Source organism: Caballeronia sp. KNU42, assembly GCF_053760385.1.
Window position 1 is genome coordinate 685,951 of the sequence record NZ_CM132389.1, and the last position, 459,494, is coordinate 1,145,444.

Genomic DNA, 459,494 nt, shown 5'->3' on the forward strand with positions numbered 1-459,494 from the left:
CCTGATACTTCGCGTCTGACACGCCGCGTAACGAGACATAAGGCTGTGCAAAGAACGGGATATCGCCTTGAGAAAATCCGGTGTCGGCGCGCATACCGAGGACCCACGATGGAGCGAGCGGGATCCAGTGATAACCCTTTGCCGTCTCCATCTGAAAGTTTGAAGAACTGCCTAGCCCACCCCTCGCGATTTCTGCTTCCAACTCGGCATAGGTTCCCTTGCCCGGGAAAAAGAAGTTGTCGCGGGTATCGTAGTCAACGGCCACGCCGCCTTTGGCAACGCGTTGTTCGTTCTTGAAATCAAGCAGTCCGTTTGGAAGAACGGGCCCGAAGCGCGTGTTCGAATCCAGGAACGTGTAGCGCGGGCCAACGTACCATGGACTATTGCCCAGGCGGAACAAGAGCTGTTGAACAACCGCCACGCCACTGAGCTGGTACGCGTGAGAACCGCCGTCCGCGCCGTAGTAACTCAGGTGCAGGTTGATCTTTCCCACGATGCCGAGATAGCGAATCCGGTCATCGTCCCACGTGTGAAAGTGCATCAGGCCCACGCCCCAGCTATGCGTACCTGTCGCAAAGCCGCCCAGGCCGGTGATGTTCGGCGGCGCTGAGCTCTTCACCTCGCTCTGAGGCGCGTCCGCATCATGCTTGGGCATGGTGAAGTAAAGCAGGCCAAGACCGAGCCCGTAACCCACCGCAGGTTCCGTGACAATGGTGGGTACCGGCAGGACTCCGCGATGCGACAGCAACATATCACTCAAGTCGAACATGCCGTCTTCAGCGTCTGTGAATTTTCCTTCGGCAGACGCAACACCGGTGAGTGATGCAGTAAGCACGACGCAGCGTAGTAACGGCCTTATCCTTCGTCGCCATTCAAGTACAGAGCTCAAGTCTCGCTTGCATAATTTCATCAATACGAATCCCGTCATGCAAGGTTTGTTTTATCGCTCGCAAGCGAAGACACATGGTTAGGCGCCGAAGCTTCGAAGCTTCGTTACGCGTTTGAGCATGGAACAGGCTTGTCGGCATTCCCCGATAATTCAGTCAATCGAACCGTACCGGCGCCGTGGTTCGAATATCGATCGATTGAAATGAAAACCGTCTCATCACGGTGCGGCGTTTTCTTTCGTGTGCCAGCCAGAGCAAAAACTTTGCAGATGCGCTTTCTGCAACTCCCTACGCTCAAGACCCGGCTCGGCTTGTTCGGCTTATTCGCTCGACCGATATCAGAAACGTAAAGGGAATGCAATGATGGACGAAGGGGCGACCATCGCCCCAAGCCAAGACGCTGGTTAGCGACAAATCAGGCATGCACGGGAGCGGTCAAGCGTTGATTTGACTGATTGCTTCCTGCCAAATCACGGATGAAGTGAGGGTGATTGAGATCGCGGTGCTCGATTACACACCGGATATATTCCGGCGCGCGCCGGTCGTGCCAGGGACCGGAACGCTTTCGCCGTTGCGCGCAGGAGACCTGCGCTTAGCCGATAACTTCAGTGAACCTGCTGCACCACTCAGGCCACCCGAAGACGCAGCTCCCCGTTGTCTTCCGAGACGTGTACGCCTCGAAGATCGTGAAGATAGCCTTGCGGGCCCAAGGCATCGATCCGTGCCACGGGTAAAGTTGAAGTGATCGCGATGACCAGCGATCCTGCAGCCAGTCCCGCTGCAATTCCGGCCGCCGAATCCTCGAATACGACTGCGCGCTCGGGAGCAGCGCCCAATGCTTTCGCGGCCACGATGAAGCCATCGGGTGCAGGTTTCCCGCGTGCGATTTCATCGGAGGTGAACAAGATCTTGGGTATGGGCAATCCAGCGGCTTTGAGCCGCCTTAGCGCAAGAGGGCGTTCCGCCGACGTGACCACGGCCCAACGATCCTCAGGGATTGACGCCAATAGATCCCGAGCGCCCGGGATTTCCACAATGCCTTCCACGTCATCGAGCTCGACCTGTCTTAACGCCGCTGCGTCGGCTTCAATATCCGTTCCGGGCGGAGCTAGCGCGCGAACGGTGTCGATCACGCGTCGGCCCTGACATTCGCGCAGGACCATCTCTGGGTCAAGCCCTCGCCTGAGCGACCAGTCCGTGTACGCGCGGATCACGGGCGCATGTGAATTGAGCAAGGTTCCATCCATGTCGAACAGAAGACACGATACGCGAAATTCGACTTGAGTAAGCAGCATGAGCGGCAGCGGACCGTGTGAGTAATCGGGCAACCATTTTAACGGAGCCGGGCGACGTCGCTGTCTACGGCCTCCTCCACGCTAAGCGTAATCGATTCGCCAGGCTGCAAAACGACCAAAGGCCCATGTGACTCGATCTCGAAGTACGGCAGTTCAGGCGCGTTGAACACTTCAAGCGCTGCGCCATGGGCATACTTCGCGCTCGGGGTAACCGGGAAGCGCCGCCGTAACGTACGCTTGCCTTCCGGCAAATCGAATTCGACAAGGATAACGCCGGGTGAATTGTTTATACCCAGCTTGAACTCGACCGCCTCGACGCATTGCGTCGTGACAAGACTGCTCGAGCCCGTCATGAATGCTGATTCGCGTACGTCGCCCAAGGGGCCTTTGCCAGGAAATGGGATCACCGATTCGCGCCAGTGCTCTTCGCTCTCGATCGCAACCTCGACCTTTCCTGGCCTGCGCAACATCAAGACGTCCCAGATCGCGCACTGCCGCGCCAACTCGCCCCGGTTATACAGCTCGTGCGAGATTGTCCATGCGCCATCGCGCGCAGACAGGACAATGCGGCGCCGGATCTGCAGGCCGCTCTGCCGGCAAAGCGCGCTCAAGAGTTCAATGCCCATGGACCCCGATTCGAACCACGTACTCACCACTTCATAGTGTCCGCTGTCGAGATCGCGCTGCGGCGCACCGTCGGGCCATTCAGCCTCGGGCGCCACCCAGGTCTTGCCGCCGCCCCATAACGGAAAACCCCATTCGCCACAAAGTGTTCGCCACTGGGCGTCGCTTCCGTCCGGTACATGTCCCGCCAGGGCGTCGTTGATATACGCGAGCTCAACGGTCTCATGCCGGATGCTCATCAGCCTGCCGCCGATTGCAGGAACGACGACTAGTTCAAGCGGGCCTTGACGCATCGACAGCGCCATCCACCCGCGATATTCAATCCAGTTGAGCGCACGATGCGTGTCGGCAATACCGGCGAAGTGCGATATACGGCTGAGCATCGTTTAACTCTTCGCCACTGGCTTGCTGCGCATCAGGCCGACCGTTTCTGGCTGCGCGACCTTGCACATCACTGGCGGCAAACCGCGCGCAATCAGTTCGATATCTGCCAGGGCGCTTCTGCCAATGTCCCTCAGTACAGCGCCAAGCGCGCCGGCCTGGTGCGGCGAGAGCAGTACGTTGTCGACCAGGCGCGCCCGATGCCCCGGCGCGAGCGGCTCTTCAGGGAAGACATCCGTAGCAACGCGGATGAGACCCGCCGCGGCTGCGTCGAGCATCGCATCGAAATCCACTACGCCCGCACGGCTCACGAGTATAAAAGCGGCGCCCTTGCGCATGATTGCAAATTCTTCACGCGTGAGGAAACCCTGATTTTCCGACGTGACGCCTGCCACCACGAATACGATCTGCGACTCGCGCAACACCGTATCGAGCGATGCAGGTTCACATCCGAGCGATTCAATATAGGCCGGAGGCAGCCAGGGGTCGAACGCCCTCACCACGCCGCGAAACGGCGCTACGAGCGGCAGGATCGCGCGCCCCAGGTCACCCATGCCGATGAAGCCCACCGGCGCGTCATACAGCGAGAACGCGTCCCGGTTCGCATCGAGCCCATATTGCTCGGTGCCGCGCCGAAAACGCCTGTCCGCATGGCTGATCCCGCGGGCAAGGTCGATCGCCATGCCCAGCGCCGCCTCGGCCACGGGTTCAGCAAAGACCGGGCTCACGTTGAGGACGCGAATGCCCTGCCTGAAGCACTGGGCGTAGTCCACGTTCGGAAGAAAATTCCCTTCCACATTGACGATCGCCCGCAGGTTGGCTGCACGCGTCAGCCGCTCGGCCGGCATGTCGAACTGACCCACCATGATGTGGGCATCTGCCGCGTGTTGCTCGAAGATCTCATCGGTCACGGGACCGTCTTCATGGATGAACACTTGCCCAAGCGCGCGGAGCCGATCGAGATCGGTTGGGCTGAAAATATCCGCAACGGTACGCGGGGCAGGTGCGATGAACAGACGGATTTGTTCTACGGCTTGAGTCATGGGTACTCCGGGGGCGGCTATTGGAAGCGGCGCCGCACGTCAGTGCAAACATGCAGCGCCTGCAGATTGATTTACCGGGACTTGCGGGTGAACAGCTTGTCGGCGGTGACCGCCGCAATAATGAGTGCGCCCATTACGATCTGCTGGTAGTAGGTCTCTACATTCATGATGTTCAGGATGTTGTTGATCACGCCGATGATCAACCCGCCTATGACCACGCCCGTGACTTGTCCGCGTCCGCCAAAGAAGCTTGTCCCGCCGATAATCGCGGACGCAATGGCGAAGGTCTCGAAGCCCACTCCGGCGTTCGGTTCCGCAGCGGCGGTACGGGCGGTTGTGACGATTCCGGCAATGCCCGCGCACGTTCCCGCAATGATGAAGACAACCATGGTGTGCAACTTCACGCTGATGCCCGAATAGAACGCGGCTTGCGCGTTGCCGCCGAGTGCGTAGATGTTGCGGCCGAGCTTGGTGAACTTGGTCAGGAACATCAGGAATCCCGCCACCACGACCGCAATGATGATCGGCACCGGTACGCCGAGAACACGGCCGGCGACGACATCGGTAAAAGAGCGGTCAAAGCCGAATACGGACCGTGAGTCCGACACAATCAGCGTAACGCCCCGGTAGATTGCGGCCGTGCCTAGCGTAATGATGAACGGATGCAATTGCGTGAGATTGACCAGTGCGCCGTTGACCGCGCCGAGCAACGCCCCGACCCCTACTCCGCCAATGAGCACCGCGAGCCACACTGGCAAGCCGGCCATCATCAGCTTCGCCATCACCATGCCGGAGAGCGCGAGCACCGACCCGATGGACAGGTCGATGCCCGCGATCAGGATGGTGAAGAAGACGCCGCAGGCAAGCAGGACCATGACCGAGCTCTGCAAGAGCACCTGCACGAGGTTGTCGCGTGTCAGGAAATACTGCGGCGACGCGATGCTGCATAAAATCAGCAGCACCACGAGAATGCCGAATGTGCCATACGTCTGCCATATCGTGGCGAAATCCCGGCGCGGTGTTGCCGCAAGCGGCGCGCCGGATGTGCTGGACTGGTTCACTTTGCCTCCTTCGTTGTCGCTCATGAGGTGGCGACTTGCATGATCGATTCTTCCGTGGCGTCGGCATTGGCGAGCGTGCTCGCTATCGTGCCGTCCTTGTAAACAGCAATGCGGTCGCACACCGCAATGAGCTCCGGCAACTCCGACGACACCATCAGAATGGCCCGTCCTTCATTGGCGAGCGCACGCATGATCGAATAGATCTCGGCTTTCGCACCAATGTCGATGCCGCGCGTGGGTTCATCGAAAATGAAGAGATCACTCTTTGCCGCGAGCCACTTGGCGACGATCGCTTTTTGCTGATTGCCACCCGATAGTTCCGTGATGTTCTGCGTGGAAGATGCGCATCGAATACGAAGCCGCTCCTTGTAGCGCAAGCCGAATTCACGCTGCTGCGCGCGGTCGATCAGTCCGAGCGAGAGTGCACGCCGCGTACTGCGCAACGCGGGCGCAACGAAGATGTTTTCTTCAATATTCAGGTTGTGAAAAAAGCCCGTTGCGCGCCGGTCCTCAGTCACGAATGCCAGCCCTTGCTTGACCGCCTGATACGGCGAGTCGATCGTAATCTCGCGGCCATTGAGCGTCATCAGGCCGGCCGACTTTCGGCGTACGCCGAAGATGGTCTCCATCAACTCGCTGCGCCCTGATCCCATCAAGCCCGCAAAGCCAAAAATTTCTCCTCGATGAACGTTGAACGAGACATCGCGCACCCATCCATCGCGTGAGGAAAGATGATCCACCGAGAACACGACGGCGCCGTTTGTCGCATCCACGCCGTCCGGTCGTCCGTGAACGATCTCTCGGCCGACCATCAGTGCGACGAGCCGGTCAGTCGAGGTTGTTTTAGCGTCGTACGTGCCGACGTATTTGCCATCCTTGAGGACCGTGACGCGATCGCCTATCACCGGAATCTCCTTGAGCTTGTGGGAGATATAGGCCACGCCAACGCCCTCGCGCTTGAGGTCCCCAATCACCGTGAAGAGCTTCGCGACTTCAGTATCCGTGAGCGATGAAGTAGGCTCGTCCATGATGATGAGCCGCGCCTCGCTCGCCAGTGCCTTGGCAATTTCAACTTGCTGCTTCTCCGAAATGCCCAGATCGCCAACCAGCGTTCGGGGATCGCGTGCCAGACCGACCCGGGCAAGGACTTCAAGCGCCTTGCTGTGCATGGTCTTGCGATCGACCACAGGAACACCGAAACGCCTGATGGTAGGAATGCGCCCGACGAACAAGTTTTCCTCGATGCTCAAGTAGTCGATTACACTCAGCTCCTGATAAATCAGGCAGATGCCAAGCTGGGCCGACAGCGTAGGCGACAACTTCGAGTATTCACTTCCGCCGGCCACAATAGCGCCCGACGTCGGCTCATAAATGCCGCTGAGAATTTTCATCAGCGTCGATTTACCGGCGCCGTTCTCGCCGAGCAGCACATGCACCTCGCCTGCGCGAACGTCAAAACTCACATCGCTGAGCGCGGTCGTGCCCGGAAAGATCTTCGTGATGCCGCGAACGGCTACCAGTACATCGTTCATCTGATCCTCCCTTAGTGCGTCAGATTCGTCAGGCACGCGGGCTTACTTCGTGATCAGATGGGATTCAACCGGTATGAAGACCGGCGCCACGGCCGGATTGATCGCGGGCTTGTTCTTCAGCGCGTCGAGCAGGAGATCCACGGACTTGGCGCCCATTGCTGCGGAGTCCTGTGCGATGGTCGCTGTCAACTCGCCGCGCTTGACCGAGTCGAGCGCTTCGGGAACGCCGTCGGTGCCGACCACGATCACCTTGCCGAGCTTGTCGGCGTTCTTGACCGCTTGCGCCGCGCCGAGCGCCATGGTGTCGTTCGCCGCGTAAATGGCCTTCAGATCGGGATTGCGTTGCAGGATATTGGTGGTCACGTCCAGCGCTTTCGAGCGATCCCAGTCGCCTGGCTGACTCGCCACGAGCTTGATGGACGGCACCTTGGCAAAGGCCTGCTTCGCGCCGTCGCGACGGGCGTCGCCGGAGACGTTGCCGGCCTTACCCTCGATAATGGCCACGCTGCCGCCTGCGCTGCCGAGCTTCTGGGCGATGAAGTCGCCCGCCTTGTTGCCTAGCGCCACGTTGTCGCTGGAGATGAAGGCGATCGCCGAACCGCCCGCTGCCTTCAACTGGCCCTGATCAATTTTCTCGTCGATATTGACCACATAGATGCCCTTCTTCGTGGCCGCCGCAACAACCTGGATCAGGCTCACCGGCGAGATGGGCGCGACGCCGATGGCCTTGTAATTCTTGTTGAGCACGTCCTCCACAAGACGCTGCTGGCCCTGGATGTCATCTTCACTGTTGCCCGCAAGGATGTCGACGGTTACGCCCTTCGCCTTGGCTTCCTTCTGAATACCGTCGCGCATGGCGACCCAGTAGGGATTGGCCAAGGTCTTTAGCACGATCGCGATATCGGCGGCCTGCGCCGGTGTCCACGCTGCCAGCGTTAAAGCCAATGCCGCGATGCCTGTAGTCGACTTGAGCAACTTTTGAACCTTCATTTTCGTCTCCTGGTGTTCCGCGCTAAGGCGGGTTTTTTAATAGATAACCAACAAATGACCAACGTGGACTGCAACTAGATCTGCTCCCATGCCCGCGCTTTCGATGAACGAAGCACCGCGTCGATGATCTGTGCCGAGCGATACCCGTCTTCGAACGTCGGCAAGCCTTCACGCGCTTCACCGCGAATCACCGCGTAGGTATCGGCGACGAATGCTTCAAAGCATTGCGCATAGCCCTGGGCATGCCCCGCCGGCAGCGTGGCCAAGCGTCGTTGTTCAGCGCTGCCGCGTGAGGGATCGCGCACCAGCAACCGGGTCGAATCCCGTTCACCCAGCCACAGCCGTTCCGGCTCCTCCTGATCGAACACGACGCTCGCGCGGGCGCCATCGAGTTCGAACCACAAGCGGTTCTTGCGGCCGGCCGACACCTGGCTCACGGTGAGCGTTGTCAGCACGCCTGTCCTGGTTCGCAACAATGCGCCGGCGACGTCCTCGGTCGTCACCGTCTGCCTTTCCAAAGATGCGCCCGGAGCAGGAGTCGAAAACGTCTCGACCGTGCCGGTCGGACGGTCGGGCGTGGTTGTCTGGAGCGTTGCGACCACAGCCTCGAATCGTTCTCCGCTGATCCATTCGATCAGGTCGCACCAGTGGGACCCGATGTCGGCGAACGCGCGCGACGGACCGCCGAGCGCGGCGTCCACGCGCCAGTTCGTATCGTCGCGCCCAAGCAGCCAGTCCTGCAGATAGCTGCCATGGATGAGTTGAAGCGGCCCTACAGTGCCGTCCTGCACGAGCGAGCGCGCTTCGCGCACCATCGGGTGATATCGGTAAACGAACGGGACCGCCGCAACGCGCCCGGCTGATTGCGCGGCCAACGCGAGCGCCTTTGCATCGGCGAGACTGGTTGCAAGCGGCTTTTCGCACACCACATGCTTGCCGGCGGCCAGTGCTGCCAGAGCGATCGGGTAATGCGTGGAATTAGGCGTGCAGATATGGATGACGTCGACGGCGGGGTCGGCGATCGCCTCATCGGCGTTCGAATAGGCGCGCTCCATTCCCAGATAAGCGAGACGAGCCGCGGCCTCCTTAGCGCTCTGCGGGTTCGACGCCGCTATGCCCTTCAATGTCGCGCCGGCAAGCCGGCTTGCCCTGGAATGAACCACGCCCATCATCCCTGCGCCGACGATTGCCACACCGAGTGTCTCAGCCATTTTTTTAAACTCCATTGGGTTGACTGGACATTACCGAGACCCGGCTAAGCCCGATATTTTGTATTATTTAATTCGATTTCCGACATAAATACTTTGCCTATCGTCCCTACAATCACGCTTGTGGCTTGCGGACGGATTAAGTAAGCTCGAACGACCCAGGCCTTGTCATGAATACGCCAATCCATCTGCCCACCCCTTCTCGCCTCGCCACTTTCGACCGGGCTTTCCGGCTTGAAGAGTTTGAAGTCCAGAGCAAGCTGGCAAGGCTGATTGCGTCGTCTCAGGGGATCAGCCGCGCCGACCTGGCGCGCAACACGGGATTCGCTCGCTCCACCGTGTCGCAATTGATCCAGCCGTTGATTGATTGCGACCTTGTGAAAGAGCAAACGCAAAGTGCGTCCGCCCGGGGACGGCCCGGTACGATGCTCGTGCTCAATTCCCGCGCCGGGCTGATTCTGGTGGCCGACATGGGAGCGACCCATGGACGGCTCGTCATCTCTGACCTGGCTCAAAGGCGGCTGGCGGAGAGAGTCTTCAGCATCGATGTTGCGCTTGGACCCGAGATCGTCCTCGATTCGATCGTCGACCAGTTCCAGCAATTGTTGCGGGAGCATCGGCTTCTCGATCAATCCGTGCGCAGCGTGGTAGTCGGCCTGCCGAGCCCCGTGGACTTCAGTCGTGGCGTTTGCGTGAGGCCACCCATCATGCCGGGATGGGACGGATTCCAGGTGTCCGAGTACCTGCAATCTCGCCTCAAGGCCCCGGTGCTCGTGGACAACGATGTCAACCTCATGGCGCTAGGCGAGGCCCGTACCCGGCCTGCCCATCAGTCGCCCCTGCTGTTTGCCAAGGTGTCGACCGGGATAGGCTGCGGAATCATCACGTCCGACGGCATGTTGCACAGAGGCGCCGACGGCGCGGCGGGCGACATCGGACATATCAGGGTGCCCGGGCGCGACGATGTCATTTGCCGTTGCGGAAATATTGGCTGTGTTGAAGCGGTGGCTTCGACTAACGCCGTGCTTGCAAACCTGCAGGCGTTGCCCGAGGCGGGAGCCAAAAATGTGGATGATCTGGTGCGGCTGGTTCGCTCGGGTGACCATCAGGCCGTCAGGCTCATTCGCGCCGCGGCTGCTGAAATAGGCGAAGTCATCGCGATGCAGGTCCACATGTACAACCCGGCCGCGATTGTCCTTGGCGGCCGGATGGCGAGAATCAGCGACGACTTGCTTGCGGGCGTTCGCGCGGTTGTCTATAGGCGCGCATTGCCGCTTGCGACCAGAAGCTTGCTCATTGAAAACACCGCGCTCAACCAGTATGCCGGTGCAATCGGCGGGGCAGTTCTCGGGATTGAGCGCGCGCTGTCGTCGAAGGGAATTGCTTCAATCCTGCATTCAGTTCCTGGCTCCATTTAGTCGCGCTCTCGTTGCGCCTGCTTGCTTGACCGTGATGTTCCCTCCCGTCCTCCACTCTTGGACCACGGCTGCTCCTTCTCCGGGTTAACAATTATTTGCCAGCTATTTTGGCGCGGTATATTGCATCAACGAATACGTGTATCCACTATTACAAACATTACGTTTTACCTCTTTTTCAAGCAGACTGACGCGGTCCCTTTCGTCATTACGCCATTTGGAATACATGGAAACTCACGTTCAGCCCTATCACTCCGCGGTGCCTACTACGGCGGAGGAAGAAGCCTACGCATTCATCCTCTTTCGCATCCGCATGGGCGCGTACAAGGCGGGCGACCGGCTTATTCCTGAAGACATTGCGGCAGAAATCAACACCAGCCGCATGCCCATACGAGAAGCGTTCCGAAGACTTGCTAGTGAAGGACTGCTGACTATCCGGCCCAACCGGGGCGCAATCGTGCGCGGCCTCGATGCCGTCGAGATGGAGGAAGTTTTCAGCATGCGAGCGGTCCTTGAAGGATTGGCCGGACGTATGGCGCTGCCACGCATTGGCTCTTCACATGTGGCCGAGCTCACCCGGCTTGTCGATGTCATGGAGCGTAACGAAAACGACGTGCCCGAATGGGTCACGGCACATCGCAATTTTCATGAGTACCTTTGCCAACTCTGCGGCCGAAGGAGACTCATTGCACAAATTGCCGCCCTGCATGCCGTGGTCGAGCCTCACATGCGGCTGTGGCTCGAGTTTGCTGAGAAGCCGATGACCTCCCGTGACGACCACATGAGCATTGTCGCTGCCATCAGGCAGGGGAACGCGTCGGACCTCGAAGCAACGATTCGCGAGCATATTGAAGCAACGGTGCCAGCGCTACGCAACTGGATGACAGCCGGGAAATAGCAGGAAACCATCATCGATACCGATTTTTTAGTCAGACAATAAGTTGTCCTATAAGCGTCATTCGTCAATGGGACTGACTAGCCGTGTTTCCTGGAATGAGTTTCTCAACAACTTTTACCACTACTACGCTATGACACTTCGAATCAGACGTCTTGCCGTCCTCCTGGCGCTTTCGCTAGGCGCAACAATGGCTCACGCAAAAGAATGGAAGGATATCCGCATTGGCTTCGAGGGAGCTTATCCGCCGTTTTCCTCTATACAGCCGGACGGCACGCCTGTGGGGTTCGACATCGACATGATCCACGCCTTGTGCACGCAGATGCATGCGAACTGCACGCTTGTCCAGGTAAGTTGGGATGGCCTCATCCCCGCCCTTCAGGCAGAAAAGATTGATGCGATCGTGGCCTCTGTTGCCATCACCGCCGAGCGAAAGCAGAAAGTCGATTTCACGAACAAATACTACAACTCGCCCAGGCGGCTTGTTGTTTCGAAGTCGAGCTCGATCAAGGATGCCACTCCGGCTGAATTGAAGGGCAAGCGCGTTGGCGTTCAACGCGGAACTCTGGGTGACAAGTATGCGAGTGCGTATTGGGTACCCGACGGCGTGCAGCTCGTTCGTTATGCCACGCAGGACGAGGTCTACCTGGATCTGCGCTCGGGACGAATAGACGCCGCGCTGCAGGATTCGACCCAAGCCTTCACGAGCTTCCTGAACAAACCGGAAGGCGGGAATTTCAAATTTGTCGGGCAACCTATCCTCGGTACAACGCCAGAGCAGAAGACGCTTCTCGGCGAGGGCTACGGCATTCCGGTGCGCAAGTCCGACGACGACCTGAAGCAGCAGCTCAACCAGGCTATTGACGCGATCCGTGCCAACGGCGTTTATCAGTCGATCGAGAAGAAGTATTTCAACTTCGACGTGTACTGATGGAGGCCAGGCCACCCCTGTCACGGTTAAGCGGCGGTGTGCTTCGGCTCGCGGTCGCAGGACCGTATTCTCTCGGTCTTAAGGTACCTCATGAAGGTACGCCATTGAAGGTGCGTGATGCCGGAACTGCATGAATACTTCCCTGCGCTTCTGCGAGGCGCCCGGGTAACGCTTCTCCTCGCCGTGCTTTCGGTGCTTTTATCCGTTTGCCTTGGACTGGCCGGCGCGCTCGCCAAGCAGTCGGGCTCGCGCGTGCTGGTATCGACGGCGACCGCTTACACCACGCTGATACGCGGCGTACCCGAATTCGTGATGATGTTGCTCGTTTTCTACGGCGGGCAGATCCTGATCAATCATATCGCGGCGGCCCTCGGTTTTCACGCCCCTGACGTCGATGCATTCGTCACTGCCGTTCTCACGATCGGTTTCATTTTCGGTGCGTATTACACCGAGACGTTCCGCGGCGCGATGCTGGGGGTGCCTCGCGGTCAGATGGAAGCGGCGCAAGCGTACGGCTTCTCGCCGTGGCTCGCATTTCGTCGAATCCTGTTCCCTCAAATGATGCGGCTCGCGTTGCCAGCGGCCGTCAACAACTGGCTCGTCCTGCTCAAGACGACGGCTATTGCCTCGCTCATTGGCCTGCATGACGTGATGTTTGTCGCCGATCAGGCCGGGCGGACCACTCAGGCTCCCATGACGTTCTATCTGGCCGCGTGTGCGCTGTACCTGGCGCTTACAACAGGGTCGACGGCATGCCTCTCTCGCGCCCGAACTCGCTATTCGAAAGGCGTTAGAGAAGGGAGGCTGCAGTAATGAGCTATCAGGAACTCATACAGGCGTTTCCAGCGTATGCAAGCGGACTGTGGATCACCATTCAGCTCACCCTGATCTCGCTGGCGCTTGGCCTGCTCCTTGCCATTCCACTTGCAATTTTGCGTGTCTCGCCCAGGCGCGCAGTGTGCGGGCCGGTAGCCGCTTACACGTGGTTCATACGCGGGACGCCGCTGCTGGCGCAGTTGATGATTGTGTATTACGGGTTTGGTCAGTTTGAGTGGCTACAGGCTGCGTGGCAGAGAGGAAACCCGGTCTTGCTGTTGTTTCGCGACCCTTTCTATTGCGCGCTCTTCGCGCTCACAGCAAACACCTGTGCTTATACAACCGAAATCCTGGCAGGCGCATTCCGCTCCACACCATTCGGCGAGATTGAAGCGGCGCAGGCCTATGGCATGAGCCGGCTGACTGCATGGCGCCGCATCCTGTTGCCGTCGGCGTTGCGACGATTCATTCCGGCCTACAGCAACGAAGTCATTCTGATGCTGCACGGCACATCGATTGTCAGTGCCGTGACCATTGTCGACCTGACCGGCGCCGCGCGAGATTTTTACGCGAACTACTACGCGCCGTTTGAAGCGTTCATCGCAGCCGGAACCGTCTATTTCGGGCTGACGACCATCCTCGCTTTCCTGATTCGAATGACCGAGCGCAAATACCTTGCTCACCTGCGGCCGCATCGAGTGGCCGTCCCGGCAGCTTCCTGAAGAGAACAACCATGAATGGATTGAGCGTGGAGAACCTCCACAAGCAGTATGGCGACAACCAGGTTCTCAAAGGGGTCTCGTTGAGGGCCAAGCCGGGTGATGTCATCAGCATGATCGGGTCGTCGGGGTCCGGGAAGAGCACGCTGTTGCGATGTATCAACTTTCTCGAGGCGCCATCGTCGGGCCGCATCTGCCTGAACGGAGATGAAGTGAAGACCTCCACCGACCGCGGCGGACAGATTCGCGTCTCAAACCAGGCTCAACTGCAGAAGATGCGGACAAAGCTGGCGATGGTATTTCAGCACTTCAATCTCTGGGCGCATATGACGGTCATGGAGAACATTGTCGAGGCGCCCCGTCACGTACTGAAATTGTCCAGGCAGGAGGCAACGGAACGCGCTGAGCGTTACCTTGACCAGGTTGGCTTGACCAGATTCGCCAACGCTTATCCCGCGCATTTATCAGGAGGCCAGCAGCAACGCGTTGCCATCGCCCGCGCGCTTGCGATGGAGCCGGAAGCGCTGCTCTTCGACGAACCGACCTCGGCGCTCGACCCGGAACTGGTGGGCGACGTTCTCAAGGTGATGCGCGACCTGGCTGAGGAGGGACGAACGATGATTGTCGTGACCCATGAGATGGGGTTCGCACGCGAAGTGTCGAATCACGTCGTCTATCTCCATCAAGGTGTGGTGGAGGAGGAAGGTCATCCGAAGGACGTTTTCAAAGCGCCCCAAAGCGAGCGTTTGCAGCGATTCCTTTGCGGCGCAATGAAGTAAGGCGGAGGCGCCGCAAGCAATAGCGCTATGGCACGTGCTGAAGCGCAAAAACAAAGAGACGAGGCAACAGATGCAACACACTCAGACACTGCAGCAAAGCGATATCAAGCATTATCTTCATCCGTACACGAATCTTAGCGCGCACCGCGAAGTAGGGCCTATGGTGATCGACCGCGGTGAAGGCGTCTACGTCTATGACGCAGAAGGAAATCGCTATATAGAAGGGTTGGGAGGCCTCTTCTGCGCTTCTCTCGGCTTTAGCGAATCACGGCTGGCCGACGCCGCCGACAGGCAAATGCGCAAGCTGCCGTTTTATCACGCCTTTGGTCATAAGTCCTCCGAACCGTCTATCAGGCTGGCCGAGAAACTCATCGACATGGCGCCGGTGCCCATGTCCAAGGTCTTCTTTGCCAACTCGGGCTCCGAAGCCAATGACACCGCGATCAAACTGATCTGGTATTACAACAACGCGCTGGGACGCCCGCAGAAGAAGAAAATCATTTCGCGCACGCGTGCGTACCATGGTGTAACCATCGCATCGGCTAGCTTGACCGGGCTCCCGAACAATCACCGTGACTTCGACTTGCCGATCGACCGCATCCTGCACACGGTCTGCCCTCATTTTTATCGTTACGGCCTCCCCGGCGAAACGGAAGAGGCATTCGCCACGAGATGCGCCGAATCGCTGGAGCAACTCATCCTGGCGGAAGGCGCGGACACCATTGCGGCGTTCTTCGCGGAGCCCGTCATGGCGTCGGGTGGTGTCATCGTGCCGCCCGCAACCTATATGGAGAAGATCCAGGCGGTTCTCAAACGTCACGACATCCTGCTCGTCGCCGATGAGGTCATCTGCGGATTCGGACGCACCGGAAATATGTTTGGTTCGCAGACGTTCGGCATGCGTCCGGACATGATTACGCTGGCCAAGCAATTGTCGGCAGGTTATCTCCCCATTTCCGCGCTGATGGTCAGCAACGAGATATACGAAGCCATGGTTCGTGAAAGCGAAAAGATCGGCACGTTCGGGCATGGCTTCACTTACAGCGGACACCCGGTGTGTGCAGCCGTAGCGCTGGAGACCCTGAAAATCTACGAGGACGACCGGATTCTCGACCACGTCCGCGAAGTGATTCCGCACTTCGAGCGGCGCGTGGCCGAATTGGGTCAGCACCCGCTTGTCGGCGAAGCGCGCGGGTCGGGATTGATCGCCGCGCTCGAAGTCGTTGCGAACAAAGAGACAAAAGAATCGTTCGCGCCGAGCGAAGGCGTCGCCTCCTATGCGGGCAACTGCGCTCTCAAGCATGGCGTAATCACGCGTGCGCTGGGTGACACCGTCAACTTCTGCCCACCGCTCATCATTACGCGCGCGCAGATAGACGAACTTTTCGATGGCACGCAACGAGCGCTTGACGACACGCTGGAATGGCGCAAATCGAAGCGCGCCTGAGCCTGAAAGGAGAACATGCATGCGTAACTTTGAATTGCCCGGGCGCTCCCTTGTGATGGCCAGGAATGGGATGGCCGCAACCTCTCATCCTGCCTCCACGCTGGCGGCCATCAACGTGCTGGATGATGGCGGAAACGCAATGGACGCCGCAATTGCGGCGTGTGCCGTCCAATGCGTGGTCGAGCCGGGTTCGACGGGGATCGGCGGAGACTGTTTCGCCCTGTACTCACGCAGGGGAACTGACGACATCGTCGCCTTCAATGGTTCGGGATGGTTGCCCGCGGCGGCTTCTGTGGAAGCGTTCGACGCCAAGGGAATCTCGGCAATCGAGCGTCACTCCGCCCATGCCGTTACGGTTCCTGGAGCGATTGACGCATGGACGACTCTGGCGCGTGACCATGGGACGATGTCGTTAGGGAGGTTGTTCAGTCCAGCGATATCGCTCGCGGACAACGGCTATGTAGTCGCTCCGCGAGCCGCATCGGATTGGGCGAATCAGCTTGAACTGCTCGGCATGGACATCAATTGCCGAGCTCACATGCTCGTTGATAGTGCGGCACCGGAAGCCGGCACCGTCCATCGTCAGCCGCTGTTGGCCAAGACGCTTCGAACGATATCTGAAGGTGGCTCGCGCGCCTTTTACGAAGGGGCCATTGCCGAAGATATCGTCAGCTATTTGCGAAGTAAAGGCGGCCTGCACGCGATCGAGGATTTCGCGGAATTTCACGGCGAATACGTCAAGCCCATCAAGTCGGGTTTCCGCGGCTACGAAGTTCACGAGTGTCCGCCTAATGGTCAAGGTCTGATCGCGCTGCTCATCCTGAAGATACTTGAAGGCTTCGACGCAAACGACGATCCACTGGGTCCTGACCGCTTGCATCGGGAAATCGAGGCGACCCGGCTAGCCTATTCCCTCCGCGACGCGTTGCTTGGAGATCCCCGCAACGGTCCGGTCGATGTCGACTGGTTCTTGTCGGACCGGCTGGCGGACGAGCTGCGTTCCCGCATAGACCTTGCGCAACCGATGGCCGATCTGCCCTCGTTCAAGCCGGCCGACCATAAGGATACGGTGTACATCTGCGTGGTCGATAAGGATCGTAACTGCGCAAGCTTCATCAACTCCCTGTTTCACCCGTTCGGTAGCGGCTTGATGGCGCCGAATTCGGGCGTTCTGCTGCATAACCGGGGACAGAGCTTCACCGTGGAACGCGGGCACCCCAATGCCGTCGCTCCGCGCGCGCGGCCCATGCACACCATTATCCCTGGCATGGTGACGAAGAACGGCAAGGTCCAGTTGAGCTTCGGCGTCATGGGCGGCCATTATCAGGCGATGGGGCATGCGCACTTTTTATCGAAGGTCCTGCACTATGGCCTCGACATGCAAGCAGCCATCGACATGCCACGCATCTTCCCTCGTCCCGGAACCAATGTGGTCGAAGCAGAGAGCACCCTCCCGGCGTCGACCCATGCTGAACTGACACGTCGGGGGTTTCGTCTGGTACCACCCAACTGGGCAATCGGCGGTGCCCAATCAATTTCGATCGATTGGGAGCGCGGTGTGCTGGCCGGTGCGTCGGACCATCGGAAAGACGGATGTGCGTTGGGTAATTGACGGGTTGAAGCTTCGCATTAGTCAGGATAACGAACGCCATGAAAAATCTGGAAGTGCTTCGCGGAGACGGAGCCATACGACGCGAATCTCTGTATGGAGCATCAAGAGAAAATACCTATGCCGGCGTGACTTCGTTCATGCGCCGAATTTACACCAGGGATCTGACCGGCGTGGATCTGGCCATCACGGGCGTACCGCTTGATATCGCTACGACGAACCGGCCGGGAGCGCGCCTCGGCCCGCGCGCCATACGTGCGGCCAGCAGTCAACTCGGCGTATTGCTGCCCTATCCCTGGGGTCTCAATCCCTTCGACGACTATGCGGTTATCGACTACGGCGACTGCTGGCTCGACGTCCACAATCCGTCGACCATCAAGCAGACGATTATCGAGCACGCCCGCGCGATTCTTGATTCAGGCGCGCGCATGCTGACGCTGGGCGGTGACCACTATGTAAGCTACCCGCTGCTTGTGGCGCACGCCGAGAAATACGGACGGCCACTTTCGCTGATTCACTTCGACGCGCATTGCGACACCTGGCCTGACGATCAGCCCGATAGCCTGAATCACGGTTCGATGTTTTACAAAGCGGTCAAGGAGGGATTGATCGATCCTGCTCATTCGGTGCAAATTGGCATTCGGACCTGGAACGACGATTTCATGGGGATCAACATACTCGATGCGCCATGGGTTCACGAGAACGGTGCCAAGGCCACCGTCGAGCGCATCCTGGCGATTGTGGGCAACCGCCCGACCTACCTGACGTTCGACGTCGATGGTCTGGACCCGGCGTATGCGCCCGGTACGGGGACGCCAGTGCCGGGAGGGCTCACGACCGCCCAAGCTCTCGCAATGATCCGGGGACTTACCGAAGTCGACATGGTCGGTGCGGATGTAGTGGAGGTCGCTCCCGCCTATGACCACGCCGACATCACTGCATTAGCCGCCGCCCATATTGCAAGCGATCTCGTTTGCCTGTTCAGACATGGCGCCAGACGCAATTCTTTGCGGTAGGAGACTTTTCATCTACCCTTCCGCTATCACTTGCATGAGTTCCGCACTGCGTTACGCGGACGCGTCAGCAACAATAGCAGCAGTCGGTTTGGTTTTTAACAAGCCTTCCACCATTCGCGTTTCGGCCTTGGCGATGCTATCCAGGGATGCAACAGACAACTGGCGGCCGAAAATCTCGAACGCTACGCATAACCATGCGTACTCGACATCGCCCATGAGCCAGACACCCTCTTCCTTCCTGGTAGCGTCGATATGCACCATCGCCGCAAGGGCCTCACGTATGTCCGCAATTTCGTCTGACTGATAGCCGATGAGGCACAGCTCCTCAGCAACAAGCAACTGTCGCCCCAGGGTCGTGAATAGTTCGCGCGAACCGTGGCCCCGTCGAAATGCATCCAGGCCCACATAGCACTGCAGGAGCATGGCCTCGGTGACGGGTTCATGTGCAGCATGACTATATGTCAATGCCCGCAGCAGCGGCGACATCGCCGCATGGGTATGTTTGCGCGTTCTCGATTTGTTAAGCATGTCTGATTCAACTCCCCTCAGTAACTCCCGGTATCGCCATCGATGCGGGTGGTTAAACAAGCGCCCTTAGACACTTGTTTGCGTAGCTATAGTGGCAACCAAAAATTAAAACGGGCTTAAACGGAATCGTCAGCGCAATCAAGACTTGCCCGTGACAAAAGTACGGAAAACGACGCATAACCCGGCGACCACGAAGCGCTTCCCCGTTGCCGGCCTCACCAACCCCACATGACGACGTTTGTCCGATGCCGGGCAATTACCTGGTTGACATCCCAAATTTTGATCTCCTACACTGCATACATCATTGCACACATCAAAGCACGCAGCATTGTTTTAGATAAGAGTCGTCATCTCCGGAATTACCCTAATTTGAGAGGTCAGAATGGTCCGCCTGTCTCGTTTCACCCGCCAAGCCCTTCTGTGGCTGGTAGCCGCTGCTTCACTGTCTGTCACCGTGCAATCACGCGCAGATGACGCAAATGCCTGGCAAAGCGTCAAGAAAGCAGGGGTATTGCGCTGCGGCGCCGCGGTGGCACCGCCGTATGTGATGAGAGACCCGAAAACCGGTGCGTATAGCGGCTTCTTCTCGGACCTTTGCCGCGATTTTGGGGAAAACGTGCTGAAGGTGAAGGTCGAGTTCGTCGACACGACATGGGACAACATCGTTGCCGGACTGCAGTCGGAGAAGTGGGACCTGTCGATGGCGCTGAACGACACGCCTGAGCGTGAAAAAGCAGTTGCGTTCTCGTCAGGGGCGACGGATTACAACGTTTCCTTTGTCTACAACAAGAACAACCCGAAGATTCCACAGGCCGTGCGCGCCATTGCCGACATCGACAAACCGGGTGTGACCATCGCGGTGATGTCCGGCACCTCGCAGGACAAGGCGATTTCAGTGGTGCTCAAACAGGCCCAAATCATGCGTTTGCCGGGCAACGACGAAACGCGCCTTGCGCTGATTTCCAAACGCGCCGACCTGCTGGCGGATGCAAACATCACGAACATGCTTCTGACCGAAGCGCACCCCGAGTGGGCGGTCGGCTTCAACCCGACGCCACCGCTCGCGCAGCAGGAAGTCGCGTTCGGCCTACGCAAAGACACGCCCACAGCGGATGTCGACGTCCTCAACAAATACCTCGGCCAGCAGGTCAAATCAGGCTCGGTTAATCGCCTCATCAAGACCTCCGTTCAGGCGATGCTGGTTACCAACAAATAACAACCGGTGCGGCGCTCCTGACGGTTTTATGAAACGGCAAGGTCTTCTCGAGTCCGGAAAATCTGCATGAGAACGAGCGGCTCAAGTACCAGCCGCTCTCGACGAAGAGCCGCGCACGACCGTTCAGCAGACCTTCTCAGGTAAGCCACTGAGAGCCGTCTGGTTTCGATTGTCGATTCGTATATCAAGCGCCTGATACGCGCCCCGTGGGAGAGATTGCGCATGTTGTCACCTCAAATCGCGGCGGTTCAGCCGGACATCAAATCGACTGCCTGTGGGACGTCGCCAATTGCCGCAGGTGACTTCGTGCAGCTCCGTGATGTGTACAAGTCATATGGCGAAAACCTGGTTGTCATGGACCAGATGAGCCTGAACATGCGAGCCGACGACCGGCTGGTCATCATCGGCCCAAGCGGCAGCGGCAAGAGCTCGCTACTGCGTGTGATGATGGGACTGGAAGGAATCCAGGACGGAGAGATAGGGTTTCAGGGCAAGCCCTATATCCACGGCGCCAACTCCGCTCGCGGAAAACGAATTGACCCGGCGTTGCAGAAACAGATCGGGATGGTCTTTCAGCATTACACCCTGTTCCCCCATCTGTCTGTGCTTGGCAATCTCATCCTTGCTCCTGTCAAGGTCGGTGGTGTCTCCAAAGGAGAAGCTACAGAGCGCGCAAGAACGTATCTGGCGCGCCTTGGACTCGAGAGCAAGCTGCACGCGTACCCGAGTCAATTGTCAGGCGGTCAGAAGCAACGCGTAGCGATCGCTCGCGCCCTGATGCTTGATCCGAAACTCATGCTGTTCGATGAAGTCACGTCAGCCCTCGACCCTGAAATGGTCATTGAAGTCCAGAACGTAATGCTGCAACTGGCCGAACAGAAGATGGCGATGATCATCGTCACCCATGACATGCATTTCGCGCGTGATATCGCGACACGCGTGGTCTTCTGTGCGAGCGGAAAAATCGTGGAAGAAGGCGTACCGGCTGAGATGTTCAAGCGGCCCAAGGAAGCTCGCACCCGCGAGTTCCTTGAAAAAGTTCTACATCTCGATTGAGGCCGAAGCCATGAACTACCACTTCGACTTCAGCTTTCTTGCCGGTAGTGCTGGTGCTCTGCTCGGTGGTCTGAAGGTGACCATCGAGCTCGCTGTCGCGGCGAACATAATGGGCCTCATCCTCGGTTTCCTTCTATGCCTTCTGGTCATGAGCCGCTGGGCAATCATACGGTGGCCAGCGCAACTCTTCGTCGAATTTTTCCGCTGCACGCCGGCGCTTTTGCAGATCATCTGGTTCTTCTACTGCATCCCGATGATGCTCAATGTCTTTATCGATCCTATTACGATGGGTGTGCTTGCGCTCGGATTGAACCTGACTGCGTTCAACGCCGAAGCGTACCGGGCCGGTGTCCAGGCGGTGCCGAAGGAGCACCTCGACGCATCGGTCGCGCTTGGGCTTCGGCCTTGGCAACGAACTGCATACGTTGTTCTTCCGCAGGCGTTGCGCAGTTCGATGCCCGTGCTGATGACCAACGGAATTGGCAGCCTGCAGCAAAGTGCTCTGGTCGCTATTGTTGCGGTAGCGGACCTGATGTATGTGGGCAAGAGCCTGGCCACCGAAGCTTACCGGCCGCTCGAGACTTACTCTGTCATTGCGCTTATCTATTTCGCGCTCTCACTGCCGATTGCGAAACTGGTGAATTTTGTTGAGCGTCGTCAGGACGCTGCGGTGCAACGCTGAGGAAAAGGCCATGAATCTCGATTTCTCGGTAGTACTACCTTACTGGCTGGTCCTCGCAAAGGGTCTCGGATTGACGCTCGCATTTACGACCAGTTGCGCCCTCATTGGAAGCCTCGCGGGATTTTCCCTGAGCTTGCTGCGAATGTCCCCTTCGCGCTGGTTGAAAGCGCTGACGACCTTCTATGTGGAGTTCTTTCGCGGCACGCCTTTGCTCATTCAACTGTTCTGGGTGTTCTTCTGCTTCCCGGTGGTATTCAGGTTGCCGATACCGCCGTACCTCTCAGTGCTGATCTCGCTGACGCTGTATATGGCGGCTATTACCAGCGAGACTTTTCGTGGCGCGCTGAAGTCGATATCGGCCGAGCAGCACGACGCCTGCATCGCGCTAAGTCTTTCGCCGCAGGCAAAAATTCTCTATGTCATTTTCCCGCAAGCGCTGCTGCGTGCCATTCCGCCTTTGCTGTCGAATATTGTGAGCCTGTTCAAGGAAAGCGCGCTCATTTCGTCGGTCGGTGTCGCGGACCTGATGTTTGTCGGGCAAAACATTTCAAACAGCACTGCGCGGCCTGTGGAATTCCTTACGACCGTTGCAATCATCTACTTTCTTGTCGCTTTCCCGCTGACCCGTCTGGTCGGTGTGGTTGAGTCGCGGATGCTCAGGCGCTATGCCTATTAATGTCGATCACTGTCGATTAACCCAACTAGTTCATCGTAACGCTGGAGAAAATTCATGCAATTAAAAGGTATCTTGCCCGCTCTTGTTACTCCGTTCAATGCATCGGGCGCAGTGGACCACGACACGCTCGCGTCCATTCTCGACTATCAGCTGAAAGCAGGCGTCAGCGGCTTCGTTCCCCTCGGCTCTACGGGCGAGTACTACGCGCTGACAAACGAGGAACGTCGCGCGGTGCTGAAGACCGTACGTGAGGTCGTCGGCACTCGCGGTCTCCTTATTGCCGGAGCGAATGGTTCGTGCACCCGTGAGGTGATCGAGCAAGTACAGCAGACCCGCGATGCGGGTTACACCACCGTACTGATTGCCCCGCCGTACTATGCGCTGCCGTCGCAAGAAGAACTCATTGGCCACTACGAAGCGATCCTGGCCGCAGTACCGGACGTTGAAGTGATTCTCTACAACTATCCGGTCCGGACAAACGTGGAAGTCGGCTACGGTGTGCTCGACGCGTTCAAGGACAATTCACGCGTCATCGGCATCAAGGAAAGCAGCGGCAACCTGCTGCGTGCAATTGAAATCGGTGGCAAGTACAAGGACCACTATCAATTGTCATGCGGCTCCGATGATCAGGCGCTCGACTTCTTCCTTTGGGGCGCAAGCAGCTGGATTTGCGGACCGGCGAACTGCTTCGCCACGCAGGTCGTCGACTTCTATAACAGGTTTTCGGCGGGTGACCTCAAAGGTGCGCAAGACGTCATGCGCTTGCTTTTCCCGGTCATGGCCAGCATGGAATCCGGCAAGTTCATCCAGAAGGTGAAGTACGGCTGCGAACTCGCGGGCTTCAAAGCCGGCAACGCGCGTATGCCGTTGCAACCACTCACGGACGCGGAAAAGGCTGAATTCCGTGCGGTCTTCGAAGCCTCACAAGCCTGACGTGTTTAGCGCCGGCGCCTTTGCGTGCCGGCGCGACCGCAATGAGACAACATAGATGACGAGACACAGCTTCAAGTGCATTGAAGGCCATACCGAGGGTATGCCGGTACGTATGGTGATTGACGGCGCGCCTGCCCTCGCCGGCGCAACAATGAACGAGCGCAGAAGGTATTTTATCGAGCACTACGACTGGATACGCCGCTCGCTGATGCTCGAACCCCGTGGCCACTCACACATGTCAGGAACAATCCTGTATCCGCCGCTGAGCGCGAACGCAGACTTCAGCCTCCTGTTCATCGAGACATCAGGCTGCCTCCCGATGTGTGGACATGCGTCGATCGGCTCGATCTCGTTTGCGCTGGAAACCGGTCTTGTCGTTCCAAAGCAATCGGGAACAGTAGTCGTCGATGTCCCGGCGGGGCAGCTTACCGCCCGCTATGAATCGAGCGGCAACCGGATCACCTCTGTCCGGTTCACGAACGTCCCCAGTTTTTTGCTGCACCGTGACGTCGAAATCGTCCTGCCGCAACTCGGTCGGCTGTCAGTCGACATCGCATACGGCGGTAACTTCTACCCGATCGTGGAGGTTCAGCCTAACTACCCTGGGTGCGAACACTTTGCGCCTGAACAGCTATTGGAGTGGGGTCGCGCAATGCAATCCCTGGTCAACGACGCAGTCCACGTCGTTCACCCGGACAATCCGGACATACGTAGCGTCAAACATTGCATGTGGACTGGGCGTCCGTTAAGCGAAGACGCCGACGCGCGCGCAGTCGTGATTGCGGGCGACAGCCTCATTGACCGTTCACCCTGCGGCACGGGAAGCTCCGCGCGCGTCGCGCAACGCTTCGCGCGAGGCTTGTTGAAAAAGGGGCAGGTGTTCCGGCATCAGAGTCTTATCGGCAGCCGGTTTATTGGCCGTGTCGAATCAACGACTACACTGGCAAGTGGCATCGACGCCGTGCTTCCCAGCATCGAGGGGCGCGCATGGATCACCGGACGCGCGGACCACTACGTCGATGAATCGCAACCCTATGCGCACGGCTTTACTCTGCAGGAGTTCGTCAATTGAACGCCGTTCCTCGAGAACATATCCCCGCAGCGCATGCTCCCTTTTCCCAGGAGCATGTCGTTGTGATCGGCGGGGGAATCGTAGGCGTGTGCTGTGCGCTCTACCTCCAACGCGACGGATACGTGGTCACGCTGGTCGACCCCGCCGCGCCGGGCGATAGCACCGCGAAATGGAGCTGCGGCCAGATGGCAGTCAGTGAAATCATTCCGCTGTCGAAGCCCGGCATTCTGATGAAAGTGCCCGGATGGCTCATGGACCAGAAAGGCCCGTTGGCGCTGCGGCCTGGCGCGCTGCCAGGAATTTTGCCGTGGTTTTTCCGGTTCGTCGCATCGGCGAGGCACTCAAAAATCGTCGATATCGCACAGTCAATGGCAACGCTCACGCGCGACGTGTACACAGACTATGCACCCTTGCTCGACGCCTGCGAAAACAAGGCGTTGATGGGCGAGCACCCAATCCTCGAAGTATTCGACAGCGCATCCGGTATCGAACACGAGCGTCCCTATCTCGAGCTTCGTGAATCCCTCGGGTTCAAGTCTCGACGCCTCACCGCAGCTGACATCGGCGACCTCGAACCCGCGTTGGCCGGTCGCTTCGCGAACGGCCTGCTGTTCCCGGACTGGCGCGCGGTCAGTGACACTGAAGGGTTTATTGCCGCACTTGACCGAAGCTTTATAGCCCAAGGTGGCCGTCGTGTTCGCGCAGAGGCCGCAAGCATCGATGAATCGTGCGGACGTGCAACGGGCGTGACGCTCGTCAATGGCGAGCGAGTTCCCGCCAGCCATGTCGTTGTGGCCGCCGGTAACGGGTCGCGCCGCTTCTTCCATGCACTCGGCGTCAGTATTCCGCTGGAAGGCATCGCCGGATATCAGGTGCTCCTGCACAACCCCGGTGTCGAAATCCGGCATTCTGTTATCTACTCGGACGGCGGGTTCTGCTTCACTCCGATGACGCGAGGCCTGCAGATTGGTGGGACGATTGAATTCGCTGGCCGGGGTGCCGAGCCGAACTTTCAACGCGCCGACATTATCCTCGAAAAGGCGAAGCGAATCCTGCCCGAGCTTCGCACCGGCAGTCTGGAGTACGGTGTGGGTTATCGACCCTTCCTGCCTGACACGAAGCCGGTGATCGATCGCTCGCGGCGCCTGCAGAACGTTCTCATGGCGTTCGGTCACGGACAACTTGGGCTCACGCTCGGCGCCACGACTGGACGCCTTATTGGCGAAATGGTTGCGAGCCGTCCGACGAAACAGAACCTGACACCATTCAGCGCTTACCGCTTTGCCTGATAGAGAGACCCTCATGAAATCGTACGACCAACTTTTCATCAACGGCCGTTGGGTGGCGCCTGTCAAAGGCGGAACCTTTGAAACCATCGACCCCAGCAACGAGTCAGTTCTTGCGAACGTCGCTGCCGCAACCGCTGAAGATATCGACCTGGCCGTCAATGCGGCAAGGCACGCATTCGATGACGGCCCGTGGCCGCGAATGAGCGGTGCGCAGCGCGGCGTTGTTCTGCGCAGGATCGCGACGGGAATTCGTGAGCGCCTGCCCGAACTCGCCGAGATCGAGGTGCGTGACAACGGTAAACCGCTGCCGGAAGCACTCTGGGACCTGGGCGACGTGGCCGGCTGCTTTGAGTTTTACGCGGGCCTTGCGGAACAGCTGGACGGCAATGCGGAGAGGCCGGTCGCGCTGCCGGATGAGCGTTTCAGCTCGGTGGCAAGAAAAGAGCCGGTGGGCGTCGCAGCTGCGATCATCCCGTGGAATTTCCCCATGCTGATGGCCGCCTGGAAGGTCGCGCCCGCGTTAGCTGCCGGATGTACCATGGTCCTTAAACCCTCCGAGTTCACACCGCTGACCGCTCTCGAGCTTGCGGATATCGCCCTTGAAGCCGGCCTGCCAGCCGGCGTGCTGAATGTGGTGACCGGCTCGGGCAAGGATGCCGGCGCGCCGCTGAGCGAGCACCCGGATATCGACAAGCTCGCATTCACGGGCAGTGTTCCAACCGGCAGCCGGATCATGCAGGCAGCGGCGCGTGACATCAAGAATGTCAGCCTTGAGTTAGGCGGCAAGTCGCCCTTCATCGTGTTCGACGATAGCGATATCGAAGCGGCGGTTGAATGGATCATGTTCGGCATCTTCTGGAACCAGGGGGAAGTCTGTTCCGCCACATCGCGGGTTCTCGTGCAACGAGACCTCTACGAACGGCTAGTTGAGCGACTGGAGCAGGAGACGCGCAAGATCACGATAGGAAATGGTCTTGAGCAGGGCGTGCTGCTCGGTCCTCTTGTCAGCCGTAGCCAGTACGACAAGGTCCTCGCGGCGGTTGTACGCGGCAAGGAAGACGGGGCGCGCCTGGTCACGGGCGGAAACCGCCCGGCAAATCTGGACAAAGGTTATTTCATGGAACCCGTCGTGTTCGCTGACGTACCCGAAGATAGCTGGATCTGGCGGGAGGAAATTTTCGGTCCTGTCGTCTGCATCCGTCCCTTCGACGACGAGGCTGAAGCCGTGCGCTCGGCAAACGACTCGCGCTTCGGTCTTGCGGCCGCCGTCATGTCACGTGACATTGAACGCTGCGAGCGGGTAGCGCGTGCATTGCGAGCCGGGATTGTGTGGATCAACTGCTCGCAGCCGACCTTCACGGAGGCGCCGTGGGGAGGCTACAAGCAGAGCGGCATTGGACGCGAGCTCGGCGAGTGGGGCCTCAATAATTACCTCGAGACCAAGCAGATTACGCGCTACAACAGCGACAAGCCGTGGGGCTGGTACATCAAATAAGGCAGGACAATCATGCGCTGGAAGAAGACGCTGCAGCTCGTCGATGTGCATTGCGAAGGTGAAATCGGCAAGGTCATTACCGGTGGAATCATTGATATCCCCGGCAAGACCATGCTCGACAAGATGAACTACATAAACGAAGTTGACGACAGCCTTCGACGGCTGGTCGTCCTTGAGCCGCGCGGTTGCCTGCAAATGTCAGTCAACCTGCTCTTGCCTCCAACATGCCCCGAAGCCCACGCAGGTTTTATCGTGTTGCAAGCGGACAAGGCACACCCGATGTCCGGCAGTAACGCCATCTGCGTGGTCACTGCGCTTCTCGAACTCGGAATGGTACCCATGCAGGAGCCGGAGACCACGGTCGTGCTGGACACCCCCGCAGGACTCGTTACGGCCCGTGCCGCCTGCGAGGACGGGCGATGCCTCGGCGTCTCGCTGGATATGGTGCCTGCGTTTGTCGAGCGCCTCGACTTCGAAGTCGAAACAACCGAGTTCGGGACAATCAGGGCAGACATCGCTTTCGGAGGCGTGTACTACGCGCTTGTGGACGTAAGCCAGATTGGGCTCGACATTGCGCCGGAAAATGCCCGGCAACTGGCCGAGTCCGGCGTCAAGCTCAAGGATGCAATCAATCGGCAAATTCAGGTTCAGCATCCACTGTATGAACAGATCAATGACGTGGCGTACGTCATGTTCCGCAATCGCGTGAGCGATGAGCTCTACCAGACCTGCACCACCTTGCCTCCCGGTCGCGTTGACCGGTCTCCGTGCGGCACGGGTAGTTCGGCGAATCTTGCAACCCTGGCCGCACGAGGCCGGGTCAGCACGGGCAGTCGCCTTACCTCGCGTTCCATCATTAACGGGGAGTTCAAGGTCGAGTTGTTAGGGTGGACCGACGTTGCCGGCAAGGCCGCGGTCCTCCCGCGTATCCAGGGTCGCGCGTGGATTTACGGAATCCAGCAACTCGGAGTCGACCCGGACGATCCGCTGGCCGCCGGCTTCATGCTGAGCGATACGTGGGGCTCGGGCTTCCCGAGCGCTTGATGAAAGGTGCGCAATGGTAAACTTGAATGCACGTCCGTCTTTCCGGGCCCACGACGAAGGCGGTGAATCGATGAGCAAAAATGCGGCTGAGACGGAAGCAGGTGGTCGCCGGCATGGCGGGCGATATATTTACGAGGAACTGCGCAAGCAGATACTCACCCTCAAGCTCAAGCCGGGCGTCCAACTGGACGAGGTCTCATTGGCAGCACAGTTCGGACTGTCGCGTTCGCCAGTCCGGGATGCGCTCGCGCGACTCATCAGTGAAGGACTGGTCACCATTCTGCCCAACCGGACCACGCTCGTCACGCCGTTCGAAATCGAGGAGTTTCCAAAATATATCTCGGCCCTCGACCTCATTCAGCGGGCAGTCACCCGACTGGCCGCCACGCAGCACACTGCGTCGGATTTGGCCCGCATCCGCCACGCGGACGATGTCTACATGGAGGCCATCGCCAGTGGCGACTTCCAGGCGATGTCCGAGACGAACAAGGCGTTGCACATGGCAATCGCGCATGCAGCGAACAACCCGTATTTCCTCGGGTATTACGAGCGGCTTCTCGGGGAAGGGCAACGCCTGCTTCACCTGCATTTCGACTTCACGGTGAGCTCGCCTACCGCAACGAAGCTTGGGCGCGACCACGACGAGTTGATCGACGCAATTGCGAGGCGAGACGCTAACGCAGCCGAGAAAGCTGCCCATGAGCACACCATGCTTTTCCAGAAGCGATTCCTCGACTACATGAAGCAAAACCTGACGGAGTCGATGGCGATTCTGTAGCAGCACCCGCGTCGCGGAATCAATAGGTCTGTGGTTGAATCAGGTCGAACACTTCTTTGGACTGGTCACCAATAAAGCGATCCGTCGGGGCTGGTTCGATTCGATCAGCCTGCCGGTCCGACGCATCGATGAGTGCCTTCCGCCCTACAACGAAAGCGGTAAACCGTTGATGCACCCAGGCTCATTTCTCCGGCGATAACGCCCGCGGATCCAGCAGATTCGCATTGAAATCGCAGCACTTCTGCGCCAGTTGCGCGACCTGATTGCTAAGCGAATAAGCGTGCTCTGCTCGGTGGAGCGCCACGTAATGGACCGGCGGAAGAGCGGGCTTCGTTTTGATAATCTTCAGGATACCCGCCGTGACCATATAGTTAAGACAGGTCTTCGGAAGGTAGCTCACGCCCATTCCCGAGACTGTCAGCCCGATCTGAGCGACCAGGTTGTTTGCCACCAGGATTTTCGCCGTGCTCACCCCGTTCTCGGACAAGAACTGCGAGTAAGTCAGGCCAGTCCCTGAGAGATTGCCCTGCAGAAGCAAGGGAAGCTGGGCAATGTCCGCGATGGGGATTGTCGCTTTGCCGGAATGAAGCGAGGGAGAACACATCCAGGCATTTTCCACGGTGCCGATCGGGAGGCTGGTAAAACGCTCGCTTGCTGTACCCTGCGGAACAACGATCAGGTCCACGGTATCGTTAGCGAGCCGGTCCCTCAGCGTGGCGCTCAGCTCGACCTCAGCTTCAACAAGGACCTTTGGATAGGTTTCTTTAATAACAGATATCAGGCGCGGTAACCACGTAAGCGCCGTGAGTTCGGTGACCCCTATTCGGACCCGCCGAACGAGCACCTCCTTGGCGCTTACCCGCTCGACAATTTCGTCCCGCCGTTCCAGCAACTCCTTCGCATACTCGAACAGCTCATTGCCCTTTTCGGTAAGCCGGGCGCTACGCGACGTCCGGTCGAATACCAGGAAGTCGAATGTCGACTCCAGTTCATGGATCCGTTTCGATATCGCCGACTGGCTCGCGTTCAATTTGCCCGCAGCGGCCTCGAAGGATCCCAACTGGACAATCCAGTACAACGCTTCCATCTGTTTGAAAGTAAGCATGCCGGTCCGGGTACAAGTGCAGAAGAGATGTTATCGGCAACAATAACATCTCTTTTTAGACTCATTTCACCCTTCGCAAATTGCCGGCTGAAACGGATCTGCAAACCAGCCACGAAGTTACGCGCTGACGCGTTTGACAGCCGCCTTCTCGGCGATATCGGCAGTCACCTGGAGAAATGTATCTATGTCTTCGGGCGAATTGCAGTGCAGGGGCGAGATGCGGACCGCGCCCGTCAACCCGAACGATTCGAGCATCCGCTTCGAGTAGATGCTGGTTGAAACCCGCTCATAGACAATGACGCCCCGGTGCTCGTATTCCCTGACCGCATCGACCTCGGCAAGGTCTTCGAACGCAATAGCGAGAATCAGGTCGCGGCGGGTCAGGTCACCGTGGTCCAGTAATACCTTGACGCCCGGCAGGCCGCGAAGCCCGCGTACTTCTCTGCTTCCGTTGAGCATTCTTGAAAGAAGGGCACGCTCGTGCAATCCGATAGCCTTCATGCCCGCCGCATATTGCGTCCTGCGATCAGTCGAATCCACGCACTGAGCTCCGAGCCAACATACATAGTCCACGATCTCGGTCACGACGGCGAACTGCGCCGGCGCCGAACTGCCCAGGTCCCAGTAATCTTCCGGTTTTGCGGCAAGCTTCTGATGGGGCAACCTCGCCGCGCGGGCAGAGAGCCACGAGATACCGGACCCTCTGCATCCAAAAAATTTGTAGGGTGCAAAATTGATGCCGTCAACCGGTGTCTTTTTTACATCGATCAAGCCGTGCGGCGCGTGCTGCACGGCATCGACAACAATGTACAAATCCGGTTTGATCGCTCTTGCTTCCCGCACAATCCGCTCGAGGTCGATTTTTGCGCCCGTGATGTTCGAGGCATAAATAAGACTAAGCAGGCAAGTCTCGGAATCGATCAGACCAAGCACCTCCTCGACATCTATTCCGCCTGTAACACGATTGCTCTTTGCCACACGCAACTCTTTACCCAGTCCTCCCGCGTATAGGGCCATGGCGTCGTATGAGGACGGATGCTCCAAAACCGTCGTCACCATGTTGGTCCCGGGAACGGCTCCCGCAATCGCCTGGACCATCTGGAACATGGCGCCCGAGGCGGTCAACGAGGCATAGATGGTTCCATCTGTCGCGTTCAGGATCAGGCGGGCATCTTCGGCCCCCTTCTTTTGTATTGCCTGCAACGCACGGGCGACTTCATGGATGCGCTCCGGATTATCCGGAATCAAGTCGACTTCGGCGTATCGCTCGACTGCCCTCTTCAGGCGATACGAGCCGCCGGCGTTGTCAAAGTAGAGCCGTTTGCGCCCCGTGAAGTCCGAATCAACATAGTGAAACCTCTCCCTGACAACGCGCATCAGCGCGTCGCTGAAAAGTTGCCCGTCGGCGCTTTCCATCGTCTATCCCTTTATCGTCGTCATTCGCAAGACACTCTCGCGACATTTCGGGTCCACGATAAGTCTCGTAAAACTAGACGAAAAGCGATTTTTTTTGATGTTTTACCATCGCTTTATTTCCGGTCACTTGATGAATAAAAGCGATGCAACACTATCTAAAAATATCACTTTTTAACGGATTTTCTGCGTGGAAGAATGATTTCCAACAGGGTCGCACGGTACTAGGCAATAACCCTTAAACCCATACGCCGACTCAACTCTCGTCCTTTTGGAGAACTCTAGTGAACCGATACAAAACAAGCATCGCGGTAGCCGCGGTCGTCGCTCTGGTGACCGGCGCGAAGGTTGCGAACGCCGACCAGCTTGCCGACATAAAGGCACATGGCACACTTGTATGCGGGGTTCTCAGCAACGGCGCACCCTTTGGCTTTCAAGACCCCGATAGCCGCGAAATAGTCGGCTATGACGTCGACTTCTGCAAAGGCGTGGCAAAGGAGCTGGGCGTCAAGCCCGAACTGAAAGTCCTGTCACTGGACGCACGCATTCCCGAACTGACGCAAGGACGCGTCGATATTCTTGCCGCTGTTCTCGGATACAACGCGCAGCGTGCGCAACAGATTACTTTCTCGGACACCTATTTCGTCAGCAACCAGGTGATTGCCGCATCCACAGGAAGCGCTAACAAGACACTCAACGACCTGGCAGGCAAACGTATCAGCACAATCAAGGGCTCGAGCAACATACCCATGGTCCAACGCGCATTGCCTACCGCACAAATTGTCAGCTATGACGACGCGCCATCCGCGTTCATGGCCCTGGCCCAAAAGAAGGTCGATGGATACGTGCTGTCGGAGAGCCTCATGCACCGGTTCATCGACAAGCTCGGCGCTAACGCCAACACGATCACCATCCTGAACCCGCCGGTCGGCCGCGAATATTGGGGGCTCGGAATGAGGAAGGATGAACCCAAGCTAGCCGATGCAGTCAACAGCGCATTGGTGAAGATGCAGGCGTCCGGTGAGTCGCAGCAGATTTTCGACAAGTGGCTCGGAACCGGTTCGCCCTTCAAGATGAAGCGCGATTTCACCACTGCACCCATTCCCGGCTAATCAAATATGGATAGCCAGCGAGATCTGACAGAAGGAGCGATGCATGTCTGGACGCCTTGATTTCGACCCGATCTTTGCGGGACCCTTTGCACATCTGCTTGTGTCGGGGGCAATCAAGACCTTCGAGCTGACGGCAACGAGCTGGATCCTGGCGGTAGGACTCGGCGTGGTGCTCGCAGTGCTGCGCGCATCCGGCATTCCCGTAGCAACTAAAGCCGTTGCCGCATTCGTTGCTTACCACCAGAACGTTCCTATGCTCGTGCAGATTCTGCTTTGGTATTTTGGGGTCCCGACACTTCTTCCAGACGCCGCGCAGTCATGGATCAATGCACACGATGGAGAGTTGATTTTTGCGTCGATTGCAGTCGGCCTGTGCATGTCGGCGTATTTCTCTGAAGACCTCCGCAGCGGCCTAAGGTCGGTGCACCACGGTCAACAGGAAGCGGCACGATCCCTGGGTCTGAGCTTTTTCGGCACCATGCGTTATGTGACGCTTCCACAAGCCATTAGAAATGCGCTGCCGACATTTATCAATCACACCGTTCTGCTGTTCAAGAACACGAGCCTGGCGATGACCATTGGCGCCGCGGAAATGACGTACGTCGTTCGTGAGATCGAGAACGAAACGTTCAGGACGTTCGAAGCTTACGCCGTTGCGACATTGTTCTATCTCGCCGTTTCCCTGGGTCTGATGGGACTGGGCGCCCTGGTTGAAAAACGTATTCAGAACCAGGCGAGGTAACCCATGCTCGACATCATTCAAGACAACTGGTTGCTTCTGCTGGTCGGACAGTATCCGAGAGGCCCGCTTGGTGGCCTTGCCCTGACGCTCATTCTTTCCGTGATGGGCCTGGTTCTGTCTTTCCCCATCAGCATTGCAATCGCACTATGCAGGACCTCGCCCATCAGATTTCTCTACGCGAGTTCTACCGTACTGGTCTACATCGTGCGCGGCGTTCCCCTGGTGATGTTCGTTTTCTGGGGATACTTCCTTGTACCCGTCCTGGTCGGTCACAGCGTGACCGCGTTCACGACGCTTATATGCACGCTCATCGTCTATGAGTCGGCCTATCTCTCCGAGGTGGTACGCGCAGGCATCCAGGCGCTTCCGAAGGGACAGGTCGAGGCCTCGCGCGCGCTGGGAATGGGATATTGGAAGACGATGCTGTGGGTGATCATGCCGCAAGCGCTCTACAACATGGTGCCCAGCATCATCAGCCAGTTCGTCTCGATCATCAAGGAGACATCTATTGGGTACGTTATCAGCGTGCAGGAACTGACCTTTTCGGCAAATCAGGTGAATAACAATTTGCTGACGCGCCCATTTCCCGTTTTTCTCATTTTGGCCATCACTTACTTTCTCGTGTGCTTCGTGCTCACACAATGCGCTCAACACCTGGAGCGCACCATCACGCGCAAGCGAACCCCCAAGATCACGCAGCTCAGGAGCATTGCAAATGATTCAGTTCTCGATGGTCAATAAGTGGTACGGGGAGTATCAGGCGCTCACGGACGTCACGGCCGAAGTAAAGAAAGGCGAGGTCGTCGTCATTTGCGGCCCATCCGGTTCGGGGAAATCCACGCTCATTCGGACCGTCAATCGGCTCGAGGAGATCAAGTCAGGTGTTATCCAGGTGAACGGACAGGATATTCATGCACCCGGTCTGCGAATCAATGACTTTCGCAGCGGCATCGGCTTTGTGTTTCAGTCGTTCAACCTCTTTCCGCACTTGTCTGTGACCGAGAATGTCTGCCTGGCGCCCGTCCGCGTATCGGGACGGAGCAAACGTGAAGCCCGGGAGCAGGCCGTGGCTTTGCTCGACCGGGTCGGGCTCGCCCACAAGGCAAACTCCTATCCGCAACAACTGTCCGGCGGACAGCAGCAACGAGTCGCGATTGCGCGAGCGCTCGCCATGAACCCTCCGGTCATGCTGTTTGACGAGCCGACAAGCGCGTTGGACCCTGAGATGGTGGGGGAAGTCTTAAGCGTCATGAAGTCGCTTGCCAAAGACGGCATGACCATGGTCTGCGTGACGCATGAAATGGGATTCGCGCGCGAGGTAAGCGACCGGGTCTGGTTCATGGACCGAGGCGTCATTCTCGAAGAAAACGCTCCGGAAGCATTCTTTACAGCGCCCCAGCATGCACGGTCCAAGGCTTTCCTGTCCGACCTGAGGGCGCATTAGCTTTGTCTTTCCGACGCTCACGGGCGTTGTATGCCTTGCGCGTTCACGTTAATACGGTACAGGGACGTGGAAGCGACAATAAACATCTGGTCGCGGTTCTCCCCCCCAAACGTCACGTTCGCCACAATTTCCGGTACATGAATGAGCGCAAGCCTGGTGCCATCGGGATGAAAGACCTGGATTCCGATCGCGCTGCTGCTGAAGACCCAGCCCCGGCTGTCCAGCCGAAACCCGTCGGACAGTCCCTCGTCTTCAGCAATCGTAGCGAAGATCCGAGGGTTGGCGAGCGTTCGACCGTCTACTACATCGAATACGCGGATGTTGTGAAAACCCTTGTCGCCGTACGGAACCTTCGACGTATCCGAGACGTAAAGCAATGACTCGTCCGGCGAGAACGCCAAGCCATTCGGGCAGATGAGAAGGTCAGTCACTACATCCAGCGCCTTGTTACGCGGGTCAAATCGAAACACATGGCAACCGCGCATTTCCTGAGCGGCTTGATGCCCTTCGTAATCCGACAAAATGCCATACGGCGGATCGCTGAACCAGATCGTCCCGTCGCTCTTGACGACTACATCGTTGGGTGAATTCAGTCGCCGGCCATGGTAGTTGTCGACAACGACTTCATCAACAGGCTGACTGAGATTCGGGCCAAACCGGGTCCGGATGACTGCGCGTTGACCGTGGGAGCAATGCAGCAGGCTCCCGTCCGCTTCACGAGTGTGGCCATTGGTATATTCCACCTGATCGCGCCAGACGCTCCCGCCCTCCTCAGGCTGCCAGCGCATCATGCGGTTGTTCGGAATATCGCTCCAGAGCACGGATCCATCTTCGTGCATCCAGACTGCACCCTCGCTCCAGATACATCCGGTTGCAAGCTTCTCCAGCGTCGCATCGGCGCTCAGGAGATCGCGGGCACGTTCGTCAAATATTTCGATAGCAGGATTATTCATTTCGATTTCCTAACGAGTTTTCCGTCTTCCACTCAGCGCCGCCACCATCACGATAATAACGCCCCACCCCAGATGCCGCCAAAGACGCGCGGCAGGATGGCCGAATATGAAATTCTGCTCCTACCAACTGCTTGCGTCAGCCTCGGCCAACGTAAGGCATATGACTAGCCATGACCGTCATGAACAGGACGTTTGCGTCCAGTGACAAGCTATCCATGTACAGGATTGCCTTGACCACGTTATCCATCGACATGCGTGGCTCCACCTTGATCGAGCCGTCGGCCTGGAGCGTTCCTTTCGCCATCAACTCGCTCATGTCGGTCACCACATTGCCGATATCGATCTGGCCACAGGCAATGTTGTAAGGCCGGCCGTCCAGGGCGGATGCCTTCGTCAAGCCGGTTATTGCGTGCTTGGTCGCGGTGTAGGGGGCAGCTTTCGGGCGCGGTGCATGCGCTGAGATTGAACCGTTATTGATGATTCGGCCGCCTCGTGGCTGCTGTTTCTTCATCAGCCGGAAGGCGCCCTGCGTGCACAGGAAGGCACCCGTCAGGTTAACGTTGACGGCCTGAACCCACTGTTCATAGCTGATGTCTTCCAGTGAGTTTTGTGGCGTGAAGGTGCCGGCGTTATTGAACAGCAGATCCAGTCGGCCGAACTTATCTTCAAGCTGAGTGAACAGCCGATTGACGGAGTCGAGGTCGGCAACATCGCAGCGTATTGCATGAGCGTCGGCCGCGTGCGAACCGGCCATATTTACTGTTTCAGCTAACGCGCTTTCGTTTCTTCCCGCCAGCACAACGGTATAGCCTTCACTTAGCAAGCCCAGTGCGACGCCACGCCCGATTCCTGAACCTGCACCCGTGATCAACGCAATTTTTCCTTTCATTGTCACCTCTCCCTGTTGATGGTTACCGGTAACTAATCAATTGACTCTAGCATGAGGAGATAGCCTGTACAAGGTGGACTGACTGGTGGAAACCCGATCATTGGCGTGAGACTTAAGACATAAGCGGGCGCCTCGCGAGTCACTATGTGCTCTCGCGCGGCACCACTTCGTAGTGAATCTTGATGACCGACGGCTGCGGTTTTCGCTTCGCTGCTACAACCGTTTCCGTGCCCCGGGTCTTGTCCGGTTTGCCCTCGCCTTCCGCCTCATGGAGCGCCGCGAGAAGCGACTCGCCGGTAGCGTGCCCAATGCCATAGGCATCGACGGATACGGTCGTGATCGTCGGATAGCAGTGCCTGGATACTTCGAAGTCGCCGAACCCCGCCACCGCGATATCGCCCGGCACCGACAAGCCAAGCCGATGGCACGCCATGACCGCGCCGAACGCGTGGATGTCGCTCGCGCACATCACGGCGTCGGTGTCGGGCCAGCGCTCGAGCAACTGTTGCAGCGCGGCTGCCCCGTGAGCCATGGCGACGCCGTGCGCCATGGTCGTCGTCCAGGCGCTCTTCGTGATATCGCGAGGTTCGCAGCCTGCCGCCCGGACTTCCTTCAGATATCCGCGCCGGCGGTCGATACCGCGCCGGTCGAGTTTTGATGCACTGCTCACGAAAGCAATGCGCTCATAACCGCGCTCATACAGATGGCGGATCATGGCACGGGACGCCTCCGCATTCGAGAAGCCGACGACACGGTCGATAGGATGCGCCGGCATATCCCATGTCTCGATGACGGGGATGCGCGCGCGCGCCAGCAACGAATGGGTCTCGGCCGTGTGGTGACTGCCGGTCAAGACGATGCAACGCGGTTGATATCGAAGCAGCGCACGGACCAGTTCTTCCTCGCGCGGCAGGTCATAGTCCGTGTTCGCCAACAGCATTTGCATGCCGGCGGGTTCGATCACGTCGTTGATGCCGCGAACGGTATCGGAGAAATTCGAACTCGAGAGCGACGGCACGAGGACCGCGACAAACGAGGAACGTCCCGACGACAACGCGCCGGCAGCGGCGTCCGCGACATAGCCAATTTGATTGACCACATCGATGACGCGCTCACGCGTGGCCGCGCTGACGGGCCTGCCCGCAAGCACGCGCGACACCGTCATTTTGGAGACCCCCGCGATACGCGCCACGTCGGCCATGCGAGGAGGCGCGGAAGTCAAAAGCTTGTCGTCGGGCATCGTGCTCTTCATTAATCTGGTGCGTCAATGATACTGGATGAGTGATGTCGAGACCGCAATGTCGACCGCGTTCGCGAAAGGCAATCGCTATACATGGTGCGGGCGACAATGGGGTCTGGACATACCGTTATCCTGACCGTACATGTATCGGAAAGCTGTTTGTCAATGTCCCCTCCATCTATCGCAGCGTCTGGCCAGCGCAATGGGTGACCTGAGCAGCCTTGCTAAAAGACGCCGTTGTGCTATAAAAAATTAACTACCATGTCTATCGGTCTTCCGGCCGAATAAATGGGTGGCTCCACTGGAGCGAGCGCGACAGTCCATGAGTCTCTTAGAGCTCAGAGGGGTTTCCAAACACTTCGGCGCCATTCACGCCCTGACCGACGTGACGTTCAGTCTTGAAGCGGGCCAGGTGGTCGGGCTCATGGGAGACAACGGGGCTGGGAAATCGACGCTGGTGAAGGTCATCGCCGGTAACTTTCCCCCCTCGCACGGTGAAATCCTCATCTCCGGGAAACAGGTGCATTTCAGCAAGCCGGTCGACGCTCGCGCTGAGGGGATCGAAGTCGTCTATCAGGAACTCGCGCTCTGCAACAACCTCACGGCGGCCGCAAACGTCTTCCTCGGCCGTGAGCCACGGATCGGTTTCGGGCCCATCCGCATCCTCGATCACGCGACCATGTACCGGCGCGCCGGCGAACTCTTCAAGGAACTGAAATCCGAGACGCGTCCCCGGGATCTCGTCAGACAGATGTCGGGAGGTCAGCGGCAGGCCGTGGCGATCGCTCGCACGCGCCTCTCCGAGGCGCGGCTCGTCATCATGGATGAGCCGACGGCATCGATCAGCGTCCGGCAGGTGGCGGAGGTGCTCAGCCTCATCAGACGCCTGTCCGAACAAGGAATTGCCGTCATTCTCGTCAGCCACCGCATGCCTGACGTTTTCGACGTCGCCCACCGCGTGGTCGTCATGCGGCGTGGGCGCAAGGTCGCGGACAAGAAGACCGAGGCGTCCTCTGCGGAAGAAGTAACCGGCCTCATCACCGGAGCCATCGCCGCTGCCTGAATCTGCCTCGCACGGCCATGCATGGGGTCGCACTGAACGCTCAAGCGCCAGGTGCGACCGACAGGAGACCGAAATTGAACGATGCGCCGGAAAGGCCCACGCCAACGCCGATATTGCTTGATGATCCGCAAACCGCGAAGACCCACACTCGCTGGAGCGGGCTGCTCGCGAGTCAGGTCTTCTGGGTAGTGCTTGCCACTATAGTCGCCTGCATCCTGCTCTCGTTCGTGACCTCGACCTTTGCGACGCAGCAGAACCTGTTCAACGTCACGCGCAACTTCGCCTTCGTGGCCATCGTCGCGCTCGGCATGATGGCGGTGATCGTCACGGGCGGCATCGATATTTCGGTCGGCTCGACTATCGGCTTGAGCGGTATCGTCCTCTCGGTCGTCATGAATGCCGGCTACTCGATCTGGGCCGGCATCGGCATGGGGCTCTTGACTGCCGGGCTCGTCGGCCTCGTGAACGGCCTGCTCATCGCCTATCTCGACATGCAGCCCTTCGTCGTAACGCTCGGCATGCTGAGCGTCGGCCGTAGCCTCGCGCTGGTGTTCTCCGGCAGCCGGACCATTTTCGATTTCGGTCCCGACGGCGCCAGGCTCCTTGCGCTCGGGGGCGGCAAGAGCTTCGGCATCGCCAATCCGGTGTGGTTCCTGATCGTGCTCGCCGTGATTTTCTGGTTTGCGTTTGCCTGCACTCGCTGGGGCCGCTACGTCTTCGCAGTCGGCGGCAACCGCCATGCGGCGAATCTTACCGGCGTTCCGGTGCGCCGCATCATCTGCTCCGTCTATGTGCTCGCCGGCCTCATGGCGGGCGTCGCAGCGATCCTCGAAGTCGGCTGGCTCGGCGCAGTGACAACGGGCCTTGGCACCGGCGACGAATTGCGTGTGATCGCCGCGACCGTGATCGGCGGCACCAATCTGATGGGCGGCATAGGCAGCGCGTTCGGGACCGTCGTCGGCGCCGCATTGATCGAGGTCATCCGCAACAGCCTGATCCTGCTCGGCGTCGACGCGTTTTGGCAGGGTACGGTCGTGGGCACTTTCATCATCATCGCCGTGCTCTTCAACCGGCTCGGCGGCGAGCGGCAGGGAAATTAAGAAGTCTTCGGACGCAGGGATTCACAAGAAACGCGAGGCTCCGCGGGAAGGCCAAAGCTCGAACGGCCTTTCCTTGCGATTGTTACGAAAATCGTTCGGGCAAACATGGGCGCCGCAGAGCCGGCGGCGATAACTTTGTATGAGACCGGAATAAGCGTCATGGGACCGGAGTAAGCGCTAAAGCGCCGACTCTGGTCGACACGCTGACGCCGGTCGACACGGAGGCGACAATGAAGAAACTGTTGATGTGTCTTGCTGCGATCGGAGGGCTTTCCATGCTGACGTCCCCCGCCTTCGCAGCCGATAAGACCCTGGCGCTGGTGGTGAAGGGACTCGACAACCCCTACTTCGACTTGATGCATCAGGGATGCGAGCGGGCGAACAAGGAGCTCAAAAGCCAAGGCTACACCTGCATCTACACCGGCCCCGCGACGGCCGCTGACGAGACCGCCGAAGTGCAGATCATCGACGACCTGCTGACCAAGGGCGTGGCGGGCATGGCTATCTCGCCCGCTAACGCCCCGGCCGCCGCCGAAGAGTTGCGACGCCGCAATGTGACGATCCCGGTCATCACCGCGGATGCCGATTTGCTGCCGAAGGACGTCTCGCTCCGCAAGAGCTATGTAGGCACTGACAATTACGAACTGGGCGTCAAGCTCGGCGAACAGTTGAAGTTGCTGATGCCGAAGGGTGGCAATATCTGTCTCGTCATGGGCAATCCCGCCGCAGAGAACATCAATCAGCGCGCCCAGGGTACGCGCGATGCGCTCTCCGGCAAGAAGGGAATCAAGAAGCTCGCCGGTGATAACGGCTGGAAGGAGATCAGCGCCTGCCCGCTCTACGTGAACGACGACGCCGCCAAGGCGAACCAGATGATGCAGGACACGCTGACCGCCAACGCCACGGGTCTCGATGCCTTCGTGCTAGAAGGCGGCTGGCCGCTCTTTGCTCCGCAGGCCTATTCGCAGGTCGTCGCGCCGATCATGGATAGGATCCAGAGCGGCAAGTTCGTCATCGTCTCGGCCGATACGCTCGGACCTGAACTGCAAGCGCTCAAGGACCACAAGGTCAATGTCCTCGTCGGACAACGGCCCGAGGAAATGGGCTATCGGGCAGCGATGGTCATGCGCGACCTCGCAGAAGGAAAGTCGGTGGAGCCGGTCATCCACACCGGCCTCGACACCTGCACCTGGAAGAACGCCGACACTTGCCTCAAGCATTGAAGGCGGGCAGGAAACATTGCAAAGATGGATGCGGGCCGATCCGCGAGCCGCACGCGGATTTCGTGACTGAGTGTCCGCTTCCGCGATGCCGGCGGCCCGCGTGTCGTTTATCGCCCCTGCCTCGCCCCCGGCAAATTCATCACGCGCGAGTCGGTGCGATCGCGTTGCGCGGCCGCAGCGTCGCCATGATCAGGTACATGCCGCCGCCGATCACCACGCCGAAGAACCATCCGTAGGTGTTCCACCAGACTGGCAGCAGGTTGGTGAAGTTCGGCAGGAAAGTCGAAAACACGCTGCCGACCGCCGCGGAGACCACCGCGTTGACGTTCCAGCCGCCTTCGTAGCGGTACTCGCCATGCTCCTGGTAGAGCGCTGCCACGTTGATGTTGCCCTTGGCGACCAGATAGTAGTCCACCAGGATGATCCCCAGCAGCGGGCCCATGGTGGCGCCTATGGCGTTGACGAAGTGCGCGGCGTTGCCTTCCCACGGCGCGAACGGATAGAGCACCAGCGCGATGGCTGCGGCGATGTAACCGCCCTTCTTGAAGCTGATCACTTTGGGAAACGTGTTGGAGATGTCGAACGCAGCCGAGACGAAATTGGCCACCACGTTGATGCCCAGCGTAGCGACCGCGAAGGTCAGCGCTGCGATGAGCGCCAGCACCCAACTGTCGAACTTGGCCGAGATCTGCTCGGGGTGCAGGAGCACTTCGCCGTACACCTTGAAGGCAGCGATGGTGGTGACGCCGGCGACCAGCGAAAACGCGATCAGGTTGACCGGCAGGCCCCACAAGTTTCCCTTCTTCACGGCGTCGCGATTCTTCGCGTAACGCGAGAAATCGCAGAAATTCAGGTACAACGCCGCGAAGTAGGTGATCCAGGTCGCGCCCACTGCCATCAGCGCCCAGAACGAACCGGGCGTGCCGCTGATGCCGGCGTCCTTGGTCTTCTCGAGCATCACGTCCATCGGAATGCTGCTGGTGAAAGAGAAACCGCCGGCCTTCACACACAGGCCGATCGCGAGAAGCAGCATGGCGATCCACACTGCCGGGCCGGCCCAGTCCTGGAACTTGCGCACCGTCTCCATGCCCTTCTGGATGATGAGCAACTGCAGCGCCCAGATGATTACGTAGCAGATCACCTCCAGCCCCGAGTGGCCGAGGAACTGCGTGCCCTTGTGGAACGCCATCAGGCTGTCGCTGCGGATCAGCAGCGCGACCATGGCGCCCGAAGCCGCGGCTGTCTGCGCACCGTACCAGAAGCAGGCCACCACGGCGCGCACCAGCGCCGCCAGGTTTGCTCCCCACACGCCGAAGGAGGCGCGCGCCAGCACCGGATAGGGCACGCCGGTCTTTTCGCCGGCGAAGCCGATCAGGTTCATCAGCGCGAAGATCACCAGCGAGCCGATCCCGATCGCGAGCACGAAGTTGATAAAGCTGCCGCACAGAAGGAACAGGCTGGCGGCGAGGTAGTAGCCCCAGAGGCTGTGAACGTCCGAGGTCCAGACGTTGAAGATGCTGAAGGCACCCCAGTTGCGCGCGCGGGCGGGCGCAAGATCTTCGTTGTAGAGGCCGGGGGAAGGATCGCGGATTTCCATCTGTCATCTCCTTTGAGTTCGTGGAACTACGGAAAGACCGTCAGACGCCCCTAGGCAGAAATGCCCCCGCATCTGAAGCAAGGTGTATGCAAGAACTGTAGATACTTTGCCGCACAGTTCCGAATGGGTTAACCCTAATCGCGAAGCTTGAGGGCACAAATCGAACGCACGCATCGAGGTGAAGAAAGCGTTCGACCGGGCCGTCGCGAACGGCATTCAAATTGCAGATGGATTCAAAGCGAGACAAGGAGTACCGTTTATTCGCGAAAGCAGATAAACATGAGGGAGGTCGCTATGCCTGACGAAGCTACTCCATGGCGCGTCTTCGAATACGAAGGCTTCGACATCCATGTCCAGGCGCAATCAAAGTCGATGCCTGCTCACGCGGCGCCGCAAGCAAGCGACCGATATGTCTACATCGGCTTTATCTGCCGGCACGGCGCGCACGCCGACGCGCCGCGTGAAGCCCTCCACTTCCACGCCGGCGGTGACGACGAATTCAAAAGCGAGGACGACGCCGTGCAAGAAGCGCGGCACATCGGGCGAAGTATTATCGATGGCACGCATCCGGATATATCCGTCTTACCGCTCGTTTCCCATCATCATTCAGGCTGACAGCGGCCTTGGTCATTGGAGCACACCAAGCGATGAATTCGCCCCCTGCCGGAACCGAGCCGGTGATCGAAGGCTTAAGCGCCATCACGTTGTCCACGCGCGATATGCCTCGCGCCGTGCGCTTTTACCAGGCGCTGGGGTTCCCGATATTGCACGGCGGCGAAAACGAACCGTTTACTTCATTCGCTGCGGGCACGTCATTCGTCAACCTGACTGCGGAGACGCACGGTCCAGCCAGCTGGTGGGGCCGGGTGATCATCTATGTGTCGGACGTCGATGCGATGTATCACAAGGCACTCGCGGCCGGGTTCCAGCCAGAGTTCACACCGCGCGATGCGCCGTGGAACGAACGCTATTTCCATGTCAAGGACCCCGACGGGCACGAACTCAGCTTCGCCCGGCCATTGAGCTGAACGCACAATGGGGCGATGATATTGACCCTATGAAGGCGCCCGATAGCACGGCGAAACCCCATCGCCTTTGCCCTTCATGTTTAGTGACATCGCGTAAACACTGGTTCTGAAAACGGGCTGCTTCCCGCAGAATCGACACCCACGCGACTGAGCGATAAATGGGCTGTCACAGATAGGTGACGTGTTCCTGTGCAAGCGATTTCGCCTCGGTCTGACGATGCAAGACACCTTCGCAACGACGAAGGGTAAAAGATTGGGAGACACGCCACATGGAAACGGTTGTTTCGATATTGCCGCAAGGATCCCGCCCCATCGACAGCGCACGCCTTGTGCGCTGCGCGCTCCACGCCGCTGACCTCGTCACCGAGGATCGCGACCACGCATTGACCTGAGCGCCCCGCTCGGGACGCATTTGAGGCGGCACGCGAAGACACGAACTTCGCCGCGCCTCACCATCCCTATTGCCAGGTGAACGAACGGAGACCCCATGCGCGAAGTGCCCGTCATTGAACGCGAGTTGTACACCCAAACAAATCCAACGCTGCGCTTTCTCGCGCGGGACTCGAAGGACCCTGTCATTGCCCTGGTCTATTGGCTCGGTGTGACAAGCCCTTCACGCGAACCCAGCTTCTATGACGCGATGCAAAAGTTCAGTCCGCTGATGCAGCTCATTCTTCCGGACGAATGCCCCGGTGTATTTGTGAACCGGAGCGCCGTGCTCTGCGCGCAAGACTTGGGAATCGTAAAACGCCTCGTGTTTAAAGACCGGACATCGCTCGATGTTCGTTATGCCGGAGCGTGTAGTGATCTCTATTTTACGTAGACGGAATCCTTGCGGCATTGCTGAAATTCAGTCGTACTACGAAGATACGTCTGAAAATGAGCCGGTCAGGGCTGACGGCCTGCTTAGAGTGACGATGATCGGTGTAGGTCAATCGACGGCGTTCAGACACACCATCTCAGCGGCACTTCAACGCGACTATTTGGAGCGCGAAGCGCGCTGGTGCTTGAGCCAGACAAGGCCGAACAACACAACGCTAATAGCGGTAAGAATGGCGCCCGCGACCATACAAATGGGGGTGAGCGCAGGAAAGAAGTCTCCGCTCTTGTCACGCATGAAAGCCCAGGCGCCGGCATCAAGCATCAGCCCGCAGAATCCAGTGGCGACCGCAGGTTCGATGCCACTAGACCCGGTTGGCAGTTTTCGAGGCAAAGCAGGTACCGGCTCGCGTCTGAATGGTGCCGGGTTTTTGTGCGGCTTGTCAGCAGGCTGTTCTTCAGGCATGGCGTAGGCGACTTTGATTAGAGTGGCAGTGTATAGCGCTAGCGGCATTTTCGCGCGCTCCGCAACGGGCGCTAAAGTGATGGTCGTCGCTGCTGAGACGGTCAAGACTTGGCGACCGGCGCAGACAATGGCAAGCGAAACAAACGTCGGCTGTTCTCGGTGCAAGCTTGCGCGACTGCGTCTTCGCTGATGCCTTTCAATTCTGCGACGGCACGAGCCACCCACATCAAATTCGCAGGTTCATTGTATGGCCGGCGCTTCCTGGCATTCTTGGGTCCGAGATACGGAGCGTCCGTTTCGAGATGCAGTCTGTCGAGCGGTAGGTCTCGCATTGCGGAGCGTAAGGCGCCGCCACGCTTCTCGTCTGTCACCCAGCCAGTGATGCCGATATCCAACCCTATGTCGACGAACGCTTTGGCTTCGTCGGCAGATTCCGTGAAGCAGTGAACCACTCCATGTGCGCCAGCCTGAACCGCTTCTTTCGTCATTGCATAAAAGTCTGTGAACGCATCACGGCAATGGAGGAAAAGAGGCTTTCCAGTCCTCACGGCGGCGGACAGTTGAGCTGCAAAGGCTAAACGTTGATTCATCGGGGTCGAAAAATTGCGATTGTAGTCGAGCCCGCATTCGCCGACAGCCACGCAAACGTCGTCCTGCCACAGCACCTCAAGAGCGTTCAGCATCTCGGCGGACCACGCATCTGCCGAATGTGGGTGTACACCTGCTGTGGAAAATAGGTATCCCGGGTACCTGTGGGCCAGAGCCAACTGGTCATGACTCGATTGTAGCGACGTACCCGTAGCCAAGATTGCGGCTACATCCGCCGCTTTTGCTCGTTCGATGAGACCGTCGGTCAGGCCATGCAACTGCTTTGAGTGAAAGTTGACGCCGATATCGATGAGTTGCATGGGTTCATGTAAAAGGGATACCGCTTAAATGAAGGTATCTAAACGTTGGCCAATAATACTTGTAGAGGGTTGTAGAGGGCACCTTTCCTGAATGCGCATTTTCAGCAAGTTTCAGAAACACCAGCTTACTCGGGCTCTTTCGTGCTTGACGTACGGTGCGCCGGGTCGGGACACTCATTCACGCCCATCGTGGCGACAAGTGGAATGCTGCTGTCGCTCACGAATAATCAGGGTGTCCTGCGCGTCGACCGGGGGCGAACCGGGTGACGGTCGCCGCCGGCACGAAAATCAACGCGCTTACTCGGCGCCTGAAGCAAGCGGGAGTTTGACCTCGAGCTGGGGTCCAGCCTCTCCGCGTCGGTCTTCTTGCCTCGCTTCACCGGTTTCCCGTCAACCTTCAGGCCTAACCGCGACTTTCCGGCGCCTCCCTTCTTCCAATCCTGGTCAGCGGTGGCGTTCTCGTGAGCACATCGCGGCCGTGAATGACCTTGGTTTTAGGGTTAGCCCGCTTACGGTGCACTGACATCGAACTCTCAAAGCCGATGGCGAGCCGCTACGGTGAGCGCGCATCGCCAGAGCAGTTATTTCGACCAAAAATCGAGCAAATTAAATATTAAAAACTGCCTTAATCTCGATACTATTTAGCATTCCACTGCGATTTTCGCAGTCTGACGGTATTCCACCTCTGTTTAAGATTTCTTTGGTCCCGGAGTCGATTGCTATGCGAGTCGTGGTATTGGGAAGTGGGGTCATTGGAGTCACCAGCGCGTTCTATCTCGCGCGGGCGGGCCACGAGGTGGTAGTCATCGAGCGAGAACAAGGTCCTGCGCTTGAGACAAGTTTCGCGAATGCAGGGCAGATATCGCCCGGCTATGCAGCGCCGTGGGCTGCGCCGGGCGTCCCGCTCAAAGCAGTGAAATGGATGTTTCAGAAGCACGCTCCCCTTGCAATCAGGCCAGACGACGAAGACAAGCAGTTCCAACTCCAGTGGATGTGGCAGATGCTGCAGAACTGCACCGCGGAGCGCTATGCCATCAACAAAAACCGTATGGTTCGATTGGCGGAATATAGCCGCGACTGCCTGAAGGCGCTGCGCGCCGAAACAGCAATTCAGTATGAGGGTCGGGCGGGTGGCACTTTGCAGGTTTTCCGGACGCAGCAGCAGTTTGATGGCGCCGCTAAGGACATCGCTGTTCTGAAGGAGGCGAATGTCCCGTATGAGCTGTTGACGAGAGACCAGCTCGCTCAGGCAGAGCCGGCGCTTGCTGCGACTTCGCATAAGTTGACCGGCGGGCTGCGCTTGCCTGGAGATGAAACCGGTGACTGCCAATTGTTCACCACGCGGCTCGCGGCGCTTGCTGAGCAGGCAGGCGTCGCCTTCCGCTACAACACGCTGGTGGATGGTCTCGTGGTCGAGGGCGGAAAAGTCGTCGGCGTGCGGCATGGCGCCAAGCTAATCCATGCTGATGCGTTCGTCGTTGCATTCGGGTCGTATTCGACGAACTTCCTGTCCGGGCTGGTCACCATTCCGGTCTATCCGCTGAAAGGGTATTCCATCACGTCGCCTATCGTCGACGAATCACGCGCGCCGGTTTCAACAGTCCTCGACGAAACGTACAAGATTGCCATTACACGCTTTGACAAGCGCATTCGCGTCGGCGGCATGGCTGAGATTGTAGGGTTCGACAAACGTCTGCGCGAAGCGCGTCGCGAGACCCTGGAGATGTGCGTGAACGACCTCTTCCCAGGTGGCGGCGACACATCGAAGGCTACCTTCTGGACAGGGTTGCGCCCCATGACACCAGACGGAACGCCAATTGTCGGCCAAACCGCGATGCCCAATCTTTACCTCAACACGGGACACGGCACGCTCGGGTGGACCATGTCGTGCGGCTCGGCCCAACTTCTTGCGGACCTCATATCCGGAAAGCGGCCCGCTATCCAGTATGACGACCTGAACGTGTTCCGCTACGACAAGGCCCCGCAGGTACCGGCTGATTTCTCCCTTAATTGAAGCTGGAAGCAAGCTGGTTGTTGGAACGCTTTCTTTAAACTGAAGTCGTGCCGCGCCCGATTTATCGTCGCCGCCAAGCTCACGCGATCAATTGACATCTACCTCAAGATGGAATCGGGAATGAATCGGCTCGGCTTTCACTCCTGAAGGGCCGTACAAGCTTTATTGGGTAGGTGCAAAACTTATTGTTTGTCGTCAACGACAACAAGTACAATTTGCCCCTCACTCCACCGTCACCGACTTAGCCAGATTCCGTGGCTTATCAATATCCGTTCCCCTCGCCAACGCCGCATGAAACGCCAGCAATTGCATGGGAATAGTATGCAGGATGGGTGATAGCAAACCATAGTATTCAGTAAGCCGAATCACTTCGATACCCGCACTTGGCGAGATACCACAGTCCGCATCGGCGAATACAAAAAGCTTGCCGCTGCGCGCACTCACCTCATGCATATTCGACTTGAGCTTCTCGAGCAACCGGTCGTTAGGCGCAACAGCTACCACCGGCATCTCATCGCTAACCAGTGCAAGAGGACCATGTTTCAACTCGCCGGCGGGGTACGCTTCGGCATGGATGTACGAGATCTCCTTCATCTTGAGGGCGCCTTCCAGCGCGACCGGATAATGCATGCCGCGCCCAAGAAACAGGATGTTCTGCCTTCGCGTAAGCTGCTCGGCCCAATCAATAATCTGCGGCTCCAGCGCAAGCACTTTTGTCATCGCATCGGGAAGATGACGAAGCGCGCGAAGATGGGTTTGTTCATCCTGTTCACATAACCGCTGACGCGCCTGAGCCAGCGTCAACGCCAGCAGGAACAACGCGACAAGTTGCGTGGTAAAGGCCTTCGTCGATGCCACGCCAATCTCTATTCCCGCCCGCGTAAAGAAGGTCAGAGCGCATTCACGAGCCAATGCGCTCGTCGGCACGTTGCAGATTGCGAGCGTGTTCAGCATGCCCTGCTGCCTCGCGACCTGCACCGCGCCCAGGACATCCGCCGTCTCTCCGCTTTGCGACACCGCGACAACCAGTGTCTTCGGATTCGGAACGCTTTCGCGATACCGGTATTCACTCGCAATCTCCACGCTCACCGGCAACTGTGCCAGGCTTTCTATCCAGTACTTGGCTGTCAGCGCCGCGTGATAACTTCCGCCGCACGCAAGGAGCAGCACGGAATCCACGGAATTCAGCACGCGCCAGGCATTGTCTCCAAAGAGCTCCGGCATGATCGATGTAACGTCTTGAAGCGTGTCGGCCACTGCCTGCGGCTGCTCGAAAATTTCCTTCTGCATGTAATAGCGATAAAGCCCCAGGTCAGCCGCTCCGCTATGCGCCGCGACGGTATGCACGCGGCGCTCGACACGATGGCCATCGGCGTTTTCTATCCGATGCCGGTGAAGCTGGATATCCACGACGTCGCCGTTCTCCAGGTAGGCAATCTGATCAGTGACGTTCGACAACGCGATGGCGTCCGACCCCAGGAAGTTCTCGCCATCGCCTATGCCAACCACCAACGGCATGCCATCGCGCGCGCCAACAAGCCGATGCGGTTCGTCGCAGCACAGCACTGCAATGGCATAGCTCCCACGCAGTTGAGTAACGGCTTCCTTGACGGCCTCGAACAAGTCGCCGTTATACAAATGATCGATCAGATGCGCGATCACTTCGCTGTCAGTCTGGCTAGCGAAGACGTAGCCGCTTTCCTCTAGCGCCGCGCGCAACTCCTCGTGATTTTCGATAATCCCGTTGTGCGAAAGCGCTATTCGCGGCGCATCCGCGTTCGGCGAAAAATGCGGATGCGCATTCGCGGTAACCGGCTTGCCGTGCGTCGCCCAACGCGTATGAGCAATCCCCGTATAACCAGACAAAGCCTCGCTCAAGATCACGTCTTGCAGGTGCGCGACGCGATCGACGCTACGAGCCCGCACCAATTTCCCCGCCTGATATAACGCGACACCGCATGAGTCATAGCCGCGGTATTCGAGACGCTTAAGCCCATCGACCAGATTAGGCAGGATGTCGCGTTGCGCGACCGCGCCAACAATTCCACACATGATGTTGTTCCTTAGGCGGCTCCCCTTTGGAACCGAAGCAGGAATGTTAAGGTCGACTCGATGGAATTTAATTTCATAGTTTCAGACGATATGAAATTTTTCAGCAACCAGAAGCTTTGATGAAATTTTATTTCACGCTAAGCTATGCGCGAATTATCCCCCTTAGCGCACAACGCGGAGCCCAAAGTGCCCGGAATTTATCTGGATGAACTCGACCTTCGCATCCTCGCCATCCTGCAAATTGATTCGTCTGTCTCCAATGTAGAGCTTGCGGCCCGCGCGCATGCATCACCGCCTACGTGCTTGCGCCGGGTAGGTAAGCTCAAGGAAGCCGGAGTCATCCAGCGTGAAGTGGCCATTCTCGATTACGCCAAAATCGGGCCGACATTGACCGCGATTATTGAAGTGAGTCTTGATCGGCAAGCGGCCGAAGACCTGGACGCTTTCGAAACTTATATCTGCGCGCAAGCCGTGGTAACCCAGTGCTATCGCGTGTCACCCGGGCCGGACTTTCTGGTGGTCGCCGAAGTCGTCGACATGCCCGAATACGATGAACTCGCGCGCCGCCTGTTCAAGACGTCTTCGAACATCCGCAATGTGCGCACATTCTTTTCGACGCATCGCGCCAAGTTCGAAGCCAATGCTCCGGTAAGGATCGTGACCGATCGAGCCAGATAGATAGGAAAGCCGAGACGACCGGCTGTGCGAACTGTCGTCTCGACAGAGTGGCGCTTCTAACGTTTATCCCGAAACCACAAGAGCGGATTCTTATTTTTGCTGCGCACGGCCGACGTTCCATGGCGAGAAAGCGAATCTAATACTGCCTGTCACGCCAGGTTGAGCGGGATTGTTGAACGGAATTGAAATCTCGCCCGGGACGTCTTCGGTCGCTGCTGGTACGGGCAGAATCTGCGGAGGTATTGTCGGGTCCTCCAGCCACTCATATACAACCGAAGCCCCCAGACCGCCGGCGGGAGGAGATAGCCGGATGATAAGTGTCTTCCTGAAGAGGTACCCCCCTTCGAAGTGTTCTTTCATCCAGAGGACGCCATCGATCTCGTAGTCGGGCACCCGAATCCCGAGCGTGACCGAATAAGCTAGTGTCGGGTCTTTCGGGTCCATTTTGGCGAGGTTCGAAAGAAAAACCGTGGACAAATACATGGACTTCGTCCCCGGCGTTGCCAACCAGTCCTGGTGCGACAAGCACGCAACGGAGTCCTCCTCGGCAATCCTTCGAGACAAATACCACGGCTTGCCTCGAGGAGAGGCCAGCAACTCAAATTGGTAAAGCGCATCGACGTTCTTTCCGCTAGCAGCGGCGGACACGACATCGGGGGGCAACTGAAAGGCGTCGATGTCGATCCAGATATCGACCCGCAGATCGCCAAACAGGAAGCGAGTCAGATTTTGATAGGATTCCTCCCCGTTGATAATTCCGAAGTAGCCGGAATGTGACCGGTAGGTAAACGCCTTGGCGCAGGGTACTCCCGGCTTATTGTCTGCGGTTATGCCGGACAACGTGGCATTCTCGATGCGCACGAGGCCATCGCTGCCGTGACCGACAAACGTACGTGACGCGCCCATCGCGGCTTCATAATCGGAACGGTTGGTTCCGACCATGCAAAATACCCTTTTCGGAGACAACGGTCCCACCGGCAGCCAATCGACCCTTTGCGTCGCCGCATACGCTGCTTGCAGATTCAAGTATTGGGCCATGACACCGCGATTGAAATTGTTTGCCGCGTCCGTCGACAACCATGGGGGCACGTTGAAACCCGCTACCTCAATGCCGTTGTGCGGCGTCGCATAGGTGAAAAATTTGTCAACGTGTCGACGCAGGTCCTCTGCCCCGTCCGCCGGCTCGTTTTGCAAAAAGGCCCGGCAAACCAGTCCGCCCATTGAGTGCGCCACCAGATAGCAGCGGAAATCGTCTGCCGTATCGACTCCACTATTCGGGGCGGCCAAAACGCTATCGCGGAGTTTCAAAATCAGCGCCCTGAGCTGGTCGGCGGCGTCCGGTATGTTAGGCGCGGCGTTTCCCCCAAGAACCTGCGCGGAGCTATCGTAATAGCGCAAGATAACGACGCACCGCAACGGCAGCCCGGTAATCGGATTCGGCTTCCATTCATCGTCCGAAATTTCGTATCCATCGGAATAGGTGGTGCCGTACCGGTAGTCTGCTGATAACCGCACTACGGGCGACTCGAATATAAATCGTCTCGGGTTTTTGCCTGGGTCCGCTACAGCTCGAAATATGGTCGAGCCAACGTTATATCCGCAGAAAGGGTCCGCCGCTGTCTCGTCTATCGCACCCTCCGTCATGGCGTACCCTCTGACGTAAATGATCGGGTAAAACGGATAATTGCTATTGGGCATTTCGACTCCGCAGCGTTATTCGTTGGAATTGTTGCTCGGCCCAGCTTCCAATCACGGCACAATTTGCAAAGTGCAGCCGTTGCTTCACGGTCAAGCCACATAACGTTGTTTCAAACCGACTCGCGAGCAGGACACGCTCAACGCGTAATAAATTAATGCCAAAGGAATATAGGTTCGTTTGTTCGCGGGCAACCCTGCGTAGCGGACAAATTGCCTTCCGAATCCGCCAGCCCGCTTTCGGTCAGCCTTTTGTTCTCCTCTCTCTTAGCTCTGGAACGTCTCGAGTTTGCAAGCTCGGACCCTAACAATACTCGGGAGCGCAGGCAAACCTGCGGGGTCGTGACGTCACCGACGTATTGGCCCCGTCCCGTAAGCTATCGGCACGTTTCCAGCACTTCGTCTGTCGAAAGAACCGTGCAATATTCGCCGTGCAGATTCGCTAGCGACATCGCATGAACCTCGTCCGCGCTTCGCGCTCGGCCATCCCAATCAAGACGCCCGAATGTGAAGCACCCATCCGCGACCAGATAGGTATTGAAGCCGAGGTTACCGGCCATGCGAACAGTTGTCTCAACAGAATTGTTGGTGATCACGCCGGCGACAACAAGGCTCGTATGTCCGCCCTCGCGTAGCCGCTCTTCCAGTCCTGTACCAATGAACGCATTGTTCGTGCGTTTCGCGATGACCGGCTCCCCCGGCAAAGGGGCAACCTCAGGCTTGAAGTCGTGTCCCGGTTGACCCGGGCGATAGTGGGAAGCGGGCTCTGAAGAATCATGCCGCACATGCCAGACCGGCCAGTTCTCAGCGCGCCAGTGCGCTAGTAGACGGCGGATTTCATTTTCGGCCGATGGGTTGTTGCGAACGCCCCAGTCCGGATGATCAATGGCTTTTTGCAGGTCGATTAATAGAAGCACCGACCTGCGAATAGACGACGCATGCATAGGCTAATCTTGAGTGAGTCAATCGCACCAAAGTATAGCCGGGACATATTTTCCGGGCCTAAGCCAAGCGGAACACATTGACGGTGTCGCGCAGCAACTGGGCCTGCTCCTGCATCGACTGGGCCGCAGCCGTCGCCTCTTCCACCATCGCGGCATTTTGCTGGGTCGTTTCGTCCATTTGAGCAATGGCGATATTCACCTGCTCGATGCCACGGCTCTGCTCTTCGGACGCCACTGAAATTTCGCCGATGATATCCGTGACACGCTGCACGGCCTGAACCAGCGAGTGCATCGTCGTGCCGGCACGCTCGACCAGCGCCTTGCCGTCATCGACCTTGCCGGTGGACTCTTCGATCAGGCTCTTGATCTCCTTGGCCGCGTCCGCGCTACGGCGTGCGAGATTGCGCACTTCGCCCGCCACTACGGCAAAACCGCGTCCTTCCTCGCCCGCGCGCGCCGCCTCAACGGCCGCGTTGAGCGCGAGAATATTCGTCTGAAACGCGATGCCTTCGATCACGGAGATGATGTCGACCACGCGCGTGGAGCTGGCTGCAATGCTTTGCATCGTCACGACGACCTGCTGCACGGCCGTCCCGCCTTCGCTTGCGATCAGCGATGCATTCGCCGCCATCTTGTTCGCCTGATGCGCGTTCTCCGCATTCTGCTTAACAGTCGCGGTGAGCTGTTCCATGCTCGCCGCCGTTTCGCTGATCGACGACGCCTGCTGTTCGGTGCGGGCGGAGAGATCGTGATTGCCCGCCGCGATCTGCTGGGCAGCAACGGTAATGGTTTCAGTGCCGCCGCGAATGCTCCGCACGGTATGCGCGAGCCGTTGCTGCATGCGTTGCATGGCGGACAACATGCTGCTTTCATCCGATCCGATCAGCGCGACGTCGTGCGAAAGATCTCCATTAGCGATGCCCTCGGCGACAATCGCGGCATACGCCGGTTCGCCGCCCAGACTGTGCTTCACATTACGAATGATCAGCACCAGCGCCGCCGAGCTCACGCCGCCAATCAACAGGATCACGATCAGGTATTGCACCAGGCTGACTTTGAACGCGTCGTTGATATCGTTCACGTACACGCCCGAGATCAGGTACCAGTCCCAAGGCGCAAACCGCTTGACGAAACTGATCTTGGGCACGTAGTCCGATTTGCCCGGCAAGCGTGCCATGTACGGCACGAAACCCTGTCCGTTGGCCTGAGCGAGCTTGACCATCTCGACGAACAACAGCTTGCCGTTCGTATCCTTGTAGTCGCTCACGTCCTTCATGCGCAGGTCAGGAAGCACCGGATGCATGATGACCACCGGGTGCGCGGTCGTAATGAGCATGTAACCGTTGCCGGGATATCGCATGGCGGCAAGCTTCGCCTTGGCCTGCTGCTGGGCTTGCTCGAGCGTCAGTTGATGGCTCTCGACCTGGGCGGCGTAGTCTGCAACAACGCCGTAAGCCGACTCGACCACGTTTTCAACGCCGATCTTGCGATCCGCTGTCATGGTTTCGCGCGACTGCCACGCAGCCCATCCGCCGAGGAACACGAGTCCCAGCCATGTAATGAGGAGCGCCAGCGATAATTTGGTGTTCAAGCTGAGACGGTCCAATCTACTCTCCGATGCGAGGCACAGTTCATGACTCGGCGCACGTTACGCCCGTCGTTGTGTACATATCGGCCGTCTGGGGGGATTCTGAAGTAAGGGAAACAAGGGGCGGTCTGAATGTGAACGCGAATAGCCCTGGGCATAGGGAAGCAACTCACATCGCTTGAGAACCCTGCTTCACACCGTTCATTAAACTTTTACTGAAAATACCAGCGTGTCGCGCCACTTGCCCCTGATCAACACGTTCCTGCGATAAAGATCCACTTGCCGCATCCCGAGTTTCTCCAGCACATGAATGGAGGCGAGATTCTCCGGCCTGCTGGTCGCGAAGATTTCGCGCACTTTCAACTCGCGCGCCAGGTAGTCGACCAGCCGTTTCGCCGCTTCGGTACCGTAGCCCTTGTTCCAATAGCGAGGATTGAGCGAGTACCCAATCTCGGCCTCCATACCATCTTCCGACAAGGTTGCGCGATAGCTGCCTATCAGGCTGCCGTCGTTGAGCACGGCTGCCAGATCCAAGGTTTCTTTGTCGGGTATCGAATTCCCCAGCACGCAGCCGGCAACGAATTCCCTCGTCTGCTCGATCGTGTTGGGTCCCCATTCCTGATGCAACACGACATCGAGTGAGCTTGCATATTCATGAACTGCATCGACGTCGGATGGCTCCAGATCCCTGAGATAAAGACGCTCGGCGATCAGTTTCATATCGATGCAACCCCATCGCGCGCAACGATCCTTCCGCGTGCAACCACGAGCTTGCGAGCCGGTCGGGAAACAACGGCTTGAGCCACTGTCTCAGCGTCTACCAGAACAAGATCGGCCAGCGCGCCTTCGTGCAGTCCATAGTCCTTGAATCCACATGCCCACGCACCCAATGTACTGACGCAATCAAACGCAAGAGCGAGGTCTTCGTCGCGCCGGAGGTCGTAGCGCATGCCAACGAACATCGCTCGCTCGAGCATGTCGGGTTTGCCAAAAGGCGTCCATGTATCGCGTATTCCGTCGTTGCCCGCAAATAGCGTTACGCCTGCGTCGATGCAAGCACGCATCGAAGGAACTGCTACGGATGGGGGCGCCGTAGTCAACAGCGCGACATCGAGATCCGCGATCCTCGCCAACAATGCGTTACGTTCGCGATCAGGAAGCTGCCCCAGGCAGAACGCATGACTGACCACTACACGCCCCTGCATGCCCAACGCCTTGACGCGGTCCAGCAGCAAGTTGAAGGTGAACGCGCCCACCTCGCCGGGTTCGTGAAGATGGATATCGATAGGCTTCTGATGACGGTTCGCAATCTCGAACGTGATGTCGAGCGAAGCAACCGGGTCCTGGTCGATGAGTGCAGGATCAAGCGCGCCAAGCACGTCGGCGCCGGCACTCAGCGCTTCGCTCAGGAGCGCGTCGGTCCCTGGGCGACGCAGCATGCCTGACTGCGGGAACGCCACGACCTGTATCTCCATGACATCGGCCAGCGTTTCGCGCGTCGCCAGCACACCGTGCAAATGCCTGAGCCCGGCGTCCGTGTCTATATCCACGTGCGTTCTAAGCCGCGTCGTTCCCGCTGCAAGAAAAGCCCGCGCGAGCGCCAGCGACTGCGCGCCTGCATCATGCCCAGTGCTTGCGCGCCACGATCGTTCGTTCTCGATCCTGTCGACAAGCCTCGGACCCACTTCGTTGCGATACCACGGCAAGCCCCAATTCGTTTTGTCGAGATGCGTATGGCCTTCGACAAACCCCGGCAGGACCAGCGCACCCTCGCCGTTTTCGCGCACGACGTCAGCACCGCGCTGCAGGTTCGGGCCGATCTCTTCGATCCGTGCGCCGCTGACAGCAATATCGACAGGGGTGCCGTCCGGCAGACGGACATGGGTGATCAACAAGCTATCGAGCACTTGAACTCCTGGAAACAGAAAAGGCAATCAGCGGACTTCAAAGATCGCATCCACCTCTACCGACGCCCCCGCCGGAAGCGTCGCCACGCCCACCGCGGTCCGCGCGTGCCGGCCTCGTTCGCCGAACACCGCGAACATGAGATCGGAGGCGCCATTGATGACTTTCGGCACGTCAGGATAACCCGGTGTGCAATACACAAACCCGCCCATCCGATGACAACTGACCACGCGATCGAGGTCGCCATCGAGCGCAAGATGAAGCGCTGCGAGCAGATTGAGTCCGCAAATTTGCGCTGCCCTTTGCCCCGCTTCAAGATCCTGCTCCGTGCCGACAGGACCGGCGTATCGGACTTCACCTTCCCATTCGCATATCTGTCCGGCAAGAAAGATCAGCGAGCCCGAGCGTGAGAAAGGCTTGAACGCGCCGCGAGGCGCAGGCACTTTCGGCAGCACGAGTCCAAGCGCTTCAAGGCGCGTTGCGGCCGAATCCGGGTTGGCTGGAATGGGCGTGGATGTCATTGTCGGACCTCGATTTAGAAAGATATTGCCTTAAGCGAATCGACGGATGAAATGAAAGCATTCGCGTCGATTACCCAAGTGTGTCACAACATGCTGCGTGAACAAAAGCGCATGGCTGACGAGGCTTTACACGGCAATGGAGACAACGCCGCGTTGCCAACACAGACGCCTCTGGGGCGCCCCGGGTTCAGCGAACATTTCCATCGAGGTGCATACTCTTCTATGGCCGCGTCATCGCGACCGCATCACGCGTCGCAGCGCCAAGACCCTGCGACTTTGTCCGCGCCCCTCATTACAACAATCTCCATGTCCCGCAGCCCGCAATCGTCGCGTCCTCTTGTCATTGCAGCGGTCATGGCTTCAATGGCAATGGTCGCCATCGAAGCCACCATCGTGTCCACTGCCATGCCGCAGATCGTCTCGCAGCTTGGCGACCTGCATCTCTATAGCTGGGTCTTTTCGTCCTTCCTGCTGACGCAAACGGCTACAACAGTCATCTTCGGCAAGCTCGCGGACCTGTATGGCCGCAAGCCCGTTGTTCTTGCCGGCATTGCGATCTTCCTGATCGGCTCGATACTCGCCGGCTTCGCCTGGTCAATGCCCGCCATGATCGCGTTCCGGCTGATCCAGGGAGTAGGCGCCGGCGCGATCCAGCCGGTCACGCTGACGATCGTCGCCGACCTCTATCCCGCGCGCGAACGCGGCAAGGTGCAAGGTTATCTGGCAAGTGTCTGGGCCATATCGGCGGTGGTCGGGCCCATGGTCGGCGGGCTCATCATCCGCGATTTCTCGTGGGCCTGGATCTTCTGGATGAACGTGCCGATCGGCCTCGCATCGGCAGCGGGGTTCATCGCGTTCCTGAAGGAATCCGAGCGGCACGCGCGCCCTTCCATCGACTTCGCGGGCGCTGCGCTTTTCATGGTGTCGATCGCCGCGCTGATGATGTCGCTGACGTATGCAGGCAATGACGACATCACGAAAGCCTTGATCGCGGGCGGGTTCTTTATCGTGTGCCTGCTGTTCTTCCTGATGCAGGAGAAACGGGCAACCGAACCCATGATCTCGTTCGCGCTCTGGAGCCGCCGGCCGATCGCCGCGTGCAACGGATCGACCGTCCTGTCCGGCATGATCCTGATGGGTGCTACTACGTTCCTGCCGATGTACGTGCAGGGCGTCCTGCATCGCTCGCCGGTGATCGCCGGTCTGGCATTGACCATGATGATGGTCGGATGGCCCGTCGGCGCGACACTGGCCGCCAAGTCGTTTCATCGCATCGGGTTGCGGCGCATTTTGATTGGCGGCAGTGCGTTTATCCCGTTGGGCGCAGTGTTCCTGATCGTGTTGTCGCCGGACAGTTCACCGCTCATCGCAGCGTGTGGTTCGCTCATCATGGGCTTCGGTATGGGGACCGCGAGCGTCAGTTCTCTCGTGCTGATCCAGGAAATAGTCGATATTGCGCAGCGCGGCAGCGCGACTGCATCGAATCTGTTCTCGCGAAATCTCGGCAGCACGATCGGCGCGACCTTGTTCGGCGCCGTGCTCAACTTCGGTCTGAGTCATTCGAACGGCGCGGCAGCGGTTACATCGGATCAGTTGAGGGCCCTGCTTCAGAATCAGGTGACGAACCTCGGCAGCAGCGATGCAATCCGTCAGGTGCTGCATCAGTCCCTTCACCTGACGTTCCTGTCGATTTTCGTGATCGCGATTTTCGTCGTCGGGTTTCTTCTCTTCGTCCCTGCGATCACGTTGGGGCACGAGAAGCAGATGCCGCTTGAGGCGTTATCGCCGATCGAAGACTAGGCACGACCGGCCATCTAAACCATCATTTGCCAGCCGAAGAACACCGCCAGCGAGACCGCAATGGTCAGCAAGGGCTTGCGCGTAACCGCACACACAACCACGGCGACCACCGCCGCGATCAATTGCGAATTGCGCCAGGTAAGCTCGGCGGCGCCGCCGTGAGGCGCAAACGTCATGGGTACGATAATCGCCGTCAGCACCGTCACCGGCACGAAATTGAGCCCCATGCGCACGATGGGCGGAAAGCTCAGGCGCTCGCCGAATACGAAAACCGCGGAGCGAATGCCGTAGGTAATCACCGCCATGCCCAGGATCAGAAGAGCGTATTTCATTCGGCGCGCTCCATTTCCGCAGGACGTTGGCGACGTTGTGCCGGGCGTCGCGCGGAGTCCGTTGAGTCTTTTGCACGCATCGACAGCAGCATGCCCACCGCCACTCCGACCACGACTGCAGCAAGCAAACCGAGCTTGTAAGGCCAGTCATTCCACGCAAACGACAATATGCCGGCTGCAAGCGCCGCCGCCACAAAACGCAACGCAACAAGCTGCGGCACGATGATCGCAATGAACGTGGCGACCATCGCGAAGTCGAGTCCCTTCGACTGGAGACCGGGAAACGCCGACCCGAACAGCAGCCCGGCGACGGTCCATATCTGCCAGTTCACATACATGGAAACGCCCGAGCCAAGGAAGTAATACGGCCCGGTTTCGCCCGGTGCCCGGCGCTGATAATGCGCGTACGAAACGGCAAATACCTCATCCGTCATGAACGCGCCGAGCGTCCAGCGCCAGCGCGCAGGCAAGTGCGCGACGTAAGGCGCGAGCGTTGCGGAGTACAGCACGTGACGCAGGTTGACGATGAACGTGGTTGCCCAGATCACCGCAAAACTCGCATGGCCGGCAATCAGTCCAAGCGCAATGAACTGCGCGGAGCCGGCAAACACGGCAAGCGACATAAGTTGCACCGACCACGCGTGCAGCGGACCGGTGGCGGCGAGCGTGCCGAAGATCACGCCAAATGGCGCGGCGCCGACCATCATGGGAATGGTGTCGCGTGCGCCTGCGCCGAATTCGGCGAGGTTACCCGGCTGATGGACCTGCTGGTCCTGATGCGATGAGTTCAATGTCTCCTCCGTTGATAGCGAGGATAAGACGCGCCGCGTTTGTGCGCTTGTACGTTCTTGCGGTCGGGTTACATCAACAGGATGCGCGCGCTAGCGCCAGCGTCCGGGCGACACGCCGAAGGTCTTTTTAAAGTGCCGCGTGAAATGGCTCTGGTCGGTGAAGCCGCTCGCCGCCGCCACGTCCGTCACTGGAACGCCCGCGCGCAAGGCATCGAGCGCGCGATTGACACGCATCTGGTTGCGCCACGCATGAGGGGCAAGCCCGGTCTCACGCGTGAACAGGCGCGCGGCGTGGAAGGTCGAGAGTCCCACCGTCTGCGCGAGTTCGGCAAGCGTTAGCGGCTCGGTCAGGTCATCGGTGAGGCGGGCTTTCATCGTATTCACACGCGCAGTGTCCTGATGCATGCGCTGTATCTGCGGCCGCTGTCCGGCGTGACGCGCAAGCAGCGTGGATACCGCGTCGAGCAACGCGTGCTCCGCCCCGAGCGGATCCAGGTTGGCTTCCATGGCCTGATGCGCAATCTGCACGCGTTGGGCGAGATCGGGGTCGCGAATGACATCGGCGGAGAACCACGGCATGGGCTGGGCGCGGCCGGCCACTTCGTTAGCGACGGACTGCACGAAATCGACCGGCAGATAAAACACGCGATACCGCCAGCCCAGATCCACCGCCCGCGCACCGGTATGGAGTTCGCCCGGATTGATGACCGGCACCGATCCCGCCTCGGCCACGAAATTCGATCCGCGATAGTCGTATTGCTCCGCGCCCGCTTCAATGACGGGAACGGTGTACGCGTCGTGCCAGTGGGGCGTGAACGTATGATCGTAATACTCAGCCGTGAGCATTTCCGCGCCGGGCACGAGCGGCGAGCGCCAATAGCGCGCGGAATTGCTGAAACGGGAGGCGGTCATGGCTTTGCGATGCCGGGGGAGGAAATCGCAAGTTTAGCCCGGACCGCGTTTTCAGCGGACTTTGAATAATCCGCTGATTTTCGTCTTGCCTGAATGGCCTCGATCAGACCGCGGCGGCCGGCGACTTGGCCTTGATGAAACTCGTCAGCTTCCTTCTGAGTTCCTGATCCGCTCGCGCGAGCAGCAAGGCAAGCACGATCGAGATGCCAGCCACGACCAGCGTCTGGGCGACCGGGTTGAGCGCCCGGATATCGAACGATTCGAACACCAGCCGATAGACCGGAAAATGGATCACGTAAAGCGGATAAGAGAGTTCGCCCAGCACCTGGCAGACCCCTTTGCCAATACCTTCTATCGACACGGAACAAAGCAGCGCAACCGATAAAGGCACGAGAGTAAGTGAATTAACGAATGCCACCTTGGGATTGCCAATCGCAAAGCATGCCAGCGCCGCTATTGTGATCGTCGCGGTAAACACGATGTGCGGCTTTTTAAACTGGAGCCCCGCCGAAAAGATGAAGACCCCGGCGAAGAACTCAGCAATAACGCGCGGGAATCCCAGGAGAAAACTCTCCGCCCGCCAGCCTGGATTGATTTGCCGAAAGATTATCGTGCAGGCGATAAACGCGATGAACGCGAGTAGCGAATATCTGGCGTTCGGGAGTTTGCGAAACTTGTACAGGTAAGCGGCGAAAACAACGTTGACGAATAACTCGAAGAATAACGACCACGATGGATCATTCAACGGAAAGGTCGCGCCGACGATGGCGTCCGTACCAAAAGGCCAGCCGATATTATTGAAGTACGGCAGCCAGGCCGCGCCCAGCACAGTGGCGGTCGCGAGTTGCGTGCCCGATATATGCGGCGTGCCGGTTTTTGCCATCGACAGCAACACGGCGCATACGCCGAGCGCGAGCCCAAGCAGATAGAGCGGCGCGAGCCGGACGAGCCGCACGAATGCGAATTCGCGAAACGACATTCCGTTCAGGAGTTTCTTGCTGTAACTGTGCGCGATCACGAAGCCGGACAGTACGAAGAACAGGTCGACTGCAACCCACGCTCCGCCGAACCAGTCCCAACCCGTATGCTGCGTGTAGTGGTGAAGCATGACGGCGATTGCTGCAACACCTCGCAAGCCGTCAAGTAAATCGAACCTGGTGGACTTTATGGCGCTCATTGTGTCGGACCGTCATTATCGAGCGCTCAGTGTAGGGTTGAAAAAAAGCAATCCGGATGTGGAAAAATATCCTTTCGAGTCGCCAAGTCGAGAAAATATTAGAAAATAATTCGATAGAAGTTTTTAGCCCGTCGAATTCCAAGGATGAAATGCGCGGTAACCAAACGCAACAGTAGGAAAGCGATCCGGATTCGCGGCTTTATTAGAAAGGCCAGACGGCCGATACTCCAAACTATGGAAAATTGATCTCCGATAATCTCAGTCAAAGATCCAGGGTTAAGTAAAAAGTAAGGTTGCGATCATTTCCGCAGGCTGCGAACGCTTGGGCGCCGTTGTCGGGCCAGACTGACGTCCCGACGAGAATTATTCGACTTCCAGCGAGCGACGCGGCGCCCCCTTGATACCCGGCTGGCTACCGCCGAGATTCGCATCTGGAACATACCGCAGTGCAGTGACATCACGCGGAATCGAAAGAGCGGACATACTTGCTCTTTCTCACGAACGTTTGATTGCCATGGACAACGAGATTCAAAGCCGCCTCACCCAGCACGGCCTCCAGTTACCTCCACCGATCAATCCGCTTGGATCGTACCGGACGACGGTGACCTTGGGCGACCAGCTCTTCGTCTCAGGCCTGGGGCCGTTCAAGGACGGCAAGCCCGTCGTGGGAATCGTGGGAACCGATCTCTCGATCGCTGAGGCGCAAGAAGCGGCGCAGCGGACCATGCTGCTGATTCTCGCGTGTGTGGAAGAGGCGTGCGGGCTCGAGAATATCGAACGTTGTGCGCGCCTGACCGTTTATGTTCGCGCGGAGAGCGGGTTCACGGCGCATCCGAAGGTGGCCGATGGTGCGAGTGATTTGCTGCTTGCGCTATTCGGTCCGGACCGGTTGCCGGCGCGAAGTGCTATCGGCGTTTTTACATTGCCGATGGGCATTCCCGTGGAAATCGACAGCGTGTTTCAGCTCAAGAGATAACACTGCCGGTCCATAACGTTCGCACCCGGATTGGAACTGGAGAGGCGCTGGTTGAACTGACACACATCAATCCAACCAACCTCCCTCCTGTCAAGCCATCAAATCGACTTCTGGAACGGCGCGCCGGAATGCTCGCGCAGCTCGTTGAATACGATCTTCGGCCAGGCCTTCTTCGCGACATCGATTTCGGAAACATGCGACGCGAGATACGTCGGCGCGTTCGACGCATCGAGTGCAATGCGAGCGGAATACGCGTCGGTAAAGCGGCGCAATTCAGCGGCATCGTCGCACGTCACCCATCGCGACATGCGATACCGCGCCGGCATGATCCGCACATCGACTTTATATTCCGCCGATAACCGGTGCGACACCACTTCAAACTGCAACTGCCCGACAGCGCCCAGAATGGTCGACCCGCCAAGCACCGGCCGGAAGACCTGGATCGCACCTTCATCGCCGAGTTGCCGTAGCGCTTCACCCAGCTGCTTCGCGCGGATTGGATCGACCACTTCCACCGTCTGGAAAATTTCCGGCGCAAAGAACGGCAAGCCGACGAACTGCAACAGTTCGCCTTCAGTCAAGGTATCACCAAGACTCAGCGTGCCATGATTCGGAATGCCGATGATATCGCCCGGGAACGCTTCACTCACCGTCTCGCGGCGTTGCGACAGGAACGTCACCACGTTGTTCGCGCGGAAAGTCTTGTTGGTGCGCGACACCTTCAGCGCCATGCCGCGCTCGAAGTGTCCCGAGCACACGCGAATGAACGCCACACGGTCACGGTGCGCCAGATCCATGTTCGCCTGCACCTTGAAAACCACGCCGGTAAAACGCGGCTCTTCCGGCAACACCGGGCGCTGCACGGACATGCGCATGGACGGCGGCGGCGCGAGCTCGACGAGCGCGTCGAGAATCTCCTTCACGCCGAAGTTGTTGATCGCCGATCCAAACAACACCGGTGACTGTTCGCCCGCAAGAAACGCAGCGCGATCGAACGCGGGCGTGGCGCCCGTGATCAAGTCGATTTCCTCTTTCGCGCGCGTCCAGCTCGGGCCGAAACGACGCACACCGTCGGCATCGTCGAGCGCACGCACGGTCTCGACCGCGCCGCCGGCCGTATCTTGCCCCGCGCGGAATACCCGCACCTGATCGTGCGCAATGTCGTAGACGCCCTGGAATTCCTTGCCCATGCCAATAGGCCAGGTGAACGGCACAGCGGCCACACCCAGGTTCTGCTCGATTTCATCGAGCAGGTCGAGCGGTTGACGCACCTCACGGTCGAGCTTGTTGATGAACGTGAGGATAGGCGTGCGGCGGCTGCGGCAGACTTCAAGCAACTTGAGCGTCTGCGCTTCAACGCCGTTGGCGCCGTCGATCACCATCACGGCGGCATCCACCGCCGTCAGCACGCGGTACGTGTCTTCAGAGAAGTCTTCGTGGCCCGGCGTATCGAGCAGGTTGATGACGCAATCGCCGTATTCGAACTGCATGACCGAGCTCGCGACCGAAATGCCGCGCTGCTTTTCGATTTCCATCCAGTCCGACGTCGCATAGCGGCTGCTCTTGCGCCCCTTGACGGTGCCTGCAATCTGGATCGCGCCCGAAAACAGCAACAGCTTTTCGGTCAGCGTGGTCTTGCCCGCGTCAGGGTGAGAGATGACCGCGAAGGTGCGGCGCCGTTTGAGTTCGGAGATTGACATCGGTACTGGAGAGAGCTGTGGGGTTGAGCATTCGGGCGGAGGGTTGGTCTGAAAAAATGGCCCGAAAAAGCCGCGTGGTGTGAATGATACACGAGGGGGGGTCTGCTCGCGCCGGGGACGGCCTGCCAGCACGAACCAAACGAAGCCGAGCGGAAGCCGAGCGCAATGAAAAAAAGCCCCGATTGGATCGGGGCTCTTCTCGACGACGCTAAAACTTGAAGCTTGCTAAAGCTCAACCAGCTTAGGGCTTCGGTGCCGACGACGGGATCGTCGTAGCCGTACCTGCGTGCTTGTGATGCTTCTTGTGATGATGCTTCTTCGCTTTCGTGGCGCTAGCCGGTGCTGCGTCGGCAGCCGTTGCAGCAGGAGCGACGGCCGGAGCCGTTGCCGAAGCTTGGGCGAATGCGCCAGCGGAGAACAAAGCGACGAGCGTCGCGGCAACGAGTTGCTTTTTCATGGCAGTGAGACCCTTGAGGTTGGTTGACAACTACGCGGCGACGACGTCGCGTGTACCCGTTTAACGTCTCATCGCGAAGTGTGTTGACACGAACCCAAAGAAAAAATGACGGTAAGCAAACAATTTTCTCTGCAAAGGATTTCTTCGGTTAGCGCACAAAGTCCTACCCTGTACCCCGTTTATTCCGCTTCATGAAATTCAGCGCCAGTACATAACGTTGTTTGACAATTGATGAGACCGCTAAGCCGCTGCGAGTTTCACGACGTTCAAATCGTCGAGGTCGAGTTTGCATTGGCGACCGCTGAGGGCGCCTCGATTTCACCTCGTTGCCCGAGCCAGATCCAGACCATTCCCGCGAGCAACGCGCAAACGGCCATCACACCGCTCATCGAAAAAATGCCGAGTACTGGAAAGAGAAGCGCAACGAACGAACTCGACGCCGCCCCGCACAGCATCTGTATGGATGTCAGCAAGCCGCCTGTCACGCCCGCCAATTCCGGAATGGGATCGAGCGCGCCGCGTGCGGCACTGGGAGCCGCGAGCCCGAAGCAAAAAGTACTCGCCACGAGCCACGGCATGATGGTGAGCAACGAGGCGTGATGCACTACGCTCAGCGCAATCAAACCGAGGGTCGCGACGAGCGTCGTGCAAATAGCGGTGGCGAGAATGCGCCGCGATTCAAAACCGCGCGCGGCGATGAAACCGTTTACCGTTGCACCCGCGACAATACCGGCGCCGGTCATCGCGAACATTGCGGCATAGATGATCGGCCTGACGTGCAGGACATGCAGCAGCACCAGCGGCGAACCCGCCACGTACGCAAACATCCAGCCGAAGCCCAGGCCGTTGATGAGGATATGGCCCATCACTGCGCGATGTGTCAGCGCGCGTCTATATCCATCGCGTAGCCCGGACAGTGCGAAGCCACTGCTGCGTGGCGGCGCCGATTCCGTCAAGCCTGCCCACGTAGCCAGCGCCGCCACCAGTCCGCAGATGGCCATGACGCCGTATATTCCTCGCCATTCAATCGCTGCCAGCAAGCCGACGCCAATGGAGGGCGCAACAATCGGCGCGACGTTCGCGACCACGGTGATGGCCGCAAGACGGTGCTGCATCGCGTTGCCTTCGAACAGGTCGCGCACGATCGCCAGCGCAATCGTCATCCCGGCGCCGGCCCCAATGCCCTGCACCAATCGCGCGCCGAGCAACACCGCGATGCCAGGCGCGAGCGCTGAAATAATTCCGCCCGCGGTGAACAATGCAAGACCGAGCAGCAAAGTAGGCTTGCGGCCACGTGCATCGGAAAGAGGACCGTACACGATCGGACCCACCGCAAAACCCGCCATGAACAGACTCAGCGTGAGCCCGGCCTGACTCGCACTCGCGTGCAACGTGTTTGCGATATTGCCAAGCGCAGGCAAAGCCATATCGATGGAAATGGGCGGCAATGCAGCCAGCGCGCCAAGGAAAACAGCGAACAGGATGGATTGCGGCGCGAGTCGCCAGCGTTGCATCGCGTCAGCTCCGTTTCGTTTGCGGTGTCAGCACCACGCGGCCCTTCGTGCCCTCGGCGACCGCTTGGTAGGCGGCTTGCGCGTCCTCGAGCGTGAAGGTGTGCGCGATGGCCGGCGCCTTGTAGCTACCGTCTTCGAAGCCGGGGCGCAGCGCTTCCAGCATGTGCGCGGACGCAACCAGATCGCGCTTCAACGTATCGACGCCAATCAGGCGGCTCTCGTTGTGATAGAAATCCGCGAGGTTGAAGGTGACTTCGCGACGATCCGATGCCGATATCTCCACCAGCCGTCCGCCCACCTTCAGCATGTGCAAGGCCGTTTCGAACATCGATCCGCCGACGGTATCGAATACGACCGCTGCGCCGCCGCCCGTTGCTTCACGAATTCGCGCGATGGCATCGGGGGCTTGCGAATCCACCATTGCATCGACGTAAGGGCTCGATGCAGCCGCTCCGCGCCCCACGCCCACCACCTTCGCTCCGATCCGTTTCGCGATTTGCGAAGCCGCGCCACCGACGCCGCCCAGCCCGATGATCACGATGCTCTCACCGGCCTGCAATTGCGCCGCCTCGACCACGGCGCACCATGCCGTGATGAAATTCACGCCAATCGCCGATGCTTCCTCGAAGGTCAGATTGACCGGCTTGCGACGCAGGCTCGCAACCGGCACGACGACCTGCTCGGCATGCGTGCCGTCGCGCGTGAAACCCACGTCGCCGCCCGAGCCCCACACCTGGGCGCCCAGCCACTCGGCGGGACCGGCAATCACCACGCCCGCATAGTCGCGGCCGGGCGTACGCGGCAGCGTCGTCTGGCTCATGCGCCCTTGCACGTTCTTTACGTCGCTCGGATTGATCGATGCCGCGAAGACCTGGACGACGGCTTCATCGCCGGATGGCGCAGGCTCCGGCAAATCGCTGGAAAAAAGGACCGATGGATCGCCGTGCTGGTTGAAGCGCAGTGCTTTCATGATTGTTCCTCCGTTGTCATGTGCGCATTATTGCCGCGTGCGGGCGTGGCGAAAAGGCATCCGTCCGCATAGAATCGTTGCGTCAAGTGGAAAGATGAACCGAATCAAGATGGACTCAGTCGATGCCCGATGAAATCAACGACCTGCGCGTGTTTGCGCAGATGGTGGAGGCCGGCAGCCTCTCGGCGGCGGCGCGCCAGACCGATGGCTCGACCGCCGCCATGAGCCGGCGGCTGGCAGCGCTGGAGAAGCGCCTTGGCGTGCGCCTCGTCACGCGGACGTCGCGGCGCTTCGACCTGACGGTGGAAGGCGCGCTGTTTCATGAGCGCGCGCTCGCGATCCTGCAAGCCGTCGACGACGCCGAGGCCGAGATCAGCGCTCAGGCGCGCGTACCGCAGGGTTTGTTGTGCATCGGCGCGCCGTCGGAGATTGGGCGCAAGCAGATCGCGCCGCTGATCGAGGCGTTCTCGGACCGGTACCCCGAGGTCGAGGTGCGGCTCGTGCTGTCCGATATCGGGCTGGATGTGATCGACGACAATCTCGACGTGGCGTTGCGCATCGGCTTGCCGGCGGACACCGGCGTGATTGCGAAGAAACTGCTGTCGAGCCGGCGTATTGTGTGCGCGGCGCCAGCGTACCTGGCGCGGCACGGCACACCGCAAATGCTCGCCGATCTCGCCGCGCACGATTGCCTGCGGCTCGTGCGCGGGCAGCGTGTTTTCGACAGGTGGTTATTCGTGGAAGACGGCCGGCGCCGCGAGATTCAGGTACGAGGTACGCTCTCGACCGCCAGCGGCGAAGTGCTCCACGACTGGGCGCTCAAAGGACGCGGCCTTGCGTTGAAGGCGCTGTGGGACATAGAAGACGATTTGCGCGCGGGCAGGCTGGTTGAGTGCCTCGCGCCCTATCACCGCGATGAAATCGAGTTGTACGCGGTGTTTGCGAACCGGCGGCATTTGTCGCCGCGAGTGCGGGTGTTTCTTGATTTCGTACAAGGGGCGCTCGGCGTGAAAGGCCCGGCGTGAGCGCCTTTCTTAAGACGTTAGCTGGAAGCGAGCGGCATCCAGGGGTCGTTGCCGGTCGCCGGATACATGAGCGAAACCTCTTTGCTCACGCGAACGATTTCATGGATGTTATCCCTGAAGTTCGGGCTCTTTTCGTAGCTGATAAAGCCGGCGTCCGCAACGGCGGACAAGGTCAGCAACGCGAAAGCGATGCGCTCGACGATCATAAAGCGGCGGGGCATTTCCAAAGTTCCTTCAATCTTTAACTTTGGGAATTATAAGGGTTTTTACCTACTTTTTGCCAGCTGAAATTTAAGACGGGTGACGGAAAACGACACCGTCCGATGCACTGCTTAGGAAATTATTGCTTCTTTTCATCACACGAAAAGCCGCCTTTATTTCGTCGCTGTATCGTTGTCGTCTGGTTGCTGCATGGCAGTTAAACACGATCGCGAAGGGGGAATTTACCGCTTATGGCAATAGACGCCGAGCACCGCGCCACGGCGCAATTCCCGCCGGAAGGCATGAAAACGGAGCGGGTCGTGATACGTCCGGCCAGCAGTCAGCACACCGGCGCACTGCTGATCTACCGGCTCGCCAATCGCGCGCACCTCGACCACTGGGAGCCGTTGCGAGAAGACTCCTTCTTCACCATGCAGGCCGCGAATGAACGCATGGCGTTAATGGAAGATGCGATGGCCGCCGGTACCGCGCTGCATCTGCTGATTTTCTCTGGCGAGCGCCGTCATGCATTAATTGGCGACTGTCATTTCACCAACATCGTGCGGGGGCCGTTCCAGGCGTGTCATCTCGGCTATTCCATCGATCAGCATTACGAGGGACGCGGGCTGATGCGCGAGGCGCTTGCCGCAGCGCTGGGTTTTATCTTCGATGCCTACGGGCTGCATCGCGTGATGGCGAGCTATCGGCCGGAGAACGATCGCAGCGCGCGCCTGCTGGCGAGCCTCGGATTCGAGCATGAAGGCGTGGCCAAGGCGTATCTCAAGATCGACGGGCAATGGGCGGATCATGTGCTGACGTCGCTGGTGAATCCGAAGGATTGAGCGTTGGCGCGGGCCGGTTAGTCGATCAAGCTTCCTCAGCCACCCGCACCAGCACCTTGCCGAAATTACGGCCATCGATCATATCGAGGAACGCTTGCGGCGCATTCTCCAGCCCCACCGTGACGTCCTCCAGATGCTTCACCTGACCCGCACGCAAAAAGCCGCCGACATCGCGCAGGAAAGCGTCCCGATACTCGGGCAGGAACTCATAGTTGATATACCCGCGCACCGTCAGGCTGCGCGTCAGAATCGCGCGCATGGTCGCGGCGAGGCCATCGTCGGCGCCTGCATTGCTGCCCGACGTCTGCGACATTAGTCCGCAGACGGGCACGCGGCCATATTGATTGAGCAAAGGCAACACCGCCTTCCACACCGCGCCGCCAATGTTCTCGAAATACACGTCGATACCCTTGGGACACGCATTCGCCAATTGATCGGCGAAGTCGGGCGCGCGATGGTCGATGGCGGCATCGAAGCCGAGTTCGTCCACCACATAGCTGCACTTCTTCGCACCGCCGGCAATGCCCACGACACGGGCGCCAGCGATCTTGCCAAGCTGCCCCACAAGCGAGCCGACCGGGCCGCTCGCGGCACCGACCACGACCGTCTCGCCGCTCTTGGGCTTGCCGATCGCCGCCATGCCTGCATAAGCCGTGAAGCCCGGCATACCGAGCACACCAAGATACGCGCGCGTCGCAATACCGTCTGCGGATAGCGGAATCAGGTAGCGGGCATTGGCCACCGCGTGGCTGACCCAGCCCGCGTTTACGAGCACCTGGGCGCCTGTCGGTAGCGCGGTGTTATTTGATTCGATTACCGTCGCCACGCTCTCGCCCGGCATCGCCTCACCGAGTTGCGCAGGTTTCGCGTATGAACGTGCGTCGTTCATACGGCCGCGCATGTATGGATCAAGCGATAGATAGTCGATGCGCAGCAGAACCTGCCCTTCACCCGGCACGGGCATGGTCACGTCTTCAAGACGGAAATCGGAGAGCGCGGCGCGGCCGCTGGTGGGACGCGAAGCCAACACGATTTGTCGAGCGGTAGCTGAGGTCATGCGGTTTCTCCAGGATGCATCGCGGGGAAACTGAGCATATACGCGCTTGCGAAATCGCGCTTAGCCGCGCGGTGATACTTGCTTGGTTTGCTTAATCATTCGACGCAATAAAAGCATCGATTTCCGCGGCATCCGGCGACGTTGCAGGTCCGTGTCGCGTCACGGAAATCGCTGCCGCAGCGTTCGCGCGACGAGCTGCCGTTCGTGCATCGGCGCCGGTCGCGAGTACGGCAAGGAACACGCCGGCGTGGGCATCGCCGGCGCCGTTGCTATCGACTGCCTTTACCGTGAAACCCGGCACATGGTCGCGTGCTTCACCCACTCGCAGATGACAACCGCAGGCGCTATCGCGCACGATGGCAAGCGCGCCGCTTCCTAACCGCGCGATGATCGAATCGAATGCTGCATCGAAATTGTCGGTCTTGGCGAAACGCAATGCTTCTACGCGGTTGCTCGTCCATATCGACACGACGGCTAGCATACGCGCGAGCAAAGTTGCGTCGATAGCATCAACCAGCGGCCCCGGATCGAACGCCACGCGCGTTCCGGAAGGTAGTTGTTCAAGCCAGTCGACAAGCACTGCGCCCTTGTCCGCAAGCATCAGGCTATAGCCGCTTACATAGACGATGTCTCGCGCACTCACCGAGAGCGCGTCGAGCACGTGCCGCTCAAGCACGCTTTCCGCGCCCATGTACGAGACGAATGTGCGCTCGGCGGATGCATCGACAATGGCGACGCACAAGCCGGTATCCTGTTGCGCGACCTCCGGCCCTGCGATCTCCACGCCTTCCTGCGTTAACGCTTCGCGCGCCATATCGCCGAAACGTCCATGCCCATGACCGCCCGGATACACCACACGCATGCCGCTGCGCCGTGCCGCCGCCATCACGTTGAAGCCGCCGCCTACTTCGAAGCATGTGCTGTGCGCAAGCACGTCGCCGCCGGGCGGGGGCAGCGCATCGATCTGCATGACCAGGTCGACGATCACCTGCCCCGTATGAATCAATCTGGCTGGCTGCTGTGAGTCTGCTTGCGTCATGCTGTCTTCCAACGTTTAGCCGTACTGCGCGCACCGCCTAACAATGCGTACACGCCTGCCGCCACTACGAATGTCACGATCCATCCAAGACCATTGCGTCCAAACCATGAGTCAGCAAATATGCCGTGGATCGCACCTGTGGAAAGGAAGCAAAAACCGAGCACGATCGCGAGCGCCCATGCACCGAACGCACGCCATTCAATGCCACCTTTGTACCAGTACGCGCTGCGCGGGGAGACATCGAGCAAGTCCGTCGGGGAGTATTCCTCGCGATGGATCAGATCCACCACGAAGATACCGACCCACGCCGTGATAGGCACCGCCAGCAGCGAAATGAAGCCGATGAACGGACCGTAGAAGCTTCCCGCAATCAGCATGAAGTAGATCGAGCCCGTGAAGATCACCACGACGTCGACCACCACCGCCTGTACGCGCTTCACCTTGAGGCCGAGTGTGAGCGTCGTCAAACCTGCGGAATACACGGACAGATAATTGGACAGCAACAAGCCTCCGAACGCCGTGATCAAATACGGAATAGCCATCCACGTAGGCAACATTTCGCGGATCGCGGCAATCGGGTCCGTGGCCGACGCGAGATGATCGTTGCCCACCGAGAGCAGCGCACCAAGCGTGACGAGAAGAATCAGCGGAATGCCCGCGCCGAACGCAGCGGATGCCACCAGCGCCGGTCCCTTGACCGTAGGCGCCTGATAGCGCGACATATCGGCGCCTGCGTTAGCCCAGCCAATCCCGGTACCCGCTGCAATCGTGCCAATGCCGATGATCACCGCGCTCAACGGCGCAGGCGCTGCGTTAAAAACCGCATGCCAGTTGATCGCTGTCACGAGAAATCCGGCCACCAGCAAGTTAAGCACGCCGAAGACATACGTCGACCATTTCTGGATCACGAGCAGCGTCGCGTGACCGAGCCCCGACACAATCAACGTCAGCACCACGAACACGGCGATGAACACGAGCGTCAGCACCGGCGCGTTCTTGGCTTCCGCGGGCGTGCCGAACACAATGGTCGCAAGGGAAAGCAGCACGTACGCGGCGGTGGTCGTGTTGACCGTCTCCCAGCCGAGCCGCGATAACAGCGAGACGATGGTCGGCCCAATGTTGCCGCGCACGCCGAAGATCGCACGAGACAGTGTGAGACTCGGTGCATGCCCGCGCCGCCCGGCGATGGAGATCACCCCGACAATGGCGAACGATCCCGCCGCGCCGATCACGGCCACAAGCGCCGCCTGCCAGATCGCGAGATGCTGGAAAGCAACCAGCGTCGCGCCGAGCGGCAGTCCGAGGATGCTGATGTTGGCCGCGAACCAGACCCAGAAAAGCTGCAGCGGATGCCCATGACATTCGCCTTCCGGTACAGGTTCGATACCACGCGTCTCGACTCGGCGAGCGCTGTTTGACGTGCGTGACGAAGCCATCTGAGTCTGATCTCCAGATTAAAAGGATACTGCGGAAAGTGCGTTAAACGCGTCAGGAAGTGGCGGCGCGCAGTCCAAGCAAACGATCGACCAGCGGCTCGAGATCGAGCGAATTCACGCGTCGAATGGTCTCGACGGGACCCGCCGGCAGCGCGTCATAACCCGCGCACGCACCAAGGATCGCGCCGAGCATGGCGGCGATCGTGTCGGTGTCGCCTCCCAGGCTCGCTGCAGCCCCCAGGGCGGCTTCGATCGTGCTGTTGCGTGCGTCTGAGTCAAAGGCCAGCGCGAACGTCGCCACGACTGATTCCTGCGATGCCACCGACGTCCCGATCACGTCGTAGATCGTGTCCGCCACCTCATGCGCGGCGCAATTGCGCATCAACTCACGGGCATGACGGATACGCGGCGCAATACGCCCGCCGGCGACCCAGAACCCTCGGCTCTCGGCGGCCTCGGCCATAGCAATACCGGCCTCGAGCGCTTCGGCCAGGCTCGCGCCGTTCAATCCGGCCGATACCGCCGCTGCCACCGCCGCCGCGCTCGAAATGCCAAGCGTGGTGTTATGCGTCACGACGCACGACTGCACGACGGCATCGATAAACACATCGCCGCGCCGCAAGTCGAACGCAATCCCGACCGGCGTCACGCGCATGGCCGCGCCATTGGTCGTACCAAAACGGCCCGTGCGCAGCGGGTCTTCACCGGCGGCAATGCGCTCGATAGCCTGTTTCGTCGATGGCCCGAGCAAATCGAGCGAACCACGCGCCTTCATCGACGCTTCCCATTCGATCAACGCATGCGCGAACGCCATCGGTTCGATCTTGCCTTGGCCGTCGGCCAGCAAATGCGCAACGAGAACCGCTTGTTCGGTATCGTCGGTGATGGAGCCGGCCCGAAGACCCGGCGCGATCGGTTGATCCGGAAACGCGTTTTCCAGCTTCTCGATACGTCCGAACTGCTCAACGATGCGCTCCCGGCTGAGCGACTGCGTCGGCATGCCGAACGCATCGCCGAGTGCAAGACCATAGAAGGCGCCGCGTGCGCGATCCGCCAACGTGGGGTGATTCAAAAGCAAAGACGAAGACATCAGAATTCCAGGTGTAGTGCAAAAAAAGCCGGGTCCAGCAAGCTCACGACATACTCGATAATCCGTTCATCCCGGTCCCGCGTGACGCGCCGCGAACGCAGGAACGAGGTACCGGCACGACGCTTGAGCAGGCGTGCATCGGCCGCTTCAAGGCCGACCACTTCGGCCCACTGCTCACCGTGATGCGGCACCATGCCATGCTCGATCAGCGTCCGGTTCAACGAGCCGCCTACGAGCCCCTCCAGCGGCAACGCGGCGAGGTCGTCGTTGAACGGCAAGCGGCTGCGTTCAAGCGAAATGCATTGCGCTTGCGCGTCAGCGCCAATCATGCGCATCCGGTCGATCGCCACGAAGGTCGTGCGCTCAAGCTTCAACTCTTGCGCAAGCGTCTCGTCTTCAACCAGCGCGATTTGCAGCAGACGGGTCTGCGCGCCGCCCGCTTTTTCTATCGCGGTGGTCCAGCCGAGCGTCCCGTCAAGCGCCTGACCGTTGAACGTCACGAACGAACCAATACCGCCCTTGCGCGTAATCAAGCCACCGCTGGTCAGCAGGTCGAGCCCCTTGCGAACGGTGTTGCGGCTGACTGCAAAACGCTCGACCAGTTCGTTCTCGCTTTCGAGTTGCTGCCCGAACGGCAGACGCCCGGTGAGGATCTCCTGCTCGATCGTGGCGGCAACCATATGCGCCTTCGAGCGCCCGACCTCTGCGGTTTTTACTGCTCGTTTAACCATGGTGCGACTCCTGTGCCTATGAGGATTGGAAGGTCCAGTCTCTTCAAAAGCACAAGTATGCACATGTTTTTCTAAAAAGCGACGGTCGAAACCTGATTGAAAGCTTCAGTGGTTCGTAGAGGCTTCGTCGCCGTTGCTTGTTCTTTTTATGCACTTTTATAAAGTACATGTAGGAACATGTACAGAATTTAAGGCGTCATATTGCGATGGTCAAGCGGGAATTAATGAGGGGAAACCCTTGGGAATGGCTGCGATGAGCGTTTCGGTTGGGAAGAGCCGGTCGCGGCCCTTCCCATTTCTACTACCTGGCTTCGGCAGGCGCCCGGCTCATCTCAACCAGACGTTCGATACCCTCGCGTATCGTGAAAGTGTTTTGCGTACCGTCTCGAAACCTCAACGACACCGTCTCGTCACGCTGGTCGCGTGCGCCCACCGTGATGAACACCGGTATCCGCTGTTCGCGCGCATCGACGATCTTTCGTTCAAGCCGTTCAGGCCTGTCGTGGAACACGGCCCTTAAGTTCGCTTCATCCAGCAGGTCCATCACGCGTTGCCCGTAGGCCGAGCTCGCATCCGACACCGTTGCCACCGTCACCTGGTCTGGCGCAAGCCACAGGGGCAACCAGCCCTCGTGATGCTCGAGAAGCATCGCGATAAACCGCTCCATGCTGCCCAGGACCGCGTGGTGAATCATCACCGGGCGAAGGTGCTCGTTCTCGTACGAAACGAAGCTTGCATCAAGGCGGTCCGGCAAGACGAAATCAAGCTGGATCGTGCCGCACTGCCAGCTACGGTCGCGGCTATCCATAAGATGGAACTCCAGCTTCGGGCCATAGAAAGCCCCTTCTCCCGGCCGCACATCGAACGTCAGGCCCGCGGACGCCGCGGCCTTCGCAAGCGCCTCTTCCGCGCGATCCCAGACCGCGTCATCGCCTGCCCTTTGATCCGGGCGCGTAGCCAGTTGAACGCGGAACGCCGAGAAGCCAAGGTCGGCATAGACCACGCGAAGCAAGTCGCAAAACCGTCCTACCTCGGCTTCCACCTGATCTTCCGTGCAGAAGACATGGGCATCGTCTTGCGTGAAAGCGCGCGTGCGTTTCAAGCCCTCGAGCGAGCCCGACGGCTCGTCGCGATGGCATGCGCCGAACTCGCTGTATCGGATCGGCAGGTCGCGATAAGAACGAATGCGCTGATTGAAAATCTGCACATGGCACGGACAGCTCATGGGTTTCAGGCAATAGGGCTGGTTTTCGTGGCCTTCATCTTGATTGCCGTTCACCGAAAACATGCCGGCCTGAAATTTATCCCAGTGCCCGCTGCGCTCCCACAGCGAACGTGCCAGTAGTTGGGGCGTACGCACTTCGCGAAACCCGGCGCCCCGCATTCGGCGCCGGATGTAATCTTCCAGTACGCGATAAAGCTCCCACCCGCGCGGATGCCAGAACACCATCCCGGGTCCTTCGTCCTGCTGATGGAACAGGTCCAGCTTGTTGCCTAAGTGCCTATGGTCGATATCGTCCACAATGCTCTCCGTTAAATGCAAAGGCCGTAACGGATGGGGAGCGCTGCATCGCATAACGCAAAAGGCCCCGTCCGTCTCCGGCGGGGCCTTCTGAAAAACGCACCTCGATACTTTATCGCGCACGGCCTCCAGACGACCCGCCTGAGATGGTGGTCGTGGTAGTCGCGGTCGTGAGGGTGAAGAAATGCGAGTTCATGTCGCAAACAATAATGGGCTTTAGGGGCCGGCGTCAAGGATGTTTTCGCTCGCGCCGGTGGACGGGTTGGGGGTTTTGGTGGGGTTGGGTTGGGGGTCGGGGTCTATGCCGGGGTGATAGGTTCCTGCGTTAGCGGTCTTGGTCATTGCCGGGTTGCTGCTTTCGGGGTTAGTGGTCTGCCTGAGTGAGCTATTTTCTTTATCACTATTAGCCACTGCGCGTGGCGGCGCGTCATTTCTTTGTCCAAAGCGACAAAGAAACGAAGCAAAGAAAGCGCTTTCAAAACGAGGGCTCATAAGTTGACCTAGCGTGCAGTTTTAACGTTTTTGGCACCCCAAAAGCACGGTGCTCGCTAGAACCACCGGTGTGTGAACCCCTCTTTCTCCGAACACGGATACCCACACGCTTCGCCACCAGTGACTGAACCTGCCCAAGATTCATCCCGCGCTATCCGCGAAAAACCATCTTTCAAATTTGTATGGATTCCGAATTATGTCGCCAACCCACCTTGACGTGCCTGCGCCCCACAACGCGAACCAAATCAATACTTGCAAAGCGAACAAGCCACCGCGTCCCGACATTTCAACACTCGCCAGGTTCGCGGCGGCTTACCTGCTGCCTTAAGAAAGCACCGTCACCGGCGCAACCGCAGCCGGATCGCTGATACTCGCTCGGCCGTTTTCAACGTGACCCGCAAGACGGCGCAAGAACGTCGGGTCGTCGTTGCTGGTAACGCTCAGGTCGTACCAGTGATGACTCGAGGCCAGAACCCACGACGCCTCCGCAGACCCCAGCGACGGCACCAACACCGAGCGCGGCTGTGCACCGTAGACGTTATCGACCACCGATAAGTGCGCAATGCCGCGGCCCCGATTCGTGAAGGCCAAGGACACGTTGCCGTTCGCGACGTCGTATTGCGCCGCCAATTCGGGATCAGCCGGCGGATTGGTCACACTCCCGCTACCCGGCGGCGTCAACGAACCGGTAAACTCGCGCACGAATCCGTTCGGACCATAGACCGTGAACGCATAGATGCCCGCCGTTCTGTTGATGTCGAAGCTGTCGCGCAAGGTCTTGCCCGCTTCAACCGTATAGCGCCACGGACCGTCGGCGCGGTTCGACGAATAGACATAGAAGTGCGCGCCCTGCGAGCCGGTATTGGCGAAATGAAGCGTAAATGTCTTGTTGCCCCCATCGAGACTGCTTTGTACATACAACTCGTAGGGCAACGCACGGGCGAAACGCGTACCGGGCTCCTGCGGAACAATCGGGCCGGGCACGGCCGGCACCGTCGGCGCCGGTTGCGTGGCGCATTGATTGTCCGCAATCGTCTTGTAGTTGCTGGTGTCGGGCAAGGTCGGCATCTGCGCATCGGGCGTACGGAAATCGAAGGCCGTGGTCAGGTCACCGCACACCGCACGACGCCAAGGCGTAATGTTGGGCTCCATCACCCCGAAGCGTGTTTCGATAAAACGAATCACCGACGTGTGATCGAACACCTGCGAACAAACAAAGCCGCCCTTCGTCCACGGTGAAACAACCGTCATGGGCACGCGCGGGCCGAGGCCGTACGGCAGGCCGTCGGCGGTATAGCTGCCGCCCCGTCCCGGATTGACGACCGTATGGAGCTCGCCCTCGGTTGTCACCGTCGACAAGCCTTGCGCCCGCGACATGGGCGGCTGCGGCGGCACGAGGTGATCGAAGAAACCATCGTTCTCGTCGTACATGATGAACAGGACCGTCTTGCTCCAAACCTCGGGATTGGCCGTCAGCGCATCCAGGATCTGCGACGTGTATTCCGCCCCGTATGCCGGCGTGTATTTCGGGTGCTCCGAGTACGCCGCGGGCGGACACAGCCACGATACTTGCGGCAAGTTGTTCGCCAGCACATCTGCTTTCAGGTCGTCGATCGTGCGCACGGCGTTCGCGCGCAACTGCAATGAAGAGCCCTGCGGCGCATTGATGATGTTCGCGAAATTCTGCAGCACGTTGGTGCCGTAATTGCCGTTCAGCGGGTCGGCGCCAGTTAGGCCTTGCTGGTAGATCTGCCACGAAATTCCAGCCGCTTCGAGACGTTCCGGATAGGTCGTCCACGAGAGCAACTGATATTGCGGCGGACCGTCGCCGTCCACAAAGTCGTTGTTGTCGAGCAGCGGACCGCCCTTCGTCCCGGTCGGATCAACCATGCCCGTCATCAGATACGCGCGGTTCGGATGCGTCGGGCCGGGCAGCGAGCAGAAATAGGCATCGCAGACGGTGAAGGCATCGGCAAGCGCGTAGTGAAACGGAATGTCGCGGCGCAGGTAATAACCCATCGTCATGTCCGTCTTGTACGCGGGCCACTGGTCGTAACGGCCGTTATTGATCGCGTAGTGCGTCGGGTACCACGAGTGATCCAGATCACCTACGCACTGCGCGCTGGTCGTCGCCGTATTCAGATGGAACGGCAACACCGGTTTCGTCGAATCCTCCTTCGACGGCTGGAACCATACCGGCTGGCCGCCAGGCAAAGGGATCGGGAAGCGGTCGTTGTATCCGCGTACGCCCCGCATGTGGCCAAAGTAATGATCGAAGGAACGGTTTTCCTGCATGAACACGACAATGTGTTCAACATCGTTGATCGAACCGGTGCGCCGTGACGCCGGAATGGCGAGCGCCTTGCGAATCGATTCGGGAAACACCGTCAGCGCGGCGGCGGCGCCGGCTGAAGTAGCAACAGTCTGCAAGAAACGGCGACGGCTATTCAATGTCATTTTGTTTCACCTCATGGCGTCATGATAGATGCGGCAATGCCGTCCCGGTCGAAGGACTCGATCAGGATGGGGATTTTCATTCATTGGAGAGCGTTGGCTTTTGGCGTCACTCGGACGCGTCCGGCGCGGAGTGAAGAACAGGTGCGACCTGCTGCGCATCCGCCGCGAGGCTTGCCTGAGCGGCGGCAATGGGACTGCTGGCAGCCTGGACGTCAGAAGGTGAGCTCAACACCAGCGGCTCCACAGCGCTGGCTGGCAACGATGTACTAGCAGACGCCTGGGTGACGCTGACGCTTGCCTGATCGTCTGGTCCGCAGGCGGTGAGCGCCAGCGTTGCCAATGCCAATATCGCGGTTCGTCTCATGATGTCTTCCGCCTGTCCGGGGTACGCGCAAACGTTTTCGCTTCATCGCGGACGCCAGTCTGAAGACGCTTCAAGAAAATTTTGTGAAATATCCAGTAAGAGTTGTTGAGGCGCGGTGAGACATTGAAATCTGTCAATCAGCTTACGTTTCGCATTAGGGCAAATCAAAACTAGTTGCATAGCGAATCATTTTCTCCTAGAGTGTCTTCATGTTCGATCACTGCATTTACTTCAACACAACGGCACTTGCGCGAAGCCTCGAGCGCGAGTGGGCGAACGCGTACAAGGCGTTTGGCCTGACGCCGCCGCAGGGATTCATGCTGCGCGCGGTGCTGGCGAAACCTGGCATCGTGCAAAGCGAGTTGGCGTCTGAACTCGCCATTTCACGATCCACTGCAACGCGAACGCTGGACGGTTTGCAGAAGTTGCTGTTTATCGAACGCCGGCTTACCGAATCCGATGGACGTGAGACCGCGATTCACCCCACTGGCGAGGCGTTGCGAATCAAGGACTCGTTGAACGCTGCAAGTGCCGCGGTGACCAAGCGTTTGAAGGCTGAACTAGGTGAGGAGCGCTTTGCGAGCACGGTTGCAAGCGTGAAAGATGCACGGTCGAGTCTCGACTGATTTTTTTCCTGGATAGTTGTATAGCGAACTAATTGGAGATGGAAAATGCCGATTTTGAACGTGAAGGTAAGCATTGAAAAATCGCCCGAGGCCGTTGCGGCCATATCTGACATGTTGCTTGAACTGACATCCGGTATCCTGGGCAAGAAGCGAGAGGTGACGGCGATCACTATTCAGTTCATCGATCCGGATAGCTGGGTGATCGGTGGCCGGCTGCTAAGCGAGCAGAAAAAATCCAGCTTCTATTTCGATATCAAGATCACCGACGAGACGAACACGAAGGACGAGAAGGCGCGGTATATCTCAGCGGTTTTCGAAGGGTTCGGCAGGATATTGGGCGACCTGCACGAAGAGAGCTATATCCATGTTGAAGATGTCAGGGCGGCGTCGTATGGGTACGGCGGGCGCACGCAGGAGTACCGCTACCATCACTAAATTTTTCGCTCGCGGCCGGTGGAGCACCGGCACGAGCGAAACATCACCGATGCCCTGCAGGCGTCGTCACATCGCCCTCCGAACCTTCGGCAAACGGGTGCGAACCCGGTTCATAGAACAGCGCAAACAACTCTGATTGCGAACCAATGCCGAGCTTCGAATAAATATGTTTCTTGTGCGCGCGGACCGTCTCGAACGAAATGGTCAGCTTCTCCGCAATCGCACGCGATGAGAACCCGCTCAGCGACAACATGGCGACTTCAATCTCGCGCGCCGTCAATGCAGCGCGCCCGCTTTTTTCAGTCAGGATGCCGAAGCGTGCAGGCAGATCATGCTGCCCACCCTCCGTAACCTCGGATACCCCCGGCGCCGCGCCGAAATTTTCATATCGCAAGCGCTGCTGCATCAATGCAAGAACCCACGGCGAGAACAACGTCAGCAACGCTACATCACGCTCGTCGTAACGGTGCATATTGCCGAGAGAAAACCCCATGGTGTAGTTGGCGTCGATCACCACATTGAAGTGCACTTCGTCGCCAACGATGTTCTTCTTGAAGTAGCGCTGGTAGTACTCCGTCATCTTGAAGTTGTCGGGCGCGACATCGGCGAGCGTGTAGAAACCCGAGACACGCTGCTCAAAGGCCGCCAGATAAAACGGGTCGAGCTGGTAAAGGGCTGCCAGATAGTCCTGGAACAACAAGTCGATCTTGCCGTCAGGCAACGCCTGTTCGGCACAAACCAGCGGCGGCCCATTGCGCGCAAAACGCAGTGCGACCCAACTGTCGAAGCTGATATGCCGCTCGAGAACCCGCGTGAGGCGAGCCCAGAAATTCGGCCCATCGAGTGCGTCGATGGCTGAACCGATCTCTCTGTGAAACGCGAGATCATGCCATTGAAACTCCATCGTCTCCTCCGGTAAGGGTAACCCTGGTGGGTAATTCCTGGACAAAAATAATGCCTCGATAATAGTCCGGACGAAAATGCAGGCCCTCACGCAGGCCCTTGAATAATGCCATCGAAAGGTATTTGGAAGGAGACGGATTTAATGCAGGCAGAACTCGCACAACTCGCGCTGGTGGACGGCGACATCGGACACAACACGCGCAAGGTCATCGAAACAATCGGCCGCGCCGATGTCGCCGGGGGCACGAAGCTGGTCGTGTTCCCTGAAGCCACGCTGTCCGGTTTTCCGACGCGGGAAAACGTCGCGGACGTTGCGCAATCGCTTGATGGCCCCGCACTGACCGCGGTACGTGACGCCGCGCGACGCGCCGGGGTATCGGTTGCGGTGGGCCTGGCCGAACGCGAAGGCGCGCGATTCTACAACACGACCGTCTTGGTCGATGACAAAGGCGAGATCGCGTTGCGCTACAGGAAGACCCATTTGTGGGCATCGGACGTGGGCGTGTTCACCCCGGGCGATCGCTTCGAAACCTGCTTGTGGAACGGCCTCACGGTCGGGCTGCTGATCTGCTACGACATCGAATTCCCCGAGACCGCCCGCGCGGTCGCCGCCCTGGATGCCGACCTGCTGATCGTCACCAACGGCAACATGGATCCATTCGGCCCGGTGCATCGGCGAGCCATCACCGCGCGCGCGATGGAGAACCAGATGTTCGCGCTCATGGTGAACCGCTGTGGTACAGGCGACGACAACCTCACCTTCCCCGGCGAATCCGCGCTCGTCGATCCCAGCGGCGAGATCGTCGCTGCGGCGGGTGCGCAAGAGACGCTGCTAAGCGTGGATATCGACTTCAAGCGGCTGGAAGCCAGCCGTGAGCACTATCGTTATTTGAACGACGCACGCGTGCCGCTCGGCCTCACGCCGATCGACAACGCCGATGGTTCGCGTGCGCTTGTGATTGAAGAGCGCCGTCGCCCCATCAACTGAAGACTGAAGACTGAAGTTTTCAGCAGTTCCGTAGCACATGAATCGTCCGGAGCCCGCGCTCCGGACGCGCCCGCCCACGCCTGTCGAAAGTCCCGGAGACATCATGCAAGACTCGTCCGTAGCCGCGCAGTCGCATCTGAAACGCACACTTGGTTTGCCATCCGTATTATTGTTCGGCCTGGCCTATATGGCGCCGCTGATCGTATATGGCACTTATGGCGTGCTTGCCAAAGCGAGTGACGATACCGCCGCTCTCGCCTACTTGCTTGCGCTCGTTGCTATCGCCTTCACGGCGCTGAGCTACGGCAAGCTCGCGCGGCTTTATCCCGTCGCCGGCTCCGCTTATACCTACACACGCAAGACCTTCAATGCGCATCTGGGCTTCCTGGTCGGCTGGGCAACACTGCTCGACTACTTCTTCCTGCCCATGGTGATCTGGCTGATCGGCGCCGCTTATCTGAACGCCGCGTTCCCGACCGTGCCCACCTGGATCTGGATCGTTGCGTTCATCGTCCTGACGAGCGCGTTGAATATAGTCGGGATTGAACTGGCTGCACGATTCAACATCGTGTTGATGGTGGTGCAACTCGCGATTGTCGGTTTGTTCGTCGCGTTGTGCTGGCACTATGCAGCGGCTGCGGCAGGTCCCGGCGGGATCGCGTTGGCGGAACCGTTCTTCAAAGGACACGTGCCGTTCGCCTCGACCATGGCCGGCGCCGCCATTGCCGCGTATTCATATCTTGGCTTCGACGCAGTGTCCACACTCACCGAAGAGACGATCGACCCGAAGAAGAACATGCCGCGCGCCATCTTGTGGATCGCGTTGATCGGCGGCGCGATTTTTGTTCTGGCCGCTTACACGATGCAGCTTGCGCACCCGGGCGTGGAATTCAAGGACACCGATTCGGCCGCGTTCGAAGTCGCCAAGATGATTGGCGGCGATATCTTCGTGACCGTCTTCCTGGCCGGCCTGATCCTCGCGCAGTTTGCGTCGGGCATCTCGGCACAGGCCAGCGTCGGGCGTTTGCTGTATGCCATGGGTCGCGATGAAATCCTGCCCAAGCGCGTGTTTGGTTTCATCCATCCGAAGTTCAAGACGCCGGCGATCAACATCGCGATTGCGGGCATTGTGGGTTTGATCGCGCTGAAGCTCGACGTGGCGACTTCAACTTCATTCATCAACTTCGGCGCGTTCCTCGCGTTCACCGCCGTCAATCTTTGCGTGGTCCGGATTTATCTGTCAGGCAATCATGGCGACAAGAAGATCGGCGCGATCGGCGGGTTGGTGTTTCCGCTGATCGGTGCGATCGCCGATATCTGGCTGCTGGCGAGCCTTGAAAAGACAGCGCTTGTGTTGGGCGCAATCTGGTTCGTGATCGGGCTCGTGTACCTGTGCTGGATCACGCGCTTGTTCCGTCAGCCGCCGCCGGAAGTGGCGGTTTAAGCGGGGTGGCCGAATTGGCCCGGGCCATTCAACCAACATGGGTTGCAAACAAATAAAAACCAAGCGCCATGGCCCGGGGGATCGACGAGAGATAGCCTCGCCGCAAAGATCAGGAGGCCGTTACAATGCCGTTGACAGCATCATTGGATCGCACTGCAGCAACGTTTGGTGAGGTTGCGTAGCCAGATCGGGGAAATGATCGGTACCGCGCGGGCCCGGATCATCGTCAGGAAAGCAGGCTGGCCGGCACTGAGAGGATCTATGTTCAATGACATGTTCCGCGTAGTGAGTGGACCGGATTGGCGTCATTTCTATGTCCACACCGACAGCATGCCTGTGGCGATCCTTCTCGTCGCCGCGTTGTTCCTGGCGATTCTGTTGGCCAGTGCGATCTGCTACTACGTCACGCGCTTCATCTTGTTGAGGATTGTGGGCCACCTCGCGCGCGGGGAGCGCCGCAAGTGGCTGCGTGCCGCCGAACGCCGCAAGGTGTTTCATCGGCTCGCGCCATTGGTGCCTGCGGGCATCATTTATATTTCAGCGCCCCTGCTAACCGGTGTGTCGTTTCCGGTCATTTCCGCGCTGGGTCGCCCGGTGGAGACGCTATCGGCATGCTTCATGGTGGTGACCGTCCTTCGCGCCGCCTTCGCGTTCCTGGGCAGTATTGAGGATCGCTATAGTCATTTCCCCTTTGCGAGCCAGAGGCCGATCAAGAGCTTTCTGCAGATAGCCGCTATCGTCCTGTACGTGCTTGCACTGATTGCCGCAGTGTCATTGCTGTTGCATCGATCGCCCGCCAATTTCCTCACCGGCGTGAGTGCGATGACTGCGCTGCTGATCATCATCTTCCGCGATTCGTTGCTGGGGTTTGTCGCGAGCATTCAACTGGCAGCGTACGACATGCTGCGCGTGGGCGACTGGATCGAGGTACCTGGATTCGTGGCTGACGGGACGGTCATCGATATCTCGCTGAACACGATCAAGGTCCAGAACTTCGACAATTCCATTGTCATGCTGCCGAGCTATGTGTTGCTGACCAACAGCGTCAAGAACTGGCGCGGCATGGCAGAATCCGGCGGACGGCGGGTCAAGCACGCGATTCACCTGGACATAGAGAGCATCCGGTTTTGCGACGACGAATTGCTTGCCAACCTGAAGGCGAGCGTAGCCTACCAGGTGCCGTTCACCGTGCCGGACGATGGACATCGCCTGACCAACCTTGGGATGTTTCGCGTGTATCTGACGGAATACTTTCGTCAATACCCGGCGATCCGGAAAGACATGCCGCTGGTGGTTCGCCAGCTGCAATCCACCAATCAGGGCCTGCCATTGGAAGTGTTCCTGTTCCTGAACGAGACAAGCTGGGAATCGTACGAACAAATCCAGTCGGATATGTTCGACCACGTCTATGGCATCTTGCCGCTGTTCAATTTGCGCGTTTGGCAAATGCGCTAGCGGCGCCGGGCGAGAGCCCGGTCGCGCGCCCGTTATCCGGCCAGCCCCTCGACAATACATACGACAACGGTAAATGCGCCGATACACGCGGCCAGAGTGGCTGCTGCCTTCGCAAAAGGGGTCATGCCTGGCTCCAAAATCGATAAAGGAAAACGCATTTTATAGTGAAATGAAAGCAAAAAGAAATAATTGTATTAAATGAAAGATTAAGGGAATCAGGCGCTGTCTGCGGCGGATTTCGTTGTGCGCAGCGGGCGAAAGATCATTAAGTATCCTGACTACTTCCCGGCATGCAAAAGGCCGATCCCTACCATGCCCCTTGCCTATCTTATTTTTAGACGGTATCTTGGCGGGGTTCTAATCGCTAGCGCGGGAGAGACTGTCACGGAGCATGGTGACGGCGCCGACGGAGCAACCGCCCCGGAAACTCTCAGGCCCAAGGACCGCGTAGCAGGAACATCTGGAGAGCGGCGCTTTAATGCGCCCACCGACGGGGATGTCGTGCGTGCAACGCCACGACTGAAACTCTCAGGTACACGGACAGATGGGGCATAGACGCCGGCAGCACCGGCGATGCCCAACTTTCATCTGGACCTTGTCATGTCACGAATCGCCATCATTGGCGCCGGTATTACCGGCGTCACGACTGCTTACGCCCTTGCCGAACGCGGCCACGACGTCACCGTTTTCGAGCGTCACCGGTACGCGGCGATGGAAACATCGTTCGCCAACGGCGGCCAGCTTTCCGCCAGCAATGCCGAGGTCTGGAACAGCATGGCCACGGTGCTCAAGGGGCTGCGCTGGATGTTCACGCGCGACGCACCGCTGCTGCTGAATCCTGCGCCGAGCTGGCACAAGTATTCGTGGATGGGTGAATTCCTGCGCCAGATTCCGAACTACCGGGCCAATACCGTCGAGACCGTGCGCCTGGCCATTGCCGCGCGCGAGCATCTGTTCGGGATTGCCGAGCGTGAAGGGATCGACTTCGACCTCGAGCAGCGCGGCATTCTTCATATGTACCAGCAGAAGAAGGACTTCGATACCGCCGCGAAAGTGAACCGGTTGTTGCAGTCGGGTGGCCTTGACCGGCGCGCGGTGACGAGCGACGAAATGCGCGCGATCGAGCCCACGTTGCAAGGCGATTTCCACGGTGGCTTTTTCACGCCGTCGGACTCAACCGGCGACATCCACAAGTTCACGCGCGGTCTGGCTGACGCCTGCGAGCGGCGCGGCGTGCGCTTTCATTACGACACGCAGATCGCGGGTATCGAGCAGCGTGGCGACGGCCCGTTCGCCATGCGTGTGCTGCATGGCGGCGGAGCAGGTGACGAGCGGCAACATGGCTTCGATCGCATCGTGGTGTGCGCCGGTGTGGCAAGCCGGCAGATCGCATCGATGCTTGGTGACCACGTGAATATCTATCCAGTGAAGGGTTATTCGATCACTGTGTGCCTGGATGACGCCGCGAGTCGCGAGGGTGCGCCGTGGGTCAGCTTGCTTGACGACAGTGCGAAGATTGTCACGAGCCGGCTTGGCGCCGACCGTTTTCGCGTAGCGGGCACGGCTGAAATCAACGGCTTTAATCGCGATATTCGCTCGGACCGGATCGCACCGCTCGTCGATTGGACGCGCCGCTATTTTCCGGGTGTGGCGACATCGCGGGTGATTCCGTGGGCGGGCTTGCGGCCGATGCTGCCAAGCATGTTGCCGAAGGTTGGGAGCGGCAAGCGTCGCGGGGTGTTCTACAACACGGGGCATGGACACTTGGGATGGACGCTGTCGGCTGCGACGGCGCACAGCATTGCGGAGCGGATGTAGGCAGTGGTTTGTCGCTTGCGCTGGGGGGCGGGGCGCTAGGTTCCAGGGTTGGCGGTCGGGGTTGTTGCCGGGTTGCCAGGTTCCTGCGGTAGCGGTCTTGGTCATTGCCGGGTTGCTGCTTTCAAGGGTAGTGGTCTGCTTGAGTTGGCTCATTTCTTTACCACTATTAGCCACTGCGCGTGGCGGCGCGTCATTTCTTTGTCCAAAGCGACAAAGAAACGAAGCAAAGAAAACGCTTTCAAAACGCGGGCTCATAAGTTGACCTAGCGTGCACTTTGTGCGTTTTTGGCACCCCAAAAGCACGGTGCTCGCCAGAACCACCAATGTTTGAACCCCTCCTTCTCGCGAATTCTTACACGCACACGCTTCGCCCCGTACGCTCTCGGGCAAGCACCATTGCCAGGAAACCTTCACGGCCTCACGCGCTTTTAGTGCCTCATTATTTGGTCGGTTGGTTGTTTGATTTGCGCAGCTGTTTTTGCGGGTATGGCCTTACGTACTCTACGGCTTCATTTCTTGGTGGGTTGGCGACGTGGTTCGGCATGCGTACAAATTCGGAGGATGGTTTTTCGCGGATAGCGCGGAGTGTTCCTTGGGCAGGTTCAGTCACTGGTGGCGAAGCGTGTGGGTATCCGTGTTCGGAGAAAGAGGGGTTCACACACCGGTGGTTCTAGCGAGCACCGTGCTTTTGGGGTGCCAAAAACGTTAAAACTGCACGCTAGGTCAACTTATGAGCCCTCGTTTTGAAAGCGCTTTCTTTGCTTCGTTTCTTTGTCGCTTTGGACAAAGAAATGACGCGCCGCCACGCGCAGTGGCTAATAGTGATAAAGAAAATAGCTCACTCACGCAGACCACTAACCTTGAAAGCAGCAACCCGGCAATGACTAAGACCGCTAACGCACGAACCTGGCAACCCGGCAATGACTAAGACCGCTAACGCAAGAACCTGGCAACCCGGCATAGACCCTGACCACCATCCCGAAACCGACCACCCCCGTCCACCGGCGCGAGCGAAACATCACCAGGCCGCACTCGCTCGCAATGGCCGCTCAACCGGCGCATCAAGCACAAGCCGCCCAAACTCCTGCGCGGCCAGCGTGGGCTCACCCTTGCCCCAAAGCAGCCTGAATTCCGCGTCCGGCAAGGGTGGCAAACCATACTGCCCATCGACAACCACAATCCCCGGTTCAAGGTCATCACGTGTCAGCGGAGTAATCGCGAGCCCCGCCATCACAGCAGCGCGAATACCCGACTGACTCGACGATGTAAACGCGACATGCCAGTCCACCGCCAAGCCATCGAGCGCCTCAAGCGCCACTCGCCGATTCACACACGGCGCCGGAAAAAATGCGAGCGGCAGCGACGCCCCCGCGCGCGCATCGAACGATTCGGCCGCCGCCCAAACGAACCGCGTGCGCCGCAACACGATACCGTCGGCGTCTCGATCCGTTTCCCCATGCACGCACAGCACCACCGCAAGATCCAGTTCGTGCGCGGCGACCATCGCCTGCGAATCGAGGCTCATGCCCACGCTCACGTCCAGCCGCACATTCGGAAACGCCCGCGAAAATTGCGTCAGCAAAACGGGCAGCCGTTCTCCCATGAAAATATCCGGCGCTCCGAAGCGCACGACACCTGACGCCGGAGACGACTGAAAACGCTCGGTGACCGCGTCCATCGCATTCAGGATTTGCATCGCGTAACGCAGGAAATCCTCGCCATCTTCGGTCAGGGTCAGACTGCGCGTGGTGCGATACAAAAGCGGCCGCCCCACTTCTTCTTCGAGCCGCCGTATCTGGTGACTGATCGCGGATTGCGTCAGGTTCAGCCGTCGCCCAGCCGCGGTAAAACCGCCAGCTTCCGTGACAGCAACAAACGCGCGCAGCAAGGCAAGATCGAGGTTCATGGTCGGAATCAATGATGATGAGGCTTAATCAATGATAGTAAATTAAATCATTTCCGTCATAACGCAAGCTCGCCGAGAATAAATCCAACGACTTCTTCCGGTAGCCTGCCATGGATGTTTCGACCCGCATTTCTCCCCGCCTGGCAAATCAACTGGCGGTCACCCTGCTGCTAACCGCCGTAATCGCCGCGACCTACGGTTTCGGCGTTTATCTCTTTCCCGTGGTCCTGCCGCAGATGAAACAGGACATCGGCTTCAACTATGCCCAGGCCGGCTACATTACGGCTGCGCGGCAACTGGCCAATATCGCCATGGCGCTGCTATCAGGGCTCGCCGCCGCGCGTTTTGGGGCGGCCAGGGTCATGCTCGTGGCGACCGCGCTGTCGGCCATGGACCTCGCGACCCTCGCATTCGCCAACAACACATGGATGATGGGCGCCGCGCTCGTCTCGCTCAATGCCTGCGCCGCCGCGACCTGGGTCCCGATGATGGCGCTGATCGCACCGTTGATCGACGAGCGCCATCGGGCGAAAGCCATCGGTGTCATTGGCAGCGGCACGAACTATGGTGTCTTGCTGAACGGGTTGATGGTGCCCGCGTTGCTGGCGTCGTGGGGCTGGCGCTCTGTCTGGCTCGTGAGCGCCGCGCTGACCGCCGTGTTGAGCGTCGCCATCGTCTTTGTGTTTGCGCGTCTCGGCCCCGCATCCGCGTCACAAACAAGCGTCATGCCACCGGATCAAACCAGGCGTCCGGGGCTGCGGCGCATGCTCGCCAGACACTTCCTGCTGGTGTACGCGATCGCGCTGCTGTGCGGTTTTGCCGGTGTGCCGTTCATCACCTATTTATCGGCTTATTCGCACGATGACCTGCATCTGGGTCTCGATGTAACAGCCCACGCGTGGGCGCTCGTGGGGCTGGTCGGGGTGGTGAGCGGACTAGTGCTCGGCATGATCGCCGATATGCACGGTAGTCCTGATCAAAATGGGCGCACGCAACGAGACGGCATGCGTACTGCACTCGTTAGTGCGGGGGTCCTGCTTTTGTGCGCATCGCTGATTGCCGCATCGCGTCCGGGCGCTTACGCGCTGATGGTCGCGGCGGTCGCATTAGGCTTTTCGTTCTTCCCGATCTTCGGCCTGTTGCACGCGTATGTCGGCAAGACGAGCGCGCCGGCGCTGGCGGCAATCGTGTGCGGAATCTGCGAAGCGGCGTTCGGCGTTGGCGGGGCGTTGGGAAACGTGCTGGGTGGATTATGCAAGACGATATTCGGCTCGTTTCAACCGGTGTACGCGATGGCTTCGGCCGCATCAATGATTCTTGTGGGCCTCGCTTTCCTGATCCCGAACGCACGTCGTGCCATGCCGGTGTGCAGAAGCGGTCTCGCCGATTTGCGCTAAGCGCATAGCGCGCGAGACCACGTCCACATGACTCGATGAGCGATGACCTCATCCCCGCTCTTCGAATGCTCGGCGCAGCGACAATGCAATCCCAAGCGCTGCCCGCTTCACTTCATCGAGTGCGGGAAAGGTCGGCGCGACACGCAGATGCCGATCGCGCGGATCGAGACCATGAGGGAACGCAGCGCCCGCCGGCGTCATTGCAATCCCGGCGTCGGCTGCCAATTCGACCGTGCGTTTGGCGAGACCATCGGGGCTATAGAGGCTGATGAAATAGCCCCCTTGCGGAACGGTCCAGGACACGCCCGGCAGATCCGCGAGGATCTCGCTGAAGGTCGTTGTCATGGCGTCGAACTTCGGCCGCAACAGCGCCCTTTGACGATCCATCAAAGCCTCCAACGTCGGCCGGTCGCGCAGTAACCGCACGTGCCGGAGTTGATTGAGCTTGTCCGGTCCAATGGTCCTGATCGCCGAACAACGCTGCCACCAGTCGACGTTGCGCCGCGACGATGCAACGAATGCCACCGCAGCCCCGGCAACCGTGATCTTGGACAGCGACGCAAACATCAGCGCACGGTCCGGATGCCCCGCCGCCGCGCAAGCCTCGATCATGTTCAACGTGGTGTGCCTTTGCTCCGTCAGGTGATGGAAGCGGTACGCATCGTCCCAGAACAGGCGGAAGTCGGGGGCGGCGGTTGGCATCGAGGCGAGACGGCGGATCGTATCGGCCGAGTAGATTTCGCCGGTCGGATTGCTGTAGAGCGGCACGCACCAGATGCCCTTGATGGCCGGATCGGCTGCGACCTGTGCTTCGACGAAGTCCATATCGGGGCCATTGCCGGTCAGCGGTACCGGAATCATGCGCACGCCAAGCGCTGCGCAGATCGCGAAATGGCGGTCGTAGCCCGGCACGGGACAAAGGAACGCGATGTCCTTTTCATTGCGCCACGGCTTGCCGTCCGCCATGCCATGCAGGATGGCGAATGCCATGGCGTCATGCATCAGCTCGAGGCTGGAATTACCGGCGGCCACTACCTGCTCCGCACCCACCCCGAGCAAATCGGCGCCTAATTCACGTGCTTCGGGCAGACCCAGCGCATGACCGTAATTGCGGCAATCGATGCCATCGCGCGACATGAACTCGCCCGCTTTCAGAGCGTTGGCCAGTGGCTCGAAGCACAGGTCGAGTTGTTCCGGGGACGGCTTTCCACGGGTCATATCGATTTTTATTCCGAGCTTCCTGAAGTCATCGTAAGTCATCGACATCGTTCCTTTTCCAGCGATTCGCGTTGAGGGACGCCCAGTATGCAAGGCCCGCTGGATTCAGGAAAGCGAGTTATATTGAAGATTTCGTTCAGATTTTCTGATACTTCAGATGCCCATGAAAACCTTCGATCTGGATGCGCTCTCCATGTTTGTCGCCGTTGCGGATGCAGGCAGCTTCCTGCGCGGCGCCGCGCTCGTGCATCGTTCGCAATCCGCCGTGAGCATGCAGATCAAGTCGCTGGAAGCGTCCTTGGGCAAGCCCTTGTTTTCACGCAAGCCGCGCAACATTACGCTGACACAGGACGGCCACGTGCTGCTCGCTTATGCGCGCCGCTTGCTTGCGCTGCGCGACGAGGCCTGGGCATCGATTGTTCGCCCGGACGTCAGGGGACGCGTCGCCATCGGAGTACCGGACGACTATGCATCGTCTCTCCTGCCCTCCGTGCTGAGAAAGTTTTCCGCGACCTACCCCAAGGTCGAGATCCAGGTCATCGGCATGCCAAGCAACGCGCTGGCGCCGCTCATCAAGGAAGGCAAGATCGATCTCGCCTGCATGACGCGAATGAAGGGGTTGAGCGGTGACTTTATCCGGCTTGAACCGATGGTCTGGGCCGGTTGCGCGGTCGGCAATGAAGTATGGAAGGAGCGCCCGCTGCCCATTGCAGTCTTTGCACCGGGCAGCGTCGCGCGGTCCAAGGCGATCCATGCTCTCGAACGGGCGAAGATCAGCTATCGGACGTCTTATGAAAGCCCGAGCCTGCTGGGCCTTTTCAGCATGGTCGAAGCGGGGCTCGCGATTGCCCCGCTGTCCCGATGCAGCATCCCGGAACGGTTCGTCCAACTCGGCGCCGCGGACGGCCTGCCTGCGCTGCCGGACCTTGAAATCGTGCTTGCGCGCAGCGCGGGATCGAACCGGCCGCCCTGTGATTTTATGGCGGAACAGATCCTGACCGACCTGCGAATCTGAGCACCCGCGAAGAAATGCGGCAAGCAGGCCGAGCTAGTACGCGCGTGCCGCTTCCGGCTTGATCCGCCCCATAGCCGCAAACTCTTCAAAGCCTTCAACGGGCAAAGGCCGGCAAAAATAGAAACCCTGGTAAGCATGACAGCCTGCGTCGGCCAGGAAGTCGCGTTGCTCTTCAGTCTCCACGCCCTCGGCGATCACCCCTAGCCCCAGGCTTTGCGCCAACGCCACGATAGTCCTCGCAATCGCCGCATCGTTCGGATCGACGAGCACGTCGCGCACGAATGACTGATCGATCTTCAACTGATCCAGGGGCAGCCGCTTCAAATACGAAAGCGACGAGTAGCCGATACCGAAATCGTCCAGCGAGAAGACTACGCCACGAGCCTTGAGCGCATGCATCTTTTCAATGATGTCCTGCACGTTGTCCACCAGCACGCTCTCGGTCAGTTCGAGCTTGAGCCGGTTCGGGTTGGCTCCCGTTCGACGGATCACGTTCAACACCTTGGCCACGAAATCGGGCTCGCGGAACTGCTGCGCGCTGACATTGACTGCGATGGTAAGGTGGCACATGTCCGGCCGCATGGCCCACGACGCCAGTTGAATACACGCGGTTTCCAGTACCCAGTTGCCCAGCGCCAGGATCATCCCGGTCTCTTCAGCGAGGTGAATGAAATCGGCAGGCGGCACCATGCCGCGCTGGGGATGCTGCCAACGCACGAGTGCTTCGGCGCCGACGACCCGGTCGCCGTCGAGCACCTGTGCCTGGTAATGCAGCAGGAACTGATTGCCCTCTATGGCCTTTCGCAAACCCGCCTCGAGTTCTGCCCGTTCCACTACCACAGTCTGCATGTCCGGATCGAAGAAACACAGCGCGTTGCGCCCCATTTCCTTCGACTTGTACATGGCAAGATCCGCCTGCTTCAGCAGTTCGTCGATGGAAGTCTGATGGCCCCTGAACACGGTTGCGCCAATACTGGCCGTACTGCGGTAATCGATGTCGTCAAGCTGGTACGACTTGCCAAGGACATCAAGGATTATTTCGCCCATGCCTTCTGTCTGGCTGGCCGCTTCCTGCCAGGTCTCATGCAGGCTTCCCAGCACCACCACGAACTCGTCGCCCCCTACTCGCGCCACGGTGTCACCGGCACGTACGCTGGCAGCCAGGCGCTGCGCCACTTGCTTGAGCAGCAGGTCGCCTTTGTCGTGGCCCAGCGTGTCGTTCAGCGTCTTGAAGTGATCCAGGTCGATAAACAGCAACGCACCGCACGCACCACTTCGCGCGCTGTGCGTAATGGCCTGCGTCAGGCGATCCAGCAACAACGTGCGGTTCGGCAAGCGCGTCAGGGCGTCGAAGAAAGCCAGCTCCCTGATGCGCTCTTCCGCAATCTTGCGTTCGGTAATGTCGTGATGCGTGCCCACATAGTGACTGACGACTCCGCCCTCGCCTGTCACCGCAGAGATCGTCAGCCATTTCGGATAGACCTCGCCGTTCTTGCGGCGCCCCCAGATCTCGCCTTGCCAGCCGCCCATGCGGTGGATCGTTTCCCACATCTCGCTGAAAAACGCTTCGTCGTGATGATGCGAACGCAGCAGTCGCGGCGTCTGGCCAACTGCCTCTTCAGCCGTGTAACCGGTGCACTCGGTGAACGCCGAATTGACTCGCAGGATGGTGTTGTCGGCGTCGGTGACCATCATCGCTTCGAGCGAATCGAAAGCGACCGCGGCAATCTGCAGTTCGGCCTCGACTTGCTTGCGGTCGGTGATGTCGCGCCCGCTAGTCCGGAAGCCTGCGAACGCGCCCTTTGCGTCGGTGATCGGCACCCAGGAAACGGATAGCCAGACCAGCGTTCCGTCCTTGCGGACGCAGCGGAATTCCAGGTCGTCGCCACGGAAGCCCTGCAGGCCCTTCAGGAACTCAGGGGCAACGCGGACCCAGTCATCGGGATGGATCAGCGTGCCGGCGAAGTCGGTCATGGCCATGCATTCGTCGACCGTATAACCGGTGTATTTCTCGACCGATGGATTGATCCAGCGAGGTTTGCCGTCCGGTCCCCACCAGACCTCCCAGTTCACCGTGCAGTCCGCAATGGCGCGGAACTTCTCCTCGCTCTCGCGCAACTCGCGGGTCATCGTGGAAGCCAGCCGCATCGCGCGGCCGCGGCCGGTGACCATCAACCACGCGAGCAGAGCCAGCAGCAGACTTAAGCCCGTACCGGTTACGGCGATCAGTGCTTCGGCGTTACGGCCGAAGCGGGTCTTGAAGTCGTCCAGGGTGGTCATCGAGAGCGTCCAGTTGTGCCCAGCGACCACGAGGTATTCATTGGCTGAAATGAGCGCAGGCTGGTGCTGCCCATCTGCTGCACGGGAACGATAAAGCAAGGCCGCGGCGGACGGCTCCACGCCGTCGTAGATGGCTAACGCAAGGCCGGGCAGCGTGTCGCCGTACAGGCTGGCGATGACATCGTGCATGCGAAACGACGCATACACCCAGCCGGCCAGATGCGCCCGGCGCTCGGCGACGTTGTCGTGCGGCTGGCCCCGGCTGTAGATCGGCAGGTACATGACGAAAGCCGGTTTCGCATCCGGCCCGAGGTCCACGCCCAGGCGCACTTTCCCGGAGATCGCGACCATGCCGGAGTCACGCGCCTTCTCCATGGCCTCCCGCCGCACAGGGTCGGTCCAGGGATCCAGCCCGAGGGGGGGATGGTTACCGGTCACGGCCGGCTCGCGCTGGATGATCGGCGCGTAGTTCTCCCGAATGCCCTGCGGCTCGATGGTATAGCCGCTAAAACCCAGCTGGCGCATCGCGGCAATATGCGTGTCCCTGCGCGCTGCCGGCACCCATTCGATCAGCCCGATGGTCTGGATGCCGGAATAATTGGCGTCGAGATTGAGCGCGCTGACGTAGTCGCGGAAGTTGTCGCGGTCCATCTGGCCGGTGGCGGCGAACAGGCCCTGCACGCCGCGCAGCATCTGTTCATAAGTCGACATGCGCTGCTCGACGCGGCTGACCACGTCGCCCAGCGAAAAATTGAACTGGGAAAGTAACTCGTTGTGGGAAGCTTGCCGCTCGTGATCCCAGACGATCCATGTGACGCCGAGTGCGGCGGACAAGATCAGCAAGGGCAGCAATACCAGGCGAGCCCAGGTCACGGGGGCGCCTGGAAATCGACCATGGATCTGGCCAGATCGGGTTTGAAGTACTTCTCGAATATACGCAGCACGGTTCCGTCCGCGCGCATCTGGTTCACCAGCGCACGCCACTTGTCCTGCTCGGCGGGCGACAGCGCCTTCTTCGACATGATCAGGCCATGAGGAATGGCGGGATCATTGAACTCGATGATGGTGGTGACATCGCGGATCTTCTTTTCATCCAGCGCGGGGTAGTCGAAGGGCTCCATGATCATGCCCTGGATACGCTGATGGACCAGCGCCTCGTATAACGGCGCCAGGCCGCCCGCCTGGCTGACGCGGTTCTCAGCCGCGAGCGTGTCGACCAGCTTGTTGGCGGAGTCGCTGTAGCGGAAGCTGCGAATCACGCCTAGTTGAAACTGGTCGCTACGCTCGAAATCGGCCAGCTGACGCATGCCCGCGTCCTTCCTCACCAGCAAATAGTATTTGTTGCTGAAATACCAGGCAAACGAAGCGAAGCGGTTGCGATCGGTGTTGGCGATGCCGGACAAGCTGAAATCGAGTGCGCCGGATTCGATCAATTGCCAGATGCGCGCGCGCGACATCAGGCTGACGCTAATCTGGCAACCGCTGCGGCGGATCAGTTCGTCGGCGAAATCCCGGTCGATGCCGGTGTCGGTATCGGCGGAATAAAGCAGGCCGTGGTCGTGCAGGGCAAGCGTAAACGGGCGTGAGCAATCGGGACCTGCCGCGACCGCGCGGCCAAGGCATGACAGCACCAGTAGCAAGCCGCCCAGAGTGTGTCGAATCACAGCGTCGCCATGGTGGTGGAAATGACTAAGATACAGCCCTCTTTTATTAACACCGGTTGCGAGGGCGTGTTTAGTGATTTAGGCCCATCAACAACGGGTTATGCAGGGAGACTTTTCGCAATATACCTTTGCATACCGAATCTGTCGCTCGCAAACACGTACAGAATTGCTTATTCAGGCAGTCCCGGCTGATGACCTGTTTGGAAAAAATTTTGATAACGCGCACGAATTAATGTTACCGGACGCTTATTAAAACTGCAACTAAGGGGAATCGTTTGCGAGCTGTAGTGTAGCAACCGTTTCGTTCTTGATCGACACCACGTGGTATTGGATTGCGTGCTGTAGAGCCGGCTTCCGGCCTTTGACTGTTGATGCTCTGACGTTGCTCTGAACGCCTCGGCGCATAGGCTACTTCAAGCAGGTGACAGATTCATGTGCCCTCTTCACATCGATATTTTTACTTCGCCCCCGTCAACGCCCTGATTGAAAATCGGGCTGTCTCAACGGCAAAAAGTATAGCCGCGCAGCGTTTTCCATCGGGATGGAATTAAACGGCTGCCACATCCATAAATCGATCTGAGGGTGTTACAAAGCCGTGCTATTGCGATGACCAAAAATCTCAGCACGGATCTCGGTACGCAATAGCACGGGACACGCGATTCGCATGATTGCGTTGAAGCGCGTGCGCGTTGTACAGGCTTTAGTTGCCGATTTTCAGCAACTCGACTTCAAACGTCAGCGTGCTGTTCGGCGGAATCGGGCCTACGCCGCGATCGCCGTATGCGGTTGCCGGCGGGCACACGAGCTTCGCCTTGCCGCCGACCTTCATCTTCTGAAGGCCCTGCGTCCAACATGGGACTACCTGACCGAGCGGGAACGATGCCGGCTGCCCGCGCTTGTACGAAGAGTCGAATTCGGTGCCATTCGCGAGCGTGCCGCGATAGTTCACCGTCACGGTGTCCGCAGCGGTTGGCTGCGCCCCGGTGCCTTCCTTGATCTGCGTCACCGTGACGCCGGAGGGAAGCGTTTCAGTCGCGCCCGTAGCGGCATAAGCCGATGACGAAGCGATAACAGCAAGAGTAAGCAGCAGCGATACTTTTTTCATAAAGCGTCCAGTACGTCCCGAAGGGGGATGGTGTGTAAAGTCAAGAGTCAACGAACTCAAGCCAAATACAGTAGCACGGACCGGGCACGCTATGACAAAACCTTGCTTCGAGGCGCTTCTCTGATGAAGACTCAGGCTTCCGCCATTTCGTTATTTTTTTCGGAAAGCGTCGCTCGGACTGCGTGGGCCGCCAGGATCATGTTGATCAGTGCCGCTTCCGTCTCCGGCCACGTACGCGTTTTCAATCCGCAATCAGGGTTGACCCATAGTTGCTCCGCAGCAATGACCTCGCATGCACGCTGGAGCAAACGCTGCATGGCCTCCACGCTTGGCACCCGTGCGGAGTGCGAGTCATAGACGCCGGGCCCGATTCCGTTCGGGTAGGCGAACTCACCGAAGCCATCCAGCAATTCCATTGAAGAGCGCGACGTCTCGATCGTGATCACGTCCGCATCCAGCGCTGCGATCGAGGGCAGGATGTCATTGAACTCGGAATAGCACATATGGGTGTGAATCTGCGTCGCATCCGAGACCCCGCTAGCGGCGATCTTGAAGGCCCGGGTTGCCCAGTCAAGGTAAGCGGGCCACTCGGCGCGGCGCAATGGCAAGCCTTCGCGCAATGCCGGTTCATCGATCTGGATGATGCGGATGCCGGCCTTTTCAAGGTCCGTCACCTCGTCGCGAACGGCGAGCGCAAGCTGTAGCGCCGTTGTTTCGCGGGGTTGATCGTCACGGACAAAAGACCATTGGAGCATGGTCACCGGTCCCGTAAGAATGCCCTTCATCACGCGGTTGGTCAGGGACTGCGCATGGCGCGTGTTGTCCACCGTCATGGGCTCCGGACGATAGATATCGCCGTAGATGATGGGCGGCTTGACGCAGCGCGAGCCGTAGTTCTGAACCCAGCCGTTCTCCGTCAGCGCATATCCCCATAGCTTCTCCGCGAAGAATTCGACCATGTCGTTGCGTTCGGCTTCGCCATGCACGAGGACGTCGAGTCCTAGCTCCTCCTGTTTGCGCACGGCTGTTGCGATCTCCGCACGCATGCGTTCCAGGTAATCGAGTGCGCCCAGTTCCCCGCGCCGGTACGCCGCGCGCGCCTGCCGGATCGCCATTGTCTGGGGGAACGAACCAATGGTCGTGGTCGGCAGGAGCGGCAGCCTGAGCGTATGGCGCTGAACGCGCTTGCGGATGGCATAAGTGCTTTTACGGCTTGCCATCGCCTGGGTGATGGCCGAGGTCCTCCGTTGCACGAGGGTGTTGACGACCGTGTCCGAATTGCGTCGCGTATCGAGCGCTGCGTTCGACGCGGCGAGCACAGACCCGGCTTCTGCCGAATCGCTTAGCGCAAGCGCGATGGCGGCAACCTCATCGAGCTTCTCTGTCGCGAACGCAAGCCATGACGTCAAGCGCTTATCCAGCCTTTTCTCCGATGCAAGCGTGACCGGCACGTGCAACAGTGAACAGGAAGGCGCAATCCATAAGTTATCCGAACGTTCTTCGCTCAGGCTGCGAAGCGAGTCGACGATTTTACCGAGGTCGGCCCGCCAGATATTCCGGCCATCGATCACGCCCACCGACAACACCTTGTCCGCCGGCAGCGCCGCGCGCCAGGCGTCCAGTTGTCCGGGCGCCCTGACCAGGTCGATATGAACACCCTGGACAGGCAGCTTTGCGACGAGCGGTGCGTGGTGGGCGGCCGTGTCGAAATACGTGCCCAGCATTACCTTGCTGACTGACGCGCCAAGCACCTCGTAGGCTGCGTAAAAAGCCTCGAGCCATTCGTCATCCAGGTCAAGACACAGCGCCGGTTCATCCAGTTGAAGCCATTCAATCCCGCGTTGCTTCAACAGGTCGAGAATGCGCATATAGCGAATCACGAGCTTCGGCAGAAGTGATAGGCGGTCAAAGCCGGGAATGTGGCTCTTGGACAGCCACAGATACGTAATCGGGCCGATGAGAACCGGCTTGACAGAATGACCCAGTGCAAGCGCTTCATCGATCTCGTCAAAGAACCAATCGACGCCGCCATCGAATGTCGTGCGCGGCCCCAACTCGGGCACAAGGTAGTGGTAGTTGGTGTCGAACCACTTGGTCATCTCCATGGCGGGCTGCGCGTTGTTGCCCCGCGCCAGCTCGTAATATTGCGCAAGCGAGAGCGCCGACGGTTCGAATCCGAATCGCTCCGGCAACGCACCCAATAGCGCAGTGAGGTTCAGCATGTGGTCGTAATAGGCGAAGTCGCCGACCGCTACGAAATCCAGCTTCGCCAAGCGTTGCAACTCCCAATGGCGCGCACGCAATGCCTCTGCGACGCTACGCAAATCAGCATCGTCACACTCCCCGCGCCAGAAAGCCTCTTGTGCGAACTTGAGTTCGCGATGCGCGCCGATGCGTGGAAAACCGTGTAGATGAGTGCGAGCCATGATGCGTCCTTAACCGAGTGGCCCACAGTCTGAATGCCGCCGTGTCATTCAACAAGGGACATGTTTTCATCTTCCTATTAGTTTTGTTCATGTGGGACAACTTGCACATACCTGCGACATCGTCAAGAATCAGACTACGCGGCTAAGCTGTGGCCGACGACGGTGAACGCCTCTGAAGGGCGAGCCGCGCGCATGGAATTTTTTGCATACCGGTATTACCCGTCCCGTTCACCCGAAGTTGCAGGCCAGATCCATGAGCGTATTCACGATTATCGACGTCGAACAGGCCATTAACTATTGGCGAGAGCTCAAGCCGGCCGGTCAGGATGCGGCACTCTGCCGGGAAGCGCGTGTGCTCGCCGAAGCTTATGGGCAGATGATTTTTTCCCGAGCCGACGCGATCGAGGCATCCTCGCTTAACAGCGAGCAAATTCAGGCACTGGAGAGTGCCCTGGATCAACGCGGTCTGTCGCGTTAGCTGTTTGCGTTCGACGCCAGGTCCAGGCCATGCTCGTTGTGGACGGTAAGGGGCGAAGTCGCCCGAATCCCGGCAGCTTATCTAGCGGCCAACTTCCAGTTCGTCGAAGCGTTTTACCCGATAGATCAGGACCGACACGATCCAGCTGAAGACAAAAATGCCGATGATCAAAAATCCCAGCGTGCCGAAATTATCGTTCAAGGTCCCTATGGCATCCCACACCGGACCTTGCAGTTTCAACTGATCGGCGAGCAGCCCAAGCGCTTCTATACCGCCAATCACGACCGCCACGATGACGGATACCAGCGTGATGGTCATGTTGTAGTAGATTTTCCGGATCGGCAACAGGTAAGCCCATCCGTAAGCGCCGAGCATCAGGTGACCGTCCAGCGTGTCTACCAGGGACATGCCGGCACTGAACAGTATGGGGAACACCATGATCGCCCAGGGAGAAAGTCCTTGCGACGCCTGGGTTGCCGCTATGCCGAGCAATCCGATTTCAGTCGCCGTATCGAATCCCAGACCGAACAGGAAACCTAGCGGGTACATGTGCCAGCTTCGCGTGATCATGCGAAACAGCGGGCGAAAAATGCGCGCCAGGAATCCGCGATCGGCCAGAAGCAGATCGAAATCGTCATCAATATAAGCACCGCCATTCCTGACGTTGCGCCACGCTTGATAGATCGACCGCAGGATGATCAGGTTCATCACGGCAATCGCGAACAGGAATAACGCCGACACCAACGTGCCGACCACTCCGCCAATTTCCTTGTAGTGGTCAAATCGACCCTGCATGGCCGACGTTACGACAGCCACACCGACAGAGGCGAGCACGACCACGGTCGAGTGCCCGAGGGAAAAGAAAAAGCCGACCGTAACAGGCCGCTTCTTCTCCTGCATGAGCTTGCGCGTGACATTGTCGATAGCGGCAATGTGATCGGCATCCACCGCATGGCGCAGCCCGAATCCGTAGGCCAGCAATGCGGTTCCCAGAAGTACCGGATGGTGGCGGAATGCCACGAGTGCCCAAGCCCAGGCGAGGACGTTGAACGCAATCAATAGCCCATAGATGCCGAAAAGCTTGCCCCGCACCTTGGTGCCTGAGTCGCTGAAGATCTGCGCCAACTGAGAAACCATCTGGAAACCCTTCGGGAATACGCATCCCGCTTGAAGTAATTTTTTAACTTCATACACAAGAGTTGTGCCAGTGGCAAGCATGCCTTTATCGAAGGGCTTTCGAAAGGTGTTTGACTCGAATTGGCGGCGTGACCTGCGTCTGGGGAACGCCCCGAAGTGGCGCTGAAAGAGCTGAGAGTGGGCGCGCTCGCACCAGCAGCGAGCCTCGCCAACCGCCGGTTTAGCACGCCAATGCGTTGTGCAGCGCGACATGGCGCCCATGAATATGTGGCACCGACACGCCGCCCGTGCATAAGCAAACAAAAAAGCAATCGCAGAGCATGCAGCATTACCCCAGCCGATCAGCACCATAACGAATACCGATTGTTGTTGATCTGCATTTCTCTCGTTCCTAAGATGATTCAGCCGAAAAAAAGCGATAACACGGAGACGATGAATATGGATGCGTACGCGAAGCCCGAACGGGCAATCAAGACGGTGGAAGATGCGATTCGCTTAGTGGAGGCAAGCGGGCTGACGCATATCAAAGTCGGTCTGTCCGATACCGATGGCATTCTGCGCGGGAAATATCTGCGCAAGGATAAATTCCTCGGGGCTCTGCGTGCGGGTTTCGCGTTCTGCAATGTCGTACTGGGCTGGGATGTGGATGACCAGATGTACGACAATACGAAATACACCGGCTGGCACACCGCCTATCCGGACGCCATGGTGCGCATCGTCCCGGAGAGCTGCCGTCGTTTGCCGCTTGAACAGGGCGACGGCGAAGACATGCTCTTCTTCCTCGCTGAATTTGCTGGGGATGCCGAAGCAATTTGCCCACGGGGTTTATTGCAGCGCGTTTTAAAGCGCGCCGCCGATATGGGATTCGATGTTTCTGCCGCCCTTGAATATGAATTCTTCATGTTCGAGGAGACGCCGCATTCCGTGCGTGAAAAAAACTACCGTGACCTGAAGAACTGGACGCCCGGCAATTTCGGCTATTCGGTATTGCGCAGTACGGTCCAGGGCGATTTCTACCGGCAATTGCTCGATATGTGCGAGCAGATGGACATGCCGATCGAGGGCTTGCATACCGAAACCGGTCCCGGCGTGCTGGAGGCTGCGCTCGCAGTCGACGGCGCAGCCGAGATGGCGGACAAGGCCATTTTGTTCAAGACCTTTACCAAGGCGCTGGCCCAAAAGAACAACCTGATGGCGACCTTCATGGCGAAATGGTCGCATGATCATCCCGGACAGAGCGGTCATATCCACTTGTCCTTACGCGAGGCGAGCACCGGCAAGTCGGCGTTTTACGACGAAAGCCGTCCCTATAACATGAGCGTCAAGCAGGCCAGTTTCATGGCGGGCGTGCAACGCTACCTGCCCGAATTCATGTCGATGTTCGCGCAAACCGTCAATAGCTATTCACGGCTGGTGCCGGGCTACTGGGCGCCGCTCGATGCAACGTGGGGCGTCGAGAATCGAACCACGGCCTTGCGCCTGATCCCGGGTTCCGAGAAATCCCAGCGTGTTGAAGTGCGCATCGGTTCCGCCGACGCGAATCCCTACATTGCATTGGCAGCCGCGTTGGGTGCCGGCTTGCATGGTATCGAACAGGGACTGGATCCGGGGCAGATTGTCGAGGGCAACGCTTATACGCAGGAATTCCCTGCCCATCTGAAATTGCCTTGCACCTTGTGGGAGTCCGCACAGCGACTGCGCCATTCGGAAGCCGCGAAGACCTTGTTCGGCGAAGCGTTTGTCGAACATTTTGTCGCGACCCGCGAATGGGAAGAGCGGCAGTTCCGTCGGCATGTGACCGATTGGGAATTGGCCCGCTATTTCGAAATTATCTGAGCTATCAATCCAAGCCCACTACGATGAAAGATGAACTGATCACCATTAGCCCGATCGACGGCAGCGAATTTGTGCGCCGGCCCTATGCAAGCGAATCGCAGATCGAGCAGACACTGCGGCGCGCGCAAACTGCGCAGAAGGCGTGGGCCGCACGACCGCTGTCGGAGCGGCTGGCGCTGGTTGGCCGCGCCGTAGATCTCTTTGTCGAAAACAAGGCAACCATCGCCGAGGCGATTACGCGCCAGATGGGACGCCCGTTGCGTTACACCGCCGGCGAGGTGGACGGCTTTGTCTCACGGGCGCGCCATATGATGGCGATTGCAGAAGATGCATTGAAGCCCGTGCAAGTAGCGCCGCAGGACGGCTTTACCCGTTTTATGTCGCGTGAGCCGGTGGGCGTGGTGCTCACCATCGCGCCGTGGAATTACCCTTTGCTGACGGCGGTGAACAGTATTGTTCCCGCTCTCCTAGCGGGCAATGCGGTAATTCTCAAGCACTCCGACCAAACGCCGTTGTGTGCCGAACTCATTCATCAGGCCTTCGTCCAGGCCGAGTTGCCCGAGGGCGTGTTCCAGTACTTGCATGTGGATCATGAACGCGTGCGTCGGTTGATACACGCTAAAGAGATCGGCTTTGTCTGCTTCACCGGTTCGGTGGGCGGAGGCCGCATTGTCGAGGAAGCTGCGGCTGGGCGCTTTATCGGGGTCGGGCTTGAATTGGGCGGTAATGATCCGGCCTACGTGCGAGCCGATGCCAATATTGATTACGCAGTGGAGACGCTGGTCGACGGCGCCTTCTTCAATTCAGGCCAGTCATGCTGCGGTATCCAGCGAATTTATGTGGCTCAGCCTCTGTACAAGGATTTTGTCGAGCGCGCCGTGGCGTTGACGAATCAGTATGTCCTGGGCAATCCGCTTGATGCGCAAACGTCGTTGGGGCCGGTAGTCCGTACTACGGCCGCCGATGGAGTTCGCGCAGTGATAGCCGATGCACTCTCGAAAGGCGCTAAAAATCTTATCGATGAAACCACGTTCGGACTGTCGCGCGCCGGCACGCCTTATGTGGCGCCGGGCGTGTTCGTGGATGTCGATCATGGCATGACGCTGATGAACGATGAGTGTTTCGGACCGGTGGTCGGCATCATGCCGGTGTCCGGCGATGAACAAGCAATTGAATTAATGAACGACAGCCCCTACGGTTTGACGGCCGCTGTGTTTACGAGCGATGAGGAAGCCGCTCTATCGATTGGCCGGCGCGTCGAAACCGGCACCTTCTTCATGAACCGCTGCGATTATCTCGACCCTGCGCTCGCCTGGACCGGGGTGAAGAATACCGGCCGAGGTGTCACCCTCTCGGCGATCGGGTACGAGCACCTGACGCGGCCCAAATCTTTTCATCTGAAAACCCGTCTGTGAACGGATCTTCAAAGGAATCTCTTATGTCACATCCGTCACTCCCCTCTGCAAACTGGAACTACCCGACTGCGGTCAAGGTCGGTGCCGGCCGGATCAGCGAATTGCCGCAATGGTGCAAGAGCCTTGGCATGCGCCGGCCGCTGCTGATCACCGACCCGGGTCTGGCGGCATTGCCGCTGATCGGCAAGGTGCTGGATCACTCCCGGTCCGCCGGTCTCGAGAGCGGGCTGTTTCACGATATCAAGGGCAATCCGACTGGCAAGAATGTCGACGATGGCGTGGCCATATTCAAGTCCGGTGGTCACGACGGTGTGATCGCTTTCGGCGGCGGCTCGGCCCTCGATGCGGCCAAGGCCGTCGCGCTAATGGTTGGCCAGGACCGTCCGCTGTGGGATTTCGAAGATGTCGGCGACAACTATCTGCGGGTCAATGTGGCGGGCATGGCGCCCGTGGTGGCTGTGCCGACTACGGCCGGGACAGGCTCGGAAGTCGGGCGGGCTTCAGTGATCACCGATGACCGCGCCCATGTGAAACGCATCATATTCCACGCGAACATGTTGCCCTCGGTTGTCATCCTCGACCCCGAGTTGACGGTGGGCCTGCCGGCCAAGCTGACGGCGGCGACCGGCATGGACGCGCTCTCGCATAACCTCGAAGCCTATTGTTCGCCGTTCTATCATCCGATGGCGACGGGCATCGCAGTCGAAGGCATTCGCCTGATCAAGCAGTTCCTGCCGCGTGCGGTCAAGGACGGCCAGGATCTCGATGCACGCCTGCAAATGCTGGTCGCGTCGAGCATGGGCGCCACCGCGTTCCAGCGTGGCCTGGGTGCGATGCATGCGCTGGCGCATCCCCTGGGCGCGCTGTATGACGCCCACCACGGCATGCTCAACGCCATCCTGATGCCGTATGTGCTCAAGGCCAACGAATCGGCTATTGCGGAGCGCATCGAATTGTTGGCGCGCTACCTTGAGCTGGCGCAGCCGTCGTTCACATCGTTCCTCGACTGGGTCTTGATGATGCGCGACACACTGGGCATTCCCCATACGCTGAGCGAGATCGGCATCAATGCGCACGACGCGGCGAAAGTCGGCGAAATGGCCGTGGTGGACGGATCGGCCGGGACCAACCCGATTCCGTTCAGCGCCGCCGAGTACAGCCGCATTTTCGTGACGGCAGTGGAAGGCTTGCTGTAACGCCCATTGAACTTGATGAGGGGATGGTGTGGCAAGGATCGGGATCGCCGGCTTCTTACATGAGACGAACACCTTTGCCGCCAGCAGGGCGAGTTTTGCTACCTTCGTCGAAGCGGACGCGTGGCCGGGCTTGCTGGTTGGCGAGGAGATGTTCGGCGCGGTCGCGGGCGTCAATCTGGCGATAGACGGTTTCATACGAGCTGCGCGCACATCGCATCAACTGGTGCCGCTATTGTGGGCCTCGGCCAACCCGAGCGGTCCGGTGACGCAAGATGCATTCGAGGCGATTGCCTTCATGCTCGACCGGATGATCCGTGATGCGGGTCCGCTGGACGCGCTGTTTCTCGATCTGCACGGCGCGATGGTCAGTGAGCATCTGGAGGACGGTGAAGGAGAGTTGCTGCGGCGCCTGCGTCAAAGAGTCGGCGGCACGATGCCGATAGTCGCAGCGCTCGACTTCCACGCCAATATCACGCCGGCCATGATCGAACATGCCAGCGGCCTGGTGACGTACCGCAGCTATCCGCATGTCGACATGGCGCAGACAGGGCAGCGTGCACACGTGCTGCTCGACCGGTTGCTCGCTGGCGAAGTGTTGCACAAGGGCTATCGCCAGTTGCCTTTCCTGATTCCCATGCCCTGGCAAAGCACCTTGTCCGAACCCATGCGTGGTTTGATGGCGCTTGGTGAATCACTGGCGTCGGAACAGGTTTTTGCGGTCGACTTCGTGCCGGGTTTTCCGCTCGCCGATATCCATCACAGTGGGCCGAGCGTCATTGCTTACGGTTCCGATCAGGTGACAGTTGAGGCTGCGGTCGAATCTTTGACTCAGGCTGTTCTGGCGAGGCGGGCTGAATTCGGCGGGCGTCTCTATGCACCGGCCGAGGCGGTTGCGCACGCGCGCGAGTGGGGCCTTCACGCCGGGGCTGGCACGATCATCCTCGCCGATACCCAGGACAACCCGGGCGGCGGCGGCGGTGGAGACACCACCGATATCCTGCATGAACTGCTGAGGCAAAATGCGCAGCGGGTTTGCGCCGGGGTCGTGTGCGATGCCGATTTTGTCGAAGCGGCGACGCAAGCGGGAATCGGCGCCGTTATTTATGCCCCGCTGGGAGGAATGAGCGGCTTGGGCGAGGGACCGGTGCAAGCACCCTTCGAGGTGCTTGCAATTGGAACCGGCCGTTTCACCGGCACGGGACCCTTCTACCTTGGCTGCCACATGGATCTCGGCGCCATGGCCCGGGTGAGGTGCGGCGGCCCGCATGGCATCGAGATCGTGGTGTCGAGCCGCAAACAGCAGGCTGCCGATCAGGCCATGTTTCGCCACGTCGGCGCAGATCCGGCCGATTACCGCGTCCTGGTGCTAAAGAGCTCCGTGCATTTCCGGGCCGACTTCGCCGAGCTGGCAGAGCAGATTCTGGTGGTGGCTGCGCCCGGTATCAATGTCGCCGATTTGCACCATCTGCGTTATGAAAAATTGCGGCCCGGCGTGACGCTCCTTTGAAATCAGCCCAACACTATCGATGGCAATAACCACGGTGCATTCGCCTCGATGATTGGCAGGAAACGACTTTTCAGCAAGGCCACACTGTCCTGAGCGAGTTGCTGCGGCAGCACGCCAAGATCGTCCTGACGGGCGACCATGGTGAGTTCGCGAAAGAACTCCTCGCCGGGAATCGGGAACAGGCGAAACGCCGGAGAAAACTTATTGTCCGGTGTCAGCCCCGACTGCAACAAGCACAACGGCGTGGTGATGGTCCAGCCGGCATTGGCCATGACCATGGACATGATCGCGAACGTATTGTCGAGTTGCAGCCGTAGCGGTGGTTGAATTCCCCATTTCTCCAACTGGGTTTCAATGCTTCGACCAATGACAGTCGTATTGCTGTAGCGAATGAAATCGCCGCTGACCAGCAGGTTGCGCAGAGAAGGAACGGGTCCCTTGAAGTCGCCGGGCAAAACCAGCACAAAAGGTTCGCGCAAGATGCGCTGACGGTACAGCAACGGGTTCTTCAACACGACGTCATCGGAGATGATGATGTCCACCCGCCTGGACAACAATGCTTCGGCATGCTGATGAGATTGGCCGGTCACCATCGACCAGTTGGCGGTGCGCTGCCGTATTGCAGTCAGCAGATCGGCGCCAATGCTCGTGGCCATGGAATCGACCAGTGCAATCCGGATATGCTTGAGCGGTTCACCGAGAGGTTTGCGGAACTCCTGACTCAAATGCCTGGCTTCATCCAGCAGCGTACAGGCCCGGTTGTAGAACTGGCGCCCCACGGGTGTCAGCATCGGGGGCCGCTGTGAGCGATCGAGCAATTGCAGGTTGAGTGTTTGTTCCAGGTTCGACAGCGTTTGAGAGACTGAGGATTGCGTGATGCTGAGTCGTTGACCAGCCGCTGTCATGCCGCCGGATTCGACGACAAGCACGAAGACTTCAAGCGCCTTCAGATCGAAAGAAATGCCATTTTGCATAAGACCGGCTGAATAGCCGCAGCGGGAAGTGGCCGGAAACGGTGGGTCGCGCCATACGTCGGCGTAGTGTACCTGCTGTTAGCGGTGGTGTAAAAAGCGACGCTAAACCCGAGGAATGCGCCGCATGTTCTGCATCACATCAAGCTTTCCCACGCGGCTGCCGAGGTCTCGCCATACAGTCAACAATGCTCCAGCGCGTTCGACAGGTCGGCGATCAGGTCATCCGGATGCTCCAGCCCGACCGAGACACGAATCAAGCCTTCGGACACGCCCGCTGCGGCGCGAGCCTCAATGGGCACGCCGGAATGCGTTGTCGACGCCGGATGGCAGATCAGCGATTCCGTACCGCCCAGGCTAACGGCAGACTTGAACAATTCCAGGCTATTGATAAACCTGAACGCCTGTTCGCGGCCTCCATCGAGTACAAACGCGAAGGTCGAACCTGGACCGGTGCATTGACGTCGATACACCGCCTGGTAAGCAGGATCGTCGTTCAGTTCGGGGTGCAGGACCTTGACCGGCCTATGAGGATTGCTCGCCAGCCATTGCGCGACAGCCGTGCCGCTTCGGGCCGCCTGCTCCATGCGCAGGACCAGCGTTTCCATTGACCGCGTGATCATCCACGATGAGTGCGGATCGAGTTGCGAACCCAGTGCACTCCGGATCGAACGCACTTTTGTAACCAGGGTACGGCTGCCTGTCACTCCGCCCGCGACCAGGTCGCTATGTCCGCCGACGTACTTCGTCAGCGAATACACGCAGAGATCGATGCCTTGATTGATCGGCTTCTGATACAACGGCCCGAGCAGCGTGTTGTCGCACACCGAAAGCGGACGATAGCCGTGGCGACCCTCAAAGGCGTCAATTTCTCGACGCAGCCCTTCGAGATCGAACAACGCGTTAGTTGGATTAGCCGGCGTCTCGATGTAGCACATGCGCACCTTGCCTTTTTGTGCTGCGGCTTCGAGCGCGTTGCGAATGGCGTCCGGTGAAAGACCATCGTCGATGACTTGCGATGTGATGCCCCATTCCGGAAGAAACTTGGCTATCAGTGTTTCCGTTCCGCCGTACAGCGGCGCCGACTGCACGACACAGTCTCCTGGCCGCAAGAACGCCAGCAAAACCGCTGCGATGGCGGACATGCCGCTCGATGTCACGACCGCGGATTCGGAGTCGTCCAGAAGAGCGAGCCGATCCTCCACAATCTCAAGGTTCGGATGATTGAAGCGGCTATAGACCAGTCCCGCGCTTTCGCCTTCCGGTGAAGGCTTGCGGCCTGCGACCATATCGAAGAAATTGGCGCCATCTTCTGCCGTACGGAAGGCGAACGTCGACGTCAGGAACACAGGCGGCTTGACCGATCCTTCAGAGAGGAAGGGATCGTAGCCGTAGGACATCATCTGTGTCTGGGGATGCAGATCGCGATCGCCAATCTTGCGCTTATGGTAGTTGCGATAGGCCATGCTTGCTCCAAATGAGGTTTTACTGACAGTCGAGCGTTGCGGGCAGTCGTGGCGTGCTTGGCCATCGGCAACGCGAGACCATGCTACTCCAAGATACGGGCGAGACTTGCGCCGCCCGTAAGCACCCGAAGGCGCTCAAAGAACAAACGGCCACCCGAAGGCGGCCGTCGTTCATGGTTCCGAGTGGTTCTACGCTGCGCTATCGCTTGAGCATTGTTAAAGCTCGCCCGAGATCACAAACCCGCACGCAATGTCTTAGCCGCGGCGACCATGTTCTTGAGCGCGGGGATCACTTCATCCCACTGACGCGTCTTCAGGCCGCAATCCGGATTGACCCACAACCGCTCCGCCGGAATACGCTCAGCCGCTTTGCGCATCAGTTGCACGATGTGCTCCTGGCTCGGGATGTTCGGCGAGTGAATGTCGTACACGCCCGGTCCGATCTCGTTCGGGTAGTTGAAGTTATCGAAGGCATCGAGCAGCTCCATGTCCGAACGCGATGTCTCGATCGTGATCACGTCGGCGTCCATATCGGCGATCGACGCGATGATGTCGTTGAACTCCGAATAGCACATGTGCGTGTGGATCTGCGTTTCGTCCTGCACGCCGTTCGCGGTGATGCGGAACGATTCAATAGCCCACCGCAGGTAGTCGTTCCACTGCGACTTGCGCAACGGCAAGCCTTCACGCAGCGCCGCCTCGTCGATCTGGATCACACGCACGCCGGCCTTTTCAAGGTCCAGCACTTCTTCGCGGATAGCCAGCGCCAACTGATGGCACGACACCGAACGCGGCTGGTCATCGCGGACGAATGACCAGTTCAGGATGGTGACCGGGCCGGTCAGCATGCCTTTCATCGGCTTGGCGGTTTGCGATTGAGCGTACTTGATCCACTCGACGGTCATCTCCTTCGGACGGCTGATGTCGCCGAACAGGATAGGTGGTTTCACGCAGCGCGAACCGTAGGACTGCACCCAGCCGAACTGGCTGAACGCGTAACCGTCGAGCTGTTCACCGAAGTACTCGACCATGTCGTTGCGCTCGGCTTCGCCGTGCACGAGTACGTCAAGGCCCAGTGCTTCCTGTTCACGCACGCTACGCGTGATCTCGCTGTGCATGACGGCCTTGTAGCCTGCGTCATCCAGTTCGCCGCTGTTGAACCGGCTGCGAGCCTGGCGAATCTCGGCCGTTTGCGGGAACGAGCCGATAGTCGTTGTCGGATACGCCGGCAGCTTCAACAAGGCCGACTGCTTCGTGGCACGTTGCGGGTAGGCGCTTGAACGACGGCCGAGTGCTGCATCGATTTTCGCAACCGCTGCCTTCACCGCCGGGTTGTGCACGCGCGGCGACGAACGGCGGCTCTGGATCACGGCCCCGTTCTCATCGAGCGCCGCTTGCACCGACTTGCGTCCATCGTTTAGCGCGTGGGCCAGCACCTTCAGTTCATCGAGCTTCTGCAATGCGAAAGCGAGCCAGGACTGGATTTCCTTGTCGAACTTATGCTCGCTGGCCAGATCGACCGGCACGTGCAACAGCGAGCACGACGGCGCAATCCACAAGCGGTCCCGCAATGTCTTGTGAATGGGTTCAAGCCAGTCCAGCACCGCGCTCAAGTCGCTCTTCCAGATGTTCCGGCCATTGATGACACCAAGCGACAGCACCTTGTCCGCCGGCAATTGCGCGAGTACTTGCTTCACTTCGGCACGCGCGTTGATCGCATCGATATGAAGCCCTTGAACCGGCAGCTTGCACGCGATGGCCAAGTTGTCCTGCAACTGCCCGAAGTAAGTGGTCAGCAGCAGTTTGGCCTTCGAACCCTTCAACGCGTCGTATGCGGTGACGAACGCTTGCTGCCATGTTGCATCGAGCTCCGTCACCAAGGCGGGCTCGTCGATCTGCACCCACTCGACGCCTTGCGTCGCCAGCTCTTCAAGCAACGCTGCATAGACCGGCAACAGGCACGGCAGCAACGCGAGCTTGTCCGAGTCATCCTTGGCCTTGCCGAGCCACAGATACGTCACCGGGCCAATGATGACCGGCTTGGCCTTCACGCCGAGCTTGCGAGCTTGCGTCAGCTGATCGAGCAGGCGCGAAGCATCGAGTGCAAATTCAGTCGACGCGCTGAATTCCGGCACGATGTAGTGATAGTTCGTATCGAACCATTTGGTCATCTCGCCGGCCTGCACGCCGCAGCTGCAAGCCGAATCATGCGCGGAGCGGCCACGCGCAACGCGGAAGTAATTGTCCAGCGGGTCGCCGTCAAAACCGCGGACGCGTTCCGGGATGTTGCCGAGCGTAAAGCTCGTATCAAGCACTTGATCGTAGAACGAGAAATCGCCGACGGGCACATGGTCGAGCCCGGCCTGGTTTCCCCAATGCCGCTCGCGCAGTCGTGCGCCCAAGCCGGTCAGTTCATCACCCGACGACAGCCCCTTCCAATACCCTTCCTGCGCGAATTTCAGTTCGCGCTTTGCGCCGATGCGGGGGAAACCCAAATTGTGCGTCGTGACCATTGATGTACCGCTCCTGAAATGAACGGCTCGATCATAGGGTGAGTATTCTATGAAATATAATGGTCTTTTCTCATTGATCGATTAGTTCCTTTCATGGACGCCACATGCTCGAACGCACTCATCTGGCCATTATTCGGGAAGTCGACCGCCACGGCTCGCTGACTGCCGCCGCGAACGTGCTGTGCCTGACGCAGTCTGCGCTCAGCCATACCGTCAAGAAGATGGAGCAGCAGCTCGGGACCGCCGTGTGGAGCCGCGACGGGCGCAACCTGCGCCTGACCCAGGCGGGACAGTACCTGCTGGCGCTCGCCAACCGCGTGCTGCCGCAGATGGAACATGCCGAAGAACGCATGAGGCAATTCGCGCTGGGACAGCGCGGGACGTTGCGCATTGGCATGGAATGCCACCCTTGCTACCAGTGGCTGCTGAAGGTGGTGTCGCCCTATCTCGCACGCTGGCCCGACGTGGATGTTGACGTCAAACAGAAATTCCAGTTTGGCGGCATTGGCGCATTGTTCGGCTATGACATCGACATATTGGTTACGCCGGATCCATTGCGAAAACCCGGCTTGCGCTTCGAGCCGGTGTTCGACTATGAGCAGGTATTAGTGGTGGGACGGCAGCATAGACTGGCACAAGCGCCTTTCATCCTGCCCGATGAACTGGCGGAAGAGGTCCTGATCACGTATCCGGTCGAGATCGATCGCCTGGATATCTATAACCAGTTCCTCATGCCGGCGAACGTCATGCCGAAACGGCACAAGGTCATAGAGACCACCGACATCATGCTGCAAATGGTCGCGAGCGGCCGGGGCGTTGCCGCCTTGCCACGCTGGCTCGTTGAAGAGTATGCGGACAAAGTCGCGGTGAATGCGGTCCGGCTAGGCAAACGAGGCATTGCCAAGCAGATCTTTCTGGGTGTGCGCGAAACAGATACGACAATCGATTATCTAAGCGCTTTTGTGGAGCTTGCGCGCGGGTCCGACTGGAATGCGGCGGTGGAAATAGAGCAGGCGCAATAGTCCGATTTTTCTATCTATGTGTTAGCTGCGCGCTAAGCTCTACCATTCATTTGACCAGCGGAAAAGTCAGGACGAATCGTGTGCCCTGCGGCGCACTTTCCGCGTGTACCTTGCCGCCGTGCAGCTCCATGATCGTCCGCACTATTGCCAGTCCCAGCCCGGTCGATCCGCTCGCCGACGCACCGCTCGTCCGCGATGGATCCGCGCGATAAAACCGGTCAAAAACGCGTTCAAGCAGGTTCGCGTCCAGTGGAACGCCTTCGTTGGCAACTTCAACGCGCACTGCGCCGTCGCGTTCGGCAACGGACAACATGATCTCGGCGTCACGCGGTGTAAAGCGCACCGCATTCGCAAGCAGATTGCTGACCGCCCGCCGGAAAAGTTCGATATCCGCCTTCAATCGCGCATGCCCCGTCACGCGAATTCGAATGCCGGCGTCTTCTGCAATCCCCTCAAAATAATCCGCTATCTTGAAGAGCTCTTCGTCGACATCAAACTCAAGCAAGTGCCGCGAAAAATGAGGATGCTCGGCGCGTGCAAGGAAGAGGACATTTTCGATCATCCTTGAAAGGCGGTCGCACTCTTCAAGATTCGACGCCAACAGCGTCTGATATTCCTCGCTGGAGCGTGGCCGGGCAAGCGCAACCTCGGTTGAGCCGCGCAAGTTGGCCAAGGGCGTGCGCATGTCATGGGCGAGGTCCGCCGTAAATCGGGAGAGCCGGTTGAAACCATGCTCGAAACCGGAAAACATGCCGTTGAGCGAAGCAATCAGCGTTTCGAGTTCTCTCGGCACCTTGCGCACCGCGATGCGAGCGCTAAGATTTTCAGTCGTAAAATTCGCCGCGCTAAGAGCGATATCACGCAAGGGCCTGAGTGACTGGCGCACCAGCAAGTAGCTCATCAAAAACGCCAGCAACGCGCCTGCGCCGCTTGCAAGAAAAAGCCGGTCGCGATATTTATCCAGCAGCAGCCATCGGTCGGCTACATCACGCATCACGACTATCTTGACGCTCGAACCGTCAGCCAGTTTCGCTTCGGCGGCAACTCGCCGGAACGGCGTGCCGTCGCTGGCGCTCAGGGCCGTGATCGACGCCGCCGTAATTTGCTCGGAGGCATCCAGCTTCGCCGCTGGCCACGCAATGCCGAGCGCGGCGCTGGACAAGTTATGTTGCAGGAGAACACGGCCAGATGAATCGATCACTTCCGCCGACAAAGCCCCGTTGCCCAGCACCAGGCTTTCCAGGCGCTCCCGATGCTGCGTCAACTCACTCACATTGGCCAGCTCTTGCGTCAGGCGGCGCATGTGCCGCGCCGCCAGCACGATGTCCTGATCGTCCTGCGTACTGACCTCGTGCGCCAGCGCCATATACACGTAGCTTCCCACCAGGGCGAACACCGCCAGCGTGGTTCCCGCAAAGGCCAGTGCCAATGTCTGCGTCAAAGACCGCGAGCGCATCAGTCGTCCTCTTTGGTATCGATGACGTAGCCCACACCACGCACTGTCTTGATGAGTTTGACTTCGAAGTCATCGTCTATTTTTGCTCGCAACCGGCGAATCGCGACTTCGACCACATTGGTATCGCTGTCGAAATTCATGTCCCAGACATAGGATGCAATCTGGGTGCGGCTCATCACCTCGCCCTGCTTGCGCGCAAGCAGTTGCAGCAGCGCAAACTCGCGCGGGGTCAACTCTATCCGCTTGCCCGCGCGGCGGACCTTGCGGCGCGTCACATCGATTTCCAGGTCAGCAAGCGTCAGCAGATCGTGTTCCCGTGGCGGCCCTCTGCGCGCCAATGTGCGCACGCGCGCGAGCAACTCGACGAACGCAAACGGCTTGACGAGATAATCATCGGCGCCGAGTTCGAGTCCACGTACGCGATCGATTACGTCGTCACGGGCGGTGAGGAACAGAACAGGGGTCGCTTTCAAGGTCCGAAGATTCTTCAGGACACTCCAGCCGTCCATGGTCGGCAACATCACGTCCAGCACGATGACGTCATACGTATCCTCTCGTGCCAGGATCAGGCCTTCCGCGCCGTCAGCCGCCACATCGACCAGAAAGCCGGCCTCTTCCAGACCCTTCTTGATGTAGGCGAGCGCCTTTTGCTCATCCTCAATGACCAGAACCCTCATGTCGACGCCTCGCTGCAACGTTTTATTTACCTGAAAGAATAGTACGCCACGCCGTTTGATTCTGACCCGCGATTCAAAACCTCGTGATGTTTCGGTGAACCCGCACCGGGTAAAGCCGGGCTCCATGTTGCAGTAGCCAACATGACGGGACTCCCATTATTTGATTACAAAATTGAGAGGTAACGAGGTTCCTGTCGTTGCGTTGATCGACGCCTTACTGCTGGGCGTGTTTCGCTGCATCTTCGATGACGGCCGCGACTTCCTTCGGACGCGACTCATAAACGGAGTGGCTCGCGCCCGGGATCACGGTCGTGTGGCTGTGCGCACGCGCGTAGTACCAGCGTTCGAGATCCGGGTTGATGATCTTATCCGCGCCGGCGACGATGCCCCAGCTAGGCTTGGAGGTCCACGCGGCGACCGTCATGGGCGCCGAGAAAACCTTGGCGGCCGTCAGGATCTGCGATTGTGCTTCGAATTGGGCTTGCTTGAGCGGTAAATCAGCGGCGAAGTCTTTCGGGAAATCCGCAGGGTTCAGGTACGTGTAGCCGTCGTCGGTCTTCTTGATCGCACCCGCTTGCTTCGATGTATAGCTGGGCATGCCTTTGCCAAGGTCGCTTTCATCCTCGCCGACTGCCGGTGCGTGCGCGGCCACATACACCAGCCCGACAACGTTCGGGTGCACGCCCGCTTCAGTGATGATGGAACCGCCATAGCTGTGAGCCACGAGGATTGTCGGGCCGTTCTGAAGGTCGAGAACGCGCTTGGTTGCTGCTACGTCGTCGTCGAGGGAACTCAACGGCTCCTGCACCATGGTGACGTGATAGCCGTCTTTGGTCAGGATGTTATAGACGGGTTTCCATCCCGAACCATCCACCCACGCTCCATGCACCAGGACAATGTTCTTCACCGGGGCATTTTTCGGCTGGGCATCCTGCGCCATTGCGCCGGTCGATGCAAAGAGGCAAGCAGACAAGGACAAGGCTGAGGCGACCAAAGGCAAGATCTTCACGAGAGACTCCGTTATCGGTTAGATGGGGAAAGGAATTGGAGAGAGCAGGTTGCGAGGCAAGATGAAGGGCGTAATCAGGTCCTCTGCGAGTCATTGGATTTGCAACAACAGCACAGGCCCTGAACCGCGCCACTCAGCTACCCGCGTAGATGTTGCAAAAGCTGTACGGACCGACGCAGGTCGAGCGGGAGGCTGTATGCATCGGGGCGCCTGACGACGAAGTGCCGTTCTCGGCCACGCCGCCGTAGGCTTGCATCGCCTGTTGCTGGCCGTTCTCAGCCGCGATCTTCGCTTCGGCAGCCTGAATGTCGGCCGGGTAGTTGATGTCGCTACCGCCGCCCGGTTGGTAACCCGCCTGTTCAACGCGCACCAGGTCTGCGCGCACTTCAGCGCGCGTCACAGGAGCATTCGATTGCGCGAAGCTGAGGACCGGAGCAGACAAGGCGCCAGCGGCGAGAGCGAGACAAACGAGAGCTTTTTTCATGATGACTATTCCTTGAACGAGTGTGATCGATTAGCGGGCCCATTTGCCCGGAAACGGATGATTCTGCAGCTGCGCCAGTGAGATCAAGATACTGATCTTTACTTCGGCATCCTTACCTGGTTGAATCCAAATTACTGCGTCTATGCAGTGGCAAACACATCGGTATTGCTGTTATTCCACGAGTGACCAAAATAATTTCTTCGGCTTGCTGCTGACAGATCTTCGTAAGGCACGACTTGCAGCTTTGGATTTTGCTTACATGCGAAGCAGGCATGGCCATCAACTTCTGTCCGCCGGCCGTTGCAATCTCGGTGACGTGCAATCAGTATCTGCTTTCAGGTTTTTCGCGAATCTGACATCAGCATTACCAAATTGTTATCTTTGCCCGGAGGCGGGCTGATTGGCGTTCAGCCAGCCGCGTGCGGCGGATGTTTGATCCATGCCATAAGCGTTTCTTCTCGCACGAGATCGAAACCGTCTTGGCTTAATGTTTCCTTCGCTTCTACTGTTATGGGTAATCCCACAGCCGATGCAAGGAATTCCGTGAGCACTTCCCGAATCGCCGCTCGAGTGCGGCGCATCAAGCCATCGCCGAGCACTTCCGCGGCAGACCGCGCCAACGAGTTGCGTCGCCAGGGCAAGTCGATCGTCAATCTGGTGGTCGGAGAACCCGATTTCGATACCCCAAAACATATTCGCGAGGCCGCCGCGGCCGCCATGGAGCGTGGCGCCACCCGTTACACGCTGATGGCCGGCACGCTTGAGCTCCGCGAGGCTATCGTGGCGAAGCTGGCGCGTGAAAACGGACTGTCCTACGCGCCGAACGAAATCATTGTCACGAATGGCGCGAAGAGTGCGATCTATAGCGCGTTCTCCATCACGCTCGAACCGGGCGATGAAGTCATCGTGCCGGCTCCCTACTGGGTTTCGTACCCTGACATGGTGCTCGCCTGTGACGGGACCCCGGTGACCGTTGCATGCCCGGAAGAAAACGGCTTCAAGATCACCCCTTCGCAACTCGAAGCCGCGATCACGCCGCGCACCCGCTGGCTGTTGATCAACTCACCGAGCAATCCGACCGGGGCGAGCTACACGCTTGCCGAATACCGCGCATTGGCCGATGTCCTGGCCGCCCATCCTCATGTACTCGTCATGACGGATGACATCTACGAGCACCTTCGCTACGACGGCCAAAGCACGCCCCATTTCCTGCAGGCGGCACCGGAACTGCGCGACCGGACGCTCGCGATCAACGGCGTGTCGAAGACGTATGCCATGACGGGCTGGCGGATTGGTTACGTGGCAGGTCCACGGGATCTTATAGTCGCACTCGACACGCTGCTGTCCCAGTCCTCCGGTAACTGCTGCTCGATCAGTCAAGCCGCTGCAACGGCCGCGCTGAACGGCGATCAAAGCTTCGTGACGGAAAGCACCGCGATCTATAAAAAGCGCCGCGACGTGACGCTCGAAATGATCAACGCGATTCCCGGCTTGAGCTGCCGTCAGCCCGATGGCGCGTTTTATCTCTACATTAATTGTGCCGCGTTGCTTGGCAAGAGCACGCCTGAGGGCAAGCTGATTGCCAACGACACCGACGTCGTGATGTATCTGCTCGACAGTGCCGGCGTGGCTGTTGTTGCTGGCGTGGCTTACGGCCTGTCGCCTTACTTCCGCTTATCGATCGCGACGTCGCTCGATGTCCTCGAAGAAGGATGCCGCCGCATTGCTGCCGCTGTAAAGGCACTGCGCTAAGCGACGGCCCTGAACCATTCAACCGCTTCATCGATACAGCCATGTCCACTTATAAAGCTATCCGCAAGAATCCCTCCGCCAGCCAGGCCGATGCCGCGATCATCGCGTCATTGCACGACATTCCGGTGTCGGCGTTGAGCGACAACATGCATCGCAACATGGGCACGACAGGCCTGTCGCCCTACCACCGTCCGGTCGCCGCAACGATGGCCGGAACAGCCGTCACCGTGCGCTCTCGCGGCGGAGACAACCTCACGTATTTACGCGCGCTCGAATTTTGCCGCCCGGGTGACGTGCTCGTCATCGACGCAGGCGGCGACCTCAACAATGCGGTCATTGGCGGCATTCTCACGTTCTATGCGGCAAGCATCGGCATGGCGGGTATTGTGATCGACGGTGCGATCCGCGATGTAGCCGAAATCCGCAGCCGCGAATTTCCAGTCTATGCGCGCGGCGTTACGCACCGCGGCCCTTATAAGGACGGTCCGGGCGAAATCAACGTGACGGTCAGCGTAGGCGGCATGGTGGTGAATCCCGGCGATATCGTGGTCGGCGATCAGGACGGCGCCCTGGCAATTCCTCAAGAGGATGCGGCAACCGTGATCGAGAAAGCCCGTGCAGTGCTGGAGGCTGAGGCGCGGACCATGCAAGCCATGAGAGAGGGCAAGTGGGACCGGTCGTTTATCGATGCGCTCGAGGCGCGCTGCAACAACTGAGGCGATCCGCCGCTTGATAAGAAAACCAAAAAGCGCGTTGTGACTACAACGCGCTTTTTGTTTGCTTCAGCAAAGTGGATTCGTTAAAGCGTTGCCGTCACGCCGCCATCGACATAAAGAATGTGTCCATTGACGAAGTTCGAGGCCGAACTCGTGAGGAATATTGCCGCGCCCACCAGGTCTTCAACATCGCCCCAACGCCGCGACGGTGTGCGTCCGATAAGCCATGCGCTAAAGGTTTCGTTTTTCACGAGCGCTTCGGTCAACTCGGTCTTGAAGTAACCCGGTCCGAGCCCATTCACCTGGATGCCGTGCTTGCCCCAGTCGATCGCCATGCCCTTGGTCAACATTTTCACAGCGCCTTTCGTCGCGGTGTAAGCAGCGATGTCGGGGCGTCCAAGCTCGCTTTGAACCGAGCAGATATTGACGATCTTGCCGGCGCCACGCGTGATCATGAAACGCGCGACCGCCTGCCCGACCAGGAACACGCTGTCCACGTTCGTCTTCATCAACTCTTGCCATTGCTCATGCGAAAATTGGTCCAGAGGCGCGCGACGCTGCATCCCGGCGTTATTGACGAGAATATCGATAGGCCCGTCTTCACGTTCAATCTTATCGATCGCGGCCGTGACCGCCGCCGGCGACGTCACGTCGAAACTCAATGCACTGACGGCCAACCCTTCATCGCGCAGACTCGCCACCGCTTCTGCAAGGCGCGCCTCATTTCGTCCGTTGAGGATAACCTGCGCGCCGGCGCCCGCCAGCCCGCGCGCGAGCGCGAAGCCGATCCCGCTACTTGAGCCGGTGACAAGCGCACGCTTACCCGTCAGATCAAACATGTTGAGCATCTGATTCAAAATATCTCCTGTTTATTCGTATGTTCCTGAGCGTCGAGCCATGGCGATATCTGGCCAAGTTGCAGCGCCGTCGCGTCCGATGCGTGCACAGCCAGGACGTTCGGCTCCCCCACAGGCGACTCAAGCGCCTCGAACTGGTGAGCCACCAGCGAGGGCGGGAATTCATGTGCTGTCCGGGCGATCACGCGTTGCATCGCAATGCCGGGAGCGACATCGAGAAAGACAAACCTGAGGTTCTCGACGTGCCGCCGCAGCGTCTCGCGGTAGCTTCGCTTCAAAGCGGAACAGGACAGCACGACCGAATCCGACTCGTCGGCCATTATGCTCGCCAGCAGTTCGAGCCAGGGTTCGCGGTCGGCGTCGCCAAGTCCAATGCCATTGCGCATTTTCTCGCGGCTGCTCGCCAGATGATACTCGTCTCCTTCGACGAAACGTGCATGGAGCAAGCGCGCGAGGGCCTCTCCGAGCGTCGATTTTCCCGAGCCCGATACGCCCATCACAACAATTTTATGGTTCACCTAGGGTCCACACCAAGCGTTTTTTGCGAGTCAAACAATAAGGCGATCAGCGCATCGGCAGAAACGCGAAACGCGTATCCGCCGATGCTTTCATGGCATGGCGCGCTCAGGACACCGGCGTGAACTTGAGCTGATCGATCGGCGTGACCTTGTCGGTACGCGAGAGACCGTAAGGCGTCTTCGGGCCGAGCCACTTGTCGAAAATCGCGCTCATCTCGCCGCTCGCCTCAAGCGACATCAGGGCTTTGTTCACGGCGCCGAGCATGGCCGGTTCGTTCTGGCGCAAGCCAACAGCGATCGGTTCGATCAACATGGGTTCGGCAGCAATCGCGACAGCGTTGTCAGATCCCTCAACCTGTTTCGAAATCTTGATTGCGGTCATCTGGTTGGTCACGAAGCCCTTCACCTTTCCTTGCTGCAACGCGAGGAACGCCGAACTGGTGTCGTGGAACGTCACGGCCTGGCCGTCCTTGATGGAGAGCGGAATGGATTGCGCTGAGGTCGAGCCGTCAGCCGCGCTGATTTTTTGTCCTGAGAAATCGGCGAGCTTTTTCCCGGCATCGGCCTTCTTGACGATCAGCACTTCCTTGGTCGAGTAGTAAGCGTCGCTGAAGGACACCTGCGTTGCACGGGTCTTGGTATAGGCAAGGTTCGCCACCACCATGTCCACGCGACCGAGTTTCAGTTGCGGAATGCGCGCTTCAACCGCAAGCGGCTCGAGACTCACCTTGACGCCGAGCTGCTTCGCAATGGCCGTGCAGATATCCACATCCATGCCTTCGAGCTGACGTGTCTGCGCGTTCGGATACGAAAACGGCTCCACGTTTGAATACACGCCGCAACTCAAGGTCCCGTGTGCCTTGATATCGGATAACTGATCTGCCTGAGCAGGTGCGACGCACGCGACCCACCCCGTAAGCGCCAGCATGCCCGCTAATCCTGCTTTTGAACGCATCGAAAGACTCCTGACCTTGATTGAATTGAGAACGACCTGGCTTTGAAAACAATACGAACGCATCAGTGGGTGCGCAAATCCGACAAGAACCGCTGGGCCCGTTCATGCTGCGGATGCAAGAAGAACGCTTCCGGCTCGGCGGTCTCAATGATCTTTCCCGCATCCATGAACCACACGCGATCCGCCACCTCGCGAGCGAAACCCATTTCATGGGTCACGCACATCATCGTCATGCCGTCCTGCGCGAGGCTCTTCATGACGTTGAGCACTTCACCCACCATCTCGGGATCGAGCGCACTGGTGGGCTCGTCGAAGAGCATGGCCGGCGGGTCCATTGCAAGCGCGCGCGCAATGGCCACGCGTTGCTGCTGGCCGCCCGACAACTGGCCCGGGAATGCCTGCGCCTTGTTGCCCAGTCCCACGCGCGACAACAGGTCAGCAGCTTTACGCTCGGCTACCGCGCGCTTCATGCCGCGAACGCGCATGGGCGAGAGCGTGATGTTGTCGAGCACGGAGAGATGCGGGAACAGGTTGAATTGCTGAAACACGAATCCGATCTTGCTGCGGAATGCATTCAGACTCACCTTCTTCTCGTGGATATCCTGGTCGTCGAACGAGATACTGCCGCCATCGATTTCCTCAAGACGGTTGACCGTGCGAATCAGCGTGGATTTGCCCGAACCGGATGGCCCACACACCACGACGACCTCGCCCTTGCGTACCTCGGCGTTGACGTCCACGAGCGCGTGATATTCGCCATACCACTTGTTCACGCCGGAAAATTTGATCATGTCGGATCCTTCGAACGATTGGGCGCTCATTGCTCGGTCACGGCCGCTTCAAGAAGCGGTTGCTCCGCGCCGGGACGCGTCTTGTTACCTGTCTTGTTGCCCTTCCCGGCGCGCTTGCGCGTCACGCGTCGTTCAAGGTAGTGAGCCAGTTGTGTCAGCGCGTAGCAAAGAACGAAGTAGCTCAACGCGAGAATGAGGTAGACGGGAAACGGCTTGGTCAGAAGCCGGTTGTTGATCTGGTCGGCTGCAAAGGAGAGCTCCTGGACATTGATGATGTATCCCAGCGATGTCTCCTTGATGGTCGAGACAAACTGCGTGACCATGCTCGGGACCACGTTATAGAGCGCCTGCGGCAGGATCACCGCGCGCATGGTCTTCAGGTAGCTCATGCCCAGTGCTCTGGACGCCTCGGTCTGCCCCTTCGGCAGGGCCTCGATACCTGCGCGAATGATCTCGCCGAGATACGCCGAGTCGTAGATCACGAGGGCGCACAGCATGGTCACGAATCCGGTCACGGGGTAACCCGTCAGCACCGGGACAAGGAAATAGACCCAGAAGATGACCATCAGCAGCGGCACGCCGCGAACCGCGTAGACAAGTCCGGTCGCCGGTGCGCGCAATACCTTGAAGTGGCTGATGCGAGCCAGTGCAACGAGGATACCTAACGGAATCGCAATGACGAGTGCCGATACGGACAGCAGGATGGTCACAACGATGCCGCCGATAGGACCATGCGGATACTGCCCGATGAGCAGCAAGGTCCAGTTGTCGCGCAAGACGTCGAACATGATCACTTGACTCCCGGAATGCGGTAGTGCGCTGCGATCCTGGCGCCCGCCAGCATGATGACGAGTGACAAGGCGAGATAGAGCACGGTCGCAACCAGGTAGGACTCGAACGACAGGAACGTCTCGTTCTCGACCTTGCGCGTGACGTAGGTGAGTTCGGCGGCCCCGATCGCCATCGCCAGGCTGGTGTTCTTGAACAGCACGACAGCGTGGTTCACCATGGGCGGAATCGAGTTGCGCAGCGCCTGGGGAAGGATCACGTAACGCATGCCCTTGATGAAGTTCAATCCCAGTGCGCGCGATGCTTCGTATTGACCGTAGGAAATGGCCCGCAACCCGCTGCGGATGTCTTCCGACAGATACGCGCCGCTGCACAGCCCGATCGCGATGACCGCGAAGATGAACTGGCCGTTGTACTGGTTCAGCCAGTCTTGCAGAGGCGCAGGCAGCAGGGTCGAGATCCCGAAGTACCAGAACAGGATCTGCACAAGCGTGGGCACGTTCCGGTGATAAGCCACGAAGGTGGACACGAACATCGTGCACGGACGGCGGTTCGTGAGGCGGATCAGGGTCAACAGAACGCCTACGACGAGCGACAGGCACCATGCCAGCCCGGCCATCGCGAGCGTCAGCTCGACACCGTGCAGGAACAATGCGCCGTAGTCGCCTTGCAGTACCGTCGCCAGGTCGAAATGAAGTTTCATGTCACGCGTTCCGAAGGGTTCAGAGCACCCTGATGCCGGTGCCCGGGTGGGTCGACGACATCCCGCTTTGACTGCCGGAAGATCTTGTCGACGTTCGCCATGAATTCATACTAGCTCGCAAAAAATCGACCATGCAGACGCCTTTCTTCTGGGACGATAAGTTTCGGGAATGGTCCCGGCGAGAATGCGCCGGAGCCAAGCCAGGAAAGGATGTGCGCCGGTTTTTCAAGCTTCCCTGAAGCGCATTCGACGCCCGGCCAGGCGTGAGCATCGAGCACTCGTAAGCGGGGTCGATGTCCACCGTTCAAGCCGGCGCGGACACCTGCGTCAGAACCTGTGGATTGACCGGGGTGAGCACCTCGCCGCCGTTCAATGCGGCGATCAGGTTATCGACGCAAAGCGACGCCATGGCGCGCCGCGTCCTGATCGACGCGCTGCCGATGTGCGGCGTCAGCACCACGTTCTTGCAGGCCAGCAACGCGGGATTGACCTGAGGTTCGCCTTCGAAGACATCGAGCGCGGCGGCGGCAATACTGCCTTCGCTCAGTGCCTCGGCGAGCGCGAGGTCATCGACTACGCCGCCTCGCGCGATGTTCGTCAGCGTCGCCGATGATTTCATTTGCTTGAGCTCCGCCCGGCCGATCGCGTGATGCGAGCTGGCGGAATAAGGCACGACCAGAATCAGGTGGTCGGACTCGCGAAGCAGCGCTTCCTTCTCGACATAACGCGCGCCGCACTCGGCCTCTGTCGCGGCCGCCAGCGGTGTCCGGTTGTGATAGATCACGTCCATGTCGAATCCGCGTGACGCGCGTTTGGCGATCTCCTGCCCAATGCGGCCCATGCCCAGGATGCCGAGCTTCGCGCCGTACACGTCGCCGCCCACGAACATATCGAAGCGGCCGGTCTTGATCCACTCACCGGCCCTCAGGAAATGCTCGGACTCGGTGATGCGGCGAGCGGCGGCCATCATGAGGGCGAAGCCGAAATCGGCCGTGGTTTGCGTCAGCACGTCCGGCGTGTTGGTGACGAGCACGCCACGCGCGGTGCAGGCGTCGACATCGACGTTGTTATAGCCCACGCCAATGTTGCACACGGCCTTCAGTTCCGGACACGCATCGAGCAGCGTCGCATCAATCCGGTCACTACCGGCCGTCACCGCTCCGCGCTTGCCTTGCAGATGGGCGATCAGTTCGGGCTGGGTCCACAGCATGTCTGACGGGTTGTCGGTCACGTCGAAATGTTCATTGAGCTTTTCCACGATGTCGGGAAACGATGCCCGCGTGACAAGAACGGAAGAGCGCATAGGGTGATCTCCAGATGATTCGATGAGAAGTACGAACGAGCGGGCAAGCACGAACGGCCATGGTGCCGCGTGCGTGCGAGCGGTTTAGTCGCGCTTGATCGTGGTCAGTCCGCCCGGCACTTGCAAGGTCGGCAAGATTTCCATGTTGCTGATGTTGACCGCGAGCGGGGCAGCGATAGCGAACGCAATAGCGTCGGCAATATCCGACGGCAAAGGCAGTTCGAATCCATCGATGTATTGCTTGCGCGCCGCCTCGATATCACCGTGCACGTGCCCGAAGATATCGGTGGCCACGCGGCCCGGGCAGATCTCGGTCACGCGCACGCGCTTGCCGGTTGCATCGACGCGCAACTGGCGCGACAACGCGTGAACACCCGCCTTGGTCGCGTGATAGATCGAGTTGCCGCCGAAGTTATAAATGGCAGCAATTGAAGTGATGTTCACGATATGACCGCGGTCGCGCGCCACCATGCCGGGCATGGTCAACCTGACAATGTGCAGGACCGCCTGAAGATTCACTTCGACCTGCACGTCAATGTCGTCGACGCTCGCATCGAGAATCGAGCCTTTGCGCGATACGCCCGCGTTGTTCACGACAATATCGAACGGTACTTGCTCCGTGAGTTTGGTCACGGCGTCGAGATCGGAGACATCGATGGCGTGCGGGATACATCCGGTGCGCTCTGCCAGTTCGTTCAGCCGCTCGGCATTGCGCGCGAGCGCGTGCACTTCGAGCCCTTCGCGGCAAAAGCGCTCGACAATCGCGGCGCCCATTCCGGTTGAAGCGCCCGTCACTAAAGCGGTCTTGTAGTCTGAAAACGGCATGAATTACCCCTGTTCCTGATTCAAAAAATGCACAAAAAAATGGCGCTCACTTGACGAGCCGCGATACCGGCACGATGCGCCCGCCAGCCGATTCGATCGCGCCCCGCACCGTACGCGCGAGTTCGACAGCGCCGGGCGTGTCCCCATGGAGCAGGATCGACTGCGCGACGATCTTCAGGCGCTGGCCGGTGATGGTCGTGACCGTGCCGTCCTCGAGCAACTGCGTCACGCGGGCAAGCACGGCTGCGCGGTCCTTGATCACGGCGCCGTCGAGCTTGCGCGAAACGAGGTTGCCTTCGTTGTCGTAGGCGCGATCGGCGAGAAAGGTATTGGCGACCCGCATGCCGATCTTGTCGGCGGCACGCTCGATCTGCGTGTTCGTCGATACGCTGACGATAATGCGGTTATCGAAATCGGCCACGGCGCGCACGAGCGGCTCCGCGAGTTCATACGATGCCGCGGCCATGTTACCGAGCGCGCCATGAAAACTCATGTGCGTGAGATGCGCTCCCGCGGCTTTCGCAATGCCCGCGAGCGCGCCCATCTGGTACAGCACGTACTTGGCGAGTTCAAGCGGATCAGCTTGAATGGGCCGGCGTCCGAAGCCCATGAGATCGGGAAAGCCGACATGCGCGCCAAGGTCGATGTCGCGTCCCAGCGTCATGCGCACCGTCCGGTCCATGATCACCGGATCGCCCGCGTGATAGCCGCACGCCACGTTGGCCGACGAGACGATCTCCATCATTGCTTCGTCTTCGCCCATCCGGTACGGGCCGAAGCCTTCGCCCAGGTCCGCGTTCAGATCGATTTCCATGGTGTCACTCCGTTTAAAGGTTGCCGGCCGGCGCGAGGGTCATCAGCGCGGTCCCGTATCCGACCGTCGCACCCGGCTCGACCAGCCACTTCACGACGACGCCGTCAGAAGGCGAGATCACCGGAAGGCAAAGCTGTGCTACGCGCAGCAGGCCCAACACATCGCCCTGTTTGACCGCCGCACCCGGTTCGACAATAGGCGTTGATCGCATCGGATGGCATGTCAGCAAGACGCCCGATGATGTGGCAAGGACCCGCGTCTCCTGCACGGTCGGCGCGGAGCGCACGGGTTGTGGACTAGCGGCGCCACCGCCCTCGAGCGTCAGCCGGACCAATGTCCCTTGCCCGCCGATTTCGATAAACCCGATGCCCGCCGTTTCGAGCCATCCGGTGATCTGCCGAAGCTCGCTGATCTGCAATTCTTTTTTCTGTGTCATCGCGCTAGGGTCTTGTGCCCCGATGGAGCCCGACGAGGTTACGCAACTTCGTCATATAACGGTCGAGTTCATCCAGCGCGTCGACGGCCTCTTCGTAGCTGGTCTGCACGAAGCGCAGCTTCGAGCCGATGCGTGCCTGCGCCAGCCGCCAAAGGTCCGCTTCGATGACCGTGCCGATCTTCGGATAACCGCCCGAGGGTTGCGCGTCTCGCAACTGGATGATCGGCTGACCACTGGGTGGCACCTGGATCACGCCCGGCACAATGCCGTGCGAGCGCATCTCCACCGGACGTTTTGAAACCAGCACCGGTCCGCCAAGCCGATATCCATAGCGATCGCTTTGCGGCGTGACTTTCCAGCTTTCCCGCCAGAACGCTTCGATGGAGTCCTGCTCGTAAGCGTCGTATTCGCCGGCCGGCAACACGCGCACAACAGTGTCGGCGGGATCGGTCAGCGGGCTTGTTTCAAGCTCGCCAAGCGTCCATGAAGGCGGCGTCACGCCGAATCCCGCTGCGTCATTGATCGTCTCGCTATGCGCCGGGTCAACACCCGCTGCCTGAACGACATCGCCCTTCTTGAGCTGCCGTCCGAGGAAACCACCGAACTCGCCTCGCAGTTGCGTGCTGCGCGATCCGAGCACGACCGGCACGTCCACGCCCCCCTTGAGCAGCAGATAACAGCGCGCGCCGCTGGCAGGAACGCCAATGGTCAGCACATCGTCTTTTTTAGCCTGCAGGGTCCACCACGGCAAGACCGGGCGCTCGCCAAGACGCGCCGAGCAGTCCGCTCCCGTCAATGCGAACGCAGTGTCTTGCGTGAAGCGAACGCGAAACGGAAATAGCGGGATCTCGATACCGGCGGCATCGTCGGGATTGCCCAGCATCAGGTTGCCAATGGCGAGCGCCACGCGGTCCATCGCGCCTGACGTGCCCACGCCGTATCGCAGATAGCCCTGGCGGCCCTGATCCTGAATCGTCGCCAGAGCGGCGTTGGAAAGTACCTCGATCATCGGACAATCCTTTCGACGCTGAAGCGGATCATGTCGCCCGGCGCGAACATGGCGGGGTCTGTCCGGGCCGGGTCAAAGAACGACATGTCCGTGTGACCGATCGTGTTCCAGCCGCTCGGTCCCGCTGACGCCGAGACACCGGTCTGGACTCCGCCTATGGATACCGCGCCGCCCGGCAAGCCGAGCACCGGCACCTTGCGGCGGGGTGCTGCGATGCGCGGGTCCATGCCGCCGAGATAACAATATCCCGGGTGGCTGCCAAGGGCATAAACCGTGTAAAGCGGTTCGCTATGCAGCGCGACAATCTCATCCACCGAGAGTCCTGTATGCGCGACCACGTCGCTCAGATGCGGGCCGAAATCGCCGCCGTACTGAACGGGGAGCACGACCGTCCTGCCTTCGAGCGACAGCTCTTCCGCTGCATCCCAGGCGTCGTGCAGAGCAGCGACGAGCGAGGCGGGCTGGCGCGGCGGCCGGTCGAAGGTGAGCATGAGGTTCGACATGCCGGGAACCGCTTCGCGGATACCCTCCCATGTCGCAGCGCGTTGCCCGAGCGCCCAGATGCGGCGCTGCGTCTGCAGATCGAGTTCGCCAGGTGCTTCGAACAGCATCGCGCTCGTCCCAAGCAAGCTGATCCGCGGTTTTTGATCGGCGTCGCTCGGGGTCATCAAGTGCGCATTCCCTTGCACATGGTGTTGGGGACGCTTGGATGTCATGGCGCCCGTCGTCGTTGCATCGAGCACGCGCTCGAGAATCGGGCTCAATTCGTTCTCCTTGCCAGCCAGCGTTCCAGATGGTGAATATCGACGCCGCCTGCGCAGAAGTCGTCATCGTCGAGTATTGCCCGATGCAGCGGCACATTCGTTCGAATGCCTTCTATGCGCATTTCCGACAGCGCGATGCGCATGCGCGCGAGCGCTTCGGCGCGACTCGCGCCATGGGTTACGACCTTCGCGATCAGTGAGTCGTAATACGGCGGCACCGTGAGACCCGCGCTTATGTGCGAATCCACGCGCACGCCGTTGCCGCCCGGCAGTTCCCAATGCGAGATGCGGCCGGGGCAAGGCATGAACGTCGACGGATCTTCCGCATTGATACGGCACTCGAGCGAGTGACCGTTAGTGAGGATATCCGCCTGCGTGATCGAAAGCGCGTGACCTTGTGCGACCCGGATCTGCTCGCGGACCACGTCGATACCCGACGTCATCTCGGTCACCGGATGTTCGACCTGCAAACGTGTGTTCATTTCGATGAAATAGAACTCACCGTTCTCATAAAGAAATTCGAACGTCCCTACTCCACGGTATCCGTTCTGCCTGCATGCTTCCACGCAGCGCTCGCCGACCTGACGAATGAGACTTGCATCGATACCAGGCGCAGGCGCCTCTTCCAGCACCTTCTGGTGCCGGCGCTGCATCGAGCAATCCCGTGATCCTAGCCAGAGCGCGTTGCCGTGGGTATCGCACAGAACCTGGATCTCGACATGGCGCGGATGCTCGAGGAATTTCTCGACATAGAGCTCGGGTTTTCCGAATGCGCGGCGCGCTTCCTCGCGCGTCACGGCGACGGCATCGAGCAATTGTGCGGCGTCAGGCACGACGCGCATGCCGCGGCCTCCGCCGCCGCCGGCCGCTTTCACGATCACCGGATAACCGATCTCGGCAGCCGCTTCCAGGATGCCCTGAGGATCCTCAGGCAAGCCGCCTTCGGGGCCGGGAACGCAAGGCACGCCCGCTGCGCGCATCGCGCGCTTGGCGGCTACCTTGTCGCCCATGGTGCGAATGGAGCGCGGTTCCGGGCCGATGAACGTCATGCCCGCGGCCTCGACCTGGTCGGCAAAGTCCGCGTTCTCCGATAAGAATCCATAGCCCGGATGCACGGCCTCTGCGCCGCTGACATGCGCGGCGAACAGGATCGCCGCACCCTTCAAATAGCTTTGCCCGGGTGCTGCCGGGCCGATGCAGATCGCCTGGTCAGCGAGACGTACATGGCGGGCATCCGCATCGGCTTCTGAGTAGACTGCGACCGTTTCCAGCCGCAGCTCGCGGCAAGCACGCTGGATGCGTAGCGCGATTTCTCCGCGATTCGCGATCAAGACCTTGTTGAACATGATCAGCGTCCGATCCGGAACAGCGGCTGGGCTGACTCGACTTCATCGCCTGCTTTAACGAGGATGGCCTGGACGGTGCCGGCGAATTCCGACTCGATCGAATTGAACATCTTCATCGCTTCGATCGTGCAGAGCACCTGACCTTGCGCCACGGTATCGCCGACCTGAACGAACGGCGCCTCGCCTGGCGCCGGCGTGAGATGAACGACGCCGAACATCGGCGCGGCGATTACCTGAGTGTCGATTTCGGCTTGCACGGACGGTGCAGCAGGTACCGAAGACTCGGCTCGCGGCTCATCAAGCGTGGGCGTCGCCACTGCAACGCCGGCAACGCCCGCGCGGCCGCCCGGCGTTTTCACGAGTCGAACCCGGTCTTCACCTTCTATCAGCTCGAGTTCCGCCAGCGGCGACTGCGCGAGCAGTTCGATCAAGGCTTTGATTCTTTCTAGATCCATCATTGAGTCAGGCCCGGTTATTCGTGCGCCGACGCCTGGAAGCTGCGTGCGGCAAACCGCGACGCCCGCGAGCCGCGCTCACAGGCGAATTACGATGAACTCAATGTATCCGGCGCATAAAATTCGCGCCAAGACGGTTTGGCTTTGTAGCGATAAGGCGCGCTTATGTATCGGCGCCGATAGCGGGCGTGACGCCCAGCGCAAGGTCCGCAGCCAGTTCCATCAGGATGTCCTTGACCGCCGCAGCCGGCTCGGAAAGCGGCAGATGGTCCGACAAACAGACTGAAAGCGGGATCTTGATGACGGGCGAAACGATCCGGCACTGAACGACATCGCCCGTTCCCGCCACCACGCGTGCGGTCGAATCCGGCAGGATCGTGGCGCCTATACCGGCGCTCACTGCGGCAGCCAGTGTAGTTGCCGACTCGATCTCCGCCACGACCTTGGGCACCATCTGGACGCGCGCAAACCCTTCGTCGACGTATTTTCGAAGGTAGTTGTAAGGTCTGGGCAAGAGCAGCGGAACATCGCGCAAGTCGGTCACGGCGATCTGGCCGGGGGCGATACCCATGCTGCGTGGCGCCACCAGAAAGAGTTCCTCATTCAGCAGGAGTTGAAATGAGAGGCCGTGGACCGGCTTGTCGCCGTATAGCACGGCCATGTCCATGCGCCCGTTCATGATGAGTTCACTGAGCGTCGTGCCGAAGTTCTCGTTGATGTACAAAAGAATGTCCGGATGACGCGCCCGCACGGAGGTCAGCAGCGGCAGCGACAACGCGGAAGCGCCGGTCCCGGGCGCGAGCCCGACCGACACCGACCCCGACAAGGTCTGGCCTGCGCTCTTCACATCGGCCTGGGCTTGCTCGTATTGCCGGAGGATCAGTTGTGCGTGCCTGTAAAGCGTCGCGCCCGCCTCGGTCGCCGTCACGCCGCGCTTGGTACGCACGAGAAGTTGCTGCTGGAACTCGCTTTCGAGCGTGATCAGTTGCTGGCTCAGCGCCGGCTGGGCGATATGCAGAACCTCGGCTGCCTGCGTGAGGCTGCCGATATCCACGATCTTCACGAAGTATTTAAGTCGCCGCAGATTCACGTTCGTCGCCTGAAAGTCATTCGATTTCAGATGATAGGGCAAGGTTCGCCGAGCCGACAGCCATCAAAAACCCCAGTCCCGTGCGCTCGCGCTCCAAATCGCTCATCCATAAGTGGATGTTATTGCGCCAGCGCAAAGACGTCTTGGCGCTAACTTTTTCACCCGCTTAACGTGGCGCTTTACCAGAAGGCAATGATTACCGAGCGTGCAATACGGCCATGCCGGAGCATTTCCGATGCTTCCCTGCGCCGGGCTTCCGATCGAATGTATGGCGCGCAGCGGGCTCCCGGGGCAGCGCTGCGCGGCATGCCCAAGCCTGGAAATACCGCGCGATGAGCGCGGATCGCGGCCACCAGAGAGTGTGCCGGATATAAGAAAACGCTTCAGGAAATAGAGGGTTTGGACTTTCGACAACAGGGGAAACACATGAAAAAGCTTTGCTTCGGCATACTAAGTACAGTTTGTGCCATTAACGTCGCGCATGCGCAGTCGTCCGTCACGCTTTACGGGATCATCGACGAAGCCATTCGCTTCGATAACCACCAGACCAAGACCGGTGGAAAACTTTTCACCATGGGAAGCGGCGGTGAACTGTCTGGCAGCCGCTGGGGTTTGCAGGGCGCGGAAGACCTGGGCGGCGGCATGAAGGCGATCTTCCAGCTTGAAAACGGTTTCACGCCGAACACCGGCGTGACGCAGCAGTCGACGCCTTCAGGTGCTGCCCGGTTGTTTGGCCGCACGGCAATGGTTGGGCTTGTGTCGCCTTATGGCACGATCGCGCTTGGCCGCCAGTACACGCTCGTGCATGAAATGGGCTACACGCATGACATCTATGCGTTCTCGAACTACACCGGCACCACGGGCTTCCAGGGCGCAGGGGAAACCGGCGGCGGGCGTCTGGACAATACGGCCCGCTATACCTCGCCGACACTTTACGGCTTCACCCTGCGCAGCGCCTACACCTTTGGCCAGACAGCGGGCAACGTCCATCAGAACTCGTCGCCGGCGGTCAGCCTTTCTTATGATCGCGGACCGCTTAGCGTGGGCGCCGCTTATCAGGTCATCAACGATATCGGCGGCCTGACACCGTCAACCTCGGCTTACGGCAGCACGTATTTCGGCATCACGATTCCCGACAGTTCGCAGAAGGTATTTACCGCGGGTGCGACCTACGTGCTTGGCAGCGCCAAGCTCTACGCGTCTTACATCTATAGCCACGTGTATCCGGCTGACTACCGCAATGATTCGTTCTCGGTTGCGGCAAGCTACTTCTTTACGCCTTCGCTGCAGTTGATGATGCCGGTTTATATCGACTTCCTGCGTCACGCGAATACAAGCGGAACGCGGATCACGACCGGCCCGACGCTTGACTACTTGCTCAGCAAGCGCACCGACGTTTATGTGGGCGTGGACTATAACCACCTGACCGGCGCATGGACCACGCTGGCGGGTAGCTCAGGGTCGAACCAGCCCTTCAATGGCTATAACTCGCTGTTCGAAGCGACGATTGGCCTGCGCCACAGGTTCTGATCGACGGTGCGGTGGTCATGAATGCGCGCGGCTCAGGCTGCGCGCAGCTGAATTACAGTGGGATCATAAGGCGCGCCTATCGATCCAGACCGAATCGATCTTGTTCAAGCGGAAGAGCTGGCCGTAGAGTGGAGCACGTTCGATGTACCGCTCACGCACCACTCAATGTTCCGCTTAACAAGGGGTTCTCTCCATGCATGCACTCGTGATTCACGCGCCGCTGGATTTGCGCATTGAAGATGTCCCGACGCCCGAATCGGAAGCGCATCAACTGCTGATTCGCGTTCGCGCCGGCGGCATCTGCGGCTCCGATCTCCATTACTTCAATCACGGCGGCTTCGGGACGGTTCGCATCAAGGAACCGATGGTGCTCGGGCATGAGGTGTCGGGCGTGGTCTCGGGCGTGGGTGCCGGTGTCTCCGACATGCCCGTCGGAACGCGCGTGTCGATCAGTCCCAGCCGCCCTTGCGGACACTGCGAATACTGCCAGCAAGGTCTGCAGAATCACTGCCTCGACATGCGCTACTACGGCAGCGCAATGCGCACGCCGCACGTCCAGGGTGCGTTTCGCCAGGAGATCGTGATTGATCGATCGCAGGCGCATGTGGTGTCGGATGCGTTGAGCGATGCTGAAGCCGCCATGGCCGAGCCCTTGTCGGTTGCGCTTCATGCGGTGCGCAGGGCGGGACCGTTGCTCGGCAAGCGCGTGCTGGTCACAGGATGCGGTCCGATTGGCGCATTGATCGTCGCGGCAGCGCGACGTGCCGGCGCCGCGCATATCGTGGCAACTGACGTGAATGAGTTGCCTCTGAAAAGCGCGCTGGAGGTCGGCGCCGATCAGGCGTTCAACATCTTGCAGGCGCCGGATGCGCTCCTGCCGTTTGCTGCGGGCAAGGGCACGTTCGACGTGCTGATCGAAGCGAGCGGCAATGCGTCCGCATTGCGTGGTGCATTCGACTCGCTGCGGCCGCGCGGCATCATCGTGCAGGTGGGTCTCGGGGGCGACGTGCCGCTGCCGATGAATGTGATTGTGGCGAAGGAATTCGATTTGCGCGGCGCATTCCGGTTTCATGAGGAATTTGCTATTGCAGTTGAACTGCTCAACAAGCGGTTGATCGATACCAAGCCACTGATCTCCGATATCTTCTCTTATCGCGATTCGCTCAAGGCTTTTGAAACCGCGAACGACCGGTCGAAAGCGATGAAGGTCATTGTGGATTTTGCTTGAGTTGCGAGTTGCGCTGGAAGTTGAGGATCGCCGAGCTGCGTGATCCTCAAATAGCGGCTCGATCACTGCTATGCAAGCCAGAGCGCTTTTGCTTCACGAGAATGACAGGCGTTGTTTATTGAGGCCTTATCGTGCCGGGTTTCGCGGCCTCATTTGCTGAGAGCAGTTAGCCGCGGGCTTCAAGATTCCTCAACTTCCGGCATGGCAGCGGGGATGACGAGCAATAGTTCAGACTCATCGACCAGGCTGAACACGGGCCGCTTGCCGGACAGCCGCTCGCTACTATCCAGAATGATCTGCACGCCCTCACCACGCTTGTCCATCATCGCACTACGTCCACTCAGGTCTCTCTCGTCATCAGGCACCGCGCACTTGGCAAGGAGACTTGTAATTGCTTCGTTACGAGCCGCTTGCCGATAAGGCAGACTTTCCACGGTCATCGTGTTTGGAATGGCGCCTGGCGAATAGAGCTCAAGTCGGTCCGCAAACAAGCGAAGCCTGATCTTTGCCCCATAGATAGAGTAGTCCCGATGTGCGACCGCATTGACCAGCGCCTCGAACACAGCGGTCATGTCGTACTGCGGAAGGTCATGCCGCCCCTCTTTCTTGCTTGCAGACACTCGCATGTTTTTCTTGACGAAGTGACAAGCTGCGAGCACCTGGGCGTCGAGCGGACCAGTAATATCTTGAGCGTCGAGTTGGTAGGCATTATCGCCCTGCGGCAGCACGTCGGTTCCGCGATATGCTACGGCCTGAATGAATGCATTGGGTAACCAGCGGCGTGGGTCTGCGCTTGCCATTAGAACGCCTGCGACCGTGGGGCGTATCGCACTGTCCGCGTCCGGTCGGGCCATGGCCAGCTTATCCAGCAACACCTCGCGACGGTCCTGAACACGAGCACTCGCAAAGCGTTGCCAGAGTTCAGTCGTCAAGTCATCCAGGTTGGCGTCCGGCACAGGCTGCTCATCGAAGCGAATGATGCGGGCCTGGCTGCGCTGCTGGAACAAACGCGCTAAATACTCTGGCGCCATCTCGCGTTTGGCACTGCCTACGCGATGCAGGTATCCCCCGGGGCTACGATGCACAAACAGGCTGCGTGGTACATCGATTTTCAACACGGGCAGTTGCTCTCCCGTGCTACTCGGTAAAGTTAAACGCTCGATTACCGGGGCAAGCGGAGGGTTCACGATGTCCACACACACGTTCCGCACGAAGTCTTCCACCAGATCCAGGCGCTCCAGCGGAACGCCCAGAACCTCTCGGGCATCATCCACGCCGAGGACGCACACGCCCCCACCGCTGTTCGCAAAAGCCGCCAGTTCATCCGCCAGCGAATCGCGATGCGGCGCGGTTACTTTCTGCCCGGCAAAGCGCACTTCTTTTAGTTCAAGGAAGGAATCTTCACCAAGTCGGATTTTTTCCAGCAGATCGGCAGCGTTGTCGAACATTTCAAACCTCTCTTCCCAACCGTTGATAGCGGCGATCGAACGCCTCCTTGCCACCTTCCATCACCTGACAGACCTCATCGCGCATCGCCTGGTCTTGCAGTGAGCCGGTTTGCTTGACGTAGCATTCCTTTTTGAAGTCCAGCACATGGATGTATTCAGCGTCACCGTTCACGACGATGTTTGGGTTGTGGGTCACGATGATCAGTTGCCGATGCTGCTTGATCGAGCGAATTTGCTGTACGACCAAGCCGTAGATCAGATGATTGTCCAGATCGTCCTCAGGCTGGTCCAGCACTAGCGGTTCGCTACCATGAGCTAACAGGAAGGCCAACATGGCCGCAGCGCGCTGGCCCGCTGACGCTTGACCGATGGACTGAAAGTTACGACCATCCCCTTTTCGACTGTATTCAACGTCCAGGCCGTCCTCAGGAAACCAGCAAAGAATGTGATCGATGAGTTCCGGACGTTTGTCTACCTCAGCCTTCAAGTGCTTACTGAACGGTTTGCCGAAATCTGCTTGGCTGCGGCACGCTTGTACCAGGCGCTTCTTCAATTCTTCGATAGCGGTCTCAAACACCGGTGTATTCCGTTGGCCGTCGTTCTCCGCAAGTTTTGACGGTAGCATCAGGTCAGCCACCAGCCCCTTCGCGGGAGTTCCTTCCGAGGCTTCCTGGTATATATCCTTGTACTTTTCTTCGGTCACGCCGAGCAGATCTCTAAGCGAGCGCTCGATGGCGCGCGCATCCCTGCTGTACGGAATTAGTTTCATTTGCACGTAGTCGTTACCGTCAAGCGAGCGCTTCAGGAAGTCGTCGCGGCAAGTGCTGATCGCCTGTCGGGCAGTCTTGACTTTCTCTAGCTGCATCTGAGACCTTTCCTCAAGCGCATCTCGCTGTTTTTGCAGCGCATCCAAACGCTTGACCTCGCTCTCCAGTTGCTGCTTTTCCTGCACAAGACGCCCATACTCGCTTGGATCATTCACTCCTTGCAGTTGCAAATCAGTTTTTAAAGTGTCATACGCGGACTTGGCGCTCGCCTCTTGCGTTGCCCACGTCGAAGCCTCTAGTTCAGTCTTGAGTACGCTGCTGTGCTCCTCAAGTTGACTAGCCGTGCGCTCGACTTCCAAGCGTGCTTTGCCAACTGCCGCGTGTAGTTTCCGAACGACCTGCAGCGCCGAATCATCGGTAGCTGCATCGAACAGAGCGTCGGGCAAGTCTTCTGCGAGAAGCTCTTGCGCAAACGCCTTCAAACGTCCCGCAAGCTCTGTGGCGCTCTGGAATTGGCGCTCCAGTTCGCGGCTCTGCCGACTGGTTCGCTGGTAGTTCTTCAGCACCGCCGCGTGGTCCGCGCCTTCGAAGCGAGCAAGCTTGCGCTGAATATCTTGCAGGCTGAGGTTCAGCGGATCGCGACCTTGCAGCTTGCCGTCAATCTCGCGAATCTGCGCACTCGTCGCGAAGAAGCTATCTCTGGCTTCGCCGAAAGCGGCTTGCTGTGTGCTTGTACCAGCCGCATCGTCGATAACCTTGAGCAACGGTTGCTGGCTGTCGCCTGCCAGCGCCGCGATTTGTCCCTGGCTGAACAAACGGATGGGAAAGCGCTGCTGGTTGATGACCTGGCTGCTCGAAGGTTTGAACGCCTTGATGGATTCATCCCACTCCTCGACCACATGGCCTTGACCATCCTGCTGCCAAATCAATCGGTAGGACGTCCCGTCCCGGCTAACCTGCAAGCAAATTCGCGTGTCGGGAAGCAAGCCACCTTCGTCATTGCGGTTCTTCGCGACCTTGTTGAATCGAGCAAAGGTCTCCTCAGACTCCGAGCTTCGCGCCAGTTCTGTCTCGCGCCGGTAAGCGAGCCGCAATGCGTGCACGATCGTTGATTTACCCGTACCGCGCCCACCGATCAGGGCATTGAAATAGGGGTTGAACGTCAGCACGGCAGCCTTACTGTGCCCCATGAATCGGGCGTGGTAAATCTCGATAGATTCAATGAAATGCTCAGGCTTCTTGAACGGAGTGAAACCGTCACCATCGTCACTGCGACGGACCGACACGCCGTGTTGCCCATCCAGCAGGGCCAGACGCAAGCCTTCCAGGCTAGGCGGCGTGGCCATCTTGATCCATGTGTAACGAGAGCCCGGAACGGCTGATCCCTGAAAAGTGTGGCAATCGCTGCCGACGACCTTTGCAAACGAGAGCTTGAGTTCGTCCAGTATCGTTGGCCCCTGCTTGGCCTGATCGCGCCACTCCACGGCGAGAATGCCAGGCTCTTGCAGCACTTGCTTCACGGTGGTCGTGTCAAGACGGCATTTGCGGGTTCCCGGCTCGACTTGAAGCAAGCCCTTGTCGCCATCTACATGCGCCGGTATCGCGACTCCACCGGCTGCTACGACTTCTTCGACGACTTTCGCCGCTCCCTCACGGGTTACGCCGTCGCTGTCGCCGCGCGTGCCCTCGTAGCGCACAACCGCCAGCAAGTCGCTGATTGTCTGGCCGCCGGCAGACAACGGATCAAAGATCGCCAGCAGGTGAAAGCCGCCCTGCACCGAGATTTCCACACCGGGAAAGAGATGCAACTCCCGGAATCCAACCGGCGCCATCCCCGCATCCGCTTCGCTCTTCATCCTCGCGTACGTCGACTTGAGCCCGTCGATCCACTCGCCGCTGTTGTGGTCAGTCACGGCCACACAGTCGATCTCGGCTGCCATGTACTTGAGCAGCCATTTCTCCGACGTGATTTCATCCGGCGTCCCGACGGCCTTTTGCCACGCGTTAGTGTCTTTGGACGCGGGCGTATGCGTGTGGAAATCAAACTTCCACCAGCGGGCGCCGGGATAAGGCCAGTTCTGGGTCATGAAGGTTCCCTCGTTTTTGCCATCACTTTTTCCCCGCACTATCAATATCCGCAAGAGAGCTTTACTTCTGCATCTAAAAACCCTGATCTCAATTTCGCCTACATCTCGCGCGAGACATTTCCCTTTACCGAGTCGTCATCTTGTCGATCCGGTTTCAGGTTATGGGTTCGTGCGTAGTCGAGAACCAGGATTTCGATCATCGAAGCAACCGAGCGCCGCTCACGCTCGGCCGCCACGCGGAGCAGTTGCTTGATGTCGGCAGAGGTACGGATCGAAAGGGTTTCGTCCTTCAGGCGTGACATGGCGTGATCCCATCAACAAGGCAAGCAAATGTACTGCCTTTTGCACTAATTTGCCAGTACAGGGAGTTCGGGATCTCGTCGACGCGTGAGATGCACAGGGATAGATTCCAGCGGACCGAATCGCCTCGTGACTAACTGAAGCCGGAAATCCGGCGACCATGCACGGCGTGTTGGGGTCCGATTTCTCAATGTTCGGCGGCTACGCGTTGTGACATGCTCTGAGCCTGTTGCTGCCTTCGGTAGCCGCCGTCCAAAAGATCATGACGCAATCGCGTTCGCGCCCAGGACGCCCATCAACTTCGCCGCATTCCTCTGCCCCTGGTCCTCGTAGTTCGTATTAAAAACCACATGCGTCAATTCAACCGCTTTCGAGATCTCGATGATCTGACTAGCTAGCGAATCGATTTCATCGTCGTTGTACTCGTAGTGAAATCTCGACGACGATGCAACCGCGCCTTTGATATTCCATGTGTCCTGATTGCGTCCATGCATGCGAATCAGCGCCAGCCGCGGATGCGTTGTTTCCCAAATGGCGGGGATGCTGTTACTCGACCCCTGCGGTTCATCCACCACCACATTCACCAGTCCGCGCTCACGTTCCATGGCGAGCGTGGAGTCGCGGCGCTTGTCGTCGAACCAGGTCTGGTTGCGAAACTCGACCGCCATGGTGTAGCCGTCCATTGCGCCCATGACGTCCGCACAGTGCTCGACATGCCGGATGCCATGGGGATTGCAGATCACCCACGGCGCAAACTGGAAATGCACCGCGCCGAGCTTGCCGGCAAGACGAAGCGGCTCAACGGCTTCGAAGTACCGGCACCATAGTTCCTGTTGCAACTCGTCCGGCAAATCCTTGTAATACAGGCTCGTCTTGCCGTTCTGCGGCAAGTGCGGCTGGATGTCCGGCGGGAACATGTCGCGTGCGGTCTGATGCCCCGTGAACAAGCGAAACGCCTTGATGTTGAACACGAACCCGGGCGGTGTCCGCTCTGCCCACAACACCGAATTCGCGGCGTTGGGCATGGCGTAATAGCTGGAATCAACCTCCACCAACGGGAACACGGACGCGTAATGACGCAAGCGTGCCTCCGCGCTCGAGCAGCCAGGCGGATAAAAACGCTTGCACTTGATCAGCGTGGGATCAGTCCATGAAGCCGTGCCAACCAGGATGGTCACCGCGCATTCTCCTTACCGTTTCCGGACCATTCCCCGGTCATATTTTCCTCTCCGATATCCTCCCCCGCGTTTAAAAAGGGGCAGTTCAAGTTCGATCAATTCAAGGTAAAGTACTGTACATCCATACAGTTAAATTTGCCATGTCAGCCCTGCTCAAGAACGTCGAAGACATCCACCCCGCCTTGTGGCGCGGGTCGCAGCTCGCGCGCTCGCAGGGGCAGACGGTCGACACGGGTTATGCCGTGCTGTCGGCCGAACTGCCGGGCGGCGGCTGGCCCCTGGGAACGCTGATCGAGTTGCTGGTGCAGCAACCGGGCGTGGGCGAAGTCAGGCTGTTACGCCCGGCGCTCGCCGCGGTAAGCCGCCGCCCCATCGCCTTCGTGCAACCGCCTCACATGCCAAATTCTCTTGCCTTTGCGTATCTCGGTGTGCCGCTCGACAAGCTGCTCCAGGTACGCGCATCGAAACTGGCTGACGCGTTGTGGTCAGCCGAGCAAATCCTCAAAACCGGCAGTTGCGGGGCGCTTATCTTCTGGCAGCAATACGCGCGCACGGAGTCGCTACGGCGCCTCCACATGGCCGCGCAATCCTCTGAAACGCTATTCCTGATGGTGCGCCCGCTCGCGAGCGCGGCGGATTCGTCGCCGGCCACGTTGAGGCTGTGCGTGCGGCCGGCCGGCGACGGTATTGCTGTCGACATCATCAAGCGCAAAGGCCCGATTCGCGCCGAAAGACTGTCCGTCACCCTGCAACCCTCTCCCGTTCTGATGAGTCCTCATGCCCGTGTACGTCGGCATACATCTACCCCGGTTGTCGCTGGAAGTGTTCCGTCCACGCTGGTCGCCTAAGCCTGAACACGGCTGCGTCGTCCTCGACCGCGACACGGTCTTCATAGGAGACCTGAGCGCTCGCGAGGCCAGCGTGTGCATCGGCATGAAACGCGGTGGCGTCCTCACACTCTCGCCCGACACCCTCATGTTCGAACGCGAGCTGAGCCGGGAAAACGACTTGATGCGCGAGGTAGCTTTTTCCCTGATGAAATTCTCTCCCATGGTCACACTTTGCGATGAGGAAACCATTGTTATCGACGTCACGGCGAGCTTGCGGCTCTTCGGCGGCATCGTGCGGCTGTGTCATCAGATGCGGGACATTGTCGATGCCATCGGCGTGACGGCGCGCCTGAGCACAGCGCCGACCGGCCAGGGCGCGTGGCTGCTGGCCAGAAGCATCCAGAGCGCTCACCTCGGCAAGCGGCGCGTGCTGAAAATGACGTCGCTCGAACGCAAGCTCGGAACGCTGCCGTTCCACGCCGCGCCGGAAGTGCGGGCTTTCAGGGACTGGTTCACGGGACTGGGTTGCAAGACGCTGAACGACATCCGCCGTCTGCCGCGTGCCGGCTTGAAAAAACGCTGCGGCGTCGCGCTGCTGGATTCGCTCGACCGCGCTTATGGGCTCGCGCCCGAACTCTACGAATGGCTGGCTGTGCCGCCCGCTTTCAGCGCGCGCATCGAGTTGCCTGATCGCATCGAGCATGCGGAAGCCATGCTGTTTGCCGCGCGCCGGTTGATCGTGCAACTGTGCGGCTGGCTGAGCACGCAGCAACTGGCGCTCACGCATGCCACGCTCACGCTGGAACACGAGCGCGGCCGCGATGCCATCGACCCAACCGTTATCCAGATCGCCCTCGCTGAACCCACCTGGCACGAAGAACATCTGGTGCGCTTGTTCAAGGAGCGGCTTGGCCGCACGGAACTCGTGGCGCCGGTGATAGCGTTGCGCCTGAGCGCCGCAAAAATTCAGCCTGCCGAACCGCCTACCGAGACGCTCTTTCCTGAACCCGGCGGCTCGCCTGAAGACCACAATCGGTTGCTCGAATTGCTGGTGGCGCGGCTCGGCGCCGAGAACGTGCTGCGTGCGGCGCCTTCATCGGATTACCGGCCGGAACAGGCGAACCGATGGATCTCCGTCACCGATACCACCCTTCCTCAAAAACTTGAAGCCGTGCCGTCCGATCTGCCGCGCCCGGCATGGCTGCTTGAAAAGCCGTTGCAATTGATGATGAAAAGTCATCGGCCGTTCTATGGGTCGTCGCTGAAGCTCGTGTCGCCGGCTGAGCGCATCGAGGCGGGATGGTTCGACGGTAATTTGACCAGCCGCGATTATTTCGTCGCGCAAGCCACCGATCAAAGTTGCTACTGGATTTATCGCGAGCGGCCCGGCAGCGCGGAAGCCGAAGACCCGCGCTGGTTCCTCCACGGTCTGTTTGGATGATGAATCGTGGATACCACCTTCTCCATGCTGCCCGCGTATGCGGAGCTTTTCGCATTTTCCAACTTCACGTTCCTTCACGGGGCATCGCGTGGAGAGGAGCTGGTCGCGCGGGCGGCGCAACTCGGTTATGCCGGCCTGGCAATCACCGATGAATGCTCGCTCGCGGGTGTCGTACGCGCGCATGTGGAGGCGAAGAACCTGAATTTTCCGCTGGTGATCGGCTCGTATTTCAAGCTCGTCAACGCGGATCTTTCGCCGGCCTTCGGACTCATTTTGCTGGCGACGAACCGCAATGGATACGGCAATTTGTCGGAGCTCATCACCATTGCCCGCATGCGGTCGAAAAAAGGCGCGTACCTGCTCACGCCGAACGATCTGGCGCGGCCCGATAAAGAGTTTGCGCATCTGCGCGGCATGCCGGATTGCCTCGCGATCCTCGTACCCGATTTCCCCGCAAAGCAGGCTGCGCTCGATGCCCAGATCGAATGGCTCGACACCACGTTTGCCCAACGCGCATGGGTTGGATTGACGCTGCACCAGCGCGCACTCGATGACATGCATCGGGGGACCATCGAGCACGTGGCTGCGTTTCATAAGGTGCCGGTGGTGGCGACCGGCAACGTAGTGATGCACGTGCGTTCACGCAAGCCGCTGCAGGACACCATGACGGCAATCCGTATAGGCAAGCCGGTGTCGGAATGTGGTTACGATCTCACGCCGAACGCCGAGCAACATCTGCGCTCCAGGTTGCGGCTCGCGAATCTCTATCCGGAATACACGCTTGGCGAAACCCTCAACGTGCTCACGCGCTGCACGTTTTCACTCGATGATTTGCGTTATGACTATCCGGATGAGATCGTGCCGGCAGGTTTTACCCACGCCGCTTATTTGCGGCAGGAGACCTATATTGGCGCGCATCGGCGTTTTCCGCTCGGCATTGAGCACAAGGTGCAGGCGCAGATAGAACACGAACTCGAGTTGATCGAGCATATGAAATACGAGGCGTATTTCTTGACCGTCTATGACCTCGTCCGCTTTGCCCGCAGCGAAAACATTCTTTGCCAGGGGCGTGGTTCAGCCGCGAACTCCGCCGTGTGTTATTGCCTCGGCGTGACTGAAGTGGACCCGGCGCGCGGCAACATGCTGTTCGAGCGGTTTATAAGTAAAGAGCGCGGCGAGCCGCCGGATATTGATGTCGACTTTGAACATCAGCGGCGCGAGGAAGTGATCCAGTATATCTATCGAAAATATGGGCGTGACCGGACGGCGATTGCGGCGGCGGTGTCGACGTATCGGCCGCGCGGCGCATTGCGTGAAACGGGCAAGGCACTGGGCGTCGATCCGCAAATTGTGGATCGCGTCGCGAAGTCGCATCAGTGGTTCGATACCAGTCATGACCTGCTGCAACGCTTCACCGAATCCGGGCTTGATCCGGAGAATACGTTGATTCAATCGTGGGCGTCGCTGGCTGCGCAATTGCTGAATTTTCCGCGGCATCTGTCGCAGCATTCGGGCGGATTTGTGATCAGCCGGGAGAAACTGACGCGGCTGGTTCCTATCGAAAATGCGGCTATGGCGGATCGCAGCGTGATCCAGTGGGACAAGGACGATCTGGAAGCGCTGGGGCTTTTGAAAGTCGATGTGCTCGCGCTCGGCATGCTGTCGGCCATTCGACGCACGCTCGATATTGTCTCGGAGAAACGCGGCGAGCGCTTCGAGATGCAGGACATCCCTCCCGACGACAAACCTACCTACGACATGATCTCGCAGGCGGACACTATCGGTGTGTTCCAGATTGAATCGCGAGCGCAGATGTCTATGTTGCCGCGACTGCGGCCGCAAGCGTTTTACGATCTGGTGATCGAGGTCGCGATCGTACGGCCTGGTCCTATTCAAGGTGGTGCGGTGCATCCGTATTTGCGGCGGCGTCAGGGTTTGGAGCCGGTTAAATATCCTAGCGAGGGGTTGAAGATCGCATTGGAAAGGACCTTGGGCGTGCCGATCTTTCAGGAACAGGTCATGCAGATCGCGATGATCGCAGCGGGGTTCACAGCCGGTGAAGCCGATGCATTGCGACGGGCAATGGCTGCGTGGAAACGCAAAGGCGGTCTGGGAAAATATTATGACCGGATTGTGAACGGCATGGTTGAGCGCGGTTATGAAAAGGCCTTTGCAGAAGCTATTTTCGAGCAGATCAAGGGCTTTGGTGAATATGGTTTTCCTGAAAGCCATGCGGCGAGTTTTGCGTTGCTGGTGTATGTCAGCAGTTGGTTGAAGCGTCATGAACCAGCGGCATTTCTCGCGGCCATGCTGAACTCGCAGCCGATGGGTTTCTACTCCCCTTCGCAACTCGTTCAAGACGCGAAGCGCCATGGCGTAGTGGTGTTTCCCGCCGACGTGACAGTGAGCGGCTGGGATTCGGTGCTTGAGTATCCGGATGAGTGTCGGGGTGAGGACAGCAAGCCTGCTGTGCGGCTGGGGTTATCGCTGCTTCGCGGGATGCGGGATGGTGCGGCTGAGCGGATTGAAACTGCCCGTTGTGTGCGTCAGTTCGAGAGCGTGGGTGACCTCGCGCAACGCGCTCAACTTGATCGGCATGACCTGCAAGCGCTGGCTGCTGCCAACGCCTTGACTACGCTTGCCGGTAATCGACGGGAAGCGTTATGGCAATCCGTGGCCGCCGTGCCCGATAAAGACATGCTCAACGATGCACGCGTGGAAGATGTCACGCCTCTGCTCGGCGCGCCCTCTGAATCTGAGGATATTGTCAGCGACTACAAGGCTACGGGTCTGTCGCTTGGGCGTCATCCGCTTGAACTTCTGCGGCCGGCGTTGCTTGAACTGCGGTTGATGTCGGCGGCTACGTTGCGTGATTACAGGAACGGGCGATTAGCGCGCGGATGCGGACTCGTGACCGTGCGTCAACGGCCTGGAACGGCGAAGGGTGTGATGTTCGTGACCATTGAAGATGAGACCGGCAACGTCAACGTGATCGTGTGGCCGAGCTTGCTGGAGAAGCAGCGCCGCGAAGCGCTCGGGTCGACGTTGCTGGCGGTGTATGGCACGTGGCAATGCGAAGGCGAGGTTCGACATCTCGTCGCGCAACGGCTGGTGGATATGTCGTATCTGCTGGGTGGGTTGACGAGCGTGAGCCGGGACTTTCATTGACTTTCGGTTGACCTTCAATTGTCATTTTTTGATCATCAGCACTCCATCCAAATTGTTATAACGCAAGCCGCGAACGTTCTTATTCAACGCCTTGCGTGAAACGCACTATATTAGAGGCTGGTTTTAGTCACTGAAGGAGTCCGAGCATGAAAGTCCGAACGTATCGCCGCACCGTTGCAGGCATCGCAATTGCAATGTTGTTACCCTTTTCAGCCGCTCACGCGCAACTTGGCAATTTGTTGAAGGGAGGCGGCAATTCCGATGGATCCTCGTCCAGCGGACTCAGCAGTCTTGGGAGCATGAGCGGCATGACCGGCGGGTTGACCGGGTCATCGCTGACATCGGGCAGTACGAGTAACGTTGCAGGCGTGCTGCAGTTCTGTATCAAGAACAACTATCTCAGTGGGAATGGGGCGTCATCGGTTAAAGACTCGCTGATGAGCAAGATAGGCGGGACATCGGCTGCATCGTCGGATAGCGGGTATACCTCAGGCGCCGCAGGTCTTTTGAAAAGTGGTGATGGGAAACAGGTTGATCTGAGTGGCGGCGGGTTGAAGCAGCAAGTCACCAAGCAGGTTTGTGACAAGATTCTTTCGCAAGGGAAGTCGCTGGTCGGCGGGTGACCTTCGGTTCATTTTTTGACCTCGGCGGGTCCTTGGTTCTCGTTGGACTTGCCGGGGCACTATTGCGATGTATTGCGCTATTCAGCGACTGCCGTGACTTTGGAATCTTCGTCGCCGCTCACCAAGGACGCTCACCAAGGAACGACTCTTCCCAGGTAGTCCAGGTAATGCAATCCGGAGCGCCCTTCGTAGGCCTCCATCGTGTTCAGCAGGTTCGGGATACTTTCCTCGATACTCAGACGCCCGCCAGGACCGCCCATGTCTGTCCGTACCCATCCAGGCGCCATCAATAGCAAGGTTTTCGCGTCGTCCTGGTGGCGCGCAGCGAAGCTACGCATGAACATGTTGAGAGCAGCCTTACTGGCCCTGTAGACCGGGTAGTTGCCGTTAGTGTTGTTGGTGAGGCTGCCCTGCCCTGATGACATGACACCAATCGTTCCCGTCGGCCGCACGAGGTCTTGAAACGCCTCGATTACCCTCAGGGGACTCAACGAATTCGTCACCATGACGCGCACGAATTCCTCGGTCGAGACATCGGCGATCGTTTCACCATCGTCGTTCTTGACGCCCGCATTCACGAAAAGCAGATCCAGTTGCCGATCTTTGAGACGGCCGTGTAACGCGCTGACCTGGTCGGGAATCGTGATATCGACTGCTTCAACTTCCAGCGCGCCTTGAGTGCTTTCCGAGAGTTGGCGCAGCTTTCCTGTTGAGCTCTCCCGCCCGGTGGCGATCACTCGCCAGCCGCGCTTGAGGTATTCCTCGACCATGGCAAATCCGAGGCCACGGGATGCACCGATGAGGAGAACGGTTTTCTGCCGAGAGTTGTCTTGCATTGATAGATCCCTATGAGTAAGACCCGATATTCATGGGTCGATACATGGAATATATCGATGAGAATGACATGGCGGAAGACGCAGCAGTTGCACTTATAACCTGCATCGAACGCCATGTATCGACGGTTCCTGCTACGATCAGGCATGCCCGAACCCGACTTGAATTTACTCATTGCGCTGGACGTATTGCTTGCCGATGGCAGCGTAGCCGGCGCTGCGCGTCGATTGGGATTAAGCGCATCGGCAATGAGCCGGACCTTGACCCGGCTCCGCGAGGCAACCGGCGACCCGCTATTGGTTCGGGCGGGGCGCCATATGGTATTGACACCTCATGCGGAGGTACTGCGCCAACGCACTCAGAATGCGGTTCACGAGGCGCGTGCGGTACTTCGTCCCTCGACTACGGAACCGGATTTTTCGACGTTGCAGCGAACCTTTACCATTCGCGCCAACGATGGTTTCGTGGAGGCTTTCGCCGCTTCGCTGATCGCCGCGGCGACCACGGCTGCGCCACTCGTACGTTTGCGTTTTGCGCCCAAGCCTGAGAAGACGGCGGCGCATTTGCGCGACGGCTCCGCGGATCTTGAAATCGGTGTGTTGAGCGAAATGGGGCCGGAAGTCCGGGTGCAGGCATTATTCCGGGACCGGTTTCTTGGTGTCGTCAGACAGGGGCATCCGCTCGCGATGGAGCGCGAAGTGACGGCCGACAGGTACATCGCGTTTGGCCATGTCGTCGCTTCACGACGCGGTCGCGCAAGCGGGCCGGTCGATGAGGCGCTGGCCGCTTTAGGACTGGAACGAACGATTGTCGCCGTCGTTCCGAGTTTTCCCGCCGCGCTGGCTGTGGCGCGAGCGTCGGACTTGGTTGCGCTCGTGCCTGCGTCTTTGATGGGGGATCAGCCTGAACAGCAAGCATTGGCCGCAGCTGCCACGTTGCATGCCTTCGAGCTTCCCGTGAAAACCGCGGAGATCACGGTCTCGCAGATGTGGCATCCCCGTTCAGAGGTCGATCCTGTTCATCGTTGGCTCAGACAACTGACGCTGACTGCATGTCGGGAAAGGCTGCCGCTGTGAGACGGCAGCCTTTCGTGCACGTACCTTCCCATTCTCCCCATGCAGGTACCTTGACAGCGGTTCGATGCGGATGATTTAGCGAGTTATGTGCGACCTCCGTAGTGGCTCAGACGCCGACAAACAGCGCCTGCAGATGGGCATAGCTCATGGCATCGCGTCCCATGGGGGTCGAGCTTCCGGTTTCGAGGAAATCCTGCGCCAGTCTTGCGGCATGGCCCCACAGCACCTGCGGAATGCCGCTCCCCGCGCTCAGTCGCCGGACGCCCAGTTGAGCGAGCGCCGATGCGTCCGACAAGCCCGGCCATGCCATGACGTTCAGGGGTAGTCCGACTGCGGGCACGATGGCCTCGATATCTGCCGGCGCGGTCAGCCCCGGCACGAATAAGCCATCGGCGCCTGCACTGCGGTAGCGCGCGGCGCGCAGCAGCACTTCGTCTACGCGCTTGTCGTCCTCGACCAGCGGGGCCAAATAGATGTCTGTGCGCGCGTTGATGAAGATGTCCGCGCCCGCGCCGGCAGCGGCGCTCTTGATGGCTTCGATCTTTGCCGCGAGCAGCTCGGGCGCATCCCGGCCATCCTCGATATTGATGCCGACGACGCCGGCTTCCATAAATCGCAGGACCGTCTGCGCCACCGCCGTGGGTTCGTCGGCATAGCCATTCTCGATGTCGACGGTCAGCGGCACGTGTAACACACGTGCAATGCTGGCCGCAACCTGGATGGCCGTGTCCGCAGGCATGGTGCGGCCGTCGGGATAGCCGTTGGCCCAGGCGACACCAGCGCTGGTGGTGGCAATCGCCTTGGCGCCGAGGCTTTCGAACAGCCTCGCGCTACCGGCGTCCCACGCGTTAGGCAGGCGCAGCGGCTCGGAGGCCGCGTGCAGTTGGCGGAAAGTATGGGCAAGAGAAGACATTGTTGCGCTCCAGGAAGGGAGAGGTTCGGGAGTGGAGTGGGTCACGCTATTCAAGCTGGCATGGGCGGTTTGTTCGCGGCGTTTTGCGTGTCCGGACGAATCCACGTCTCAGGCCGCAATGTGTTTCTGCATGAAAACACTCATTGGGTCGAACGTGTAATCACCAAACGGTCCACGGCGCTCATAACCGGCGGAGGCATACAAAGCCAGCGCCTCATGTTGGTACGGTCCGGTTTCAAGCTTGAGCAATTTACAGCCAAAGTCTATTGCCCGTAACTCGAGCACCGTGATGAGCTTCTTGGCGATGCCTTGCCCTCGGCCGCGAGGACTGACATACACGCGTTTGAGTTCGCCGAATTCAGGGCAGAGGACTATCGCGCCGCAGCCAATTGCATGACCCAGACGGTCCCGCGCAACGGCGAAAAGGACATCGGGTTGCTTTAACGACGCCATGTCCAAGGTGTGCCGGCTCTCTGGCGGGTAAAGGGTGTCCTGGTACGCGTCCAGCTCGGCAATGAGGGCGATCACGTCGGGTTGATCGGGTGATTCGAAGGCGATAGTCATGGCAGGAGAAGCGGGGCGAAGGAAAATTAAAGTACCGAACGACGAGAGAACGACCGATGACGGTCGCTATCTGCAGCTGCTCTGCCGATTGTTAACGATCTTTCCGGTGCTGTCGAACGTCTCAAAGTGGCCGACGGCGATCTGGAGATTAACTGGCGAGGAGGCAGTCGTTGATCAGGTGATGTCGGGCAGAAGTCGAGCCCACAACTGGTGGAGATTGCTGGGTGGTTGTAATGGGTACTTGCAAGGTACTAGGGCCTTCGCTCTTGCAGCTCGTAAGGCGGGTCATCGGCCTTAACAGACCTTGAGGCAACCTGAGATCTACGTCAGCAATGCGGCAGATTGCTGACGCAGACAGCATCGAGCAGCCGGACGGCAGCTTCCTGCTTTGGTGAACTCACACTTCCGACCCACATCTGCCGTCGACTACGAAACATTGAATGTCCGTTGCGTCGCATGAAGCGGTGGCTGTGCGTAACCGATACGGCCGCCCCTTGTGAGCGTTGAGCGCGGACACCGTACCTGACGTTCGCGAGGAGGTTCTGTTAAATGCACGTGGTTGAGCGCAAACGCGTAAGAACGTTTGCTTTTTTGGAAAGTCGAGGATTGCAGAGCGTGCTCTAGAAACGCCCACTGGCGAGTGATGGAGCATTAGCTCGCTGGCGGTCCACTGCGGTCGTGTGAGCGCGCGCTCTTCCACTCAACGCAGCCGAGGTTGGAGCCCCTCAAGCAAATAGCGTGTTAGCGCTGCGCTCGCAGCATCTCGAGCGGCTGCAACATCTCCAGGGTTCGGAGATTTCAATGTATTTTCACGATCTTGTAGAGCCGTGAGTCGCACCTTTGCCTCTGCTACCATTTTCTCGTCGGCGCTCTTTTGTTGTCGTATAGCATCCAAGGTTGCCTGTGTCGGCGAACGCGCCGCCCTCGGCGCGTTCGCGTTCTCATTTTCCACGTGGTTCAACTCCATATCTAACGTTGAACTGAGCGTATTGAGGTCGTTCAAGGCGGCCGGGTTTTTACGCGTCGCAATTGCTGCAGGCGATCGATCCAAATTCATTTTTCTTTCCGCCTCAAGCGCCAGAAGCGTAGCCACCGAGTGCTTGCTGTTGGTCGCTTTTTGCGTCTGTTTCGACGCCACATCAACTTTTGCGATTTTGATCTGCTCCTCCAGCTCAGCGCGAGCCGCCGAGGCCTTGGCATCTCCGATAGGGGCAAACGCCACAATCAACGTATCTTTTCCCGTATTGCTTGCGTTGAAGAGCTGGCTCCCACCACCACCGCTTCCGCCACCACCGCTTCCGCCACCACCGCTTCCGCCACCACCGCCCCCTCCGCCACCTGACGGTCCTTTAAATCTTGTGAGTGTCCAGTTTGGTCCCAGCCCCCCGCTCCAAACCACTTGGAAATCCACCTGCGTAGTGAACGAAAGATTTTGCTGCTTTGAGAGATCCGTCTCGCTTAAATCTTCACTGTCGCTCGTTGCTATATTAGCTAGCACACCTGAATACAATGCGGTGTCTAGGCCCAGTGTTCCTTGAAATCCAGATTTGTTGTTGCTTGCCATTTTGTCCTCCCGACACAGCTCTCCACCCGGTGCGGCCACGGCTTCGCTTCCATCGGTGCCTGAGGTTGCGTTCACGGGTACGAGCTTGATCGGAAAGTAGTAGTTAAAACTACGATGACGGGTTTGACTGTACTGACCGGCGAACGACATGGTGAAATTGGTGGCCGACGTAATCGGGTTGATAAAACTGAGTGATGGATTTATTGCCTGCGTGTCGATTACATCAACCGTGAGACTCACTTGACCAACATATCCATGCTTTTTGAAGTAATCACCGAGCGTCATTACCGCCGTCTTATCGATGCTCTGCGATCCATCCGAGGTACTGACGCCTGAGCTTGCGATCTGCAATTTCGAGTTTGCAGTTTGATCGACTGCCTTAGCAACTTCACACTGGATGTGCTTTACCAAGTCGGCAACGGTTGGTCCGTTTGCGTCTCTATCCACCTCATTCGCCGAATCTGGATCCTGTAGCCCCGTGAGTCGTGGTGTCCCGCAACCGGAGACCCCAAACATCAAAGCCGCGACAATCACAACGACGCGTAGCCGAATCACGGGACCTCCGATTTTTAATCAATCAGCTTTTAATGTATTGTTTAACGAAAAATCGGTCTATCGAAGCGGGGTATCGTGGAAAGTTAGCTGAAGTGTTAGAACCGATCAAGTCGAATCGATAGCTGTCGGACGACAATGATCGTCTACGATCGCACGCGTAGAGTCTGATTTAACTCCGATAACTGTCATTTTCGCCAAACAATCGAGCGGCCGTTGGCCGAGAGCGCCAGTTCCGTGGACGTTCCACGTAGCCGACATTGGAGTAGTCAACGGCTGCTTTCTGACGAGGTGGGTGAATGCGTACTGCCGGCCAGGAGCGGTCAGCGGCCACGTTACCTTGAAAGGCAGCTTGTTGGCTAACTGCCGACTCCGACCATCGTTGTCCTATGAACGACGTGGTGCAGCCAAGGTTCTGCGGCGATGCCAGCGTCGATGTCCACGAGGCAACGCACGGACCTCAGGACGATGTCGTGCGAGCGATGCGATGGGACGGCTGCGGCTCCCATGGATTGTCATTTCTTGGTTGGGAAGAAAGCCCCTGCCGGATTGAAATCGAAGAGATATCCGACAAACTTCGCGACGCACTTAACCAGGTGTTCGATTGACTCGCGCACCGCGAATTTCGAGTCGAGCATGCAGTTAAGAACGATATCGAAGTCTTCCGCGCGACGCAGATGATTATGTGGACGCTCCTCCGTCAGGTCGACACCATTTCAAAGCCGAGCCCTCGATCACTCTAGCAGCGAGCGAGATGCAATCTCTCCTGCTCCAGAACCACGTTCGCCAGCTCAATGACGCGCCGTCGGGATTGCGGGGCCGTGGCGCAAATGAGGATCTACACTCTTAAACGGGCTCGGATGACACAGCGGCCCCGCCGCTTTGGATACCCCTCGATGCCACTGCGTCGGAATGACCTGTCCGCGCGACGCAAGCATCGGAAGAAAGAAATTTGACCCTGTTTCTTGTCTCTTCGGCTTTAGCGAACCATATTTCGGAAAAATCCCTTGAACTTAGGGCGTCAGGCGCCCAACAATAGTCTTTATTGTCTGGGTCTGGGTTCTGCATTGGGCTCGTAGGGTTGACAGACTAATGGGTGGCTATCATGGTTGATCTAGAAGAACGTATTCCTCTGGCCGATATGCTTGAAGCGGTAAACAAGCAGATTCGCGCGGCCGGTGTCAGAGCGGAACACAATAAAGACGCAGTGATGAAATTCGCCGAATGCGAATTTGAATTCGCTATTGAAGCTGAAAAAAAGGGGGAGGCCGGGATCGAAGTCTATGTTGCGAAACTAGGCGGATCGCTGACGCGGACAGAAACCAATACGGTCAAGATAAAATACATTTCATTGGAAACGAAGGATTTCTTTGGGGCGGTCCAAGGCCAGCGAGGCGTCTCTCGCGAAGATCCGGCGCGACAAAAGCAACCAGGGGAGCAGTGAGATGCGCCCGGCGCCAATTCGAGACTCGTTCGAAATCCGGGGCTACAGGCGGCACCGGGGTACCGACTGGATCGAGAAGAACTGGTCCACGCTCCCGCCAGACCACTGGGTCGCGGCAGACGGAAAATCGCTAGTGATTACCGCCGATGATATAGACGAACTCATGCACGAGCTCGACCGCCAGAACATCCAGCCCGACGAGGTGTCAATCGTCTTCATCAGCCCGCTCGCGGTGTAAGCTAAAATGCCGATAACCCCGGGCACATTTCGCTATTCCAAGCCGTACGACCCCGTTGACAAACGCCCCTACGCCGAGGTGTATATCAACAACGGCGGTACGACGAGCTCGAGGATTGACTGCCTCGTCGATACAGGCTCTGACTACACAATCCTGCCTGCAGCAGTCGCAAGCAAAATCGGACTCGCCACAATTGGGCCTAACATTACCGTCGGCACGCCAAGCGGCTCGACGTTTACTCTTCCGTCCGCCAACCTTCAAATAACGATCGAGGGTTTTATTATTAACACCCAGGTGCTTCTTACGAGCGCGAAAAAGTTTACTGCGATTGTCGGTCACCACGATTTAATTAAAGCGTTCGATATCGGATTTGACATTACGGACTGGTATTGGAAATAAGCATAACTCACCGTTCGTTGAGCGTCTTGGCGGGCTGTGTTAGTAGGCGTCATTAAGCGGGCTTGCCGGAGGTGGATCCTTTTCTTTTAAGCAACCGACGGCAATCCTGGCAAGATCGAGGAGACATGCATGGTGAAACTCGTGGCGGCGATAATGGCATCAGTGTTGGGACTCCTTGGGCTGACATATCTGCTTATCGTGCTTAACTGGATCGACGCAGACAGGCTTCACCTTCTGCCGCCGCTGATCGCTCTGTTGATTGCGGCCGAAATCGGCATCTACCTGATTCGCCAACGGCATGCCAAAGACAGTAGCGGAGGATAAATGCATACCGTTACGCGAGCTTTCTTCACATCAGGCATCGCGGCTTTCGCGGTCGTGTTAGGTGGGGCGCGAGCCGCTTCCAATACCAATGGCCAAGAGGCACTCAACACCGCCGACCTTGAACCTTTGCACGACGTCACTGAAATTGTCAGGTGGTTCAACGCACTAAACGACACCTTTGATCAGCTAACCTTAGTCGCGCAGCATAAACAGTTGGAAAGCAAGGTCGATAAGATGCGCAAAGATCTCTATCAACTAGAGACAGGGAGCCAAGATTTATTGGATCAAATCCCAAATTCCCGCCCGACGGGTGCGAAACAGCAGCAATTGCTAACTGAAGATCAGAACCTTTTGAAGAGAGTCAAAACGCTCAAGACTGAAGCAGATGCCCTCGGAGCGGATATTCGTCTACATGATGGAACTCCATTCGAAAAAATCGAAAGGTTCGCGATGCACGGTAAAAAAGCTGCGTTAGAGAAGACTCAATCGGCCCTGACCTCTCAGTCTGCGTGGGATGCCGATGACATCCGTGCTGAGTTGAAGGATGGCATTGATGCAGTCCGCACGGCACAAATCGCCGCCACGACATTCGTTCAAAAGCTGGCGGCGCATCAATGAGATTTGTCTACAAAGAGTTACGTAGTCGAACGGAGCGGCACCGAAATCGCTATCGAGGCATTTGGCCAATAGTGGTAGCTGACGCGGCACGCTCTGTTGTAATCCTGCTAACGATCAAGGACTACGCTTTGACATAGTGCCTAGATGTCTTACGGACAGCGACAAGACACGCACAATAGCCACCGAGAGTCAATTATGGATCGACGACCGGTTCGTCAATTGGGTACGACCCGATACTTCGGGTATGAGCGAGAGCGAACGGTAACAGACTGCCGTCAAACGTGCCGACCGCGCAGCGTGCGGACGCTTTGGAGCGCGTTGGTGACGTTCGCAGAAACTAGCTGAGGGGCGGGAATGGGTCGGGAGTGTGAGTTCACCGATGCAGGAAGCTGCCGTCTGGCTGCTCGATGCCGCCTACGTCAGCAATCTGCCGCATTGCTGACGTAGGAGTCAGGCTGCCTCAATGTCCGCTAAGGCCGACGAACCGCCCCCCACTTCGCATCGACTATCTGCCTTTGCCGCCGTTCACGTGGTCCGAACCTGCACGTTGCGAATGTCGGGTGCCGAAACAGTCGAATGAGTCTTACCGATCCGTAACGCCCATTCGCGCCACCTACCTCAAGGTCCTGGCGCCTTGCCAGCGCCTTCGCTACCCGCTTCACGCCCCTTCGCCGGCATCACCTCTGTCCTACCCCGCTCACCGCCATGCAGCAACGCAGGCGCAAAGAAACACCCCATAACCGCAGACAGAATAATAAAAATCGAGGCCGCATCGACCAGCAGTCCGAAACGCATGAAAATAAAGAAGCAGCACAAAAGATTCAGCAGATGCAGGGAAACCCCCAAAAAAGTAGACCCCTTAGGCACGGCTCTCAGGAACAAAGCAAACCGCGATTGAGTCCTCGGCACATACCAAATAATCAGCAATCCGAACATCATGATGAACACACTTTCCACCCATTTCAGCCAGGTAGGTCGACGCAGAAACCGCCCCTCGAAAATGGTCTCTATAACCTGCGCTTGAATCTCAATACCCGGCACCAGTTCCCCCAACGGGGTCGTGCGCATGTCAGTCACGCCGGTACCCGTCAGTCCGACCAGCACCAGTTTGTTCCTGAACCGTTCCGGATCGACCGTTCCCTGCAGGATGTCGCGTGCCGACACATAGCGGCTCAACGTCGATCGAATGGACGCAAAATGCAACCAGATGTCGCCGCCAGGTTGCGTAGGCACCACCGCATCCGCGACGCCCACCGCCTGCACGCCCGACGTGTCCGCAAAGACATCGATCGCCGACGAACCCGTAGCCAGGCGGAGCATTTCCATCGGCAGACCGGGGACCAGCTTCTCCCCCAAACCCATGATCAACGGAATATGCCGGACCACGCCTTGCTCGAGCGCCACGCTCAGCATCGCCTGCCCGTGGGCCGCCGCCTGCAATTCCGGCAGGCTGGCAAGCACATAGTCGAACCGTTGCACGCGGCTCAGCGGGTCGACTCCATGCACGAGGATCGGAGCGCTTCGCATATCGGTGCTGGCCGCGAAAGTGGGATGGTCAAGCGCCGCTGCACCCAATATGGTCGGCGCCGCGCGCAACGAACTGGCGAGAATCGCTTCGTGACTGGGAAGCGCGCGCAAGCTGGCGGCGAGCGCCTCGGCCGTTTTCGGCAGATTGCCGGCCACTTTGTCGGGAGAGGTCTGATCCGGCTCCGGCATGTAGATGTCGAGACCAATAGCCAGCGGTTTCAGCGCCGCAATGGCATCGATCAGGCCCGCAAGTCGATTTCGCGGCCAGGGCCATTGACCGACGGCTGCCAGCGTCGCGTCATCAATCTCGACAATGGTCACGGGTTGAGCAGTCGGCACTCGCGGGAACCGACGTTGATACTGGTCGAACAGAAGTTGCCGGGCCGTCTTGAAGGAATCGGGAAGCGCATCGTCCATCGCGGTCACGAAAGCCGGACGCGCTATATCGCTAGGCCATTCACTGGACAGGTTGACCAGGCTCAGGCCGAACAAGACCAAAAATGCCACCGGACGCCCCTGGACCGCCTTAACCACACGCTTGATCCGGGCATGCCATAGGTCGTAGTAGCGTTTCATCAATGGGAAGGCCGTTCACCGTCGATGACTGTCGCTGATCATTGGACGGTGATGACTACGCGCCGGTTCATGTGGTTGGGAACACCGTCGGCGGTGTGGACCAGTGGCTCGCGCTTGCCCCGGGCAGCGGTCTCTATCTGTTGGGCGGGAATGCCTTGCTTGATGAGGAACGCGGCAACCGTCTGCGCTCGCCGCCTGGACAGGTTGTCATCGAAATCCTGCGAGCCGGCCAGATCGGTGTGACCGACCACCACGAGTTGGGGCGCAGGCCAGGTCGCCAGGACGGCTTTTAACTCCTTAACCGTGGCGAGCGATTCCGGAGCCAGGTCGGTGGCAGAGTCGAAGAGAAAGAAGATCGTGAATGTCCTGGGGCGAGGAGGCCGGGCCGCGAGTAGCTGGCTATATCGAGTTTCCACGGCGGATTGGCTATCCATCGTTTTTTCGATGGCGCCGCCCTGACTGACATCGACCCCGGCGTAAGCCGTGTTTATTGTTTGCACTCCGGTGGAGCTGTGGACAATGACTGCTCCGACCTTGCCCTCCGGATCCGGCAATAAAATAATCTTGTCCGGAGGCGTGCTGCACGCGGGCAAGAAAACCAGCGTGACGAATGCCGCTGCAAATGCTCGCCCGTGACATCGAATGAAGGCCTTCACCGTGCGCCCTCCCCGTTACCGCCCACTTCGATAATAAATGAAGTGCCGCGCACGCCCAGCGTCGTGGTCGGCGTGCTGAAACGGACGGCATCCGGGTTCGCTTTCGCCAGCTTTCCGGAAATCACCGCCAGGGAACCGCGTTTGATCGAGGCATCGAGCACCCCTTCATGGGTCGTGGTATTGAAGGCGAATTTGTTGAGCTCGAGGATGGAATTGGCGCCGGCCGAGAGTTGGGTGTCGTCACGCAGCGTGATGCCGACTGAAGATTCGGGCCCGGTCACTATGCGATCGCTGCCGAAAACCTCACTGCCAATGGCCGCGCCCGAACTTGCTCCAGCCCGCTCGACCTGCACCGTGCCCTTGACGGTCTTGACGACGCCGGCAGCATCGGCGGCAAGTGCATCGCCGACAGCCATGCACCCGCAGGCAAGAATCAAGGCATATCTGATCGCATGGAGACGCATCGGTGGCACCTGATTGCGTAAGCGCTGCTTTGTGCGCGCAGCGTGACTCCCCCATGTCGGCCCAGTGTGTGAGGGATCACTCCCCGACTGCTCGCAGAGCTGCGGCTTATGAAGGACCTGCAGAATTATTGTTCGTGGAGCTCAGGCGAAAACGTTTGTGCGGTAGCGCAAAGAGTATGGCCCCCCACTCAAATCTCTCTGTGCGCTTCCGCGCATATCGCCACCAGACACTTTCTTGAGCCTGGGGGTTTGCAGCTAAATGAACCCGTTAACAAGGTTTCCCGGGAAACACTTCAAAACGGCTGAGAGCCGGCTGTGCACCCCGTTAAGCTCCATTCCAAACGACAGGAAAAAGCGGATGATCCATCGGCGCCCCTTCCGCCAGTGTCTCCGCGAGACCCGGAAACTCCGGTGAGGTATGCCAGCGCCGCGGCGCATGCCGAACATCATCGCCGATAAACCGAATCGAGAACGCACGCCGCCGTGTCTGCCCGCTCACGCCACCCGACGCATGCAGCGTGAGCATGTTGAAGCACACCATATCCCCCGGCTCAAGCGCCCATCCGATAATCGGATACGCTCCTCGATCAGCCTCGATATCCGGCAGATCCGCCAAGCTGCCTTCGGGAAACCATTTCGCCTGATTGTCCATGAACGTACGCGGCATCAGCCACGGGCCAAGATGCGAACCCGCAACAAACTCCAGCCTCGACGCCTGTGAGACGGGATCGACGGGAATCCACATGCTGACGTTATCGCGGCCGGTGATGTTGTAGTAAGGCTGGTCCTGATGCCAAGGCGTGCGCTGTCGGGTATTCGGCTCCTTCACCAGCAAATGATCGTGGTAAAGGCGTATGGTCTCGCTCCCCAACAAGGCCGCGGCAACCGCGGGCGCCGCCGAGCGAAAAATGAACTGGCGATATGCTTCGTTATCCTGCCAATTGCAGAAGTCTTCGAAGAACCAGCCCGGATCGTCCGGACGGCTCGCGACCTTAGCGCGAGGACTGGGCGCTTGCAGGTTTTTATCGATACCCTCGCGCAGCAATGCCACCTCTTCCAGCGTGAATATCTGGCGAATACAAACCGCGCCATCGCGGTGAAAGTCTTCCATCAATTGCGGCGTGACGGCCCGCGCCAGACGGGTGGTTACGGTCTCCAACATAGCTGCCTCCCTACGAGAAAAATTGGGCTGAATCGTGACGCTCAATCGACGCTCAATCGCCGTAAATATTGAAATTGAAGTACTTCGCAGCGACCTGTTGATATACCCCGTCCTGACGTATCGCGGCAATGGCCTGGTTGATCTGCGTTGCCATCGGCGTGTCGCCCTTTCGTATGCCAATGGCCACATCACCCGCCACGCGACTGTCCCCCACCGGCTTGCCCACCAGCGCGAAGCCCTTGCCTTGCGGCGTCTTCAGAAAGCCGAAGTCCGCTTGCACGGCGGCCTGAAATGCCGCATCGAGACGGTTCGTCACGAGGTCCTGATAGATCTGGTCCTGCGTCTGATACGACACCACGGTCACGTTCTTCGACGCCCACTCCGCATTCGCGTAACTCTCCTGCGTCGAGCCTTGCACGACGCCCACGCGTTTACCCTGCAACGCCTGAGCGGTAGGCTGAAGGTTCGAGCCCGAGCGCGCAATCAATGCCGAGCTGCTGTTGTAAAGCCGATTGCTGAAGTCGATCTGCTGACGCCGCGCCGGCGTAGCCGACATCGCCGAGAGTATGGCGTCGAACTTGCGCGCCTTGAGCGCCGGGATCATGCCGTCGAAGTTCTGCTCGACCCACTCGCATTTCTGATGGAGTTGCGCGCAGATCGCGTTGCCCAGGTCGATATCGAAACCCGTGAACGATCCATCCGGCGCCTTCGACTCGAACGGCGGATAGCTGGGATCGACGCCGAAGCGAATGGTCTGTTTATCCTGTGCAAGAACAGCAAGGGGCAACATCGCCAGTGCGCAAAGGGCTGAAAGCGTGATGTGTTTCATGGAGTCCCCGTCTGTGTTGAATCAATGTGAGCGGCCGGTGATGAACGTTGGAACCTGATCGGGTGACGCTACCGTAGCGCGACAGAAAACGGGGCGGGAGAGCTAGAATCGTGAACGTGGCAACCGGAGGTGAACACCCGGGCGAACCCGTCTTATCATCGAGAGCGTATGAAACTTCACCAAATCCGCACGCTGATCGCCATTGCCGAAGCAGGCGGCGTACGCGGTGCGGCGCGCGTTTTGAAAGCCTCTCCGGCGGCTATCACGAAGAGCCTGCGCCAGCTCGAGGAAAGCGTGCAGATGTCGCTGGTGGTACGCACGTCTTCAGGCGTCACGCTGACCGAGAACGGTCAGGCGCTGCTGGTTCACGCCCGATTGATCTACGCGCAGATGACACGCGCGCAGGAAGCCATGAGCGCCCTGCGGGGCGCCACGCAGGGCAAGCTCACGGTTGCTGTCACCCCGTGGATTGCGATGACGTTCCTGGCGGACACGGTCACGCGCTTTTGCGAGCGCATGCCTGATGTTCGCCTCGAATTCTTCGAGGGTTTGTTATCGATAGCCAATCCGCGCCTGCGCGACGGCAGCCTCGACTTCTTTATCGGCCGGCCGGAGCCTGGGGCGTTCGGTGTTGAATTTCAGTATCGGCCATTGTTTTCGTCGACTTGCGCGCTCGTCGCTCGCGAGGGACATCCGCGAGCGAATTGCCATTCATTGGCGGATCTCAGCGATCTTGACTGGGTCTTGACGTGGGACCCGTTGAATGAAAATGCCCTCGTCGACAACATGTTCACCCGATACAACGTGCCCGTGCCGCGAAAGATTCATCTGACGCATTCTCTTTCGATAGCCATTGCGTTGCTCAAAAAGACCGACATGGTCAGCGTATTTCCCTGGCCGCTGGTCGAGGTCAGCGCGGCCAGGGAAGGACTGTGCGCCATTCCTTTGCGCGAGCAACTGGATGACGCCATGGTCAGCGTCATCTCGCGCAGCGGTCATCCCGCGAGTGCCGCGTCGGAGTGCTTTATAGAATGCATGATCGAAACGATTCGCGAAGGATGCGAATCGAGTTTGCCGGAAACACGCCATGTGCTGCAGTCAGTCGAATTGTTGGTCTGACTAACTAAAAAAAACGGCGCGCACCCTTGAGTGCGCGCCGTTGATTCGGAAGTGTCGTGCCCGGCGACGAACCAGGCGCCTCACATCAGAATATGTTGCGAAGGCCCACTGCAACGCCGGTCTGGTTGTTGCGTCCCGGAAAGTCTGCTTGCGCCGCGCCGGTGCCACGGATGAAGTCGACCGTGCCATACACTTCTGTCCGCTTGGACAGCGAATATTCGGCGAGCAGCACGCCCGAGTAGCGCACGCCGCGGCTAAGCGTAGTCCCGTCCGCGTCCAGCGCATTGCGTGAGTGGTCATAGTAGGCCGCCGCGGTCAGCAGCAAGGGCGGGGTCACCTGCCACGTGGCGCCTGTGTAGAAGCCGTCGTCGATGCGGTTGGTGTTCGTCACAGGCGCCGCGAAGTTGGCAGCCGGTGAGTTTGCAGCCGACATGAAGATATCGACCATGCCGGTATTGTCTTGCGAATGCAGCCAGCCCGCGAAGGTCTTGACCGTGCTGAAGGAATAGACCGCGCTTACGTTGACAACATTGAACTTGTTGTTGTGCACGTCGCTGTTCTGCTGGAAGCCCGCATCGAAAGCCAGGCCGCCGAACGTGTAGGACGCCGTCAAGCCGTACATGTTGCTCGCGCCGGTGCTGCCGGCCACGTTGCCGAAGCCATACATGGCTTCCACGTTCAAGCCGCCGAACTGGCCGTTGTACTTGACGGCGTTGTTCTCGCGCAGGCCGTAGCCGAGTGCGCCGGGCAACCAGCCATCCTGATCGTAGTTACCCACGGTCAACGGGTCGTAGACGTTCCCTAACTGATCGAACAGCGGCGTGTTCTGGCGACCCAAAGTGACTGTGCCGTACTGGTTACTCGACAGCCCGACGTAAGCCATCCGGTTGAAGAGCGTGCCCGAGCTCGCAAGCTGGCCGTTCCAGAGGTTGAAGCCGTTTTCAAGGCGGAACACTGCAGACAGGCCACCGCCGAGATCCTCGGATCCCTTCAAGCCCCATCGGCTGCCGGTGATCGGGCCGACGCCCATCGATACCTGGTTGTCGTTGTTCGCATCGGCGTTGGTGAGGTAGCGGACGCTCGTGTCGACGATGCCGTACAGCGTGACCGAGCTTTGTGCGAATGCGGACTGGGCAGCAATGGCGATCAGCGCGCCGCCGATTGCGCCGATTGCGCTGGTAGTTTTCTTCACAGAGTGTCTCCCCCTATTGATTTGTTGGGCAAACTACGGACGTATGTAACGCTGGTAGCTCAAGCGCGATTTTTGATCGCAAGCGAGATAATATTTCCATCAAATTAAATGGGGATCTGTTTTCTAATGCCGTGTCTCCCGTTCGCAACATTGGATTGACTTCCGTGTCGCGGGATAGTCTATAAAATCAAGGTCGATTGGCATTTATTGAAACGTTTTTAATTGGTGTTTCGTTTTTCAACCGGGGAATCACTAATAGACGCCTGACGCATTCCAGGAATAACTGGCATTCGCTCCGAAGCTGCTGTTTCCAGTCGTTTTAAACTGAGCTTTAATGCGCACTCGAATTCATATGCATCAGAGCCGCGCGCAAGCCCCGTCAACCAGCAATCAGTTTTAATCCGGCCGGCAGCGACTCGCCGAATACGCGACCCGTGTCCGCGTTGTCGAGTGTCACAACCTCGCGAACCATATCGACCCACGCTTGCGGCGCATTTGCGGCTTCGAGTCGCCGCACAACAGTTGCGCGGATCGGCTCCGGCAAATCCCTTGAACGGTCGCCTGTCATGCGAGCAATTTGCGCAGCGGCGAACACAGCGGGCTCGATCTTTTTCCAGTCGAGCGCGAGGATTGCGTCGAGCCATCGGGTCGCCACGTCCGCCGGCACGACACCATGCGCGCTACCATAGAACGGACGGCGTGCACCGATGCGTCCAACCGCCCACCAGCCCTGCGGATTTTCCGAGGGCCGTTGCAGCCGAACCAGAAGTTGTTCCGCTATTTCAACCTTGCGATCGACAGGAATGCGTTCAAGCGACGCGTAAAGACGCAGCATGTCCGCTTGGCCCACCTTCGTGGGATCGAAGGGCAGCTTGTGCCGCTTCGTGCCTGCGGCAGCCTGAAGCCAGGCCATGGCGTCGAACACCTGAAGCTGTGCGTCCTCATGCAAGCCGCCTGCCGCGCGACGCCATAGCGTCCACCATTCCGACCACACCTGGCCCTCGTTGACGTACTGAATGCCGTCGTCGAATAGCGACCAAAGCTGTTCGATGCGCCATTCATCGAGCGGATAGCCAAATCCCGGCCGCACACAATAGCCTGCCAGATTCAGCCATAGGCGCTCATGATCCGCAGAACGCCGACGACGACCCGCGCGTTCCCAGAGCGCCCCGAAGAGTTCGCGAAGCAGCGCGCTATCCCAACTCTGACGCGGTCCCAGTAGCTGTTCAAGTCCTGCACGCAGGCGCTTTACTTCCTTCGGATCAACATTCGCCGAGCGGGCGCCGAACGTACGGTCAATGAGTTCAATGGCCTTGTCGAGCGAGAGATGTCGTATGGCTTCGGAGACGTCGTGTTCAGCATCGTCGCGTCGTAACTGGAACTCGAGCAGCCATCGTTGCGAAGCGTCGTCGGTTGCGATGCAGTGCATCTCCAGCCGTCCGAGCTCCGTCAATGATGTCGTGAGTCTGACCGGTCGCTCGCGGAGTCCCTTTGCATGCTGCTGCGATACCACGGTCGCAACCGGCGGTAGGCGAATGAAATCGCCCGTCGTGAGATCGACAAGCTCGCCTGGCTTCCAGGCTGTGTCGGCGACGGTAGAGACCAGATGGAAGCGCACCGGCGCCCCAAGCCGCAGCGCAAACACGCGATCCTCGAGATGTACCTCGTGGCCCTCTTCGGTTCCGCGTGGCAACAGGCAGACGCCTCGCGATGTCTTCGCATGGTCCTGTGCGTCGTCTTGTGGATCGTTATCAAGGACCAGGAAGTAGCTGCGTGGCGAGCCGCCGCCAATGCGCGGCGCGTGTCCCGCGCGCGCCAGTCCGTAGGCGACCGCACCACGCGCGACGGCAACATCGGGATGATCGTTTTGCAGCACGTGCAGAGGCTGCTGGCGCCATGTGCCGAGCGCACTTGCCAGACGCCCTGAGAGCGCTTCGGCCCGGAACACGCCGCCGTTGAGCAGCAGGGTATCGGGCATCGATGTTTGCACAGCATCCGATACACCCAACGCCTCGCGCGACTGCGCATCGAGTCGTTTCAGAAACGCTGCGATGTGACGCGTGATTGCCGGATCGGCCGCGTAGGGCAAACCGAATTCGACAAGCGCGGCCCGCGAGCGTCGAGGCAATTCGTCCGGGCCGCCCGTTGGAAAGAAACCTTCCACGATGATCTGCTCGACTTCATCACGACTCAGCTCGGTCGTGCGTGCCCCGCCGACAAGCCGCGCTCCCGCACCCAGCAGCGTGATCGCAACGGAGTCGGGCGGCTGTGCGCCAAGCAGTTGTTCCTTTGCGGCGCGGCATCGTTCGACGAGCTGTGACAGGTTCGCCGCCGACAGGCGCGTTTGCTCCTTGGCCAGACGGGTCTCGACCAGATGCGCCAGCGCAAGGTCCATGTTGTCGCCGCCGAGCATCAGATGATTGCCAACGCCGATGCGAGTCAGCTGCGGCTCACCATCCTCGACATGCACCTTGATCAGTGTGAGGTCCGTCGTGCCGCCGCCTACATCGCAGACGAGCACGAGACGCGTCTGGGCGAGCTCGGCGCCAAGCGTCGCGCGATGATGAAACAGCCAGTCGTAGAACGCGGCCTGAGGCTCTTCCAGCAAGCGCAGCGCGGGCAGCTTCGCAATGCGCGCCGCTTCAAGCGTCAGTGCACGCGCGCCGTCATCGAACGATGCAGGCACGGTAAGCACCACGTCCTGGTCTTCGAGCAATGCGTGTGGAAAACGGTGGTTCCATGCAGCGCGCACGTGAGCCAGATAGCTTGCGCTCGCGGTCACCGGCGATACCTTGCCGACTTCATCGTCCGCGCCCCACGGCAGGATCGGCGCGAGACGGTCGACCGATGCATGCGAAAGCCAGCTCTTCGCGCTGGTCACGAGCCGGCCCGGCACCTGCGCGCCCAGCGTACGGGCGAGCCGTCCGATCACGGCCGCTTGCCTCTCGCGCTTGTCCGCGCCACTCCAAGGCAATTGCAGATCACCGGGCGCAAGCTCGCCCTGCGCCGGGTGATAGCGCACGGACGGCAACAGCTCGCGCGCGCCCATCTCGCCGAGGCCGACGAGCTGATCGATATCGAAGATCCTGATCTCGTCAGTACCCGCCTCGACGTACGCTACGACCGTGTTGCTCGTGCCGAGATCGATACCGACGATGTATCGCTTCATCGTGTTCAGGCGTTCGCGCTGCCGCGCACATCGAATTCGACTTTCCAGCGCTCGTTCGTGCCGCGCGGCACGGCTTCGAGTTCCAGCGTGCCGGCTTCAGTGATGCGCGCATGCAGCTTCACCGCCACGACTTCGCCGGGCGTGCGTCCTTCGGGCGGCAGCGTGGCGTGGATTTCCTCCAGCTCCTGCAACTCGTCGGGCGACCAGTAGTCGAGCATCGTGCCGACTTGATCTTGTCTACGCACCGATGAACCGAAGAACCGGAAGTGCACCGGTTCGCCGACGACGAGACCGAATTCCTGAGGCGGCAAGGCGGCGTCCGTGCCCTCTTCCATGCCGAAGGGCGCGAGGCACAACGCCTGGATAGGCGGCTCCATGCCGGGCACGGCCGGCATGGCCGACTCGATCGCAATGTAGTAGGCGCGCGCCGTGCCGCCACGAATACGCACGCCCTTGCCGCGCTTCACGTAGCCGTAGTACGCCGCCCCGCGTGCGACCGCGAGGTCGAGATCGGCGCCGCCCAACAAGCGCGCAGACGCCGCGCCTTCGGCTGCGAGCCAGCCGTTGAGGGCATCGAGAATTCGCTCGACGAGCAGCATCGACTTGAAGACGCCGCCGTTGAACAGGACCGCTGTCGGATGCAGGAACGTCGCGTTCTCGGCGGGCGCGTGCTGAAGTCCGTCGAGCTCAGCGAGCGCTGCGACCTGCCGGCCCAGGAAGGCCGCGAGATGCCGCGTGATGCCCGCGTCCTGTGCATACGGCAGACCGAGTTGAGTCAGGCCGGCTCGCGTTCGAGTCACCGGCCGCGCCGATGCATCGACTTGTGGGAAGAAGCCGTCAAGGATCGTCTGCGTGAGTTCGGCGCGGGTCAGTTCGGTGCGGATCGAGCCACCGATCAGTTTCGATCCGCGGCTCGGCACGACCAGCGGCACCGTCTCCGTACTGCGATCGGTCAGCAGCGTTTCCTTGGCCGCCCGGCACGCATAGGTGAGTGCGCGCAACTGCCACGGATCGGCCTGCGTTCCCTGAGCAGCGAGCTTGCGCGCGACCACGTGCGCCAGCGCCAGGTCCATGTTGTCGCCGCCCAGCAGGATGTGTTCGCCAACCGCGACACGATGCAACTCAAGATTGCCTTCGCGTTCGATGACCGCGATCAACGATAGATCAGTCGTACCACCGCCCACGTCCACGACCAGAATGATGTCGCCGACCTTCACCTCCTTGCGCCACGCGCCGCCGCTTTTCTGGATCCAGCTATAGAGCGCGGCTTGCGGTTCCTCCAGCAGCGTCATGTGGGCGTAACCCGCCGCTTGCGCTGCCTCGGCTGTCAATTCCCGTGCTGCCGGATCGAAAGAAGCGGGAATGGTGACGGTGACTTCCTGCTCGCTGAACGGTGCATCGGGATGCGCGTGGTCCCATGCTTCGCGCAGATGCGTGAGATAGCGAACCGAGCTTTCAAGCGGCGAGACACGCGTCACTTCAGGCGGTGCGTCGCTTGGCAGGATCGCCGCGCGGCGGTCCACGCCCGGATGACAGAGCCAGCTCTTCGCGCTCGACACCAACCGAATCGGCGTCCCTGCGCCTCGGCTGCGCGCCATTTCACCCACCGCAAAGTCGCGCTCGGTGGTCCACGGCAAAGCGAGGTCGCCGGGCGTCAGTTCGCTCGGATGAGGCAAGTAGAGAAACGACGGCAACAGTTCGGGGGCTTCGATGGCCCCCGGCGCGGTGAGCTGCGTGATCGGCAGCACGCCTTGAATGGTTTTCTCGCCATCACTGGCGGAGAGGTCGACGTACGAGAGGGCGCAGTGGGTCGTGCCCAGATCGATGCCGATCGAATAGCGCGGCTCACTCATAGTTCCACCTCGGCCTGTGCGATCACGGTTGCATCGTGTGTCTTTGTCAACATCGGCAGCCTGACGTCCTCAACCCGCCAGCCGCGATGACTGATCGTGCCGTTGAACGGCGGCTTGCCGACCACGTTGCCTGTCAGCCGGTTTGCGCTTGCGTCGAAACCGTCGGCGAGCGTCACGCGGCTGCCTTCGGGCTCCTGGCGCACCGGGCGAATCGTGAAATGCTCGCGCAGCGTCGTGCGGCAACCTTCGTGCACGAGCCTTGCCGCGGCGCCGATGTCCGCATCGGAATAACCTGCAATGTCCTCTTCGACGAAGTCAACGAAACGCGCACCGCGCTGGAGCAGTCCCAGAAGCTGAAGCGCGGCCTCCGGACTTGCCTCCTTGATTACGGGAGCCGTCGGAGCTGCTGCGGGTTGGGGCGCCACCGGTGCAGCCGGTGCTACTGGCGCCGCCGCTGTCCCGTTGCGCAGCCCACGCACCTGTGCGGCCAATTCGCCGTCACCCAGCACAGCGAAAAAAGTTCCGACGGCCAAGGAAAACCTGCCGAGGAAAGATATGTTCGATTCGCTCATACAAAATGGCTCCTGTAGGCTCGCTTGAACAACGAGCTATCCGGCCGGCCGCATGACAAGGCTGGTTGAAAGCCTTGAAGGGCAAGTGCCGGCAATTGATTCGTGAGCCCGACTGGGGGCTAAAACCCGTATTTTGCCTTGATGTGACCGAGAGCCGGTCAATACGCGAATGGTGGCGGACTATTGTTGCGATTGCGATGCCGCGTATGCGTGTGCACTGGGGAATGCCTGACGGTACCGATACGCCCGTGAAACCCGCGAGCATTGCGCCGCCTGAAGGGTCGTAGGCGGTCGGGATCGCGTTGTCTACGAAGCGCCGACACGCCGGCAGTGCCGGTCGCCGAAGCCCACTACCGCCTGCTGTTTCGCTGCTAGTCGCTGTCAAAATCCTCTGCGGCCTTGCGATTCCGGCGCTCTTCGTTGGCACGGCGAGCGCGCACGCGCTGGCGCCACAGGACGGTAATAACCTCTCCCGTAGTCGCGCCAGCGGGGATTTCGTTGCGGATGAGATTCGCCACCATTGGCAGGCCAAGGCGCTGCCTTCGCAGGGCCCGGGCTATGGCCGTGCGGCATTCCTGCCCGTGGCAATCCCATTCGTCACGCATTTTTCCGCAGTAACGGCACTCGTTCATGGCAAATAGTTTAACTGTAATCTCCGATCGCCTGCCGGCACCGGGGCAAAACGCGCCACACCTTGCCAGGCTTATGTGCCTTGTGGTGGTTTGATCATCGGCCATGAGACAAGGTGTTTGCGCGGTCCCTATGCACATCAGGACCGCTCAGGAGTCGCTGATGATCAGTGGCGCCATCACGTGCCAGTCTTTCCCTTACACGAGCTTGCAGACACGTATTCGCGTCAGCGGCTACGTGTGATGTCAGAGAAATCCGGGTTCGCGCCAGCTAAAGTATTGACGCCTGTTGCCGATATTCAGACTAAGTACTGCCCCCGTTCAATTCACCTTGTCTTTGCGTTTTACCGCTTCAGAGTCGCCACCGTGGTCATACCATTGGCCGTTTCGCGATGCAGGTTCCGACGGTTAGCTTTCAGAGTGCGCGTAAAGCGCCGACTGAAGCCGGGTCGTTCCATCCCGTAACCAAAAAGTAAACCTCAAGTGCGACGAATTGAGCTTGCCTCCCTGCTATCTGTCTTGTTCAGCGTCATTCTCATGTCGTTGTACGGCTGTCACCAGCAAAACCAGGCCACGTCGAACACGACCCCAACCGCACCGGCCCGGACCACCATCACCGCGTTGATCTGGGCACCGGACTGGCCGGAAGAGATGCTGCAGATTGCCGCCGAGTTCAGCAAGGCCAATCCGGACATACGCGTGAACGTGCAGTTCATGATCGGCAATTCGGTCGAAGAAAATATCAAGCCCCGGATCGCCTCCGGCAACTTGCCGGATCTGCTCAGTGTCAATCCGAACGCCTATGCGGCTGAATTGGCCGATCAAGGCATCCTGGCGGACGTCGGTAACACCGCTGCATGGAACAACATGCTCGATCCTCTCAAGGGCGACTGGACGAGTCGCCGGTCCAAAAGGTTCGGCATCTCCGGCGGAGTGGCGACGACGCTGATTTACTATAACCAGGACATGTTCGCGAAGGCCGGGATCAAGCAGCTGCCGACCAATTTCCAAGAGTTCCTGATGGTTTGCGATAAGCTCAAACGGGCCGGTTTTACACCTATCATGTGGAACGGTGGTTTCCCGAACATGCTCGGCAACGGTCCTTTCAGTTTCGGCTTTGCCAACAATGTGGTGGCACGCGAGCCGGACTGGAAGAAGAAAATCTCTGACGGCACGCTCGATTTGAACACGCCTCAGGTAGCCGATATTTTTGCCAAGATCCTGCTGATCGCGGACCGCGGATATGTACAAGAGGGATTCATGGCGACCGACTATGATCAAGGCATACGCCTGTTCAAGGAAGGCAAGGTTGCGATGGCGTTTCACGGCAGCTGGGCAGCCGGCCTTTTCCTGCATGGCAACCCCTTCGAGGTTGGCGTGTTTATTCCGCCCTGGAACGCGCCTGGCAAGCGGGTGGTGCCTGTGATTGGCAGCGAAACCGGGTTCGCCGTGGGAGAGACACCCAATAAAGCCGCGGCAACGCGCTTTCTCGAGTTCATCGCCGGGAAGGGGTTCGCCATTCTCCAAAGAAAACGCCAGAACATTTCGCCCTTCAAGCAAGTCGACGGAACAATGGTCAGCAATCCAAAGATTGCCGACTACACGAATAGCGTGAGCCGCTATCCCGTGACTTCCAGCCCGTACTATTCGGTTCTACCCTCCAATTCGATCGAGCGGCTGCATCAGTTGATGCAGGATGTGCTGTTCAGGAAGATCACGCCCGGGCAGGCCGCAAAGCTCCTGGATGAATCTGTCAAGAACGAAGCAAAGATGCACTACAAATGAGCTCAATCATGGGTTCACTGCGACGCATTTTCGAGTACCTCTCCCTGGACCTGTTGCGCCGTGTCGAGATTCGTTACCGGCTGATTAGCGCATTCATCCTGCTTTCACTGTTACCCATACTTCTTTCGGGATACTTATCGTATGTCGAATCGACTGCCGCGATCAGGGAGAAGGCGGAGATATTTTCGAAAGAGGTGGTCAAGCAGCTGTCCAAGAACGTCTTGCTGCGGATGGAGCAGGTCGAGACGGAAAGCAGCTTCCTTGTGCTCTCCGATCGGGTTCAAAGTGCGCTGACAAGGGTCGCAAACGGCAGCGCAACTGAGCAGAGCGAGGCGCGCCGGGATATGACCCGGCTGCTCCTGGAGCATTACGGATCGATTGATTTCATCAACCAGAAATATCTGCTCGACAAGAACAACCGGATCATGGACACCCAGGCGTTCGCGCAACTGACGCGGGGTGTGACGCACCTGGTGGAGCAGGCTCCCGGTCACAATGGACATCCCTACTGGGGCAGTTACGACAACGGCGTCGGGCAACAAAACCTGGGGATGGTGCGGGCCATCATCAGCAAGAGCGACAACCAGCAGATCGGCAATCTGGTCCTGGTGGTTCGCCCTGAATATTTCTCCACGATTTTTAATGACGTCGCCTTGGGCAGTGGAACGGAAATCTACGTTCTCGATGCCAGCAGCAACAAGCTCATTGTCCGTGCCGACGACACCTCCACGAATGCAGACGAGACCTCTGGCGAGACGGCCGAACCTGGCCTGATCGATAAAATCACGCACAACCAGCCGTACGGCAAGACGAGCGGTTTCGTCCCCTTCGAGGGCGAACGCCACGCGCGCTACTTTGCTGCGTACTCGCAGATTCCCGGCACGACATGGTTTGTGGTCAGCACTATTCCGGAAGCGAAGTTGACGGCGCAGGCCCAGTCGGTACGCAACCAGATCATCCTGGTCGGCATCCTCGGCTTCCTGCTTTCGATCTTTCTCGCCTACTTCATTTCCCACAGTATCTCGGCGCCGCTGAAGGATCTTGTGCGAAAGATGCACGATACCGGCAACGACGCGGGAGCCCAGGCGGAGGATGGTGCGCAAGCGCTCACCAATGCCGATGGTGAGGACGAACTAGGTAGACTGGAGCAGCGTTTTGAAAGAATGCGCGAGGCGATCAAGCAGAAGATCCAGAAGATCAACGAGATCAACGCCTCCCTTGAGCAGACCGTCATTGAGCGCACCGCGGAACTCGTGACCAAGGAGCACGAGTCGCGCACGTTGATCGAGAATTCTCCGGACACCATTACGCGCTACGACCGCGACCTCCACCGCATTTATGCCAATCCTGCGTTCTGTAGCTCGGCGGGGTGCAGCCTGGGCGAATCGCTCGGCAAGCGACCCTCGGAGATCCCCGGCGGCGCTAACGCGCTGATCTACGAGATGAAAATTCTGGACGTCATTTCAAGCGGCGAAAGTTCGCAGCTCGAACTGAAATGGCTGAGTCTCGACGGACAGGAACAATGCACTCATATCCGCCTGACTCCGGAGATTGACCGCTCGGGCAATGTGAGCTCGGTGCTGGCCGTTGGCCGTGATCTGTCGGACCGGATGGCATTCGAGGCAACGATCTGGAAACAGGCCAATTTCGATGCGCTGACCGATCTTCCGAATCGTCAGATGTTTCATGACCGCCTCGACCACGAAGCCAGATTGTCGCGTCGCTCCGGAAAGCGCATGGCCTTGATGCTGATCGACCTGGATCGCTTCAAGGAGGTCAATGACTCCCTCGGACACGACACAGGGGACATCCTGTTGATCGAGGCCGCGAGGCGCATCACGTCGAGCGTGCGCGAATCGGACACTGTTGCGCGTCTGGGCGGTGACGAATTTACCGTCATTCTGCCCAACCTGGACGACACCGAAAGTATTGACCGGATCGCAAAGACGATCATCGACAACCTCGCCGAACCGTTCAAGCTCGGCCCCGACGAGGCTTTCATATCTGCCAGCGTCGGCGTCACGCTTTACCCCGATGACACCCGCGAACTCGATGTCCTTTTCAAGAATGCCGACCAGGCCATGTATGCGGCCAAAAACGCTGGGCGCAATCGGTTCAGCTACTTCACGCCCGACCTGCAAGTGGCGGCGGAAAAGCGCCGGCGTCTCACGAGTGACCTGCGCGCCGCCCTGCCTGGCAAGCAGTTCCAGATCTATTACCAACCCATCGTTGACCTCGCGACTGGGGACGTCTACAAAGCCGAAGCGCTGATCCGCTGGCTGCACCCCGAGCGCGGCACGATCAGCCCGCTGGACTTCATTCCATTGGCCGAAGACACGGGACTCATCGTCCCGATTGGAGACTGGATGTTCAGGCAGGCCGTGCAACAGGTCCGGCAATGGCGCAGCCGGTTCCATCCGTCGTTCCAGATCAGCGTCAACGTATCACCGGTGCAGATTCGTCAGGACAGCCTGCTGTGTACCCAATGGCCCGACTACCTGATTCAGGAAGGGATGCCGGGGGAGAGCATTGCGGTTGAGATAACCGAGGGACTGTTATTGCATGCCGAATCGAAGATTGACGAGAAACTGCTGAGCTTCCGTGATGCGGGGATCCGGATCTCGATCGACGACTTTGGGACGGGCTACTCATCCCTGGCGTATCTCAGGCGCTTCGACATCGACTACCTCAAGATCGACCGTTCATTCGTGCAGAACCTCGCCTTTGATGAAGACAATCAGGCGCTTTGCGAAGCGATGGTCGTGCTGGCTCACAAAATGGGATTGAAAGTCATTGCCGAAGGGGTGGAGACGGAGGAGCAGCGGGATTTTCTGATCGCCGTGGGATGTGATTTTGCGCAGGGGTTCTTATATTCCGAACCGGTTCCGGCTGATCAATTCGAGGGGCTGGTGTGGCCGGCTATCGAGGAGAGATCGGCCTCCTGTCATTCCTGCGTTACGCCTTAGCGGGAGCGCGCGTTTGGTGAACATGCGAATAGACTTTTGGCATCAATCCGCTTTGGGCGCTTGCTATCGTGCGGGCGGACGGAATTAGTTGGACTGAGCCTCATTGAAAATCAGGGACTTGCCAATTTATTCGGTCGCGCGTTCGATGACGCGGGAGCGAATGAATTGGATTTGGCGGATTTGCGACGCGAATTTGCTGGATTCGCGGGAGGGTGAGATTGGCACACGGTTCGATCGTTGGGAAAGGTTGCGTGCGGCCCAGGGTGTGTCGAAACGCACACCGCTTGGGCTCAGCGCGAAAGGCGGCTCGTCAGAACGCTCTATATCGGCCTCGTGGCACCTCGGGAGGGGTAAAGCGACCCCCTCAAACTTAGTGATTTTGAGTTTTGACGCGGCCTCGGCCACCACCGTTCATTCGACATAGCCGCCCGGATCGCTGACAATTTGTATCAACTCGCCGGGGATCGAGGTGAGGCCACGGAACTGAACATTCGACGGGATACTCCGCACATGCGCATATTCATGAAGGCCGTAATTGCTTCAGCGTCGCTGGCATGCCTCGGAAGTTACGGCAAACATGACGCGGCAATCGACAGTTGTTACGCCGTTGAAACCGACTGGCTTGCGGGCTTTCGACTACGACTGATTAAATTCAACATATAGTAAGGTTCGATTTTGAGGGGCGCCCTAGTAGCTGCCATGTTGGTCGTCGCATCGATTGGATTCAATTATGTCCCTGCACGCGCACGCGATCTAAATCAGCCGATGACGGCTCCGAGTGTGGAGCGTACATCTGCGATCCGTTTGCCTAACGAATCCAATGCATCGGTGTCTCGGATAGTCTTCAGCCCCGATGGGCGTTATCTTGCCGTTCTCGTTGACAATGCGTTCCGCAGAGTTTCAGACATTATCGTTTGGGATCTGAAGTTAGATCAGGAGCAATCCCGAATCGAGAATTTGCCAATATACGCTTTTCCGTATATTAAAATATCTTGGAGTCCGAACGGCCGCTACATAAGCCTCGGGATGGGAGGTCAGGGTTGGCCGATGAAATTGTGGAATCCGTTGACGGGCGCTGTTGAGAAAGAGCTCGATGTCAAGAGCGCGATACCATCCGTATATAGCAGGGATGGAAGCAAGCTGTTGGTTAATACCACGCCTATTGTTTACCTGAATCCTGTCGAAGGCAGTTACAGAGTCTACGACACACGGTCGTGGAATTTTCGTGACTACAACGCTGACGGGTTGATGGTTCAAACATTGGCGTGGACCTCGGATCAAAAGGTAATCCTAGCCGGTGTCTGGCCCAAGTGGAGTGTGGGTCGATCGATAGACGGGGTCACCCCACAGATGTCCGATGTTTTGGTCCGTCGGGTTGATCCCGATGGCATTGAAAATTCCCGGACCGTCATCGTGGGGCATGGCATCGCCATGGCAGGAAGGCCGGACGTAATTCTGGCTGGGCCGGTATCGTGCGCAACGTCGACGACGGACTCTTCAGGTGACATGCTTGCTTTGGGTTCGGGGCACATCATGGTGCTGAACACCAAGACCCTGAGTACTGTATTTTTTTATGCTCCATCCGAAAGCGACTCAATCCGCGAAGCGTTGCCTGACGGAGCTTTGGGAGCTAACGTCGCCTTTAGTCACGATGGAAAGTTCTTAGAGGTGGTTTCAAAAAGACATTGCGGGGCTGTTAACTTTCTCGACATGCTGTTAACCTTGGCCATCGTGACGACGAGGCCAAGGGGATGGACAAGCCGATCATTGACGACGAATTATGGAAACGAATCGAACCGTTACTGCCACAGCCGAAGGCTCGACGCGAGAAGTATCCAGGTCGCAAGCCGGTACCCGATCGCGCGGCATTGAGCGGCATTGTGTTTGTATTACGCACAGGGCTACGTTGGCGCGATCTACCCGCCGAAATGGGTTGCGGCTCCGGGGTGACCTGTTGGCGCCGCTTACGCGACTGGCAAGAAGTAGGCGTGTGGGATCGATTGCACGAACTGCTGCTCTCGGAGTTACGCGCGGCTGGACAGATCGACTTGTCGCGGGTGGTTGTCGATTCGTCTTCCGTGCGCGCTATTGGGGCGGGCCAAAAACTGGGCCGAACCCCGTAGATCGTGCGCGGCCCGGCTCTAAGCACCATGTCGCTACTGACGCAAACGGGGTGCCGCTCTCGATTATCTTGACCGGTGCCAATCGCCATGACGTCACACAATTGTTGCCGCTGATCGACGCGATTCCAGTCATCCGTGGCATTCGCGGCCGTCCTTTGCAAAAACCCCAAGTCGTCTATGCTGACCGCGGATACGACTCCGAAGCACACCGACGGAGATTGCGCGAACGGGGTATTAAACCTGTACTCGCCAAGCGCCGCACTGAGCACGGCAGCGGACTCGGAAAGTATCGATGGGTAGTCGAACGTACGCATGCTTGGTTCCATAATTTCCATCGTCTGCGAATCCGCTACGAGCGACTCGCCAAGATCCATGAAGCCTTCTTGAAGTTCGCTGCTTGTCTGATCTGCTGGAATACTCTTCAGCGATCTATTTCGGCTTTTTGAAACCACCTCTTATTTCTGGGCGGTCAAGGCACGGAAAAAAGTCTGATTATCGAAGCATTGACCGGGGCGGAGGTGGGTACGTTTTCTTCCGGTCGTCGTGGTATCGCCGTTAGCCCAGATGGAAAAACGTTAGCGCAAGGTAACGGCAATTCCGTGTATGTGCTGACCTTGAAAAACTCAGAATGATGCGGATTCTAGTCATCTGAGCTTCCTCAATGAACGACTCCTGCTGAGAAAGACGATGGTCGCTCAGGGGTCGTAAAGTACCGGTCGCCTTCTCAAAACGAACGCCCCACTGCTACGGCATTTGTTGACTGTCGCTGCCGATTCCGGGCAGTCCAAGCAATTCCGTGCTTTCGAGTCTAACGAACCGCGCGTTAGTCCAACTAATTCCGTTTGCCAACAATAGCGGCCAGAACTCCGCCAATCAACCCGCGTGTCCTTCAACCGGCGCCAACAGCACATCAACCTCACTGACGCAGCGCCCTAGCGCTGCCCCTTGCAGGACACCATCTGACAACAGCACGTCGATCAAATCATCTGCCGACATCGGATGACCAAGCAGGAAACCTTGCAGGGAATCGCAGCCAAGACGAGTCAGGAATTCTTGCTGTGCCCGTGTCTCCACCCCCTCCGCGACGATCTTCAAATTGAGCGTCTGGCCCAGCGCCACGATGGCCGACACAATCGCTGCGTCCTCCGTGTCGCGTGCCAGGTCACGTATAAACCCGCGGTCGATTTTCAGCTCGCTTGCCGGTAGCCGCTTCAGATACAGGAGACTTGAATAGCCGGTGCCGAAATCGTCGATGGAAATACGCACGCCCATATCGTGCAGTTGCTCCAGGATTCGCAGGCTTGCATCGACATCGTGCATCGCCGTGGACTCGGTGATCTCGAGCATCAGGCAGCTAGGTTTCAGCACGTGGCGCTCCAAGGTCTCCCGCACGGTTCGAATCAGACTCGCATGCGTGAATTGCAATGCCGACAGGTTGACCGCCATGGTCAGGTCGTGGTGGCCTGCGTTGCGCAACACCGCAATTTGCCGGCAGGCCTCATCAAGAATCCATTCGCCAATTGACACGATCAAGCCGGTTTTCTCCGCCAAGGGGATGAACTCGTCCGGCGATATCAACCCGCGAGTGGGATGCCGCCAACGCACCAGCGCTTCCACGCCAATGACCGGCCCGTGAGGCGCCACGAACTTGGGTTGATATTGCAAGATCAGTTGCTTCCGATCCACCGCCGCGCGCAGATCTTGCACAAGCTGCAATTGCTCATGCACATTGGCGTTCATGGAGGCTTCGAAGAAGCAGTAGGTATTTCGTCCTAGCGCCTTAGCGTGATACATCGCGGCATCCGCATTGATCAGCAGGTCCTCCTGATCAAAACCATTGCCGGGATACATCGCGATACCAAGGCTGGTCGACACGCGCAACTCGCGGCCGGCAAGCTGAAACGGCTCTCGCATGGCGGTCACTATCTTGTCGGCGAGGGTCGCCGCATCTGCCGGTTCGGCAACCTCCGCGAGCAGCACGAATTCATCTCCCCCCACACGGGCGATCGTGTCCTGTGCGCGAACGTTCACCCCGATGCGTTGCGCGACATCGACCAGCAACAGATCGCCGAGATGATGGCCGTAGGCGTCATTGACCGCTTTGAACCCGTCCAGGTCCATGAACATCAGGGCGAAGCGGCCGTGCTCGCGATCAGCACTCTGGATCGCCCTGCCGAGCCGGTCTTCCAGCAGCATGCGGTTGGGCAGCTTGGTGAGGGCGTCATGCAATGCCAGGTAGGTCAATTCCTGGTTGGCCTTAGCGAGTGAGACCGCCAATACGGCGGTGCGTGCCTCCAGCCGAAGGTCAAGAACTGAAATCACCAGTGCGATGGTGAGTACAGACAGCGTGACGACAATGATCACAAGCGCCAGCCATCCGGCGCTCACCCCTTCACGCACGGCGCCGCACACGCTCCCAAGCGGAAACTGCGCTGCAGCCATGCCGGTATAGTGCATCGCGACAATCGCAAGGCCCATCACCACCGCTGCTCCTGCGCGCATTGGCCGAACCGCGGGTGAATGGCGGCGCAGGTGGAATGCAATCCATAGCGCCGCGCCAGACGCAAGAATCGCGATGATCACCGACAGGATAAAAAGGGACGGGATGTAGCGGATTCCGGGCGTCATGCGCAACGCGGCCATGCCCGTATAGTGCATACCCGTGACCCCGGCGCCGAGCAATACAGCGCCACCGATCAATCGCGGCAAGGGCAATTCGTTCTGGCCCACGAGCCATAGCGCGAACGCCGACGACGCAATGGCGATCAGAAGCGAAAGAACGGTGATCGTCGGGTCATAACCGAGCGAAATCGGCAAGCTGAAGGCCAGCATGCCGACAAAGTGCATCGACCAGATGCCCGTGCCCATGGCGCATGCGCCGCCTGCCAGCCACCCAAAGGCTGCCCGTCCCTGTGAGGTTGAAATGCGGCCCGCCATGTCCAACGCGGTATACGAGGCCAGAATCGCAACGAGCAGCGAGAACAAGACGAGCAAACTATTGTAGCTACCAGCAAGCATGGGGTATTCCATAATATGTGATCCGAACTGCGTGGATCTCTCTCGCGGCATTCGCGCACGACAGCGTGAGCATCAAATGATTGTCGAGCGTTAGCCTCTTATATAAAAACAAATGTCCGAAGCACGGAAAAGAAGCGGCCATGAGAGTCGGCCCAATGTGGGAAAGTCGAACTCTCGGCAACGGCTCACGCTCTATCTATATCGACTCGCTGCACGAAAACTTGAAAGAATCGAGCGCCGGTCGCCTCTCATCCCGGGTGGATCTGCTGCGGGTGATTGTGAGAGCGCCCCCAAAACACACGTGCCCGGCAGCAATCGATAGAGAATCGACCACTGCCGGGCACGGCTGACACTCCGTTGCAAAGCGTCAGTTACAACCTGCCATCAAGACAAATGATGCACCTCTTGCAAGCCGAACACCGGCGTTGGAATCCCCTCCATCCGCGCCTTGAGTTGCAACGATAAATACTGCGAATAGTGCCGCGACTGATGCAAATTACCACCGTGGAACCACAGCGCCTGCTGCTGCGTAGGTTTCCACATGTTCCGTTGCTCACCTTCCCACGGCCCCGGGTCCTTGGTCGTATTGGATCCCAATCCCCACACCTTGCCTACCTTATCCGCCACCTCACGCGATATAAGATCTGCCGCCCAGCCGTTCATCGACCCATAACCCGTCGCGTACACAACCAGATCCGCTTCAAGTTCGCTGCCGTCGCTGAGCACGACCGAATGCTCTTTCAACTCGACCACGTCCACGCCGCTCTTCAGCTTGATCTTGCCGTCCGCGACAAGATCCGACGCGCCCACGTCAATGTAATAGCCAGATCCGCGCCGCAGGTATTTCATGAAGAGGCCCGAGTCGTCATCGCCGAAATCGAGCATGAAACCCCGCTTCTCCAGCCGGTCGTAAAACTCCGCGTCACGCTCCCTGATCGCTTTATAAACCGGGATCTGGAACTCGTGCAGGATCTTGTACGGTACCGATGCAAACGTCAGGTCGGCCTTCATCGTGGTCATGCCCGCCGCTACCGCGCGCTCAGAGTAAAGATCGCCCAGCGCCAGGTCCATCAGCGAGTCCGACTTCACTATGTGCGTGGACGAACGCTGCACCATGGTCACATCCACGCCCGCTTCCCATAGCGCGCCGCAAATATCGTGCGCCGAATTATTCGCGCCGATCACGACAACCTTCTTGCCCTTGTAAGCATCCGGTCCCGGATGTTTCGACGAATGATGCTGCTCGCCCTTGAATACATCCATGCCCTTGAACTTCGGCGTATTTGCCTTGCCCGACATGCCCGTGGCGAGCACAAGCTGCTTCGGCCGAAGGGTCAGCTTTTCGCCGCCGCGTTCGACTTCCACGATCCATTCGCCCGCAGCCTCATCGTATTTCGCGGACGTGCACGTGGTCGATCCCCAGTAGTTCAGCTCCATCACCTTGGTGTACATCTCGAGCCAGTCGCCAATCTTGTCCTTCGGCGAAAACACCGGCCAGTTGTCGGGGAACGGCAGGTACGGCATGTGGTCGTACCAGACAGGATCGTGCAGGCACAGGGTCTTGTAGCGAGCGCGCCATTGGTCGCCGGGCCGCTCGTTCTTATCGACAATGATGGCTGGCACACCCAGTTGCCGCAGCCGCGCGCCTAACGCTATGCCGCCCTGTCCGCCGCCGACGATCAGGCAATACGGCTGCTTCTCATAACCCAGCTTCTGCAATTCAGCCTCGCGATTCTCCTTCCAGCTGGTGCGGTCGGTACGCGCGCCGTGTTCGGCGCCCATCGGCCGCTTGATGCCTTTTGGTTCTTCGTGGCCCTTGAGTTCGGTCATGGTCGTGAGCAGCGTCCAGATCTGCCCGTCCTTCACGCGGATAAAACCCGTGCCGCGCGCAACGCCGGTCTCGAACGTGATCCAGGCTTGCGTCACGCCGTCCGCTTCGGTCGCCGTTTCGTTATCGGCAATCCTCAGCCTGGAAGGCTTGACCGTGTCCAGCTGCGAATCCAGCATCGCGGCAATCTGCTCGCGGCCTTCCATCGTCTTGATGTTCCAGGTGAACGCGACCAGGTCGCGCCAATAACCATCGGGCTGGAATAGCGCAACGGCCGCCGCTGTGTCGCCGCTTTTAAGCGCGGCTTCGAATGTCTCCAGGATATGGGTAATGGTTTGGTTCGGATTCTGCTCAGACATGGTCGTTCCTCCATGAGATACGGATCACTAAGTATCGATTGGTATCGATTAAAAAAAACGGGTTCTGTGCCCGCTAAAATGAAAACGCTTATTTAGTGCTAGCGCCTGTGCGGCGCCACTATTCCAAACTTCGCTATGCGCCGGTACAACGTCGCCCGCGATAAGCCCAGTGTCTGCGCCGCCATGGCGGGCCGCCATTTGGCGTCGGTCAACGCAGCGAGTATGCGGGTTCGCTCCAGTGCTTCACCCTCAGACAACGCGGGTTGCGTTGCAGGTTTAGCGGCTTCGCTTGGCGCAGGCGCCGGGCTTCGGGAAGCGCGCACGACAGGCGGCCTGACACGCGCATGCAGCGGGGAACCCGAGCCCACCAACCTGAAGGAGATGAGATCGCGGCCAGGACGTGCATCGAGCAGGCGCTCGGCGCGGATATCGAAGAGTTCGGAGACGTGGCGCGGCAACTTGTCCAGTCCCGGAACACATTCCTTCGCGCGCCGGTTGGCCGCGATCGCGTAACCGCGTGCATCGAAGGCGATGAGTATTTCCGGCTGCGCCTCGACGTAATGCCGGCTGCGATGCGCGAGCAAGACCCAGCAATGCGTGGTTGCATTGAGGAAGAAACCGTCCTCGATCAGCAGCGCGCTTTGCCTCACGATATGGTTGACGAGGCGCTGGCTCTCGCGCTCTTCGGGTGAGCGCACCGCGGACGCATCCAGCACGCCGATCAACTCGCCTTGCACGCCGAAGATAGGCGATGCGCTACACGTCAGCGTGGTGAATGCCGCACGAAAATGGTCGGTCTTGTGGACGGTGATCGCCTCAGCGTCGAGCAGCACTGAAGCAACGCCGCATGTCCCCTCTTCCCGTTCGGACCAGCATGAACCGGGATACAAACCCGCTCGCTTGAATTCGTGACGGCGATCGCGATCGACCCGGTAGTCGATGGTCACGCCCTCTGCATCGGTCAGCATCACGCAGTAGTCGGCTTCGCGTACGGTTTCATGCAGCCGCGAAAGACATTCCCCCGATGCACGCAGCACGGTTTCCTGGCGTTGCTGGACATCGCGTAATTCGGGAACGGTCAGGATGCGCGGACCGATAGTCGCGCCTGGATCGAGATGATATTGCTCCAGCGAGCGTCTATACGACGACGCCAGCCGCGACGCATCAGCACCGGGGCTGCTCGTGCGGCCTTCTATCACGTTGCGCACGCGGTCGATGTGTCTGGTCTGCGAAACATACGGCATGAAGAGCCTCCGGCAGATTCGGTGCGCTCGCGCTATTCACAACACGCTGCAACCCGAAAACTTAAACGCATGGTGACGTTTTAGCATGCGTGTTCCGGGAGATCACACCGCAGTGCACCATCGAAGTTGATGAGACATTTGTCTCACTCATTTGTCTCAATCAACAGCGAGGTTATCGACGCCGCGTTTCGTCGAGCGCAGCCATCTTCCGGTAGAGCGTGTTACGCGATACGCCCAGCATTCGCGCGGCCGCCGAGATGTTGCCGGCGTGTGTCTCGAGCGCCGCGGCGACGGCCGACAAAGCGAGATCGTCCAGGCGCGCGCTGTCTTTCCTGGACGGCGACGTGATCGCTTGAATGTTCTTCGCGTCGCGTTCGTCATCGAAGAAATCTTGCGGCAGATGGCCCAGGTCTATGCACGTCTCATCGTCGTCGAGCATCGCACACGCGGTCCTCAGCACGTTCGCCAGTTGCCGGAAATTTCCTGGCCACGGGTGGCGGGTGAACGCCGCCAGCACCTCGGGTGTAACCCTGATGGGCGCACCGGTCGCGCGCTCGGCGCGCAGGATCTTTTCGACGGTCACGGCTAGATCGGTACGCTCGCGCAATGGCGGCAACGTCACCAGCAGACCGTTGATCCGATAGTAGAGATCCTCGCGGAATTCGCCGGCGGTGACGCGCTCGCGCAGATTGCGATTGGTCGCGCAGATCAGCGCGAAATCAACCGGCACGGCGCGCGTGCTACCGAGCGGCGTCACCGTGCGCTCCTGCAGTACACGCAGCAAACGGCTTTGCAATGAGAACGGCATATCGCCGATTTCATCAAGGAACAAGGTGCCGCCGTCGGCTTGCAGGATCTTGCCGCAAGCGCCGCGTTTGGACGCGCCGGTGAACGCGCCTTCTTCGTAGCCGAACAACTCCGCTTCGATCAGCGTGTCCGGGATCGATGCACAATTCACCGCAACGAACGGCCCGTCGCTACGCGGCGAGTCACGATGAACCGCGCTCGCCAGGACATCTTTGCCGGTACCTGTCTCGCCGCCGATCAGGATCGGAATATTTTTACCGATTACCTTGCGCACGCGTTCTACAAGCGCTGCAACCTGGGCGTCGCCGGTCATCAGGTAACGCAAGCCGGAGAGCTTGGGCTGCGGTTCGGATACGCGTTTGCGAGCCACGACATCGGTGACATCGTGGGTGTCCGTCGAGAGTGCGACGGCGGTCGAACGCCTCAGGTCGGCGTAAGCAAATACGTTTACGCCGCTGTGCAGGCAAAGCGAAATCGTGCGCTCGACAGGCGTTCCCGCGCCGCTGCGCATCCGGTCGAACAACTCGCCGCACGAGACGTTGAACAACGACGACAGCGTATGCGCGCGCAACGATGCAAGCGGCAAGCCGAACTGAAATTGCGCGCTGCGATTAGCCGATAGAAAACGCCCATCTGCCCTGAACGCAGCAATGCCTTCCATCAACGTGCCGATAAACTCCGGACGCCCGTGAAAATGAATTCGCAATGCTTCAGGAAAGGCGCTGGTGAACAAATGGTTCTCGATCATCTGCGCGGACATCTTGGCAAGCGCCATGGTGTGACGGCTGTGACCTCGGCAATCGCCGGTGACATCAAGCACGCCGAGCAGTTCTCCGAATGGATCAAGAATGGGCACGCTGGAACACGCAAGGAAGCGGTTCACGCGCAGGTAATGCTGGTCGCCGAGCACCATGGTGGCGTCGCGTGAGGCGATGGCCGTGCCTATTGCATTGGTGCCTTGCTGCTGTTCGCTCCATAGGGCGCCCGGACGCAATGCAACACGGTCGGCACGGGCGAGGAAATCATCGTCGCCTAGCGAATGCAGGATCAGCCCTTCAGAGTCGGTCAGTACGACCATGCTATGCGTGTTGGCGATCTGCCCGTAGAGCGTTTCTATGACGGGCAGCGCATGCGTGGAGAGCGCGCGGTTCTGCTCGCGCTTGAGCCGGAGATCGGCTTCACCGAGTACGCCATAGTCGGGCCGCATGGTGTCCGACAGGCCGAAGCTGCGGGAGCGTTCGTGCGATTGCCTGATGATATCCAGCCCTTCCATGTGGCCGGCGTGATCGCTGGCCAGCAACGCGGATCGGCTTGATCCGCTTGAACGGTCGATTGAAACCGGGTTCATAAGCAATGTCTCCTCCGCCAGCATTCGCGGAGGGAGCCGGTCGCATAGCTCCGCCCGTCGCGTGGTCGATCGAGACAATGTACCACTGCTACAGGGTTTAACTATGCGTTTAACCCCGCCTTCACCCTGTCACACGCTCCACCGGATGGCGTTCGAGCCAGGCAGATTCGGTGTCGTCGAAAAGACGTGATCGCGTCAGGAAACGCAACCCGCTGGGGCGTTCCAGCGAAAACATGCCGCCATTACCCGGCACGCAATCGATGACCAACTGCGTGTGCTGCCAGTATTCGAATTGCGATTCGCTCATGTAGAACGGCACGCCGCCTATCTCGCCGAGCTTGACGTCGGACGAACCGACCATGAATTCGGCGACGGGGAAACACATGGGCGCGCTGCCGTCGCAGCAACCACCCGACTGATGGAACAACACCTGCCCGTGTTCGGCCTTCAGCTTATCGATGAGCTCGATTGCCGCCGGCGTTGCGATCACGCGCGAAATTTCTTCTTCGGTCATAAGGGTTTCCACTTAATGCGCAACATGACGAGCCGCAAAAGCGGCTCGCCGTTTCGATCAAATGACCGCTTCGATCAGAAGAAACCGAGCGGCTTCTGGCTATAGCTCACCAACAGGTTTTTCGTCTGCTGATAGTGGTCGAGCATCATCTTGTGATTCTCCCGGCCAATACCCGATTGCTTGTAACCGCCGAACGCAGCATGCGCCGGATACGCGTGATAACAGTTGGTCCACACACGCCCGGCCTGGATGTCACGGCCGAAACGATAAGCTCGCGTGCCATCGCGGGTCCACACGCCGGCGCCGAGGCCATACAGCGTGTCATTGGCGATTTCCAGCGCCTCTGCTTCATTCTTGAACGTCGTTACAGACAGCACCGGCCCGAAGATTTCTTCCTGGAAGATGCGCATCTTGTTGTGACCGCGGAAGACGGTCGGCTTGATGTAATAGCCATTCTTCAGCTCGCCGTCGAGCGCATTGCGTTCGCCGCCGATCAGGCATTCAGCGCCCTCTTGCTTACCGAGATCGATATATGACAGGATTTTTTCAAGCTGCTCCTGCGAGGCTTGCGCACCGATCATCGTCTTCGAGTCGAGCGGATGTCCCTGGCTGATCGCCGCTACGCGCTTGAGCGCGCGTTCCATGAAGCGGTCATAGATGCTCTCTTCGACCAACGCCCGCGACGGGCACGTGCACACTTCGCCCTGGTTCAGCGCGAACATGGCGAAACCTTCCAGGGCCTTGTCGAAGTAGCTGTCGTCGGCATTCATGACATCGGCGAAGAAAATGTTCGGGCTCTTGCCGCCAAGCTCGAGCGTCACCGGAATCAGGTTCTGGCTCGCGTACTGCATGATCAGGCGGCCGGTCGTCGTCTCGCCGGTGAAGGCAATTTTGGCAATCCGTTTGTTCGACGCCAACGGCTTGCCTGCCTCCAGCCCAAAGCCGTTGACCACGTTCAGCACGCCCGCCGGCAACAGATCTTCGATCAATTCGAGCAGCACGAGTATTGAAGCGGGCGTTTGTTCAGCGGGCTTGAGCACGACGCAATTGCCGGCGGCTAGCGCAGGCGCCAGTTTCCACACCGCCATCAGGATCGGGAAGTTCCACGGAATGATCTGCCCCACGACACCTAGCGGCTCGTGAAAGTGGTACGCGACCGTGTCTTCATCGATCTGTGAAATCGAGCCTTCCTGAGCCCGCACGCAACCCGCGAAATAGCGGAAATGATCGATCGCGAGCGGGATATCGGCGGCCATGGTTTCGCGTAGCGGCTTGCCGTTATCGATGGTTTCCGCCACCGCGATACGCGTCAGGTTCGCCTCCATCCGGTCGGCGATCTTGTTCAGGATGTTCGCTCGCTCGGCGGGCGACGTCTTGCCCCAAGCAGTCTTGGCTTTGTGCGCTGCATCGAGCGCGAGTTCGACATCGGCTTCGCGCGAGCGCGGAATCGATGTGAACGCTTCGCCCGTGATCGGCGAAATATTATCGAAATACTCACCACCTACAGGCTTGACCCATTGACCACCGATGAAATTGCCATACTGCTTCTTGTACGGGAAATCGGTGTTCAAAAATTGCATCTCGGCGTGATTCATGTGCGTGCTCCTCGCATGTCGGTGAGAATGACCGCCGCGGCTATGATTGCCGCGACCGGTGGGAACATGCTTGCGAGATGTGTGCCAACGGGCGTCTTCCAGATGGGCATGGGCTGTGCGGGCTTTCCGCTTGTGCATGAAAATGCTCGGGCGTTCCGTTTCGGAACAACCGCGTGGGAAATCGTGTTGAAACGGAACAGCGCAGTAGCGCAATGGTCGTGCACGGCGCGAAGTGAATTTGTTGTGCAAACTATAGGTTCGGGCCGTTAATCACGGCGGTGGCGTTCGTCGTAGATGGGACTAGAGGATGGGACACGCGATGGCATTGCGCGGCGTTAAAGCACTGGTATTCGATGTATTCGGCACGGTCGTGGATTGGCGCAGCGGCGTGGCGCGCGACGCGGCCCTGTTTCTGGCGCGGCATCCGATCGATGGCATCGACGCGGCGGAATTCGCCGATGCCTGGCGTCGCCGGTATGGTCCTGCCATGGAGGAAGTGCGTAGCGGCCGGAGAGCATTTGTCCGGCTCGACGTATTGCATCGCGAGAACTTGCTGGCGGTGTTGGCGGACTATGGAATTGATGCCGCCAGCATTCCGGCCCAGGAAGTGGATGAGCTGAATCTGGCATGGCATCGGCTGGATCCGTGGCCCGATTCTCTCACCGGCCTCACGCGGCTCAAGGCCACTCGCATCATTGCGCCGCTATCGAATGGCAACATCGTTCTGATGCTGGACATGGCGAAACGCGCCGGCATTCCGTGGGACGCAATTCTGGGCGCGGAAGTCGTGCAGGCGTACAAGCCGATGCCCGAAGCGTATTTACGAACCGCCGATGTACTGGGTCTGCGGCCGGAGCAAATGTGCCTGGTCGCCGCGCATAACAACGATCTTGCGGCAGCGAGGCAATGCGGGTACAAGACGGCGTTTGTTGCGCGTCCGACGGAACATGGGCCGGGGCAGACTACGGACTTAGAGGCAGAAGAAGATTGGGACGTGGTCGCGCGTGACTTCAATGACCTGGCGGATAAGGTGGGGGCCTAGGGTGGTTGCTCATTGAAAATCTCTTGGACCGATCACCCCGTGTGTTCGGGTTTTTGTTGATGTGAATCAAATTTGGCGCGTGGACCATGCGCCGTACGTCAACGATGTCTGATCAAATATCTCTCCGTCGAACACACGCTCGGAACGAACCTCCATCGTTGTCTACAGGATGACACAGTCGCAAGTAAATCCCGTTCGAGCGTCCGATGTAAGGTACAATTAATTTTCCTGAATTTCGATATTTACGCTATGTGTAAAGACGTATAGAATTAAAAATAATGCACATCGAGTTCGCTGACGACGATTACGACCGACTGGAAACTGATGCAGGCTTCAGCGCGGGCTTCTCACCCGCTGTCGTCAAGGCGTATCGCAAGCGTCTTCAGTACATTCGAAGCGCCTTGGATGAGCGAGACCTCTACGCGTCCAGGGGAACGCACTTCGAGCGGCTTCAGGGCGATCGCGCAGGAACATGTTCAATGCGTTTGAATGACCAGTGGCGTTTGATACTGAAATTAGAAAAACGCACAGACGGCAAGGTAGTCGTCATCATCAGTATCGCGGACTATCACTAAAACTGGGGAACATCATGAGTGCACGCGTTCCGGCGGAAGTCTTCCCGCCCGGCGAATTCTTGAAGGACGAGTTGGAAGCACGCGGCTGGACGCAGGTCGAATTCGCCGAGATCATTGGGAAGGACACTCGCCTCGTCAGCGAAGTAATCAGCGGCAAGCGAGCGGTAACGCCAGAGACCGCGATCTTGCTGGCAGCAGCCCTTGGCACCAGCCCTGACTTGTGGATGAATCTGGAGAGCCAGTATCAGCTCTCCAAGGTGAGAAACGGACAAGAGGAAATCGCCAGGAAAGCAGAACTGCATAGCCGCTTTCCCGTTCGCGAGATGACCAAGAGAGGCTGGATAGAGTCGACGAAAAATGTCGACGTCCTCCAGCAGCAATTGCTTACGTTCTTCGGAATAAAGGCTATCACTGACGAGCCCACGACCTGTTTCGCTGCGAAAAAACAGAAATACACGAATACGCCAATCGCGCAGCTCGCGTGGTTTTTCCGCTCTAAAAGCCTCGCCGAAACAGCGCCGGCAGCCAAGTTTTCTCAGGCACGCGTTGCGAGCCTCATCGGGCGACTGAAAGAAATCCTTACCGAGGCGGAACGCGCCCGAAGCGTGCCTGAAATCCTTGCCGAGTTCGGTATCCGCTTTGTTGTGGTGGAGGCTCTTCCGGGCTCCAAGATCGATGGAGCCTGCTTTTGGCTGGACAAGTCTTCACCCGTCATTGCTTTGTCCATGCGCTTTGATCGCGTCGACAATTTTTGGCACACGCTGCATCACGAACTCGATCACATCGCGCACAAGGAGGGCATGACTTCGCCCATCCTGGATGCCGACCTGCTTGAAGCAGATAGCGCCGACAAGCCCGATTTCGAACAGCGCGCAAATGAGAATGCAGCCTGTCAACTCGTGCCGCGCGATGAGTTGGAAGAATTCATCGCTCGGGTCAATCCAATGTTTTCTGAAGATCAGATCGTTGGTTTTGCACAGCGCATGGGCGTGCACCCTGGCATCGTTATTGGCCAGTTACAAAACCGCCGCCTGATACCGTGGACGTTCCACAGACGGCACCTCGAAAAAATTCGTGAGTTCGTGATCGCCAGTGCGCTCACGGACGGCTTCGGCCATCGGCCTGCAACGCTCGGCTAGGAGAGCAGGTCGGCCACCTCAAACCGTCTGCCGCTCGACAATATGAAACCCGACATCCACCACGTTCGTTTCCGTCACGCCTTTCAAGCGCTCTAACAAACAGCGCGCTGCGCTTACGCCAATACGCGTGCCGTCCACGCCCACGGTCGTCAATTGCGGACTCGTTTCGGAAGCGAACTCCAGATCGCCGAAACCGCAGATGGCCAGTTGCGACGGCACGTCGATACCCCCGCGCTTCGCCTCGCCGAGCACGCCGATAGCAAGGAGGTCCGAGCCGCAGAAAACCGCATCGAGCTCGGGCATCTGCTCAAGAAGCATGGGCAATGCGGTCTTGCCGATAGCCACCGAACTGGGCGGCGCCACTATCACCTCCGCTATATCGTGGATCCCTGCCTGCGCCAGCCGTTCCCGAAAACCGCTGATGCGTGCAATCGCGCGATCATCGTTGGCCGATACCAAGCCGGGATGCGAAACGCCTCTCGCGAGAAACCGCTCCGCGACCGCAACGCCCACCTGATAGTGCGAGAAGCCCACGAGCATATCGATCGGCGTCTGCGTCATGTCCCACGTTTCCACGATCGGAATGCCGACATTGCGCAGCCGTTCGCGCAACGAATCCGTGTGCGCCACGCCCGTCAACAACACGCCTTCAGGACGCCGGCTCAAGACGGCGTCGAGCAACGTTTCTTCGCTTGAATCGCTGTAACCGCTCAACGCAAGCAACACCTGATAACCGGCCTTCGACATGGTCTCGCTGAACACCTGAATGGTCTCGGAGAACAACGAGTGCGCAATGGTCGGAACAATCGCCGCAATCAGCCGCGACTTTGACGATGACAATCCTCCCGCCAGCCGGTTAGGCACGTAACCCAGTTTCTGCACGACCTGACGCACGCGCTCGAGCGTTTCCGGCGCGACCGATTCCGGATTGTTGAAAACACGCGATACCGTGATGGGAGAGACGCCCGCGACCGCCGCGACATCCGTGATGCGCAGCCCCTTCGGACCACCGCGCGAGCGCTTGACCGGGACGAGCGGAGCTTCGTCCTGGGTGTCGATGGGGTCAGCAGTCGGCTTGTCGTTCGGCATGGTTCGCTGGGTTGCGGGAGGGATTGACGCCGGTATTGTAGACAACGCCGACCGGGCGTCGTCATAAGAACGATAACGCTGCGCCCTACGCCGCTTCCACGCTGCGCCCATTGGCCGTCTCCTGAGTGCCGCCGTGGCGATTACGGCGAATCAAGATCAGCGTGACGACACCAAACGTAAACAGACACGCCGCAGGAATCAGCATGGGCGCCTTCGTGCTGCCGCTCACCTGCCGGACCCATGGCACCAGGTTCTGCGCGATAAAACCGCCTACATTCCCCAGCGAATTGATCGCCGCGATTCCGGCTGCCGCACGTGCGCCGGTCAGGAACTTGGGCGGCAGTGTCCAGAAACATGGCAGCAGCAAATACATGCACGGTGCGCCAAGACTCAACGCAATGAAACGCAGCGTATTGGTCGGCAGGAACACGCTGCCGAGAAAGAACATCACGCCGAGTACGGACGCACAGAGCATCGCGGTCATCGTGCGGTCGGCCGCGCGCAACTTCGACGGCAACCACGCAAGCACGATAGTCGCAAGCAGCCACGGCACGATGTTGATCAGGCCGTTGACGGTATTGCTGACACCGAACCCCTTGACGAGCGTCGGCAGCCAATAGCTCACGCCATACACCGACATGGACAGCATCATGTAATACAACGCCATGCCGATCACGCGCGGTTCCGTCAACACGCTCAGGAAATTTGTCTTGCCCGCTTCCGTTTGTGCTGCGAGAGCGCGTTCGTTATCGAGCGTGTCGGCTAGCCATTTCTTTTCGGCATCCGACATGAATTTCGCTTTGAGTGGAGACTCCGGCAAATACAAGAGCACGACGGCAGTCAGGAGAATCGACGGTATGCCCGTGACAATAAACACGAGCTGCCAGCCTTGCAGACCAAGGAGCCCACCCTTGTCCAGCAGCCAGCCGCAAACAGGCGCGCCCACCATGTTGCCAAGACTGCTGCCCACCGTGAAATACCCCAGCATCCGCACCCGATGCCGCGATGGAAACCACAATGTCAGGTAGTAAATGACGCCGGGATAAAGCCCAGCTTCGGAAGCGCCGAGCAGGAAGCGCAGCAGGTAGAACGTCGTGGCGTTTTTCGTGAACGCGAGCAGTACGGTGACAATGCCCCACGTCAGCATGATCCGGGCGATCCAGCGCGGTGCGCCGTACTTGTGCAGCAGCACGTTGCTCGGCACTTCGAAGATCAGGTAGCCGATGAAAAACAACGACGCACCAAGCCCGTACGCCACTTCGCTCAAACCAAGACTGCCGAGCATCTGCAGCTTGGCGAAGCTGATGTTCGACCGGTCGATATACGCGATCAGGTAGAGCAGGCCAAGCAGCGGCATCAGCCTGAATGCCAGCCGGTTGATCAGCGGTGTTTCATCTATCGCTTGCGGAACAGTATTCACCGTGTCTCCTGCGCCCGCTGCGTGCCAGCGAGCTGTTATAGGTCGAACTTTCAGCTTTGTTTTTGCGCACGCCATTGCGCGTAGGCCGCGAGCGTTTCTTCATTCGGCGGATAGGTGCCGCGCAACGGCCTGCCTTCATCAATGCGTTGCGAGATGAAGATTTCCAGCTGCTCCTGCTCGGTCGCATCGCGCGCCACGTCTTCCGCCATTTCGCGCGGCACGATCACGACGCCGTCCACATCGGCGACGACAATATCACCCGGGTACACCGCCACGCCACCGCATGCTATAGGCACGTTCATATCCACCGCATGATGTTTCGCGAGGTTCAGCGGCGCGCTCGCGCCCGCGCACCACAGCGGCAAACCGAGTTCGGAAATGGTGCCGCTGTCGCGCACGGCGCCGTCGGAGACCATGCCTGCTACGCCGCGCTTCGCCAAGCGGAGCGCGAGAATCGATCCCACCGATGCCACCGAGCGGTCGCCGCGACAGTCCTGCACCAGCACACTGCCCGGCGGCGCGCTCTCCACCGCCTTGCGTTGCGGATGATCGGGGTCCTGGAATACGCCCACATGATCGAGGTCTTCACGCGCCGGAATATTGCGCAGGGTGAATGCAGGTCCCACCAGATTCGGTGCTCCCGCTGCAGGTTTGACGAGCGGCGCGACGCCTTGCAGGAACACGTTGCGCAAGCCGCGTTTGAACAACTGAGTGGTAAGCGTAGCGGTGCTGACGTGGCGCAACAGTTCTAGCGCGGCATCGCTGACGGGGGTGTCGGTCGGGTTCATAAGGAGTGCTCTGAATGGGGTTAGTGAATCTCGGGTTCGCCGCGCTGCGCGCTTGGTGTTGCTGCCACGGTTTCAGACGTCGACGCGGTTACCGGTTCTTCGAGAAAATCGAAGTCGCAGCCCTTGTTCGCCTGCGTGACGTGAAGCTGATGCATCACGCCAAAGCCGCGCTCGAACGGTCGTTTCGGCGCCTTCCACGCTTGCCTGCGAGCGGCGAGTTCTTCGTCGCTGACATCGAGATGGAGACGTCGGCCGGGCACATCCAGCTCGATTATGTCGCCGTCTTTCACCAGCGCAAGCGGACCGCCAACGAACGATTCCGGCGCCACGTGCAACACGCATGCGCCGTAGCTCGTGCCGCTCATGCGGGCATCCGAGATGCGCACCATGTCTCGCACCCCCTGCTTCAGCAGCTTCTGCGGGATCGGCAACTGGCCCCACTCAGGCATGCCGGGCGCACCGACCGGACCCGCGTGTTGCAGCACGATGACGGACTGCGCGGTGATGTCGAGGTCTTCATTGTCGATGCGCGCCGCCATATCGGCGTAATCCTTGAACACGACGGCCGGTCCGCGCGCCTTCAGCAGATGCTGTTCCATTGCGGCCGGCTTGATGACCGCGCCGTCCGGCGCGAGGTTGCCGGTCAGTACCGCGAGGCCATCGCGTTCCACCACCGGGTTGGCGCGTTTGCGGATCACGTCTTCGTCGAAGATCTCCGCGCCCGCGATGTTTTCGCCTAGCGTCGACCCGCTCACCGTCATCTGCGTGCCGTCGATCAGGCTGCCCAACTCCACGAGCAATGCGCGCAGACCGCCTGCATAGAAGAAGTCTTCCATGAGGTATTTGCCGGCGGGGCGCAAGTTGGCGAGCACCGGCGTGATGCGAGCGAGTTCATCGAAGCGCGCGGTCGTCAGGTCGATGCCCGCGCGGCGCGCCACCGCCACCAGATGCACGATCGCGTTCGTGGAACCGGACATGGAAAGTACGGTGGTGACGGCGTTATCGAAGGATTTCGCGGTCAGGATGTCCGATGGTTTCTGGTCGGTCCAGACCATTTCGACAATCCGCTGGCCGGTCAGCGACGCAAACTGCGCGTGGCGCGAATCGACTGCGGGTATCGATGAAAAGCCGGGGAGCGTCAGGCCGAGCGATTCAGTGGCGGTGGTCATGGTCGACGCGGTCCCCATGGTCATGCAGTGACCTGGCGAGCGCGCAATGCCGCTTTCTATGCCCTTCCACTCCTCTTCCGTGATCTTCCCGGCGCGCAATTCCGCCCAGTATTTCCATGTGTCGGAACCGCTGCCTAGCGTGCGGCCGTTCCAGTTGCCGCGCAGCATTGGGCCGGCGGGCAGATAAATACTCGGTAGATTCATGCTGATCGCGCCCATCAGCAGGCCGGGCGTGGTCTTGTCGCAGCCGCCCATCAGCACGCAGCCGTCGAACTGGTACGACTTCAGCAATTCCTCGGTTTCCATCGCAAGGAAGTTTCGATACAGCATGGTGGTCGGTTTCTGGAACGGCTCGGCAAGCGTCATCACGGGCATCTCGACCGGAAAACCGCCGGCCTGCCAGACGCCGCGCTTGACCTCCTCCACGCGTTGCTTGAAGTGCGTGTGGCACGAGTTGAGCTCGCTCCACGTATTGACGACGGCAATGACCGGCTTGCCCATGTAATCGGACGGGTGATAGCCCATTTGCGCGGTGCGCGAACGATGTCCGAACGAGCGCAGATCGTTCACGCCATACCAGCGGTAGCTGCGTAATTGTTCAGGGGTCTTGCGGGGAGCCGTGGGGTTCGAGGACAAGCTTATTCTCCTTGGTAGCGCTACCAAACGCACTTGAATGGGCGAATGGTAACGCTATCATTGAGGGGCGTCCGTAGGGGATTTCACGAATACGATGGGTTTCTTTGCGCATAGAATCTGGATCGCCTTCACCTTAATTCAGTAAGCCGGGCGGTCAAGGTCAGTCTCGACGACCTTTGATGGCGCACGAACTCGAATTCGTGGCGGAAGCGCTCGTTGACTGGGCGGACCTGGATGCCTCTACGAAGGTGCCGTTCCCACACCACGGGGGTCGATTCAAGCTGGCATCTTCGTTGCGAGGTGTTCAACACGAACGCGCGATCTCGTTCGGTTCATCTGCTTCCAAAACCGCGACAACCGTCTACCAGCGAGGAAATCGTGCACATCCTGTTTATCGATGACCATAAAGATTCAGCCGACGCTTTTGGTGAAATAGCATCTGGCCTGGGGCACAAAGTGCAAGTTGCGTACGACGGCCGTTCTGCGATGGCGCTAACCCAGGCGCAGAGTTTCGATGTCGTCTTCTTCGACATCGAGTTGCCCGACGCAGATGGCCGGGAACTGTGCCGGCGGGTGCGCGACGAAGGCGCCTCCCGCGACGCGTGCGTCATCGCGGTGACCGGCAGGACTGATCTTCGGGACAAGGACCTTGATCCGTTCGATGGTTATCTGCACAAGCCGATCAGCGCAGGCGCTTTGGAGCACGCGCTGAAATTCTCGGAAGGCTGAATCGGCGCATGGCTTTTTTTCGACCTTTGGCGTTCGCTACCACGGCGATTCGCGCAAAGCTGCTGCATTGTCGGGCTAGCGTTTCTTGACGAACGCCCCGCCGACAATCGCACGCAAGTAAGCCGTCGGCCAGACGGCTTCCATCGTGGTCTCCCAGACCATAAGCGCAGCCTTGCGCTGCCATCACGCACACATACAGAAAACGCTTTAACGAGCGCAACGAGAATTTCACGCGTTAATCCGGTGGAATTTAATTTCCATTTCGGCAGGCCATAGCCAATGCGGTCCGCCACCGCGCTTGATGGAAACCCATCATTTTTTTGAGTGAGCGGCAAGCTGCGCTCATCTATCGTTGTGTCAACAAGAAGGCCGCCCGGTGGTTGCACTGACGGGAAGCGCTCAAACATCGCTTGAATATCGCTTGAATATCATTCAAAGCAGGAGACAACCCATGTCCTCGACTCCCGACAGCATCGGCGCCGATGCGGCCAAGCCCGGCCTCACCGATCCGACCCTGGACGAGCGTATCGGCCAGCAGTGGTACCAGCCACGCATTCCGCGCGCCGTCCTGAAGGAACTGATGAAACGCAGCGACGCCGAGGGCCTGCGTAACTTCGTGCCATGGTTGTTGCTGCTGGTCGTATCGGGTTCGGTGGCGGCCTTGTGCTGGGGCACGTGGTGGGCGGTGCCCGCCTTCCTGGTCTACGGCACGATCTATTCGTCGAGCGACGCCCGTTGGCACGAACTCGCCCACGGCACGCCGTTCAAGACCCGCTGGCTCAACGACGCCTTTTACCACCTGTCTTCGTTCATGACGATCCGCGAAGGGTACTGGTGGCGCTGGAGTCACGCACGTCACCACACGCACACGTACTTTCAGGAGCGAGATCCCGAAATCCAGGTCGCACGGCCGACGAAGGTCTGGCCGATCATCGTCGATTTCTTCGGACTGCTGGGTACTTCACTCGAGATACGCAAGGTAGTGAGACACGCGTTCGGCCGAGTAGATGCCGCCACCGACGCGTTCCTCCCCGCCACCGAAAAGCCGAAGATGATCTGGTCGTGCCGAATCTATCTGCTCGTGGTCATCGGCACGATCGGACTTGCTATCGCACTCCATAGTTTCCTGCCGCTCATGTTCGTGTGGACGCCGCGTTATTACGGCGGCTGGCTGCATCAGTTGCTCGGCCTCACGCAGCATGCGGGGCTCGCGGTCAACGTGAAGGACCATCGGCTGAATACACGCACGGTCTACATCAATCCCGTCTTTCGCTTTCTGTACCTCAACATGAACTATCACCTCGAACACCATCTCCTGCCGATGGTGCCGTTCCACGCGCTGCCGCGTCTGCATGAAGTCATCAAGGATCAGCTTCCGCCCGCTTATCCGAACCTTTACGCGGTGTATCGCGAGATGGTGCCCGCGTTATGGAAACAGCGTTCCGATCCGGGCCACGTGATCGAACGCACAGTGCCGGCTGAAAGCGCTCCGCGTGGAACATTTGCGACCCAGTCAGGCATCTGAACCTGAACCACTCCAACAACCCGGAGGCTTTTGTGGCCGTTGAAACGAATGACATCGAGTGGGTCGTGGCCTGCGCTGCCAGCGAGATTGCCGAAGAAGACGTAATCCGCTTCGATCACGCCGGCGAGAGTTACGCGGTGTATCGGATAGCCGAAGGTTTCTTTGCATCGGATGGCTGGTGCACGCATGAACGCGCGCATCTCGCCGATGGCTTCGTGCTCAATCGCGAGATCGAATGTCCTCTGCATCAGGGACGTTTCGACATTCCGACCGGCAAGCCCAAGAGCCCGCCCGTCTGCGTGCATTTGAAGACGTACCCGGTGCGGATTGAACGTGGCGAAGTGCTGCTCGGGGTACCGGCGCAAGCGAAGGCCGCGTCATGAAAAACCGACCCGCGATGGTGATTATCGGCGCCGGGCAAAGCGGAGCGCGCGCCGCCCATGCGCTGCGCGATAACGGCTGGGACGGCGTGATCACGCTGCTCGGCAATGAAGGGGTTGCGCCTTACGACAGGCCGCCGCTCTCGAAGGCGGTGCTGCTCGGTCAAAAGACGACGGCGCAATGTGCGCTGTATGACGAGACGTTTTATTCCACGCAACGAATCGATCTGCGCGTCGATGCCGGCGTGCAAGAGATCGATCGTGCCTCGCGCAAAGTGGTTTTAAACGATGGGCATACAGTCGCCTATCACCGGCTGCTGATTGCCACTGGCGCAGCGCCAAGGCGCCTGAGTGTGCCCGGCTCAACGCTTGAGGGCGTGCATGTGTTGCGCACGGCGGCAGACGCATCGAGTGTGGTCGGCGAGTTGTTGCCGGGCCGCAAGATCGCGATCGTGGGAGCGGGTTTCATCGGGCTGGAGATCGCAGCAACCGCTATTGCAAGAGGCTGTGAAGTGATCGTGATCGAAGCGGCAGCGCGCGCGCTGATGCGTGCGGTGCCGGAGATCGTCGCGGCGTATCTGGTGGAACGGCACAAGCAGATGGGCGTGGACGTGCGCTTCGCCGTGCAGGTCGACCGGATCATCGGCTCGTCCATGAAACGCGTCACGGGCGTGAAGCTCTCCGATGGCACGAGCCTAGCCTGCGATTGCGTGATCGCCGGCATTGGCGTGAAGCCGCGCACGGAACTGGCGGAAGCGGCCGGTATCGACGTAGCAGATGGCATTGCCGTGGACGACACGCTGCGCACCAATGATCCATATATCTTTGCGGCGGGTGATGTCTGCTCGTTCCCGCACCGCCTCTTCAGGCGCCGCATGCGGCTCGAATGCTGGAAGAACGCGGAAGACCATGCGCGCATTGTCGCGCGCAACATGCTGGACCGCGGCGAGACCTATTCCGAAGTCCCGTGGTTCTGGTCGGATCAATACGACATGACCATACAGATTGCCGGCATGCCTGCATTCGGCGTCACGACGGTCGTGCGCGAGACGAGCGCCGCATCACGGGTCTTCTTCGCGCTGGATCGCGATGGCGTATTAGTCGGCGCAAGCGGCGTGGGCCAGGCGAGCGAGATTGCACGCGACGTGCGCGTGGCGCAAGAGTTGATTGCGCGGCGCGCGTGCGTTGAACCGTCGTTACTTTCGGATCGAAGCGTCAAGCTCAAGCCGCTGCTTGCTGTGGAGGCGCTATGACGCAACGGCTCGACATCTATCAATCGCTATGGGCAATGGAGCGCCGTCATACCGACGGTCATGAGCGTTCGCTTGAAGACAACATAGCGATGATCGCGCAAGCGGGTTTCAACGGCGTCAGCACGTCTTATGCATCGCGCGATGACGTGCGTCGGCTTAGCGGTTTGCTAAGACCGCTAAGCCTGCAAGCGGAAGGACAATGTTTTCCGAGCACGGTAGATGACCTGCAACCGATCCTTGAAATAGCCACCGAGTTCGGTGTGCATCACATCGACTTGCAGCCCGATGTACGTCCACGTCGCCTCGATGACGCACTCAAGTTGATCGATGGATGGACAAGACTCGCCGAGCAGGTGGATTTTCCGGTGTATATCGAAACGCATCGGGACCGCATGACGACCGACCTGCATTTCACGCTTGATCTGCTCGATGCCCGGCCGGATCTGAAACTGCTCGGCGACATCTCGCACTATCTGGTCGGACGCGAATTCGCGCTGCCCGTGTCCGATGAAAACCATGCGGATATGCACCGGATCCTCGATCACTCATGGGCCTTCCACGGCCGCGTCGCCAGCCGTGAGCAAGTGCAGATAGAGATCTCATTCGAGCCGCATCGGATCTGGGTGGACCTGTTTCTTCAATGGTGGTCTTACGGCTTTGCGTCGTGGCAACAACGCGCCGGTCCTGACGACACACTGGTCTTTACTTGCGAGCTGGGACCCAAGCCTTACGCGATCATCGGCCGAGATGGCAACGACACAACCGACCGCTGGGCGGAATCAAAGCTGATGCGCGACTGGATTCGCGAACTCTGGGACAGCCTGACGCCGTTAGAAAAACCCGCGCCGCTAGCGCTTAGTCGCTGAGCGGGAGGTTTTCGCGCAACAACACCGTGACCGGAATCTGCTGCGGCAACGCCACGCCGGGATCGCGATGATAGTGCCGCAAGATGATTTCGATGGAACGCATTGCTTCGGCGGCCGGGTTCTGGTCGAGCACGGCGTCGAGCGTTCCTTCAATGAGCAAGCGCCGCGAGATGTCGTTGAGTTCGTGGCCTACGAACACCGTCGAACGAACGCGGTCGAGCGCATGAAGCGCTGCGCCGACGCCTTCGTCGCCGACTGAAATGTTGTAGATGCCGCGCAGGTCGGGATAGCGCCGGAACGCGTCGCGAGTGAGCTTTTCGGTGAGCCCGGATTGCTCGCGGCTTTCGACAGTTTCGACGATGTCGCAGTTAGGAAAACGCCGCCGCAGTACCGAGCGAAAACCGCTTTCGCGTTCTTCATGGCCGAGGAAATCATGCATGCCCGTCATCACGAGCACCTTGCCTCCCGCATCGCCGAGAAAGCGGCCCATCAGCTCGGCCGCGACGCGTCCTGCCCCGCGATTGTCGATACCTACATAGGCCAGCCGCCCTGTTCCCGGCAAGTCGCTGGCAAGCGTGACGACCGGCATCGCGCGGCTGACCTGACGCAGTGCCGCCGTGATGTCGGGATGTTCATACGCAACGATGATCAGGGCGTCAGCCTTCTGCGTCGCTCGGTGAATGGTCTCGACCACACGCGCCGGTTCAAGGTTATCGAAGTAAGTCACCGCGCAGATCACGCGCTGCGCTTCGAATGCCTTCTGGGCGATTTCGAAACCCTGCTTGAGATAGACGTAATACGGCGCAACGGGTTGCTGCAGAAGGATTGCGATGCGCAACCAGCGCACCGATACCGCGTCGAGCGCCCGATCGATCTTGAGCTTGCGCGCCCATTCGAGCACGCGCCGCTCCTTCTCACGCGAGACGCCGCCACGGCCGTTGAGCACGCGGTCGACGGTAGCTTCGCTCACGTCGGCGGCCTTGGCGATATCGGCCATGCTCGTTTTACGTCGGTTGGTCAGGTCGGGCATGAGCCTTACACGGTTTAGGGAATGGACCACGGGACTGACCCGATGATCGCATCAACCGCACTCGCCTATCAAGCGGGCGCGTAAGCAAAGCCCTACCTAATAAGTCACCGGCCACGAACGGCGACAGCAGTACCCCGCACGACGGCCTGACATTCGCACCGCGGATGCAGTCGCGCACGGGTGATAACAGGAGACAGGAAATGACCCGGAGATTCAGCACATTTCATACGCGTTCGAAGTTAGCCATAGCTGCATGCATAACGTCCACGCTTTTCGCGGCGAGCGTTGCTCGCAGCGCAGAGCCGCTGAACATTGTGATGCTGACGCACGGCGCGGCGACCAACGCTTTCTGGCAAGCCGTGAAGAAAGGTTTCGACGATGCCTGCACGCGCGTTCAGGCACATTGCCAGATGGTCTTTACGCAAACCGACGGCTCGATCGAGCAGCAGAGCGCGAACTTCCAGGCCGCCGTCGCACGCAAGCCCGACGCAATTTTGACGACCATCGTGGACGACAACGCGCTCACGCCGATGATCAACGACGCTCGCGCGAAGCACATCATCGTGATCGCTTATAACGTCGATCAAAGCGGCGGTGCGACGGGTGCCGCGAAACGGCAGGCGTTCATCGGCCAGAACTTTGTCCCGGCCGGGCGCAGTCTCGCGCATCAGCTCACCAGCCAGTTTCCGAAGGACGGGCCGATCCGCGTGCTGATCGGTGTCAGCGCGCCGGGGCAGAACTGGGCCGAGCAACGCGCGAAAGGCGTGATGGAAGGTCTCGATGAATGGAAGCGCGCCAACCCGACTCGCACGGTCGTGATCGACCGGATCGACTCTGGCACGGATCTGTCGGTGACGGGTGAACGCGTTGGCGCATATCTCACCGCTCACCCCGATACGACGGCGTACTTCGACATGGGTTTCTTTCATGCAGCGGTCGCACGCACCTTGAAGGACCGCAACGTGCCGCCGGGCAAAGTATTGCTTGCAGGCTTCGATATCGTGCCCCAGGTCCTGCAGATGATGAAGGCCGGCTATATCCAGGCCGAGGTCGATCAGCAACCGTATGCGCAGGGTTTCATGCCCGTGATGCAGGTGTATCTGGCGAAGTCGTTCGGCCTCGCGCCGACCGATATCAACACTGGCAATTCGCTCGTCATGCCCGCTCAGGCGGACTCGGTCATCGCGCTCTCGCAACAAGGCTTGCGCTAGGAGATTCGCATGAAAAAGCTGCTCAAGATCTACCTGCAGAAACCAGAGCTGGCGGGCATTGTATTGCTCGCAGTGCTGATCGGTTTGTTCCAGGTGCGCTCGCAGATGATATTTCTCAGCGCCGAAAATATCCGTGGCGTGCTTGGCGTGTTGCCTGAAGTAGGACTGGTGGCGATAGGCGTGACGCTGCTGATGATCTGCGGTGAGTTCGATTTGTCGGTGGGTTCAGTCTTCGCCCTCACACCCATGGCGATCACGCTTCTCATGAACGCAGGCGTACCGTTCTGGCCGGCATTTTTTATCGGACTGGTGGTGGCCGCGTGCGTGGGACTCGCTAACGGACTGATTACGCTGGTCTTCAACATACCGAGTTTCATCACCACGCTTGGCATGTTGTTCATCGTGCGGTCGCTGACCGTCGTGCTGTCCGGTGGCTTCCCGCCGAACCTGCCGATCGAACGGATGCCCGCGCAATTGTTCGTGAGTTTCATAGGGCCGGAGGGGTTGTTTCGTGCGTCGTTCCTTTGGTTCATCGCCATCGGTGCGGCAGCGGCATTCCTGCTTTCCGCGACCAATCTCGGCAACTGGATGAAAGCGACCGGCGGGTTCCTTGAAGCATCCATATCAAGCGGTGTGCCGGCGCGGCGCGTGAAGCTGTTCTCCTTCGTGCTGTGCTCGGTGCTCGCGGGTTTCGCCGGCTTGATCCAGGTGCTGCGGCTCGGCGCAGCGCTTCCATCAATAGGCGATGGTCTCGAGCTGCAAGCGGTGGCCGCTGCGGTGATCGGCGGGACCGCACTGTCCGGCGGGATCGGCAATGTGCTTGGCGCAGTGGTGGGCGCCTTGCTGATTCGCGTGATCGATAACGGCCTGGTGTTGACGCAAGTCGATGCGAACTGGTTCAAGTTCGCAGTCGGCAGCCTGACCATTTTCGCGGTCGTCGCGAATGCATGGATGCGCCGCACGGCGCGACATCTGAAGGTGCAATTATGAACACACTTTCTTCTCTGCATTCCTACGCCGACAACGACACAACCGCTGACGCGCTCACTACATCGACCTCACTGATGGCGGTGCGCAACTTGCACAAGTGGTACTCCGGCGTGCATGCGCTCAAAGGCGTGAGCCTGGACTTCAAACGCGGCGAAGTCGTGGGCCTGCTCGGCGACAACGGCGCGGGCAAGTCCACGCTCATCAAGATTCTCTCGGGGGTGCATCGCCCGGATGAAGGCGAGATCCTGTTCCAGGGCCGGCCTGTGCGCATCCCCTCGCCGAAAGCAGCCATGCAGTTGGGTATCGAAACGATTCATCAGCACAACTCGCTCGTGCCGAATCTATCGATCGCGCGTAATCTGTTTATCGGACGCGAACCGCTGTTGTTTTCGCTGTTCGGCATTGGTCCGATGGACCATGCACGCATGCGCACCGATGCCGTCAAGGCCATTGCCGATGTCGACCTGCATCTGCGTTCAGCGGAAGCGCTGCTGGGCGAACTATCGGGCGGGCAGCGCCAGGGGGTCGCGATTGCGCGCGCGATGCACTTCAAGTCGAAGGTGCTGATCCTCGATGAACCCACGAACCATTTGTCGGTGAAGGAGACGGACAAGGTGATCGGGTTTGTGCGGGGCTTATCGGCGCAGGGCATTACCGGCGTGTTCATCAGCCACAACCTGCAGCACGTGTTTCACTCGTGCGACCGGATTGTCGCCATGGCGCGCGGCGAAGTCGTGCTCGATAAGCCAGTGGCGCAGACGTCCATCGAAGAAGTAACCGAGATGCTTTGATTCACTACATAGTGGAGGGATAAATCGATGGGACAGTTCGACGGCAAGGTGGCAGTGGTCACCGGTGGTACTCAGGGGCTGGGCGCAGCCATTGCGGCGCTGTTTGTTGAGCGCGGGGCGAGGGGCGTGGTTATCTGCGGACGGTCGAAGGAGAAGGGCCAAGCGAAGGCGCGTGAGTTGAGCGAGGCAGGCGGTGCGGACGTGCGTTACGTGCAGGCGGATCTCTCGCAAGTCGACGCTTGCCGGGCGGTGATCGCGGCGGCGGACGCGCGGTTCGGGCGCATCGATGTACTGGTGAATGCAGCGGCCATGACGGATCGAGGCACGATTCTCGACACTGATCCCACGCTATTCGACCGCATCATGGCGACGAACGTGCGAGCGCCGTTCCTCCTGATGCAGGAAACCATTCGTGTCATGCGGCGCGAGCGCATTGAAGGTTCGATCGTCAACATCTGCTCCATGGCGGCAATGGCTGGGCAACCGTTCATCGCGGCGTATTGTGCGTCGAAGGGTGCGCTGGCCACGCTCACGCAGAACACGGCTTACGCGCTGTTGCGTAACCGGATTCGGGTGAATGGATTGAATCTCGGCTGGATGGCCTCCGATGGTGAGGATCGGATTCAGCGCGAATACCACGGCGCGACCGATGACTGGCTGACACAGGCGAGTGCTGCGCAACCGTTCGGGCGGCTGATCGACCCAGAGGAAGCGGCGCGTGCGGTGGCGTTTTTGGCGAGCGAGGAGTCAGGCCTGATGACAGGGTCGATGGTGAATTACGATCAATCGGTGTGGGGTGCGTTCGATGACGCGCCGAGTCCGAAGGCTGCGCTTTAGGGCACAAGATCAAGCCAGCGAATCCATTGCGCGGGTCCGCTGGCTTATGCGCCCCAATCACCACGAGCGCTTCTTGTCCGCCATGCGGAAAGGGTCAACGGCCCACATTTCGCCAGCTTGAATTCGCGGCTGAGCAAGCACGAGCCACTCCACGAGCGGTGTAAGGCTTATTCCAGGCAGCGGTGAGCCGCCGAAGGCCTCGGAAACGAACGGTGCATCATCTTCCGGGCGACGCACTACCTGAACAATATGCGTAATCCCGCGCGGACGCGGATGATTGATCGCCCAGCCAGGCTCTCCCATCTTCACGCCCATGGTCGCGCATCGCGGGAGGCTGGTGGCTGTGATCTCGTGCCCCTGAAGGATGAACCCTGTCCGGGTTTCAACCTCCTGAATGATCCGATCCGACCACACTTGCAAGGCAAGCATGTCATCAGCGCGAAACACGTCGCGCGTAGCCGCTTCGTTCTGCGCTTGCATGGCTTGCATGAGAAGCAACGCCGTCCATCCCGAGCAATCGATGACCGGCGGCGTGAGAGACAGTCCCTCTGACTTCACGCCGCGCTGATATCCAACCCGACCGGTGTAGCGTTGCACCAGCTGCCACATGACCGCTTCGCCTGCCTCGAACACCATGGCATAAGACCTTGTCTTGTCAAAAGCATCATCATGAACTCTTCCGGCACTAGCTTAATGCAGGAGTTATTCGTGAACGGTGCTCGTCATCGCAACCAAGGCCGCCTTCGAATCAACTCCCGCGCGTCTTCGAGAACGTGATGGTCTCGAACAGCTCGTAAGTCGCGGTCGGCGTCTGGTCGGCGCCCGGCGCGTGATAGTAGTTCATCGTAATGGTGGTCTTGCCGCCCGGCTTCCCCGGATCATGATCGAACACGGCAATGCCATAACCCGTACCGGTATCGCGCTGGGCCGACCAGATGGCATCTTCCAGCGCGTCGGCAGGCTGTCGCACGAACGTGTTCGCCGTGGTCCCGGGTATCGGCCGGTTGGGCTTCGTGAACACCTTCGCCTGCACACTGCCGGTTCCGGCGTCCAGCCCATAAACATCGAGCGGCGCACTCGTGCCGCCACCGCCCAGGATAAGGTGGACAGTACCCTGGCTCGTATCGAAAGCGCCGTCAGCGGGGTTCGACGTAATGACCGGCCGCGGCTGCAGCGTATCCACCGGGGCGCCCGTCACGGCATCCATGCCCGCATGGTGATTGCAGCCGCGCACGGGGTAGCTGCGCTCGTAGTCATGGTCATGGCCGCAGAGTACGAGATCGACGCCATGGCGGTCGAACAAGGGCAGCCACGCCTCCCGGATGCCCTTGTCCGAGCCGTTGCCGGTCTTCGATGAAGTCAGCGCGTCCTGGTGCATCTGAACGACGATCCAGTCGATATCCTTGTCCTCGGCCGCCTGGCGCAGCGTCTCCCCTAGCCAGCGCGTTTGCTCACCACCGCTATAGCCACGAACGTAGAGCGATGTCCCCGGAGCAATCGGCGGGTTGCCTGTGCTTGCCGCCGGCACCAAAGGATCCGGACCGGCGACGAATGCAGCCGCGTCCTGATAGACCACATCGTCCGCATCGAGCGACACGAACAGCACGGAACTCACACGAAAACTGTACCAGCGACCGGGAAAACGGGTGCCGTTTTCCGGCAGCGTATAACGCGCCCGATACGAATCAAGTCCCTGCTCGCCGTTGTTGAATTCCAGCTCATGATTGCCCGGACAAGGCATCCAGGGACGATTGGCCGCCGACGTCTGGGCATTGTTGCCGAAGTCGCGCCAGACCTCGGGCTGATGCGCCGGGTTCAGGTTGGCGTAGCAAAGATCGCCGTTGAGCAAGTGAAACAGCGGCTGGAACCGCTCGACTGCCTGCACGGCAAAGCGGCTCTGCGGCGACGACAGGACCCAACCGGTATTCGGCGTGGCGAGGTCGCCGTAGCTGGTCCAGCGAAACGGCGCCCGGCCATGCGGCGCGGTCTGGAAACTCGCCGTGAAGGGGCGGCCGGCGTTGCTGTCGTTATCGGCGGTGACTTCGTATTCGTAAGTGGCCGCCGGTTTCAGTCCATGAAGGCGCGCATGATACGTACAGACAATCTCGCCATTGAGTCCATCGGTATAAGTGCGCTGAACGCCATGCACCGTCATTTTCGTCTCGCCGGCACGGCCGAAGCGCACTCGCGGATTGGCCGAGGGACCCAGCGAGGCCCACGAGATCACTACCTCGGCCCACGGCTCCTTCCCCCAGGTCAGGTGGATCTGCTCCGGCGTGCCGTCCGGGTTCGTCGTAGCGGCCCTGCTTGCTGAAGCCAGGGCGCCAGTGGCCGTGGCCAGCCCGGAGGCGCCGGCAAGCTTGAGAAAGCCACGCCGCGAAACAGTCGCGCCCTGCTCGGCCGGCGCAAGATCATCAATGTTCTGGTTCGACATATCTGGTGTTCTAGTCCTTGAGGGAATAAGCCAGCAATACGCCGACGGCGGCGCAGAGAACAGACCGGCTCGAAGGGTCTGATTATCAGCGGCGGTGTTTACCGGGCCATGACATGCTTGCGCCAATTCGTCTTCCTTCCGTGTGAACTCTGTATCATCCCGCCAACGATTGGCGCGGCTTGTCCTCCGGCTGCGGACCACCGAAAATGGTGCAGGACATTCCGCACACGCTGATGATTCGGTCGAACCGCGCTTTTGCGCATTAAATAACAGGGATAAAAAATGCCCGACTATATTGCTGTCGACCAGCTTGGCTTTCGCCGCATAATTCGCCGCAATATCGCATTGCCGATCGGCGCAGGCCTCATGACCGCCGCCGTATTCGTCGCCCTTCTGTTGTACCTGCTGTCGGCCATGGACTGGCTCGACCATTCCGAGCACGTAGTCGCGGACGGCAACGACCTGATCAAGATCGCCGTCGATCGCGAGTCCGGCATGCGGGGTTTCCTGATCACCGGCGAGGACGCGTATCTGGCGCCCTATGAACTCGGCCGCGCCAGTTTCACCGCAAAGCTGGCCACGCTCACCGATCTCGTCAGCGACAACCCGCCGCAAATCGAACGCCTGAAACGTATCGGCGCGCTGGAAGCGCAGTGGAACGGGATTGCTGAACAACTCATTACTTTGCGTCGCGCGAACCAGGATTTCCAGGGCGTCATGCGCACCGGCCGAGGCAAGCTCGAGTTCGACGAAATGCGCCGCGAGTTCGCCGCCTTCATGGACGTCGAATTGAGCCTGCGCTGGGAACGTACGGCGACGGTCAGGCGCGTCACCATCATTTCCGTGGCCGCCTTCCTCGGCATCAGCCTTTCGCTGAGCTTACTGCTCGCCGTGCTCGGCCGGCGCGAATTGACGAACCTGTCGGCCACCTACGATCGCGCCCTGAGGGCGCAGACTGAGCACACTGAAACGCTGAAACAGCAGGCGTGGCTGCGCACCGGCCAGAGCCTGCTGGCGGAAAGCGCGGCCGGGCAACCTGCCCTGCCGCAACTCAGCCGTGCGATGCTTGAATTTCTTGCCCAGTACCTCGGCGTGGTGGTGGCGGCGCTCTATGTCCGCGATGAAACCGGCACGTTGCGCCGGACCGCCGCCTACGGTTTCAGCCGCGAAAACGAAGCGCGCCCGCAATCCTTCGAAGGCGTAGAGACGCTGGTCGGGCAAGCTGCCACAGATGGCCGGCTGATCGAAGTCGACAACATCCCCGACAACTATCTCAAGGTCACATCGGGACTGGGAAGCAGCGCGCCGAAGAGCGTAGTCATGGCGCCGATCGAAAACGGCGGCGCGATCAATGGCGTCCTGGAACTCGGCTTCATGCAGCCGGTATCGGCACGGGACATCGAATTCCTGAAGCTGATCGCAACGAATATGGGTGCGTCAGTGGAAGCGGCGCTGTATCGCCAACGGCTGCAAGACACGCTCGAGGAAACGCAGCGCCTCAACGAGGAAATGCAGCTTCAGCAGGAAGAACTGCGCACCACGAACGAGGAACTGGAAGAGCAGACCGCGGCGCTCGAAGAGTCGCAAGTGGATCTGGGAAACCAGAAAGCGGAGCTCGAATCGATTAACGAACAACTCACTTTCCAGGCGCTCGCACTGGATCAAAAGAACGAGGAACTCAACGAGACCCAGGCAGAACTGGAGCAGCGCGCCGACGACCTGCTGCGTGCCAGCCGGTACAAGTCCGAATTCCTCGCGAATATGTCGCACGAGTTGCGCACGCCGCTCAACAGTTCGCTGATCCTCGCCAAACTGCTATCCGAAAACCACGGCGGCAACCTGAGCGCCGAGCAGGTCAAGTTCGCCAATACCATTTACTCGGCCGGCAACGATCTGCTCCACCTGATCAACGACATCCTCGACATCTCCAAGGTCGAAGCCGGCAAGCTCGAACTCGCGCCGGAAGATGTATCGATACACCGCCTGGTTGAATCGTTGAAGCGAAGCTTCGAACCGCTTGCCGCGCAAAAGCAATTGAAATTTTCCGTCGAGATAGCGGCGAATATGCCGCCATCGATATTCACCGACTCGCGGCGGCTGGAACAGATTCTCAAGAACCTGCTCTCGAACGCGCTGAAGTTCACTGACGCCGGGACCATCGAGCTGGCCTTGCATCTGGACACCGGCAATCGGGTGCGCTTTGCCGTAACGGACACGGGTATCGGCATTGCACCGGAACACCACCAGACGATTTTCGAGGCGTTCCGTCAAGCCGATGGAACCACCAGCCGCCGCTATGGCGGCACGGGCCTGGGTCTGTCGATCTCACGCGATCTGGCAACGCTGCTCGGCGGCGCGATCAGCGTGAGCAGCGCGCTCGGCGCAGGAAGCACGTTCGAGCTGACGCTACCCACGCACTGGACGGGCGCAAGCGAGCCGATGAAAGGCGGCCCTGCGTTGCATGCGCCGTTGCAGACGCCATTATCGACGCCGATCGTCGTCGCGCCGGCTCAGCCGCCGGCCCTCCGGACGCAAAACGTGACGGCGTATGACGACGATCGCGCGAACTGGACGCCGGGCCGCCGATCGGTGCTGGTGATTGAAGACGACCTGGCATTTGCGAGCATCCTGTTCGAGCTTGCCCATGAAATGCAATACCACTGCCTCGTCGCGCAGACTGCCGATGAAGCGCTGCAACTTGCCGCGCAGTATTTACCCGATGCCATTCTTCTCGACATCGGCTTGCCGGACCTGTCGGGCCTCGCGTTGTTGCAGCAGTTAAAAGATGGTTCGCTCACCCGTCACATACCGGTGCACGTGGTATCAGCCGTCGATCGCAGCGAGGCTGCGCTGCATCTCGGCGCAATTGGCTACGCAATCAAGCCGACCTCGCGCGAGCAATTGACGGACATCTTCCACAAGCTGGAGGAAAAGTTCACGCAGAAGGTCAAGCGCGTGCTGCTGGTGGAAGACGATGCGCGCCAGCGCGAAAGCATCGTGCGGCTCATCTCGGATGACGATATCGACATCACCGCCGTCGAGTTTGGCGAACAGGCGCTGGCGCTGCTGCGAACGACTATCTTCGACTGCATGATCATCGACCTGAAGCTGCCCGACATGCAGGGAGGCGAGTTGCTGCGCAAGATGTCGGGCGAAAGCATGTGCTCTTTCCCGCCGGTGATCGTCTATACCGGCCGCAACCTGACGCATGCGGAAGAAGCGGATCTGCTGAAATATTCACGCTCGATCATCATCAAGGGCGCACGTTCGCCGGAACGGTTGCTGGATGAAGTCACCCTGTTCCTGCACAAGGTCGAGGCGGACCTGTCGTATGAACGGCAAACCATGTTGAAGACGGTGCGCAGCCGGGACCGTGCCTTCGAGGGGCGGCGCATCCTGCTCGTCGACGACGATATCCGCAACATCTTCTCGTTGAGCAGCGCGCTCGAGCACAAGGGCATGACGGTGGAGATCGCACGCAACGGGCTCGAAGCGATCAGCCAGCTGAACGAAACGCCGGACATCGACCTCGTGCTGATGGACGTGATGATGCCCGGCATGGACGGACTCGAGGCCACACGCCGGATTCGCACCGACTCTCGCTTCGCCAGCCTGCCGATCATTGCGATCACAGCGAAAGCGATGAAGGACGATCAGGAACAGACGCGTGTAGCAGGGATGACGGACTATCTCGCCAAGCCGATCGATCTGGACCGGCTCTATTCGCTGCTGCGCGTGTGGCTGCCAAGCCGCGAGCGTATGCGTGGCTGAGGTAGGTTTGTAAGGGGCTTGCGATCTGTTGGCCGGGTCGCCGCCGCTGCATCCACTCCATCGAGCGCGGCGTATATCGCGTCATGATGCGAATCTATCGTCGACTAATACTCGCGTTGCTTACTGCGCTGCTTTCGTCACGGACGATCGCCGAGCCAATGCACCTTCAGGATTACCTTGCCCTGGCAGGTCCCCCTCCTGACGCGCGTATCGCCTATGGCCCGGCACAGTCGCAATTTGTCGAGTTGTTCCGGCCGGCCGGCGCGGGTCCTTATCCGGTGGTCGTCTTAATTCATGGCGGATGCTGGGCGCACAAATATGGTGGCCTGACCCAGGTTGCCGCAATGGGCCGCACGTTGGCGAACGAAGGAATCGCCGTGTGGAGCATTGAATACCGAGGCGTGGATGAAGACGGCGGCGGTTTTCCCGGTACCTATGAAGATATCGCGGCCGCGTTGGACAAGCTAAAGGATCAGTCGTCCGCGCTTGATATCGACATGACGCGTCTTGTGGCCGTCGGTCATTCGGCAGGCGCGCAACTCGCGCAATGGGCAGCCGCGCGGCAGCGTATCAGCACGAAGAGTCCTCTGTACGCAGCAGCACCATTGCCCATTCCAGCCGTCATAGGCCTGGGCACCTTACCCGATTTGCACGATACATGGTCGGTCGAACACGCGTGCGGTCTCGACCCCATTGCGCTTACCGGTGCACCGGAACCGGGAAGGCAAGATGTGCTGGCCGATACATCGCCCACCGGCATGCTGCCATCCGGAGCACGCACTGTGCTGATCAACGGTGAATTGGATGCGGTCGCACCGCCCGAGCTTGCAGCGCGCTATGCGGCCCTGGCCCGTCACGCAGGCACCCAGGTAATGACAATTATTATTCCCGATGCAAGCCACTACGACGAGGTGTCGACGAGTTCGCCGGTGTGGCCTGTGCTGCGCGCAGAAATACGCAAGGCACTTGACATCAGATAGCCGTCAGCCGATGGCAAGGCAAGCGTAGCCAGGCTCGCACTCCGCAAACAGGCGTTGTCACGCTTTCGCGTGCGGGGCACGAACGCTTCGCGCCCTCGCCAGCAATCGTTCACGGCCAAGATTCGTAGCCTGGGTCTGGGAAAAAACTTCTTTCGCATACCCGAGTTCGCGCAGGCGCTTCAACAGGGCGGGCGGCACTGCAGCGTCGCCATTCATTGCCAGTTCAAGAAGCCAGTTAAGCTCGAACTCAGTGAGGTCGTTGCGCATCGCTTACTCCTTAGCCAGGCAAAAATTGGCTCAGCACGGCCACCCGCAATCGCGTGCGGGTCTCTCGATAAGTTAGTGTTTAATTCAGATTGCCGGATTTCGGATAACGTTAGACGAGATACGTAAAGCGCCAACGTTCGGATGCAGTGCAGCCGCCTGTTTAATTTTTCTAGACCACTTCGGCATGCGCGTGCTCGTGCAGTCCAGCCGGGATGAACGCGTGTTCGAGGCCACCCTCGCTTAGCCACGTACGCGTCTGCCCGGCCGCACGCTCGATCAGGTGCTCGCACTGCGTGTAGTCGTAGGGCGATACATCGAGCGGACATAAGGGAGGAACAACGAAAATTTCCGCACGCGACGAATAGAACGCCAGATCACGCACAAGCTGACGCGCGATGATAAGCGTCAGCGCATGAATGGCCTGCGCGATCGCGTTGGCCGGCGGTTTCTGCAACGCACAGGCGAATCCGGCCGGCAGCACGATGATGCGTGTTGCGCCGAGCCCGACGGCTACCGAGATCGGCGTATTGTTGGCCACGCCGCCGTCGACCAGATCGACTCCGTCAATGCGTATCGGCGGAAACACCCCGGGAATCGCGGCGCTTGCAAGGACGGCGTCCACGACCGGACCGGACGAGAGAACGACTTCGTTGCCGCTCAGCATGTTGGTCGCAATAACGTGAAGCGGTATGGTCGCCTGCTCCACTCGCTCATAGGGCAAATTGTTTTCCAGCAGGATGCGCAGCGCCGCTGCTTCGACAAGGTGGGAACGGCGACTTAGCATCATCTGGAACAGTCCGAACATGCTGATCGGCATGATGTCTCGCCGCCGGATGCGGCACCACAGCAATTCCAGCATCGCTACACCTTCCGCATCGGGACGGCCGGCAAAATACGCCGCGTTGATGGCGCCCGCCGACGCGCCGATCACGCAATCCGGACGCACGCCCCAATCAAGCAACTCTCGCAACATACCCACCTCGATCGCACCGAGGCTGCCGCCGCCCGCGAATACGAAGGCGGTCAATCCCGATGAAGCGGCTAGAGGAGGATGATCAAAAGACATGTCTGCCGCTCCTGCGGGGTAATACCGGATGCAATGTGCATGAACCACCGGCGGCCAACCCGGCCAGCTTGTGCCTCGGTGTTGAGGTTACCGAAAACGGCGGCCTCGTGCGGTAACACTACGATTGTGCCCGAAGCAGCCTCGGTAGATGATCGTCGGATGGGGCTAGTGGCCCTTGAACAGATACAGTAACCGGTTCCATCATGTTGATAATTGCAACATAAGGATGACTACACAATTGGCTTGTATCAATCCGGTCAGGAATGAAACTTCACACGGCTTTGCCTTCCCGTTTCAGTGACCTACCAGTTGTTCAACGCCGGGTGAAATTCGGCGTGCCGCCCGGTCCGTACGGATCGGGGTTGCCGAAACGCGAAATGGTGCCGTCCATGCGAGCGTGGGCCAATTCCGCACGCACTTGCTCGCGCGTTTTCGGAGCTTGATTCGAAGTCGCCGCCATTGCATTTCCGTCCACAGGCTGCACGGATTGCGCGCTCGCCAGCGTCGATACACCCAGGGCCGCTACGGCCGTCATCATCATTAACTTGTTCAGTTTCATCGTTACGCTCCAAAGAGGTCGTTTATCGACCATTGACTTGCCAACGTGCCTGCGGGTACAGGGCACGCTTGGGTACAGACGCTTCATAGGGTATTTCGCCTGATTGCCAGAAGCGGTTACAGGACGCCCAAAAAGATGGTTCGCACGGAGATGAAAAGGCAATTGAAAGCCTTCGGCAAGGTGACATGGACAACGGCACCATGCGCTGGAGCAGAGCTGAAGAACGGCCGGAAAGGCCCATAACAAGAATTTACAGTGTTGCGGTTCGCGCGGTGATATTGTCATCGACGATGGCGGGCAGACGTCCGTCATTAACGTAAGACATGTCCCTCGTTGTCGCGCACTCAAAATGGGCGTATTCGTCGACGAGGCTGGAGAAGGAGGATGTGTCGCGGGTGGGAGATGCCGCTGACGGTTCCAACCGCTACGTCCTTTGATATGCGTGAACGTGAAATAGCGCGCGTTCACGTTTTAACTATACGGTGATCGACATGGGATTTTTGGATGAAGTAGGTAAAGTCGCGGGTGCAATCGCGGCAGTGGAAGCGACGGACAAGGTCGACCCGGATGCTTCAATCCTGACGAAAGGGATTGCAGCCGTGGCCGGCTTTAAAGGCGCCGGTGCGCTGGAGTCGCTGGTAGAGAAGAAAGAGGACGAAGCCGCTCCGGACGATGCGGACAGTGCCGGAGCACAGGCCTGACTTTCTGCCGCGTCAGGTCAGCCGCTGCACGGGCTGGCCTGACGTATAGCTTTCACTGGCCGCGCTGCATCACGCGGCGCTCACCACCGGCTGAATGTCCCCGCCGGATGTACGCCATCCACGCCTTAAAGCCGAAACACCTCCACAGCCTCGCTTAACGTTCTCGCCTGACCTTGCAGGGACTGTGCCGCCGCGGCGGCTTCCTCGACGAGCGCAGCGTTTTGCTGCGTGCTCTGGTCCATGGTCGCAACCGCCAGATTGACCTGCTCGATCCCCTTGCTTTGTTCGCCCGCTGCAGCGGAAATCTCCGTCACGATCTGGCAGACGCGTTCGACCGCGCTCACCACATTGCCAATGGTCGTCCCTGCGCTTTCCACCAGCGTGGATCCAGCGTCGATATGCGCGCTCGAGTCTTGAATGAGCATCTTGATCTCCTGCGCCGCCGATGCGCTGCGCTGCGCGAGATTGCGTACCTCGCCCGCCACGACCGCAAAACCGCGACCCTGTTCACCGGCACGTGCCGCTTCCACTGCCGCGTTCAGCGCCAGGATGTTGGTCTGGAAAGCGATGCCGTCGATCACGCTCGTGATCTCCGAAATTTTCTTCGAATGCGCGGCAATGCCCTGCATCGTGGTCACCACGTTACCGACGACTGCGCCTCCCTTGACGGCCATTTCCGATGCGTGCGTCGCCATCTCGCTCGCTTGCCGGGCGCTCTCGAAGCTCGCTTTCGCCGTCGCCGTGATTTGCTCCATGCTGCTTGCCGTTGTTTCCAGCGACGCCGCCTGTTGCTCTGTTCGAATGGACAGGTCGTTGTTGCCGCTGGCGATTTCCGTCGCGCCGACGTTGATCGATTCGGTGCTGGCGCGTACGGTCGTCACCGTCTCGACCAGCGATTGCTGCATCTGTTCGAGCGCGCGCAATAGCGCACCCATCTCGTTGTTGCGGCCGGTATCGACGGGATTCGTCAGGTCGCCCGCAGCGATCCGCTGGAACTGGCGAATCGCTTGCCCGACCGGTTTGACGATCGCGTTAAGCAATGCATGCCGCGCAAATGTACCGATGACCACCGACGCGAACGCCGCCGCGGCGAGAAGCCAGAGCATCATGTGAAAGCGGTCCCGGGCGCTGGTATAACGCGCCTTCTGACGCTCGGTGAGAACACCTTCAAGTGCAGCCACTTGCGCGCCGAAGTTGTTCGCCAGCGCTTCCGTTTCAGCGCCCTGCAGGGATTTGTAGGCCGAGAAATCGCTTTGGCCCAGCGCTTGGAACGAGGCGTCCAGACCGTCATGCAGATACTTCTGACGCGCGGCGACAAAGCGGGCACGCAGCGCCGTTTCAGCATCGTCCGCCGATGCGGTTGCGAGGTAGGCCCGCACTTCTTCATCCGATTGACGCAGGTCGCCGTGTGCGCCCTCGAGCAAGGCCGGTTGAACATCGCCTAGTCCGTAAAGCGCCGCAAAACTGCCCAGCGCGAGACGTGCATGCATCACGTGTTCATAGCTGCTTTTGATTTGCAGAAGCGAGTGCGTGTCTTCCGTGTACATCTTTTCAATCGCGGCATTACTGGTTTGAAGCGCGACGCCGGCCAGAGCGCTGACCGCGATCAACAGCGCGGTAAAAACCGTCAACACAAGCGTGATACTGGCCCGCAAGCTGAGGTGACTCACGAGGCTGGCAGATCCCGCAGAATGGGATATGCCAGGCGTATTTAATGTTTTCATCCGATGGTCTCCGACTGGTCGTGTGCGTTGTATCGAAGGTATATCGGCGGGCCGGAGACAGGACTGGAGGGTCTGGGATGAATAAATCAAACCAGCCCAATTAGCGGGATTCAGGCGGGTTATAAGCGATTATTTTCGGCCTTTGGGCAACTGAATAAATGAACTGTGTCGAGAGAGTTCGATGACCCGAAATTAACGTCAACGACAGTAAATGGATTGACTGCCCGAATCTCCTCCCGTGCAATGCTCAAAACTCGAGGTAGTGCAACCCGCTCAAACGAGGTTATTCTTCGGTACACCACACTACCCCGGAGTGCGCCATGCAGACAGTCCGTCGTTTCGCGATCCTTGCGTTGACATGCAGTGTCATTGGTTTGTCGCCTTCGTCGAACGCATCGGCCGACTCTGCCGATCCGCAACGCAGCATCAAGCAGGTCGTCTCGTTCGGGGACAGTCTTTCGGACGTTGGCACCTACGCGTATGCCCGGAAATTCGGCGGCGGCACCTACACCACCAATCCGGGCGCCATCTCCGTACAGCTTGTCGCGCAACATTATGGGTCGGGCTTAGCGCCAGCGTTGACAGGCGGCTTCGGGGAACCGAGCGTCGTTCATCCGGAAGGATTCGGCTACGCCCAAGGGGGCGCCCGGGTAGCTGGGCCGCCGAACCCCGGCGATGCAACGGGCGACACCGGCGAGTTACAGACTCCACTGACCTTGCAACTAGCCGCCTATCTCCAGTCGCATGCGCGCTTCAACGCACAGCAACTCGTACTGATGCAAGGTGGCGCCAACGACGTTCAGGATGCCTATGATGCATGGGCGGGAATGATTGCGAGCGGAGGCGACCCGGCCGCTTCGTTGCAAGCAGTGCTACCGGCGCTGCAACAGGCGGCGCAACAATTTGCGGGGCTGGTGCATACCGTGCAGCAACATGGCGCCACTCATATCGTCGTACAAAACGTACCGGACATCAGCAAGGCGCCGATCGCAAACCTTGCCGAGCAGCAACTGCCAGGTTCCGCGAAAGTGCTGCGGCGGCTGGCGCAGGCATTCAACGCCGCGCTGGATGATGCGCTCCCTTCATCGCCGGCCGTGCTGCGGATCGATGCATTTACGTTCATCGATGAGGTGTCAGCGAACTATCGCCAGCTTGGTTTTCGCTTCGACGGCAGCGTTGGCACCAACGTAGCATGCACCCCGGCGAACCTGCCCCCGGCTTTTCAAGCCGATGACACCAGCGCGCTCTTCTGCTCACGTTCAACGTATGTCTCCGCGCATGCCGACACCCTCTACATGTTCGCCGACGCCTATCACCCGACCACTCACCTGCAAAAAATCATAGCGGACTACGTGGTGATCCGGATCGACGAGTGGTTGCACGGATAGGTCATCGCCCTAGCCCTTCGTTGCCCCGAAAGTGAGCCCGGCAACGAAGTGCCGCTGCATGGCGAAGAACATCATGACCGACGGCAACGCGGCGAGTATGGACCCCGCCGAAACCAGGTTCCACGACGTCACCCACTGGCCCTTGAGCGCGGCGACACCCACGGTAATGGGTGCTGCCTCGTCTCCCGTGGTGAGACACAGCGCCCAAAAGTAGTCGTTCCACACGAACGTAAAGACCAGGATTGCCAGCGCGGCCAATGCCGGACGAATCAGCGGCAAGACGATGCGAAAGAACACCGTCCACTCATTCGCCCCTTCAATACGTGCGGCTTCGACCAACTCGAACGGCAACTGCTTGATGAAATTGCGCAGGAACAGCGCGCAAAAACCGGTCTGAAACGAGACATGGAACAGGATCAACGCGCCGACGGTATTGAAGATGCCCATCTGCAACGACAGGTCCCGCACCGGGATCATCAGGATCTGGATAGGCACGAAGTTGCCCGCGACAAACGTTGCGAATAACGCGGTATTACCCCGGAACGAATAGATCGCCAGTGCGAAACCGGCCATGGACGCCAGCACGATCGACCCGACTACAGCCGGCACGGTAATGAGCACGCTGTTCCACAAGTAGTGGAGCATCGGTGAAGTCGTCAGCGCGTCGCTGTAGTTTGCGATCAGCGAAAAGTGCCTCGGCCAACCCCAGTAATTGCCCTCGACGAGTTCATCGGAGGAACGAATGGACGTCACCATTACCGCTATCAGTGGCAACAACCAGATCACCAGCGCGACCGGCAACGACATCTTGTAAAGCACCCGGTTCGCGGGCTTCCACTTGGCGACGGGCATTGGAAACATGGCGCTCTCCTGCTTATTGCTCGGTGCGCAACATTCTGCGCAAGTGATAGACGATGTACACCATCATGATCGCGAACAGCACCACGGCAATCGCGGCGGAATAGCCGATGCGGTAGTACTTGATCGCCTGGTCGTACATGTAATAGGCCAGCACGGTCGAGCTTTCGAACGGACCGCCGCCGCTCATGACGGAGATCAGGTCGAAGCTGCGCAACGCGCCGATGATCGTGACCACGATCGCCATGAACGTGGTCGGCCGGAGTTGCGGCAGGACGACGTGCCACAGCATGGTCCAGCCCTTCGCGCCTTCCATGCGGGCCGCTTCTATCTGCTCGGAATTAAGTGATGTCAATCCGGTCAGGTACAGGATCATGCAGTAGGCGGTCTGCGGCCAGAGCGCCGCGAAGATGATCCCGAAGGTCACGTAGTGCGGATCGCCAAGGACCGGCACGCCATGCCCGAGGATCAGCTTCAGCAAGCCGAAGGTCGGGTCGTAGAACCAGCTGAACATCAAGCCGACCACCACGCCGGACAGCACGAACGGTGCGAAGAACAGCGACTTCACCATGCGGATGCCTCTTACCGCCTGGTTCAGGTACAACGCAACGGCGAGGCCCATCGGCGGCGCCAGCAGGAACAGGATCAGCCACAAGACGTTATTCTTCAGCGCGGTATAGAACGTGGGCGCATGAAACAGTTCGACGTAGTTGTCGAAGCCGACAAAGGTCTTGTCCGTCATCCCGTCCCAGTTGTAAAAGCTGAGCCTGAGACTGGAGAAGATCGGCCAGATCACATAGATCGCGACCATGATGCAGGCCGGCGCAAGGAACAGGAACGCGGCAAGGCGCTGCTGACGCGCAGTAGCCGACATCTTTCTGCAGCGCCTGGTTTTGATCGCCGGAACACTGAGGGTTTCGGACATGTCTTGCTCTCCGTGATCCCGATTTTGTTCAACGCGGCGGCTCGCAGCAATCGCGAGCCGCCGTCCCGCACTACTTCTTGTAGATACGCTTGCGCGTGGCTTCGAGCTGCGCCAGGATCGCGTCAAGCTGCGTCGGATCGGACACGAACTGCTGCATGCCCTTCATGCCTTCGTCAGCCATTTCCTTGGTCATGTCGCGGTCGTAGAACTGGGCAATGCCGCCCTTCGTCTGCGAGAGGATCTGGAAGCCGATCTTCGAGATGGGATCGTCCGGTTCCGGCGCCTTGCTGTTGGCCGGCAACGAGCCCAGGCCCTTCGCCAGTTGCGCGCTGATGTCCGGCGTTTCCGCGAATGCCAGGAACGTATGCGCGTCCGCCTTGTTCTTCGCCTTCGACGGAATATGCAGCGACTCCACCGGACCATCTTCAGCGGTAGGCACGTTGCTGTCGATGATCGGGAACTGGAAGAAGCCCATCTGCGGCTTGATGTTCTCCGGGAATCCGCCTGTGATGAACGTGCCCATCAGCATCATGGCGGCCTTGCCCTGGAACAGGAACGGCTGCACGGCGTCGAGGTCGTAGGACAGCGAGTTGTCGATGAACACCTTGTTGTCGATCAAGTCCTTCCACGCCGTGTAAACCTTCTTCACGCGCGGGTCCGTATAGGCCACGTCGCCCGCCATCAGCTTCTGATGAAACGCGTTGCCGTTGATGCGCAGGTCGAGGTAATCGAACCAGCCGGCGAGTGTCCACGCATCACGCCCTGCCACCGCGACCGGTGCAATGCCTGCTGCTTTCAGCTTCTTGCAGGCGTCGAGGAATTCAGGCCATGTCTTCGGTTCCGCGGTAATGCCCACCTTCTGGAACAAGTCCTTCCGGTAGAACATGCCCCACGCGTAATACACGGTCGGCGCCGAATATTGCTTGCCGTTGTACGTGGACGATTCCTTCGTCGACGCGTACATCCCGTTCCAGCCGTTCTTGGTCCAGTCCGGCGTCAGGTCTTCGAACAGGCCACGCTTCGCGTAATACGCCATGCGTTCGCCGTTGTGCCAGTTGACGATATCGGGCGCGACGGTTGTAAGCCAGCCGGGCAATTGCACCTTGTAGGCTTCTTCATCGACGAAGGTCACCTTCACGTCAATATCCGGATGCGCTTTCTTGAAGGCGTCAAAGGTCTGTTGCCAGACAGCGCGCTGGCTTGCCCCTTTGAACGCGATGTTCGCGGTCAAGGTGCCCGCCTGCGCAATGCTGGTCGTGGCTATTGCGACGGCCAGCGCCGCACCGGTCAGTCCGTGGCGAAACAAGGTTTTCATACGTGTCTCCTCATCGATGAGTGTTGTCTGCTTAGCTATGCTCTATAAATTGCGACGCCCTGCGGTTCTACTTCCTCCTGCCCCACTATGAAACTCGCAGCCGCCGGAACTGTGTACGGCGTCGCGTTGTAGTTGAAGACGTAAGTCAAGCCACCGCGCCGGCTGACCCGGATACCCTCGGGCAGCGGCGCCGCATCAAGGCCGGCTGCTTTCGCCACAGTCAGGAAGATATCCTGAGTGAGGGTTTCATCGAAGAGGCTGGCGAGATACAGCACTGAACCGCTGCGTACGATGGCGGGATGACCATCGGCGAACGTCGCTTCAATCTGCACGCCATGGCTCGTCTCGATGAGGTCGCGCCATTGACGCGCCTCGCCGCGTTGGCCCACTTTTTCGGTGACGTTTGGCCGCATCGATTCAACGCGCCACACGCGAATGGGGATCAGTTTGGCAATACCCTCGCCCGGCGGCAACGCAGCGGGGATCGTCAGGTTGACCGTCTTCGATCCTGTCCGAGGTCCGAGCACCACTTGCGCACCGCTTGCCGCGAGCCTGTCCGCAAAGTCCGCGGGCACCATCGGCAGCGGCGGCACCACGATCATCTTGTATCCATCCAGTGGGGCATCGACCGGGATCACATCGACATCGAGTCCAAGACTGCGCAACGCGCTGTAGTACTCGAACGCGAAGCGCGGATAGTGAAAGTCAGCGCCTTGCGGATGAATCTCGAACAGCCATTTTGCTTCGTAATCCCAAACAAGCGCAACTTTGGTGGCGACTTTGGACTCGCCGTCGGCTTCCAGAACCTGTTCGATTTCCTTCGCCACCACCGACGCTTCCGAGCCACCCATATCGAGCCGGTTATCCGGCGTGTTCAGACCTGCGTGCATCTGTTCCTGCGCGAACGGCGCTTGCCGCCAGCGGAAATACGATACACATCCGGCGCCATGCGCGAACGCCTCCCAGCTCCAGAGACGCACCATGCCCGGCAGCGGCGCGGGATTCCAGTGCGCCCAGTTCACCGGGCCCGGCTGCTGCTCCATCACCCAGAACGGCAGCTTCGACATGCCGCGATACACATCGTGATTAAACGATGCGAAGTCGGGATGACCCGTGCGCAACCACTTCGACTTGATCGACGGATCGAACCACTGCTCCTCCAGCGCGCCGAGCGGATAGCTGTCCCATGTCGCGATATCCAGGTCAGCCGCCACCTTGTAGTGATCGAATTCGGTGAATAGCTGCATGAAGTTGTGCGCGACCGGACGCTGCGGCGAATGCGCGCGAATGATGTCCGTCTGCATCCGGTTGTAGCGCACGACTTCGTCCGAGGCAAAACGCCGGTAATCCAGCCGATGAGTCGGATGCGCTTCCGTCACGGTGGCAACAGGCAGATCGATTTCGTCGAAGCTGCGGAATTCCATGCTCCAGAAGACCGTGCCCCAGGCGGTGTTGAGCGCGTCGATGCTGCCGTAGCGCTGCTTCAGCCATCCGCGAAAACGCTGCAACGCGGCAGGCGAATAACTGACCACGGTGTTGTGGCAGCCGAACTCGTTGTCTGTCTGCCAGAACGCCACGGCGGGATGCTTGCCGTAACGCTCGGCCACTGCCGTGCAAATTTTCTGCGACGCTTCGAAGAATGAAGGCGACGAAAAATCGTAGTGGCGGCGCGAGCCGAACGCACGCGGCCGGCCATCGGCGCCCACCGGCAGGATGTCCGGATGACGATCGATCAGCCACTTCGGCGGCGTCGCGGTCGGGGTGCACATGACGACCTTCAGGCCTGCGTCGGCGAGCACATCGAGTGCGCGATCCAGCCAGTCCCAGTTGTATTCACCTGGCGATGGTTCGATACGGCTCCACGCGAACTCGGCAATCCGGACGCGGTCGATGCCCAGCGCTTTCATGCGCGCCGCATCGTCTTTCCACATCGATTCCGGCCAGTGTTCCGGGTAATAACAGACTCCAAGACGCATACGGTGCGCTCCTACGCAAATTGTTGAATGGCAGCCGGTGTGACGGCGAAGCCGTCCTCGGTGAAGAGATGACAGGACGCGGGCGGCACGTTGAAGACCACGCTCTCGCCTTGCCTCGGCGTCTTGTCGCCTGGCGCCTTGGCGATCAGCACCGCGCCGCCCGGCTGATCGAGATGCAGATAGCTGTGCTCGCCGAGTTGTTCGACCAGCGACACGGTGCGGCTGATTTGTTGAGTGGATTGTTGAGTCGAGCCAGCGCTTGCGGCCGGTTCGAGATGCTCAGGACGAATGCCGAGCGTGACGGCCTGATCGGGTCGCAATGCCTCGCCGTTAGCGTGAACCTGCAGTCGCTCGTTCGTTCCGTCGAGTACAACCGACACGCTTTCCGCGCTGCCCGACACCACTCGCGCAGGCAGGAAGTTCATCCGCGGCGAGCCGATGAACCCAGCAACGAAGCGGCTTTTCGGCCGGTGATACAACTCGAGCGGCGCGCCCACCTGCGCAATGCTGCCGTATTTCGCCGTGTCAGCGCCTGCATGCAGCAGGACGATCTTGTCGGCGAGCGTCATGGCTTCAATCTGGTCATGAGTCACGTAGACAACGCTGGCGGTATTGAACTGCTTGTGCAGGCGCGCGATCTCGACCCGCGTCTGGCCGCGCAAGGTTGCATCGAGATTGGAGAGGGGTTCATCAAAGAGAAATACGCCTGGACTCCGAACGATTGCCCGGCCGATTGCCACGCGTTGCCGCTGGCCGCCGGACAACTCCTTCGGCCTGCGCTCAAGCAACGCTTCGAGTTGCAGCACGCGTGCGGCTTCCTTCACTTTCCGATCGATCACGTCCTTCGGTGTCTTCGCGAGCGTCAGGCCGAATGCCATGTTCTGGTAGACGGTCATGTGCGGAAAGAGCGCGTAGCTCTGGAACACCATCGCGACACCGCGCTGCGCGGCCGGCACTTCATTGACGAGTTTGTCGTCGATATACAGGTCGCCGTCCGTGATATCTTCCAGGCCTGCGATCATGCGCAGCAACGTGGATTTACCGCATCCCGAAGGGCCGAGGAATACGCAGAATTCGTGCTCGCCGATCTCCAGATCGACATCACGAATCACGAGTGCGTGATCGCCGTACGCTTTTTGAACCGATCGTAACGAGATGCTCGCCATGCCGACGTCTCCGTGTTTTACCGGGGAGACAATCGAAGGTTAAGCGCTTAACCTTCTGCCTGTGAAAAAACGATCCGTGTTCGGGATCGCGTTGACCGGCTGTCTCCGTCTATGTTTTTAGCTGCCTTGGGTGTCAAATCTAGCGGCGTTGGGCGATTTACACAAATGCCGGGAAGCCATCCCAAAATATGGACACAAGCACTGAGAGCTAGCCGAAGCCGCCACCCCGGCGACAGCTCACTGAAACTAGCCGATGTTGCCCACGCGTTAACCCTTGCTCAGAGATTCGATGACTACTCTTGCCGAAGTCGCACTACGCGCCGGCGTCACGCCGGCAACCGTGTCCAACGTGCTGCGCAATCGCGGCAAGGTGGGCGCCGCGACACGTCAGCGCGTGCTCGATGCGGTGGAGGCATTAGGCTATCGGCCGCACCTGACCGCGCGGGCGCTGGCCGAAGGAAGCGCGCCCACTCTTGCGCTGATGGTGACCAGTATCGCGAACCCGTTTTATCCGGAGTTCGCGCTGGCGGCGGAACGGGCTGCCCGCAAGAACGGACGCTTCCTGATCGTATGTAATACGAACGAAGATCCAGTGATCAGCCGCGCGTACCTGGACCAGATTGCGGGGACCTTATCGGAAGGCGTGCTCGTGATGAACTCCCGAATCGCTTTCGACGATCTTCACACCACGCGCGCACGCGGTACGCCGGTCGTGCTGTGCATGTGGGAACGCCCGGATGTATCGCCGGGATTGCCTTGCGTCGCGGTCGATTTTTTTGCGGCTGGGGCGCTGGCCGCACAGCATCTGCTGGAACTCGGGCATACGCGGATTGCCGCGATTATCGGCAGTCAGCCGGATGGCGTGCAGGCAGCGCGATATGCAGGCTTTTGTCACACGCTGAAGGCTGCGGGCGTGGGGCATCCGGCGCAGGAGGCGCGTTTTACCCGCGACGCCGTCCAGGGTGGCTACGAGGCCGCGTGTGAATTGCTAACTGAGCATGCGGACCTGACCGCCATCTTCGCGACCAACGACTTGCCTGCGTTAGGCGCGATGCATGCCGCCGCGGATCGCGGTATGCGGATTCCCGGCGACCTGTCGGTCATCGGCATTACCGACATTCAACTGGCACGCGAATCGCGGCCGGGGTTATCGACGGTTGCTGTTCCTACCGATGCCGCCGCTACCATGGCCGTGGAGTTGCTGGAAGCGTTGATCGAAAGCGGCGGCCACTGCGAGACGCCCATGCGGGTAGCGCCACCGCCCATGCTTGTCCAAAGGGCATCGACGGGACCGGTGCGTAGTTGAAGCCCTGACATGAAGCGCTATTACGCCCTTTCAGGGATCTTCGCCAACAGCATGTTCAGCCCTTCCGCGATGGTCGGGTGCGAGAGGATCGCGTCCCGGACCGCTGTGTACGGAAGCTTGCCGAGCATGGCCATCTGCACGGTCGCCACCACTTCGCCCGCGTTCGAACCGAGCATCGTGAAGCCGAGGATGCGATCCGATTGCGCATCCACGATCGCTTTCATGAAGCCGTGCATGTCGCCGGTCGTACGGGCGCGGGGGACGGATGCCATCGGCAGCTTGGCCACGCGCACGGCGATGCCTTGGCGTTGCGCATCGCTTTCGTTGATGCCGACGCGTCCAAGCTCCGGCTCGATAAACATCGCGTATGGAATGAGGCGATCGCGCGTGGTCAGGTTGCCGCCCGCGAGTTGCGACTTGAGCACGCGATAATCATCGAACGATGCATGCGTGAACATGGGCGTTCCAGCGACTTCACCGATCGCCCATGTGTTTGGCGCCGATGTTGCAAGGCGCTCATCGACTTTGATAAATCCGCGTTCATCGAGCGCTACACCCGCCACGTCCAGTCCAATGCCTGAGGTGCGCGGCACCCTGCCTGTGGCCACCAGCAGATGCGTGCCTGTTACGCGCGTGTTGTCGCTAAGCTCAACGCTCACCGATTGTCCTGAGCGGCCGCTGACCTGCAGGGGTTTGACCGACACCCTCACGTCTATCCCTTCGCCCGCCAGGATCGATTCGATGGCATCCGTGACGTCGCTATCCTCGCGCATGGCGACCCGTGGCGCCTCTTGCACGACGGTTACCTTACTGCCGAGCCGACGGAATGCCTGCGCCATTTCCAGGCCGATATAACCCCCGCCGATCACGATCAGATGCTCCGGCAGCGAGTCGAGTTCGAGAGCGTCGACGTGCGTCATGGGGGCGGCATCGCGCAGCCCGGGAATATCCGGAATCGCGGCGTACGTCCCCGTGTTGATGAACACTTGAACGCCCTCGACCACGCGTTCCTGTCCGTTGTTCATCGCCACCTGAATGCGGCGTGGTCCCACGAAATGTCCGGTGCCGAGAATCAGGTCGAAGCCTGATGCTTCGAACGCTTTTGCGTTGATATCGACCATGCCGTCCACGACCTCACGCACCCAGCGGTGAACTTGCTTCATGTCGACCTTGGCATCGGGCGCGCCACCGTCCAATACGTCTGCGGAATGCACAGCGTGCATGATGCGCGCAGTTTGGATCAGCGCCTTGCTTGGAATACAAGCTACGTTGATACACGAACCGCCGATCATTCCCTCCTCGACGACCGCCACGCGTTTGCCTGCTTTGGCGAGTTCCATCGCCAGCGTCTTGCCGCCCTTTCCACCGCCCAGAAACACGTATTCGAATTGTTCGACCGTTGTCATTTCAGTTCCCTTTCCAAGGTTTTCGCATAGCTGAACCGGGCCGGTATGGGACGATTTGCACTATGCCGAGAGAGCGGGTTTGCTTCGATACGTACAACCCTGCCCCCGCCATGACGTAAATGTAGACGTCGGAGCATCGAATCTCCATGCCGGACCGGCTCGAATGGATGCGCGTTCGTCTCAATGCGGGGATTTCATTGCAGACGAACTGCGTCGGAGGGGTCCGGGTTCATGCAAGCCCAAGTCGATCATCGCGCGCTGCGTTCTCCGGTAAGATCGCTACGCCGCCTTTCAACCCTTGCAACTCGCGCCGACCCGCTCAACCATGGATGCACTCGACCGGCTGATCCAGTTATCCCGTCTGCAAGGCGCGCTCGACTTGCGCTGTCTTCTGAGCGGCCAGTGGGAACTGGACCATCCGCCGGCTCCGCCGAGCGAAGCCGTCTATCACGTGGTGCTTGCCGGAAGCTGTCTCCTCAAATTCCGCGGGAAAGCGGACGTGCGGCTGGAGACTGGCGATATTGTCATGTTGCCGCGCGGCGATGCCCACGTGTTGCAGGGACTCGATCCGGCTAACGGCGGCGAACAGGTTGAGATGGAAAGCCGGGATAACGGCGTGGTGACGGTCCGCTCGAATTGCGGGCCGAATGCCGCGAGCCTCGATTTGCTATGTGGCCGCTTTAACTACGCGGCGAATGCATTGCTTATCGATGTGCTGCCGGATCTCGTGAAGATGTCCTTTGCCCGCGCCGATGTCCCCGACCTCACACGCATGGTCGGCATGATGCGCAAGGAGGCGAGCGACGCAGCGCCGGGCGCGCATTCGATCGTGTCCGCGCTTTCCACGGCGCTGTTCACGCTGTTGCTGCGGGCGCATCTTGAGCAACAGCCATCCACCACCGATGTACTCGCGCTGCTCGCGCATCCGCGGCTTGGGGCGTCGGTGATTGCCATGCTGGAGCGGCCGGCTGAACCATGGACGATCGAGATGCTGGCGCAACAATCGGCAATGTCACGCGCCACCTACATGCGAACGTTCAGCGCACTCACCGAAGACTCGCCGATGTCCCTGCTCACCCGCATTCGCATGCAGCTTGCGGGGACCTTGCTGACGCGTACATCGAAGAGCATTGCCGAGATTGCTGACGATGTGGGTTATCAGTCGGAATCGGCGTTCAGCAAGAAGTTCAAGGACACGTATGGGGTTGGGCCGGGCGGGTTCAGGCAAGCGCGGGGGGCTTAGAGTTCGGTGGGGGGCGTTCTGCTTTGGTCAGGCCATGAAGTTGTCGAGCAACAGTTCATGCGAATGGCCAATCCACACGGCGGCGTCGCGGTGGTCTCGCAATGGGTCGCCGGTATTGGGATGGAGGAAAACGTCCAGCGCTCCGTGGTTAAGCGTCAGCCATTCGACGATGTCGGCAAATTGCGCACGCTCGAAAGCGAGTTGATACGACCATTTGGGATGCGGGCCCACGGGCTTCTCGTGGAAACGGCCGAGCTGGAGGGCATCGCCGAAATGGGCTGCGATTTCTTCGCGGAATTGCCAGGCGGTGTCGCGGGTGGCGGCGTCGAAGTAGATGTGGGCGTGCCAGGTTTGGATGGGGGAGGTGGGGAGGGTCATGGGGGTGGGTTGGTTGCGCGGGAAAATCCGTTGCCGGGCGCAGTGATCAGCCTGGTGCGGATATTCTATTACCACGATGCCCATCCTGCTCGCGTTAGCGCCAATGCCGAAATTCGCACCTCACGTCTCCTGTGCGATGCACACATCAAGCCTGCTACCGGTCCACGTCATCACGCGTTGTAAGCCGGGCTTGCCCCTCTGGCGTGAAATACGTGCCATAGCGCACCAGTCCCCCTTGATGCAATTCACAAGTCATCGTGAAACTGAGCAACATGCCGTCCTCTGGATCGGCGGAAGCTATATCGATCGATTTCAAACGCGGCTCGTACTTGAGCAACGTATCTTCAATCTCCCGGCGAAGCGTATGCGCCGAGGCCGGCATGTGCTTATAAATCCTCGACAGATCGCCGAGCCCATAGTCAGGCAGATGCGCAAGACTTTCGCGGCGGCTATTTAAAATGCGCTGAATGTTGTCGCGCACCGACAGGAACGTTTGCTGGTTGCGGCTGTGAAGATCGATGGGATCGCCGTTCGCAAAATGACCGGTTATCGCTTCAAACAGTCCAGGTCCGCCACGCGTCATGCGGGTAACCCGCCGGTGCTTGCGATGGCTTCCTCGAAATCGACCGCGATTCCGGTTTCGTCGGAGTACGACAACCTGAGCGCATGGAGCGTTTGAGCTTGCGCGACGCGCACCAGCAATTCCCGCGAAAGCACGGGCAGAATCTGCTGGTCGAGCAGGCTATCGATATCGCGCGCTCCCGAATCCGGTAATTGGCAGGCACGAACGAGTTCACTGATTAAAGCGTCGTCACAGATGAGCGGTACGTTGAACTTACGCTCGATGCGCTGCGCCACCTTCGCGAGCTTCATGCGCACGATCGTGGCCATCGCGTCTGAAGAGAGCGGTCGGTACACAACCGTCTGGAAGCGAGCGAGCAGCGCGGGTTGGAAGTGTTCGATCAACGTTGGCCTGATTGCCTCCATCAACATGCCCGTGGTCACCTCACCGCCGGCTTCGACCACCGCCTCCTGCGCGGCCATGATCAGGTCGCTGCCCAGATTCGATGTCATCACGATCACCGTGTTGCGGAAGTCGATCAAGCGTCCTTCACCGTCGCGCATGAAACCGCGATCGAAGACTCGGTAGAAGATGTTCAACACATCCCGATGCGCTTTCTCCACTTCATCGAGCAGGATCACGCTGTAAGGGCGCCGGCGCACGGCTTCGGTCAGCACACCACCCTGTCCGTAACCGACGTAGCCTGGTGGCGAGCCTTTGAGCTGAGAGACCGTGTGGGCTTCCTGATACTCGGAGAGATTGATCGTCAGAAGTGCCCGTTCTCCGCCGAACATCAGGTCGGCAAGCGCTCGTGCCGTTTCCGTCTTGCCAACGCCTGAGGGTCCGACAAGCAGAAACACACCAAGCGGGGCATCCTCAGATTTAAGGCCGGCCTTCGCCGCACGGAGGCTTTTTCCGAGTGCGGTCAAGGCATCGTCCTGGCCGACCACCACCTGCCCCAGCCGCGTTTCCAATTCCAACAGCGTGGCAAGTTCGTCCGATAGCAAACTGCCCACCGGCACGCCCGTCCAGTCGGCAATCACACGGGCAATCGCGGTTTCATCGACTTCTGCGTGGATCAAGGCGTCGTTGCCATGTTGGGCGAGTTGGTCATGCGCCTGTCTGATCGATGGCTGCAAGTCACGACGCTCGGTTTCATCGGTTGCCGCATGCCACCGAGCACGTAGCGCGAACAACGTTTCGATCGCATCCTTCTGCTGCGCGAATTCAACTTCCAGTCGGACCAGCTCGCGCGTGAGCGTTTCCATCCGCGCATCGATAGAAGCAAGACGCTCCGCATATTCCACCGACGTCGCACCTTCATCATGCCGCAATGCCGAGCGCTCTACTTCGAGCGCTGCGTGTTCTGCCCGCCGTGTCGAGATGGCGATCGGGGTTGCGTCGAGACTCATGCGCACGCGTGCTGCCGCTGTGTCCAGTAAGTCGACCGCCTTGTCCGGCAGCTGCCGTCCGGTGAGATATCGACGCGATAAGCGAACCGCCGCGCCTACAGCGGCGTCAGTGATGTGCACACCATGGTGTTGCGCGTAGCGCTCCTTCAAACCGCGTAGCATCAGGCACGCGTTGTCGTCGTCAGGTTCATCGACTTTGACCATCTGAAAACGCCGTTCAAGAGCGGCGTCACGTTCGAAGTATTGTTTGTATTCGGACCACGTGGTGGCAGCAATCGTGCGCAATTCGCCACGTGCAAGCGCGGGTTTCAGCAGGTTCGCAGCATCCGCGCCACCTGCTGTGTTACCAGCGCCAATCAACGTATGGGCTTCATCGATGAACAATAAAATAGGCGTGGGCGATTCCTGAACCGCCTCAATCACATTTTTCAGCCGCTGCTCGAATTCGCCTTTGACACCCGCGCCTGCTTGCAGCAAGCCAAGATCAAGCGTCAGCACGCTGACATTGCGGATCGCCGCCGGCACATCGCCTTCGATAATTTTGAGTGCGAGCCCTTCGACAAGCGCGGTCTTGCCCACCCCCGGCTCACCCACGAGGATCGGATTGTTCTTGCGGCGTCGCGCGAGGATATCGACCATCTGGCGGATTTCGACTTCGCGCCCGAACACCGGATCGATCTTGCCATCGCGTGCTTTCTGCGTGATGTCGATGGTGAAGCGCTGCAGTGCATCGGAACCAGCATGATTGGGTACTGTTGACGGCTGCTCGACATTCGCGAGCTTAATATCCGAGGCCGTCGCGCTGTCCGTTGCCGCATCCGTCCGCCCTTCCACCGACACCCGACTCAACTCCGGCATCAACCGTTCGATTTGCATGGCAGATATGCTCAACAATTGCCATGCATCGGGTGCACGCAGCAAATGCGGCATATCAGCGAGCACGGCCAGCAAGTGAGCTGAGCGAATAGTAGGCTGATCGCCGTCTAGCGAAGCGCGCAACCACGTGGCTTCCAGTATCTGTCCAAGCCGATGCGACAATCCTGGCTTACCTCGCAACTCGCGCGGCAACCGGTCGATGCTTTTAAGCAAGCCGTTCCAGATGCCATCCATATCCAGCTCATAGCGCCGCGCGATCGCCACCAGATCGCCGTCGCCAAGTTCCAGCAATTTGATCAGCCAGTGCTCGATTTCGATTTCCCGATGCGCGCGGGTCTCACAGAGGCTCGCTGCATCAGCAAGTGCACGGGCGCAGTGATCATTGAGGCGGCGCAGGAATGGCGAGAGGTCGCGAGGGATCATGGAGGATCATCGAAGAGGATGCAAAACGCACGAACCTGCGAGAGAGGCTCGTGCGAACAAACCGGTTCAGGACAAATGCTGCCACCCGTCACCGGCAACTAAAACGCACTTACGAGCGTTCGTTCCAGCTATCGGCGTGGATGATGTTGCCGTCCTTGTACGCCCACGTGATCTTCTCGTAGCGCAACTCGATCTTTTCCAGATGGTTGTGCTTTTCAAACGCAGGGTTCTTGATGTCAAGCATTTGCGGCTTGACGCTCACGACCTTGACGTTATCGAGTTGCGTGTTGAAGTACTCTTTTTCCTTACCGGCGTCGTCGATCTTGTACCACTTGATTTCGACCGACTTGAGCGTCTGGCCGCTTGTTACCGCCTTGTACAGATACGGCGTCGAGGCGTCCGTTTCCTTCGTGAACGTGACCGCGCTGTGGACACGCGTGCCTGTGAGCTTTCCCGTGTTGCCATCGGTCGGAATGTGAATGCCGTGATCGAACGCAACCACTTCGACGCTGCCTTCGCGACCGGTAACGGTAACGGAACCCTTGACGTCCGCGCCGCCATCGTCCTTGATCCACATGTATGACGGAATTGCCATTTCTTGTTTCCTTTTCTAATTAAATGAGCAGGCCACAGTGCCTTCATGACCCTCGGGAGGTGCCCCGTTTTTACGATCGTCACGACAGTCGGGAACGAGCGTAATTTCGACGCGGCGGTTCGCAGCGCGCCCCGCCTCGGTTTCGTTGCTGGCTTTGGGGCGTGTGTCGCCGTAGCCTTGAATCGCGAAGCGTGTGGGGGAGATACCCGATGCGTCCGCCAGCCAGTCACGCACCGATCCGGCTCGCGCTTCGGAGAGCAACTGGTTGCTTCGCGAGTCGCCCATGGAGTCCGTATGACCGGCAATCAATACACGCTTCGATGCATGCGCCTTGATCAATTCAAGCGCTCCAACGAGCACGCGGTTCGAGCCGGGATTGAGCACGGCGCTACCGCTATTGAAGAGCGACAAGCTGTTGAGTTCGATCATCGATGGTGGCGGCGCGGGCGGCTGATAGCCGGCGATCAATGCATCGGCAACTGGCAACAAAGTTGCTGCGCGATAGAAGCCCACACCGAGCCTCGGGGGAACACCATTGCTCGCGTAACGACTCAGTTCGTTGCGGTCACGCTTGACAATATTGAGTGCATCGACACGCGCTGCATCCATCGACGCAGGAATCGCGCGATACCGGGTCATGTCATTGCTAATGCGTTCGACCAGATTTCTGTTTTGCCATGCGGACGCACCGGCGGCGGCGCAAAACAGCGCAACTAGCGCGACGAAGCCGTGGACGAGCGCACGGGGTAACGCGCGATGCGCTTGTTGCAACGCAATGCCCCGAATGAGCGGGGCGGGCAGCGGATAACGAATGCTAGCGTCCACAATCCCGATCGTATTGGCAGGCAACGCGAGTCCGGTTCGATCGAAGCCGTAACGCGCGAGGAGGGAATCCGCGGCCGGTTGGCCCTCGACTGCGACCACACCAAACGAATGGACTTGCACTGCACGCGTTGATCGTTGATTGTCAGATAGCGCGGGCAATACTGCCGCCACGGCCCAGCTTGCCACGACGTCCAGCCGAGCGGCGCGACGCGCGCGGGCTTCGCGGACTTCCGGAATGGCCATGCCCGCGTATTGTGTAAGTCGCGCTGAAATCAGCTCCGGCAGCGCCTTTGTCTCAACGCTACTTGTGCCTGACGTACCGAACCACGGACACTCGTCGGCCGTGGGATGCAATTCGTTCGCATATACCGCGACGCAAACCGGCAATGAATAACCGACCGCGCGACCGGCTTCATCGATTGCCGAGCGCCAGCGCCGGAGGCTACCCGTCAACGTTGACTGATCATTCGCAGCATCTGCATCGATCAGATACGCAACCGCATCGGGTCCCTGACCTCCGCGCCAACGTTTGAGCGAATCAGCGAAGTGCGCGAGGCGGCTCGGATCGGTCACACGCACCCAGATCGCCGTCTCGGTCACACGGATCGCCTGGTTACCGAACGCGCTGGCGACAAGCGTGCTGGTAGTCCCGACCACCAGCACGAGCGGCGTGTTGCGCTTGATATCTGCAGGTAGCCCACTGAGTGCACCGTCGATTTTGAGCAGAACGTGCTGGGTCGCACCCACGCGTGCGATCATGCGCCGGGTCGCGACCACGATCGCGGCCGTGGCGCCAAGCAGTATCAGCACGCTCGCGAATACATTCCAGCCAAGCGACCAGGGCGAACACAGCGTCAACCAAACAATCGTCAATGCCGCGATCCACACACAGATCGATCGATACGGATAGCCGCTGGGCGAATGGATCTCCGATTGGGTCACGATGGGTCCCGTCAAACCGGAATGCGCGCGATCGACGCGGTAAGCCACTGCCCAAGCGCCAGATACACGAGCCCGGCAACGACAACGGCGCCTATCACCCAGCCAAGCGGCGACACATTTGCGCTCCAACGGCTCGTTAAGTTTTCCGTGAGGACCACGGTGCCGGAGGTATCGACAGCAGCCGATTCGCCTACGCGTTGATCCAGTGCGCGCATCAGTTCAAGACGCGCATCGGCGCCGCTCAGTGCGAACTTGCCCTTGAAGCCAAGACCCAGCACGGAATTGAAGATGTGCAGCAGTGCGAGATTGGGTCTCGGTTCCGCGAGCCGCTGTTGAATCCTGTCGATGAGTTCGTAGCCTGCGTCGTTGCTTTTGAACGCCTCGACTTGAAGCGGCTCGCGCTCCCATGCGTCACGCTCCGGTCCCTTCAGATGCGCAAGCGCCGTCTCATCCAACAATGCGCATTGAGCGTAAGTTGCGTCTCGCACTACATCAGGAAGATGACCCGCCGCCCTGAGTTCGCGCCCGAGTGCATCGACTTGCGCGACGCATTTCGCCCGAAACGAGGTAAAGCCGGGCGAAGTCGCGTTATCGGCAAGGCTTGCGACGGAAAATGCGGTATCGCGAAACGCGTTGGGTAGCAACGCGGTGTACTTCGCGGGTGAAGCGGTGGTGTCGTTCATGTCGGCAGCACCGCGTAGAGTTCAAGGGCAACATCGGGAATGGACGACGGCACATAGAACTGGCAGGCGCGGGCCGCGATCATCCGTTTGAACGCGGGGTGTGCGCTGTCGAGCGCAAAATACTGGCTTTCGATGCGAACAGGAATGGCAGCCGGCAAGCGCGACATCACGCGCAACGGAATACCGGGCATGGCCGAGTTCACGATCTGCTCAACCTCGTCGGGCGCCCCCGCCTTGCACAATCGCGGCAACTGTTCGAGCAACGCGTGTGCCGGCAGCGACGACTGCACGGACAGGTAATAATCGGCGCCATCGGTCAGGCGTTCATCGTTGATCTTGCCCGTCCACATCGTGTGTTTTGGCCTGTCCGGCGCAATTGGCACGACACGCGACGGAATGACCGTATCAAGCAGCATGCGGATCAGCGATTCCAGTTCCGCGAAGATCGGCTCGGGCGTGCGGTGATCGTAGGCAGGGATCGCCTGCAGCGTCTCGGTGGTAGAGAAGGTCAGCAGAGAGCCCGCCAACCGCGCCAGCACACCATAGAGCCGCTCTGGATGTTGTTGCGGCGCGGCGCACAGCCTCGCCAGATCCGGCCAGGTACTGTTCACGCTGTGAAGGAGCCAGAAGAGCGAGACGTCGGACACCGCGTAGTCGGCGATCTGATCCGAACGTTCGCGCCGGCGCACGGCGAGACTCGCACTTTTCGCGCTGAGGATTTCGGACAAACGCCTCATACGCTCCATCAAGCGCCCGTTCGCCGACAGAAACAAACACGGCGGCACAAACGCTGCATCGAACTCAAATAGTCCCTGCGTGTTGCGCAGCAGACGCCCAATTGGGCACGTGACGTAACTATCCGGCGTTTCGAAGTCGAAGAGCAATGCGAGTGCGTGCCGCTCGATGCTCAGTTCTTCATGGCCTTCGCCGTTGATATCGGCAACGTTCAGATACTCGCGGACGAAACGGCGCGGTCGCGCGTGACGCTCACCTTCCTCAATGCAATTTCCGCCTTGCGCATCGATCAGCGGTAATCCGATCGACACCACAACGCCATCGACTGCCGTCGATATATCGCTGAGTTGACGCGGAACCGGCAAGCGGTCAGCAGTCTCCGAATCGATAAACGTACCGTCCGGCAAACGCACGTCAATTGCGTTGACTTGCAACCGGTTAACGCCCAGGGCCTGCTGGTCGAATACGACGCGACTTAAGCCCCACGGATCGGCGCTGATCATTCTCGCAATGCGCTCATCGGCGAATTGATTCCACATCGCCTGTTGCTGGAAATGCTGGGGCGTCATGAACACACCCTTGGCCCACAGCGGTCTGGTTATTTTCATTCTTTCTTTTGTGCGCGCAGAGAGTCGCTGCACGGTTACGACCGTGCAGCGTGACTTGCTTTATTGATGGTGTTGCTGTCCAAGCCGTGAGCTAACGCTCAACGGTTCAGCTTTTCGCCTTCGGCATCTGCGAGACCAGCGAAAGGTTCAGATCCATGCCTTCAATCTGGAAATGCGGCACGATAAAGAGCTTCACGCGGAAGAATCCCGGGTTGTCTTCAATATCCTCGACCGTCACCCTCGCTTCACGCAGTGGATGCGACGCTTGCAGCGAATCGCCCGGATCGGTCATTTCGGTGACGAGCGTCTTGATCCACGTATTCAGTTCGAGTTCGAGCACGCGCCGGTCCTTGGTCGTGCCGATGTTCTCGCGCTGGATCAGCTTCAGATAGTGCGCGATGCGGGACAACAGGAAAATGTAGGGCAGGCGCGCGTTGACGCGACTGTTAGCCGTTGCATCTTTCGTATCGTAGATCGCCGGCTTTTGCGCCGAGTGCGCCGAAAAGAAACACGCGTGATCGTGATTCTTGTAGTACGAAAGGGGAATAAAACCGAGATTGGCGAACTCGAATTCGCGCGTTTCCGGAATCAACACTTCGGTCGGGATCTTCGCCTGATTGCCCGTTCCGAGGTCATACATGTGAATCGGCAAATCGGCAACTAAACCGCCCGCTTGCGGACCGCGAATCTGCACGCACCAGCCATTCTTGATGAAGCTCTCGACCATGTTCGCCGCGAATGCAAACGACGCATTGGCCCAGAGATAGCGGTTGTGGTCCGGTCCCTTGACCGCCTCCGTGTAGTTGAATGCTCGCACGGGCACCGTATCCGGTCCGTAGGGCAAACGCACGAGGAAACGCGGCAGCGTCAGGCCGATATAGCGCGCGTCATCCGACTCGCGAAAGCTCTTCCATTTCAGATATTCAGCACGGTCAAAGTAATTGCCGATGTCACGAATGCTTGCGACCTCTTCCATCGACTCCTTGCCGAAGAACTTAGGCGCAACCGAGCCAATAAAGGGCATGTGAGCAGCAGCGGAGACCTTCGAAATGTTACGCAGCAATGCGATGTCTTGCGGGCTGCGGTCAAACTCGTAGTTTGAGATCACGGAGCCGATCGGCTCGCCGCCGGGGGTGTCGTATTCCTGGATGTACGTGTGAAGATATAAGCCGCTTTGGATGATTTCCGGCGTGTCTTCAAAGTCCTGACGCAGCGCGTCCTTCGATACATCCAGCACTTCGATCTTCACGTTCTTGCGGAAGTCCGTGCCGTCCACGAGAAACTTGAGACCACGCCAGGCAGATTCGATCTGCTGGAATGTCTCGTTGTGCATGATCGCGTCGAGCTGCTTGCTGATCTTGCGATCGATGCTTGCCATGTGATGGTCGATCAGGCTCTTGTCCAGGCGGTCAACGTGCTGGGCTGATTCGGCGATCATGTCGAGGAACACGCGCAGCGCTTGCGTCACGCGTTCATCAGCCGACGACTCCGAAAGCGAATCCGGATTGTGAAAGGACGCAACCGAGCGCGCGGATGCAACCGTATTCAAATTGATCTTGTTAAAGAGGTTCGTGTAGACGTTTTCTTCGTCGATCCCAGCGGGGCCAGCGGGTTTGTCGAGGACGAGCGTTTCCGCCGCACCTGCGTGGATGCGGGATTCATTTTTAGCCATGATGTGTCTTCTCGATGACGCAGGTTATTGGACTGACGAGTCTGCCGACGGTGCGGATTCAGCGATGCCGCGAAGCTGGGTGCGCAAGCTGGCCGACATAGACGGGTCTAACAGGATTTTCTCGAGTTCACGGCGGAACGTGGCGTTGTCCAGCAAGTTTGATTTGAGGTCGCGCAAGAGATTACGCGCTGACATCAACGTGCGCAGCTCGGGTACCCGAGCGGCGACGTGTTCGGGGCGAAAGTCGTCCATTGACTTGAAGTCCAGATCGACGGGAAGCTCGCTACCATCGTTGGCAAGAGTGTTTGCAACCGAGATTTTGGCTTTTGGATTCAGGTCGGCTAAAACCGAATTGAAGTTGTTTTTATTGACCGACACTTTCGTGCGTTCGCCGAGCGCCAGGGTGTTTTGGCCGTTGCTGTAATCCCCCATCACCAGCAGTTTCAGCGGCAGTTCAACCTTCTTCGATGCCCCGCCCGTGTGAAGGTCCAGCTTGATATTGACGCGTGCTTTAGGCACTTCATTCTGAAAACTTTCGGCCATTTTGCTTCTCCATTTTGGTCTTCTTTTGGTCAGTACAACCAATCTCGCGAAAAACGGTAACACGTGATTCGTCTAAAACTCCATCGAAACCATACTCAGAAAAATCCGATTTTGGGTTTGCGACCATTTGTGACCAAAAGCACTTCCCTCTTCACGCAAGTTCAACGAACATCCACGAGTTTGGCTGTTTGGCGAACCAATCGAGGCGGACGTTTCGTATTTTGCATCGGCGGACGCTGGTCAAAACGGCGGAGACGGTGACTTTGCAGGACGTATCGAGGGTCTTAAAAGATGGCAGAAACTGATCTGAGAGCGGGCGGGCGAGGCTCGGCGGGCCGCGTTACGGGCCGGCAAGAGTATGTTGTCGAAGTACCAGGCGCACCGAATGCAAAAGACCTCTCGGTCGTGTCTTACCGCGCCACTGAAGGGCTAGGCACCCCTTACGAGATCACGATCGATATCACGCACCCTGAGATGCTCTCACGCGCCGACTATCTCGGGCGTGATGGGCACTTCACCATCACCGCCGAGGACAGTAAGGAGCCTCGCAAGTACTGCGGCGTTGTCACGAGCTTCCGAAGAACCAGGAAGACCAAGGACTTCTTCCGCTACACCTTCGTTATCGCAGCACAAATCTCGCGTTTGCGGCTTGTGCACGCGAGCCGCGTGTTTCAGCATCAGACCGGTCCGCAGACAATCGAAGCAATCCTGCGTCGACATGGTTTCATGGGGCACCAGTTCGTCTTCAAACTGCGTCGCGAATATCCGGTGCACCAATTCCGGCTCCAGTATCAGACCTCGGACTTCGACTACATCCACCAGATATGTGAACAGGAAGGAATCTATTTTTACATCGAGCAGGGCAAGCACGGTGACGTGATCGTGTTCGGTGACGATATCGATCACTACATCTACACGCCCGAGTTAAATGTTCCATATCGGGAAAATTCGGGGCTCGAGGCGGGTATTGAGGCAGTGTTCGCACTCGAGACGCACGCAGAGGTTGTGCCGCAATCTTTTGTGGTTGCTGACTACAACCCGCTACAGGCGTGGGAGCGGTTCAAGGACGAGGCTAACGTCGCCGCAAAGGACAACACGACCTATGGCACGCCCTATATCTATGGAACACGGCACCTCGACCAGAAAGGCGCGAAATGGGAAGCACAGTTAAGGCACGAAGCAGCAATTGCGTGGCAGGTGGTCTATCACGGTGAAAGCAATGTGCTGGAGCTTCGGCCTGGCCGCATTCTGCGTATTGATGAGGATCTGCCCGATGCACCCACCGGACAGGTGATTATCGAAGTCACGCACTCGGGTGGTCGAGGCGCCGCGTATAGCAACGTGTACAAAGCGATCCCATCCGACCGGCGATTCCGGCTGAAGCTGGAAGAGCACAAATGGCAAAAGATCAGCGGCGCCCTCAGTGCGCGCGTGACGTCGCCGAACAAATACCCGTACGCCTATTTGACGAACGCTGGCCACTACACGATACGACTCGACCTTGATTTCGATGAGTGGAATCCGGGCGGCGAATGCATTCCGTTGCGGCTGGCTAAGCCATTCGCGGGTGCGCTTCAGACTGGCTTCCACTTTCCGGTGCTTGACGGCACGGAAGCGGTGATCATTGCCCGTGACGGCGATCCCAACAAGCTCTTTATCTCGCAGTTCCACCACACGAGTCAGCAGAGCGACCTGATTACCAATCAGGACCGGTGGATGTCGCGCAACGCGATCCGGACGCAGAGCGACAACAAGGTCGAGTTTGAGGACTGGAAAGGCGAGGAACACGTCAAGGTCTCGACCGAGCATTCGGGGAAGAGCCAACTGACGCTCGGTCATATGGTTGACGGCAAGCGTCAAAAACGTGGCGAAGGATTTGAGCTACGCACGTCCGGCTATGGCGCGATTCGTGCAGGTAGAGGCATGTTCATTACGGCCTATGACCAGCCGGCCGCGATCGGCAAACAGCTCGAGATGGCGCCGACGGAGGCGTTGCTTGAACAAGCTCTTCAGCAGATGCGGGCGTTGGGCGAAGCGGCCAGCGCGGCGCAGGCGATTGCAGCGGACTATGAGAAGCAGAAGGCGCTTCTCGACAGCACACTAAAAGAGCTTAAACAGGCCGGGATTCTGATAAGCGCTCCTGCGGGTATTGCGTTGGCGTCTGGCCGCCATGTGCAATTGACGGCTGCCGACAATCTAATTGCAACCGCTGGCGGGAATGCGGATATCGGCGTGATCAAACGCTTCACAGTCGCAGCGGGCGAGACTGTCTCGCTCTTCGCGCAGAAGCTCGGCATCAAGCTCTTCGCTGCCAAGGGCAAGGTGGAGATTCAAGCCCAAGGCGATGGAATGTCACTCGCTGCGCTCAAGGACCTGACGATCACAAGCACGGACGGAAAACTGATCTTGTCGGCGGCGAAGGAAGTGTGGATCGGTGCGGCGGGCTCCTACATCAAGCTCAACGCCACGGGCATAGAGAACGGAACACCCGGCGATATTCGCGAAAAATGTGCGTCATGGGACAAGCAGGGCGCCAGCACCATGCGCCTGAATCCCAGCTTCCCGCCTCCGAAGGATGTCCGGTTCAAGGGAAAAGGCCCGTTCAATTTTTCTCAATAGACCGACGCTCCCGAACCACACGTCACTTCATAAAACCTGTCGTCTGAATTCGACGACATGTACAGGATGTACACATGCCCCTTAGTTTCAAGTTCCCGATCACCAAGGCAGACGGTAGTGAATTCAAGTCAGCGAAGGAATTGCTGGGCCAGTTAAGTGGCGAGTCGGCGGGTTTGTACCTGCTCAGCACGAACGCCTTCTGGCACGGCGGGTTGCATATCAGCGACGATACCAGCGGCTATGTCGCAGACAAACGCCCTGTGCGAGCGATGGCGACGGGAGAAGTGGTGGCCTATCGCCTGAACGACGACTACTGCACGTCGACATGGGGCGAAGCCGCCGATAAGCAGACCTTGAAATACTCCTCATCGTTCTGTCTGGTGCGGCACGCTTACGCCTCGCCCCACAAACGACCGGACGCGCCTGCGACTCCGGCTACAACCGCAGCGGCAGATCAGGGACCGCAAAACACGCTGGTGTTCTACTCCCTTTACATGCATTTGCAACCGTATGCCGGGTATGCCCAGCGGGTTGTGGTCCGGGGCGCATCGGCGCTTGCCTATACGCAGTTTCCGGGCACGGTGGATAGCGCTTCGACTTCTGCCGCATCAGGTCCTTCGAGCGCGGGGTCGGATACAGCGTCCAGCGCAACGCTTTATGGTCTGCAACCTGTGGCGGCGCCGATTCCGCTTCTGACGGGCACCGAACTGTCGGTGCTGGACGAAACTGAATGGGTGTCTGGGAACCAGGTCACGAAATTGCTTTACGTGGCGGTGAGCACGGTGCCTACGTCGAGCGACGCAACACCCATCGATCCGGACAGTCCATCCAGCACTCCCGCGGTGACGGTCGCGCAACATTATTGGGTTGCAACCAACGGCTCTCAGCTAAGCACGGTCAACGTAGCGGCCGCGAGGAAGCGTCCGGCGTACTGGAAGTCCAGTCGCAGGATCATCGGCACGTTGATTCGACCACTCGCAGCGTTGCGCGATCCGTCAGGCCAGAGTGCCGGAGCGACCATCCACGCGATTCCCGCCGGCACGAAGGTGGAGATCGAGCGCGAGCAGTTGCTCAAGCAAGGCGGCAAAAAGAAACCATTCGCGCAGGTGAAAGTGGTGAGCCTCGGCGAGGGTGATGCCGGTTCGGTCGCGCCTGGCGATATCGTGTGGGTCAGTTCGGCAGAAGGTGACCTTGCCCGCGAACCCGTCATCCCTGACCCGTTCAACAGCGTCGTGATTTGCGATCCCCCGCTGCCGATCGAAGCCGGGGCCACGATTGGCTATCTGGGCTTGTATGAAACGCCGGGGCCGGGCGATGAGGGCAAGACTAGCCGCCAGCAGGTCCATGTGGAGATCTTCACCGGCGATCCGAAGTTCGATGATTTTTTCGCCAATGCCGCGGGACTCACTGAAGGCAAGAAGTACAAGATGGCGGGGACCGATGGAGCGCCTGCAAGAGCATCCACGAGTTCGGGTGTGAACACCTTTGCGCCCGGCACCGATCCGTTGCTTTTGCCTGTCGCGGTAGATACCACGGCGTCGCTGGCGAAGCAGGATTCGTTGCATAAGAAGTGGTTCCCGGTGGAAGGCATTGCCGATAGCGGCGTGCTGAATGGCTGGGTGCCCGAGGGCAGGCTCAAGGATGTCGTGCAATACGACTGGGAGAAGCTGGGCTTTCGGAAGGTGGAAGAAGCCAACGATAACGCCGACGGTTTTATGGATCCGGAGAAGATGCCGGAGTTCTTCAAGACAATTTACAAGCTTATCCACAAGAGCACGAACGGAGAGGTTACGCCCGATGAGTTGATTGCGGCCAATCACAATTCGGCGGTGCGCAACGCGCTCGCGCATGTTGTGGCGAGGCATCCGAGTGAATGGCAGGGTAAAGCTGATGCGGCGAAGTGGAATGTGATTAAGGAAAATGAGGCGCTGCTCAAGAACGATCCGAAACGGCTCAACCATGAGTTGGAGCGGATTGATGCGTTGTCTTGGTGGGATGATATTCGAGATATCAAAGATTTCCCTGCGTCGCCGAATGTTTGGCACTTTAATCCGGTGATGTTTGTTGATGCAATCCGCAAGAACGACCTAATAACCATGGAAATGCTTGAAATTGCGGATCCAAATGGAAGTCGGCAATACCATGAAGAAATATTGCCATACCTCAACAAATACGCGGAAGTTTACGAGGTAAATACACGGTTAAGAATATGTCACTTTCTTGCGCAGGTTGGTACCGAAAGTGGTTTTAAAGTCCGATCGGAAGACGGCTACTATTCTGCGACCAATATGAGAAAGACCTTTGGTTGCAAGGGCGGCAAAAAGAATTATGACGCTAGTTGTGACGATTGTGTCCACGGGCGTTTAAGTAATCGTACGAAGCTATGGAGTGAGAGCGCTAGTTATGCCGGCAGCCCAGAAAAACTATTTTCCTATGTGTACTCGTCCCGTATGGGAAACGGAAATGAAGATAGCGGGGATGGATATAAATATCGAGGGCGAGGCATCATCCAATTGACAGGAAAGGATAATTATAAAAAATACAATGAAATTCACAATTCTATAAATCCTGACGATAAGCAAGATTTTGTTGCCAATCCCGATTTAATTGTAAATGACATTAAGTATGGAATTGAATCTGCCTTTATTTATTGCGATATGAATAGCTTTAACGCTGCCGCTGACAGAGATAATGTAATCGAAACCACCCAAATAGTTAACGGCGGCCAAAATGGAATAGCAGATCGAATCGCTAGGCTCAACAGATTAAAAGAAAAAATTAACTAAAAGGAACTTATGAAAACTTTTATTTTGAGCTTTTTGCTTTCATTTGGTATTCTGGTCCAGGCGAAAGAAGTAGCATTACTTGAATGCATCCCCTCGGAAAAGGTTATCTTTCAGTGTCAAATCAAAGCAAAGCTTGCGATATTATGCGAATCTCGCGGTGAGCGTATTGCTTACCGCTACAAATATGGATCTTCCAAGAAAGTCGAACTGCGATTGCCAGCAGTGGCCGGCTCATCTACCAATTATTTTCGCCTAGCGGCTCATCCAACGCCAGGCGGTAGCATCTCCTACATTCATTTTTCGAATCGAGGATACGACTACTATCTATTGGATGACTCTTCAAAAATTGAAGATGAAAGTTTCTCCCCTGTCTCAAAATTGATCGTGTTTAAAGGCAAGAATATTGTGAACAGTTCAATTTGCGAAAACGATAGTTCTGGAATTGATGAAGATGCCTACGATCGTATGCCCAGGGAGCCGTATTCACCAACGTTAAAGTTATTGGAGACGCACAATGCGTCGCCACGCTGATGTAGGCCTTGGTATAGAAGATCAACTAGCGTGTTGACACGATGTCTCGAGCACGTGCCCCATCGGACTGGTAAATTTAGATGAAAGTTAGATCTTTAGTTGCGCTCATATCAGCGCTCTTAAGTTGCAACTTGGTTTGCATAGATAATCTCAAAGCCGCAGCGTTCGAAGAGACGATGTGCTATCCACATGAAGAGATATATTTTAGCTGTCGGATTGGGCGAAAGATCGTGTCCGTGTGCGCCTCGGGAAATATATCACCAAAAAACGGCTATGTTCAGTATCGATTCGGACGTCCGGGGAAACCTGAACTCCAGTTTCCGGCCGGATCGATTCCGCCGATGGATCTGTTCTCAATAACCGATTTTTCGGGTGGAAGTGTGAACAGCACCCATCTGAAGTTCAATGCCGGCGGATACGACTATGTTGTCTACCAAAGTGCCACAAGCGGCGTGTATGTTAAAAAGGATGGGAAAACTATAGCCAATTTTTCATGCGACGACGGTGACTACCAGCAAATTAGTCCCAGAACGATGCGAGGAATTAAAACAGTTGAGCCTGACGATAACGACGACTAGTCTCAACGCCTCCATATTTACTAAAAATCAAACGGCAATGTACAAAGGAATAGATTCTTCCCGAATGTCCAGACGCGCGCGCAGACAGAAGGCGCTTAGTAGCCGTCGATGCTCTGATAATTTTGGCGCCATTGATAGCGTAGATTACTCAAAGTGACAAACTATCGTCTCCTAAGATGCATGTTTTTCTACGTGTTTTCGCTAGGTACACCTGCTATGGCTGTCGACGGAGAGTTCAATAATGGTAAAACTTTATGTGCCGAAAATGAAGACATATATTTTAGCTGCGCACTCAACGACGTGCATAAAATTGTCTCAATCTGCGCGGCTAAAAACACATCGCCGGACAATGGTTACGTGCAATATCGATTCGGACGCTCTGAGAAATATGAACTGCTGTTTCCTGAAGAGTTCGCCCCACCAATAGATAGGTTTTCTATAAGTGATTTTTACGGCGGAAGCTTAAATAGCGTTCATTTGAAATTCAAATTGGGCAACTATACTTATGTCGTCTATCAGAGCGCGACGAGCGGGGTCTATGTAGTAAAAAACGGGCGAGTGGTACGTAATCTTTCTTGCGACAGCGGTCAGTATCGCCAGATCAGTCCGAAAGCCACGCGCGGGATTAAAACAGTCGCACCGGACGAGAATGATGACTGATCATCACGATAAGCGAGACAGATTCAGATGGAAAACTAAGCGATAAGATTGGTGTGACATTGAAATGCAGTCACAGTCAAAGTTAATTGTTAATTATTGTTGAAAATGCTTTTTTGCCATTAACAGGGGCAACAGCATAAAAAATATTCCGTATTTAATTATTTTCGTTGCTTCTGGCTCAGCGGTGACAAACGACACTGGCGGCACGATTAAAGGTAGCTTTGAAGAAGAAAAGAGCACTGAATATTTCCGGTATAACCCTTCGGATATATTTGCCGGTGTGAGTTATTTTTCTAGCTCAGTAGGTGGGGTCCGTCATTATGACATTAACGTGCAGGGGGAGTGCAATACTTTGCAGATTTACAAACCATTTAAATCGAAACACACAATAGTTTTGGATGGAAGCTGCGACGGTCAAGGAAGCCAAGTCCATCGATATATTTATCAATGGGATAAGCGATATACAGACTGGTGTCTCAGAGAAGAGGTTTCTGGCGAACGCGCGGATCGCACATCTGGATCGGATATTCGCTTAGCTACCGACAAGGTGAAGGGATGTATTCCTTTTGGTTCGGGGAGCAAGTAAGCGGAACAACAGACTGCTGAAATGCTGTTTCAGACAGCCGGTAAAACAATTTGCGGCAGCTGACCGCTTTACATGTGCTGCGTGAGCCGGTTTTAAGCTCGAAACAAGAAGTCCGACGGCTGTTATACGGTAGCCACCGACCTCTCATTAAGTTACTGACCACGAAGGAGAATTGAAAATGACAGATCTAATACGATTGGGCGACGACACCGACCACGGTGGCAAGGTCATTAGCGCCTCATCAACAATGGGCTACGACGGTCGATTCGTCGCCCGCAAGGGCGACGAAGTGTCATGCCCGAAGCACGACATCAAGCCCAACCTGATTATCGAAGGTGACGAGTCGACGATGGATGAGGGCGTACCCGTCGCCCGGCACGGCTATCGGGCCATGTGCGGTTGTCGCTTGATTTCGAGCCTGTTGTGAGGCGAAAGCGATGCCAGTAGAACTGCCCCGTCCTGCGTCCAAAGCAATCCCACCAAAACCGCCACGCGCGATAGTTTGGCTGGGGCTGTTCGTCGTGTGCATGCTTACCAGTATGGTCGGTACCCTGTTGACTTGGCCCGATGCGAATCCAACCGGCTCGGCGTGGTTCTGGGTGCGATTGCTGGCCTTCCCTACCCTCGGATGCAGCCTCGCATTCGGACTGCGGCTGCTCTACTACCAAGAGGAACTCAACCGGCTCGCCGCTGACGACGACGAGTTGGCTGAGAATCAGGCGACGGCAATCCAGTTTGCGACCGAACCGCTCGCCGTTGTGGGCTGCGCTTATCTCTGTTCACTGGGCAAAGTGAATGCCGCCAGCACCATCGCACAAGGAAGCACGGAGTTTGGCGCTCTGACACCGCATTCGGGTGGAGAGGCTATCCGTCACACAGCGCTGACTCTGTCAGAAGACGCGCAGGAACCGGGACGGTACCGCGCCTGTTTCATGGAGTTGCTCGATCTGATAGCCGAGAAGCTGGCTGCGATCCCTCCCACTGCGCCCCTTGTCGTCTGCTTGCACCTGCCATCGGAATCAGCTCAGCCGCAGTTGCTGGCGAGATGGGAAAAGTGCTGGCTGGAACGTGCCCTTCGACCCGCACAGGCATCCCTGCTTCCGGCAGAGCAGGGATTGATGGCCCTCGACAAGTGGCTGGACATCCGGGGCGGACCCACGCTCGAAAAATTCGCGTTGTTCGTGTCGGCTCAATTGCACGACATGCCGCCGCGCAATTGTGCGGAAGCTGCGGTCGCTTTGCTGCTCGGTTGGGCGCCACTGGCGGAACGGCGCGGCGTGAAGTCGCTCGCCATGCTGCATCGGCCGGTAGAAGCGGCATCGGAAAGTTTGAACGACACCATTCCCACCACATTGCTCTGGGGACAGACAACCGCATCACAGATCGATGACCTGTGGCAGGCAGGGCTCGAAAAAGCGGACAAGCCTGCGCTCGTCCAAAGCGCATCGGATCTGAAGCTGGGCGTGTCAGCGACAGACAAGCTTTGGGGCATACACGATGTAGATGTGGCCATAGGGCATGCGGGCGTAGCAGCCGGCTGGCTCGCAGTTGCACTCGGTATCGAGCACTCGATGGACAGTGGCAAGCCGCAACTGATTGCATCGCGAGAGGGGGCACTACGGTTCGCGATTATCCAGCCAGCCGCTCAAGACACGGGCGCGCAATCAAGCGAAGAAATCATGGAATCCACGGCATGAACGCACGCAGAATTTCGGGGTACTGGATCGCTGTCGGAGCAATGACGTTGACTGTCATGTTGATAGCCTATTTCCAAGGCGAGGCGATCGATCCTTCGCCATTCCATCGAATCGTGCTGGCTGCATTGATTGGCACCATATTGCTGTTGCTGCGCCCGGTTTTCACCGCTGCGTGGCGCATCGTTGCTCGATACGCTTCCGACAGGAAGTCGGATCGCTATAAGCGCGATCCGGCGGCCAGGGTGGGCGTTGTCGACGAAGCGGACCCGGAGGTTATCTCGCAGCGCTTTGCGAAACTCAAGATGGCGCTAAAGGACGCGAACGGCTTTCGTTGGCGTTACCGTCAGCCGTGGTTGTTGCTGACGGGCGAAGACGCGTCGATCGGACGATTGTTGCCGGAACTGGCCGAACAGAGCTGGCTTGTGACCGACGCCGCCGTATTGCTGTGGAGCAAAACGGACAAGGACGGCCGCCCTAACGAAACGTGGCTTCGGCAACTGCGCGCGCTCCGACTTAGTCGGCCGATTGATGCTTTCGTTCTTACGCTCGACGCAGGGGCAAGCCTGTCGCCGCAACATCGCGGCATAAATGCGTATAGCGTCAACTTGGCGCGCACCGCTCATGTGCTGCATTGGTCCGCGCCGGTTTACGTGCTCGACGTTACGGAGACAGACTCATTCAATTGCGGTCGTACAGCGGTGCTCGGTTGTGAATTTGCACCTGGCGCCAACGAGCATTCGATCGAATCGACCTTGCTTGCGTTGCGCAGTCGCATCGGGCATATGAGCATCGGGCAATTGATCCGGGACTGCAGAGACCAGTACTCCGTGCAGTTGTCGCAGCGGCTGGATGCGCGTAGTGCGCCACTCGCGGCGTTGATCGCGTCGTTGGCAAATCGCAAGGCACGGCATCAGTTCGTGAGCGGTGCATTCTTTGCACCGTTCCCGGTTGCAACCAAAGCAGGTTCGATCACCGATCCGAACAGCCTAACCAGCGCCGACCTCCCGCTATGGACCTACCTTGCGGCGATTGCCCGCAAGCAACGCGGCCTGCGCATGGGCTTGCATCCGGTGACGGTGTTCTCGACCTTCGCCTTGAGTGTCATCGGCTTATGGACCGCTGGCATGCTGATCTCCGGCACGACCAACGGCCGCAGCTTGTCGGAATCTCGGCAGACGATTCAAACGCTCAAGACGGCACCCGACGCCGCTGCGCGTCTGCAAGCCTTGCTCGCGCTGCAGCAGCAGATCGGTCACTACGAAGATCGCGTCACCCACCAGCCGCCGTTATGGAGCCGATTCGGCCTGAATCAGGACAAAGCGATTCTTGCCGCGCTCTGGCCGGCCTATGCCGAAGCCAGCAAGCTTGCATTGATCACACCCATTCAGCAAAACCTCGAAGCTGAACTGGCGGACCTGAGCCAGATGTCGACCGGTTCACTCGATGACCACGCGAATGCTGCCGCCGTGGAGGGTCACAAAGCACTCAAGGCATACTTGATGCTCGCGGACCCGAGCCGTGTCGATGCAAACTTCATCACACCGCAACTGATGCGTTATTGGTCGACGAACGCAAACGTTTCCGTCGGCGAGAAGCTCGATATCTCGGAACGCGCGCTCGGTTTCTATGCGCAACATTTGAAGGCCCATGATGCATGGCGCATCCAGCCGCGGGCAGACCTGGTGAATGCATCACGTCAAACGCTGCTCTCAGTGATTGGCGTGCGCAATTCCGAAGACACGGTATATCAAAGCGTGCTGGCCGGCGTCGGTGACAAGTATCCGGACCAGACACTGGCATCGCTGACAGCCGGCACCGATACGCGCGGCCTGATCCGAACGAGGGTCACTGTACCCGGCGCATACACGCGGCAAGCGTACGAAGGGTATGTCGCAGCGGCAATCACCGAAGCCGCCAGGGGTCGCGACGTGACCCGCGATTGGGTGCTCGCTAACATCACCCCTTCCGTGAACTCGGTTGACACTGCGCAAGCGTCATCGACCGACGCACTCGAACTTGCTCTCACCACGCAGTACTTCAACGACTACGCCGAGCACTGGCAGGGCTTCATGAACGCACTGCAGTGGCAGGCGGCGCCGAACGTTCCAGCCGCCATCGAACAGATGAAACTGCTCGCCGACGCGCGTCAATCGCCGGTCATCGCGTTGATGAAGTCGCTCGATTACCAGGGCACGGCAGGTATGCGCCAAGCATCACTATCGGACACGCTGGTTGCCAAGGCGCAGAACATGTTCGGTAAGAAAGACGATCCGCAAGCAGCAGCCGTCGCTAACGACGCTGGACCGCTCTCGGCCTCGTTTGGCCCGGTGCTTCGCGTGATCGGACAGGTCAGCGACACTGCGTCAGCCAAAGGCAACGCGCCGCCAAGCGATGTCAGCCTGCAACGCTATCTCGAACGCGTCACGGCGCTGCGCCTGAAGCTGCAGCAACTGAGCAACGGCACCGATGGCGACACTCAAGCTCGCCAGCTCGCGCAAGCGCTCTTCCAAGGCAAGGGTTCAGAACTCGCCGATACACAAGCCTACGCCCAACTTATCGCCGCAACCCTCGGTGCGCAGTGGTCGGGCATGGGAGACGCGCTTTTCGTTCGACCCGTTGCGCAAGCTACGCAGATCGTGCTGCAACCTGCACAAGCGAGCCTGAACGATGCATGGCGGCAGACCATCGTTGCAAACTGGAACAAGTCGTTCGCCGGTCGCTATCCGTTCGATAACACCGACAACGATGCATCGCTTCCAGAACTGGCGAGATTCCTCAGACCGCAAAGCGGATTGATATCGTCGTTCCTGAACCTGCAACTGGCGGGTGTCCTCGAATTGCAAGGCGACCAGTGGGTGGAGGTCAATACCCGCGGCGGGGCATTGCAATTCGACCCGGCTTTCCTGAGTTCGGTGAACACGCTGCAGCGCATCGCGGGGCATTTGCTTGCGCAAGGCGAACCGCAGTATCGCTTTGAGTTCAAGCCAATCCCGACGCCAGGCATCACTGACACGGTACTGACTATCGATGCGCAAAAGCTGCATTACTACAACCAGCGAGAGGCGTGGCAGGGCCTGGTCTGGCCATCGAACGATCCCGAAACCAAGGGTACCCGCCTGCAATGGCAGACCGAACAAGCCGGTACGAACAAAAATTTCGAGTTCGGCGGCCGCTGGGCGCTCGTGCGAATGCTGGAGCGCGCGAAGGTCGAGCCCGTGGATAGCTCGACGTTCCAGCTTACGTGGCAGGCAGGGCCAGATACCCGAATAACGCGCATGGCTGCCACAACATCGCCGGTGGCTGCCGGATCGGCTGCGCAAAAACCGCAGCGTCGCCCGAATGACGACTGGAACGGTTCAGCGGACGACCTGAGCACATCGCACGCGTACACAGCACTCGATAGCCTCGTCACGCAAGAACCGCTCACAGCGGCATCCGCAAACCTGACGTACCCGTTGAGCTACCTGATGCGCACCGACGTCGGCAAGGGGCCGCTTGAATTGCTTGCACTCAAGGGCTTCTCTTTGCCGAACCGCATGTTCATCGACAAGCCGGCACGCACGGCGAGCGCCAACGCGGCCGCTAGTCCGCCGCCGCTGCCTAAAGCGGCGCGTGAGGCCGCTAATCACGCCGTCACGCCGCTGCCTGACGTTGCTCGGACCGACGCGCTATGAATTCTCTCGCATCACCACGAGCCGTCACCCCGGCTGTTCAACAGCAAGGAGCCTGCACCGCATGATCACCTTCTCAAAGCTCCTGAATGCGCTGTTCGGGACACGAACCCCGTCTGACCTCGCACGCTCGTCGCAATCGCAATGGGACGCGTGGTTGCAGCCGATCATCGAACTGCATCCAGGCGATGTCGCGACCGATGCGGCGCACGTCGGCGAGGACCCGGGATACGACGACGGCTTCCTCGCGATCAAGGAGCAAGTGGCGAAACTGTCGGACGTCAATGACACGCTGATCATCGATACCGCCGAGCGGCTGCTCAAGCACTCGGCCAAGGACGCGCGCGTCGCTGTCTATTACGTCTATGGCCGCATGCGCCGCGATGGCGCCCAAGGTGTAGCCGAAGGTTTTGAACTGCTATCGGCGCTGATTGATCGTTTTGATACGGACCTGCTCCCGGCACGCGCAGAAACGCGAAAGTCCGCGTTCGAATGGCTCGCGGGCGGAACCTTCGCTGACAGACTCGACCGTGTCCAGGGGCTGACCGGCGACCTGCTGGAGCGCACGCTGTCAGCACTTGCACTGATCACCGAGCGCACCGCCGAGTGGGGAGACAACGCTCGCCCACAACTCAGCGGGTTGTATCGGCGATTCGAGGGTCGGATAGAGTCACCCAACGCATCCGACACAGTGCCGCAAACGTCATCTGCCGGAAGCTCGGATACATCAATGCCATCGGCCGGCGACGTGTCTTCAACCCGCGACCTGCTCGACCGTGCACGTCAAATGGCAACGTTCCTGCGCGAACAACCGCAAGGCTACCTTCCCGCCTATCGCCTGATGCGCTGCATCCGATGGGACACGCTCACCGAAGTGCCGCCGTGCGACCCCGGCAGCAGGACGCGCCTCGTGCCACCACGCGCGGAATTGCGCGCTCAACTCAAGCGTTTGCTGATGCAGAAGCAATGGCTTGAACTCCTCGATCGCGTTGAACTCGCGTTCGCTGAAGGCGCAAACCACTTCTGGCTCGATCTTCAATATTACGCGTTCATTGCTCAGGAACAGGCGGGGGGCGAATATGCCCAAGTACGCGATCTCGCAGCGACGGATTGCGCGCTGATGCTCGAACGCCTGCCCGGCTTCCACCTGCTGTCTTTTTCCGATGGCTCCCCTTTCGCGGACGATTCCACACTCGAATGGATCACCCGTTATGCGACCGTTCGCGACATCGATCGCGGTGAAACCGTCCTCCCTGTGGCCGCGCAATCGGCTGGCACAGACTGGGTAGAAACGGAAGCCAGGGCGAACGAGCTTGCGTCACAAGAAGGGCTCGATTCCGCTTTCTCATGGCTGCAACATCTGCCCGGACAAGATGGTGATCGGGACCGCTTCGTCAGGCAATTGATCATGGCGCGCGTCGCCGAGCGGGCCGAGCGCGCAGACACGGCATTGCACCTCTTGTCCACCGTGGATACAACCGCACGGCGCTTCGAGTTGGCGCTGTGGGAACCGTCGCTTGCGTTCGAAGCCAAGCATCACCTGATGCGCCTGCTCAAAGTCCGCATGACACGTAAGGATGCCGATAAGCCCGCGCTCGCCCAGCGCGTAGAGACACTGATCGGTGAACTGACCGCTATCGATCCCGCCCGTGCCGTCGCGCTCGACTAGACTTTCAAAGTACAAACCTGTGAACAAACCCGCGAACAGCTTCAACGACAACGACATCCTGCGTTACTACGAGGCTGAAATGCGCTATCTGCGTGAGGCCGGCAAGGAATTCGCACAAGCTTTCCCTGAACGCGCGCGAATGTTGAACATCGACCGCATCGGCGATCGTGACCCGCATGTCGAACGCTTATTCGAAGGCTTTGCGTTTCTTGTCGGCCGCCTGCGCCAGAAGCTCGACGACGAGCTTCCCGAATTGACTGAAGGCCTCGTCAGCATGCTCTGGCCGCACTATCTCCGGATGATTCCGTCGCTGTCAATTCTCGAAGTCACGCCCTCGGAAGGGTTGCTTCAAAGCCATGAAGTGCTCGCGGCTGGCCTTGAGGTACTGGCCGATCCGATTCCGGTAGAGGACGAGCGCGTCGAGTGCGTTTATCGCACAACGCAAGCGGTTGACCTGTACCCGCTAAAGCTGACCGAAGCGAACGCTTACGCCCGTGACGATGGTCGCTCGGTAATCAAGTTCAGGCTCGAACTGCAGCCACAGATCCCGCGCGCGCAGATGGCGATACCCCGCTTGCGGCTCTACCTGAACGCCGACAGGCCGGTGGCGCTAAACCTGTACACTGCTTTGACTGCAGCGCCGCTCGCCGTCCAGGTGCGCATTCCCGGATACCCGGAAGACCGTCCGGGACTGCCGCAAACCATGCACGGTTTGCGCCTTGAGCCCGCAGGATTCAAGGCTGATGAACGCCTGTGGCCCAAAGCCGACAATGCGTTCGGCGGCTATCAATTGCTTCTCGAGTACTTCACGTTCCCCGAGAAGTTCATGTTCGTGGATATTGTGGGGCTGGACATACAGGCGATCCCGCAAACGGCGCCTTACTTTGATGTCGAAATCGTGCTGGCCCAACCATATCCCGATGACATGCGCTTCACGGCGGAAAACGTACGGCTTTTCTGCACACCCATCATCAACCTCTTCGATGTCGAGGCCGACCCTATAACGGTCTCGCAATTCGAAAGCGATTACCGCGTGCATACGGTGGATACATCGGGCGATTTTGTTGAAACCTATTCGGTGGAATCCATCGCCGGCTTTGAAACGTCCAACGGTACACGCTTCGAGTACGCGCCGTTCGCATCGTTCAGGCATCGCGGCGGCATGCTGCGCCATGAGATGCCCGAGCGATATTTCCATACGCGAGCTCGACGCGGGCCGTCCGGCCGGTTCGACACTTGGGTCGTGCTTGGGGGTCATGCATGGGAAAACGAGACTACGCTTCCGAAGGAAACGCTATCGCTTTCAATCACCGGCACGAACGGCATGCTGCCACGCAAAGGCCTGCGCGAAGCAAGTATTAGCCGCACGCGCGGCGGCTTTACGAACGTCGCATCGGTGAGAAACCTCACAGCGCCGACCTTGCCGGTTTATCCACCAACCGGCGACCGCTTTCACTGGCGTGTGCTCTCGCATCTGGCACCGAACTATCTCTGCCTGCTGGATGCAGAGATCCTGCGCGGCAGTCTTGCGCTCTACGACTGGACCGATGGCGAGCTTAACCGGCGGCGTATCGATGCGATTATCGATGTCAAACATCGGCTCCTGCAAAAGCTCGTCAAGGGCGGCTTGCTGCGCGGTGTGGAGATCGAAGTCACGCTTAACAGTGACAAGTTTGCGGGCGACGGTGATCTTGCATTGTTCGGCGAAATGCTCAATCGCTTCTTCGCGCTGTACGCGACGATGAATATCTATACGAAGCTAGTCATCGTTTCGTTACCGAGCGGACGCAGGATAACGTGGCCTGATAACAAAGCTGACGGTGCACCATTTTGAACGCGCCCCATCGAGAGTCTCCAATGCTTGAAAAGCGCGTCCTGTTGCCTGCTTTACTGCACGACGCTTCACGCATGAACTTCATGCGCTTTTGTGAACTGATCGAACTCGCCGCGCCCGATCTGCCATCACTCGGCTCAACCGACTCACTGGCAAACGAACCGGTACGCTTTCGCTCGCGCGCTCGCCTCGGATTTCCCGGCAAGGAAATCGACGCGGTCGAGTTCGACTATGACGATAGATCGAAACCACCGGCTATACGCACAACCTTTCTAGGGCTGTACGGTGTCGATGCACGCATGCCTTCCTATTTCATCGATGAAGTCGCGCAGAACCGGGACGGGGCTGAATCGTTGTCCGCGTTTCTGGACGTGTTCCATCACAGGCTCGCGACGCAGTTTTATCGGGCGTGGCGCAAGTATCGATTCCCCACGGGGTTTAAGAAGGGCGGCACCGATGACGTCTCGCGCTGCTTGGTCAGCTTGGTCGGATTGGGTATCGGCCATGCAGATATTGAACAGACGGTCGGCACACGCAAGCTGCTGTCGATGCTCGGACTTGCCAGCCAGCGTACCCGCACGGCTGAAGGTCTGGCCGGCGTGCTTCAACATGCCGTGCCCGACGCAACCATCACGGTCACGGAGTTTCATCCGGTGTGGATTCAGTTAAACGAGTTTGAGCCGACTGCGCTTGGCGAGAATTGCGTACTGGGACGCGGCTTCTACGATCGAGGTAATTGCGCACGCGTCGTGATCGTACCAACCACACCTGAAACGGTGTTGGGCCTGACGCCCGGTCGTGAGGTACATGCTGAAATCATGGCGCTGCTGCGCTTCTATCTCGGCTACGAAGCGAACGCGCATCTGGAGATGCATGTTGTGCCTGAGTTGATGCCAAGAGCCGAGCTTTCATCGGACCAGATGAGCCTGGGTTACACGACCCAACTCCCTCAAGCTGAACGACCCTGTGCGACAGATGCCGTCACCCGCGTGCAACTTGGCACGTGGGATGGTCGAACCGCGAAAACACGTACAACGCATTAAAACAATGGAACGCAAGCATGAATCGCACGATGATCCGACAGACGCACCTCGCCGCCACGGTGTGCGCCACCCTTACTGTCGCAGGCTGCGGGGTGGGCCAAGCGGTAAAGGACGGAACAGTGGACGCAGCGAAATGGGCTTTCACCACGCAGGTAAAAACCATGAACCTCGACTTCGTCAGCCGGTCGTCATTGAATACAAACGGCGCCGGACAATCGTTGTCGACCGTGGTACGAATCTATCAGCTAAAGACGCCGCAAGCGTTCGATCAACTCGACTACGCGCAGTTGCAGACGAATGATATGGATGCCCTGAAGGCGGACCTGCTTGGGTCATCCGATCTTGTCCTTCGGCCAAATGCGAACGCCAGCATCAGTGAGCCGATGAGCGACGATGCGGAGTACGTCGGCATCGTCGCGTTCTTCCGCGATGATGGAAGGGATGCAAGGTGGAAGCTGGTGCTGCCGAAGAAGCTGTGGAAGAAAACCGACCCGATCAAGGTCGAAGTACGGGACAGCTCGTTAAGTGTCGCTGGTATCAGCGACGGAACCGTCAAGCGGCACAGCGCACCGCAAACGGTGAACAGCCCGCAAAACCCAGGTTCCGGCGCAGCACAACCTGCGAGGCCGGGTGCGCCATCGCCCGTAAAACCGAAAGTAAAGGAGACCCCGCCGCGCGATGACTGGGTACGAGCCAGCTAAACCGTGTGATTCGTTTGAGCCGCAAAAGCGCAAGAGGTCTACAGAGCAAGCATCGACTTGCATCATGTAGACCTCAACGTGAATCACTTTTGTATGCGGCTAACGCCCCCGAATTAGCAGGGGCAGAAAATCACTTCGCCGTAGGCATAGCAAACTCCGCGCCCTTCTCCGTACTCTCCGGCCACCGCTGCATGATCGACTTTTGCCGCGTATAAAACCGCACGCCTTCCTCGCCATACGCGTGCATGTCGCCAAACAGACTACGCTTCCAGCCACCGAACCCGTGCCAAGCCATCGGCACGGGGATGGGCACATTGATCCCCACCATCCCCACTTCAATCCGCCGTCCGAACTCGCGCGCAATGTGTCCATCACGCGTATAGCAAGCAACGCCATTACCAAACTCATGCGCGTTGATCAAATCAACCGCTTCGGTAAAGTCCTTCACGCGCACGCACGCCAGCACCGGCCCGAAAATCTCTTCCTTATAAATCCGCATCTCAGGCGTCACGTTATCGAACAACGTACCGCCCGTGAAGAATCCTTCTTCATGTCCCGGCACCTTAAGCCCACGTCCATCAACAACCAGCGAAGCACCCTCTTCCACACCCAGCGCGATATACCCTTCAATACGTTCCAGCGCCTGACGCGTGACGATCGGACCCATTTCGGCATCAGCCTCCATACCGTTCTTCACGATCAGCGTACGTGCGCGCTCTGCCAATCGCGGGATCAGCTTGTCGGCGACATCACCCACCAGCACAGCCACCGAAATCGCCATGCAACGCTCGCCCGCCGAGCCATAACCCGCGCCAACCAGTGCATCGATGGCCTGATCGATATCCGCATCCGGCATCACGACCATATGATTCTTCGCGCCGCCAAGCGCCTGCACGCGCTTGCCATGCTGCGCGCCAGTCTGATAGATGTAATTCGCGATCGGCGTTGATCCGACAAAACTGATGGCCTTCACATCGGGATGGACGAGCAGCGCATCGACCACGACCTTATCGCCTTGCACCACGCTGAACACACCATCAGGCAGCCCAGCTTCCTGCAACAACCCCGCCATGAACAACGACGCTGACGGATCACGCTCGCTCGGCTTCAGCACGAACGAGTTACCCGCAGCGATAGCAACCGGGAACATCCAGCACGGCACCATGCACGGGAAGTTGAACGGCGTAATGCCGGCCACGACGCCAAGCGCCTGACGCGTCGTCCAGTTATCGATACCCGTCGATACCTGCTCGGTGTAATCGCCCTTCAAAAGCTGCGGAATGCCGCAAGCGAATTCGATGACGTCGATACCCCGCGACACCTCGCCCTGCGCATCGCTGAACACCTTGCCATGCTCGGCGGTGATGATCGCAGCGAGCTCGTCACGGTGTTTATTCATCAACTCCAGAAAACGCAGCATGACGCGCGCGCGCCGGATTGGCGGCGTCTCACTCCAGCCCACAAACGCTTTCTTCGCGGCGGCGACGGCGGCGTCCACATCGGCAGCATCGCCCAGACGCAGCGTGCGCGCTTCCTTTCCGGTCGCGGGATTGAAAATCGGCTGGGTGCGCGTGCCCTTTCCCGGAACACGGCGGCCCTCGATAAAGTGGCCGACGTCCGCGCGATCGCTGAAGCTTTGCATGATGTGACACCTGAATGTGATGGGAGTGTTCAGAGTGTAAGAACGTCAGACGCGTCTGCAAAGGCGCTATGATTGAAATGCTTGTTTTCTATGGTGAACAATGAAGATATGGAAACGCAACGCGTCGAGGCGCTCTGGACTCATCTGTATTGGCTGACCATTCTCGCGCAGCAAGGCAGCTATACGCGCGCCGCCACGCGGCTGGGCGTGAGCAAGGCAGCCATGAGCCAGCGGATTGCCGAACTGGAGCGCGCAGCGGGCGTGTCACTGGTGCAGCGCACAACGCGCAGCGTGCGGCTGACAGAGGCCGGGCAGCGCCTGGTGGATCAAACCCGCGATCAGTATGAAGGTATTGCCCAAAGCTTCGCGGGCGTGCGCGATTCGGCGGGTGTCGCTCGCGGCGAGCTTCGCGTGACCGCCCCGGTGGCGTTCGCGCGGCAGCAACTCGTGCCGCATCTGTCGGCTTTTCTGCGGGCCAATCCGGAAGTACGCGTGCAGCTCGAAGTGTCGGACCGCATCAGTTCGCTTGCCAGCGAGGGTTTCGATCTCGCCATCCGCCATAGCGCCGCCGCACCTGAAACACACGTGGCCTGGACCCTGTGCGCAACGCACTCGGTGATAGTGGCGACGCGAGCGTACTTGCGCCGACGCGGCACTCCCGCCTCGCCACAGGACTTGGCCGCGCATGACTGCCTGTTCTATCCCCGCGCGCAAGAGGCGCCCGCCTGGACCTTCGAACGCGCGACCGGACGCAAGAGCGCAGCCGAGCGCGTGACCGTGCCGATCAATGGGCCGTTTTCCGCGAACAATAGCGAGACCCTGCGCGACGCCGCGCTCGACGATCTCGGCATCGCGCTGCTGCCCGATTTCAGCGCGCAAGCTGCGCTGCGCGCCGGGCAGTTGATCAAGGTACTCCCGGAGTGGCAACCCAAGGGCGGATTCGCTGAACAACTTTATATCGTCCGGCCTTACGCGTCGCATGTGCCGCGTGCGGTGACTGCGTTTGTCTCCTACCTGCGCAAGACCTTCGAAAACGGTTTCTCGGACTAGCTTCCGATCCCGCTCATTGCCCGCCGAGTTAGCGGCTGGCCGCCCGATTGTCGATCCAGTTGACGATATCGGTGTGATAAGTACGCGGAGCTTTTGCGACCGTTCGCACTGCCAGACTCGCCAGCGTCTGCGCTTCAAGCACCTCGTTCATGCGCTTCTCGGCGTCCAGCATCACAGCGTGAATAGAGCACGTGCCACTCGTCGCCCATTTGGGCGCGGTATCCCCGAAGATCGCGCAGCGCGCGCGAATCTCGCGGCAGTCGAAAAGCGGCTTCGGTCCGTCGACAGCCAGCACGACGTCAAGCACGGTGATCCGTTCAGCCGGTCGCGCGAGCGTGAATCCCCCGCGCGCGCCCTCTGTCGCCACCGTCAATCCCGCCTTATGAAGCTTGGTGAAAAGCTTGGCGACGTAATCAACCGATAACCCTTGCAACTCGGCCAGGTCACGCACGCTCGCCTCGCCCACGCCCGCGGGCGCGTCGGTTAAATACAAAAGACAGTGCAGCGCGTACTCGACGCCAGAACTGATGTGGCTCATCTCATCTCCGACTCTATATATCCTAGTTGTGACAGTTTATATATTCAGCCGATGGCGAGCAATCACAATCAGTGGACACGGATTCCTAATAACAGGCCGATAAGCTAGCTACTTGCCAAAATTAACTACGACAACTATAGTCGTAGTTATGCGAACGACAGAACTTCCTGGTTTCGTCATGCAGTCCCAACGCATGGCGTCGAAGTGAAATGACCTGATCAATGAATGGAATCGAAAAATGACTGATAGCGTGAAGAGAATCCTGGTAGTCGGCGCCGGCTTTGCCGGTATGTGGAGCGCGCTTGGAGCGGCTCGCCTGCTGGACATTGCGAACAAGTCCGGAGAGCGGATTGAAGTGGTCTTGATTGCACCCGAGCCCATGCTGCATGTCCGGCCGCGTCTTCACGAGTCCAATCCGCTTGGCATGAAAGCACCCTTGCTGCCGCTCTTCGACGCAACCGGCGTTCAATTTATTCAGGGCAGCGTGAGCGAAATTCGTGCTGCGGCCCATGAAGTCGATGCCATCGGTGCGGACGGAAATACATTCACAGTACAGTATGACAAGCTTGTGCTGGCTAGCGGCAGTTCGCTCTTTCGTCCTCCTGTGCCGGGCCTGGCGACGGCTGCGTTCAGCATCGACCAGATCGGGGACGCCGCGCTTCTCGAGGCGCACCTCGGCAAGCTCGCCGTTCAACCTGATACGCCGGCCCGTAACACGGTAGTCGTGGTGGGCGGCGGATTTACGGGCATCGAGATAGCGACCGAACTTCCGGAGCGATTGCGTTCCATATTGGGGAGCACCACATCCGTCAACGTGATCGTGATAGAACAAGCCGATGCAGTCGGACCTGATCTTGGCCTCGGCCCCCGGCCTGTGATCGAGCAGGCTTTGACTGAACTCGACATAACCGTGCGTTTGGGCACTTCCGTAAGCGCCATCGATACCGATGGGATCGTCACATCGACCGGCCAACGCATCGATACAAAGACGGTGATCTGGACAGCAGGCATGCGCGCCAACGTGCTTACGAAAAAGCTCAACGCCGAGCGCGACCGGCTCGGGCGCTTGCATGTCGATGCGGACCTGCGTGTATCGGGAACGCAAGACATCTTTGCCGCCGGCGACGTCGCCTTCGCCGCTACCGACGACGCAGGAAATCACGCGCTCATGTCATGCCAGCACGCGATGAACATGGGCCGGTTCGCGGGCCACAACGTGGCGGCTGATCTGGTCGGCGTGGAGCTTTTGCCTTATCGGCAGCCGGTATATGTGACGTGTCTCGATCTCGGATCGTGGGGCGCGGTTTATACCGAAGGGTGGGATCGCGAGATCAAGCTCGTCGGCACGGAGGCGAAGGCGCTCAAGCGGCAGATTTGCACCGAATGGATCTATCCGCCTGCAGCCGATCGCGCAGCGGCATTCGCCGCGGCCGATCCGGCGGTCACTGTTGTTGCCTAACTGCGAGCCGGCGCCGCTGCGCCTCTAGCACCTCATCGGCGCGAATCCCCGCCAACTGCTGATACAACGCCGGCGCGGTAGCACCCTCCGTGTTCAGCAGCAGCACATGCGACTGTTCATTGAGCCCGAGCGCAGCGCGATCTTCCGCGCTGCTGCTCGCCTGGATGAGCCCGGCAAGACCGGCCGCGCCCGATTCCCCCGCCACAATCGGAACATCGCGCACGGCGCCTGCAGCGAAGATACGCATGGCATTGACGGCGGCATCGTCGGGAATGGCCATGAAGGCATCGGCGAGAACGGCCAGGAAACGCCACGCCAACGGCGACGCTTCTCCGCAAGCAAGCCCTGCCATGATCGAGTCGACGGAGCCGGTAGCAAGCTCCGCCCGTCCTCTAATCGCGCTTTGCAACAGGCAGTCCGCCTGGTCCGGTTCAACAATCACGCAGAACGGCCGCCGCTCGCCGAAGCGTTCGGCGAAGTAACTGACGACACCGGCCGCCAGTCCGCCCACGCCGCCCTGAATGAACACATGCGTATAAAGGCCTTCGCTACGTTGCTCGATCGCTTCGGCTGCGATCGTCGCGTATCCCTGCATCACGTCGCGCGGGATGGTTTCGTAGCCGTCGTATGAGGTATCGGAAACGACATGCCAACCGTGCTCATCCGCCAGGCGCGCGGCCTCCTTCACCGACTCGTCGTAGTTGCCGTCGATCTGCACGATCTGCGCGCCCAACTGTTCTATGGCAAGTCGCCGTTCATCGTTCACGTGGCGATGCAGCACGATCACGCATCGGCAACCAACGCTGCGCGCAGCCGCTGCCAACGCGCGGCCGTGATTGCCATCGGTCGCGCTGATGACCGTGAAATCCCGCAACAGCGCCTTGTAATGCCCGGCAGTTAATTTCGCCGGGGCGAAGTCCTGCTCGGGCCAAAGACGTCGAATCAAACGGATCAGCGCGATCGGTGCGCCCAGCGCCTTGAAGCTGCCAAGCGGGGAACGATAGCCTTCATCCTTCACACTGATCGATCCAACCCCCAGCCGGACAGCAAGATCCGGCAGATCCCACAAGGGTGTCGGACCGGCGTTCAATCCGTCCCACGTCGATAACCACGCGCGGCTTTCATCGGCGGCTTGAATGTTCAGGATGTCGCGAAGCGATTCGTCGTAACGCCCCCGGCGCGCGCCGGCGTTAAGTTGCAGCATCAAACTTTCCTCTGGTTCTGGATAGGGTCATAGCCATGGACGACCGGCAGTTTAGTACGCACGATCTCGGCCAGATAACGCGCGCCAATGGGCAAGACGGCATCGTTGAAATCGTAGCGGGCGTTGTGAAGCGGCGTCGCACCCGGCTCGCCCTCAGCGCCATTTCCGATGAACGCAAAGTTTCCGGGCACCACCTGAAGAAACGCGCCGAAGTCTTCGGAGATCATCATCGGGGCCACGTTGCCGTCCACATTCGCCGCGCCCACAATCGTCGTCGCTGCCGTGATCGCTGTCGGAACGCATTCCGGCGTATTCACCGTGGGAACAAACTCATGCGTGTATTCGAACGAACATTCGGCGCCGTGAGCCGCGCAAATACCCTCGCTGATGCTGCGCATCCGGCTCTCGAGCAACCGCTGCACGTCAGGCGTGTAACTGCGTGTGTCGCCCTTGATGATCACCTGTCCGGGAATCGCGTTGCGAATACCATCGGTGAACAACTCCGTGCAGGAGATCACCGCGGGCACACCAGGATCGACACTCCTCGATACAACCGTCTGCAAAGCCAGCACGATCTCTGCAGCAATCACAATGGGATCGATAGTCATATGCGGTCGTGCAGCATGCCCACCTCGGCCATTGATACGGATAACGAAGTTATCCTCACTCGCCATGATCCCGCCGGCCCGCGTTGCGATGGCTCCAGCTTGCAAGCCTGGAATGTTATGAACACCATAGATTTCATCGACGGGAAATCGCTCGAACAGCTTGTCGGCGATCATCGCCTTCGCGCCTTTGCCGTGTTCCTCGGCGGGCTGGAAGATGAAACGCACCGTCCCGTTGAAATCGCGACGCTCGCATAAAAGCTTGGCCGCGCCAAGCACCATGCTCATGTGGCCATCGTGCCCGCAAGCGTGGGACTTGCCGGTGCGAACAGACGCGTGGCTGCGCTCCGGCGCTTGCTCATGGATGTTGAGCGCATCCATCTCCGCACGCAGACCGATCACACCGCGGCCATCGCCGCAGGACAGGCTCGCAACAAATCCCGTTCCGCCGATACCCCGCGTCACCTCAAGCCCAAAGCCCTCGAGCACCTGAGCCGCGAAGGCGCTCGTCTCGTGTTCCTCGAAGCCAGTCTCGGGCGCGCGATGAAAGCGGTGTCGCCACTGCGTCAATTGATGATCGAAGTCCAACGCCGCGCTGATGGTGTCCATCATGTCTCTCCTCGTATCCGCTCGATTCCTGCTGTGCTCCAGTATAGGAACCATCGACTGAGAAAAAATCTCATTTAGGCGCCAATACCTGATAATTCCGTTCTATTTCGAGCCTTTAAACTCAACGAACGCTGCGTTCATCCGAGGACACACCCATGGCACTCGACCGGCTCGACGTTCGAATCCTCAACCTGCTGCAAGAGAACGCGGCTACGCCGCTACGCGTGCTCGCGACCGAAGCCAATGCATCGGTCGCAACCTGTCAGCGCCGGATCGCGCAGTTGCGCTCGGACGGCGTGTTGCTGAAGGAAGTCGCTATTGTTGATCGCATGCGGGTCGGCAAGCCGCTGACCGTGTTTGTATCGGTGGAACTGGACAAGCAGAATGACGCGCTGCTGCGCGCGTTCGAGCGCCGCATGATGGCGGAAGGCGATGTGATGGCCTGCTACGAAGTGTCCGGCGAGTTCGACTTCCTGCTGATCGTGAACTCGGCGTCCATGGAGCGGTATCACGCGTTCACGCGCCGGTTGTTTTCATCGAACAACAACGTGCGCAACTTCAAGAGCAACTTCGCGATGAACTGCTCGAAGTTCGAGACGAAGATTCAGATCGACGAGCCGGAAGAACCGGACAGCGGATCGGCTTGAACCTAAGTTGCCCCGTAACTCAAGTCTTTACCGTTCGCATCAAGCCCGCAACAAACGCCGCGATACGGTCGCACGCCTGCGCGAGCCGGGTTTCATCGACGACAAAACCCAGCCTTACATAACCGTTCGCCGTCTCGCCGAACGCGCTGGCATCGAGCAGCGAAACGCCTTGCGCGCGGAATAGCTGCCAGCTGAACTCATAGGCATCGAGCCCGGTGCCGGTCACATCGACCATCATGAACATGCCTGCCTCGGGCAACAAACAACGCAAGCCCGGCACGTCGCGCAGACGATTGAACACGACGTCGCGCCGCCGCCGGTAAATCTCACGCATGTCCGCCACGATCTGCGCCCGGTTCTCGAGCGCGGTCAACGCCGCTTCCTGAATGAAACCCGGCAAGCCGTAGAGCATGCAAAGCGCAAGCCGCCCGAGATGCTCGATCAGCGTCTTCGGTCCAATCACCCAGCCCACGCGCCAACCGGGCATGGCATGCGACTTCGACAAGCTGCCGATAGTCACAGTACGCTCGGCCATGCCCGCAAGCGACGCAATGCTCACATGCTCGCGCTCAAACGTCAGGTCCGCATAGACCTCGTCGGCGACGATCCAGAGATCATGCTTGCGAGCCAGTTCGGCGATACGCTCAAGATCCTCAAGCGGCATCACCACGCCCGTCGGGTTGCAAGGCGTGGCGAAAAAGATGGCCTTGGTGCGCGGAGTGATGGCTGCCTCGAGCGCCGCGCAGTCCAGATGAAACGCTTTTCCCGGATCGACGGCCACGGGCACCAGCGTGGCGCCCGATGCGCGGACGCTGGCCTCGTAGGTCAGGTACATTGGCTCGGGCACGATGATCTCGTCGCCCGCTTCGCACAGGCACAAGGACGTCGCGAAGAGCCCGTTCTGCGCGCCCGCGACCACGATCACATTGCTCGCATCCACGCTCGCGCCGGTCTGGCGCGAGTGATCGCGTGCGATGGCCGAACGCAACGGCTCGCGGCCTACCACTTCCGCGTAATGCGTGTCGCCGGCTCGCAGCGCGGCTACCGCGCGATCGACAATCACTTCGGGTGTCGCGAAGTCGGGGTCTCCAACGCTCAGGACGATGACGTCCTCGCCGTTCTGCAAAGCCTGCTGTGCGGCGTGATGGATTTCCCAGGCAGCCGTGCGCTTGCCCTGCAGGCGCTCGACGAGATTCGAATACTTCATGCGCTCACTCCCTGAAGCGTGACGATCGACCCGGCACGCGATGATTTTTGAATTCGATCGCTTCGATTATAAAGTCCCCCGACATAGAGCCGTCAACGCCCCTTCGCCCTCTCACCGGCCGTCTCTGCGCCAAGATTCGCCGCGAGATAATTCAACAACGCCTGGATGCGCAGCGAGCGCCCCTTGCGCGTAGGCACCAATGCGATGACCGGCGCGCTACCGAAGTCCCACTCGCTCAGGAGTCTCACCAGTTTGCCGGCCGCGACCGCATCGGCCACATCCCATTGCGAGCGCAGCACGAGCCCCAGGCCTTCTTCCGCCCATCGGCGCGCGACGCTGCCGTCGTTCGTGGTGAACGCGGGCGTGACGCGCAGCGTGTTGGGTGACGACGGCTTCCTGCCCGCGTCCGACTTTCGCCGGCGCACACGCCAGAGCGTCACATCCTCATCGTTTTCGCGGATGCAGATGCAGTCGTGTTCGAGAATCTCGCGTGGTTCGCGCGGATAACCGCGAGCCGCGATATAACCCGGGCTCGCGCACAACCAGCGCTCGTTCGCGACCAACGGCCGCGCGCTCCACGATGAGTCGCGGACAGTGCCGATCTGGATCACGACATCGGCGGCATGGCTGTGGGGCCAGGGCGTTTCGAGCAGGTCGAGTTGCAGGCGAATCCCCGGATTCGCGCGGGCAAACCGCGCAAGCAATGGTGCAATATGCACGCGTCCAAAACCGAACGGCGCGGCAATCCGGATATGCCCGGCGAGTTGCGCGGTCTGTTCGCGGAAGGTGTCGGGAAGCGCCTCGATAGCGCTCAGCAACCCTTGCGCTTCGCGTGCCAGTCTCGCGCCGTCCGCGGTCAGCGACATATGCCGTGCATCGCGGGTAGCGAGCGTCACGCCCAGCGCCTTCTCCAGCTTCTTCAGCCGCATGGAGAGCGCCGACGGCGTCACGTTCAGGACACGGGCCGCCGCGCTCAGCGATTCCGAGCGCGCAAGCATGGTGACGAGCCTGAGGTCAGCGAGTTCCATCGTTCAATTTTGCTTAAGGATAGATGTGCCTGAATTTAAACACAGCTTAGGGTTTCATCAGTAAAGTCGCTTCCATCATGCCAAATCAATCTACCCCAACCTATCCGAAAGCGGTGCTGTTCGACCTGCTGACCGCCCTGCTCGATTCATGGAGCCTGTGGAATCGCGCAGCCGGCAGTGAAACCGCCGGCCGCGCCTGGCGCGCGCAATACTTGCGCCTGACCTACGGTTGCGGCGCCTACGTTCCCTACGAAGAACTCGTCAGCCAGGCCGCGCTGCAGGTGGGCTTGCGTGAGTCAGCCGCCCGCGTGCTGGAAGCACAATGGCTGCAACTTGCCCCCTGGAGCGGCGCGAATGAAGTGCTGCGCAAGCTCGCACCGCATTGCCGGCTGGCGATCGTGACGAACTGCTCCAGGCGCCTCGGCGAGCAGGCCGCCGGTCTGTTCGATATCGACTGGGACGTGATCGTGACCGCCGAAAGCGCGGGCTTCTATAAACCCGACCCGCGGCCCTATCAGATGGCGCTCGATCGCTTGAAGGTCAACGCGGATGAAGCCGCATTCGTTGCCGGTTCGAGCTACGACATGTTCGGCACGGCAGCGACCGGCTTGCGCACTTACTGGCATAACCGCGTGGGTCTGGAGCTCGTGCCAGGCGCGCAGGCGCCCGAGCTCGAAGCACCTACGCTCGACGCGCTGCTGCCTTGGCTGCGCGGTTTCAATTTATCGAAGGGAACGTCCACGTCATGACGCTTGATCAGATCGAAACCCCCGCCGCGTTGATCGACCGGCCGCGCATGGAGCGCAACATCGCTCGCATGCAGAGCCGGATGGATACGCTCGGTGTCGCGTTCCGCCCGCATGTGAAGACGACGAAATGTGTGGAAGTCGCGCAGGCGCAGCGCGATGCGGGCGCCCGCGGCATCACGGTGTCGACGCTCAAGGAAGCCGAGCAGTTTTTCGCGGCAGGCTTCGGCGACATCCTGTACGCGGTGGGCATCATTGCATCGAAACTGCCTCGCGCGCTGGCCTTACGCCGCGCGGGATGCGATCTCAAACTGATCGTCGATAACCTGGAGGCCGCGCACGCCGTTGCCGAATTCGGCCGCGCTCATGGCGAAACCTTCGAGGTGTGGATCGAAATAGATACCGACGGTCATCGTTCAGGCGTCCAGCCCGATGAACCTCGCTTGCTCGATATCGGGCGGACGCTGCATGGCGATGGTGGCCATCATGGAGCCCGTCTTGGCGGCGTCATGACCCATGCCGGGTCGAGCTACGATCTCAACACGCCCGACGCCCTCGCTGCGCTCGCGGAGCAGGAACGCGCGGGTTGCGTGCGCGCCGCCGAGCGTTTGCACGATGCGGGTTTGCCGTGCGATGTCGTGAGCGTCGGTTCCACGCCAACGGCGCTTGCCGCGCAGCATCTTGAAGGCGTCACGGAGGTACGGGCGGGCGTGTATGTGTTTTTTGATCTCGTCATGCGCAACGTTGGCGTCTGCGCGACCGGCGATCTGGCGCTCACCGTGTTGACAACGGTCATTGGTCATCAGGTGGACAAGGGCTGGGCTATCCTCGATGCCGGCTGGATGGCGATGAGCCGCGATCGCGGCACGGCGAAACAAACGCATGACTATGGTTACGGACAGGCTTGTACGCTCGATGGCGCACCGCTTGATGGTTACATGCTCACGGGCGCGAACCAGGAGCATGGCATTCTCGCGAACGTGGATCATCCGGATCGCGACATCTCGGTCCATCTGCCGGTTGGTACACGGCTGCTGATCTTGCCGAATCATGCATGCGCTACCGGTGCGCAATTTCCCGCTTATCACGCGCGCTCGGAAGACGGAACCGTCGCCGCGTGGGACCGCTTTTACGGCTGGTAGATCAGAAACGGCCACTCACGACGAGTGTCCGAACAGGACAGCAGGCAGGATCAAACGCGCGGGCGCATGACGCGCCCCGCGACGCATGGCAAGCAGATAAAGCACCCGCTTCCCCGCGCTCACGCCGTCAATCACTGAGACGCGGCGTCCGGCGCGACCGCTACAAACTCAGCCTGAATCGCCACGTGCACGTCGTTACCCACGGCCGGGTACCACGTCGATAAACCGAACTGCGCGCGGCTGAAATGCCCATCGGCGGAAAAGCCCAGCGTCTGTTGTTTGGTCAGCGGATTCGGCGCATGCCCCTTGAATGTAACGTCAAGCGTGACCGGCCGCGTCGTGCCATGAATGGTCAGGTCACCGGTCAGTTCGCCCTTGTCATCCGCCGTGCGCCTGAACGCCGTACTCGCGAAGTGAATCGTCGGAAAACGCTCGACGTCGAGCATATCCGGGCCCTTGACCATCTTGTCGAGAATCGGGACGTTGGTGTCCAGGCTGCTTGCATCGATATCCGCCGTCACCGCGCTGTGCTCCATGCCGGCTGCATCCCAGTTCAACTGCGCGGCGGTCTTGTCGAAGCGCATGACGAAGCGCGAATACTTGAAGTGATCGACATCGAAACTGACGTTCCAGTGATGCGGGTCGAGTTGATAACGCCCCGCAGGAACACTGGCTTCGTCGAGCGACACTGAATGCGTCACCACGCTCAATGCCGTGCAAGCCGACATCGACAAGGCAAACGCAATCAGCAAACCCGCCCGGAATGCACGAAAGCGAGGCAGCAATCTGGAGTCACGCATGATTGTCCTTTGAAGAAATCAACGCCGGTAGTGCAAGCCATCATGGCCGCTTCCGCTACTTGTAGAAAATGTAGTTGGCGATATAAGGCGAGCTGCCAAGCTCATGTTCGGTCGAACATGGCGAGGCCGGCATCACGCCGCCCACGGTGTTCACGCGTTGAACATAACGAATAGCAGACAGCATGCCGCTTGTCCCAGTGCTGTGGGTTTCAAGCAATAACTGCGGCACGCTTGCGGTGGTCTCGCTCGGCGTTTGCGCGATCACGTGGCCTACGATCCGGCTGCCATCATCCGCCTCCCACGATGGCCCCGCCGCGTGCCGGAGCAACGCCTGGCCGCTTGTATCGTAGAGCGTTGCCTGCGGGTTCTTGAACACCCAACCCAAATGATGTTGCGCATCGTATTCGCATGAATACACCTGCACGCCGGAAGCGGTCGTCGTCACGACACGTTCCGCCTGGGGAGGATCGATAGAGGACGCAGCGGACGCGGCAGTGCTGGCAACGCTGAGGACCATCAAAGCCGCCACCCGGCTTGCGCGGTCGAAATGAGTGAACATGAAACTCCTGCTTGAATGAAATGACTGACTAAGCAGCACGGATTGTGCGCCCGCGGCCACGCAGCGCGCATATCCGCACAGTCTTGCTCAGACGCGCTCCAGATTAGCCGACGCAAACGCCCAGTTCAAATGCTGTGACACGGTAGCGACGAGGTAGTCGGGACGGCGATTCTGATAGTCCAGGTAATACGCATGCTCCCATACATCGACCGTGAGCAACGGCGCGAGGCCCCGCGTGAATGGTGTTTCCGCGTTGCTCGTCTTGATGACCGCAAGCTCGCCCTGGTCCACTACCAGCCAGCCCCAGCCACTGCCGAACTGCGATGCCGACGTCTTCACCAAAGCCTTCGTCAACGCATCGGTTGAACCAAACTTGCGTACGATTGCCGCCTGGAGTTTTTCGCTCGGCTGGGTAGTAACCGGGCTCAGCGAATTCCAGTAGAAGTTGTGATTCCAGGCTTGCGCGGCGTTGTTGAAGACATCGGCGAGAGCGGGTTGATCGTGCGATTGCATGATCACTTGTTCAAGCGATGCCTGCTCCAAAGGGGTACCGGCCAGCAGCTTGTGCAGGTTATCGAAATACGCGCGATGGTGCTTGCCGTAATGAAACCCGATGGTGCGCGCCGAGATCACCGGTTCGAGCGCGTTGTCAGCGTAAGGCAAGGGTGGCAGCGTTTGCGGCGATGAACCGAGGTAAGCGGGCACAACGCCGAGCGTCACTTTTGCATCGGCGGGAGATTGGGCCGATGTGTCCTGCATGGAAGCGCCGAATGCGAACTTCGAGAGCGCGACGCCAGCCGATGCCAGTGTTCCGCCTGCAATCAGGCGGCGACGGGAAATGAGCGAGTTGAGCATGAAGAAACCCGTAAGTGTGGAGTGATTGCAGCCATCACCGGTTCACCGGTCTGTTCTGGCTGCATTCACACAACGCTTCGGGTTCGACATCTATTCCATCGGCTCCGCTAGTTATTAACGGGCTGCGGGAACAAGCTGAAGAATTCAGCAACATCTGCTTGGATACCGATGGCTTCGGGGCGAAGACATAGTGTCGTCATATCGCCATACCCCAAGCCGCGAACGAAACGCCCCGCATCTGAGCGCTTTTCGTCCGCGCATTTACTCGATCAACCTTCGCGAAACAGGAAGCTATAAGCGTTCAACGCCGGCACGCCGCCAAGATGCGCATACAGCACCTTCGAGCCTTCCGGGAACTCGCCGCGCTTCACTTTATCGATCATGCCGTGCATGGACTTGCCTTCGTACACGGGGTCGGTCAACACGCCTTCCAGCTTCGCGCACAGGCGGATGGCCTCGAGCGTGCCTTCGTTCGGCAAGCCGTATTCGGGACCGCCATAGCGTTCGTCCAGCACGATATCGTTCAACGTGATGTCGCGTCCCAGCTCTACCTGCTCGGCCGTTTTCCGCGCGATCCGGTGGATTTGCTCACGGGTCTTTTCAGGCTTGGCCGATGCATCGATACCGATCACCCGATCCGCGCGTCCGTCCTCCGCAAAACCCACGACCATGCCCGCCTGCGTGCTGCCCGTGACCGAACAGACCACGATGTAATCGAACTTGAAACCCAGCTCCGCTTCCTGCTGGCGCACTTCTTCCGCGAAACCCACGAAGCCCAGGCCGCCTAGCGGATGGTCCGAGCAACCAGCGGGGATAGCGTAGGGCTTGCCGCCCGCCTTCCGGACATCGTCCAGAGCGTCTTCCCAACTCTTGCGAAAGCCGATATCGAAACCGTCCGCGACCAGGCGCACATCGGCGCCCATGATCCGGGACATCTGGATATTGCCCACGCGGTCATACACCGCGTCCGAGTAGTTCACCCAGTTTTCCTGCACCAGCACACATTTCATGCCGAGGTGCGCAGCAACAGCGGCGACCTGACGCGTCTGGTTCGACTGAATCCCACCGATGGACACCAGCGTGTCGCAGCCTTGCGCGATCGCTTCCGGGATCAGGTATTCGAGCTTGCGGGTCTTATTGCCGCCGAATGCGAGGCCGCTGTTGCAGTCTTCGCGCTTGGCATAGAGCTCGACCTTGCCGCCAAGATGTTCCGACAGCCGTGCGAGCGGCTGGATCGGCGTTGGCCCGAAAGTGAGCGCGTGACGGGGAAATTTCTTGAGGTTCATGTGTCGCTCCGGTAGACAGCCACTTCGTCGCATTTATTTGCGTCGATGAGAAGTATGGTAAAAAACTTTGGCTGAAACAGGGTTGCGAATAAATTGTCGTTTGTTTAATTCTCACTGACTCAACTACTGAACGACGTAATTAACGTGTGGAGAAATAGTCATGAGCGCAACAAAAGTTCGTGCTGATTCGCGTGTAAGCGAGCAATCCGGCGCTGAGCTGGACCGCGTCGACCGCGCGATCCTCAGGCAGCTTCAGCGTGACGCCTCTATATCCAACGTCGCGCTTGCGGACAAGGTGAACCTGAGTGCACCGGCGTGTTTGCGTCGCGTGGAACGGCTCAAGCAAGCGGGCCTGATCCGGGGGACAGTCGCGTTGCTGGACCCGAAGAAGCTCAACGCGGGCATGCTGATGATCATCGGCGTGGTGCTGGACCGCTCGACGCCGGAGTCTTTCGCCGCGTTCGAGAAAGCCGCGCAAAAGGTCTCGGGATGCATGGAGTGCCACATCGTGACAGGCGAGTTCGACTGCTTCATGCTGGTACGCACGCGCGACAGCGAGAGCTTTAACCGCCTTCACGCCGAGCAATTGTTGTATTTGCCCGGTGTGCGCCAGGTCAGGACCTTCATGGTCCTGAAGGAAATCCTGTCGACTACCAGTTTCCCCATCTAGTGTCCTGAGTTAGAGATTCGCAAACAAAATCGTTCGATGCTGGCCATGATGTCGTCAGCAGATTTTGTCCACATGAAGGGCTGCGGCTCAGCGTTGTAGATGTCGAGATAGTGGCGAATCGCGTCTTCCAACTGGCGTGTTGAACGATGGGTTCCGCGCCGGATTTGTTTTTCAGTCAGTGTGGCGAACCAGCGCTCCACCTGATTAAGCCAAGAAGCCGATGTTGGAGTGAAATGGATATGAAAACGCGGATGACGAGCAAACCAGGCGCGCACGGTCGGTGTCTTGTGAGTCCCATAGTTGTCCATCACCAAATGCACGTCCAATTGAGGAGGAACGTTGGCTTCGATCGTACGCAGGAACTTCAGGAACTCAGTGCCGCGATGGCGCCGATGCAATTGGCCGATGACTTCTCCGGTGGCGATATCCAGGGCCGCGAACAACGTCGTAGTGCCATGGCGTTCGTAATCGTGCGTACGGCGCTCGGCTATGCCGGGGGCCAACGGCAGAATCGGTTGAGTCCGGTCCAGTGCTTGAATCTGGCTCTTCTCGTCCACACACAACACCATGGCCTTGGTCGGCGGATCGAGATACAAACCGACGATGTCACGCGTCTTGGCAACGAACTGCGGATCGGTGGACAGCTTGAAGGTTTCCTGACGATGAGGCTGCAGGCCAAACGCACGCCAGATCCGACTCACCGCCGTCTGCGACAGACCACTTTCGCGCGCCATGGTGCGCGTGCTCCAATGTGTCGCTTTGGTCGGTTGTTCTTCCAGCGTCTTGGCAATGAGTGCATCGACCCGAGCATCATCAATGGTGCGTGGCGCGCCTGGCCGGGGTGCGTCGAGCAATCCATCGAGTCGCTGCTTGAGAAAGCGCGCACGCCATTTCGTTACCGTCTGCGGCGTGACACCAAGCGTGTCGGCTACGACTTTGTTGCTGATGCCGCTGGCGCAGTTCAAAACGATGCGCGAGCGCAGGGCGAGCGCCTGAGCTGTCTTGCGCCGACGCGACCAGGCCTGCAACTGCTCACGTTCCGATTCACTCAACACCAACTCCGCTTTCGGTCGACCTCTCATCGCGCCTCCGTCGTATCGAACCAACTATACGACGGACAATGCGGCGATCGAAAAATTCCATGAATTTCTAACTCAGGACACTAGGGTTCCACGCTTGGCCGCCGGGCGCATCGCGCATACACCGAAGCATTGCCAAGCTGAAGAATAATGATTATGTTTCGCGGGGCGCCAAACCACGCTTCCAGGATCGCCTCGCGATACGACTACGACAGATCACCGTGCCCACGGCCTGAGCCCCATGCCGTCGGCCGACAACCCGGACCATAGGAATTTCCACGCATGACAACGACTGCACAATTCGACAACGTCTCGATCATCAAGCACGCCAACATTTACTTCGATGGCAAATGTGTCTCGCATACCATCCTGCTTGCCGATGGCACGCGCAAGACGCTAGGCGTTATTTTCCCGGCGCTGCTGACGTTCTCGACGCAAGCGCCGGAGCAGATCGACGTCAATGCCGGACGATGCCGCGTGCGTAATCCAGGAGAAGAAGCGTGGCGTGAATATGGCGCCGGCGAGTCCATCACCGTGCCGGGCAACACCAGCTTTGAGATCGAAGTGATTGAAACCGTCGACTACGTGTGCCACTACTTTTGAGCGCAGGCTGGAACGTCTTGGTGTATACCCGCCGCGCCTGACTTGAATGGAACAAGATGGCCGATTGGCGACAGGGGTTTGTAATGCTGTCAGTCCACCGTCTTCGGGCAACGCACGTCGCTAAAGCATCGTGTCCTTTACCTTGACGCGATCTGCCGACGCGCCGCCGCCGGATGGAGCTCTGCGTATAGCTGAACCAGCCACGCGTGCGGGCAGTCGTCGCTGATTGAAATGCCGTTCGCGTTGACGTCGCTCAAACCGATCTGCCGCGCCTGCAAAGCTGCGTTGAACGCGCAGCTTGCCTTATGCCGCACATAAAGTGCGCCGAGCGCCGCGATGACGAACACTGTCGCCCTGAGTTCGAACGTGCCCGGATGGTCCAGCGGCAGGTGCAGCAACAAGACGATGCATAGACACATCGCCGTCAGCACCGCCACCGATGCCGACAAGAGCACCGCATGGGCGCGCAATGCGATCGACAGCGTGGTTTGCATGACGGTTTCTCCGGTCTCGCAACAAGCGGAATTACTTTCAATCCTGAACAAGGCCCCGCGTCCATCCGATGCCGGGCTCATGTCTACGGCAACGCGGAATGCGTTGCTGCGGTATTCCGGCGAAATCCGCCCGCCGCACATTCGGCCGGATCCACAGTGCGCACAGAGTGCACGGCACATGCTTAAGCGACGCTTATCCGCGCGCGGAGCGTTCAGTTACCAAAAATTGTTTTGAAAGCTTCGGCGCCGCTGCGGGCCGCCGCCAGGCTGTCACCCGGGCTTTATTTGCTGATGGAGGCCATCTGCCTGAGGCGCCGCGCAAGCGCCTTCGATACCACCGGCTTCGCGCCGCCTTCGGCACTGCTGGCGGCCTCGCTTTCCTTGAGGAACACGGCTGTCTCGCGAGCAACGATTTCCCGCTCGTTGTCGGAGGTGATCATGTGGTACGAATCGTCGAGATAGATGGTGCGCAGGACCGGCGATCCAATGTTCGACGCAACGAATTGCGCGTTGCGCGGGCTGGACGTCTCGTCGTCGATTGCATGAATCAGCAGGCAATCGTTCTTGAGCGCCGCCAGGCTTTTTTTCACGCTCGCGGCAAGGCGGCTCGCTTCATGCAACGCGGGAAGCGAGATGCTCGACGGGCCGACTTCGCTCAAGTCGTTACGCTGCATCGCGCGGCCGACCTTCGCGCGCAACGCCTCGTTGCGCAGCCCGAACGGCGCTTCCTCCCGATACCGCCAGCGATGGCGCATCGGCGTGTAATAAGCCCAGCCGAGCAGGAAGCGATACCACGGCATTGCCCAGCCGTCGTAGTCGAGTGTGACCGACAGCAGCACGATAGACTGCGCGCTGGGCCGCTCACGCACGAGCGCCAGTGCGAGCGCTGCGCCCATCGAAAGGCCGCACACGGATACCCGCGAGTAACGCTCGCTCAGCGCATCGAATTCCCTGACCGCGGCCGCAACCCATGCTTCCATGCGCAGTTCCGGCGTGCCTGCGCTGTAACCGTGGAGGTTGGGCGCACAGGTCGTGAGCCCTTCGCTATTCAGGTAGCGCGCGAGATGGCGCATTTCGAGCGGTGAGCTGGACAGGCCGTGCAGCATCAGGACCGCATGGTCGCTGCCGGAGTAGAAGGTCGACGCGGTCAACGCGGAGGCTTTCTTGCTCACGCTAATCGACCCTGCGCAAGATCAGAAACTCACCGGCGTGGGTGGTAAAGCGCTCGCAGATGCATTCCACGAGTTTGTGCACGCCATCGCCCGAGCTGATGCGCACGCGATGCCGCCCCGGTTGCAAACCGCGGTGCAGCCTTTCGATATCATCGGGATGCGCATTGGCAAAAAGCCGCCCCGGCGCCATTTCCTTGGCGCCTGGCGCCGCGTTGCGATCGACGGCCTGCAGCAGGATGATGGCGTCGTGGTAATGCGGAAGATGCCGCACCAGCCGATGCGTTTCGTCCACCGCCCGGCGCGACAGCGCACGCTCATTATCGGCGCGCAGCAGCATTTCGTAGCGCGAGAGCGCCACGGCCGCGATCAGTTCTGTACTGAATTGCGAGCGCCGCAGCCGTTCGATAAGTGTGATAGTGGACAGCGTGACAAGCGGATACGAAATCGCGAGCATGACGTCAGCGCGATCGACGACCGCAATCTGGGCGTAAGGTGGAACGAACAGGTAATCCGCAATGCCCAGGCCCAGCAGCATGACCGTCAGCGAGGGGATGAGCCCGAAAAAGTATTCGACCATTGCCGCCGCTATACAAAAGGCGACACCTGGCATGACGGGACCGAGGACTGGGTGCAAGGCGAGCCTGACCCCGCTCGCGACACAAAGTGCGAGCGCGCTCATTACCCACACTCGCTTGCCTCGCGGCGCCCAGCGGCGGGCGTTTTGAATATTCATTAATGCGGATTGTTTCAGCGATATAACCAGAACGAGGGTGGATTATTACACACAGTTACAGGCAGTGTCGCATGCATGAGCTTAAGCGATGCTTAAGGACTTCCCTGCACTGGCTGGGCTTGTCACGGCGAAGGGCCGGCCCTGGATAAAGACATGGTAAGGATTACTGCAAATCTGGAAGATTCATGGAACGAGCGATTGATTCTAGGAAGCCCGTGCTTAAGGAACGCTTAAGCAGCTGCCGCAGACAATCCATGCTCGATATTTGGTGGCAGGACCGGGGAGACTTCGCGATGCGGCTATTACTGGTGGAAGACGACGAGATGATTGCCGAGACCGTGCTCGACTCCATGCGCCGGCTGGGTTACGCAATCGACTGGGCGGCGGACGGACGCGCCGCCGAGCTGTCGCTTGGCAATGGGGTGTACGACCTCGTGCTGCTCGACCTCGGCTTGCCGAAACGCGATGGCATCCAGGTGTTGAATGCATACCGCAAGGCCGGCGGCGCGGCGTCAGTCATCATCCTGACCGCGCGCGATGCCGTGGACGATCGCGTCCGCGGGCTGGATGCAGGCGCCGACGACTACCTCATGAAGCCCTTCGATCTCGACGAGCTGGCCGCACGCGTGCGCGCGGCGCTGCGCCGTCGTACCGGACAAAAGCAGCCTGTCTATACGCATGGCGAACTTGCCCTCGATCCCGCGTCGCACGAAGCGAGCAAGGCGGGGGTGCCGTTGCCGCTGGTGCCGCGCGAGTTCGCGTTGCTTCAGGTGCTGATCGAGGAGCCCACACGTGTTTTCAGGCGTGCGGAACTCGAGGAGAAGCTGTATGGATGGGGAGAGGAAGTGGGCAGCAATACCATTGAGGTGCATGTCCACAGTCTCAGGCGCAAGATTGGCGCAGAGCAGATATTGACGGTCCGGGGCGTAGGCTACCGGCTCAAGGGAATCGAATGACATCTATCCGCCGCTGGTTGCTCGGCTGGCTGATCTTCGGACTGGCCGCGACGTCGCTGGCGGCGGCCTATGGCATCTTCCAAACCGCGCGCCGTGAAGCTGGCGAGTTGTTCGACTACGAGTTGCGCACCGTCGCGCTGTCGTTGCCGGCAAATATTGCTACTGCCGATGCTGCCGAGCGGGCCAACCACGACTTGAGCGGCATAGCCGACGACCGGATTGCAATCGATATCTGGGACAAACAAGGCAAGCTCGTTTACCACTCGCTCAAGGAGCCGGCGTTGCCGCGCATCGCTGAAGGATTCCGGTCGATTGAACGCGATGAGTACCGGTGGCGCGTGTTTGGCCTGCAGCAACCGGACCGCTACATTCAGGTGGCGCAACCGTTCTCGGTTCGCGAGGATCTTGCGCTGCGGCTAGCCTGGCGCACATTGTGGCCGCTGGCGCTGGTGGTGCCGGTGACGATTGCACTAGTGTTGTTGGTCGTGGCCCGGGGGCTTGCGCCGATCGGTGGATTGTCGCGGGCGTTATCGCGGCGCTCGCTCGACTCGCTTGAGCCGTTGCAGGCTGGCGCTCGCGTGCCGGTCGAGATCCGTCCTTTGGTTGATGCGCTCAATGACTTGCTGCGGCGGTTGAACGATGCGTCGCAAGCGCAGCGAGTTTTTGTTGCCGATGCGGCGCACGAATTGCGCACGCCCCTGACCGCGCTGAAGTTGCAGCTTCAGGCGGCCCGGCGTGACGGCACGTTGCAAGGAGACGGCCAGACCCTCGAGCGTCTTGAGGGACGGCTTAACCGCATCATTCACCTTGCACATCAGTTATTGGCGATGGCGCGTGAGGATGCGAATCGAGCCGCGTCGATGGCGCCCATGAGTCTGCGCCGGCTCGCGGAGAGGTCGGTCAGTGATCTCTCATTGCTGGCGGAGGCCAAGCGCATCGATCTGGGACTGGAGGAGCGCACGCGCAATGCATCGGACGACTATGTCGTGCTGGGCGATGAGCATTCGTTGGGTATCCTGCTGAACAATCTTATCGATAACGCGATTCGCCACACGCCAGAAGGCGGCAAGGTCGATGTGATTCTTACGCGCGATGCGCAGGGTATGGGTGTTGAAGTCGTGGATACAGGCACGGGCATTGCGCCCGATGAACTGGACCGGGTGTTCGACCGGTTTTATCGTGGCACGGGTGCGCAGGGGTCGGGGAGCGGGCTCGGACTCGCGATTGCATCGAGCATTGCGGGGCGGCATGGCGCTACGATCGAGATGCGCAATCGCGAGGATGGGGGTGGGTTGACGGTGAGGGTGGGGTCGCTGGCGCCGGGGAAGTAACCGGCTAAGCCCTTAATCCACCAACGCCCCATCATCATCGAAAAATGGATACGGGCCGTCGAACGTCTCCACGTATTCGTGATGCGACACAAGCCCCACGCCCTGCGTCCAATAATGCAGCGCAAACGCCCCAGGCTCGAGCACGAACGCCGACGGTGCGTCGACATGCAAATCAAGCACCACCTGATGCGCGGTCGACGGTGCGATAGAAGCGATGGTGCCCGCAAACCGCTTAAACACCGGCCGATGCACATGCCCACATAAAACACGCTCCACATTCGGATATCGCGAAATCAGCGCCTCAAGCTTCGACGCGGCCTGCGCGTCGAGCGCCATGTCGTCCATATGCCCGATGCCCGTAGCAAACGGCGGATGATGCAGCGCGACAATCACCGGACGACCGTCAGCGGCCTCCAACTGATGTTCAAGCCACGCAAGACGCGTATCGCATAACGTGCCCGGGCTTTCCTGCGGCTTCTGCGAATCCAGCGCGATGATCCGCATATCCTGCACATCGAACGCGTATTGCACAAATTCGCTACCCGTACCACTTTCGTGCAGATAACCGGCATCGAAAACTTCGCGCAACGCCGCGCGATCGTCGTGGTTTCCGACCATCAGATACACCGGCATTTGCAGCGGTTTTAAACACGCTGCCAGATGCCGGTATTCATCGACGGTTCCAAAATCCACCAGATCGCCGGTCACCAGCACGGCATCAGGACGCGGACTCAGCGCGTTCAACCGTTCAACACAAGCACGCAGACAGGCTGCGGTATCGACTTTCTTATAGGCGAGCACGCCGGGAAGCTTGATATGCAAATCGGTGATTTGAGCGAGCAGCATGGCATCTCCTTGGTTTGGCTTCAAGCGAACGAGAGAACGTGAAGGATCAGTGCAATGCGACCCAGCCCTCGTCGCGCACCGATATCCCCACGGCCGTTCCCTCAGCCAGTTCAACGCGGCCGGGCACATCGACGATCAACGCATCCGGCGCCGCGCCCCTGATTTTCAAGCGGGTACGTTCACCCAAAAACAGCGCCGACTCTACCGCGCCGCGCAGTTGCGCAGATTGCGGATCGACGAGCACCGCATCTTCTGGCCGGAAGAAAATTTCCGACCGCGCACCATCCCGCGCACGCAGTTGTGCAACCAGTCCCGTCACGCTAATCGTACCGCCAAGCGTGACGAATGCGTCATCGCGGCACTCGCCCGCCACCCGATTCAATGTGCCGATGAATTGCGCCACCGCGCGGCTGGCCGGCTGATAGTAAATTTCACGCGGCGTACCGCACTGCTCGATGCGCCCCGCGCTCATCACCACAATGCGGTCCGCCAAAGCCATCGCTTCGGACTGGTCATGCGTGACATAGATGCTGGTCACGCGAAGCTCGCGCAGCAACGCATTCATCTCGGCACGCAGGGTCTCGCGCAGGCGGGCATCGAGTGCGGTCAGCGGTTCATCGAGCAACAATACACGCGGCCTCGGTGCGAGCGCACGGGCCAACGCAACACGCTGGCGCTGACCGCCGGACAACTCGGTAATCGGCTTGTCCGCGTGGGCGGTCAACTCGGTCATCTCGAGCAATTCATCCACGCGTCGACGCGCCGCCGATGCCTCCACCTTCTGGATCCGCAAGCCATACCCCACGTTACCGCGCACGGTCAGGTTGGGAAACAGCGCGTAGTTCTGGAACACCATGCCGACCTGACGACGCTCGATGGGCAATGCCGTGACATCGTCGGCGCCGAAGCTCACACGACCGCCGACATCGGGCTTCTCCAGGCCGGCGATCAACCGCAGCGTCGTGGTCTTGCCGCAGCCGGACGGTCCGAGCAGGACCAGCGTCTCGCCGGGTTCGATGCTGAGATCGACGGGTTCGAGCACACGCTGCCCGCGAAATGTCTTCGCACAACGGCTGAGGGTGACGGGAACGGCTTCGAGTCTCATCGTGCAGTCTCTACAGGTTGGGACGATTGAGTAAGTGACTGCTCCGGCAAGCCGCCGCGCGACAATGCGCGCTTGCGTTTCGCCGCGGCGCGAGCGCTCTGCGCGCCGGCCGGATCGACGCCCAGCCATTGCATCGCAATCAGCAACGGCAAGGTCATCAGCAGGAACAGAATAGTGTAGGCGCTGCCGACTTCAAGACGCATGGACGCGTACGCATCGGCGAGTCCGACCGGCAGCGTCTTGGTGTCGGGCGTATGCAGCATCCATGTCAGGTTGAATTCGCCTATCGATAAAGTCAGCACCGCGAGCGCGCCGGCAACAATGCCGGGACGCGCATTCGGCAGCACGATCGTCAGGAAGCGCTGCGTGAACGACGCGCCCAGGCTCGCCGCGCCTTCCTCCATCGTCCGAAGATCAGTACCCGCGCAGACGGCGGCAACCGAGCGCACCATGAACGGCAAGGTGAAGACCACATGCCCGGCGACGATGAACCACATGCTCGATCGAAACGCGCTCCAGCCGCCGTACACCGACAACAAAGCCAACGCCGTGGCAAGCCCCGGCAACGCGATAGGAAGCACCAGAAGCTCTTCCACGAACCGCGCCCAGCGTGTATTGCTGCGCGCGAGTGCATACGCTGCAGGCACACCAATCGCGAGCGTGATGACGAGCGTTGCAAGCGCGATCTCTATCGATAACCAGACCGAACCCTGATACATCTCCCACACTTGCTCAAGCCATTTCAGCGTCAACCCACTCGACACACCGCGAAAATAGTTGACGGTCAATCCGGCCATCACCGACATCACCACGGGCACGACCATGAACGCAACCAGCGCCAGCGTCAGGAGCAATTGCCCGGCAACAAGCAGGCGACGCGGTCTCAGGAACTCAGGCATCGGCGTCCTCATGCGGTAGCGGCGACAGTCGCGCCGGTGAGGCTGCGAGCAACCGCCAGCACGGCCCACGTCACCAGGCCGAGCACGATCGACAACGCTGCTGCCGTCGCAAGATTCGCGTTCAGCGTGAACTCGGTATAGATGGTCATCGGCAATACGTCGAGGTCGGTGGCGAGCGTGAATGCGGTGCCGAATGCGCCCATCGCGGTAGCAAAACACACGGCTCCCGCTGCGATCAATGCGGGCATCAAGGCAGGCATGACCACATCGATAAAGATCCGCCACGGCGATGCCCCGAGCGAGCGCGCCGCTTCTTCCAGCGATGCATCCAGCTTCGTTGCAGCCGCCATGACGGTGACGATCACGCGCGGAATCGAAAAATAAAGGTAGCCTAAAAACAAGCCGCTGAGTGAATACGCGAACACCCAGCGGTCGCCCGTGAGCCGCGTGGAAATGGCGCCGATCAACCCTTGGCGCCCGGCCAGCATGATCACCATGAACCCCACCACCACGCCGGGAAACGCGAGCGGAAACGTCAACAATGCGACCAGCAAGCGCTTGGCCGGCAGCTCGCGACGAGCAAGAAATAACCCCGCGATAGTCGATAACACCAGCGTCGCCGCCGTCACTGCCAGCGACAACGCAATCGTCGCAAGCAAGCTATGCAGATAACGTGCGTTGGTCAGGACCTCGCGATACGCAGTGAACGCGTCCGGCACCGCGCTGGCCTGCAGCAACGCGACCAGCGGCAGCAGCCAGAACGCACAGAACACGGCCAGCGCGGGCGCCAGCAGGAAGACCCGTGCGCGGTTGGAGAAGGTGGAATCTTGCATCGATGAAAGATCAGTGCATGACGCGCAAATATTCTTCGCCGAACGCGCTTTGCTTCTTGGCCATCTCCGCGAAGTCGACGTCCTTGGCACGCGCATACTCCGACGCCGGCAGGAACTTGGCGGCGATGTCAGGCGGCAACGCTGCGCCACGCACCGGCCGCAGATACGCGTTCGCCCACAGGCGCTGGCCTTCATCCGACAGCACGAAATCCAGCACCTTCTCGCCGTTCGCCTGATGCGGCGCGCCCTTCACGAGGCTCATTACATACGGGACCACGATCGTGCCTTCCTTCGGAATCACGAACTCCACGTTCGCGTGATCCTTGTATTTCGCACGATATGCGTCGAAGTCATAGTCGAGCAGGATCGGGATCTCGCCCGACATCACGCGTGCATACGCGGTCTGCTTCGGCACGATCGGCGCGTTGGCCTTCATCTTGGCGAACCAGTCGAGACCGGGTTTGAAGTTATCGAGCGTGCCGCCCAGCGCCTGGTTCACCGCCACCGCGCCCGCGTATCCCACGAACGCCGACGACGGATCAAGATAACCGACCATGCCCTTGTATTCCGGCTTCAGCAAGTCCGCCCACGAACGCGGTACCGGCTTGCCGTCGAGTGCGTCCTTGTTGACGAAAAAGCCCAGCGTGCCGGAGTGAATCGCGAACCAGTAGCCGTTGGGATCCTTCATGCCGGCAGGGATATCGTTCCAGTGCGCAGGCTTGTATGGCTGCACGAGATCCTTGTCCTTCGCCTGGAACGCCGATGAAACGCCGAGATACACCACGTCGGCAATCGGGCTCTTCTGCTCGGCCATCATCTGCGCGATAGCCTGGCCGGAGTTCTTGTTATCGAACGGCACGCGGATGCCGGTCTGCTTCTGGATGGCAGCGATCTGGCTCGCCCAGTCCGCCCATTCCGGCGGGCAGTTGTAGCAGATCGCGGTGCTGTCAGCATACGCTGCACCGGCCGCGCAAAAGGTGGCCGTCGCTGCTAGCAGCGTGGCAAGGACATGACGAATTTTCATGCAGGATTCTCCGATACGAGGGAGGCCGTTCTGGCCGCAGGATCGATCAATGGCGCGATGGTCGCGCCGGTTCTTACGCTATGAGGCAACTTGAACGGAATGGGGCCACTGGTTGTATCTCCGGGCAGACCCAGCCGGGCCGCAAGATGAAGCCATGCGCACCGGCCAATCTCGCGGTTCGGCGTAGCGACGCTGGACAGCGCTGTCGATAACCATTCGCCAAGCGGAATGCCATCGAAACCGAGCACCGAGATATCGTGCGGCACGGACAAACCCGCATGCCGCAAGCCGCGCATCACGATGATCGCCAGGCGGTCGTTGCTGCAGAAAAGCGCAGTGGGCCGACGAGCAGGATCGGAGAGATGGGCGAGCAGTGAAGGCGGCAATTCGTCCGCGTTGAAATCGAGTTCGATCGGCGGATGGGGCGTAAGGCCCGCGTCGAGCATCGCGTCTTCGTAACCGCGATACCGCAAGCGCGCACGGTCCGATTCCGCGAACGAACCCGCCAGCATCAGGATCCGCCGATGCCCGCGCTGCAACAACGCACACACGCCGTCACGCGCCGCCCGCCGGTTATCCACCGATACCGCCGCGCGATACGCCGTGTCGTTATGGGCCAGCACATAAGGCAAGCCGATGCGATCGAGATCGTCCAGCAAAGGGTTGGATTCAGCATCGGCCACCGTCGCAATCAGGCCATCCACGCGTTGCTCGCGCAAGGTCTCGATCGCGCGCCGCTCACGCGCGCTGTCATACGCGGTGGTCATCAGCATCAGCCGGTAGTCACTGGCGGATGCCGCTTCATCAATGCCTTGCAGCGACTCGGCGAAGACAGGATTGGCGAGCGTGGGCACGACCACGCCGACCAGCCGCGTGCGTACGCTGCGAAGCTGGCGGCCTCGTGCACTGGGCATGAAGTCGAGTGCTTCGATCGACTCGCGCACCTTGGCGAGCGTCTCCGCGTTCAGCAATTGCGGTGCGTTAAGCGCACGCGAGACGGTGGCGATAGACACGCCTGAATGCGCGGCTACGTCCTTGATGGTGGAGTGCATGGGCTGTGGCAAGAGCTTGGGCAGGAATTCGCTGAAAACGTTTACAGCCGCGATTATCGAAGGGCTCTGTGACGTGCTCGTGAAAGCTTGAAAGCTTGGTGGCTCATGCCGGATGAAGCGCACCACCCTTCTTTCTTCATGCGCGAAAAAAAACTTACCACCCGACACACGGTCCAGCGCTCGCGTCACCGGCATCGAAGCGTCAGCCCATACCGTATCTCGAGCTTCAACCTTACCGACTCTTTCTGATTGTTATTTGCACGTAACCCCAGCGAAAGCAGACCGTCTTTTAGGGTTCATACGTAAGTGTTCCAATGCGCTCGGATCGAAAGAAAGGTCTTTTAAAGTCCGCATCCTAGTCCGCACCCGTCCCCCCAAAGGCCACGCGGCCACACAAGCACTGAAACAACGACATCGGGAGCTTCACACATGTTTCGTCGAGCCTTAATGGTTGGCGTACCCACTGCAGCAATGGCTATCGGCTTATATGCCTGCGGCGGTGGCAACAACAGCAATCCTAGTTCGTCGCAATCCATCCAGAACCGGTTGGTGACGGCTACCCCTATCAAGCACGTAGTCGTGATCTATAACGAGAACGTCTCGTTCGACCACTACTTCGCTACCTATCCGAACGCGGCGAACCCGGCAGGCGAACCGGCATTCACGCCGGCAGCGGGCACGCCGGCAGTCAATGGCCTGAGCGGCACGTTGCTGACGGCCAACCCGAACTTCACGAACACGGCCAACGGCACGGGCGCAGCCAACCCGTTCCGCCTGGACCGGACGCAAGCCGCGACCGCCGACCAGAACCACGCGTACACGGCCGAACAACACGCCTACGATAACGGCGCAGCCGACCTCTTCCCGAAGTACACGGGTAAGGGCACGGCAGGCGGCGCAGGCGCATTCGGCACCGCCGGCCAGGTCATGGGCTACTACGACGGCAACACGGTCGGCGCCCTCTGGAACTACGCGCAGAAGTTCGCGATGAGCGACAACGCGTACACGTCCACCTACGGTCCGTCCACGCCGGGCGCACTCGAAGTCGTGTCGGGCCAGACCAACGGCCTGCAACCGGTCAAGTTCAGCACGGGCCCGGTGAGCGCGACGGCCACGGGTTCGTACTACGTGAATGACGGCCAGGGCGGCTTCACGCTGATCAACGACGTTGATCCGGCCAACGATGTTTGCTCGAGCACGACCGACACCGCGCTGCTGAACGCGAAGAACATCGGCGACTTGCTGAACGCGCAGAACATCTCGTGGGGCGGTTTCATGGGCGGCTTCAACCTGTTGACCGTGAACAGCAACGGCACGACGGCTTGCAAGCGCAGCACGCTGTCGCCGGTGGTGGGTCAGACAACCGCCGACTATGTCCCGCACCACAACTGGTTCCAGTACTTCGCATCGACGGCTAACCCGACGCATGCACGCCCGAGCTCGACGGCAGTGATCGGCTTGTCGCTCGAAGCGGACGGCAAGACGCCGGAACCGGCGAATCACCAGTACGACACCGACGACTTCTTCGCCACCGTCAAGGCCGGCAACTATCCGTCGGTCAGCTTCATCAAGGCGCCGGCGTTCCAGGATGGCCACGCAGGGTATTCGGATCCGCTCGACGAGCAAGCTTTCACGGCCAAGATCGTCAACTTCCTGCAGCAGCAGCCGGACTGGGCGACCACCGCTGTGATCGTGGCGTGGGATGACTCGGACGGCTGGTACGACCATGCGTATGCAGTGCCGACCTCGTCGTCGTTCGACGCGATTGCCGACCAGGTGAATGGCGCCGGCACGTGCGGCACCGCTACGGCTCCGCTGGGTGTGAAGGGCGCGCCGGTGAATGGCCGCTGCGGTCCGGGCACGCGTATTCCGTTCGTCGTGATCTCGCCGTGGGCCAAGGTGAACTACGTGGACCACACGCAGATCAGCCAGGCTTCGGTGACTCGCTTCATCGAAGACAACTGGCTCAACGGCACGCGTCTCGGTGGCGGTTCGTTTGACGCAACTGCCGGCAGCATCAACGGATTGTTCAACTTCAGCGGTGCGGGTAACAACCCGACGCTGTTCGTCGATCCGAACCTGGGTACGCCGGTCGCATCGGTTCCCACCATCTGATTGTTGCCTGCACGCCCGCGTCGGATCACTGACGCGGGCGGTAGTGCTCTTGCCGCGTCGCCGCCGAGAAATTGGCCGGCGGCGTTTTCCATACTGCCTCTGCTTCCTGGTTAACATGTCGCACACCGTCATACCTCCGGTAACGCCTGCCGCCGGCGAGAAGCCAAACTTTCTTCGCCCGAAACACATCCTGCTCGGATGCCTCGCCGCCGTGGTGCTCGGGGCCGGCGCATTCAGCGCATGGGCCGTCGCGTTCCCTTCGCAAGTGCCGGCCCGCGTGGGCGCCATCGTGGAAGACCTGACGGGTGCCAATCCGAATCCCGTTGTACTCTCGCGTCCGCCGGTCGCGCCGTTGAGCGCGGTCGCGCAACTCGGCCAGAAGATTTTCTTCGACGAGTCGCTGTCCGGATCCGGGAAACAGTCGTGCGCGTCGTGCCACAGCCCGGACCATGCCTATGGGCCGCCGAACAAGCTTTCCGTGCAACTGGGCGGACCGCATATGAATCTGGAAGGCTACCGTCCGCCGCCTTCCCTGATGTACCTGTATTTGCAGCCCAACTTCAGCATTGGACCCGATGCCGGCGAAGCCGAAGCGCCGCCCGATTTCGCTGCCCTCGCCTCGCAAGCCGCAGGAACCGCCAAGGCGCAGAAGAACGCGGGCGTAGCGCCCGCTGCGCCGGCCATGGTGCCGCAAGGCGGTTTCTTCTGGGACGGCCGCGCCGACACGCTGCAAGCTCAAGCGTCCGGCCCGATGCTCAACCCCGTGGAAATGGCGAACACCAGCGAGGCCGATGTCGCCGCGAAATTGCAGCGCACGGCTTACAAGGATGACTTCACGAAGCTGTTCGGCCCGCAGATTTTCCAGAGCACGCAGCTGACCGTCTCCGAGGCGATGTTCGCGATTGCGCGCTATCAGGTCGAAGAGCAGTCGTTCCATCCGTACTCGAGCAAGTACGACTACTGGCTCGAGGGCAAGGCGCGCCTGACGCAAGCGGAGCTGCACGGCTTGCGCCTCTTCAACGATCCCGACAAGGCCAACTGCGCCGGCTGCCATTTGTCCAAGCCCACATCGGACGGCGTGCCGCCGATGTTCACCGACTACCAGTACGAAGCGCTCGGCGTACCGCGTAACACCACGCTTGCCGTCAACCACGATCCGAAGTTCTTCGATATGGGCGTATGCGGCCCGTTCCGTGACGACATCAAGGACCAGACGCAGTATTGCGGCATGTTCCTCACGCCTACGCTGCGCAACTCGGCGACCCGGCAAGTGTTCTTCCATAACGGCGTCTATCATTCGCTCGACGACGTCATGTCCTTCTACAACGACCGCAACACGGCGCCGGAGAAGTTTTATCCGAAGGGCGCCGACGGCAAGGTCAACAAGTACGATGACCTGCCGGCGCAGTTACACGCGAACATCGACGTGACCGATGCACCGTTCGACCGCAAGTTCGGCGACAAGCCCGCGATGACGGATCAGGAGATGAAGGACATCATCGCGTTCCTGCATACGCTGAACGACGGTTATCACAAGGGCAGCTGAGGCGCTCGATCACGCTCCATCAGCTTCTGACGACCTTGATGCTGGAGGCGTCCGCGGTCAGGTAACCGACCGTGGCGCCGAAGCGGTCCTTGTAGTTGGCCCGCACGAGCGGATCGAGTGCGGCTTTCACCTTGTCGTGAACCGGGCTTTCCCAGTCGCCCGCATGCTGGAAGTTGCTCATGATGTAGGTCCAGCCGTTGATCTCGTCAACCGCGTGAAGCCCGGTCGATTCCGCGCCGGCCGGACACGACAGCACCCGCGACAGGGTTTGCGTGTCCACGTTGTAGGCCCACAGGAAGTTGTTCACATGCATGCCTGAATCTTCGCCGATGAAGAGCGTGCGCAACTTCTCCGAGAACTTCAGGTTGTCCGGGTTTGCGATCTTCGCCGCGTTCGCGGTATTGCCGAGTGCATCGGGCGGCGAGAGGTCTTCGCCCACCAGCGCGGCCGGTGCGGCCATATCGACCGGCACCCATTCGCTGTTGATCGATGTACCGCTCGTGTCCCTCTGCCCCGCTCTCAGGTTCAACGCATAGACCGCTCCTGCGTTGATGGTTTTATCGACGGCTACATCGGTCGATGCCGCGTTGCCCTTGACCATCGATTTCTCGACGCGTGACATCGCGGTGTACACGATCTTGTCCTTCGCATTGATCGTCGTGCCTTCGAGCTTCGTAAAGCCCATGCTCCCGCCGATATACGCCGCGTAACGATGCGTCTCCAGGAACGCCGCCGCCTTCTCCATGCCCGGCTTGATGCGGATCCAGTTGAACGTGCCGTTGAAATTGATCTTCGTGAAGCTCGCGTCGAGAGGGTCCTTGGTGCTCACGTCCATGATGTCCGACGCTTTCAGCTTCGCTGCCATCGCTTCGATCTCGGCACTGGCCGCGCTGCCAATCCTGATCCATGTGAGGTTGGCCGAGCCCGCGCCCGCCGATGATGTCTGTGCCCACTTCGCCACGTACAGCGTGCCCGAAGACAGGTCCTCAGCCCGATCCGCGATGAACATGAAGAGGCCGCCGTTGGTCGCGTCGTCGCCCATCATGACGGTGCGCTTGTCCGGCATCACCTGCACCAGTTCGTGCGAGATGCGTCCGAGGTTGTAGTGTTTCTTGATCGTGCCCGTGCCGTCCGGGTTCACCGTGACTTCGGGAAGGTGACCATAGTTGTAGGGGTTCGCACGGCTCGCGTCGCCATAAAGATTCGTGCTGAACGCCTTGAACTGGCTGTTGGTTGCAATGACCGTTGCGTCCGGCTCGTACTCTTCGCTCGACAGATGCGTGTTCCACGGCGACAAGCTCGCGCCGCACGTGATCCACAATCCGTTCGCCTTCGACGTATCCACGTTGTGATACTTCACGAGCGTGAGCTTGCCGGTCGTCTGGCCCTGGTCGAGCGTAAGCACGGCGATAGGCGAAGGCAACTGTCCATACGTCGACACCAGGTTCTGGTCGCGCGTCGCGTATTCGAACTGCACGACTGCGAACACGGCCTTTCCCTTGATGCCGGCAACCGTGGGTTTATCGAGTGAGAGCATCGACGTGCCGTCCGGGCAATCCGAGAAGAATTGGCGCTCTTTGCCCGCCACCGATTGATCGATGATCGGCTGGTTGTTGATGTCGTAATAACCGCCGGCGAGCGTCGTGCCGCCGCTGCCGTTCGGCACTCTGTCGCCGGTGACGAAGAACGGCTGGTAGGCGAGCTTGTAGGCTTGCGTCGTGCCGTCGCTGTAGCTGACCGTGAGCGTCGAGCCGACTGTGGTGGTCGCCATGGCAGCCGGGTCCGCGAGAGACGGAGCGGCCATTGAAGCGAATGAAGCGGACTTGAACGATGCCGACGTGGCCGGTGCGGTTGCGCTGTCGCCGCCGCAGCCGGACAACAGCGTGGAAACGGAGAACGCGCCCAAGGGCAGCATGGGTGCGCCCACGAGCAGTTTGAGGGCTTTGCGGCGCGATACGTCGGGCTGCTCTTGCATGTCGTCTGGTCCGGTTTTCTGTTTGGGTGGGGGCCAGCGCACCCTGTCATTGAAACGCCTGAGCGTTTAGGTCATGAGTTCAGGGGTGCGCGATGAAGGCAAAGTGTAAGCTTCATCAATGAAAGCAATATGACAGGTAATGGTATTGAATATGGAAGATATGCGCGGCCTGCCTTGACGGCCGATGAGACAGAAGTTTTTTCAACGCGATTGGGGAAAGCTTTATCTGGCGGGCGCCGGAGCACGGGCACGTAAAAAGCTGACGTGAATAAGGACCTTCGTCTTTCATTCCGATCAAGGAGCTTCCATGAAGCACAATCTTCAGTCCGCACACCACGCATCAGACCTCAACTACGAAATCCTCAGGCTGACCCCGCACGCATGGGTCCCGAACAATCGGCGCTTGCCGGTGATAATTTATCGGCGGGCGCTGGGTCCCTCCCGCAAGGATCTCGGCCAGGCATTCGAAGCGTTATTCACCCTCAACCAATGGCCGCCGCAGTGGCTCGACAGCATCTTCGATTACCATCACTTCCACTCCACGGCGCATGAAGTGCTCGGGGTGATATCGGGGAAAGCGGAGGTGATCGTTGGTGGACCCGGAGGTCTCGTGATCTCGCTGGAACCCGGCGATGTCGTGCTGCTTCCTGCAGGAACCGGCCACTGCCTGCAGGCGACGGAGGGACGTTTCCAGGTGGTCGGGGCTTATCCCGAAGGCCAGCAATGGGACATCCGGCGCGAGGCGTTATCGGAAAAAGAAATCGCTGCCATGGAAGCGTTGCCGTTTCCACGCTGCGATCCTGTTGAAGGACGCGAAGGTCCATTGCTTGAACAATGGACCTGAATTCATGGGATCAGGTTAAAACGCCCCTGCTATTCCATGACGATCTGAACCTTCACGTCGGTGGGGTTGCCGCTGGCGGCTTCCTCGAACGCCTTGATGCCGTCCGCGAACGCAAACGAACGCGAGATGAACGGCTTGACGTCGAGCCGGCCCGATGCGATCAGCTGGATCGCACGCGGGAACATGTTGGCGTAGCGGAACACCGACTCGATCCGCACTTCCTTGATCTGGACCGCGACAATATCGATAGGCACGGGTTGTTGCGGCATCCCCACGAGCACGATGCAACCGCCGGGACACAGCAAATCGACAATCCCGATGAAGGCTTTTTCATTGCCGCTTGCTTCGAACACGACATTCGCGCCCCAGCCACCGGTGAGTTCCGACACCACGTCCTGTACGCGCTGATCACGAATGTTCACCGCCGTCACGCCCTGCACGCCACCGATCAACGCCAGCTTCTCCGGTACGAGATCGCACACGATCGCGCGGCTGCATCCCCCGGCGAGCGCGGCCAGCGCGCACATCATGCCGATCGTGCCGGCGCCCAGAATAACGGCTACATCCCCCGGTTTTATCGCCGCTTTCGTTGCCGCCTGCATGCCGATAGCCAACGGTTCGACAATCGCGCCTTCCGCAAAACTCACGTTGTCGGGCAGCTTGAACGTGAACGCCGCCGGGTGCACGACGAACGGCGTCAGGCAACCATGCACCGGCGGAGTAGCCCAGAAGCGCACACTCGGGTCGAGGTTGTACATGCCTTCACGCGATGCGCGTGACTCCATGTCGGGGACGCCTGGCTCCATGCAGACGCGATCGCCGACCTTCAGGTGCTTCACTTCATCGCCGATCTGGATCACGGTTCCCGCCGCTTCGTGACCCAGGACCATTGGCTCATTCACGACGAACGGACCGATCCGGCCGTGCTGGTAGTAATGGATATCGCTGCCGCAAATGCCGACCGTGTTGATGCGAATGCGTACGTCGCGCGCGCCCACCACTTGCGGCAACGTGAACGGGCGCAAGCTGATGCGGCGCGCTTCTTCGAGAACCAGTGCTTCCATGATTGAAGCCCTCTGCTATGAGTAAGAGTAGTTAAATCAGCCGGCCTGAAAACCGCCGTCTACAGCGAGGCTTACGCCGTTGACCATGCTCGAGTCGCGGCTGAGCAGGTAGGCGATCGTGCGTGCCACTTCAACGGGCTGCACGAATCGTTGCAAGGGAATGCGGGCAAGCATGGGCGCGGATTTCGCGGGCTCGCTCCAGACCTTCTCGGCCATCGGCGTGAGCGTGATGACCGGGTTGACCGTGTTGACGCGAATACCATGTACGCCAAGCTCGACCGCCATCACGCGGCTCAGCGCGTCGAGCGCGGCCTTCGACGCGCAATACGCCGCGTGCAACGGCGTGCCGACCTGCGCGGCCATGCTCGACACATTGACGATCGCGCCGCCCGTGCCTCGTGCGATCACCCCGCGCGCATATTCCTGCGCGACGATCATCGCGGCGCGCACGTTGACCGCCATGGTGATATCGAAGGCATCGACTGAGGTTTCGAGAAACGGCGCCAGCTCCGCAATGCCCGCGCAGTTCACCAGCAGATCGACGGGATGCGCTTCACTGGCTCGCTGCGCCGCTGCGAGCGCGGCGGCAGCATCGGCGAGATCGACGGCGATCGTCTTGCACGGGATCGTGTTGCTCAGCGCGTCGAGATCCGACTGCGACCGGCTCAACGCAACCACATGTGCTCCGCGCTCCGCCATGAGGATCGCGGTTGCGTAGCCTATACCCTTGCCTGCCCCGGTGATGAGGACAGTCTTGCCGGCGAATTCGCGATTGCGGTCCACGTTTATCGTTCTCTCAGGGTTCGTTGCACAGACGCTGTGCGGTGTCTTCGTCAGTGACGAGCACCGACGGATAACGGCCGCGCAGCGCCGCTCGCGTGACGGCAAATTTCTTCGCGCCGCCGCTGACCAGCACGACGCGCCCGATCTTGCGCAGATCGTCCAGCGTAATGGCGACCGTGCGGCGGTTGAGCGGATGATCGATCGCTTCTCCGTCGGCATCCATGAAATGCCCGAGCATGTCGCCTACCGCACCTGCCTTTTCAAGCGTTTGCACTTGCTCCGGGTCGTTGATGCCGTAGGTCACCACCAGCGACTCCGTCAGATCCCCGCACGTCAGCAGCGCCAGATCGGATTGACGCGCACGTTCGTAGGTCTCACGCACCGCGTCTTCCTGCAGCAGCATGTCGCGTACTTTTTGACTGCTTACATAGATCGGGGCCGCGAACAGGAAGCCATCGGCCTGACATAGATTGGCGAAGTCGGACACGATGTCGAACGTGTTGATGCTCGGGCAATGCGACAGTCCGCCTTGCAACGACACCGCCGATACCGGTCCATACGAGCGCTGCGGCAACGCCCGCAATACGGCGCGAATGGTGCGCCCCCAGCCTAGCCCGATGGTCTGCCCAGCCTCGATCTGCCGCGACAGATAGTTCGCGGCACCTATGCCGAGCGCGGCCATGTTGGCGTCCGTGTCGGCGCCCGTCGGCACCACCACCGCGGCCTCGAGGCCGAAGCGTTTAGTCAGCGCTTCCTCCAGCGCAACGCATGGCGCGATCCGGCTATTGATGGTGATCTGCACCATCCCGGATTCGCGGCTTGCAGCCAGCAGGCGGTTGACGCGCACCCGATTACTGCCAATATGCTGCGCGATCTCCTGCTGCGTTAGGTTGCCGACGTAGTAATGCCAGGCCACCCGCGCCTGCAGTTCCTCCTCGGGATCGGCGGACGAATCGACAGAGGGTTCAGCAAGCGAGGGGACGGCGGGCGGTGCGGGTTTATTCATGACCTTCATCTATTTCTGTAGGGGACGGACCGATCTTAATTCACCCGTTAATTCACCCGTCATTTCACCGCGCCCATGGTAAGCCCCTGCACCAGCCGGCCCGATACCGCCAGCGCAAACACGACCATCGGCAGCACGATCAGCGTGCCTGTCGCCATGATTTCGCCCCACGGCAATTCGTACCCGCTCATGTAACTGGTTGCGGCCACCGGCGACGTGATGGCGTCGGTGCGCGTGAGGACCAGCGCATACAGCAGGTCATTCCACGAAAAGATGAACGCGAAGATCGCCGAGACAACAATGCCGGGCATGGCGAGCGGCAGATTGATACGCCAGAAAATACGCCATGGCGATGCACCGTCCAGACGCGCGGCTTCATCGAGTTCAACGGGAATGCTGCGGAACTGATCGGTGCAGATCCATACGACGATAGGCAACGAGAACGTCAGATACAGCAGGATCAGCACGATATGCGTATCGACGAGATCCAGCTTGGTGGCGATCAGGAAGAACGGCACTGCCAGCACGACGGGACTCACCATCCGGTTCGAGATGAACCAGAACCAGAGGTCTTCCTTGCCGCGAAACTCGAAGCGCGCAAGCGCATAAGCAGCCGGAGTGCCAAGCAGGAGCGAAAGGAAAGTCGCGCTGCTCGCCACGATCAGCGAGTTCAGCAGGCTTTGCGCCACGTCGTGCTGGAACAGCGCGTCAATGTAGTGACTCAGCGTTGGCGTGAACACCCAGACTGGCGGCACGGCGAGCGCGTCAGCCTGGCTCTTGAGGCTGGTCGTGACCATCCAGTAGAACGGAAACACCGACGTAAGGAATACGATCAGCAATCCTATAAAATGCCATCCCGTTGCACGACGCCGGGCGTTTCTCGCACGACGCGCACGCGGCGACAAAGGCATGGAGGACGGGTCCAGGGCAGCGCCGGTATCTGTTGATGTGCTCACACAGCCTCCCTATAAACAAAACGAATGTAAAGCCGCGACAGCACGATCGTGAGGATCAGAAGGATTACTGCCTGGGCGGACGCCATGCCTTGATCGAAGAGGCGGAACCCGACACGCTGGATATAGATGCTGATGAATTCAGTCGCGGTGCCCGGGCCGCCGCGCGTCATGGTGAAGACTGCGTCGAACATCTTGAGCATGTCGGCCGAACGCAGGATCAGGATGGCGGTCAAGCCCGGCAAGAGATATGGCAGTTGCAGATGCCACAGGATCTTGCTCCACTTCGGCGTCTCCAGGCGCGCGGCTTCCTCTGCTTCCTTCGGCACCATCGAGAGACCCGCCAGCAGGATCAACGCGCAGAACGGCGTCCATTGCCAGATGTCCATGATCATCACGGAGACGAACGCGAGCGTGGGATCTGCGAGCCAGTCGAGCGGCGCAATGCCGAACAGGCTCAGCAGATAGTTGACCACCCCGAACTGGCGGTTGAAGATCAGTCGCCCGATCAGGCCGACCACGGCGTAGGTGGTCGCCATCGGGATGACCAGGCCTACGCGGGCGGCTACACGAAACCACGCCAAGCCCGAGCGATGCAGCATCAACGCGGCGAACATGCCGAACGCGATCTCGATCGGCAACGTCAGGCAAAGGAACACCACCGTGCGGCCGAGCGCCCCCCAGAACGAGGGATCGGTGAGGGTGGCGATGTAGTTATCGAGTCCGACAAATGGCGTGCCTGCGGCGACATCCGCGAGCTTGTACAGATGAAACGAGTTATAGACCGCGAGCAGCAGCGGATAGATGCCGATGATCGCCAGCGCCGCGACTGCCGGAAACAGAAACCAGAACGCGGGCGAACGCGGCATGAAGCGAAAGCGGGTGCGAGGTCGCGGCCGCATTGCGCCGGTCGTTGGCGGAATCGTGGTCTTGAGCATGAATCTTCTCCGCGGGTGTGTCCTGACTGGGAGCGCAGCGAGGCGACACTAATGCGCCTCGCTGTGCCTGCTTTACTTGAGCAATGGCTTCTTGCCGTCGTAATAGCCCGCCTTGGTCAGGATCTCTTCCGTCTTGTCTCCGATGGTCTTAGCACCATCTTTCACCGACACCTGTCCGAGCATGATCTTGCTGCCCCACTCGCCGATCACTTCAGACACCGCCGGCCATTCCGGGAAACGCGGCCGGTAGTCAGGCACGCCGCCTTGCCACGATTCCACCATCGGCTTCACGAACGGAAATTTCTGTTGCACCGCCGGGTCTTTGTAGACCCCCATGCGGCCGCTGACACCACCCGCATCCAGATACGGCTTCGCCATTTCCGCGGACGTAATCCACTGGATGAAGAGCCACGACGCCGCCTGCTTCTTCGCATTCGACTTCGCGTTCACCGCCAGCGAGAATCCTCCGAGCGCCGGCTTCAGCCCTGCGGGGCCCGTGGGCTCGGTCGTGATCGCGAGACAGTTGCCGATCTTCGACTTGCTCGGGTCCGTGAGCGTTGGATAGAACGCTGACCACTCGGTGATCATCGCGACCTGCCCTTGCGCGAGTGCATTCACGGCCTCGGCGTGGTCAAAGTCGACGATGCCCGGCGGCATGTATTTCATCAGCTTCTGCCGATATTCAAGCCCTGCTTGCGATTGCTGCGACATCAAGTTCGATTTGAATTTGGCATCGAGCAGCGAGCCGCCGTTTGGCCAGAGCATGCGCATGAAGCTATCGGCGGATTGCGTTTCTCCACGACGCGACTGCAGCGCGTACGCGAACTGGTTCTTGTCGGGCTTGGTCAGCTTCGGCGCATAGACGTTGAGCAGTTCGTCCCAGGTCTTCGGCGGCTCGTTGAAACCTGCGTCCTTCAACATGCACTTGTTGTAGAACATCAGGCCTGAGTAGTTATCGAAGGGCAGGCCGTACGTGGTCTTGTCCCAGGTGCCGAACGAGTCGAGCAGGATCGGGAAAAAGTCCGGCAGGTTGAGCTTCGGGTCGGCTAGCTTGGGGTTGTCGGTGAAGGTCTTGATGGGGACGAGCCACTTGTTGCTCGCGAATTCACCAATCCACACCACATCCACCAGCACAACGTCCTGATCCCCTCCGCCCACGAAGTTGAGCACTTCCTTCTCGCGGGTGTTCTCGTAAGGGACCACTTCAGTGCGCACCTTGATGCCCGTCTCTTTCTCGAATTGCGGGATCAGCGCGGAAGCCGCCTTGTAGCCGGGGCGGTCGAGGAAAACGGCCTTGATGGTGGTGCCCGAATACGGCTCGGCCGCTTCTTTCAGCGTCCAGGCGGACGCATTCGATACCGCGAGCAACGATGCCGTAACGCCCAGCACCGCGAATGCGGTGGCCTGCGTGTAACGCTTCTTCATGCCTGTCTCCTGGGAAGTTCTTCTTAAAATGCCCAATAACGATCAGGGCCGGCTGAGCTGCTCGAAGCAACGCCTCACGGCCGACGCTCATCACCTTTCATGACGATCCTGCATTTCGCTGCCTCGTTTCCACCGACTCCGCTTTCGCGTTCTGCTCCGGGTTCCGTTTCACTTGTAATTTCCGTTTTACAATTGTATATTTGGACGCGAACAGGTTGTCAAGAACAAATTAGCTAAGGCGTTGCATGCTGCGTCGCAAGGCAAAAGCGCGCGCCAACGCCCGTTCCATTGCTCGCCGGCCTACGGCGCGAGCATCTGAAGGAGACATGCATGAGTGCAGTGCAATTGCATCAAATCCGCAAGGCCTTTGCAGGTACGGAGGTGTTGAAGAGTGTGGACATTGCGGTGACTGACCGCGAATTCATGGTGTTTGTCGGCCCTTCTGGCTGCGGCAAGTCCACGTTGCTACGCACCATTGCCGGCCTGGAACGCAGTGATTCGGGACAAGTACTGATTGGCGGTGAAGACGTAACGGACCTCGAACCGTCGCAGCGTGGCGTGGCCATGGTGTTCCAGTCGTACGCGCTGTATCCGCATATGTCCGTGTACGAGAACATTGCGTTCGGACTCCGGATGATCAAGTTGCCTGAAGCGCAGATCAAGGAGCGCGTGCAGCGCGCGGCGCAGATCCTGCAGATTGAACAGTTGCTTGAACGCAAGCCTCGTGCGTTGTCTGGCGGTCAGCGCCAGCGGGTGGCAATCGGACGCTCGATCGTGCGTGAACCGAAGGTGTTTCTCTTTGACGAACCACTATCCAATCTCGACGCGGCGTTGCGCGTACAGATGCGGCTTGAGCTCATCAAGCTGCACAAGCAACTCAATGCAACGATGATTTATGTCACGCACGACCAGACCGAGGCCATGACCATGGCGGATCGGATTGTCGTGTTGAATCAGGGCAAGGTCGAACAGATCGGCTCGCCGCTGGAGCTTTACAGGACGCCGGTTAATCGCTTTGTGGCGGGGTTCATCGGCTCGCCGAAGATGAATTTTCTGCCTGTCACGGCGCAGCGTACGGACGCGGCGGGCGTGACGATCGGCTTGCCGGGCGGCACGCCGATCACGCTGCCGTTCAGTGCGGATGGTGTGAAACCTGGCGATAAGCTCACCTTCGGCATTCGTCCCGAGCATCTGGCGGAAACGGTGGCAAGCGGTGCGCAGGGGAAGTTGTCGGGGAAGATCGTAGTCGTCGAGCACCTGGGAGGCGAGACATTGCTGCATGTCGACCTGGACGGCGACGCCACGATCCAGGTGAAAGGATCGGGCGAATCGATGGCGGCCGACGGGCAATCAATTGACGCCGGTTTTGGGGTAAGGCATGCCCATCTGTTCCGTGAAAATGGCGAAGCGCTGAAGCATTTGCAGACGGTGGAAGCGAGCGCGGCTGCGGCTTGAGGGCCGTCGGTTGATCGGGGTAACACGGTGCCGCCATTTTTCAATGTTTCGATTTTTGTGGGCTGCGGCCTCACGCGTTGTTCGGCGTCGTTGCCGGCTAAGTAAGCGACTTGGTCCGTCGAGCGTACGAAGTTGGCGGGGGGTAGCGGCGCTTCTGTACCTTGCCTATTTGCCGCCTGATAAGTTGCTCACGGTCGAGCAAGATCTGACGCTCTTTTCCCGCGTGGCGTCCACCTGTCCGCCAGGTCAGTCTTCTGGCGCGTCGATGCGATCCGCGCGTTCCTGCAAAGTTCCTGATGTAACTCCGCTTGAGCGTCACCGCCCGCGCCCGTCCGTTTATTGAGATGGACGCGCGGAAAAGTGCGTTAGCGTGACGGGCGTTGCAACTACAAAATAACTGAGATGACAACCGAACTGATGCGATATGGCCGCTATCGCTACCTGCTTTATAAAAAGTGGGACTACGCACGAAACACGAGAACGAAAGAGCAGCAAGAAGCGCTAGACGCTGGAAAAGCGCTATTCAAAGCCGCTAATATCGAGCATTTTGCGAGCCAGCCCGAGCTTGTCGAGCGCGTGCAAAAGTTTCTTATCAATTCGTTCCCGGCTTACCGTCCTAGCCCATACGGTGAAAGCCCCAAGAACATTATCGACGCGCTTTGTCAGGAACTGCGCAGCGGGGACGTGGTGATTGTTCGAGCGGAACCCGCTTACATCGCTCACGACGGTTTTGTTCCGAAGCAAGAATTCGACTATGAAGCGTATAGACGGGACATTGCCGAACGCGCCAGCAGCTACGCGGCCCGGTCGAAGGCATACCGCGATGACTTGAAGGCGTATAACCGGGAGATCGACGAACGCATCGCACGGGAAGCTCGGGCACTACAAAAACCCTTCCGACACGTTGAAACGATGGCGGAGGCGCAAGCACGTAACATTGCCGCTCGCGCCGCCAGAGAGGCGGCAAGCGCGCTTGCGACGTCGGTTGCAACCGTGGTTTCCGCTGTTGCGTCTGCCCTTCCTTTGTCCGGTGACGACGACGCTTTCGATCTTGGCGATGTGCCCGGGATTGGTGGGGGAAGCACGCCGCTAAGCAATGCCGCGCCGTTTAAGCTTGGCGATATGCCGAGCTTTGGCGAGAGTTTTGACATTGCGAAAACGCCAAATTACGGTGATCCGGGTACGTGGTACACGAACCCCGGTAGCGGACAAATGCGGCTATACGGCGATACCGGTGCGCCCGTCGTGGACTTCGACTTCGATCATGACCACGGCCAAGGAATTCCACACGCGCACAACTATGGGCCGGTTAGCGAAGATGGGAAATTCAACCGGGAAGGCGGGCGGAGCTTTTCGCTTTTGCCTTGGTAGCGCGAACGCGATGGGAGCAAAAATGAAACAGGAAAAGAACTTTCACGACGCCGAATTTATCGGACTGAACTTTGCGCGAGACACGCAAACGCTAATGCTGAGTTTTCAGCTTGTGAGCGGCGATCTTGCCGTCGTAAGGTGTGAAGGGGTAACACATTTTCGACTTGGCGAAATGGGATTGCAAAACGTCCTTTCCCGGTTGTTGATTTCGTCCGAACGGGAATTTCAACCGGACGATATTCGCAAAAATATCAATTGGGCTTGCAGTCGAGATGGCTACGAGCACGCCATGACCGACGCAAGGGCTGCATACTTTCTAAGCGGAATACAGCATCGACAATTTGCTATTCTTGTTTTGGAGCCGTCAATAGGCGCGGAGTTGGTCGTGGTCTGCGAGTCAGTCACACACGTCGATTAAAGAGGCTTCGCGTGGTCGCGCCGTTGCACGTAGCTTGCGGCGTGGCCGGGCGTATGCCGCATCGCTAACGCCATCGTCGTTAGCGCGTTGCCTCTCAAACCGCCGTTCCCATTCTTCAACGCTGCGGCGCGTAATCAACACCTTGCGCGGCCCGGCGCCAAGTTCGACCGGGCCTTCGCCTCGCGCTTGCAGCGCGATGAGTTGCGTGCGGCACTGACTCGGACCGCTAACTCCAAGTCCCCCCGACCAACGCAAGCGCCCCTAACTCGGCAAATCCTGCCCCTTCGTTTCCGGCGCAAACGGAATCACCGCCAGCCCGATCACGAACGCAATGGCAGTCAGTGCAATAGGCATACCAAGCGTCTTCATGTGCAGCACCATCGCGCCGATCCCGAAGTTCACGATCGCTCCGAAGAAGCGTCCTATCGATGTGCAGAACGCAAAGGCCGTTGCTCGCACGCGAGTCTCGAACTGCTCCGGCAGCCACAGGCTGAACAATGCAAAATTGCCGCCGAAGAACCCGAGCACCACCAGCAACGCGATAAATGGCACAAGCCCGTTCTCCAGGTAGAACGCCCATCCAAACGCCAGCGCAATCGATCCAGCCATGCCCACGAAATACACCGCGAGCGTGAGCTTACGGCCGATACGCTCAGCCATTGGCGGCAACGCAAGACACCCGATGATCGTACCGATCGACAACAACCCGGTAGCAATCGATGCGGTCCTGGCTGCGTCCGCCTTCGTCATGCCGGCCTTCGTCGCAAGCTGAATGACCGCCGATGGTTCATAGACCGCGCCCGCCCACAGTCCAATAATCGCAACAGTCAGCAACACGGTCGCAACGATGGTGCGCTGCCGGTATTTCGGCGAGAAGATCAATCGCAACGAACTCGCCTTCTTCACCACGGTCGCTTCGACCTTCTCCCACTTGTCAGTTTCCTTCACGCGCAGCAACACCACAATGGAGACGATCACCGGCACGATCCCGACGAGGAACATCGCGCGCCAGCCGAAGGTCGCGCCAATCGTATAGTTAAGTGCAGCGGCCATGAAGAAGCCCGCGTAATAGCCCGTCTGGAGATAACCCGCGCCCATCTTGCGACGATCTTCCGGCCACGCTTCCGCCACATAGGTCCCGGCCAGCGCCCACTCCCCGCCGATCCCCACGCCCGCAAGAAAGCGATAGATGCCCAACTCCCACACGGTATGTGAAGTCGCGGCGAGTCCGGTAAAGATCGCGAACGTGAAGATGGTCGCGGCGAGTATCTTGGTGCGCCCGAAGCGGTCAGCGAGCGGACCCCAAATGAACGACAGCCCCCAACCCACGAGGAACAGCGCGAACAGGATCGACCCTGCCAGGCCGACGTTCGCGGGCGTAGCCGCATAGCCCGACTTCGGCAGCAACTCGGTCAGCGCGGGCGCCAGCACCAATGCATAGATGAACGAGTCCATGCCATCCAGCGTCCAGCCGGCCCAGGCACCCCAGAAACCTACAATCTGAGTTCGGTTAAGGGGCGTACGGGTGCGCCGGGCGGCGCCTATCGAAGGTTCCAGCGTGCTTGGCATGACTGTGTCTTCCTGGTAGGTGTAAACCTGTATGAGCCGGATATGAACCACGCGCTGTGTTCTGGGATCCGGGCATCTGTAACTAAGCACCGGGTTTGCGCTACAAACCCCAAACGTGCATTTTCATATATAATATTTGAAAATGAGGTGTTGACCACTCCGCACTTGTACCTAGCTTCGGTAGAAAAATCATGAAAAATGAACTGAATCCCCTGTTTCGCGAGGCGCATTTCGAGCCGCGCCAGAGCACGTCGCGTTATATAGCGGACGCGTTGCGCTCGGCGATCGTCGAAGGCACGCTGTTGCCAGGCGAGCCACTGCGCCAGGACGCCATTGCCAGGCAGTTCTCCGTCAGCGCCATTCCTGTGCGCGAGGCGTTCCGGCAACTGGACAGCGAGGGTTGGGTCACCATCGAACAGAATCGCGGTGCGTCGGTGAGCCTGCAATCGCCCGATGAAGCACGTGAGATCTACGAGATCCGTGCTTCGCTGGAAAGTCTGGCAATCGGCATCGCGATCGAGCGTCATACAGATGCAACGCTGGCCGAGGCGCGTGAATTGCTCGAGGCCGCGGCCAACGAACAGGACCAGGCGCTCTATGTAGTACGCAATGAACAGTTCCACATGAGCCTGTATGCACCTGCCGAGCGGCCTCACCTGATGGAGCTGATCGGCACGATGCATCGGCGGGGCGAGCGGTATTTGCGGCTCAAGTTCGGCATGCCTACCTTCAAGGGACAGTCCGACGCCGAGCACGAAGCCATTCTCGACGCACTGCATGCCCGCGATACCGAAGCCGCGCAAACGCTGGTCGCGCGCCATCTGCTCGCGACCGGCGAACTGGTTTATCGATTTCTCCACGACGCGCAAATGCTGGCTCAAGCCTCGCAGCCCAAGAAGCGCCGCCGTCCCTCCACTTCGCGATCAGAGTAAACGCTAAATTCGTTTCGCTGATTTTGCTCACCACCGAGGTCACCGCATGAATCCTCCCGCACAAGCCGGCACCACCCCTGCACCGCGCCAGTGGAACACGCGAGCGCTGGAAAAGGCACGGCGCCTGAAGGGTATCGAAGACTGGCTCGACAACGGCGTGCTGAAGGCAGAACGCATTGTTGACGCCCTCGAAGCACTGATCCAATCCGGCGATCGCGTCGCGCTGGAAGGCAATAACCAGAAGCAGGCCGACTTCCTCTCGCGCGCGTTCGCGAAGCTCGATCCGTCGCGCGTGCATGACGTTCATCTGCTGATTTCCAGCATCAGCCGGCCCGAACATTTGACGCTGTTCGAACGCGGCATCGCACGCAAGGTGGACTTCGCGTTCGCCGGGCCGCAAAGTTTGCGCGTGGCGCAGTTGCTCGAGGACGGGCAACTCGAGATCGGCGCGATCTATACGTATATAGAACTGTATGCGCGCATGTTCATCGACCTGACGCCGCAAGTTGCGCTCGTCTGCGCGGTGCAAGCGGATCGCCACGGCAATTTGTATACGGGTGCGAACACCGAGGACACGCCGACCATCGTGGAGGCGACCGCGTTCCGTCATGGCATCGTGGTGGCGCAGGTGAACGAGATCGTCGACGAACTGCCGCGCGTCGATATCCCCGGCTCATGGGTCGATGTCGTCGTGCAGGCCGACCGGCCGTTTGCCGTCGAGCCGCTGTTCACGCGCGATCCGCGTCATATCGGCGAGTTGCAGATCCTCATGGCGATGATGACCATCCGCGGGATCTACGAGCGTTATGGCGTGACGGCGCTGAACCACGGCATTGGCTTCGACACCGCCGCGATCGAATTGCTGCTGCCGACTTATGGCGCAGCGCATGGGCTGAAGGGCAAGATCTGCACGCACTGGGCGCTCAATCCGCACCCCACGCTGATCCCCGCCATCGAAAGCGGCTGGGTGGAAAGCGTGCATTGCTTCGGCAGCGAAGTGGGCATGGAGGGTTACATCGAAGCGCGCTCGGATGTGTTTTTTACGGGCCGCGACGGCAGCCTTCGATCAAACCGCGTGTTGTGCCAGCTTGCGGGTCAATATGGCGTGGACCTCTTCATCGGCTCGACGCTGCAGATGGACGCCGACGCGAATTCATCGACCGTCACGCTCGGCCGTCTTGCCGGATTCGGCGGTGCGCCGAACATGGGACACGATCCGCGCGGGCGCCGTCATTCAAGCGCGGCGTGGTTGAAGTTGATGAAAGAAGATGGCCCGAACAACGCGATCGGGCGCGGGCATAAGCTCGTCGTGCAAACCGCCGAGACCTTTAAGAAGGGCGGCGAGCCGACTATTGTCGATGCCCTCGACGCCATCGCTGTCGGCAAGCAAAGCAACATGCCGATCGCCCCGGTCATGATCTACGGCGACGACGTGAGTCATGTCGTGACGGAAGAAGGGATCGCGTATCTGCACGCCGCCGAAGGCGTGGAAGAGCGCCGTGCAGCGTTGCGCGCCGTTGCAGGGGTTACACCCATCGGCATGCGCGCCGACCCCGCCAAGACCGCGGAATTGCGGCGCCGTGGCATTGTTGCGTATCCGGAAGACCTCGGCATCCGGCGCGGTGAAGCGAAGCGCTCGTTGCTGGCGGCACGCAGCATTGACGATCTGGTCGCGTGGTCAGGCGGGCTGTATCAGCCGCCGGCGCAATTCCGCAGCTGGTGAACGCGATGGCCTGCACTCAACCCGTGGTGATCGATGTTGCCTGCGACCCGTCGGCCCTCGCGGATCTTGCCGTCGCCGCGTTGATCGATGAGGCGTGCCTCACGCCGAAACCCGCGCTGGTGGACCGGCGTGGCAGCGGCGCGCATCGTGATCTCGACCTCGATACCATGCTGCGTTCGGCGCATTCGTTGCGACCGACTTTTCTCGCGCTGGCTCGCGCCGCTGTTAATCAAGCTCCTTCGCAACGGCTGCGTGAGCAGCTTGCGCGTATCGGCCGCGAAGGTGAAGTCGCAATGCTGCGTGCAACGAATGGCAGCAACGCGCATCGCGGGGCGATCTGGATTGTCGGCTTGTTATGTGCCGCTGCTGCAATGTGTCCTCTTGGCGAGCCCTTCGAACTTTGTGCGCAGGCCGCAGCCATTGCACGATTCGACGACCGCTTCGCGCCAACACCCAAAGCGATGAGCAACGGTGCGCGTGTTGTCCAGCGCTTCGGCGTAGCGGGCGCACGCGGTCAGGCAGCGGAAGGTTTCCCTCACGTGCTCGAAGCCGGCTTGCCCGCGTTGCATCGCTCGCGTGCGAACGGCGCAACGGAAGGTGAAGCGCAGCTCGACGCACTGCTGGCGATCATCGCGACACTCGACGACACCTGCCTGCTGCATCGCGGCGGCCAGGTCGCACTCGAGGCCGCGCAAACAGGCGCGCGCGAAGTGCTGCGAGCTGGCGGCGCAGCACGACCGCGAGGCCGCGCTGCTCTCTCCCGCCTCGACCAGCGCCTGACCGAATTGAACGCATCTCCCGGAGGCGCGGCGGACTTGCTGGCCGCCACCCTCTTCCTCGATACCCTGCCGCACGTCGGCTGACGCGGAGAAAACATCATGGAAAACTTGCGCTACGAATACCCCGCCACCCGCCCTGTGCCGCAACGCGCGCATGTAGGCGTGGTCGGCTCGGGCGACCTGGAAATCCTGCTGTCGCCGTCGGAGAGTCAACACGCGGAGGTCGTGATCCGCACGAGCGTGGACGGTTACGAACACGTATGGAAAAGCGTGCTCGACCGTTTCTTCTCGCGCTACGATGGCGCCGCGAAACTCGAACTCAACGACTTCGGCGCAACGCCGGGCGTCGTCATGTTGCGCCTCGCCGAAGCAGTGGAAGCGAGCGAAGGAGACGTGTCATGAGCGGACATGAGACCTTTATTGCGCAGCATAGCTTTATCGAACTGACCGCACGTGAACGTGCCCGCGCGCTGCTCGACGCCGGCACCTTCCGCGAGTTGATCGGACCGTTCGACCGGCTCGAATCGCCATGGCTCGCCATGCAGGATGTGGTTTGCCAGGCCGACGACGGTGCGGTCATTGCACGCGGTACGCTCGGCGGCGAAGCGGCGGTCATCGCGGCAATCGAGCCGGCGTTTCAGGGCGGCAGCATCGGCGAAGTGTCGGGAGCGAAGATTGCCGCAGCGCTTGAAATGGCCGTGTGCGAGTTCGAGGCAGGCCGCAAGATTCGGCCGGTGATCCTGTTCGAAACCGGTGGCGTCAGGTTGCAGGAAGCGAATCTCGGTCTCGCCGTGATCGCGGAGATTCAGGCAGGGATCGTCGCTTTGCGGCGGTACGTGCCGGTGGTTGGCGTGATCGGCGGCATGGTCGGCTGCTTCGGCGGGATGTCGCTGGCGGCGGCATTGTGCAGCCGGCTGATCATGACGCGGCAGGCGCGGCTGGGGATGAACGGGCCCGAAGTCATCGAACAGGAAGCGGGCGTGGAAGAACTCGATTCGCGCGATAAGCGCCTCATCTGGTCGATGATCGGTGGCGAGCAACGCGCGGCCGTTGGCTTGGTCGACGCCCTCGTGGAAGACGACACCGCTCAGGTTCGTGACGCCGTGCTCGGCGCGTTCAAAAGCGGTGTGCCGGCGAGTCATCGGACAGAACAAGTCGATGCGCAGCTTGAACGGCTTGCGCGCGTGAACCCGTCGGCAATCGATCCCATTGTGTTACGGACGCTTTGGCAAGGAGAAGTTTGATGAGCGCATCACGTGGGCAAATCTGGTTCGACGCGTTGACATCGAACGAACGCTCGGCTTCGAATAACGAAGGTAACCAAGGCCCGATCCGCAGCGCGGATGCGCCGCTTGGCGACACGAGCGCGCGTTTCATCGCCATCGTGCCCGATCCGCATAACCGCTTTCCCCGTGCAACCGATAACGTGGTCGGCCTCGAACAAGGCTGGTTGGTCGCACGCGCCGTGCGCAACGCGATGGATGCGGACCGTGATGCTTCGGTCAAGCGCCCGATCGTGGCTATCGTCGATGTGAAGAGCCAGGCATATGGGCGTCGCGAAGAACTGCTTGGCGTTCATCTCGCGTGCGCGGCCGGTGTCGATGCATACGCCAGCGCGCGCCTCGCCGGTCATCCTGTGATAGCGCTGATTGTCGGCCCGGCGATGTCCGGCGCATTCCTCGCGCATGGCTATCAGGCGAACCGGATCATCGCGCTCGATGCGGACGGCATCGCCGTGCATGCAATGGGCAAGGAAGCCGCCGCGCGAGTCACGCGTCGCAGTGTTGAAGGACTCGATGAACTCGGCGACCGCGTGTTGCCCATGTCGTACAAGATGAGCGCTTACGCGAAGCTTGGGCTGCTGCATGAGCTGATCGCCGGCATCAATGCGGATGCTCCTGGGCGCGAAGATATCGGCCGCGTGCAGTCTTCTTTGATCGCTGCTATTGACGATGCACGCAAAGGTCCGCGCGATCTCTCGTCGCGGTTGCAGTCGGCGGATGCCAAGCGGATTCGCGCGGCGTCGATAGAAGTCCGCAAGCGCATGGCGGAGCAATGGAACGCATCGTGAGTCCGCACGACCTGCTGCAACTCTCGCCGGGTACGCCTGATTTTTCGGATGCCCCGGCGTGGGTTGCAGCATCACTGAAACGTGCACCGTTCGTGGTGATTCGACGGGCGGTGTCGGTGAACGGTTTGATTGCGGTCGGCATTCGTGGCTCGACACGTAGCGAACGCTTTGGCTCCTGGCTCGATCCGCGTTATGTCGAGCGGGTCGTTGCGCCTGAAACGCTGCTTGCGAACTTTGAGCCCTCGATGACGCGCGCAAAGTTGCGCGCGTTCGCATTGCTGCAAGCGATCGCCCCACTTTGCGAAGCTATAGGCTACGCTTGGGGACCTACGGGCAGCGTCGGCTTTGAACTCGCAAGCGGCTCTCCGACGGTCACGCAAACAAGCGATCTCGACCTTCTGATGCGTGCACCGGATCCTCTCGACCGCACCACAGCGAAGTCGTTATTTGATGCCCTATCCCAAGCCGCGCTAGACCACGGCACGCGCATCGATATGCAAATCCAGACGCGCGATGGCGCCTTCGCTCTGGCTGAATATGCGCATCCCGGTGCACGCGTCATGATGCGTTGTGCCGATGGCCCGAAGCTTGTCGTCGACCCGTGGCAGACGAGTCAAGCAGCATGATCGCGTTCCTCTTCCCCGGCCAAGGCTCGCAATTCGCGGGCTTTTTGCACACGCTTGGCGGCACGACGCCGCACGCGCGTATTGCTGAAACCATCGAAGAAGCATCCGATGTGCTGCATATCGACGTGCTCTCGCTCGATCACGCCGATGCATTGAATTCAACCGTCACCGTACAACTCAGCTTGCTGGTTGCGGGTGTCGCGACTGTGCGTGCGTTGCAGGATGAAGGCATCGTACCGGACGCGGTGGCGGGTTTATCAGTGGGGGCGTATGGCGCTGCGGTCGGATGCAAGGCCGTTTCTTTCAGCGATGCTTTGTTGCTCCTTCACCTGCGCGCTCAATTGATGGAGCGTGCTTATCCGCACGGTTACGGCATGTTGGCGGTGTCGGGCTTAAGCGAGCGTGAACTGACCGCCGTGATCGCGAATGCCCATACGCAGGCCGCTTACATTGCGAATTTGAATGCGCCGCGGCAGATCGTGGTGGCAGGCGCCGACGCGGATCTCGACCTCGTTCGAGAACGCGCGCTGCAAGCCGGCGCCCGCAAGGCGGAGCGGCTTGCCGTGAGTGTGCCGTCCCACTGCGTACTACTCGACGATGCCGCTCGCGAGCTCACCGAAGCCGCGAGCAAGATCGCGTTCCATGCGCCGACGATTCCCTATATCAGCAATCGCGGCGCACGGCCTTTGCGCCAGACCGACGCTATCCGTACCGACCTCGCGACGAACCTGCGCTATCCCGTTCGCTGGCATGACTCGACTATCGTGCTCGGCGAACTCGGCGCACAGGTCTTCGTTGAAATGCCGCCTGGGCGCACGCTGACACAACTCGCGGAAGACGCGCTGCCCGACATCGCAAAAGTCGCTATCGAGCAGACATCGATCCCATCGGCCGCCGCGCTGATCCGCGCACGCGCCGCCGGCTAGTCCTCCATTTGCGCTTTATCGCTCGACGCCCCACACGTTGCATCACCCCCCATTGCAAAGCGTTTTCCCCGATCACTTTTCGCGGGTTCGCTTGTTATAATCATTTCATCTAGCGAACAAAATCTAACAACCACATCCACGACGTGCAGCTTGCGTCCACTGTCCTCAGCGAATGACCAAAAGCGATCGTTTGCGTGTTCTTGCCGATGCTTTGCGCGAGCAAAGCGTGATGCGTCTTCGCGATGCGGCGACCTTGCTCGATGTATCGGAGATGACGGTTCGCCGCGACATAGCATCGAGTCCGGGGACGTTTACTTATCTTGGCGGATATATCGTTCGCGCCTCGGATGTCCCGAACGGCGCGGGTTATACGATCGATGAAGAGAAGGATCATTTCGCGGCGGCCAAGGCGGAAGCATCGGCGGTGGCTGCGCGGCTGCTTGCTGACAACGAGACCATTTTCATCGATTGCGGGACGACGCTGACCACGTTGGCGCGGCTCATTCCCGCCGACATGCATTTGACGGTGGTGTGTTATTCGCTCAATGTGGCTGAGATTTTGCGGCGCAAGGCGAACGTGCGGATGATTCTATTGGGAGGCGTTTACGCGCCCTCGTCGGATTCGTTTTCCAGCGATGAAAGCATCGAGACGTTGCGGCGGATGGGGATCAACAAGGCATTTATTTCAGCCGGCGGGGTGGATGAAGCGCGCGGCGTGACGTGCTGGAACTTTCACGAGGTCGCGATCAAGCAAGCTGCGATGGAGAGTGCGGTCGAAAGGCATCTGGTGGTCGATGCCAGCAAGTTGGGGAAGGTCAAGGCTGTGCGGTTTTCTCAGCTCGATCAGTTCAATTCGCTGATCACGGAGAAGGGGATGGAAGTCAAGAAGTGAGTCGTTCGCACTCGCTCGGAGATTATGGCGGATTGGGGCTCTCGGCGTTGCGGGTTGGTGCTTTCGGCGTTAGTGGTCGGATTCATTGCCGGGTTGCGACTTTCGGCCATAGCGGTCTGCGTGAGTTGGATGTTTTCTTTGGCAAGGGTGCTTGCCCGAGAGCGTACGGGGCGAAGCGTGTTCGTGTCAGGATTCGCGAGAAGGAGGGGTTCACACATCCTCCGCTCTGGCGAGCACCGTGCTTTTGGGGTGCCAAAAACGTGGAAAGTGCACGCTAGGTCAACTTACGAGCCCGCGTTTTGAAAGCGCTTTCTTTGCTTCGTTTCTTTGTCGCTTTGGACAAAGAAATGACGCGCCGCCACGCGCAGTGGCTAATAGTGATAAAGAAAATAGCTCACTCACGCAGACCACCAACCCCGAAAGCAGCAACCCGGCAATGACCCCGACCGCTAACACTGAAAGCCCCGGACCACCTCCCTACGCCACCCTTCTCCCCAACGCGAACAACGTCCCCGCGACCAGAATAAAACCCCCGATAATCACCTTCTGCCACGTACTAGGCACACCAATCAGTATCAACACGCTGTTAATCAGCGTCACCAGCACCACGCCGAGCAACGTCCCCACCACCGTCCCCGTCCCACCCGTAATCCTGGCGCCCCCAAGAATCACCGCGGCAATCACATCCAGCTCAGTCCCGACCAGATCGAACGGATTCGCCAGCCTGTTCGTCGATACATGCAAGATCCCGGCAATCCCCGCCAGCATCCCGGTGTAACCAAACACAAAAAGATGAATAGCCCGCAGGTTATAACCAAGCCGCTCGGCGATTGGCAAACTCCCGCCCATCGCATACACGCCCCGTCCCATCATCGTGCGGTTAAGCAGCCACCACGTGACACCCGCGGCAAGAAACAGCGCAATGACCGAGACCGGCAACACCGCCCGAAGCCCATCGTTCGTGTGATAGAAAAACAGCGGCAACTGCCCGAAGCTATCCATGCTGTGCGGGATATTCATGAAAAACTGCGTTCCGACGAACGTCAGCAACAACCCGCGATACAGATACTGCGTGCCAATAGTCACAATCAACGAAGGCGCCTTCAGCCGATGCACCAGCACGCCGTTGATGAGCCCAAGCAACACGCCACCCACTGCCCCGCAAATCAAAATCAGAAAAAACGGTGCATCGGGCCACCAGGCAAACACGGCCTTGGTGATCGAATACATCGTAAAAGCAGCAATGGCCGTGAACGACACATCGATACCACCCGATGCCAGCACAACCAGCGTGCCCATTGCAAACAACGACACCGTCGTCCCTGAATGCAGCAAATCGAAGAGCGTCGCGAACTGGAAGAAGCGCGGGTTCAACGTGCCCACCACCAGACACGTCACGAGAATCAAACCCGCTGTGAACCATTCAGGATTGCGCATCAACCGTGCGGCAAAACTCAGTTGCCGCACCTGCGGTGCGACTTCGGCCAAAGCCGGACCCGCAGCGGTTGCGCCTTGCGATGTCTGAGCAACGCGATGAAGTGACTCGCTCATGCTGCCTCTGAAAGTAAAGCGTGATAAAGATCGGCTTCAGTCAATTGCCCCGCACGATATTCGTTCGAGACACGCCCCTTCTTCATCATCAGGATTCGGTCGCAGTTCTGCAGCAACTCAGGCAAGTCATCGCTGATCAGAATGATCCCGATGCCCTGCTCCGCCAGCCGCTGCATGATGCGGTAAATGATGTCCTTCGACCCCACATCCACGCCCACGGTCGGGCCGTGCAGGATCAACACGCGTGGATCGATAGCCAGCCATCGGCCGATCAACACGCGTTGCTGGTTGCCACCCGAAAGCGATTGCACCGGCTTGTCGATGTCAGGTGTCGCAATCTGCAATTCCTTCACGGTGCGCTCGGCAAGCTCGCGTGTGCGCTTCCGGTCAACCTGTCCAAAGCGATCGCGCAAGCTCGAGATCATCGCAGTGATGACGTTGTCGCGAATGGATTTATCGAGGAAAAGCCCTTCGTTCAAGCGGTCTTCGGGCACGTACCCTATGCGCTGCCACTTCGCATCGGACGGCGTTTTAAGCCGCACGATGGAACCATCCAGCGTGACCGTGCCGCTATCCGCCGGCGCGACGCCTGCCAATGCTCGCGCCAATTCGTTGCGCCCCGAGTCGAGCAAACCCGTGACGCCAAGAATCTCTCCACGATGCAGCGAGAACGTGACATCGGCGAACTGGCGCGACCGCGACAACGCCTTCACATCCAGCACAACTTGCTGCCCATCCATGACTTCAGCCTGCCGATATCGTTCATTCGATAACTGCTTGCCCGTCATCAGCTCGCCAATCTGCGCCTTCGTGTAATTCTCGATCGGCCCTTGCGCCATCTTCTGACCATCGCGCAGCACGATCACTTCACCGCCAATCGCGTAGCACTCATCCAGCTTGTGACTGACGAACAGCACGGCGACGCCATCGGCACGCAACTTAGCCAGCACCGCGATCAGGTTATCGACTTCCTTTTGCGTAAGCGATGTAGTCGGCTCATCCATGATGACGAACTTCGCCTCGCTCGCGATCACGCGCGCGATAGCCACGAGTTGCCGCGTCGCCAGCGGCAATTGCTCGACCAGCGTGGCCTGGAAATCAGCATCGCCGGGCAAGCCCACCGCTTCCAAAGCACGCGCCGCCGTTTTGGCCAACGCGCGGCGATCGAAGGTCCGCGCAAGCCGCCCCGCGTGTTCAGCCAACTCCGACGTCAACCCCACGTTCTCCGCAACACTCATGTTGGGCAGCAGCGAAAGGTCCTGATACACCGTTTCGATACCCGCCGACAACGCCTCCAGCGGCGCAAGCCGCGCATGCCTGACGCCTTCGATCACGAGCTCGCCCTGATCGGGCGGCTGCGCACCGGAGATGATCTTGATCAGCGTGCTCTTGCCGCAACCGTTCTCGCCGAGCAGGTGATAAATCTGCCCGCGCTGGAACGACAGGCTCACGCCACGCAGCGCATACACGCCGGTAAAGCGCTTGTGGATATCGACGACTTCGAGAAGCGGCGCTGTACTCATCATTGAACCTTCTACCCTTTCAACTTCCTGAAGACAGCGCGCACGGCAGCCGTGCGCGCTTCACTGCTTTCGTGAAGACAATCAGAACGGATACTGCTTGTAGTTGGTCTTGTCGACATCCACCCAGCCCGTGCCGCGCACGATGATGCCCTTGCCCGGACCCTTCTCCACCGTGACCTTGTTATAACCAACCAGGCCCAGGTCCGCGCCGTTCTCCACCGTCTTGCCGTCGATCAACATTTTCGCAACCTTGTTCATCGCGATACCAGCGAGCTTCGGATCCCAGAACGCAATGCCGTTGATCGCGCCGCTCTCGAGGAACTTGCCGGCTTCTGTCGGCAGGCCCGTGCCGTACACGCAAATCTTGCCAATCTTGCCGGCCTCCTCCACCGCGCGCCCAATGCCGATCACGTCCAGCGACGATGACCCTTGAAAGCCCGTCAGGTCCGGATGCTTGCGCAGCACTTCCTTCGCAACCTGGTAAGCACGTTCGCCGTCGTTGTTGGTTTCAAGCTTCGGCTCGACGAGATCCATCTTCGGATACTTCTGCTTCGCATTGCCGATACCGCCATCCGCCCATTGAACCTGCGAACGGCTGCCGAGCGAACCCACCAGCACGGCCCACTTGCCTTGATCGCCCATGCACTTCGCAAGGCGTTCGTTCAGGCCTGCACCGTACGCGGTGTTATCGAAGGCTTCGATGTCAACCATCGTGTTCTTCTCGTTGTCCGCTTCATGCGTGACAACCTTGATGCCGCGATCCATCGCTTTCTTCAGCGCCGGTTCGAGGGTCGGCGGATCGTAGGGAACCACCGCGATCGCGGTGACTTTCTTCGCGATCAAGTCTTCGATGATCTTCAGTTGTTGCGCAGCGTCCGCGCGTCCCGGTCCGGTTTGATACGCGTTCACACCGGGATTGTCCTTGGCGAATTCCTTCACGCCGTCGTCCATCCGGTTGAACCAGTTGATCCCCGTGACCTTCACCACCGTGACGATGGTCTGGTCGGTCGCGGCTTGCGCGACAGCAATGGCTCCGGCTGCCAGCGTGACAGCCGTGAGTGCGATGGCGATTCGATTCAGTTTCATGCGTTGTCTCCGTTATGGTTTGTCTGTGATGCACATGAGGTGAAATTTGAAGCCGGGAAAACTTGTTTATCCGCGTGTTTGTCCAATCACGCCGCCGGTGGTTTTGGCACCTTCGAAACAGGAGTGGCGCCGCCCAGGCCGAAGATCGCCCGTACGCGTTCACCGCCCGCCAGCGCCAGGGACGCGAGCAGCAGGAAGCCCCACGCGCAATCGCCGAAGAACTGCGAGACGCCGAGCAGATTGAACAGGCTGGAGAGGAACTGAAGCACGGTCGCGGCGAGGAATACGCAGATGATCCGGCCATAGCCCCCTGCGGGATTCACACCGCCCATCACCGCGATCAGGATCGCGATCAGCAGGTACGAGTTGCCGTAGTCCCACTTCGCGCTGGACGTATGCGACGCGCTGATAAGCCCCGCAAGCGACGCGAGCACGCCGCACATGCCGTAGGTCAGGATCAACATGCGATCGCGCGGAATGCCTGCATAGAACGCGGCTTTCGGATTCGTGCCCATGAGATAGAGACGCAATCCGAAAGGTGTGCGCTTCAGGACCCAGCCGAGCAGCAACACCGTAACTACGAAGATCCACAGCGAGATGGGTACTTGCAGGAAGGTGCCGTTGCCGATGTCGGAGAGGGCATCGACGTATTCCACCCGTACCGATGCACCATTGCTCAACACCACGGCGATGCCAGTAAAAAGCAGCGACGTGCCCAGCGTGCAAAGGATAGGCGTGAGCTTCAATCGCGCGATGATCACTCCGTTCATCAAGCCGCCGATCGCGCCAAGCGCCACGGTGACCGCGCAGAACACGGCGGTGTAGAGCGACGGGGAGTTATCGGCGGAAACGAGCATGGGCAGCAGTTGCGCCGCCACCATGCCGGAGAGGTTCGCGAGCGCAACGCCCGACAAATCGATACCGCCGTTACCCGACACCATCGAGAGCATGATGCCGAGCGCAAGCAGCCCCAGTTCGGGAAGCTGGCTGCCCATGGACTGGAGGTTGTCGATATCGACGAACTGGCCATGTGACAACGCGGTCGCGACAATCACGACCAGCAGGTTCACGCCGACCAGGAAATTCAGTTGCCGGTCGGCGAACCATTTCGATGGGTTCATCGCGGCGCTCCTCCGTTCAGGATTGGTGAGCCGACGCACTGCCGGATTTCACAGGTTCACCACGAAGCACCGCTTCGATTTCAGCGAGCGTCGGCATCGACGGCGCGGTGCCGGCACGCGTGACCGACAAGCTCGCCAGCGCACAGCCGAAACGCACCGCGTCCAGCGGGCTTTCGCCGCGCGCAAGCGCCGCGGCGAAGCCGCCGGTGAAGCCATCGCCCGCGCCTGCGGTCTCGACCACGCGACCGCATTTGAACGCAGGAACCAGCACCGATTGTTCCGGCGTATGCAGCAACGCTCCCGCTTCGCCCAGCGTCACGATCACGGCGCGCACTCCCTTTGCGAGCAGAACGTCAGCGGCTCGGCGAGCGTCGTCGACGGATGCAACCGTGATACCCGTCAACGCCGATGCCTCGGTCTCGTTCGGCGTGATGTAATCGCAGAGCGGGAAGATATCGTCATCGAGCGACGCAGCGGGTGCCGGATTGAACACGGTCGTCACGCCGTGACGACGCGCGAGTTCGAGTCCACGTCGCGCAGCCGGAACGGGCTGTTCAAGCTGCGTGACGAACACGGCGGCGGTCGCGATATCGGCTTCTATCGCTTCAACGTCTTCGGGGCACAAGCGTCCTGCCGCACCCGCTGCAACGATGATCGCGTTACCGCCCGTGGCGTCGTCAACGAAGATATGCGCCGCGCCAGTCGCCACGCCGTCCGTTGTTATCGCCCGAGCCGTGATGCCTTCCGCGGCCCACGTCGAGCGTGCGATGTCGCCGAACGCATCGGCGCCGAGGCGCGTGCAGAAGATCACGTCAGCGCCGGCGCGCGCGGCGGCCACGGCCTGGTTCGAGCCCTTGCCGCCGGGTCCCATCGCAAACGCCGATCCGGCGATGGTCTCGCCAAGCAGCGGCATGCGCTCGGCGCGGAACGTGAGATCCGTCACGTAGATGCCGAGGATGACGACGCTGCGGCTCATCGTGCGCTCTCCGAATCCGAAGCAGCGGGCGCATCGGGCGCCAGGTTCACGCCCTTCTTGAAGATGAAGCAACCATAACCGCGCGCTTCACCCGTAGCAATCACGCAATACGCCTGCTTGGCGCGCTCATAAAACGCGAATCGTTCGATGGAAGCAAAGGGCGTCGCGCGCCCTTCGGCGGCATCGACCTCGGTTTGCGCTTCGCGCTGCACGGCGGGAAGCGCGTTGGCGTCTGCGACCACTTCCATGCGCTCGGCCGGATGATCGACGAAACTATCCAGCGGCAACACCGACAACACCGCGCGAATCGCACGCGGCGAATTCACGCCATCGAGCCGGAGCACATGGCCAAGCACCGTTTGGCGCGCGACAGAATCGGCCGGAAAATTGGCGTCGCAGATCACGACTTCATCGCCATGCCCCATTGCGCACAGCGCGTGCAGGACGTCGGCGTTCAGCAGCGGATCGAGGTTCTTCAGCATTGCGTCTCCTTCATGTTGAGCGTGCCACGCTGCATTGCGAGGTCATCGCTCATGATTCTATTTGACCCGGGCTTCGAACGTTCAATCTCCGTACGGGATCCAGATGTTCTTCACTTGCACGGCTTGCCGCAGGAAGGGCAGGCCTTCGCTCGCGGCATCGAACCAGTCAAACGCGCGGCCATAATCGACGAACGTGCGCTTCAGGTTTCCCACCGATTCGCGCTCGGTCAGCGTCGATAAATCCGCGCCGCCGAAGCACCACAATGCGTCTACATCGTCATGTCTTGCGAGAGTCGACGCCAGCGCCTTGCGCTCGCCGGTGACGATGTTCAACGCACCGGCGGGCACATCCGACGTCTCGACCACCTGGTAAAAATCGGTCGCCATCATCGGGCACGTTTCGCTCGGCACGGCGATCACGCGGTTACCCAACGCAAGCGCCGGTGCGATCAACGAGACGAGGCCAAGCAGCGGCGCTTCATCCGGGCACACCACGCCGATCACGCCGAGCGGTTCGTGCATCGCCAGCGCAACGCCTCTTAGCGGCGGTGAATGCACCGCGCCATCGAACTTGTCGGCCCATGCGCCGTAGGTGAACAAACGCGTGATCGAGGCTTCGACTTCACGCTCGGCTTCAGCAGCGGAAACGCCGGTCCGCGCGACGAGTTGCTTAGCGAATTCATCCGCACGCGCCGACAGGTTTTCCGCGAGGTAATACAGCACCTGGGCGCGGTTATGCGTGCTCGCTTGCGACCACTTTTCAGCGCTGCGCGCAGCGGCTACGGCATTACGCACATCCTTGCGATTGCCCTCGCCCACTTCACCGACGATCGCCCCCGACGGTGCATGCACCAGCCGTGAATAACCGCTATCGGGCCGAACCTGCTTGCCGCCGATAAACAGCTTCGCAGTACGGTCGAGCGCGCTGACGTTACTGTCCGCGTCGAAAGCGGAAGGCTGCGCAACAGGCTCGGTACGCTCGGCGCGAAGGGCCAGCTTAGTCCACGCGCGCGGCTTCAGATACTCGTAAATCCCCTCGCGTCCGCCTTCACGGCCAAAGCCCGATTCACGATAGCCGCCGAAGCCGACACCTGCATCGAACAGATTCGTCGCGTTGATCCAGACCACGCCGCATTGCAGACGCGGCGCGATATCCAGCGCGCGGCCGATGGTCTCGCTCCACACGCTCGCAGCCAGTCCGTAACGCGAATGATTGGCCAGCGCGACCGCTTCGTCAGGCGTGCGAAAGCTCATTGTCACCAGCACCGGCCCGAAGATTTCCTCTTGCGCGAGTGTCGATGCAGGCGCGACGTTCGTCACCAGAGTGGGTGGATAAAACGCGCCTTGCTCGGGCATGCGCAAGCCCTTGGGTTGATGAATCTCGCAACCTTCCTGCACACCGCGCTCAACAAGCGAACGGATGCGTTCGAGCTGTACCGTATCGACGATCGCGCCCAGGTCGATGCCCTTGTCGAGCGACGGCCCAACACGCAGCGTATCCATGCGGCGTTTCAATTTATCGATGAAGCGCTTCTCCACGCCTTCCTGCACCAGCAGCCGCGAACCTGCGCAGCAGACCTGGCCCTGGTTGAACCAGATTGCATCGACGACACCTTCCACGGCGCTGTCGAGATCGGCGTCATCGAATACGATAAAGGGCGACTTGCCGCCGAGTTCAAGCGTCAGCGACTTGCCCGAGCCCGCAGTCGCGACACGAATCTGCCGGCCCACTTCAGTCGATCCAGTGAACGCAATCTTCGCCACGCGCGGATGGTCGACCAGCGCCGCGCCCGTGCGGCCGTCGCCGGTGACCACGTTCAGCACGCCTGCGGGCAAGCCTGCGCGCGCCGCCAATTCAGCGAACAACAACGCGGTGAGCGGCGTGTATTCGGCGGGCTTCAGCACGACGCAATTACCCAGCGCGAGCGCGGGCGCGATCTTCCACGAGAGCATCAGCAGCGGAAAATTCCACGGCACGATCTGACCGATAACCCCCAGCGGAGCCCAATCGGCGAACTCGCGATCCTGCAGCTGCGCCCAACCCGCGTGATGCAGGAAATGCCGCGCCACAAGCGGGATATCGATGTCGCGGGACTCGCGGATCGGCTTTCCGTTATCCATCGATTCGACCACGGAAAACAAGCGCGCATGCCGCTGGACCATGCGTGAGAGCGCATACAAATGGCGCGCACGTCCCGCGCCGCCCAGCGCTTGCCACGCAGGCAGCGCCCGATGCGCAGCATCGACTGCCGCGTCGATATCCGCCTGATCGCCCTGCGCGATGCTTGCAATCACGCGCCCGGTCGCGGGTTCCAGCGAGTCGAATTGCTCACCCGCCAGCGGCGCGCGAAAAGCGCCGTCGATGAAATGGCCAAAGCCGGTCGCGTGTTGTTCCAGCCAGGCGCGCGCGGCGCCGTCGTCTTCCGGTGCAGGTCCGTAATCCATCGAGTTGAAGTAGTCGGCTACGCTCATTGGGGAGCTCGTGTAAGAGATGATGCGGTGCTGAATCAAGCAACCGGATGACGATGGAAAGCCGAATAGCGGCCGGTGACGTGATGCTCGAGTTGGCGTTCGATATCGGCGAGAAGGCTCGACGCGCCTATGCGAAACAACTCCGGTTCGAGCCATTCGCGGCCGAGTTCTTCCTTCATAAGGATCTGGTATTCGAGCACCGACTTGGCGGTGGACACGCCGCCCGCCGGTTTGAAGCCGATCATCACGCCCGTGCGTTCAAGGTAGTCGCGAATCATGCGCACCATCACGAGCGAGACGTCGAGGGTCGCGTTGACGCCCTCCTTGCCGGTGGACGTCTTGATGAAATCGGCGCCGGCCATCATGCAGACCATGGATGCCTTGGCGATGTTCGAGAGTGTGCGGATGTCGCCGGTGGCGAGAATCGCCTTGATATGCGCCGGGCCGCAGGCTGCGCGGAAGTCGCGCATTTCGTCATAGAGCGCTTGCCAGTTGCCGGTGAGCACATGTTCTCGCGTGACGACGATATCGATTTCCGCCGCGCCGTCTTTCACCGATGCCTCGATTTCCTTCAGCTTCAGCGGATGGGGAATCAGGCCGGCGGGAAAGCCGGTGGAAACGGCCGCGACAGGGATGCCGCTACCGGCAAGCGCCGCGACGGCCGTGCCGACGAAGCGGTGATACACGCACACGGCGCCGGTCTTGATTGAGCCGGGCGGCATGCCCAGCGACTCCAACAGGTCGTCGCGAATCGGACGGCGAGCTTTGGCGCACAGGCGTTCGACGCGCGCGGCGGTGTCGTCGCCGTTGAGGGTGGTCAGGTCGATACACGTAATGGCTTTGAGCAGCCACGCAGCTTGTGCGTCTTTCTTAACCGCCCGGCGCGTGCCCAACGTGCTGACTCGCCGGACGACTGCCGACTGGTTCACGCGTAAGGTATCTAACCAGGAGAGATCCAGCGGAACGCCGGGATTGCGCTGCTGCTCATGATGAGAGAGCGGTTTGCCGCGCAAGGGGAGAACAGGTTGGGAAGCAACATCGAGCATGAGCATGGCCGGTTGTGCAGCGCACAACATTTTCCGGTTAATCGATGCATTATTCTAACACCTTGTTGTTACGATCATAACATTCGGGATTATACCGAGAGAGGTCGCCTGAACTTCACCGTCGCGTACGTACCCCTAGCCAAATAAGTGACCTTTTAAACTCCACGGTTAGAATTGGCGCGTGAACACCAATCGCCGGAAAAAAGCCTGGGCGACACCGCGGTCAAGGAGAACCCGATGGATGCATTGCCACCCGAAGAAACGATCCGCAGTGCCGTCGACCGGTCCGTCAGCCGTCTGCGCCTGCAGCACGAGATCGCCGTGCAATTCGCGACGTCGGTGCTGCGCGTACACAGTGCCAACGTGCTCCTCGACGAAGCCTGCAAGGCGGTATCGGCTGGACTGCGCTCGCGCTTCGCGAAGGTGCTGCGCTATCAGCCCGAAACCGAAACCTTCGTGCTGGAGGCCGGCGTCGGCTGGGACCCGGCCGACATCGGCACAACCGAACTCGGCGCTGACGACGCCAGTCCCGCCGGCCACGCATTTGTCAGCGGCCGCCCGGTGTTGTCGAATCACCTTGGCACCGAACATCGTTTCCGCACGCCCGAGTTGCTTGCCCGGCACGGCATCAAGCGTGCCATCAACGTGCCCATTCGCGGCATTCCCGAAACCTTCGGCGTGCTCGAAGCCGATAGCTCCGACGACGAAGACTTCAGCGAAACGGACATCGTCTTCCTGGAAGCGATCGCGAACGTCATTTCCATGAGCCGCGAAAGGCTGGCCGCGGAAACGCAAACCGACGCCGACGAGCTGTTCTCCACCAGCGTGCTGAACGCGAGCACGGACTGTATCCAGGTGCTGTCGCTGGATGGCGGTATCGAGTTCATGAACGACAACGGCCTGGCGGCATTGAGCATCGACGACTTCGCGGAGGTCGGCGGCACGGCTTGCGCCGACTTGTGGCCCGACGATCAACGCCCGAAGGTCCTGCAGGCGCTGGCGAAATCCGCGAGCGGCGAACCGGTGCGGTTCGAAGGTCCCTGCCCGACGCGTGCGGGCGATGCGCGCTGGTGGGATGTATCGGTGGCGCCCATTATGGATACCGATGAGCGCGTGAAACGCATTGTGCTGACCATGCGCGATGTCACTGAACGGCACGAGAACGAGGAGGAACTGGCCGCGCTCGTATTGAGCCAGGAGACGCAGCTCGGCAATTCGGCAATGATGATGAAGGAGGTTCATCACCGGGTTCGCAACAGTCTCCAGCTTGTGCAGACCTTGCTCGCGCTGCAGGCGAATCTTGCCGGCGATAAATCCGTCGCCACGCATTTGCAGGCGGCGGCCACGCGCGTGCGCACGGTGGGCTCGGTGCATCACCGGCTCTATCAGGACGACGGCGCGGAAGCTACGGATGCAACCAGTTACCTGCGCGGCCTGACGTCCGATCTGGCTGAATTGGCTGCGGGGCGAGAGGTTTCGCTGGAAGGAAAGTCGATCGTGCTGCCCGCCGCGCGGCTCGCGCCGCTCGGGCTGGTGACGGCGGAGCTTGTGACCAACGCGCTCAAGTACGGGCGCGGGACGGTGCGCGTGATGCTGGAACGCTCTGATGATGCCGTGCTGCTGACCGTGGAGGACGAGGGGGACGGGTTTCCCATCGACTTCCCGAAACCGCAGGGTACAGGCCTCGGCATGCGGCTCGTGACGACTTATGCGGGCAAGGGTGCGGGCGCGGTGAGCGTCGACAGGTCGGTGCCGTTCAGCCGGATTGTGGTGCGGTTTCCGGCGGGGTGAGTCGGCTGTTAGTGTTGGTTCGCTTAGCCGCTGGTTCTCTCGCGGCTTTGCCGGAATTGCGCAAGCGAAACAACATGGGTCCCCGCTTCATGCTCGTCGTCCGCCAAGGGAGCAATTTCTGCGAGGAGGGCGCGGGTCATGTGCACGGACACGGCAATATCGTTCAACGACAAGCCCAGCTTTTCTCTGAGTACAGTCATCGCGTGATGAAGAAGCTCCGGTTTTTCATGCGGAATGGACAGGTCCTCGTGTTCGATGTGGCGCTCGCCTTTTTCAAACAGATGTCCTAGCAGCGCGCGCTTGTATTGATCTTCACCAAGAATGTTCAGTTGCCGCGCGCGATACAGCATCGCAGCTTTACTCACGCGCCACCGCAATTTAAGTTGCGATAACGCTATCCAGTTCACCTGCGTGCCGCCTCTCAAGGCGGGGAATTCCTTGACGAAGCTGCTTCGAGGAAGCAGGAACGCACTGGCAAACCGATTCGCCTCGGACTCCGATGCTTTGTCGCCCGTCTTGCGGCCAACGTGCCCAACGAAGTGACCGCACTCGTGCGCGTATCCGAAGCGGACGCGGCACGCTGACGCGTCGCTGCGGTTGGTCACCACGATTGGCCGGGATGACGCGATAGATAATGCATCGATATCCTTCGCCGAGTTTTCGAACGCGGTCACAACCGCTCCCGCATTTTCAAGCACGCGAACCATATTGCCGATTGGTCCCATGCCCAATCCCCAATGCGCCCTGCATTTCTCGGCGGCACGCTCTGCCGCTTCCGGGCTGTCGATTGGGAATTCAGGAAAGTCCAATTGGGGAAGCCGCAACCGGGCGTCAATCGAAGCGACGAACCGGCGGAAGAGTTCGCCTTTGGCGATGACGGTTTGCTTATCGCTCAGCTTTGCCGTCGTCAACTTGCGGAAATGGAATGCGTCTTCGGGCAACGCCTGCGGTGCGCCAGGGAAAAAGAACTCGCGCTGCACGCGGAGGACGCAAGCCAGCGCATCGACGAGTTCATCAGTGGGTTGAGCCATTCCAGACTCGACCCGCTGGATGAATTGTTTCGACTTGCCGACTGCGTCTCCTACATCGGCAAGTGAAAGGCTTTGAGCGCAGCGGACCAATCTCAGATTGGCCGCATCGAATTCGACTGTCATTTACCGGTATCGGCGTGGGGTTGTTGGGGTTGTGAGATGTCGTCGTCCGTGTGCAGAAGGTCGGCTCGCGGAGCGTCCTGATGAACCGCATCCGGCAACTGGTCGTCCGTGCTGCTGAGAACCCGGACATCGCCAAATCGCCATTCGCATAACGCATCTTCCACAGCGTTATAACCAACGAAATAGATCTCGAGTTCGTCGTTTTCAGTCAAAGGGCGTTGAACGATAAACCGGAAGACCACCGCCTCGGCATCGGTTGGTGCGAACAATTGGTCGGTCTGGTTGCGACGCCAAAAACCCTTCTTCTTGGGCGACTCATGATCGTCGCGAAAAAACCGAAAGGGAACGCCCTCGATTTCCAGCGTAACGTCCATCGCGGCATTGGTGAGCTTGAGCCATTCGTGCTCACCTGAGGTACCCAGCCGGATGAGGCGTTGTCGAGAACGGCCGAAAAACAGTGTCCCGCGCCCATAGGAACAGTCGTCTTCTGTGTCGAGCAGCGACTCGACGCCGTAGTAAATATCGCGAAGATCACGGGCGATCACGTTGAGACGTTCTTCCGTGAGTACAGGCTTCGACTTCCAAGGCAGCGGTAAATCCATAACACCCATCTCTTTTTCGGTTTTTGACGAATTCGTCAACCGAATATTGTCGGAGATATAGGAATTCGTCAACCGGGATCGATCGCCAGAGTCTGCGCGCGAAAGGCGACGGATAGCCCCCTAAACCACCTTCTTCTCCCGCAGCCTCTCCATCAACTCACCCGGCACGTTCCAGTCCCGCAAAATCGCGTCAGTATCTTGCCCCGGACTCGACGGCGGCGAACTCACCTCCGGCGCCGTGCGGCTAAAGCGCGGCGCCGGGCCCGGCTGCGTCACGCCGTCCACGTCGATAAACGTCCCCCGCGTCCGGTTATGCACATGCTCCGGTGCTTCGTCCATATCGAGCACGGGCGCAAAGCACACGTCCGTGCCTTCCATCAATTCGCACCACGCCGCTCGCGACTTCGTCGCGAAGATGGCCGCTATTTTTGTTTTCAACGATGGCCATTGCTCGCGGTCCATCTGCTTATCGAACGCAGGGTCATCGATACCGCAGAGCTTCAACAACAAAGCGTAAAACTGCGGTTCGATCGCCCCAACCGACACGAATTTGCTATCCGCGCATGCGTAGGTATTGTAGAAATGCGCGCCGCCGGCAAGCATGCTCGTGCCTCGTTCGCCGCCCCACGCGCCGAACGCCTTGTAGCCGTAGATCATCGCGCCCAGTAGCGCGGAGCCTTCGACCATCGCGGCATCGATCACCTGGCCCTTGCCCGACCCGCGCGCTTCCAGCAGCGCGCACACCACGCCGAACGCGAGCATCATGCCGCCACCGCCAAAGTCGCCAAGCAGATTCAGCGGCGGCACCGGCGGTGCATCGCTGCGGCCAAGCTCGTGCAGCATCCCGCTCATCGCGATGTAGTTCACATCGTGCCCCGCGGTCATAGCCAGCGGGCCATCCTGTCCCCAGCCCGTCACGCGGCCGTACACAAGCTTCGGATTGCGCTCCATGCATGCATCGGGCCCGAGACCAAGCCGCTCCATCACGCCAGGGCGAAAACCTTCAATCAGCGCATCGGCCTGGGCAACGAGATGCAACGCCAGTTCACGCCCTTCCGGTTGCTTGAGATCCAGCGCGAGCGAGCGGCGCCCACGCGCCATCACGTCGAATTTCGTGCCTTGCATGGGATATGGCGTTTCGCCGCCGGTCGGCCGACGATCTATGCGGATCACTTCCGCCCCCATGTCGGCGAGCATCATCGCGGCGAACGGACACGGCCCAAGTCCGACCATCTCGACCACGCGAATTCCCTTGAGCGGCCCGCTCATCGCAACGTCTCATGCGATAAACAATCCCGGCTCGGCAACGCATGAATTGCAGGAGATGTCATATTGGTTTTCCCTCGCGGAAAGGTTGGTCGAGATGAGCATTTCTCTAAGGCACCTGAATTCCCAATGCTCGTCGATTCGGGAAACTCTACCTCAGCAGTCCAGGCATCTCTACCATCGTTTAATACGTCCTTACGCCAATGTCTCCCATTTGTCTTTTCTAGCCGGGTACCATTGAATAGAATCGAATAAGAATGAATTGACTCGAATGCTGCTCGTGCAGCACGAAGACCCGGCGGTCCGCGATCATGTCCATGGGAGTCTGCTAATGAGTCTTCACGAAATAAAACGAGCGAGCGTAAGCGCCGCTTGTGCCCTTCTTTGTGTGTGTGTAACGTCCCAGGCCCAATCGGCCAGCAGCGCGGCCACGGCGGCCGGGCAGACAGAAAACGTTGCGCCGGTCAGCATCGTGGTGACACCGGGTTTCAGCGGCGATGATCCGGTTGCCGTCAGGGACGCGCTGGCGCGTAAATTCACCGATAGCAAAACGCGCACGTTCGCACATCGCGTGGAAGACCTGATCGGCGATGCGCTGCCGAAAACCTTGCACGACTCAGCGCTAATGGACGCCAAGCTAAGCCGCGATCTCGCGTTCGTGGTGCCTGCACCCTATGGAATTCGCTATCGGTCGAAAGTGCGCGTAATGACGGTGGACGTGGATCTGTCGGACAGCGATCACCCCGACACGATAGTCCTCAAGAAGACCATCACCGGACCGCGTGGGCGCAAGCTGGTGGTAGCGGCCGAAGCGAAATCCAAGGGCTACATACAGAACATCGATATCATCGAACTGGATGCCGTCAACAAGCACAACAGGACGACGGTGCATGGGCGCTTCGTGCTGTCGCCGGACGCGTTTTCCCAGGAAGACGGTGATCTTGCGCTCGTGCTGATCTGTCGCGTGGTGCCGCCTTATCTGACCGAAACCAAGGACCATACCGACCCGAGCAACGAGGAGCCCACCGATATCACCACGCGCACGGCAACAATGCACGCGAACGTCGGCGATATCTGGCTGATCAACCGCGAGAAGGGCATCGTGCTGGCCAAGGGACTGCACTTGGTGAAATAAGCGCGGGCCAATTCAAGCGAGTCGCCAGTACGGGATGCCGCGCTGATTGTCGCCTAGCTCGACAGCAAGGCTCCAAGCTGACCACGAAGCCTGTCAGTTGCTTGTGTCATCGGCGCACGAAGTTCCTGGCGAATCATTCTCAAGATATCGAGCGCACACTTCACGGGCGCCGGATTGGGCTCGGACCCGAGTGCCTGTATCAAGGGCGCCAGTCGATGAAACCGCTCACGCCCCTCATCAAGCCGCCCGTGCCTGATGTCGTCATAGACCGCAACGAAGTCAGCCGCGCGCACATGCGCACTTGCCGCGATCGCACCGTGCCCGCCGAGACATAGCGTGCTGAACATATTCAGGTCTTCACCCGCCAGCACCGACAAACGTCCATCGAGGATCAGCGCGAGGGTCGTCTCCAGCGATCCCGCGCAATCCTTGATGGCGTGAATGTTGGGATGACCCGCGAGCGTCAACAGTGTCGCGAGGTCCGACCGCACACCCGTCCGATACGGAATGTCGTAGACGATCAGAGGGACCGTGCTGATATCGGCGAGGGTGGTGAAGTGGTCCGTCAAGCCGGACTGCGAAGGCCGCACATAGTAAGGCGCTGGGACAAGCAAACCGGCAATCGGAAGCTCGTTCAAGCAAAGCGCGCGTTCGCGAAGCTCCGCCGAGTTATTACCGGCCAGGCCTACCGCGACTGGATGGTCCTTCGCCTCATCCAGAATGGCCGCAAGCACCTGCTCTTGCTCGGCGTGGTCGAGCGACGAAGGTTCGCCCGTTGTTCCCAGCGCAACAAACCCTGCAACCTTCGCTTCAATGTATGACCTGACCAGTCTTCGCAGCGCGTCGTGATCGACACGTCCGTTTGAAAACGGCGTGACCAGCGGAATCCAGATACCAGAAAAAATCGACATTCCATACTCTCCAGTTTGACCGATAAAAACCGTCAGGGCTGGAGAACAGGGATGAAAATCGAGTGGCCGCGTCCGTTCCGTCGCACCTGACGGAACAGCGCTCCGGTCAGATGAGCGATGTTTTTTTGCTTTTGAAACCCGCGTGCGCAAGCGGTCGGATCACGTTGATGTGATCGACTGCGTTGCGCGGAAAGACATCTGGCGGATTCATGACGGATAGTTGCCGGAAAGCTTGTTGATACGAAAAGATGACTCGCTATTCGAACGCCGCACGTTTTCGCGGCAGGAGTTCCCACCCTAAGGTCGTTCCGGCAGCCGCCAGCAGAATCAGCACCGCGCCGACAATCTGCAGCCATCCTAAGCGTTGTCCGAACGCGACCCGATCCACGATGATCGCGACGACCGGATAGATGAACGACAACGCGCCGATCACCGCAGTCGGCAGTTTCTGGATAGCGCCATAAAGCAGCACGTACATGATGCCGGTGTTGACAACGCCGAGCACGACAAGATCCGCCCAATGATTCGGGGTGGTAGGCAGATGCCGGAAGTCTACGAAAGGCGCAAGCATGATGATGCCAAGCGCCACATGCAACAACGCAATCAAATGGGGCGGCGTTCCCTTGAGCTGCTTGGTCACGATCGAACAAATCGCATAGAGAAATGCCGCGCCGAGCGCATAGCCAATCCCTGCCAGATATTCACCGGGCTTGGCCAGCACTGCGGGCTCCACTCGCACAACCAGCACAAGGCCTAAGAACGCGACGCTCAGCCAGAGGATCGTGCGCAAGGTGATCCGTTCGCGAAACACTACCGCGCCGAGCAGGACGAGCATGAACGGCTGGGTGTTGTAGACCGTGGTCGCCATCGATATGGAAGCTCGCGAATAGGCCGCGAACAGCAGCACCCAGTTGCCGACAATCGTGGCGCTGCCGAGCGCAACCAGTCCAAGCATGCGCCAGGAAAACAGGTTCTTGCGCAGCATCCCCTTGAATGCGCAGATCACGAACAGCGTCGCCGCGCCGAACACGCAACGGATGAACACCACGTTCAACGGTGTTTGCTGCGACGACACGACGAGCCAGCCGACCGTGCCGGATATCAGCATCGCTACCGTCATTTCCACGCAACCAGCGCGCATTTCTCTCGAGCTCATCGCCTCGCCTTTCAAGTGGTGCCAGCTCTATCTGTCTAATAAGTTTAGTGGGCGGCCAAGCGCGATTCCATGTGTAAAATGAGCGGACATCGACGTTTTAACTTCAAATCGAAGGTCCATTTGAAGAACCGCCTTTCTTCTCCGCCGGGTCTCGTATCACTCGACCAGACCGACCGCGAATTGCTTGCCGTTCTATCCGAGGACGGCCGGATCGCGATGAGCGAACTCGCGCGCCGGATTGGCTTGTCGGCGCCCAGCACAGCCGAGCGCGTGCGCCAGCTCGAAGCGCGTGGCGTGATCCAGGGGTTCGGGGTCAAGCTCGACCCGCGTGCATTGGGATACACGCTTCAGGCCATCGTTCGAGTCAAGCCGCTGCCAGGTCAACTGCACCTGGTGGAAGAAGCCATCCGGCGCATTCCTGAATTCGTCGAATGCGACAAGGTCACCGGCGATGACTGTTTTGTCTGCCGGCTCTTTCTCAAGACAATCGAACAACTGGACGAGATTCTTTCGAAGGTCGCGGAGCGCGCCGAGACAAGCACGGCGATCATCAAGTCGACGCCGGTCGAACGCCGCTTACCGCCCCTGGAATGAACGGCGCGCCGGCACGTTCAACCTGAGCGACGTCACCGCATCCTGCAAACAATCCAGCAGCAACGCAGCCGCCGGCGTCAGCGGACTGTCGCGCCGCGTCACTACGCCGATTGCTATCGGCGGCGGCAGGTTGGCTACAGGCAACACGGCGATACCCTCGCGCACCCACGGTTGATCCAGCAAGGGCTGGGGCAACATTGCAACGGTATCCGAGCCGCGCAGCAATCCATGCGCAATCACGAAGCTCGGGCACTCGATAATTTTCTGCGGCACCGGCAAACCGTTCGCGGCGAAGAAATCGAGCAGTCCGCGTGTCGAGCTTTCGGGCGACGGATTCAACAGCCATTCCGCATCGACGAGTTCGGCCAAGGACGTGCATTGCGCCAGCGGATGATCCTGCCGCGCGACGACCACCGAACTGATTTTGTATAGCTCGATGTAATCGAACGCGGGACCCAAATGCTCCGGCTGGACCACGGCCACGACGAAATCAAGCGACCCGTCGCGCAAACGCGGCAACGCCACACCCGGAAATCCTTCGATAAAACTCACGCGCGCATGCGGCATCTTCTTTCGAAATGCGCTGAACGCTTTAGGGAGGACCGACAACGCGGCGGTGGGCGTGACGGCGGCCGCCACGCTGCCTGTCACCGCGCCCTTCATATGCGCGATGTCGTCTTCGGCGCGACGCATCTCGCTCACCACCATCTGCGCCCGAATCCTCAACTGCAAGCCGAACGCGGTCAATTGCACGCCGCGCGCGGTACGCAAGACCAGCGGCACGCCCAGGTCCTGTTCGAGTTCTTTCACCGCCTTCGTCAACGCCGCCTGCGAGAGATGCAGGCTACGCGCCGCCGCGCGGATGCTGCCTTGCTCGGCCACTGTGAGGAACGCACGCAACTGGTGATATTTCATTGGGAATTCAAGGATTTATACCGACAACTATGGGTGGTCACAAATTTAATTAACTGTCTTTTGGTTTTCTTTGTGACTTTATATGCTTGACCGGAAGCAGTCACGCGAAGCAGTCACGCTTCCGTCGCGCTGAATATCAAAACGTCTTAAGGAGTCACCCATGCTGTCAGTCGATCCCGTCATTCCCGGTATTGCCGCCATTGCGCCGGACCTTATCGCCGTGCGTCGCCAGATCCACGCCAATCCGGAACTCGCGTTCGAGGAGCGGGCGACCAGCGATCTCGTCGCCAGCCTGCTTACGCAATGGGGCTACGAAGTGACGCGCGGCCTCGGCAAGACAGGCGTGGTCGGCGTGCTGAAACTGGGCAGCGGCAGCCGGCGCATCGGCCTGCGCGCCGACATGGATGCGTTGCCCATCGAAGAGGCGACGGGCCTGCCCTACACCAGCGCGGTACCCAAGACCATGCACGCCTGTGGGCACGACGGCCACACCGCGATGCTCCTGTGCGCCGCTCGCTACCTGGCAGAAAGCCGGCAGTTTTCCGGCACGCTGACCTTGATCTTTCAACCGGCCGAAGAAAGCTACGGCGGCGCACGCGCAATGATCGAGGACGGTCTCTTCGAGCGGTTTCCGTGTGACGCCGTGTTCGGCCTGCACAACATGCCGGGCTACGAAACCGGCGGCATGAATTTCCGCACTGGCCCCGCGATGGCTTCAGCCGACCGCGCCACCATCGTGCTGCGTGGGTTGGGCGGGCACGGCGCGCTGCCGCATCTGTCGCGCGACCCCATGCCCGCCGTAGCGGGCATTATCCTCGCGCTGCAGAGCATTGTGGCGCGGGAAGTCGATTCGCAGAAGTCGGCCGTGATCTCGGTTGGCAGCGTCAAGGCCGGGGATACCTTCAACGTGATTCCTCAAACCGCCGAGATGAAACTGTCGATCCGCGCGCTCGACCCCGCCGTGCGCGATCTCTTGAGGCAACGCATCACCGCGCTCGTGCATGCGCAAGCGGAGTCGTTCGGGGTGGAGGCCGAGATCGACTATGAATGGGGTTATCCCGTGCTCGTCAATCACCCTGAACCTACCGCGTTCGCAGCGGAAGTCGCGCAGAAGATGCTCGGTACTCAACGTGTGGATACGCAAGCGCATCCGCTCATGGGCAGCGAGGACTTCGCGTTCATGGCCGAAGTCGTGCCGGGTGCGTATGCGTGGATCGGCAATGGCCTCAACGGCAAAGGGAGTTGCATGGTCCACAACCCCGGCTACGACTTCAACGACGACATTCTCGCCATCGGCGCGAGTTACTGGGTGCGCCTGACCGAAGCGTATCTGGCCGACTGATCTGTTCAACCCCTGCAGAATCCACCGCGTTCCGAGAGAAGACATGAGCATTCCTACCGTATCAAGCCTCGACGTTGCGCCGGGCGCGGCCCAGGGCCAGCGCAAGCAAAGCCGCATGCGGCTCGTCACTGCGGCAGCAGTAGGTAATGCACTCGAGTTCTACGACTTCACGGTCTACGGGTTCTTCGCGTTGCTGATCGGCAAGCTTTTCTTCCCGGTCCACGATCCGGTCGGGCAGTTACTGCTTGCCGTCGCGAGTTTCGGCGTGGGGTTTTTCACGCGGCCCGTGGGCGGCCTTGTGATCGGCATGTACGCAGATCGCGCCGGACGCAAGAAAGCGATGATCCTGACGCTCGGGCTGATGGCGGTAGGCACGGCGATGATCGCCGTCGCACCGACCTACGGACAAGCAGGGGTTTTAGGACCCGTCATCCTGGTGATCGCGCGGCTCATCCAGGGATTTTCCGCAGGCGGCGAAGTCGGGGCATCGACTACGCTCCTGCTCGAACAAGCGCCGCCAAACCGGCGTGGCCTGTATGCATCGTGGCAATTCGCCAGCCAGGGACTCGCAGCACTTGCAGGCGCATTGACCGGTGTTGCGTTGACCGCGACGCTCTCGAGCGCACAACTCGAAAGCTGGGGATGGCGCGTGCCGTTCCTGATCGGCACGCTGATCGTGCCGGTGGGCTGGTGGCTGCGCAAGACGCTCGAAGAAGAACCGGTTCACACGCCCAGACAGAAAGCGCCGAAGCTGCCGCTGATTGATGTACTCCGCGATCATCGGCGCGCGGTGCTCACGGGGCTGGGGCTGACGATTGCCGGGACATCGGCGCACTTCATCATCGTGTTCTATCTGTCGATCTACGCGGTCAAGACGCTCGGCCTGCCGCCGGGCATCGCGATGCTGTCAGGCTGTATATCGGGCGCGATTATTTTTGTGCTCTCACCGGTAGGTGGATACCTGACCGACCGCTTCGGACGCAACGCGCTCGCGCAAGGCACGCGTATCGTCCTGCTGCTCGCCATCTATCCGGCCTTCATTGCATTGAACCGATGGCCGACAACCACCACGCTGCTCACGGTCGTCACGCTGCTTTCGTCGGTACACGCGATCAATATTGGCGGTGTTGGCGCGATGCTCGGTGAACTCTTCCCGCGTTCCGTGCGGGCCACTGGCGGCGCCGTGGTCTACAGCCTTGGGGTCGCGATCTTTGGCGGCTTCGCGCAATTCTTCGTGACGTCGCTGATCGTGGCGACCGGCAGTGTGCTCGCGCCCGCATGGTATGTGATCGGCTGTGGTCTGCTGGGGTTGATCGCCGTCGCATGCATGGATGAAAAATCGCAGAAAGCGCTGGATTGATCTGGCGGCACAGCCTGCCGATTTGACAGCCGCCGTCACGCTCAGCGCTCGAACACCAGCAACGTCGATGTCGCCGATGCATACAAACGCCCGGTAGCATCGGTCAGTGTGGCTTCAGCGAATGCGGCGCGCCGGCCTATCGAGATCACGCGGCCCTCGGCGCGCAGCAATCCGGAGTCGCGCGTGACAGCCTTGTGATACGCGATCTTCAACTCTAGCGTGGTGTAGGCCTGCGCGGCCGTGAGCCGTGAATGCACGGCGCAACCGCAGGCCGAATCCAGCAGCGTGGCTGCGTAGCCGCCATGAACCGTGCCGATCGGGTTATACGCGTGATCGCCCGGCAGGCCGGCGAAGACGGCGCGACCCGCATCCACTTCAACGAAATCGAAGTTCAGCGACTCCAGAATCCCTGGCTTGCGTCCCGACGACATCAGCGCCCGCAACTGCGCGAGGCCGTCTAGACCCGCGCCGGTTTCATCGATAAGGCTCATCGTTTCCTCTCCGTCTGGTTTGGAAACGATGATACTGTGAATATGCACAGTTTGCTCGCACGGGCGCTATTCCTGGCGTTTCAGGGCCGTCATCGACCCTGATTCGGCGCCTTAGGCGACGTTGTCGGGCCAGCGCTGCATGACGCTCTTGTAGTGCGTGTAAAAGCGCACGGCTTCCTGGCCGTACGCGTGATGATCGCCGAACAGCGATCGCTTCCAGCCCCCGAACGAGTGCCACGCCGCCGGCACCGGACTCGGTATGTTGATGCCCACCATGCCCACGTGAATCTGCCGGGTGAACGTGCGTGCCGAGCGGCCGTCGGATGTGAAAAGCGTTACGCAGTTCCCCAGTTCGTGCGCGTTGACGAGCGCTATCGCGCTCGCTAAATCAGGCACGCGGACAACTGACAAAACCGGCCCGAAAATCTCTTCCAGATAGATAGTCATATCAGGCTTCACGTCATCAAAAAGCGAGCCGGCGAGAAAGAAGCCCTCTTCGTGCCCCGGGAACGATTGGCCGCGACCATCGACGACGAGCCTGGCGCCTGCCGCAACGCCCGCATCGATATAACCCAACACCTTCATGCGATGCGCGGCGGAGATGAGCGGCCCCATGTCCAGATCGGGCTCCATGCCGCCGCCGATCCTGAGCGAGCGCACGCGCGGCGCGAGACGCTCGACCAGCTCATCGGCAACGTCCCCTACGGCCACCGCGACCGAGGTCGCCATGCAGCGCTCGCCGGCTGAGCCATACGACGAGTTGATCAGCGCATCGACGGCTTGATCGAGATTGGCGTCGGGCAAAACGACCAGATGGTTTTTCGCACTGCCCAATGCCTGCACGCGCTTGCCGCGCTTCGCGGTTTCGCTGTAGATGTATTCAGCCACTGGCGTCGAGGCGACGACAGACATCGCGACCACATCGGGGTGCTCGATCAGCGCATCGACGACGGCCTTGCTGCCATGCACGACGTTGAACACACCTTTGGGAAAGCCGGCCTCGATGAACAGCTCGGCGAGTCGAATGGATGCCGACGGCGTGCGCTCCGACGGCTTGAGAATGAACGTGTTGCCGCACGCGGCCGCCATCACGAACATCCAGCACGGCACCACCATCGGGAAATTGAAGGGCGTGACGCCCGCCGCCACGCCAAGCGGCTGACGCAGATTCCACGCGTCGATGTCGCTGGCGGCCTGATCAGTGAATTCGGTCTTGAGCAGGTTCGGAATGCCGCACGCGAATTCAACGATTTCGATACCGCGCAGCACCTCGCCCTTCGCGTCCGAAAACAGCTTGCCGTGATCGCGCGTAATCAGCTCGGCGAGTTCATCGGTATGCGCGTCGAGCAGTTCCTTGAACTTGAACATTAGACGGGCGCGCGTCAGCGGCGCGGTTTCGCTCCAGGCCCCGAACGCGGCTTTAGCCGCAGCGACGGCGGCGGCAACTTCAGCCGTACTTGCTACCGGAACGCGCGCCGTCACCCGGCCTAGCGCCGGATCGTATACGTCGGCGAACTTCCCGCTCGCGCCAGCGGCGCGTTGACCGTCAATGAAATGACTCAGCTCGCGCACGCGCGCGCCTTGATCTGCTTCGCTCATATGTCCTCCCGGGGGAGGCGGTCGCCGCCCGCGCCACGCCGCCTCATGTCTTCGAACATGGGTTGTCCGGCTTCGTCACCGATCAGGCCGACGGCTCCGCCAAAGCCAAATGTAGGCGCATTGACCCGGATTTCGAATACCCGCAGCTAACAAACAGTCTTGCACAGCGGGAACAAATCGAAATCTGACGGGAAGGCGTGGATGGCTGATTGATGAGTAAGCTTATTGCCGGGCGGGCCAGTGAACGACTGCGTCTTGCAGCCGCTCACTGTCGAGTGATGAGATCCAGAATTTAACGGCGAAGCGCCATTACGATGCCGTAGCTTCATTACGCTTCGGTCAGAATCTGTCGGATGGCTTGCTCGAACGCTTCGACAGGTTGTGCGCCAGTCAGCAAGTAGCGGTTGTTGAAGATCACCGACGGCACTGAATTAATGCCCATTGCCTGGTATTTCTCTTCTTCTGCGCGAACCTCATTGGCGTACTCGTCTCCTTGCAGAATGGAACGCGCCTCGGCGCCGTCGAGTCCGGCAGATTGCGCGGCTTCAACCAGGACGTCATGGCTGCTCGTCGGCTTGCCCTCGCCGTGATACGCCTTTAGCAGCGCCTGTTTAAGCTCTACCTGCTTCCCTTTGATACCGGCCCAATGCATCAGACGGTGTGCATCGAAGGTGTTATAGATGCGTGTGCGCGTGCCGAAGGTGAAACCAACATCCGCGCCGCGCTGCCGGAGCTCGGCCTGCGCCTGAGCGATCTGTTGCGTAGTACGCCCGTATTTCTTTGCGATATGTTCGACAAGGTCTTCACCCTCTTCGCCCATCCGCGGATTCAGTTCGAAGGGATGCATGACGAATTCGGCGTCGACCTCATCGCCAAGTCGTGACAATGCAAGTTGCAGCGAGGATAAACCGACAGCACACCAGGGGCACGCTACATCGGAGACGAAATCGATTCTGATTGGTTGTTTCATTGCTTTCCTGATGATGATTTCCTGTTGCCTCACCGGTTCAACACTAGGGCAACAGCCGCACACAGCGTAGCCGGATTTTCGAATACTTGTCGGACCGGCCGCTGCGCCCGGACGTTTCAATCGTGATTGGAGATGCGTTGTATTCTGGACGAGTTTCGACGCGAAATGATCATGGCCCGCGGCAATTCAGTTGTTCCTGCAAGGCATGCGTGCGTGAGCCCTTTTGCGAATCCGGATAGCGCCTGATTCGCCTCGTCAAGAAGCTTGATCGACCCTACTTGAACTCCCCCGCTTCATTGCGAAGGTCATGGGCGATAAAGTCGACGAAAGCGCGAATCCGGTTGGACATCTGGTGCCGCTGCGAATACACCGCGAAGATATCGGCGTTCGGCGTGTCATGGTCAGGCAGTACGACGACCAGCGAACCATGCGCCAGATACTGTCTGATGTCCCACTCGGCGCGCATCAGGATGCCGTGTCCTTCCAGCGCCCACTTCACCGCGATCTCACCATCGTTCGTTGTCAGCGTGCCATTGATCCTCACCGCTTCCGTCTTGCGCGCCGCGCCCCTGCCCGAACTCAGACGCCACACGCCATAGGCTTCATCACCCTGACGGATGCCGATGCAGTTGTGCCGCGTCAGGTCGTGCGGGGTCAAGGGCATTCCGCGTGACGCGATGTACGCAGGCGCGGCACACAGCAAGCGCCGGTTGTCCGCGAGACGCCGCGCGACCATCCGCGTATCGGGCGGCTCACCGAAGCGGATGCAGACATCGAAGGTGTCGTCTGTCAGCGGCGGAGGCGTGACCGACAACTGAAGCTGGACCGACACCTGCGGATAGTTCGCGACGAAGCGAGAGATAGCGGGCGCGACATGACTGCGCCCAAAGCCAAGCGTTGCATTCACGCGCAGCAGTCCCTTCGGACTCTTTTTCGCCGTGCCGAGCAACTCGGACAACTCGTCGATCTCATCGAGAATCCGGCGCGCGTGCTGCAGGTACAACTCGCCCTCGGGCGTGAGCATCATCCGGCGCGTCGTGCGGTTGACCAGCGCCACGCCCGCGCGGCCTTCCATCTGCGTCAAATGCTTGCTGACGGCTGCCGCCGTCAAGCCCAGTTCCCGCGCTGCCGCACTTAGGCTGCCGGACGCGGCAAGCGTCGAAAAAAAGCCCAGATCGGACGGCTGGACGGTATCGCGCATCGCATTCACTTGTGAATTAAAGTTACGGATGCTTTGAGTTTAGCACCGGTTTTTGCCTCCGGATGTCGATAAAGTTCGCTCACACCCTCGACATCAGAAGGACGGAGACATGAACACCTATCGCATCGCAACCATCCCCGGCGACGGCATCGGCAAGGAAGTCGTACCTGCGGGCGCGCAGGTCCTCGAAGCACTTGCGAAGACCACGAAGTCGTTTGCGTTCGAGTTCGAAAACTTCGACTGGGGCGGCGACTACTACCGCAAGCACGGCGTCATGATGCCCGCCGACGGGCTCGACGCCATCCGCAACAAGGACGCCATCCTGTTCGGCTCGGCCGGCGACCCGGACATTCCCGATCACATCACGCTCTGGGGCCTGCGCCTGAAGATCTGCCAGGGCTTCGATCAATACGCGAACGTTCGTCCGACACGCATCCTGCCGGGTATCGATGGCCCGTTGAAACGCTGCGAGCCGGAAGACCTGAACTGGGTGATCGTGCGTGAAAACTCGGAAGGCGAGTATTCCGGCGTGGGCGGGCGCGTTCACCAGGGTCATCCGATCGAAGCCGCAACCGACGTGTCGATCATGACCCGCGCCGGTGTCGAACGGATCATGCGCTTTGCGTTCCGCCTTGCGCAATCACGTCCCCGCAAGCTGCTGACGGTCATCACGAAAAGCAACGCCCAGCGCCACGCAATGGTGATGTGGGACGAGATCGCGCTGCAAATCTCGAAGGAGTTCCCCGACGTCAAATGGGACAAGGAACTCGTGGATGCATCGACGGCCCGGATGATCAACCGGCCCGCGACGCTCGATACGATTGTCGCCACCAACCTGCACGCCGATATCCTCAGCGACCTCGCCGCCGCACTCGCCGGCAGCCTGGGTATTGCGCCGACCGGCAATATCGATCCGGAACGCCGTTTTCCATCGATGTTCGAGCCGATCCACGGCTCCGCATTCGACATCATGGGCAAGGGACTCGCCAACCCGATCGGCACGTTCTGGTCGGTCGTCATGCTGCTCGAACACCTGGGTGAATTCGACGCCGCGAAACGCGTGATGCAGGCAGTCGAAGCGGTGACCGCGGACAAGTCCCTGCATACGGGAGACCTTGGCGGCACGGCGACAACGGCGCAGGTAACCGCTGCTGTATGTGCGCTCATCGAGAAAGCGGCGACAGCGACGCAGGAAGTCACCTTAGGCGACGCAGCTTAAGCGCCGTCAGAGGCCCCGCTTGAGCCTGGTTCAGTAGCGCCCGGCTCGAGCCTCCAAGGAGGAGACAATGATTTCCGAACTCGAAAGCCGGGTTTCCCGCAAGCTCATGCTGCGGATCATTCCGTTCGTCATGCTGCTCTATTTCGTGAGCTTTCTCGACCGCGTCAACGTTGGCTTTGCCGCACTGTCGATGAACAAGGCCATCGGCCTTTCGCCGACCGCATTCGGTCTCGGCGGCGGACTTTTCTTCATCGGCTATTTCCTGTTCGAAGTGCCATCGAACCTGATTCTTCACAAGGCCGGCGCACGCCGCTGGATTGCGCGCGTGATGGTGTCGTGGGGAATCGTGTCGCTGGCGTCCGCATTCGTCGTCGGGCCGAACAGCTTCTATGCGCTTCGCTTCATCCTGGGCGTTGCTGAAGCGGGCTTCTTTCCCGGCATCATCCTGTATCTCAGCTTGTGGTTCCCATCGCGTCAACGCGCGGTCGCGGCGGCGTGGTTCATGGCTGCCGCGCCAATCTCCACCGCGATCGGCTCGCCGCTGTCCGGCGCGATCATGAAGCTTCCTCCCATCGCCGGATTTGCCGACTGGCAGATGCTTTACATCCTCGAAGCGGTGCCGGCGATCATCCTGGGTTTCGTCGTCCTGAAGTACATGACCGATACACCCGCGAAGGCGCACTGGCTCCAGCCGCAAGAGCGAGAATGGCTGATTGCGAAGCTGAAGATGGAAGCGGACGCGAAGCAGTCTCACGAGGGCCACACGGCAGGCGCGCTGAGCGCCTTGCGCGACCCGCGCGTGCTCGCCCTCTCACTGATCTACTTCGGCACGTCAGCCGGGCTGTACACGCTCGGGTTGTGGGCGCCGTTGATCATTCGCCAATACGGGTTCGGTTCGTTCGAAACGGGCCTTCTTGCGGGGGTGCCGAGCGTTGCCGCCGTGGTCGCGATGATCCTGTGGGCCAGGCATTCGGACCGTACCGAAGAGCGCACGTGGCATGTGGTCATCCCTTGCGTATTGGCATGCCTGGGATTCGCATTTGCCGGCAACGCCACCACCGCATTGATGATTATCGTCGCGCTTGTGATCGTGAACATCGGGATCAGCGCGGCGAAAGCGCCATTGTGGGCCATGCCGAGCATGTTCCTGTCAGGCGCAGGAGCGGCTGCGGGGATCGCGATGATCAACTCGGTCGGCAATCTGGGTGGCTTCGTCGGACCGTTTGCGATCGGCTGGCTCAAGAACGTGACAGGGAGCTACTCGGCCGGGTTGTACGTGGTCGGCGCAACGTTGGCCGTGTCCGCCGTGGTGACGCTCATGCTGGGGCGGCAATCGAAGCAGACACCGGTTGCGGCGGGTGAACGATCAGGCCATTGAGCGTAGTTGGCCTGGAGCGGCTCGTGTCCACCCGATGCAGGAGCCCAGCGGACATAGGAAAACGAGTGCCAGGCGACGCGGGATGCATGCGAGTCTCAATGGCTTGCATCACCCGTCGATAGCGGCAAACGCAGCTTACCGGTCGCGAGCATCACGACTGCCAGCACGACGATTCCGGCGAGGATGCCCGATAGCCGCATGAGCGCGGGCACCGGATCAGCCGACCAATGATGGTCCTGCACAAATACCATGATGAACGCGATGGTGAATTGCCGGCCGACGTAGCTCGCGCCTTCCCGTCCCGACTGCACGTGACATCCGATCCAAACGCCGGCAGACAGCGCGAGCATGCACAGGATCGCCTGGCCCCGCATCAGGGGCAGCAGTGCCACACCCAGCGCGCCGGCCAGCAAGCAGCCCGCCACCCGCTGCACCATCTTTTCGATGACCGGTTGCTGCGTCCCGTCCACCGGTAAACCTGCCTGCAATACCAGCACCGCGATCGCCGTGACCATCGCTTGCGCGAAACCAGGCAAATGCAAAACGTACGTAAGCGCCGAGAGAATCACGATCGCCAGTGCGCCTTGCAAGCCCAGCAGCATGCGAGTCGGGCGCAATGTTTCCGGCGGCGGTGAAGGTATTGAAGGGGCAGGCGTTCCGATGTCAGCGGCTGCACGGCCGGTTGCGGGCATCCATGGACTTCGGGTCTGCCTGTACCACCTCGGCCCGAAGTGAAATACGCTCGCCACCAGCAGGCAAGCGAGCGTTCCAACCATGACCTCGGCGACTCGCAGCGCTGCAAACATCGCGGTCTCGCGAAATGAGACCAGCGCATGCGCTTCGTACGTCACCATCAACGCAGTCACGCCGCCCAGCACCCAGGCGTAGGCCGCTTTGGGCCCGTTGGCCTGATACACCGCAACGCCGCCGATTGCCCCCAACACGGGCACGAACAGCCACGGCCGGTCGCCGATCCAGGGGCCCGCCAAGGTTCCCAGCGCGGCGCCGATCACCGTGCCGATAATGCGGTGCGCAGCGCGCTGCACGGAACCGGAGAAACTCGTTTGCATGACGGCGTAGCCGCTGATGGCTGCCCACCACGTGTCTGACAGATGCAACGCGTTGGCGAGCACGACCGAAAGCGCGACCGAGAGCATGGCTTCAGTCCCGAATGTCGCGCGCTCCCTGGAAGGCCTCCAGGCCGCCAATTCGCGTCCGAGCGACAATATGGCCGCCCGGCAGGTCTGGACCAGCGTGCCAGCAAGCGTCATCCGCGCCTCCGCAGTCGCGTTGGGGTAAGGCGCGGAACATCGTTCATCGGATCTGCCGGCCCGATGTACAACGTGCTCGGCAGAGGATCGTCGCAGATCATCGTTGTTGAGCTCCACGGTTGGCTTGAGACGCGTTTCATCCAGTCGCTGCCCGCGCCCTCGCACGACAGTTTATGCCGTGATGAGGCGACCCGACATCGAGCTGAGGTGAAAGCGCCGCCGAGCGTCCATTTCGGACTCCGGCTCGACGCGCTGCAACGATGTATCGGAACAGAGGAAAGGAGGCCGCATGCCTCAAAAGATCGTCACGATGAACCGCGGGTTGCGACTATGAAAACAAGCTGCGGCAGCGCCCGCGATGAACCAATCAACGAATGCGCCCTCACCCTCCCCTTACGCGGCGAGCCGCCGCGTGTTGTCAGGAGGCCGGTTCAAGCCGCTGCATCCGCCTCGGCGATATGCCGCACGATGATCGAGTTGACGTTGTCGGCGTGTGTGAGCGGCCCCATGTGTCCCGCGCCTTCGACGATCGCAAGCCGCGCCGCCGGCAGAAGCATCGGCAGCCGCTCGGCAATCGCGCGCGTCGGGACGGGCGCGTGCTGGCCGCGCATGATCAGCGCCGGGACACGCAGGCCCGTGTACGCGCTTGCGGGCATGCGTTCGTCGAGCAGCGCGCGGAAGTCGAGCGGCGCCTTCGGCGCCCAGCGCGTGAGCGCGGCCTGCACCGAGGGCCGCAGCGCTTCCCATGCGCCCTGGCCGCCCCAGTAATCGACGAACGAAGCCGCCGCGCCCCGATAATCGCCACAGCTCACGCCATCGGCGGTGCGCTTCGAGATCGCGAGGATTTCCGCGAGCGCGTGCGCTCCGTGCGCGCCCATCACCTTCAACAGATGAAACGCCGACGGCTCGTAGAGCGTCAGGCTCGCGATGCGCTCCGGCCGTTCGACGGCCGCGCGTAACGCCACGCCGCCGCCATACGAGTGGCCGACGAGATGCACCTTGCCGCGCGAGGCGTCGATGATGCCAATGGTCCTTGCGGCCTCGTCGGCGAGCGTGAATGCGCGCTCGCCGCTCCACGGGCCCGTGCTGTCACAGCCGTAGTGCTCGGGCGCGACGAACGCGTGGCGCGAACCCAGCGCCTCGCCGAGCTTGCGCCATTGCGACGCTCCCGAGCCGGAGCAATGCAGTGCAATCACCGATGTGACGGATGAGAAGGCTTGCGACGCGATAGTGTTATTCATGTCGTTCATGGTACTCAAGGGTTAGGTGCGCGGATGCCGGGCCGGGGAAGTCTCACTATCGGCTCGGCGCGGGTAGCCGGCTATGATCGGGGCACCGGCGCGCTTGTCCCGGAGTCCGAAATGATTGATGCAAGGCGCATTGGTTTGGCACTGCCTCAGCGGTCAGTCTCCATCGAATGCATGCGGCGTTCGAGCTCGCCCATATCGGCGGCTGACGCGAGGTACGCGTCACGACGACTGTGTTCAGCACGGTCAAGCGCCTTCCTCAAAAACGGCAACAGATAGATAAACAAAATCAACACAACATCCTCCGGTCAGCAATCTGGTCAATGGCGTATCGGCACGAACGGGGCGCGACACACGGGATTCCAGGCGTGCATCCGGTGCGGGACATCGAATTCGATGGATGGGCGTGTCGTGCTACGGCTGGACGCTGGATAGAGCAGAGTCCATGCCATGTTGCACAAAGCCTTGACTGGCGGGCGTTGAAGCGATTGCTGAAGGATACGGATAGGGCGAAGTGTTGTCGCGGGGCCGACGAATATGCAAGTGAGAGTCGGGCCGCGACAAACACCCGGTTAGTGAATGTCGCGTTATATCGAGCGCTACGTCTCGCAAAGAGTATTCGCCGACGCAGTTATCTGGTGGCAGCCTTTCTGCCGATACGTGCCATCACGAAGGACCGCGTCCCCGCGCGCTCGACCGCATCGACGAGGCCACTCGACCTGATGTCTTGTTTCGAACTACGAGCTTTTTTGCACGGACCTGGTTCTGCGCGTTTGCATCGCCGAGTCTGCGAACAGGTCAATCACTACCCCGCGCAGCCAGCGATTGCCTTCGTCCTGCTGGACTCGCGCATGCCAGAGCAAATGGATCGGTGCGGCGGGCAACGTCGAGGGCAATGCGCGCAGGCTCAGTGAGAACGGCCCTGCCAGCTGCAAGGCCAGTCGCTCCGGCACCGTGGCAATCAGATCGGTGCGCTGCAGGATGTAGCCGACACTCATGAAGTGCGGCACCGTCAATCGCACCCGGCGCTGCACGCCTCGCCGTTTCAGCCAATCGTCCACCTGACCGTGTCCGGTGCCGGCGGACACCACCACCAGATGCTCGGCTTCACGCCAGGCAGCAAGCGTCAGCGGCGCATCTTCGAGCGCATGGCCACGCCTGAACAGACAGACATACCGCTGATCGAACAGGCGCCGCTGATAGAAGCCGCCCTTGAGCTGCGGCAGCAGGCCGATGGCGAGATCGACCCGGCCCTCGGCCATCTCGCTGCTCAGGTTGACGCTTGTGTCGCGAACCGTATTGAGCGCGATGCCCGGCGCCTCGCGCGACAGCCGTTCGACAAGCGCGGGCAGAAAGACGACCTCGCCGATATCGGTCATGCCGATCGTTATCGTGCGCGTGACACGCAGCGGATCAAAACCGGTCTCGGGATTGAGTGCGGCGTGCAGGATCGCGAGCGCCTGAGAAACCGGCTCTTCGAGGCGCAACGCGAACGGCGTGGGCACTACTCCGCCCGGTCCACGCACGAACAGCGGGTCACCGAGCCGTCGACGCAGTTTGGCGAGGGCGTTGCTGACGCCCGGCTGGCTCATGTTCATCTGCTCGGCCACGGTCGATACTCGCCGCTCCTGCATCAACCGTTGGAAAAGCAGCAGCAGATTGAGATCGACTTCACTCAGCTTCATGACGCGGGTATCCCGGGCTCATTGATTTCAGTGATGACGTAGATTCGCCCCATTTTATTGTGAAATGGACTGTCAGTGCCGAGAATTCAGACACGGCACACGCATCCGATTTCAACACAGTATGCGTACCGTGCCGACTCAAACACAGTCCGAATACTGGAGACAACCCATGGAACAACTGGACCTGAAGATCGCAATCATTGGCGCCGGCATCGGCGGCCTCACGCTCGCGCTCGCACTGCGAGAACATGGCATCGACGCGCAGCTCTACGAGCAGACCGACGAGCTTCGAGAGGTCGGAGCGGCAGTCGCGCTGTCGGCGAACGCGACGCGGTTTTACGAGCGCATGGGACTGCGTGCCCCCTTCGACGCGGTGTGCGCTGAAATACCCGCGCTGATCTATCGGGACGGGCGCAGCGGCGAAGTGATTGGACAGCATCGTGGTGAACCGAGCTATCGCCAGCAGTTCGGAGGGTCCTATTGGGGCGTACACCGCGCGGACCTGCAGGCCGTGCTGTCGAGCGCGGTCGGCCTCGAGCGCATCCATCTCAGCCATCGGCTGACCGATCTCGTGCAGCATCCGGATCGTGTGAGCCTGAGTTTCGCCAATGGCCGGCAGGTCGACGCGGATCTGGTGATCGGCGCGGACGGGGCGCGCTCGATCACGCGGCGCTGGATGCTCGGCTACGACGACGCCCTGTATTCGGGCTGCTCGGGTTTTCGTGGCGTGGTGCCGGCTGAGCGCATGCATCTGCTGCCCGATCCCGAGGCCATTCAGTTCTGGATCGGACCACAGGGCCATCTGCTTCACTATCCGATCGGTGATAAAGGCGACCAGAACTTCCTGCTCGTCGAGCGCCATCCCTCGCCGTGGCCGTCGCGCGACTGGGTCACGCCGGCGAGCGAGGGTGAGCAGTTGCGCCTGTTCAACGACTGGCATCCGGCGGTGGTGCAGATGATCACGGCGGAGCCAATCAGCCAGCGCTGGGGCCTGTTCCATCGTCCCCCGCTCGGACGCTGGAGCAAGGGCCGCGTGACGCTCATCGGCGATGCCGCGCATGCGCTCGTGCCGCACCATGGCCAGGGCGCCAATCAGTCGATCGAAGATGCCGTGGTGCTGGCCGCGCAACTGGCCAAGGCGGGCCCGGGTCGCTGGCGCGAGGCGCAGGAGGCCTACGAGCGCTTGCGGCGGGGCCGCACGCGCAAGGTCCAGTACGCCTCGATATCGACGGCTGACGTGTTGCATCTGCCGGACGGACCCGAGGCGCAAGCGCGCAACGCGCGCCTTCGCGGACGAGACAGCCTGCTGCATCACCTGGACTGGATTCACGATTTCGACGCCCTTGCACAAGAGCCGACCGAACGCCAGGGCGGCACCTGGCTGTGAACTGCGCTCCTCTCGTTGACGCCTGCGATCCCGACGAATGACTGGTGCGGATCAGTTCCGCACCCGCACAGACGAGAAACCGATCATGAGGTTCGGTCTTAAAGCGAAAACGCTGTGCAGATGGGCTCTATTGACCCACGGCGGCAGGGATCGCGACGTGTTGCAGCACGGACATCGGACCGAGCCTTTTAACGACTTCCATCTGTGCTGCGTCACGCACGAAGAGCGATCCGGCAAACCCCAGCGCATTCACTGAAATGCCCTCGACGCATTCCGAATGCCTAGGTACGAGCAGCATCCATTGGCGGGTGACGAGCAGGTTGTACGGCGCCGACTGATGCAATTCGCCATTCACGTCGATCGCTCGCTGGCCAGTAGCTTCGAGCAACGCGTGGTAGCAATCGAACGCGGCGTGTGCTGCGTGCTGCGAGTCAGCAGGAGCCGGTTCCAGACGGGCGAACGCGTGCAGAAAAGGCAGGCCGGGTACAGTGCTGATCGAACCTTCCCTGCCCCCGGGTCCAAGAACGGATTCAATGGGGAGCGGCGGACCTGATGCTCCGAGCGGCAGCGGCACGATCTGCAGATGCTTGTGGCGTTGACTCGCGCCGGATTCCGCGCCGCCATTGTAGAAGCCGAGGCCGTCGAACTCGGCCATGCAGGCGCCCAGCGCAACAAAATCCGCTAATTCGAGCAGCGCTTCCTGCGGTTTGAAGCTACGGGTGACGATCAGGAGATGATGATCGATGACGTTGAACTTGTTGAGCAAGGCGAGGTGAGTGTCCGAGATATCGGCCACAAAGAGGTCGGGGTCGTAGGGAAGGAACGGATTCACCCCGACCTTGCGCGCCTGTCGGGTTTCCTCCTTGCGCGCGAGGCTGGACACTTGGCGAACGAGAAAGCGTATGCCGCGTTCTTCGAGCACCGTCTGGACTGTCTCGATTGGCCGCAGTGCACCACGACGCAGCGCATGCTCAGTCTGACGCAGGATGGCCGGCCACAGCGCGCCGGGTTGCAGACGTAAATGTTCCATGAATCGATGATTCGATGAGCACGCGGGTCGCGCGAGGACAGCAACCGTACCTACGCTTTGTAACCGATAGCGCGTAACAGATCCTTACGCCATTGAACGTCCTCCTCGTTTTCCACGCCGAGCGGCGGGGCCCCGTCAACCACGCCCAGGATGCCGCGCCCCTGTTCTGTCTCGGCCACCAGAATCTGCGAGGGATTCGCCGTCGCGCAGAATATCCGGCATACCTCCGGCACCGCTTTTATCGCATTGAGAACATTGACGGGGTAAAAGCCATCGCCGAGGAAAATCACGAAGCTGTGGCCCGCACCGATGGCCGTGGCGTTCTGGCACGCCAACTCGACCAGGCCGGCGTCGGTGCCGGACCGGCGCACGAGGCGCTTGCCTGACGCTTCACAAAAGGCCAGACCAAACTTGATACCCGGGACGGTACCGACCATTGCCTCGTGCAGATCCTCGACAGTCTTGATGAAGTGGCTCTGCCCCAGGATGAAATTCGTCGCTTCGGGTTTGACGATTGTTACCGTAAGCACTTGCATATCGGACCTCGCTCTGTGCCGCCAGGAAGACTGGGGAGAAGCGGTTTTCGCCAGCAGGCGGGTATTGGTTCATCGCGTTTCGCCCGACGGCGAGCGCCTTGACCATAACCCAAGCCTAGTACGAACCTGAGACGCATGCCTGTGCATTTCCTGCACTAGAATGAATTTTCACAGTGCCGGAAAGTGCGTGAGTCTTATCAGGCCGGCCAGGTGGATTCGTGTTGGAGAAATGCACATGCCAACCTACCAATATCGTTGCGAGAAGTGTGGCCATTTGTTCGAGCACGCTGAACATCTTGCTGAACACGAGAGCGCCCATCCGCATTGCCCGAAGTGCGGAAGCGAGACGTCTCAGCACGCACCGACGCCATTTATCGCCAAGACCTCAAAAAAGAGCTGAGATCTAGCTTCGCATGATCAGCTGAGCTCATCGCCAATGGAATTCGATGGAAACGTAAGCTCCATACGTTTGCGCTGCAGGAACCGGCGCACCGCCGGATCGCGCTCAAGGCCAATCGCGAGATCGTACGCGCCGAGCGCTTCGGCCGTCGCGCCAGCACGCGCGAGCAGATCGGCGCGCGCGGCCCAGTACGGCTGGTAGTCGGCCAGCCGTGGATCGTCCGCATACGGCGCGAGCGCGTCGAGCGCCGCCTGCGGGCCGTCCCGTTCCGCCAGCGCGATCGCGCGGTTCACCGCGACCACCGGCGACGCCGCGATCGCAAGCAGCGCATCGTAGAGCTGCACAATCTCCTCCCAGTTCGGGCGATGGGTCAGGCAGCGGTGCACGTGCGCAGACTGCAGCGCGGCCTCGAGCTGAAAGCGCCCGATTGCGTTGAATGCGCTCGCACGTCCCAGCAGTGCGTTGGCTGCATCGATCATCGGCGCGTTCCATGTCGCCGGATCCTGAGCCGATAGCGGCACGTAGTCGCCGGCCGCATCGCGTCGGGCATCGCGCCGCGCCTGCGCATACAGCATCAGGGCGAGCAGACCAAGCGTCTCCGGCTCCTCGGGCAGCAACTCGACGAGCAGGTGCGCAAGAAACAGCGCCTCGCCGGCGAGATCGCGCCGCACGGTATCGCCGCCGGCCGGGTCGGTCCACCCTTCCGCGTACGCCGTGTAGACCGCTTCCAGCACCGATGCGAGACGGCCGGGCAACTCCTCGCGCTCGGGCACGCTGAACGGAATGCCCGCGTCGCGGATCTTGTTCTTCGCCCGCACGAGGCGCTTGCTCATCGCGGCGGGCGACATCAGGAACGCGGACGCGATCATCTTCGCTTCGAGCCCGAGCACCACCTGCAGCATCAGCGGCGTGCGAATCGCCGCCTCGAGCGCGGGGTGCGTGCACGCGAACAGCAGCGCAAGACGCCGGTCGGGCAACGCGCCGGCTTCCCGCTCGTCGATCTCGTCGGCGAGGATCGCAAGCTGCGTCGTCACTTCGTCGCCGACATGGCGATGGCGCGCGCCATCGATTGCCCGGCGACGCGCAACCGTCATCAGCCACGCTTCCGGATTCGTAGGGCAGCCGTGCGCAGGCCAGTCCGCGAGCGCGGCCGCGAACGCATCGGCCAGCGCGTCCTCGGCTGCGGCGACGTCGCGCGTGCGCATCGCCAGCAGCGCGACGAGCTTGCCGTAGCTGCGGCGAGCGACCGCCTCGGCAATCGAATGCGCGGCGCCGTCAGTGTCACGGTCGCCGCCGGACGGACTCATGCAGCCGATGGCGCGTTGTAGGGGGCAGCCCAGACCGGGCGCACTTCCATGAGGCCGTGCGCTGCGCCGGGACAACGCGACGCCCACGCGATCGCCGCGTCCAGGTTGGGCACGTCGATCAGGTAGTAGCCGCCGAGCTGCTCCTTCGAATCGGAATACGGTCCGTCAAGCACCTGCGGCTTGCCATCGACGAGCCGTACCGTGGTGGCCGTGTTCGTGTGCTGCAGCCGGTTGGCGCCCACCAGCACCTCCGCTTTTTCCAACGATTCGGTGTACGCCTGATAAGCGGCAACCCCTTGCTGCCGCTCGCTGTCGGTCATCCGGTTCCAGCCGTTTTCTTCCGAATAGATCATCAATAGGTAGTGCATGTGAGCCTCCGTCGTGGGGTTGAGGCGGATGAATTACATTTGGACCGCCATCACAATGACGCGCAGGCGGCATGCTGACGGACACGATGCGTCGAAAAAAATCGTCTTCCGTTTCCATCCGAAACCGAGCGTATGCGCCGTTGAGCCACACTACGCCGAATTGCTGCAACATCGCGCTCAGGCCGTCCTGAGCGCCGAAGAATCGCCGCAGATCCAATTATCAGCTCGGCAAGCGCAACCCTTGCAGAATTTGCCTCTCGTACGCCGGCCAGTCGCCAGCGGAGTTCTCAATCGCGAGCTTTGCGAATGGAAGTTGGCGAAACAAATCGTCAGTAATCCGGCGGTAGTCTCGATACAGCGAAATCAACCCTTCCAACCCCTTGTAACCCCTGCGCACGCAGAAAGGGGCCGCGAGCTTCCAGTTCACCTGATAGCTGATCCATTCGGGGCCACGGTCTGCGCAGACTGTTCGAATGGCTTCTTCGACATCCTCCTGCCAAAGGTACAACACGAACGGATTGAGCGGTGCAATGACTGCGGCCAGCGCCTGCATGTAGCCGAAAATCAGCGCGGACTCAGCTTCCATCAGCAGCAGGTGAGTCAGGTCCCCGTGAAATAGTTGACCGTCCATGACTGGAATGGGGATGTCTGCCCGTGTTGCCTCGACAAAGGCGGTCCATCGAATTAGTGCACGGTCTGCGAGATGCTGCGGTGTTGCATCCCGCCACGGTTCAAACCAGTGTTCGAGCTCGTCTGTCGCTCGCACCGGATGGGGTTCGGTCTTTTCGTGAATGGGCAATGCGGGCTGCCCTGAATCTTGCAGGTGTTTCGCGATGAGGCGCATGGTCGTCGATTTGCCTGAACCCATAATGCCCTCGACAATCACAAGCCGATGGCCGGCGGGAGGCTCTGCAGTGCCGGGATTCGTCGAGTTCGCCATATTCGCTAACTGGTCCTTGGAAGGTAGACTGCATTCGGTCAGTACCGGGATCGAATTGCTACGATTTACATGGAATTGTCGTAGGTCCGTAGGTCCGTAGGTCTGTAGGTCCGTGGTCGAACGTAGCCTACCGGATTCCAACAGGGCTCAAGAAAGAACCGAGCTCATCAGCCAATCGCGCGCTATCTTCGTGCATAAAACTGGGCGCTCCAGCGTCGGGAAATGTCCGCAACCCTCAAGCGACTCAAAGCGGGCATGGGGCATTAGCTTAGCGATGCGAGCCCCTACTTCGACAGGAACGAAGTGGTCCGCCTCGCCCCAGATCAGCAGCGTCGGAACCTTGCTGGCACCAGACAGCGTCGGCCAATGATCAGAGCGAGTCAGCGTTGCGTCGGACTGCTGTGCGAACGTGTCGGCGCCAGTGTCTCGTGCCATCCGGATGAAGGCCGCTCGTGACGCTATGTCGTCAGCGGGGATGGCGTTATGTGCAAACTCCGCGATGACATCTTCGTGCTCGCCGCGACGAATCCTGAGGCTGGTCGTTCGGACTACGCTTGGGTTCGGGTGAGGACCCGGCTGACAGTTCATCAGCCAAAGTCCGCGAACTCGCTCGGGCGCCCTTGCCAGTATTTCCATCGCGAGGCAACCACCATAGGCCGTCCCCGCCAGTACGAAGCTCCCGGATATGGAAGCTAGCAATGCGTCTGCGCTGTCGGCGAAAGTCGTCCGGGCTAACACGTGGACAGAGGGCGAAACGAGATCTTTCAAGCCGTCAATCTGGTCCGCATACAGTCTTCCGTCGCAAGGCATGGCGGGCAAGAAAATCATCGGCAGCGACATTCTCGATCACGGTTCGTTGGCGGGAGGTTGGTCTAACCGAGCGACGAGTGCGAACGTTTGAAAGTGGCCGAAGCAGGTCCGATATTGTACTGGTGGAGTGGGTAGCCATGACTGGTCCGCGTCGGGCAGAAGTCGACCGAGGCCGCGTGAAAACGCAAAATCACTCGGTTTTCAGGCGGCACTTTACCCCTCCCGAGGTGTCGCGAAGCTGATGTAGCGTGATTCGAAGGGTCGATTTTTTGGACGTCACGTTCTACGTGCGTTTTCACACGACCTCTACCCATTGTGGACTCTCGATTGATTAAGGCGAACGTCTCCTTCGTCCTCGTTTGTAGGGATTCTTTCGAATCCGCCGCTACGAGACATATTTATACGTACTTGTCCATAGTATTCTCATGGTTATCCCGCGGCGTTAATTAGTCGCCTCTGAACAATTGATTTTGTCGGCTTGTGGTTAATCGCTGGAGTCACACGCGAGCAGCCGGGTTTAGCAACAATGCCAGGATGAGGGCGTAAAAAAACCGCAGCTTCCTGAGGATCATCCGCAGGTTGTGACCGGCGCCGCACAGGACCGCGTGCATCGCATCGCCGAGCGCGCCTTTGAGCCAGTTTCGATCGAGCTTTCCATCCGTCTTCATGTGACCGATGGCTGGCTTGATCGCGCTGCGCCGTCGAATCATCGCCCGTATTCCGCGCGTGATACCGCGCCTCAGGCCAGGGTGATAAATCTTTACGCCATCAATCGCGACACCTTTGTAGCCACGATCCACGATCGCCACTTCCGGGCTCACGTCGCTCAAGATTGCCGCCTGTTCAAACGCCTCGGCGAGTGTGTGCCCACCGTACGGATTGCCCGGCATCGAGCGAGCGCCGACTACTAGCCCTTCCTTGTGAGTCGTCGTGATCGACACCTTCACGCCAAACTCATACGGTGTGCGAGCTTTACCCTTGGCCAAACATTCGACTTCCGGTGCGTGCAGCGCGTAGAGCTTGTTCTTGTCCTTGGTCTTTTGCGACAGAATCCGCTTCGTACGGGCAATCAGTTCCAGCAGCGCAGTGCGACCCGAGTCCGACGCCTGAGCGACCTGCCGCTCGACATCGCGCATCACCCGGCCAACCCGCGAGCGCAGCGTGCGTAGTGCATGACGCATGCGCTTGTACTGTTTGGCGTGCGCATAGCGGCCGATCTGTAGCGCCAGGCGTGGCGCCTCGCGGTTGTAGTTCTGTCTTAGTTTGAGGCCGTGGCGCGCCGCGGCCCTGACCAGATGTTCGCGACACCGTTCCAGCAAACGCGAGTCAGTTGGATGGGCGATTGCCTTGGGCATCACCGTCGTGTCGACGATCACGCGCTTCACGCTCGACGCCTTGATGACGCCGGCACGTTTGGCCGCGTCAATCGTCGCCGCCAACAGTTCTTCGACACCCGCTTCACCGAGGCGCTTGCGCCAGCGGGTCAGGCTTGACGGATCGATCGGCGGCTCCGTTTGCAGAAACGTCTCGCCAGTGAAGACTTGCCAGTAAGGATTCTCAACCCATTGCCATACGACTTCCTCGTCGGACAGGTCAAATGCGTGCTGCAGATAAAGCAGGCCGGCGATCAAGCGGGGGGATGTCGCCGGCCGTCCGGCACGGGAAACGAAGCTCTCGCTCATCGCACTACCCAGTCGCGTCCAATCAACTCAGCCAAGCGCACCAGCGGATGCTTCAAGTTGATCTGCTCAAGCAACGGCTGGCGGAAGAAATCTCGCTCTGTCACACGTGGTTTCGGACCCATCCGGACCTCGTCAGAATTTGCAGGTTTCAAGTGCTAATTTGAATGAATCCTGCAATTCCAGCAATGCGGTTTCGCCCTTAAATGCCCGTCAAATAAGGCGCTGGCGATTAATCAGGGCGGACTAATTATGCCTAGGTATTCCAGAGCCTCCAGAACTGACATGATTCGTGGAAACGTAGGTATGTCTGTCCAAACGTATTCGTCTAAGCTCCAGATCCACTCAGTATAAGGAGAAACAACTGAGCCGCGGATCTCCTTTGCCCACGAGAACTCGTAATTATCTCCCGACCTGTTTGATTTCAAAAAATCGACTAGAGAGTGAACTCAATCTGATTTTTTCTTTAAATCACCGTTTCCGGTCGATATCGTCTTTGGTTTGCCGATTTAAGAATCCTAAGGACGCTCAAAGTCTCTGCACTCGAAGATGAACAACGAATTTCTGATTCTAATGGCCGCATCAACTTCCCGATCAAGACCATCGGCTTTTATTTTCTGAAATTGCATTACAACGTCGAATGATTTTTATCTGGCGAGGTCACCAAACGTATATTCAAATTGAACTCTCTTCTTACTGCTTGGGTCCCTAATTTTTAAGGCCTCAAAAAAATTTCTGAAAATTAAAAACCAAGAAGAATAATCGCAAAAAAGGCGTCGCCGAATTTAATAATAACGAACCTCGGACCGCGCGACCAAAGTCCAATTCGCGACTGCTTTTCTTCATCCAGTGTGAGAAAGCTATTACACGGTCAATTTGCTGCTCTGCGTTTGACTCTCGTAAGCGTCCTTGAGTTCTTTCGTTGACGATATTGTCGAATATGCACAGCTTCAGCTCACTCAGTGTTGCGTCGTAAAATCTATAGGCCCGCTGAAACTTCAAATAATAGAATATTCGGCGATTTTGATACTGAGATCGACGTTACTGCTACTAGATATCAATATCTGAGAAAAAGTACTTGTCACTTAACAATATTCAAGCAACCCAATGTCCATTTTTGTTTCAAAATATGGTGACAAATATAAATGGGCCTCGTAAAATTCTTCAGCGTTAAATATGAAAGGGAGATAGTTGGGTGAAAATCTTGGATCTACGCCGGTTATTCGAAGCAATTTTGCGTTATATTGGCCTACATTTGGCGCGGCACTAAATATTGCCCCGTCCTTCTTAATATCGTGTGATCGAACAAAGGTTCCGACATTTGTTCCAAATCCATCCCTCATTGACGCGCGCTCACCACACGCATCGAATGCAGTGATAAGCGTATTTTTTGCTTCAGTGCGTTCTTCCAGTAAGTCACCGTTCTCCGCACGCTTTATTCGCCCCCCTATTCCACATGATAGTAACCCAGTAGTTATATACCAATATTGATAGGTAAACCCCTCAAGATGATATACATCCGTGACATCAATTTCGCTGAAATCCGTTAATACCCACTGGAAATGTGTTTGAAAATGTTCCTTGTATTGGGAAATTTGCTTTTGGCTGAATTTCTCGCAAAAAACCTCGTTGAGCATACCGCCAAGAATTTCACTGAACTCAATTGAGTTTGAGAGTGAGATTCCTTCTGTTTTTGAGAGACTGCCATATTTGTAGATTGACTGCTCAACATGAGAACGAACTTCAAGTAGCGTTGTGGGATCCGTTCTCGCACCAAGCTCTGCGATGAGAGCCGGCGCAATCCTTCGGTAAATATGAATCCAATAGAATGCTGGTCGTCTTGAAATGACAAGCCGCATCTTCTCTTCAATGCACGCCAGCAGTTTAAGATGCGAACCGTACTGAATATTGAGTTCTTCGAATTCGATCTCCGCTCGAATTTTGATTGCAAAAGACCGACGAATATCAATCGATTCGGTTATGCATTTGTGGAAAAAAGATCACGAAATCCATCATGCAGTCTATACCATACGGCCATATATTACTCTGGGAGGACCACATTTTTCACGCTTGTCTTGGAAGCCGATTTGCGCATTTTTGAGTTTTCTTGGATTTATTTTTCATTTTTATATAATTGAATTGATCGGCGCGGGTTTTAGTTTGCATGCACGGCCTTATTGTAGTATTGCAATCGGGTAAAGCAGCACTGAACTCTCTATCTATCAATAATGCGGGAAAATTTAGTCGGATTTTAGTCCTCTTGACGTCCGCAGCTCAGCCGATACTACCTTGCCTTTTCGTTGGTCGCCAGAAGCGTATTTCCCACAAGCAGTCGTCCACGGATCCCCGATCGAACGACCGAAATGGGCCGATCCCTGCCTGACCGCGATCGGCGCTAAACGCAACCGGTTTCGGGTCAAGATAAAGCAATCCGCCCGAGCAAGTGCGCAGCGTGATGCAGTGTTTTTAGTTATAGCCCTTCGCTTCGGCCGCAGCCACGCAATTGTCAAAACCCTGGCGGAGATGAACACCTATAACGATTCCGGCTTTTCCACTGGTTTCACAGGTCACAGTATGACCTTGTGAATCGGTCATTGTCCGTTTGTAGCTGGCACAACCGACGAGGATGACCGCAAGTGCTAATTTCTGGTGCATGCCGTTTCGTTGTTTTATTTGTCTGCGAAGTCGCGCCGCACGCTAGTGTTTCGTATGGGGCCTCGACATCTTGGCGAATCCGCGCACTTTTGGGGTGGCCCTTGATGCCTGCGCTTAATTTACGTGCGCAGTGATCCGTCGGCTGCCTGCGCCAGTGCAGCCTGACGACGCAGAGCTTTCTGATCTGGCGTGTGGCTCATGCGTGGAGCAGCGACACCCGGCTCAGAAGCTCAGAAATAGATGGCAGATGACGATGCTGCCGTGGGCGGGCGCCTTTCCGGCGGGGCGCTTGTGCTCCGTGTCGAACTCGGCATCGCCGAAGGAAGCTGGACTACGCACGAATTGACCTGTGGGGTTTGCCACCATGCCAAGAGCCGCCTGAGCTGCCGCTGACGACAAGTAGGTTCTCAACGCCGGCACGCAGTCGGGTGTCGATTTCAACAGCATGCCGGCCATCAACGCAACTGGCTGGCCGACGCTGTAGTCGCCCGTCACAAACCGCTCCATGCCTTCGGCGCCGGTGTAAGCGTCGCGACGGGTCTTAGTGTGGTCGATCTTCTTAAATTCGAACACCAGCCGCAACGCCGGTTGCAGCCGGTCCGAAAAATACTGAATGTCCGTCCGGCGCCGTTTCTCCACCTTGAGGCCGCCCGTAGGCGAACGCACGATGGATCCCAGCCGGTCCTCATAGCTCCAGTTGCCCGTGAGACCCGCGCCGGCCTTCGCGGTCCGGATGTACTCACCTAGCAGTTCCGTGAGTGTGTGTTCCTTTTCCTTTCCGTGGAAGGTCTGGGCGCTGTCCCTCGCCAGTTCCCGCCATGCCTCGCAGAGCACCTGAACCACCTTCTTCGCATCGCTCTTGCCAAAAGCGCGTTGCCAGTCGTTGAGGGATTTCGTTTGCATTGAGGAGATGGATCAGCTGTTGCCTGTTGTTGCCGATACGATCCGCGCCGCATCGCGACGGGCTTGCCGACGCAACCACAAGCGCTGCGCTACCGGTTTAATCAGATACGCGGTATTGCCCGAGACGATCAGGGTGTCGGGCACGAAGTGCATACGCTCCTGCAGCTCGACTGTCAGCAATTGCGCCTCTTTAAGCTCGCGCAGAATGGCGTCGACCACAAGGTTGGCCTGTTGGCCGGTCGGTTTGGATTCAGTTTTTTTGTGCAGATTTACCTGAGCGACGGCTAGTGCGCCTGCGTGCCGCACGTCGGTGTAGTACACGTTGACGTCAAAGCTACCTTCGCCGTCACCCGCATTTCGCCAAGCGTTCAGTTCCTTCTGCAACGCCATGGCGTAGTGTTTGGCCGCGACATCCGACACACGCTCCATCGCGAGCTCGTAGACACGCGACATCCCATACGGCCGCGTGGCGGGAAGAATGACATCGACCGTCTCCTTGACAATGGCTTGGGCATCGCGAGGAAGATCGAAGTAGTCTTTGATGAGCTTTTCGACCTTTGCCCGCGACTCGTCCCAGGCATCGGGCCGCGCGAAGTCGTCGCACTGCTCCAGCCGCCTGGAGATTTCAGCAACCTCGCCCACGATCTGCCGTGCCTTGGCCGGGTCAGCGTGTCGTTCTGGTGGATAGAACGGAAACTGCTCGATGTCCTTTAGCGACACCCGGTCGCGATCGCTCAACAACTGATAAACCTGAGTCACCATGAAGTAGCGGACCAAGTCTGATCTCAGATAGAAGGTCGCAAATCGCAGCAGATCCTCATCCTCTGGGGGGCCGCTGATCACGCCCACACTGCTCATGAAGGACGCCGGGGTTGCAAGAAACGCTGCACGGATGGTCCTATCCGGAGCCGGACCATCCGGGAACAGGATACGGGGGCCGGAGAAGAATTCGATCAACGATGCGTCCAGGCTCGGAAGCGTCGGCATCTCATCGCGCGGAAAGGCCTCCAGGTCCGCCGCGGCGACCACAGGGCACCTGTACAGATGCTCTGGCCTGAGGAACTTCATCTTCCACAGCGGCGCGCTGCTGACGTGCTTCTCGACCTCCACGTACGAGTCGACGCGATGGAATCCCTTTCTACGGTTCCATCGTTTGCGCTTGCCACGCAGCAAGTCGCCGAAGGTACCGCGAAGGCGCAGTCGCGCCCACAGGGCCATATCGAACTCATCGCCCCACATGCGGGTGACCAGTTCGCGATTGGACCGCACGATGGCCTGCGTCTGGACTTGATGGCGATCAACGCCATGCAGTGAAATCCGGCCGAATGCCAAGCCCACATCAGCTTTGGGCACCCAGTACTCGAACCTCTCCGTCGGCGGCACGATCCACTCGTCGTCTTCGCTGATGACGCGCGGGCTGGCCAGCAACACAATGCAAGATGCCCTGCCCTCGTCGAATAGCAGTTCCTTCAGGTCGCCGAAATTGATCAGCCGTAGCCACCGCACCTGCGTAAGCCAGGCCGACAGGAACTCTTGGCTCGTTGGCTTGAGCAGCAGCGTCATCGGCAAGATGACGCACATGCGTCCTTTGGGCACTAGACACTCGCCAGCTCGCCAGACAAAGTCAGCGGCAATCTGCCGCAGCGGTCGCGGATAGCCCTGCTCGGCAGCCCACTCGTCCGCGAGCCCTGCGGACTCCCCGTCCGGCTCGCTCCACGGCGGATTGCTGAGGAACAAAGTGAACTTGTGTTCGTTAGCCAGCGGGTTTTGAGCGGAAAAGAAGTCGCCTTTGTCGGGACCGCAAAAGAGATTGAAATCCCGAAGCCGCGGAAGCTTGACGTTCTCGTCCTCGCACAGCGCCACAATGTCAGTCGGCTGGAGCTGTTCAAGCAACGAGAGGTAGAGGCTGAACGCAGTGACGCGGCAGGCGGCCTCGCTCAGGTCGCTACCAAAGATTTGAGTCTGCAGCAGCACGATCCGGTCGCGCAGAGACAACTGCCGCTGGGCCTTGGCCTCGGCGGCGCCGATCAGTCGGCGGAAGGCCGTCGTCAGCAGAATGCCCGAGCCGCATGCACCGTCGTAGATTCGCTCGGCAAGCAGATCTGTCGAATTGGCCAGCGCCTGCGACACCACCACGTTGGCGAGATGTCGGGGCGTGTAGTAGGCAGCCAGCTCTTTCTTGCGGTCGCCGAGAAATGACTCGTAGATGCCGGACAGCAGCTCGACGGGGATGTAGCGGAAGTTGTAAGGGAACAGGCTTGGCTGCGCGTTCGCCACGTCTGTCGCGCGCAGGAAGTCCGTGACGACATCGAACCCTGCATTACCCAGGTCAAGCCACAAGGACTTCTTCTTGGCGTCAGGCTCCAGGAAGTCCCCGTTGAAATCGTCCTTGAGGCTGCTCAGCAGTTGTGCCAAGCCGTCACGATCACGGCCGGCTATCAAATCTACAAACGTGCCGACCTTGTTCTTCGAACGGTACGGCTCGTCGACGATGCCGCGATGCTCCAGATAGGAGATGAACAGTCCCTGGCCGACCAGATATTGGGCGGCGCTCTTGCCGCATTCCCGTCCGTTGCGCAGCTTACAGGTTGCCAAGTCACGCACGGTCAGGTTGAGGTTTCTCAACAGCTTGCGGTCGACCCGGTCCTCGAGGCGGAACCAAGTCGGGAAGCGCTCTCGCACGTCGCCCGACAACAGGTCGGAGCAGGACCATGGGCCGTCGACCTTAGCGTCAGTCAGCTTGAGCGTCGCCTGCGCACCCGCGACTGCGGACGCCGGGTAGGCAGTTGCCATATCGAGATCGGCGACCAGCACCACCGTGATTAGCCCTTGATTCCAGATGCGCTGACGGAGTTGCAGCAGCTGGGCAGGGTCTTGCAGTGGGGAAGCCTTGCCGCCGACGAAGAAGGTGATAGCGGGGACGCCATCGACGTCGAACACCGCCTGCGCCTGAATCTCTCCGCTGGGATTCAGCAGGTCCCTCAGCTCGGGTGCGTAGGGGTGATCCTGCGGCACAGGATCTCGCGCCAGATGCAGAGACGGCGAAGCCTCGGCATAGCCGAGGGCACGCAACCACGGATCGAGACGTGTAGAAATCATGGGACCGCAGGCAGAGAAAGGCACGATTATGACAGCAGCCCATCCGCCGTGGGCGCTGCGATACTACTATAATATAGTACGTGTTAGACGTAGACTGAGCAATCGAATTGGTCCACACTTTTTAATTAGATCGTGCCGCCAGCTTCCATCAGATTTGAGCCGTCCTACTCACAGCGCGAACGCTTGCGCTTTGTCGAGTCGACACTCCTTTGGGAGGGCGAGATCCAACGTTCCCGCGTGAGCGCTGTCTTCGGTGTCGTGCTCAACCATGTCACCAAGGACCTCCGGGAGTACGAGGCCGCGTTTCCACAAAGCCTGACATTCGAACCTCGGCGACGCTTCTACATTCCGGGGCCGGCCTTCAGGCCGCGCTTCGCCTCTGGCGACCCTCACGAGTACCTGGCTCTGCAGCTGGCCTCATCGCAAATCAGGTCCAGTGCCTTGGTCTCGCTTGTGGGCGATCAGCTTCCGGTTCAGGGCCTGCCGACACCTGCGCATGGCGTGAAGCGACAGAGCTTATCCTTGGTCGTGCAGGCGATCAGATCAGCGACCGCTTTGGAGGTGGTCTACTACTCGATGACGACCAGCGAGCCCGTGAAGAGGCGGATCTGGCCGCATGCGCTTGTTCACACCGGGTCGTGGTGGCATTTACGGGCGTTCGACAGCCGCTGCGAAGAGTTCAGAAACTTCGCCCTTCAGCGCATCGAGCAGCCCAGAGCCCTAACGGATCTGTCGCCCCAATCCAGCGACCAAGATCGGCAGTGGCACAAAGAGTCGGTGCTGGAGGTGATTCCCCATATTGCGCTGAACGACCACCAGATAAAGGTGGTCGCCCGAGATTTCGGCATGACGTCGGATGGCAACCAGTCCCTGTGGCGGGTCAAGATAAGGAACTGCCTGGTCGGCTATTTCGCGACTTACTATGGGCTGGACCTCCCGAATGCGCGTCCGCCTCGGCATGTCCTGACGCTACGCAACCGGGACGAGCTGAAGCCGTTGTTCCTACCCTCAGATCACGAGTAGCAGCTTGGCTTGCTTGGCACGAAGCGGTGGTGGCATTGATTGGAAATAATCGACATGCGCTTTCAATGCAGTGACGCGACTTGCGGATCATCCGTCACAGGCGTCCTGGCCGAATCGTCCGCGCGTGCGGATCAGGATTACTGCAGGGGTCCGAAAGCGGCCATTCACGAACGACCGGCGCTGGCCGAACCCGGTCCGACGTCGAACTCGCCGCGCGGACCGCCATCGCTCAGTCCACGTCGGACAGAAGTCGACCCCGTAGCCAACGGCCGCATTTCCCGAAAACAACCATTCGACTAAACCAAGTCAACAGTCTCACCTGCCTTGACCACCGCGTGAATTTCAACGCCCGTCAACCATCCGATCAGCATTTTGAGCGGACGGTCGCTCGTGAAGATCCCGAAGTGGTTCGTGTGGGAAAGGATGTTGAACTGGGTCGCAGGAGATTCTCGATCGAACAACTTTCGCAGGCGTTGAGCGTCGATCGCTTCGTCATCCTCTCCGATCAAAACGACTGCTCCGGCCCCCAGCTTTCGCATGTCCGACACGTATCGGTTGCGAGGGTGAAAAGACGCGGTGAGGCGATAGGAGTAGGAAAGCGTCTCGGTACCATCCCAGAAGCGCACGGGCTTGTTGAAGTCGATGACCGGAAGTCCATTGAACCCACGAATGCGCAATGCGTTCAGGATAGTAAGGCCAACGATGCGAAGCATATGGACCCGAGCCCAACCGCCGCTGGTCGACCTCCCTCTGAGCGTCGATGAACTCGGGATGACGGGACTCGATAACAGGAACCGCGAAACGAGATGAGCATGTACGCCGCCCGCGAAGCGGATAACAAATCCGCCGCCGCTGGAATGCCCCCCGAGGACGACAGCTCCCCGATGGTCTTGTCTTCGCAACTCGGCAATCAGGTCGGCGATATCGTCTTCCAACTGGCCGATGTATTCAACGTCTCCGCGATGGCGGCCGGATTGATAGTGACCACGGAGATTCGGCAGTATTACCTTCGCTGCGCCCGATGCGCTCACGGCTGAAGCAAGCGCATGATAAGAGCGTCCGTGATAAGACGAACCGTGCACGAAGATCAGCAACTGGTCCGCTGAGGAATCATAGAAGCGATAGGCAAGTTGCTCGCCGTCTCGAGCGGGGTATCGGAGGAGAGGCGGCAAATTGGAGTCGGGAATCGGCTGCAAGGAGGAAAAGCCGAAAACGTCGTTTTCCTCAGTCTGCGGACGCGGCGAAGTCGCTACCATGGCCACGGCAACACCGACGACCGACACCATCGCTGCAATGAAGATTCCCATTCCGAGCAAAAGAGTCAAGCTACCTCCGGCTTCCGATTGAGGGGTCGCGAACGCAACGTTCGCAACTGCAGACATTGCTCCTCACACCAGGGGAATGTAGATGTCGGTCTGCCACTGATCCTGCGGAGTGTCCGGATAGACGCTCAGGTAGTGGAAAAACAATGGCTGGTCCCGCAGTTCTTCTCCGCTTGCAGGAAGCCAGTCGCGATAGATCGGATAGATCGTCTCGCCAATGTGGTCGGTTGATCCCGCATGCCGGACCACCGCACATCGACCGCCTGGAATGACGAGTTCGCGGACACCGTAGTCATTCGGCGCGACCGGTTCGTCAATCTCTCCGCAAATGTCGAAGCGGAATCCGTCCGCCGGCGTCGTATCCGGGTTGCTGCGCGGGATTCCGAAGGTCCTGCTCGATGACACCGGAGATTGTCCACTTTGCATGCGCCAGTCAATGAACTTGCGCACGCTCTCGTTGACGAGTCCAATCTGCCCGCAGTGTTCAAGCGCCGCGACACGCGTTGCAGAAAAATCGACAATTTGTACTTGCATGGCCAGTTTCCTTGAGAGATGGGGGACAACAAAGGTCGCACTCCAGATTTGCCAGTTCGGACGCTGCCGGAACAAGCTCGGCGCGGTGCCAAACGCCCGCTTGAACGCGCGACTGAAGGCTTCGGGGCTGTCGAAACCCGCGTCGAGCGCGGCATCGAACACCGAGCAGAACTCGCGCGCGGCCAGGCGATGGGCCGCTCGGCGCAGACGCATCAGTTGCACGTAGCGTGCGACCGGTATCCCCACGTAGGCGGCAAACTGGCGATGAAAATGAAATTTCGAGAAGTTTGCGATGCGGCTCAGCGCGTCCACCGACAGGTCGCCCTCGAGGTTCGTATCGATGTAAGCGAGTACGGTGTCGAAGCGCTTCGAGTAAACGCGTGTGGCGTCGGCGTGAGCTTGCATGGTCTGGATGTCTGGATCGTGCGATTGACGATATGGTCGCTCATGATTGGCGCGTTGCGCCTAGCCGTTCTTGCTGGATATCCAGACGGCGTTTCCAATATGGACGCGATCTGGTCGGCCGGCCTCTCAAGCGAGTTGGCCTTGGAGGAAAGTGGGGATATCGCAGAAGCGGTCCGGAACAACTCAAACTCACCAGTCTCTGCCTGACGCGGCCAGCTCAGATCGACTCGCGGTAGCTGGTTGAACCCTTCGAACCGGCTCTTCACCAAACGGCTCTAGGCCAGAAGCACGCCGACGGGGCCAGACGACGATTACGGCGTCCCGTTCTTGCAGTACGTTGCAAAGCCGGTGCGATCAGCAAGGCGGTCGAAATAGTCGGCAACGGCGGCTAAACGGGGACGTTCAAACGGAGTGCTGAACCAGCGGTTCACGGACAACCCGATAGGAATATCGGCGAGGCTGAAATGCTCTCCGGCGACAAACGCGCCCGTCGCACCAAGTTGACTTTCCAGGATGCTCATGTGCCGAGTCCAGCCCGCGAGCGACGTGGAAATCTCGTCCGGAGCCTGATGCGCGGGCGATTTCCTGACGAGGCCGAGAAATGCATAGCTCCAGGACCGATTCAAATCCGTTGCCTGCCAGTCCATCCACTGATCGATCCTTGCCCGCTTTACGGGATCGGTTGGATAAAGCGCATCGCCGGCATAGCGCGAAGCCAGATAGCGGATGATCGAGTTCGACTCCCAAAGCACAAAATCACCATCCTTGATGACGGGTACAAGACCATTGGGATTCAACGATAGAAATTCGGGGGTATCGGTTTGTCTGAATCCAGTGCCCCAGTCCTCCCGCTCGAAGGGAATGTGCAGTTCGGCACATGCCCACAGCACTTTGCGGACGTTGATGGACGATGTTTTTCCGAGAATTTTCAGCATGCGGGGCTCTCATGGCTGGCAATGCACCACTGTGGGCAAACAAATTTTTGATGCGATATCTGCATGGCGCCAGGAAGCCTGCCTCAAGTCTCGAACACCCGGGTTTGGTCTGCCTCCGCGTACCCCGCAGACCAATACGGTGAAATTGTCACTTCATCTGCCCGTCTATCTGTTGCCGTAGACGCTTTTCCTCTTCTTGAAGCTCAGGTGTGAAGGCCTCACCAAAGTCCGCAGGCTCAAAGAAAGGCCGAATCTCGATCTCTGAATCACTCACCATCGGATTCGGGCAGCGCTTTACCCATTCAATCGCTTCGTCCATCGATTGAACTTGCCAGAGCCAGTACCCGGCGATCAACTCCTTGGTCTCGGCAAATGGGCCGTCAATGACCGTTCGATCCTTCCCCGAAAACCTCACGCGTGCGCCTGCCGAACTCGGCTTCAGCCCGTCGCCGCCTTGCATGATCCCGGCTGTCACCAGTTCCTGATTATATTTGCCCATCGCCGCGATGAGTTCCATGCTTGGCATTTGCCCCGCTTCGGATTCGGGGGTTGCCTTGACCATGACCATTACGCGCATTTTGGGTTTCTCCTTTGAAGACGATAGTGTTCGGAGGCAAATGCGCCTCCAGTGATTACGACGAATGATCGTGGGAGAAATCGACATGCGCAAGACACGACTTCGCAGTTTTTTTCAGGGCAGGTGTGTAGGCAGCCCGCGTCGCTTTCTCGATCAGTTCCGGAGCTGACCGATCTGACCCAGTAAGGATCTTGCCAAGATTGCGATCCTCAGCAGATCCGTTATCGGGACGTGGCCACCCGGAATGAACAGCCCGACATGGCCGCCTGTTCCCTCGGCGACCACCGAAGCGAGCGTCTTGGAATGCTTCAACTGCGCGATGCCTTGCGCGTACTTCAGTTCGACGTGTAGCGCGGCGCGGCCTTGGCATTCGCGAACCGGGGAGCCAGCGCGCGACGGTCAGCTTCCCACTTCGTCCAGTCGTCGCCATCGTGCAGCGTCGGGATGGTCACGAGTTCGCCCTGATCGAGGCCTGCGAGCGCGGCATCCACCAGATCGTCGGCTGTCATCGTGCTCGCGGCTTCCTTTTGCTTCGCATAGCCGGCGACGTCCCAGAACTCGGTTGCCGTCGCTGCCGGCAGCACGGTCTGCACACGTACGCCCTTGCCTGCGAGGTCGCGCTGAAGCGCATGGCCGAAGCTCAGCACGTACGATTTCGAGGCGCTGTACACACCGTTCAGCAGCTCGACTGCAATGCCGACCACCGAACTGATGTTGATGATCGTGCCCGAGCCCCTGGCGACGAACGCGGGCGCCGCCGCATAGGTGAGACGCGTCAGGGCCGTGATGTTCAGGTTGATCATCGATTCCATGGAGTCGACCTGACCGTCGAGTACCGATGCAACCGAGCCGACGCCCGCGTTGTTCACCAGCATCGTGATGCGCGGGTCCTCGCGAAGCAGGGTCTCGATTTTCGCGAGCGCAGCCTTGTCGTTGAGATCGGCGGCAATCGTTTCGATCGAGCGGCCCGTCTCTTTCGTGAGGCGCGCGGCGATAGCGTCCAGTCGGGACTGGTTACGTGCCACCAGAATGAGGTCGAAGCCGCGCCTGGCGAGACGGTCAGCGTAAATGGCGCCAATGCCAGCCGACGCGCCTGTGATCAGCGCGAAACCGTTCGTAGAGGAAGTCATTTTCAGTCCTTTGAGTGGGTGGTTGAACCAACAGGGCGTCGGTTCATGGAGCGAATTCTGACCGCGGCAGCCATAGACCTCAATGCCATATATGCAATGATTTCTGCCATGCCTTCATCGACGCGGCTGTCCGTTCTGTGCTACTTTCAACGAATCAAGCCATGACTCGCGAGGCATCAGTGCATACCGTCGGACTCGTCGTTTATCCCAACTTCCAGTCGCTCGCGCTCGCAGTGGCGAGCGTCTTCGAGTACGCCAATCTGCTGCGCGGCGAAGCAGCTTACGAATTCAGCATCGTGTCCGAGCACGGTGGACCTATCGCTTCGTCCCAGGGGTTTTCGGTTCATAGCGAACCACTTGCCATAGAGGGCTACGACACCCTCATCGTGGCGGGCGACAACGAATGCCGCCTTCCTTCGGCTGCGCTGGTGGATTACCTTCGGGAAGCGCCGCACCATTCACGGCGAATTGCGTCGATCTGTACGGGTGCATTTGTCCTGGCTGCTGCAGGTCTGCTGGAGGGAAAGCGCGCAACGACACACTGGTTCCACGCGCGTGACTTCCAGAAGCAGTATCCGAACGTACAGCTCGAAGAAGACCGCATCTTCGTTGTGGATGGACAGCTCTGGACGTCGGCCGGCATGAGCGCCGGCGTAGATCTCGCGCTTGCGATCGTCGAAAACGACTTCGGACTGGACACCTCGCGCATGGTTGCGCGCAAGCTGGTGCTTTATCAGCGTCGCGGCGGCGGTCAGTCGCAGTTTTCGGCGCTGCTGGAGATGGGCGCGCGCTCAGACCGCGTTCAGATGGCGCTCACCTACGCGAGCGAAAACCTGGCGAGCGATTTGTCGGTCGAGCGGCTGGCCGAAGCGGCACGGCTCAGTCCGCGTCAGTTCAGCCGTGTGTTTCGTGAGGAAACGGGTCAATCGCCTGCCAAGGCAGTCGAGCGGCTTCGCGTTGAAGCCGCTCGCCTGATGATGGAGACGACTCGTCACCCGATCGAGATCGTCGCGAGAGAGACAGGCTTTGGTGACCGGGAGCGAATGCGTCAAGCGTTCCTGCGTGCATTCGGTCAGCCACCGCAAACCATACAGCGGGCGTCGGGTGTCACGCCCCTTGCGCTCTAAGCGTAGTTCGCCTTACTGCTCGCCCGGCGTCCACTCCGGGCTATAGCCGCCCAGCGCCGGGTGATACATCTCATCCCCGGAATGCTGGGTGAATTCGACGTTGAGCCGGTCTTCACGCAGGCCGAGAATGTCGATGCAGTGCGCGCACAGCGCTTTGGCCACGTCCATACGCAGTTCGGGCGTCCTGCCCTTTCTGACGTCCAGCATCATGACCGCGACCGGGGTGGGCTCTTCACCGGCTTCGGGAATCCGCCAGACACCGCCATCTCCCAGCTCTCGAATCGCGACGCTGATACGCCTGATGTCGACCGACATCATCCGCGCGTAGGTCTCGCTCATCTTCAGCGCCAGGCGCTGCTTGTCATCCACCGAATAGTGGTCGTTTACGTCGAGTTGCAAATAGGGCATGGTCGTCGCACTCCTTGAAACCCCATTTTTTCACTGAACGTAGAACCTCCCCAATGTCAGATGCGCAAGGTTTCCGGACACGCGAGGGAATCGCGTTTGCTCGCTGGAGAGCACTTTGTGGACGCGACGGGACTGTTTGCGCGGGCGCTTTCGCATGCGGCCAGGAATTCATCCGACGCGACGTGATCGGCTCGACGATCGGCTTACCGCTGTCAAGACCGTCACCGGGCGCAAGGCTTGGGTGGCGCCGATTCCCACCTTTCTGGCCAAGAAGATGATGCCGAAAGAGTTCCTGGACATGTTCACCTGGATTCGCGAAAAGGGCTTCAAAGCGAACATTGCCCAGGTGCGGCAAGAATATCCGCAGCTACTAACATTTGCCGGTTGGGTAAAGAAACACTCTGACGAACACTGACCGACGAGCTAGTGGAGATTGGACCCTATCGCCAACTTCAATCGTTGAGCCTGGTCGAGATGAAGAATGAAGAACGGACGAAATCGGACCAGGAGCATCTTCAGTTCCGCACTCGTCGCGGACCGAATGAAGGTATCCACAGTTGTGACCAACTGCTGAAGGTAGGCGACCTCGCGATCGAGGTACGCTTCGTCGAATCCGCGCGTTTCGACTTCGTTGAGTCTCGCAAGATCGTCAACGCTCTGATTCGTTAGTGCGTCGCTCGTCGCACTTCGTTGCAGGGTTGCTGCCAGTCTCTGCGTCAGTGCGATGATCTCCTGATTGACCTGCCCATGCTCCGCCACGATCCGCCTTGCCAAGGCCTGCACGCTCCTGGACTGGGTTCTGCGCAACGCTGCCTCTCCTGCTGCAATTTCCGCCTGATTCGCCACGAAAACGACGCCGGCAATTTGTGCATCGGTCAGACGCTCCCCCTGCCCATACGCGTGACTTATCCATGCGAGAACGAACAGCAGCACCGTGGCAGTGCGTTTGGCCTGCATTCTCGCCTCCATCCGACATCGTCCTTGAGAGTTCACCAGTGCGCGTAATGCGAATGTTGCAGCGCTCGTCGCATTCCACGCTGTCCAATTTACTCCAATACCCGTTGTGGTCTTGACTGGCAAATCGAAACAGACGTCATGAAATGCTGCCGCATCACGGATGTTGCAGACGTCACAATCATTTGATGCGATGGCGAGGTGGTTTCCAACCCATTAGTGTCTCTGCGCTCCATTCTGCTGCAGCAAGTCTGGAGATGAAGAAATCAGCCAACGCGCTAACCTTCGCCGGCCGTGCGCGAGCAGTGGGGGTAACAAAATACAGACCACCTTCGGGCAGTCGCCAATCAGTCAGAATCGGTTCAAGCCGTTTGTCCGCGAAATACTGTGTCGCGACAAACTCGGGAAGCTCCGAGATGGCAAGTCCTGCGATGAGCATGGGCAGTAACGCTTCTACGCTTGTTACTCGCAATGCCCCGGTTGGTGTGATCGTGCATTCCTCGCCACCTTGGTGGGTAAAGCGCCAGACGTCGCGCTTGCTCCTGTTGGTGTAGGTCAGGCACTGGTGGGCGCTAAGGTCGTGTGGGTGCTGCGGTCGACCACAGCGCAACAGATAGGCTGGAGATGCCACGACGAACCGGCGCACGGGTGCAATGAGACGTGCAGCGAGTGACGAGTCTTCCATGATCGCGATACGGAGTGCAGCGTCGAAGCCGTCTCCGATCAGATCGGCATGGGCATCCGTGAGATGAAGATCCACGGCGATATCCGGATAGATCCGGAAGAACTCAGGCAGCAGCGGAGCGACCCAGCGAGCACCGAAGGACAGTGGTGCGGCGAGCTTTACCAGGCCACGCGGCCGGCTCGAGGTCTCACGTGCGAAATCCTCGGCCTCCTCGGCGTCGGCGTAGATTTTCGCTGCTCGCTCGGCAAGCGTATGGCCGTAGTCCGTGAGTGCAAGTCGTCGGGAGGTACGGTTAAAAAGCCTCCCACCCAGCCGCTCTTCGAGGCGGGTGACCGCCCGGGAAACCGTGGCGACAGAGACGCCCATTGTCGCCGCCGCGGCTGCGAACGAACCTTCTTCAGCGACCTTCGCAAACATCGCGAATCCTTCAAAGTCCGGTAATTTTGACATCGGCAATTCTGCAACGATGGTTTTCAATCATTTCTATTTCGAAAATTAGCACGCCGCCTTAGATTTGTCTCCTCGCACAGGAGATAGATCATGGAACGAAAGAGGACACCGGGGCTCGCCGATCTCGCCGGCCCCAATGCCGCGCAACAGCAGAGCATGCTCGAAGTTCATGCATTCGCCACGCCCAACAGCATCAAGGTTCCCATCGCACTGGAAGAGATGGGGCTCGACTATCGGCTGGTTCCCGTCAATCTGCGCCAGGGCGAACAGAAGACTGACGCCTTCAAGGCAATGAATCCCAACGGGAAAGTCCCGGTTCTCATCGACCGATCCGTTCCTCGGGACGGCGAGGTGATACTCAGCGAGTCTGCCGCGATCCTCGTATGCCTTGCAGAGAAGACCGGGCAATTTCTTCCAAAAGACGGCCCCCAACGCGGCAAGGTCTTCGAGCAACTTTTCTTCCACGCATCCGGCCTGAGCCCGGCGTTCCTGCAGTTATTCCAGGCCGCGATCCAGTCAGCGCCGCAACCCGAGGCAAAAGCGCGGGCGCTGGCGGAGGTCGATCGGACGCTGGGCGTGCTCAACCAGATTCTCGAGCGTCATCCGTACGCTGCCGGCGTCGAGTACAGCATTGCAGACATTGCCCATTTCGGGTGGGTGTGGCGCCATCAGGCGATTGGAGCGGCCCTCGACAAATTTCCGTTCGTCGCTCGCTGGTATGAAGCGATTTTGACGCGACCGGCTGTCGTCGCGGCCATCGCAAAGACCGTGGCGCTCGCTCAGTAATGCGATGCAACCTCCAATTCCTCAGACATCCATACATCGTGACGTGGCTCAGTCCATAGTCAATCACCAAGGAGAACCGCAATGAACGACCGTATCCATGAACTGCTTTATCGTAACCTTCAGGAGGTCTTCGGCGAAGGTGACGCAGAGCGTCGCCGCGCAGCGATCGAGGAGCTTTATACCGAAGATTGTGTGCTCTACGTACCTCCAGGTACGTTCGTCGGGCACGACGCTCTCGACAAATTCGCGGGAAATCTTCGAGCGTCGCACCCGCATTTTGTTTATGCGCCGCACGGTGAAGCGCAAGCCCTCCACAATGCTGGTCGCCTCGCATGGGGTTGCGGTCCGCGTGGTGAGGTACCCGACTATACGGGCGTGGATGTCATCATCGTTCGCGACGGGAGGATTGAAGCACTCTATGTCTTTCTGGATTCCGTGCCGTCATAGAGTTCGGATTCTGTATTACTCATCATATGGGCATGTCGAGGCGCCGGCGGATGCGGTTGCCCAAGGTGCGCTCGGCGGGTGCTACGGGCGACGTCAAGCGGCTACCGGAAACCGGAAACCACGCCAGAGCATCGGCTGCTTACATAGCGGACCGCGACGAATTTCGGCCCGTGCTTACTACGCATTGCACGAATCTGCTGCTGTTTCCGATTCCCGGGTGGATGGATCATGGATGCATTCCAAACCAACAGGAGCAGCGCCATGGAATTCCTCCGAGTCGTCCGCATCGTTCTTTCCAGCTTCTTCGGCGTGCGCAAGCGTGCGTCGCATGAGGCGGACTTCGCCAACGTGAACTTCGTCCTGCTGCCGTTCGTGGCCGTGTTCATGGCAGTGGTCATCGGCGCGATCATATTCGGCTTCGTGCACCTGGTGACGGATGCGACAAGCGCAATGCAAGGCTTCTGATTCGCGGTTCGCTGCATTGGCGGGACAACCCGGCCGCTATTGGCGTGTACGGTTTAACAGCAACGGGCTCATCACGGTCGCACTGAACATAGATCAGATTGATGCGTGCACCGCCGGGTCATCGAGAATCTCGGCAAGGGCACATATGGCTGCATCAATCTTGACGCTCCAGGGATGCCCAAAGTTGATCCGGACGCAATTCTGAAATGCATGCCTGGCGGAAAAGATCGGACCAGGCGCGATGCTGATACCACGGCCGATCGCGAGCCGGTGCAGCGCCATTGCATCGACCGCGTCCGGCAATTGCAGCCACAGGAAGTAACCGCCCGAGGGCGTCACCCATCGGACCTCACGCGGAAGGTAACGCCGCAAAGCCGCCTCCATGGCTGCACGTTGCGTCTGCATCGCAGCGTGCAGCTTGCGCAGATGCCGGTCGAAGCCGCCGTGCTCCAGATAGTCCGCAATGCCCGCCTGCGCAGGGATGCTGGCCGAGAGCGTCGTCATCAGTTTGAGCCGCTGCACGCGATCCGCGAAGCGTCCAGCGGACACCCATCCGATACGATAACCCGGTGCAAGCGTCTTCGAAAACGAACTGCAGTGCATTACCAGCCCGTTGCTATCGAAGGCTTTCGCAGGTAGTGGCCGGTCACGGCTGAAGTGCAGTTCCGAATAAACGTCGTCCTCGATCAGCGGCACGTCGCGCGCTGCGAGCATGTCAACGAGCAACTTCTTCTTTTCGTCGGAAAGGGTGACACCGGTCGGATTCTGGAAATTGGTCATGAACCAGCATGCGCGAATCGAATGCTTGTCGAGCGCAGCGGCGAGCGCGTCGAGGTCGAGGCCTGTGACCGGATGGACCGGAATCTCGACCGCGCGCAGATCGAGCCGCTCAATGGCCTGCAGGGCCGCGTAGAAGCCCGGCGACTCGACCGCGACGACGTCGCCCGGACGCGTGACGGCCATCAGGCACAGATTCAGCGCCTCCAGCGCGCCGTTGGTGACGACGATCTCCTCGGGAGGGATCGACACGCCGGTGGCCACATAGCGCCGCGCGATCTGGCGGCGAAGATGGTCGTTGCCGGGCGGCAGATCCACGACCGTGCTCCATGGGCTGAGCGCGCGCGTGCCTTGGGTCAGCGATTTGAGCAGGCGCGCTGTAGGGAACAACAGGGGTGACGGGAACGCCGAGCCGAGCGGCACGATGTCTGGATGCTTCGCGGCATCGAGCACGGAAAACACCAGGTCGCTGATGTCGACCTTCGTTGAATCGGCAAGCGGCACGTCCTGATGCGACGGCACCTGTTTGAGCGCCGCACCGGGCGTCACGAAGTAGCCCGCGCGCTCTTCGGCACGGATCAGCCCCCACTCTTCGAGCAGATAGTACGCGCGGAAAACCGTCGACTGACTGACACCGCGCTGCGCGATGATCTGCCGGAGCGACGGCAGCCGGGAGCCGATCGGAATCTGCCCCGACCGGATGCCATCAGCGAGCGAGTTGGCGAGAGCCTCGTAACGTTTCATGATGGGTCTTCTTCACATGTTGATCCCATGTCAGGTCGCCGCCGCCGGACATCCGGGCCCCGGCGATGATCCGGGCAGCGCGTTGTCCGTCTCCCACAATATTAACGGCTAGCGAGCGTACCTCGCCGAGATCCGGCTCCTCGCGATCAAGCCATCGCAGGCAGGCATTTGCGTAGGCGATAGCAGCAGTAATCGGTTGATTGATTTCATGAGCCAGGGAAGCGGCCAACTCTCCCATCGTGGTCGCCCGGTTGATACGTGCGAGATCGGCTTGCGCTTGACCTAGCGCGCTTCTGCTCGTCGATAGCCGTAGTGGTACCGATGAATCTCAGAACCTTTCCTTCAGGCCCCCTCTGTCTATCAGCAGCTGTATGTCAACGGTCGTTTTGCGACCTGGTCCGGCCTTTCGGCGTGAACACCGGCTTCCTCGCGTCTCGTCCCACACCGGCTCTCACGGCGTCAGTGATGACTGCCGCAAGCCGCTGCGCGGCCTCCTGCATTTGTGCATCGCTGAATCCGCCGAACCCAAGGACCAGCCCGGGCCGACCGTTCCCTGGCGAGAACATGGGCGATACCGCTCGTACCGCTACTCCGGCCCGCGCGGCCATCGCGACCACCTCGCGGTCGTCCAGGCTTTCCACGAGCCAGAGAACAAGGTGCATGCCCTGGTCGCCGGGTTGAACCCATGCCACCTCCGGAGGCAGCAGAGCGTCGATCGCGGCGATAAGCTGTGCCCGATGGTTCGCATACACATTGCGAACCCGCCTGATGTGCCGCTCAAGATGTCCATCCGCCATGAACGCCGCGAGAACGTGCTGATCCGCATTCGGCGGGTGCCGGTCCATCAGGACACGCGCGCCGCAAAACGCATCGGCCAGATCGTGCGGCACGATGACATAGCCCAGTCGCAGTGAAGGAAACAGGATCTTGCTGAACGTACCGAGATAGACCACCCGGTCAGGCTCCGAGCTATGCAGCGACGGGAATGGATAACCGTCGTACCGGAATTCACTGTCGTAGTCGTCCTCGACCACCCATGCGTCGTTGGTGCCTGCCCACGCCAGTATCGCGCTGCGTCTCGCCATGCTCAGCGGCATGCCGAGCGGATATTGATGCGACGGCGTCACGAACGCCACTTTCGCGTGCGGCGCCAGCCTGATGCCTGCTTCAACATCGATGCCCTCATCATCCACCGGCACCCGGATCATTGCACTGCCCCGTCCGTTATTCTCGAGCGTGGCCGTGATCCCACGATACGCGGGATCTTCCACCCACGCCTGATCCTTCGATCCCAGCAATACCTGACACGCGAGATACAAACCCTGCTGCGTTCCGCTAGTGACGATCACCTGGCCGGCTTCGCAGTGCACCGACCGAGACTTGCGCGCGTAGGCAGCAATCGCTTCACGCAGCGGCAGCGCGCCTTTCGGATCGTCATAACCGGCCGGCGCGCCCGGCCCTTTGGCGCGCACACGGTTGCCAAGCCGGCGCCAGATGTCGGCGGGCGCCGTCAGGCCAACGGGGACCGATACAGCAAATGGCATCGGCGGTAATGGACTGAATTCGCGCGCCACCTGGGCGAAGCGCGCCGCCGGCTCGGGCAAGCTGGTCCGCGATGCTCGCCCGTGGGCAGCGTGCGCTTTGCGAACCCGCGTCCCTGCTCCTGCCTCCGTTCCCGCTCCCGACAATGCTTCGGCAACGCGCGTGGCCGCCCCTCGTTGCGATTCGAGGAAGCCCTCGGCGATCAGTTGCTCGTAGGCTTCCACCACCGTTCCACGCGCGACCTGCAAGGAAGCGGCGAGCAGCCGCGTGGACGGCAAAGCGTCGCCGGGACTGATTTCTCCCCTGTGTATCGCCTCTCGCAACAGCTGCGCCAACTGGCCCGACAGGTTTCCCGCACCGCGTTCAAGTGCACCGAGCGCGGGAACGTCGAGTACAAGGGGAGTACGCGCCATGATTCTGGTTCAATGAAAATGATTTAAATTGGCTCTACAGGATAAACCAGTTTCGGCACACACTTGCATACCAGACGAACACCCTTCGCACCGGCGAAGGACAGGAATTTATTGGAGCACGCATGTATATACCCGCCCATTTCAACGAGCCTCGCAAAGACGTGCTGCACGCACTCATCGCGCAAAATCCCTTTGGCAGCCTGATTACCAATGGCAAGAGCGGTCTGGACGCCAATCACATTCCGCTTGATCTCGCCGCGAACGAAGGCGAACTAGGTGTGCTGCATGCGCATGTCGCGCGGAGCAATCCCTTGTGGCAGGACGTCGTGAATGGCGACGAAGTCCTGGTCGTCTTCCGTGCTGGCGATGCGTACATCTCGCCCACGTGGTATCCGAGCAAGCATGAAACGCACAAGCAGGTGCCAACCTGGAATTACATCGTCGTTCACGCCCGTGGACGCATCACCATTCGCGACGATGAAAAATATGTGCGCGGCGTGATCGCGCGTCTAACGCGCACGCACGAGGCAACGCAGCCCGAACCCTGGAAAATGGGAGACGCGCCGAGGGAATTCATCGACACCATGGTTAAAGCGATTGTCGGTTTGCAAATCGATATCACCCGGCTTATTGGCAAGAGCAAGCTCAGCCAGAACAAGGAAGTCCGTGATATTCAAGGCGCCGGAGAGGCAGTCAAGGCACGCGACAATCGGATTGGCGATGCGATGCTTGAATGCGCGGCGCAGAAGCAAAAATAGCCCGCGTCCTTTGACGGCACCCCGGCGAATTCCTGACGCCGTATAACGCTTGGCCGGTTGCGCGTGGCGATCGTCCGCTGCAATCAACTCCGGACGCAGCCGTATCCTGGTTTGCGGTTTCATGGCCGACTCCGCCTGCGTGGCTGTTCGTCACGTCGCCTGCATCGGTAGTTCGCACGGCAGGAAAATCGCCCTCACGCTGTCGAGCCCCTTGCCATGCGTACGCCAGAAGTCGCGCACTTTGGCATCCAGGTCAATGAGTTCGATGCAGTGAGGGAACCGGTGATGCGCAATCTCGATGTGTTCGTGATGCAGCCGGTCACCTTTCAGGTAACCCGCATGGACGCGATGCAAGAGTGCCTGCTCGATACCCGCTTCCTTCGCATGGCGAAGTAACTGCGAGGCAAGGCTCGGTCGCGATACCCGATGCCAGAAGCGTGTCGGACGAGCCCTTTCGGAGTGGTGGAAATACAAGCGAAGCGATATCAGCTGAGTCATGGCGATAAGCAGGGAAGTGTTTGAAGCGTTCAGGATTGCGCGGAGACGGTCGCGGCCTTGCGGCGCGCGCGGCGCCAGGCGGGGATGTCGGCCGAGCGCATGCCGGCTGGAATGAGCGGATGTTTTGCGTGGCCGACCCGTTGCGCGCGATAAATGCCCGTGTGGCCGGAGAAGAGATAACTGACCACGCAAGCCAACGCGGCATACACGCCGATCTGGGGACCAAAGAGTTCGATAGCCATTACCGTCGACGCGATCGGGGTGTTCGCCGCGCCAGCGAACACGGCGACAAAGCCAAGGCCCGCAAGCACCGGTATCGGCAACGCCAGGATGTGACCCAGCGCGTTGCCAAGCGTGGCGCCGATATAAAAGAGCGGAGTCACCTCGCCACCCTTGAATCCTGACGCAAGCGTGACCACGGTGAAGCCGAATTTGCCGGCAAAGTCATAGATCGGCAACGGGCCGTTGAAGGCCTGCACGATGGTCGGTATCCCAAGACCCAAATACTGAGGAACGTTCAGAACGGTGGCGAGAATTGCCACCAAGGCACCGCCAACCACTGGCCGGAAAGGCGCATAGGCGATCTTGCGTTTGATGAAGGCGGACAACGCATGCGTCGAGTCGGCAAAGAGCATCCCCACGACACCGAATGCAATACCGGCGACGATCGCGGATCCAAACCCGAGGGCCGTGACGGGTGGCACGAACGGGATCGCATATACGGTGTGGTGAATGCCCCAGAGACGGCATACCGCGTCGGCGACGACTGACGCAGCGAGACACGCGAGCAACGCGTCATAGCGCAGGCGGCCGATCGCCAGCACCTCAAGGCCGAAGATCGCGCCGGCGAGAGGCGTGCCGAAGACCGACGAGAAGCCCGCCGCGATGCCGGCCATCAGCAGAATGCGGCGGTCCTCGCGACCCAGGTCAAAGAGCTGCGTGACCCGGTCAGCCAGTGCCCCGCCCATCTGGACGGCCGTGCCCTCGCGGCCCGCGGAGCCACCGAACAAGTGAGTGATTACCGTGGCCACCAACACGAGCGGCGCCATGCGCTTCGGCACGATCTTCTGCGGATCGTGAATCTCGTCGATCAGCAGGTTGTTGCCGCCCTCGACACTCTTGCCGATGCGGTGATAGATCCAGCCGGTCAGGAACCCTGCGAACGGCAGCAACCAGATGAGCCAGGGATGATCCAGCCGCGTATCGGTGGCGCGGTCCAATGCAAAGAGAAAAAGCGCGGAGGCGGAACCGGCCAGCGCGCCGAGCACGGAGGAAAGCAGCAGCCAGCGCACGAGATACGGCACCATGGCTATCTGTTCGACAGACTTCAGACGTTTCATAATTTCAAGGTTCGACAGAACATCAAACCTGGGCGACAGGGCGTCGCACGGACGACCTACGACATCCTGCACCCAGGAACTCGTAGGCATCATCAGCCGAAGGATCGGCGGTTGTTTGGAGGAATGCCATCTCCAGAACCGCGGATTCTACGGATTAAATTTGCGCGACGCAACAACGGCGTTTTCTATACCAGCGTCAAGGCCAGTATCGCGACAAGCAATCCGCCGATCAGCGCGAGATAGAAATTCAGGTTACCGGACTGCAATGCGCGCAACCTCTCGGCCGACCACGTCACGATCCGCGTGGCAGGCGCGAACAGATGCCGCTCGAACAGATCGGTCACGCCCTCGGAAAAAACCAGCCGCTTGATGAAGTACTCGCGCTGTTCGTGTTCGCGCTCGGTGCTCATCGTAGGTTGGTACACGAAGCTGTAGAACGTGCGCATGGCGTTCGAGAACGTCAGCGGCGTGGTCATCGCCTCGCGGCCATCGGTCGTCATGCCGCCGAACCAGACCGCCGTGCGCCGCACCGGACGCGTTTTCGTGAGCCTCAGGAGTGCGAGCGGCAAAAGCGCCAGCAACGGCATCACGATGATGAGCTTCGACGGCGAGATAAAAGCAAACTTGTCGGTCAACGGCACCAGCAGCCAACCGGCGACCATTGCGTGGGGACTGTTGGCCTGGAACAGCGTCTGGGCGCCGCTCGCCAGTGCGTTGAGCCAGAGCGGTGCACCAACGGCCACTGCGAGCACGCATAGTCCCAGCACCCCGACCACTGCCGCATTGCGTCGCGGCACCGGTCGCGCATAGTCGATATCCGGCATGCCCAGAAGCCCCAACCCGAACAGTTTCACGAACGTAGCAAGTGCCACCGCTGCCGCAAGCGCGAGGCCCGCTCCGGCCAGTACGAGCACGAGGCGTCCTGTGAAGGCCGAGAGATGAAAGCCTTGAAAGACCGTTTGGAAGACATACCATTCACTGACGAACCCCGCTTGCGGTGAAACGGAGGCAAGGCTCATCACCGCAAAGGCCGCGCCGAGCCCCAGCATGAAACCGCTATTCTTGAGCCATGCGCGCGGCACGATGTCGTAATTGCCGGTCGACGCCTGGATGCCGTCAGCGACCAGAAAGAGCGCACCTTTGGCAAGCGAGTGGCCGGCGAGGTGAAGGAGCGCGACGGTCCACGCGAGTCCGGCGAGGTCGCCCAGATGATCACTTCGAAAGAGTTGCGTCACGCCGAGCATCGCCACCGCGACCGACGCGTTCTCCGCGGACGAATAGCTGAGCAACGCTCTCCAGTCGTCCTGCTGGAACGCGAACAAAATCGCCAGCACCGCGCTGAGCACGCCGATCGCAATCGCGACAACGCCGAGGCCGAATGCGGTTCCGCTATCGCTCGCCACGCCCAGCCAGCTATTCCAGCCACGGCTCAACGCGAAATAGGCAGCGTTCAATACGACACCGGAAAACAGCGCGCCGGTCGCGCCGCTGCCGCTCGAGTACGCCCGAGGAAACCACTCATAGAAGGGGATGAGACCCAGCTTCGCGCCGAAGCCGACGAGCAGCGCGACACCGGCCACCCACGACAGAAGCGCTGACGCATGCGGCGCGTGAGCACTGAACGCATCGAAGCCGATGCCGCCCGACGCGTGGTCGAGCAGCAGGATCGCGAGGACGAGCGCTATGGCCCCGACCTCGAGCAGCGCAAGCATGAGCAGCACGGAGTTGCCATTGCTAACGCATGCGCGCTCGCCTGCAAGCATCACTGCTCCGCCGAGGCTCATCACCTCCCAGGCGACGAGCATCGACATGCCGTCTTGCAGGCCGAACACGCCCAACGCGCCCAACAAGCTCAGCGATGCACCCATCCACCAGGTCCCTGAGCGACCCGAGAGCGGTGAACCCAGCCAGCAGGCGAAGGTGGCCGGTACCAGGCCAAAGCCCAATAACCATAGCGCCGACGGTTCAAGCTTGAACGCGATTCGCTGCGATGCCAGCGCAAACGGAAATTCGACGCGCGGCGTCGCAGTGGGCAAAGCGAACAGACACGCAGCAACGCCCAGTACGCAACCGGTGGTCAGCGAATATCTGACCATCACGCGCAGCGGACGCAGCGGCGAAAGGATGGCGGCGGCGAGCCACAGCGCGCTCGCGGCCAGAATCAGATCAGCGCTCAATCTGCCCTCCTCGCATCCGTTGCTCTGCGCGACCGAGGAGCAACAGCAGCGCGTGAATGATCGCGGCCGGGTTCGGTGGACAACCTGGCAGATAGATGTCAACGGGCAGCACGCCATCAAGCCCGTTGCCGCACGCGTAGTTGCCACCTGTAACGCCGCCGGACACCGCGCATGTACCTGTTGCAATGACCCACTTCGGATCCGGCATCGCTTCATAGGTCTTCAGCAGCGGCGCGCGCATCGCGTGCGTCACCGGACCGGTGACGAGCAGGACATCGGCTGAACGCGGAGACGCCGTGAAGAAAATGCCAAGCCGATGCAGGTTGTAGAACGGATTGTTCAACGCCTGCAACTCCGATTCGCAGCCATTGCACGAGCCTGCATCGACGTGGCGGATATGGAGACTGCGCCGAAACGGTCGTCGCGTACGGTCCTTGAGGTCACTGGTTGTATCGGACGCGAGCGCCTCGGCCCAAACCAGATCGTCGCGTTGCTTCACACCTAGCGCCCAATCTTCGGACGGTGAAAAAGCGCCCGTCGGACACGCTTCGGTACAAAGCTGGCAGACGATGCAGCGGCACCAGTCCACCTCGGGACGCGCATTCTCACCAGGCGTCGGCGAAAACGTGATGGCATGCGTCACGCAAGACTGTGCGCACGCGTCGCAGCCGTCCTGGCATTTGGCCGGGTCATATCGCGGCATGCCGAACACGCCTTGCTGACCATGCGCATCGCCCTTGAGCGGCCAGCCGGTACTGGCGCTGCCACTCGTCAAGCCGAACCACGTCCATAGAGACATGATCGCTCCGTCCTATCGTGCACAACCCGAAATGGTCAAACCAAAACTCGCCTCGTTGATCGCATAGTCCATCATGTTGCTGTCGTGCACGGTGAAGGGAAAAACCCGCCAGTTCGAAAACGAGGGCGACTTGATCTTCGCGCGCGCAATGCGTGACTGGTTGTCGAAGTGCACCGCGTAGAGCACGCTGCCACGCGACGATTCCGCCCACCCGAGCCCCTCGGCGTTCGGCGCCCGACGACAAGGCTCAAGCAGCGGCCCTGTCGGAACGCCGCGTGTGATGGCGTCGTCGAGCAGCCCCAGGCTCGCCTGAAGTTCCGCGATACGGACCTTCATCCGGGCATACGCATCCCCTTCGCTGCGGACCGCGACGGCGGGCTGCAGTTCACCGTACGCAGCATACGGATGATCCCGCCTGAGATCACGATCGATTCCTGAGGCCCGTTCGATAGGCCCCGTAGCGCCCTGATCAAAGGCGAGCTGCTGACTCAACGGTGCTGTGGAAATGAGCCGATCCAGATGGCTGGTGGTTCGTTCGATGAGGTCAACATACCGTTCCAGTTCGCGTCGGAGCGTCGCAACGCCCTGGGAAATCGCAACCACGTCAAGATCACGGCGTACACCACCCGGCCAGACAATGCTGCGCAACAACCGGCTACCCGACGCAAGCGCATTCATTTGTTTTGCGCGCTCCTCCAGCAGCTTGCCCTGCGCCTCGCCCACCTTCAGCGTAGTCGTGTGGCACAAGTGGCCGAGGTAATGCAAGTGGTTGTAGGTGCGTTCGAGTTCCGCCGCGATGACACGAAGCCACTGCGCGCGCGGCGGAACGATACATCCCGAGGCGTCCTCGACGGCCTGCGCATACGCAAGCGCGTGCGCGACGGTGTCCACGCCCGATACACGCTCGGCCAGCAGAACGCCTCGTTCGATGTCGATCCCCTCGAACTGTTTCTCCATCCCGCGATGCTTGAGGAACAAGTTCGGGTGATAGTGAAGAATGCCTTCACCGACGTAGTAGAAGATGAACTGGGCCGACTCGACCACATCAGCTCGCACCGGGCCAAAGGGCAATAACTGAACGTGCTTACCGGAGACTTGCGGCAGCGTTGGCGCCGCAAGTGAGGCCGCGGCGCTCGCATGCACTGCCCCGCCAGGCTCGAGCGGGCCACGCGCCGTCTGAGGCAGAAATGCACTCACCAGACGCTCCGGCTCAGGATGGCCGGCGAACGCGATGCCGCTCATCTCCATGATCTCGCGCTCGTGCCAGCCAAGCAGTGGAGACTTCGCCGCAAGACTCGCGACTGGTTCCTTGCATGCATCGACACGCCAGCCCATAAACTCCCGCTGGCCGGGCGAGGTCGAGATGTACCGCAATTCAGGTGCGTCCGGTCTCGGAAACCACGCATAGGCCACCTGCATGCGACCTCCACGATCAAGAAGATCGGCAGCGGCCGCGTTGAGTCCGGCAGGCGTTACGGTCTTGAGCGTGCAGTTGTTCATCGCGCCACTCCTCCCAGATCGGCGGCAACCATTTCAAAGAAGCGCCACAGGTCTTGCGGCCACCATACGCCGAGGATCAACACCGGAACCAGGGCGAGCCACATTGGGACGGTCATCCAGGCGCTCACGCTCGCCTTACGAACGATCTCGTGTGCCTCGCCCGCTGGCTTGGCATCAAAGTACATGGCCCTGAAATGGTTGAGAAAGCCGATGAAGATGACAATCAGCAGCAGCAACATCACGATCACGGCCCAGGCGTTCGAGCTCGCGATGCCAGCGCGCATCAAGGTCAGTTCGCTCAGAAACAGGCCGAACGGAGGCGCCCCCGTGATCGCTACGGCACCAGCCAGCCACAGCGCCCCCGTGACCGGAAAACGCGTCCACACGTTGCGTATTTCGCCCATGTCCTTGGTGCCGAATACGCGCATGACGTTGCCCGCGCCAAAGAACATGAGCGACTTGTTCAGCGAATGGTTGAGCATGTGATACAGCACGGCGGCGATCGCAAGCGGACCGCCGAATCCGAATCCGAGCGCCAGCACGCCCATGTGCTCGACGCTGGAATAGGCCATCAACCGCTTGATGCCCTGCTGCTTCACGATGAAGAGCGCGGCGACAAACAGCGAAAACGCGCCGAACGCGACGAGCACCGTGCGCGGCAGCAGCGAGGAACTCGCGGCATCGGTGATCGTGAGGAACCGCGCGATGCCAAGCATCGCCGTGTTCAAAAGCGCGCCGGAGAGCATGGCGGACACCGGCGCCGGACCCTCGCTGTGTGCGTCGGGCAGCCACGTATGCATTGGCGCGAGGCCCGCTTTCGTGCCGTAGCCCACCAGCACGAGCAGGAACGCCATCTGGGTGAGCGCAGGACTCATCTGCGGGGCCGCATGGCGAAGCGCATCCCAGGTCATGTCGTAGGTCGGGCCAATGACGAGGCTTCCCGCCCAATAGAAAAGCACGGTCCCGAGCAGCGCAAGGCTGATGCCAGCCGACACCACGATGATGTATTTCCACGCCGCCTCGATCGCTTCACGGCCACGCTCGAAGCCGACGAGGAACGTGCTGACGAGCGTGGTCAGCTCGATCGCAATCCAGTAGACGCCGATATTGTTCATGACCGGTCCGCAGATCATCGTTGCCGCGAACAGGGCGAAGAGCGCGTAGAAGTTCGGCAGCCGTTCGCGTTCTTCGGCGAGCAAGCGCATGTAGCCGACGGCATAGATGGAAGCGAGGCAATACACGAGCGCAGTGCAAACCAGCGTCCACGCGGCCAGCGCATCGACCACCACATAATCGTGCAGGAACCGATACCCGTCCCTGACATTGCACGCGAGTGAAAGCGCCGCGACCACGCAAATGAACGACGCGATCAGGTTCGCAAACTCAGCGACGCGCGCATGCCGGCACGCCGCGCAAATCGCTGCAGCAACGAGGGGTGAAACAACGATCGCGATGCTCCACGTCTCGATCATGGTCACCCCACCAGCCGTATGAGTTCACGGCTGCTCGTGCTGCCTACATGCTCGACCAGGTAACGGACCAGCACGCCGAAGCTCACGACGATGACGAGCAGATCGAAGAGCAACACCAGTTCGATCAACATCGGCATGCCCGGAACGAGGATTTGTGAGCCCAGGAAAATGCCGTTCTCCAGGATCAGCAGGCCGAGCACCTGGCTGATCGCCTCATGGCGCACCGCGAGCATCAGGAAGCCAATGAGCTTCATCGATAACATCACCGTGAGCGCGAGCACTACAACCGTTCCGCCGAAACCCAGCGCGTTACCCAGATGGTTCGACACCACAAACGCAAACAGCACCAGCAGCGCACCGAGCACGATGCTTGAACTCGGCTGCAAGATGACGTGCAATTCACGCTCGACTTTCAGCCGGACGATGATTCGCCAGATCAGATAGGGCAACACAAGTCCCCGAAAGAGCGCAGTCAGGATCGCGATCAGGTACAGCTCGTGATAGTTGCCGTAGTAACCCACGGCGCCTGAAAGCGCTGCGATCAGCCACGACTCGGCCATGAACGCGAGCAGGTAGTCTTTCAACCAGCGCGAACCCAGCATCACGAACGCAAGCAGGAGGCTGCCGATCGCCAGCAGGCTGAAGAGGGATGCGGCAAGCGGACTCAGATGGGCGAGCAGCATGATGCATCACCTAAGCTGGTTGGCGGCGATCGCAAGCACCGCCAGCATGAACGATGCAGCAAGCGGCTCCTGATAACGGAAAAAGCGCAGACGGGATTGCGCCGTCTCGACCAGCACAACGACGAGTGCGACCAGCAGCATGCGCAGGAAAAGTCCGATCGCAGCACCCAGTACACCCAAGGCCGTACCCCGTTGCGAGAGTCCCCACGGCAACGTCAGCACATTGCAAAAGATGGTGTAGAGAATGAACTGCTTCATCATCGATGCCCATTTGAGCAGTGCGAGAAGCGGCCCCGAATACTCGAGGATGCGCGCCTCTTCGATCATGTACACCTCGATGTGCGTGCTTGAATGGATCGGCAGACGGTCCGTCTCCACGAGCAGCAGAACAAAGAAGGCGAACACGAGAAAAAGGTGCGCCGGACTCCAGTACACGGAAGGTTGTGCGACCAGCAGATGGTTCACCACGAACGGCAGCATGGCTTTGGCCAGAAGCGTAATGCCGACCAGCACGAGGATCAGTGTCGGCTCCGCGAGGATGCCGAGCATGACCGAGCGGCTAGAGCCAATGCCGCCATAAGCGCTACCCGAATCCAGCCCCGCGAGCACGACAGCAAACGACCCGAGCGTCAGGATGAGGCCGCCGCCCAGGATGTCGCCCATGTCGGATAGAGGCAGCGGAAAGTCAGTGAGCACCGGAATCAGGATGGGCACCGTCAGCATGCAGGTGAACGCCACGACGGGCGCAGCCCAGTAGATCCACGAGGCGGTGTCCGGCACCACGAGTTGCTTATGGAAGAGCTTCCACAGATCGCGATACGGTTGGAAGATGCCGGGGCCGCGTGCGCGTTGCACACGCTCTTCCCATTGCAGGATGACGCCCTGCAGCAGCGGCGACACCGCTATGACGGTGATCACCTGGGCCACCTGGAGCGCAACGTCGCGCGTGCTCATGCGGCCTCCGCTGAAACGAAGGGCTGGCCCACGTGGCGACGTGCACGCGTCTCAACGTCCGTGCGGATCGCTGGACGATGACGCGACGAAATGTGATGACGAAACGGGGAACGCGTGCAACACGGTGACTCGCTGATGCATCCCATATTCTTGTGTTCTTGCAGGCAGCAATATGCCCGGGATGCTCAAACAAGAAGAGCCGGCGGAAAAATGCCTACCGGCCCCGAAGCGCCCGGGGACCATGTAGGCATCATTAGCCGCTAAGCTGCTAGCGGCGGTTAGGGAGGAATGCCATCTCCGCCAGATTCAAACTTGAGTATAGGTGACGCGCCGACGTGTGCAAGCCCGGCATTCAACTATCTTGGCGGGCGGCCATAGAGCGAAAAATGCTTTGGCGGCTTTGGCCGGACATCGTCGCCGATAATTCCGAACTCGATGGGAAAGCGCGTATAGAACACGTGCACGTTTTCGGCACGCACGACATCCAGGATGTGGTCGGCCTCGTCCTCGGTCACAGCAAGAATAATTTGCAGCGGCTGATCGGCGAGTTTCAGCATGTGCGCCGCATGATGCGCACCCGCGTGGCCGATGCCTTCTGCGCAGCTGATGACGGTCGCACCGCGGATCCCAAGTTCGCGAACCTCGTGCAACAGCCACTCGCAGACGGTCTGATGGCCGTGCTTGCGGTTCTGCTCGGTATAGAACGTCAGTTGATAGCCGTTCATCACCCACCTCCCTTGGCGCAATAGGCGCCTCCTGCCCACCGTCCGGCGCTGCGACGCGCTGGCAGACTGTCAAGGGCTCCTATCCCTATTCATTCTAGTGCATGGGTCCGGCGACGCACGATCGTGCAGTGCGATATTGCGCGAGCGCCGTCATATGATTCTTGCGATGGCTCTGGTTGACCGCGAACACCCTCAGGTGACTACTGCGCGGTGATGCATGTGTTCTCGCAAACCAACTATTCAACCTTGGACAGACCGACGGAGAGGGGCTCTGGATGCGCTTCCAGGTCACCTTTCGAGTCGTCTTTCGAGAGGAATATTCGCCTGTACAGATCTTCCCCGTAGCTGGTTTGCAGGGGCTCAGCCTCGGTCAACCTGAACGTGCGCTCGCCGTCCGCGCGCCGCTCCGCTCTCAGGAACATCATGTCCTGCGCCTCCTGCTCATGCAGCCCGCGAGCCAGCGCGTACAGATGCGTCACCAATACGATTTTCACGCGCTTTTTCAACAACGCCGCGATGATCTGGCGCGCGATCTCCGAACCCTCGCGCTCGTTGGTCGCAGCGAATGACTCGTTGCACAACAGCAGCGAGTGTTCGCGAATGTGGTCGACGATTTCGCTCATTCGCTTGAGTTCCTCGTCGAGCTTGCCGCTCTTCATCGACGCGTCTTCTTCGCGCTTGTAATGCGTGTAAATTCCGTCGCACACGTTCGCCGAAAACGACGCCGCCGCGACGAACATTCCGCATTGCATCATGACCTGCGCCTGGCCGACAGCGCGTAAGAACGTCGACTTGCCGCCTTGATTTGCCCCGGTGATGACAACAAGGTCGCGGCCATCCCCGGCCACACCGTTGCCGACGGGCGCACGTGCGGTGCGCAGCGCGAGACTGGCATCGTACAACCCGTCGAAGGTGTACCGCCTGTCATTGCGCTCCGATGGAACAGGAACGCACACGGCCACGCGCAGCCGCTTCAATTCGTGATGCAGATTGACGCATCCGATGTAGAAAGCCAGCTCAGTGCGCAGCATCGTAAAAAAGCTGAGTATGTGTTCCGCTGACTGGGCAAGTGCATTCGCGACGAGATTGATGCCGCGTGCCTCCAGGTCCGAGAATGCCTTGGCGCCAGCCTCATCCCGGTCCGCGATATGAAACGTCAGCGAGCGAGGCCGCTTTGCAAACAATCGCCTCAGAAGATTGAGATCTTTCTCGTGAGGTTTCCGGAGCACGTAGTTGATCCCCTTGTTGCCCTGGCCCAGCCCGGCACTGATCAGCACGCCGTGGTTGAGCCTGAGCTCCTTGAGGCAACGTTGAATTGTCACGAAATACTCGTCCGTCAATTCCCGCTGGATCATCGAGAAGAATTGAGCGAACCCTTCTGATTGAAACTGCGCCGCCTGCGTGTCGGCGATATCCCGCAGTTTCTTCAGAACGCCGACGAATTCCTGAATCAAGTCGCGTGCGCCGTGCAGCACCGAACTGGGTGACCCGGAAAACACCCCGTAGTAGCACTTCCGCCTGGTTTCGATCCCCTCGATCGCGATAGCGTATATCTGCCTCACTATCGCTTCGAAGACGATGCAGTCGTTAAGGATTGCCTGGCGATAAATAATTTCGTCCAGGTTGATCGAACTCGCCGGGACCACTCGTCTGGTCAAGTCGTAGACGAAGGCATCGCCCTGCGCCATCGCCTGATAGAGCGTGTTCAACTCCAGGTCCTGTACGAGTTCCGCCTCATTCCACGCGGCGTCCTGGCACGTATCCAGGTCGCGATCCCGGTATAAAAGATAAGCTTTCATAGCCCGAGCCGCTCCGTCAAATGATCATAGGTCAGGCCATAAAGCTCTGCGACCGACACCGCATAGGCCCGGCCATCGGCGGGCCTTCTTCTCACGCGGAAGGTTCGGAAAGCCGGGTCTTCGGGCTTGACTTCGCTCACCATGCTCACGGCCCGATCGTCGAGATGAGCGAGCTCTTCGATGAAGGTCACGCAAACGCACAAGGCATCGCATTCCAGTATCTCGCCGATGATTTTCCGGCTCAGGAACAGCGCGTCGGTCAGCGTCGTAGAACTGAATATTTCGTTCATGATGATGACGCTTCGCGACGTGGCGTGCGCCAGGATTTGATGGACCCGCATCAGGTCGTCCTGGAGCTTGCCGCGCAGGTCTTTCGTATTCTCTTCGCGCTCGAAGTGCGTGAACAGCTGGTCGCACAGAAAAAGCTCGGCGTTGCGGCCTGGTATGGGACACCCTATCTTCGCCAGATAGTGCAGTTGTCCGAACGTGCGGGCAAAGGTCGTTTTCCCCCCGTTGTTGGGACCCGATACGACGATCAGGCGTTCTTCGCCATCGAGATGGCAATCGTTACAGACCACGTGCTCCTTTTCGATCGCGAGCTTGTGCGCGAGCGCCAGATCAAACGTCTCGACGCAGTGCTCCGCTTTGCTGGTCGACGACATACGCGGGTAGCAAAAGCTCAAACCCGCAGATTTGCAGATACCGATATAGTCGCGGTACGCCAGGTAAAATTGAATCTCACGATCGAACGTCTGGATCGTGGCGTCGAGATAGTCCGCATTGTTCACGCAATACGCAGCGAGTTCGATGAAGACCTGAGGGTGCAGCTGCGCGACGAAATCCAGTACACGGGCTTCGACATGATTCATGTCCAGCCAGTCGCGCAGCTCCGCGCGGTGATCCTTGACTGCGCCTTGCTTGAATTTTTCGAAGATCCTCAGGACGTCGGCACTTTGATCGATTTCCGAATCATAGTGAAGTACCGTGACCGCGCTCCCCTTGACGCGAATGCAGTACCGAATCGCCGCCAGATTCTCCTTGATAAGGATCGCGTCATGCATGAGCGACTGAAAACGAGCTGATCCAACATACCCGTTCAGGGTTCGATGAAACTCCCGCAGACCTTTCGATCCGGGCGCGGCCAGCGGCAGATCACGGGCAAAGGTCTCGAGCGTCTCGCAGTACACCGTGATCGCTTCGAGGAGCCACCACTCACTTTGGCCCCGGTAGTGAAGCTTCTCCGCCTGAGCAAGATGCTGGCGCATCTTGCGCATGCCCGTGGCGAAATCGTTGATGCTGTCGAGCACGGCGGCATTGTCGAGGTCCTGCATGACATCATGCCGGTAGGTGATCGCTTCCTCGCGCGACAGCTCGGTGTGGAAAAAGGGTTTAAGCGCATAATCGTCCCGCCCCAACGTGAGCGCCACGACGATCTGGTCGAGATTGAGGTCGCCAAAGAACGCCGGCTCCGGCGTATCGTCGCGCCTTGGACCGTCTTCCGGCTTTTCGAACAGGATGCTGTGAAAGACCACGCGTATCCCCTTCTTGTTTGAAGACTACACTCCGGGCAGCACGCACGCGTGGTACCCGTATCGAGCGGAATGTCCTAAGAGAGGCCCGTAGGCCGATAGTCGAGAGATAGCCGACCCATCATGCTTCCTTGTTCGACGAGCAGCCTCCGCAATCAAATTGGATCGCGGAAAAACTGCACGGACAGTGATGGAAACCGGGATCGTGCACCGTGCTAACGACGGCGCATGTTTCAAGGCAAGTGAAGCCGTTGGACGCGCGCCCACAGTGCCATTACCCAGGCCTGTAGGCATCATCAGCCCGTTGCGGGCGGTTACGGAGGAATGCCATCTCCGACGTCAATTTAAAGTCTACGCCTCCCGGACTGCAGGCACAACCATCCCGCAACACCATCCCCCGATTGCCGGGCGGCTGAACCCAATCACTTGAACCGATAATTCACCGCAGCGAGAAAATTCAATTCGGTTCTTTGCTCGGTGATCGGGCTATGCCCTGCGTTGTGCTCCAGCCGGCCTGCTGTCAGCGAGACCGATCCCACCCATTTCTTCGAAAAATCGTAGCTGACGTAAGTGTTGAGGTGAACGTCCCGGATGCCCGAACTCGTGTCGTAGACCGGCAAGCCGGAAGCAGCACTTTGACTGGCGGACACGCCGAACAGCGTCCGGTTATAGACGGCATTGGCCCACGTCACGCCGGGCCCAACCGACACCAGCAGCTTCGATGTAAGCGGCATGTTCGCCACCAGATCGCCACTGACGAGCAGCCCCTGCCCCGTCCCCGCGATGTCCTGATAAGCCGCGACCGAGCCCGTCAACAGCGACACCGAATAATCCGCGAACACTTTCAGCTTGGGTCCGTAATGCACATTGCCCAGGCCGTGAAGACGCGGATCGTCGGACTCGTTACGCGATTGAAAGTCGAAGCTGATTGCCGTGCCGAAGTGATAAGCCGGACCTTTCAGGAGGTTGATGCCGAGTACGTCGAGACCTTGCGAGAAGATCCGGTCATCGTAGGAAATATCGAGCGATGGCAGCGGCAGCACCTGGAACGCACGGGAACCGGGGTATTTCGGCGACACCATCAATGCAGGACCGATCGAGATTTTCCATGGATCGGCGGCAGCGGCGCTCGCATTGGGGGAAGCGCTGGCATCAGGCGCTGTGCTTGACTCGTCGGCAATGGCGTTCGTCAGCCAAACGCAAGTGAACGAGACTACGGTGCAACGGCAAAAATCGGCAAACTTCACTGCGGGTTCCCTGGCATGTCGAGTCCTTCGGGCTCGTGTGGACTGAACGTCTTCAGCGGCTTGGGCGTCTCCTGCAATGCTCGCCGCTTCGTTCAGGCGCAAGAATACGCGAATATTCCCGCGCCAGTCTCCCGCATGCCGATCCTCCGCTAGCCGCTAATCACAGTGCGCAACCTCGCGCCGCTCGGCATTGTGCATGGGAAAGTCCGCGAACGCACAATTCATGAGGCTGTGCAGCGCCGCGCTTCCGGCTGGGTCCCGATCCGTATGCGTGACGCTCACCTGGTAACTCAACGCCCCGCTCGCGCGTTCAACGAACTGGATGGTCAGCGCATGGACGTAGTGCTTGCGCCCAAACCATTCCTTCTGTGGCGCCACGTCGTCGCATGCGCTTTCGGGTGCGCCGGTGCACTCGGCGTGCACACGCACAGCTTGCGGACGCGTTGCATAACCCAGCTTGACGAGGTAGTCCGCGCTGTTCGCAGGCGCGTGCCGCAAGCCCTTTGCGGCCAGTGCTTCATCGAGCCATTGAGCGCTGGCGGCGTCGGTGACGGCGTCTCCCTGAGCCTGCACACTCGATGATTGCAAGGCATAGGTCTTGACGCCCGTCGTCGCAAAATCTCCACCACTGTAGGCACTGATCCTCACCGGCGGCTCGCTGGCGCACCCGCCGAGAAGCGCGAGAAAGAAAATGGCGCATGCCATCGATCGTAGGTTCACTTCATTCCCCAATAAACGTTCATTGCTTCGGCGCAGCGGGTTGTTCGCCGCTCGCTTCGCGCGGCTCGATTGTCTGGGAGCGCAAGGTGATCGTCACCGTTGTCCCTTGGTCCGGCGCGCTTTGAATCGCGATCTCCCCTGCGTGGCGGCTGATCACTGTCTTCACGAATGCCATCCCCAGCCCGGTGCCGTCGCTCGGCGGCTGGCCGTCGAGATGAAAGCGCCGGAAGCGTTCGAACAGATGCGCTTGCTGCTCGAGCGCAATACCGTAGCCCGCGTCGCGCACCATGCACACGATCGCGCCCGGCATCTCCGTGACGATACAGTCAACGCGCGTGCCGGGTGGGCTGTATTTCACCGCGTTGCTGAGCAGGTTGATGAGCGCACGTGTCATCAGCGACCGGTCGGCCAGGATCCAGAAAGCCTGGCCTTCGCTGTCGCAAAGCACCTCGATGTCCTTCGCGTTTGCAAGCGGCCAGATCTCGTCGCTGGCGTCGATCGCGAGTTCATGCAGGTTCAGCAGCTCGAGGCTGTAGTGCTGCGATTCGGCGCGGGCGAGTTGCACAAAATCGTCGGCCAGCGCGAGCGAGCGGCGCGCGTAACGTTCCACGCGCTCCATCAACTCCATCGCCGGCTTTGAATCGATGCGGGGCCGCTCGGTGTCGAGCAACGCAAGAATGGACGCCTGTGGCGAGCGCATGTCGTGCGATAGCAAATGCAGCATGTCGTCGCGCTGACGCTCGGAAGCGTGGAGCGCGGTGATATCGACCCAGCTTGCGATCCATCCCAGCGATTCGCCCGTGCTGGTCGCGCAGGGCGCATACCGCAGCATGTGATCGCGGCCCCGGTGATCGCGCACTTCAATGCCGTGCATCATCACGGCAGTGTGCCGCTCGTCGCGCGGGTCGAGCATCGCCGGCCATGACATGCCGCTGGGCAGCGCGCCACTGCTGTCTTCATCGACGGGACGCACGAAGTGGAACTCGCTGAAGATCTGCACGATGGACATGTCGTTGAAACGCATGGGGCCGAAATGCAGCCGCGCGGGATCATTGACCATCAGGATGCGGCCGTTGCGATCGCAGACCATGATCGGCTCGGGCAAGCTGTTCAAGCTGTCCCAGATGAACTGGCGCATATTGCGCTGGCGCTGCACGGCCTGGCGCGTCAGTGCGATCAGGCGCTCGAGCAGATCGCCCGCCGTGCCCTGCGGTTTCTGGTCGGCGCCAGGCAACAGGTTGGGCTCGGCAGCCAGCAGACGCAACTCCTGTCCCAGATACGCCATCGCGACCTCGAGACGCCGCCAGCTCCACAGCAGGTAGATCAGCGCCAGGCCGCCCAGCGCCGGCACGGGCGAGAGCCAGGTCGAGCGCAGATACACCAGGCAGGCGCTCGCAATCATGCAGGCGCCAGCCAGTGCAACCGTGAGCATGAGTGACTGCAACGGCGACACCACCAACAGGGCCGCGAGCAGGATGCCGATCGGCACGAGGCTCAGCCAGCCAGCGGCCTTGTTGCTCATCGGTTCAATGGCGCGGCCGTCGAACAGCGCGTCGAGGATGGTCGCGTAGATATCGACACCGGGGAGTTCGCCCACTTCGCCCGAGATCGGCGTCGCAAAGCGGTCGCGCAGGCCGGCCGCCGTTGCGCCGACGAGCACGATCTTGCCCGCGAAAAATTCAGGCGGCACCGCGCCCTGCATCGCCGCCGCGAACGACACGCGCGGATAGTCCAGCGACGTGCGCGAGAACGGGATCATCATCCGGTGCGCGCGGTTCAAATCGCCCGCGCCAGCGGGTTCGGCCACCGCTCTTTCGATCCCGGGCAGCGTGGCATCTGGCCCTCGCAACGCCTGATACACCGGCACCGTAATGCTCGGCCACCAATCCTTGCCGCTGCCTTCGAACAGCGAGACGCTGCGCACGATACCGTCGTGATTCACTTCCAGGTCGATATGACCCACGCCCGCCGCCGCCCCGCGCAACGCCGGGACGGGTTCGACTACGGCGGCCTCGTTCTGGTTGACGGGCAGCCGGTCGACGAGCAGCGGCAGATAGGTCGGCACATGCTTCATTGCCGCGGCGAAAGCGGCGTCGCCGGGAGAGGGCTCGGTGAACAGCACGTCGTATGCGACGCCCGCCGGTTTGGCCTTCGCAAGTTGCGTCAGCAGCGCCGCGTGGGTCTCGCGTGGCCACGGCCAACGCCCGAGTTCCGCGATGCTCTCATCATCGATCGCGACAATCACGATGCCGTTCGACGGATGGCCCGCGGCGTGCAACAACAACTGATCGTAGAACAGGAAACTGGCGCGTTCCGTCAGCGGGCTCACCACGCCGAAGAGCACCGCGGCCACTCCCACCACGCCGATCAACGTCCACTCCAGGAAGAACCGCTTGCCGATCGAGGGCGCGAGCCAGCGCCGGTTGCGGAAGGGGAAGCGCCATGGCATGGGTGGCGCCTACCGCGTTTGAGTGAACGACCGGATTTCGCTCGGAATGGACAGGAGCCGGCCGTTCTCGAAGGTATCGACAACAATCGTCCAGTAGTACTTTCCTGGCGGCAAATTCGCCACCGTCATCTCGCCTCCCGCCACATCGAGCAAGTCGATGAACGGCTCGTTCAGGTCCGCATGATCGGACAGGATGAACCGGTATCGCGCGCCCTTAGCCTCGCTATCGACATGCCAGCGGAATGTGTAGCCATTCCCTTCTATGGGCGTGGCCGCCGCGTTGGTGGTGTCGAGATGACGGCTGAACGTGAACACTTGCGGCAAGCCATCGATGCCGTGCGTGTCGGTGGCCGAGACGCGCACGAAATAGTTGCCGTCAGGGATGTTGTCGAACGCCGCGTGCAGGCCGTTGGTGCGCTGGTCGCGAAGCAGGTCGAGGAAATCGGCATCGGTCGCGATCTCCGTACGGTACGCGCCTGCGCCCGCGACCGGCATCAGGTCGAAGCCGACTTGCGGCACGTTCTGCAGCTTGCCTGGATCGGCAATCTCGGGCGGATCGAGCAGCCGCACCGACGCGCCGGCGGCGCTCCCCGTGCGCGTCAGGTTGCCGTAGCCTGCCAGCACGAGCGTCTGCGCGCCTCCCGGAACAGGCAGCGGAGCAGACGTGCTGTTGGCGGCTCCGTCGGGCCCTGCTCCATCCACGCCGATCTTGCCCGCCAGCACCTCGACGGTGGTCGCGTCCTGCGCGGCCAGGTAGTTCACCCGGAAGCGCGTGCCGCGCACGCCTGCCACCACTGACGGCGTAATGACCCGGAACGAATCGCGCGGGTTCTTGAACGGCGTGACGTCGGTTGAGACCTCGCCTTGCTTCAGGTCGAACTGGCGATCGACCGCGCCGGTCAGCAGCGTGGTCCGCAAGCGTCCGATGTGAATCCGGCTGCTCGATGGCAACACGACATGCGAGCCGTCGGGCAACGTCATGGAGACGAACGCGTCGCGGCCGGTGCTCAGTTCGTCGCCCTCCATCAGCAGCGTGCCCGCGCTCACCGGCAGCGGGGGAGCGCCCGCCGTACCAAGCTTCTCGACACTGCCGCGCACCGCCACTACCCTGGCTGTCAGCAGTGTCTGCCTGAGCCGCGAGGTGGGGATGGAAAGACGGGCGTTGACCTTCAGGCGCCGCGGATTCGCAACGTGATTGATATCGCGCAACACCCGCCAGTCGGCAGGACTCTGCATATAGCGGTCCGCGAGCGTGTAGAGCGAATCGTCCGCATGCACCACGTACGGCGTCATATCCTGCGGCGGCAGGCGCTTGGCGTAAGCCGGCTGGATCGAACAGATCATCGCGATGACACCGGCCGCCGCCATTGCAGCATTCAGCCCGGAGTGCGAACGTCGATGCGCCGCCCGACCGCGCCTGTTTTTATGGAACCCGTTCACGGCGATTCATTCCCCACTTTTTCCAACCGGTAACCGTAGCTGTAGATGGGTGTTATGCGGTAACCGTTTTGCGGCCGCAACACCAGCTTGGAGCGAATCTGCGAGACATGGGTATCGATGGTGCGCGACGGGATATCCACGTCCTGCCGCCACACCGACTCGCGGATATGAGAGCGTGACAACGGCCGCGACAGGTTGCGAAAGAGCAGCAGCGCAAGCTCGAATTCCTTCTGCGTCAGGACGGCCGGCGTTTCGCTGACCAGTGCGGTCTGGGTGGTCAGATCGAATCGATAGATGCCGTAGGTTTCCTCGGTCACCTCGTTCTGGCTCATGTAGATCCGCCGCAGCAATGCTTCCACACGGGCAAGCAGCACAGGCCGCGAGACCGGCTTGAGGATGTAGTCGTCGGCGCCGGCGTTAAGCATCTGGACGATGTCGCTTTCAACAGAGCGGCTTGTCAGGAAGAGCACCGGCAGGTTCGTGGTGAGGTTTTGCCTGACCCATTTCAGCACGACGTCGCCCGGCATTTCCGGCATGTTCCAGTCGAGCAGCAGCAGGTCGTACGGCTGACGCCTCAGCTCATGGATCAGGCTCTTGCCCTCGGTGAAAACCTGGCAGGAGTGCCCGGCCGCAGTCAATGTCTGAGCCACGAACTCCGTCTGGCTCAGGTCGTCGTCCAGCACGCAAATCCGCATTGCCTGATATCCCGTTAAATAGTCAAGACGGCCTTGTCATTTATTTTGCCTGGACGCCGAATGCCGATGCAGATTGTCTTCTATTTTTATTATACTTTTTTATGCGAAATCAACGCATTTGAATCAGCATCCGGTCAAAGCTTTTCATGACATGATCCCACGCCGCATCCGAGTAATCCTCACGCGCCCGCGCACACATGCACGCAAAAACAATCAATCGTCGCGCCGTATGCTCGCAATAAGTCAGCGGCATTGGAGCGCCTTCATCTTCCTGAAGTCCATCGAATCGATCCTGAGTGCGGTCTACCGAACGGTTTAGCTTCTCCAGTCGTGCGCGCAGAATATCCGCCAGCCACGGTAATTCGGCGGCGCACGAATCCGCATAAGCCTCGATTGCCGCACGAGCATGCGAATCCGATGTCAGATCCAGAGTCAAAAAACGCAAGCTGTCAGCCGATTGCTCTGGCCGGATTTTCGACTTCCACGCAAGCGGGCCGCGGCCGGATTTATTCAACATTGAAAGCATCCTGGTCTAGTGACGCGCCACGAGATCGCTCAGAAGCGATTGCACCGCGACATCCTGCGTATGGCTAAGACCAGAATCGCGCAGCGTCAATAAACGGTTGCGCCAATAGTTCGCGTGAAAAATCGCGCCATCGGCGCCCATCGCGAGACAACGAGACATGATCCCTTCAATATGGACTATTTCCGCGTCGATTATTATGGACGCACGATTTCCCTGGTATGGCGTTTTGGTATTCACTTGAAATCCCCGAAAACTGACGTCTTGTGCGCGGCGAGCCAGCCTCTCAGCGCTAAATAAACCAGATCGCCTTCATGGGTTCTCATCCCTCGGCGCGTAGCGCCGGGCATGTTTTTTCCCACTCATATTATTTGCCGAAGGACAAACCAAAATTGTCTTTCGATGAAGCACTCTACTGCCAATCACTGCGCTATTTCACGTACTTTTCAGTATTTGACAGTTCCACCAGAGAAGCCCGGCATACATGCCCAGGGTCGTTGAAAGTACAACGTTTGGCTTTGAGCGGTAAGTTAATCGTCAGGCTAAGCCGGAAATCGTTTGCGCGTCTATTTGCGCGTAATAACACGGGGTGTTCCCTAACGACCATCACCGTCGATGCGTTTAAACTTCGTCGGCGCAAACGTTATCGGTTCTTCCACTTTTTACGGTCATCCATGAAATCGTTCTTGTTGAAGCTTTCCGCATTCGCGTTCATCAGCGGCGTGGCTGCCACAGCCACTGCCACCATCGTTCATGCCGCTGAATTACATGTCATGAGCTCGGGCGGATTCACCGCGGCCTATAAAATCCTCGGGCCAAAATTCGCCGCGGCCAGCGGCAATACGCTCGACACCGCCTTGGGTCCGTCCATGGGCAAAGCGCCCGAAGCAATTCCGAACCGGCTGGCGCGGGGCGAACCGGCGGACGTGGTGATCATGGTCGGCTACGCGCTCGACGACCTCATCAAGCAAGGCAAGGTGGTTCCGGGCTCACGCGTCGAACTGGCCGATTCGGCCATCGGCATGGTCGTGCGTACCGGCGCGCCGAAGCCGGACATCGGCACGGTTGCGGCGTTGAAGGACACGCTGCTGCACGCGAATTCGGTCGCCTATTCCGATAGCGCGAGCGGCGTGTACATACAGAACGAGCTATTCAAGCGCTTGGGGATAGAGGACCAGATCCGGCCCAAGGCCACCATGGTGCCGAAGATTCCCGTGGCGTCGGTGGTGGCCAACGGCGACTACGAACTCGGCTTCCAGCAAGTGAGCGAACTGCTGCCCATTGCGGGCGTGACGTTCGTCGGCAAGATCCCCGAGTCGGTGCAATCGATTACGCGATTTGCAGCCGGCATTCCTGTTGGCGCGCAACATCCAGCCGAAGCGAAAGCGCTGCTCGAGTATCTCGCCTCGCCGGAAGCGGCGCCGGTCGTCACGCAGACACGGCTCGATCCTGTTCCTGTCACGCCTCATTGAAGCGGTTTTGTTAATGTATGGGCTGAACCCGGATCATTGAAGGAGCGCAGCATGTTGACGAGCGTCGAGCAACTGGAAGGTATCTACGGCAAGGCGAACGAGCGGTCGCTGCGCAAGGAGATTTCGTTCATCAGCGAAGACTACGCGGCGTTCATTCTTGCGTCGCCCTTCGTGATGCTGGCGTCGGCGGGAGAGGACGGGCTCGACTGTTCGCCCAAAGGCGACGCCATGGGCTTCGTCCGGATCCTCGATGCCCATACGCTCGCCATTCCCGACCGTCCGGGCAATAACCGTATCGATACACTCAGGAACCTCGTGCACGACCCGCGCGTAGCCTTGCTGTTTCTCGTGCCGGGCGTGGGGGAAATGATGCGCGTGAACGGCCGTGCATCGATTGCCGACGACAGCGAGCTGCTCGCCTCATTCAGCGTCAACGGCAAACCGCCGCGCACGGTGATCCTCGTGCATGTGGAGTCGGTGTATTTCCATTGTTCGAAGGCGGTCGTGAGATCGGACTTGTGGAATGGCGAGAAACACGTCGACCGCTCGAGCTTGCCCTCGGCCGGCGCCATGCTGAAGAACGTAAGCGATGCCAGTTTCGACGGCGACGCTTACGACCGCGCATTGCCCGGACGCCTCAAGACCGACCTGTACTAGGCGCCGCCCTGCTTCCACGCTTGGGGCGAGTCACCGCCTACCACCGTGCATTGCAGGCCCGACATGCGGCCGGCTTCATCGATAGCCGCTTCCAACTCCGCGAACGGAAACGTCTTCAATTCGACGGATGCCAGCGGCAACTGACGCGATGCAGCCAGCGCAACCAGCGCGAGATAATCGGGGGGCGTGTACATGAAGTGGCCGATCAACTCCCAGTTGTTCAGCAGCATCTCCGAATAGGGAATCGGCAAGTCCACCAGCATGCTGCCCATCAGCACGAGGCGCCCGGCGCGGCGCAGGCTTCTTAGCGTGGCGAGCGTGGCGTTGGCATCGGTTGCGCTGCCGACCATATCGAAGGCCAGATCCGCACCACCACCGGCCGCAGCACGGATGGCCGTCACGTCGCGCGCCGCGTCGCCCGAAAGCACGACCGGCACCACCCGGCCTCGCCCGAGTTCCACCAGCGTTTGCAGCGGCTCGGCGCGCCTGCCGAGCGCAACCACCCTGCTCGCGCCCATCGCCAGCGCAACGAGTACGGCCGCCGAGCCGAAGTAACCGGTTGCACCGTTCACGATCACGGTTTCACCTGCCGCGAGTCGTCCGCGCCGCAAACCGCCGAACGGCACGGCGAACTTGCCTAGTATCGCGAGACGCTCGGCCGGGAGATCGTCGAGTCCATCGAGCGGAATCAGCGTCGATGCCGGGAACTCCGCTACTTCGCGCAAGGTGCCATGCGGGTAGTCGGCGAGCATCGGCCCGCTGTCGGCGCCAAGGCCGGTCAGCGCGATCAACACTTGCGCCGGTTCGCGTACCGTTTCATTGGCGATCCAGTACGGGTTCACCGCGACGCGCTGACCCACGTGAAACGACATCACGCCGTCGCCGACCGCTTCCACGCGGCCAACACCATTTGTCCCCGGCGAGAACGGTCCCGGCGGATACGCATACGGCAACTTTCCTTCAACGTGAGCGCGCGTGTAACTGAGCAGCGGCACCGCCTCCATCCGGACGGCAACCGCGTTGCGGCGTGGCGCGGGCTGTACAACGTCGCGCAGCGCCAGCGGCGTACCGGGTTCATCGAGCATCCAGGCTTTCATCTGTATTCCCCTTAGGATCGGTTGGACAGTTGAACTCTAGGTTCCGGGTACGTATTCTTGAAATCAATTAATAGAATGCAACCTATCAATATGATTGATCTTCGCGGTATCGACTTGAATTTGCTGGTGTCGCTGGACGCATTGCTGGCCGAATCGAACGTCACGCGCGCGGCTCAGCGACTGCATCTGACGCAACCGGCTGTCTCGACCCAGCTTGCGCGGCTGCGGCAGATCTTCGGCGATCCGCTGCTGATTCCCGCCGAGACCGGCCGGGGCATGACGCGCAGCACGCGGGCGCTCGAGTTGATGGAGCCGCTGCACCTGGCATTGAAGAATCTCGAAGCCGTCGTGCGCCATCAACCCTCTTTCGATCCGCATACAGACCACCGCAGCTTTGTCATTGCCGCGAACGACAACGCCACGGCGGTGCTCGGCCAGCGGCTCATGGAGCAGCTGCCGACGCTGGCCGGGCCGGGAGTGCGGATCGCGTTTGTCGTGGCCGACCAGCCGTCGATGGCGACGCGGCTCGAGCGCGGTGAAATTGATTTGCTGCTGGGCTCGGAGCGGATGGTGCCGGCGTCGATGAAAGCCCGCAAACTCTTCGCTGAGCATTTTGTCGTCGTCCAGCGCAAGGGGCATCCACGCGGCACGGCCCCGCTCGATCTCGACACGTATTGCACGCTGAATCATGTGCTGGTGTCGACGAGCGGCGGCAGTTTTCATGGCTTCATGGACGAACATCTTGATGCGCTGGGACGCGAGCGCCGGGTCGTATTGTCGGTGCAGCATTTCACGCTCGTGCCTGAATTGCTGGCACGCACGGACTATGTTTCGACGCTGCCCGCCCGCTTCGCGGAGCGTTATCGGGCGCGCCTCGATATCTTCGACCTGCCGTTCGAGGCACGCGGTTTTACGCTGTTCGCCGCGTGGCCGCCTCGCAATCAGGCCGATCCGGCGCACGTGTGGTTGCGCGACACGCTGGCGGCGCTGGCCTCGACGTAAGGGTCTGACTGTAGTGGTCTGACTTACCCGCTCATCCCGCCGACATTACGTTTCGTTCAGACTTCGACACCCCGGGCCCAACACACAAAATGACTTATCATGTCGCCCGAACCGCGACATCAGACATGGCGAGCGATGGCCGAACCAACCGAAATTCCACGCTTCGACGCAGAGACGAATTTCAAGCTTGACCGTCTATGGTCCGAGTTCGAAGACGCGTCAGTGGAAAGCGAGTTTCAGCGCCATCACCGGATTGCAAACCATACGTCCCTGATGCGCACGCTTGTCTTCTGCACCTTGTTTTACGTCACGTTCGCGATTACCGACATAGCGGCCCTCGGTTATTCCCGTACCACCTTCGTGCTTTTCCTGGCGCGCTGCTGCGTTGCGTTGACGGGTGTGGTCAGCCTGCGCGTCGTAAGCTTCCCGCAGGTTTCCCTCGCCTCCGTGCGCGCGGCCGCGAGCGCGTTCGAAGTGGTCGGCTTCGCTGTCTTCATGTTGATCACCTGGCTTCGTCCCGCCGGAATGGCGGCGCACTGCATGTCCATGTGCATTCTGCTGATCGTGGTGTACAACTTCATTCAGAACAAGCTGCTCTGGGCCTTGCTCATATCCTTGACCGCGACGATCGCGTTTATCGCCATTTGCGCGGTATCGAAGACGCTCGACTCGTCGGCGTTGCTGACATCGTCGATGCTTCTGGCCTTCACCAATGTGCTCGGTTATGTCACAGCTCGCCGCCACAATCGCCTCGTCCGCGACCAGTTCTGCCAACACGCGATGTTGCGCAACCTCTCCGTGCGCGACTATCTCACCGGCTGCTTCAACCGGCGGTACCTGACCGATGTTCTGTTCGACGCAGAACTCCAGCGCACTCGAAGGTACAAGCTCAAGCTCGCCGTCATCCTGTGCGACATCGACCACTTCAAGCAGATCAACGATACCCACGGTCACCCCGCAGGCGACGCAGTCTTGCGGACCTTCGCTGCCATGCTGTTTGCCCACACACGGCAGCGGATTGACAGCGTGGTTCGCTACGGCGGCGAGGAATTCCTGTTGCTGCTTCCGCAAACGGATCTCGCCGGCGCGACGGTGCTTGCCGAGCGCATGCGCCAGTCGTTCGAGCTCACGACCACGCGCGCGTGGGATGGCCGCGAAGTGCGTTCGACCGCGAGTTTCGGAGTAGTGGCTGTGAATTGCGCGGGTGAATCAGGTCGCGTGACCGAGGAAAGCCTGGTGGGCGCCGCCGATGCGCAGTTGTATCGCGCAAAGAACGCGGGGCGCAACCAGGTCTGCGCCAGTCTCGCACCGCACGAGTGGGGTACGGCGACGGGCCGGGATGGCGGGCAAGAGGGCGTCGTAGCGGTTGCACAGCCCTAGTTTTTGAAGCGCTTTGTCTATCGGCTCGCGGACACCGGCAACAGCATGGATTTGAAGCCGGGCCATGCTGCGCGAACAAAAGCAGCATGGCCCGGTTATCGGCCTTCAGGCGGCCGACGAATCAACGAGCTCACCCTCTACCAGCCGAATATTTTCCAATAGATAGGTTTCCTCACAATTCGGCTCCTTCCCGCCGCGATCCACCACGATAAAGTCCGCAGCAACATCGAGCACGATCAGCGGATGGTGCCAGACGCCACGCGCATAGTTCACGCCCTGCCAGCCGCGCGTGAAAAACGCCCGCAGTTTCGATGCATCGAATTCACCCGCCGGCGCGACCACCACCAGATACGACACCGCGCCGAGCGGCAGGAACGCCTGGCTTCCTAGCGGATGGCGCTCCATCATCGAGATCTCGATGGGTTGCGCACGCGGCTGACCCCGGAACACGTTGATGAGCGGCCGGCCGCCCTCGTCCGCGCCGACATCCACGCGCGCCAGATCGTGGAAACGCTCGGTCGTGCCGCCGTTGATCGGAAAATGCTGCGCGCCGTCGAGTTCGATTACATCGCCGAACGGTTTGAATGCCGCGCGTGTCAGGGGTTCGAGCGTAAGCGTGTTCATGGCTTCTTACTCGATCGCGCCGAACAGGCGCAGGCGCGACACGCCACCGTCCGGGAACATGTTGAAGCGAACGTGCGTGACGGGCCCAAGCGCCGCCACTTCACTTTCGAATCGATGGATGTTGTCCGCCGACAGCTTCTGTTGCGGCAACAGCACCGGCCAGAACATCGCCTGCGTGACCAGCGATTCGTCCGTGCCGCCGGTCACGCGCGCTGCTTGCAGCGAGCAGCCATCAGGGAAATTGCCCTTGAAGTGGGCCGTATCAACTTCGATGGCATGGATCACGCCGGGGTGCGCCAGCGCCACGATTGCCCAGTCGTTGCCGGGTTCACGACGGCGCCGCGTCTCCCAGCCATCGCCCATATCCACGCCGCGCCCGGGCATCAGCATCTGCGATGCCGGTCCGAAATGCTGGTTGTTCGCCGCCACCAGATAAGCGCCATTTTCGATCGCCGCGAGATCGACTCGCGTTCCGTGTTCAACGCGGGTCCAGTCCACTTTCGGTTGGCCATACACACGCAAACGCGCAATCCCGCCATCGGGGTAGATGTTCACGCGCAGGTGCGTGTAGGCGCGGGTGTCCGAGATCGGCAGATAGTGATGCTGGTTGCCCTGCAGCGTGGTCGCCGGCACGATCTCGCGCCAGTCGGCATCGTCTTGCGGCGTGGCGCTGTCGCTCGTGCAGGCATCGATAGACGCCGCCGGGGGGAAGTTGCCGGTGAAGTGGCTCGTATCCAGGTCGATGCCGTGAATGGTGCCCGGCCGCGCGAGCTTGACGATGCAGAAATCGTAGCCGGTGGTGCGCTTGCGGCGCGTTTCCCAGCCGTCCATCCACTTGCCGTTGTCATCGTACTTACCCGGGATGAAAACCGCCGGCTGCGGGTCGAGCATCCGCTCCTTGGGTGCGAAGAATTCATCGCTGGCGAAGAGCGCGGTGGCGCCAAGACGCGGATCGGCGAGGTTCATGAAGCGGCGGGTGAATGCCGGAGCGTTGGGGTCGAGAACGGGACTAGCCATGAGGTGATTTCCTTTAAAAGATTCAGGGGACGGCGATGAGCACAGCGCTCAGACAGCGTGCGCGGGTTCGTGGCCATGGCCTTGGTTTGTTCCGGCGTGATCGGCCGGAACGAAAAGTAATTCGGCATCCTGATTGAGTACACGTGTGGCTCGGACACGGTCGATATCCTTTTCCCACACGGCCACGACCACTGTCGCGACGCAGTTGCCGATCAGGTTGGTGACGGCGCGCGCAATGCCGACGAACCAGTCCACCGGCAGGATCAGCACGAGGCCGAGCACGGGAATGGCCGGAATGGCGGAGAGCGTCGCCGCGAGGATCACAATGGCCGAGCCGGGAATGCCATGCGCGCCCTTCGACGTCACCAGCGACACCAGTACCACCACTATCAAGTCGTGAATCGACAGCGGCGTATTCGTAGCCTGCGCGATGAAGATGACGGCGAGCGTGAGATAGATCGAGAAGCCGTCGAGGTTGAACGAATAACCGGTCGGGATCACGAGACCGACGGTGGAATCCTTCACGCCCATCCATTCGAGCTTGCGCATGATCTGCGGCAGCACGGCATCCGATGAAGCGGTGCCGAGCACGATCAGCAGTTCTTCGCGCAGATATCGCACGAGTTTGAAGATGCTGAAACCCGTGAGCCGCATCACCACGCCGAGCACGACGAACACGAACAGGAAACAGCTCACGTAGAACACGACCACCAGCATGCCGAGCTGCTTGAGCGACTCCACGCCATAGGTGCCGGTCGTGAACGCAATCGCACCGAGCACGCCGAGCGGCGCGAGCTTGATGATGAAACTCATGATGCGGAAAAACACGTGCGAGAGTTCATCGATAAGACCCGTCACGCGCTGCGCGCGCTCGCCCAGCAGCGAGAGCGCGGCGCCGAACAGCACGGAGAACACGAGGACCTGCAGGATGTCGCCCTTCGCGAAGGCGTCGGTGGCGGTGTCGGGGATGATCTTGAGCAGGAAGCCGGCCGTGTCCTTCAGGCTTTTCGCGTGTTCGGTGTAGGTAGCGAGTGAACCGGCGTCGAGCGTATGCAGGTCGATATTCATGCCCACACCCGGCCGCGTCGCGTACGCGAGTACAGCACCGATGACGAGCGCGAGCGTGGTCATCACCTCGAAATAGACCACCGACTTCAGCCCGACTCGCCCGACCTTCTTCAGGTTGCCCGCGCTTGCCATGCCCGAGACGACCACGCAAAACACGATCGGCCCGATCACCATCTTGATGAGCTTGAGGAATCCATCGCCGAGCGGCCTCATCGATTGCGCGAAATGGGGAAACACCGCGCCGATCACGATGCCCGCGACCAGCGCGATCATGACCCGCCCAAACAGGGAATTAAGAAATCTCAACACGGTGTGTCTCCTCGATGTCGCACGGCACGGGATTGATGACTATGCTAACTGTTCAGACTGGTCGGACCAGTTGCTGATGAGGAATATTAGAAAGCCGATATAGTGGAGTCAAGGTCCGCTTGATAGCGGTTTACCCGGCGTGTGCGGGTGTCATTCGTCATAAAAATTGCATCGAGGCAGACGTCTGGCGGTGTCGCGCCTACAATGGCGGTCAGACCGCGCCACTCTTAATCGTCCTATGAAAAATGTTCCGCATACCGTGACCGATGCCGCCATCGCGACTATTCGTGAGCGCATCGAGACGAGCGTTTATCCGGTGGGAAGTCTGCTGCCGGCGCAGCGGCAGTTATCGGAGGAACTGGCGATCAGCCGCGCCTCGCTGCGCGAAGCGCTGTCCACGCTCGAAGCGCTCGGGATGCTGAATATCCGTCCCGGCAAGGGCGTGTATGTGAACAGTGCAGAAGCGGCCGGCGCGCACGCGTGGCGTTTCGCCGACCAGGCGTCGCTGCCCGATACCTACCAGATGCGCTTCGCGCTCGAGGGTTTCGTTGCACGGCTGGCGGCGCCGGCTATTGGGGACGCAGACATCGTCTGGCTGGAGGACAACCTCGACTCGCTGCAAGGCGCGCTGACCTGCGCCGAACTCGACGAAGCCGCGCAACTCGACTTCGCGTTCCATATGCGCATCGTGAGCCTCGCGGGCAATACGGCCATTGAATCGATCCTGCGCGGCAGCGCTGACATCATGAAAGAGAGCCAGCGTTTGCCGTTTTATCGGCGGGAGCTGGTGCTGTCGACGTATCACGAACATCTGGCGATTGTCGATGCATTGAAGGCGCGCGACAGCGAACACGCCGGGCGTGCAATTGAAGCGCATATCGTGAACGCGGCGCAGCGGGCCGGCGTACATTTTCCGATTCCGGGCTAGTCCGGAGCAACGTGCTTGCACCGCCTAACGATGACATGAAACCGCCGCACGGGTTATTCACCGTTTATGTTGGCAACCCTGTGGATAACGTGTCTGGCGACGAGCTAAGCGCTTGATGCGGTTCGGATTTGAGGCGCTGCTTCGGTTTGGTCAGCGGTGCGTAGCTCTGGAAAAACCGGGTGGTCCTGATCTCGACAACGGGTGTTAAAATCTGCCGCTCTGATTGAAGCCCACCCCGCTCATATCCGATTTCCGTCAGTCCAAAGTCCCACCTCGGACAGCCGCCCGAATGTCCACCCAGCACCCTCGTTCGAAGGAACCCGCAGTGATCCGATCGCAACCGCCGGCGCATTCCGATGCTTCCGGAGATGGCCTGCATCGTCATATTGTCGATGCCGTTCATGAGCATGGCTGGTCGGTGCAGGACATTTTCTTGCCGCCGGATCTGACCCTCGCGCTGGCGCTGGAATGCGCCGCGCTCGCGGCGGCCGGGAAGCTGACACCGGCGCACGTCAGCCAGGGCACGGCGCGATCGCTGCAGCCCGGCGTGCGCGGCGACAAGATCCAGTGGCTCGAGGCGGGTCAGTCGGACGCGTGCGACCGGTATCTCGCGATCATGGAAACACTTCGCGTTGCGTTGAATCGCGGGCTGTTCCTGGGTCTCGATGAATACGAAAGCCACTTTGCGTTCTACACACCGGGCGCTTCATACAAGCAGCACCGCGACCGGTTCCGCCACGACGACAGCCGGACCGTTTCGGTGATCGTCTATCTGAATACGGACTGGCTGCCCGAGCACGGCGGGGCTTTACGACTGCATCCGGAAGGCTTGGACACGCACGATATCTCGCCGGTCGGTAGCCGGATCGCGGTGTTTTTATCCGCCGACATGCTGCACGAAGTATTACCTGCAACGCGCGACCGCCTGTCGCTCACGGGATGGTTCAAACGCCGCGCTTAGTGCTTGATTTCGGTTCCAGGCGCGACGCGCATTGATCATTCTTTCGAGAAGCGAAGGCTTTAAAGAACGTGTCCTTCAGACCGGGGCATCGTCTCCCAGGGTGCCTTGTTCGCGAATCCACTGTGCAAACGCTTCATCCTCGAAGCGATATTCACCATGCGCGAGTTTGGTCACGATGTTGCCGGCCTGAAGCCGGCGCAAGGAATGCGCGGGCGTATTCATTGGCGGCGCCTTGGGCAGGCCGAGCAAGGTCCCCAACTGCTCTCGTGTTGCCTGGCCATGGAAGTCGGACACCATGCCGTCGGCCATCATGTGGAGCAGCGCGCGGTCGGCCGGCAGTAATCCGGTCCACTGCCGTTTGAATTGCTCGTTGTTGAACACGTGCTCTTTCGTGAATTGAAGCGCGGCTTCAGGGCCATCGAACGGGTACGTAAGATGCCGCTCCAGAAAACGCCGGAAAAACTCTGGCGTGCTGTTGAGCTGATCGAACGCCTTGACCGCATGTTTCATCGAGAGCTGATGCTTGGCAATGCTATTGACCTTCTTCACCATGAATTCGAGGAAATCGCGACCCAGCAGCGGAAAAGGTTCAAGCGGCGCCCAATTGAAAAACGGCTCCGACGAGCGTCCGAACATGGTTCTCAACGTCGATTCCGAACTACCGGCAAAGATCACTTTCAGCCGGTCCTTGCGAACGTCCAGCCCCGCACGCAGCGCATGCGCAAAATTCGAGTGGGCCGCGGCAGCCAGAACTTGCGCTTCGTCGATGATCAGAAGCAGCGGCTTCGGCTGGGAATCGAACGCCTTGAGCGCGTCGGACAAAAGCGTGCCGACATACCTCTTGTCCTCCGCCGACAATTCCGCCTCGACCGACGCTTCACCAAATGCCGGGACCCTGCCCGTGGCCTTGAGACTCTTGACCGGACTCCGGGCTCGCCGCGCAAGCCTTCCCCACCAATTCGGCTCGATCGCGCCATAGAGAGCGCCCACCAGCGCGCCGGCGGGTTCCTCGTCGTCGTCCCACAGGTTCACGTAAGCGCTCAGGTAACCGCCGGCCGTGGCCGCCGGGATCAGGTCCTTAAGGAGGAATTCCGTCTTGCCCATCCGCCGCCGCGCGAAAAGCGTGCGCGCAGAGGACAGCCCTAGCCCAAACAGGTTCAGATACCCTGCGGCGAGTTCGGGACGAGAAAAATGCCATAGATCGGACTTCATATTTCAAACTATATCATTGTGTTTTAAATATATCAAACTAGATGATATAACTTGATAGTCGGCGCCCCTTGATCCCTCAGGCCTTTCCAGAACGCCCTTCATCCGCCAGTCGCCTTGCCGCTTCGCGCTTTAAAACCGCCCGGTCGATCTTGTTGGTCGACGCGAGCGGAAACGCATCGACGAACCAGACTTGCCGCGGATGCTGATAGGCCGGTGCATGTTCCAGCGCGAACGCTTTCACCTCCTCCACGCTCAATTGCGCCCCCGGTTTCAGCACGACAAAGGCCACGGGTTTTGTCCCCTTGATCGCGTCGTCGATGGGAATCACACTCGCTTGCTGGATCGACGGACGCCGCTCGAGCATCTTTTCAACGTCACCCGGGAAGATGTTTTCGCCGCCGGAAACGAACATGTCATCTCGTCGTCCAATGAACGCGTAGATGCCGTTTTCGTCGCGGCGAAACACATCGCCGGTGCGGTAGAAACCGTCGGGCGTAATCGGCGTGCTCAGGTCTGGGCGGTTGTGATAGCCGTTCATCAAGCCCGGGCTGCGCATCTCCAACCCGCCTTCGTTCGCAAGTTCGCCGTTCGTATCGATGAGACGAAGTTCCACTTGCGGACGCCCCGCGCCGATCGCATGCACAGGCGTGGGCAAGCCCGCCGGATGCTGCCCGAGCACGACCGGGCCACCCTCGGTAGTGCCATACGCGTTGCCACCTTCGCGTTCGGAAGCAACGCGTGAGTCCGTTGGAGCAATGCGCCGCTGACCGGCGCCGAACCCATCCGCACATAGCGCACCGACGATAATTTTGTGTGCGTGAGAAGTTCGGAATCCTGCATCATCATGGCGATCGTCGGCGGCACGGAGTTGAGCCACGTGCAGCGATAAGTATCGATAGCGCGGATGTAATTGCGAAACCTTGCTGTCCGACCAGATCGAGCACTGCGTTCGCGCGGGTATGGCGTTCGCGAGCGGGAATCGCGAGGCTCACTGCTTCAAGGCCGAACTCGGCATTCGCACGCGCTGTGCGCCAGGGCAACAGCCGGTCTTCCGGGAACATATACGAGAGCGCGTTGCGGTCCTTCGTTCCCTCGCTCCGCTTGCCGTCGATCCAGAGCTCGCCTTGACTCGCTTCGAACAGTCCTGCCATCATGTTGAGCAGCGTGCTCTTGCCACAGCCGGACGTGCCGTGCAGCGCGACTATTTCACCTTGTGCGACATCGAAGGAAACTCGGTCCAAAACCTTTAGTATTCCGAAGTTTTTTCCAACATTGCGTAGTGAGATGTCCGCGGAAATCGCCGCGCTCATCGGCGAAGCTCCGCCAACGTATACAGCGGCAACGACGCCCCCGCGCTGGAAAGACTCGCGTAGACCTTCTCCATTGTCATGCTCTGGAACGTTTCTATATGTCTGCGCGCGATTGTCTCTGCACGATGACCATCGCCGTCAATAAACGCGTCGATCATTGCATTGTGATCGTGCTTGATCTCAGGTTTGGTTCCCTGCACGCCGAAGCCAAGCGCAACCAGACGCGACATTTCATCGAGCAAGCTCGCGAGCGTTCGATGCAACCGCTCGTTGCCGCTCGCAGCGGCTATAGCCAGATGAAATTCGCGATTGGCGTCGAGAAGAACATCGATTTGCGCCGACAATGCCCGCTCCGGATGCGGCACACGGCACGCTGCTTCAAGGCGCCGCAGCAACTCCACGTCAACGCGACCGCAGGCTAGCCGTGCTGCCAGTGGTTCCAGTTGCACGCGCAGCGCGAACACCTCTTCCACGTCTTTCAACGTGATAGCTGCGATGCGGTAACCCTGTCGAGGCACGGAACGCACGAAACCTTCATGCACGAGCCGGACGAGCGCGATACGGCAACTCGTTTTGCCGATGCCGTACTTTGACATCAACTGGCTTTCGGTAACGGTCGACCCGGGCATCAGCTTGCATGAAAGAAGGTCGCGGCGGATGCGTTCGTACGCGTCGTCGCCGCGCAATATCGCGGGGGCAGACGGGATAGGCGAATCGGGAGAGGGCGTGGTGAATTCGTCGTCGATCATGGCCTTGAATTGTGAGCTGCTCACGACAGGAAGTTGGTACGTTCAAGAAACTATCGTAGTGGATGTTCGTTGACCAACCGTAACGTACATTGCCTCGTCAGAACTCTGAGAAAGACGGAAAGAGCCTTTTTTTAAGAGCGGGTTGTGCGTCCGGGCTGGCGGTTGGACCCTTGGGCGGCGCGGATTGCGGATCCCGCACAAGTTGACCGTTAGTTGCGATTGACCGGACTCTGTGACACCGGCTATAAGCCTCAGCGCCTCGATAATTCATGCGAAGGCTCATGCTGTTTGATCTGCTTTCGCGGGATGGTTGCATTGCGCAGAATCTTCCGGCGTCGGTCGGCTTGATATTCGTCCGCGAAACGACGCGACACACGTGAGGGCTCCAACGCGCAGCGGGAATAGAGCGATGTCGGGTTGATATCGGAATCCCGATAGCACGCACGTCCTGACGCTCGCTGACGATTCCGACCGATCGATGCCCAACGTGCTGCGTTGACAAAAGCCTCCCATTCTTATCGCAGAGGAAAAGCGGACCGAATCTAGGCATCAAGCATTCGCCTGCAAACCTTGCCGCGAACTCGCGTCAACTCGTACGTCGAGAGTGTCCAGGGAGACGCCCGCACACGTTGCTCGCAACATCTTCTTCATCTCAATGAGGCGATCGTTGATCGTTGATGTTCTGGTCCGCGGCATGGCGTCTGCGGCTGGCGCTGTAGCCTTCGACTGAACCGCGCGATTGTTGTCGCACTTCAACCGGAATGCATCCACCTGGTCAGACGTCGCTCGGACGACTTCCCTTGCATTGAGCGCAACGACGAACGCTGCTGCCCACTGGCCGGTCGAGACGCGTGGTTGTGCTTCGCGGTAGTCGTGGACGGTGATCGAGTCGGCGGTGCTGGCGACCGTGATGAGACGGGTGTTGGCAATATCGATAAATACCTGTCCGGCGCATTGGAGCACAGCGGCGTCGATATTTGCGGCTTGCACGCGCTCTTCGGCTAGTCGTTCTGCGGCGAGTCGCTTGGCGCGGATCTGGTGTCCAAAGTCAACGGGAGACCGGAGCAGGGCACGAAGGTAGCTAATCGGGCGCTTCGCATTTCGCAGATGTTCCCAGGTCGCTTCCACCACGTCGGAAAGGAGCTTCGCCTGCGCTTTCGCTTCTCGCATGAGTTTAAAAATCAAAAATTGACGAAAACCCAAGGTCAGCAAGCGCTGGAGATCCGCTGGGAGCTCTCCTGGTTGTCTCTTTTGATTCTTAGGGAACAGATCCTTATATATAGCTCCGTCTGCCACCGTGACACACGGTGAGGTAAATGAATGCGCGGGTGCGCTGAGTGCCGCATCGTCCGTCGAAGTCGAGTCGACGGGGTGAGCAGGAGGAAGTTGGCGAATGGAAGATTGCGTGTCGGAAGCCTGAGTGCCGTACCCGAGCACAAGGGCGGATTTTTCTGTGAGGTGCAGATAGGCGCGGCCAAACAGCCCTGCTGTCCCGAAGCGCTTCTGTGGCACGCGTTCAATCAGACCGGCTGTTTCGAGATCGTCCAGGCTTCGATAGAACGTGCGCATCGATTGCATGGCGCGTCCGGTCAGAAGCTCACGACGGGCGAATATGGCGCCGTACGGCCGATTGGCGTCGACAGTGCGTGCAAGTGCGGCTAAGACGGCACGAGCTCGAGCAGGGAGTGCCGGGAAGTTCGCAGCACGATGCGCGGCCCGAAATACAACCCAGGGGAGATTTGATTGACCGGCGAGAAATTCATCCAGCGCGGTTTGGTCGATATCGACGGAGTCGTCGGAGGGTGGAAGAGGGTGCAAGTCCCCCTCGCCAGCAACGGAAAGTTGCGCGATAAGCATGTCACACGTCCATTTCTTCAAAATGGAAGAGAAACGCTTGACTGCCGATCGCTATCCGCTACACTTCGAGGTGTTGGGCCTTTATCCGATTCCCGTCGGAGAAATGCAGCGGTGGGCAAGCGACAGCGAAGCCCGATTATTCAAAAGCCTTCGGTTCCCGCCGAAGGCTTTTGTTTTTCCTGCATTGAAATCAGTTCATGATCGTTCTCGGTCGTTTGGCGGACTATTGAACTAAGTCCATGATTTTTAACGATTCCCTACTAGGGAAGTCTTGAATCTCGATTCAAGACTTCAGGGTAATGATGTGTTGCGCGCTAAGTCGTTGATTTAAAGCAGTTCCCTACTAGGGATCAATGCTTTTCGAGTTCCGACTCAATGAACGCGTGAATTCGTTCTGCCCATTGCTCTGCTTCGTCAGCGGCTTTGCCGGAGAACGAAACTCCGACGACCCCATTTCGCGCTGAAATCTGGCAAACCTTCTTCGCACCGCGTTTGACGATCAGGGGTTCGTGTTTCTCGCGTGGCGCCCGATCCGGTTTTGTTGCCGCAACCGCTTGCGCCTGGGTGTATGCGTCATCAGCCAAAAGCCGTTCGATCGCCGCTTTTACTTTGTCTACGCGACCCTCTGCTACCGCCTTGGCCATTTGTTCTGCTGCGTTACTCCCCAATCGTTCGGGTCGAGTTGCCAACAGTTCCTTGCACTCGTCAGGCAGCAGATCGAATTTCATGATCCGCCCGACGTGCGAGTCGCTAATGCCTGCGGCCTTCGCCAGATCCTCTTTCGTAATTCCCGTCGAGTCCTGAAGCGATTTGAAGCCCCAGAATTTCTCAAAGTCTGAAAGAGTGGGCGACAAGAGATTCGAGAAGAATGCGGCGTACTCAACCATCGACGCATCGATGTCCAGCACAATGCCGTCAATCTCGGTGCGACCCAGTTCGCGATACACGGATGCCCGGTTGTGACCGGCCACGATGTCGTACTCACCGTCGTGGCGTTCACGCACCGTAATCGGCTGCGCGAGCGGGTATGCGGTCAGGTTCGCTTTAAGCTCGGCGTACTCTGACGCTGTGAGGCGTCGGCGCCGACCCGGAATCTCGTGAAGCTTGTCCAGCGGCAGTTTGCCGGGTGCACGCTGTTCGAGCGCCCGTTTTAGCTTGTCAATCTCAGCCTGCTGGCTGTGAACGCGGCCTTGAAGACCGATCAACTGCCCAGGCGCGGTGCGAGGTACGACCGGTTCTGAAGGCGTGTCCATACTGTCGTCGTCAAGTCGAATGCCCGCCGCCTTTGCCTTTTGTTTCGCTGCTGTAGACATGCTTACTCCTTGTCCCAGAGGTAACAGACCTTGCTGTCGATCAGATCCACAACCTGGTCATACGGCACGCGGATTCGCCGAAGCGTTGCGGCATTGCCGTCATAGTTCGGGAAGTCGTACACCGTCGAAAAATCGTTGGTGGTCGTCCGGGCAAGATCCGTTTCCGGGATTTCCACCGGCAGGACGCGCTCGCCATAGGTCGTAATGACCCAGTCGCGAACAATGGACGCATTCGCCTTATTCGGCATACGCGTTACCAGGATGTCGATGAAATCGAACACCTTCGCTTCATCCGCTGACTCGCCGAATTGCTTCATCCCGGAGACCATGTCGGAGAAAAGCGACCAGAACTGGACCATCGATGCAAACGAGAGTGTGTCGGGCATTACCGGCACGATGACCCCATCCGCCGCGAAAAGCGCGTTGATGGTCAGGTAACTCAACGTGGGCGCGGTATCGATGATGATGTAGTCGTACTCGTGCTTGAGTTCCTTGAGACCGTCGTTCAGCACGTTCCAGAACTTCGCGCTCGGCGATGCGTGAACGCGCGCCGGGAGCATGAATTCGGCGTTGAACAGGTCCGTGGATGACGGGATCAGGTCAAGGTTTTCCCAATACGTCTGCATTGGCAAATGCTTCATGTCGAAGGTTTCGCCGCTGACGTAAGCCTCGATCAGAGGCAAGATAGTCTGGTCGCCATTGATTTCCGCGTGCGGGTTGATCCCGTACAGCGTGGTCGCGCTGCCCTGCGGGTCCATATCTATATGGAGGACGCGCCGGCCATGACGCAAGGACAAACCTTGCGCCAATACCATGGACGTCGTGGTCTTGGTTACTCCGCCCTTGAAGTTGCCGATTGCGATGATTTTCCCGTCCTTGCCCGCCGGACGTTGTCGTGGCTTGCGTTCGGCCTTTACCCATTCGATGGTTTCGGCGAGCGTAAACTGCCGCGCGGCCCCAGCCTTTTCCTGGGTGCCTTGAGGCAGCTCCCCTTTCTTGATCAGATAGGAGAAGCGGGCTTTGTCGATGCCGCACAGTTCCTGAAGTTTGCCGCTCGGGAACACCGGGGCAACCTTCCGTGGGAACGGCTGGAGCATTTGAGTGCGAATTCGCTCGAGCATTTTCGCGGAGCGAGCCGCCAAATTGACGAGGTCATCCGGCGTCACCTCGATGGGTGGCGTCGAAAGGTTAATATCCATGTTCTTCCCGGTGGCTCTGGTTCTACCAAAAACGTGGATTCTCCCTTAAAAGGTAGAACCGACGGTAACCGAAGACTAAGAGGTATACGGAGTAAACGCAAGTAAACTTTGCCGAACCGGGGTAGCCGCAAAGGCACGTGGTTGTTGGGCTTCGAGGAAAAACATGAGAAAAGACTTGAGGCAAATCGAGGGTCTTGCGGCGCTTTTGGTCTGTAGATTCAAGCGCCGGCGGGGACTTTCTTGCTGCTAGCGCGTCGACAGAATGCCGCTTTTACCGTCTGCTGACGAACTGCGGCGGTGTGCTTTCACATAAAGACGCGTGGTGGAAAGATTGGCATGGCCGAGTCGGACCTGGACTTCGCGGCAATCCGTACCGCTTTCGAGCGCGTGATGCGAGTGGGTGTGACGGACCCAGTGCGTACTCGCATTGAAATAGCGGCGGGAATCGAGCAGATTTTGCGGCGTCGAGAGAAAAGCGGCCCAGGAGAACAGCCGCCGGAAGACTTGCCCCATCCCGTCCGGGGTCAGTGAATTGCCGGTGCGAAAATTCGCCAGGAGCGGGGTGTCGGCCGGACAAGCGGTGGGGTCCCCGGGCAAACCGCGGGCGCGCAAGCTCTCAAAAACCAATTGCATCACGGCCTGTGGCACCGGAATGGTCCGTGCCGCATGGCCTTTTCCGGGGATTGCCAGCTGCCAGGCATCGGCCGATGCACCTTCGGGCTGGCTTTCCAGCGCGGGCGGGATCAGTCGGCCGGTTGTCGCATGCGCCAATTCCGCACGCCGCAGCCCGGTCGAGTAGGCAAGATTCAGCGCCAGATAGTCGCGCAATTCCCGTTGAGAATACCGGTCGCGAGAAGCCGCCTGGACTACGCTTTGCCACTGCTCGTGATTTAGCGAGCGCCCCGAGACATCGATCCGTGCGCCGATCGCCACAACCGGGGCGGCTGAAAACGGGTTGTGCGCCCAGTAGTTCTGCTCGACCAGCCACTCGCTCATTGCGTGAAGAATTGCCCGCGCGGTTTCCCGGCTGCGATTGGAGAGGGCGCCGATAAACGGTCGCCAATCCAGGTGAGTTCGCTCGATTTTCGCGCGTCCAACCCAGCGGGCGGCTGGCTGCGGATCGGCCAAAAACGTCCCGATATACCCCGCGCAGTCGGCGCCGTCCAACGACGAAAGCGCTTTGTTCTTTTCGTTGACCGCCCACAGGAGCAGGCGTTCGGCCTCCCGGCGATAAGCGCGGGCGGTATGCGGACTGTGCTGCCGGGTGGCTAGCCACGCATCGATTGCTTGCAAATCCGTGTCCAGCGAACAGGGCAGACTGCGGTTTCGTGCCCGATTAGTACCCGCCGATCCATCCATTTCCGCGGGAACAGCGAGTGATTCGATCGGCACGATGCCGCTCTGGCGCGGCCGCAGCAGCGCCGGATCGCCGCTGGATAAACGACGGCGAGGGGTGAGCGCCCGTTTGGACAGCGTATGCCGGAGCGAATCGGCGTGAAGAGCGAGCCAGTCGACTATCCGGCGCGCCGCTTTCGGCCCGACACGCGCCACGCTTGCATACCAGCGGTGACCGCGCTGCTCGATGTATTCAAGGAGATCGGCGAGCGTATGTATACCAGTGTGTTGAAGGCGGCTGGCAATCGCGGGCTCGAGCCAGCTCGCGACGGGGTGGTCCGCCTGCGGCGCCTGGACCAGACTGGCTTCCATGCGGGCGAGGGCGTCGATCTGACGCCGGCGCAGGCGGGCATTCCGGGTTGAACGCCGATCGGCCCCAAGGTTGTTTTCCTCGCGAAATTCCGCCTGATAAAGCTCCAGCAGTTCGGCTTCACTATGAAAACCGTTGGGGTCGACCGATTCACGATAGGCCTCCAGCGTTGGCATCTCGCTGACTGCCAGCCGCTGCGCGTCAGGAATGCTGCCGGGTCTGAGGCGCAGGAGATGCGTGGCTTCGACATCGCGGGTACGGCGTGCAGCGCCCGACAGGGTGTCGCGCAACAGCCCGATCAGACGGCGGGTCGCCCGGATGTCGGTGGTGGCGTCGCCGTAAGTCGCATGCAGCTGCTCGACCGACACCCCATCCAGATATCCGCGATAGAGCGCGAAATGCTCTCGAGTAAGCCGCTTGATTGAGGAGCGGTTCTCGGCATTGCGAACGGATGACGTAGGTAAAGCAGCCGGCATGAGTTATTTATGCTTTCGTTTCAATAGCTTGGAGGCAGGCTACCAGCGTACAGGCGGTTTGACAACAAAAAACGATACATCTGATAAGTATACGAACGCTCGCAAGCGTTGGTCTTGCACTGTCGTGCCGACCGCGGTCAAAAAGACTCGGTTCGAGATGAGCTCGGGGTAGTGAAACCTGAAGCGCCGGCGTGAGCAGGCCAGATCAATGGAAGAAGCCGATGCCAGCCACAGTTCATGGGGCGGTCGACGAACAATGAGGACAATGCAACGCGATCGTCACATTGAACAACTCATGCGTGTCGCGCGCATTGACTGCCCGACACGCACCATCGCGACAAGCTATAAGAAACTTGCGATCAAGCGGTGAGCGCCTCGGCCACCACGGTAGTCAGGGGCGTAGTCGCCCGGCCGAGGAGTTGGCTCAACTGATGACCCTCGTCGAAAAGTGCGCCTTTCGATGCAGCCGTATCCGAGTCGGACAGCAGCGCAGCCACGACTTCCGGCAACCCGACGCCGATCAGCGCGGCCTTGTGGTCCGCCTCGGAAAGATTCCGGTATTCGACCGTCTTGCCTGACTGGCGTGTCACTTCGGCAGCCAGTTCCGCGAGGGTGTAGGCGGAATCGCCGGCCAGTTCATAGACGCGCCCCGCCTGCGCGTCGCGAGTCATTACCAGCGCTGCCGCTTCCGCATAGTCCGCGCGTGCCGCCGATGCAATCTTGCCGTCGCCCGCGCTGCCGAGAATCGCGCCGTGTTCGAGCGCAGCGGGGATGCCGTGGGCGTAGTTCTCGGTGTACCAGCCGTTACGTAGCAAAACGAACGGTACGCCGGACGCGCGCAGCGCCTGTTCGGTCTCGCGGTGTTCATCGGCGAGGCCGAGTGGCGATGTATCGGCCCGCAGCACGCTGGTATAGCCGATCAACTGCACGCCGTTGCGCTTCGCGGCATCGATTGCCGCGCGATGCTGAATCGCACGGCGGCCGAGTTCATTCGATGAAATCAGCAACAACTTGTCCGCGCCCTTGAAGGCGGCGTCGAGCGTGGCAGGTTCGTTATAGTCGGCGCGCCGGACTTGCACGCCCAGCGCGGCGAGATCGGCCGCCTTCTCGGGATTGCGTACCGCGGCAACAATCTCGCTTGCCGATTGGGTCTTCAACAACGCTTTGATGACAAGCCGGCCAAGTTGGCCGGTGGCTCCGGTAACGACGATCATGATCAAACTCCTGGGATAAATGCGACGGAAACCGTACCGTATCGGATAAACTAACTTTTCGTAAGTACGTACGCGGAGGTAAGTATCGATGGACTCGCATGTTGATTTTTCCGGCGACGGTGTGCCGTTGTCGGATCTGGTGCGTCGCGGTGAATTGCTGTCGGCGGACTGCCCGTCGCGGGAAGTGCTCAAGCATGTCACCAGCCGGTGGGGGGTTCTCGTGTTGATGGTGCTGCTGGAGCAGACCTGCCGTTTCAGCGATCTGCGCCGCAAGGTGGATGGCGTGAGCGAAAAAATGCTCGCGCAGACCCTGCAATGGCTGGCGGCCGATGGTTTCGTGATCCGCACCGCGTATGACGAAGTGCCGCCGCATGTGGACTATCGGCTGACGCCGCTGGGGGAGGAAGTCGCGCGGCAGGTCACGTCGCTGGCGGACTGGATTGAAGTGAATCTGTCGCGCATCCTGAGTGCGCGGACGGTGGAGGCGTAGAAGGCAGGCGCTGATCGGGTAGCGCGCGGTGTTGCTGTCGACGCGCTACCCGAGTTCGATCGGGCGGTTTACATGTTGAGTGTCCGAGCACGTTATGAGTGGCCGACATCCGTTAGCGCGGCGCTATCGCTTGCCAAAAGATTGGCGCGCATCCAGTCTTCGAGCCCACAAGCCGAGATGCGACGTTGGGCATTGAACGTCTGCGACTTGTCCCACGCCACGCCTTTTCCTTCGGCGAAGACCGCACGATACTTCTTGATCGAATCGTCCGGATCGTCGGCCAGTTCGCGTTTCAAGTCCGGCACGCTCCAGGCAGTGCGATCCACGTTCAGGTTCAGCAGATCATCGACTGCGTCAGCGAGTTGACGGTAAGTAACGGTGTCGCCGGCTACGTACACGATCTGATCGACGATGCGGGGTTCCGCGAACACAATCTCGGTGGTCAGCGCGCCGATGTCGTCAGCCGTTGTCACGGTCACGCCGTTGTCCCAGCTTCCCAATGCGTTCACGGTGTTTCGGTCGAGGTCGACCACGCCGAACGATGGTTCGAAGAGAAAGCTGGTAAACATGCCGGTCGATACGATCACCCATTCCGTCCGATCCTGCGAGCGCAGCAGCTCGCGCACGTCGAGCTGCTCATCGAACAGATCTTGCGGACTTCCCCGGCCGATGACATCGTAGTCGACGCCGAATTGCCACGGAAAATATCGCTTCACTTCCGCCTTCAGCACGGCGCGGGCAAGTTTGCGCTGAACGCCGCTGCCACCCACGAATCCTGTGCACGAGATCACCGTATGGAAGCGGCCAAAAACTGCGGCCAGCGATTCTTCCGATTGCTCCGCGAGATCGCCCGGAAGCAGTTCGATGCCAAGCGAACGCAGCTCGGCAATGTCCTTCTGCTTGACGGGATCATGCGAATCGATCGTCGACGGACGCAGCAGAGCCGCAATAGAAATACCCGACGCCGGCGTAACGCGGCGCGCGAGACTGCGCAACATGGCCATGCCGAGTTCGCCGGCACCCAGCACAAGAATAGAATTGGCATGCAGCATACGAGTACCCTTTTTGCTTGAGAAAAGTTATCGGAAGCGCGTGCTTGCGCGACCCGTGATCACCGGCTCGACACTCCGCAGTGCGTCAAGGGGAGATCAGCCGGACACTCGGAAGTCTAGAGGTCGGGATGCGTGGCATTGTTCGCCGTCACGGAAATGAGAACGCGTGTGCATCGAACGTTTCCGGCGGGAGAAGCCGGAGATCAACGCAGGACGAACACCCCTTCTGACATGCCTGCAGATGGCGAAATACGAACCGGACACGTGCCCCGTTCATGGACAAACTTCAAGCGATGACAACCTTTGCGCGGGTCGTCGAAACGCAGAGCTTCAGCAAGGCAGCGCAGACTCTGTCAATGCCCCGGTCATCGGTAACAACGCTGATCAAGAATCTTGAGCGGCATCTGGGTGCAACATTGCTTCGGCGAAGCACCCGGACGCTCAGCCTCACCGATGCCGGCGAACGTTATTACGCGTCATGCCGCGCAATCCTGTCGGACATCGCCCGGGCCGAGACCGGTCTGGTGGCGGACGCAACCGCTCCGCATGGGCGGATACGGGCGGGTATGCCCGGTGTATTAGGCCGCGCAATCGTGCTGCCGCGGCTACGGGAGTTCGAGCAGCTTTTTCCCGGTATTGAACTGACGCTGGTTCTCAGCGATCGTCCTGTCGACCTGATTTACGATGGCATCGATTGCGTGATCCGCACCGGCGAGCTGACGGATTCCACGTTGACCGCACGCAGGCTGGGTCACCTGAGCTGGCTGACCTGCGCGGCGCCGCGATATCTCAAGGAATACGGAGAACCGGATAGCGTTCAAGCGCTGAGTGTTCATCGCGCGGTCAATTACATATCGAACGCCACGGGCCGGCCGCTTGACTGGCGCTTTAATGTCGATGGTGAAAACGTCACCATGACTATGCAAAGCCGCTTTGCCGTCAACGAAACAGAAGCGTATCTACAATGCGGACTTGAAGGGTTGGGACTGATCCAGCTGTCGGAGTTTGTCGCGTCGCCGTACCTTCAAACCGGGCGGCTGAAAGAGGTGCTGGCCAGCGCGAGAAGTGCGCCCGTGCCTATTTCGATTGTTTATCCGAACGGTAGAAATGCGGGCGCGGCGATCAAGGCTTTTGTCGATTGGGTCATCCGGATCTTTCCGCAAAGCGGCGTCAATCCGGATGTGGCATCGAGATGACCAGCCGCTTTAACAGAAAAGCAGCGGGCGCAGGGGTAACTCGGTCGAGCCAATGTTCAAATCCAACCTTGTGTTTTCAGCCGTGTATAGCGGTCACAATGCTGACGCAACCGATTGCACGAGAATGCCGTTGGCCACGAATCGGAGGGTATCGCCATGAAATCGCTGGTTGACCAGCTTGGACAGTACGCGGTGTATCACCGCGACTCGCGCAACATTGCTTCGCACCTCGTTGGCATCCCGTTGATCGTGGTTGCGGTCGCCACGTTATCGGCGCGTCCGGCGATCAGCGTGACGGGGACGCTGAGTGTGTCGCCGGCAATGCTGCTGGCCGCAGCGGTAGCCGTGTTTTATGTTCGGCTTGATCTACGATTCGGTATCCTGATGACTCTTCTGCTCGGGCTGAGCGTGTGGGCGGGGAAGCTCCTCGCGATGCAAACAACCGGGCCGTGGCTCGCTTGGGGCCTGGGTCTGTTTTTTGTCGGCTGGGTGATTCAATTCATCGGCCACTATTTTGAAGGCAGCAAGCCCGCCTTCGTGGACGATGTAATCGGGCTGGCGATCGGGCCGCTATTCATTGTGGCTGAGTTGGCGTTTTTCCTTGGTCTGCGCGAACCCCTACGGCGCGCGATTGAAGAGCGCGCCGGCCCCATTCGCGGTGGTGCGCACAAAAGAGCTGCACGGTGACTGTCAGCTATTTGTATGTTGACGTTATTAACGCTCCCTTAAAAGTCAAGGGTTAACACCTAAATTGACAATAATCACTTGCGTGGTCTGCTCTTAATCTTAAGCGTGCATTTACCTACACTTGAATCACTGAAACGCGAACAGGGTTGTTCGCGAAGAAAATCAAGATTCGGAGGTAGGTCATGAAACTCGTTCAATCACTTATTGTTGCCGCAGCCCTTGCTATCCCGGCTGTGTCGTCTTTCGCTCAATCGAATGCGCCTGTTACCCGCGCCGAAGTGAGAGCCCAACTGGTCCAGCTTGAAAAGGCGGGCTATCAGCCCGGCCGTGATGACCCGAATTACCCGGCTGATATCCAAGCTGCAGAAGCACGTGTTTCTGCGCAAAATGGCGCTGCTACCGGCTTCGGCGGTGTGAGCGATGGCACGTCGGTATCGGGTGCGCGTGCAGTCGTGAGCCCTGCGCTGAACGACAACGCAAAGTCGATCTACTTCGGCCACTAATCAACTCGTCGCAACTCGTCGACCAGGCAACGTTAGCCGGTGGCATTGCCAGTGCCGCGCAGTAATCCTGGCGGTATTGAAGGCAGTTCGAAGAGGGCTGATGAGCGCGCAGCGATCCTGTGCGCTTATTCATTTAATCAGCCATTTTTGAATCAACGAACAGCACCTCCTCCAGCGGGGTTGCTCCGATCCCGATGGATTTAGCCCAACTATAGGTTGGGCTTTTTTTGATTTCGACGACATGCGATGACGACCGACGGTGCGTACTTTCAACCGAGCGTCTTGAGGGCGGTCGAGAACCGGCGCGGTTTCTCTCGCATTGGTGTGACGCAAGAAACGACCTTCGCGCAGGTTGGCTTCTAGTGCGGCCGCTCGCAGTACTCCGAACTGCTGACGTGCGTCAGCTTTTTCACGTCGGCGAGATCACTTGCGAGGGTTGGATCGCAAACAAGTAAAACCACACGCAACGCGGCGGATACCGACTTCGCGAAACTGCCGAAATATTCGTTTGAAGGGCAATACGGAATATCAGGAGCGAACAGGCCAGCCGATGCGCGCAGCGCGGCGCATGCTTGATCGAACCACCATTTCATGGAAAGGCGTGATCAACAGGATGTACGTACGCCCCAAAAGGTTGTGGCATCGCACGACAGTCGATACCGTCAGGTAACGCCCGCCGTCTGCGACACCCGTTCTCGTCTCCTGGAACACCGACACCCTGAAGTCGAGATGCTTGTCGTCCTCGCCGAGGACGATTTCATCGACGGCGCGCTCGTAGATCCTGAAAATGGAGACGTGCTTGTCAAGCTCCGCGCGTGCGGATTCCTCCAGGCCCTTCGATGTCTTGAGGCCAAATCCGGCCACGAGCGCGTCGCGTATTCCCAGGAGCTTTCCAACCCATGCCGGTTGATGCGAAAACATGAATCGGGCTAATAGTTCGGGATCGGTCGTAGCGTTGTCCGGCAAGCGGATGGTGTAGGCGTCCGCGAGATTCGGATGCGCGTACATGCGCGTTACGCGTGAACTTGGCGGCAACGCGACTGACCTTACGGACACACTGGAATTTTGCATGAGCAAGCGACTCCGATAATGGCTCGGGGCAGAGGTAACCGCGAGCTCGCTTCGTGACTGTACACCCGCTGTGTATGGCGCCTTCGCCGCGGTGTCGGCCGGCAGGTGTGCGGCCATTGCAGGCGTTCGACTATCGTCTGCTAACTGCTTTTAACCACGCAAGCCGTCAGCGCAGGTCGGCGCGAAGATCGCGCACGCCTTTGCCCAGGCGCTGGCGCAAGAGCGTTCGCAGCGTCGCTCCATCGACGTAACCGACCTCTGCTGCGATGGCTTCAACGTCAAGGCCGCTGCCGTGAAGAAGGGACTGCGCACGTTCAACGCGCAGGTCCTGGAAATAGGCAAGCGGTGACTTGCCGAGCACCTCCTGGCAACGGCGTTGCAGTGAGCGCGCGCTCGTCGCCAGCGCACTCGCGGCCTCCTGCAGCGAGAACCCGGACTTGAGATGGTCACGCGCCCATTGTTCGAAGCGCTGAATGAGCGGATCGGCCTGCGCCAGATGATTGGGAATGATGTAGACAGCTTGCGAGGAGCGTATGTCGGCGAGCAGGTAGCGTGAGACAAGAGCCGCCAGTTCAGGGCTGGCCCTGCGTATCAGCCAGAGGGCGAGATCGAGATGCCCCATCGCTGCGCCCGCCGTCACGCCCACTTCAGTGGGTACGAGCATGCGCGATTCATCGAGCAAAACGTGCGGATAGCGTTGCCGAAACAACGGACCGAGCCACCAGGTCGTAGTCGCCTCCCGATGATCGAGAAGTCCGGTTTCAGCCACCAGGAATGTCCCGATACAGGACGCGGCGATAAGCGCGCCTTCAGCATGCCATTTCAGCAATTGCGCCTTGGCCTGGATCACGTCCGGTCGTCCGAGGGCTGGGACCAGCTGCTCCGGCGTCCCGGTACTCAATGCGGGGACGATCACCCATTCCGGCTTCACGCATGCCGTTACGGCTTGCACGGGTATGGTCAGTCCTTGTGCAGTCCGGACCCGCTTGCGCATGCCCACGATCTGCACATCGAAACGAGGTGTCCCGCCCATTTGTCCAGCCGAGAATTTATTGGCTAGCGAGAACGCATCGAGCAGGACAGTGAGGCCTGTATCGAACAATCCTTCCAGGGCGAGTATGGAAATTCGCATGGCGTAAATGACCTCAAAGTTGGCATTTGCGACGATACAGCTTTTCGGGTTCGAAGACTACAGTGATCCCCGTTGCACATCGCAATGAAGTTGACCAAGGAGATCACACATGAAAGTTTTTGCCATCGCATCCGCTAATTCGACCCTCACACCCGAGAAGCTCCAGCAGCACATGCCAAACGAAGTTCCGGCCACACTCAAGCTCTATCTCGAGGGCAAGGTCGAGCAGTTCTGGTTTCGTGAAAAGGCCGGTCCGATCTTTCTGATGAATGTAGAGTCGGTCGAGCAAGCCAAGGCGACGCTGGACGCGCTGCCGCTAGTGGCTGACGGACTCATGAGCTACGAACTGCTTCCGGTCGGCCCGCTTGCCCCACTTGGCCGGCTGATCCAGAACCAGTGAACGTTTGACGCCAAGGGCGTCAGCATGGATCTGAACTCGTAGATCCTGAGCATCGGGGCGCCGCTGGGGTGGAGTTGGCGGCGAGTTTGCCGAAGCACATGGCGATCCGTTTGAGGTGTTTAATCTCGTTGACGCAGCGTTCGATCAGATTGCGCTGACGATGGATCGCCTGTTCGGAAATGCGCGCTGCCTGATCGGTTATCGCCAATACGTTGAAACAAGGTGTTCCGCCCGTTTGCCGGGCTGGGCCCGCGCCCGCGCGCAAATCACGATGGAGCAGGAAAATGGACGAAGCAGATGACATCAACCAACACTATGAGCGGCCGAGCCTGGTCGAGCACCTCCAGGCGGCCTTAGCGAAAAGCGGGCTCGCCGAGAAGCGGCTCTCAAGCAGAGATCTTGCTCAACTTGACCAGTTCCATTCGCGGGGCTTGGCGGCAACCATGGAACTGGCGAAGGCCCTGCAAATCACCGAGGCGACCCGTGTTGTCGATATCGGCTCCGGGCTGGGCGGACCGTCCCGCTATTTGGCCGAAACCTTCGGCTGCACGGTGCAGGGCATCGACCTGAGTCAGTCGTTCGTCGATGCGGCCAACTTCCTGGCCGAGCGTTCAGGCCTCGAAGACAAAGTCGTCTACCAGCACGGGAACGCTCTCTCTTTACCCTTCTCCGATGACGCGTTCGACGTCGCATGGACGCAGCACGTCGCCATGAATATTGCTGATCGGGCTGCGCTGTACGGTGAAACGTTTCGCGTGTTGCGTCGCGGCGGTCACTTCGCCATCTTCGATGTGCTCGCCGCTTCTGAAGGCCCCCTGCATTACCCCGTGCCTTGGGCGCGCGGGCCGGAAACGAGTTTCCTTGTGACAGCAGCAGAGATGCGCACTGTTCTCGAGAGCCAGGGATTGCGGATCGTGTCCTGGACCGACTGCACGGAAGCCGGGGTCACCTGGTTCCTGGAGCGGGAGGCCGAGCGGGCGCGGTCTTCGACGCCGCCTTTGCTTGCCCTCGGGACCATCATGGGTCCCGAGTTCGCTCAGGCGGGAATAAACCTTCGCCGCAATCTGAGCGAGGGGCGCGCGGCGCTCATCCAGGCCATCTGCGAGAAGGTCTGATCTTACGGACAAGCCCGGCAAGTGTTTGCCTTGACGAACCCGCAACCCGCTTTACTGAGCAGACGCGTGTGACCTGAGGAACGTCACATATCCATTCTGTGCTTTGAGGATTTTATCGGCACACTTGTCGTAGTCCGAACCTTTCGCGTTGTCTGGCCCATACATACCGCGGCATTGCGCAAAGAGGGTTAGCGTTGCGCCCGTACCTTTCGCCGCGCGGGTCGCCGAAAAGCTGGCCTTGCCCGAACCGGAGGGCACGTCGGTGTCGATGGCGACCGCGTCCGCGCGCGTCACGGACGTATCGGAGTATTGCTCGATATAACGTTTTGTAAGCGCCCATGCAGCGTCGCAGTTCGCCGCGTCGCAATCGACTGCGGCATTGCGTTGAGCGTCGGCAAGGTTGGCTTCGTTATGGACGAATCTCTGGGCTTGCGCCGCCTCCTTTTCGGGAGACGAGCAAGCAGTAAGTACAAGCGCAGCGAGCGCGCAAACAGCAATTTTTTTCACGGATAAAACTTCCCTGGCCACGTTTGAGCACGATTATAGCTGTGCGCCCGACGCGTTCGCAGGTGGCTTGAGCAGCTCGCGCAAGCATGAAGCCCGTGGGAATACGTCAGGACAAAAGTGGCGACATCGTCCTCAAGGTGCGGGTCATGACGTCCTTCACGCTCTCCGCAAGAAGCGAGTCGACCATACCCGAGTACGAGACGACAGCAATGCCAACATGCGGAAGCGGCGGGAGCATCTCTCCTACGGGCATGATCCGCAAATCCGCAGGGACCGCGCTTCTCGTTAGCACGGCGACTGCTATGCCCGCCCTCACGATTGCCAGCAGCCCGTCCTTGCTGACGCTCTCGTAAGCCACGCGGTAGCTGATATTGGCACTGTCGAGCGCGCGTCGCGCAGCTTGATGGTCGAGCGTTTCAGGCACCGACAAGGCTATTTGCAAAGGTCCATCGCTGGGTGGATAAAAGTCGTGCGATGCGATCCACACCAGATCCTCCCAGCGAATCACGCGCTCCGAGTTCCCCTCCGGGGCGAGCGATATCAATGCCACATCCAGGCGACGTGCATCGAGCATTTTCTCGAGCAAGGGCGTAGGCGCACATACGACTTCCAGCGCAACCCGCGGATGCTGCGCCGCTATTGCACGTAGCACGACCGGCAGGAACTCCGTGCAGTAGTCCTCGGGGCATCCGAGCCGGATCGAACCGGTGAGGCCGCGGCCGGTTACGTCGACGAGCGCTTCGTCGTGCGCTCGCACCAGCCTGCGGGCATGCGACAAGAGTCGATCTCCGCGCGATGTCAGTTCCACTCCGCGCGCGGTACGCACCAGCACCGCGCCATCGACGATCTCTTCAATCCGCTTCAACTGCATGCTGATTGCGGATTGCGTACGGCCGACTTCCGCCGCCGCGCGCGTGAGCGATCCGGCATCGGCTATTGCCACGAACGTCCTGAGCAAATCGAAATCCAGCTGCAACATGATGGCATCAGCTCCTCGAATGGCAGGCATGACAACTTTTCATTTCCACCCGCCAGTTTAGTTCGCTTACATTGACCTTCAGCACACCCGCCCTCTACTCTGGACACAGTCATGTCAGCACAAACCGATCGGGATTTTTGGTCAAACGCTCAGCGGCACCTGATTCGTTACGGCGGTACATTCTCGCCTGTCATTATCGAGCGTGCCAGCGGCAGCCATGTCTATGATTCAACGGGCCGCGCAATACTCGACTTCACGTCGGGGCAGATGAGCGCCATCCTTGGTCACTCTCATCCGGAGATTGCCGACGTCATCGCCGAGAGCGCACGCAATCTCACGCACCTTTTCAGCGGGATGCTGTCGCGCCCTGTAGTCGACCTGGCGACGCGCCTCGCCGGCATCGCGCCTGCAGGCCTCGAACGTTCGTTGCTGCTCAGCACCGGCGGCGAAGCCAACGAAGCAGCGATCAAGATGGCGAAGCTCGTCACTGGTCGCCACGAGATCGTGAGCTTTGCTCAATCGTGGCACGGCATGACCGGCGGCGCCGCTTCGGCCACTTACAGCGCCGGGCGCAAAGGATATGGTCCGGCCGCCGTCGGGTCCTTTGCCATTCCGGCGCCCTATCCATACCGGCCGCGATTCGAGCGCAACGGTGCCTATGATTGGGCGGCTGAACTCGACTATGCATTCGACCTGATCGACCGGCAGTCGAGCGGCAGCCTCGCGGCGTTTATCGCAGAACCAATCCTGAGTTCGGGCGGCCTGATTGAACTGCCGAAAGGCTACATGCGCGCGCTAAAGGAGAAGTGCGTCGAGCGTGGGATGTTGTTGATCGTGGACGAAGCCCAAACCGGCATGGGCAGAACCGGAACCATGTTCGCGTGCGAGCACGACGGCGTAGTGCCCGACATCCTGACCTTGTCCAAAACGCTTGGCGCGGGACTTCCACTGGCTGCCGTGCTGACCACACAGGAAATCGAGAACCAGGCATACGAACGCGGGTTCCTGTTTTATACGACGCACGTGTCTGATCCGATGCCCGCCGCAGTCGGCCTCAAAGTCGTCGAGATCATAGAGCGGGATGGCTTGGTCGAACGCGCAGCTAAATTGGGCACGCGTTTGCGCGACGGCCTGGAGACGCTTCAACGCCGCTTCGAATGTATTGGTGATGTGCGTGGGCGCGGGTTGATGATCGGGATCGAAATCGTGGGCGATCGGGCAACGAAAACGGCGGCGCCGGGCCTGTCGGCTGCAATCACGCGTCGCTGCCTTGAACTCGGCTTGCACATGAATATCGTCCAGCTGCCGGGACTCGGAGATGTCTTTCGGCTTGCTCCGCCGCTTACCATTGCCGAGGCTGAAATCGACCGGGGGTTATCGATTATCGAACAAGCTATGGACGAAAGCGTGAACAGGTGACAGGCACGCCAGAGGCAAACGGTGGACCTTAAAACGCAATGGCTGCGTTGACCATGAACGTGCGCGTGCTCGACAGCCGGTTCTGGCTGCTGACGGTCGGCACCCAACGCGCGCTGAGCGAGAGCGGTGTCTTGCCATTCAATTTGGTGTCGTACGTCACGATCGGGCCTATGGCCAGATCGTGGCCTCTGAATCCGTTTAGCTTATCGGCGGTCGGACCCGTGTCGTTCCCCAATTGCTGCACAGTGCCGATAATCAAACCGGCACTAATGCCGTGCGGCAGGTGCTTGAGCGCCATGACGTCGAAGGTCAGCAAGGGCGCATTCTGATAATCAGTCGCCGTATTCCTGGTGTAGAACTGCACACCCAGCACGGCGTCGATCTCGAAGCCCCATTCCGGAAAAATCCGCGTGTATGCAACTTGCGGAATGAAGGTCCAGTTGTTCAGGCTGGGGTTGGCGAGCGCGTTCGGATCGTATTGACCCGTCGGCGCCCAGATATTGAAGCTGAACGCGACATGATCGACCTTGGTGATGTGGTACCCGGCGATGATAGGCGTGAAGTAGAGATCAAACAGATTCGAGGCTCTGTCGGATGTGCTCGCTTGCCGTGCGCCTACGCCGAGGGACGCGTTAACCTTGGTCCAGACGTACGGCAGCGTGATGCTGGAGGCAAAATTCCACGCGCCCGTGTGGGTATCCCATACCTTCATCAGCGTCGCGAGGGTAAACGCCACTTCGCCGTCAATACCCAATGACGTTTTACCTGCGATGGGGACTTCTCTGCTCGCTCCGATCGAACCGTCGAGATAGATCTCGCTAAGACTGACAGCGGTGAAGGGCTCGGGTGAAACGACGCCGGCGTCAGGCAAAACGCCGGTTCCGGCAACTGGCCGACCCAATCCCCCCTCAGTGGCGCTGGATTCCCCGCAAACCAGCAAACTCGCCACCATCAGGATGACGGGACAAACCCATTGAACGCCAGCCGCATGTTTGATCCGGGCAAAGCGGAACATAGCTCACTCGCTTCGTGAAAAGGCTTCGGTCGGTAATGCAGTCCCTTCCTCTCAGCTTCCGACCGATAATCGTTTTCAACTGTCGCGTCAACAAAGAGATGAAATGTTTCGCTCTGTGCATCCGCGATCGATTCGACCACTCTGTTACGCGAAATTGTGAGCGTGCAACACCATAAGACCCGTCAGCGATCTGCTGCGCCAAGAAGAATAGCTAGACACCTTCGCTTTGCGTTCGAAAGCGTTTTCTGTAATCGCCTGGAGATAGTCCGGTGAGCCGTATGAAGATCTTTCGAAATGATCCGGCATCCTCATAACCGACCTTCCATGCAACCTGGTCAAATGATTGCTGGCTCGTCTCGAGCATGTCACGTGCTTTACCCACCCGAAGATGCTGGCAATACTCTGTCGGGCGAAGACCGGTCGCCTTCTGAAATCGACGAAGAAATGTCCTTTCCTCTAAACCGGCTCGTTGAGCCATCGAGGCAATTGTGGGGTGGTCGGCGTCATCCTTCTGCAACCAGTGCTGCACGTCGAGAATCGATTTGTCGCCGTGATTAAGCTTCGGGGAGAAGGCGCTGTAGTAACGTTGCTCTCGTCCCGGGGGATCGACCAAAAGAAAACGGGCGGTCTCCACCATCGCAGCAGAACCGAGCAGGCGGTCGACTATCCTGAGCCCTAAATCGGGCCACGCCATTAAGCCCCCAGCGGTAAGGATGTCGCCATCGTCGATCAGGAGTTTGTCTGCATCGACGTGGATGTCCGGGAAACGCTCAGCAAGGAGTGGCGCCTGCGACCAATGCGTTGTCGCTGAGCGCTTCGCGAGCAGTCCGGTCTGAGCGAGGAGAAAGGTCCCGACACAAACCGAAGCCAGCACCGCGCCTCTCGCATGGCAGTCTTCCAGCCATTGCACGATTGGGACGAAAGCATCGCCGCTAGGCAGTCCATTGAGCGAGGGCGGGATAATCACGAAATCAGGCGCGCTTTCTGTCCACGGCGGGGAAGAGCTGCCAGCGTCGAACTGAATGTGGCTTACCTTGAGCATGGGTTGCCCGGCACTTTTCGACCCTTGCTTTGACCGCTGAAACAAGCGCTCGGCAATGTGGAACAGGTCTGTCAGACCATGCACGGCAGCAAGCTGGCTGCCCGGGTAAATCAGCAACGCGATCTCCACAGGCGCAAGTTTCTTTGTCATTGTCAGTTTTACCTCGTTTTTTGTCAGTCCTGCCAATTCGCCGAACGATCGCGAAAGCTTACTCTTGAGTCTCACAGAACGATCTGATTTTTCGTCAATACCAGGAGATGAATATGACCAAGCGTGCACTTATCATCGTAGACCTGCAGAACGATTATTTCCCAGGCGGCAAATGGACATTGACGGGCATCGAAGCCGCTGCCGCCAATGCGGCGCGCCTTCTTCAATCAGCACGTGCTGCCGGGCATCTCGTCGTGCACGTTCGCCATGAGTCACCGAAGAGCGACGCGGCGTTTTTCGTTGCAGGCTCCGAAGGTGCCGCGATCGCTGCGCCAGTGATCAATAACGAAGGGGAACACGTCGTCTTGAAGCATCAAATCAATGCCTTTCGTGACACCGACCTCAAGAAAATTCTGGATACCAACGGCATCGAAGAAGTGGTTATCGCCGGAGCAATGAGCCACATGTGCGTGGACGCGATTACGCGGGCATCGGTCGACTTCGGTTACAAGGCGACGGTCATCCATGATGCCGTTGCGACGCTCGATATGGAGTTCAACGGCGTCAAGGTTCCGGCCGCCCACGTGCATGCAGCCTTCATGGCAGCGCTTGACTTCGCCTATGCAACCATGCTCTCCACGGAGCAATACATCAGCGCTTAGTCGCCGCGCAGATGCGCGATCACGAGTTCCGCCACCGCGTCGGGTGCTTCGCGAGGCGGAAAGTGCCCCACACCCTCCAACACCACCCGCCGATACCCGCCCGTGAAATGCCCGTCCATCCCTTCCGATGAGGCCGGTTCGTCGCAGAAATCGGCGCCGCCCTGGATCATCAGCGTGGGTGTCGAAAGCTGGTCGATGCTCGCCAGTTTCTCTCGCAGCGATGCATACGCCGGATCGGAAGCTTCGCCCTGACGCCAGCGCCGCCGGTAACCGTTGAGCGTGATGGGCACCCAGTCGGGGTTATCGAAGGCCGCGGCGGTGCGAGCGAATTCTTCGTCGTCGAACCAGCCGGGAGGGGACCATGTGTCCCATTGCAAGCGCGCGAAACCCTTGGGATCGGCCGCGACCGCTGCAGGCGCGGCATCGAGCGCCATGAACCATTGATACCAAAACTTCCGCGCTTGCGAGAAGTGGGGCAATTCGAACGCGCCGTTCGGCTGGAACGCCAGTGCGAGGCCGACGATACGTCCAATGCGCCCGGGGAACAACGCCGCCAGCGTGTAAGCCGCGCGTGCGCCCCAGTCGTGGCCAACGACATCGAAACGATCGACTCCCAGGACATCGGCGAGATCGATCGCATCTTGCGCGAGCGCAACGCCGGAACCGTCGCGCACCGTGTCGGCCGATAGAAAACGCGTGTCGCCGGTGCCGCGCAAGTCGGGAACTATCACTCGAAAACCTGCTGCGGCGATGCGTTCCGCCACCGGCGCCCAGGCTTGCGCGGCATCGGGCCAGCCGTGGATTAGCATGACCGGCGGCCCGTCGGCCGGTCCGGACTCGGTATAGGCAATAGCAAGTGCTGGCGTATGTGCCACGAGCTTCCGATTGTCCATGCGCGTTCTCCACGAGATTGGTGAATGACGTTCGACATATAAATGCTGCCACGTATTTCAGCGCTCCGCACGCCACGCTGATTCAAAAAAGCAACTAACAATCTGCCCCGCCGCGCACCCGCGAATTTGTCACTTGCCTTCCCTTGATCGCTGTACTGTCGAGATTCTTCGAAGCCGGTTCCGCAGACAAGGGGGCCTCCCGCCTCTTATATGAACGGTATGAGACGCGTCCGGCATCGCGTAAAATTCCCCTTCGATACAAACACACGACAAGACGCTTCACTCACGTCACTTAACCATGCAAACGCCCGAGATCAAAGCCGGCCCGAAAGAGAGCGAAGGCGTTGCCGTCATCGACCGTGCTTGCGCGATCCTGTTCGCGTTCAGGCCCGACGATGGGTCGCTTACACTCGCCGAGCTTGCAGCGCGCACCGGGCTCTACAAAAGCACGCTGCTTCGCTTAGCAGGCGCGCTGATCCAGCACCGCTTGCTGCTGCGTCTCGACGATGGCCGCTACCAGCTCGGCGCGGCCACGTTCATGCTCGGCGCGTTGTATCAACGCAGTTTGAATCTCGGCGATATCCTTGTCCCGCTGATGCGAGAGCTCGCCGAAATCAGCGGCGAAAGCGTGTCGTTCTATGTGCGTGACGAAGCAGTGCGCGTGTGTTTGCATCGTGTGGATTCGACGCATGCGGTGCGTTATCACGTGCGCGAAGGCGATGTGCTGCCGCTGGAAAGCGGTTCGGGAGGTTTGGCGTTGCTTGCGTTCGGCGGCGCTGAAGGCGAAGTGTTCCAGCGCATTCGTGACGACTTTTACTGCGTCTCCATGGGCGAACGTGATCGCGAGACAGCGGGCGTTTCGATGCCCGTCTTCGGCGTGCGCCAGACCTTGCGCGGCGTGTTGACGCTCGCGGGACCGAGCTCACGGATCGATCAGGCGTTCGTTGCGCGCAACCTTGGCGCGCTGTTTGACTGCGCCGCGCGTGCAACCGACGCACTCGGCGGCGACGCGCGCGCGTTGCGCAACGCGCAACGCCACACTGCTGAAGTTCAGGGTAAATGACGCTCGGGCTCGCCGGTATATTTGTAGGCCATCTGACGCGGCATCGGACCTTTGTTGCGCTCGTTGCGCCCGCGCTGTTCCCACGCGTGCGACAGGATTCCGACCGCACGCGATAAGCAAAACACCCCGCGCGCCAACTCCGGCGCGAAGCCGAGTTCCGCGTAGATCACAGCCGTTGCGCCGTCGATATTCATCGGCACGGGCTTGTTTTTCCGCTGTTTCAGCAACGCTTCAATACCGCGCGCAACCGCCGCGTATCGTCCGCTGATCGCGCCTTGTTCGACGCTGGCATCGACTAACGCGAGCAGCTTGACCGCACGCGGATCGATGGGATGAAAGCGATGCCCGAAGCCCGGCAGATATTTACCCCTCGTTTCGATGAACGCATCCACGCCTTGCGCCACGGCATCGCTCAACGTGGCGCCCGCGTCTTCGAGCGCGACGATCGAATCGTATAGCTCGACCGCTTGCTGGCCCGCGCCGCCGTGGACATCGTCGAGCGCATTGATCGCCGACGCCATCGCGCCATTGAGCGGCAAGCCGCAACTCGTCGCCATGCGCGAGATGGCGATGGACGGCGCGTGCGGACCATGATCCACCGACGCCACGAGCGCCGCTTCAAACAAAGCCGCCTGCGCTTTATCCGGCAGTTCGCCACGCAGCATCAGCCAGATCATCTGCGGGAAGCTGACCGCGCCGATCAGCTCCTGAATCGGATAGCCGCGGACATTGATCGATCCCGGATGGATATCGATGATCGACGTGCTCCAGTAATCCGCAGCGAGCGTGGCGGCGTCAAAAGTTTGCGTCATGGTCAGATCACTCCTTCGGCGCGCAGTGCGTCGATCTGTGTGTCGTCGAAACCGAGCGTTGAAAGATGCTCGCGCGTGTTGGCGGACAAGGTTGGCGCAGGCGCGGAGGGTGCGGTGTCGGCATCGGAGAAACGGAAGCCTGCGCGGGTAACGCGTTGCCGCGTCGTGGCGTCGTCGCTGTTGAACTCGTGCACGAATTCACGCGATACCAGATGAGGATGCGCGAGGATTTCCGGCACCGACATCACGCGTCCAGCCGGCACGCCGGCCTCGGTGAATTTCGCATCCCAGTTCATCGCGCTGTCCGTCGCCAAGGCTGCTTCAATCTCCACCTTCAACGCGGCGCGATTCACCTTGCGTGTGTTGCGCTCGGAAAAGCGTGGGTCATCGGGCAGATCGGGCCGCCCGATCAAGCGGCACAAACTCACGAACTGCTTCGTTTCATTCGCCGCGATGTTCAGCAAACCATCGCCCGTTTTAAACGTGCCTGAGGGCGCGGCGGTGAAGTTCTCGTTGCCCATCGGCGCAGGCGTGACGCCGGCGTTCAGGTAGTTCGACACGACCCAGCCCATGGTCGAGAGCGTGGCTTCGAGCATCGATACATCGAGCATACGGCCTCGACCGTTCGCGCGGGCATCCACCAACGCGGCGCAAATGCCGAACGCCGCGGTCAGGCCGCCGACCGTGTCCGAGACCGGATATCCCACGCGTAGAGGCGCGCTGTCGGCATCGCCTGTCACGCTCATCACGCCGGAAATGCCCTGGATGATCTGGTCGTACGCCGGCCGCTTGGAAAATTCGCCATCCTTACCAAATCCAGAGATAGCACAATAGACGAGCTTTGGATTGATCTCGCTTAAAGCCTCGTAACCCAGATCCAGGCGCGTCATCACGCCGGGGCGGAAGTTCTCCACGAGCACGTCCGCTGTCTTCACGAGCGAACGCAATATCTCCTTGCCGCGCGCATCTTTCAGGTTCAGCGTGATCGACTGTTTGCCCGCATTGACGGCGACGAACGACGTACCCATGTCGCGCGCCGACGCGTCTTTATCGGCGCCCAGGCGCCTCGCCAGATCGCCGCCTTCCGGATGTTCGACCTTGATCACTTCAGCGCCGAGCAACGCTAGTTGATACGCGCAGAACGGCCCGGCCAATACATTCGATAAATCCAGCACCCGTACGCCAGTGAGCGGAAGCGTCATGTCAAAACCTCATGTTCATTGCGAAATCTCATCGAGATTGCGGTTGTTGGTACGCGGGCCAAAGATGCCGATCGCACCCATCACCATCACCATCGATACGCTGATCAAAGCGAACACGCCGGTCACTTCGAAGTGGCGCAGGGCGAATGCGATCATGAAGCCGGAAAACATCGCCGAAAGACGCGAGATGGAATAGACGAAGCCGACTGCCCGGGCACGCAGACGCGTGGGGAATAGCTCGGTTTGATACGCGTGATACCCGACGGAAAGCAACGTGCCGCAAAGCGTGATCAGCACGCCGAGGATCATCAGCATGACCGGCGATGTCTGGGTGGCGAACAAGCTGCCGAACACCACGATGCCAAACGCCGACAACACAATCAGCGTCTTCCGTTCGATCCGATCCGCAATCGCCATGCCGATCAACGGTCCAAACGGATTCGAGATCGCGATGACAAACGAGTACAGCAAGCTGTGCGTGATCGTGACTCCCTTGGAGACGAGCAGCGTCGGCACCCAGGACGCGAAGCCATAGAACCCGATCGCCTGGAAGAAATTGAAGACGAGCATGGTGATCGCGCGCTTGCGATACGGCGGCTGCCAGATTTCGCGGAAAGCGGCTTTCGTTGTCGCCGGTTCGACGGTTGCGACTGGCGTCGGCAAAGCGCGTCCGTACTGCGCGGCGACCTTCGCCTCAATCGCTCGAAGTACAGTCTCCGCTTCCGCCGCGCGGCCCTGTTGCGCGAGCCAACGGGGACTTTCAGGCACGCGCCGGCGGATCGCCCAGACCACGATCGCGCCCAGTGCGCCGATGATCACCACCCAGCGCCACCCATCCAGACCGAAGGGCTTTTGCGGCACGAGCCACCACGCGAGAAACGCGACCGAGGGCACCGCCGAATATTGAACCAGGTGCACGAACGCAAACGCGCGGCCGCGCAGATGTTTGGGGACGAGCTCGCTCACGTAGGTATCGATAGTAACCAGCTCCACGCCTACGCCAATGCCTGCAATCAGCCGCCACAGGTTGATTGCGGGCGCGGTGGTCTGCAGCGCCATGATCAGTGTTGCCGCCGAATACCAGAGCAGCGAGACGGTGAAGACGGTGCGACGGCCGTATTTATCGGCGAGGCCGGCAAGGAAGAACGTACCGATGAACAGGCCAGCAAACGACGCCGCCACGAATGCGCCGAGTCCCGAGACGCCGAAGAAGGACGCCGTTGTCGTGGAATAGAGGCCGCTCTTGACGAGGCCGGGGCCCACGTAGGCGGTGAAAAACAGGTCGTAAAACTCGAACCAGCCGCCGATGGACAGCAGGAACACCAGCATCCAGACGGAACGCGTCGCCGGCAACCGGTCGATGCGCGCATTGACGCCGAACGTTGTGTCGCCCACGCCGGTGCTTGAATTGGGCGACCCGTGTGTCGCATCGATTGGCACGCTTGCCATTGAACCCTCCTGTGGGCGTCTCGCGTTTTGACGTCGTTCTGTCTAATAGAACGACGTTCTGTTTAACGGTGACGCGAGATTAGTGCGTGAGGAGGTCGCGCGAAATCAGGGGTTTTACCTAGACAGGCGAGGAATATCGCGCGCTGCATGCAAAGGCAGCGCGCTCGAACCTGATGCAGCGGACTATTTGTCGGGCGCGCCGGCGAGAATCCACGCGATGACGGTATGCAAGTCAGCGTCGCTGATATTTGGGTTAGCCGGCATGGGGACTTCACCCCACACGAATGCCCCGCCATTGCGGACCTTGGCGAACAGCTTGTCGGGCGCCGTAGAGTCCCCGTGATACTTCTTCGCGATCTCTCGATACGCCGGCCCGACGACCTGCGAATCCACGGCATGACAGGAGAGACAGTTATTCTTCTGCACGATCGACAAGGCGGCCGCAGCGTCCGGGGCCGCCTGCGCCGGCAAACCAACTGCCGCGAGTAGTACCCCGCAAGACCATTTCGCCCATGCTCGTCCGGTCATCGGTTTTGTCATGTGTCAGCCCGCCACCTTGTCAGTCGTCGCCGCTGCCACGTGGCTGCGAAAATCCATCGATGCGTTCGCCCTCAGCCCTTGATATCGAAGACAGGTGACGCGCAGAAACGACGCAAAATTCGTCGTCTCGCCCAAATGCTGTGTGATCTCTTCATGCAACTTCGCGATGAGTTGGTTGGTCGTCATGTCGTTGTCGGCGGCGAGTTCGGACAGGGTCTGCCAGAACAGGTTTTCCAGCCGGATGGTTGTTGTCACGCCGCTGATGCGCACCGAGCGCGCGCGGCATTCATAGAGAATCGGATCGGTTTGCGCGTAGATCCTGCACATGGACAGCTCCTCACAATGAAGAAGGAACCGCCGGGCGGCGGCTCCTGCGGCTGCGTTTCTAAACCTCTAAATGCTACGCCGTTTCATCTGGTCCGCGATGTAATCCGATTGCCGGATCGCCAGCGTCACGATCGTCAGCGTCGGATTTTCGGCCGCGCTGGTCGTGAACTGACTGCCGTCTGAGATGAACAGGTTCGGCACATCGAAGGTCTGGCCGTGCTTGTTGCAGACGCCGTCACTCGCTTTCGCGCTCATCCGGCAAGTACCCAGATTGTGCGTGGACGGGTAGGGCGGCGTGCGCAACGTCTTCACGGCCCCGGCTGCCGCGTAGATGGCCTCGCCTTGCTTGAACGCATGATCGCGCATGGCGATGTCATTTGGATGATCGTCATAATGGACGTTCGCAACCGGCAACCCGACCTGATCCTTCACGTCGTGATTTAGCGTGACGCGGTTGGTCTCACGCGGCATGTCCTCGCCGACAATCCACATGCCGGCGGTATTTACGTAGTTATCCATATAGTAGGTAAAGTCCGATCCCCACGCGCCCGGATCCAGGAACGCGGCGGCGAACGGCAAGCCGAGCGAGATGGTCTCCATTTCATAGCCGCCCGCAAAACCGCGCTTCGGATTGAACTCGGCTTCGTCCGTGACGATGCCGGCCATCACCGTGCCGCGATAAAAATGCACGGGTTCCTTGAACACGCCGAACACCGAGCCGGTGGTATGCCGCATGTAATTGCGTCCGACCTGGCCCGAGCTGTTCGCGAGGCCGTCAGGATGCTTCGATGATTCCGAGAGCAATAACAGGCGCGGCGTTTCTATCGAGTTTCCCGCGACGCAGACCACGCGTGCGCGCTGACGCTGCTGTTTGCCGTCGGCATCCAGGTAGACCACGCCGCTGGCCTTGCCGGCCGGGTTCGTTTCGATGCGCATCACATGCGATTCCGGCCGCAACTCGAGCCTGCCTGTGGCTTCGCCTGCGGGAATCTCGGTATAGAGCGTCGACCATTTCGCACCTGACTTGCAGCCCTGGAAACAGAAACCGAGTTGCATGCAACGGCCACGTCCGGCGCGCGGCCGGCTGTTGATCGCCATGTGACCGGTGCTGCAATTCTTGTAGCCGACCTTCGTTGCTCCGTCGTAGAAGATCTTGAAGTTGTTGTTGCCCGGCAGACCCGGAACACCGTTTGTGCGCGTGACGCCCATCTTGTCTTCGGCGCGAGCGTAGTAAGGCTCAAGATCCGCAAGCGTGATCGGCCAGTCGAGCAGGTTCGCCTGATCGATGGAACCATAGGTCGTACGCGCCTTGAACTCGTGCTCATGAAACCGCAGCGATGCGCCCGCCCAGTGCGTGGTCGTGCCGCCCACGGTCTTGCAGATCCACGCGGGCAGTTCCGGGAAGTCCTTGGCCACGCGCCAGTTGCCTGACGTCGTGCGTTTATCGGTCCAGGCGAGTTGCCCGAACGACTTCCATTCGTCGTTGATGAAAGTGGCCGACGACTGGCGCTTGCCCGCCTCAAGCACCACCACTTTCACGCCTTTCTGACATAACTCGTTTGCGAGCGTCCCGCCACCCGCGCCCGAACCGACGATCACGACAACGGAGTCGTCGTTGTAGTCGAACTTAGCCATGCTTGCCTCCTCGGCAGTATCAGATGTGCGCCACTATCCCGACTATTACGCGACCGGCGGACTTGCGTCGGCGGGCGGGTTGGGTAGCCAGGTCAGGTCGTTGAAGCCGCGATACACGTAGCCGCCCTTGCTGAACGCTTCACCTTCGTAGCCGAAATGGGCAAACGCCATCTCGTTGTTATAGAGCGAGGTGACGCACTGGCCGCGTACGAGCAGGACGAACGGATCGGTCTGGTTGGCTTCCACAATAGCGGTTCGCTGAGCGTCCGAGAGGCTTGCGGTGTCGTTCCATTTACCGGACGCGGCATCGTTCAGTTTCGCCACGCCGGTCTTGATGACATCGATGGTCTTCGGGTCGGTGGCCTTTGCATCCACGTCCTTGGCCACGAGCGCGTAGACCGCATCCGGCAGCGACTTGTGCGGGTAGAGCGTACGCGCGAGCACCATGATGGCGTCGGCCTGGTTCTGATCGATATGGCTAAGTTCCACCGCCCAGGCGCGGCTTGGCGCAAGCAGGGCGATCGGCGTGCCGGCCACGAGCAAACCGGTCAGCACGACGGAACCTTGAAGGAAGTGCCTGCGGCTCACGCGCGCAGACGATATAACGGGCGTCGCATTGCCGGTCTCGGCGGCGACTATGGCAATGGGGATTGCCTTGGGCATGATTGTCTCCTTTTATATTGTGTACGGCGCCAACGTCAGTTCATACGTAGTGACCCTCCCTGGATAGCACTTCGATCTTGTAGCCGTCGGGATCGGTGATGAAGAAAAAGCGTGCGGCGATGGCGCCGTTGTGGCTCAGCGATTTCAGGTCGCCCGGTTGCATACCCTGGCTTAGCAGACGGTCGCGGAACGCTTCGATGTCGTCGACAGCGAATGCGACGTGGCCATAGCCCGTGCCGTGCGTGTAGGGCGTGGTCGTGCCTTTGTTCAACGTGAGTTCTATCTCGGCGCCGCTTTCTGGATCGCGGAGATAAACGAGCGTGAAGGTATCGAAGTCGAGGCGATGAGACTCGCGCATGCCGAACGCGTCTCGGTAGAACGCGATGGATGGATCCAGCGAGTCAACGCGAATCATGAGGTGAAGGAATTTGGACATACCGGAACTCGTGTCATAGCGTCGCTTCAGTATGCAGCGTTGATAGAAAAGAAGGTAATAGCGGGTTATTACGACGGGGGAGTTTCGTCGGGTTAAACACCTAGGGCGGGGGTTTTTCGCTCGCGCTCGGGGATGGGGTTGACGGTGGGTGTTTATGGGGTGTGGTCGGGGTTAGTGCTGGGTTGCTAGGTTCTTGCGTTAGCGGTCGGGGTCTATGCCGGGTTGCTGCTGCTTAGCTTGGCGGTCTGCTTGAGTTGGCTGATTTCTTTATCACTGTTAGCCACTGCGCGTGGCGGCGCGTCATTTCTTTGTCCAAAGCGACAAAGAAACGAAGCAAAGAAAGCGCTTTCAAAACGAGGGCTCGTAAGTTGACCCAGCGTGCAGTTTCCACGTTTTTGGCACCCCAAAAGCACGGTGCTCGCAAGAGCCACGGATGTGTGAAACCCTCCTTCTCCGAACACCGATACCCACACGCTTCGCCACCAGTGACTGAACCCGCCCAAGGTTAATCCCGCGCTATCCGCGTAACACCAGCCTTCATGAGCATGTGCAAGCGCTATGCCTCTTTTGGTTTGCCCCGGACGCTCGCTTTGTAGTTACGCGTTTCTTGGTTTTACGCCGGACGTCGACCAAGTCTCATGCGATACGCCTGCCACCGCAAACACCATTGATCCCCACGCAAGCAGTGGCATGACTTCCTTCAATAGCAACGACGAGAGCACTTCAGCCACCGGTGGAATGAAGAGGAACAAGGATGCGATCTTCAATGCCCGCCCCGCGCGAGCCAACGCAAGCAGCGACGTGATCGCAATCAGCGAGTTGCCAATCACGAGATAACCCAGTGCAGCGATAAACGTCCCGGTCCATTGCGCATGAAGGTCTTCCAGCAACAACAATCTCTACCGGTGCACGGTCCCGCATCACGGCTACAGCATTCTCGGGAGGTGGGCGGAACGGATGAAGCACGGCGTGGCCGTGTACACCGGCAACGCGGACGGCATTTTCAGAAAACGGGATTCGCTGATGAACGGATTGCCGAGTGCTCACGGCTCGATTCATTGGCTGCAATGTGCATACACGTGTCGAGATGACGTGTGGTCGGCAGATGATCTGAGCGTAGAGGTCGATAACGAATTGCTGTCTGCTGTTGCCCTGGCGTCTGTAATGCCGTGCTGTGGCGTGCCTCAACATTCCGGTGTTCGGCGATCGGGACTGCATCGAGTCGCGCACAACCCGTCAGATGGCCAGGTTTGTGCGCTGCATTGCTACGGTGCGAAGACCGGTCATAGCCGAGATAGTGTCGGCAAAGCGATTCCGACTGTACGGAACGTCAGCGAGCAGCCCGGCCCGGCTGTGATTCGCTTCAATCCTCTTGATTGCGTCATCAGTCCGCATGACGGCATCGGTTATCGCCGGCAATTCACTCCACGCGCTCAAGTAAATCGACGGGATATTTAAACGCTGACTAAAACCAGAGTATCGATCCAGATATCATGGTAAACGCTGTTCGGGAAAACATTAATCTGGCAAATTAAGAAAATCGGTCAATTTGACTGCCGCAGAGTGCTTATCAGGTCCAGATTTGCCCCAAAAAGCGATTTATCGATTTTGATTCAAATTTGATAAATCAGAAGAATATGAAATGAGGAAATTTTGTATATTTGCCCCCAGATCTTGATATTTCGTGGCTTATTTCTAGTAATACAGAAAAAATTTCCTTCATAACAACACAAATAGGTAACTAATTCCATTTTTAACATAAAGTTACAAGATGTTGCCGAGTACTTGCGATTAAAAAACGTTTCTTTAATGTAACATCCTGCTCATGCGATGAGGCTATAAGTGTCGTCGCAACGGATTTTAAGCAGGTAAGTTGTACCTATCGATTTGTCTGGCAAGTCAAAGGACGAGCGCGCTGGTCAGCGCCCGGCGATCTTCCTTCGTCTTGGCAAATTATCACCGGCAGGTCAGTAGGGTCGCGTGATCGATGTGTTGCAGTGTTCGCGTTCTATGCCTCCGGCGCACGCGACGCCCTCCGTTGGACCCTTACTGTGCATAAATCCTCGTCCCACAGTCCGGTTGCGGCACCACGGACTGTTCGACAACCGGATGTGTGCAGGCCGTACCGAGCGTGTGACGCAAACCCCAGTGGTAAGGAAATTGAAATGAGATCCACGACTGAGAGATTTGTTAGTACCCCAAATTAAATAGATTCGAAAGCCGTATTGCAGCGGCTTTGACCAAGATCTATGGCTGAGGGATAGAAGGGGTCGTGTTGGTCCGACCGCTAAGTAGTCGATCTGAATGCTTTTTTATAAACATTTTCGTCGAGATCCCTCGGCGATGGAGAAACTTACGATGTTAGTACAACGAAAAATTGTCGGCGCGTCCATGCTTCGCTGTCGCGCAAACGATCAAGGTGCCGGCTGTATAGCGCTTCCGGGCGAGCAGGGGCTCGCTGCTTCACCACCGGCCCACAAAAACAATCAGAACGGATGACGGCCCCAGCCGTCCAGGTATTTCGTCTTTTACCCAATTCTAAGGATTCCAAATGAACGATCTTATTACACGCCGCAAGGTTCTCGGTTGTCTCATGGCTGGCGCCATTGCGCCTCTCGTCAGCGCATGTGGTGGTGGTAGCGGCAGTAGCACCGGCGCTGTCGACAATGCCGAAGTCAATGCTCAGAAGAGTTCGACGGGCAGTACGACTGCCTTCGCAGTCACATCACCCGCGCAGAATGCCACTGCATCGTCCACGTTCACCGTGAGCGGCACCGCGGGCACGCAATGGGTCAACGTCGCGATCTATAGCGGCAGTACTAAGCTCAGCTCTGATGTGACGCCTGCCAGTGGCAAGTGGAGCACGTCTGTCAACATGGGCACGCTCACGGGCGCCCAGACGCTGACAGTGATGGCCTTCAGTGTCGCGGCAGGCAAATCAGGCGGTACTTCCACGTCAACCTCTCTGAATCTGACGATCGGCGCGACGGCACCAGCGACTCCCGCTGCGGGCGTCTTGCCGTACTTCGGTATCAATGCCCATTACGTCCAGGGTGGCCTGTATCAATCAATTCCGCTTTCCCAGCAGGTTGCGCTGATGAAGGCAAACGGGATGAGCACGTGTCGTCAGGATTGCTATGATCAGCCGGGAATGACCGCGCTGGCTACCACGGTGATTCCCGGCATGAAGGGCATTACCGTGCTGCCGGTGATCGCCGCGACTCCGACGGGTTCCTCGGTCTCCAGCGCCTACACCCAGGGTTATCAACTGGGCGTTGCTGCGGCTAACACCTTTGCTGGCCTCGTGCCCGTGATCGAGATGGGCAATGAGATGGATATTGCCTGCGTGAACAACAACGTCGATGGCACTATTCCATCAAACTTCAATTCCAGCGCTCCGGTGTACGTCGCCTTCCAGGCTGGTCTTTGCAATGGTTTCCGAAGTGTCGACACCACTGGCAAGACCAAGGTGATGCTGGGTGGCATCGCTTATATCCATTGGGGTTTCCTCGAAATGATCGTGAAGAACATCCAACCGAATGGTTCGGCGATGTCCACGGCAGCGGCAAACTTCGACATGATCGCGTGGCACTACTACTACACGGGTGGCAACATGCTGTCGGTGAATGGGTTGAGCGGCAACTACAACATATTCACGTCCATTGCGCAGATCAGCACGAAGCCTCTGTATTTTTCGGAGTGCGGTATTGGCCAGCCGTCATCTTCGATTTCGACAAGTACCGGCGTTGCATACGTCAAGCAGGCAATGGCACAGATGGTGGCGCAGCCCCAAGTGGTCGGATTTAACTTCTACGAGTTGTACGACCACACGGATGGATACGGCCTCTATAACAATAGCGGTGTAGCCTACGGATGGCAGCCGACGCTGAGTTCGTTCATCGCAGCGAATCCCAACGCCTGATCATCTTTCCGCCTTCGGGCGGATTTTTTCGTTTGAGAGGACGGCAACACGGGTGACGTGGGCGCCGGCGACGAGAAACACGCGATGTTTCTGCGGTCGCCGGCGCGTTGCCGCATGGATTCGCTGATGCCAGGGGCCGGTGAATGGTTGAGGCTAACCGCCACGCGGTTGCTGGTTGTTCCCTCCGCCGTGGCCACCCTGGCTACCGCCACCGTGACCACCACCATTACCCCCTCCGCCGCCCTGACCGGGCGGTGGTCCCGATGGGCGTCCTCCGCCCGGTTGGCCCGGAGGGCGGCCACCGCCTTGACCCGGTTGTTGTCCGGGGGGACGCCCGCCCGCACCTTGACCCGGTTGTTGTCCGGGAGGACGCCCGCCCGCACCTTGACCCGGCTGTTGTCCGGGAGGACGCCCGCCCGCACCTTGACTCGGCTGCGATCCGGGGGGACGCCCGCCCGCACCTTGACCCGGCTGCGATCCGGGAGGGCGCACGCCGCCATGACCCGGCTGCGGTCCCGGTGGCGGACGTCCTCCATAACCGGGCGGACGGCCGGGACCCGGCCCGGGAGGCGGTCGATTGGCCCAGCGCGATTGCTGGTTATACCAAGGGCGGCCGCGGTAATAACTGCCCCAGTAAGAACCAATCGAAAACGTCACGATAGGAAAGCCGATCGTGGTTCCGTAAGTCAGGATCGGTACATTGCCCCCCTGATACGGATAGCTGAGGCGCCCCGCGTAGACCCAGCCGCGCAAGTTGGGCACCACGACATCGCACCATGTGTAGCCGCTGATGCAACCCATGACCGTCACGGGCACGCCGCCCGGCAACTGAGTCACGATCGGGTAGTCGCCTGCCGGCCCGGCGCGCATGTTGACCGGGCTGTTCGTGTACGCCTGCTGCTGCGCGAACGTTACACCGGGCAGTGCCAGCAATCCTGCAAATCCGGCACAACTCCATTCAAGCAATTGTTTTCGCATATGGCCTCTCGTCGTGGGAGTACAGCGTCCGGTGCTTATCGGTGACCGTCCCCGTGACGGCGTCGTTCACTCGCAAATCCCGGCAAGCGGACGTATTAAGCAAGTATGAAGTTCACTCTCCATGGAATCTATGCGGGTGAAACCTGCAGGAACAAAAGATTTGGATAAACTCGAATCGGCCTCCGATGATCCGCCGCGTGCGGGGTCCGCACAATAACAACCATCGCAGCAGGAAAGCAGCAGGAAAGCAGCAGGAAAGCAGCAGGAAAGCAGCACGAATCGCGCCGCCGACGCAGGAAGACGATGACACCTGGCATCACGATTACGCGCATTGCCGCAATGTCGCCCGGCGTGGAGGCGCTTGAAGGGTTGGCCGCGTCCGAAGGCTTCAACTTCATGACGCGGTTGATTGCCGAATGGCGAAGCGGCGCGAACCGGTTCGACAAGCCCGGGGAGTGTCTGCTCGGCGCGTTTGAAGGGGACCGAATGATCGGGATTGGCGGCCTCACGATCGACCCTTATCTTCCGGCGGCCGACGCCGGCAGATTGCGGCGCCTGTACGTAGCGCCTTCCGCGCGGCGGCGCGGGATTGGCGCGGCGCTGGTCGACGCGCTTCTCCAGCATGCATCAAGACGGTTCCGGCTCGTCCGTTTGACGACTGATACGCAAGCCGGCGGGGACTTTTATCTGCGATGCGGTTTTTCTCAAGTAGACGATGACTCAGCCACGCATGCGAAGCAGGTTACGTATGCGCTTGCCAAGACCCAACCCGGTAAGTAAAAAGCCCGCGGCCATGGCGGGCTTCAGCACCGATTGCGCAGCTACAAAGCCGTGCCGGTGTCATGGTCCCAACCAACATCAACGAGGAACTCTGCATGCTTGTTGGAATACGCGAGGCCACGGTCGAAGACGCGCAGGCTATCGCCACGATCCACGTCGACTCATGGCAGGCGGCGTATCGGGGAATCCTGCCCGAGAGCTATCTGGCGAGTCTGGCCGTGGCGCAGCGTAGCGAAGCATGGCGCAAGTCGCTGATCGCGGGAAGGCCGCGGGTGCTGGTCGCTCACGCCCATGTCCATGCCGAAACCGCCGACGCCGCGGAAACAATTCTCGGCTGGGTCGCATTCGGCGACTCCCGGGACGGGGACAAGGATCATCGCTGGGGCGAAGTGGAGACACTTTACATCGCGCCGGCTTTCTGGCGCAAAGGCATCGGCCACCGACTGATCGATGCTGCACGGCACGCGCTGCAGTCCGCCGGGTATACGAACGTCGCCCTGTGGGTCTTGCTGGACAATCGTCGCGCGCGTGCCTTTTACACGCGAAACGGCCTCGTCTGCGATAACTCCAGCAGAGGCGTTCAACTCGGCGGCAAGTGGTTGACCGAGATTCGATACTGTTGCGCTCTTAGCGGGACTTGAGCAACCGCTTCATTGCGAGGGAAGCGCCTCGGCAAGGATCTGGATGCCTGGGCACTTGAAATACCCGGCATCATTCCGATGACTTCGCGTGATGGACGCCGCGCTCGAATTCGCCCGATCGCTTCCGGGCAAGCAGATCGGGGGTCTATGCATTCGGCCATGACGGAAACGGACCACGTCCCATAGCAAAACAATTTGACGCAACAAAGCGTGAAGGGAAGTCATACAATCCTGTGCATGTATTACAAAAAAGATCACGCATGCAAGCCGACAACCGACTCCCCCGATATCAACGCCTGCGTGACGAGCTTGCGTCGAAGATAGCTGCGCGCCGCTGGCAACCCGGCGAAGCGATTCCCACGGAACAGGAACTTGCGCAAAGCTTCGATCTTGCGGTGGGAACCGTACGCAAGGCGATCGACTTGCTGGTTGCTGAAGGACTGCTCGAACGCTACCAGGGTCGAGGCACCTTCGTCCGGCGCGCGAGTTTCGATGGTTCGCTGTTCCGGTTCTTCCGCTTCCAGAGCAAGACCGGCGAGCGGCGAATTCCTAAGAGCCAAATCCTGAAACGCAGCGTGGTGGAGGCTCCGGCCGCCGTCGCGGCCACGTTGCAGATAGCGCCCGGCGCCAACGTGATCCAGATGGCGCGTTTGCGACTGATCGAGGACGCGCCGGTGCTGACCGAGGACATCTGGCTGCCGCTCGACCGTTTCGCGGCGTTCGCGGACCTGCCGCTCGACTCCATCGGCGACCTGCTTTATCCGGTGTACGAAGCGAAATGCAATCAGGTGGTGGCCTCCGCTACGGAAACCCTGACGGTCGAAGCGGCAAGCCTGAAGCATGCAAAGCTGCTCGGCATAGAGAAGGGAACGCCAATCGTGGTGATCGAACGGCTGGCCTATGGGTATGATCGCCATCCACTCGAATGGCGTCGCTCGCGCGGCCCGGCGAGCCAGTTCCTGTATCAATCGGAAATCCGCTGAACCACGCGCGAGGAAGGCTCTTCAGGCCTTCCGTGCTGATGGTTCACTTACTGGCTCACACTGAAAATCGCGAGCGCGTCTTTCAACGACTTCGCCTGATCTTCCAGCGATTGCGCGGCCGCCGCGGCCTCTTCCACCAGCGCTGCGTTCTGCTGCGTGACCTCGTCCATTTGCGTGACCGCGGTTGCGACCTGGCTGATGCCCCGGCTCTGCTCGCCGGATGCGACCGAGATCTCGCTCATGATGTCGGTCACGCGCTGCACGGCTTGCGTGATCTGCGTCATCGTCGTACCCGCCTCTCCCACAAGCCCCGAGCCGGCATTCACCCGTTGCACCGATGTATCGATCAAATCCTTGATCTCTTTTGCCGCACTCGACGAACGTTGCGCGAGGCTGCGCACTTCTCCGGCCACGACCGCAAAGCCGCGGCCTTCCTCACCGGCACGCGCAGCTTCCACTGCAGCATTGAGCGCCAGGATATTGGTCTGGAATGCAATCCCTTCGATGATCGTAATGATGTCCGCGATTTTCGCTGAACTCTGCGAGATATCGGCCATGGTCGATATCACGTTGTTGACCACCGCGCTTCCATGGCTCGCTATTGTCGACGCGCTCGCGGCAAGCGTGGTTGCCTGGCTGGCGTTGTCCGCATTGCGTTGGACGGTGCCGCTGATCTGTTCCATGCTCGCCGCTGTTTCCTGCAGCGATGCAGCTTGCTGCTCGGTGCGCGCCGACAGGTCGGTGTTGCCCGATGCGATTTCGCCGGCAGCAACGGTAATGGATTCCGCTGAATGGCGGATATGCCGCACGGTCGTCGCCAGCTCCGTCTGCATGCGGCGCAACGCGCCCTGCAACTTGCCAATTTCGTTGTCGCCTTCCACGATGATCGCTGTACGCAGATCACCGCCCGCGATGCGCTCGAAGTCGGCGGCCATCGCCGTAATCGGCTTCACGACCAGTCGCGTCAATGCAATTCTCACGGTGATGCCGATCACCAGCGCCAGCAGCGCGCAGGCGGCCAGTACCGTATTCACGATGCTCGCAGTCGTTTCCGCCGCTTCGAAACGCTGCTGGGCACGCGACGACACATACGCGAGCAACGGCTGCGAAAGCTGGTCGAACTGGTTGTAGAGCGGGCTGCTGAACTGCATCTGTATACGTTTGTATGCATCGAAGTCTTTTGCTTCGAGCGCGCCGAACTCCGGCGTGATGCCTTTTTGCGTCATTGCGGCGTGCTTGGCGGCGGCGTCGGTGATGAGCGCTTGCGCGTCGCCCGAGACCGGCAACGCGGCGAACGCATCCCATTGCTTTTGCGACTCGTTGCAGTATTCGTGAGCCGTGGTCAGTTGTTTTATGGCGGCGTCGGCCTTGTTGTCCTCAATCAGCGATTCATACCGGTTCTTCGCAGAGCGGCAACGCAACAGCAATTCGGAACTGCGGGTCAGCGCAGTGCTTCCGGCCAGATCGTGCTCGTACATGCCGCTTAACGCGTGGTTGGCGCGGCCCAGCGAAACAAACGCACAGGTTCCGACAACGAGTACCAACAGGACAAACACGCTTGTCGCAAGGGTCAAGCCTGTCTTGATTGAAAGATTCTTAAACACTGTCCGTCGACCTCATTGATATGAACATATATATGTTTAACGGACTAAACGTGGAAGACTTGAGGTTTTTTCGTTGTTTCCGACGAGCGGCTTAGCGAAAGTGGAACAACTCCGCAGGCGTATCGATTAACAAGGCCTGTCGATGTGACTCATCGGTGACAAGGCGGTATAGGTCGTGCAGCGCGTGCCGTGGATTGCAGACGTGTTCGAACTGGGTGTGCGGCCAGTCGGTGCCCCAGAGCAGGCGATCCACGCCGAACGCGGGCAGTAATTCGGACCATGCGTTCTCGCTCGTGGCGAAGGTCGCTTCGGGATTTGCCGGTTTCGCGCTTACCCTATACCCGGCAGATACCTTGACCCAAACACGCCGTGTCTGGCCCAGCGAGAGCAGGTAACGGAAGCCAGGGTCGCCGATGCCGAGCGCGGGATCAAAACGCCCGAAATGATCGATCACGATCCGCACGCCGCTCGCCAGCAAAGCCGGCGCCACTTGATGCAGGCGGTGGGCGTCGATCTGCATTTCAAGGTGCCAGTCGAGCGCGGCCATGCGCGAGAGCAGCGCGCTCCAGTGTTGATCGGTGAAATCGGGGAGTAGGGTACCGATCAGGTTCGCGCGGATTCCCACCACACCCCGCGCATGCCAGTCGTCGATAAACCCAAGGGCATTGACCGGATCAGCCATCACGACGCCGCGCAACTGGTGCGGATGCGCGTCGAGACACGCGAGCAGATAGCTGTTATCGAAGCCGAGGAAGCTGGGCTGGATCAGCACCCCATGCGACATCCCGATGCTGGCAAGCATAGCGAGATAATGCTGGAGCGTGGCGTCGTAGGCGGGTGCATAACGCCGGCCGGGAGCGAGCGGCAAGTCCCGCGTGAAGACGTGGGCGTGTGAATCTATACCGGTGACGAGACCACGAGTCATAAGGATCTATGCCGGGACGTCTTCGGCCAGCGTGCGTCCGCGCGTTTCGGGCAGCATCATTACGCTGACGGCGACGATCGAATACGCAAAAACCGCGTCCACGCCGATCGCGAATCCGAGTGAATACTGCGCTGCCAGATGTCCGACCATCACGGGGAATCCCGCCGACACGACACGGCCGAAGTTGTAGCAAAACCCCACCCCTGTCCCGCGCGTGCCGCGTGGATAGAGTTCGTTGAACAGCGCGCCCATGCTGGCCGGAATGCCCGCAGCGAAAAAGCCGAGCGGAAAACCGAGCGCGAGCATCGCGTGATTGGAGAGCGGCACAAATAGATAAACGATGACCGTGCCCACGCAGCAGACAGAGAACAGCAGGATGGTCTGACGCCGCCCGATGCGGTCGAGCAACTGCGACGCGGCCAGGCAGCCGAAGAAGAATGCCGCGATGATCACCGCCAGATAACCGCCGGTACTGAGCACCGAAAGATGGCGCTCGGTCTTCAAATAGGTCGGCAGCCAGGTGGTGAGGGCTGAGTAGCCGCCATGTGCGCCCACGCCCAGCAGGCCACCGATCAGCGTCATGCGGATAACGTCGGGCGCGAAGATCGACAGGAGCGGCGTGCGCTCCTTCCCGGTCTTCAGTCCCGCATCCTTGCGCGGGGGCGCAACGGGTTCCTTCACATTTCGGCGAATGTAGATGATCAGGAGCGCAGGCAAGATGCCGATGCCGAACATCACCCGCCAGCCGATATCAGGCGACATGAATGAAAACACGGTCGCGTAAAGCAGCACGGCTGCGGCCCAGCCAACGGCCCATGCGCTTTGTACGGCGCCCATCGCCTTGCCGCGATGCTCGTTGCGGATGGTCTCGGCCATCAGCACCGCGCCCGCTGCCCATTCGCCACCGAAGCCAAAGCCTTGTAGCGCCTTCAGCACGATGAACTGCGGATAGTTCTGCGCGAATGCCGACAGCAACGTGAAGACGGAGAAAAAGATCACGGTGACCTGCAGGGTTTTCACACGGCCGTAACGGTCCGCTGCTGCGCCGCAGATCCATCCGCCCAGTGCCGACGCCACCAGCGTGACGCCGCTTACCAGACCTGCCTGCGTCTTGCTGATGCCCCATTCCGCAATGATCGCGGGGATGACGAGACTGAACATCTGGACGTCGAGGGCGTCGAGCGCCCAACCGCCGAAACATGCCCAGAACGTGTATCGCTCGCCTTTAGAAACCTGCCGGTACCAGGAAAACATCGAGTCTCCGTGCGTCTTTTGTCTTGCTTGCTTGAATGAATGAGGCGAGCTGAGATTGATGAGTGGTCAACCAATCGTTAAAACATATATATGTTTATATGAATAGCATGTTCGTGGGATAGGTGTTTACCCCGTTGTCGGCAGATGGGCGCTCAGACTTTAGCGAGGTCCATGCGTGAGTCCGCCCGTGGCTCCAGGTTTAATGGCGTTAATGGACCTATGAATGGTGCCAGCAGCCTTTTATTCTTATAGCTGATCTTACGAGCCAGCGACCTGACATGACCGAAGCCATTCAAGTACGTCCCGTTGCGTTATCCGATTTCGCCGCATGGAAACCGCTTTGGGATGGGTACAACGCCTTCTATGGCCGCCACGGCGACACCGCGTTAGCGCCTGAGATCACCCAGATGACGTGGTCCCGCTTCTTCGATGTCTACGAGCCCATGCATGCACTGGTGTCGGAAAGCGCGGGAGAGCTGGTCGGCCTGGCGCACTTCCTGTTTCATCGAAGCACGATCCAGCTTGGGCCGAGTTGTTATCTGCAGGACCTGTTTACTGCTGAGGGCGCCAGAGGAAAAGGAGTTGGCCGCAAACTGATCGAGGAGGTTTATCGACACGCACAGACATCAGGTGTGGAACGCGTGTATTGGCACACGCGAGAGACCAACACCACGGCGATGCAGCTCTACGACAAGGTCGGCGAGAAGCAAGGGTCCGTGGTCTACCGCAAGCCGCTATGAGGCCCGCTGCCGCTCAGGTAAGCCCCTCAGGCAAGCCCCTTCTCCGCGAGACGCTGGTAAATAAGCAAGTCAAGTTCCGGCGCGCGTTCTGCGAGACCGGTCAGCAGCGCGTGCACCTGGCCACGGTGATGGGTCTGGTGATTGAACCAGTGGGCCAGTGCAGGCGCGAGAGGTTGCGCGATCACGTCCGGTGTGGAGACGCGCCGATACGTGATCGCACCTTCGAGCGAAGCATCGTCAAGTCCCGTTACGTACCGCACGATCCGTGCATCCTCCGCCTCACGCGCATGGCGCAGCGACTCAAGTTGCTCGAACAGGATCGCATCGAGCCGGTCAGGTGAATTCCCCTCGCCGGTGAAGCGAAACATCCATACGCGGTCGGTCACGAGCAAGTGATTGAGCGTGCCGTGAACCGACCTGAAAAACGCGCCGCGATCCGCTCGATAGTCGGCGTCGCTCAGGGATGCGGCTGCATCGAAGAGCCGGGTATTTGCCCAGTTGTTGTAGCGCGCGAATGTATCGAAGTGCTGTTTGAACAAGCCCTGCATGTCGTCCTCCTTGCGGCTCTAAAAATGTTCGTACCGTACGGATATTAATAGCGATAAAGTTGACGTCAATCTTGATTCAATTCATCAATGTGAGACTCCCATGGCATGGATCACGGCGGCCGAGGCCTTGAGCGTATTGAACGTCCGCGCGCAGACGCTGTATGCGAACGTGAGTCGTGGAAAGATCCGCGCGAGACCGGACAAGACGGACCCTCGCCGCAGCCTTTATCACGGTGATGATGTAGCGCGAATGGCGCAGCGCCGCAGCGGACAGCGCAAGGTCGAGAAGGTCGCGGCGCAGGCCATCGACTGGGGTGATCCCGTTTTGCCTTCTGCTGTCTCTACGGTGTCGAACGGAAGGCTTTGGTATCGCGGGCAGGATGCGATCGAGCTTGCGAATACGGCGTCGTTTGAGGAAGTCATCGGGCTGTTGTGGGAGACCGATGCTGTTCGCATCGAGCCGAAAATCACGCGCAAGGCCGCCGGCGCCGACGATCCTCTGACAGCGAGTCTCGTCGCATTGGCCAGGCGCAGCGCGCGTGATTTGCCATCGAGCGGACGCACTCCTGCCGTGCTGCGCGACGAGGCCGCCAGCGTGCTTTCGACGCTCGCACAAGCGATTCTTGGCGGTACGGGTGCTTCGCGCGCGGGACGCACGTTGAGCGAACGGCTGGCGGCAACGTGGGGATGCAGCGAGGCGGAGGACGCGATCCGGCGCGCCCTCGTTTTACTCGCCGATCATGAACTGAACGCATCGACCTTCGCTACGCGCGTCACCGTCTCCACCGGCGCGTCGTTATCGGCTGGCGTGCTGGCAGGCCTTGCTACGCTCACTGGGCCGTTGCATGGCGGCGCATCGTCGTCGGTTCGCGCGCTGATCGAGTTGGCAACAGCTATCGGCCCGGAAGCGGCCGTGCGTAACTGGCTGGCGCAAGGCCGCGTGTTTCCGGCATTCGGTCATCCGCTATACGCCGATGGAGACCCCAGGGCGAGCGCTCTGCTCACCACGATGAGCGTGCCGCCGCTTTACGCGGAACTTGCCGCGTGCGTGGAGAGGGCGGTTGGCGAGCGGCCGAACGTTGATTTCGCGCTGGCGGTGCTCGCCGCTGCTTTCGATCTGCCGGCGCATGCGCCGTTGTCGCTTTTCGCGCTTGCACGTTGCGCGGGCTGGCTCGCTCACGCGTTGGAGCAAGCGCAAACGGGCCGTTTGATCCGGCCTCGCGCACGTTATGTCGGGCTACAACCGAAGCCCGCGGAGTAAGTCCGTCCGAACAGCAAATCAAACATCGCGCGTCCAGGTCGATCGCGACTTTTCCGACGTGCGCGGCGCTTTCAAGGAAGCGGTAAGCATCGACGGCTTGCTCGATCACCGGCTTGATGCCGCTCGTGGCGATTGCGCGCACGGCATCGGCGCGATTCGCCGTCGATCCCGTGTTGCTGCCCCAATACGCGGGTTCCCCAGACCTCCGCTCACCCCCGCGGTTCACGCTGCCGTTCGTTTCAGTGCGTTCGGCCGTGCGCGCTTGGCCAGGTCCTGTAACAACCGCTGCACGCGGTGTTGTTGCACGGCCACCAGATGGTTTTCACTGACCAGGGCGCGGATCCGGCTTTCCCAGTACTTCTGGTCCATCCCGTGAACGGGGCCAACCGTGCTGGCGCGCACGACGGTCCTGACCATGCGCTCGATGTGATCAAGTTGGCGATCGGCTAAACTTGCCGGCATCAAGTTGCCGGGAATAGGTGACGGTGCTTTCTTTAAAGCGCTCATTTGCTGATATCTCGTCGTGCTTCACTGAGCTGCCTCAGGAAGGGTGCTGCGATTGATTCGTCCAGGCATCGCCGATCAAGCCGCTCGTCCTGCCAACGCAAAGCCAATAAAGAGGCCAATGGCGCTGGGTGAGCGTGGCGGTATCGTTCCCCGGTACCGCCGCCTTTCGATGGAGAGAGGCTTTGTTTCCCGCTTGCAATGCCGTTAACCAGGCATTGCCTCTCACGATGCGGAATGGACAATGAAGTTATTAATCAGAAGATATCGCACTGTTCCAGGCAGGCTTTACCCTATGTCTCAATAATCAAAATAAATTGACCACCGCGACAAAGCCACGTCGACTAGGCCGCGTAGATCGGTTGATTTGGGGCGCCATCAGATGGAAAGAATGACTTCATATCCCCGTCAAGACGGGCTCGCTCAGGCTGCAGCGCCAGACGCGGGCATCGTCCGCAGCAGTTTCAGCACGTACGGCTCACGGGTGGACCGGCAGTTCCTCGCATGGCGCGACCGGGTGGGACATGTGATTGATGCGCTGCCCTCGAAGGCGCAGATCGCAGGGGGCTTCAATGGGCGTATCGACCGGTATGCGGTGGGCGATCTTGTCTTCACCGATGCCGTGACCGACGCCATGTCGCTGGAACGCTCGGTCGCGAGAGTGTCCACCGATGTGCGGCGCGACTACGTTTTCCACATTTTCGTGAAGGGCGAGGTTGGTGCCGGCGTGGGCATTCAGAAGAAACGCAGCACCCCGGATTCGGTGCAGGGAATCATCGTTTTCGACATGGACGAGCCGTTCGCCATCAAGCGATCTGCGGCCCATGTGTTGACCATGTTCGTGCCGAGAGCGGTCGTCGAGGCCACCTTCCCGGACGCCGATTCAATTCATGGCCGCGCGGTCGAGCACGGCACGCCGCTGACCCAGCTGGTGACCAATCACGCGCTGGCGCTGAGCCGCGACCTGGCCGGAATGAGTGCGGCGCAGGCGGCGCATGAAATGGAGGCCGGCGCACAACTGCTCCTCGCGGCTTTCCGCAAGCAGGCACGGCTGAGCGGCGGCGCGCGTGCCGCCGTGCAGGCGGCCGTGATGAGCCAGGTGCGGCGATACGTTGAGGCGAATCTCAACCAGCCGGAGCTTTCCCCTTCCAGCGTGGTGGATGCGTTGCAACTGAAGCGCGCCACGATCTACCGCTGGTTCGAGCATGAGGGCGGACTGGGCGCGTATATCCGCAATCGCCGTTTGCGCGAGGCGGCCGACGAGCTGGTCCGTTTCCCGCACCTTCAGGTTATCGATATTGCCTATGGGCTGGGGTTCAACAGCGGATCGGATTTCACGCGCGCGTTTCGCCGCGCCTACGGCATGAGTCCGCAAGATGCGCGTGCTCGCGCGTTCGAGTTGCAGCAAGCGAGCAAGCTGGAATTGATGTCGTCGTACGGGCCCGGCGGCAGATAGCGCACTCACCCGCTCAATCACCCGTTTAATCGAGCGCCCTTTCGGGGAAGCGCTGCAGGGCAAGAAGCGTGATGCAGGTGGCGGCGATCAGGTACCACGCGGGCATCATCGGATTGCCGGTCACCGCGATCAGCCATGTGACGATGAGCGGCGAAAAACCGCCGAAAATCGCCACGCCGAAGCTGTACATGATGGACAGCGCCGCGGCGCGATGCTGGGGCGGAAAAGCCTCCAGCATCATCACCGTGCTCGCGCCGGCGTTGCTCAGCGCGACTGCCACATACCCGAGGATGATCAGTAGCGCGGTGACATTGCCCACGCCCATTTTCAAGCCCAGGAAGGCCGGATAAGTCAGCGCAAGACATACCAGGAGCGCCAGGTACTGGATGGGTTTGCGCCGCTTTTGCCGATCGGCGATCCGGGCCACCAGCGGGTTCACCACCAGGATCACGAGGCCGGACAGGCTGGCGGTCAGCAGGCTGATGACCGTGGGCCGATGCAACGTCCGCACCAGATAGCTCGGCATGTAGAACACGGTGATATAGATACCGATCGACGGCGCGGCCATCATCAATGTTCCATATATGAGCGTGCGACCGTGCTCCGAGAAGAGCGTCGCAAGCCGGGGCCGCGCGGGCGCCTCAATGACGACCGTTGGCATGCGCCGGCGCAGATACCAGCCGACGGGGCCGATCAACCCGCCGAGCACAAACGGAATTCGCCATCCCCATTCGTGCATGTCGGCCGGCGAGAGCAAGGCGGTCGTGATTGCGCCGACCATCGCGGCAGCAAATGCGGCCGCGCCCTGGCTCGCGCCACGCCAGCTGGTGAGATAACAGCGGTGGTTGCGCGGCACGGACTCCATCAGCACCGCCGACGCCGGCCCGATCTCGCCTCCCGCCGCGAGGCCCTGCATGAGTCGCGCGAGAACCATCAGCACAGTAGCGGCCGGGCCAATGGAGGCAACCGTGGGCAGGCAGGCGATCAGCCACGTGCCGAGCGTCATGAGTGCGAGCGACCAGGTCATGCCGGCTTTGCGGCCCCGGCTGCTGGCGATCTGCCCGATGATGACTGCCCCGAGCGGACGCATGACGAAGCCTGCGCCAAAGGTGGCCAGCGACAGCAGCAGCGAAGACAGCGGGTTGTGCGACGGAAAGAAAAGCTGGCCGATGATGACTGCGGAGAAGCTGTAGACCGTGAAGTCGTACGCGACAAACGCGTTGCCGATAATGGTAGCCAGGACGATGCGGGCCGGTCTTGCTTTGGGGGCTTGAGTCAGGTGATCTGCTGCGGGGTGCATGGGTGCGGTCTGGGGGGGGCGGCGGTTGTGCCGATATGCGTGGTCGCTATTTTGGGCTTGGATAATGCGGGTGGAATGATAAGGCAAGCGGAATACTCGCGCTTGGGGCTGAATCGCTGCGATGGGTCACAATTACCGCCGGCGGCCCCCGGACCACCGGCTCCAAACGACACCCCTACGGCAATTGTGCGGCGAGCGCATCGAATTCGCTGGGCCACCGGGCTCTCCATGCATTACGTGTCGCGTCATCGACCCATGCGCCGTCGATACCGTTCAGCATGAAACCCCGCAAATCGCTGATGCCAAAACCAAAATGGCTGAACATCAGTTCCCAGGCTTCACTCGGATTGACCTTGTGCAGCGTCGGGTCATCGGTATTCGGATGGATCTTCAGACCCAGCCCGGGCATGCGCCGGATCGGATGCAACTCCGCCCATTTCTCCGGCGGCAGCGTGCGCAAGTAATACGAGTTGGTCGGCACGACAGTGAAGACCAGACCTGACGCGGCATATTTAGCGGCCAGTTCAGGATTGTCGACGATCGTATAGCCATGATCGATACGATCCACCTTCAGCAACTCGATAGCTGTCTCCACATTGCGCCACGGCATGCCGAACTCTCCCGCATGGGCGGTGGTCCTGAAGCCTGCATCCCGCGCATTGCGATACGCTTTCCAGAACAATTCCGGCGGCCGGTCGTTCTCACGATAATCCACGCCAATGCCCGCGACTTCATCGGCGCGATGGGCTTTCATCCACTCGACTAAAGTCACCGCTTCGTCGGGATCGGCCTCCCGGTCGATACTCGGAATCAGCAGCGCCGACATGCCAAAGTCGCGCGAAGCATCGCGGATCGCCGCGACAATGCCTGCCTGTGCGTCGCCGTATTCAATCTTCGATACCCGCACGGTGCCGGTCGGGTTCCAGAAAAACTCAGCGTGGCGCACGTTATGCGCGGCGGCGTCCTGCAGATATTCGTACGTGATGCGATGCAGGTCATCGGCGCTGGTGAGCAGGTATTCATCGAGCGCGCGCAATACGCGCAACACGCCAACGGGCTTTTCGCCGCGCGTATAAAACGCGTCGATCTCGGCACGCTCGATCGGTGCGCGGCTTTTTTCGGCCAGCGCGATAAACGTCTCGTGCCGAACCGCGCCCAGCAAATGGCAGTGCAGTTCGACCTTCGGGATTGCGTTGAAAAATGCCCGGTGGAGCGGCGTGATGTTGATGCCTGTGCGTGCAGCGGGCACGTTGCCAAATGTCTCGTTCATATTTTTCGGTACTTGCGGTAGTGCGGAATCGATGGTGCTCGGGTTAATGATGCTTAACAACGGTCCAGAAGTAATAACCGAGCGGAATGGCCAGCACGACAAGACCCCACGGGACTTCCTTGAAGCGCCCTGCAAGGAGCTTGACGATCACGAAACACAGTAAGCCGCCCGCAATCCCTGTGCCGAAACTATTCGACATCAGCGTGAGCAGGACCATGGAAAGGACCGGGAAAGCGTCAGTGAAATCGTCGAAATGCGCGTGGCGGATCGTGCTGAACATCGACAGGCCGATCAGGATCAGCGCCGGCGCGGTGGCTTCCTTCGGGATCGCGAGTGCGACCGGCACGAACAGCAGCATCAACGCGAACATGCCGGCGGCAGCCAGCGACGAGAGCCCGCTGCGCCCGCCCGCTTCCACACCCGCCGCCGATTCGACCAGCGCCGTGAGCGCGGGAATTCCGAACACGGGGCCGAGCGTGGCTGCGATCGAATCGACGAGGAATGGCCGGTTGATATTCGGCAGGTTGGCGTTTTCATCGAGCAGGTTGGCTTTGGCGCCGACCGCGAGCGTCGTGCCGAGCGTCGAGAAAAATTCAGCGGCGAAGAACACGAACAGATAAGGAATGGCGGCGACCGTCAGCGCGCTCGGAATATCCAGCTTGAACGCGACGGGCATGATGTCGTGCGGCAAAGAGATCATCGATTGCGGCAGATGCGTCACGCCCAACGGCACACCGGCTGCCGCTGCGATCAGGATTGCCCAGAGAATGGCGCCCGGGATGCGTCGCCCCTGCAACACGACGGCTGCGGCCAGGCCGATCAACGCGACGAGCGTACCGGGCCGCGAAAAATCACCGAGCGCGAGCGCATTGGTCTTTGCGTTCGCGATCACCATGCCGGCGTTACGAAAGCCAAGCACGGCGATAAAGAGCCCGATGGACGCGCCGAGTCCGAGCTTTATCTGCGCCGGAATCAGCCGCACGACGAGGCTGCGTGCGCCGACCAGCGTGAGGATCAGAAACAGCACGCCGGAGATGAACGCAATGCCGAGTCCGGTTTGCCACGCGACATGTTCGCTCGCCAGCGTGACACCGAGGATCACCGACCCGCCGATCCCAGGCCCGACGATAAACGGCAGATTCGTATAAAGCCCCATGAAAATGGTGCTTAAAACGAAAACGATGATGGTCGACGTCGTCGCCGCACCCCGATCCATACCGCCTGTTGCCAGCAGCGACGGGATCACGACGAGCAGATAAGCCGCCGCGAGAAACGACGTAATGCCTGCAAGCGTCTCGATCCGCACGCTGGTATTGCGCGCGCTCAATGCAAAGCGGCGATCCAGCCAGCCGCTTGATGTTTTCGGCGCGGCGAGCTCGGGAGAAGCCATCGAAGATTCCTTGTTCACTATTATTTCCTTTGCGTATGCCGGCCTGGCCGCGCTTTATACTGCGGCGCATTGTCCCCAAGCGGTGGCGCTCAATGTCCGATCGTTCGTCCCTCTTGCCCGCGCTGACATTGCGGCAAGTGCAGTACTTCGTTGCGTTGGCGCATGCGCGCAGCTTCACGCAAGCGGCCCAATCGCTCTCGCTGACACAGCCCGCGCTCACCGCCGCGATCCGGCAGATCGAGTTCCTGCTCGGCGGT

The 459,494-nt window shown here is 59.6% G+C and carries 413 protein-coding genes, 3 pseudogenes and 4 riboswitches (2 of these 420 only partly in view); of the genes and pseudogenes, 166 read left to right on the forward strand and 250 right to left on the reverse strand.

Going from position 1 to position 459,494, the window contains the following annotated elements; translation table 11 throughout:
- From ACSOSP_RS22220 to ACSOSP_RS22255, 8 genes are all read right to left on the reverse strand, one after another.
- Window positions 1-769: the 5' portion of a BamA/TamA family outer membrane protein gene (locus tag ACSOSP_RS22220; RefSeq protein ID WP_455313075.1), read on the reverse strand. It extends 254 nt beyond the left edge of the window; the window shows 769 of its 1,023 coding nt (coding positions 1-769); the start codon lies at window positions 767-769; its stop codon lies beyond the left edge, outside the window.
- Window positions 770-1,513: 744 nt separating this feature from the next.
- Window positions 1,514-2,182 carry an HAD-IA family hydrolase gene (locus tag ACSOSP_RS22225; RefSeq protein WP_455313076.1) on the reverse strand — a complete coding sequence of 223 codons (669 nt, stop codon included), beginning with the start codon at window positions 2,180-2,182 and terminating at the stop codon, window positions 1,514-1,516.
- Between the two features lie 38 nt (window positions 2,183-2,220).
- Complete coding sequence (locus ACSOSP_RS22230) at window positions 2,221-3,189, reverse strand: hypothetical protein (RefSeq protein ID WP_455313077.1); 969 nt, start codon at window positions 3,187-3,189, stop codon at window positions 2,221-2,223.
- A gap of 3 nt (window positions 3,190-3,192) precedes the next feature.
- Window positions 3,193-4,230, reverse strand: a complete 1,038-nt coding sequence (locus ACSOSP_RS22235) for a hydroxyacid dehydrogenase (RefSeq protein ID WP_455313078.1) — start codon at window positions 4,228-4,230, stop codon at window positions 3,193-3,195.
- Window positions 4,231-4,301: 71 nt separating this feature from the next.
- Window positions 4,302-5,291 (reverse strand): D-allose ABC transporter permease, encoded by a 990-nt coding sequence (gene alsC / locus ACSOSP_RS22240; protein WP_455313079.1) that lies wholly within the window; start codon window positions 5,289-5,291, stop codon window positions 4,302-4,304.
- Window positions 5,292-5,311: 20 nt separating this feature from the next.
- Entirely contained in the window at window positions 5,312-6,823 is a 1,512-nt protein-coding gene (locus tag ACSOSP_RS22245; RefSeq protein WP_455313080.1) for a sugar ABC transporter ATP-binding protein, read from the reverse strand.
- Window positions 6,824-6,865: 42 nt separating this feature from the next.
- Complete coding sequence (alsB, locus tag ACSOSP_RS22250; protein ID WP_455313081.1) at window positions 6,866-7,813, reverse strand: D-allose transporter substrate-binding protein; 948 nt, start codon at window positions 7,811-7,813, stop codon at window positions 6,866-6,868.
- Window positions 7,814-7,887: 74 nt separating this feature from the next.
- Window positions 7,888-9,024, reverse strand: a complete 1,137-nt coding sequence (locus ACSOSP_RS22255; RefSeq protein ID WP_455313082.1) for a Gfo/Idh/MocA family protein — start codon at window positions 9,022-9,024, stop codon at window positions 7,888-7,890.
- Window positions 9,025-9,191: 167 nt separating this feature from the next.
- On the opposite strand from ACSOSP_RS22255, the gene ACSOSP_RS22260 reads away from it, so the two are divergent.
- The 9 genes from ACSOSP_RS22260 to speB all read left to right on the forward strand — a co-directional run bounded on the left by ACSOSP_RS22260 (window position 9,192) and on the right by speB (window position 18,648).
- On the forward strand, window positions 9,192-10,439 hold the full coding sequence (locus ACSOSP_RS22260) for an ROK family protein (RefSeq protein ID WP_455313083.1): 1,248 nt from the start codon (window positions 9,192-9,194) through the stop codon (window positions 10,437-10,439).
- Between the two features lie 223 nt (window positions 10,440-10,662).
- On the forward strand, window positions 10,663-11,334 hold the full coding sequence (locus ACSOSP_RS22265) for a GntR family transcriptional regulator (RefSeq protein WP_455313634.1): 672 nt from the start codon (window positions 10,663-10,665) through the stop codon (window positions 11,332-11,334).
- A 187-nt stretch (window positions 11,335-11,521) separates the two neighbouring features.
- On the forward strand, window positions 11,522-12,262 hold the full coding sequence (locus ACSOSP_RS22270; RefSeq protein ID WP_455313084.1) for an ABC transporter substrate-binding protein: 741 nt from the start codon (window positions 11,522-11,524) through the stop codon (window positions 12,260-12,262).
- A gap of 117 nt (window positions 12,263-12,379) precedes the next feature.
- Window positions 12,380-13,075, forward strand: coding sequence for an ABC transporter permease (locus ACSOSP_RS22275; protein ID WP_455313085.1), 696 nt, complete (start codon window positions 12,380-12,382; stop codon window positions 13,073-13,075).
- Window positions 13,075-13,800, forward strand: a complete 726-nt coding sequence (locus ACSOSP_RS22280; protein WP_455313086.1) for an ABC transporter permease — start codon at window positions 13,075-13,077, stop codon at window positions 13,798-13,800. Before ACSOSP_RS22275 ends, ACSOSP_RS22280 begins: the two co-directional genes overlap by 1 nt.
- Window positions 13,801-13,811: 11 nt before the next feature.
- Complete coding sequence (locus tag ACSOSP_RS22285) at window positions 13,812-14,576, forward strand: ABC transporter ATP-binding protein (RefSeq protein ID WP_455313087.1); 765 nt, start codon at window positions 13,812-13,814, stop codon at window positions 14,574-14,576.
- A 70-nt stretch (window positions 14,577-14,646) separates the two neighbouring features.
- The gene (locus ACSOSP_RS22290) at window positions 14,647-16,023 is read left to right on the forward strand and encodes an aspartate aminotransferase family protein (RefSeq protein WP_455313088.1); all 1,377 of its coding nucleotides are present in this window, start codon (window positions 14,647-14,649) and stop codon (window positions 16,021-16,023) included.
- A 19-nt stretch (window positions 16,024-16,042) separates the two neighbouring features.
- Window positions 16,043-17,635 carry a gamma-glutamyltransferase family protein gene (locus ACSOSP_RS22295; protein WP_455313089.1) on the forward strand — a complete coding sequence of 531 codons (1,593 nt, stop codon included), beginning with the start codon at window positions 16,043-16,045 and terminating at the stop codon, window positions 17,633-17,635.
- A 38-nt stretch (window positions 17,636-17,673) separates the two neighbouring features.
- Window positions 17,674-18,648, forward strand: coding sequence for an agmatinase (speB, locus tag ACSOSP_RS22300; RefSeq protein ID WP_455313090.1), 975 nt, complete (start codon window positions 17,674-17,676; stop codon window positions 18,646-18,648).
- A gap of 51 nt (window positions 18,649-18,699) precedes the next feature.
- Here the strand turns inward: speB and ACSOSP_RS22305 are convergent, their stop codons facing one another.
- Window positions 18,700-19,176 (reverse strand): hypothetical protein, encoded by a 477-nt coding sequence (locus ACSOSP_RS22305; RefSeq protein ID WP_455313091.1) that lies wholly within the window; start codon window positions 19,174-19,176, stop codon window positions 18,700-18,702.
- Between the two features lie 382 nt (window positions 19,177-19,558).
- Here ACSOSP_RS22305 and ACSOSP_RS22310 point away from each other — a divergent pair, with 382 nt between their 5' ends.
- The 10 genes from ACSOSP_RS22310 to ACSOSP_RS22355 all read left to right on the forward strand — a co-directional run bounded on the left by ACSOSP_RS22310 (window position 19,559) and on the right by ACSOSP_RS22355 (window position 29,417).
- Window positions 19,559-20,392 (forward strand): substrate-binding periplasmic protein, encoded by an 834-nt coding sequence (locus tag ACSOSP_RS22310; RefSeq protein ID WP_455313092.1) that lies wholly within the window; start codon window positions 19,559-19,561, stop codon window positions 20,390-20,392.
- Window positions 20,393-20,614: 222 nt separating this feature from the next.
- The gene (locus ACSOSP_RS22315; protein ID WP_455313093.1) at window positions 20,615-21,448 is read left to right on the forward strand and encodes an amino acid ABC transporter ATP-binding protein; all 834 of its coding nucleotides are present in this window, start codon (window positions 20,615-20,617) and stop codon (window positions 21,446-21,448) included.
- Entirely contained in the window at window positions 21,423-22,130 is a 708-nt protein-coding gene (locus tag ACSOSP_RS22320; protein ID WP_455313094.1) for an amino acid ABC transporter permease, read from the forward strand. The genes ACSOSP_RS22315 and ACSOSP_RS22320 overlap by 26 nt, the downstream gene beginning before the upstream one ends.
- A gap of 10 nt (window positions 22,131-22,140) precedes the next feature.
- The gene (locus tag ACSOSP_RS22325) at window positions 22,141-22,806 is read left to right on the forward strand and encodes an amino acid ABC transporter permease (protein ID WP_455313095.1); all 666 of its coding nucleotides are present in this window, start codon (window positions 22,141-22,143) and stop codon (window positions 22,804-22,806) included.
- A 54-nt stretch (window positions 22,807-22,860) separates the two neighbouring features.
- Entirely contained in the window at window positions 22,861-23,739 is an 879-nt protein-coding gene (locus tag ACSOSP_RS22330) for a dihydrodipicolinate synthase family protein (RefSeq protein WP_455313096.1), read from the forward strand.
- 55 nt (window positions 23,740-23,794) lie between these two features.
- Window positions 23,795-24,811: a 4-hydroxyproline epimerase gene (locus ACSOSP_RS22335; RefSeq protein WP_455313097.1), complete on the forward strand. Its 1,017-nt coding sequence runs from the start codon at window positions 23,795-23,797 to the stop codon at window positions 24,809-24,811.
- Window positions 24,808-26,100 carry an NAD(P)/FAD-dependent oxidoreductase gene (locus ACSOSP_RS22340; protein ID WP_455313098.1) on the forward strand — a complete coding sequence of 431 codons (1,293 nt, stop codon included), beginning with the start codon at window positions 24,808-24,810 and terminating at the stop codon, window positions 26,098-26,100. Before ACSOSP_RS22335 ends, ACSOSP_RS22340 begins: the two co-directional genes overlap by 4 nt.
- Before the next feature lie 13 nt (window positions 26,101-26,113).
- Entirely contained in the window at window positions 26,114-27,595 is a 1,482-nt protein-coding gene (locus ACSOSP_RS22345; RefSeq protein ID WP_455313099.1) for an aldehyde dehydrogenase family protein, read from the forward strand.
- Window positions 27,596-27,607: 12 nt separating this feature from the next.
- Window positions 27,608-28,639 carry a proline racemase family protein gene (locus ACSOSP_RS22350; RefSeq protein WP_455313100.1) on the forward strand — a complete coding sequence of 344 codons (1,032 nt, stop codon included), beginning with the start codon at window positions 27,608-27,610 and terminating at the stop codon, window positions 28,637-28,639.
- 70 nt (window positions 28,640-28,709) lie between these two features.
- A complete protein-coding gene (locus tag ACSOSP_RS22355) occupies window positions 28,710-29,417 on the forward strand; it encodes a GntR family transcriptional regulator (RefSeq protein WP_455313101.1) in 708 nt (235 codons plus the stop codon).
- 181 nt (window positions 29,418-29,598) lie between these two features.
- On the opposite strand, the gene ACSOSP_RS22360 is transcribed toward ACSOSP_RS22355, so the two are convergent.
- The gene (locus ACSOSP_RS22360; RefSeq protein WP_455313102.1) at window positions 29,599-30,522 is read right to left on the reverse strand and encodes a LysR family transcriptional regulator; all 924 of its coding nucleotides are present in this window, start codon (window positions 30,520-30,522) and stop codon (window positions 29,599-29,601) included.
- Between the two features lie 117 nt (window positions 30,523-30,639).
- Window positions 30,640-31,938 carry an aminotransferase class V-fold PLP-dependent enzyme gene (locus ACSOSP_RS22365; protein WP_455313103.1) on the reverse strand — a complete coding sequence of 433 codons (1,299 nt, stop codon included), beginning with the start codon at window positions 31,936-31,938 and terminating at the stop codon, window positions 30,640-30,642.
- Between the two features lie 281 nt (window positions 31,939-32,219).
- On the opposite strand from ACSOSP_RS22365, the gene ACSOSP_RS22370 reads away from it, so the two are divergent.
- Genes ACSOSP_RS22370 through ACSOSP_RS22385 form a run of 4 tightly spaced genes read left to right on the forward strand, consistent with a single transcriptional unit; the run spans window position 32,220 to window position 35,233 of the window.
- The gene (locus ACSOSP_RS22370; protein ID WP_455313104.1) at window positions 32,220-33,047 is read left to right on the forward strand and encodes an ABC transporter substrate-binding protein; all 828 of its coding nucleotides are present in this window, start codon (window positions 32,220-32,222) and stop codon (window positions 33,045-33,047) included.
- 43 nt (window positions 33,048-33,090) lie between these two features.
- Window positions 33,091-33,789: an amino acid ABC transporter permease gene (locus tag ACSOSP_RS22375; protein WP_455313105.1), complete on the forward strand. Its 699-nt coding sequence runs from the start codon at window positions 33,091-33,093 to the stop codon at window positions 33,787-33,789.
- A gap of 3 nt (window positions 33,790-33,792) precedes the next feature.
- Complete coding sequence (locus ACSOSP_RS22380; RefSeq protein WP_455313106.1) at window positions 33,793-34,530, forward strand: amino acid ABC transporter permease; 738 nt, start codon at window positions 33,793-33,795, stop codon at window positions 34,528-34,530.
- Window positions 34,505-35,233, forward strand: a complete 729-nt coding sequence (locus ACSOSP_RS22385; protein WP_455313107.1) for an amino acid ABC transporter ATP-binding protein — start codon at window positions 34,505-34,507, stop codon at window positions 35,231-35,233. Before ACSOSP_RS22380 ends, ACSOSP_RS22385 begins: the two co-directional genes overlap by 26 nt.
- A 17-nt stretch (window positions 35,234-35,250) precedes the next feature.
- On the opposite strand, the gene ACSOSP_RS22390 is transcribed toward ACSOSP_RS22385, so the two are convergent.
- The 3 genes from ACSOSP_RS22390 to ACSOSP_RS22400 form a co-directional block, all read right to left on the reverse strand.
- A complete protein-coding gene (locus ACSOSP_RS22390; protein ID WP_455313108.1) occupies window positions 35,251-36,186 on the reverse strand; it encodes an SMP-30/gluconolactonase/LRE family protein in 936 nt (311 codons plus the stop codon).
- Window positions 36,187-36,322: 136 nt separating this feature from the next.
- Window positions 36,323-37,075: an SDR family oxidoreductase gene (locus tag ACSOSP_RS22395; RefSeq protein WP_455313109.1), complete on the reverse strand. Its 753-nt coding sequence runs from the start codon at window positions 37,073-37,075 to the stop codon at window positions 36,323-36,325.
- Between the two features lie 142 nt (window positions 37,076-37,217).
- Window positions 37,218-38,276: a LacI family DNA-binding transcriptional regulator gene (locus tag ACSOSP_RS22400; RefSeq protein WP_455313635.1), complete on the reverse strand. Its 1,059-nt coding sequence runs from the start codon at window positions 38,274-38,276 to the stop codon at window positions 37,218-37,220.
- Between the two features lie 361 nt (window positions 38,277-38,637).
- Here ACSOSP_RS22400 and ACSOSP_RS22405 point away from each other — a divergent pair, with 361 nt between their 5' ends.
- The 3 genes from ACSOSP_RS22405 to ACSOSP_RS22415 all read left to right on the forward strand — a co-directional run bounded on the left by ACSOSP_RS22405 (window position 38,638) and on the right by ACSOSP_RS22415 (window position 41,701).
- On the forward strand, window positions 38,638-39,378 hold the full coding sequence (locus ACSOSP_RS22405) for an ATP-binding cassette domain-containing protein (protein ID WP_455313110.1): 741 nt from the start codon (window positions 38,638-38,640) through the stop codon (window positions 39,376-39,378).
- Window positions 39,379-39,452: 74 nt separating this feature from the next.
- Complete coding sequence (locus tag ACSOSP_RS22410) at window positions 39,453-40,478, forward strand: ABC transporter permease (protein ID WP_455313111.1); 1,026 nt, start codon at window positions 39,453-39,455, stop codon at window positions 40,476-40,478.
- A gap of 230 nt (window positions 40,479-40,708) precedes the next feature.
- Window positions 40,709-41,701: a sugar-binding protein gene (locus ACSOSP_RS22415; RefSeq protein ID WP_455313112.1), complete on the forward strand. Its 993-nt coding sequence runs from the start codon at window positions 40,709-40,711 to the stop codon at window positions 41,699-41,701.
- Between the two features lie 139 nt (window positions 41,702-41,840).
- On the opposite strand, the gene ACSOSP_RS22420 is transcribed toward ACSOSP_RS22415, so the two are convergent.
- The gene (locus ACSOSP_RS22420; RefSeq protein ID WP_455313113.1) at window positions 41,841-43,298 is read right to left on the reverse strand and encodes an NCS1 family nucleobase:cation symporter-1; all 1,458 of its coding nucleotides are present in this window, start codon (window positions 43,296-43,298) and stop codon (window positions 41,841-41,843) included.
- A 294-nt stretch (window positions 43,299-43,592) separates the two neighbouring features.
- Here ACSOSP_RS22420 and ACSOSP_RS22425 point away from each other — a divergent pair, with 294 nt between their 5' ends.
- The 5 genes from ACSOSP_RS22425 to ACSOSP_RS22445 all read left to right on the forward strand — a co-directional run bounded on the left by ACSOSP_RS22425 (window position 43,593) and on the right by ACSOSP_RS22445 (window position 45,618).
- Entirely contained in the window at window positions 43,593-43,913 is a 321-nt protein-coding gene (locus ACSOSP_RS22425; RefSeq protein ID WP_455313114.1) for a hypothetical protein, read from the forward strand.
- 32 nt (window positions 43,914-43,945) lie between these two features.
- Window positions 43,946-44,326, forward strand: coding sequence for a VOC family protein (locus ACSOSP_RS22430; RefSeq protein WP_455313115.1), 381 nt, complete (start codon window positions 43,946-43,948; stop codon window positions 44,324-44,326).
- 269 nt (window positions 44,327-44,595) lie between these two features.
- On the forward strand, window positions 44,596-44,718 hold the full coding sequence (locus ACSOSP_RS22435; protein WP_455313116.1) for a hypothetical protein: 123 nt from the start codon (window positions 44,596-44,598) through the stop codon (window positions 44,716-44,718).
- A gap of 95 nt (window positions 44,719-44,813) precedes the next feature.
- Window positions 44,814-45,149, forward strand: a complete 336-nt coding sequence (locus ACSOSP_RS22440) for a hypothetical protein (RefSeq protein ID WP_455313117.1) — start codon at window positions 44,814-44,816, stop codon at window positions 45,147-45,149.
- Entirely contained in the window at window positions 45,130-45,618 is a 489-nt protein-coding gene (locus ACSOSP_RS22445) for a hypothetical protein (RefSeq protein ID WP_455313118.1), read from the forward strand. The genes ACSOSP_RS22440 and ACSOSP_RS22445 overlap by 20 nt, the downstream gene beginning before the upstream one ends.
- A gap of 94 nt (window positions 45,619-45,712) precedes the next feature.
- Here the strand turns inward: ACSOSP_RS22445 and ACSOSP_RS22450 are convergent, their stop codons facing one another.
- Entirely contained in the window at window positions 45,713-46,519 is an 807-nt protein-coding gene (locus ACSOSP_RS22450; protein ID WP_455313119.1) for a TatD family hydrolase, read from the reverse strand.
- Window positions 46,520-47,240: 721 nt separating this feature from the next.
- Here ACSOSP_RS22450 and ACSOSP_RS22455 point away from each other — a divergent pair.
- On the forward strand, window positions 47,241-48,533 hold the full coding sequence (locus ACSOSP_RS22455) for a D-amino acid dehydrogenase (protein WP_455313636.1): 1,293 nt from the start codon (window positions 47,241-47,243) through the stop codon (window positions 48,531-48,533).
- A 222-nt stretch (window positions 48,534-48,755) separates the two neighbouring features.
- Here ACSOSP_RS22455 and glmS read toward each other — a convergent pair whose 3' ends face one another.
- Window positions 48,756-50,585: a glutamine--fructose-6-phosphate transaminase (isomerizing) gene (gene glmS, locus ACSOSP_RS22460; protein ID WP_455313120.1), complete on the reverse strand. Its 1,830-nt coding sequence runs from the start codon at window positions 50,583-50,585 to the stop codon at window positions 48,756-48,758.
- Window positions 50,586-50,771: 186 nt separating this feature from the next.
- Here glmS and ACSOSP_RS22465 point away from each other — a divergent pair, with 186 nt between their 5' ends.
- Complete coding sequence (locus ACSOSP_RS22465; protein ID WP_455313121.1) at window positions 50,772-51,263, forward strand: Lrp/AsnC family transcriptional regulator; 492 nt, start codon at window positions 50,772-50,774, stop codon at window positions 51,261-51,263.
- A 90-nt stretch (window positions 51,264-51,353) separates the two neighbouring features.
- Here ACSOSP_RS22465 and ACSOSP_RS22470 read toward each other — a convergent pair whose 3' ends face one another.
- The 6 genes from ACSOSP_RS22470 to ACSOSP_RS22495 all read right to left on the reverse strand — a co-directional run bounded on the left by ACSOSP_RS22470 (window position 51,354) and on the right by ACSOSP_RS22495 (window position 57,916).
- The gene (locus tag ACSOSP_RS22470; protein WP_455313122.1) at window positions 51,354-52,961 is read right to left on the reverse strand and encodes an esterase/lipase family protein; all 1,608 of its coding nucleotides are present in this window, start codon (window positions 52,959-52,961) and stop codon (window positions 51,354-51,356) included.
- Between the two features lie 374 nt (window positions 52,962-53,335).
- Window positions 53,336-53,875: a cysteine hydrolase family protein gene (locus ACSOSP_RS22475; protein WP_455313123.1), complete on the reverse strand. Its 540-nt coding sequence runs from the start codon at window positions 53,873-53,875 to the stop codon at window positions 53,336-53,338.
- Between the two features lie 85 nt (window positions 53,876-53,960).
- Window positions 53,961-55,508 carry a methyl-accepting chemotaxis protein gene (locus tag ACSOSP_RS22480; RefSeq protein WP_455313124.1) on the reverse strand — a complete coding sequence of 516 codons (1,548 nt, stop codon included), beginning with the start codon at window positions 55,506-55,508 and terminating at the stop codon, window positions 53,961-53,963.
- Window positions 55,509-55,694: 186 nt separating this feature from the next.
- Window positions 55,695-56,210 (reverse strand): GNAT family N-acetyltransferase, encoded by a 516-nt coding sequence (locus tag ACSOSP_RS22485; RefSeq protein WP_455313125.1) that lies wholly within the window; start codon window positions 56,208-56,210, stop codon window positions 55,695-55,697.
- A complete protein-coding gene (locus tag ACSOSP_RS22490; RefSeq protein WP_455313126.1) occupies window positions 56,207-57,397 on the reverse strand; it encodes an amidohydrolase family protein in 1,191 nt (396 codons plus the stop codon). The genes ACSOSP_RS22485 and ACSOSP_RS22490 overlap by 4 nt, the downstream gene beginning before the upstream one ends.
- Window positions 57,398-57,424: 27 nt before the next feature.
- Window positions 57,425-57,916, reverse strand: a complete 492-nt coding sequence (locus ACSOSP_RS22495; protein ID WP_455313127.1) for a RidA family protein — start codon at window positions 57,914-57,916, stop codon at window positions 57,425-57,427.
- Between the two features lie 306 nt (window positions 57,917-58,222).
- Here ACSOSP_RS22495 and ACSOSP_RS22500 point away from each other — a divergent pair, with 306 nt between their 5' ends.
- The gene (locus tag ACSOSP_RS22500; RefSeq protein WP_455313128.1) at window positions 58,223-59,716 is read left to right on the forward strand and encodes an MDR family MFS transporter; all 1,494 of its coding nucleotides are present in this window, start codon (window positions 58,223-58,225) and stop codon (window positions 59,714-59,716) included.
- Between the two features lie 14 nt (window positions 59,717-59,730).
- On the opposite strand, the gene ACSOSP_RS22505 is transcribed toward ACSOSP_RS22500, so the two are convergent.
- The 4 genes from ACSOSP_RS22505 to ACSOSP_RS22520 all read right to left on the reverse strand — a co-directional run bounded on the left by ACSOSP_RS22505 (window position 59,731) and on the right by ACSOSP_RS22520 (window position 62,928).
- Window positions 59,731-60,048 (reverse strand): AzlD domain-containing protein, encoded by a 318-nt coding sequence (locus ACSOSP_RS22505; protein ID WP_031360186.1) that lies wholly within the window; start codon window positions 60,046-60,048, stop codon window positions 59,731-59,733.
- The gene (locus ACSOSP_RS22510) at window positions 60,045-60,755 is read right to left on the reverse strand and encodes an AzlC family ABC transporter permease (protein WP_455313637.1); all 711 of its coding nucleotides are present in this window, start codon (window positions 60,753-60,755) and stop codon (window positions 60,045-60,047) included. Before ACSOSP_RS22510 ends, ACSOSP_RS22505 begins: the two co-directional genes overlap by 4 nt.
- Window positions 60,756-60,929: 174 nt before the next feature.
- Window positions 60,930-61,751, reverse strand: coding sequence for an AraC family transcriptional regulator (locus ACSOSP_RS22515; protein WP_455313129.1), 822 nt, complete (start codon window positions 61,749-61,751; stop codon window positions 60,930-60,932).
- 103 nt (window positions 61,752-61,854) lie between these two features.
- Entirely contained in the window at window positions 61,855-62,928 is a 1,074-nt protein-coding gene (locus ACSOSP_RS22520; RefSeq protein ID WP_455313130.1) for an acyltransferase family protein, read from the reverse strand.
- 514 nt (window positions 62,929-63,442) lie between these two features.
- On the opposite strand from ACSOSP_RS22520, the gene ACSOSP_RS22525 reads away from it, so the two are divergent.
- Window positions 63,443-63,904, forward strand: a complete 462-nt coding sequence (locus ACSOSP_RS22525; RefSeq protein ID WP_455313131.1) for a RidA family protein — start codon at window positions 63,443-63,445, stop codon at window positions 63,902-63,904.
- Between the two features lie 98 nt (window positions 63,905-64,002).
- Here ACSOSP_RS22525 and ACSOSP_RS22530 read toward each other — a convergent pair whose 3' ends face one another.
- The 4 genes from ACSOSP_RS22530 to ACSOSP_RS22545 form a co-directional block, all read right to left on the reverse strand.
- Complete coding sequence (locus tag ACSOSP_RS22530; RefSeq protein ID WP_455313132.1) at window positions 64,003-65,604, reverse strand: peptide chain release factor 3; 1,602 nt, start codon at window positions 65,602-65,604, stop codon at window positions 64,003-64,005.
- A gap of 241 nt (window positions 65,605-65,845) precedes the next feature.
- Window positions 65,846-66,061 (reverse strand): hypothetical protein, encoded by a 216-nt coding sequence (locus ACSOSP_RS22535; RefSeq protein ID WP_031360179.1) that lies wholly within the window; start codon window positions 66,059-66,061, stop codon window positions 65,846-65,848.
- A gap of 266 nt (window positions 66,062-66,327) precedes the next feature.
- Complete coding sequence (locus ACSOSP_RS22540; RefSeq protein ID WP_455313133.1) at window positions 66,328-67,575, reverse strand: multidrug effflux MFS transporter; 1,248 nt, start codon at window positions 67,573-67,575, stop codon at window positions 66,328-66,330.
- A gap of 4 nt (window positions 67,576-67,579) precedes the next feature.
- On the reverse strand, window positions 67,580-68,545 hold the full coding sequence (locus ACSOSP_RS22545; protein ID WP_455313134.1) for a quinone oxidoreductase family protein: 966 nt from the start codon (window positions 68,543-68,545) through the stop codon (window positions 67,580-67,582).
- Window positions 68,546-68,667: 122 nt separating this feature from the next.
- Here ACSOSP_RS22545 and ACSOSP_RS22550 point away from each other — a divergent pair, with 122 nt between their 5' ends.
- Complete coding sequence (locus ACSOSP_RS22550) at window positions 68,668-69,570, forward strand: LysR family transcriptional regulator (protein WP_455313135.1); 903 nt, start codon at window positions 68,668-68,670, stop codon at window positions 69,568-69,570.
- Between the two features lie 17 nt (window positions 69,571-69,587).
- Here ACSOSP_RS22550 and ACSOSP_RS22555 read toward each other — a convergent pair whose 3' ends face one another.
- Window positions 69,588-69,791, reverse strand: coding sequence for a hypothetical protein (locus tag ACSOSP_RS22555; RefSeq protein WP_455313136.1), 204 nt, complete (start codon window positions 69,789-69,791; stop codon window positions 69,588-69,590).
- Between the two features lie 231 nt (window positions 69,792-70,022).
- On the opposite strand from ACSOSP_RS22555, the gene ACSOSP_RS22560 reads away from it, so the two are divergent.
- Window positions 70,023-70,613 (forward strand): GNAT family N-acetyltransferase, encoded by a 591-nt coding sequence (locus tag ACSOSP_RS22560; RefSeq protein ID WP_455313137.1) that lies wholly within the window; start codon window positions 70,023-70,025, stop codon window positions 70,611-70,613.
- 25 nt (window positions 70,614-70,638) lie between these two features.
- Here the strand turns inward: ACSOSP_RS22560 and ACSOSP_RS22565 are convergent, their stop codons facing one another.
- The 8 genes from ACSOSP_RS22565 to ACSOSP_RS22600 all read right to left on the reverse strand — a co-directional run bounded on the left by ACSOSP_RS22565 (window position 70,639) and on the right by ACSOSP_RS22600 (window position 80,801).
- Window positions 70,639-71,670 carry an NADP-dependent oxidoreductase gene (locus ACSOSP_RS22565; protein ID WP_455313138.1) on the reverse strand — a complete coding sequence of 344 codons (1,032 nt, stop codon included), beginning with the start codon at window positions 71,668-71,670 and terminating at the stop codon, window positions 70,639-70,641.
- Window positions 71,671-71,761: 91 nt separating this feature from the next.
- Window positions 71,762-72,709 carry a PfkB family carbohydrate kinase gene (locus ACSOSP_RS22570; RefSeq protein ID WP_455313139.1) on the reverse strand — a complete coding sequence of 316 codons (948 nt, stop codon included), beginning with the start codon at window positions 72,707-72,709 and terminating at the stop codon, window positions 71,762-71,764.
- Window positions 72,706-74,145: a purine-cytosine permease family protein gene (locus ACSOSP_RS22575; protein ID WP_455313140.1), complete on the reverse strand. Its 1,440-nt coding sequence runs from the start codon at window positions 74,143-74,145 to the stop codon at window positions 72,706-72,708. The genes ACSOSP_RS22570 and ACSOSP_RS22575 overlap by 4 nt, the downstream gene beginning before the upstream one ends.
- A 52-nt stretch (window positions 74,146-74,197) precedes the next feature.
- Window positions 74,198-75,235 carry an ADP-ribosylglycohydrolase family protein gene (locus ACSOSP_RS22580; protein WP_455313141.1) on the reverse strand — a complete coding sequence of 346 codons (1,038 nt, stop codon included), beginning with the start codon at window positions 75,233-75,235 and terminating at the stop codon, window positions 74,198-74,200.
- Window positions 75,235-75,966: a GntR family transcriptional regulator gene (locus ACSOSP_RS22585; protein WP_455313142.1), complete on the reverse strand. Its 732-nt coding sequence runs from the start codon at window positions 75,964-75,966 to the stop codon at window positions 75,235-75,237. The genes ACSOSP_RS22580 and ACSOSP_RS22585 overlap by 1 nt, the downstream gene beginning before the upstream one ends.
- A 301-nt stretch (window positions 75,967-76,267) precedes the next feature.
- The gene (gene thrS, locus ACSOSP_RS22590; protein ID WP_455313143.1) at window positions 76,268-77,488 is read right to left on the reverse strand and encodes a threonine--tRNA ligase; all 1,221 of its coding nucleotides are present in this window, start codon (window positions 77,486-77,488) and stop codon (window positions 76,268-76,270) included.
- 816 nt (window positions 77,489-78,304) lie between these two features.
- On the reverse strand, window positions 78,305-80,437 hold the full coding sequence (locus tag ACSOSP_RS22595) for a phosphocholine-specific phospholipase C (RefSeq protein WP_455313144.1): 2,133 nt from the start codon (window positions 80,435-80,437) through the stop codon (window positions 78,305-78,307).
- 106 nt (window positions 80,438-80,543) lie between these two features.
- Complete coding sequence (locus ACSOSP_RS22600) at window positions 80,544-80,801, reverse strand: hypothetical protein (protein ID WP_455313145.1); 258 nt, start codon at window positions 80,799-80,801, stop codon at window positions 80,544-80,546.
- A gap of 209 nt (window positions 80,802-81,010) precedes the next feature.
- On the opposite strand from ACSOSP_RS22600, the gene ACSOSP_RS22605 reads away from it, so the two are divergent.
- Window positions 81,011-81,427 (forward strand): MarR family winged helix-turn-helix transcriptional regulator, encoded by a 417-nt coding sequence (locus ACSOSP_RS22605; protein WP_455313146.1) that lies wholly within the window; start codon window positions 81,011-81,013, stop codon window positions 81,425-81,427.
- Between the two features lie 45 nt (window positions 81,428-81,472).
- Window positions 81,473-81,862 (forward strand): tautomerase family protein, encoded by a 390-nt coding sequence (locus ACSOSP_RS22610; RefSeq protein WP_436185815.1) that lies wholly within the window; start codon window positions 81,473-81,475, stop codon window positions 81,860-81,862.
- A 43-nt stretch (window positions 81,863-81,905) separates the two neighbouring features.
- Here the strand turns inward: ACSOSP_RS22610 and ACSOSP_RS22615 are convergent, their stop codons facing one another.
- A complete protein-coding gene (locus tag ACSOSP_RS22615; protein WP_455313147.1) occupies window positions 81,906-82,766 on the reverse strand; it encodes a response regulator transcription factor in 861 nt (286 codons plus the stop codon).
- Window positions 82,767-82,907: 141 nt separating this feature from the next.
- Here ACSOSP_RS22615 and ACSOSP_RS22620 point away from each other — a divergent pair, with 141 nt between their 5' ends.
- The 4 genes from ACSOSP_RS22620 (at window position 82,908) to ACSOSP_RS22635 (ending at window position 88,470) form a co-directional block, all read left to right on the forward strand.
- Window positions 82,908-83,753, forward strand: coding sequence for a carbon-nitrogen hydrolase family protein (locus tag ACSOSP_RS22620; protein WP_455313148.1), 846 nt, complete (start codon window positions 82,908-82,910; stop codon window positions 83,751-83,753).
- 103 nt (window positions 83,754-83,856) lie between these two features.
- Entirely contained in the window at window positions 83,857-85,197 is a 1,341-nt protein-coding gene (locus tag ACSOSP_RS22625) for an APC family permease (RefSeq protein WP_455313149.1), read from the forward strand.
- A gap of 261 nt (window positions 85,198-85,458) precedes the next feature.
- Window positions 85,459-86,652 carry a mechanosensitive ion channel family protein gene (locus ACSOSP_RS22630; RefSeq protein ID WP_455313150.1) on the forward strand — a complete coding sequence of 398 codons (1,194 nt, stop codon included), beginning with the start codon at window positions 85,459-85,461 and terminating at the stop codon, window positions 86,650-86,652.
- A 360-nt stretch (window positions 86,653-87,012) separates the two neighbouring features.
- Window positions 87,013-87,108, forward strand: a riboswitch (glycine riboswitch).
- A gap of 144 nt (window positions 87,109-87,252) precedes the next feature.
- On the forward strand, window positions 87,253-88,470 hold the full coding sequence (locus ACSOSP_RS22635; protein WP_455313151.1) for a D-amino acid dehydrogenase: 1,218 nt from the start codon (window positions 87,253-87,255) through the stop codon (window positions 88,468-88,470).
- Between the two features lie 1,018 nt (window positions 88,471-89,488).
- Here ACSOSP_RS22635 and ACSOSP_RS22640 read toward each other — a convergent pair.
- Window positions 89,489-90,376 carry a LysR substrate-binding domain-containing protein gene (locus ACSOSP_RS22640; RefSeq protein WP_455313152.1) on the reverse strand — a complete coding sequence of 296 codons (888 nt, stop codon included), beginning with the start codon at window positions 90,374-90,376 and terminating at the stop codon, window positions 89,489-89,491.
- 110 nt (window positions 90,377-90,486) lie between these two features.
- Between ACSOSP_RS22640 and ACSOSP_RS22645 the strand changes: the two genes are divergently transcribed.
- The gene (locus ACSOSP_RS22645) at window positions 90,487-91,773 is read left to right on the forward strand and encodes an MFS transporter (protein WP_455313153.1); all 1,287 of its coding nucleotides are present in this window, start codon (window positions 90,487-90,489) and stop codon (window positions 91,771-91,773) included.
- A gap of 48 nt (window positions 91,774-91,821) precedes the next feature.
- Here the strand turns inward: ACSOSP_RS22645 and ACSOSP_RS22650 are convergent, their stop codons facing one another.
- Window positions 91,822-93,039, reverse strand: coding sequence for an aminotransferase class I/II-fold pyridoxal phosphate-dependent enzyme (locus ACSOSP_RS22650; RefSeq protein WP_455313154.1), 1,218 nt, complete (start codon window positions 93,037-93,039; stop codon window positions 91,822-91,824).
- A gap of 115 nt (window positions 93,040-93,154) precedes the next feature.
- On the opposite strand from ACSOSP_RS22650, the gene ACSOSP_RS22655 reads away from it, so the two are divergent.
- Window positions 93,155-94,006 (forward strand): LysR substrate-binding domain-containing protein, encoded by an 852-nt coding sequence (locus ACSOSP_RS22655; protein WP_455313155.1) that lies wholly within the window; start codon window positions 93,155-93,157, stop codon window positions 94,004-94,006.
- Window positions 94,007-94,039: 33 nt separating this feature from the next.
- Here the strand turns inward: ACSOSP_RS22655 and ACSOSP_RS22660 are convergent, their stop codons facing one another.
- The 4 genes from ACSOSP_RS22660 to metE (ACSOSP_RS22675) form a co-directional block, all read right to left on the reverse strand.
- Window positions 94,040-97,159, reverse strand: a complete 3,120-nt coding sequence (locus tag ACSOSP_RS22660; RefSeq protein ID WP_455313156.1) for a bifunctional diguanylate cyclase/phosphodiesterase — start codon at window positions 97,157-97,159, stop codon at window positions 94,040-94,042.
- Window positions 97,156-97,950 carry a substrate-binding periplasmic protein gene (locus ACSOSP_RS22665; RefSeq protein ID WP_455313157.1) on the reverse strand — a complete coding sequence of 265 codons (795 nt, stop codon included), beginning with the start codon at window positions 97,948-97,950 and terminating at the stop codon, window positions 97,156-97,158. The genes ACSOSP_RS22660 and ACSOSP_RS22665 overlap by 4 nt, the downstream gene beginning before the upstream one ends.
- A 700-nt stretch (window positions 97,951-98,650) precedes the next feature.
- Complete coding sequence (locus ACSOSP_RS22670) at window positions 98,651-99,055, reverse strand: FKBP-type peptidyl-prolyl cis-trans isomerase (protein ID WP_455313158.1); 405 nt, start codon at window positions 99,053-99,055, stop codon at window positions 98,651-98,653.
- A 131-nt stretch (window positions 99,056-99,186) separates the two neighbouring features.
- Window positions 99,187-101,481, reverse strand: a complete 2,295-nt coding sequence (gene metE / locus ACSOSP_RS22675) for a 5-methyltetrahydropteroyltriglutamate--homocysteine S-methyltransferase (protein ID WP_455313159.1) — start codon at window positions 101,479-101,481, stop codon at window positions 99,187-99,189.
- 253 nt (window positions 101,482-101,734) lie between these two features.
- On the opposite strand from metE (ACSOSP_RS22675), the gene ACSOSP_RS22680 reads away from it, so the two are divergent.
- The gene (locus ACSOSP_RS22680; protein WP_455313160.1) at window positions 101,735-101,959 is read left to right on the forward strand and encodes a DUF3717 domain-containing protein; all 225 of its coding nucleotides are present in this window, start codon (window positions 101,735-101,737) and stop codon (window positions 101,957-101,959) included.
- Between the two features lie 81 nt (window positions 101,960-102,040).
- Here ACSOSP_RS22680 and ACSOSP_RS22685 read toward each other — a convergent pair whose 3' ends face one another.
- On the reverse strand, window positions 102,041-103,096 hold the full coding sequence (locus ACSOSP_RS22685) for a HoxN/HupN/NixA family nickel/cobalt transporter (protein WP_455313161.1): 1,056 nt from the start codon (window positions 103,094-103,096) through the stop codon (window positions 102,041-102,043).
- Window positions 103,097-103,534: 438 nt separating this feature from the next.
- Here ACSOSP_RS22685 and ACSOSP_RS22690 point away from each other — a divergent pair, with 438 nt between their 5' ends.
- Genes ACSOSP_RS22690 through ACSOSP_RS22705 form a run of 4 tightly spaced genes read left to right on the forward strand, consistent with a single transcriptional unit; the run spans window position 103,535 to window position 109,050 of the window.
- Window positions 103,535-104,932, forward strand: coding sequence for a glutamine synthetase family protein (locus ACSOSP_RS22690; RefSeq protein ID WP_455313638.1), 1,398 nt, complete (start codon window positions 103,535-103,537; stop codon window positions 104,930-104,932).
- A 23-nt stretch (window positions 104,933-104,955) separates the two neighbouring features.
- On the forward strand, window positions 104,956-106,347 hold the full coding sequence (locus ACSOSP_RS22695) for an aldehyde dehydrogenase family protein (protein WP_455313162.1): 1,392 nt from the start codon (window positions 104,956-104,958) through the stop codon (window positions 106,345-106,347).
- A gap of 23 nt (window positions 106,348-106,370) precedes the next feature.
- Window positions 106,371-107,543, forward strand: coding sequence for an iron-containing alcohol dehydrogenase (locus tag ACSOSP_RS22700; protein ID WP_455313163.1), 1,173 nt, complete (start codon window positions 106,371-106,373; stop codon window positions 107,541-107,543).
- A gap of 28 nt (window positions 107,544-107,571) precedes the next feature.
- Window positions 107,572-109,050: a M81 family metallopeptidase gene (locus ACSOSP_RS22705; RefSeq protein WP_455313164.1), complete on the forward strand. Its 1,479-nt coding sequence runs from the start codon at window positions 107,572-107,574 to the stop codon at window positions 109,048-109,050.
- Window positions 109,051-109,052: 2 nt separating this feature from the next.
- Here the strand turns inward: ACSOSP_RS22705 and ACSOSP_RS22710 are convergent, their stop codons facing one another.
- The 3 genes from ACSOSP_RS22710 to metE (ACSOSP_RS22720) form a co-directional block, all read right to left on the reverse strand.
- Complete coding sequence (locus ACSOSP_RS22710; RefSeq protein WP_455313165.1) at window positions 109,053-110,024, reverse strand: LysR family transcriptional regulator; 972 nt, start codon at window positions 110,022-110,024, stop codon at window positions 109,053-109,055.
- Between the two features lie 179 nt (window positions 110,025-110,203).
- Window positions 110,204-111,487, reverse strand: coding sequence for a cystathionine gamma-synthase family protein (locus tag ACSOSP_RS22715; RefSeq protein WP_455313166.1), 1,284 nt, complete (start codon window positions 111,485-111,487; stop codon window positions 110,204-110,206).
- A gap of 233 nt (window positions 111,488-111,720) precedes the next feature.
- Entirely contained in the window at window positions 111,721-114,000 is a 2,280-nt protein-coding gene (gene metE / locus ACSOSP_RS22720; RefSeq protein ID WP_455313167.1) for a 5-methyltetrahydropteroyltriglutamate--homocysteine S-methyltransferase, read from the reverse strand.
- A 104-nt stretch (window positions 114,001-114,104) separates the two neighbouring features.
- On the opposite strand from metE (ACSOSP_RS22720), the gene ACSOSP_RS22725 reads away from it, so the two are divergent.
- Window positions 114,105-115,022 (forward strand): LysR family transcriptional regulator, encoded by a 918-nt coding sequence (locus ACSOSP_RS22725; protein ID WP_455313168.1) that lies wholly within the window; start codon window positions 114,105-114,107, stop codon window positions 115,020-115,022.
- 46 nt (window positions 115,023-115,068) lie between these two features.
- Here ACSOSP_RS22725 and ACSOSP_RS22730 read toward each other — a convergent pair whose 3' ends face one another.
- From ACSOSP_RS22730 to ACSOSP_RS22745, 4 genes are all read right to left on the reverse strand, one after another.
- Window positions 115,069-116,478, reverse strand: a complete 1,410-nt coding sequence (locus ACSOSP_RS22730; RefSeq protein WP_455313169.1) for a heavy metal sensor histidine kinase — start codon at window positions 116,476-116,478, stop codon at window positions 115,069-115,071.
- A complete protein-coding gene (locus ACSOSP_RS22735) occupies window positions 116,478-117,155 on the reverse strand; it encodes a heavy metal response regulator transcription factor (protein WP_455313170.1) in 678 nt (225 codons plus the stop codon). Before ACSOSP_RS22735 ends, ACSOSP_RS22730 begins: the two co-directional genes overlap by 1 nt.
- Before the next feature lie 214 nt (window positions 117,156-117,369).
- Window positions 117,370-118,095 (reverse strand): alpha/beta hydrolase, encoded by a 726-nt coding sequence (locus ACSOSP_RS22740; protein ID WP_455313639.1) that lies wholly within the window; start codon window positions 118,093-118,095, stop codon window positions 117,370-117,372.
- A 202-nt stretch (window positions 118,096-118,297) separates the two neighbouring features.
- Window positions 118,298-118,648 carry a DUF4148 domain-containing protein gene (locus ACSOSP_RS22745; protein WP_455313171.1) on the reverse strand — a complete coding sequence of 117 codons (351 nt, stop codon included), beginning with the start codon at window positions 118,646-118,648 and terminating at the stop codon, window positions 118,298-118,300.
- A 543-nt stretch (window positions 118,649-119,191) separates the two neighbouring features.
- Here ACSOSP_RS22745 and ACSOSP_RS22750 point away from each other — a divergent pair.
- Together ACSOSP_RS22750 and ACSOSP_RS22755 are read left to right on the forward strand one after the other, a co-directional pair.
- Window positions 119,192-120,400 carry an aspartate transaminase gene (locus ACSOSP_RS22750; RefSeq protein ID WP_455313172.1) on the forward strand — a complete coding sequence of 403 codons (1,209 nt, stop codon included), beginning with the start codon at window positions 119,192-119,194 and terminating at the stop codon, window positions 120,398-120,400.
- A 41-nt stretch (window positions 120,401-120,441) separates the two neighbouring features.
- Complete coding sequence (locus ACSOSP_RS22755; RefSeq protein ID WP_455313173.1) at window positions 120,442-121,116, forward strand: RraA family protein; 675 nt, start codon at window positions 120,442-120,444, stop codon at window positions 121,114-121,116.
- Between the two features lie 83 nt (window positions 121,117-121,199).
- On the opposite strand, the gene ACSOSP_RS22760 is transcribed toward ACSOSP_RS22755, so the two are convergent.
- From ACSOSP_RS22760 to nac, 15 genes are all read right to left on the reverse strand, one after another.
- A complete protein-coding gene (locus tag ACSOSP_RS22760) occupies window positions 121,200-121,964 on the reverse strand; it encodes an SDR family oxidoreductase (RefSeq protein WP_455313640.1) in 765 nt (254 codons plus the stop codon).
- Between the two features lie 5 nt (window positions 121,965-121,969).
- Complete coding sequence (locus tag ACSOSP_RS22765; RefSeq protein ID WP_455313174.1) at window positions 121,970-122,491, reverse strand: gluconokinase; 522 nt, start codon at window positions 122,489-122,491, stop codon at window positions 121,970-121,972.
- A 106-nt stretch (window positions 122,492-122,597) separates the two neighbouring features.
- Window positions 122,598-123,446 carry a transporter substrate-binding domain-containing protein gene (locus ACSOSP_RS22770; protein WP_455313175.1) on the reverse strand — a complete coding sequence of 283 codons (849 nt, stop codon included), beginning with the start codon at window positions 123,444-123,446 and terminating at the stop codon, window positions 122,598-122,600.
- 62 nt (window positions 123,447-123,508) lie between these two features.
- Window positions 123,509-124,237 carry an amino acid ABC transporter ATP-binding protein gene (locus ACSOSP_RS22775; protein ID WP_455313176.1) on the reverse strand — a complete coding sequence of 243 codons (729 nt, stop codon included), beginning with the start codon at window positions 124,235-124,237 and terminating at the stop codon, window positions 123,509-123,511.
- 26 nt (window positions 124,238-124,263) lie between these two features.
- The gene (locus ACSOSP_RS22780; RefSeq protein ID WP_455313177.1) at window positions 124,264-125,025 is read right to left on the reverse strand and encodes an amino acid ABC transporter permease; all 762 of its coding nucleotides are present in this window, start codon (window positions 125,023-125,025) and stop codon (window positions 124,264-124,266) included.
- 2 nt (window positions 125,026-125,027) lie between these two features.
- The gene (locus ACSOSP_RS22785) at window positions 125,028-125,729 is read right to left on the reverse strand and encodes an amino acid ABC transporter permease (RefSeq protein ID WP_455313178.1); all 702 of its coding nucleotides are present in this window, start codon (window positions 125,727-125,729) and stop codon (window positions 125,028-125,030) included.
- Window positions 125,730-126,033: 304 nt separating this feature from the next.
- Window positions 126,034-127,032, reverse strand: coding sequence for a 2-hydroxyacid dehydrogenase (locus ACSOSP_RS22790; RefSeq protein ID WP_455313179.1), 999 nt, complete (start codon window positions 127,030-127,032; stop codon window positions 126,034-126,036).
- A gap of 84 nt (window positions 127,033-127,116) precedes the next feature.
- The gene (locus ACSOSP_RS22795; RefSeq protein WP_455313180.1) at window positions 127,117-127,857 is read right to left on the reverse strand and encodes an SDR family oxidoreductase; all 741 of its coding nucleotides are present in this window, start codon (window positions 127,855-127,857) and stop codon (window positions 127,117-127,119) included.
- Between the two features lie 46 nt (window positions 127,858-127,903).
- Complete coding sequence (locus tag ACSOSP_RS22800; RefSeq protein WP_455313181.1) at window positions 127,904-128,671, reverse strand: LamB/YcsF family protein; 768 nt, start codon at window positions 128,669-128,671, stop codon at window positions 127,904-127,906.
- A gap of 13 nt (window positions 128,672-128,684) precedes the next feature.
- A complete protein-coding gene (locus ACSOSP_RS22805) occupies window positions 128,685-129,107 on the reverse strand; it encodes an acetyl-CoA carboxylase biotin carboxyl carrier protein (RefSeq protein WP_455313182.1) in 423 nt (140 codons plus the stop codon).
- Between the two features lie 4 nt (window positions 129,108-129,111).
- Window positions 129,112-130,116, reverse strand: coding sequence for a 5-oxoprolinase subunit C family protein (locus tag ACSOSP_RS22810; protein ID WP_455313183.1), 1,005 nt, complete (start codon window positions 130,114-130,116; stop codon window positions 129,112-129,114).
- Window positions 130,113-130,784 carry a 5-oxoprolinase subunit PxpB gene (gene pxpB, locus ACSOSP_RS22815; RefSeq protein ID WP_455313641.1) on the reverse strand — a complete coding sequence of 224 codons (672 nt, stop codon included), beginning with the start codon at window positions 130,782-130,784 and terminating at the stop codon, window positions 130,113-130,115. The genes ACSOSP_RS22810 and pxpB overlap by 4 nt, the downstream gene beginning before the upstream one ends.
- 92 nt (window positions 130,785-130,876) lie before the next feature.
- Complete coding sequence (gene accC / locus ACSOSP_RS22820; protein ID WP_455313184.1) at window positions 130,877-132,226, reverse strand: acetyl-CoA carboxylase biotin carboxylase subunit; 1,350 nt, start codon at window positions 132,224-132,226, stop codon at window positions 130,877-130,879.
- Window positions 132,227-132,228: 2 nt separating this feature from the next.
- On the reverse strand, window positions 132,229-132,684 hold the full coding sequence (gene accB / locus ACSOSP_RS22825) for an acetyl-CoA carboxylase biotin carboxyl carrier protein (RefSeq protein WP_455313185.1): 456 nt from the start codon (window positions 132,682-132,684) through the stop codon (window positions 132,229-132,231).
- A 160-nt stretch (window positions 132,685-132,844) separates the two neighbouring features.
- The gene (gene nac / locus ACSOSP_RS22830) at window positions 132,845-133,771 is read right to left on the reverse strand and encodes a nitrogen assimilation transcriptional regulator NAC (RefSeq protein ID WP_455313186.1); all 927 of its coding nucleotides are present in this window, start codon (window positions 133,769-133,771) and stop codon (window positions 132,845-132,847) included.
- 426 nt (window positions 133,772-134,197) lie between these two features.
- On the opposite strand from nac, the gene ACSOSP_RS22835 reads away from it, so the two are divergent.
- Together ACSOSP_RS22835 and ACSOSP_RS22840 are read left to right on the forward strand one after the other, a co-directional pair.
- Window positions 134,198-135,301: a porin gene (locus ACSOSP_RS22835; RefSeq protein ID WP_455313187.1), complete on the forward strand. Its 1,104-nt coding sequence runs from the start codon at window positions 134,198-134,200 to the stop codon at window positions 135,299-135,301.
- Window positions 135,302-135,494: 193 nt separating this feature from the next.
- On the forward strand, window positions 135,495-136,529 hold the full coding sequence (locus ACSOSP_RS22840) for an L-idonate 5-dehydrogenase (protein WP_455313188.1): 1,035 nt from the start codon (window positions 135,495-135,497) through the stop codon (window positions 136,527-136,529).
- A gap of 179 nt (window positions 136,530-136,708) precedes the next feature.
- Here the strand turns inward: ACSOSP_RS22840 and ACSOSP_RS22845 are convergent, their stop codons facing one another.
- The 4 genes from ACSOSP_RS22845 to ACSOSP_RS22860 form a co-directional block, all read right to left on the reverse strand.
- The gene (locus ACSOSP_RS22845) at window positions 136,709-137,977 is read right to left on the reverse strand and encodes an ATP-binding protein (protein WP_455313189.1); all 1,269 of its coding nucleotides are present in this window, start codon (window positions 137,975-137,977) and stop codon (window positions 136,709-136,711) included.
- A 1-nt stretch (window position 137,978) separates the two neighbouring features.
- Window positions 137,979-140,831, reverse strand: a complete 2,853-nt coding sequence (locus ACSOSP_RS22850; RefSeq protein WP_455313190.1) for a TrlF family AAA-like ATPase — start codon at window positions 140,829-140,831, stop codon at window positions 137,979-137,981.
- 98 nt (window positions 140,832-140,929) lie between these two features.
- Window positions 140,930-141,133, reverse strand: a complete 204-nt coding sequence (locus ACSOSP_RS22855) for a hypothetical protein (protein WP_455313191.1) — start codon at window positions 141,131-141,133, stop codon at window positions 140,930-140,932.
- Between the two features lie 258 nt (window positions 141,134-141,391).
- On the reverse strand, window positions 141,392-142,309 hold the full coding sequence (locus ACSOSP_RS22860; protein WP_455313192.1) for a DUF72 domain-containing protein: 918 nt from the start codon (window positions 142,307-142,309) through the stop codon (window positions 141,392-141,394).
- 140 nt (window positions 142,310-142,449) lie between these two features.
- Here ACSOSP_RS22860 and imuA point away from each other — a divergent pair, with 140 nt between their 5' ends.
- The 4 genes from imuA to ACSOSP_RS22880 all read left to right on the forward strand — a co-directional run bounded on the left by imuA (window position 142,450) and on the right by ACSOSP_RS22880 (window position 148,371).
- Entirely contained in the window at window positions 142,450-143,157 is a 708-nt protein-coding gene (gene imuA / locus ACSOSP_RS22865) for a translesion DNA synthesis-associated protein ImuA (protein WP_455313193.1), read from the forward strand.
- Window positions 143,087-144,580 carry a DNA polymerase Y family protein gene (locus ACSOSP_RS22870; protein ID WP_455313194.1) on the forward strand — a complete coding sequence of 498 codons (1,494 nt, stop codon included), beginning with the start codon at window positions 143,087-143,089 and terminating at the stop codon, window positions 144,578-144,580. Before imuA ends, ACSOSP_RS22870 begins: the two co-directional genes overlap by 71 nt.
- 6 nt (window positions 144,581-144,586) lie before the next feature.
- On the forward strand, window positions 144,587-147,748 hold the full coding sequence (locus tag ACSOSP_RS22875; RefSeq protein WP_455313195.1) for an error-prone DNA polymerase: 3,162 nt from the start codon (window positions 144,587-144,589) through the stop codon (window positions 147,746-147,748).
- Window positions 147,749-147,894: 146 nt separating this feature from the next.
- Complete coding sequence (locus ACSOSP_RS22880) at window positions 147,895-148,371, forward strand: DUF2501 domain-containing protein (protein ID WP_455313196.1); 477 nt, start codon at window positions 147,895-147,897, stop codon at window positions 148,369-148,371.
- 131 nt (window positions 148,372-148,502) lie between these two features.
- Here ACSOSP_RS22880 and ACSOSP_RS22885 read toward each other — a convergent pair whose 3' ends face one another.
- Window positions 148,503-149,207: an SDR family NAD(P)-dependent oxidoreductase gene (locus ACSOSP_RS22885; protein ID WP_455313197.1), complete on the reverse strand. Its 705-nt coding sequence runs from the start codon at window positions 149,205-149,207 to the stop codon at window positions 148,503-148,505.
- A 144-nt stretch (window positions 149,208-149,351) separates the two neighbouring features.
- Here ACSOSP_RS22885 and ACSOSP_RS22890 point away from each other — a divergent pair, with 144 nt between their 5' ends.
- Window positions 149,352-150,281 (forward strand): LysR family transcriptional regulator, encoded by a 930-nt coding sequence (locus ACSOSP_RS22890; RefSeq protein WP_455313198.1) that lies wholly within the window; start codon window positions 149,352-149,354, stop codon window positions 150,279-150,281.
- 106 nt (window positions 150,282-150,387) lie between these two features.
- Here ACSOSP_RS22890 and ACSOSP_RS22895 read toward each other — a convergent pair whose 3' ends face one another.
- From ACSOSP_RS22895 to ACSOSP_RS22905, 3 genes are all read right to left on the reverse strand, one after another.
- A complete protein-coding gene (locus ACSOSP_RS22895) occupies window positions 150,388-151,194 on the reverse strand; it encodes an isocitrate lyase/PEP mutase family protein (protein ID WP_455313199.1) in 807 nt (268 codons plus the stop codon).
- A 108-nt stretch (window positions 151,195-151,302) separates the two neighbouring features.
- Window positions 151,303-151,758, reverse strand: coding sequence for a GNAT family N-acetyltransferase (locus ACSOSP_RS22900; protein WP_455313200.1), 456 nt, complete (start codon window positions 151,756-151,758; stop codon window positions 151,303-151,305).
- 700 nt (window positions 151,759-152,458) lie between these two features.
- Complete coding sequence (locus ACSOSP_RS22905; protein ID WP_455313201.1) at window positions 152,459-153,769, reverse strand: hypothetical protein; 1,311 nt, start codon at window positions 153,767-153,769, stop codon at window positions 152,459-152,461.
- Between the two features lie 494 nt (window positions 153,770-154,263).
- Here ACSOSP_RS22905 and ACSOSP_RS22910 point away from each other — a divergent pair, with 494 nt between their 5' ends.
- The 6 genes from ACSOSP_RS22910 to ACSOSP_RS22935 all read left to right on the forward strand — a co-directional run bounded on the left by ACSOSP_RS22910 (window position 154,264) and on the right by ACSOSP_RS22935 (window position 156,897).
- Complete coding sequence (locus ACSOSP_RS22910; protein WP_455313202.1) at window positions 154,264-154,482, forward strand: hypothetical protein; 219 nt, start codon at window positions 154,264-154,266, stop codon at window positions 154,480-154,482.
- Window positions 154,483-154,979: 497 nt separating this feature from the next.
- Window positions 154,980-155,318, forward strand: coding sequence for a trypco2 family protein (locus ACSOSP_RS22915; RefSeq protein ID WP_455313203.1), 339 nt, complete (start codon window positions 154,980-154,982; stop codon window positions 155,316-155,318).
- Window position 155,319: 1 nt separating this feature from the next.
- On the forward strand, window positions 155,320-155,556 hold the full coding sequence (locus ACSOSP_RS22920) for a hypothetical protein (protein ID WP_455313204.1): 237 nt from the start codon (window positions 155,320-155,322) through the stop codon (window positions 155,554-155,556).
- A 6-nt stretch (window positions 155,557-155,562) separates the two neighbouring features.
- The gene (locus ACSOSP_RS22925) at window positions 155,563-155,955 is read left to right on the forward strand and encodes an aspartyl protease family protein (RefSeq protein ID WP_455313205.1); all 393 of its coding nucleotides are present in this window, start codon (window positions 155,563-155,565) and stop codon (window positions 155,953-155,955) included.
- Between the two features lie 129 nt (window positions 155,956-156,084).
- On the forward strand, window positions 156,085-156,279 hold the full coding sequence (locus tag ACSOSP_RS22930; RefSeq protein WP_455313206.1) for a hypothetical protein: 195 nt from the start codon (window positions 156,085-156,087) through the stop codon (window positions 156,277-156,279).
- Window positions 156,280-156,897, forward strand: coding sequence for a hypothetical protein (locus ACSOSP_RS22935; RefSeq protein WP_455313207.1), 618 nt, complete (start codon window positions 156,280-156,282; stop codon window positions 156,895-156,897).
- 618 nt (window positions 156,898-157,515) lie between these two features.
- On the opposite strand, the gene ACSOSP_RS22940 is transcribed toward ACSOSP_RS22935, so the two are convergent.
- The 5 genes from ACSOSP_RS22940 to ACSOSP_RS22960 form a co-directional block, all read right to left on the reverse strand.
- Window positions 157,516-159,000: a CHASE2 domain-containing protein gene (locus ACSOSP_RS22940; protein ID WP_455313208.1), complete on the reverse strand. Its 1,485-nt coding sequence runs from the start codon at window positions 158,998-159,000 to the stop codon at window positions 157,516-157,518.
- A gap of 38 nt (window positions 159,001-159,038) precedes the next feature.
- A complete protein-coding gene (locus ACSOSP_RS22945; protein WP_455313209.1) occupies window positions 159,039-159,656 on the reverse strand; it encodes an OmpA family protein in 618 nt (205 codons plus the stop codon).
- On the reverse strand, window positions 159,653-160,072 hold the full coding sequence (locus ACSOSP_RS22950; protein WP_455313210.1) for a FecR family protein: 420 nt from the start codon (window positions 160,070-160,072) through the stop codon (window positions 159,653-159,655). Before ACSOSP_RS22950 ends, ACSOSP_RS22945 begins: the two co-directional genes overlap by 4 nt.
- A 373-nt stretch (window positions 160,073-160,445) precedes the next feature.
- Window positions 160,446-161,282, reverse strand: coding sequence for a phytanoyl-CoA dioxygenase family protein (locus ACSOSP_RS22955; RefSeq protein ID WP_455313211.1), 837 nt, complete (start codon window positions 161,280-161,282; stop codon window positions 160,446-160,448).
- 52 nt (window positions 161,283-161,334) lie between these two features.
- Complete coding sequence (locus tag ACSOSP_RS22960; RefSeq protein WP_455313212.1) at window positions 161,335-162,111, reverse strand: ABC transporter substrate-binding protein; 777 nt, start codon at window positions 162,109-162,111, stop codon at window positions 161,335-161,337.
- 168 nt (window positions 162,112-162,279) lie between these two features.
- Here ACSOSP_RS22960 and ACSOSP_RS22965 point away from each other — a divergent pair, with 168 nt between their 5' ends.
- Entirely contained in the window at window positions 162,280-163,230 is a 951-nt protein-coding gene (locus tag ACSOSP_RS22965; protein ID WP_455313213.1) for a LysR substrate-binding domain-containing protein, read from the forward strand.
- A gap of 85 nt (window positions 163,231-163,315) precedes the next feature.
- Here the strand turns inward: ACSOSP_RS22965 and ACSOSP_RS22970 are convergent, their stop codons facing one another.
- The 5 genes from ACSOSP_RS22970 to ACSOSP_RS22990 all read right to left on the reverse strand — a co-directional run bounded on the left by ACSOSP_RS22970 (window position 163,316) and on the right by ACSOSP_RS22990 (window position 170,648).
- The gene (locus ACSOSP_RS22970; RefSeq protein WP_455313214.1) at window positions 163,316-164,422 is read right to left on the reverse strand and encodes a porin; all 1,107 of its coding nucleotides are present in this window, start codon (window positions 164,420-164,422) and stop codon (window positions 163,316-163,318) included.
- A gap of 379 nt (window positions 164,423-164,801) precedes the next feature.
- The gene (locus ACSOSP_RS22975) at window positions 164,802-167,591 is read right to left on the reverse strand and encodes an Hsp70 family protein (RefSeq protein WP_455313215.1); all 2,790 of its coding nucleotides are present in this window, start codon (window positions 167,589-167,591) and stop codon (window positions 164,802-164,804) included.
- Window positions 167,592-167,596: 5 nt separating this feature from the next.
- Window positions 167,597-169,444, reverse strand: a complete 1,848-nt coding sequence (locus ACSOSP_RS22980) for an Hsp70 family protein (protein WP_455313216.1) — start codon at window positions 169,442-169,444, stop codon at window positions 167,597-167,599.
- Complete coding sequence (locus ACSOSP_RS22985; RefSeq protein ID WP_455313217.1) at window positions 169,441-170,016, reverse strand: DUF2760 domain-containing protein; 576 nt, start codon at window positions 170,014-170,016, stop codon at window positions 169,441-169,443. The genes ACSOSP_RS22980 and ACSOSP_RS22985 overlap by 4 nt, the downstream gene beginning before the upstream one ends.
- A 371-nt stretch (window positions 170,017-170,387) precedes the next feature.
- Window positions 170,388-170,648: a hypothetical protein gene (locus ACSOSP_RS22990; RefSeq protein ID WP_455313642.1), complete on the reverse strand. Its 261-nt coding sequence runs from the start codon at window positions 170,646-170,648 to the stop codon at window positions 170,388-170,390.
- A gap of 534 nt (window positions 170,649-171,182) precedes the next feature.
- Here ACSOSP_RS22990 and ACSOSP_RS22995 point away from each other — a divergent pair.
- The 4 genes from ACSOSP_RS22995 (at window position 171,183) to ACSOSP_RS23010 (ending at window position 177,965) form a co-directional block, all read left to right on the forward strand.
- A complete protein-coding gene (locus tag ACSOSP_RS22995; RefSeq protein ID WP_455313643.1) occupies window positions 171,183-172,430 on the forward strand; it encodes an ABC transporter substrate-binding protein in 1,248 nt (415 codons plus the stop codon).
- On the forward strand, window positions 172,427-175,396 hold the full coding sequence (locus tag ACSOSP_RS23000; protein ID WP_455313218.1) for a bifunctional diguanylate cyclase/phosphodiesterase: 2,970 nt from the start codon (window positions 172,427-172,429) through the stop codon (window positions 175,394-175,396). The genes ACSOSP_RS22995 and ACSOSP_RS23000 overlap by 4 nt, the downstream gene beginning before the upstream one ends.
- A 699-nt stretch (window positions 175,397-176,095) precedes the next feature.
- A complete protein-coding gene (locus ACSOSP_RS23005; RefSeq protein WP_455313219.1) occupies window positions 176,096-177,268 on the forward strand; it encodes a WD40 repeat domain-containing protein in 1,173 nt (390 codons plus the stop codon).
- Window positions 177,199-177,965 (forward strand): IS5 family transposase gene (locus ACSOSP_RS23010; protein ID WP_455313644.1). Its coding sequence is split into 2 segments (ribosomal slippage): window positions 177,199-177,496 and window positions 177,496-177,965, totalling 768 coding nucleotides; the frame shifts between segments, so codons are not numbered across the junction. The genes ACSOSP_RS23005 and ACSOSP_RS23010 overlap by 70 nt, the downstream gene beginning before the upstream one ends.
- A 427-nt stretch (window positions 177,966-178,392) precedes the next feature.
- On the opposite strand, the gene ACSOSP_RS23015 is transcribed toward ACSOSP_RS23010, so the two are convergent.
- The 6 genes from ACSOSP_RS23015 to adh all read right to left on the reverse strand — a co-directional run bounded on the left by ACSOSP_RS23015 (window position 178,393) and on the right by adh (window position 188,232).
- Window positions 178,393-180,537, reverse strand: coding sequence for a putative bifunctional diguanylate cyclase/phosphodiesterase (locus ACSOSP_RS23015; protein ID WP_455313220.1), 2,145 nt, complete (start codon window positions 180,535-180,537; stop codon window positions 178,393-178,395).
- 384 nt (window positions 180,538-180,921) lie between these two features.
- Entirely contained in the window at window positions 180,922-182,724 is a 1,803-nt protein-coding gene (locus ACSOSP_RS23020) for an NAD(P)/FAD-dependent oxidoreductase (RefSeq protein ID WP_455313221.1), read from the reverse strand.
- A 98-nt stretch (window positions 182,725-182,822) separates the two neighbouring features.
- Complete coding sequence (locus ACSOSP_RS23025) at window positions 182,823-183,968, reverse strand: GAF domain-containing protein (protein WP_455313222.1); 1,146 nt, start codon at window positions 183,966-183,968, stop codon at window positions 182,823-182,825.
- Between the two features lie 172 nt (window positions 183,969-184,140).
- Window positions 184,141-186,123 carry a sigma-54-dependent Fis family transcriptional regulator gene (locus tag ACSOSP_RS23030; RefSeq protein WP_455313223.1) on the reverse strand — a complete coding sequence of 661 codons (1,983 nt, stop codon included), beginning with the start codon at window positions 186,121-186,123 and terminating at the stop codon, window positions 184,141-184,143.
- A 121-nt stretch (window positions 186,124-186,244) separates the two neighbouring features.
- The gene (locus tag ACSOSP_RS23035; protein ID WP_455313224.1) at window positions 186,245-186,637 is read right to left on the reverse strand and encodes a DUF779 domain-containing protein; all 393 of its coding nucleotides are present in this window, start codon (window positions 186,635-186,637) and stop codon (window positions 186,245-186,247) included.
- Window positions 186,638-186,711: 74 nt separating this feature from the next.
- Window positions 186,712-188,232, reverse strand: a complete 1,521-nt coding sequence (gene adh, locus ACSOSP_RS23040; RefSeq protein ID WP_031360062.1) for an aldehyde dehydrogenase — start codon at window positions 188,230-188,232, stop codon at window positions 186,712-186,714.
- 319 nt (window positions 188,233-188,551) lie between these two features.
- Here adh and ACSOSP_RS23045 point away from each other — a divergent pair.
- The 3 genes and pseudogenes from ACSOSP_RS23045 to ACSOSP_RS23055 form a co-directional block, all read left to right on the forward strand.
- Window positions 188,552-189,274 (forward strand): annotated as a pseudogene (locus ACSOSP_RS23045) (haloacid dehalogenase type II); the annotation flags it as partial.
- Window positions 189,275-189,552: 278 nt separating this feature from the next.
- Window positions 189,553-189,849 carry a type II toxin-antitoxin system RelE/ParE family toxin gene (locus ACSOSP_RS23050; RefSeq protein WP_455313225.1) on the forward strand — a complete coding sequence of 99 codons (297 nt, stop codon included), beginning with the start codon at window positions 189,553-189,555 and terminating at the stop codon, window positions 189,847-189,849.
- 14 nt (window positions 189,850-189,863) lie between these two features.
- Complete coding sequence (locus ACSOSP_RS23055; protein WP_455313226.1) at window positions 189,864-190,988, forward strand: HigA family addiction module antitoxin; 1,125 nt, start codon at window positions 189,864-189,866, stop codon at window positions 190,986-190,988.
- 18 nt (window positions 190,989-191,006) lie between these two features.
- Here ACSOSP_RS23055 and ACSOSP_RS23060 read toward each other — a convergent pair whose 3' ends face one another.
- From ACSOSP_RS23060 to araD, 4 genes are all read right to left on the reverse strand, one after another.
- Window positions 191,007-192,077, reverse strand: a complete 1,071-nt coding sequence (locus tag ACSOSP_RS23060; RefSeq protein ID WP_455313227.1) for a LacI family DNA-binding transcriptional regulator — start codon at window positions 192,075-192,077, stop codon at window positions 191,007-191,009.
- An 85-nt stretch (window positions 192,078-192,162) separates the two neighbouring features.
- Entirely contained in the window at window positions 192,163-193,497 is a 1,335-nt protein-coding gene (locus ACSOSP_RS23065) for an MFS transporter (protein ID WP_455313228.1), read from the reverse strand.
- A gap of 50 nt (window positions 193,498-193,547) precedes the next feature.
- Entirely contained in the window at window positions 193,548-194,285 is a 738-nt protein-coding gene (locus tag ACSOSP_RS23070) for a ribonuclease activity regulator RraA (RefSeq protein ID WP_455313229.1), read from the reverse strand.
- A 20-nt stretch (window positions 194,286-194,305) separates the two neighbouring features.
- On the reverse strand, window positions 194,306-196,090 hold the full coding sequence (araD, locus tag ACSOSP_RS23075) for an L-arabinonate dehydratase (RefSeq protein ID WP_455313230.1): 1,785 nt from the start codon (window positions 196,088-196,090) through the stop codon (window positions 194,306-194,308).
- Between the two features lie 234 nt (window positions 196,091-196,324).
- On the opposite strand from araD, the gene ACSOSP_RS23080 reads away from it, so the two are divergent.
- The 5 genes from ACSOSP_RS23080 (at window position 196,325) to ACSOSP_RS23100 (ending at window position 200,843) form a co-directional block, all read left to right on the forward strand.
- Window positions 196,325-196,819 (forward strand): response regulator, encoded by a 495-nt coding sequence (locus ACSOSP_RS23080; RefSeq protein WP_455313231.1) that lies wholly within the window; start codon window positions 196,325-196,327, stop codon window positions 196,817-196,819.
- 451 nt (window positions 196,820-197,270) lie between these two features.
- Window positions 197,271-198,344, forward strand: a complete 1,074-nt coding sequence (locus tag ACSOSP_RS23085; protein WP_455313232.1) for a fatty acid desaturase family protein — start codon at window positions 197,271-197,273, stop codon at window positions 198,342-198,344.
- A gap of 32 nt (window positions 198,345-198,376) precedes the next feature.
- Window positions 198,377-198,727: a non-heme iron oxygenase ferredoxin subunit gene (locus ACSOSP_RS23090; protein ID WP_455313233.1), complete on the forward strand. Its 351-nt coding sequence runs from the start codon at window positions 198,377-198,379 to the stop codon at window positions 198,725-198,727.
- On the forward strand, window positions 198,724-199,977 hold the full coding sequence (locus tag ACSOSP_RS23095) for an NAD(P)/FAD-dependent oxidoreductase (RefSeq protein WP_455313234.1): 1,254 nt from the start codon (window positions 198,724-198,726) through the stop codon (window positions 199,975-199,977). Before ACSOSP_RS23090 ends, ACSOSP_RS23095 begins: the two co-directional genes overlap by 4 nt.
- Entirely contained in the window at window positions 199,974-200,843 is an 870-nt protein-coding gene (locus tag ACSOSP_RS23100) for a sugar phosphate isomerase/epimerase family protein (protein WP_455313235.1), read from the forward strand. Before ACSOSP_RS23095 ends, ACSOSP_RS23100 begins: the two co-directional genes overlap by 4 nt.
- Here the strand turns inward: ACSOSP_RS23100 and ACSOSP_RS23105 are convergent.
- Complete coding sequence (locus ACSOSP_RS23105; protein WP_455313236.1) at window positions 200,833-201,840, reverse strand: LacI family DNA-binding transcriptional regulator; 1,008 nt, start codon at window positions 201,838-201,840, stop codon at window positions 200,833-200,835. The two genes, ACSOSP_RS23100 and ACSOSP_RS23105, sit on opposite strands and share 11 nt — an antisense overlap.
- A 233-nt stretch (window positions 201,841-202,073) precedes the next feature.
- Between ACSOSP_RS23105 and ACSOSP_RS23110 the strand changes: the two genes are divergently transcribed.
- From ACSOSP_RS23110 to ACSOSP_RS23125, 4 genes are read left to right on the forward strand one after another with little or no spacing between them, the layout of a single operon-like run.
- Complete coding sequence (locus ACSOSP_RS23110; RefSeq protein WP_455313237.1) at window positions 202,074-203,084, forward strand: substrate-binding domain-containing protein; 1,011 nt, start codon at window positions 202,074-202,076, stop codon at window positions 203,082-203,084.
- 9 nt (window positions 203,085-203,093) lie between these two features.
- On the forward strand, window positions 203,094-204,074 hold the full coding sequence (locus ACSOSP_RS23115; protein ID WP_455313238.1) for an ABC transporter permease: 981 nt from the start codon (window positions 203,094-203,096) through the stop codon (window positions 204,072-204,074).
- A complete protein-coding gene (locus ACSOSP_RS23120) occupies window positions 204,071-204,865 on the forward strand; it encodes an ATP-binding cassette domain-containing protein (RefSeq protein WP_455313239.1) in 795 nt (264 codons plus the stop codon). The genes ACSOSP_RS23115 and ACSOSP_RS23120 overlap by 4 nt, the downstream gene beginning before the upstream one ends.
- A gap of 27 nt (window positions 204,866-204,892) precedes the next feature.
- Window positions 204,893-205,702: an SDR family oxidoreductase gene (locus ACSOSP_RS23125; protein ID WP_455313240.1), complete on the forward strand. Its 810-nt coding sequence runs from the start codon at window positions 204,893-204,895 to the stop codon at window positions 205,700-205,702.
- 57 nt (window positions 205,703-205,759) lie between these two features.
- Here the strand turns inward: ACSOSP_RS23125 and ACSOSP_RS23130 are convergent, their stop codons facing one another.
- Window positions 205,760-206,311: a hypothetical protein gene (locus tag ACSOSP_RS23130; protein ID WP_455313241.1), complete on the reverse strand. Its 552-nt coding sequence runs from the start codon at window positions 206,309-206,311 to the stop codon at window positions 205,760-205,762.
- Window positions 206,312-206,450: 139 nt separating this feature from the next.
- Entirely contained in the window at window positions 206,451-208,136 is a 1,686-nt protein-coding gene (locus ACSOSP_RS23135) for a fibronectin type III domain-containing protein (protein WP_455313242.1), read from the reverse strand.
- Between the two features lie 282 nt (window positions 208,137-208,418).
- Between ACSOSP_RS23135 and ACSOSP_RS23140 the strand changes: the two genes are divergently transcribed.
- Together ACSOSP_RS23140 and ACSOSP_RS23145 are read left to right on the forward strand one after the other, a co-directional pair.
- Complete coding sequence (locus ACSOSP_RS23140; RefSeq protein ID WP_455313243.1) at window positions 208,419-211,907, forward strand: response regulator; 3,489 nt, start codon at window positions 208,419-208,421, stop codon at window positions 211,905-211,907.
- Between the two features lie 83 nt (window positions 211,908-211,990).
- Complete coding sequence (locus tag ACSOSP_RS23145) at window positions 211,991-212,887, forward strand: alpha/beta hydrolase family protein (RefSeq protein WP_455313244.1); 897 nt, start codon at window positions 211,991-211,993, stop codon at window positions 212,885-212,887.
- A 57-nt stretch (window positions 212,888-212,944) separates the two neighbouring features.
- Here ACSOSP_RS23145 and ACSOSP_RS23150 read toward each other — a convergent pair whose 3' ends face one another.
- The 3 genes from ACSOSP_RS23150 to ACSOSP_RS23160 all read right to left on the reverse strand — a co-directional run bounded on the left by ACSOSP_RS23150 (window position 212,945) and on the right by ACSOSP_RS23160 (window position 214,779).
- Complete coding sequence (locus ACSOSP_RS23150; protein ID WP_455313245.1) at window positions 212,945-213,154, reverse strand: hypothetical protein; 210 nt, start codon at window positions 213,152-213,154, stop codon at window positions 212,945-212,947.
- 169 nt (window positions 213,155-213,323) lie between these two features.
- On the reverse strand, window positions 213,324-214,220 hold the full coding sequence (locus ACSOSP_RS23155; protein ID WP_455313246.1) for a patatin-like phospholipase family protein: 897 nt from the start codon (window positions 214,218-214,220) through the stop codon (window positions 213,324-213,326).
- A 313-nt stretch (window positions 214,221-214,533) separates the two neighbouring features.
- Window positions 214,534-214,779: a DUF4148 domain-containing protein gene (locus ACSOSP_RS23160; RefSeq protein ID WP_455313247.1), complete on the reverse strand. Its 246-nt coding sequence runs from the start codon at window positions 214,777-214,779 to the stop codon at window positions 214,534-214,536.
- Window positions 214,780-215,270: 491 nt separating this feature from the next.
- On the opposite strand from ACSOSP_RS23160, the gene ACSOSP_RS23165 reads away from it, so the two are divergent.
- A complete protein-coding gene (locus ACSOSP_RS23165) occupies window positions 215,271-215,480 on the forward strand; it encodes a hypothetical protein (RefSeq protein WP_031360023.1) in 210 nt (69 codons plus the stop codon).
- A gap of 125 nt (window positions 215,481-215,605) precedes the next feature.
- Here the strand turns inward: ACSOSP_RS23165 and ACSOSP_RS23170 are convergent, their stop codons facing one another.
- Entirely contained in the window at window positions 215,606-217,204 is a 1,599-nt protein-coding gene (locus tag ACSOSP_RS23170) for a methyl-accepting chemotaxis protein (RefSeq protein ID WP_455313248.1), read from the reverse strand.
- 320 nt (window positions 217,205-217,524) lie between these two features.
- Between ACSOSP_RS23170 and ACSOSP_RS23175 the strand changes: the two genes are divergently transcribed.
- Window positions 217,525-218,592: an SGNH/GDSL hydrolase family protein gene (locus tag ACSOSP_RS23175; RefSeq protein WP_455313249.1), complete on the forward strand. Its 1,068-nt coding sequence runs from the start codon at window positions 217,525-217,527 to the stop codon at window positions 218,590-218,592.
- Between the two features lie 9 nt (window positions 218,593-218,601).
- Here ACSOSP_RS23175 and ACSOSP_RS23180 read toward each other — a convergent pair whose 3' ends face one another.
- The 5 genes from ACSOSP_RS23180 to ACSOSP_RS23200 all read right to left on the reverse strand — a co-directional run bounded on the left by ACSOSP_RS23180 (window position 218,602) and on the right by ACSOSP_RS23200 (window position 224,832).
- Window positions 218,602-219,453 carry a carbohydrate ABC transporter permease gene (locus ACSOSP_RS23180; protein ID WP_455313250.1) on the reverse strand — a complete coding sequence of 284 codons (852 nt, stop codon included), beginning with the start codon at window positions 219,451-219,453 and terminating at the stop codon, window positions 218,602-218,604.
- A gap of 13 nt (window positions 219,454-219,466) precedes the next feature.
- Window positions 219,467-220,375, reverse strand: coding sequence for a carbohydrate ABC transporter permease (locus ACSOSP_RS23185; RefSeq protein ID WP_455313251.1), 909 nt, complete (start codon window positions 220,373-220,375; stop codon window positions 219,467-219,469).
- Window positions 220,376-220,445: 70 nt separating this feature from the next.
- Window positions 220,446-221,690, reverse strand: a complete 1,245-nt coding sequence (locus ACSOSP_RS23190; protein WP_455313252.1) for an ABC transporter substrate-binding protein — start codon at window positions 221,688-221,690, stop codon at window positions 220,446-220,448.
- A 35-nt stretch (window positions 221,691-221,725) separates the two neighbouring features.
- Window positions 221,726-223,666, reverse strand: a complete 1,941-nt coding sequence (locus ACSOSP_RS23195; protein WP_455313253.1) for a beta-galactosidase — start codon at window positions 223,664-223,666, stop codon at window positions 221,726-221,728.
- Between the two features lie 11 nt (window positions 223,667-223,677).
- Window positions 223,678-224,832 (reverse strand): ABC transporter ATP-binding protein, encoded by a 1,155-nt coding sequence (locus ACSOSP_RS23200; RefSeq protein ID WP_455313254.1) that lies wholly within the window; start codon window positions 224,830-224,832, stop codon window positions 223,678-223,680.
- Between the two features lie 289 nt (window positions 224,833-225,121).
- On the opposite strand from ACSOSP_RS23200, the gene ACSOSP_RS23205 reads away from it, so the two are divergent.
- Entirely contained in the window at window positions 225,122-226,138 is a 1,017-nt protein-coding gene (locus tag ACSOSP_RS23205; RefSeq protein WP_455313255.1) for a LacI family DNA-binding transcriptional regulator, read from the forward strand.
- A 20-nt stretch (window positions 226,139-226,158) separates the two neighbouring features.
- Here the strand turns inward: ACSOSP_RS23205 and ACSOSP_RS23210 are convergent, their stop codons facing one another.
- Window positions 226,159-227,544: a dihydrolipoyl dehydrogenase family protein gene (locus ACSOSP_RS23210; protein ID WP_455313256.1), complete on the reverse strand. Its 1,386-nt coding sequence runs from the start codon at window positions 227,542-227,544 to the stop codon at window positions 226,159-226,161.
- Window positions 227,545-227,869: 325 nt separating this feature from the next.
- Between ACSOSP_RS23210 and ACSOSP_RS23215 the strand changes: the two genes are divergently transcribed.
- Window positions 227,870-228,787, forward strand: coding sequence for a cupin domain-containing protein (locus ACSOSP_RS23215; protein WP_455313257.1), 918 nt, complete (start codon window positions 227,870-227,872; stop codon window positions 228,785-228,787).
- Window positions 228,788-228,814: 27 nt separating this feature from the next.
- Here the strand turns inward: ACSOSP_RS23215 and ACSOSP_RS23220 are convergent, their stop codons facing one another.
- The 9 genes from ACSOSP_RS23220 to tssB all read right to left on the reverse strand — a co-directional run bounded on the left by ACSOSP_RS23220 (window position 228,815) and on the right by tssB (window position 239,041).
- On the reverse strand, window positions 228,815-229,165 hold the full coding sequence (locus tag ACSOSP_RS23220) for a DOPA 4,5-dioxygenase family protein (protein ID WP_455313645.1): 351 nt from the start codon (window positions 229,163-229,165) through the stop codon (window positions 228,815-228,817).
- 154 nt (window positions 229,166-229,319) lie between these two features.
- Window positions 229,320-229,748: a type VI secretion system baseplate subunit TssE gene (gene tssE, locus ACSOSP_RS23225; protein ID WP_455313258.1), complete on the reverse strand. Its 429-nt coding sequence runs from the start codon at window positions 229,746-229,748 to the stop codon at window positions 229,320-229,322.
- Window positions 229,745-232,438: a type VI secretion system ATPase TssH gene (gene tssH, locus ACSOSP_RS23230; protein ID WP_455313259.1), complete on the reverse strand. Its 2,694-nt coding sequence runs from the start codon at window positions 232,436-232,438 to the stop codon at window positions 229,745-229,747. The genes tssE and tssH overlap by 4 nt, the downstream gene beginning before the upstream one ends.
- Window positions 232,439-232,547: 109 nt before the next feature.
- Complete coding sequence (locus ACSOSP_RS23235) at window positions 232,548-233,033, reverse strand: Hcp family type VI secretion system effector (protein ID WP_455313260.1); 486 nt, start codon at window positions 233,031-233,033, stop codon at window positions 232,548-232,550.
- A 15-nt stretch (window positions 233,034-233,048) separates the two neighbouring features.
- Window positions 233,049-234,800 (reverse strand): OmpA family protein, encoded by a 1,752-nt coding sequence (locus tag ACSOSP_RS23240; protein WP_455313261.1) that lies wholly within the window; start codon window positions 234,798-234,800, stop codon window positions 233,049-233,051.
- An 11-nt stretch (window positions 234,801-234,811) separates the two neighbouring features.
- Window positions 234,812-235,483: a DotU family type IV/VI secretion system protein gene (locus tag ACSOSP_RS23245; protein ID WP_455313262.1), complete on the reverse strand. Its 672-nt coding sequence runs from the start codon at window positions 235,481-235,483 to the stop codon at window positions 234,812-234,814.
- Window positions 235,480-236,826 carry a type VI secretion system baseplate subunit TssK gene (gene tssK, locus ACSOSP_RS23250; RefSeq protein ID WP_455313263.1) on the reverse strand — a complete coding sequence of 449 codons (1,347 nt, stop codon included), beginning with the start codon at window positions 236,824-236,826 and terminating at the stop codon, window positions 235,480-235,482. Before tssK ends, ACSOSP_RS23245 begins: the two co-directional genes overlap by 4 nt.
- 106 nt (window positions 236,827-236,932) lie before the next feature.
- Entirely contained in the window at window positions 236,933-238,498 is a 1,566-nt protein-coding gene (gene tssC / locus ACSOSP_RS23255) for a type VI secretion system contractile sheath large subunit (protein ID WP_455313264.1), read from the reverse strand.
- 24 nt (window positions 238,499-238,522) lie between these two features.
- The gene (gene tssB / locus ACSOSP_RS23260; protein ID WP_455313265.1) at window positions 238,523-239,041 is read right to left on the reverse strand and encodes a type VI secretion system contractile sheath small subunit; all 519 of its coding nucleotides are present in this window, start codon (window positions 239,039-239,041) and stop codon (window positions 238,523-238,525) included.
- Window positions 239,042-239,332: 291 nt separating this feature from the next.
- On the opposite strand from tssB, the gene ACSOSP_RS23265 reads away from it, so the two are divergent.
- From ACSOSP_RS23265 to tssJ, 13 genes are all read left to right on the forward strand, one after another.
- On the forward strand, window positions 239,333-241,660 hold the full coding sequence (locus tag ACSOSP_RS23265) for a type VI secretion system Vgr family protein (RefSeq protein ID WP_455313266.1): 2,328 nt from the start codon (window positions 239,333-239,335) through the stop codon (window positions 241,658-241,660).
- Window positions 241,661-241,734: 74 nt separating this feature from the next.
- Entirely contained in the window at window positions 241,735-244,446 is a 2,712-nt protein-coding gene (locus ACSOSP_RS23270) for a glycoside hydrolase family 19 protein (protein ID WP_455313267.1), read from the forward strand.
- 9 nt (window positions 244,447-244,455) lie between these two features.
- Window positions 244,456-244,977 carry a hypothetical protein gene (locus ACSOSP_RS23275; RefSeq protein ID WP_455313268.1) on the forward strand — a complete coding sequence of 174 codons (522 nt, stop codon included), beginning with the start codon at window positions 244,456-244,458 and terminating at the stop codon, window positions 244,975-244,977.
- A gap of 230 nt (window positions 244,978-245,207) precedes the next feature.
- Entirely contained in the window at window positions 245,208-245,555 is a 348-nt protein-coding gene (locus ACSOSP_RS23280) for a hypothetical protein (protein WP_455313269.1), read from the forward strand.
- A 216-nt stretch (window positions 245,556-245,771) separates the two neighbouring features.
- Entirely contained in the window at window positions 245,772-246,215 is a 444-nt protein-coding gene (locus ACSOSP_RS23285) for a hypothetical protein (RefSeq protein WP_455313270.1), read from the forward strand.
- 184 nt (window positions 246,216-246,399) lie between these two features.
- The gene (locus ACSOSP_RS23290; protein WP_455313271.1) at window positions 246,400-246,801 is read left to right on the forward strand and encodes a hypothetical protein; all 402 of its coding nucleotides are present in this window, start codon (window positions 246,400-246,402) and stop codon (window positions 246,799-246,801) included.
- 178 nt (window positions 246,802-246,979) lie between these two features.
- Complete coding sequence (locus ACSOSP_RS23295) at window positions 246,980-247,228, forward strand: PAAR domain-containing protein (protein WP_455313272.1); 249 nt, start codon at window positions 246,980-246,982, stop codon at window positions 247,226-247,228.
- 100 nt (window positions 247,229-247,328) lie between these two features.
- Window positions 247,329-248,498 carry a hypothetical protein gene (locus ACSOSP_RS23300; protein WP_455313273.1) on the forward strand — a complete coding sequence of 390 codons (1,170 nt, stop codon included), beginning with the start codon at window positions 247,329-247,331 and terminating at the stop codon, window positions 248,496-248,498.
- A complete protein-coding gene (locus ACSOSP_RS23305) occupies window positions 248,495-252,172 on the forward strand; it encodes an ImcF-related family protein (protein WP_455313274.1) in 3,678 nt (1,225 codons plus the stop codon). The genes ACSOSP_RS23300 and ACSOSP_RS23305 overlap by 4 nt, the downstream gene beginning before the upstream one ends.
- 61 nt (window positions 252,173-252,233) lie before the next feature.
- Window positions 252,234-253,838: a type VI secretion system protein TssA gene (gene tssA, locus ACSOSP_RS23310; RefSeq protein ID WP_455313275.1), complete on the forward strand. Its 1,605-nt coding sequence runs from the start codon at window positions 252,234-252,236 to the stop codon at window positions 253,836-253,838.
- A 79-nt stretch (window positions 253,839-253,917) separates the two neighbouring features.
- The gene (gene tssF / locus ACSOSP_RS23315; RefSeq protein ID WP_455313646.1) at window positions 253,918-255,672 is read left to right on the forward strand and encodes a type VI secretion system baseplate subunit TssF; all 1,755 of its coding nucleotides are present in this window, start codon (window positions 253,918-253,920) and stop codon (window positions 255,670-255,672) included.
- Between the two features lie 23 nt (window positions 255,673-255,695).
- Window positions 255,696-256,715, forward strand: coding sequence for a type VI secretion system baseplate subunit TssG (gene tssG / locus ACSOSP_RS23320; protein WP_455313276.1), 1,020 nt, complete (start codon window positions 255,696-255,698; stop codon window positions 256,713-256,715).
- Window positions 256,716-256,732: 17 nt separating this feature from the next.
- Complete coding sequence (tssJ, locus tag ACSOSP_RS23325) at window positions 256,733-257,416, forward strand: type VI secretion system lipoprotein TssJ (RefSeq protein WP_455313277.1); 684 nt, start codon at window positions 256,733-256,735, stop codon at window positions 257,414-257,416.
- Between the two features lie 130 nt (window positions 257,417-257,546).
- Here the strand turns inward: tssJ and ACSOSP_RS23330 are convergent, their stop codons facing one another.
- Window positions 257,547-259,058 (reverse strand): CoA-acylating methylmalonate-semialdehyde dehydrogenase, encoded by a 1,512-nt coding sequence (locus ACSOSP_RS23330; protein WP_455313278.1) that lies wholly within the window; start codon window positions 259,056-259,058, stop codon window positions 257,547-257,549.
- Between the two features lie 108 nt (window positions 259,059-259,166).
- Here ACSOSP_RS23330 and ACSOSP_RS23335 point away from each other — a divergent pair, with 108 nt between their 5' ends.
- The gene (locus tag ACSOSP_RS23335) at window positions 259,167-260,108 is read left to right on the forward strand and encodes a LysR family transcriptional regulator (RefSeq protein WP_455313279.1); all 942 of its coding nucleotides are present in this window, start codon (window positions 259,167-259,169) and stop codon (window positions 260,106-260,108) included.
- 28 nt (window positions 260,109-260,136) lie between these two features.
- On the opposite strand, the gene ACSOSP_RS23340 is transcribed toward ACSOSP_RS23335, so the two are convergent.
- Complete coding sequence (locus ACSOSP_RS23340) at window positions 260,137-260,646, reverse strand: RrF2 family transcriptional regulator (protein WP_455313280.1); 510 nt, start codon at window positions 260,644-260,646, stop codon at window positions 260,137-260,139.
- A gap of 238 nt (window positions 260,647-260,884) precedes the next feature.
- Between ACSOSP_RS23340 and ACSOSP_RS23345 the strand changes: the two genes are divergently transcribed.
- Entirely contained in the window at window positions 260,885-262,105 is a 1,221-nt protein-coding gene (locus ACSOSP_RS23345; RefSeq protein WP_455313281.1) for an NAD(P)/FAD-dependent oxidoreductase, read from the forward strand.
- Here ACSOSP_RS23345 and ACSOSP_RS23350 read toward each other — a convergent pair.
- Together ACSOSP_RS23350 and ACSOSP_RS23355 are read right to left on the reverse strand one after the other, a co-directional pair.
- Window positions 262,089-263,309, reverse strand: a complete 1,221-nt coding sequence (locus tag ACSOSP_RS23350) for a diaminopropionate ammonia-lyase (RefSeq protein ID WP_455313282.1) — start codon at window positions 263,307-263,309, stop codon at window positions 262,089-262,091. The genes ACSOSP_RS23345 and ACSOSP_RS23350 overlap by 17 nt on opposite strands.
- Window positions 263,309-264,526, reverse strand: coding sequence for a M20 aminoacylase family protein (locus tag ACSOSP_RS23355; RefSeq protein ID WP_455313283.1), 1,218 nt, complete (start codon window positions 264,524-264,526; stop codon window positions 263,309-263,311). Before ACSOSP_RS23355 ends, ACSOSP_RS23350 begins: the two co-directional genes overlap by 1 nt.
- A 152-nt stretch (window positions 264,527-264,678) precedes the next feature.
- Here ACSOSP_RS23355 and ACSOSP_RS23360 point away from each other — a divergent pair, with 152 nt between their 5' ends.
- Window positions 264,679-265,170 (forward strand): Lrp/AsnC family transcriptional regulator, encoded by a 492-nt coding sequence (locus ACSOSP_RS23360; RefSeq protein WP_455313284.1) that lies wholly within the window; start codon window positions 264,679-264,681, stop codon window positions 265,168-265,170.
- A gap of 19 nt (window positions 265,171-265,189) precedes the next feature.
- Here the strand turns inward: ACSOSP_RS23360 and ACSOSP_RS23365 are convergent, their stop codons facing one another.
- Window positions 265,190-266,377 (reverse strand): pyridoxal phosphate-dependent aminotransferase, encoded by a 1,188-nt coding sequence (locus ACSOSP_RS23365; RefSeq protein ID WP_455313285.1) that lies wholly within the window; start codon window positions 266,375-266,377, stop codon window positions 265,190-265,192.
- A gap of 92 nt (window positions 266,378-266,469) precedes the next feature.
- Complete coding sequence (locus ACSOSP_RS23370) at window positions 266,470-267,405, reverse strand: LysR family transcriptional regulator (RefSeq protein ID WP_455313286.1); 936 nt, start codon at window positions 267,403-267,405, stop codon at window positions 266,470-266,472.
- A gap of 77 nt (window positions 267,406-267,482) precedes the next feature.
- Between ACSOSP_RS23370 and ACSOSP_RS23375 the strand changes: the two genes are divergently transcribed.
- Window positions 267,483-268,154, forward strand: a complete 672-nt coding sequence (locus tag ACSOSP_RS23375) for an HAD-IA family hydrolase (RefSeq protein WP_455313287.1) — start codon at window positions 267,483-267,485, stop codon at window positions 268,152-268,154.
- Entirely contained in the window at window positions 268,151-269,293 is a 1,143-nt protein-coding gene (locus ACSOSP_RS23380) for a DSD1 family PLP-dependent enzyme (RefSeq protein ID WP_455313288.1), read from the forward strand. The genes ACSOSP_RS23375 and ACSOSP_RS23380 overlap by 4 nt, the downstream gene beginning before the upstream one ends.
- A gap of 131 nt (window positions 269,294-269,424) precedes the next feature.
- Here the strand turns inward: ACSOSP_RS23380 and ACSOSP_RS23385 are convergent, their stop codons facing one another.
- From ACSOSP_RS23385 to ACSOSP_RS23400, 4 genes are all read right to left on the reverse strand, one after another.
- On the reverse strand, window positions 269,425-270,093 hold the full coding sequence (locus ACSOSP_RS23385) for a YceI family protein (protein WP_455313289.1): 669 nt from the start codon (window positions 270,091-270,093) through the stop codon (window positions 269,425-269,427).
- A 55-nt stretch (window positions 270,094-270,148) separates the two neighbouring features.
- Window positions 270,149-270,652, reverse strand: a complete 504-nt coding sequence (locus tag ACSOSP_RS23390; RefSeq protein ID WP_455313290.1) for a DUF3455 domain-containing protein — start codon at window positions 270,650-270,652, stop codon at window positions 270,149-270,151.
- Between the two features lie 87 nt (window positions 270,653-270,739).
- A complete protein-coding gene (locus tag ACSOSP_RS23395) occupies window positions 270,740-271,357 on the reverse strand; it encodes a superoxide dismutase (protein ID WP_455313647.1) in 618 nt (205 codons plus the stop codon).
- Between the two features lie 419 nt (window positions 271,358-271,776).
- A complete protein-coding gene (locus ACSOSP_RS23400; protein WP_455313291.1) occupies window positions 271,777-272,793 on the reverse strand; it encodes a 1-aminocyclopropane-1-carboxylate deaminase in 1,017 nt (338 codons plus the stop codon).
- Window positions 272,794-272,953: 160 nt separating this feature from the next.
- Between ACSOSP_RS23400 and ACSOSP_RS23405 the strand changes: the two genes are divergently transcribed.
- Complete coding sequence (locus ACSOSP_RS23405; RefSeq protein WP_455313292.1) at window positions 272,954-273,463, forward strand: Lrp/AsnC family transcriptional regulator; 510 nt, start codon at window positions 272,954-272,956, stop codon at window positions 273,461-273,463.
- On the opposite strand, the gene ACSOSP_RS23410 is transcribed toward ACSOSP_RS23405, so the two are convergent.
- On the reverse strand, window positions 273,460-274,545 hold the full coding sequence (locus ACSOSP_RS23410; RefSeq protein ID WP_455312806.1) for an IS630 family transposase: 1,086 nt from the start codon (window positions 274,543-274,545) through the stop codon (window positions 273,460-273,462). The two genes, ACSOSP_RS23405 and ACSOSP_RS23410, sit on opposite strands and share 4 nt — an antisense overlap.
- Window positions 274,546-274,824: 279 nt before the next feature.
- Here ACSOSP_RS23410 and ppnP point away from each other — a divergent pair, with 279 nt between their 5' ends.
- Entirely contained in the window at window positions 274,825-275,145 is a 321-nt protein-coding gene (gene ppnP, locus ACSOSP_RS23415; protein ID WP_031359973.1) for a pyrimidine/purine nucleoside phosphorylase, read from the forward strand.
- A gap of 137 nt (window positions 275,146-275,282) precedes the next feature.
- On the opposite strand, the gene ACSOSP_RS23420 is transcribed toward ppnP, so the two are convergent.
- From ACSOSP_RS23420 to ACSOSP_RS23430, 3 genes are all read right to left on the reverse strand, one after another.
- The gene (locus ACSOSP_RS23420; RefSeq protein ID WP_455313293.1) at window positions 275,283-275,639 is read right to left on the reverse strand and encodes a hypothetical protein; all 357 of its coding nucleotides are present in this window, start codon (window positions 275,637-275,639) and stop codon (window positions 275,283-275,285) included.
- A gap of 281 nt (window positions 275,640-275,920) precedes the next feature.
- Complete coding sequence (locus ACSOSP_RS23425; protein WP_455313648.1) at window positions 275,921-276,745, reverse strand: alpha/beta hydrolase; 825 nt, start codon at window positions 276,743-276,745, stop codon at window positions 275,921-275,923.
- A 67-nt stretch (window positions 276,746-276,812) separates the two neighbouring features.
- Window positions 276,813-277,544, reverse strand: coding sequence for a DUF4118 domain-containing protein (locus tag ACSOSP_RS23430; RefSeq protein ID WP_455313294.1), 732 nt, complete (start codon window positions 277,542-277,544; stop codon window positions 276,813-276,815).
- Window positions 277,545-277,837: 293 nt separating this feature from the next.
- Here ACSOSP_RS23430 and ACSOSP_RS23435 point away from each other — a divergent pair, with 293 nt between their 5' ends.
- Window positions 277,838-278,500, forward strand: a complete 663-nt coding sequence (locus tag ACSOSP_RS23435) for a response regulator (RefSeq protein ID WP_455313649.1) — start codon at window positions 277,838-277,840, stop codon at window positions 278,498-278,500.
- Window positions 278,497-279,831, forward strand: coding sequence for an ATP-binding protein (locus ACSOSP_RS23440; RefSeq protein ID WP_455313295.1), 1,335 nt, complete (start codon window positions 278,497-278,499; stop codon window positions 279,829-279,831). The genes ACSOSP_RS23435 and ACSOSP_RS23440 overlap by 4 nt, the downstream gene beginning before the upstream one ends.
- Before the next feature lie 12 nt (window positions 279,832-279,843).
- On the opposite strand, the gene ACSOSP_RS23445 is transcribed toward ACSOSP_RS23440, so the two are convergent.
- The 6 genes from ACSOSP_RS23445 to ACSOSP_RS23470 are packed head-to-tail and all read right to left on the reverse strand — an operon-like array spanning window position 279,844 to window position 285,590.
- Window positions 279,844-280,677, reverse strand: a complete 834-nt coding sequence (locus tag ACSOSP_RS23445; protein WP_455313296.1) for a phosphodiesterase — start codon at window positions 280,675-280,677, stop codon at window positions 279,844-279,846.
- 46 nt (window positions 280,678-280,723) lie between these two features.
- Window positions 280,724-281,782 (reverse strand): ABC transporter ATP-binding protein, encoded by a 1,059-nt coding sequence (locus ACSOSP_RS23450; RefSeq protein WP_455313297.1) that lies wholly within the window; start codon window positions 281,780-281,782, stop codon window positions 280,724-280,726.
- Entirely contained in the window at window positions 281,779-282,681 is a 903-nt protein-coding gene (locus tag ACSOSP_RS23455) for an ABC transporter permease (RefSeq protein ID WP_455313298.1), read from the reverse strand. The genes ACSOSP_RS23450 and ACSOSP_RS23455 overlap by 4 nt, the downstream gene beginning before the upstream one ends.
- An 8-nt stretch (window positions 282,682-282,689) precedes the next feature.
- Complete coding sequence (locus ACSOSP_RS23460; RefSeq protein WP_455313299.1) at window positions 282,690-283,514, reverse strand: ABC transporter permease; 825 nt, start codon at window positions 283,512-283,514, stop codon at window positions 282,690-282,692.
- A gap of 10 nt (window positions 283,515-283,524) precedes the next feature.
- Entirely contained in the window at window positions 283,525-284,538 is a 1,014-nt protein-coding gene (locus tag ACSOSP_RS23465; protein ID WP_455313300.1) for an ABC transporter substrate-binding protein, read from the reverse strand.
- The gene (locus ACSOSP_RS23470) at window positions 284,535-285,590 is read right to left on the reverse strand and encodes a substrate-binding domain-containing protein (RefSeq protein WP_455313301.1); all 1,056 of its coding nucleotides are present in this window, start codon (window positions 285,588-285,590) and stop codon (window positions 284,535-284,537) included. Before ACSOSP_RS23470 ends, ACSOSP_RS23465 begins: the two co-directional genes overlap by 4 nt.
- Before the next feature lie 429 nt (window positions 285,591-286,019).
- On the opposite strand from ACSOSP_RS23470, the gene ACSOSP_RS23475 reads away from it, so the two are divergent.
- Both ACSOSP_RS23475 and ACSOSP_RS23480 read left to right on the forward strand, forming a co-directional pair.
- A complete protein-coding gene (locus ACSOSP_RS23475) occupies window positions 286,020-287,705 on the forward strand; it encodes a phospholipase C (protein ID WP_455313302.1) in 1,686 nt (561 codons plus the stop codon).
- 115 nt (window positions 287,706-287,820) lie between these two features.
- Complete coding sequence (locus tag ACSOSP_RS23480; RefSeq protein ID WP_455313303.1) at window positions 287,821-289,251, forward strand: cytochrome-c peroxidase; 1,431 nt, start codon at window positions 287,821-287,823, stop codon at window positions 289,249-289,251.
- Between the two features lie 19 nt (window positions 289,252-289,270).
- Here the strand turns inward: ACSOSP_RS23480 and ACSOSP_RS23485 are convergent, their stop codons facing one another.
- Window positions 289,271-291,226, reverse strand: coding sequence for a PhoX family protein (locus ACSOSP_RS23485; protein ID WP_455313304.1), 1,956 nt, complete (start codon window positions 291,224-291,226; stop codon window positions 289,271-289,273).
- 307 nt (window positions 291,227-291,533) lie between these two features.
- Here ACSOSP_RS23485 and ACSOSP_RS23490 point away from each other — a divergent pair, with 307 nt between their 5' ends.
- A complete protein-coding gene (locus tag ACSOSP_RS23490) occupies window positions 291,534-292,070 on the forward strand; it encodes a cupin domain-containing protein (RefSeq protein WP_455313305.1) in 537 nt (178 codons plus the stop codon).
- 29 nt (window positions 292,071-292,099) lie between these two features.
- Here ACSOSP_RS23490 and ACSOSP_RS23495 read toward each other — a convergent pair whose 3' ends face one another.
- From ACSOSP_RS23495 to ACSOSP_RS23520, 6 genes are all read right to left on the reverse strand, one after another.
- Window positions 292,100-293,134 carry an NAD(P)-dependent alcohol dehydrogenase gene (locus ACSOSP_RS23495; protein WP_455313306.1) on the reverse strand — a complete coding sequence of 345 codons (1,035 nt, stop codon included), beginning with the start codon at window positions 293,132-293,134 and terminating at the stop codon, window positions 292,100-292,102.
- 36 nt (window positions 293,135-293,170) lie between these two features.
- Complete coding sequence (locus tag ACSOSP_RS23500) at window positions 293,171-293,917, reverse strand: SDR family oxidoreductase (RefSeq protein WP_455313307.1); 747 nt, start codon at window positions 293,915-293,917, stop codon at window positions 293,171-293,173.
- 13 nt (window positions 293,918-293,930) lie between these two features.
- A complete protein-coding gene (locus ACSOSP_RS23505; RefSeq protein ID WP_455313308.1) occupies window positions 293,931-294,923 on the reverse strand; it encodes a sugar-binding transcriptional regulator in 993 nt (330 codons plus the stop codon).
- Between the two features lie 59 nt (window positions 294,924-294,982).
- Entirely contained in the window at window positions 294,983-295,834 is an 852-nt protein-coding gene (locus tag ACSOSP_RS23510) for a carbohydrate ABC transporter permease (RefSeq protein WP_455313650.1), read from the reverse strand.
- A gap of 41 nt (window positions 295,835-295,875) precedes the next feature.
- Window positions 295,876-296,814, reverse strand: a complete 939-nt coding sequence (locus ACSOSP_RS23515; RefSeq protein WP_455313309.1) for a carbohydrate ABC transporter permease — start codon at window positions 296,812-296,814, stop codon at window positions 295,876-295,878.
- Window positions 296,815-296,886: 72 nt separating this feature from the next.
- On the reverse strand, window positions 296,887-298,239 hold the full coding sequence (locus tag ACSOSP_RS23520; protein ID WP_455313310.1) for an ABC transporter substrate-binding protein: 1,353 nt from the start codon (window positions 298,237-298,239) through the stop codon (window positions 296,887-296,889).
- 330 nt (window positions 298,240-298,569) lie between these two features.
- Between ACSOSP_RS23520 and ACSOSP_RS23525 the strand changes: the two genes are divergently transcribed.
- From ACSOSP_RS23525 to ACSOSP_RS23535, 3 genes are all read left to right on the forward strand, one after another.
- Window positions 298,570-299,694 (forward strand): ABC transporter ATP-binding protein, encoded by a 1,125-nt coding sequence (locus ACSOSP_RS23525; protein WP_455313311.1) that lies wholly within the window; start codon window positions 298,570-298,572, stop codon window positions 299,692-299,694.
- Between the two features lie 402 nt (window positions 299,695-300,096).
- Window positions 300,097-301,065, forward strand: a complete 969-nt coding sequence (locus ACSOSP_RS23530; RefSeq protein ID WP_455313312.1) for a hypothetical protein — start codon at window positions 300,097-300,099, stop codon at window positions 301,063-301,065.
- 22 nt (window positions 301,066-301,087) lie between these two features.
- Window positions 301,088-301,483 (forward strand): hypothetical protein, encoded by a 396-nt coding sequence (locus tag ACSOSP_RS23535; RefSeq protein ID WP_455313313.1) that lies wholly within the window; start codon window positions 301,088-301,090, stop codon window positions 301,481-301,483.
- Window positions 301,484-301,744: 261 nt separating this feature from the next.
- On the opposite strand, the gene ACSOSP_RS23540 is transcribed toward ACSOSP_RS23535, so the two are convergent.
- Window positions 301,745-303,052: an MFS transporter gene (locus ACSOSP_RS23540; protein ID WP_455313314.1), complete on the reverse strand. Its 1,308-nt coding sequence runs from the start codon at window positions 303,050-303,052 to the stop codon at window positions 301,745-301,747.
- A 191-nt stretch (window positions 303,053-303,243) separates the two neighbouring features.
- Between ACSOSP_RS23540 and ACSOSP_RS23545 the strand changes: the two genes are divergently transcribed.
- From ACSOSP_RS23545 to ACSOSP_RS23585, 9 genes are all read left to right on the forward strand, one after another.
- Window positions 303,244-303,984, forward strand: coding sequence for a GntR family transcriptional regulator (locus ACSOSP_RS23545; protein WP_455313315.1), 741 nt, complete (start codon window positions 303,244-303,246; stop codon window positions 303,982-303,984).
- 46 nt (window positions 303,985-304,030) lie between these two features.
- Window positions 304,031-305,707, forward strand: coding sequence for a malonate decarboxylase subunit alpha (mdcA, locus tag ACSOSP_RS23550; RefSeq protein WP_455313316.1), 1,677 nt, complete (start codon window positions 304,031-304,033; stop codon window positions 305,705-305,707).
- 5 nt (window positions 305,708-305,712) lie between these two features.
- A complete protein-coding gene (locus tag ACSOSP_RS23555; RefSeq protein ID WP_455313317.1) occupies window positions 305,713-306,570 on the forward strand; it encodes a triphosphoribosyl-dephospho-CoA synthase in 858 nt (285 codons plus the stop codon).
- A gap of 15 nt (window positions 306,571-306,585) precedes the next feature.
- Entirely contained in the window at window positions 306,586-306,888 is a 303-nt protein-coding gene (locus ACSOSP_RS23560; protein ID WP_455313318.1) for a malonate decarboxylase subunit delta, read from the forward strand.
- Window positions 306,885-307,730 (forward strand): biotin-independent malonate decarboxylase subunit beta, encoded by an 846-nt coding sequence (locus tag ACSOSP_RS23565; RefSeq protein WP_455313319.1) that lies wholly within the window; start codon window positions 306,885-306,887, stop codon window positions 307,728-307,730. The genes ACSOSP_RS23560 and ACSOSP_RS23565 overlap by 4 nt, the downstream gene beginning before the upstream one ends.
- Window positions 307,730-308,557, forward strand: a complete 828-nt coding sequence (mdcE, locus tag ACSOSP_RS23570) for a biotin-independent malonate decarboxylase subunit gamma (RefSeq protein WP_455313320.1) — start codon at window positions 307,730-307,732, stop codon at window positions 308,555-308,557. The genes ACSOSP_RS23565 and mdcE overlap by 1 nt, the downstream gene beginning before the upstream one ends.
- Entirely contained in the window at window positions 308,542-309,183 is a 642-nt protein-coding gene (locus ACSOSP_RS23575) for a malonate decarboxylase holo-ACP synthase (protein ID WP_455313321.1), read from the forward strand. The genes mdcE and ACSOSP_RS23575 overlap by 16 nt, the downstream gene beginning before the upstream one ends.
- On the forward strand, window positions 309,180-310,109 hold the full coding sequence (gene mdcH / locus ACSOSP_RS23580) for a malonate decarboxylase subunit epsilon (protein WP_455313322.1): 930 nt from the start codon (window positions 309,180-309,182) through the stop codon (window positions 310,107-310,109). The genes ACSOSP_RS23575 and mdcH overlap by 4 nt, the downstream gene beginning before the upstream one ends.
- A 172-nt stretch (window positions 310,110-310,281) precedes the next feature.
- A complete protein-coding gene (locus ACSOSP_RS23585; protein WP_455313323.1) occupies window positions 310,282-311,001 on the forward strand; it encodes a DeoR family transcriptional regulator in 720 nt (239 codons plus the stop codon).
- 477 nt (window positions 311,002-311,478) lie between these two features.
- Here the strand turns inward: ACSOSP_RS23585 and ACSOSP_RS23590 are convergent, their stop codons facing one another.
- From ACSOSP_RS23590 to deoC, 8 genes are all read right to left on the reverse strand, one after another.
- Complete coding sequence (locus tag ACSOSP_RS23590) at window positions 311,479-312,552, reverse strand: ABC transporter permease (protein ID WP_455313324.1); 1,074 nt, start codon at window positions 312,550-312,552, stop codon at window positions 311,479-311,481.
- Window positions 312,549-314,078 (reverse strand): sugar ABC transporter ATP-binding protein, encoded by a 1,530-nt coding sequence (locus ACSOSP_RS23595; RefSeq protein ID WP_031359932.1) that lies wholly within the window; start codon window positions 314,076-314,078, stop codon window positions 312,549-312,551. The genes ACSOSP_RS23590 and ACSOSP_RS23595 overlap by 4 nt, the downstream gene beginning before the upstream one ends.
- A 78-nt stretch (window positions 314,079-314,156) precedes the next feature.
- Window positions 314,157-315,161: a substrate-binding domain-containing protein gene (locus ACSOSP_RS23600; RefSeq protein WP_455313325.1), complete on the reverse strand. Its 1,005-nt coding sequence runs from the start codon at window positions 315,159-315,161 to the stop codon at window positions 314,157-314,159.
- An 86-nt stretch (window positions 315,162-315,247) separates the two neighbouring features.
- Window positions 315,248-316,282 (reverse strand): ABC transporter permease, encoded by a 1,035-nt coding sequence (locus ACSOSP_RS23605; protein ID WP_455313326.1) that lies wholly within the window; start codon window positions 316,280-316,282, stop codon window positions 315,248-315,250.
- 16 nt (window positions 316,283-316,298) lie between these two features.
- On the reverse strand, window positions 316,299-317,258 hold the full coding sequence (gene rbsK / locus ACSOSP_RS23610) for a ribokinase (protein WP_455313327.1): 960 nt from the start codon (window positions 317,256-317,258) through the stop codon (window positions 316,299-316,301).
- Window positions 317,255-317,740: an RbsD/FucU family protein gene (locus ACSOSP_RS23615; protein ID WP_455313328.1), complete on the reverse strand. Its 486-nt coding sequence runs from the start codon at window positions 317,738-317,740 to the stop codon at window positions 317,255-317,257. The genes rbsK and ACSOSP_RS23615 overlap by 4 nt, the downstream gene beginning before the upstream one ends.
- Before the next feature lie 81 nt (window positions 317,741-317,821).
- Window positions 317,822-320,212: an aldehyde dehydrogenase family protein gene (locus ACSOSP_RS23620; RefSeq protein WP_455313329.1), complete on the reverse strand. Its 2,391-nt coding sequence runs from the start codon at window positions 320,210-320,212 to the stop codon at window positions 317,822-317,824.
- A 35-nt stretch (window positions 320,213-320,247) separates the two neighbouring features.
- On the reverse strand, window positions 320,248-321,258 hold the full coding sequence (deoC, locus tag ACSOSP_RS23625; protein WP_455313330.1) for a deoxyribose-phosphate aldolase: 1,011 nt from the start codon (window positions 321,256-321,258) through the stop codon (window positions 320,248-320,250).
- 237 nt (window positions 321,259-321,495) lie between these two features.
- On the opposite strand from deoC, the gene ACSOSP_RS23630 reads away from it, so the two are divergent.
- Window positions 321,496-323,049, forward strand: a complete 1,554-nt coding sequence (locus ACSOSP_RS23630; RefSeq protein ID WP_455313331.1) for a sensor histidine kinase — start codon at window positions 321,496-321,498, stop codon at window positions 323,047-323,049.
- Window positions 323,050-323,072: 23 nt separating this feature from the next.
- Here the strand turns inward: ACSOSP_RS23630 and ACSOSP_RS23635 are convergent, their stop codons facing one another.
- Genes ACSOSP_RS23635 through ACSOSP_RS23645 form a run of 3 tightly spaced genes read right to left on the reverse strand, consistent with a single transcriptional unit; the run spans window position 323,073 to window position 326,074 of the window.
- On the reverse strand, window positions 323,073-324,203 hold the full coding sequence (locus tag ACSOSP_RS23635) for a helix-turn-helix domain-containing protein (protein WP_455313332.1): 1,131 nt from the start codon (window positions 324,201-324,203) through the stop codon (window positions 323,073-323,075).
- Window positions 324,200-324,877, reverse strand: a complete 678-nt coding sequence (locus ACSOSP_RS23640; RefSeq protein ID WP_455313333.1) for a hypothetical protein — start codon at window positions 324,875-324,877, stop codon at window positions 324,200-324,202. Before ACSOSP_RS23640 ends, ACSOSP_RS23635 begins: the two co-directional genes overlap by 4 nt.
- 48 nt (window positions 324,878-324,925) lie before the next feature.
- Entirely contained in the window at window positions 324,926-326,074 is a 1,149-nt protein-coding gene (locus ACSOSP_RS23645; protein ID WP_455313334.1) for a CaiB/BaiF CoA transferase family protein, read from the reverse strand.
- 328 nt (window positions 326,075-326,402) lie between these two features.
- Here ACSOSP_RS23645 and ACSOSP_RS23650 point away from each other — a divergent pair, with 328 nt between their 5' ends.
- Window positions 326,403-327,206 (forward strand): hypothetical protein, encoded by an 804-nt coding sequence (locus tag ACSOSP_RS23650; protein ID WP_455313335.1) that lies wholly within the window; start codon window positions 326,403-326,405, stop codon window positions 327,204-327,206.
- Between the two features lie 53 nt (window positions 327,207-327,259).
- On the opposite strand, the gene dapA is transcribed toward ACSOSP_RS23650, so the two are convergent.
- Together dapA and ACSOSP_RS23660 are read right to left on the reverse strand one after the other, a co-directional pair.
- Window positions 327,260-328,117: a 4-hydroxy-tetrahydrodipicolinate synthase gene (dapA, locus tag ACSOSP_RS23655; protein WP_455313336.1), complete on the reverse strand. Its 858-nt coding sequence runs from the start codon at window positions 328,115-328,117 to the stop codon at window positions 327,260-327,262.
- Between the two features lie 256 nt (window positions 328,118-328,373).
- A complete protein-coding gene (locus ACSOSP_RS23660; RefSeq protein ID WP_455313337.1) occupies window positions 328,374-329,273 on the reverse strand; it encodes a DMT family transporter in 900 nt (299 codons plus the stop codon).
- 120 nt (window positions 329,274-329,393) lie between these two features.
- Here ACSOSP_RS23660 and ACSOSP_RS23665 point away from each other — a divergent pair, with 120 nt between their 5' ends.
- Window positions 329,394-329,867 (forward strand): Lrp/AsnC family transcriptional regulator, encoded by a 474-nt coding sequence (locus ACSOSP_RS23665; RefSeq protein WP_455313651.1) that lies wholly within the window; start codon window positions 329,394-329,396, stop codon window positions 329,865-329,867.
- Here the strand turns inward: ACSOSP_RS23665 and ACSOSP_RS23670 are convergent.
- Window positions 329,850-330,782 carry a LysR substrate-binding domain-containing protein gene (locus ACSOSP_RS23670; protein ID WP_455313338.1) on the reverse strand — a complete coding sequence of 311 codons (933 nt, stop codon included), beginning with the start codon at window positions 330,780-330,782 and terminating at the stop codon, window positions 329,850-329,852. The two genes, ACSOSP_RS23665 and ACSOSP_RS23670, sit on opposite strands and share 18 nt — an antisense overlap.
- A gap of 160 nt (window positions 330,783-330,942) precedes the next feature.
- Here ACSOSP_RS23670 and ACSOSP_RS23675 point away from each other — a divergent pair, with 160 nt between their 5' ends.
- Together ACSOSP_RS23675 and ACSOSP_RS23680 are read left to right on the forward strand one after the other, a co-directional pair.
- Entirely contained in the window at window positions 330,943-332,124 is a 1,182-nt protein-coding gene (locus ACSOSP_RS23675) for a M20 aminoacylase family protein (protein ID WP_455313339.1), read from the forward strand.
- A gap of 43 nt (window positions 332,125-332,167) precedes the next feature.
- A complete protein-coding gene (locus ACSOSP_RS23680; protein WP_455313340.1) occupies window positions 332,168-333,484 on the forward strand; it encodes an MFS transporter in 1,317 nt (438 codons plus the stop codon).
- Window positions 333,485-333,525: 41 nt separating this feature from the next.
- Here the strand turns inward: ACSOSP_RS23680 and ACSOSP_RS23685 are convergent, their stop codons facing one another.
- The 4 genes from ACSOSP_RS23685 to ACSOSP_RS23700 form a co-directional block, all read right to left on the reverse strand.
- A complete protein-coding gene (locus tag ACSOSP_RS23685; protein ID WP_455313341.1) occupies window positions 333,526-333,975 on the reverse strand; it encodes a PaaI family thioesterase in 450 nt (149 codons plus the stop codon).
- A gap of 111 nt (window positions 333,976-334,086) precedes the next feature.
- On the reverse strand, window positions 334,087-335,574 hold the full coding sequence (locus ACSOSP_RS23690) for a CoA-acylating methylmalonate-semialdehyde dehydrogenase (protein ID WP_455313342.1): 1,488 nt from the start codon (window positions 335,572-335,574) through the stop codon (window positions 334,087-334,089).
- Window positions 335,575-335,902: 328 nt separating this feature from the next.
- On the reverse strand, window positions 335,903-336,544 hold the full coding sequence (locus ACSOSP_RS23695; protein WP_455313652.1) for a DsbA family oxidoreductase: 642 nt from the start codon (window positions 336,542-336,544) through the stop codon (window positions 335,903-335,905).
- Between the two features lie 274 nt (window positions 336,545-336,818).
- Window positions 336,819-337,745, reverse strand: a complete 927-nt coding sequence (locus tag ACSOSP_RS23700) for a LysR substrate-binding domain-containing protein (RefSeq protein ID WP_455313343.1) — start codon at window positions 337,743-337,745, stop codon at window positions 336,819-336,821.
- Between the two features lie 109 nt (window positions 337,746-337,854).
- Between ACSOSP_RS23700 and ACSOSP_RS23705 the strand changes: the two genes are divergently transcribed.
- Together ACSOSP_RS23705 and ACSOSP_RS23710 are read left to right on the forward strand one after the other, a co-directional pair.
- Complete coding sequence (locus ACSOSP_RS23705; protein ID WP_455313344.1) at window positions 337,855-338,964, forward strand: tartrate dehydrogenase; 1,110 nt, start codon at window positions 337,855-337,857, stop codon at window positions 338,962-338,964.
- A gap of 67 nt (window positions 338,965-339,031) precedes the next feature.
- Window positions 339,032-340,342 (forward strand): MFS transporter, encoded by a 1,311-nt coding sequence (locus ACSOSP_RS23710; RefSeq protein WP_455313345.1) that lies wholly within the window; start codon window positions 339,032-339,034, stop codon window positions 340,340-340,342.
- Between the two features lie 95 nt (window positions 340,343-340,437).
- On the opposite strand, the gene ACSOSP_RS23715 is transcribed toward ACSOSP_RS23710, so the two are convergent.
- The 4 genes from ACSOSP_RS23715 to ACSOSP_RS23730 all read right to left on the reverse strand — a co-directional run bounded on the left by ACSOSP_RS23715 (window position 340,438) and on the right by ACSOSP_RS23730 (window position 344,545).
- Window positions 340,438-341,613: an FUSC family protein gene (locus tag ACSOSP_RS23715; RefSeq protein ID WP_455313346.1), complete on the reverse strand. Its 1,176-nt coding sequence runs from the start codon at window positions 341,611-341,613 to the stop codon at window positions 340,438-340,440.
- 431 nt (window positions 341,614-342,044) lie between these two features.
- Window positions 342,045-342,854, reverse strand: a complete 810-nt coding sequence (locus ACSOSP_RS23720; RefSeq protein ID WP_455313347.1) for an alpha/beta fold hydrolase — start codon at window positions 342,852-342,854, stop codon at window positions 342,045-342,047.
- Between the two features lie 155 nt (window positions 342,855-343,009).
- On the reverse strand, window positions 343,010-343,156 hold the full coding sequence (locus tag ACSOSP_RS23725) for a DUF3563 family protein (RefSeq protein ID WP_455313348.1): 147 nt from the start codon (window positions 343,154-343,156) through the stop codon (window positions 343,010-343,012).
- Window positions 343,157-343,597: 441 nt separating this feature from the next.
- On the reverse strand, window positions 343,598-344,545 hold the full coding sequence (locus ACSOSP_RS23730) for a LysR family transcriptional regulator (RefSeq protein ID WP_455313349.1): 948 nt from the start codon (window positions 344,543-344,545) through the stop codon (window positions 343,598-343,600).
- 169 nt (window positions 344,546-344,714) lie between these two features.
- Here ACSOSP_RS23730 and ACSOSP_RS23735 point away from each other — a divergent pair, with 169 nt between their 5' ends.
- Window positions 344,715-345,932, forward strand: coding sequence for an FAD-dependent monooxygenase (locus ACSOSP_RS23735; protein ID WP_455313350.1), 1,218 nt, complete (start codon window positions 344,715-344,717; stop codon window positions 345,930-345,932).
- Between the two features lie 127 nt (window positions 345,933-346,059).
- On the opposite strand, the gene ACSOSP_RS23740 is transcribed toward ACSOSP_RS23735, so the two are convergent.
- The gene (locus tag ACSOSP_RS23740) at window positions 346,060-346,962 is read right to left on the reverse strand and encodes an ATP adenylyltransferase family protein (RefSeq protein ID WP_455313351.1); all 903 of its coding nucleotides are present in this window, start codon (window positions 346,960-346,962) and stop codon (window positions 346,060-346,062) included.
- Window positions 346,963-347,012: 50 nt separating this feature from the next.
- Complete coding sequence (locus ACSOSP_RS23745; protein WP_455313352.1) at window positions 347,013-347,498, reverse strand: adenosine-specific kinase; 486 nt, start codon at window positions 347,496-347,498, stop codon at window positions 347,013-347,015.
- A 235-nt stretch (window positions 347,499-347,733) separates the two neighbouring features.
- Between ACSOSP_RS23745 and ACSOSP_RS23750 the strand changes: the two genes are divergently transcribed.
- Window positions 347,734-347,898, forward strand: a complete 165-nt coding sequence (locus ACSOSP_RS23750) for an FmdB family zinc ribbon protein (RefSeq protein ID WP_455313353.1) — start codon at window positions 347,734-347,736, stop codon at window positions 347,896-347,898.
- Window positions 347,899-347,915: 17 nt separating this feature from the next.
- Here the strand turns inward: ACSOSP_RS23750 and ACSOSP_RS23755 are convergent, their stop codons facing one another.
- The 8 genes and pseudogenes from ACSOSP_RS23755 to ACSOSP_RS23790 all read right to left on the reverse strand — a co-directional run bounded on the left by ACSOSP_RS23755 (window position 347,916) and on the right by ACSOSP_RS23790 (window position 359,659).
- Window positions 347,916-349,205, reverse strand: a complete 1,290-nt coding sequence (locus ACSOSP_RS23755; protein ID WP_455313354.1) for an RNA polymerase sigma factor — start codon at window positions 349,203-349,205, stop codon at window positions 347,916-347,918.
- Window positions 349,202-349,573 (reverse strand): YciI family protein, encoded by a 372-nt coding sequence (locus tag ACSOSP_RS23760; protein WP_455313355.1) that lies wholly within the window; start codon window positions 349,571-349,573, stop codon window positions 349,202-349,204. Before ACSOSP_RS23760 ends, ACSOSP_RS23755 begins: the two co-directional genes overlap by 4 nt.
- 220 nt (window positions 349,574-349,793) lie before the next feature.
- Window positions 349,794-350,459: a hypothetical protein gene (locus ACSOSP_RS23765; protein WP_455313356.1), complete on the reverse strand. Its 666-nt coding sequence runs from the start codon at window positions 350,457-350,459 to the stop codon at window positions 349,794-349,796.
- A gap of 201 nt (window positions 350,460-350,660) precedes the next feature.
- Window positions 350,661-351,353 carry an alpha/beta fold hydrolase gene (locus tag ACSOSP_RS23770; RefSeq protein WP_455313357.1) on the reverse strand — a complete coding sequence of 231 codons (693 nt, stop codon included), beginning with the start codon at window positions 351,351-351,353 and terminating at the stop codon, window positions 350,661-350,663.
- A gap of 467 nt (window positions 351,354-351,820) precedes the next feature.
- Window positions 351,821-353,127 (reverse strand): annotated as a pseudogene (locus ACSOSP_RS23775) (IS5 family transposase).
- A 960-nt stretch (window positions 353,128-354,087) separates the two neighbouring features.
- A complete protein-coding gene (locus ACSOSP_RS23780) occupies window positions 354,088-354,861 on the reverse strand; it encodes a hypothetical protein (RefSeq protein WP_455313358.1) in 774 nt (257 codons plus the stop codon).
- A 1,018-nt stretch (window positions 354,862-355,879) separates the two neighbouring features.
- A complete protein-coding gene (locus tag ACSOSP_RS23785; protein ID WP_455313359.1) occupies window positions 355,880-356,560 on the reverse strand; it encodes a hypothetical protein in 681 nt (226 codons plus the stop codon).
- Between the two features lie 12 nt (window positions 356,561-356,572).
- Complete coding sequence (locus tag ACSOSP_RS23790; RefSeq protein ID WP_455313360.1) at window positions 356,573-359,659, reverse strand: N-6 DNA methylase; 3,087 nt, start codon at window positions 359,657-359,659, stop codon at window positions 356,573-356,575.
- A gap of 237 nt (window positions 359,660-359,896) precedes the next feature.
- Here ACSOSP_RS23790 and ACSOSP_RS23795 point away from each other — a divergent pair, with 237 nt between their 5' ends.
- On the forward strand, window positions 359,897-360,682 hold the full coding sequence (locus ACSOSP_RS23795) for a WYL domain-containing protein (RefSeq protein ID WP_455313361.1): 786 nt from the start codon (window positions 359,897-359,899) through the stop codon (window positions 360,680-360,682).
- Between the two features lie 296 nt (window positions 360,683-360,978).
- On the opposite strand, the gene ACSOSP_RS23800 is transcribed toward ACSOSP_RS23795, so the two are convergent.
- The 5 genes from ACSOSP_RS23800 to ACSOSP_RS23820 all read right to left on the reverse strand — a co-directional run bounded on the left by ACSOSP_RS23800 (window position 360,979) and on the right by ACSOSP_RS23820 (window position 365,585).
- Window positions 360,979-362,064 (reverse strand): alpha/beta hydrolase, encoded by a 1,086-nt coding sequence (locus tag ACSOSP_RS23800; RefSeq protein ID WP_455313362.1) that lies wholly within the window; start codon window positions 362,062-362,064, stop codon window positions 360,979-360,981.
- Window positions 362,065-362,070: 6 nt separating this feature from the next.
- The gene (locus ACSOSP_RS23805) at window positions 362,071-362,943 is read right to left on the reverse strand and encodes an AraC family transcriptional regulator (protein WP_455313363.1); all 873 of its coding nucleotides are present in this window, start codon (window positions 362,941-362,943) and stop codon (window positions 362,071-362,073) included.
- Window positions 362,944-363,254: 311 nt separating this feature from the next.
- Window positions 363,255-363,878: a glutathione S-transferase family protein gene (locus ACSOSP_RS23810; protein ID WP_455313364.1), complete on the reverse strand. Its 624-nt coding sequence runs from the start codon at window positions 363,876-363,878 to the stop codon at window positions 363,255-363,257.
- A 148-nt stretch (window positions 363,879-364,026) separates the two neighbouring features.
- Entirely contained in the window at window positions 364,027-364,455 is a 429-nt protein-coding gene (locus ACSOSP_RS23815; RefSeq protein WP_455313365.1) for a YciI family protein, read from the reverse strand.
- Window positions 364,456-364,790: 335 nt separating this feature from the next.
- Window positions 364,791-365,585 carry an SDR family NAD(P)-dependent oxidoreductase gene (locus tag ACSOSP_RS23820; RefSeq protein ID WP_455313366.1) on the reverse strand — a complete coding sequence of 265 codons (795 nt, stop codon included), beginning with the start codon at window positions 365,583-365,585 and terminating at the stop codon, window positions 364,791-364,793.
- A gap of 179 nt (window positions 365,586-365,764) precedes the next feature.
- On the opposite strand from ACSOSP_RS23820, the gene ACSOSP_RS23825 reads away from it, so the two are divergent.
- The gene (locus ACSOSP_RS23825) at window positions 365,765-366,712 is read left to right on the forward strand and encodes a GlxA family transcriptional regulator (RefSeq protein ID WP_455313653.1); all 948 of its coding nucleotides are present in this window, start codon (window positions 365,765-365,767) and stop codon (window positions 366,710-366,712) included.
- 12 nt (window positions 366,713-366,724) lie between these two features.
- On the opposite strand, the gene ACSOSP_RS23830 is transcribed toward ACSOSP_RS23825, so the two are convergent.
- Window positions 366,725-367,120, reverse strand: a complete 396-nt coding sequence (locus ACSOSP_RS23830; RefSeq protein WP_455313367.1) for a tautomerase family protein — start codon at window positions 367,118-367,120, stop codon at window positions 366,725-366,727.
- Window positions 367,121-367,274: 154 nt separating this feature from the next.
- Here ACSOSP_RS23830 and ACSOSP_RS23835 point away from each other — a divergent pair, with 154 nt between their 5' ends.
- Window positions 367,275-367,535, forward strand: a complete 261-nt coding sequence (locus tag ACSOSP_RS23835; protein ID WP_455313368.1) for a hypothetical protein — start codon at window positions 367,275-367,277, stop codon at window positions 367,533-367,535.
- Between the two features lie 8 nt (window positions 367,536-367,543).
- Here the strand turns inward: ACSOSP_RS23835 and ACSOSP_RS23840 are convergent, their stop codons facing one another.
- Window positions 367,544-368,077 (reverse strand): DUF4142 domain-containing protein, encoded by a 534-nt coding sequence (locus tag ACSOSP_RS23840; protein WP_455313369.1) that lies wholly within the window; start codon window positions 368,075-368,077, stop codon window positions 367,544-367,546.
- A gap of 178 nt (window positions 368,078-368,255) precedes the next feature.
- A complete protein-coding gene (locus tag ACSOSP_RS23845) occupies window positions 368,256-369,209 on the reverse strand; it encodes a LysR family transcriptional regulator (protein WP_455313654.1) in 954 nt (317 codons plus the stop codon).
- Window positions 369,210-369,299: 90 nt separating this feature from the next.
- Between ACSOSP_RS23845 and ACSOSP_RS23850 the strand changes: the two genes are divergently transcribed.
- The 3 genes from ACSOSP_RS23850 (at window position 369,300) to ACSOSP_RS23860 (ending at window position 370,907) form a co-directional block, all read left to right on the forward strand.
- Window positions 369,300-369,995: a glutathione S-transferase family protein gene (locus tag ACSOSP_RS23850; RefSeq protein WP_455313370.1), complete on the forward strand. Its 696-nt coding sequence runs from the start codon at window positions 369,300-369,302 to the stop codon at window positions 369,993-369,995.
- A gap of 81 nt (window positions 369,996-370,076) precedes the next feature.
- A complete protein-coding gene (locus ACSOSP_RS23855; RefSeq protein ID WP_455313371.1) occupies window positions 370,077-370,442 on the forward strand; it encodes a nuclear transport factor 2 family protein in 366 nt (121 codons plus the stop codon).
- A 261-nt stretch (window positions 370,443-370,703) separates the two neighbouring features.
- Window positions 370,704-370,907: a DUF2970 domain-containing protein gene (locus tag ACSOSP_RS23860; RefSeq protein WP_455313372.1), complete on the forward strand. Its 204-nt coding sequence runs from the start codon at window positions 370,704-370,706 to the stop codon at window positions 370,905-370,907.
- Between the two features lie 93 nt (window positions 370,908-371,000).
- Here the strand turns inward: ACSOSP_RS23860 and ACSOSP_RS23865 are convergent, their stop codons facing one another.
- From ACSOSP_RS23865 to pdxR, 3 genes are all read right to left on the reverse strand, one after another.
- Window positions 371,001-372,428 (reverse strand): aminotransferase-like domain-containing protein, encoded by a 1,428-nt coding sequence (locus tag ACSOSP_RS23865; protein WP_455313373.1) that lies wholly within the window; start codon window positions 372,426-372,428, stop codon window positions 371,001-371,003.
- Window positions 372,391-372,666 (reverse strand): histidine kinase dimerization/phospho-acceptor domain-containing protein, encoded by a 276-nt coding sequence (locus tag ACSOSP_RS23870; protein WP_455313374.1) that lies wholly within the window; start codon window positions 372,664-372,666, stop codon window positions 372,391-372,393. Before ACSOSP_RS23870 ends, ACSOSP_RS23865 begins: the two co-directional genes overlap by 38 nt.
- A gap of 136 nt (window positions 372,667-372,802) precedes the next feature.
- A complete protein-coding gene (gene pdxR, locus ACSOSP_RS23875) occupies window positions 372,803-374,383 on the reverse strand; it encodes a MocR-like pyridoxine biosynthesis transcription factor PdxR (RefSeq protein ID WP_455313375.1) in 1,581 nt (526 codons plus the stop codon).
- A 122-nt stretch (window positions 374,384-374,505) separates the two neighbouring features.
- Between pdxR and ACSOSP_RS23880 the strand changes: the two genes are divergently transcribed.
- The gene (locus tag ACSOSP_RS23880) at window positions 374,506-375,141 is read left to right on the forward strand and encodes an FMN-binding negative transcriptional regulator (protein WP_455313376.1); all 636 of its coding nucleotides are present in this window, start codon (window positions 374,506-374,508) and stop codon (window positions 375,139-375,141) included.
- A 150-nt stretch (window positions 375,142-375,291) separates the two neighbouring features.
- Here ACSOSP_RS23880 and ACSOSP_RS23885 read toward each other — a convergent pair whose 3' ends face one another.
- The 18 genes from ACSOSP_RS23885 to ACSOSP_RS23970 all read right to left on the reverse strand — a co-directional run bounded on the left by ACSOSP_RS23885 (window position 375,292) and on the right by ACSOSP_RS23970 (window position 395,853).
- On the reverse strand, window positions 375,292-375,639 hold the full coding sequence (locus ACSOSP_RS23885) for a DUF190 domain-containing protein (protein ID WP_455313377.1): 348 nt from the start codon (window positions 375,637-375,639) through the stop codon (window positions 375,292-375,294).
- A gap of 29 nt (window positions 375,640-375,668) precedes the next feature.
- Entirely contained in the window at window positions 375,669-376,979 is a 1,311-nt protein-coding gene (locus tag ACSOSP_RS23890; RefSeq protein ID WP_455313378.1) for a voltage-gated chloride channel family protein, read from the reverse strand.
- Window positions 376,980-377,055: 76 nt separating this feature from the next.
- A riboswitch (Fluoride riboswitch) is annotated at window positions 377,056-377,122 on the reverse strand.
- Between the two features lie 42 nt (window positions 377,123-377,164).
- Complete coding sequence (locus tag ACSOSP_RS23895) at window positions 377,165-379,156, reverse strand: proton-conducting transporter transmembrane domain-containing protein (RefSeq protein WP_455313379.1); 1,992 nt, start codon at window positions 379,154-379,156, stop codon at window positions 377,165-377,167.
- The gene (gene nuoB / locus ACSOSP_RS23900) at window positions 379,146-379,955 is read right to left on the reverse strand and encodes an NADH-quinone oxidoreductase subunit NuoB (protein ID WP_455313380.1); all 810 of its coding nucleotides are present in this window, start codon (window positions 379,953-379,955) and stop codon (window positions 379,146-379,148) included. Before nuoB ends, ACSOSP_RS23895 begins: the two co-directional genes overlap by 11 nt.
- Before the next feature lie 12 nt (window positions 379,956-379,967).
- The gene (locus tag ACSOSP_RS23905) at window positions 379,968-381,455 is read right to left on the reverse strand and encodes a hydrogenase large subunit (RefSeq protein ID WP_455313381.1); all 1,488 of its coding nucleotides are present in this window, start codon (window positions 381,453-381,455) and stop codon (window positions 379,968-379,970) included.
- Window positions 381,452-382,927 carry a hydrogenase 4 subunit F gene (locus tag ACSOSP_RS23910; RefSeq protein WP_455313382.1) on the reverse strand — a complete coding sequence of 492 codons (1,476 nt, stop codon included), beginning with the start codon at window positions 382,925-382,927 and terminating at the stop codon, window positions 381,452-381,454. Before ACSOSP_RS23910 ends, ACSOSP_RS23905 begins: the two co-directional genes overlap by 4 nt.
- A 2-nt stretch (window positions 382,928-382,929) precedes the next feature.
- The gene (locus ACSOSP_RS23915) at window positions 382,930-383,610 is read right to left on the reverse strand and encodes a hydrogenase (RefSeq protein WP_455313383.1); all 681 of its coding nucleotides are present in this window, start codon (window positions 383,608-383,610) and stop codon (window positions 382,930-382,932) included.
- Between the two features lie 6 nt (window positions 383,611-383,616).
- A complete protein-coding gene (locus ACSOSP_RS23920; protein ID WP_455313384.1) occupies window positions 383,617-384,564 on the reverse strand; it encodes a respiratory chain complex I subunit 1 family protein in 948 nt (315 codons plus the stop codon).
- A gap of 237 nt (window positions 384,565-384,801) precedes the next feature.
- Window positions 384,802-384,872: riboswitch (Fluoride riboswitch) on the reverse strand.
- 48 nt (window positions 384,873-384,920) lie between these two features.
- Window positions 384,921-385,289, reverse strand: a complete 369-nt coding sequence (locus ACSOSP_RS23925) for a DUF190 domain-containing protein (protein ID WP_455313385.1) — start codon at window positions 385,287-385,289, stop codon at window positions 384,921-384,923.
- Between the two features lie 236 nt (window positions 385,290-385,525).
- Window positions 385,526-387,088, reverse strand: coding sequence for a MutS-related protein (locus tag ACSOSP_RS23930; protein ID WP_455313386.1), 1,563 nt, complete (start codon window positions 387,086-387,088; stop codon window positions 385,526-385,528).
- Window positions 387,085-388,620: a MutS-related protein gene (locus ACSOSP_RS23935; RefSeq protein ID WP_455313387.1), complete on the reverse strand. Its 1,536-nt coding sequence runs from the start codon at window positions 388,618-388,620 to the stop codon at window positions 387,085-387,087. Before ACSOSP_RS23935 ends, ACSOSP_RS23930 begins: the two co-directional genes overlap by 4 nt.
- A 277-nt stretch (window positions 388,621-388,897) precedes the next feature.
- Window positions 388,898-388,961: riboswitch (Fluoride riboswitch) on the reverse strand.
- 78 nt (window positions 388,962-389,039) lie between these two features.
- Window positions 389,040-389,810 (reverse strand): MipA/OmpV family protein, encoded by a 771-nt coding sequence (locus ACSOSP_RS23940; protein ID WP_455313655.1) that lies wholly within the window; start codon window positions 389,808-389,810, stop codon window positions 389,040-389,042.
- Between the two features lie 210 nt (window positions 389,811-390,020).
- Window positions 390,021-390,584, reverse strand: coding sequence for a DUF4136 domain-containing protein (locus ACSOSP_RS23945; protein ID WP_455313388.1), 564 nt, complete (start codon window positions 390,582-390,584; stop codon window positions 390,021-390,023).
- Window positions 390,585-390,603: 19 nt separating this feature from the next.
- Window positions 390,604-393,033, reverse strand: a complete 2,430-nt coding sequence (locus tag ACSOSP_RS23950) for a CHASE2 domain-containing protein (RefSeq protein ID WP_455313389.1) — start codon at window positions 393,031-393,033, stop codon at window positions 390,604-390,606.
- Window positions 393,034-393,042: 9 nt separating this feature from the next.
- A complete protein-coding gene (locus tag ACSOSP_RS23955; protein ID WP_455313390.1) occupies window positions 393,043-394,401 on the reverse strand; it encodes a FecR domain-containing protein in 1,359 nt (452 codons plus the stop codon).
- Window positions 394,402-394,469: 68 nt separating this feature from the next.
- Window positions 394,470-395,168, reverse strand: a complete 699-nt coding sequence (locus tag ACSOSP_RS23960) for a response regulator transcription factor (protein ID WP_455313391.1) — start codon at window positions 395,166-395,168, stop codon at window positions 394,470-394,472.
- A 109-nt stretch (window positions 395,169-395,277) separates the two neighbouring features.
- Window positions 395,278-395,685 (reverse strand): peptidase, encoded by a 408-nt coding sequence (locus ACSOSP_RS23965; RefSeq protein WP_455313392.1) that lies wholly within the window; start codon window positions 395,683-395,685, stop codon window positions 395,278-395,280.
- A 15-nt stretch (window positions 395,686-395,700) separates the two neighbouring features.
- Entirely contained in the window at window positions 395,701-395,853 is a 153-nt protein-coding gene (locus ACSOSP_RS23970; RefSeq protein WP_455313393.1) for a hypothetical protein, read from the reverse strand.
- Between the two features lie 512 nt (window positions 395,854-396,365).
- Here ACSOSP_RS23970 and ACSOSP_RS23975 point away from each other — a divergent pair.
- Together ACSOSP_RS23975 and ACSOSP_RS23980 are read left to right on the forward strand one after the other, a co-directional pair.
- Complete coding sequence (locus ACSOSP_RS23975; RefSeq protein WP_455313394.1) at window positions 396,366-397,163, forward strand: substrate-binding domain-containing protein; 798 nt, start codon at window positions 396,366-396,368, stop codon at window positions 397,161-397,163.
- Window positions 397,164-397,214: 51 nt separating this feature from the next.
- On the forward strand, window positions 397,215-397,820 hold the full coding sequence (locus ACSOSP_RS23980) for a pyridoxamine 5'-phosphate oxidase family protein (protein WP_455313395.1): 606 nt from the start codon (window positions 397,215-397,217) through the stop codon (window positions 397,818-397,820).
- On the opposite strand, the gene ACSOSP_RS23985 is transcribed toward ACSOSP_RS23980, so the two are convergent.
- Window positions 397,817-398,917: a zinc-binding dehydrogenase gene (locus tag ACSOSP_RS23985; protein ID WP_455313396.1), complete on the reverse strand. Its 1,101-nt coding sequence runs from the start codon at window positions 398,915-398,917 to the stop codon at window positions 397,817-397,819. The genes ACSOSP_RS23980 and ACSOSP_RS23985 overlap by 4 nt on opposite strands.
- A 90-nt stretch (window positions 398,918-399,007) precedes the next feature.
- Here ACSOSP_RS23985 and ACSOSP_RS23990 point away from each other — a divergent pair, with 90 nt between their 5' ends.
- Both ACSOSP_RS23990 and ACSOSP_RS23995 read left to right on the forward strand, forming a co-directional pair.
- Complete coding sequence (locus tag ACSOSP_RS23990; protein WP_455313397.1) at window positions 399,008-399,919, forward strand: LysR family transcriptional regulator; 912 nt, start codon at window positions 399,008-399,010, stop codon at window positions 399,917-399,919.
- A gap of 135 nt (window positions 399,920-400,054) precedes the next feature.
- Entirely contained in the window at window positions 400,055-401,299 is a 1,245-nt protein-coding gene (locus ACSOSP_RS23995; RefSeq protein ID WP_455313398.1) for a GGDEF domain-containing protein, read from the forward strand.
- 105 nt (window positions 401,300-401,404) lie between these two features.
- On the opposite strand, the gene ACSOSP_RS24000 is transcribed toward ACSOSP_RS23995, so the two are convergent.
- Genes ACSOSP_RS24000 through ACSOSP_RS24010 form a run of 3 tightly spaced genes read right to left on the reverse strand, consistent with a single transcriptional unit; the run spans window position 401,405 to window position 404,317 of the window.
- Entirely contained in the window at window positions 401,405-401,923 is a 519-nt protein-coding gene (locus ACSOSP_RS24000) for an ureidoglycolate lyase (RefSeq protein ID WP_455313399.1), read from the reverse strand.
- A gap of 6 nt (window positions 401,924-401,929) precedes the next feature.
- Window positions 401,930-402,940 carry an allantoicase gene (alc, locus tag ACSOSP_RS24005; protein WP_455313400.1) on the reverse strand — a complete coding sequence of 337 codons (1,011 nt, stop codon included), beginning with the start codon at window positions 402,938-402,940 and terminating at the stop codon, window positions 401,930-401,932.
- Window positions 402,941-402,988: 48 nt separating this feature from the next.
- The gene (locus ACSOSP_RS24010) at window positions 402,989-404,317 is read right to left on the reverse strand and encodes a C4-dicarboxylate transporter DctA (RefSeq protein WP_455313401.1); all 1,329 of its coding nucleotides are present in this window, start codon (window positions 404,315-404,317) and stop codon (window positions 402,989-402,991) included.
- Between the two features lie 238 nt (window positions 404,318-404,555).
- Here ACSOSP_RS24010 and ACSOSP_RS24015 point away from each other — a divergent pair, with 238 nt between their 5' ends.
- Together ACSOSP_RS24015 and ACSOSP_RS24020 are read left to right on the forward strand one after the other, a co-directional pair.
- Window positions 404,556-405,245 carry a FadR/GntR family transcriptional regulator gene (locus tag ACSOSP_RS24015; RefSeq protein WP_455313402.1) on the forward strand — a complete coding sequence of 230 codons (690 nt, stop codon included), beginning with the start codon at window positions 404,556-404,558 and terminating at the stop codon, window positions 405,243-405,245.
- Between the two features lie 325 nt (window positions 405,246-405,570).
- Window positions 405,571-406,206: a 2OG-Fe(II) oxygenase gene (locus ACSOSP_RS24020; RefSeq protein WP_455313403.1), complete on the forward strand. Its 636-nt coding sequence runs from the start codon at window positions 405,571-405,573 to the stop codon at window positions 406,204-406,206.
- Between the two features lie 75 nt (window positions 406,207-406,281).
- Here ACSOSP_RS24020 and ACSOSP_RS24025 read toward each other — a convergent pair whose 3' ends face one another.
- The 10 genes from ACSOSP_RS24025 to ACSOSP_RS24070 all read right to left on the reverse strand — a co-directional run bounded on the left by ACSOSP_RS24025 (window position 406,282) and on the right by ACSOSP_RS24070 (window position 417,241).
- On the reverse strand, window positions 406,282-407,418 hold the full coding sequence (locus ACSOSP_RS24025) for a hypothetical protein (RefSeq protein WP_455313404.1): 1,137 nt from the start codon (window positions 407,416-407,418) through the stop codon (window positions 406,282-406,284).
- 76 nt (window positions 407,419-407,494) lie between these two features.
- Entirely contained in the window at window positions 407,495-407,974 is a 480-nt protein-coding gene (locus tag ACSOSP_RS24030; protein WP_455313656.1) for a class I adenylate-forming enzyme family protein, read from the reverse strand.
- Window positions 407,956-408,282, reverse strand: coding sequence for a hypothetical protein (locus ACSOSP_RS24035; RefSeq protein ID WP_455313405.1), 327 nt, complete (start codon window positions 408,280-408,282; stop codon window positions 407,956-407,958). The genes ACSOSP_RS24030 and ACSOSP_RS24035 overlap by 19 nt, the downstream gene beginning before the upstream one ends.
- Complete coding sequence (locus ACSOSP_RS24040; RefSeq protein ID WP_455313406.1) at window positions 408,261-408,659, reverse strand: ATP-binding cassette domain-containing protein; 399 nt, start codon at window positions 408,657-408,659, stop codon at window positions 408,261-408,263. Before ACSOSP_RS24040 ends, ACSOSP_RS24035 begins: the two co-directional genes overlap by 22 nt.
- 65 nt (window positions 408,660-408,724) lie before the next feature.
- On the reverse strand, window positions 408,725-409,501 hold the full coding sequence (locus ACSOSP_RS24045) for a GntR family transcriptional regulator (RefSeq protein WP_455313407.1): 777 nt from the start codon (window positions 409,499-409,501) through the stop codon (window positions 408,725-408,727).
- 525 nt (window positions 409,502-410,026) lie between these two features.
- Window positions 410,027-411,334, reverse strand: coding sequence for a replication protein O (locus tag ACSOSP_RS24050; RefSeq protein WP_455313408.1), 1,308 nt, complete (start codon window positions 411,332-411,334; stop codon window positions 410,027-410,029).
- Window positions 411,335-411,684: 350 nt separating this feature from the next.
- On the reverse strand, window positions 411,685-412,647 hold the full coding sequence (locus ACSOSP_RS24055) for a ParB/RepB/Spo0J family partition protein (protein ID WP_455313409.1): 963 nt from the start codon (window positions 412,645-412,647) through the stop codon (window positions 411,685-411,687).
- Window positions 412,648-412,649: 2 nt separating this feature from the next.
- Window positions 412,650-413,846 (reverse strand): ParA family protein, encoded by a 1,197-nt coding sequence (locus tag ACSOSP_RS24060; protein ID WP_031360339.1) that lies wholly within the window; start codon window positions 413,844-413,846, stop codon window positions 412,650-412,652.
- 246 nt (window positions 413,847-414,092) lie between these two features.
- Entirely contained in the window at window positions 414,093-416,027 is a 1,935-nt protein-coding gene (locus ACSOSP_RS24065) for a phage integrase family protein (RefSeq protein WP_455313410.1), read from the reverse strand.
- Between the two features lie 359 nt (window positions 416,028-416,386).
- Window positions 416,387-417,241 (reverse strand): SDR family oxidoreductase, encoded by an 855-nt coding sequence (locus ACSOSP_RS24070; RefSeq protein WP_455313411.1) that lies wholly within the window; start codon window positions 417,239-417,241, stop codon window positions 416,387-416,389.
- 88 nt (window positions 417,242-417,329) lie between these two features.
- Between ACSOSP_RS24070 and ACSOSP_RS24075 the strand changes: the two genes are divergently transcribed.
- Window positions 417,330-417,731: a winged helix-turn-helix transcriptional regulator gene (locus ACSOSP_RS24075; RefSeq protein ID WP_455313412.1), complete on the forward strand. Its 402-nt coding sequence runs from the start codon at window positions 417,330-417,332 to the stop codon at window positions 417,729-417,731.
- 92 nt (window positions 417,732-417,823) lie between these two features.
- Here ACSOSP_RS24075 and ACSOSP_RS24080 read toward each other — a convergent pair whose 3' ends face one another.
- Window positions 417,824-418,783 carry an aromatic alcohol reductase gene (locus ACSOSP_RS24080; RefSeq protein WP_455313413.1) on the reverse strand — a complete coding sequence of 320 codons (960 nt, stop codon included), beginning with the start codon at window positions 418,781-418,783 and terminating at the stop codon, window positions 417,824-417,826.
- 275 nt (window positions 418,784-419,058) lie between these two features.
- On the opposite strand from ACSOSP_RS24080, the gene ACSOSP_RS24085 reads away from it, so the two are divergent.
- The 3 genes from ACSOSP_RS24085 to ACSOSP_RS24095 all read left to right on the forward strand — a co-directional run bounded on the left by ACSOSP_RS24085 (window position 419,059) and on the right by ACSOSP_RS24095 (window position 421,169).
- Window positions 419,059-419,979 (forward strand): LysR family transcriptional regulator, encoded by a 921-nt coding sequence (locus ACSOSP_RS24085; RefSeq protein ID WP_455313414.1) that lies wholly within the window; start codon window positions 419,059-419,061, stop codon window positions 419,977-419,979.
- 156 nt (window positions 419,980-420,135) lie between these two features.
- The gene (locus ACSOSP_RS24090; protein ID WP_455313415.1) at window positions 420,136-420,666 is read left to right on the forward strand and encodes an Mpo1 family 2-hydroxy fatty acid dioxygenase; all 531 of its coding nucleotides are present in this window, start codon (window positions 420,136-420,138) and stop codon (window positions 420,664-420,666) included.
- A gap of 182 nt (window positions 420,667-420,848) precedes the next feature.
- The gene (locus ACSOSP_RS24095; RefSeq protein WP_455313416.1) at window positions 420,849-421,169 is read left to right on the forward strand and encodes a DUF4148 domain-containing protein; all 321 of its coding nucleotides are present in this window, start codon (window positions 420,849-420,851) and stop codon (window positions 421,167-421,169) included.
- 318 nt (window positions 421,170-421,487) lie between these two features.
- Here the strand turns inward: ACSOSP_RS24095 and ACSOSP_RS24100 are convergent.
- From ACSOSP_RS24100 to ACSOSP_RS24110, 3 genes and pseudogenes are all read right to left on the reverse strand, one after another.
- Window positions 421,488-421,672 (reverse strand): annotated as a pseudogene (locus ACSOSP_RS24100) (PLP-dependent aminotransferase family protein); the annotation flags it as partial.
- A gap of 25 nt (window positions 421,673-421,697) precedes the next feature.
- Window positions 421,698-422,240: a DUF2867 domain-containing protein gene (locus ACSOSP_RS24105; protein ID WP_455313417.1), complete on the reverse strand. Its 543-nt coding sequence runs from the start codon at window positions 422,238-422,240 to the stop codon at window positions 421,698-421,700.
- Between the two features lie 166 nt (window positions 422,241-422,406).
- The gene (locus ACSOSP_RS24110) at window positions 422,407-423,372 is read right to left on the reverse strand and encodes a GlxA family transcriptional regulator (protein ID WP_455313418.1); all 966 of its coding nucleotides are present in this window, start codon (window positions 423,370-423,372) and stop codon (window positions 422,407-422,409) included.
- Window positions 423,373-423,481: 109 nt separating this feature from the next.
- Here ACSOSP_RS24110 and ACSOSP_RS24115 point away from each other — a divergent pair, with 109 nt between their 5' ends.
- Both ACSOSP_RS24115 and ACSOSP_RS24120 read left to right on the forward strand, forming a co-directional pair.
- Window positions 423,482-423,772, forward strand: a complete 291-nt coding sequence (locus ACSOSP_RS24115; RefSeq protein ID WP_455313419.1) for a hypothetical protein — start codon at window positions 423,482-423,484, stop codon at window positions 423,770-423,772.
- Window positions 423,773-424,056: 284 nt separating this feature from the next.
- A complete protein-coding gene (locus tag ACSOSP_RS24120; protein WP_455313420.1) occupies window positions 424,057-424,887 on the forward strand; it encodes a methyltransferase domain-containing protein in 831 nt (276 codons plus the stop codon).
- 51 nt (window positions 424,888-424,938) lie between these two features.
- Here the strand turns inward: ACSOSP_RS24120 and ACSOSP_RS24125 are convergent, their stop codons facing one another.
- Together ACSOSP_RS24125 and ACSOSP_RS24130 are read right to left on the reverse strand one after the other, a co-directional pair.
- Window positions 424,939-425,394 (reverse strand): hypothetical protein, encoded by a 456-nt coding sequence (locus ACSOSP_RS24125; protein ID WP_455313421.1) that lies wholly within the window; start codon window positions 425,392-425,394, stop codon window positions 424,939-424,941.
- A gap of 106 nt (window positions 425,395-425,500) precedes the next feature.
- Window positions 425,501-426,373 (reverse strand): LysR family transcriptional regulator, encoded by an 873-nt coding sequence (locus tag ACSOSP_RS24130; protein ID WP_455313422.1) that lies wholly within the window; start codon window positions 426,371-426,373, stop codon window positions 425,501-425,503.
- 111 nt (window positions 426,374-426,484) lie between these two features.
- Between ACSOSP_RS24130 and ACSOSP_RS24135 the strand changes: the two genes are divergently transcribed.
- Window positions 426,485-427,792: an aspartate aminotransferase family protein gene (locus ACSOSP_RS24135; RefSeq protein ID WP_455313423.1), complete on the forward strand. Its 1,308-nt coding sequence runs from the start codon at window positions 426,485-426,487 to the stop codon at window positions 427,790-427,792.
- Between the two features lie 28 nt (window positions 427,793-427,820).
- Here the strand turns inward: ACSOSP_RS24135 and ACSOSP_RS24140 are convergent, their stop codons facing one another.
- Entirely contained in the window at window positions 427,821-428,744 is a 924-nt protein-coding gene (locus ACSOSP_RS24140) for a SphA family protein (RefSeq protein ID WP_455313657.1), read from the reverse strand.
- Window positions 428,745-429,018: 274 nt separating this feature from the next.
- Window positions 429,019-429,999, reverse strand: a complete 981-nt coding sequence (locus ACSOSP_RS24145; RefSeq protein WP_455313424.1) for a GlxA family transcriptional regulator — start codon at window positions 429,997-429,999, stop codon at window positions 429,019-429,021.
- Between the two features lie 113 nt (window positions 430,000-430,112).
- Between ACSOSP_RS24145 and ACSOSP_RS24150 the strand changes: the two genes are divergently transcribed.
- Window positions 430,113-430,661, forward strand: coding sequence for a cysteine hydrolase family protein (locus ACSOSP_RS24150; protein WP_455313425.1), 549 nt, complete (start codon window positions 430,113-430,115; stop codon window positions 430,659-430,661).
- On the opposite strand, the gene ACSOSP_RS24155 is transcribed toward ACSOSP_RS24150, so the two are convergent.
- The gene (locus tag ACSOSP_RS24155) at window positions 430,658-431,554 is read right to left on the reverse strand and encodes an alpha/beta fold hydrolase (RefSeq protein WP_455313426.1); all 897 of its coding nucleotides are present in this window, start codon (window positions 431,552-431,554) and stop codon (window positions 430,658-430,660) included. The genes ACSOSP_RS24150 and ACSOSP_RS24155 overlap by 4 nt on opposite strands.
- Window positions 431,555-431,852: 298 nt before the next feature.
- Here ACSOSP_RS24155 and ACSOSP_RS24160 point away from each other — a divergent pair, with 298 nt between their 5' ends.
- Window positions 431,853-432,617, forward strand: coding sequence for an IclR family transcriptional regulator (locus ACSOSP_RS24160; RefSeq protein WP_455313427.1), 765 nt, complete (start codon window positions 431,853-431,855; stop codon window positions 432,615-432,617).
- Here ACSOSP_RS24160 and ACSOSP_RS24165 read toward each other — a convergent pair.
- The 9 genes from ACSOSP_RS24165 to ACSOSP_RS24205 all read right to left on the reverse strand — a co-directional run bounded on the left by ACSOSP_RS24165 (window position 432,605) and on the right by ACSOSP_RS24205 (window position 440,571).
- Window positions 432,605-433,429, reverse strand: coding sequence for a citryl-CoA lyase (locus ACSOSP_RS24165; RefSeq protein WP_455313428.1), 825 nt, complete (start codon window positions 433,427-433,429; stop codon window positions 432,605-432,607). The genes ACSOSP_RS24160 and ACSOSP_RS24165 overlap by 13 nt on opposite strands.
- 2 nt (window positions 433,430-433,431) lie before the next feature.
- Entirely contained in the window at window positions 433,432-434,631 is a 1,200-nt protein-coding gene (locus tag ACSOSP_RS24170; RefSeq protein ID WP_455313429.1) for a CaiB/BaiF CoA transferase family protein, read from the reverse strand.
- Between the two features lie 15 nt (window positions 434,632-434,646).
- Window positions 434,647-436,080 carry an MFS transporter gene (locus ACSOSP_RS24175; protein WP_455313430.1) on the reverse strand — a complete coding sequence of 478 codons (1,434 nt, stop codon included), beginning with the start codon at window positions 436,078-436,080 and terminating at the stop codon, window positions 434,647-434,649.
- 183 nt (window positions 436,081-436,263) lie between these two features.
- A complete protein-coding gene (locus ACSOSP_RS24180) occupies window positions 436,264-436,620 on the reverse strand; it encodes a c-type cytochrome (protein WP_455313431.1) in 357 nt (118 codons plus the stop codon).
- 3 nt (window positions 436,621-436,623) lie between these two features.
- Window positions 436,624-436,947 (reverse strand): ribbon-helix-helix domain-containing protein, encoded by a 324-nt coding sequence (locus ACSOSP_RS24185; protein WP_031360302.1) that lies wholly within the window; start codon window positions 436,945-436,947, stop codon window positions 436,624-436,626.
- Window positions 436,948-437,013: 66 nt separating this feature from the next.
- Window positions 437,014-438,582 (reverse strand): GMC family oxidoreductase, encoded by a 1,569-nt coding sequence (locus ACSOSP_RS24190; RefSeq protein ID WP_455313432.1) that lies wholly within the window; start codon window positions 438,580-438,582, stop codon window positions 437,014-437,016.
- A 45-nt stretch (window positions 438,583-438,627) separates the two neighbouring features.
- Window positions 438,628-439,245: a twin-arginine translocation signal domain-containing protein gene (locus tag ACSOSP_RS24195; protein WP_455313433.1), complete on the reverse strand. Its 618-nt coding sequence runs from the start codon at window positions 439,243-439,245 to the stop codon at window positions 438,628-438,630.
- A gap of 40 nt (window positions 439,246-439,285) precedes the next feature.
- A complete protein-coding gene (locus ACSOSP_RS24200) occupies window positions 439,286-439,681 on the reverse strand; it encodes a VOC family protein (protein WP_455313434.1) in 396 nt (131 codons plus the stop codon).
- Window positions 439,682-440,277: 596 nt separating this feature from the next.
- Window positions 440,278-440,571: a hypothetical protein gene (locus tag ACSOSP_RS24205; RefSeq protein WP_455313435.1), complete on the reverse strand. Its 294-nt coding sequence runs from the start codon at window positions 440,569-440,571 to the stop codon at window positions 440,278-440,280.
- Between the two features lie 67 nt (window positions 440,572-440,638).
- Between ACSOSP_RS24205 and ACSOSP_RS24210 the strand changes: the two genes are divergently transcribed.
- On the forward strand, window positions 440,639-441,139 hold the full coding sequence (locus ACSOSP_RS24210; protein ID WP_455313436.1) for a hypothetical protein: 501 nt from the start codon (window positions 440,639-440,641) through the stop codon (window positions 441,137-441,139).
- A 1,093-nt stretch (window positions 441,140-442,232) separates the two neighbouring features.
- Window positions 442,233-443,603, forward strand: coding sequence for a hypothetical protein (locus tag ACSOSP_RS24215; RefSeq protein WP_455313437.1), 1,371 nt, complete (start codon window positions 442,233-442,235; stop codon window positions 443,601-443,603).
- A 153-nt stretch (window positions 443,604-443,756) separates the two neighbouring features.
- Here the strand turns inward: ACSOSP_RS24215 and ACSOSP_RS24220 are convergent, their stop codons facing one another.
- On the reverse strand, window positions 443,757-444,581 hold the full coding sequence (locus ACSOSP_RS24220; protein ID WP_455313438.1) for an SH3 domain-containing protein: 825 nt from the start codon (window positions 444,579-444,581) through the stop codon (window positions 443,757-443,759).
- Window positions 444,582-444,884: 303 nt separating this feature from the next.
- Here ACSOSP_RS24220 and ACSOSP_RS24225 point away from each other — a divergent pair, with 303 nt between their 5' ends.
- The 3 genes from ACSOSP_RS24225 to ACSOSP_RS24235 all read left to right on the forward strand — a co-directional run bounded on the left by ACSOSP_RS24225 (window position 444,885) and on the right by ACSOSP_RS24235 (window position 446,985).
- A complete protein-coding gene (locus tag ACSOSP_RS24225; RefSeq protein WP_455313439.1) occupies window positions 444,885-445,361 on the forward strand; it encodes a GNAT family N-acetyltransferase in 477 nt (158 codons plus the stop codon).
- 95 nt (window positions 445,362-445,456) lie between these two features.
- Window positions 445,457-446,002, forward strand: a complete 546-nt coding sequence (locus tag ACSOSP_RS24230; RefSeq protein ID WP_455313440.1) for an N-acetyltransferase family protein — start codon at window positions 445,457-445,459, stop codon at window positions 446,000-446,002.
- Between the two features lie 260 nt (window positions 446,003-446,262).
- Window positions 446,263-446,985 (forward strand): GntR family transcriptional regulator, encoded by a 723-nt coding sequence (locus ACSOSP_RS24235; protein WP_455313441.1) that lies wholly within the window; start codon window positions 446,263-446,265, stop codon window positions 446,983-446,985.
- Window positions 446,986-447,032: 47 nt separating this feature from the next.
- Here the strand turns inward: ACSOSP_RS24235 and ACSOSP_RS24240 are convergent, their stop codons facing one another.
- The 3 genes from ACSOSP_RS24240 to ACSOSP_RS24250 form a co-directional block, all read right to left on the reverse strand.
- A complete protein-coding gene (locus ACSOSP_RS24240; RefSeq protein WP_455313442.1) occupies window positions 447,033-448,559 on the reverse strand; it encodes a methyl-accepting chemotaxis protein in 1,527 nt (508 codons plus the stop codon).
- 121 nt (window positions 448,560-448,680) lie between these two features.
- The gene (locus tag ACSOSP_RS24245) at window positions 448,681-449,514 is read right to left on the reverse strand and encodes an amidohydrolase family protein (RefSeq protein ID WP_455313443.1); all 834 of its coding nucleotides are present in this window, start codon (window positions 449,512-449,514) and stop codon (window positions 448,681-448,683) included.
- Between the two features lie 6 nt (window positions 449,515-449,520).
- Complete coding sequence (locus ACSOSP_RS24250; protein WP_455313444.1) at window positions 449,521-450,768, reverse strand: MFS transporter; 1,248 nt, start codon at window positions 450,766-450,768, stop codon at window positions 449,521-449,523.
- A gap of 278 nt (window positions 450,769-451,046) precedes the next feature.
- Here ACSOSP_RS24250 and ACSOSP_RS24255 point away from each other — a divergent pair, with 278 nt between their 5' ends.
- Window positions 451,047-451,508, forward strand: coding sequence for an N-acetyltransferase family protein (locus ACSOSP_RS24255; protein WP_455313445.1), 462 nt, complete (start codon window positions 451,047-451,049; stop codon window positions 451,506-451,508).
- 26 nt (window positions 451,509-451,534) lie between these two features.
- On the opposite strand, the gene ACSOSP_RS24260 is transcribed toward ACSOSP_RS24255, so the two are convergent.
- On the reverse strand, window positions 451,535-452,056 hold the full coding sequence (locus ACSOSP_RS24260; RefSeq protein WP_455313446.1) for a DinB family protein: 522 nt from the start codon (window positions 452,054-452,056) through the stop codon (window positions 451,535-451,537).
- A gap of 100 nt (window positions 452,057-452,156) precedes the next feature.
- On the opposite strand from ACSOSP_RS24260, the gene ACSOSP_RS24265 reads away from it, so the two are divergent.
- On the forward strand, window positions 452,157-453,317 hold the full coding sequence (locus ACSOSP_RS24265; RefSeq protein ID WP_455313447.1) for a citrate synthase: 1,161 nt from the start codon (window positions 452,157-452,159) through the stop codon (window positions 453,315-453,317).
- Window positions 453,318-453,539: 222 nt separating this feature from the next.
- Here the strand turns inward: ACSOSP_RS24265 and ACSOSP_RS24270 are convergent, their stop codons facing one another.
- On the reverse strand, window positions 453,540-453,824 hold the full coding sequence (locus ACSOSP_RS24270) for a hypothetical protein (protein ID WP_455313448.1): 285 nt from the start codon (window positions 453,822-453,824) through the stop codon (window positions 453,540-453,542).
- A gap of 388 nt (window positions 453,825-454,212) precedes the next feature.
- Here ACSOSP_RS24270 and ACSOSP_RS24275 point away from each other — a divergent pair, with 388 nt between their 5' ends.
- The gene (locus tag ACSOSP_RS24275; RefSeq protein ID WP_455313449.1) at window positions 454,213-455,277 is read left to right on the forward strand and encodes a helix-turn-helix domain-containing protein; all 1,065 of its coding nucleotides are present in this window, start codon (window positions 454,213-454,215) and stop codon (window positions 455,275-455,277) included.
- Window positions 455,278-455,302: 25 nt separating this feature from the next.
- On the opposite strand, the gene ACSOSP_RS24280 is transcribed toward ACSOSP_RS24275, so the two are convergent.
- The 3 genes from ACSOSP_RS24280 to ACSOSP_RS24290 form a co-directional block, all read right to left on the reverse strand.
- The gene (locus ACSOSP_RS24280) at window positions 455,303-456,577 is read right to left on the reverse strand and encodes an MFS transporter (RefSeq protein ID WP_455313450.1); all 1,275 of its coding nucleotides are present in this window, start codon (window positions 456,575-456,577) and stop codon (window positions 455,303-455,305) included.
- A gap of 175 nt (window positions 456,578-456,752) precedes the next feature.
- Complete coding sequence (locus ACSOSP_RS24285; protein ID WP_455313451.1) at window positions 456,753-457,847, reverse strand: adenosine deaminase family protein; 1,095 nt, start codon at window positions 457,845-457,847, stop codon at window positions 456,753-456,755.
- Window positions 457,848-457,890: 43 nt separating this feature from the next.
- A complete protein-coding gene (locus tag ACSOSP_RS24290) occupies window positions 457,891-459,237 on the reverse strand; it encodes an NCS2 family permease (protein ID WP_455313452.1) in 1,347 nt (448 codons plus the stop codon).
- A gap of 92 nt (window positions 459,238-459,329) precedes the next feature.
- Here ACSOSP_RS24290 and ACSOSP_RS24295 point away from each other — a divergent pair, with 92 nt between their 5' ends.
- Window positions 459,330-459,494, forward strand: the 5' portion of a protein-coding gene (locus ACSOSP_RS24295) for a LysR family transcriptional regulator (RefSeq protein WP_455313453.1). The gene runs 744 nt beyond the window's last position; only the first 165 of its 909 coding nucleotides appear in the window; its start codon is at window positions 459,330-459,332; its stop codon lies off the right edge, out of view.

Excerpts from the sequence above, each read along its gene's own strand:
- ACSOSP_RS23365 (WP_455313285.1), bottom strand. The coding sequence starts at position 266,377 with ATGAAGTATTCGAATCTCGTCGAGCGCCTGCAGGGCAAGCGCACGGCT.
- mdcH (WP_455313322.1), top strand. The coding sequence starts at position 309,180 with ATGATCGCGTTCCTCTTCCCCGGCCAAGGCTCGCAATTCGCGGGCTTT.
- ACSOSP_RS22520 (WP_455313130.1), bottom strand. The coding sequence starts at position 62,928 with ATGAGCGCCATAAAGTCCACCAGGTTCGATTTACTTGACGGCTTGCGA.
- accC (WP_455313184.1), bottom strand. The coding sequence starts at position 132,226 with ATGTTCAACAAGGTCTTGATCGCGAATCGCGGAGAAATCGCGCTACGC.
- ACSOSP_RS23375 (WP_455313287.1), top strand. The coding sequence starts at position 267,483 with ATGCCAAATCAATCTACCCCAACCTATCCGAAAGCGGTGCTGTTCGAC.
- ACSOSP_RS22355 (WP_455313101.1), top strand. The coding sequence starts at position 28,710 with ATGAGCAAAAATGCGGCTGAGACGGAAGCAGGTGGTCGCCGGCATGGC.
- ACSOSP_RS23160 (WP_455313247.1), bottom strand. The coding sequence starts at position 214,779 with ATGAAACTGAACAAGTTAATGATGATGACGGCCGTAGCGGCCCTGGGT.
- ACSOSP_RS22715 (WP_455313166.1), bottom strand. The coding sequence starts at position 111,487 with ATGGCCTATCGCAACTACCATAAGCGCAAGATTGGCGATCGCGATCTG.
- ACSOSP_RS24150 (WP_455313425.1), top strand. The coding sequence starts at position 430,113 with ATGACCAAGCGTGCACTTATCATCGTAGACCTGCAGAACGATTATTTC.
- ACSOSP_RS22245 (WP_455313080.1), bottom strand. The coding sequence starts at position 6,823 with ATGAACGATGTACTGGTAGCCGTTCGCGGCATCACGAAGATCTTTCCG.
- imuA (WP_455313193.1), top strand. The coding sequence starts at position 142,450 with ATGTCAGCCCTGCTCAAGAACGTCGAAGACATCCACCCCGCCTTGTGG.
- ACSOSP_RS23505 (WP_455313308.1), bottom strand. The coding sequence starts at position 294,923 with ATGAATAAACCCGCACCGCCCGCCGTCCCCTCGCTTGCTGAACCCTCT.
- ACSOSP_RS24110 (WP_455313418.1), bottom strand. The coding sequence starts at position 423,372 with ATGCGAATTTCCATACTCGCCCTGGAAGGATTGTTCGATACAGGCCTC.
- ACSOSP_RS23215 (WP_455313257.1), top strand. The coding sequence starts at position 227,870 with ATGGATGCACTCGACCGGCTGATCCAGTTATCCCGTCTGCAAGGCGCG.
- ACSOSP_RS22680 (WP_455313160.1), top strand. The coding sequence starts at position 101,735 with ATGAGCGTATTCACGATTATCGACGTCGAACAGGCCATTAACTATTGG.
- ACSOSP_RS23685 (WP_455313341.1), bottom strand. The coding sequence starts at position 333,975 with ATGAGCCTTATCGATGAAACCGGCGCGGGTCTAGACGGCCTCGCGCAG.
- ACSOSP_RS23850 (WP_455313370.1), top strand. The coding sequence starts at position 369,300 with ATGGAACGAAAGAGGACACCGGGGCTCGCCGATCTCGCCGGCCCCAAT.
- ACSOSP_RS23635 (WP_455313332.1), bottom strand. The coding sequence starts at position 324,203 with ATGACAGTCGAATTCGATGCGGCCAATCTGAGATTGGTCCGCTGCGCT.
- metE (WP_455313167.1), bottom strand. The coding sequence starts at position 114,000 with ATGGTCACGACGCACAATTTGGGTTTCCCCCGCATCGGCGCAAAGCGC.
- ACSOSP_RS24130 (WP_455313422.1), bottom strand. The coding sequence starts at position 426,373 with ATGTTGCAGCTGGATTTCGATTTGCTCAGGACGTTCGTGGCAATAGCC.
- ACSOSP_RS24195 (WP_455313433.1), bottom strand. The coding sequence starts at position 439,245 with ATGCCCAAGGCAATCCCCATTGCCATAGTCGCCGCCGAGACCGGCAAT.
- ACSOSP_RS23015 (WP_455313220.1), bottom strand. The coding sequence starts at position 180,537 with ATGCTTGCTGGTAGCTACAATAGTTTGCTCGTCTTGTTCTCGCTGCTC.
- pdxR (WP_455313375.1), bottom strand. The coding sequence starts at position 374,383 with ATGGCGCGTACTCCCCTTGTACTCGACGTTCCCGCGCTCGGTGCACTT.
- ACSOSP_RS23330 (WP_455313278.1), bottom strand. The coding sequence starts at position 259,058 with ATGCAAAGCTTCAGCGATCGCGCGGACGTCGGCCACTTTATCGAGGGC.
- ACSOSP_RS24230 (WP_455313440.1), top strand. The coding sequence starts at position 445,457 with ATGCTTGTTGGAATACGCGAGGCCACGGTCGAAGACGCGCAGGCTATC.
- ACSOSP_RS22505 (WP_031360186.1), bottom strand. The coding sequence starts at position 60,048 with ATGAAATACGCTCTTCTGATCCTGGGCATGGCGGTGATTACCTACGGC.
- ACSOSP_RS22500 (WP_455313128.1), top strand. The coding sequence starts at position 58,223 with ATGTCCCGCAGCCCGCAATCGTCGCGTCCTCTTGTCATTGCAGCGGTC.
- ACSOSP_RS22315 (WP_455313093.1), top strand. The coding sequence starts at position 20,615 with ATGTTGTCACCTCAAATCGCGGCGGTTCAGCCGGACATCAAATCGACT.
- ACSOSP_RS22380 (WP_455313106.1), top strand. The coding sequence starts at position 33,793 with ATGCTCGACATCATTCAAGACAACTGGTTGCTTCTGCTGGTCGGACAG.
- ACSOSP_RS23735 (WP_455313350.1), top strand. The coding sequence starts at position 344,715 with ATGGAACAACTGGACCTGAAGATCGCAATCATTGGCGCCGGCATCGGC.
- ACSOSP_RS23430 (WP_455313294.1), bottom strand. The coding sequence starts at position 277,544 with ATGAATATTCAAAACGCCCGCCGCTGGGCGCCGCGAGGCAAGCGAGTG.
- ACSOSP_RS22395 (WP_455313109.1), bottom strand. The coding sequence starts at position 37,075 with ATGAAAGGAAAAATTGCGTTGATCACGGGTGCAGGTTCAGGAATCGGG.
- ACSOSP_RS22360 (WP_455313102.1), bottom strand. The coding sequence starts at position 30,522 with ATGCTTACTTTCAAACAGATGGAAGCGTTGTACTGGATTGTCCAGTTG.
- ACSOSP_RS23980 (WP_455313395.1), top strand. The coding sequence starts at position 397,215 with ATGTTGACGAGCGTCGAGCAACTGGAAGGTATCTACGGCAAGGCGAAC.
- ACSOSP_RS22565 (WP_455313138.1), bottom strand. The coding sequence starts at position 71,670 with ATGACCTCAGCTACCGCTCGACAAATCGTGTTGGCTTCGCGTCCCACC.
- ACSOSP_RS23200 (WP_455313254.1), bottom strand. The coding sequence starts at position 224,832 with ATGGCGAGCATCTCGTTACGATCGGTTCAAAAAGCGTACGGCGATCAC.
- deoC (WP_455313330.1), bottom strand. The coding sequence starts at position 321,258 with ATGCTCGATGTTGCTTCCCAACCTGTTCTCCCCTTGCGCGGCAAACCG.
- ACSOSP_RS23990 (WP_455313397.1), top strand. The coding sequence starts at position 399,008 with ATGATTGATCTTCGCGGTATCGACTTGAATTTGCTGGTGTCGCTGGAC.
- ACSOSP_RS22930 (WP_455313206.1), top strand. The coding sequence starts at position 156,085 with ATGGTGAAACTCGTGGCGGCGATAATGGCATCAGTGTTGGGACTCCTT.
- tssC (WP_455313264.1), bottom strand. The coding sequence starts at position 238,498 with ATGGCTAAAAATGAATCCCGCATCCACGCAGGTGCGGCGGAAACGCTC.
- ACSOSP_RS23120 (WP_455313239.1), top strand. The coding sequence starts at position 204,071 with ATGAACACACTTTCTTCTCTGCATTCCTACGCCGACAACGACACAACC.
- ACSOSP_RS22960 (WP_455313212.1), bottom strand. The coding sequence starts at position 162,111 with ATGAAACACATCACGCTTTCAGCCCTTTGCGCACTGGCGATGTTGCCC.
- ACSOSP_RS23285 (WP_455313270.1), top strand. The coding sequence starts at position 245,772 with ATGGCTGTCGACGGAGAGTTCAATAATGGTAAAACTTTATGTGCCGAA.
- ACSOSP_RS22610 (WP_436185815.1), top strand. The coding sequence starts at position 81,473 with ATGCCGATTTTGAACGTGAAGGTAAGCATTGAAAAATCGCCCGAGGCC.
- ACSOSP_RS23005 (WP_455313219.1), top strand. The coding sequence starts at position 176,096 with ATGTTGGTCGTCGCATCGATTGGATTCAATTATGTCCCTGCACGCGCA.
- ACSOSP_RS22670 (WP_455313158.1), bottom strand. The coding sequence starts at position 99,055 with ATGAAAAAAGTATCGCTGCTGCTTACTCTTGCTGTTATCGCTTCGTCA.
- ACSOSP_RS24250 (WP_455313444.1), bottom strand. The coding sequence starts at position 450,768 with ATGTTTTCCTGGTACCGGCAGGTTTCTAAAGGCGAGCGATACACGTTC.
- ACSOSP_RS22455 (WP_455313636.1), top strand. The coding sequence starts at position 47,241 with ATGCGAGTCGTGGTATTGGGAAGTGGGGTCATTGGAGTCACCAGCGCG.
- ACSOSP_RS23265 (WP_455313266.1), top strand. The coding sequence starts at position 239,333 with ATGGCAGAAACTGATCTGAGAGCGGGCGGGCGAGGCTCGGCGGGCCGC.
- ACSOSP_RS24220 (WP_455313438.1), bottom strand. The coding sequence starts at position 444,581 with ATGCGAAAACAATTGCTTGAATGGAGTTGTGCCGGATTTGCAGGATTG.
- ACSOSP_RS22730 (WP_455313169.1), bottom strand. The coding sequence starts at position 116,478 with ATGCGCTCGCGGTCTTTGACGCAGACATTGGCACTGGCCTTTGCGGGA.
- ACSOSP_RS22795 (WP_455313180.1), bottom strand. The coding sequence starts at position 127,857 with ATGCCGTTTTCAGACTACAAGACCGCTTTAGTGACGGGCGCTTCAACC.
- ACSOSP_RS23035 (WP_455313224.1), bottom strand. The coding sequence starts at position 186,637 with ATGACCGAAGAAGAAATTTCGCGCGTGATCGCAACGCCGGCGGCAATC.
- ACSOSP_RS22390 (WP_455313108.1), bottom strand. The coding sequence starts at position 36,186 with ATGAATAATCCTGCTATCGAAATATTTGACGAACGTGCCCGCGATCTC.
- ACSOSP_RS24265 (WP_455313447.1), top strand. The coding sequence starts at position 452,157 with ATGGCATGGATCACGGCGGCCGAGGCCTTGAGCGTATTGAACGTCCGC.
- ACSOSP_RS23800 (WP_455313362.1), bottom strand. The coding sequence starts at position 362,064 with ATGTCTGCAGTTGCGAACGTTGCGTTCGCGACCCCTCAATCGGAAGCC.
- ACSOSP_RS23545 (WP_455313315.1), top strand. The coding sequence starts at position 303,244 with ATGAAAAATGAACTGAATCCCCTGTTTCGCGAGGCGCATTTCGAGCCG.
- ACSOSP_RS23865 (WP_455313373.1), bottom strand. The coding sequence starts at position 372,428 with ATGAAACGTTACGAGGCTCTCGCCAACTCGCTCGCTGATGGCATCCGG.
- ACSOSP_RS22650 (WP_455313154.1), bottom strand. The coding sequence starts at position 93,039 with ATGTCGATGACTTACGATGACTTCAGGAAGCTCGGAATAAAAATCGAT.
- ACSOSP_RS23070 (WP_455313229.1), bottom strand. The coding sequence starts at position 194,285 with ATGAACCCGACCGACACCCCCGTCAGCGATGCCGCGCTAGAACTGTTG.
- ACSOSP_RS23950 (WP_455313389.1), bottom strand. The coding sequence starts at position 393,033 with ATGCCATGGCGCTTCCCCTTCCGCAACCGGCGCTGGCTCGCGCCCTCG.
- ACSOSP_RS22770 (WP_455313175.1), bottom strand. The coding sequence starts at position 123,446 with ATGCGTTCAAAAGCAGGATTAGCGGGCATGCTGGCGCTTACGGGGTGG.
- ACSOSP_RS23390 (WP_455313290.1), bottom strand. The coding sequence starts at position 270,652 with ATGTTCACTCATTTCGACCGCGCAAGCCGGGTGGCGGCTTTGATGGTC.
- ACSOSP_RS22780 (WP_455313177.1), bottom strand. The coding sequence starts at position 125,025 with ATGTTCGACGTCTTGCGCGACAACTGGACCTTGCTGCTCATCGGGCAG.
- ACSOSP_RS23790 (WP_455313360.1), bottom strand. The coding sequence starts at position 359,659 with ATGATTTCTACACGTCTCGATCCGTGGTTGCGTGCCCTCGGCTATGCC.
- ACSOSP_RS23125 (WP_455313240.1), top strand. The coding sequence starts at position 204,893 with ATGGGACAGTTCGACGGCAAGGTGGCAGTGGTCACCGGTGGTACTCAG.
- ACSOSP_RS23425 (WP_455313648.1), bottom strand. The coding sequence starts at position 276,745 with ATGCTGCACGGCCTGTCCAGCTCACCGCTCGAAATGCGCCATCTCGCG.
- tssE (WP_455313258.1), bottom strand. The coding sequence starts at position 229,748 with ATGACGCGTGGCGGACCTGGACTGTTTGAAGCGATAACCGGTCATTTT.
- ACSOSP_RS23560 (WP_455313318.1), top strand. The coding sequence starts at position 306,586 with ATGGAAAACTTGCGCTACGAATACCCCGCCACCCGCCCTGTGCCGCAA.
- ACSOSP_RS23420 (WP_455313293.1), bottom strand. The coding sequence starts at position 275,639 with ATGCAAACCACGCTGTCGATCGCATTGCGCGCCCATGCGGTGCTCTTG.
- ACSOSP_RS22595 (WP_455313144.1), bottom strand. The coding sequence starts at position 80,437 with ATGACATTGAATAGCCGTCGCCGTTTCTTGCAGACTGTTGCTACTTCA.
- ACSOSP_RS22290 (WP_455313088.1), top strand. The coding sequence starts at position 14,647 with ATGCAACACACTCAGACACTGCAGCAAAGCGATATCAAGCATTATCTT.
- ACSOSP_RS24160 (WP_455313427.1), top strand. The coding sequence starts at position 431,853 with ATGCAAACGCCCGAGATCAAAGCCGGCCCGAAAGAGAGCGAAGGCGTT.
- ACSOSP_RS23750 (WP_455313353.1), top strand. The coding sequence starts at position 347,734 with ATGCCAACCTACCAATATCGTTGCGAGAAGTGTGGCCATTTGTTCGAG.
- ACSOSP_RS22260 (WP_455313083.1), top strand. The coding sequence starts at position 9,192 with ATGAATACGCCAATCCATCTGCCCACCCCTTCTCGCCTCGCCACTTTC.
- ACSOSP_RS23645 (WP_455313334.1), bottom strand. The coding sequence starts at position 326,074 with ATGAGCGGGCCGCTCAAGGGAATTCGCGTGGTCGAGATGGTCGGACTT.
- ACSOSP_RS22325 (WP_455313095.1), top strand. The coding sequence starts at position 22,141 with ATGAATCTCGATTTCTCGGTAGTACTACCTTACTGGCTGGTCCTCGCA.
- ACSOSP_RS23385 (WP_455313289.1), bottom strand. The coding sequence starts at position 270,093 with ATGCGTGACTCCAGATTGCTGCCTCGCTTTCGTGCATTCCGGGCGGGT.
- ACSOSP_RS22940 (WP_455313208.1), bottom strand. The coding sequence starts at position 159,000 with ATGAAACGCTACTACGACCTATGGCATGCCCGGATCAAGCGTGTGGTT.
- ACSOSP_RS23370 (WP_455313286.1), bottom strand. The coding sequence starts at position 267,405 with ATGGAACTCGCTGACCTCAGGCTCGTCACCATGCTTGCGCGCTCGGAA.
- ACSOSP_RS22375 (WP_455313105.1), top strand. The coding sequence starts at position 33,091 with ATGTCTGGACGCCTTGATTTCGACCCGATCTTTGCGGGACCCTTTGCA.
- ACSOSP_RS22550 (WP_455313135.1), top strand. The coding sequence starts at position 68,668 with ATGCCCGATGAAATCAACGACCTGCGCGTGTTTGCGCAGATGGTGGAG.
- ACSOSP_RS22975 (WP_455313215.1), bottom strand. The coding sequence starts at position 167,591 with ATGAAGCGATACATCGTCGGTATCGATCTCGGCACGAGCAACACGGTC.
- ACSOSP_RS23245 (WP_455313262.1), bottom strand. The coding sequence starts at position 235,483 with ATGAACGACACCACCGCTTCACCCGCGAAGTACACCGCGTTGCTACCC.
- ACSOSP_RS23455 (WP_455313298.1), bottom strand. The coding sequence starts at position 282,681 with ATGCCTGAGTTCCTGAGACCGCGTCGCCTGCTTGTTGCCGGGCAATTG.
- mdcA (WP_455313316.1), top strand. The coding sequence starts at position 304,031 with ATGAATCCTCCCGCACAAGCCGGCACCACCCCTGCACCGCGCCAGTGG.
- ACSOSP_RS23755 (WP_455313354.1), bottom strand. The coding sequence starts at position 349,205 with ATGAGTCCGTCCGGCGGCGACCGTGACACTGACGGCGCCGCGCATTCG.
- ACSOSP_RS24255 (WP_455313445.1), top strand. The coding sequence starts at position 451,047 with ATGACCGAAGCCATTCAAGTACGTCCCGTTGCGTTATCCGATTTCGCC.
- ACSOSP_RS23820 (WP_455313366.1), bottom strand. The coding sequence starts at position 365,585 with ATGACTTCCTCTACGAACGGTTTCGCGCTGATCACAGGCGCGTCGGCT.
- ACSOSP_RS22420 (WP_455313113.1), bottom strand. The coding sequence starts at position 43,298 with ATGGAAATCCGCGATCCTTCCCCCGGCCTCTACAACGAAGATCTTGCG.
- ACSOSP_RS22695 (WP_455313162.1), top strand. The coding sequence starts at position 104,956 with ATGAAAGATGAACTGATCACCATTAGCCCGATCGACGGCAGCGAATTT.
- ACSOSP_RS22625 (WP_455313149.1), top strand. The coding sequence starts at position 83,857 with ATGCAAGACTCGTCCGTAGCCGCGCAGTCGCATCTGAAACGCACACTT.
- ACSOSP_RS23345 (WP_455313281.1), top strand. The coding sequence starts at position 260,885 with ATGACTGATAGCGTGAAGAGAATCCTGGTAGTCGGCGCCGGCTTTGCC.
- ACSOSP_RS23495 (WP_455313306.1), bottom strand. The coding sequence starts at position 293,134 with ATGGAAGCACTGGTTCTCGAAGAAGCGCGCCGCATCAGCTTGCGCCCG.
- ACSOSP_RS23435 (WP_455313649.1), top strand. The coding sequence starts at position 277,838 with ATGCGGCTATTACTGGTGGAAGACGACGAGATGATTGCCGAGACCGTG.
- ACSOSP_RS23145 (WP_455313244.1), top strand. The coding sequence starts at position 211,991 with ATGATGCGAATCTATCGTCGACTAATACTCGCGTTGCTTACTGCGCTG.
- ACSOSP_RS23770 (WP_455313357.1), bottom strand. The coding sequence starts at position 351,353 with ATGTCGCTGCCGATGATTTTCTTGCCCGCCATGCCTTGCGACGGAAGA.
- ACSOSP_RS24085 (WP_455313414.1), top strand. The coding sequence starts at position 419,059 with ATGGACAAACTTCAAGCGATGACAACCTTTGCGCGGGTCGTCGAAACG.
- ACSOSP_RS23270 (WP_455313267.1), top strand. The coding sequence starts at position 241,735 with ATGCCCCTTAGTTTCAAGTTCCCGATCACCAAGGCAGACGGTAGTGAA.
- ACSOSP_RS22790 (WP_455313179.1), bottom strand. The coding sequence starts at position 127,032 with ATGCGCTCTTCCGTTCTTGTCACGCGGGCATCGTTTCCCGACATCGTG.
- ACSOSP_RS23600 (WP_455313325.1), bottom strand. The coding sequence starts at position 315,161 with ATGAAACTGAATCGAATCGCCATCGCACTCACGGCTGTCACGCTGGCA.
- ACSOSP_RS22755 (WP_455313173.1), top strand. The coding sequence starts at position 120,442 with ATGTCCACTTATAAAGCTATCCGCAAGAATCCCTCCGCCAGCCAGGCC.
- ACSOSP_RS22535 (WP_031360179.1), bottom strand. The coding sequence starts at position 66,061 with ATGAAAAAGCAACTCGTTGCCGCGACGCTCGTCGCTTTGTTCTCCGCT.
- ACSOSP_RS24060 (WP_031360339.1), bottom strand. The coding sequence starts at position 413,846 with ATGGATATTAACCTTTCGACGCCACCCATCGAGGTGACGCCGGATGAC.
- ACSOSP_RS23105 (WP_455313236.1), bottom strand. The coding sequence starts at position 201,840 with ATGGCCGATATCGCCAAGGCCGCCGACGTGAGCGAAGCTACCGTCGAC.
- ACSOSP_RS22640 (WP_455313152.1), bottom strand. The coding sequence starts at position 90,376 with ATGAACCTCGATCTTGCCTTGCTGCGCGCGTTTGTTGCTGTCACGGAA.
- ACSOSP_RS23360 (WP_455313284.1), top strand. The coding sequence starts at position 264,679 with ATGGCACTCGACCGGCTCGACGTTCGAATCCTCAACCTGCTGCAAGAG.
- ACSOSP_RS24185 (WP_031360302.1), bottom strand. The coding sequence starts at position 436,947 with ATGTGCAGGATCTACGCGCAAACCGATCCGATTCTCTATGAATGCCGC.
- speB (WP_455313090.1), top strand. The coding sequence starts at position 17,674 with ATGAAAAATCTGGAAGTGCTTCGCGGAGACGGAGCCATACGACGCGAA.
- ACSOSP_RS24285 (WP_455313451.1), bottom strand. The coding sequence starts at position 457,847 with ATGAACGAGACATTTGGCAACGTGCCCGCTGCACGCACAGGCATCAAC.
- ACSOSP_RS22405 (WP_455313110.1), top strand. The coding sequence starts at position 38,638 with ATGAGTCTCTTAGAGCTCAGAGGGGTTTCCAAACACTTCGGCGCCATT.
- ACSOSP_RS23165 (WP_031360023.1), top strand. The coding sequence starts at position 215,271 with ATGGGATTTTTGGATGAAGTAGGTAAAGTCGCGGGTGCAATCGCGGCA.
- ACSOSP_RS22630 (WP_455313150.1), top strand. The coding sequence starts at position 85,459 with ATGTTCAATGACATGTTCCGCGTAGTGAGTGGACCGGATTGGCGTCAT.
- ACSOSP_RS22745 (WP_455313171.1), bottom strand. The coding sequence starts at position 118,648 with ATGAAAAAAGCTCTCGTTTGTCTCGCTCTCGCCGCTGGCGCCTTGTCT.
- ACSOSP_RS23155 (WP_455313246.1), bottom strand. The coding sequence starts at position 214,220 with ATGTCTTTTGATCATCCTCCTCTAGCCGCTTCATCGGGATTGACCGCC.
- ACSOSP_RS22685 (WP_455313161.1), bottom strand. The coding sequence starts at position 103,096 with ATGGTTTCTCAGTTGGCGCAGATCTTCAGCGACTCAGGCACCAAGGTG.
- ACSOSP_RS24290 (WP_455313452.1), bottom strand. The coding sequence starts at position 459,237 with ATGGCTTCTCCCGAGCTCGCCGCGCCGAAAACATCAAGCGGCTGGCTG.
- dapA (WP_455313336.1), bottom strand. The coding sequence starts at position 328,117 with ATGTCGATTTTTTCTGGTATCTGGATTCCGCTGGTCACGCCGTTTTCA.
- ACSOSP_RS23910 (WP_455313382.1), bottom strand. The coding sequence starts at position 382,927 with ATGATCGAGACGTGGAGCATCGCGATCGTTGTTTCACCCCTCGTTGCT.
- ACSOSP_RS22540 (WP_455313133.1), bottom strand. The coding sequence starts at position 67,575 with ATGCAACGCTGGCGACTCGCGCCGCAATCCATCCTGTTCGCTGTTTTC.
- ACSOSP_RS24235 (WP_455313441.1), top strand. The coding sequence starts at position 446,263 with ATGCAAGCCGACAACCGACTCCCCCGATATCAACGCCTGCGTGACGAG.
- ACSOSP_RS23175 (WP_455313249.1), top strand. The coding sequence starts at position 217,525 with ATGCAGACAGTCCGTCGTTTCGCGATCCTTGCGTTGACATGCAGTGTC.
- ACSOSP_RS23350 (WP_455313282.1), bottom strand. The coding sequence starts at position 263,309 with ATGCTGCAACTTAACGCCGGCGCGCGCCGGGGGCGTTACGACGAATCG.
- ACSOSP_RS22935 (WP_455313207.1), top strand. The coding sequence starts at position 156,280 with ATGCATACCGTTACGCGAGCTTTCTTCACATCAGGCATCGCGGCTTTC.
- ACSOSP_RS23465 (WP_455313300.1), bottom strand. The coding sequence starts at position 284,538 with ATGAAAATTCGTCATGTCCTTGCCACGCTGCTAGCAGCGACGGCCACC.
- ACSOSP_RS22385 (WP_455313107.1), top strand. The coding sequence starts at position 34,505 with ATGATTCAGTTCTCGATGGTCAATAAGTGGTACGGGGAGTATCAGGCG.
- ACSOSP_RS23510 (WP_455313650.1), bottom strand. The coding sequence starts at position 295,834 with ATGCCTTTGTCGCCGCGTGCGCGTCGTGCGAGAAACGCCCGGCGTCGT.
- ACSOSP_RS23805 (WP_455313363.1), bottom strand. The coding sequence starts at position 362,943 with ATGCAAGCTCACGCCGACGCCACACGCGTTTACTCGAAGCGCTTCGAC.
- ACSOSP_RS23700 (WP_455313343.1), bottom strand. The coding sequence starts at position 337,745 with ATGCGCGATACCGTCCAGCCGTCCGATCTGGGCTTTTTTTCGACGCTT.
- ACSOSP_RS22485 (WP_455313125.1), bottom strand. The coding sequence starts at position 56,210 with ATGAAACTGATCGCCGAGCGTCTTTATCTCAGGGATCTGGAGCCATCC.
- ACSOSP_RS23205 (WP_455313255.1), top strand. The coding sequence starts at position 225,122 with ATGACTACTCTTGCCGAAGTCGCACTACGCGCCGGCGTCACGCCGGCA.
- ACSOSP_RS22855 (WP_455313191.1), bottom strand. The coding sequence starts at position 141,133 with ATGTCACGCCTGAAGGACGAAACCCTTTCGATCCGTACCTCTGCCGAC.
- ACSOSP_RS22800 (WP_455313181.1), bottom strand. The coding sequence starts at position 128,671 with ATGGAAATCGATCTGAACGCGGACCTGGGCGAAGGCTTCGGCCCGTAC.
- ACSOSP_RS23615 (WP_455313328.1), bottom strand. The coding sequence starts at position 317,740 with ATGCTGAAGAACCTCGATCCGCTGCTGAACGCCGACGTCCTGCACGCG.
- ACSOSP_RS22545 (WP_455313134.1), bottom strand. The coding sequence starts at position 68,545 with ATGAAAGCACTGCGCTTCAACCAGCACGGCGATCCATCGGTCCTTTTT.
- ACSOSP_RS23470 (WP_455313301.1), bottom strand. The coding sequence starts at position 285,590 with ATGCACTCCACCATCAAGGACGTAGCCGCGCATTCAGGCGTGTCTATC.
- ACSOSP_RS24095 (WP_455313416.1), top strand. The coding sequence starts at position 420,849 with ATGAAACTCGTTCAATCACTTATTGTTGCCGCAGCCCTTGCTATCCCG.
- ACSOSP_RS23355 (WP_455313283.1), bottom strand. The coding sequence starts at position 264,526 with ATGATGGACACCATCAGCGCGGCGTTGGACTTCGATCATCAATTGACG.
- ACSOSP_RS23680 (WP_455313340.1), top strand. The coding sequence starts at position 332,168 with ATGAGCATTCCTACCGTATCAAGCCTCGACGTTGCGCCGGGCGCGGCC.
- ACSOSP_RS23695 (WP_455313652.1), bottom strand. The coding sequence starts at position 336,544 with ATGAAACAACCAATCAGAATCGATTTCGTCTCCGATGTAGCGTGCCCC.
- ACSOSP_RS22430 (WP_455313115.1), top strand. The coding sequence starts at position 43,946 with ATGAATTCGCCCCCTGCCGGAACCGAGCCGGTGATCGAAGGCTTAAGC.
- ACSOSP_RS23030 (WP_455313223.1), bottom strand. The coding sequence starts at position 186,123 with ATGAACCCGGTTTCAATCGACCGTTCAAGCGGATCAAGCCGATCCGCG.
- ACSOSP_RS23475 (WP_455313302.1), top strand. The coding sequence starts at position 286,020 with ATGTTTCGTCGAGCCTTAATGGTTGGCGTACCCACTGCAGCAATGGCT.
- ACSOSP_RS24105 (WP_455313417.1), bottom strand. The coding sequence starts at position 422,240 with ATGCAAAATTCCAGTGTGTCCGTAAGGTCAGTCGCGTTGCCGCCAAGT.
- ACSOSP_RS23920 (WP_455313384.1), bottom strand. The coding sequence starts at position 384,564 with ATGAGCACGCGCGACGTTGCGCTCCAGGTGGCCCAGGTGATCACCGTC.
- ACSOSP_RS23960 (WP_455313391.1), bottom strand. The coding sequence starts at position 395,168 with ATGCGGATTTGCGTGCTGGACGACGACCTGAGCCAGACGGAGTTCGTG.
- ACSOSP_RS22880 (WP_455313196.1), top strand. The coding sequence starts at position 147,895 with ATGAAAGTCCGAACGTATCGCCGCACCGTTGCAGGCATCGCAATTGCA.
- ACSOSP_RS23595 (WP_031359932.1), bottom strand. The coding sequence starts at position 314,078 with ATGATGAGTACAGCGCCGCTTCTCGAAGTCGTCGATATCCACAAGCGC.
- ACSOSP_RS23300 (WP_455313273.1), top strand. The coding sequence starts at position 247,329 with ATGCTTACCAGTATGGTCGGTACCCTGTTGACTTGGCCCGATGCGAAT.
- ACSOSP_RS23110 (WP_455313237.1), top strand. The coding sequence starts at position 202,074 with ATGACCCGGAGATTCAGCACATTTCATACGCGTTCGAAGTTAGCCATA.
- ppnP (WP_031359973.1), top strand. The coding sequence starts at position 274,825 with ATGACAACGACTGCACAATTCGACAACGTCTCGATCATCAAGCACGCC.
- ACSOSP_RS22870 (WP_455313194.1), top strand. The coding sequence starts at position 143,087 with ATGCCCGTGTACGTCGGCATACATCTACCCCGGTTGTCGCTGGAAGTG.
- ACSOSP_RS24180 (WP_455313431.1), bottom strand. The coding sequence starts at position 436,620 with ATGACAAAACCGATGACCGGACGAGCATGGGCGAAATGGTCTTGCGGG.
- ACSOSP_RS22920 (WP_455313204.1), top strand. The coding sequence starts at position 155,320 with ATGCGCCCGGCGCCAATTCGAGACTCGTTCGAAATCCGGGGCTACAGG.
- ACSOSP_RS23085 (WP_455313232.1), top strand. The coding sequence starts at position 197,271 with ATGTCCTCGACTCCCGACAGCATCGGCGCCGATGCGGCCAAGCCCGGC.
- tssG (WP_455313276.1), top strand. The coding sequence starts at position 255,696 with ATGCTTGAAAAGCGCGTCCTGTTGCCTGCTTTACTGCACGACGCTTCA.
- nuoB (WP_455313380.1), bottom strand. The coding sequence starts at position 379,955 with ATGTCTCTATGGACGTGGTTCGGCTTGACGAGTGGCAGCGCCAGTACC.
- ACSOSP_RS22560 (WP_455313137.1), top strand. The coding sequence starts at position 70,023 with ATGGCAATAGACGCCGAGCACCGCGCCACGGCGCAATTCCCGCCGGAA.
- tssK (WP_455313263.1), bottom strand. The coding sequence starts at position 236,826 with ATGAAAATAACCAGACCGCTGTGGGCCAAGGGTGTGTTCATGACGCCC.
- ACSOSP_RS23025 (WP_455313222.1), bottom strand. The coding sequence starts at position 183,968 with ATGCCGTATGTTTCGCAGACCAGACACATCGACCGCGTGCGCAACGTG.
- ACSOSP_RS23780 (WP_455313358.1), bottom strand. The coding sequence starts at position 354,861 with ATGCGGCTTGTCATTTCAAGACGACCAGCATTCTATTGGATTCATATT.
- ACSOSP_RS23210 (WP_455313256.1), bottom strand. The coding sequence starts at position 227,544 with ATGACAACGGTCGAACAATTCGAATACGTGTTTCTGGGCGGTGGAAAG.
- ACSOSP_RS22555 (WP_455313136.1), bottom strand. The coding sequence starts at position 69,791 with ATGCCCCGCCGCTTTATGATCGTCGAGCGCATCGCTTTCGCGTTGCTG.
- ACSOSP_RS22925 (WP_455313205.1), top strand. The coding sequence starts at position 155,563 with ATGCCGATAACCCCGGGCACATTTCGCTATTCCAAGCCGTACGACCCC.
- ACSOSP_RS23720 (WP_455313347.1), bottom strand. The coding sequence starts at position 342,854 with ATGAATAACACTATCGCGTCGCAAGCCTTCTCATCCGTCACATCGGTG.
- ACSOSP_RS23995 (WP_455313398.1), top strand. The coding sequence starts at position 400,055 with ATGGCCGAACCAACCGAAATTCCACGCTTCGACGCAGAGACGAATTTC.
- ACSOSP_RS24190 (WP_455313432.1), bottom strand. The coding sequence starts at position 438,582 with ATGGCTAAGTTCGACTACAACGACGACTCCGTTGTCGTGATCGTCGGT.
- ACSOSP_RS23835 (WP_455313368.1), top strand. The coding sequence starts at position 367,275 with ATGCGGCCAGGAATTCATCCGACGCGACGTGATCGGCTCGACGATCGG.
- ACSOSP_RS22990 (WP_455313642.1), bottom strand. The coding sequence starts at position 170,648 with ATGAACGAGTGCCGTTACTGCGGAAAAATGCGTGACGAATGGGATTGC.
- ACSOSP_RS23185 (WP_455313251.1), bottom strand. The coding sequence starts at position 220,375 with ATGTCCGAAACCCTCAGTGTTCCGGCGATCAAAACCAGGCGCTGCAGA.
- ACSOSP_RS23730 (WP_455313349.1), bottom strand. The coding sequence starts at position 344,545 with ATGAAGCTGAGTGAAGTCGATCTCAATCTGCTGCTGCTTTTCCAACGG.
- ACSOSP_RS22850 (WP_455313190.1), bottom strand. The coding sequence starts at position 140,831 with ATGACCCAGAACTGGCCTTATCCCGGCGCCCGCTGGTGGAAGTTTGAT.
- ACSOSP_RS24210 (WP_455313436.1), top strand. The coding sequence starts at position 440,639 with ATGAAGCACGGCGTGGCCGTGTACACCGGCAACGCGGACGGCATTTTC.
- ACSOSP_RS22985 (WP_455313217.1), bottom strand. The coding sequence starts at position 170,016 with ATGAGCGAATCGAACATATCTTTCCTCGGCAGGTTTTCCTTGGCCGTC.
- ACSOSP_RS24225 (WP_455313439.1), top strand. The coding sequence starts at position 444,885 with ATGACACCTGGCATCACGATTACGCGCATTGCCGCAATGTCGCCCGGC.
- ACSOSP_RS23055 (WP_455313226.1), top strand. The coding sequence starts at position 189,864 with ATGAGTGCACGCGTTCCGGCGGAAGTCTTCCCGCCCGGCGAATTCTTG.
- ACSOSP_RS23130 (WP_455313241.1), bottom strand. The coding sequence starts at position 206,311 with ATGTGGCAGCTGGTGCAACGCTACACCGGTCGGGTTGGATATCAGCGC.
- tssF (WP_455313646.1), top strand. The coding sequence starts at position 253,918 with ATGCGCTATCTGCGTGAGGCCGGCAAGGAATTCGCACAAGCTTTCCCT.
- ACSOSP_RS23970 (WP_455313393.1), bottom strand. The coding sequence starts at position 395,853 with ATGTCTCGTTGTCTCGCGATGGGCGCCGATGGCGCGATTTTTCACGCG.
- ACSOSP_RS23440 (WP_455313295.1), top strand. The coding sequence starts at position 278,497 with ATGACATCTATCCGCCGCTGGTTGCTCGGCTGGCTGATCTTCGGACTG.
- ACSOSP_RS23490 (WP_455313305.1), top strand. The coding sequence starts at position 291,534 with ATGAAGCACAATCTTCAGTCCGCACACCACGCATCAGACCTCAACTAC.
- ACSOSP_RS22885 (WP_455313197.1), bottom strand. The coding sequence starts at position 149,207 with ATGCAAGACAACTCTCGGCAGAAAACCGTTCTCCTCATCGGTGCATCC.
- ACSOSP_RS23670 (WP_455313338.1), bottom strand. The coding sequence starts at position 330,782 with ATGAAATATCACCAGTTGCGTGCGTTCCTCACAGTGGCCGAGCAAGGC.
- ACSOSP_RS22645 (WP_455313153.1), top strand. The coding sequence starts at position 90,487 with ATGGATGTTTCGACCCGCATTTCTCCCCGCCTGGCAAATCAACTGGCG.
- ACSOSP_RS24275 (WP_455313449.1), top strand. The coding sequence starts at position 454,213 with ATGACTTCATATCCCCGTCAAGACGGGCTCGCTCAGGCTGCAGCGCCA.
- ACSOSP_RS22760 (WP_455313640.1), bottom strand. The coding sequence starts at position 121,964 with ATGCTCAACATGTTTGATCTGACGGGTAAGCGTGCGCTTGTCACCGGC.
- ACSOSP_RS23295 (WP_455313272.1), top strand. The coding sequence starts at position 246,980 with ATGACAGATCTAATACGATTGGGCGACGACACCGACCACGGTGGCAAG.
- ACSOSP_RS23870 (WP_455313374.1), bottom strand. The coding sequence starts at position 372,666 with ATGGGAGAGTTGGCCGCTTCCCTGGCTCATGAAATCAATCAACCGATT.
- ACSOSP_RS22345 (WP_455313099.1), top strand. The coding sequence starts at position 26,114 with ATGAAATCGTACGACCAACTTTTCATCAACGGCCGTTGGGTGGCGCCT.
- ACSOSP_RS24135 (WP_455313423.1), top strand. The coding sequence starts at position 426,485 with ATGTCAGCACAAACCGATCGGGATTTTTGGTCAAACGCTCAGCGGCAC.
- ACSOSP_RS22310 (WP_455313092.1), top strand. The coding sequence starts at position 19,559 with ATGGTCCGCCTGTCTCGTTTCACCCGCCAAGCCCTTCTGTGGCTGGTA.
- ACSOSP_RS22495 (WP_455313127.1), bottom strand. The coding sequence starts at position 57,916 with ATGACATCCACGCCCATTCCAGCCAACCCGGATTCGGCCGCAACGCGC.
- ACSOSP_RS23410 (WP_455312806.1), bottom strand. The coding sequence starts at position 274,545 with ATGAGAGGTCGACCGAAAGCGGAGTTGGTGTTGAGTGAATCGGAACGT.
- ACSOSP_RS23195 (WP_455313253.1), bottom strand. The coding sequence starts at position 223,666 with ATGCGTCTTGGAGTCTGTTATTACCCGGAACACTGGCCGGAATCGATG.
- ACSOSP_RS23060 (WP_455313227.1), bottom strand. The coding sequence starts at position 192,077 with ATGCCGAACGACAAGCCGACTGCTGACCCCATCGACACCCAGGACGAA.
- adh (WP_031360062.1), bottom strand. The coding sequence starts at position 188,232 with ATGAATCACGCCGAGATGCAATTTTTGAACACCGATTTCCCGTACAAG.
- ACSOSP_RS24245 (WP_455313443.1), bottom strand. The coding sequence starts at position 449,514 with ATGACTCGTGGTCTCGTCACCGGTATAGATTCACACGCCCACGTCTTC.
- tssA (WP_455313275.1), top strand. The coding sequence starts at position 252,234 with ATGATCACCTTCTCAAAGCTCCTGAATGCGCTGTTCGGGACACGAACC.
- ACSOSP_RS23525 (WP_455313311.1), top strand. The coding sequence starts at position 298,570 with ATGAGTGCAGTGCAATTGCATCAAATCCGCAAGGCCTTTGCAGGTACG.
- ACSOSP_RS23515 (WP_455313309.1), bottom strand. The coding sequence starts at position 296,814 with ATGCTCAAGACCACGATTCCGCCAACGACCGGCGCAATGCGGCCGCGA.
- ACSOSP_RS23955 (WP_455313390.1), bottom strand. The coding sequence starts at position 394,401 with ATGGCGGCGGCCGGTGTCATCGCGATGATCTGTTCGATCCAGCCGGCT.
- ACSOSP_RS23715 (WP_455313346.1), bottom strand. The coding sequence starts at position 341,613 with ATGACGCTTGCTGGCACGCTGGTCCAGACCTGCCGGGCGGCCATATTG.
- ACSOSP_RS24270 (WP_455313448.1), bottom strand. The coding sequence starts at position 453,824 with ATGAGCGCTTTAAAGAAAGCACCGTCACCTATTCCCGGCAACTTGATG.
- ACSOSP_RS24155 (WP_455313426.1), bottom strand. The coding sequence starts at position 431,554 with ATGGACAATCGGAAGCTCGTGGCACATACGCCAGCACTTGCTATTGCC.
- ACSOSP_RS23860 (WP_455313372.1), top strand. The coding sequence starts at position 370,704 with ATGGAATTCCTCCGAGTCGTCCGCATCGTTCTTTCCAGCTTCTTCGGC.
- ACSOSP_RS22835 (WP_455313187.1), top strand. The coding sequence starts at position 134,198 with ATGAAAAAGCTTTGCTTCGGCATACTAAGTACAGTTTGTGCCATTAAC.
- ACSOSP_RS23135 (WP_455313242.1), bottom strand. The coding sequence starts at position 208,136 with ATGTCGAACCAGAACATTGATGATCTTGCGCCGGCCGAGCAGGGCGCG.
- ACSOSP_RS23380 (WP_455313288.1), top strand. The coding sequence starts at position 268,151 with ATGACGCTTGATCAGATCGAAACCCCCGCCGCGTTGATCGACCGGCCG.
- pxpB (WP_455313641.1), bottom strand. The coding sequence starts at position 130,784 with ATGACCCCGAGCGACGCCGATCAAAAACCGCGGATCAGCTTGCTTGGG.
- ACSOSP_RS22605 (WP_455313146.1), top strand. The coding sequence starts at position 81,011 with ATGTTCGATCACTGCATTTACTTCAACACAACGGCACTTGCGCGAAGC.
- ACSOSP_RS23520 (WP_455313310.1), bottom strand. The coding sequence starts at position 298,239 with ATGAAGAAGCGTTACACGCAGGCCACCGCATTCGCGGTGCTGGGCGTT.
- alc (WP_455313400.1), bottom strand. The coding sequence starts at position 402,940 with ATGGCTAGTCCCGTTCTCGACCCCAACGCTCCGGCATTCACCCGCCGC.
- ACSOSP_RS22305 (WP_455313091.1), bottom strand. The coding sequence starts at position 19,176 with ATGCTTAACAAATCGAGAACGCGCAAACATACCCATGCGGCGATGTCG.
- ACSOSP_RS24050 (WP_455313408.1), bottom strand. The coding sequence starts at position 411,334 with ATGCTTATCGCGCAACTTTCCGTTGCTGGCGAGGGGGACTTGCACCCT.
- ACSOSP_RS23540 (WP_455313314.1), bottom strand. The coding sequence starts at position 303,052 with ATGCCAAGCACGCTGGAACCTTCGATAGGCGCCGCCCGGCGCACCCGT.
- ACSOSP_RS23485 (WP_455313304.1), bottom strand. The coding sequence starts at position 291,226 with ATGCAAGAGCAGCCCGACGTATCGCGCCGCAAAGCCCTCAAACTGCTC.
- ACSOSP_RS24090 (WP_455313415.1), top strand. The coding sequence starts at position 420,136 with ATGAAATCGCTGGTTGACCAGCTTGGACAGTACGCGGTGTATCACCGC.
- ACSOSP_RS23660 (WP_455313337.1), bottom strand. The coding sequence starts at position 329,273 with ATGAGCTCGAGAGAAATGCGCGCTGGTTGCGTGGAAATGACGGTAGCG.
- ACSOSP_RS22425 (WP_455313114.1), top strand. The coding sequence starts at position 43,593 with ATGCCTGACGAAGCTACTCCATGGCGCGTCTTCGAATACGAAGGCTTC.
- ACSOSP_RS23740 (WP_455313351.1), bottom strand. The coding sequence starts at position 346,962 with ATGGAACATTTACGTCTGCAACCCGGCGCGCTGTGGCCGGCCATCCTG.
- ACSOSP_RS22915 (WP_455313203.1), top strand. The coding sequence starts at position 154,980 with ATGGTTGATCTAGAAGAACGTATTCCTCTGGCCGATATGCTTGAAGCG.
- ACSOSP_RS22910 (WP_455313202.1), top strand. The coding sequence starts at position 154,264 with ATGAACGACGTGGTGCAGCCAAGGTTCTGCGGCGATGCCAGCGTCGAT.
- ACSOSP_RS23020 (WP_455313221.1), bottom strand. The coding sequence starts at position 182,724 with ATGTCTGAGCAGAATCCGAACCAAACCATTACCCATATCCTGGAGACA.
- ACSOSP_RS23930 (WP_455313386.1), bottom strand. The coding sequence starts at position 387,088 with ATGAAAGCTTATCTTTTATACCGGGATCGCGACCTGGATACGTGCCAG.
- ACSOSP_RS22235 (WP_455313078.1), bottom strand. The coding sequence starts at position 4,230 with ATGACTCAAGCCGTAGAACAAATCCGTCTGTTCATCGCACCTGCCCCG.
- ACSOSP_RS22295 (WP_455313089.1), top strand. The coding sequence starts at position 16,043 with ATGCGTAACTTTGAATTGCCCGGGCGCTCCCTTGTGATGGCCAGGAAT.
- ACSOSP_RS24115 (WP_455313419.1), top strand. The coding sequence starts at position 423,482 with ATGAAAGTTTTTGCCATCGCATCCGCTAATTCGACCCTCACACCCGAG.
- ACSOSP_RS22280 (WP_455313086.1), top strand. The coding sequence starts at position 13,075 with ATGAGCTATCAGGAACTCATACAGGCGTTTCCAGCGTATGCAAGCGGA.
- ACSOSP_RS22615 (WP_455313147.1), bottom strand. The coding sequence starts at position 82,766 with ATGGAGTTTCAATGGCATGATCTCGCGTTTCACAGAGAGATCGGTTCA.
- ACSOSP_RS22735 (WP_455313170.1), bottom strand. The coding sequence starts at position 117,155 with ATGAGGGTTCTGGTCATTGAGGATGAGCAAAAGGCGCTCGCCTACATC.
- ACSOSP_RS22840 (WP_455313188.1), top strand. The coding sequence starts at position 135,495 with ATGCATGCACTCGTGATTCACGCGCCGCTGGATTTGCGCATTGAAGAT.
- ACSOSP_RS23885 (WP_455313377.1), bottom strand. The coding sequence starts at position 375,639 with ATGACTCAGCTGATATCGCTTCGCTTGTATTTCCACCACTCCGAAAGG.
- ACSOSP_RS22415 (WP_455313112.1), top strand. The coding sequence starts at position 40,709 with ATGAAGAAACTGTTGATGTGTCTTGCTGCGATCGGAGGGCTTTCCATG.
- ACSOSP_RS22230 (WP_455313077.1), bottom strand. The coding sequence starts at position 3,189 with ATGCTCAGCCGTATATCGCACTTCGCCGGTATTGCCGACACGCATCGT.
- accB (WP_455313185.1), bottom strand. The coding sequence starts at position 132,684 with ATGATGGATCTAGAAAGAATCAAAGCCTTGATCGAACTGCTCGCGCAG.
- ACSOSP_RS23650 (WP_455313335.1), top strand. The coding sequence starts at position 326,403 with ATGAGTCTTCACGAAATAAAACGAGCGAGCGTAAGCGCCGCTTGTGCC.
- ACSOSP_RS22890 (WP_455313198.1), top strand. The coding sequence starts at position 149,352 with ATGCCCGAACCCGACTTGAATTTACTCATTGCGCTGGACGTATTGCTT.
- ACSOSP_RS23480 (WP_455313303.1), top strand. The coding sequence starts at position 287,821 with ATGTCGCACACCGTCATACCTCCGGTAACGCCTGCCGCCGGCGAGAAG.
- ACSOSP_RS23630 (WP_455313331.1), top strand. The coding sequence starts at position 321,496 with ATGGATGCATTGCCACCCGAAGAAACGATCCGCAGTGCCGTCGACCGG.
- ACSOSP_RS22845 (WP_455313189.1), bottom strand. The coding sequence starts at position 137,977 with ATGTTCGACAACGCTGCCGATCTGCTGGAAAAAATCCGACTTGGTGAA.
- ACSOSP_RS24075 (WP_455313412.1), top strand. The coding sequence starts at position 417,330 with ATGGACTCGCATGTTGATTTTTCCGGCGACGGTGTGCCGTTGTCGGAT.
- ACSOSP_RS24070 (WP_455313411.1), bottom strand. The coding sequence starts at position 417,241 with ATGATCGTCGTTACCGGAGCCACCGGCCAACTTGGCCGGCTTGTCATC.
- ACSOSP_RS24030 (WP_455313656.1), bottom strand. The coding sequence starts at position 407,974 with ATGCGCAGCCCGGGCTTGATGAACGGCTATCACAACCGCCCAGACCTG.
- ACSOSP_RS22515 (WP_455313129.1), bottom strand. The coding sequence starts at position 61,751 with ATGACCGCCTCCCGTTTCAGCAATTCCGCGCGCTATTGGCGCTCGCCG.
- ACSOSP_RS24175 (WP_455313430.1), bottom strand. The coding sequence starts at position 436,080 with ATGGCAAGCGTGCCAATCGATGCGACACACGGGTCGCCCAATTCAAGC.
- ACSOSP_RS24200 (WP_455313434.1), bottom strand. The coding sequence starts at position 439,681 with ATGTCCAAATTCCTTCACCTCATGATTCGCGTTGACTCGCTGGATCCA.
- ACSOSP_RS22965 (WP_455313213.1), top strand. The coding sequence starts at position 162,280 with ATGAAACTTCACCAAATCCGCACGCTGATCGCCATTGCCGAAGCAGGC.
- ACSOSP_RS23170 (WP_455313248.1), bottom strand. The coding sequence starts at position 217,204 with ATGAAAACATTAAATACGCCTGGCATATCCCATTCTGCGGGATCTGCC.
- ACSOSP_RS22350 (WP_455313100.1), top strand. The coding sequence starts at position 27,608 with ATGCGCTGGAAGAAGACGCTGCAGCTCGTCGATGTGCATTGCGAAGGT.
- ACSOSP_RS22600 (WP_455313145.1), bottom strand. The coding sequence starts at position 80,801 with ATGAGACGAACCGCGATATTGGCATTGGCAACGCTGGCGCTCACCGCC.
- ACSOSP_RS23830 (WP_455313367.1), bottom strand. The coding sequence starts at position 367,120 with ATGCCCTATTTGCAACTCGACGTAAACGACCACTATTCGGTGGATGAC.
- ACSOSP_RS24055 (WP_455313409.1), bottom strand. The coding sequence starts at position 412,647 with ATGTCTACAGCAGCGAAACAAAAGGCAAAGGCGGCGGGCATTCGACTT.
- ACSOSP_RS22275 (WP_455313085.1), top strand. The coding sequence starts at position 12,380 with ATGCCGGAACTGCATGAATACTTCCCTGCGCTTCTGCGAGGCGCCCGG.
- ACSOSP_RS24080 (WP_455313413.1), bottom strand. The coding sequence starts at position 418,783 with ATGCTGCATGCCAATTCTATTCTTGTGCTGGGTGCCGGCGAACTCGGC.
- ACSOSP_RS22810 (WP_455313183.1), bottom strand. The coding sequence starts at position 130,116 with ATGATCGAGGTACTTTCCAACGCCGCTCTGGCGACGATTCAGGATCAG.
- ACSOSP_RS22510 (WP_455313637.1), bottom strand. The coding sequence starts at position 60,755 with ATGATGGTCGGCGCCGCGCCATTTGGCGTGATCTTCGGCACGCTCGCC.
- ACSOSP_RS23605 (WP_455313326.1), bottom strand. The coding sequence starts at position 316,282 with ATGAACCCATCGAAATGGTTCGCCGACCGGCAACTGAATTTCCTGGTC.
- ACSOSP_RS22580 (WP_455313141.1), bottom strand. The coding sequence starts at position 75,235 with ATGTCTTCGTCTTTGCTTTTGAATCACCCCACGTTGGCGGATCGCGCA.
- ACSOSP_RS23190 (WP_455313252.1), bottom strand. The coding sequence starts at position 221,690 with ATGAAAACCTTGTTTCGCCACGGACTGACCGGTGCGGCGCTGGCCGTC.
- tssH (WP_455313259.1), bottom strand. The coding sequence starts at position 232,438 with ATGATCCCTCGCGACCTCTCGCCATTCCTGCGCCGCCTCAATGATCAC.
- ACSOSP_RS23705 (WP_455313344.1), top strand. The coding sequence starts at position 337,855 with ATGAACACCTATCGCATCGCAACCATCCCCGGCGACGGCATCGGCAAG.
- ACSOSP_RS23450 (WP_455313297.1), bottom strand. The coding sequence starts at position 281,782 with ATGAGACTCGAAGCCGTTCCCGTCACCCTCAGCCGTTGTGCGAAGACA.
- metE (WP_455313159.1), bottom strand. The coding sequence starts at position 101,481 with ATGGCTCGCACTCATCTACACGGTTTTCCACGCATCGGCGCGCATCGC.
- ACSOSP_RS22950 (WP_455313210.1), bottom strand. The coding sequence starts at position 160,072 with ATGGCTGTCGGCGATGCACTTGCCGCCGATGCTGCCGGCGTCGTCAAG.
- ACSOSP_RS23400 (WP_455313291.1), bottom strand. The coding sequence starts at position 272,793 with ATGAACCTCAAGAAATTTCCCCGTCACGCGCTCACTTTCGGGCCAACG.
- ACSOSP_RS23115 (WP_455313238.1), top strand. The coding sequence starts at position 203,094 with ATGAAAAAGCTGCTCAAGATCTACCTGCAGAAACCAGAGCTGGCGGGC.
- ACSOSP_RS22700 (WP_455313163.1), top strand. The coding sequence starts at position 106,371 with ATGTCACATCCGTCACTCCCCTCTGCAAACTGGAACTACCCGACTGCG.
- ACSOSP_RS22270 (WP_455313084.1), top strand. The coding sequence starts at position 11,522 with ATGGCTCACGCAAAAGAATGGAAGGATATCCGCATTGGCTTCGAGGGA.
- ACSOSP_RS23965 (WP_455313392.1), bottom strand. The coding sequence starts at position 395,685 with ATGTTGAATAAATCCGGCCGCGGCCCGCTTGCGTGGAAGTCGAAAATC.
- ACSOSP_RS23710 (WP_455313345.1), top strand. The coding sequence starts at position 339,032 with ATGATTTCCGAACTCGAAAGCCGGGTTTCCCGCAAGCTCATGCTGCGG.
- ACSOSP_RS22635 (WP_455313151.1), top strand. The coding sequence starts at position 87,253 with ATGTCACGAATCGCCATCATTGGCGCCGGTATTACCGGCGTCACGACT.
- ACSOSP_RS22785 (WP_455313178.1), bottom strand. The coding sequence starts at position 125,729 with ATGAAACTTCATTTCGACCTGGCGACGGTACTGCAAGGCGACTACGGC.
- tssJ (WP_455313277.1), top strand. The coding sequence starts at position 256,733 with ATGAATCGCACGATGATCCGACAGACGCACCTCGCCGCCACGGTGTGC.
- ACSOSP_RS23460 (WP_455313299.1), bottom strand. The coding sequence starts at position 283,514 with ATGCAAGATTCCACCTTCTCCAACCGCGCACGGGTCTTCCTGCTGGCG.
- ACSOSP_RS23975 (WP_455313394.1), top strand. The coding sequence starts at position 396,366 with ATGAAATCGTTCTTGTTGAAGCTTTCCGCATTCGCGTTCATCAGCGGC.
- ACSOSP_RS22255 (WP_455313082.1), bottom strand. The coding sequence starts at position 9,024 with ATGGCTGAGACACTCGGTGTGGCAATCGTCGGCGCAGGGATGATGGGC.
- ACSOSP_RS22585 (WP_455313142.1), bottom strand. The coding sequence starts at position 75,966 with ATGGTTAAACGAGCAGTAAAAACCGCAGAGGTCGGGCGCTCGAAGGCG.
- ACSOSP_RS22710 (WP_455313165.1), bottom strand. The coding sequence starts at position 110,024 with ATGCAAAATGGCATTTCTTTCGATCTGAAGGCGCTTGAAGTCTTCGTG.
- ACSOSP_RS24165 (WP_455313428.1), bottom strand. The coding sequence starts at position 433,429 with ATGACGCAAACTTTTGACGCCGCCACGCTCGCTGCGGATTACTGGAGC.
- ACSOSP_RS23335 (WP_455313279.1), top strand. The coding sequence starts at position 259,167 with ATGGAAACGCAACGCGTCGAGGCGCTCTGGACTCATCTGTATTGGCTG.
- ACSOSP_RS23785 (WP_455313359.1), bottom strand. The coding sequence starts at position 356,560 with ATGCAAACGAAATCCCTCAACGACTGGCAACGCGCTTTTGGCAAGAGC.
- ACSOSP_RS23620 (WP_455313329.1), bottom strand. The coding sequence starts at position 320,212 with ATGAGCGTAGCCGACTACTTCAACTCGATGGATTACGGACCTGCACCG.
- ACSOSP_RS22895 (WP_455313199.1), bottom strand. The coding sequence starts at position 151,194 with ATGTCTTCTCTTGCCCATACTTTCCGCCAACTGCACGCGGCCTCCGAG.
- ACSOSP_RS22980 (WP_455313216.1), bottom strand. The coding sequence starts at position 169,444 with ATGAGTGAGCCGCGCTATTCGATCGGCATCGATCTGGGCACGACCCAC.
- alsB (WP_455313081.1), bottom strand. The coding sequence starts at position 7,813 with ATGAAGGTTCAAAAGTTGCTCAAGTCGACTACAGGCATCGCGGCATTG.
- ACSOSP_RS22655 (WP_455313155.1), top strand. The coding sequence starts at position 93,155 with ATGAAAACCTTCGATCTGGATGCGCTCTCCATGTTTGTCGCCGTTGCG.
- ACSOSP_RS23855 (WP_455313371.1), top strand. The coding sequence starts at position 370,077 with ATGAACGACCGTATCCATGAACTGCTTTATCGTAACCTTCAGGAGGTC.
- ACSOSP_RS22400 (WP_455313635.1), bottom strand. The coding sequence starts at position 38,276 with ATGGCCGACGTGGCGCGTATCGCGGGGGTCTCCAAAATGACGGTGTCG.
- ACSOSP_RS23235 (WP_455313260.1), bottom strand. The coding sequence starts at position 233,033 with ATGGCAATTCCGTCATACATGTGGATCAAGGACGATGGCGGCGCGGAC.
- ACSOSP_RS22530 (WP_455313132.1), bottom strand. The coding sequence starts at position 65,604 with ATGTCAATCTCCGAACTCAAACGGCGCCGCACCTTCGCGGTCATCTCT.
- ACSOSP_RS22335 (WP_455313097.1), top strand. The coding sequence starts at position 23,795 with ATGACGAGACACAGCTTCAAGTGCATTGAAGGCCATACCGAGGGTATG.
- ACSOSP_RS22955 (WP_455313211.1), bottom strand. The coding sequence starts at position 161,282 with ATGTTGGAGACCGTAACCACCCGTCTGGCGCGGGCCGTCACGCCGCAA.
- ACSOSP_RS23575 (WP_455313321.1), top strand. The coding sequence starts at position 308,542 with ATGGAACGCATCGTGAGTCCGCACGACCTGCTGCAACTCTCGCCGGGT.
- ACSOSP_RS22570 (WP_455313139.1), bottom strand. The coding sequence starts at position 72,709 with ATGACGCAAGCAGACTCACAGCAGCCAGCCAGATTGATTCATACGGGG.
- ACSOSP_RS22620 (WP_455313148.1), top strand. The coding sequence starts at position 82,908 with ATGCAGGCAGAACTCGCACAACTCGCGCTGGTGGACGGCGACATCGGA.
- ACSOSP_RS23445 (WP_455313296.1), bottom strand. The coding sequence starts at position 280,677 with ATGCTGCTCGCTCAAATCACCGATTTGCATATCAAGCTTCCCGGCGTG.
- ACSOSP_RS22330 (WP_455313096.1), top strand. The coding sequence starts at position 22,861 with ATGCAATTAAAAGGTATCTTGCCCGCTCTTGTTACTCCGTTCAATGCA.
- ACSOSP_RS24145 (WP_455313424.1), bottom strand. The coding sequence starts at position 429,999 with ATGACAAAGAAACTTGCGCCTGTGGAGATCGCGTTGCTGATTTACCCG.
- ACSOSP_RS23050 (WP_455313225.1), top strand. The coding sequence starts at position 189,553 with ATGCACATCGAGTTCGCTGACGACGATTACGACCGACTGGAAACTGAT.
- ACSOSP_RS24260 (WP_455313446.1), bottom strand. The coding sequence starts at position 452,056 with ATGCAGGGCTTGTTCAAACAGCACTTCGATACATTCGCGCGCTACAAC.
- ACSOSP_RS23095 (WP_455313234.1), top strand. The coding sequence starts at position 198,724 with ATGAAAAACCGACCCGCGATGGTGATTATCGGCGCCGGGCAAAGCGGA.
- ACSOSP_RS23305 (WP_455313274.1), top strand. The coding sequence starts at position 248,495 with ATGAACGCACGCAGAATTTCGGGGTACTGGATCGCTGTCGGAGCAATG.
- ACSOSP_RS22740 (WP_455313639.1), bottom strand. The coding sequence starts at position 118,095 with ATGGCGCAGGATGCCCAGCCGAAAAATGCCCCGGTGAAGAACATTGTC.
- ACSOSP_RS23690 (WP_455313342.1), bottom strand. The coding sequence starts at position 335,574 with ATGAGCGAAGCAGATCAAGGCGCGCGCGTGCGCGAGCTGAGTCATTTC.
- ACSOSP_RS22690 (WP_455313638.1), top strand. The coding sequence starts at position 103,535 with ATGGATGCGTACGCGAAGCCCGAACGGGCAATCAAGACGGTGGAAGAT.
- ACSOSP_RS22440 (WP_455313117.1), top strand. The coding sequence starts at position 44,814 with ATGCGCGAAGTGCCCGTCATTGAACGCGAGTTGTACACCCAAACAAAT.
- glmS (WP_455313120.1), bottom strand. The coding sequence starts at position 50,585 with ATGTGTGGAATTGTTGGCGCGGTCGCGCAACGCGACATCCTGCCTAAT.
- ACSOSP_RS23760 (WP_455313355.1), bottom strand. The coding sequence starts at position 349,573 with ATGCACTACCTATTGATGATCTATTCGGAAGAAAACGGCTGGAACCGG.
- ACSOSP_RS22900 (WP_455313200.1), bottom strand. The coding sequence starts at position 151,758 with ATGACTATCGCCTTCGAATCACCCGATCAACCCGACGTGATCGCCCTC.
- ACSOSP_RS22265 (WP_455313634.1), top strand. The coding sequence starts at position 10,663 with ATGGAAACTCACGTTCAGCCCTATCACTCCGCGGTGCCTACTACGGCG.
- ACSOSP_RS24000 (WP_455313399.1), bottom strand. The coding sequence starts at position 401,923 with ATGAACACGCTTACGCTCGAACCCCTGACACGCGCGGCATTCAAACCG.
- ACSOSP_RS24015 (WP_455313402.1), top strand. The coding sequence starts at position 404,556 with ATGAAAAATGTTCCGCATACCGTGACCGATGCCGCCATCGCGACTATT.
- ACSOSP_RS22435 (WP_455313116.1), top strand. The coding sequence starts at position 44,596 with ATGGAAACGGTTGTTTCGATATTGCCGCAAGGATCCCGCCCCATCGAC.
- ACSOSP_RS24170 (WP_455313429.1), bottom strand. The coding sequence starts at position 434,631 with ATGACGCTTCCGCTCACTGGCGTACGGGTGCTGGATTTATCGAATGTA.
- ACSOSP_RS23530 (WP_455313312.1), top strand. The coding sequence starts at position 300,097 with ATGACAACCGAACTGATGCGATATGGCCGCTATCGCTACCTGCTTTAT.
- ACSOSP_RS24280 (WP_455313450.1), bottom strand. The coding sequence starts at position 456,577 with ATGCACCCCGCAGCAGATCACCTGACTCAAGCCCCCAAAGCAAGACCG.
- ACSOSP_RS24025 (WP_455313404.1), bottom strand. The coding sequence starts at position 407,418 with ATGAAGTCCGATCTATGGCATTTTTCTCGTCCCGAACTCGCCGCAGGG.
- ACSOSP_RS23150 (WP_455313245.1), bottom strand. The coding sequence starts at position 213,154 with ATGCGCAACGACCTCACTGAGTTCGAGCTTAACTGGCTTCTTGAACTG.
- ACSOSP_RS22525 (WP_455313131.1), top strand. The coding sequence starts at position 63,443 with ATGGACAACGAGATTCAAAGCCGCCTCACCCAGCACGGCCTCCAGTTA.
- ACSOSP_RS24120 (WP_455313420.1), top strand. The coding sequence starts at position 424,057 with ATGGACGAAGCAGATGACATCAACCAACACTATGAGCGGCCGAGCCTG.
- ACSOSP_RS23405 (WP_455313292.1), top strand. The coding sequence starts at position 272,954 with ATGAGCGCAACAAAAGTTCGTGCTGATTCGCGTGTAAGCGAGCAATCC.
- ACSOSP_RS22725 (WP_455313168.1), top strand. The coding sequence starts at position 114,105 with ATGCTCGAACGCACTCATCTGGCCATTATTCGGGAAGTCGACCGCCAC.
- ACSOSP_RS24140 (WP_455313657.1), bottom strand. The coding sequence starts at position 428,744 with ATGGTGGCGAGTTTGCTGGTTTGCGGGGAATCCAGCGCCACTGAGGGG.
- ACSOSP_RS23675 (WP_455313339.1), top strand. The coding sequence starts at position 330,943 with ATGCTGTCAGTCGATCCCGTCATTCCCGGTATTGCCGCCATTGCGCCG.
- ACSOSP_RS22470 (WP_455313122.1), bottom strand. The coding sequence starts at position 52,961 with ATGCCCAATAGCAATTATCCGTTTTACCCGATCATTTACGTCAGAGGG.
- ACSOSP_RS23180 (WP_455313250.1), bottom strand. The coding sequence starts at position 219,453 with ATGTTTCCAATGCCCGTCGCCAAGTGGAAGCCCGCGAACCGGGTGCTT.
- ACSOSP_RS23080 (WP_455313231.1), top strand. The coding sequence starts at position 196,325 with ATGCCTCTACGAAGGTGCCGTTCCCACACCACGGGGGTCGATTCAAGC.
- ACSOSP_RS24215 (WP_455313437.1), top strand. The coding sequence starts at position 442,233 with ATGAACGATCTTATTACACGCCGCAAGGTTCTCGGTTGTCTCATGGCT.
- ACSOSP_RS23985 (WP_455313396.1), bottom strand. The coding sequence starts at position 398,917 with ATGAAAGCCTGGATGCTCGATGAACCCGGTACGCCGCTGGCGCTGCGC.
- ACSOSP_RS23140 (WP_455313243.1), top strand. The coding sequence starts at position 208,419 with ATGCCCGACTATATTGCTGTCGACCAGCTTGGCTTTCGCCGCATAATT.
- ACSOSP_RS22225 (WP_455313076.1), bottom strand. The coding sequence starts at position 2,182 with ATGCTGCTTACTCAAGTCGAATTTCGCGTATCGTGTCTTCTGTTCGAC.
- ACSOSP_RS23845 (WP_455313654.1), bottom strand. The coding sequence starts at position 369,209 with ATGTCAAAATTACCGGACTTTGAAGGATTCGCGATGTTTGCGAAGGTC.
- tssB (WP_455313265.1), bottom strand. The coding sequence starts at position 239,041 with ATGGCCGAAAGTTTTCAGAATGAAGTGCCTAAAGCACGCGTCAATATC.
- ACSOSP_RS23590 (WP_455313324.1), bottom strand. The coding sequence starts at position 312,552 with ATGAGCGAGTCACTTCATCGCGTTGCTCAGACATCGCAAGGCGCAACC.
- ACSOSP_RS23840 (WP_455313369.1), bottom strand. The coding sequence starts at position 368,077 with ATGCAGGCCAAACGCACTGCCACGGTGCTGCTGTTCGTTCTCGCATGG.
- mdcE (WP_455313320.1), top strand. The coding sequence starts at position 307,730 with ATGAGCGCATCACGTGGGCAAATCTGGTTCGACGCGTTGACATCGAAC.
- ACSOSP_RS22285 (WP_455313087.1), top strand. The coding sequence starts at position 13,812 with ATGAATGGATTGAGCGTGGAGAACCTCCACAAGCAGTATGGCGACAAC.
- ACSOSP_RS22995 (WP_455313643.1), top strand. The coding sequence starts at position 171,183 with ATGTCGTTGTACGGCTGTCACCAGCAAAACCAGGCCACGTCGAACACG.
- ACSOSP_RS23815 (WP_455313365.1), bottom strand. The coding sequence starts at position 364,455 with ATGCGCGTAATGGTCATGGTCAAGGCAACCCCCGAATCCGAAGCGGGG.
- ACSOSP_RS23585 (WP_455313323.1), top strand. The coding sequence starts at position 310,282 with ATGACCAAAAGCGATCGTTTGCGTGTTCTTGCCGATGCTTTGCGCGAG.
- ACSOSP_RS23880 (WP_455313376.1), top strand. The coding sequence starts at position 374,506 with ATGTATATACCCGCCCATTTCAACGAGCCTCGCAAAGACGTGCTGCAC.
- ACSOSP_RS23220 (WP_455313645.1), bottom strand. The coding sequence starts at position 229,165 with ATGACCCTCCCCACCTCCCCCATCCAAACCTGGCACGCCCACATCTAC.
- ACSOSP_RS23100 (WP_455313235.1), top strand. The coding sequence starts at position 199,974 with ATGACGCAACGGCTCGACATCTATCAATCGCTATGGGCAATGGAGCGC.
- ACSOSP_RS23810 (WP_455313364.1), bottom strand. The coding sequence starts at position 363,878 with ATGCTGAAAATTCTCGGAAAAACATCGTCCATCAACGTCCGCAAAGTG.
- ACSOSP_RS23915 (WP_455313383.1), bottom strand. The coding sequence starts at position 383,610 with ATGCTGCTCGCCCATCTGAGTCCGCTTGCCGCATCCCTCTTCAGCCTG.
- ACSOSP_RS23555 (WP_455313317.1), top strand. The coding sequence starts at position 305,713 with ATGGCCTGCACTCAACCCGTGGTGATCGATGTTGCCTGCGACCCGTCG.
- ACSOSP_RS22365 (WP_455313103.1), bottom strand. The coding sequence starts at position 31,938 with ATGGAAAGCGCCGACGGGCAACTTTTCAGCGACGCGCTGATGCGCGTT.
- ACSOSP_RS22805 (WP_455313182.1), bottom strand. The coding sequence starts at position 129,107 with ATGACACAGAAAAAAGAATTGCAGATCAGCGAGCTTCGGCAGATCACC.
- ACSOSP_RS22775 (WP_455313176.1), bottom strand. The coding sequence starts at position 124,237 with ATGATCAAATTTTCCGGCGTGAACAAGTGGTATGGCGAATATCACGCG.
- ACSOSP_RS22450 (WP_455313119.1), bottom strand. The coding sequence starts at position 46,519 with ATGCAACTCATCGATATCGGCGTCAACTTTCACTCAAAGCAGTTGCAT.
- ACSOSP_RS24065 (WP_455313410.1), bottom strand. The coding sequence starts at position 416,027 with ATGCCGGCTGCTTTACCTACGTCATCCGTTCGCAATGCCGAGAACCGC.
- rbsK (WP_455313327.1), bottom strand. The coding sequence starts at position 317,258 with ATGAGCCGCAGCGTCGTCATCCTCGGCATCTACGTGACGGATCTCACG.
- ACSOSP_RS23890 (WP_455313378.1), bottom strand. The coding sequence starts at position 376,979 with ATGAAACGTCTGAAGTCTGTCGAACAGATAGCCATGGTGCCGTATCTC.
- ACSOSP_RS23340 (WP_455313280.1), bottom strand. The coding sequence starts at position 260,646 with ATGAGCCACATCAGTTCTGGCGTCGAGTACGCGCTGCACTGTCTTTTG.
- ACSOSP_RS23745 (WP_455313352.1), bottom strand. The coding sequence starts at position 347,498 with ATGCAAGTGCTTACGGTAACAATCGTCAAACCCGAAGCGACGAATTTC.
- ACSOSP_RS23905 (WP_455313381.1), bottom strand. The coding sequence starts at position 381,455 with ATGAACAACTGCACGCTCAAGACCGTAACGCCTGCCGGACTCAACGCG.
- ACSOSP_RS23275 (WP_455313268.1), top strand. The coding sequence starts at position 244,456 with ATGAAAACTTTTATTTTGAGCTTTTTGCTTTCATTTGGTATTCTGGTC.
- ACSOSP_RS22575 (WP_455313140.1), bottom strand. The coding sequence starts at position 74,145 with ATGGCTTCGTCACGCACGTCAAACAGCGCTCGCCGAGTCGAGACGCGT.
- ACSOSP_RS23925 (WP_455313385.1), bottom strand. The coding sequence starts at position 385,289 with ATGAACGGCTATCAACTGACGTTCTATACCGAGCAGAACCGCAAGCAC.
- ACSOSP_RS23000 (WP_455313218.1), top strand. The coding sequence starts at position 172,427 with ATGAGCTCAATCATGGGTTCACTGCGACGCATTTTCGAGTACCTCTCC.
- ACSOSP_RS23535 (WP_455313313.1), top strand. The coding sequence starts at position 301,088 with ATGAAACAGGAAAAGAACTTTCACGACGCCGAATTTATCGGACTGAAC.
- ACSOSP_RS23565 (WP_455313319.1), top strand. The coding sequence starts at position 306,885 with ATGAGCGGACATGAGACCTTTATTGCGCAGCATAGCTTTATCGAACTG.